Source organism: Bacillus sp. T-10(2022), from assembly GCF_056502895.1.
Map to the genome: position 1 here is coordinate 4,276,135 of NZ_CP113518.1, position 461,373 is coordinate 4,737,507.

Sequence of the window (461,373 nt, forward strand, 5' to 3'; positions counted from 1 at the left end):
CATGAAGTACTAATACAAAGCATGGCAGGTGAAGCTAGTGGTTTTTGTGACGAGAAATATGTTTTGGCTGGAGCAAAAATAGTAAACACGATTGACGAAATCTATGAGAAGGCAGAATTTGTTGTTAAAGTGAAGGAACTTCAACCCTATGAATACGGCCTTCTTAAAGAAGATCAAATGATAATGGCATGGTTTCATTTGGCGGAAGATGTAAATCATGAAATGACACAGGCATTACTGGATAAAAAAGCAATTTCATTATCAATGGAATTAATCGTTTTACCTGATGGGACAAGACCTACGATTAAACCAATGAGTGAAATTGCAGGAACATTAGCAATGCTTGAAGCAGTCAAATATGCTCAATATGGTTATGGTGGAAAAGGAATACTTCTCCGGAAACTGGCCGGTTTACCGTCGAGCAATGTACTCATACTTGGTGGTGGCAACGCTGGACTCAATACTGCGCAAGTTGCTGTGGGTCTTGGATTGAATGTAACTATCATGGAAGCATCAATGAAACGCATTGATTATTTGAACAATCAGTTGCCACAGGTGGACATTTTGGGTTGGGATAAAGATATGATGTTCGAAGAACTTATTCAAAGTGATGTTTTAATTAATACAATTTATCCGATGCCAGGGGTAACCGAGCCTCTCATTACACGAGAGATGGTCAGTAAGATGAAACCTAATTCTATTATTATTGATATTGCAGGAACGGGTATAATTGAAACCTCACGTTATACGACTTTAGAGGATCCAGTTTACTACGAACAAGAAGTCCTACATTACTGTGTCCCGAATATGCCGGCTCTATGTCCACAAACCTCGACAAACATGATGCTGATGACAACCGGCCCATATATTATGAACATTGCGAATAATGGTTTGAAAGAGGTTGTAGAAAATGATGTAATAGTAAGAAATTGTATCAGCACTTTGAACGGTGAAATTGTTCATCACGAAGTTGGGATCAATCATAACATGCCTTATACAGATATAAAAAATGAGTTACTATTGTCAAAATAATAAAGCTTCCTTAGAGATATATTCTACGTTTCATTTCGATTGATTAGAAATTGGTGTACACGTTATTGAACAGGTCGCTATTAAAGAAATTCCAGGAGTCAGTAAAGATGCCGGCGAGAAGATTTTTGCAGGAATTATCTTTGTTATTCTGCAGACGGAATTCCTTACGAGGAATGGGGAAACAAGACAACAAATTCATGGATAATTCAAAGCAGGCTCCACATCTTACTGACTTTTTTATGATTTCTAGAAAACCACGTATTAAAAATAAAAATAGCTATGGAAGTAAAAATTCAGATCCCATTTCTTGTGAAAGGTTAAATCAGGTAAAAGAGGAGAGTATTTTACATGTCAAAGCTAATGAAAACAGATAGAACACTGACACTCATTCCAGTTGTGTTGTTTGGTTTTTCATTTATGGGGTTAACCACAGCTTTTACTACATATGGTATTGCGGCTAATATTTCTCACGGTATGGTTCCGGGAGCAATGATAGTTGCTCTAGTGGTAATGATGTTTACTGCTTACAGTTATGGGAAAATGGCAATTGCGTTTCCATCTTCCGGTTCTGCTTATGTTTATACGCAAAAATCGATCAATCCCTCTGTTGGATTTCTTGTCGGATGGGTGATCTTAATGGATTATTTATTTATGCCAATGGTGAATTATTTAGTATTTGGTATTTTTTTCTCAGCAGCCTTTCCAACAATTCCAAGTTACATCTGGATTTCAGGTATGCTGGTGCTCGTCACTTTTATTAATATTAAAGGATTGAAGTTTGCCACAAATGTAAACGCATTCATAACGATTTTCGCTTTACTTTTTATCCTTATCTTTATAGGTTTTTCTATTAAGGAAATTTTTATGGGCGAAAGCACAGCAACTCTTTTATCTCTTGAGCCATTCTATAATTCGAAAGAACCCTTTTCTTATACAATAGCTGGAGCAGCATTATTATGCTTTTGTTTCCTTGGGTTTGAATCAGTTACAGCGTTTGCGGAAGAAACAGTCAACCCTAAGAAAACAATTCCCCGAGCAGTTATTTTAATTACTCTTGGTGGTGGTTTAATCTTTACAAGTGTTTCATATTTCTCGTATCTAGTATGGCCAGAGTATAACACATTTAATAATCCTGATTCGGCTGCCTACGAAATTATTAAACTTGTTGGTGGAAAGGTGATGTACTCAATATATCTTGCGCTTTACGCATTAGCTGTATTGGGTAGTGCCATGTCGTCCCAGGCAAGTGCGTCACGAGTCCTCTATACGATGGGGCGAGATGGACAGTTTCCTAAAAAGTTCTTTGGCACCCTGCATCCGAGATATAAAACACCCGTAAATAATATACTGATCATTAGTTTTGTCTCTTTGCTTGCTTTATTTTTAAGTTTAGATCTTGTAGCATCATTTATTAATTTCGGGGCTTTTCTAGCGTACACTTGTGTTAATATTGCCGTAATTGCTCATTATTATATTAGAAATAGAGAACGTTCGGTAAAAGGAACTGTCTTATATTTATTTGTTCCTATTATTGGAGCTGCTCTTGATATTTTACTTCTTGTGAATCTTGATGCGCACTCAAAAGTGCTTGGAGTAAGTTGGTTAATAATAGGCTTCATTTATTTACTTGTATTGACAAAAGGACTTAAAAAACAGCCGCCAGTATTGAAAATCGAAGAAAATTATAGTGTAGATATAAAATAAAGTCACGCTGTTTATTAAAAAGTTGAAAAACGGTTTAGACACAAACTATTGTCGGTATGAGACCTACAGGTCATTACTGGATTAATCTATCGAATGGTTATTTAATGAAAAGATTGATGTCGTAAGTCTATCCTCACATTGTAAAAAGAATAAAGAGAATAGAGGTAATAACCAGTCCAAAAGTGAAAAAGTGCAGTCATCCTTCATCCCTACTCAAGGATGAAAGATGCTGCACTTTTTTTGTGATGAATGTTAGTTTGAACGAGGTCTTTTCCCGTCCGCTATAAGAAGGTTGATGCGATCTATGAGTTCAGGCAGTTCCTCCATCGTTTTGATGGTGAAGTCTGCGCCGTTTTTCATAAAGGTATCTGCCGTTTTAGAGATGAGTTCTTGTTTATCTCTATCTGGCAAACTTGTATACTCATCCAAACTCAATCCCATCTCAGAGCTTCCGACAATGACTCCGACCGACCATACCCCAGCATTCACTCCCTCTTGCATATCGGAAATGGTATCGCCTACCTTCACTACCTTCCATGATGCCGCTAATTTCAATTTTTCCATATTCCGATAGATCATGTAAGGATAAGGCCTGCCAATCGAATGGGTTGCATCCGGGGTTACATGGAAATCCGGCCCATACCCTTTTTGCAAAGCATTTGCTACGACGACCTCCATCATTGTATCCGTATATCCCGTTGTCGATCCAATCTTCAGGCCGCGATTCCTTAGTGCTTCCACCGTCTCGATGACCCCTGGAATGGGATCTGTATAATCCGCCAATGACATCATCAATGCCGGTTCAAATTCAGCATATAGTTTTTCAACGTCTTCCTCATTGAATGGCTTTCCGTATTGTTCCTCCCATAACGAAGATATCCTTGGCATGTTCAGCATCGCACGAATATGGTCAATTTTCAGCATGCCCATCGGAGCTCTGGCTTCCTCCATCGTCACGTCCAGTCCAGCATTCTTAAAAATATCCACAAAAACATTCACTGGTGCAAAACATCCAAAATCCACTGCTGTTCCAGCCCAATCCAAAATGATTCCCTCTACCTTATTCATACTGTCACCACTTTCATATATTTTTCTACGATCCTGCCAAGTTCCTCGATATCTTCTTCATGGATTTCGCCAATATTGCCGATCCGGAATGTATCTATGTCAGTCAGCTTTCCGGGGTAAATTACGTAGCCCCTCTCTTTGATGAAATTGTAGAAGTCCTCAAAATCAAAGGTTTCAGATGGAAAAAGGAATGTTGTAATGATAGGCGATTGTTTATCAGGTGAGATATATGCATGAATGCCCAATTTCCCCATCAGCTCCCTCAGCCTATCATTATTATTTTTATAACGGGTGAATCTCGCTGGGATGCCCCCTTCTTCCGTTAATTCTTCCAGCGCTTTAGCAAACGCGGCCACTACATGTGTTGGAGATGTGAAGCGCCATTTCCCATCCTTGTCCATCTCTTTCCACTGATCATATAAATCCAGGGACAAACTGCGGGCATTGCCTTCACAAGCCAACAATTTCTCAAGCTTTGCAATGACGAAACCAAAACCGGGGATTCCTTGAATGCATTTATTCGCACTGCTGATCAAATAATCAATTCCGAGTTCAGGCACATTCATCTCCACTCCGCCAAAGCTGCTCATCGCATCAATAATCAAGGATTTCCCTTGTTCGTTTGATATCTTCGAAACCATCTCTATCGGATTTAAAATCCCTGTCGTCGTTTCACAATGAACCATCGCTATATGTGTGATGTCACGATCATCCAGTAAAATGTTCCGGATTTCAGCTTCCTTTGGATATTCATTGTACTCAACGCCATATTCAACATGATTCAGACCGATGCACTCCGCCATTTTCACAATCCGCTTTCCATATGCGCCATTCGTAATGATCAGCACTTTATCGGATTTTGAAAGTGCTGTCGTCAGCACAGATTCTACAACAAACGAGCCGCTTCCCTGCATAAGTACAGCCGTATATTCTCCGTTTGCAGCATATGCCAATTCAAGAAGCTGGGATCTGATTTTTTGTGTGATTTCTTTATAATCATTTTCCCACGTACAGCGGTCAACAAGCATTTCCTGTTTCACCGTACTTGTAGTGGTCAGCGGTCCAGGCGTTAATAGTTTATAGGTATTCATTTAACTTCACTCCTCACTATATTTATCATTGTGCTGATTTAAAGAACTCTTGATGCTGTTTTAATAATTCAACCGTTAGGGGCTGCTTGTATTTCATAGGGTGAGCCGGTTTGTTCTTTTCCGTTACCTTTTCACCTTCATAAAGTGCGACCGGGTAATGGTTCAGCAATTCTTCTCTAGCATCTTTACTGATTGTTTCTGCCATTTTCATTGCTAAACTTGTTTTAGCTTCATTATCTTTATTTACGACAGCAACGGATTCCGTGTAGGAGAAATTCCCCTCAATCGGATCGACGAACTTGATCGGTAAGCCCGACTCTTTAGCCATCACGGCTTGGTAGCGTAAACCAAAACCGGCAGCCACTTCCCCTGCTTGAACTTTATTGATTGGGCCTGAACCTGAGCTCTCAAGATGCGGACCGCTATTTGCTATTAAGTCATGGAGAACCTTTTTCCCCTCTGCGTCACCGTATTGACTGATTATTGCTTGAACTAACAGCCACCCTGTTGAAGAGTCCAGGATATTAGGAATTGAAACGAACCCTTTATATTCCGGCTTTGTTAAATCCTTAATCGAAGTAGGCATCGGCAGGTCTTTTTGTTTAAGCACTTCCGTATTGACAAAAATGGAACCGGTATTTGCCAAAATCGGCGTATAATATGCTGGATTTTTTTCCAATGCTTTTGTACTGAACGATAGGTCCTTGAACATGGCGTGCTGACCTTGGGCACTTTCGATGAAATAAGAACTCATCGTCACGACATCTGCCTCGATTTCAGCGCCTTCTGCGAGCAGTTTCCCTCCTAATTCTGATGTGCCTAATGATTGAAGGACATATTTCCCTTCGTATCCGGCATCTTTCAGGGAAGTCTCCATTGCTGCAGTGGCTTCTTCATCGCCATTCGTATAAATGACCACCTTTTCCTCATCCGCTTTGCCGCTGTTACGGCCCACCAATACAAATACCAAACTTAGAGCAACTAAAGAAAGTAAGGCTATCTTCAACGTTTTAGACATAATATCCCCCTCATTAATGTTTGAATTGTCTTTTTTGATAATGATCACAAAGCAGTTTCACGACTAGATTTGTAAAAAAGATAAGCAAAGACAGGATGAATATTTCATTGAATTTGGCAAAATGCTGAAGCTCTTTAATTTTACTGGCCACTAATGTGGTTTGGGCCGTGACCAAAAAGATGATTCCGCTGATCGTCACCATACTATTGATGAAATAGTAGCTGAACATCTCGATCACCGTAGATGCCGAATTTGGCAGAATGACACGATAGATTGTCCTGATCCAGCTATCCCCCAATAGATTCCCGGTGGTTTCCCAACCAGGGTTCATTTTGGATAAAGAGTTCTTCGCCATTAAATAGGGTGTTGTAAAGAAGTGGACAATGTTACATAGAATGATGATGGCAAAGGTCCCCTTCCAGCTGCTGCCGTTGAACAGCAGCAAATACGATAAGCCCAACACCATTCCCGGTACTGTATTCGTCAGCATCGAAATGACATCCATTGACGATTTCCCCTTAAGGGGCGTCCGGACATTCAAAACCGCAGAGCTAAAGGCGATGAACGTTCCCATTACAGCCGTCATCAAGGCAACGAATAAGGAGTTTTTATAAACTGACGTTAAATCGCCTGATTGGAATGTGTCGATAAAGTGCTTTAAGGTGAACGAGAGATCGTAAGGGAAACTAGTTAAAAATGGTGCAATGAACATGACCGCAAATACAGAAAACATCCCTATCAAGACCAGCAGCGAGATTCCCCCAAAACATATATCCCTTCCTATGTGCTTCGTCAATTCGATATCGCTGAACTTGTCATAATGAAAATTAAGTTTTTCCAGATAGTTTAATAGAAAAACACTGAATACTACCGGAATGAGCATGAGAATGGCAATCACTGCACCATTATTGAAATCAGGGATTGAACCTAGCATGACTTGATAAAGCTGCGTCGCAACGACGGAGTAGGTCCCGCCTACTGAAGCCGGTATCCCAAAGTCGGTGAAACTCAAGATGAAGGAAAGTACAAAAGCTCCACCCAAAGTTCCCGACAATGGCCGTATGATCGTATTCATGAAACTTCTTATCGTTCCGTCACCCATTAATTTTGAAACGATGATGAACTTTTTATCCATGTACTTGAAGGAATTATTAATGAGAAGAAAAGCTGATGGCAATGTATAGATCACATAACCTATCAATAATCCATTAAATCCGTATATATCGAATAAATTCCTTCCAAAAATCTTCGTTATGATTCCTTGATTGCCGAAAGAGTAGATAATCGCAAACCCGAACGTGATCGTCGGAAGCAGCATCGGAATAAGGATCCCGGTTTTAATTACACTTTTTAATGGCCTATATAATCGGGTGCAATGGATGGAATAGGCAAGGAAAAAGGCTAAAACGGTCGTAATGACGGCTGTGAGCCCTGAGATTTTCACGCTGTTTCCAAATGACATCATCAGCTCTGCATTTGAAAGGACCGTTAGATAATTCGAGAGATCGATTCCATCAGCCGTTTCAAAAGAACGGACGAACAATATCCCAAGCGGCAAGAAAAGAAAAGCGGCAAATAGCAGTAAGATAGGTATATAAATGACTCTCATTGCCGGTTTTACATCAGGCATACTTTTCACCGAATAAGTTGTAAATATTTTCTCTCTTGATCTCCAGTTGTTTAAGAATGAATTCCTTCACAAAATCATTGGCTGGCTGATTGATGATTTCTTGAGGCGATCCAAATTGAGAAATACTCCCTTGATTAATGATCAAAATCTTATCGGACATCGTCAAAGCCTCTTCCGGGTCATGTGTCACTATGATTGTCGTCAGCTTAAATTCTCGGGCGATGGATTTGATGCGTTCCTTTATCGATTCCTTGATCACACCATCCAAAGCACTCAGCGGCTCATCAAGTAATAGGATCTTCGGTTTCATTACAAGAGTCCTTGCGATCGAAACCCTTTGTTTCTGACCCCCGGATAATTCGCTGATCCTTTTTTTCAAATGCGGCGTTAATTCCAGGAAATCAATGTATTCCTGAAGCTCTTCCTTGGAAACGGATCCCTTCCTGTTCCTCAATCCATAAACGATATTTTCATAGGCATTCAAATGCGGGAAAAGAGCATAATCCTGGAAAACGATATTAAATCCCCGGTCTTTCATGGGCACGTTACTCAAATCGGTATCATTGAAAATGATTTTTCCATGATTGATACCCGTCAAGCCCAAAATTATATGCAATAAAGTAGTTTTGCCGCTTCCACTTGGTCCTAATAGTGAAACGATCTCCCCCGCTTTAATTTCAAGATTTATATTATCCAAAACTGATTTTCCATCGAATTGCTTGCTAATATTTTGTAATTTTAGCAAACCGTTCACCCCCTTTAATACACCCTTAGTATAAAAGCCCTTTGTAAAACGAATTTGAGATTTTTGTAAATACTCTGTAAATATTGAACACTTTCTTACCAACTTAATACTAATTTTTGACTAACTATTGATATTTTTATCATCTATATGTTGAATATGTTCGCGGTAAACAGTACACTTAAACTGAATATCAGGAAGATAGATATGAAGAATAGGCGGGTGTAACTTATGCTTCCTCTTGAAAGGCAAAAGAAGATCATCGAGTTATTAACGATTAGAAAAGTTATGAAGATTGCCGAGCTTACTGAAGAAATGCAAGTTTCCATCGAAACCATCAGAAGGGATATTAACCTTCTTACAAGGCAAGGAAAAATTGAAAAGATCTATGGCGGCGTTAAGCTGGTTCAATCGAAGTTTGGAGAATCGACGATAGATGAACGGATGTTCAGTCAATTAGAAGAAAAGGAATGCATCGCCCAAAAATGCAGTGAGTATATCGACGATGGTGATTGCATTTATATCGATAGTGGTTCGACAACCTATCAAATCGCTAAATATATAAAACAGAAAAAGAAACTGACCGTGATAACCAGTTCGATTCCCGTTGTAAATGAGCTCATTCATAGCGATATCGAGATATTGATCATTGGCGGGAAAGTCAGGCGAAATGAACAATCCATTGTTGCATTTGACTACTTATTCAACTTTAGTGAATTGAATATTTCAAAAGCATTCATTTGTGCGAGTGGCATAACCGTTGAAAAAGGCATATCCGACTATAATTTAGAAGAAGCGAACACACGAAAAAAAATCATCGATCTATCCCAAGAAGTCTATGTAGCCGCTGACAGCACAAAGTTCGGGAAAGACGTGACCATCGGGATATCATCACTGGATAAAATCGATTACATCATAACGGACGATCATCTGCATAAAGATTTCATCTCTTCGTTTAAAGAGACCGCAACAAATTTGATTCTTTCTTAAATACAAGAAAGAAACGGGAACTATACAATAGTATAATTCCCGTTTTTCAGATTCGGCGAATGCCAAGTGTATTCGGAATAAAGGACGTTTAACCAGTCTAATTTTAGCGATCACTTTCGGGAAATCAATAACTGCCGGACTAAATGATGTTCAGGGACCAATTAGCCCAAAGCGTCACCTTCATCACAACGTTGATTTCTACTCCAGGCACTCGCTTTCCGCGGGCGGTCCGGGAGCCTGGAGTGGAAATCAACGTTTATTGTACAAATCCCTAAAAAAAACTGTAGACAAATTCGATTATCATCGAGTTTGTCTACAGTCTGAAATGCCCTTTCATACCAGGGCATTTTCATGATCCAATTTATTAATTTACAAATAGATATAACTTCCTATGATATTCCACAAATGCCTGCTGGTCCTTTTCCGTGTAGTCCATCCACTTCACTTTCTTGCATCTTTCCTCTAATCTCTCATTCAGTTCATCTTCTATTTCATTCATGAAACGAATGATTTCCCCATAAGGCATATTGAAATGACGGGCTGCGAGCCTAGGCGGAGAATGCTTTACCAGCAATCTCATGAATTGATCGACCGTGTCCGCCTTCGATGCAAGATAATCTTCTTCGTTCACGATGAATTCATACACTTGTTTTTTGACGCCAGAAAGTCTGGTTACTTCGTCGCGCAATAAAAACTCCATTAATCTTTCGTTCATATGGCTCTACCTCGAATTGGTTTATATTTAAATCCTTTTAGATATGTATGAAAAGTCTGTACTGCCCGATACCTCATTATGACATCGTAACCGCAAGCCATCAAGCAATTCCTGTATCAATACACAAAGCGTAATTGTTACGATTTACGATCCGTTTTAAGTAAAATAACATGTATATGCTTTAAAAGTCAACGTTCGTGTTGTGTGCATAGTAAGCATCCTGTATTGGCAAAATATGAGCATGAACAAATGGAACAGCTCTTTATTAATTTTGTATAGGTAAAGAGAATAATTTTGTTAAAATTTGATATAATAAATGTAATATTTAGTCAATTAGTATCTTTTCCTAGAATTTGCTTTTGCAAAGGGGTAGAATGAATCTAATGACATCTTATTTTTTCTAAATGTTTCCGAGGAGTTATAGGGTGGGTATAGCAAGTACATAGTGACAGCTGAAATGCTGTCCGACATATCGGTTGTTTTCATTTGTTCAAAATAACAATGAAAAGAATAAGGAGTGATTTTTTGAAACCTTCAACAAATCGCATGTTAACCCGTATTAAATCCGTTTATATGTTCATTAGTAATAACGGTACGGTTTCTACTCAAGAGCTTGTAGAAGAATTTGGCATCACTCCTCGAACTGTGCAGCGCGATTTAAATGTCTTAGCATACAATGACCTTGTTCAAAGCCCAAGCCGAGGCCTTTGGACGACAACAAGTAAAAAGGTGAAGATGTCATCGTAAAAAGAACGACCACCCGAACAAGATCGATATGTAAAATACTTTGAGGCGGACAATATTGTCCGCCTCATTTTTTGTATCCAGATATCATTCAGTCGGTTGGCCTGCCTTTAACTGTTCAAGCTCCTCCGCCGTCAACTCACGGTATTCACCAAGCTCAAGTTCCTCATCAAGCTGTAAACTCCCCATGGAAAGACGCTTTAGGTAGACGACACGTTTGCCAACAGCCTCAAACATCCGCTTCACCTGATGGAACTTTCCTTCCATGATCGTTAGCTCGATATCCGATGTCAGACCTGATTTTAAAATGTTCAATTCACCTGGTTTTGTTTCGTATCCATCATCCAAGGTCACGCCGTTGCGGAATGCCTCGATATCCCGTTCCGTCACTTCGCCATCAATGACCGCAAAATATGTTTTAGGGACATGTTTCTTTGGAGAAAGGAGTTGGTGGGCAAGCTTTCCGTCATTCGTGATCAGCAATAAACCTTCCGTGTCCTTATCAAGACGGCCTACAGGAAATGGCTCGAATACCGAATCTTCGGGCTCCAAGATGTCGATGACCGTTTCTTGGTAGTTGTCTTCCGTTGCCGACAATACGCCTGGCGGTTTATTCATCATTAAATATATGAATTCCCTGTATTCAACCCGTTCACCATGAACCGTAACGATTTCCGTATCAGGGTCCACTTGTTCCTTCGGGTCCTTAAGCAGTCTGTCATTGACCTTGACGGCGCCGGATTTCAGGAGTTTTTTCACTTCTTTCCTGCTGCCATAACCAATATTGGATAAAATCTTATCTATTCTCATCGTTTCCTCCTAAAGCCTTTTTCAGTAAAAAGCCTTGCCCACTTTAATAACAGGCAAGGCCAATATATTTTAATCTGGGGATTCACCATTCAATACCCTTTATTTTACACATCAAACTTCCAGCTTATAATCCTAATTTAGCTTTTAACCGATCGATCCGGGTACCGAACAAACGATGGGCAAGTTTGCTTTTCAAGGAAAGCGCCGCATAAATGAGCGCTCCAAAAATTGCACAAACGGCCACGATCAAAATCGCCTGGAATCGCCCTTCCGTTGTAAGCCACAGCGATAATAAACTGTTCATGCCCCATGCAGCCAGTCCCATGATCATTGAAAAAACAGTGATCAAAACAGATCTTCTGATGGTAAGGCTGTAACGATATCCAGTAAAGTAGGTGATGACATACAAATTCAGCAGCACAGCAGCCAAGTAGCCGAATGCCGTGGCATAAACGGATCCTTCCGTTTCAAACAACTTGATCATCGGAATATTCAAGCTCAATTTGATTAAAAAGCCCACAAGCAGGCTGAGCACCGTATATTTTTGCTGATTGATGCCTTGTAAAATGGCCGCCGAAACGGAAAAAAGGGCAAATAAGATGGAAACGGGCGCATATGCCTTCAGGACACTGATTCCAAGTGGATCATGGCTGTAAAAGGCACTATAGATTGGATCGGCTAGCACCGACATGCCAACGACAGCTGGAATCGTAATGAACAACAAAATTTGGAAGGCTTGGTTCAGCTGGCGGTTTAACTCTTCCGAATCCTCACTTACATATGCCTTCGTCACCGAGGGCAGAAGCGCCATTGAAAATCCGGTTGCAAGCGTCATCGGAATCAAGACAAGCTTCTGGGCATATACATTCAACACCCCAAGTGCATCCTCAGCAACATGCTGCAAACCGATTGAAGACATCGCCTTATTGAAAGATAGCAAGTCCGCAAACTGAAACAATGGCATCGCGATTCCGACAAATATGAAAGGAATCGACGAAAGAAATATTTCTTTATAGATCTCCTTCAGGGAAATTTCCATCGTCCCCCGGTCTTTCTTCATCAAGCTGTCCAAATGGGGTTTTTGTTTTTTCCAATACCAAAATAACACCACTAAACCGCCGACAGCCCCGACCGTCGCCGCGAAAGTAGCTACTTGGATGGCTCTTACTAACTCTCCATCCAAGACATTTAAAACAACATACACACCAGCCAAAAGGAACACGATGCGGACAATTTGTTCGATAACCTGAGATATGGCCGTTGGTTCCATCGCTTCATGACCTTGAAAGAAGCCGCGGATGATGCTCATGAATGGTACAAAAATCAAGGCGAAGCTGACTGCCCGTATGATCTCCGTGACATCACTGACATCTTCCTTCTTGACCCCAAAGACTCCAGTAAACAGCGGGGCCATCGTATAGAGAATCAAAAAAGCGAGAAAACCGGTGACAACCATTAATTTCAGGCTCGATTTAAATAACTTCTCACCAACGGCGTATTCCTCGAGCGCATTATACTTCGAAATGAATTTAGAAACAGCAAGCGGCATGCCTGCCGTTGCAAAGCTAATGAAAATGGTATATGGAACGTACCCATATTGATAGAGGGTAGCCCCTTTATTCCCAACCATATGTTCAAATGGGATGACGTAAAATAAACCAAGTATCTTGGATATGATCGCTCCCAGCGTTAATATAAAAGCCCCTTTTAAAAACTTAGATGACATCTAATCCCTTCCTGCCTCTGTCAGTTACGTTTCACACGCTCTTTATCTTATCATATTAAAGTATTTTTTCTATAGAAAACTACACTCAAGTTTATCGTTTTCGATGATAATACACAAACAAATAATTCCTTTTCTTCTACATTCGCAATCTGACGGGCTCTTGCTATATAATGAAGGGACTGAAAATGATAAAGTGGTGATCAATTTGAAATATGATGTAGTGGTAATTGGCGGCGGCCCTTCCGGATTGATGGCAGCAATTGCAGCCGGTGAAAAAGGTGCCCATGTCTTGTTAGTGGATAAAGGCGAGAAGCTTGGCAGGAAACTTGCAATCTCGGGCGGCGGACGCTGCAACGTGACGAACAGGCTCTCAATCGATGAAATCATTCAGCATATCCCTGGAAACGGGCGATTTCTATACAGTGCTTTCTCAGAGTTCAATAATGAGGACATTATTCAATTCTTTGAAAAATTGGGCGTGGCTCTAAAAGAAGAGGACCATGGACGGATGTTCCCTGTCAACGATAAAGCGCAAAGTGTCGTGGATGCCCTGCTGACGCGCCTATCGAATTTAAAAGTAACGATCTATAAGAACTCTCCAGTTGCGGAAGTTCTCTATGAACATGGAAAAACCAGCGGTGTCCGGTTAAAAGATGGCCAGACCATTGACACGGATGCAGTTGTTATTGCAGTCGGCGGGAAATCAGTTCCCCACACCGGTTCAACGGGAGACGGCTACGCATGGGCTAAAAAGGCGGGACATACGATTACCGAGCTGTTCCCAACTGAAGTTCCCGTACTTAGCCATGAAACATTCATTAAAGATCGAACACTTCAAGGTCTTGCACTTCGCGATGTTTCATTGAGTGTCCTTAACCCAAAGGGCAAGGCCCTGATCACACACCGAATGGATATGCTCTTCACCCATTTTGGCGTCTCCGGTCCAGCTGTTCTAAGATGCAGCCAATTCGTCGTGAAAGCGATGAAAAAATGGAACCTATCGGAAGTGACCATGAAACTCGATGCCCTGCCGGACCGAAACAAGGAAGAGGTTTTTCAAGATATCATGAAGGAAATCAAAGCCGAACCGAAAAAAGCCATTAAAAACACCTTAAAAGGCTTAGTTCCTGAACGATACCTTCACTTCCTGCTTGAGCGAAGCGGCATCGACCTTCAAGAACAAGGAGCGACGATATCAAATGAAAAAATCCGCCGTTTTGCAGAATTATGCAAGGACTTCCAATTCGGAGTGCACGGCACCCAGCCGCTGGAAAAAGCCTTCGTCACGGGCGGCGGCGTATCCGTCAAAGAAATACATCCAAAGGAAATGGCATCCAAACTAATGGACGGACTGTATTTCTGCGGTGAAATTCTGGATATACACGGATACACAGGCGGCTATAATATCACATCGGCATTAGTAACCGGCAGACTCGCCGGAATGAATGCTGCCATGTATGCCCGTTCATAATTCGTAAAAGAGGCTGATCCGCTTGGATCAGCCTCTTTAATGCGATTTCGTAAGCCTTCACATCCATTCGGTGTTTGTTAGGCATTAATTCAGGTGTTGGCGCCGGCTTTTCAGCCGTTGGTACAGTTTATTCGACCGTCCACACTTTTTATTCGACCGTTCTCATACTTAATTCGACCGTTGGCGCATTTTTTCGACCTACATGGAACTTAATTCGGCCACTCTCTCAATTATTTCGGCCGCCGCCTATTTTATCCGGCTTTCCGTTTAAAACATTTCTGGATGATGGCGAAAAGCTTCGAGATCAATGGTATTCCGTTCCGTGAATGTGATGCCTTCACTCTCTAGCATCGCCTTCTGGTGTTCTGCGGCGCCCTCCGCTTTTATGCCGATTTCTCCTTTGGCATTGATTATCCGGTGCCAAGGAAGGTCATGATTTTTGCTGCTTGAATGAAGGATCCTTACGACCTGCCTTGCACCGCGCGGACTTCCGGCGAGCTGTCCAATTTGACCATATGTCATCACTTTACCGGAAGGGATTTGTCGTATGATATTAATTACCTGTTCAGTAAAACTTTCCAAATAACTTGCCCCCTTCCATTCTATCCGTTTGCTAAAATCGTGATTTTTTCATCGGTTATCAGGACCCCATGATGCTTGATCAAGTTTGTCCTAAGCTCGGCAGGCACTCTGCAGTCATCGTACGCACAAACCGAAATCAATCCTCGTTCCTTGATCAGTTTGTCGATTCCTTTTTCATATTCGCCTATCGCAAAGCAGGCTTGATCGTCATGGCCCCATTCAACATGACCCCAAGTCCGCACGTGCTGATTGCGTTCAGTGTATGAATCGATATTTTCCAAGAAATAATTAACCATCGTCGAAGGATGGAAGTCTCCATGAAAGCAATAAAAATCAAAATTATTCATAAGATGCACTTGCTCCAATTGCTCCTCATTTAAATGAAGCTGCAATTTCTTGTACACGAAAGGAAAAATACGGTCATTTTCGACGACCAGAATATGGTCTCCCTGTTCAACACCGGCAATGATGAATGTTGCCTCATTTTCAATGTATGACTCCAATTCATTAAAACAGTATAAGATATGTCCACCATCCGATTGCTGTAGATTTTCTATTAGTTGTTTCATATTGTAATCCAAAATGGATCTCTCCTTTAAATACACCAGTCCGCTCTATGTATTATGTATAACTTTACCCATTATCTCCGTATTTGTAAAATTCACAGAAAAATATAATCAGTTTTTCTTAATGACATCTGTTATGATCGGGAATTTAGTTGAATCGAATTGAGGCTGCTTTTAGTCCACTCATTGAAAGACCAAGGCAGCCCATTTCAGCAAACTCCGTTCTATGCATTTTCCCTTAGTATGTTCACCCTTAAATTACGGGATAATACGGCACATAGCGCGGGTTATAATAATATGGCGGTCTCGGTCCTATAAGCGGCAATTCAAAGGTATTTGGGTTGGAATCATATAACAACTCCACCTTTTCATCAGATTGATCGACCAATAACAATTTCACTTCTTCGCTATAATAATATGGCATATAGAGGCCTCCAAAAACTATTTTTCTACACTCCAGCATATTCTAGCTGTACGGCAACGAGCCCGTACCCATACATGTTCTTCATGCACGGCATATACCTGATCGTCATAGAGTAATCCGACTAAATTCTTTTTTAGGAGGACCCCTCATGGCAGAAGATAAGAAAAAGAAATCATCCGGTAAAAGCTATCCCATGCATCCGAATTTTGGAAAGATCACCCGTTATCAAGACGTACCCATCACGGTTCCGGAGCAACGGCAATTTCGCCAGCCTGGTGTAGAAAAATTAATGGTGCCCCGGCCCATCATCGAAAATCCCAATTATAAGGGCAGTGGGAAATTAACAGGTAAAGTCGCATTGATAACTGGCGGAGACAGTGGAATTGGCGCTGCAGCTGCCATCGCTTTTGCTAAAGAAGGCGCAGATGTTTCTATCGCTTATCTGGATGAACATGAGGATGCCAATCGGACTAAAACGAGAATTGAAGAGTTTGGACAACGTTGCTTACTGCTGCCTGGTGACTTAAGGGATAAACAGCAATGTATCAAAATCGTGGAAGACACCATCGAAACATTTGGAAAGCTCAATATTCTTTGTAACCACGTGGGTATTCAATTTCAGCAATTAAGCTTGCTCGATATTACGGATGAGCAATTCGATGATACATTTAAAGTGAATATCTATTCCCACTTCTATACGACCCGTGCTGCCCTTCCCCATTTAAAAGCCGGGGCCTCCATCATTAATACATCTTCTGTCGTGACGTTTAACGGGAATAAGCAATTAATTGATTACACGGCGACTAAAGGGGCCAACATTGGTTTTACCCGTGCCTTGGCAAACAGTCTTGTCGATCAAGGCATCCGGGTGAACGCCGTTGCGCCCGGAAGGTTTTGGACCCCCCTCATCCCGGCAAGTTTCTCGGCAGACGAAGTGACACAAGTCGATAACCCGATGGAGCGTCAAGGCCAGCCATTTGAACTGGCTCCCACCTTTGTCTATCTCGCTTCTGATGATTCCCGTTTTGTGACAGGACAAACACTTCATGTCAACGGCGGGGAAGCGACATCGTCCTAATTTCCACATCGTATATGCCCCCTTCCCAGGAAGTCAAGACGGAAAAAAGACTACCTTTGATTGCCCGCAAGCAAGCAATAGGTAGTCTAATATTGATTATAGGGCCAGCCGGCCTTTATTTTTTTTTATAGATGATCATCGCACTAAAACAGTAGATCTGTTCCTCTTCCTCTTCACCTGTAGTGGCGACATTGTATTTGATATCGACGATTTGATTATCACGAATATCTTCAAGGAAAAAGTTCATTTCATCCTCAAGATCCTTTTCATGCTCATAATCAAATAATTTGACTTGTATCATCGGCTCTCCCCGCCCTTTTACTATAATGATAGTTATTGTGCAGGATGCCCATTTTTCAAAAATCTTATACTTGATTTGTTTGTAAAGCGGATATTAATGCAACCACTTCATCCCCGACTTCTTCTGTAGAAGCTGTCCCGCCCATATCAGGGGTTAGCGCCTTTTTATCGACCATCACCTGTTCGATCACGTCCAACACTTTAGCACCCCAAACCTCATGCCCAAAGAAATCGAGAATCTGACTGGCGGACCATATGGCCGCAAGTGGATTGGCGATGCCTTGATGTGCTATATCCGGGGCTGAACCATGGATCGGTTCGAACATCGAAGGATAAATCCGTTCCGGGTTTAAATTGGCACCGGCCGCCAGTCCCATCCCCCCTGCAATCGCAGCTCCTAAATCGGTGATGATGTCACCAAACAAATTGGAGGTGACAACGATTTGAAACCGTTCGGGCTGCTTGACAAAATACATGCTCGCCGCATCGACCAGATAGGAATTCGTTTCTACATCCGGAAACTCCTGTCCAATTTCTTCAAAAACCTGATCCCAAAAAACCATTGAATAATTCAATGCGTTCGCCTTGCTTATACTCGTTAGCGTCCTGCCCGTCTTACGTGCAAGTTCATACGCATAACGGATGATCCTTTCCGTCCCTTTTCTTGAAAAGACCCCCGTCTGCAGGACGACTTCTTCCGGCTTGCCTTTAAAAAGCCAATCACCGGCACCGGAATATTCCCCTTCACTGTTTTCACGTATGACAACCATATCGATTTGGTCACGAGTCACGTCTTTTAATGGACAGGGTGCACCTTGAAGCAATTTAACGGGTCGAACATTCACATATTGGTCAAATCCCTTTCTGATTTTCAGCAGAAGTTCACGTAAAGAAATATGGTCCGGGACACCAGGATAACCGACTGCCCCAAGATACACAGCGTCAAACTTCATCAGTTGTTCAAGTCCGTCGTCGGGCAGCATTTTGCCGTGCTCAAGATAATATTCACAGCCCCATGGAAAATAGGTGAACTGGAAAGAAAAATCTCCGGCAATTGAAGCCACTTCTTTAAGGACCTTTACACCCTCATCAATCACCTCAGGGCCAATCCCGTCACCCGCAATGACCGCTATTTTATGAACATTCATTATCCAACTCTCCTTTTTCTATATTTTCTGACTTCAGCACCCTAATTTTAACATATAACTTTTGCGTCCCCGTAAGGAGAGGTTCATACAGAAAAAAGAGCCCTTTCAGATGAAAGGACTCTTTTTTTCACGCCTTCAAATATGCGCGTCTTCCGCATATTCACGGCATTGTGAACAAAACCATGATCTTTTTTCTTTCTTCATTCAAATAAACCGTCACATTCCTGGATTTACGCTTACAAAAGTAACAGGTCTTTTTGAGGAACCTCACTTAACGATGACTTCGCCGTCCCATTCAAGCATTCCGCCAACCATGTTTGCCACTTTATATCCTTGTTCCTGAAGATAATGGCATACATTTTCACTGCGGCGTCCTGAACGGCAGATAAAAATATATTCTTTTTCTTTATCAAAATAGTCAAGGTTTGCCGGGATATCATTCATGCGAATATGTTTCGCGCCTTCGATCATTCCCTCTTGCACTTCTTCGTCTTCACGAACATCGACAAGTTCCATCGCTTCTCCTGCCTCAAGCTTAGCTTCCACTTCTTCAGTTGTAATGATTTTGATTTCTTCCATAATTAGCACCTCGAATTATCGTTTGATTTATCTTTTTCATTATAGCAAAATTTCCAGTTAAACATCACGTAATGGATTTCCTGATGAAAATTCCCTCATGCCTGACTGTAAAAACGCCGGCGAATATAATATTCGCCAGCGTTTTAAAGCATGAATTCGTATTAATGCTTGAATCCCAGTTGATATTGTTCAGGTATCTCCGTTTTTTTATTCAAAGTCTTAGATGCTTCCAATGCCCAATAAGGGTTTCGCAGCATTCCTCTGCCGACGGCAACCAAATCTGCTTCTTCATTGCCAATGATTGAATTTGCAAGAATCGGATCATCTAATCGACCTACAGCAATAACCGGAATATCCAAGGCATTTTTGATTTCCCTGGCCAACGGAGTTTGATAGCTAGCATGGGTACCAGGTCTTCCGTCTGCTCCAATCGGGCCTTCTCCTCCAGAGCTTACATGGAACATATCGACGCCTGCTTCTTTAAAGACTTGTGAAAATGCAATACTTTCTTCAATACCATATCCGCCTTCAACGTATTCTTTTGCAGAAATGCGCATGATTAAAGGCATGTCGGCAGGCATTTCACTTTTCACTGCTTTAATGACTTCCACTCCGAATTTTGTCAGGTCTTTTCCATATTCGTCATCGCGTTTATTCGTAAGCGGTGATGTGAATTGGTGGATTAAATACCCGTGAGCACCATGTAATTCAATTACGTCAAATCCTGCTGTAACAGCCCTTCTGGCCGATGCCCGGAATTTATCGACCATTTCCTTCACTTCTTCCGTTTCTAAAGCTCTTGGTGTTTTGTACGTTTCGTCAAACGCAATGGCTGATGGTGCCACCGGAGTTTCGGCATCCTCCGCTTTACGGCCTGCATGGGCAATTTGTATCCCGATTTTTGCACCGTATTGATGTACTTCCTTAACGATGTTGGAGAAAGCTCCAATTTGGTCATCGGACCATAATCCAAGATCCCGATTCGAAATGCGCCCATCAGGCTCCACATCGGTCATTTCAACTATAATTAACCCCGTGCCGCCAACTGCCCTGCTTACATAATGCTGCTGATGCCAGTTTGTTGGTATACCATCTTCCGCTTCGACGGAGTATTGGCACATCGGCGGCATGACGATTCTATTTTTAAGTTCAAGTTCTTTTATTCGATAAGGTGAAAATAAATCATTCATAATTTTTTATCTCCTTTTTTATAAAATGTATGCACATGCATTTATATCACCTCAGTAATACCGTGTCAACTAATCAGATTCCCGAAGCTGTCATTGTAAATGCCGATGCGGTAATCCAATTAAAAAAGGAAGGACGGATATCCGTCCCTCTCCTTCATACTTAATTAAAAGTCGAAATTATCAGGATCTGGACCAACACGGTGATTCTGATTCAATCCATCAATTTGGTTCATTTCCTCTTCGGTCAATTCGAAATCGAATACAGTTGAGTTTTCGACAATACGATGTTCTTTAGTTGATTTCGGAATCGTTACAATCCCATTTTGTAAATCCCAGCGTAAAATGACTTGTGCAACAGATTTGCCATGCTTGGTTGCAATAGCTTGTAAAACCTCATTATCAAGAAGTTCACCTTGCATCAAAGGAGACCATGCTTCAAGTTGTATTCCTTGTTCCTTACAGAATGCCTGAACTTCTTTTTGAGTTAAACGCGGATGGCATTCCACTTGATTGACCATCGGCTTCACTTCTGCATCTTCCATTAAATCTTTTAGGTGGTGAATCTGGAAATTGCTCACACCGATCGCTTTCACTTTTCCTTCTTTATATAGAGTTTCCAACGCTCTCCAAGCTTCTTTATATTTTCCTTCCACTGGCCAATGGATAAGATATAAATCCAGGTACTCCAAGCCAAGTTTCTGTAAGCTTTTTTCGTAAGCTGCAATTGTCGATTCATAGCCTAAATCGGCATTCCAGACTTTGGATGTTACGAATAAGTCTTCCCTTGAGATTCCAGCTTCTTTTAAGCCCTCACGAATCCCTTGTCCAACCCCTTCTTCATTTTCATAGATGGCAGCCGTATCGATGCTGCGATAACCATGTTTAATGGCCACTTTAACTGCATTTACCAGCTCCGGTCCTTCTTCCACCTTAAATACGCCCAATCCGAACCAAGGCATTTTGACGCCGTTATGCAATGTAGTTGTATCTTGTAAGTTTTTCACCATAATACTCTACCTCCAAATGATTGTTTTTATAGATTGTAATGCGCTTTTAGTATCAGTATCATTACATCCCTTCAAGGAACCTTCCATCATTCGCTGAAGGGATGCAATGATACTTATGTTATCGATACTCTATACGCATGCATGCTTTTTCTAACATGCATCACTTTTTTAATCCTATGCTATCTTGTCCGTTCCCTTGGTCCGGTCTTTACTTTCCAAGGCCCGGCTCCAGCCTGTTAAAATCACTGCTGCAAACACCATGACTCCACCAATCCACGCTGTATGGATCAATCCGATCGAATCGGTAATCACCCCTCCTAAGTAGGCACCAATGGCGATTCCCGCATTGAAGGCGGCAATATTGATGGCTGACGCCACGTCCACTGCACTCGGCACGAAACGCTCCGCTAACATGACGACATACACTTGAAGCCCTGGAACATTCATGAATGCAAACAATCCCATTAAAATGATCGTAATTAAACCAGCTATCTTAAACGGTGCCGTGAAGGTCAAGACCACCAGTACAATGGCTTGTATAAGAAACATATAGAATAGGGCATTAATAGGATTGCGATTGGCCAATTTCCCGCCGAGAGTATTCCCTATCGCTATGGCTACTCCATATACTAGCAAAATCAAGGCCACAGTTCCTTCTTTAAACCCTGTTACTTCCTGAAGTAATGGCGACAGGTACGTGAAGACAACGAATGTACCTCCGTATCCTAACGCTGTAATGATGAATACTAACAGCAAACGTCCATTCGTCACCAATTTGATTTGGTCACGGAACGTGGTCCGTGCAGCTTTTCTTAAATCGGATGGGACAAGGATGCCATTTCCGATGAAAGCGATCAGGCCGATTGCCACAATGATGATGAAAGCGAATCTCCAGCCGAATTGCTGCCCGATGAAGGTTCCAAACGGAACTCCGGTCACCGTTGCCACCGTTAGACCTGTGAACATGATGGCGATGGCACTCGCCCTGCGGTTTTCAGGAACCAAATCAGCCGCAATCGTAGCGCCGATCGACATGAAAATACCATGTGCAAGCGCTGAAATGACACGTGCGATCAATAATACACCGACCGTGGTCGCAGAAGCCGCCAATGCATTTCCGATAATGAACACGACCATTATCCAAAGCAATAAAGTCTTTCGCGACATATTCGATGTGAGGGATGTCAGGATAGGTGCCCCGAACATGACCCCCAAGGCGTATAGAGATACCGTCAATCCCGCCGTCGTGACTGTAATGTGTAAATCTTTAGAAATGAGTGGTAATAATCCCACGCTGATGAACTCAGTTGTTCCAATTGCAAAGGCGCTGATCGCTAAAGCGAGCAATGCCCATGTACTTCTATTTTTATTTGAAATCATATCCTCTTCTCCTTCTTGTTGTTTTGTACTATCATTGAAATTGCCTAAGCAACTTTTTTTATAAATGGTACAGTGGAATTCGGTGTGCAAATGTTATTATGAGATATATTACAAATAAAAAACAGTACGTACTTTAAAGTAATATAGGTACCTTAAAGTTCCTATAAAATAAGGAGAGTATGCAAATCATGCAAAAAAAGAAGTACAATATATCCGTTGAAGCAACACTGGAAGTACTGGGCGGGAAGTGGAAATGCGTAATCCTCTGCCATCTGACCCACGGAAAAAAGCGGACTAGTGAATTGAAGCGCCTAATGCCAAACATCACCCAAAAAATGTTGACTCAACAATTGCGGGAGTTGGAACAGGACGGTGTCATCAATCGGATCGTTTATAACCAAGTCCCCCCAAAAGTGGAATATGAACTAAGTGAGTATGGACAAAGCCTCGAAAGTATCCTATCCGCACTATGTACATGGGGGGAAAACCACATAACAAGGGTGTATGGTGATAAGTTTTCCGTTCTCGAGGAAAGTGTCTTGAATGATCAATTAAAGTAATCCTAAATGAAAAAGATTAGCGCAATGGCTAATCTTTTTTTGTTTATAAAGAATTCTCCTGATTTAACTAATAATGAAAGCTAGCCCCAAAATCCCATAAATTTCACCTTCGTAAGGCACCTGTTTTATCCTTCTTTCTTTTTGGTATAATATGTAATATTACATCATTTAAAGTGTTTATTTTTTAATCGAAGAAGTATAATGGTGTAACCAAGGAGTGTCGGGATAGCCGGAACAATCATTTCGAGCATTGTAAACGGCATATATATAAACATAGGTGTGAATCAGTATGGCTGGCTAGGATCGATTGCGATACTGATTTTATTATTCGTCTGGTATAGAAATAAACTTCAGTTCAGTGGCTGGTACTCGGAAAAGGGAAGGAAAAGCTTCCAAAAACGGCCTCACAAATACTCATTCTGTGTTCACTATTTTTGTTATGTGCCCCACCTGTCTTAAGTTTGGTGCCGATGATCTTTCATTAAACGGGATTTTATATCCTGGATAGAGCAGGAGTGAACGATTTGCGGAAATTGTTTAATATTGTGGTCCTCATACTCCTACTCTCTGGATTATGGTATGGATATGGTAAAGATATTCAGGAGTCTGGATTCAAAGCGGGGGTTAGTGCCTTTGCATCAGATGTTCGTTCAGTTATAAACGGGCCCGAGGTTACGACAGCCTTGGAAAAACTGAGTACTGGAGTCAGCAGCCTGATTGGCTCGCTGACGGAAACATTGGATACCGCTTCTGAAAAAGAATCTAAAGAAACGGAAAAAGTGAAAAAACCAGCTCTGGAAGCACCTGCTGATGCATCCTTCTCAGTCCGTAATATCGAAATTGGCGACACGAAGGATGATGTAGAAAAATTGGCTGGTAAAGCTAAACGGAATACGCGAAATGAATATGGCGTAGACTGGTTTGCCTATCACGAAAATTATCAAAACTTCTTCATGGTTGCCTATGATAACAACAATAAAGTTGTTGGTTTATATACGAACCAAGATTTGATTTCCTCAAAGGAAGGCATTAAACGCGGAACTCCCAAAGAAACCGTGACTGGGAAAATGGGGGAGCCTGTAACAAAACTGCTTAAAGGAAACGTCTATTACCAGATTCGAAGTGACAGCGGCGAATACGATATGTTTGAAATGGATAATAGCTATGTGACCATTTTTTATGACAAACATGAGAAAAATACAGTCACGGCAATCCAAATCATCGACGCAAAACTCGAAAAGCAAAAGAGCGGCTATTTTGCAGAAGCCGGTCCCGGATTAAAGAAGGGCTTTGAATATCAATTATTCGATTTGACCAATGCCTCACGGGTCAATCATGATCTCTCCGTGCTATCATGGGATAAACAAGTGAAGGTCACTGCACAGGATCATAGTTCAGATATGGCCTTGAATCAATACTTCAACCATACAAACCTTGAAGGCGAATCCCCTTTCGACCGGATGGAAGATGACAAAATCAATTTTCGAATGGCTGGGGAAAACCTGGCTGCCGGTCAGAATAGCAGTATCTATGCCCATGAAGGCCTAATGAATTCCATTGGACACAGGGAAAACAAATTACAGAAGGATTTTGAATCGCTCGGTGTCGGAGTTGCCTTCGATGAGGAAGATAAACCATATTATACGGAGAACTATTTGACGAAATAAACGAAAAAGCTGTGCATGGGAAAATCCTGCACAGCTTTTTTCATACAAGTGAGGGCATCCATTTATAAAAATGGATGCCCATGTTTTAAATCACCAAACGAATAATCCAACGACCATGGCACTTAGCAAGGAAACAGCCATCCCGCTAACCAACAGCTTCCAAACATTCCTTCCGATAATGTTCGACTTCTCATCATTGAGGATGGAATTGAATGTTCCATAGATCATGCCCACTGTACTGAAGTTCGCAAATGACGTCAGATAAGTGACAGCCACAGCGACTGTATGCGGAGGCAGTGTACTGACTTTATCTTTTAAATCGAGCAATGCTACGAACTCATTTGTGGCAAGCTTGATTCCCATCAATTGAGCGACATACATGGCATCATGTCCAGATAATCCAAGCAAGAATGCAAATGGACTAAAAATGACAGAGAATATCTTTTGAATGGTCAATCCATCCACGAAGAAACCGAAAATGCCGTTTACGCTGGCCGTTAACGCCACATAGCCGATAACCATTGCCATGATGACGAAGACCATTTTTGCACCAACCAGCATACTGTTGGAAATGGTGGAAAAGAAATCTTTACGTTCCTCTTTAGAAGGTACATAAACGACGTCTTCTTCTTTACTGACATCGACGGGATTCAGCATGTTAGCTATCAGCAAGGCATTTAAGCAGTTCAAAGGTATCGCTACAAAAACATAGGTTGCCGGTACCATGGACAGGTAGGCTCCAATGATTGAACCGCTAATGCTGCTCATGCTCATGATTCCAAATGTCAAAAGACGCTGATCCTTAATCGCACTGAGTTGAAGGCGGAGTACGGCAAGTGCCTCAGTATTTCCTAGGAACATCATCTGAATCGAAAAGAAACTCTCAAGTTTTGGCAAGCCGGATACTTTTGAGATGAGCCATCCCACTTTATCAATGATCCAGGTAAGTATACCGAAATACGATAAAACATCAAAAAACGTGATAATGAAGATAATTGGCATCAATGCGCTGAAAAAGAAATCCACTTGTTCATTTGCCATAAGCGAAGGAAAGACAAAAGAAATCCCTTCATTCGCACATTCAATCAACCAGGTGAAGAATGAAGCGATCAGATTGATGACCCACGCCCCTATTTTTGTCGATAACATGAACCATGTGATAAGCAATTCAAGAACCAGCAAGGTAAGAATCGCTTTCCACTTAACGTTCCTTTTATTAGGTGAACAAAGGTAAACGATGCCCATTACAACTAAAACACCTAGTATATTCAATAAGAAATACATGCTTTCATCCCCTTTGGCTATATCATTTCCCATTCGTTTTTTTTATATAAAAAGCCCTCACCTTTTTACACCTTCAGCCGCAGGAAGAAAGTGTGAAAAAGTAAGAGCCTACATTCAAACATGTTATTTGGATCACAAGCGAACCAACATAAACCTGTCCATCTCTTCTATTTCATACTTCCTTGTAGTCCGGCATTACGGCTGCCAGGTAGAAACTATCAGACCATCGTCACTGATATTATACAAGGATATTTTTTAAATAAATTTCTTAGGAAAGATATCATTTTAAATCAGTTTAATTTTAATTACAATACGTTATAAAGTTGTTATATTAATATAAATTTTTTGAAAACAGTCAAGAAAGTCTTAGAAGGACCGATGTTGGGTAATACTTAAGAAGGAGCTGGCTTAAATTATAAACGGCCCATCTAAAGAGGTCTTTAAATAAGCTTCCCAGTTGTTTCAATTCATCCTACTGACCATTACATCTCCTTTGCAGGAAATAAGGACGTGAATTTTTTGTGGACTTTTTTAATAGCCAGGAAACTCTTACTGCAATCCAGTGGACTTTAAGAGCCATTATATCCTTCTTCTTCTTACTTTTTTCGGTTAAATTAATGGGGCAACGGTCCATTTCCCAGTTAAGATTACTTGATTTCATAATGGCATTAATTATTGGAAACATTCTTGCCCACCCTTTGTCAGATGAACAGTTAGGTTTGAAGGGCTCAATGATTACGACCTTTGTTTTAGTGATTTTATATATAATTAGTGTGTTTACGGGTCTTAAGTGGGGCAAAATCCGAAGGTTTTTTGACTCCGCCCCCTTTCCACTTATCGAAAATGGACAAATCATTTACAAAAGCTTAGCAAAAGCCCGAATCTCCATCGATTTTTTATTATCGGAATTAAGAAAAGAAAAAGTCGAAGATATTCAAAAAGTGTCCCTCGCACTATGGGAACCGGGTGGTACCATTTCATTGTTTTTATACTCTCAATATGAAGCAGTAACCCCAGCAGATATGCACCTAGAAACAAATGCCTTCGCTTTTCCTAAAACGATTATTAAAGAAGGGAAGATCGATTCTAAAGAATTGAAGCGGGGCGGCAAAGACGAAGCATGGCTTAAAAACAGAATCAAGATAACATATAATGCCGATGTGAACGATATTTTATTGGCAACTCTTGATAATAACGATAACTTAAAGGTCTTTTTCTACAAATAGATTTTCAGCCAAAATAAAATCCCCTCAAGCATTGTGTTAAAGCCTACATATGAATGCAGGCTTTACACACGTTCAACTTAAAGGGGATTTATAAACTCGCTTATTACTCCGACCAATTCAGTGTATTCAAGAACTTATACACATCTTCATACACCTGTTCACGTTCTTTGCCCAATGTGATAATATGACCTGATTTTTCATACCATATCAAGTGTTTATGCTGCGTATCGACTTCATTGAAAATCGCTGTAGCACTCTCAGTATAGTCGGGATCATCCAAGCGCCCTTGCAGAACAAGAGTTGGTGATGTGATTAAATCTAAATTTTCACCTGTCTCATTAATAATATTCAGCACATCTTTTAGTTGAGGCATAGGCTCTTCTTCCAGCAGCTTCACTTCTGCAGCAATTTGGTCTGCATCTTTGCCCTCAAATTTCTTATAAGCCTGTGCATAATTGAGCAAGCGGTTCTTTTGTCGATCGATACTTTTCCCTTGCGTCGGAGCGCACATTGAAACTACGCCTTTTACAGGCAATTCAATTCCCACTTTTAATGAGAACACTCCTCCTAAAGAAATTCCTACAACAGCAATTTCTTCATATCCTTCTTCTTTAAGGAATTTATAGCCATTAACTACATCTTCCCACCATTCCTTTGGACCAGTCTTAACGAGTTCCTCACCAGACACTCCATGCCCTCTATAAAGAGGTCCGTGGCAAGTATAGTCGAGATCATTCAAGTATTTCCCTAATTTCTTCATATCTCCTGTACTTCCGGTAAACCCGTGAAGTAAAAGAACAGCTCTCTTTCCACCAATATATGTGAATGGCTCTGGTGCTTTCACTTTCATCTATCTAGGACCTTCTTTCTTTGCTCTTGTTGATAAATAGAATCTAAATGATTTTCGAAAAAAAATCAATTAATACCCCTTGAGTAGGGATTCTTCTATCCTATTCCGTATTTTCATTAAAACAATTAAATCATGTATATAGTATCCTTACCACACTCTTCACAACTCATCCGTTCCGAAGCACATTTTACTATGATTAAATTTATTTAGCAATCGTCATTTAACCATTTTTTTTAAGAAAAGTAAAATGCACCTTGTGATACGATGTACAACGTATTACACTTTAAAAATGAAAAGGAGGAGAATTTATTTGGATAAAGAATTAATGAAGGGAAGCATTGACCTCCTTTTGCTTTCACTTCTTTCACAAAAAAAGCTATACGGCTATGAAATCACGAAGATCTTGAAGGAAATGAGCATGGGCAAATATCAAATAAGTGAAGGCACCCTCTACCCCGCCCTTAAACGGTTAGAAAAAAAAGAATTCATAAAAGGCCATTGGCAAGAGTCCGAGTCAGGCCGCAGGAAATATTATCATGTCACCGAAAATGGACAAACCGAACTTGAGCGGAAGCGAGAATGCTTTTTCTTCCTCGAAAAATTAGTTCGGAAAAGCACAGAGCAATTTTAAACAATATACAAAGCTTCCTAGCCCCATTAATGGAACGGTGCAGGAAGCTTTTTTTGATTTTTACTCGTGAGTTTGGGCTAATTACTCTTGAATTTGTCCTGCACTCATAATTTCGCACTGTTTATTCGTGAAATTCTCGCTGTTTACTCAGGATTTCGCGCTATTCTCATGATTTCGTGCCATTTACCGTGAATTTTGCACTTTTATTCGTGAAATTCATGCTGCACTCATGATTTCGCTCTGTTTACTCGTGAATTTTGCACTTTTACTCGTGAGTTTCGGCCATTTACTCGTGAGTTTTGCACTTTTACTCGTGAATTTCGGCCATATACTCGTGAATTCGTTCTGCACTCATGGCGTTGCGCTCTTTATTCGTGTATTTGCACTGCACTCATGATTTTGCGCTGTTTAATCATGCTTTAGCGCTATTCTCATGATTTAGTGCCGTTTAATCGTGAATTCCGCACGTTTTACTCGTGAGTTACTCCGTTCACGCAAAAAAAAGGACCTAATTTGGTCCTTTTTTGTCAATTCCTTTATGCTTGCGATAATTGGCGCAGGAGAGCTTCATACATTCCCCTTGAACATGCGCCCCATATTTTTCACGAAAGGCCTCGAGGCAATAGCATTTATCTTCTTCTTTTTTGGTTCCATCCATGTAGTGCATCCCTCCTGGCATTTAACTGGAGACTACACGTTTCTCCAGTTCTACGTTGATTCGTCCCAACAATACGGCACCAATGGACTGAATGATAGTTTTAACGATGATTTGGCCGATGACCGCAGCGGGTACTGCTTCCCATGGCAATATATTGGCACCCAATGGACTTAGGCCAATCACGACAAATATCACCGAATCGAAAAATCCTCCAACGATCCCGCTGTAAAACACCCTCCAACTCATCGGGAGCTTTAAACGGGTATAAATTTCCGTATCCGCTGTTTCTGCGACCACGAAGGATAATGCGGAAGCAAAAACAATCAGTAACGTATCTCCTAATAAAAATGATACACATGCAGATAAAATAAGTGCAGTGACGATGCATATATAGGTCTTCGCGCGGCCGAATTTATTCTGGACCAGATCTCGGAAGATGAAGGTTCCCCCGATGAGCAATGTTCCCATCGGGATGATGAACATGCCAAAATGTAATGGCTCAAAAGCTGCTGTAACCACATTCGCCGTGATGATGGATACTAAATACAATAAAATTCTTAACATTTCTTAATTCTCCTTATACAGAAAAAACAGCACCCTAAGAAAGAGCCCTGTTCTCCTTAGTTTTTTTGAGAGGGTAGCTAGAACCTCTTCCGCCCGGGCGGATTATCATTTTCCTTATTCATCGTAGCTTGAAAGCGATTGGAAATCAAGAAGTTTCCATACGGCCCTTTTATGTCACGGAGAATCCGGTTTTAGCAATGCACTTCAAATCTTCTTCAATGCAATGACTTTGCCGATTTCTGTCGCAAAAAACTGCTTGACCGGCTGTATATGAAAGCCGACAATCAATGATAGAGTTAGGTTACGGTCTTGATATCTTATTTGGCGAGGAGGAAAAAGAATTATGAAAAAAACTACGTTTGTCTATCCTATTTATATCGCAACCACACCAGAGAAGCTTTGGGAAGCCCTGACGAGTGGTGAAGTCACGAAGAAATACCACTTTGGATTGCAAGTACAGTCTGACTGGCAAGAAGGTTCAAGCGTCAAATATATGCTGGAAGATGGGCGGATTACTGATCATGGGAATGTACTTAAGTGTGAGCCGTTGCACCTGCTCTCGTATACATGGAACATGGCAGGAGACGAAACACCTCGCAAGCAGCCTACACGGGTCACTTTTGAATTACAGAAAATGGATGATTCGACTTTAAAGTTAACGCTTAGGCATGAGGAGCTATTGGAGACAGATTTCGTATATGATGACAATACCTTTGAAGGCTTGAATAATGGTTGGCCAGCCATTCTGAGTAACCTGAAGAGCTTGCTTGAAACTGGAAGGACCCTGCCGCCAATATCAGTAGATTGGGATAGTGGAATACAATAAAAACAAATCGAAAGAGAGTTGATTTAGTATGGATACCCAAATAATTACGAAATTTAAGATAATCAAGCCAGCTAATGAAGTGTTTGAAGCCATAGTGAATCCTGAAAAAATCGGGAATTTCTGGTTCTCATCGAGTTCGGAAAGATGGGAACAAGGCCGGACGCCTGCATTGAGATACAACGAATACGATGCTGAAGTGATTATTAATGTAATGGAAGTCGAGGAAAATAGGAAAATCGTGTTTGCGTGGGGCGGAAATGATCAAGAAACGGTTGTTACCATTACACTAAAAGAGTTGGATAATACGAGTACAATTATTGAAGTAAACGAATCAGGTTTGAGTGAAGAAGACCCTGAAATAATAAACAAAATGATCGGACAAAAGGAAGGTTGGGTTTATACATTAACCTGTTTAAAGGGTTATTTGGAAAATGGCGTTAATACTTTGAGAGCATCATTAGTTTTTTAATTATTAAAGGATGCTGGTTCAGATGTATAAGGCATCCGTTAATCAAGCTCCTTCCTGGATGTCGATTGTCTAAATCAACTAATTTTTAAACGGGAGGAGACTTACATGTTTCCGGAAAAAAACTCAAGGATGAATAACACCCTTGAGTTTTTGACTTTCCGTATGGTTTGACACGAAATTCAATCGGAAATCACTTTTAGATACATGCCCTTTGAAGCTTTTTTGTAGGCTTCAATTCCCATTTTCTTGACTTTGTCTGATAAACTGGATGCTCTTATTAATTGGGTTCCTTGAATAACGGAAGGATCAATGAGCCGCACTTTATTTTTCAGATAAAAATCGTAGTCCACTTGATTTTTTTTCACCTTTACGTTACCATGGATCCGTTTTAACAGATTTTGCACTTCATGGTCTTCAGTCAAGCTTAACAAGGACATGACTTCCTCATCTGTACCAAGTAAGTCATCAAGGCTGATCAGTTTTTTAGCCAAAGCCAATTTTAAGGTCTTTGCCAAAATTCCATAGCCATATATATTAAGCGGTTCCATGAAAAAATCAATAACTTCGCTATAATACGTTTTCACAAACCATTCAGCCGATTCAATATTATCCAGATACATCCTTCCATTTATTATGATTACATGGTTTAGAAAGTCATGAACGGATTCCAGTGTGATATGTCCATATTGATACATATCCCGGAGAGTATAATCTACCCGATCGGCACATAACTCAGGTGCTGGCTGTTCAAGCAATTCCCATTTTGATTGAAAAACATCTTCACATTCATATCCATACCTCTTCAGTATTAAGGGGATTTCGGATTCCATAATGACTTGTTCATATATTTTTTCATGATAATCTTCATCCTTACAATCCAGAACGAAATCAATTACATGTGAGAATGCAGTGTGGGATACGTCATGCAGCAAGCCCGCGATTTGTTCTTCCAATGACCCACCAAGCTCTTTTATTAAAAGCATCACACCAATTGAATGGTCAAATCGTGTGACATCCCACTTCTCATTAACTAAATAACTTGCCCCGCCTTGATGTATCCCCTTCAATCTTTGGACCGGTTTGCTTACTATCAGCTCTTCCAGAACTCCCTCTACAATGTGTTCCCCATAGATACTATCCAAAACTATCAATAACTGCCGCCTCCCCCATTAGTTACTCATTACAGGTAGGTGATTTCACTGATTTTTTTCTGTAAAAATTATTTCCCCCTTTTGATTTTGCTCATATTGCTTTTTTACCAATTTTTCCAATTCCTCTTCATCATTCAAATCGATATCACCCGGATTGTCCTCATCAACTCCCTCTATGATCATCATTTCATTTATTATTACCTGATCTCGTGGATACACTTTAAAAAAGTCTTCTACAGGTTTCTTTTTATCTTTATACGGTTTAGTGAATAAAAAATAGCCGGTCAGGACTATGGTAATTGAAGCAAAAATACCGAATTTCTTTTTCATTTATTCATCCCCTCAACGCTCTAATAATACCCTTATAATACCATATAAGGGTATTAACGGTACAAAATAAGTCAAACGCTGCAATGTCCTCAATCCTCCCCTTTGCAACACTGATGGAATTCCGCTTCACAAAATGGTAAAGTTTAGGAATTTATCATTCGATCTAATATTTGACATTTGGAAATCAGTGAGCTAACATCCTAATTAACCAGTGGTCAATAAAAGGAGGTGTCAAGATGTCGCCAAGGAAATCGGCAGGTAAAGAATTATCCAGGGAAATGGTGTTGAATGAAGCTAGAAACCTTTTCGCAACGTTAGGGTATTCCAATGTCTCAATGAGGCAATTGGCTAAATCATTGGATTGCAGCCATGGAGCCATTTATTATCATTTTAAAAATAAGGCGGAAATATTTTACAGTTTGGTAAAAACGGATTTTTCCGTTTTAAATAATTTAATCGATGATATCATCATGTCGGAAAATGACCCTTCTATAAAAATGGAAAAGATTTTATTGTGCTTCTTGGAGTTCGGTTTAACCCAACAGAATCATTATTCCATCATGTTTTTATCGAAGGAAAAAGAAATTCAGCAGTTACTCCAATTTGATTCTAATAAAACATACGAAAGGCTAATCCAGTCCCTGACGGACCTAACGGACAACAAGCTAAATCCTGCATCCATTTGGTCGATTTTTCTTTCTCTTCACGGATTCATAACTTTTTATATTAATTCTGAACTATCATATCAAGATGTAAAAGGTTTAGCTTATTTTCATGTAAAAAATATCATCAGGAACATCATATAATTTTTTTGAATATTATTGACCATTGGTCAAATAAACTTTGGAGGTTTTAATATGGTAAAGAAATACCTTCATATTGAAGGGCTCATGGTCTTTTTAGCGGTGATTTACATCTATTCGTTATATGAATTCAGCTGGTGGATTTTCCTTCTATTGATTTTATCGCCTGATGTTTCCATGCTGGCCTATCTGATCAATGATCGGATTGGAGCAAGGGTTTATAACTTATTTCATACTTATATCCTGTCCAACTTCACGATTTTGCTATCCATTTTCCTAAAGTCGGATGCATTGATGCTGATTGGTTTAATTTGGACAGCGCATATAGGAATGGATCGCTTATTTGGATATGGCCTTAAATACACATCATCCTTCAAAGCTACACATATGCAAAGGTTGTAATAAGCTTAAAAGGCAGTGTGATTAAACATCACACTGCCTTTACTTTACACGCCCCGCTTGTTTCCCCATATATAGGTATGCAGCTGGGGCAGGACTTTCACATCATTCAATTCATCATCTACTATCACTTTATCAATTAACTCTTCGTACTTCTTCAATAGGCCGCTGATCAATTGACGATCATCCGCCGTCCGGCTGTCGTCATTGCCGACCTGCAGATAAAAAGGAATATCCGGGTAACGCCCATGTACATGTTTGGCATATTGATAATCTTCCTCGTTAAAGACGACGATCTTCAATGAGACATGGTTTTCAGGATTTCGATTGGCAAGGTTCGAGATGATTTGGTCGAGCACCGTAAAGTCCGTGTTCATTCCAGAGCTCGGCGGCTTAGGTGAAATAGTCAGTTCATCAATATCGAGAAACCAATCCTGCCATCTGCTCCCTTGGGTTTCGACACCTATTTTCATTTTATTTTCATGTAAGATCGCTATCAAGCCGTTTAGGTTTTTCAGCAGAGCCGGGTTTCCTCCTGATATCGTCACGAAGGAAAAACCAGAACCCCCAATACGCTTCAGCTCATCCCATATTTCTCTAGCAGTCATCTGGACGGTATCTTCCTTACCGGTGCCATCCCAAGTAAATGCGGAATCACACCAGGCACACGAATAATCGCAGCCGGCCGTCCGAACGAACATGGTTTTTTGGCCAATGACCATTCCCTCTCCTTGGATGGTCGGCCCGAAGATTTCCATAACAGGGAGTTTACTCACTTTCCATCCACTCCCTTCTGGCTTCGGCATAGCTTGTCGGCGTTTCGTACAGTCGAACAAATTCGACTCTAGCACCCTCATATTCTTTTAATGAAAGGGATTCGGCCATTTTTTCATAAATCCAGACAACCATATTTTCAGCTGTTGTATTCATGAGCGGCAGGGTTTCATTCAAATAACGGTGATCCAGGTGGATTTCAATTTCATTTTTCCATATATCCTTGATGTCCCCAAAATCTATCATCAACCCTCGTGAATCTGTATACCCGCTTAATCCGAAAATGACCTTATACGTGTGGCCATGCAGGTTCTTGCATTTCCCTTCATAATCATGCAGATGGTGTGCCGCATCAAAGGTGAATTCCTTACTCACGAGAACCCTCTTGTTTGTATACTTCAATTGGCTGCGCTGAATATCTTCATCTATTTTTTGGAGTTTATCCACTATCGTAAAACCGTACATCATGAAAGCACCTTCCGTCTGCTTACATAGTCATCCAGTCCTTTTTTCCGCAGATTACATGCCGGACAATCTCCACAGCCGTCGGAGATGATTCCGTTATAGCAAGTCAGGGTCTTTTCGCGGACAAAGTCGAACGCGCCTAGCTGATCCGCTAGCTCCCATGTTTCCTCTTTATTAAGCCACATTAGCGGCGTATCAATCACGAATGACTGGTCCATCGACAAGTTCAAGGTCACATTCAATGATTTAATGAATACATCGCGGCAGTCCGGATATCCGCTGAAATCCGTTTCACAGACACCGGTGACAATATGTTTAGCGCCAATCTGACTCGCCAGCACTCCGGCAAACGAAAGGAACAGCAAATTCCTCCCTGGTACGAACGTCGACGGCAATTCCCCTTCTTCTCCGTCCGTCACCGCAATATCACTTCTCGTCAGCGCATTTGGTGCCAGTTGGTTCAGCAGCGACATGTCAAGGATATGATGGTTCACGCCCAATTCCTTGGCAATGTTTTGAGCACATTCGATTTCCAAGCTATGCCGCTGATTATAATCGAACGTCACCGCTTCCACTTCCTCAAATCTCTCCATCGCCCAGAACAGGCACGTCGTACTGTCCTGACCTCCACTAAACACAACCACTGCCTTTTCTTTCTTCTTCATTTCTATAAAACTCCTTTTTACGGAAAAAAACAGCACCCTAAGAATAGAGCACTGTTTCTCCTTAGTTTTTTTGAGAGGGTAGCTAGAACCTCTTCCGCCTTAACGCGGAATATTATATTTTTCCAAGTCAATAGTAACTTGAAAACGATAAGAAATCAAGATGTTTATATTAAGAGAACATTAGACCTGATGGAAAATTTGGTTAACTTTTCATTGCTTAAATATCCTTTTATTTATCCGATAAAACAGTGTGAATAAAATATCGATAAAGGGGTCCAATAATTTGAAAAGCATTAAAGCAAAGGTATTGGTGGCATTTTCACTCATCATATCTTTATGTGTCATCTTAGGAGCATTCAACATTTATAGCAGCAACAAGTCACTGGTTTATTCCCAGGATATCATCGAAAAGGAACTTCCGCTTCTTATCCAAGACGAAAAGCTCCTATACAATCTAGCACAAAGAACCGCATACGCCCGGGCCTATATTCTTTATGGTGACGAGAGTTATAAAGAAGGGTTCTTACAATATACTGAAGAAAGCCAGGTCATCCAGGAGGAACTCCTAGCCTTAAGCGATTCTGATAAAGCGAAGGAATTGATCGAGAAAAGCGTGGATTGGAGGACGATGATTGTAGATCGGGTATTTACACAATATGAAAAAGGAAATGAAGAACGCGCTAAAGAGATACTCAAAAATGAAGTGGCGCCAATCAGCAATGAAGTAATGGAGGGTTTCAAGCAGCTTGCTTCGGAACGCGAGGAATTGATTGTCGCTTCAGGTGAAACCGTCATCGCCAGCGGGAAATCGGTTAAGACGACAAGTATCTTCATATCCATTGCGGCAGTCCTTATTGGCCTTGTCCTTGCGGTTGTTACAGCCAACCTCATTACCACCCCCCTCCTTAAAATCAGGGATAGGATGAAAATGGTGGCTGCAGGAGAGCTGAATCATGAGCCCCTGGAGCAAAAGTCAAATGATGAAATGGGCGAACTAACGGTATCCGCCAATCAAATGCAGAAAGACCTTCGTGATACGATCGATAAAATGCTCAGTGTTTCGCAATCCGTTTCCAACCAAATTGAAGATCTGACTCAATCAGCAAATGAAGTGCAGCAGGGCAGCAAACAGATAGCGACTACGATGTATGAACTTTCGGAAGGTTCGGAGTCACAAGCCAACCGGGCATCTGAAATGGTTCGCATCATGGATGATTTCACCGGCAGGATTAAGCTTGCCCACCTAGAAGGGGTGGATGTAGCTAACAGTTCAACCGAAATCCTTTCCTTGACCAAGGAGGGCACCACTTTAATGCGCAGTTCGGTCCAACAGATGCAAAGTATTGATGGGATTGTCAAAAACGCCGTAGAGCAAGTGAAAGGGCTCGATTCTCAATCACAGCAAATTTCGCAGCTTGTGCAGGTCATCAAGGATATATCCAATCAAACCAATCTATTGGCGCTGAATGCAGCCATAGAAGCTGCTCGTGCTGGTGAACATGGCAGGGGCTTTGCCGTCGTCGCCGATGAAGTGCGGAAACTCGCTGAAGAGGTCACACACTCCGTTGGGGATATCACCAATATTGTCTCCGCCATTCAAACAGGTTCAAAAACGGTCGTCCACTCCCTGGAAGATGGTTACACACAAGTGGATGAAGGCACAAAACAAATTACGCTCACAGGCCGAACCTTTGAAACAATTAATCATTCTGTCGGGAATATGGAAATGAAAATACAGCATATAACAGACGAATTGAACTATATCTCCACAAATAGCCAAAAAATCAATCAGGCTATCGAAGATATCGCAGCCGTTTCTGAAGAGTCCGCGGCAGGAATCGAACAAGTCTCCGCCTCCGCTCAGCAATCCAGCTCTTCGATGGATGAAATCACGAATCATGCCAGTGAAATTGCATCCTCGGCAGAACTGCTCACTGAACAGGTTAAGAAGTTCCAATTATGACACTAGCAATTTCCCGAATGCGGGAAATTGCTTTTTCCCTTCCATTATAATGTTGTTTCATTTTCGTTTATTCGGGGAATAAATAACTATACACAATAATAAACCATTAAAAAACAAATCTATCAGAAGCGGCTGGAAGTGGATATTTTCCTTTGTTTTCAGAATATTTAGTGTATAATTAATTAAAGGAATATTTTAACTTAAATAATCATTGCTTCCAATACCTGCTACTGCAAATCCCGAAATTTCCTTTCAACACCATGCACGGGCACTTATACTCAGTAAGGATCCATTGCATGCTTTCTCTTGAATCAAACCATTCACAACTTTATTCTCAAAAAAACACGATTTCCATTCCAAATTTGTAAAAAAAGGTTAAAATCAACTAATGATATGTTACTATTAAACCAAGACCTTTTAACCCCATAAGGAGGAATTCATATGAAACGTTTTTTCAAATTCATCGCAGATTTTAACGAAAGAAAAGCACTGGAACGGGAAACCGAAGAGTTCTTTCGCAAAGAATACGAAAATTATATGAAGATGAATCCTGACAATCAAGGAAAAAGAAGGAGATTAGCTCCTAGACTTTATGTGATTGATGGCGGTAAAAAGGGCTCCAACCTTGAGATTTCTGACAGAAAGAAATCCAGTTAATCTGATTCCTTCCATAATAAGCTACGCATGCTGTAGCTCAAGACCCACAAACGTTAAATCTCCAGGATGAACGGAGATCCGTGACCATTCCATTCATTTACAATATATAAGCCGAAAGCTCAGAAATACTTCTGAGCTTTTTTTATTTTTCATTCTTCTATAAACACTATATCTATAGAAGAAACTAGGTATTTTTTTAAAAAAATGGGTTAACTTTAGTTTATTTCATGTTTTAGGTAAAAGTTCAATTATAGGCCCATGGGTATTTCCGAAGAGAAAAACCGAAAAACATTAAAAAAAAGAGATGTGTGCTTTTACTCATCTTTATCCATATTCAAAAGAGTTCAACTAATTGAGTCGTTAGATGCAATATTTCACATTGAATGACAAATGCATAAAAATTATTACGTTTATGTCAAACAATGGGTATAAACAATTAACAAACTGTAATAAACCTCACTTTTCAAAAATAATTATTATTTAAATATAGCCATTATGAATTAGGTTCAAATGCTCATGAATCTATTTTGATTCTGACCAAAATGGGTTTTTATTAAACTTCCCATAATTTAGTGTAAATAAACCGAGGATTCTCTTGATTTCCAGCCATATCTTTGTACTCATAAAACAATTTATCCCATTAGATACTATTACACTCCAATATACATTTATTTGAAAAAGCTGATAATAACTATATTACGATAGAATAATTGACTCTTGCCTATTAAGTTTAAAATCATGTAGTGTGTATTCAGTAATTCAAATATTTGAAAAAAAGAGAGGTTAAAAAATGGCACCAATATTTATTTGTGCGATCTTTTTGCTTGGTTATGGCATTTTTGAACAAAAACGCCATCAGAAGCGTCTCGACTCCATCCCGGTACGTGTGAATGTGAATGGGATTCGAGGGAAATCCACTGTAACGCGTCTAATTACAGGTGTGATCCAGGAAGCTAAATACAAAACAGTAGGTAAAACAACCGGAACGTCAGCAAGAATGATCTATTGGTTTACCGACAAGGAAAAACCGATTGTACGCCGCCCGGAAGGACCCAATATAGGAGAACAACGGCGTGTAGTTAAAGAAGTTGCCGACTTAGGCACAGAAGCACTGGTTTGTGAATGCATGGCCGTACAGCCTGACTATCAACTAATCTTCCAAAACAAAATGATCCAGGCAAACATTGGGGTCATCGTGAATGTATTGGAGGACCATATGGATGTCATGGGACCGACTTTGGATGAGGTTGCTGAAGCCTTCACTGCTACCATTCCCCATAATGGTCACTTAATAACCATCGAAAGTGAATATTTGGACTTTTTCAAGCAAATTGCCAAAGAACGCAACACAAAAGTGATCGTTGCAGACAATTCCAGAATTTCGGAAGAATTCCTGCGTGAATTCGACTATATGGTATTTCCTGATAATGCATCACTGGCCTTGGCCGTTGCTGAAGCTTTGGGCATTGATGAAAAAACGGCTTTTCGCGGCATGTTGAATGCGCATCCCGATCCAGGTGCCATGCGGATCACCAAATTCGGAGATCCCATCCAGCCAACTTTCTTTGTCAATGGCTTTGCTGCAAATGACGCGTCATCTACGCTGAACATATGGGAACGTGTCAATACGTTCGGATACAGCACAGAACCTCCTATCGTCATCATGAATTGCCGTGCCGATCGTGTGGACCGTACTGAGCAGTTTGCTAGAGATGTATTACCTTACATAAAATCTGAAATCGTCATTGCCATTGGTGAAACCACATCACCGATTACAAGGGTATTCGAGCAAGGGAAATTGGATACTAAAGAATATTGGGATTTAGAAAACTGGTCAACTGAAGAAATCGTGGCCCGTCTCCGCCCATTGATGAAAAATCGCATCGTCTACGGTGTCGGGAATATTCACGGTGCAGCGGAACCATTAATTGAAGCATTCATGAAATCTAAAACAAAGCAAAAAGCAAGTTAAGTAGGAGGAACCTTAATGTTTGGATCGGATTTATATGTAGCCCTAGTACTTGGAGTAACGCTTAGCCTTATATTTTCAGAAAAGACGGGTGTCGTACCCGCAGGACTTATCGTGCCAGGTTATTTGGCATTAGTATTTGATCAATGGGAAATCATGCTGACCATATTGATCATTAGTGTGGTAACTTATTTAATCGTCACTCACGGCCTTTCAAGATGGGTGATTTTATATGGAAGAAGAAAATTCGCCGCCATGATGGTGACCGGGATTTGCTTGAAACTACTATTGGACTTAGTCTACCCCGTCATGCCATTTGAAATATTCGAGTTTCGGGGAATCGGTATAATCGTACCTGGATTGATAGCGAATACCATACAAAGACAAGGAATGCCATTGACACTTGGCAGCACGCTTTTATTATCCGGCTTAACTTTCGGTTTAATGAACGTGTACTACCTATTCTGAGGTGCAAAAAATGAAACGGACTTTAAATGCAAAAGAAAAAACACTTATCTTTATTAAACGCACGAAGAAAAAGAATCTTAAATACACTGGAATCATACTACCTATATTACTAATCGCATTAGTCATTACCACTTGGATGGGACGGGCTGAGGAAGTAAAAACAACCGCTCCAAAATCCGATCAACCATTGACAATGACAATGGTCGGTGATGTGATGATGGGACGTTATGTTGAAGAAGTTACGGAAAGGCACGGGTATGAATACCTCTTCCGGTATATGAAGCCATATTTCGCCAATTCAGATTATGTCAGTGGGAATTATGAACATACCGCTTTAAAAGAAGAGGTATCTAACTACAAGGAAGCAGATACGCCCATCCGATTAAACTCGAATACTAGTGGTGTGGAAGCCGTTAAAGATGCTGGCTTCTCTGTGGTGTCTTTAGCCAATAACCATATGATGGACTATGAAGAACAAGGACTTCTTGACACGATTGATGAATTCAAAAGTGCGGATATGCACTATGTCGGTGTTGGATCAAACACTGCCGAAGCAAAAAACAGCATCGACTATGCGGATGTTAATGGCGTACGTGTCGCAACACTTGGCTTCACAGATATTTACGGTAAGGATGCCGTGTCAAAAAATGATAAAGCCGGACTATTGAACTCCAACCCTGATATATTATTTGAAATGATCGGCAAAGCAAGGAATGCCAAGCAAGGCAACGCAGACTTGGTTGTGGTGAATATGCACTGGGGACAAGAGTATTCAACATCAACAACCGCTCGTCAAAAAGACTTGGCTAAAGCTATCATCGATGCGGGGGCTGACATCATCATCGGCCATCACCCCCATGTGCTTCAATCGTTTGATGTTTATAAAGATGGAATCATTTTCTATAGCTTAGGAAATTTCATATTCGATCAAGGCTGGACACGCACAAAGGATTCAGCTATGGTTCAATACCATTTAGCGGTAGACGGAAAAGCTACAATCGATGTCGTACCACTGCAAATTGAAGAAGCAACACCAAGGCCAGCTACCTCTTCAATTGACAAATCACGTGTTTACCGACAGTTGACGAAGGAAACGAGAGAAAAAGTCCAGTGGTCGAAAAAAGAGGATCGCATCGAGATTACCTTGGATCACAAGAAGGTAATCGACCATAAGGCACAACGTGAACAAGAGGAAAAGGCAGCAATGGAAAAGAAAGCTGCACTGGAGAAAAAAGCAGCACAAGAGAAAAAGGCCGTACAAGCTAAACAACAGGAAATGCAACCCATTCAATAAGGAACGCTTTGTCACTACTATTTGAAGAATGAAGACACACAACTTAGAAGCTCAACGAAAAGGGGGAACAACCGATGATTAACCGTATGACGGGAAAAGTGCTCATATCCCTAAGCTTGCTCATATATATTGCTGGATGTTCGAAGACACCCCCTATTTCTGACACGAATGATCCGATAAAGAGTAAAACGGAACAATCATATGGGGTCAGTTCTTCAAACCCAATCGCAATAGATGTCGGTATGGATATATTGGAAAATGGCGGAACGGCGGCTGATGCCGCCATTGCGGTATCGTATGTATTAGGTGTAGTTGAACCTTATGGATCTGGCGTGGGTGGCGGCGGCGGTATGCTGATTGCCCCGGAATCCGGCGATCCCGAATTTATCGATTATCGTGAATCCTCTCCGGAAGACCCAAGTTCAAGACACGATACAGGGATTCCTGGCTTAGTGGCCGGCATGCAGGTTATAAGTGATAAGTATGGGAGCGTTCCAATGGCAGATCTTCTTCAGCCGGCGATAGATTTGGCTGAAGACGGATTTGAAGTCGACGAATCGTTATCATCACGATTAGAAGCGGCTCAGCCAAGGATATCTTCCGATGCGACTTCACTTTTTTATCCTGATGGTGATGCCATTAAACCAGGCAAAACCCTCGTCCAAGAAAGACTTGCCGATACATTGAAGGAGATTCAGCAGGAAGGTCCTGATGGTTTTTATAAAGGGGAAATTGCGCGGGATATTAAAAGAGAATCAGATATCGACTTGATGGATTTAAAGCGCTATGAGGTGAAAGAACGGAAGCCGGTCCAAGGAGCATTTGCCGGTTATGATGTTTTTACCGCCCCTCCGCCCTTTTCAGGAATTACAGTTCTTGAAATGTTAAAGCTAGCCGAGGAAATGAACCTAGGTGATTCTTCAAGTAAATCAGCTTATATGAAAGTCTTGGGGGGCATCACCGATACTGCTTATCAAGATCGGTCCGCCCATGTTGGAGATGGAATTAGTCACTCCAAGGCGGAAAAATTACTCTCCCCCATTCACTTGGATAATCTTAAAAATAAGATCAAAAGTGAAAAATGGGAAGATAAAGAATCGAATGGTTCCGAAGAACATGAAAGTACGACACACTTTGTGATAATGGACAAGAATGGCACTGTCGTTTCCACAACAAATACGCTCAGTAACTTTTTCGGATCTGGGGATTATACGAATGGATTTTTCCTTAATGATCAATTGAAAAATTTCAGGTCCGGCTTGAACTCTCAAGAGGCATATAAACGGTCAAGAACTTTCACCGCTCCGACCATTCTCAAGAAACCTGGGCGGGAATCGATTGGGATCGGCTCACCAGGCGGTGATAGGATTCCGCAAGTATTGATGCAGGTTCTTTATTCTTATACAGAAAATGAAGGCACATTTCAGGATATCGTCGACCGTAATCGGTTCGTCTTTGATGGAAAGAAGATTTATACAGAAGCCAAGCTTTCGGATGAAACAATATCCGACTTGGAAGATTCAGGATATGAAGTCATTCAGAAGATTTCCCCCATGTATTATGGCGGGGTTCAAGCACTCGTTAAAAACGAGAAAAATGGACAAATATCCGGAGCTGGGGATAAACGAAGAAATGGAAGCTGGAAAGCTCAGCAATAAACGAGCAATCTAGCTCCTCCTTTTCTAAATATCACATGAATTTTAGCGATGTATAAGGGGACTTAGAATATGAATATCGTAAAAAAAATAACAAGCTGGGTCATACCCGTTTTTATAATAGCTGCCCTGCTTGTGACAATGAATACGTTTAAACGGACAGAAACGTTAACACCCGACGAGCAAAAAAAGATAGAACAATATACGACTGTCGAAAAATGAAAAAAGCCGGGGCATCCCCGCTTTTTTTATTTTTGCCGTCAAAGGGCGAAAGATTAAAACCAGTACAGATACGGAGGCTAACCATGAAGGAAAATAACTATACTGATTTTATTGAACTAGAGCAAAATGAACAAGAAGACCTCGATTACCGCATCATCGTTCATCACAGGAATCCTGATATTGCAGTTCTAGCCATACATGGCGGGAACATCGAACCAGGAACTAGCGATATTGCAGCCGCACTTGGAGAGAGACTTTGTGCAAGCACCTATCTATTCGAAGGTCTTAAACCAAGAGGCAACCAGGTCCTCCATATAACATCCCACTTGTTCAATGAACCGGTCGGCGTTTCAATGGCAGCGAACGCACAAACCACCCTTTCCATTCATGGCCACTACGACGTACATAATGCGCTGGTTTACATTGGCGGAAGGAACAAACCATATAAGAACCTTATTCAGCAATGCCTCAACCAAGCTGGATTTCAAACTGAACATGCACCGCAGCACCTTTCAGGGATGAAAGTAAACAACATCACCAACAAATCCAAAACGGGTGCAGGCGTGCAATTGGAACTTTCCACTAAGCTTAGAAAAAGCTTTTTCAAAGGTGATGACTTTACCAGTAAAAACAGGGTAAATCACTGTGATCTTTTTAAACAGTTCGTTACTGCCATTGAAAAAGCGACTCTTGAATATAAACAGATTGAATGGCCTTCTTAGTCCATAAGGCTTTCAACTTGACCGAAGCTTTCGAATTTCTCGGCAAAATAATCTGACGAAAGATTGGAGATATGAACGCCCGTGTTTTCCGTTGTATGGAGAAAACGGCCATCACCTAGATAAATACCTACGTGGGTCACACCCAGCCTTGTTCCTGTGTCCCTAAAAAACACTAAATCCCCTGCCTTTGGATTTTCGATTTTGGGCAGCAATGAGAAGTAATCTGCTGCAGAACCCCGTTTTACTGAAAGGCCCTGTTCCTTCATGACCCAATAAATGAATCCGCTGCAATCCATTCCGATCATCGGATCTTCTCCACCGAAAACATAGTTGAATCCGCGTAGAGTGTATGCATACTTGATGACATCATATGCTTTATCATATGCAGCCTCCTGGTTTACATAAAACGGATATAACGGGTTGCTGTATAGTTGAAGATACTGCCCTTGCATCAACTCATCCGTAGTTAAAGCGTTACGACTCTTGATCGTACTCATGGAAATGCTGTAATTCTCCGATATACTTTTAAGCGTTTCTCCCGTTTGGACGATATGCTCTCCTTTAGGCGTATATGTTTTGTAAGCCACTTGGAATTTTGCAAAGTAATCTTCTGTAGTGGATCTCACCTGAACCGTTTCTGCACCGTATCCAGAATTGACAAATTGGTTTTTGCCGACATAAATACCCGCAGTCACGACTTTTAAGCTGTCTTTTTCCAGAAAGAATATAATATCCCCCATTTTCGGAGTGGCTGTATCCATCCCTTGCTTATAAAAACCATCTACTGTCAAACGGTCGACCGGCACATTTTGCCGGGAAAGCACCCAATGAATCAATCCGCTCGAATCAAATCCTTTTTCAGGCGTCTCCTCTCCAGCTGTCTTTTTAAACCCTATAAAGGATTTCGCATAGTTTGCAATTTTTTTTCCTCTCTCCGACCATTGATAGATGGAAGGAGTATACGCCGTTTGAATGATTGTCAACCTTTGTCCCGCAAATAACTTATCGTCCGGTAAACCATTCGTTTTCATTAATTGCTCAGCCGATATCTCATATGTCTTGGCAATCGATTCAACCGTTTCGCCAGAGGTTACAGTATGCACAGGATCTGCTGCCTCGGCCTTTAAGCCAGGTAAAAAAGTGAAATTGACCATGAATACCAATGTAAGTATCATACCGCTTAATTTTCCATTAAACATTTTAACCCTTCCTTTATACGCTGAAATATTTTTAAATATACGATGTTCAAGTAAACTTCAACATATGAATCTTTTATCCTATCATCCACCCAATCAGATGAGCCTTAACTCTCATCCCAACAATATTATCGGCGAACCTTATAAAACATTTAACCTATTTTTTACAAATGTTCATCAATCCGATTCAATAAAACACTTTCAAAATAAACCATTATTCCTATATTATGTTCTTTTACCGTCACAGTGTGACTTTCCCTGGAGCTACCCAGGTCATGAAAAATGTTCATGGTTGGAATCGAAGAATTACTAGAGGATTTTATTTTTTTGTACAGAATGGGTAAAGTTAGATTAGGCCAGTGATGATAAAGTCGTACTAACGATATAGGAGTGAAGATGTTCAACATAGTTTAGGAGGGACAACGTATTTGAGGTTTGGCATAAACAGACGTTGCTGTAACAGGATGAACTACACATTAGGCTTAGCAATCTCTAAAAAAAGAGCTCGTTTTTTACATGATTAAAAATATTGATGGCCCCATCGGACTCCCATATTACAGATCAAACGGAAATTTATTATGAAGGCGATGGATTTTTGAACAGGAACCCGAATCCATTGGTATCATCCATCATCTAGCAGAAGAAAATAAGGGGAAAGCTTAAAGCGCCTTCCCCTCGTTTCTATGAATCTATGGCATGTACACCGTTTTAATATGTGAAAGCTTCAAAAACACATGATCCCCATTGGCTGTCGTTAATTCAACCAAGTTGTTTTCCGCTTTTTTAAGCATACCGATTTTCATCGGGTCCTCTCCCCCATCAAATACTACTAGCTTTCCTGCATTTTTCTTTAATTGGTCTTCCAAAGAACGCAGCATTGGCACATCTGAAGGGTTAACGGGAAAACTCTCTTTACTGAGTGTATAGGGTGTGGCATTTTGATTGTACGGAGTAAGCCATTTAAGGTGATGCAGCGAGACATACATCATTTTATATACAGGCGAGAAGAATGCAAAGTAATCATTGAAAACATTGGTGATATAGCCGTGTAAAGGAATGTGTCCAGCTACATGGATTTCTGAAAAAACCCCTTTTGCGTTAATTAGTGTTTTACGATAGGAAATCGACGCCATGTCTTCCATCATGGGGGACTCCATGGGAGTTTTAATCTCGTTATCTACCTCTGTACTCAGATTGAATCTATGGACGTGCAGCATAGGAAAATACAAAAACTGCTGTCCATTGAACAACACTAGAATATCCGTGCTCAGATCAGTTAGAATTCCTTTGAAAGTTTTTTTTCCTGAGATTTGGACATCAATCTGTTTACCCAGTAATGCAAAAGCATCACTCATTACTATCTCCTCCTAGGGGGTTATTCAGCTAAAAATCATTTGCACCCAATAAAATAATAAGAGCAGTGTCACCACTGTCGCTATTGGTATGACTATCAGGGATACACTTAAATAATCTTTCCACTTAATTTTCACTTTGTTTTGTTTCAGGATATGCATCCAGATAAGTGAGGCAAGAGTACCGATGGGCAATAATAATGATCCCATGTCACTACCGATTATATTAGCTAGATAGATAGTTTTTAATGTGATCGGATCCAATCCCATTTCGGTTAAGGTAATGGTACCTATCATTAATGCTGGATGATTATTGAAGATGTTTGATAGCATCGAAACCAATCCTCCCATGACAAAGCTCGCACTCAGTAACCCTTGATTTACAATCGGTTCGCATATCTGTACGAGCATGGCTGTAAGGCCTACATTATGTAGACCATAAATGATCACATACATGGAGAATGCGAATATCAGGATGTGCCATGGGGTCTTTTTTAAAATATCGACAGGGTTTGTCCGTAAATGGTACCACCTCCAGATCAGTAAAGATAAAGAGCCAAGTACAGCAACCCACTCGATTGGAATGGAAAAATAAGAAGCTACAAAGAGTAAACAGCGCACCACGAACACATAGAGCAATACTTTCAACATGAATTTTGTGCGTTGCCTTTTTGTTTCAACTGTCATTTTCCCCTTTAAGGGGTGGAAATTCTTAGTGAAGAAACTTTCCTCTATGTCATAAGAAATATTCGGCAGTTTCTTGGGCAATTTTTTCTTGACCACTACGAACATCAACCATGACATGAAGACCAACCCCAAAGTTGCAGGTACAAACATCATGGCAGTATGCATATAAAGCGTCATGTGCACAATTTTCAAAGCGATTAAATTAACAATATTACTCACACCAATTGGCGCACTTGAAGCTGTTGCAATCAATGCTCCACTCAAAAGATACGGGATGGCTTCATGCGGTTTTAATCTGAGATTTTTCAAAAGCAAGATCAAGATGGGGGTCGTAATCATGATGCTGCCGTCGTTATTGAATAACAAGGTCATTAAAAAGCACAATAATTGAATATACCAATACAGACGATACCCCGATCCTCGGGCAAGGATCGCAAGTCTCGCAGCCGCCCAGTGAAAAAAGCCGAAACTTTCCAAGATGACTGCCATGACAATCGTTGCCATGATGGTGATCGATGCGCCCCCGATTTTATTGATGATATCCAAAATATCGCCTTGGGATACTGTGCCATTCAGTAAAATTATCACTGCACCGATTGAAGCTGGCCATGCTTCATTGATACCTCCTGGCCTCCACAATATAACTATCATTGTCATGACGAACACAAAAATAGTCATTCCTATTTCGAAATGCATGTTGTTCTCCCCTTTTTGGGCCTTGAGCCATTGGACCCTACTTGTCCGATTCCTATATATTATTCCCCTTTGTAAAAAAAGCATGGATACTTGACCAGCCCCTCTAAATTGTACTTTTGTACTTCTAGTGATTTTGTCCACTAAAGAGAGATGCCCAGTTCACAGAAATCAGGGTCAATGCAATACAACAAAAAAGGGGAAACCACTTAGTGGCCTCCCCTTTTCGCAACGCTTATGTTTTCCGTTCCTCTAATTCTTTATCTGGAATTCCCCAAGCGTATGCTCCAAATCATTTATTAACTGTGTTAGCTGCTGTGTATATTGAGCTAGTTCATTGGATGAAGCTGCTTGTTCCTCCATCGATGATGCAATTTCTTCTGATGAAGCAGTCGTTTGCTGAGATACGGCGGTGATTTCTTCTATTACTTTAATAACCGTTTCTTTCTGTTGATTGATGCTTTCAATTGATCGTGTTTCTTCCTGGATCGAATTGGATATTTTCCCGACGGAATCCTCCAGCTCTTTCATGGCTTCACTTACCGTGATCACGGCATTTTTCTGATCCTTGCTGATTTGATTCGTTTCATTGGTCGTCCTCAGCAATTCCTCTGTATCTGACAGAATGCTTTGGATGATGGCTTGAATGTTTTTTGTAGCTTCTTTTGAATCATCAGCCAAGCTCCTTACTTCATTCGCAACGACAGCAAATCCTTTGCCGGACTCACCTGCCCTTGCCGCTTCTATGGATGCATTCAAAGATAACAAATTGGTTTGTTCCGATATTTTCGAGATGGCATTCGTGACATCGGAAATGGTTTTTGATTTTTCCACAAGTCTTAAGCTCATGCTGTTGACTGCAGCAAAAGCCATTTCTAGCTTATTGTACGACGTTTCCAAACCACTTACCTGTTGTTTCCCTGACTCTATTTTTTCAGATGCAAGCTCCAATACGGTTTGGGTCTCCCTCGATTTTTTTGATAACCCATCGATTTCTCCACTAAGAACCTGGATCGTGCCCGCACCATGCTCCACTTGTTCAGATTGATTCGATGCTCCCGCTGCAATCTCTTCTATCGCGCGTGAAACATCAGTAATGGCCGCACTATTTTCAGCAGCTATTTGGCTTAAGCCGGAATTGGCCTTTGTCACCGATTCCGCATTTCCGTTTACCTTCTCAACCAATCCTCTTAATTTCCCCAGCATCGAGTTATAGCTTTTGCTTAAGTCCCCAATCTCATCATTGGATTTAATGGCAAATTCGGACACTAAATCCCCACTAGCTGTCTTTTCTATGATTTTTTGGAAGTCGGCCATGATCTTCGTTAACTTTCCTGCTAGATAAAGAGCACATGCCGTCCCGAATAGAAGACCTAAAACACCTGATATCACTACGATTCTATTAATGTCATCCAGCTTTGATTGTAGTATTTTTTCTGGAGTGAGCGCCAAAACCTTCCAGTTCACTTCAGGGACCGTACTCAATTCACCTGTATAATCTTCACCATCCAACGTCAAGGCCTGATTCGCCTTGACGTCCCCGTTATACATGTCGGCCACCCACTTGAACTCTGAATTGAATCGGTCAGAATCCGCCATGAAATCCTCCACACCTTCTTCCATGCCGCTTTTTTCAGGATTCATATTCTTCCCGTCCATACCCTGCATGAATGAACTCACGATAAAACCTTGTGAATCCAATATAACCAGATTGCTAGTAGACTCTTTTTCGATGGTTGTCCTCATTTTCCCGATTGTCGAAAGGTCGATGTCATAACCAAGGGCTCCTGCCATTTTCCCGTCCGATAAAACGGGCGTGACAACGGAAGTCATGATCATCCCTGAAACTCCATCTCTATACACATCCATCCATTTCGTTTCTGGTCTTTCAGTCAGCTGCGTATAAGTCTTAGTCTCCCTAGCATCCTGATTGAAATCCATTTGGGGCGAAGCATACAAGGAACCATCCGATCCATCCATATAATAAACGGAAATTAAATCCTTATTGTTCTTTTGAAAAGCCTCTAACGTTTTTTGGATATCCTTGATTGAATCACCATTCTTGATTTGATTGGAAACCAGCTGTGATAATTGCTCTAGCGAATTTTCATACGTGGACATGCTCAAATTGATTTGTGCTGCCGCATTTTGGGCCGAGCTTTTGTTGATGGATATACTATCTTCTTTAAAAATGGAGGTCACTTTTACCCCCATTATCGAAACGGATACGACTATAGCGAGAAAAACGGATGTACATATAAATAATAACCATTTTATCCGGAGTGATATCCTCCTCTTCACTTTTTCTTTCTTTTCAATCGATGAACTTCTCATTAATAATTTCCCCTTTTTATTTGACCTGCAAATGCTCTCGCTTACCTGTGTGAAAACAAAGATTCAATTTATGCTCAAAATGGATCCTTCCTTATTTACGATCACTTACTTTATTTTTCCACATAAACATACTATATACCTAATTAAACCTTGTCAATTGCCAATTAAGGATAAATACGTAGGCATAAAGAACTTATCGCATTTTCAAATTCAAAAAACCCTTGGATTACATAGAATCCAAGGGTTTCACATGGGAAAATTAGGTCAGCAGTAAAAAGAGATTTAGCGTAATGCTGCGGCTAAGCTTTCTCCGAATTCTTTTGCACCATCCGGACCATCACCTGTAATGATATCATCATGCGCAACGACATGCTGTTTTGCATATTCAACGGAATTGGCTTTCAATTCGTCAATTTGAACATCAACTGGGTAACAAGCAGCTTTGCGGCCAGAAAGTAAACCCGTTTTCGCTACAGTTACAGAACCTGCACAAATTCCCGATACAAGAACTTTTTGTTCATGTGCTTGTTTCAAAAAGCTTTGCAATTCTTGATTGCCCCATAGGTGATCATTCGTGCCCGATCCCCCAATTACAGCAACTGCATCATAATCACTTGCTGATACATCAGAAAAGATCACCTCTGCCAACGCCTTGCCTAGATAGTCTCCAGTTATTTCACCTGTTTTCGTACTTGCTACCGTCACTGCCACTCCTGTATTTTCCAAAACTTCTTTCGGCTGAAATAATTCATCTTCATTAAAACGTTCCGGTGGTATAATTAGTAATGCTTTTTTACTCATATATTTTGCCTCCTGAATTGAATTGTCTGATGACTACTCAAATTGTAACGCTGGAAATCAGCGCTGTGAAGAATGCACTTTTTTGTGCGGAGGTTACCTAAAGGTTACTGGTAAAATTAAAAAGGAGCTAATGTCCATGTCAGAAACATTAAGAGATGAAATCAAAGAAAAGATCTTAAACGGCTATTATAACTGCGAAAAAGAACTTACGTTATCCATATTCAGCGGCAAATGGAAAATCGTCATTCTATGGCATTTAGGTGTAGAAGGCCCACACCGATTCAGTGATCTCCAAAGGCTTTTCCCAAAAATATCCCATAAGATCTTAACGAATCAATTACGTGAACTTATGGAAGACGGCGTCGTCCATCGGGAGGTATATCCCGAGATCCCTCCAAAAGTCGAATATTCCATGACTGACCTTGGAATGACCTTGCTGCCAATCGTTGAAATGATGTATGAGTGGGGGAAAAACAGGATGAATGAAATTAAACAAGAAATGCACGTCAGTGAAAATGATGTGAATAAATAATGCATTCGTGACCCGAAAAACAAAGCCCATTGTAAAATGTGAACGTTGCCTCCAGGCACTCGCTTTCCGCGGGCGGTCCGAGAGCCTCCTCGGCGCTCGCCTGCGGGGTCTCCCTTGGCCACGCTTTTCCCGCAGGAGTCTCGTACCTTACGTTCCAATCAACTGGAACTTCTTTTTTAAGAAACATTGTAGGGAAACTGGCTCTTCTTCTCCAATTCGTCTACAGTCCGGCGGTTCCATCAATTTTTCGGCAAAAGGAAGTTTCGAATTGCTCTCGCCCGAACCAAGATTTTAAAAGTAAACTAGTTTATTCTTCATGTTTTTTTACTGAAACCCTTAATGGATGGAAGAAATTTGCGACACTCCTGCCGAATTACTGGCTAGACGAGACACCGCAGACGCTTGCGTCGAGGAGGCTTGGCAGACAGTCGGCGGAAAGGGAGCGGATTTCTGAAATCAACTGGAACATTTTTTAAATAAAAAACTAGACCGACATTAGAATCTCGGTCTAGTGAATTCGAAGCTGATTCTTTTCATGAAAAGGAAAGGTGAACTCATTTTACTTTTTACCCGGCTTGGTGAATTGCTGACCAATTGCACCTATTATTAAAATGATGATCGAAATGAGACTGTAGTCCTTAAAAAAGGTCGTAAATGGAATTTCCAGAAATAAAAACGCCATCGTAAGCAGTCGTCCTATAAGTAGAATCATTCCGATAACTACCATCCAATTAAATACTTTTCCCAAAAAATCCATCTTTTCCTCCTTAGCCAATCTAATGATGACTTTCATGGAGTTACAGGATAAATAACTGGAGTGCTGCCTAATATCCCATACCCTTCTGGCTCCAGATTTTCATCTCACATGGCATTCCGTGTACCATTACTCGGGGGCATCTTTCGAGATTGGTTTTCCGGCTTCGATCAACACTTTGCTGCCCAGCAGGAAAAAACCTTGAATGAACAGCAATAAACCAGTTCCTATAAGTAGCCATTCAATTTTAATGATGTCGGATATCGGTCCGAATACTAGCATTCCCAGGGGCATCATCGAAGTCGAAATCATCCCTAAAACACCAAATACCCTCCCAAGAAGATCACCCTCGATTTTCTCCTGTAACAAGACCATGGACGGCGTATTAAAGATGGGCATCGCCAATCCGACTACTCCCATGATGATCAAGTAAATCCAAAAAACGGGGATGATTCCAAGAGCGAAAGTACAGGCCCCAATTATTAGGCTCGCAAGTGTCATCGTATGGATCTTGTTTTTAAAGCCTCCCCACGAAGCCATGAAAAGCCCGCCTAGCATCATTCCGATGGCAAAAGTGATTTCTATCGCAGTCAACCGCCAAACATCATTCCCGAAAGAGCGTGTGACCTGAAGCGGTGTAAGAAATGCAACAGGTGCGGCAAGCACGAAGAAAAATGCGAAAAATATAAAGAACTTCTTAAGAAAGTCGTGATTCCTGATATAACTGAATCCTTCTTTCAAATCGGTGAAATAGCTGGTTGTTTGCTTTTGTAATGCCTTCGCATGTGCTGGAATTTTCAAAAATGCCAGCAAAGTGAAGATGGCAATTGCAGCTGTAATCACATCAATGAAGAAAATGGTTTCGATTGAAGCCATCGTAAGCAGCGCGCCGCTCACCATGGGGGAAACGAGCATCACCAGCGCTTGAATGCTTCCATTTGTCCCATTCACCTTCGTAAGCTTATCCTCTGGCACAAGCTGGGGAAGAATGGCCCCGACTGCAGGAGTCTGGATTCCAGTTCCTATCGCCCTGACAGCGGACATGACGAAAAGCAGCCAAAGCTCATCGTAGCCGATTAAAAACAAGATGGCCAATATCAGCGTTGAAATGGCAATCAATGAATCCGAAAGAATGATCAGCATCTTCCGATTATAGCGGTCTGCCCATACCCCCGCGATTGGGGACAGTATAAAGGTAGGCACGAAACCACAAACGATGGATATCGTCATCATGACACCCGACTGTGTATTCAACGTGATATACCACATAATGGCATACTGAACCAAGGACGAACCAAAGAGGGATATGGTCTGACTGCCTAGAAAAAGAGTGATATTCTTTTTCCAATTGTCCTTTACTTGTTCATTTAATGATTTCATCTCTTAAACACCTCATTCTATTTTCAATATTTTTTTCTTAATGCCCTAAAAAAAACACAGGCTATCTGCCTGTGTTTAGAGTAAATGGATCAGAACCTATCTAAAGAAACCTGATAGGATGATTATTTTCACGATAAAAAATAATCTTCCCGCTGGCCTTCGGTTTGGTCAATACAATGGGGAATCCACCACTTTACACTATGACCTCCTTGGATAGGTAAAGTATTTCTCCCGTTAATAATTCTTCTATTTTAAAGTCAACTGGAAAAGCGTAACCCTTTGATCACAAAGGTTAACGCGGCTTCAGCTGGACACAAAAAAAGAGGTTGAAATCGTCTCTTTTTTCACAAAAGCGTAAAATGAAGGTTTCCTTAAAAATAGACAGACCATTCCCATTTACCCTGCGGACATGCAGAGCCCTTGAACGTATTCAATTAACGGTTCAAAGATTGGAAACGCAGTCTGATAAATGTCACAAGGAAAACCTCCATTTCTTAAAAGTTAAAGTCATCTTAACATGGAGCCAACTGGAATATCAATAAAAAACATCCTTCATGGCAGAAGCGTCACTTCGGTTTTGGCCGAAATTCACTTTTCCGCTTCCTTATGTATCCACCTGCATGTCACACATTCCATTCATCCTTCAATTCGTTTGACGGCGGCCATATATTCCTTATGCCTTTTTTCCCATTCATCCATCGGGAAGTCCTGATGATTACCATCAAGTAAATCACTAAACATATCAAGGCATATATGCCAGCCTGCCAAATCCTTTGATGTATGATCATTAACTGGCGTGATGGATTCTTTCAATACTAATGAACATCCATCCTTTTCAGGGGATACCTGGAAACGAACCCAGCCGTCCCCCCATTCAAAATCTAAAACGGCAGATTCTTGGAAGTCCCTGATCTTCATATCAAAAGATTTCCCTGACCCATCATTGAAATTGAATGTTATGGTCCCGTCTTTTCGAAGGTCCTTCATCTCCAGGTTGGACATCCACTTTTCAACCTTATCATTCTCCGTTAAAGCACCCCATACCTTTTCAACCGAATGATTGAGCAGGCGATCGAATCTTGCGATAATCCCATTACCTTCTTTTTCGATGACAGCTTGCACTTGGATTCACCCCTTTTAATTCGTTACCCAATCTTATTTTTATAATAAAAAATGGTCGGATGTAATTCACCATTTGCAGATTTCGCATAATCAGGAATCCTGCCTGCCTGAATATATCCCAATGATGTATACAGGGAGTTAGAAGGATCTCCTTCCCTTGTATCCAGGAACAATAATGTCCGTCCCTCTTGCTTGACCCTTTTCTCAGCCTCTAACATGAGTGAACGTCCTATTCCATTTCGTCTATAACCAGTATGCGTCATTAATTTTGCGATTTCCGCTCGATGGCCGCCGTTCCGCTTTGAACATAAATGCAACTGTACACTCCCGACTATCTTACCCTGTAACTTAGCGACAAACAGAATCACATCAGGATTTATGGCACTACTCCAATAATCAATCGCCTCAGACCGTTCCATGGGAGGTAAAAAACCTATGGATGCGCCATCATCCACAACCTGCACCAAAAGGTCGGAAAGTTCATTAAGATGGTATTCGATTGATGTTATTTCTTCGATTTTCACATCGGCGTTCACAGTAATCACACCTTTCTCAGTCATATTCACCATCCCTGGCGCTTTGATAAAGAAGTAATATGAGCCAGATGATGGCGTCCGTGCCATGCATAAATGCCTATATTTTCACCGACAGTTACCTCTCCTGAATCGGGATGGATGAATGTTCGGCTCATGTCGTCTGCATGAAGACCCGATAAAAGTTTGCCCATGCGGATATGTACAGCTTCGATTAGTGATAGAGAAATTTCAATCGGCAAATCATAATCAGGCAGCTCTGCCCATTGCCCCTCTTCGTATGGTTTAATGACCGGACTTTCTTCCGTAAGGGCCAATTTGAAGCGAATATACGCATTCATATGACTATCAGCAACATGATGCACCACTTGGCGTACCGTCCATCCTCCAGGACGATAAGCCGTATCAAGCTGTTCATCATCCATGTTACCTACTGCATCCTGCAGCATCCGAGGCAAAGCATTAATCTCGTTGAGCCACCCCTCGGCTACACCACTAGTAATCTCCCCGTCAAACTGAAACTTTCCTATTGGGTATCTTAAATCCATCTTCATTCCCCCTAGATGTTCAATAAAAATAGCATCTATATATATTCTTCTTCGATTAAGACAAATCCTTTTTGCCGGCATACTTTGCTTTGTTCTCCTGCTCATCATTAACCAGAAGGAAATTTAATCCACATCATTAGCACGTATACTATTTCCAGATTTAGCAACCATAAACAAATGAATGGCATGTGCATCAATCCAATCTTTAAACAATGGAAATGGGGATAGGATCATTTTGAAGAAAATTAGTTCGATACAAACCCTTAGCATCTTCTTTTTATCAATCGGCCTTCTTAATCACGTTATTTTGATCCCTTTCCTCCTATCCACCGGCGGAAGGGATGCTTGGATTTTTTCTATCATTATGATTGGGTTGATCCCGATTTGGGTCTACATATTATCGAGGATAATCAAGAATATGAATAATCAATCCCTGACGGATTGGCTTGAAAATAGATTTGGAAAACATATTAAAAATATCGCCTTATTCTTTATAGTGATTTACCTGATCAGCCTTGTTTTGGCCACTACAAAGGAAACGATTGATTGGATCACGACAAGCTTTCTTTTTGAAACCCCAAGTTTAGCGATTATCATTCCGTTTACACTGCTATGTATCTTCCTTGCCCATTCTGGTATGCGCTCCATCGCAATTTGCTCTTCTGTATTATTGCCAATAGTCATCATTCTTGGCATATTCGTTGCGACCGGAAATATACCGACAAAAGACTACAGCCACCTCCTTCCCCTTTTCGAGAATGGCTATTTTCATGGCGTTAAGACCCTGCAATATTCTGGTTATGGTCTTGCAGAACTGATTTTAATCGCCTTTTTCCAGGAAAAGCTTTCTGATAAAATCAGTCGGAAAGTATTGGTTTTCATATGTCTCGGTTTAGTGTTTTTACTTCTCGGCCCATTAACAGCTGCACTCGCTGAATTCGGACCGACCTTAGCCGAAGCCATGAGGTACCCTGCCTATGAACAGTGGCGATTGCTGACTATTGGAAAATATATTGAACATACAGATTTCTTTTCGATTTATCAGTGGCTTGCTGGTGCCTATATCCGTGTTTCGCTGGCATTATTCTTAATAACGGAAGTCTTTAATAGGAAAACGGACAAAATGAAGGTCGGAATTCTTTTTGCTGTAGGCTTTCTTATGGTCGTCATCTCCATCGTACCATTCAGTAATTTCAAGTTTTTGCATGTAACCCAAACTTTTTATTACCCTGGTGCTTTTTATTTCCTATTACTTTTGTCCGCCTTTTTGTTTATCGGCACTTTCATTAGTTCTAAGGAGGGTAAAAAACATGAGAATGAAACGATCCAAAAATGAGCCAACCCTGCCTGAATTAAGGGAGGAGACATTTCGCGAGTTATTTAGTTCAAGTTCAGATATCAAGTTTGACACGATTTATATCGGAGAAACCGAAAGACCCATTCCTGTCCTTATTTTTTATTGCTCGGGTATGGCCGATATCAGCTTATTGAACGAGGGAATTTTGGAAAAGTTAAACAAGATGATGGAATTGGACGAGAGAATCGATGAAGAAGAAGCAATCAACAAGCTAAAACCCTTGATAGATCTGACGAAAGTAACCATTGATAGCGAATTCAATAACGTCCAACAGCTGATTTTCTCTGGGTATGCCTTATTATTCATACCATCAACCCAAGCTTTATTTTCAATAAATTTGTCCAATGTTCCGAACCGGCAACCTGAGGAGTCTTCCTTTGAGGTCTCGGTAAGGGGGCCAAGAGATGGATTTGTCGAAGATTTATCCATGAATACAGCTTTAATCAGAAAGCGGCTAAAAACCAAATCGCTTGCCTATGAAGACTTTATCGTTGGCAGGCGCAGTCAAACGAAAGTCGCACTAATGTACATGGATGACATCATCAATAAAGAACTTGTTAAAAATGTAAGATCGAAAATCAACTCCCTTGATATTGATATTTTGGTGAGCAGCCAACAATTGGAGGAATTGATCACTAACAGTAAATATAGTATATTTCCACTCACTCATTATACGAGTCGCCCTGATTTTGTAGTCGAAGCACTCAATCAAGGAAGATTCATTCTAATCGTGGACGGCATGCCAACGATAATCGTGGCCCCTTCTACCTTACTATTGCAAATAAAAACCGCAGAAGATTCGAATCTTCCTTTTCTATTTGTAAGCCTTGAGCGACTTCTTCGCTTTATGGGGCTTGGCATTACCGTTTTATTGCCGGGGTTTTGGATATCCATTTCCGCTTTCAATATTGAACAGGTGCCGTTCCCGTTACTAGCCACGATTACCCTTTCAAGGCTGGGACTTCCCTTATCTGCCACGATGGAATTCATACTCATGCTCATTTTATTTGAATTATTCCGTGAATCCGGAGTCAGGTTACCTAAAGCGGTTGGGCAGACAGTTGCCGTTGTAGGAGGACTAATTGTCGGTGATGCGGCGATAAGGGCAGGACTGACCTCACAAACCATGCTTGTGGTCACTGCCGTAACCTCTGTTGCATCTTATACACTTGTAAACCAGTCTTTAACAGGTGCCGTTACCGTTCTGCGAATGTTTGTGCTGTTACTAAGCTGTATTTATGGAATCTACGGCTTGATAATCGGTTTCCTTTCCATTATCACTTTACTATCCAGACTTGATTCATTCGGGGTTTCATATATTGGCGGAATGAACCCGCTTAGGTTCACAAAAATACTGGATTCATTCATAAAGAGGCCATGGAATTCCATTAGTAAGCGATCTTTGGCAGCTGATGATAAGACGAGAAAGGGGCAGTAAGGCATGTTCCGCATCTGTAAAATTTGGTTGACCCTACATTTAATCCTATTACTTTCAGGCTGTTGGGATGAAAAAACGATCCAGGACTTTCATTATATAACGGCCATCGGGATAGATTTCAAAGATGGGGAATACATTGTTTATACGCAACTTGTAGACTTCGCTGCGGTAGCTAAAACGGAGGCAAAGCCGACGCAAGCACCTCCCGTATACGTAGGGAAACAAAAAGGACGGTCCATTTCGATCGCCATTAATAAACTAATGCGCAATACTCAACAGTCTCTCTATATAGGACATGTATCCACATTTGTAATCAGTGAAAATGTTTTGAATCGGCAAAGCGCAGAAATAGTGGATTATATATACAGAAACCAATTACTCAGATACTCAGCCAATATCTTTGCCACAAAAAGTTCCATGGAACAGCTTTTCTCCATTAACGGTTTTTTTAATTTGTCACCTTTATACACGACTTTATATTTTCCGGATGATGTATACCGGATTAGATCATTCATCCAGCCCATTACGGTCCAAAGGTATTATTCTATCCAGCGGGAAAAAGCATCTACAACCATTTTACCCTCCATTTCCTGGAACGATAAAGTTTGGAAGGAAAAAGATAAAAATCGAAAAAGCCTCTATATGGATGGTGCATTTGTCATTTACTATAAAGTGACCCAGCCCTGGTTCTCTGAAAAGGAACTGAGCGGTGTACGCTGGCTCACTAAAAGGACCAACAAAACTCCAGTGAACATTACAATGAATAAGCAAGACATCTATGCCTCATTCTCCCATCCGGATCATAAAGTAAAACCTGTTCTCAAGGATGGAAAGTACAAATTCGATATTGAAATTGACGTATCCGGCAAAATACTGGGGCTTGATACCCAAATCGATATCGAGAAAATAAAACGCAAATTCGAAAGTCAAATAAAAAAAGAAATCCAAACAACGTTTAATACAGGGCTCCAAAAGAACGCAGACCCTTTAAACTTTGGCAAAATCCTTTATATCAAAGAAACAAAATACTGGCAAAAGAATCATATAAAAGAGCCTAAGGATTATTTAGATAAGGATTCAATACATGATATAAACGTAAAGGTACATATCCTTAACACAGGCGGATTAGAAGCTAAACCACTGCGGTAATGAAGGTTTGGCTTGTGATTTTAAGGGCCAATTCCTGTAATGCATCATTCACGAGTAAATCGGCTAAACTCACGAGTAATTTGCCCAAACTCACGAGTATTTGCTCTAAACTCACGAGTAATTTGCCCAAACTTACGAGTATTTGCTCTAAACTCACGAGTAACGCTTATATCTCGTGAGTTTGCTGATCAACTTGGGTTTAAAAGCCCTCTACATGATGAAAAAAATCAGGATGGTGGCTTTTTGAGCTCCATCCTGATTTTCGGCCGGGAAATGAGTTCCAGAATTTGTCGAAAAGCATAATTAAATGGTAAATTTAGAGTATTCTAAAATTGGAGGTCCATTTATGAGCATACAAAAGGCTACATTACATGAGCTGGAATCACTGACGGAACTTTTTGATTTATACAGAGTGTTTTATGAGCAAACCTCTGATCCTGGTCGTGCAAGCGAGTTTTTAAGAGAAAGGCTGACAAAAGGGGAGTCTGTGGTTTTTATGGCCTTTGATGAAGGAAATCCAATTGGTTTTGTACAATTATATCCTTCTTTTTCATCTGTCAGTATGATGCGGTCATGGGTATTGAATGATTTATTCGTGAGGGAGTCCGCCCGCAAAAAGGGATTTGGCGAGGAGTTATTGAACGCGGCCATCACTTTTGCACGGGAAACCGGTGCCAAAGGGGTTTCACTGGAGACAGGTAAGGATAATGTTAAAGCACAGAAGCTTTATGAAAAAATTGGTTTCGTCCGTGAATCGAATCATTTTTATTATTTCACCATTTAATATAAAAAAGTGTAGGGAAAACCTCCCTACACTTGGATGCTATTTATCTAGCATATTAATTATTTAGCAGTTTCCATGCTGGCTTGAATTTCTTTAATTAGAAGTTCGGCACCTTCAGGGCTAAGTATTAATTTACCGTCAACAAGTTTCATATTGTCATCGGAAACTTCACCTGTAACCTGACAAGTCATATTTGGTTTATATTTTTGAAGGATGATGCGCTCTTGTTCTACATAAATCTCCAGAGCGTCTTTCTCATTAATTCCTAATGTTCGGCGTAGTTCAATTGGAATGACTACCCGTCCTAATTCGTCAACTTTACGTACAATACCTGTAGATTTCATTTAATTTACCCCACTAACTTTCTTGCGAATGTTGCATCTATATATTTCGTCACCATTCGACATTATTTGCACTTCTATAAAGATACCACTACCTACCATATTCGTCAATTCTCGTATCTTCGTATATTATCTGCATCTATATGATTTTCATATAAATTATTAGTAATCCGTTCATAACAAGCGTCATAACAACGTTTTTCGCTTGCAAAGTTGGTACATTTTGTTAATTAAAACATTAAAATGGAAACGTCTTCATTTAATTCCAACAAGCATTCTTTCATTCCATGTCGAATCATAAGAGAATGAATTTCGCTAGCCTAAAAGAATCCTGTTGATTTTCTTTTGCTTTTGAAGGACAATTTAAATTGATCGCTTATAATATTGCGAAAATTGACACAGTGGATATTTCTGATAAATCTTCCAGAAAGCCGAAACGATTGCCATCCTTCCAGAGTCTTACTGACTCATAAAACAGATTGAGGTGAGTCAATTGCGTCCGATTATATTAGGTATTTGTTCTGCTTTCTTTTTTGCATTTACGTTTGTTTTGAATCAGGCCATGGAGTTGTCTGGCGGCAGTTGGATATGGAGTGCTTCGCTGCGTTATTTCTTTATGGTGCCTTTTCTGTTTTGTATCGTATTAAGCAGAAAAAATCTGCGTCCCCTTTTACGAGTGATGAGAGAAAAACCAGGTCCTTGGCTGCTTTGGAGTTTTGTCGGTTTTGGGTTATTTTATGCTCCTTTATGCTTTGCATCCGCCTACTCACCTGGATGGCTGATCGCCGGCACTTGGCAAATCACGATCATTTCGGGTGCGCTGCTTGCGCCGCTGTTTTTTGAAAATGTCCAAACGAAAGATGGGCTCGAAAGGCAAAGAGGAAAGATTTCTGTGAAAGGTCTCCTCATGTCCATGATCATCCTGCTAGGAATCATCCTGATGCAGCTGGAACATACCAAGCACATTTCAATGGCCGATCTTTGGTTGGGAGTGATACCAATCGTCATCGCCTCGTTTGCATATCCATTGGGAAATCGCAAAATGATGGAAGTATCCGAAGGACGTTTGGATGCTTACCAGCGTGTATTGGGAATGACTTTGGCGAGTCTGCCATTCTGGTTCCTGCTTTCATTGTACGGTTTCTTTACAGTAGGGGCGCCGACGAAGATGCAGAGTTTCCAATCCCTTTTGGTCGCACTATTTTCAGGTGTCATTGCCACGGTCCTTTTTTTCAAAGCGACCGATTTGGTAAGTGGAAATATGCAGAAATTAGCTTCAGTCGAAGCTACACAATCGATGGAGGTCCTTTTTGCCCTAGCCGGCGAATTGCTATTCCTATCTTTACCGATCCCTTCTCCGTTATCGTGGTTCGGTATCTTTATCGTCATCATGGGAATGATCCTGCATAGCTATGTATCACATAAAAAAGAAGGTTCATCCCGGAAACGGACAGTGAGTGCCTAAATAGCAAGTCAAAAAAGCCCCGGATAAATATTTCGGGGCTTTTTCGACCTGAAAACAGAAACTGACTACGTTCTTTTTTTCCATTGACAGGTCATGATAAATTGATGATTTTTTAAAGTGGCAAAAAGCTCACCATCCATTTTTATCATTAAACTTTGCGCAATGGATAACCCTAGTCCCGTTCCTTTTTTATTTCTTGCTGTATCTCCTGTATAAAACCTATCAAAGATTCTCTCAACATCTTGTTCTGTCATTACATCTGTTTTATTACGAATAGTAAAGACAATGGAGGATGATTCTTCCTTTAATGATAACTCTACCGCACCACTTGCATGCTTAAGAACATTACTCACTAAATTTTCAACAACTCTTTTTACTGCCGATGGATCTCCGTATAACATGATCTCTTCATCTGGCATGTCGATATCCACATGTAACCGTAACTCATGAAATGCATCATAATAGTTCATGAGCACTTCCCAAATACTCTGATTGAGCTGGAATGTTTGAAACTGCAGCTCATAGTCCATGGATTCCACAATAGATAATTCAAAAAATTCATTGAGCAAATCTTGTAATCTTTTCGTTCGCCTTTTGACAATTCCAATATACTCTGCTCGTTCTTCTAAAGTTAAGTGCTTATCTTCCAACAGCTGGATATAACCTAAAATGGAAGTTAGTGGCGTTCGCAGATCATGCGACATATTGGCAATTGCCTGCTTCAATGTCTCTTCCGTTCGCTTTTGTTCCACCTTCATCTCCATCATGGAATCAAAATAGCCATTGATTTCGACTGCCAGTTTTTCGATATCCCGATCAAAATATTTAATATCCAATTTCTTTTCTGTATATCGATAACGATAAGCTTGGAGCTGTTTCGTCATTCTTTTCATTTCTCGCTTCATGAAAAAAAATCGGAAGAGAAAAACGATCGCTATGAACATACATAGTACTGTTAAATGAATCATTTGCCTCCCCCTTTTTTCTTACTTGATTTCTTTGCGGGAAAATACAATGCAGCATCCTATTGCACATACGGCAAAAGTTAAAATTGGAACAATAATCATCGTAAATAACTCTGTTTGTTCAAGTATGGCCGCAGGAATATCTTTTATTAATTTAATGATGCTATGATCATATATCGTTTGAATTATGGGGGAGTTTTTCGAAAATATAGAAAATGCAACCTCCAATCCGAAAGTGAACACAAATAAAAACGAAATGGTCTTTCCACTATCTGTAAAGATGAGTCCTATGAGTGTCATAAAAGAAGCAAATGCCGCCCCATACAAAGCAAGTAACCCTAACATTGGAACAATACTTTCCACTACGGACATATTAGGGAATAAATGCGACCCTGATCCAAAAAATACAGTGGACACTATCCATAGGACAAGTGGGAATAAGATAGAAATGATGATTGCACCGATCGTGAAGACTGACAGTTTTGCAAGAACGATTTCGATTCGTTTATTTCCACCGGATATCAAATTTTTCATCACACCTGTTGAATAATCACTTGAAATAAAAAATCCAGCCAAAATACACGGGGCATATTTTATTACAAGTTCATTCTGATTAACAAACGCTATCACAACGTCTATTCCTTTCATCTCTCCACTAGTTCCCCTAATTAGCATCTCACTGGGAGCAAGAATTCCTATTAATATAATGGTTAATGCAATAGCCCAGAAGGAGCGATCATGTTGTAGCTTATACAATTCCGCTTTTATAAGATTATTCATGGTTGCCGCCCCCAATAAGCTTTGTAAAGTATTCTTCTAAATCTTCACCCATTGGCATAAACTGCTCAATCACTGCCCCATTCGCTGCTAATGTTGTAGAAACAAGGCCTGGTTCACCTACAAACTTATATAATTTGATGATTCCATCAGGCATGACTTCAAATTCTTTCGTACCTAATTCTTCTTCCAGCACTGCAACTCCCTGATGTGGCTTGTCTACTTTTATGTGTAAATAATGCTGACATTTTTCATGTAAATCTTTCGCTGTTAACTCCTCTAATAATTTCCCATCGTGAATGATCCCATAATGAGTTGCCAATAAATTTAATTCGCTTAAGATATGACTGGAAATAAGAATGGTAATTCCTTTCTCACGGTTTAACTTTAAAAGCAACTCACGGATTTCGATTACTCCCATTGGATCCAATCCGTTTATTGGTTCATCCAAAATAAGAAATTCAGGCTCTGACAACAACGCCATCGCCAGTCCTAATCTTTGTTTCATACCTAATGAAAAATTTCTCGTTTTTTTCTTTCCTGTATGTTGCAGTCCTACAAGTGCTAACGTCTTTTCAATGCATTCTTTTCCGGGAATGCCTCTTTGCACTCGATGGACTTCAAGGTTTTGCTTAGCAGTCATATGCGGAAATAAAGCTGGCCCTTCAATAATAGTTCCGACTCTTTTTCTTGCCTCAATCAATTTTTTTGGATCGATTTCCCCAAACAGTTCGATGCTTCCCTCACTTGCAAAGGCTAATCCTGCCACAAGTTTGATAAAGGTTGACTTCCCTGCTCCATTTTGACCAATGAAGCCATAAATGGCACCTTTTTTGATAGAAAGATTCACGTTATTTAATGCAGTTGTATGTTTATATTTTTTTGATAAACCGGATGTCCTTAATATATATTCACTCATTTTTTTCCTCCCTTATCTGTGATTCATCATAAAATGAAAATCATAAGGGATCATAAAGAAAACCTTAAGAAAACCTTAAGTTATTTTAAGCGATATCCCATACCCCAAATGGTTTCAATATACTCTTCATTCGGGTTCGCTTTAGCCAATTTACTTCTCAGATTACTCATATGGACGTTCACAGTGTTCTCATCCCTTAAATAATCATCTCCCCAAACCGCTTCAAACACATTGGCTTTTGAAAATATTTTTTGAGGATAGGAAATAAGTAATTCTAAAATGGCGTACTCTCTTGCCGTTAGTATTACCTTCATGCCATTTACGATAACTATTTTCGTATCAGTATCCACTGCAATGTCTTTATATGTAAGCTGGTTCTTTCCCTCCATTCTTTTCATGGTTGAAGATCTTCTTAAATGAGCATCAATTCTTGCCAATACTTCTTCAATATCAAATGGCTTCGTAATAAAATCATCTGCCCCCGCACGCAAACTATTTATCTTCGTTTGCTGTTCTCCTTTTGCAGAAATTATCAAAACAGGGACATGATGATTCTCTCTAATATTCCGAAGAACTTCCTCCCCGTCCATTCCTGGAAGCATTAAATCCAACAACACCATATCCCATTTCTTTTTTTCTATATATAATATTGCTTCCGTCCCTGAAAAAGCCGGCTGAGGGATATAGCCACTTTTTTTCATCATATTACAAAGCAACCCACTAATATCATTATCATCTTCAACAATTAAAATATGTACCTGTTTCTCCATAAGAGCCACCCTCTTTTCCACTGCAATCCATTTCTTATACTAGCATTCTTTGTTAAGGTCCCTTTCATTATATCGATGTTTGTTACCTGACAAAACATAAACTGGATTCGCTTGTTTTAAAAAAACAGTCCAGTTAAATGATCGGAACTTAGAGCACTCGCTTTCCGCCGACTCTGCTAGCCAGTTTTTTGGCAGGAGTGACGCATATTTCTTTAAGCTAGTTAGGTTTAAACCGAGGAACTCCATTTTATCGACAAATTGACGCAGTGCTTCACACTGCGCCTTGTTGACCTTCATTCAATGGTGTTCTCCCTTCACCATCTTCCTTTCCATATCGTATATATAGCCCAATTTCCTATGATTGATCATCTCCTTAGGGGTTATATCCCACGGAAACATCGGATCATTCAAGTTATGGCTGAAGGGTCCCCCTCTTCTTGGTAGATATTTCTCCTCCCGGTGCAGGATTTTCCACATTGCCCATATCCGATCGACATTGGCATGGTGTAAAAAGAAGACTGGATCGTTAGGTGAAACAGGTACAGAACCCATATGTCCCCCGACCCACCCATGCACTAGATTATGAAGGGCCGGTCCATCGACAAATCCTTCAAGCTGATTTCGGAAACTTTGATTGCTTGCGGAATTCCACGGTGGTGCATCGTAAGGAGTGACTTTCAATACGTTTTGAACGTCTTGTTTCGTCGGCAGGTTTGCAACTTGTTCACTTGATCTGAAGTTCCTTTTCAATCCCCCTGAAGGTTTCCCCTCCTCATCAAGAACTTCCCAGCGCCCAGCAGCAAAAGGTCCTGAATCGACAAGGTTGTTTTTCCTTTTATTCCCGTTTCCGCCCATGAAATCGCTACCCCAGATTGGGGATGAAGCTGGATCCTCCAATTCTGAATCTGCTGCCCAATCCCAGTAGGGAATGGTCACACTGGGGTCAACGGATTGAAGATCGCGTTCGAACAGCCAAAGGAAATAGCGATGCCAAGGTAAGAAAGCCGGCCCTCTATGGGCTGCATTTCGCTGATCACCATGGCTTCCATGGATATTGTCATTGTCAGCCCCGGTCCGCTCCCCTTGATCATTATGACTGCGGGTCGATGCTGATGGAGCGTTCCCTGCTTTCGGGCGCTTAACGGGAGGGGTTTGAAATCTCCCTGCAGCAGCATGCCACGCTACGTACCGATCATATATCCCTTTTTCCTTTAAGACCAAAACAGCATTGATATATTTCCTTTTTTCCTTTTCAGAAAGATGAAGTGCATTTTTTCTGATGTTATATTCAGCAGTCATGATTTGCCCTCTTTTCCCAATGTTCAATTAAACTAAAAACCTTGGGATATATTAAGTCATCTCTGCTGTAAACGTTACGGGACATATGCGGATATTAGGCTAAAATGGGCATGGTCTTGCCAAAACTTTTACCTTGAGTAAGTTCAAAAAGTATGTATAATGAAAGGTAATTGCATATGTCAAAGGTTTTCTAGGGTTCCGCAGTGCGTCTTATTGCTGGTCTGGTCCGAGAGAAAACTCACAGCAAGCATGCTGTGTCACGGAAGGATAAAAGCCTGGGAGAAACTGTTTAACAGTTATCTCTTGGGCTTTTTTTGTTTTTTTAGTAAAGAATAAAATTGGAGGTGCGATATTTCATGAGCACAAACTGGATTAAAGTATTCATTGCGGCTTTTTTTGAAGTATTTTGGGTGATTGGCTTAAAACATGCAGATGACTTTTGGACTTGGTCTGGAACGGTCATTTCGATCATCATCAGTTTTTACTTGATGATAATGGCTGGCAGGAAGCTTCCTGTCGGAACGGTATATGCCGTTTTTGTCGGTATGGGGACAGCTGGTACCGTTTTTTCCGAAATCATTTTCTTTGGGGAATCCTTCAAGCTGAGCAAAACGCTATTGATCCTCCTCTTATTATCAGGGGTGATCGGTTTGAAGCTAGTGACTGATGATAAGGCTGAGAAAGGGGATGAATCATAATGGCTTGGGTCTCTTTAATCTTAGCGGGGCTATTTGAAATGTTTGGGGTCGCGATGATAAATAAATTGCACAAAGACCGTAATTGGCAATCCTTGCTGCTGTTATTCATCGGATTTGGAGCAAGTTTCCTTTTTCTTGCTTATGCCATGAAAACCTTGCCGATGGGGACGGCTTATGCTATTTGGACAGGAATCGGCGCATCAGGCGGAGCGATAATCGGGATGCTATTATATGGGGAATCCAAGGATTGGCGAAGGGTCGTTTTTATAGCCATGGTCCTTGGCGCGGCAGTGGGATTAAAACTTGTTTCATAAGAATGAGTCAAGGTGATTTTACTTTTGTCTGTAGAAATTCCGAATATGACACCGCATTACCATTTTGTTATTAAGTATATAAAAGCATAGAAAAACAAAGACGACACAATTTAGATATAGCCATTAATGTGTCGTCTTTACTTATTTATTTTCTTGTGTGAAGTCATTTTATAAAAATTGAACCCGCATCCATCACAGCGGAATCTTTCCCCTTAACCAGCTTTAGCGTCGCTACTATAAGAAAGCTGACGATCACTAATAAGAGCCATGAGCTTACCTTTCCTAGATGAACGAGACTCCATGCATCGGTTTGATTTGGATATTCCCATGCTCCAAAGAACGTTGCGATATTTTCGGCTATCCAAATAAAAAATCCGATGAGCACAAAAGAAAGTGCGATTGGCATACGATACCGAGTTCCACCAACCTCATATGTGACCCATGACCGCCAAAAGACGATGATGACTAGTCCAGATAACCACCAACGAACATCAATCCAATAATGGTGGGTGAAAAAATTCAAATAAATCGCAGCTGCAAGAGATACAACGACCAAAAACGGCGGCCACTTGACCAGTTCAACCTTTAACCTCCTCCACGCCTGGCAAAGATAACTCGCTACACTTGCGTACATGAATCCGCTATACAGAGGCACTCCAAAAATCTTAAAATATCCTTCCTCTGGATAAGTCCAGGAGCCCATATGTACCTTGAAAAGTTCAAGAGCAAGACCAATAAGGTGGAACAAGGTGATGACCTTTAGTTCATCCCGTGTTTCAAGCCCGGAACGCACCATCCACCACTGCATCAGAAGGCAGATGATGAGGAGCCAGTCATACCGCGGCAGAAAGGGAAGCGGTATGAATTTTGTAATAGCCAAAGAGGCAAAAATAACGGCAGGAAACAAGCAGGATAGGGCCTGCTCCCAACCAAACCGAACGAGTTGTTTTAGTGCTCGCATGATTGGTGTCTCCATTTTTTTATCGTTAAATTCATGAGTAACTCCCCTTTGATGAAATCTTTCTTTTTCTTTCACTTTTTTAATCTTGGGTGTCATCATCATTCCGGTATTCTAAAATATCTCCGGGCTGACATTCTAACGCCTTGCAAATCGCCTCTAAAGTTGATAATCGAATCGCTTTTGCCTTGCCGTTTTTCAATATGGAAAGATTAGCCATCGTTATTCCAACCCTCTCAGAAAGTTCTGTAACACTCATTTTCCTTTTAGCCAGCATCACATCAATATTGATTATAATTGCCATGTTATTCACCTCAGACTATTAAGTCATTTTCTGATTTTATATCGATGGCCTCTTGCAAAAGCCTTTGAAGAACAGCAGCAAAGACTGCAATCACCATTGAAGCAAAAATGACGACCAATCCGATTACTATGATGCCTGGGGCGTCGTCCATCTCCGCCATGAGATAAAAGAGCGGCATTCCTACCACATAAAAGCTACTGATTGTGATTGCACAATTTTTTATAGTCTTTAAAGCTCTTACAGATAATTCCGAGAAAGCTTTGTTCTTGTCAATATAGCTTAAAAGTTTAAAGGCTTGATATAGAGCAAAGTAAAAAGGTATTGCCGATGCATACAAATCGATTAAAACGAGATATTTCAAATAAGTCATATCCGGATATAATTCTGCTGCAAAATTCGCAATCTCAGGCACCACAAAGATGCACATAGCAAGAACCGGCATTCCAATAAGAATAACGGCTATCTTCAAAAAGATCGTTGACACTTGTTTCATAAAAAGCACCTCATTTATTTTTTATCAATTTGAATTTAACACATATTTTATCGTTTTACAATAAAACATTGTTGTTTTTTATTATATTATTATTGTTACCTAAATATCCTTTTCTTTTTAAAAATAAAAGAAGCATTCCTCATTAAAAAGGAATGCTCCATAACTGAACTATTCATTTCATTACTAAGATTACCTTCAGATGAAACCCTTATATCATCAGGATTTCCCTGATATCCTCTTCTGTAAGCGCAGACGACGACTTGTCTCCAGGGTCGATGATTTCTTCAATAAGATGTCTCTTTTTCTCTTGAAGTTCATTCATTTTTTCTTCGATTGTGCCACGGGCAATAAGTTTGATGACTTGAACCGCATTCTTCTGTCCCATTCGATGGGCACGGTCCGCAGCTTGTTCTTCAACTGCCGGATTCCACCAAAGGTCATATAGAATGACTGTATCGGCACCCGTCAGGTTGAGACCCGTACCGCCCGCTTTCAATGAAATGAGGAATATATCCCGCTCTCCTGCATTAAATCGATTGCAGATTTCCACACGTTCCTTTGATGGGGTTTGTCCATCCAGGTAGAAAAAAGGTTGTCCCTTAATGGCCAAATCCCTGCCGATAATTTGAAGCATTTTTGTAAATTGCGAGAAAACCAGAACCCTTCTTCCAGAATGCTTCGATTCCTCGACAATTTGCATCAGCTGCTCATATTTAGCTGAACTGCCTTTATATCCGTCCACAAACAAGGCGGGGTGACAGCATATTTGCCGAAGCCGGGTCAAGCCAGCGAGGATCCTGATCCGATTTTTCCGGAGGGTGTCCTTATCCAGGTGCTTCAGCGTATCATGCCGCAGCTTCGCCAGATAGGCACCGTACAGTTTCTTCTGATCAGGAAGCAGTTCCACCGATTCCAGCGACTCGATTTTTTCCGGAAGTTCACCTAGCACGTCCTCTTTCATTCTCCGCAGCAAAAATGGGCGGATCCTGCGGGAAATCTGCTTCCTTGAGAGATTGCTATACTCCTTTAACCCCATGAATAATTCAGGGAATACGACGTGGAAAAGGGACCAGAGCTCTTCTAGTGAATTCTCGATAGGCGTACCAGTCAACGCGAAGCGATGTGCCGCTTTTATCTTCTTGGCCGCTCGTGCCGTTTGCGTCACTGGGTTTTTAAAGGCCTGTGCCTCATCGAAAAACACCGTATGGAAGTCCTGCTTTTCAAACGAAGCGATGTCTTTCCGGAGCAATGGATAAGAGGTGATCACTACATCCACATCCTTCGCTTCCTTAAGCAGCTTCGTCCTTTCCGTCTTGTCGCCATCAACGACGACGGCTTGTATATCAGGAGCGAATTTAGTGAATTCGCTCAGCCAATTGTAGGTCAATGATGATGGGCAGACAATAAGCACCGGCACCCTTTTCTCACGGATGTCAGGCAGCTCGGATAAAATGTACGCGATGCTTTGCAGTGTTTTTCCCAGTCCCATATCATCAGCAAGAATTCCGCCAAAACCGTATTGGGCAAGTATTTTCATCCATTTATAGCCGTTTTTTTGATACTCGCGCAAGATCGGGACTAGACTATTTGGCACCACGAACTCCAAGGAGCCCGGATTCCCGATGTTATCCAAAAACTGACGGAATGACTCCTCCATTGTGAATGTCTGGCTGTCATTCACGGAATCAAGGAGCTGAAGCCCTTTTACGATTGGCATGTTCAGCGTGCTCTCCAGGTCTTCATCCTGTACGGGCAATGCATTCAGAAAACGATTGATTTCCTCGTATTCCCTTGTTTCAAGGGAAAGCAGAGATCCATTCCTTAAACGATAGTACTTCCTCTTTTCTTCAAGCGCTGCTAAGACCTCGCGAATTTGTTTATCTGGGATATCATCCATTTCAAATTTGAATTCGAGCCAATTAGTACGTTCTTTTTTGATATTCACCCTAATACGCGGTGCAGCATTTCCACGGGAAATCCGGTTTCTTACTGCCGTAGTGGCATAGATTTGTACCAGCTTTTGGAGTTTCGGAACGATGTGGTACAAAAACTCATACTCCAACTCTTCATTATGCAAGAAATAGCCGCCGTCCGTTTTGGCAAACTGGCTATCCTCCATCAGCTTTAGTATCTCCGCCTCCTTCTCAACATCCCTTATAACCTTGGATTCCTGCTTTTCCAAAGGGTTGATCACGATATTTTCATAATGGAACTCCAGCCCCGCTAGCAGCCTGTTTTTTACTCGATCCAAGTATAGCTTTGCAACAAGCGGTGTCTTCAAAAATAATTCGGTGATGGATCTTGCTATATGGACTTCACCGAGTTTTTTCAAACCTGGTACCACTTTGTCCAGGAATAATTCCAGCTGGTCATGATGGATTGGAATTTGATTCATTCCCGAATTCTCCATCATTTGCTTTAACTCAGAAAGGCGCTGGCAATCCTCATTTTCGAGCTGAACCAATTTCCCTTTAAATAGAACCAGTTTGTATGCATTCATGACAATCATCTCATGCAATCCATTAATTTTCAGTTGAAACCCTTTGCCCTCGCTTTCGGTAAAGTCAAACTGTAAAGGAAGAGGTCCGTTTGATAAACGAAAACCATTGAATGTATGGTCCCCATGGGAAAGCTTCACCAATGGCGCTACTTCAAGGATGGGGACAAGCTTTTGAAAAGAAGATGGCGGCAAAAGTAATAAGTGATTGTTCAATGTATTTTCAGTTTTGTCCGCTATGGCATCCACATAGACTTTTTCATCCGATATCACTGTAATGAGCTCCTGAAGCACGGAATCATTTTCATTCTGAAAACAATGCAGCACCGGGTCATATATAAATGAAAGGGATACTTCGGCAGGCTTTCCGTCTTTAACGCGCTTCAGGAAATCCCGAATATTCGACACATTGAAAGAACCGATTTTCATTTCCAGTCCTAACATATATAGTTCCGTTCCCATCCATACTGGTTTACACGTAAACTCTGCTTCAAGCATCTTTCTTTTTTCAAAGTGGCGCTGATGACCGCTTTTGCGGACAGGCTGATTATTGAAAAGGGTCAGCAAGCCCTCTGACAACTTCTTATTGGCTGAAGCAACACCGGTTGCTTGCAGGCCATCAGGTATCGTTCCATCTTGCTGATGGTCGTAAACCGACAGCAGGACGGCTGCAATATGCTGGCAATCCCGATGGAAGGAAGCTAGCGTAGGACAGCTGCATTTTGTCTGAAAACCGCCGACAGCATCCGCATCAATCGTGACATGGAAGTCTTCCTTTCCTTTAACCGTTGCTTCACAACTATCATGACGATAGCTTTCAAATTTCACTTTATTGGCACGCTGAAAAGCTTCCCCTCTTTTGAAGGAGACGGTTCCGCACATGTCTTTTATGATTTTTCGATTTAATTTGATATCCAAATTGCCGTCCTCCTCCCGGGGGTTTTTTGTTGAGTGATTTTACATTCCGCTGAAAATATCTCATTTTATCATCATACTATGAAATGGGTTTACAGGGTGGAAAAAAGCAAAAAGACAAACTCCCCTATTCGGAGTTCATCTCAATTTTTCAGCAACGGGAATTTGCACCATCATTGTTGTCCTTTGGTGTTGCCTTTCTTTTTTTTTCGATAAAAGAAGCTGAATACAAGGAATGCAAGAAGAATGAAAAAAAGGATAAGTTCAGCGGGGTCCTTCACCAAAAATGGGTTAAAGGCATGCTTGATTGAATTATCCAAATCAAATCCCAATAGAATATCCATACCTAAAGAAAAGGTCACTAAAGGGATCAGAAGCAAAAGCGTAATACCGAAGAATTTCATTTTTGATCAACTCCGCCTTTCAGGAACTTTTTTTGGTGCTTGTCTTCCTTTTTTTTCGATTCTTAAAAAAGGCAATGACCAAGAGAAGCAACGGAATGATCACCTGAAATGGCAGATGGATGTAATTTGGTACGGCATCTAGCCCTTCATGGATATGTTCCGTATAGCTGCTTGACATAATAATTGAAATCAATAAAATGACGATGCCAACAGGGTATGCAAGTCTGGAGGGCTGTTTAACATTGAAAACATTCGCCGTACCCGTTACCGCTACATAAGTAAATACACATATCTTGATGAACCCGCCAATCATCAACAAAAACAAGAAGTACACATCGAGACGTTCAAGAAAGCCAGCGACCTCTATTGACTGAATAAGGGTAAGAAGAGGGTATTGCGAACGTGTCGTAAGGTCCACACCAAGTACAGCAATATTCACAGCCATTATTATCGCGAGAAAAATACCGCTTGTCGCCAAGCTCCCTATCCCAATTTTTTTCAGTCGCTGAGGTTCATTCAAATAAGGAAAAATCATTAAAAACACTATGATCTCGCCAAATGGAAAAAATACGGTTTTAGTGAAACCCATTTTCACCATCTCTGTCCCGCCCATTTCAAAAATGGGTTTTAAGTTGTTTAAATGGATCATGCCGGAAGCAATAATCAGAAGCATGAAGGTCATTAAAAGTAAATTCTCTAAGACAAAGAATAGTTCCCCCGTCCTCGTCAATACTTCTATCCCTTTACGGACCGTATACACCACGACTAAAATGAATGCAGCGTTCGCAACAAATAACGGAATATGAGGATAGGCAAAAGTAAGCAGCGTATCTCCGAAATCCCTCAGCACCCTTGCAGAAAGATAGATGAAATAAAGGATGTATAGAAAAGCTACGATCCTGCCTAGAAAATTCCCTAATATATGTTTTACAAACTCTGTTAACAGCTGCTCAGGGTAGTATTGAAAAAGGCCATAATAAATGAAAAATAATAAAAATCCGCCTATCATCGCAATAAGGATGACTAGCCAAGCAGCCTGCTTGGCTTCACCTGCAAGCGGAACCAAAAGTGCACTGCCCATTTCAAACAGGAAAATAAGGACGAACAGCTGGTAACCGCTGATTTTTGCCTTTTCCATGAGGATGCCACTTCCTTTCCATTATTGATCTTTCTTTTTTAAATTTGAAAGAAATGGCTTATTACGTAATCCGGTACGGCGAATGAAAGTTTCTACCTGCACATCAACTTCCAGTTTAGGAAAAGTATCGTCGTCCCAGTTTTTCTCTAGTTTCTTCCATTCTTTCGGATGGGATTCGTGCATGAGCTCCCCAAAGCCAAAAATATCGGATTTATTTTTTTGTGCCCGAACGATCGCATCTTCCATCTCCTTCTTCAATTCTTTCGCTAACTTATTTTCAATATCTATCAGAACATGCATATCGGTTAGATTCAAAGGAACATTCACCTCCCGGATATCTCCCTCTGCACGGACCTTTATCGATATTTTCGGTTTGCCGTTTACCAATTTTACCCCGACGTTGGTTTTTTGCCGAATAACTGAATAGGTGATTGCGTCTTTTTTACCCTCCCAATCAAGGTTTAAATGGGTATTTTCGATCCTATCCAATACCCACATTGATCCTATTGCCTTATCACCATCCAGCCAGTCAATCAATTTTCCATCTTTAAAAACACCAATTCCCGCTGCATTAGGGTTTGCCTCAATATCCGAAGACATGGTATTCTCCATTTTATCCTCTTTACCTGTGTTGCCTTTCACGGTAAAACCGCTTATTATTGGTTCTTTTCCGGTACTAAGCAGATTCTTGATCACCTCTTGGAGATTGATGCTAATACTTTTCCCCTGGATTTTTTCAGTGATTTCAATCGTCCTAATGACTTTTTCAGCAGATACCTTATCGATTGCAGTTAACGTTTCGACAATATCCCTTGCTTTCACACCCCGGGCAATCACAATCCTCGTAGTTGCCCTGAATTCCGGTGAGCGCTCAAATGCATCGAAAATATCGTTGAGGCCCTCTTCTTTTGCTAGTTCTTCACCGATGACAATCAGGTTGGCATGGGCAAAATACATATCTCGGGAGATTTTCGTTGAAGCGATACTATCAAGTTCAAGCACATTATTTGCGGTGGCCCTATAAATGGATATCGGTGGATTTGTTCCGCCGCCGCCCTGAAGAGCTCCCGCTACATTGCTTGGATTAATGATTTGGAACGTTCCCACTAACTTTCCTTCTTTATTTCTATCGAGTCCAACTGCCGAGACAATGGCCATTTCGTTTAACTCTGTTTTATCCCAACAGCCGGTGGTGAATATGGAACAGATCAATATCAAGAAAAGAATTAGCTTTTTACGATTCATTGCCTTCACCTTTTTTCTCGTCAGCAGTTTTCATTCCACGCGATTCAGGAGGCAGGGGTCTTTGATTTTCGCCTTCCCTTATCAGATTATTTTCGTTGGTTAAAAATTTTGGCCTTTCCTTAAAGGCCCACATAGGTCTTCTGAAGAATGTGTCGCCCAACCCTTCCGGATGCAGAGGGGCGAGCGGTGTCATATAAGGAACTCCAAGTGAACGCAAGCTGCATAAATGGACAATAAGGACGATAAAGGCTAAAATCATCCCATAAAAACCTAAAGTGCCGGCACAAATGATGAATCCGAACCGCACAATGCGGGCAGATATGGCTATGGAATAAGAAGGAGTTGCAAAACTGGCAATCGCCGTGATCGAGACGATGATGACCATTGCCGGCGATACGATACCAGCCTGGACAGCCGCCTGCCCGATGACCAATGCTCCGACAATGGACATCGTCGAACCAACGGCCTTTGGCATCCGAAGACTTGCTTCCCGTAATATTTCAAAGGTCATTTCCATAAGAAGCGCTTCAACGACGGCAGGCAAAGGAACCGTTTCCCTTTGAGCCGCTACAATGACCAGCAGCTTAGTTGGAATCATTTCCTGATGAAAAGTCGTGGCTGCAACATAGACAGCCGGCCCGACTATCGAGATGATGAAAACGATGATTCGTAAAAAACGTGTCGCTGAAGCAATGTCAAAGCGATTATAGTAGTCTTCGACAGATTGAAAAAACTGTACGAATATTGCCGGGGCCACCAAGACGAAAGGCGTTCCATTAACGAATATCGCCACTCTTCCTTCCAGAAGGTTTCCTGCGACCATATCCGGTCTTTCTGTATGGTTAAGGGTTGGGAATGGGGTCATGACCTGGTCTTCTATCAATTGTTCAATATATCCTGATTCAAGAATGCTATCGATGTTAATTCGATTTAAGCGCTTCTTGACCTCCTCGACGATCCCTTCTTTAACGATTCCATTTATATACATGATGGAAACGTCCGTTTTTGTCACCGTGCCTATTTTCATCGACTCTATCCATAAATCCGGGGTATTGATGATCCGGCGTAACATGGCAATGTTCGTTCCAATCGATTCCGTAAACCCTTCTCTTGATCCCCGGACAGTCAAATGCGTGCTTGGTTCCTGAATCGAGCGCCGCTCTCCCCCTTTTGTACTGGCAACCAGGGCTATGTTGATACCATCAACAAAAATGATGCTGTCCCCTGATAATAAGGATAAAAATAGTTTTTCCCAGTCCGTGACCGTTTCTACACCACCGAGGGAAACCACGTCCTCAGAGATTACATCCAACGCTTCTTGTGGAAGTATTTTTTCTGATAGATGAGGATTTTTCATGATTGATTCAATTAAAAAGTCCGTAACGCTTGGATTATCAATCAGACCCTGCACATACAAAATAGTCGTTTTAATCTCTGGATTTTGACCGATTTTCAGCGTTCGGATAATGATGTCGGGACTGTTTCCCGTTTTTTTCTTCACTTTTTCCAGATTAGCCGATATGGAACTTTCAATATAATCAGGCGTTTTACTTTTGGATTGACTTTCATCTTCCTTTTTCTTTTCACGTTGCTTCGCTTGTCTCTTTTGTTTGAAAAAAGAAGCCATAGCACCGAACCTCATTCCTTTTTCGTTTCACTCATTTTGTCCAAAGCACTCCCCCTTTATTCCGGGTTCATCCTTCTTCCTTCCATAAGAAAAAGGCTGTCGCAATGACAGCCTTTTGTGGTCATATTCGGTTTGGGAATGAAGTGCCGATGATAACGGCCCAATCAACTAAACTGAAATTATACTTTGCCTTTATTCCTTCTAAAAATCAAAACAACGAAAGCAATCAATAGCAAGGCCAATATTGCATATACGATGTTTGAATAAATGTCCATGTACCCTACAATATCTTCCCACGAAGATCCAACAGCTGCCCCGATATTCACCAAGATGATGTTCCAAATTAATGTTCCGGATGTTGTGTAAAGCAGGAAGAGCCAAAAGCTCATATGGGACATCCCTGCAGGAATCGAGATCAAGCTTCTGATCAGCGGAACCAGTCTGCAGAAAAACACGGTCCATGACCCGTACTTATCAAACCAAGAATTCGCCTTATGGACGTCCGACACCGTTAACCGAAAAATATGGCCCCATCTTTCCACGAACCTTTCAATGACCTTCACATCAAGAAGTAAACCAATTCCATAAAGGACGACTGCCCCTGCCACTGACCCAATAGTCGCAGCGATCACTACACCGATAATCGTCATATCCGCTGTTGTCGTCATGAAACCGCCAAAAGTAAGAATGACCTCAGACGGGATCGGCGGGAAAATATTTTCCAATGCTATTAATAGAAAGATTCCTATATACCCAAAATCATTCATGAATTCCGTAATCCAGTTTTCCATTTAATACGCTCCTAACTTTCTTGAATCAACAGCTGACTTGTTACCCGCCGGCTGCTTATCTTGCAATAATCTTACTTTCTTTATTAACGATCTTTGTTCTTCCGGCGGTCTTGATACCTTTGAAAAAACCAAATGGCAATCGCGATCCAACAACCACCCGCCAAATATCCGGCAATGATATCACTAGGATAATGGACCCCCAAGTATATACGGCTAATACCTATCGAGAGAATCATCATCATGCTGATCAGAATCAATAGAATCCTTGCCCATCTAGCCGTAATGTGACGCCAAAGCAAAAATGTAAGAATACCGTATAAAGAAAATGCATTCATGGCATGTCCACTAGGGAAACTGTACCCCCCTATTTCGATGAGTCGATGTAAATCGGGCCGGGCGCGTTGAAACAATAGCTTAACCATCAAATTGAGAAGAGGTGAACCAACCATGACTGCAGTGAATAAGACCAGTTCCAAACGATGCTTCAAAACCCTATATAAGAAAAACAAAATAATCAAGGATAGGATGATCAGGGAAACGGTTGAACCTATGTAGGTAAAGAACTTCATGATGTCAGTCAGAAGAGGCGACTCCCATCCCTGCACCAAGGAAATCACATCTTCATCAAATTTCAGGTATTCATTTGCACTTATGGTAAATGCCATGAAACTGAACCCGATTAAAGAAAGTACACTTACTATAAAGGCAATGGTTAATTGCTGCTTTAATTTCATAATAACATCCTTTCACTTATTTAAAACCGATTCATATGGAAATTTCTATTTTATCATATCTTCTTCATTGCATGGTGAGTGTAATCGCCCGCCAACCGAATTCAGGAATTTGCCTGGGCACAAAATTTCCTACTTTATCATACTACTCCATTCTTCATTGTCACCTCAACTTCAGGTTACTATAAGATTTCCTGACGACTTCAGGAACATCAATTCGATTTAACGGGTGCCATTCAACATGTATGCCATGCGTCCCTACTAAAAAGAAAAAAACCTTATGCAGGTTAGTGCACAAGGTTTTTCTTTTATTAAATGCGGCTTGCCTTAAGCGGTAGTGATGTCAAAGTTTGCCCGGTCGCTGAATCGGTAAGATTCTCTTCTAACTGGAACGATGGCACCGCTTCAATATGCTTGAATTTCTTCAGGAAGGCAGTAAGCGCAATCTTCGCTTCCAGCCTGGCTAGCGGCGCTCCCAGGCAGAAATGGGGGCCATTTCCGAAGGTTAGATGTTTCTTATTGTTAGGGCGGTGGATATTAAGGGTGAAGGCGTCTTCAAACATCTCTTCGTCCAAATTAGCTGCACTCATCCAAACAACCACGTTATCCCCTTCTTTCAATTCCACTCCCAATATATCGTTATCTTCCTTTACGGTGCGATCCAATTTAATAAGATTGAATCGGAAACGAAGCATTTCTTCGACCGCCTGCGGAACTAAATCCAGGTTTTCATGTAACTCTTGATAAACATCTTTGTCATCATATAGCAGGGAATAAAAGCTATTGGCCAGTAAATGACTTGTTGTCTCGACCCCCGCTCCTAAAATCAGCATGGTCGTCCGGACAACCTCATCATCCGTAAACATTTCCCCATCCACTTCTGACTTCAATAGATCTGAAATGATATCATCTGCCGGGTTTAATCGTTTTTGCACAACAATCGGATACAAATACTGATAGTATTCTTTTGCTGCCACTTGCTTTAATTCATTTACTTCTTCTTGTTTTTCTCTATCAAAAGGAAGAAATAAGATATCCACCCATTTCTTAAACAATAAACGATCTTTCGAGGGAACGCCCATTAAATCCGACATGACAATGATCGGAAGCGGACTCGCCAATGATTGCACAATATCGATTTCCGTTTCCTCATCCATTTGTCCAATCAACTCATCTGTAATTTCCTGAATGCGAGGTTCCCAGTTTTGAAGACTTCTAGGTGTGAATGCTGCGGCCAGCAGTGAACGGCGTTTTCTATGCTCAGGTGGATCCGCTTCAGTGATTTTGATTTTATCAGGCACAGAGCCTTCATCACTATCCGTTCCTACCGATATGGTAGTCCGTTTCCGTACACTTGAAAAATGTTTATAATCACTGAGAACCCGCTTCACATCTTCATATTTAAAAACATTCCACGTATCCGTTCCTTCGTGATAACTCACCGGGTCATTTTCTAACATCCGTTTACACCAAGCGTACGGACTAAATTCCTCCGTCCGTGTTTTAAACCTAGTAATTTCTTTTACTGCAATAACTTCTTTCATGATACCGACTCCTCCCACTTCTTAAAAGTTACCTAACAAAAGGATCGAATGTTCAGCATTACCATCTCAGTCGATTTGTTAAAGGGTCGAGCATTCCTGATAGACTTTTTCACCAAATCCTTAAATACACATCTATTCCATTATAGGGTAAAATCCCGCAACAAACCATGCATCTTCCATACCAGCAGCCCTACACGAAATTTGCCCCACAATCCCAACAACCCTATGTAAAACTGCTTATTTTTTACAATTCCCTTTCTTTTTCTATTTTTTTATGTCTCTCAATTGAAGCTTAAAATCCAATCCTCATTTTCAAATTTGGTGAAAGTCCTTTTCACTAAGTTATTTCAGTATAAATTATTTTACGTAATTTTCCACTCCAGGCACTCGCTTTCCGCGGGCGGTCCGGGAGCCTCCTCGGCGCTCTTTGCGCCTGCGGGGTCTCCCTTGGCCACGCTTTTCCCGCAGGAGTTTCGTACCTTCCGTTCCAATCAACTGGAACGTTTTCAAATTAAATAACTGCAGGCAACATACGGTTGGTTATACTCCATGATTTTTTTACTCTTTCATATGGAATGATATTCTTACTGGATTGAAGAAATTTGCGACACTCCTGCCGAGTAACTGGCTAGCCAAGACCCCACAGCAGCTTGCGGTGAGGAGGCTTGGCAGACAGTCGGCGGAAAGGGAGCGGAAATCAAGCTGGAACGTTTAAATAAAAAAACTGCAGGCAACTCGCTTTTCTTCGAGTTTGTCTACAGTCTGAACGGCTGCACTGTAGCCGTCAATTTTTGCCCCTTTTAATCAGTTCATGCAAATCATCCATTTTCTTTTCCATGATATCCAGTCTGGTTTTACGGTCCTTGATGGAACGGAAAAGGGATACGGTCCCAACGATGATTAGGATTAGAAATACAAGGCAAAACAATTGGTATACCAGATCCGCAATATTATACCCACTCACTATGTAATCCCCCTAAATGGCATTCTCAATATTCTATTATACACCAGGCAAAATGAACAATTTAACCTTTTTAAGGGGAATCGGGAATAAAAAAACCGATAGCCAGTTGCTATCGGTTGATCTTTTATACTTCTAATTGTTGATCGTCATCTTGAGGCACGATTAATTCATTATAAAATGCAGCCATTGTTGTTCCTGCATAAGGAATCAACCATAGTAAACCAATTCCCAGCGTGAACATGCAAAGGATGCCCCATCCGATGAAGCTTAGGTGCATGAGGAAATACTTCCATTTCAAACCCTTCATCCTTTTTCTGCTTTCTGTAATGCCTTCAAGCACCGTGTATTCAGGATGATCCTTCAATAAGAAAAACAGCTGCGAATAGGCGATGCCTTTAATGATACCCGGAATGATTAATAATAATGACCATAAAAAAATGAAAATACCTTGTAAGATGGATGCACCAATTAGCTTGAAAGAGGTTTTTCCTTCTTTATAGATAGCAAATACTTCTGGAATATCAGGGTTTCCTTCCCTAACCAAATTCAGGTAGAACCAAGTGGTTGAAATGGTAAGCGGGATTAAGGCGATGGTTAAGACGAGGCCGAAGATATCAGACCATATCGGTGTTTCTTCCTGCATGAGCCATTGTGAAAACCCACCGCTTCCGATCACTTCGACAATTAAAGGCAAAATGATGTTGATCAAGAACAGAAGCAACATCAGCGATACAGTTACTCCCCATTTACCTCCCAACGACTGAAGGGCTTTCCTTTTTAATTCTGAGATTCTCATACTCCTATTTAACTCCCCTTTTTTAAACAGCGGAATTCTGAATATTCACCATTTTATTGTAAAATCTGGTTGAATTAAGAAAAACCACTATTTTTTTGATGTTTAATTCTCATATTGTATTTTAACATAATATTTCTTGCCGTGGGCTTAATTTCCTAGAAAGCACAAACGATAAATCGTTTTCGAGCAACCATGTTCAACTCCTTTCTGGCCTTGGTTATTGGCTTGTAACAGTTTATGAAAGCGAATATGACAATATGCCATCAATCATTCTCAGTGCCACAAACCATTTAATTCCTTTCATTTGAAAAAACCTTCGCGTAACATACCCTTTAGCGTACGGTCAGCGAAGGTGCTTTCAAATATCTTGGGTAATGTACTCTCTAGTTCTTTTTTCCTTCCCGGCAAGGATTTCTAATGTCTCCAGTGATTTGCCCCTTGGATTCTATCCTAAAATCTTACGAACACCATGGATAAAAATATTAACACCGTATTCCATGGCATCTTCGTCAAAAGTAAAACGCGGATGATGGTGGGGATAGGTGATTCCCTTTTCCTTATTCCCAGCTCCTATCAAGAAATAATTGCTAGGTGCCTTCTGTTGGAACGCTGAAAAATCTCAGCTCCCATCGTTTTTTCTTTTCAAACTTTTTCCTGGCTTTGTCATCACCATATAAATGATCACAACAAAAAAAGAGCATCCCAAAGCAGAAATCGCTTCCGCCTTTGGAACACCCTTTTTCCTATAATCAATCAGAGCCAGTTATAACAAAATCGTCTTGGAGCAAAGCTAAAGGAAGCTTTCTATTTATAGGATCCCCTGCCGAAACATTAATTTCAGTAATGTGACCACTGGCACCTATTGAAACATCAATCAATTTCCCATCCTCCGTTTTCACTAAAAAGAGCCTCTCCCATTCATAAACATAGGAATTCTTTTGAACGTAAACTTGTTCGACGGTCCCATCCTGAGCACACTCGATGGTATGAATCGGTTTTAACACGGAATCACTCCTCCACTCTCCATTATTTGACTAAAGCTTACACCCAGCCACGGAATATCGAGGCTTCCGCCATTTTTCTGACACCCACCATATATGCTGCCAGCCTCATATCCACTTTTCTTGTCTCGGACATTTCATATACTTGATTAAATGAATTGACCAATAACTCTTTTAATTTGGTTTGGACTTCTGCATCTTCCCAATAATAACCTTGATTATTTTGAACCCATTCAAAGTAAGAAACTGTCACACCGCCTGAACTTGCCAATACATCAGGTACGAGAAGCACATTGCGTTCCGTCAAGATCTTGGTTGCCTCCAAAGTGGTAGGTCCATTCGCTGCCTCCACGACAATTTGGGCTTTGATAAGATGTGCATTTTCTTTGGTGATTTGATTGGAAATGGCAGCAGGCACTAAAATGTCACAATCTTGTTCCAGAAGTTCCTGATTGGTGATTGTATTATCGAATAGTGTCGTTACCGTTCCAAAGCTATCCCTTTTATCAAGTAAGTAATCGATATCCAGACCATCCGGTTTATAGATGGCACCATATGCGTCCGATATGCCAATCACTTTCGCACCAGCATCATGCATGAATTTGGCCAAAAAGCTTCCTGCGTTCCCAAACCCTTGGACGATGATGCGTGCACCTTTCAATTCTATGCCCTTACGCTTTGCCGCTTCCTCGATACAGATGGTGACACCTTGTGCCGTCGCCTTTTCCCTACCGTGTGAACCACCCAGTACCAGTGGCTTGCCTGTAATGAAACCAGGCGAATCGTGTTCTCTTATTCTACTGTATTCGTCCATCATCCATGCCATGATTTGTGAATTCGTATAAACATCCGGGGCCGGAATATCTTTAGTCGGCCCCACTATTTGGCTGATTGCCCGAACGTATCCACGGCTAAGCCTTTCCAATTCACCGATGGACATTTGGCGCGGATCACAGATGATGCCGCCTTTTCCTCCGCCATATGGCAGATTCACGATTCCGCATTTCAAACTCATCCACATTGAAAGTGCCTTGACTTCTTCCTCATCGACTTCAGGATGAAAACGGATTCCACCTTTCGTCGGACCGACAGCATCGTTGTGCTGTGCACGGTATCCAGTGAAAATCTTCGTCGAATTGTCATCCATCTTGATTGGAATGCGGACGGTCAGCATCCGAAGAGGTTCCTTCAAAAGCTCGAACACTTCTTCAGAATAGCCAAGCTTATCCAGCGCCTCCTTGATTACGACCTGTGTTGAATCAAGCAAGCTGGCAGTTTCTTTTTCTTCTTTGACTGTTGTACTCAATGGAATTCACCTCATAGGTATATTAGGATAAAACTTTTTTAATGCGTTCGATTGCCCAATCCAAGTCTTCTTTTGTAATCACTAATGGCGGAGCAAAACGGATAACTGTATCATGTGTTTCTTTACATAGCAATTTTTCTTCTTTAAGCTGCTCACAATAAGGTCTTGCTGCTTCCGTTAATTCGACTCCGATGAATAAGCCTCGGCCACGGATATCTTTAATCATTGGATTCTTGATTTCTTTTAAACTATCCATAAAGTATTGTCCAAGCTCCAATGAACGTTCAGCTAGCTTCTCTTCTTCAAGGACTTCCAATGAAGCGATGGAAACCGCACATGCCAATGGATTGCCGCCGAATGTAGAACCATGGGAACCAGGATTGAATACGCCAAGGATTTCACGGTTTGCAGCTACGCAAGAGATTGGGAAAACCCCGCCGCCCAGCGCTTTACCTAAAATGTACATATCCGGAACTACTCCATCCCAGTCAGAGGCGAACATTTTTCCTGAACGTCCAAGTCCTGACTGAATTTCATCAGAAACGAATAGGACATTATTTTCTTTACACAAGTCGTAAGCTTCTTTTAAGAATCCTTGTGGCGGTATGATGATTCCCGCTTCACCTTGAATCGGTTCGATTAAAAATCCAGCCGTTTGCGGTGTAATCGCTTCTTTCAATGCATCAAGGTCGCCGTAAGGGATAAGCTTGATCCCTGGCAGCATCGGTCCAAAGCCCCTTCTATATTCATCATCGGATGACAAGGACACGGCTGCCATCGTCCGGCCATGGAAGTTCCCGATACATGCAATGATTTCAGCTTGGTTTTCTGCGATTCCCTTAACATCATAACCCCAGCGTCTAACAGCTTTAATTGCAGTTTCAACAGCTTCAGCACCTGTATTCATAGGCAGTGCCATGTCTTTTTGCGTAATGCGTGAAACCATTTCATACCATGGTCCTAATTTATCACTATGGAATGCACGGGATGTCAATGTTACGCGATCTGCTTGTTTTTTTAATTCGTCGATGATTTTCGGATGCCTGTGGCCTTGGTTCACTGCTGAATAGGCACTAAGCATATCCATATATTTGTTGCCTTCAGGATCTTCCACCCAAACTCCTTCTGCCTTCGAAATGACGATTGGAAGTGGATTATAATTGTTTGCACCATATTGTTCTGTTTGCTCGATTAATTTTTCCGTTAATGTTGTCATGTTGATTCCCCCTAAAATTTATAGCGTTTCAGATGTTGTTTTACCTTGAAGATGAAGAACTAAATAATCAGGACCGCCCGCTTTTGAATCTGTACCTGACATATTGAATCCGCCAAATGGCTGGTATCCTACAATGGCACCGGTACAGCCGCGATTGAAGTACAAGTTACCTACGTGGAAATCCTCACGCGCTTGTTCGATATGTTCAATGTTGTTAGAGATGACCGCACCCGTTAATCCATAATCCGTGTTATTGGCAATCTCGATTGCATGATTGAAATCTTTTGCCTTACAGAATGCAACAACTGGTCCGAAAATTTCTTCTTTCATGACACGTGCATTCTCATCCACATCGGCAATGATAGTTGGCTGGATGAAGAAACCTTTTGAATTGTCTCCTTCTCCCCCTGTAACAATTTTCCCTTCTTCTTTACCGATTTCAACGTAGCTCATGACTTTGTCGTAAGCTGCTTGATCGATAACCGGACCCATGAAGTTGTTTAGGTCTGTTGGTTCCCCGACTGTTTTTTCTTTCGTTAATTCAATGGCACGATTCAAGACTTGGTCATATACATCTTCCACTATTACGGCACGTGAACAAGCAGAACATTTTTGACCGGAGAATCCGAATGCAGAAGCGACGATTGATTGTGCCGCCAATTCCAGATCAGCCTCTTTATCAACAACGATCGTATCTTTACCGCCCATTTCAGCGATGACACGTTTTAACCAGATTTGGCCTTCATGAACTTTTGCCGCACGCTCATAAATACGGATTCCAACATCACGAGATCCGGTAAAGCTGATGAAACGTGTACGAGGATGATCTACCAAATAATCGCCAACCTCGGCACCGCTTCCTGGAATGAAGTTCACAACTCCTGCAGGCATGCCCGCTTCTTCCAGCACTTCGATGAATTTAGCTGCAATGACCGGTGTTGTACTGGCCGGTTTCAATAAGACCGTATTTCCTGAAACAAGAGCTGCCGTCGTCATGCCTGCCATGATCGCAAACGGGAAGTTCCAAGGTGAGATGATGACACCGACACCAAGCGGAATATAATTGAAAGCATTGTGTTCAATCGGACGGCTTTCCACTGGCATGCCGTCTTTAAGCTTCAGCATTTGACGTGCATAGTATTCCATGAAGTCGATCGCTTCCGCTGTATCTGCATCCGCTTCATTCCAAGGCTTTCCTGCTTCTTTTACCAATAGAGCCGAGAAATAGTGTTTTCTTCTCCGTACGATGGCTGCAGCCCTGAATAAAATATTTGCACGCACTTCCGCTTTCGTTTTTCTCCAAGTTTGGAATGTCTTATCTGCCGCTTGCATCGCTTGCTCAGCAAGATCCTTATTCGCTTTGGATACCATTCCAATAACTTCTTCTTTATTTGCTGGGTTTACAGAGGTAATGACTTCATCAGTAAACACTTTTTCACCATTAATGATCAGCGGATATTTCTTCCCTAAATCATTAGCTACATCATTCAATGCCGCTTGAAAAGCTTTATTGTTTTCTTCGATTTTAAAATTAGTAAATGGTTCGTGTTTATATGTTTGGACCATTATAGCTCATCTCCCTAAAATTTTATGTTTTTTTCTTCACCCTTACTTAACAAGCAAGTTCCGTGCCAACTTTTCATTTTCTTGAAAAAATAATGATATTTCATTAAATATGCAATGAAATTCAGCACTTTAAGGGCAAAATTGACATAGTATGCCATTATTTTTTGCTCTAATCCCTATTTATGTCGCTTAAACCTTACACTTTTAATTAATGCAAGATTCATGCCAACTATAAAAAACATAAAAAACAGCGTTTTTCCACTTTTTCCGCAAAATATTTTTGCACTTCGATGCAAAATAATCTTGCTATGCAAATTTTATTTGCGCCTTTACTTCAATTCCTCTACAATAGCTCTAAGAAAAGAAGAAAAATGGGAGGCATTCATGAATTTAGATCAAATCATTAAAATAGATGGTTTCCAATCCATCCTCTATTCGCTTGTGGATGTAATCGATACAGGGATACATATAATCGATATAAAAGGACGGACCATTGTATATAACAAGAAAATGGCAGAAATTGAAGGAATGGATTCAGAAGAAGTGTTAGGGAAGAAGATTCACGAAATCTTTAAATTCAAGGAAGAAACGGAGAGTACATTAATAAGGGCACTTCATTCGGGTAAGACAACCGAGAACTCGAAGCAGACCTACTTCAATAATCTTGGTCAGGAAATTACAACAATCAATAATACGTTTCCGATTTTGGATCAAAAGCAAAATATCATCGGAGCAATTGAAGTTGCAAAGGATATAACGAATCTGGAAAGAATCATTAAAGATAATATCTTAAATAAGGGCAATACCAAATATACGTTTGACAGCATCATCGGAACGAGTGAAAATTTCCTGGAAGTCATAGAAAAGAGCAAGCGCTCGACCAGAACGGCATCCTCCATCCTCATCGTCGGGGAAACGGGCACAGGAAAAGAGCTCTTCGCCCAAAGCATCCATAATGGCAGCAGCCGTTCGACACATCCTTTCATAAGCCAAAACTGTGCTGCCCTGCCGGATAGTCTAATTGAGGGAATACTCTTCGGCACAAAGAAAGGCGCCTTCACCGGATCGATTGAAAGGCCTGGATTATTCGAACAGGCACAGGGCGGTACCATCCTGTTAGATGAAATCAACTCATTAAACCCGAACATGCAAGCGAAATTATTACGGGCCCTTCAAGAAAGGACGATTCGCCGTGTTGGGGATACAAAGGATAAAAAAATTGATGTTAGGGTCATTGCAACGATAAATGAAGATCCGATAGATGCCATTGCAAATGATCATTTACGCAAGGATTTATACTACCGATTAAGTGTCGTTTCGTTATTCATCCCGCCTCTTCGTGAACGGAAAGAGGATATTCCTTTGCTGGCGCAATCCTTCATCGAGAAATTCAATGCGCTGTTCGAATTGAATATAGAAGGGATCAGCGAAGAGGTCTACTCGCTTTTTTATGATTACGACTGGCCCGGGAACGTAAGGGAACTTGAACATATCATTGAGGGGGCCATGAATTTAATGGAACCTGGCGATACAAAGATTGCCATCACCCACCTTCCAGCTCTATTTAGGAAGAAAGCCCATTTGGAAGACATTCGTCCCGATAGAAAAGAAAATCATGAAAATGGAGATTTACAGGAGTCGACCTTATCTCTTGATGATTATATCGCCCATACTGAAAAGCAATACTTGGAGAAGATTTTAAAGGAACATGGGATGAATATCTCCAAAGCAGCCAAGGCCCTGAATATTAGCCGCCAAAGTCTTCAATACCGCTTGAAAAAGTATCAGGTCAAATAACACAAAAAAGGCCCCCATTATTATGGAGGGCCTTTAGTTTATCGGCGGAAAGGGAGCGGGTTTAATGCGTATACCCTAAAATAAATGCCCAAATTCCGAATAGTGAGGTGAAGGTCGAATAAATGGATCACGGTCGAATTAAGTGCCGTGTAGGTCGAATAAATGCATCAACGGTCGAATTAAGTGCCGTGTAGGTCGAATAAATGCATCAACGGTCGAATTAAGTGCCATGTAGGTCGAATAAATGCACCAACGGTCGAATTAAGTGCCGTGTAGGTCGAATAAATGCACCAACGGTCGAATTAAGTGCCGTGTAGGTCGAATAAATGCGTGAACGGCCGAATAATGCCGTGTAGATCAAGGCAAACTCACTTTCTACGAATTTGTCTACAGTCTGAAGGCCCTCATTGATAATGAGGGCCTTTTTTGCTTCTATTCATTTCACTTCGCAATCAGAATGCTTCAGCCGCTTTTACAACGTTTTCCAAACCATCCGCGACGATTTTTTGTGTCCGATCCGGATACTGATTATGGCCTTCAATGACCACGACATCCGGATTGTTAATTCCCCATAGGCCAATGATATTTTTCACTAAATTCACGGCCATTTCAGCAGAAGCCATTCCTTCTAATGCATAATCAGAACCGCGGGCATTCAAGAGCATGACTTTTTTATCACCAGCATACCCGACAGGACCTTCCGCCGTGTAATTGAACATTTTACCTGCTTGTGCCAAATAGGAAAGATATGTGATAAGCGGCGCAGGAACCGTTGAGTTCCAGAGAGGGAAAGCGAATACCACTTTATCCATCGCCAGGAATTGATTTAAATATGTGTCAACCAGTTCGGCCGCCTTTTCCTCTTCGGCTGTCAGTTCAAGACCTTGGTTACGTTTATACAAACCGGTAATTGCCGTATTTCCATAGTAAGGAAGCTCTTCTTTAAATAAATCCAGCTCTGTCACTTCATCTGTACGGTGTGTCTCTTTATATGCTTGTAAGAAGGTGTCATACATTTTCGAGCTGATTGCCTGTTCTGCAGGACGATCGTTCACTTTTACGAATAATACTTTTGTCATTTTTCCATTCTCCCCTGCAGCGGTTTCTTTATTTCTAAATAATCTACTTAAGAATCCCATTATCCTCTCACCATTGCTTTCTGCTTTATAATTTAGACGACTAAATGAATCTCATTGCCTGATGGATCTGTTACAGCGAAAAACCCTTCTTTTTCCGTGACGACTGCCCCGATTCCTTTCAGTTGTTCCGTTACTTTTTTTCTCGCTTCTTCGTCTGCAAAAACGAGAGTATACCAGTTTAGCCCCACACTATTTTCCTTAGGAGCAGGGGCGCCAACGCCATTCCAAGTGTTTAACCCGATGTGATGATGATATCCACCGGTTGAAGTAAAGAGCGCTCCTCCATATCGATTCACGACGCTAAACCCAAGACCTTGCATGTAAAACTCCTCCGTTTTACGTAAATCTGCTACATGCAGATGTATATGCCCCATTAAGGTACCTGCAGGCAGTTCGCTCCACTCACCATCGCTTTCTTTCAGAAGGTCATCCCCATCCAGCGGATCCGTGCCCATTGCGACTTCCCCTCCGGCCCATCTCCAATCAGTGGATGGCCGGTCATAGTATACTTCAATGCCATTGCCATCCGGATCGGTAATGTACAGCGCTTCACTCACTTCATGATCAGCCGCTCCAAATGGATATTTCGTTTGAAGTAAATGGCGTAAAAAAATCGATAAGTCGGCTCGGCTTGGCAGTAAAAGGGCAAAGTGATATAAGCCCGTCGTCCGCCCTTCTTTCGGAATCACATCAGCAGGCTGCTCAAGTGTCAGCAACGGGGTTTTACCGTCTGTCGTCAAAACGGCTTGCCGATCGGTTTTCTTCAATACTTTAAGACCGATGATTTCTTGATAAAACAGAATGGCCTTATTCAAATCCAAAACATTTATACTGACTTCGCCAACAAAGGTAATTGGTTTTTGATGAAAATTTTTATCCATATTGTCACTTCCCTTTTTTATTGAAAATCACATGATCCAAAGAAAGAACCGTGCGGTTTGCACACGCTAGATAGACAGACATGGCAAGCAGTGCCAAGTCCAGTTCGTAGCCCGCCGCTTGCCCGTTCCCAAGAAAACCAGCAGGTAATTTAGCCGTGAAAATCGCCCCCGCCATAATGACCGCAAATAGGACGGAAACGATTCGTGTTCCCAAACCCAGTATAACCGCAAGTCCTCCGATCAATTCGATTACTGCAACGATGTACGCCATGAAGCCAGGAATGCCAAGGCTATCGAAAAATCCCGCCGTATTTCCTATTCCCCCTTGAAACTTTGAAACGCCGTGAATGAAAAAAGTAAAACCTAAAATCACCCTTAAAAAAACTTGGGCTGCAGCATTTTTATTCATGTATGAACTCTCCTTTTGTTGGTTACTTTATGTTAGTAATTATATTTTCATAAGCTTATATTGTCAAGTAAGTTTATTGGAATTTCTTTTTTCCCTAAATAAAAACGAATTGCCGAAGCAACTCGTTATATGGTGTCACTATTTAAATGTGTAATAAATGGTTGAATTGATGATGAAAGAATCCGCGATCGTTCTCCCGACTTCCTCACATGCCACTTTACTGAATTTTGTTGCATCAACGGGCTCATATAATAATTGATGAATGCCGTCCACCGACCGTATTGCGACAGTTGCGTAAGGGTTTGTCTGAAATATCCGTTCCAGAATTTCTTCTTTATTAGGAACCAGGCTGGCAATCCATACAAGATCGAACTCCGTGTAGTCATGAAGAGCGCCATCATTCAAGATATAGTCTGAATTCCCTTCGTTATCCAGTTCTTGGACGATGCGCCGGCCAAGTGAATGGGCTTGTTCATCTATATCGAGACATGTCATTTTCGCACCCAACTCCCGTTGAAGCAGCAAAGGACTTAATGGGAGAGGACCCGTCCCTACAAATGCAAATGATTGAATATCATTTTTCACCTTTTTCAATTCATTGATTTCCGTTTGAATCAGTTCTTTGTAGTTATCCCAATAAATGAAAGAACGGAAGTCATCCAGGGAGTTCACACAGCCAACAAATAATTTGGCATAATGATCCTCCATCAATGTTTCAGCAATCTTCAGCTTATCAAGCATGGTATCCCGAATCGATCGGATATCATCATGGTTGAGAATTTCTTCTGCCATATGCTGGTCTAACGGTTTCGAAATCATCGAAACCAATTCGGTTAAAACGCGATTGATGATTTCGTTATTTGGTGATAAATCATCTTCTTCTAGTAAAATTTTATAAGTATCCATATATGTATGAATGATTTTTTCCTGGTTTCTAGACCATTTGATCGTTTTCAAGGCGCACACTCCTATTAGGAAATAATTTTTTGCTTAACCGTGGTATATACAATGCCAAAAATACCGAACGTCCTAGGCTGAATACAGTAAAGGCCAGCCATAATGCATGGTTTTGATAGGCCGGCAGAAAAATATAAAGTGTTATCACAAAGGCAATCAAGGAATAGATCATCGAGTTACGAATCGGGGCAGCTTCTGTTGCCCCAGTAAAAACACCGTAGAAAACGATGCCTACACTGGCCGATAGAGGAAACAAAATAAGCCAGATCCCATAAATGTTTGCCAGTTCAATGACACTTGGTATCCGTGTGAAAAGCGATAGGATGGCATCACCGCATAAATAGTAAGTGACAGCAATCATCAGGGAGGATAGAACACCCCACTGCAACGACAGGATCAGGGTCTTCTTATATAAGCGCTTATCTCTCGCACCAATCGCCTTTCCAACAAGAATGCTTGAAGCATTTGCGAGCCCGTCAAAGAAGTAAGCCATCATATAGTGAATTTGGATGAGTACGGCATTCGCCGCCAATATCTCCGTCCCATATGCGGCACCCTTTGCCGTGAAGATATTAAAAACTGCCAATAGGCAAAGCGTCCTGATGAATAAATCCCGATTCACCGACATCATTTTCTTGATGGATGACGGATCGAACATCTCTTTCAAAGGGGGCATTTCCATCCGATGGGGCGACACCTTCACAATAATGATCATTCCAATGAAAAAGGCCGTCACTTCCGAAAGGAGGGTTGCTATCGCTACCCCTGGCACACCCCATTGGAATCCATGGACAAATAACAAATCCAGGGCAATGTTCATCAGGTTCATGAACACCTGTAAAACTAGCGAAACCTTGATCTTGGACATCCCCATCAGCCATCCCAATATGACGTAATTCATCAAAGTGAATGGGATTCCCCATATTCGAATGCTGAAGTATTCAGCCGCATATCTTCGAACGTCAGCATCGGGATTCATCAATGTTAAGGAAACATGTTCAATAGGCCCCTGAAGTAGGATGAAACCTCCCCCTGCAACAATCGCCAGTATAAACGGCCTTAAAAAGGCTAAAATGCCTTGCTTCCCGTCGTTTGCCCCAAGTGCTTGTGCAGCAAATCCCGAAGTGCTCACCCGCAAAAAACCAAACAGCCAATACAAGGTATTGAAAATAACCGTTCCAATAGCTACGCCGCCCAAATAAGCAGGGTTTGGCAACTGCCCCACAACAGCGGTGTCCACCGCACCGATCAATGGCGTCGTTATCGTCGATATGGTCAGAGGAATGGCCAAGGCCAAATATGATCGATGGTTCACCTTACACTTCCTCCTTAAGTATCAAACTAAATCGAAATCATCACGATTTAAAACTCAAATAAACACAACTTCATTATTCAAACATCGAAATCAGTTCTTTTGTGTATGAATGGCGATCGCTGCAAAAAAGCTGTTCTTTTTCGAAAGAATCCACAATTTCACCCCCTTTCATCACCATGATCCGTTGGCTCATCTCCTGTACAGCCGATAGATCATGAGAAATAAAAAGGTAAGAAATGTCCAAAGTCTCCCGCAGCCCGCCTAACAATTTCAGAACCGCCGCTTGAGACAGAACGTCCAGGCTTGAAGCCGGTTCATCCAATATAATGAGGGCCGGTTCAATGCTGATTGCACGCGCAATGGTCACCCGCTGCTTTTGTCCGCCGCTAAGCTCATGCGGGTAACGTTCAGCAAAACTCCTTGGAAGCTCCACAGTTTCCAGCAGCTGTCCGATAAAGTTCGCTTCACTTGTATACGTAAAATATTTCAGATTTACCTGGCTGCCAAATTGAAGATATGGATCCATTAGTGAATCTTTTATCCTTAGTTTTGGATTCAAAGCCGATGCAGGATTCTGCAAAACAGCTTGGATGTTCTTGCGATACGGTTTTAAACTGCGTTCGCTTTTGTTTTGCAGCGCCGTTCCTTCAAATAGGATGCTGCCCTGGTCAAAAGATTCAACCTGAAGGATGAGTCTTGCCAATGTGCTTTTTCCGCAGCCGCTCTCTCCCACTAACCCGAGGCATTCCTTCCTTTCGATGCTGAAATTCACGTTCCTTAGTATTTCCACTCCGTTTTCATAGCTTTTATGGATATTTCGCACGTCTAATAAACTCATCCTGACACTCCTTCAAGCTTAAATGGAATTCTGCTCAATGATGGCGATGATTGAATCAGTTCATTCGTATAAGCGTGCTGCGGATGATTCAATACCTGATTTTTATCACCGGTCTCAATGATGGCCCCGTCTTTCATGACCGCAATGCGATCCGCATACTTCCTGACATGGCGTAAATCGTGGGTAATGAACAAGATCGCACATCCGGTTTCTTTTTGGAGCCTTGATAACAGCTGTAAGACCTTAAAGGAAGATACACTGTCCAAGGCTGTGGTCGGTTCATCCGCTATCAATATATCCGGCTCAAGCAGCAGGGCTATTGAAATGGATACGCGTTGAAGCTGCCCGCCGCTTAATTGAAAAGGGTATCTGCTGTAGATATCTTCATTCAGGCCCACCGAAATGAGCGCCTTGACCGCTTGCTTGCGCCTCTCGTTTTTGGAAAGGTTCAAATGTGTTCGCTGATATTCGTCGAAATGTTGACCGATGGTAAGGAACGGTGTAAATGAACCCTGGTAATCTTGAAAAATATAAGCCAGGCGCTTTCCGCAAATCTTCCTGATTTCTGTGGAAGATAGCGTCAATAAATTCTTATCCCCGTACCATATTTCCCCCTTCGCTTGGAGATTGGGTGCAAGCAGCTGACATATTGCCATGGCCGTCATGCTTTTGCCGCTCCCGCTTTGTCCGACAAGTGCGAACCACTCACCCTCCTGCACATCTAATGAAAGATCCTTGACGATATGATTTTGCTTCCCCATGATATGCAGATGCCTCACGGATAAAATGCTCATGATCCCACCTCCTTTTTCACATCAAATGCATCGCGCAAATAATCACCGAGTATGTTGGATAGAAGGACGACGAATACGATGGCGAGCCCTGGGTATATCATCAGCAACATATTGGATTGAAAGTATGGACGGGCATCATTCAGCATGGCTCCCCACTCCGGTGCCGGCGGCTGCGCCCCGAGCCCGATATATGATAAGGAAGATATGAGCAAAATGATTTTTCCTAAATCGAGGCTAGAAAGGACAAGCACATTCCCGATAAGGTGCGGAAATAGATGCTTCCGCATGATCCCAAATGAACTTAATCCATTGATTTTAGCAACTGTGACATAATCCTTCTGACGTTCGGTGATAACCGTACTTCGCACAAGCCGGGCATAATTCACCCATTTCACTAAAACGATCGCCAATAGGAGATTTTCGATTCCTGGTCCTAATAAACCACTAAGCACAATGGCAACGATCGTATCAGGGAATGCGAGAAACGCGTCTGCAATGCGCATGAAAATCCGATCGATCAGTCCTCCTTTAAAACCGGCAATCACCCCGAACGGGACGCCGATGATAACCGCGGCAAACAGAGATAAGAGACCATAGCCAACAGTCAGCTGTGCGCCAAGCAGAAGACGTGTCAATACATCACGCCCTAGATGATCCGTCCCTAACGGATGTTCCATGCTTGCCGGCCATAGCCTTTCTCCCAAATTGACCAGTGCCGGATCATGTTTCAGAATAAGAAAGGTGTAAGCCGCAACGGCAAGGACTGTAGCCATCACCGTAAAAAGGACGGTCATTCTCCAGCGCCTTTTGGATTTTTTTTTGATAACTAACTCCATTTTCCATGCTTCCTTTCCTTCAGTCTTAGCTCCGGATTTAAATAGCGATAAGATAAATCCACGGCACTATTAACCATGAATACAATGATGGCCATGACCAACAGGTACCCTTGGATGACTGGATAATCCCGTGACCGAATCGAGTCCACGACCATCTTACCTATGCCTGGATAGGCAAAAATCACTTCGATCACCACTACACCGCCGATCAGGCTGCCAAGGCTGACACCGAATACGGTAATGACCGGGGGCAAGCTATAACGAAATGCGTGGGCAAAGAATATTCGTATTTCTGATATCCCCCTAGATCGGGCAGCCCTGATGAAATCATGACTGAGGGAATCTATTAAACTCGAACGCAGCAAACGCACGTACACACTTGTGATGGCCAACCCCAGCGTGACCGACGGCAAAATCAAAGAACGAAATCCGTCCCTGCCCATCGTTGGAAGGGCTCCCCATCGTACGGCAAATAAATCTATCAAGAGCAGCCCCAGCCAAAAGCTAGGAATGGCTGCCCCCAATAAAGAAACGGCACGGCTTACCTGATCAATCCAGCTTCCCCTATACAAGGCAGCAAGCGAACCTAATGGAATGGCTATACCAAGCATGACAAGCAATGCGCCAACCGCCAGCTCAAGTGTTGCAGGCAGCCCGCTCATGACCATTTCCATCACAGGCTGATTCGTCAGATAGGAATGCCCGAAATCCAATTGGATAAAGTCCGCAAACCAATCGCAATACTGCACTAACAGCGGATCATTGAACCCCAATTCTTCACGAAGCTCATTGACTTGCTCGTTTGTGACCGACACATCATCCACTTGAAGTATCGAGAGAACCGGGTCCCCTGGAGCAAGCCGAACAAAAAGGAAAGAGATGAATGTAATCACAAGGACAAAAATCACGACCTCAATGAATCGCCGGACTAAGATGCGAAACATTCACTTCACATCCAGTTCATTCGTCAGCATGTAGTATTCGCTTCTTGAAGTGATCCAGTTTTCAACTTTATCGGCATCATAAGCAACAAGTGTATTCGGATGTAAAATGAATGAATTATACACCTGTTCATCCACATACATCGCAATCTCCTCAGCTAAATCCGAGCGCTTCTCCTGTCCGACCGTTACATTCAGCTCATCAATCAGGGACGTCAGGTAATCATCATCGGCCCCACTGAAGTTCAATGCTCCCTTTGGATGATAAGTAGCATTTAAATAATAACCGGCATCCCCGCGCGGAGCCGTTAAATTACTGTAGGTCGTTAAATCCCAATCGCGATTGGCAGACATATACTCTTCAGGGATTTCTATTTGCTTGATTTTCACATCAATCCCCAACTGGCCGGCATCCGATTGAAAAACTTGGGCAATTAACGGCAGGTCGGCACGTGAACTGTATGTAAGAAGTGTAAACGTTAACGGTTTGCCGTCTTTTTGCATGACACCATCCACTTTCTTATATCCCGCCTGATCAAGAAACCCCTTAGCAGCTTCCATTCCATTCTCTTTTTTCGGATAGTCCGGAGCAAAAGAGAATGTGGATGGAAATGGCCCTGTTGCCACTTCTGCATGACCATGTAAAATCGTATCCGCAATGGATGATCGGTCGATCAAGGCATCTATCGCCTTTCGGACGTGTATGTCCTGCAATGCTTTACGTTCCAAATTCATCGTCATTTGATGAACACGGAAAGTGGATGTCGATTCAACCTTCACACCATCTATCGCCTTAAAATTTTCCAGGCTTTCCACTTCCGGACGGAAAACAATATCGGCGTCACCCGATTCAAGGGCAAGAGACCGTGCATTGGCATCTTCATTAAACGAAAACCTGGCGCTCTCAAGCTTTGCGGCTCCATCCCAGTAAGACTCATAACGTATTAAATCAACAGCCGTACCTGGTATGAATTTCGAAACGGCAAATGGCCCTGTTCCTATCGGCTTGTTTATATAGTCACTTTCCTTCACGTCAATAATCGATGTATTTGGATGAACCAATTCAGAAGGAAACTCAGGAAAAGGAACCTCCGTCTTAATCGTTAGCGCATTTCCGTCCGCTTCAATCGATTCAATGCGCAAGGCATTCTTGATCGCCGGACTATCATTCATCGCCCTCTCCAACGAAGCCTTCACCGCTTTGCCATCCATCGGCTTTCCATTCTGAAACGTCACACCCTCCCTTAACTCAAAATTCCATAATTGACCATCCTTGCTATCCCAGCTTTTGGCCAGCCAAGGTTCGATCGTCAAATCCTCATCATTGAGATGCACTAATGTCTCAGTGATGCCAGCCCTTAGTGACACATAACTAGTATCAACATTCGGATCAAGCGAGCTAGTCGCAAAATTAAAAAGCAAGTTCACTTCCTTCTTCCCTCCCAATTGATCTTTCGCAGACTCGGTGGAACAAGCAGTCAAAAGTAAGAATGCTAGACATACAATAAAAATCGATCTACATTTTCTGAACACGATTTATTTCCCCCATTACCTCAACTATTTTTAATGGCTGCCGTAAAATCGTATTGATTACGATTTAGATTCCAGCTTTACCATCATGACAAACCACGTAACACATTGCCGAATGCTTATCCGGAATCAAACTATGTAATGCTCCTCGACGAGAGTAAACACCATTTTACGAGTATTTGCTCCAAACTCACGAGTATTTGCTCTAAACTCACGAGTATTTGTGCCAAATTCACGAGTATTCGCTTCAAACTCACGAGTATTTGCTCCAAACTCACGAGTATTTGCTCTAAATTCGTGAGTAACGGCTCTAAATCTCTTGAAATAGCACCAAAATTTTAAGTAAATGCACCAAGCTCTCGATTTGTTGCACTAATCCTCCTTTTTTAAGCAATTCCTCATATTTTCTGCGCTTTTCACCAAACAAATCAAAACGATTACGATTTACATTCAAAAAAAACCCCTCTTGTCTTGACTGTCTTTCATTATAAAACGTAATGATTACTGTTTACAAGGTTTTTTTTGAGTTTTAAAGATTAACGGATGCCAGTTCCTTCTTTTTGAGTAAGAAAAAACTCCTGAAAAAAGATTTCAGGAGTTCTCGGCTTTTACTTCAAGTTGTTGTAGTGGTTGATAACTTCTTTAGTTATTTCGCTATTTTCATCCAATCCGCTAACTTCCTTAAGTGCTGAAGCTACACCGTGTTCTTTGATCATCGTTTGCAGTTTAAGGGCTTCTTCATCTTCGTTAAAATCAAAGAGTAAAGCGGCCGCTATCGCTTTCGCCAGATTAGTATAGGAAAGTCCGGCTTTCTTTGCTTCTACGGCAGGGCGGACGAGACGGTCGTTTGGCCCTAGCTTACGCAGCGGTGAACGTCCGACTCGATTCACCGAGTCATTCAGGTAGGAGTTTTTAAAACGATTAATGATTTTTTCGATATACTGCTGATGCTCACCTGCGTCCAAACCGTATTGCTTTATTAAATAAGCGCCCGTTTCCCCTAGGGTTTTCTTGACTTGCTCTACAATTCCTGCGTCCTCCAATGACTGGTCAATCGTAGATTTTTTATTTTTGAGATAACCGAGGTAAGCAATGACGGCGTGTCCTGTATTAACGGTAAACAGTTTTCTCTCAATGAATGGAGCGAGTTCTTTTACAATGGTCATCCCTTCAACGGCGGGAATGCTTTCCTTCGTTTCAACGACCCATTCATAATAAGGTTCCACCAAAACATCGAGTGATCCTTCGTTATTTTGGATAGGAACGATGCGATCGACCGCTGAGTTAAAGAAGTAGACTTTATCGGCTAGTTTTTCTTTTGTATCTTGATCCAATTTTTCTAGAATGTAGCCTTCTAAAAGGTCTGTTGCCGATATTTGGTTTTCACAAGCGATCACATATAGTTTTTCATCGGTTTCCTTCACTCTTGACGCTAACCCTTTTGCAATTAAAGGAGCGATATGAGGCAAAATATTGGGACCGATAGCAGTGGTGAGGTAGGTTGCTTCGGAAATTGCTTTTATGATTTCCTCTTCCTGCTTTAAACTGTTTAAACCCGAAACATTTTCTACTGTGACGGATTCTTGTTGATCAGTGGCAAGTTTGACTTGATATTGCTTTTTATCATTTAACTGGTTGATTATTTGATCAGCTATATCTACAAATGTCACATGATATCCAGATTGTGAAAAGAGCGCTCCGATAAAGCCTCTTCCAATGTTTCCTGCACCGAAATGTACTGCTTGTTTCATTACAATCATCCCTTTATCAAGTTAGTATATAAATAATCCAAAAATATGGCTTCCAGCCTTCTGTTAATCATTTCTTCGTCCGAAGATGAAAAAATCATGATGGATTCATTGCTTTCAATTAAGCTTGAACTTATTAAACTGACGATTTCCTGCTGCTTCACACTTAATTCTTCAGGTGCCAGCATCAGCAGTAAATTTTTCATATGGACGTCATTTCCGTCCATACCTTTGACCAGACGATAGTCCTCCAGGTGGGCCACCTGGAATATCAGTTCTTTTACATTCTTATGTCTCGTATGGAAAAGGCCCATTCCAGTGCCAGGAATGCCTAAACCACCTTTTTTTTCCCGTTCCTTCAAAGATCCGACCACATCATCCGCACCCATTAGCAGTTCTTCCGCTTCTGCCATCCTGACCATTTCTTCAATGATTTCTGGATGTCCTTTCAGATGCGGCAGCCGATAAAACCGGAAATTATCCATGATCGACTCGATGCTCTGCTGGGCATCCTTCAATTCCTGCAGCACTTCTTTCAATTCGCCATCCTCTTTTTTGGTCACGGTATCCTTATGGGCCGAATGACTGCCATAACGCTTATTCTTCGTGAAGTTTTCGATATTCTTCCTTAAATAATTCCTGATGTTCAAAATATTCTCTTCACTCAAAAGAGGGGATACAAGGATATAATCACTATCGATATATGGAAGCCGGACGGTAGAAATGATCACATCGTAGTTTTTCAGGCTGCCCTTCTGTTGGATGTCTTTGATCGTCTTGATTTCTACAGTCTCGATTTCGATGATTTCTTTTTTGATCCGGCTTGCAAGCATCTTCGACGTACCGATACCTGTCGGGCAAACGATGAGTGCCCTTATTGATATTTCTTCCTCCCGCAGCACTAATGCAGATCCGAAATGAAGGACGATGAAGGCTATTTCATCTTCAGGAAATTCTTTTATTTCTATGAAGCCCTTTTCCAGACTGGTCTTCACTGCCAAAAAGAGAACCGGATACTTTCGCTTAATATCTTCAGTTAAGGGGTTGTACAATCCCATTTCCTGTTTGATCCGGAAAAGCGATGGTTCCATATGGGCAAGGAGCCCCTGATACAATGGGAAATCCTTGGTCAAATCGATTTGCAGTTGTGCCGAAACATCTTTTATCAGGTTTCTTATCAGCTGGCCAAGCAACACACTGTCATATGGAATGGCATCCGCCGCATGAAGCTTGGAACCTTTAAGGATGGCTGCAAGGTAGCTTATATCATCGATGGTAAAAGAGACTTCCAGCATTGTGCTGAGTTCCTTGCCTATTTTATTCATGAGATTATTCTCATCGGAAAGTTCGCTTATTTTCTTGAAGTCCTTCTCCAAAAAATATTGGCTTTCATTCCTTTGCAGGGTTACATAAATATGTACAATTAACCCTATATACCCGCTATCCGCCAAACGAGAATGGACACTGTTAAAAGTGGAAAACAGCACCCCATCGATAGCCAGAAGATATTCGGGATCAAAATAGTCGAGGATTTTCGCTTCTGGAAATTTTCCTTCTTGCAGCAAAAATAAACTTTCAATCAGCTCTTCATTAAAGAAGTGCAAGAAATAGGCTGCCTGGGCTTTCCGTTTATTTTCTTCGTTGCCGGCAAGCTCTATTCCGACTCCCCTTTTTCTCGTAATCATGATATTAAAATTCTTTAACCATTCAGTCAGTTCGTCCAAATAGGTTGTAAGAGTCGTAATGCTTATACCGAGATCCCCCGCAAGAACTTGAGTTTTATATGATTCTTCCTGCAGTAAAGCTAAAAGGAGATGCAGCTTTCTTTCTTGCGGCGTTTGATCGATCGGATGATTGCCCATCAGGTGCTGTACAAGCCGAAAGACTTGCTCATTCTTCCCGTCGATGGACAGTCCCTCATGTGTATTGCGTGTTAAATGCAACTCGAATGATTGCAGGATTTTTTCTATGGACTTCAGATCGCGTTGAACCGTCCGGACACTAACATTCAATTGTGTCGCAATGGATAAGGCTGTATGTTTTCCTGAAGTTTTTATGATCAATTCTATGATAGATTTTTCCCTTGAAGTAATATACATGCTACCAACTCATTTCAGGTGGAGTAACACGAGAAAATACTGAATAGAAAAGCGTAAAACGCTTTTCTATTCTTGGTTAAGAGTATTTAATTATTTTCTACATTTATAATATCCATCAATTCCCTGGCTGATGTGGCTTTAACCATCTTTTCAATATTCTCCATGTCAGAGCAGGTAACTGCAATGCCAGATAGAATTTCAAGATGTGTCCCGTCCTTGCCGGCAATACCGAATATCAATCGTGCCTTTTGGCCGTCAAAGTCGACACCATCAGGAATTTGTAAAACGGTAAATCCAGATTTAAGGACATCTTTCTTAGCTTCCTCGGTTCCGTGCGGAATGGCTACATCATTCCCCATATAGGTTGAAGTCAATTCATCACGAGCAATCATCGCTTCAATATAGCTTTCCTTAACGTAACCTGCATTGACCAAAGCTCTCCCCGCAAAGCGGATCGCTTCTTCCTTATTGGCGAATTGTTGATTAAGGAAGACGTTTTCTTCGCGAAGCAATTCATTATCATCTTGCTCATCCTCGTTGATGCCAGGCTCGATTGAATGTTCACGAACACCGGGAACCTTCTCTTCAGCATCTTCGACGATTTCATGCAACACATCGGTACCGTCATCCTGAAGCCGTGCAAGCAATGAATCGTATTCAGGGCTCGATAGGAAATTATCGACGGATACATGATAAGCATTCGGAACTTTATTCTGTGCTCTTGGTGTTAACTCTTCCTGTGTTATGACGATTTGTGCATCTGCAGGAATGTTTGAGATCGCCGTATTAGTAACAGTAATACTCAATCCGGCTTCCTTCACCTTCTTGCGAAGGAGCGAAGCCCCCATCGCACTTGATCCCATCCCGGCATCGCAGGCAAATATTATTTTGCTGACGTTTGCTGGCATCGTACCCGGGTCTGAAGCGAATACATCGGCAACAGAGCTTTTCTTGCCTTTCATTTCTTGCATTTTTTTCGCGGCATCTTCAATATTCTCTTCAGATTGCTTTCCTGTTTTCAGGATGAATGCACCGACGATGAATGAAACGATGGCCGCTACGATGACGCCTGCAAAGTTAGCAATATATGCACCCGCATTATGCGGAGTTACTGCTGTAATGGCAAGTATGCTGCCTGGAGAAGCAGGAGCGAACAATCCTCCGCCTAGTAGGACCAAAGTGAAGACTCCACTCATGCCTCCAAGAATGACGGCTAAGAATAACATCGGCTTCATTAGGATATAAGGGAAATAAATTTCATGGATCCCGCCGAAGAAATGAATGATGGCAGCTCCTGGCGCCGATTTCTTCGCCGTTCCCTTTCCAAAAAAGCAATAAGCAAGCAGTACGCCGATACCTGGTCCAGGATTCGATTCCAGAAGGAACAGGATTGAAGCCCCTGTTTGTTTAACTTGCTCCACACCGATTGGTGATAGTACACCATGATTGATGGCATTGTTCAAGAACAATACCTTGGCAGGCTCGATCAGGATACTTGTCAACGGCAGTAAACCTGTACCGACAAGCCAATCGACTCCTGCTACAAGCCAGCCTGTAAATATGTCTACTGCAGGCCCGATGGCCAAGAAGGATAGAATGGACAGTAGGCCGCCAATTATCCCCGCCGAGAAATTATTAACAAGCATTTCAAATCCGGCTTTTATTTTCCCTTCAATCAATTGATCGAATTTCTTGATGACATAACCGCCGAACGGCCCCATTATCATGGCTCCAAGGAACATCGGGATGTCAGATCCGACGATGACGCCCATTGTCGCAATGGCACCGACTACGCCGCCGCGGTGGTCATGGATTAGCTTACCACCCGTATACCCGATTAAAAGCGGCAATAAAAACGTAACCATCGGTGTAACCATTTTGGCAAGGCTTTCATTTGGCAGGAAACCAGATGGGATGAATAGGGCAGTGATTAGCCCCCATGCTATGAAAGCTGATATATTCGGCATGACCATTGAACTTAGAAAGTTACCGAACTTTTGAACTGCAACTTTTATATTAAAGTGAGCCATTTTGCTCTCTTCCCTTCATATTAATATAGTTTCCTTTAATCTTAAGGTACGTACATTCCTCATTCAATAAAAGAAAAAGCTAACTTTGTCGCGAAAGAGAAGACAAACATAATGTATCTCACTTTTCCAGATTTATTCAGCGCTTTATACAGACAGAAAAGAGTCCCGTTCGCATCGTGACGAACGGGACTCTTTTGCGCTTTATAGTGGGATGATTCCCAATAGGACACAAACCACTATCATGACAAGCGTCGATCCGCATGCCCATTTCAGGAAAGTGCGCTGCAATGCACCGAAATCTTCCCCTACCATTCCAACCAATAAATAGGTAGATGGAACAAGCGGGCTTAATAGATGGACGGGCAGCCCCAATAGTGAAGCTCTGCCGATCAGGGCAGGATCAATTCCATAAGCAGCTCCCGCTTTAGCAAGTAATGGGAGCACACCATAATAAAATGCGTCATTAGACATGAAGAACGTAAAAGGTGCTGAGATGATGGCTGTGATGACAGCAAAATGTGCGCCCATTTGATCTGGAATATGCTGAATCAAAGAGTTTGCCATGGCATCGACCATTTCCGTACCGGCTAGGATTCCAGTGAAAACACCTGCTGCAAAAATCATCGAAATTACAGATAAAGCATTGTCCGCATAGTTTGCCACACGTTCTTTCTGATCACTGACTTTCGGATAGTTAACGGTAATGGCAATCGCGAAACCTACCATGAACAGAACCGCTGAAGGCATAAGTTCCATAATCAGCGCAACCAGCAGTGTAAGAGTCAATGCGTAATTGAATATTATCAATTCAGGCCGTTTAATATAAGCATCTTCCGTTGCAGCTGCCTGCTGTGCCACAACATGATAATCGACCTCTATGATCCCGATTCTCTTTCTTTCTTTTTTACCCAGGCAATATGCCATGAAAAGGACGAATAGGACTCCGCCAATCATCGCTGGAATGACAGGGGTGAAAACATCGGACATTTCAAGTTTTAAAGCTGTCATCACCCTTGCTGTAGGGCCTCCCCAAGGAAGAAGGTTCATGACTCCAGATGACGAAACGGCAATGCCGGCCAATACAAGCGGTCTCATTCCAATCCGTTTATATAGCGGAAGCATGGCAGAAATCGTTATCATATATGTAGTCGTACCATCTCCATCCAAGGAAATCAGCAAAGCCAGGACTGCCGTACCGATGGCAATTTTCACTGGATCACCTTTTACAAGCTTAAGAATCGTATTGATGATCGGGTCAAAAACCCCAGCATCAATCAAAATGCCAAAGAAAAGGATCGCAAATAAAATCATGATTCCCGTTGGCGCGACGTCTTTGATCCCTTCCAGCGCCATCTCACCCATTTCACCGCCAAACCCGCCAATAAGTGCAAATGCACTTGGTACTGCAATCAAAGCTATCATGGCTGAAAGTCGCCCTGTCATAATTAAAATCATAAACACTAATATCATCAAGTATCCTAATAAAGCGAGCATATCTGTCACTCCTTATCTTCTAATAAGATAAAGTGTATATGAAACCGCTTCATTTGTAAGCGTTCTCAATTTATTGTGTTTTAAAACTATTTAGTTAATTGTGTTCATTGTGTTCACGGAAACGTTTTTTCGAGGCTGAACCGAACGCCACTCCCCGGGTTGAATGGCGGGTTCTTTAAGGAAATCAGCGATTATTTAAGCAAACAATCCGCGCATTTATTCTTCAAATGATAAATTTGCCGGTCCATCCAAAAGGTCACAGCCGTAGTCTATATTGGTAGTTGGTGTATCGATGCTGACTTCCTCGAATTCCAGTTCATCGATCCATACTTGGCCACGCCCTGAAAGAAGGACCCCGAATGAAATGATGGCACTGTTTTCGGGTACATCCAGGACGATATAATAATGGTTCCATTCCGTATCGTTGACGATGGGCCGATTGCCCATATTGTCGAATTGCAAAACATCCTGAAGCGCATTATCCACCCTCATCCATAAACCACAAAACCCATCAACATCTTTTGATTTTAAAAAACCCGACAGTTTCATTCTTTTACCAAGGTAATTTTCCGCCTTGAATTGCTGCATCATCGTTGCAAATTCCTCCTTGGATTCCTTAGTGACGGATTTCAGGAAACCTGATGCCTGGCCTTTATGGAAGGTCTCCCGGTCAATTCCAATTTTATAATTGAATGGATGACTCCCGCTTAAATTCCATCCTTTTAATAATTGTTCGTTTTTCATCGTCATTTCCTCCTTTTGCAAAGTTAGTTTACTTACGAGTTTCCGGTATTGCCCTGGCGGCAGGTCATAATATTTCTTGAATGAACGAGTAAAGGATTCCTGTGTTTCAAAGCGGTAATATAAAGCAATGTCGATTATTTTTTCATCGGTATAAAGCAGCATGTTAGCTGCATTGGCGATCCTTCGATATCGAATATATTCAGATACGGTCACTCCAACCTCCTTTTGAAAAATACGATGATAATGAAACTTCGAAAAACCTGCGAATCGTGCGATGTTCTCTAAAGACAATTCATCTTGTAAGCTATTCTCTATATATTCAATCGTTTTTTGGATGATGGGGCTGTATCTCATTTCCGAACCTCCTTAAAAAAAGGATAACAGAAAAAAATATCGTTTTTTTGACATATATTGCTTTTTTATAATCTTATAAACCAGCATGCATAAAAAAACACCTCCAATCTTGAAGGTGTTTCACACTTAATTCTATTGAATTTTATAATATCTTCGCTCAGGTCTCCCCACTACCCCGTATACGACTTCCGCTTTACATTTCTTAACGGATATCAAGTATTCCAGATAGCGTCTCGCGGTTGTCCTGGAAGCACCGATCTGTCCGCTCACTTGCTCAGCTGACAAACCGATATCGCTTGCTTCGAGTACCTCGATCACTTTCGCCAAAGTGATTTCGTCGACCCCTTTCGGCAAGTCCGGCCCATCGTTCGATTCCGAAGCAGTAGAACCCTTTTTCAAAATGAGATCAACAAAATCCTGGTCTATCTCTTGTTTGGATTTCATCAGATGGACTTTCTTCAGATACTCTTCGATAACTTGGTTGAAGCGCTTCATTTCCACTGGTTTAATTAGATAATTCTCTACACCATAGTGAAGCGCCTTTTCAAGTTGTTCTTTATCCGTTGCCGCGGTAATCATGATGATATCCACATTCGGGAATTTTTTCCGTATGTCCGGAAGGAGGTCTGTACCAAGCTGATCTGGCATATAAACATCAAGCAAAAGCAAATCCGGGCTTTTTTGTTCCAAGATCCGAAGCGTTTTTTTTGCATTGACAGCTTTTCCGACCACTTCTATTTCATCAAAGCTTTTCAAGAATTTTTCATGGATATGCGCTACACGAAAATCATCTTCTGCGATGACTGCTCTTATCTTCAGCATTCTTTCCCTCCTCTCTGTTCTTTAGGAAGATACACGGTGAATATAGTATTGCCATCCTCGCTGTGGACTTCGATGATGCCGCCTAGCTCTTTTACGACATGATCAGCATTCGAAAGTCCATAACCACTCGGACTTCCGCTGTTTTTTGAAGTGAAACCCCGATCGAAAATATGGGCGATCGCATCCTCTGGTATTCCTTTTCCGTTATCACTCACTTCAAATACCATATCATTTCCGATATCTGTGGCGAAAAATTTCACGAGCGGCTCTTCCATGCTTGAAACCGCTTCAAGTGCATTATCGATAATATTGCCTAGAATCAAAGTTAGTTGGGACAATTTTATATGATCAGGCAGTTTCTCTAGGTAACTTTGTGCGTCTATTTCAAAAAAGATCTTCTTCTCCGATGCTTTCCCTATCTTGCCTAGTAACAAGGCTTGTACCTTTGTATCCTTTATCTGTTCGAACACGACACGGTTCAGGGAATGCAATTCGGATGTTTCGCTTTGAATCATTTCTATCGCTTCATCGTATTCCCCTAATTGTATCAATCCTGAAAGGACGTATAGTTTATTGGTAAATTCATGGGTTTGTGCCCTTAAATCCTCTGAATGCATCTTCACTTCAGATAATGTGTTTACCATTTCCTCAATTTCCGTTCGATCACGGAACGAAGCAACAACACCGCTTACCCCTTCACTATCGAAGATTGGCGTACAATTAACAATGATGGATTTGTCTTTCCATGAAATCTCCTTATCCATTTGCGGTTCACCGGACTTTAGCACTTCGAATAAATATTTCGAAGGAAATAGTCCGTCCACGTTCAAATGGCGAACGGACTCTTTTATATCCAGCAATTTTTTCGCCGGCTGATTCATCGAGGTAATCAGCCCATTTTGGTCAATGGCCAGAATACCTTCTTTCACCGATTGAAGCACTGCATTTTTTTCTTTATATAAATTGGCGATTTCAAATGGTTCCAGTCCCAGTGTATCTTTACGGATGCTTCTTGCCAGCATATAACTGCCAATGATCGATATCATGATGGCCACTAACGATACAACCATCTCTTTGGACAAATCCTTGAAAATTTGGGCGCGGACATCGTCCACTAAAAAACCGACGGAGACGATTCCAATTATTTTTCCATCCTCATTGAATACCGGTGACTTCCCCCGAATGGAAAGACCAAGTGATCCTGCCGCTTCGGAGACATAATATTCACCTTCCCGAATGGCCCTGCTATTATCCCCGCCTTCCATCCGCTTCCCAATTTCGGAAACCAGCGGATGAGAATAGCGAATTCCCTCTGCATTTCCTACAACGATGAACTCAGCACCTGTTTCCCTGCGGATCTTTTCGACAATCGGCTGAATTATGCCAGCGGGATCATCCGTTTCAAAGGCCTCTGTAACGGTAGGCATGAAGCTAATCGTCTTTGAAAGTTCCAACGCCAATTGACCTTTATCCTTAGCTATTTGTCTTCCTTCCATATAGGAAAAAGTAGTCGTCAATAATAGAATCAAAAACAGGCTCAACGATAAGACTAACCCGAGAATCTTTGTTTCCAGCGATACTTTCCTCATATTCAACAGCATCCTCTATTTTCATTTTCATTCACTATATTTTATAGGAGCATAATGATTTTACCATTTCTATTAAATATTGAACATTGTTGGCCGTTTATTTCGCCACATTCAAAAATGAAAGGATTTAAGCAACAAAAAAGGGAGTGCCAAAAAATATTCTTGAATCCTTTTCAAATGCTATCATCACCCTTTTGCTGATTTACGATTTTTTTCCAGACTTTTTTCTTTCTGGATAACGTTTCACCTGAGGTACAATCGGTTTATTCTCAGTGTCCTATTTAAGAAAGATGGTCACGCCGAACATGGTGGGAGGTTCAAGGAGCAGTTGCTACCATATCTTTTCGTATTGGAAGAAAGCAAAACAAGCTGAAACATTAAATGCTCAGAGGAAACATCTCCTTTGAGCATTTTTTCAAAAACAACTATATGAATTGATTTGTCTTGTACCGATGCCAAAAATCGTCCAGAACCTGCCTTTCCACCTGAAGCCGGCAACAGAACGCGGACCGACGAAGATGGGGTAATACCAGAAACGCGCACCATTGTTTAGCCATATAAAAGTATTCCTGAACCTGTTTTATCTCCGAAATTAGTGATATATCAACGATACTTGCAGGTTTATCTCCGAAATTAGTGATATATCGACGATACTTGCTGTTTTATCTCCGAAAATGGAGATATATCGACGATACTTACAGGTTCATTTCCGAAAATAGAATTATATCAACGATACTTGCAGGTTTATCTCCGAAATTAGTGATATATCGACGATACTTGGTGTTTTATCTCCGAATATAGGATTCAATATAGCAATCTCCATAAATAGAACGTCGCGTAGGATTCCCAATCGGCCCACGCTTCCGAAAGTTTCAGGATTTCCGTTTTCGTTGGTTTTGCTTCCGTTTGCATGACCAGTTTCATGGAATTATGCAGCCCGACGTCATCGATGGGAAAGGCTGCTGGAAAACGCAAACAGCGCATCAAGACATAGTTCGCTGTCCACGGACCGATTCCCCGTATTTTGGTCAGCATTTTTTCAGCCTCTTTTACATTCTTTGCATTCAACAGCTTTTCTTTAGTAAGTTCCCCTTCTGCAATCAGTTGAGCAACACCTATTAAATATTCACACTTCTTCACCGTCATCCTCAAATCGGCAAAATCTTCGACCGTCAATTTCGCGATCACCTCAGGCGCCGGAAACAGCCAATATTGCTTTCCTTCGAATTCAACATATTCACCAAATCCCTCCACAAGCCTCCGTTTCAAGGTATAGGCATAGGTCAAGTTTATCTGCTGACCAAGTATTCCCCAGGCAATCGCTTCAAATAAATCAGGGATGCCCATATTTCTCAAACCGAAGAATTGGCTTACCGGCTTTTGCAATATAGGGTCATTTTGGGCGAGCTCATAAAAAGGAAGCAGATTTGTCTCAAAATCGAACCAGTGACGAACGTATTGGGAAACAGCATCCTTTACCTGATTATCCATCGGTGCAGTTCGTGCTGGAAACCGAACGGTCAGATCCGTTTCATTCACCGCACTGATTTCTATTAAAAGTGTCTCATTTTCGACAACAAGTGCTCGATAAATTTTTTGATCAACAATATCGAACAGACATTCATTGGAGGATCTTGATAAGTATTTAAGATTTTCCGAAAAACTAAACTCTTTTGGTGCTCGAATTCTCAATTCAATCATGCCTTCATCATTTGATAATGCCTCTTTCATTCTGCTCCTCCTTTAGTATTCTTGCTCTTCCCTTCAAATAGCACTTCATTCAACTTCCTTATTTTAACAGAAAAATAGTCATCTCCCCTAACTCGAACAATTACGTTATCTTGCTTTTACATTCCCAAAATGTTTGTATAGAAACCCTTTCTTGTATACTAAATGGAGAGGTGAATGCAGTGAATCCGAAAAAAGCAGATTTCCCGAATGAATATTGGAAAGCTATTATAGATTGTGATGCAGCATATGATGATCATTTTTTATACGGAGTAATTACGACGGGCATCTTTTGCAGGCCCTCCTGTAAATCCAGGGTGCCGAATAAGGAAAACGTGAAGATTTTCAAAAATGCCATGGTGGCTTTGGATGAAGATTTCCGGCCTTGTAAACGATGTAAACCGGAAGGACTGAATTTACCGACGGAAGAATGGGTTGAACAAATAGCCGAATGGATCGACACCCATTACAGCGAACCCCTCACTTTGAACAAATTGGCGGATATTTCCCACGGCAGCCCATATCACTTGCAACGATCATTCAAGCGTGTGAAGGGGATATCGCCCACTGAATATATTCAACGGCTTCGCCTTGACAAAGCGACGAGGCTGCTGGAAAACTCCGAACTGCCGATAACTGAAATAGGCTTCGCTGTCGGGTTCTCTAGTACACCCTACTTCATGACGTTATTCAAAAGGAAAATGGGGAATACCCCTTCAGGATATCGGAATGCATATCTCAAAACTCAAGCTTTGGAGCGTGAAGAAAATGAAGAATGATAAAGAACAAACCATTGACTGGGCCATATTGCATTATGATAAGTGGCAATTATATGTGGCCAAGACGGAAAAAGGGCTTTGCTATGTAGGCTCTCCCGGTCAAACGTATGAAGAACTGAAGTCCTGGATACAAAAACGCTTTCCAATGGCGAGCCTTGTTGAAAATGAAAAAGCATTAAATCCCTATCTAAAAGAACTACAAGAATATTTCGAAGGAACCAGGCAGACTTTCTCTCTTCCCGCAGATGTAAAAGGCACGCCCTTTCAACAAGAAATTTGGGCGGCGCTGAATCAAGTACCCTACGGAAAAACCTGTTCCTATTCCGATATTGCCCAAATCATCCAAAGACCTGCAGCTGTTCGGGCGGTTGGTACGGCCATTGGTGCCAATCCTATTCTGATCACGGTGCCATGTCACCGGGTCATCGGAAAAAACGGGGCCATTACCGGTTACCGGGGAGGTACGGAGATGAAACGATATCTACTTCAATTGGAAGCGGAAATGAAACCGTGAGTACAATCTGACCGCAAAAAAAAGCATCCCACTATAAGGATGCTTTTTTTGCCTTTGTTTTTCAGTACCAAATGGTCACCGCTTTATTATATGCATCACTATTAGGGATCGCATGTATCCCTTGGGCCTGTGCTTTGCGCGGGTCATAATCATATACCATTGGTGTATAGCACGCGGTCTGCCCGATATTCACAACACCATTGCCCCCGGAACTGGCGCATGTATAGGCCTTACCATCAGTACTTCGGACGATCCTGGCATCCGCTTCATGGTTGTATACCGCGGGGCGTGTTACGGTCACTTTTGCCCAGGCTGTTTTACAGACAGTGCTGAATTTCAATTCTACATACGAATTGGAATCGATCCATTTTTTATCCTTCGTTACCGCCGAACTTGCACAACTATTATAGTATGGACTTTTTCCATCATAGGTGTGTGTTTCGGCCAGTGCTTGATTTTTTCCAAAAGCAAAGTCGACAAGAAACATCGACAGTGTCATCACCATGGATAAACCTATCATTTTAAGCTTTTTATTCAATTCATTCATCCTTTCTTTGCAAAAATATAGATGAAGGTTTTTCCTTTTTTATTAATACCAATCGGTTTCACCTGCTGTATATGGCCAAAAAGCGACCGCTTTTGCTTTTCGCGGATCTAAATCATATACCATTGGTGTATAGCATGATGTTTGGCCTTTATTTATTTCACCATTTCCTCCAGGAGATGCACAGCTAAATTGTTTATTATCAGTATTGCGGACAACCAATGCCGTTGCCTCCCCATCTGTTTGAGCCGGCCTGCTTAGAGTGATCTTCGCCCAGGCGGTTTTACAAACAGTGCTGAATTTCAACTCCAAATTGGCAGAACCGCCATTGGCATAAATTTTCACGGACTTCTTCGTGACAGCGCTATTCGCACAACTATTATAGTAAGGACTTTTTCCATCATAGGTGTGTGTTTCTGCTGAAGCTTTGCTTGCAAAAGAATCAAGGGAGCCAAAAAGGACTAAAGAAGCTACAAAAAATGAAATGCATAAAACCATTTTTTTCATTATTTCACTCATCCCCTTAACAAAATTTATACACTGTTCATCTTACAATTTTGTAATATTCTTACAAGTGATAAAATCCCTAGTTCATGAAAAACTACAGCCCCGCCTTTAACTTGCAGCCTGCCATCACTATTACAGTCTGGTATGTCACGCTTTATCAACTGAATCAGCGCAGAGCCAAAGTCATTATCCCTATGAGCAATTCAGGACAAATAAGGTAACAACTAAGGACATATGCGTATCGAGCTGAGACAAAACGAGCCAATAGGCTGCCGTTGATCGGTAAGGATACAGGTCGATGTACTTAATGTTTTTTTCAAGAAAAAAGAAAAGCCCCAACAAAACTCGAATCGTTTTGTCGGGGCTTTATTTTCATTTAGCGAGGTTTTCTCTGATCAATCTAATGGTGCTTTCATAATAGGAAAGATCATGCGGAACGAACTCATCCCGTCCAACAAATCGATCGATCTTCATCCTAAGGCCTTCGTGATTCATTTCAAATTCCTTAATATTCACTTTGTCCTTCGCTTCGGTCCAAAGCTCTTCGAAGTCATTCAGCACAACCTTGAAACCTCTTCTGGCTGCAGGGTGAAATCATCGAAGCTATGTGCAGTTTCATATAGAAAGACGTTTGGCAGTTCTTTGTCGATGAAATCCTCTTTCGTTTGATAGTATTGAATGATCACTAATGGAACCAACTCGTCAAATGCAGCGTCAATGTCTATTTCTTCTTTAATCTCCCTGACTCCGTCATATACCGTTTCATGAGCCAGTAAATGGCCGGCAGCCGTAATATCCAATAGATTCGGATAATCTTTTTTTATCGCACAACGATGCTGAAGATATAGGAAATCCACACCCGCTTCCGAACTTGCGAACCAGCAGGCCAATGTCCCAATCTATGTACTTCCTCACGCGAAGCCATGCCGGTTTGAATGCGATCGGAATCGAAAACTTTCAACAATTCAGTTTCCAATGGAGCTTCACTCCTAGCCCTTTTTTATAAAAAACAGCTTCATCCTTTTTCTTTTCTCCAATTTTTCGGGTTTAAATAACCTTTATATTTAGCAGCCACTTCTTTCCCGACCAAAAGCGCTCCTGCCCAAAACATCACTTCCGCAAAGACGATCGCACCTGTTATGACCCCCGCTTTAACCGCAGTCGAAAATGGCGTAAAAGGAGCTACGACTGGAATGATCCAAGTGAGAAGGGAAATGATCAGGAATCCCATCCCTACTTTGTAAAACCTCGATTTCTTTATTTCCTTACTTTCTTTATCCAATTAAATAACCTCCGTCATGATGATTTTCATTTAATTACCCTGCCGAACATTCCACTTTCAAATATACCATTGAATATATTCTTTTTTTATACGTATGAATGTTCATTTCGTTTCATAAATAGTGAAATAAAGATATTCCATTTGAGGAAAACTAGAGCAAGTATTTGATTAGACGTCATTGTATCTATTAATGAATTGACTTTACGATTCTTAATGGATTTAATAATCTTATAACACTTGCATGCAGGAAAGGAAAATCCAATGTACATTGAATTCATTGCCACAACGATAGAAGATGCCATTATAATCGAAGAATCGGGCGCAGACCGAATCGAGCTTGTCAGTTCTTTAGCCGAGGGGGGATTAACTCCCAGCCACGCCCTGATAGAAGCTGTCGTCAATTCAGTAAAGATACCAGTCAACGTGATGGTAAGGCCTCATAGCCAGTCGTTTTGTTATACGCAAAATGATTTGGAAATCATGAAAAAAGATATCCAAATCATTCGATCACTGGGAGCGAACGGGGTCGTATTAGGTGCATTAAATGAAAAAAGTGAAATCAATCGACCATACCTCGAAGAACTATTGACAGTATGTGAAGGTTTGGAGATTACATTCCACCGAGCCATCGATGAAACAAACGACCCAGTCATTTCAACTGAAATGCTAGCACAATATCCAGAAATCACAACGATATTGACCTCAGGTGGGCATGGGGATTTCCCCAGCCGCATGAAAACGATTCAACAAATGAAAAGAGTCTGCGGCGACATAGCAATACTGGTTGGAAGCGGGTTGAATAAGGGTAATATCCTTTCTATCCATTCCGAACTGCATACCGGTCACTATCATTTCGGTACGGCTGTTCGAAAAAATAACAGTATCATTGAAGGAGTTACATTAGAAAAAGCTAAAGAAATCGTAAACTTGCTAAAGAAATAATGCCGGGAAGGGACCATTTAACTGGTCCCTTCTGTTTGTAGACAAAAGGGGTTCTATCTAAATTTTTGAAGGTCCCTTTTTATGATGCAGAGCTCTTTTTTTGTAAAAAGACCGAGTCCCAAAACCAAAAAAACAGTGCCGCTAAAAGGCTGATTGCATAGTAATTCTTTGTAGTTAAAATATCCATGCTGAAGTCAAAATTAAGCACCGAACTATAAATGAATACGGCCGGCAAAGAGAAAAAAATATAAAGGTAAAAATAGTTTAAACTGAATTTTTTAGGATGTTTATTGAAAAGGACCTGTACCGGAACAGCAAATAATAAATAAGGGATAACGACATAAAAAGAAATCACGATAATGCCAATCACCCCCCAGGTACCCAGGCTGAATACAACCAACACCGTGGAAAGCGACAGACAGGAAGAAACTAGACTAAAAAAATAATAAGGAATCACATCGCTTAGCTCCGAAACCTTTTGACTGATTTTCCAAAGTTCCATTTTAACCCATCCCTCGAGATGACTTGAATTTTTTTTATTCCCCATTTTGTTGAAAAAAAAATTTAATTTTTGAAGGTCACGGTTTTTTCCTAGACATAACTTCTTTGTTCCAATCGTTATAAGAAAAAGCGTCTCCGAAACATTTCTTTAGAGTGCGGGCCAGGTTCCAATTACGACAGTGGCGTCCAGTTCTTCACACTTTACCACCCGTGGCATCACCCCGTATCTAGCAAAGATTTCTACGGTCTGCATCGCTTGCCGCTCACTGGTCTCGACTAATAAATGGGAGCCCGGTGCCAGCCAAAGTGTTGCCGAAGCCGCCACCCTTCGCTGGACATCAAGCCCGTCCGCCCCGCCATCTAATGCCACCCTCGCCTCATGCATGCGCGCTTCATGGGGTAAAAGACCGAGTCCCTCAGTAGGGACGTATGGTGCGTTTGCGACCAGTACGTCAACACGTCCCTGTAAATTGGCTGGAAGCGGTTCATAGAGGTCCCCTTCGTATACCTGACCATTGACTGAAGTGACGTTACGACGCGCGCACCGCACCGCGGCTGGGTCAATGTCGACGGCGTACAACTCGATATCTTCGAGAACATCGCCCATAGCGGAGCCAACCGCGCCCGTGCCGCAGCACAAGTCCACCACGACTGCTCCTGGCATAGCGAGTGCTGCCGCTTGGCGGACTAAAAACTCAGTCCGTCTGCGCGGTACGAAGACTCCGAGATCAACCTCTATCCGGATACCGCAGAATTCCGCCCAGCCGATGACGTGTTCAAGTGGCAAACCCGCTATCCGTCTATCCACCATCTCTGCCAGTTCGGCCGTTGTCCCTGCCGCGATGATGAGCAACCGGGCCTCTTCCTCGGCGAAAACACAACCTGCGGCCCGAAGTTTAGTGACGATGCTTGTATAAATGGCATCTCCATTAAAAACAGCCACTTTAGTTCCATCAACATCATTGATTTTCCCGAGGTTAAAGAAGGCATTCCTAAATTCCATAAGTTTCCCCCTATTCTATATAAATTGGAATATTATAAATATTACTATAACTATAGTATACAGCTTCTTAAACTGACCGTCCCTTTTGCTCCAAAATAAGAAGGTTGCCGGAGCAACCTTCCAACTAATCTTGAGATTCAATTTTTGTTAGCATCAGCAAAGTGACTCATCGCATCACACATGAATTTTGCCAATCCTTCACCATATTGGTCGATATTTTTGGTGAAGCGTTGATCGTCCACGTACATTTGACCTAATCCTTTGAAAGCATCCAGCGAGTATGTGCCGAAGTTATTGTTCAAACAATCATACCATTCTTTAATGGCCTCCTGTGCCTCCTCCGACTTGGGCGAACCATTTCGGATTGACGCAAGTTTTAAATAGATCTCCGATACAACTTTCTGTGCATCTTTGGACATGCCCTCCACTTTAGCCTTCGACTCATCGACAGCTTTATCCCCCCAAAGCTTGCGAGCTTCCTCTTCATATGGATTCTGACTAAAGTCAAATCCTTCAAATTTTTCTTTATTCGTCATCTGAATTTCCCCTTTCATATGCTTAATCGATTTTTCGACCGTCTTAATTAATTTATCGAGCTGACTGCGTTTCTCCAGCAACATTTTTTGATGTTGCATTAACGCATCTTGTTTATCAAACGAAGAGCTTTTTATCATTTGTTTTATTTCCTTTAATGGCATGCCAAGTTCCCTGAAAAACAGGATTTGCTGCAACATCTCAAGATTATCATTCGAATAAAGGCGATAACCTGCATCGGTTATTTCCTCCGGCGATAATAACCCGATTTCATCATAATAATGCAGTGTCCGCACACTAATGCCAACCAAATCGGCTAGCTCCTTCACTTTCATTGCCACTGCTTCTTACCTCCTTTCGATATCATTTACATTAAGGTATTACGCAACGTCAGAGTCAAATGGAAAAATGAAAATTTTCCGCCCAATTTTAAAAGACGATCCTTCCTAATGAAGAATCGCATATTAGTAGAATTCACTTTTTTTAAAAGCTTCGGATTAAAGCAATTTTTACGCTTTTTCTCATGAAGTTTCGCACTTTTACTCGTGAGTTTGACGCTTTACTCGTGAATTAAACAATTATCTTATTCGTTTGCTCTTTCATGAAAGCTAGCTTCAATCTTGGCTATCCTTCTACCTCCAATGATCGGGAATACTTAATGAGAACGGTAATTTTGTCTTCGTGTCGCCTTTAGCCGAGTTAATCTGTGCTTGTGTGATAAAGAAGCTTCCGGTGAGATCGGCACCGCTTAAATCAGCGTCCCTAAAGTCTGCACCGATAAGGTCCGTCACTCTCATGTCGGCTTCTCTGAGGTCAGATGCAATAAGCAAAGCCCCTCTTAAGTTCGCTCCCCTAAGATCAGCACCTCTCAACTTTGCACCAATCAGGTCACTACCCCTACCTATTTTGTTCTGCTTTTTTTTATTTTTCTTGAATGAAACCTTTGCACGAACCAGTTCACTTGTGCGCAGAAGTAAATCATTAACGATCTCTCTATGAGCTGGTACATTCAGGTCCATGATAGACTTTGGAATTTGCTTAGTGAGATATTCCGTGTCTTCAAAAGCCGCCTGCAATTCTCGGTAAAGAGGTTGCGCATCTTCTAAATTCAGTGCTTCATTTAAGTAGCAAAGCATTTCATGAAGTTGTTGCATAATAGGAAAAACTTCGAACATTTCCTTTGCTGACTCTGGGTTGTTCCTCCAATCGTTTCCATTATAGGTGAGTTGAGATACCTTTTGACCGGCACCGAAACATTCATATACCGTGCAGCCTTTATACCCTTTTGCTCTGAGTTTTTCATGGATGCCGCAACGATAATCGGATTGCAGGTTTGAACATGGTGTACCTCCATCTTTATCAAATGCAAAATCAGCAGATTTTGCATAAGGCAAAGCTACACAGCACAAACCAAAACAATTCTCACAGTCTGCACGTAATTGATTAAGGATACTATCGTTATTCGTTAATTGATTAAACAATACTTACACTTCCTTCTATAAAACCTTCATACTGGTAGATTTTTTTGTTATCATTTAAGAGTTTAGTTCTTCCCATTCTTCAAGTGATAGTTTTTCGGTCATATGCTTATATGCATCAGGGACTTTTATCGAACACATAAGTTCCAGACTATTGCCATCGGGATCATTGAAATAGACGGAAGCGTTTCCTTGGTTCGGACGCACAAAAGGTTCAATCGTTGTCCTTTTTCCAAAAGGGACGACTTCAATTTTTAGGGATTTTAGCCAATTTAATGAATTTTTCATATTATCATAAGTTACCCGAAAGGCGATATGCCTTAGTGAAGGGTGGTATGGAGTTTGATATTCTTTCCCTTCCCATAAGCCGACCCAGCTTTTGTTTTCCTCTATCCAAAAGAAGGCAGTATCTTCATCCCTCCAAGCTAGTTTTAAGCCTATTTTCTTATAAAAATCCATTGAGATGGCCAGGTTCTTGACTGGTAAATGGGCTTCATATAAACCTTCTATCATATTACATTCTCCTTTCTCCTGAAATCTTCATTCTTACGAACTATGATCTGCCATACAAATAATTCAAGAAACCGATCCTATTATCCTTCTAATTGGATATAGTAAAACCCGAACAAGGACACGTTTCATTCGTGTCGATTATTCGGGTCATTTGTTCAGCATCCGCCTGGTCGGGTTCAAAACTTCTCGGGATAGAGTCCTTCGGCTACTGTCCGTAAGGCTAGTGGTGCACGAATCCCTTCCGCGCCCGCTGAAAGAGGAAGCACAATGATCGCTTTATTTCGAATGGCCGGTACATCCGCCAGTTCACTTTTATTTAATAAGAATGCTTCTTTTTGCTTTATGGGGATATCTCCGTAATCAATGATGGCAATGACATCCGGATTCCGATCGACGACTTCTTCCCAACTGACCTCAGGCCATCCCCCTTCCGTATGGCCAAAAATGTTCTGGCCGCCAGCCATGGAAATGATCCCTGTCATGTAATTATTTTTCGCTGCCGTTCTCGGGACTTCTTCACCGCTGTCATATACGAAAACATTTTTGGGCTTGCCTGCACTTTCGATTTTTGCTGTAGTTTCTTTTATATCCTGTTGCATCTCTCCGATGACTTCCGCTGCTTTTTTTTCTACATGAAAGATGCGGCCAATATTCTCAATATCTTTATACACATCTTCCATAGTCGGTGTTGACGTATTGGAAGACTCTTGGATATATGTATTGATTCCGGCTTCTTTCAGCTCTTGGACGGTTCCTAATGTTTGTTCCGTAAAGGCGCTTTTCCAGCCAGCATATGCAAAATCCGGCTCTGCTTCAAAGAAAACTTCTTTTGAAGGGTATTCCTTGGAAAGCACAGGCACCGTTTCATAGGCATCTTTATACTTTGGCAAAATTTCGTCATCCAAATAAGCCGTACCTGCCATTGAATCCTGCAACCCCAATGCAAGCATGATTTCCGTCGCATGCTGATTTAGCGAAACCGCACGTTTTGGGGCCTCTGCATAGGTGAATTCATGATCCAGATTCTTGATGACCACCGTTTCTTTTCCACTTTTTTCACTCTGTTTACCTCCGTCCTTTGAAGCTTCCTCGGAGTTATTGCAAGCGCCCAATATCATCATTGCCAAAAAAAAACTGATGCTTAACAAAATCTTTCGGTAACCAGTCATATATTTTCCCCTCATATCTATTGTTTTTTTTATATATGTGCTAAAAAGGTGATATGCGTCTTTTGCGTGATGGGGTGTATGCCGATTTCCGTTTCCACCCCGAACACCTTCCTTATCATTTTTGTCGTCAATACAGCTTCTGGTGTTCCGGATGTGATCACTTTGCCATTTTGGATGACATATATATGATCACAATACATGGCTGCCAAATTTATATCATGCAGGGCCGTCAAGACGGTAACGTCCAGCTTTTTAACAAGGTCCAGCAATTGGAGCTGATGCCGGATGTCTAAATGATTCGTTGGTTCATCCAGGATGATGATGTTCGCTTCCTGGGCTAGGGCGCGTGCTATGAGGACACGTTGTTTCTCACCACCCGACAAGCTCATGAAACTCCTGTCTTCAAATCCACTCATTTCGACGCGAGCTAATGCATGATTGACGATTCGTCTATCTTTCTCCGTATCTCCCTGAAATAACCGCTTATGAGGATGCCTTCCCATCCAAACCATCTCTTGTACACTAAAGTCAAAGGTCAGGGATGTTTCCTGACTGACAACCGCCATTTCCCGGGCTGTTTGTTTCTGTGAAAGCCGGTAAAGGTCACGGCCGTCGAGGTGAACAGATCCCGTATGCGGCTCCAAAATCCGGGAAGCATTTTTTAATAGTGTGGATTTCCCGCTCCCATTCGGGCCGATCAGCCCAACGAACTGCCCAGTTTTTATATGAAGGGTTATTTCCTCAATGATAGGAGTGTCCAGAATTGAATAGGATACTTCTTCAATAGCTAATCTCACTTGCCCCCACCTCCAAATGAATATGAACTTCGCCGCAAAAGCCAAATGAAGAATGGCCCTCCGCAAAGTGCGGTGACAACGCCAATCGGAAGTTCTTGAGGTGCCAGGACCAGCCGGGCACATACATCTGACCAAATGACGAGGATCATGCCAATCAATATGCTGCATGAAAGAACACGTTTATGGTCTGTCCCGGCCAATAGCCGGGCTAAATGTGGTACTACCAGACCGATGAACCCAATCGAACCGCTTACAGCCACAACTGTCCCCGTAACAAGGGACGTAATGATGATCAGAACTTTACGGAAGGCTTCCATATTGACTCCGAGCGTCGCGGCGACTTCTTCGCCCATCAATAAGATATTAAGGGAGCGGGATTGTACGATAAGGAACAATGAAACCACAAGCACCACAACCGCTGGAATCGGTATGTATTCCCATTTTGCACCCGCTAAGCTGCCCATCATCCAAAACATCGCTTCACGGATGCCGGAATCTTTTGGTGCAAGAGTGACAATGAAATTAGTGACGGCAGACATGATCATCGATATGGCTACACCCGCCAATAACAGCCTTGTCGTTTGAATTCTCCCTCCCACTTGAGCCAATAAATAAACGGAAAGCATCGCAGCCATGGCCCCCAGGAATGAACCGAATGATAACGCATATTGTCCGAATATAGGCAGCGCCCCAAAAAGAATGACAAGGGTTGCCGCAACAGAAGAACCAGATGAAATGCCCAGGATATACGGATCTGCAAGTGAATTGCGCACCAAGGCCTGGATGACGACACCCACTACGGATAATCCCGCACCTACCACCGCACCGAGCAATACACGGGGCAGACGGATATCCCAAATGATCCGCTCTTGTGCGATACTCCAATTCACCTCCAGAGAATCACCGATAAAAGGAAGATGCCCTAAGGCGATCTTCCAAACCGTTATTGCTGACATCTTAACTGGCCCAAGGGTAACAGCGAATGTAATCGATAATAAAAGAATGCACAGCAAGAAAAATATCAGGAAACGAAACCTGCGCTTGGCATTTCTCTCAAAATGGTCAAGCATATCCTCATTCTCTTTCAATGAGCTTCTAACCAATGACTCTTCCAATGATGATATCCTCCTTCAAAAAAACACACAAAAAAACCCCAATCCTTTTAACAAAGAATGGAGTTACGAGTATAGGCCAAAAAATACGGAAGGACCTAAGTCCGCCTTTTCTTACTCTCGAACACCTCTCCTCTCAGCGAAGGAAAAATTGGTGATGCTCACTGGGTAGGTCTCCTGGCTTCCAAATCAACATTTCCTTTCGTCTTCCCTGACTGAGTCAAGTGACATCCTGAAAGAAAACTCCTTGGTTACAGTGGCGCGACCACTCGGGATTTGCACCCGATTCCCTGTTACCCTTTGTTCACACAAAGGCACCCAGCGGCAAATATATGAACTTCGCAAAATTTTCCAAACATTAAATACAACGTTAGTATAGTATACTCCCCATCTTTTCACAATTAAAAAAATGGGAATGCGGTCTATTAATAGAGGAATATGGATTTATAGATACTTTCTATAATGGTAGAAAGTTAGCTTTTGAACAGTATCCGCACTAATTTCCTCATTAATCGAAATCCGTTCAAAACCGTTTTTCACTAAAACCTTTTGGGAACCGATATTGTCGCTTGTCGTTTTGGCATGTATTTGAGTCACATTTAATTCCGGCGCCAGATTGACCAAAAGCTTTAAAGCTTCGTTCGCAATCCCTTTTTGCGTAAACGCTTCACCGATTCTATAACCGACATGAGCCGTCCCCTTAATAGGGTCGATATCCACAAGATTAATCCTGCCGACGATTATGCCTGAACCATCCTTAATCAAATAAAAAGAGGAGATAGCATCTTCTTGCTCTTTTAATAATTCCTTATGCCTGATTCCAAACGTTCCAAAGCTATAATAATCATCTCCCCGGCTTGGGACTGTTTGCTCGAAAAACCTTCTATTATTGCATTCAAATGCAAATAACGCTTGTGCATCCCGTTCATTAAGCCTTTCAATGTATATATCCATCATTCTTTCATCCTTTCAAAAAAACGCTAAGCATATGCGGCCTGATATATCATTCAAGAAAACCAAGGGCTTATCCTCCCTGATAAATATATATTGAAAACCGTTTATATGGATAACACTGTCGCATACTGACAAAATTTGATACCCTCTATACCATATCATTCCAAATTTTAATGGAACCATCGTATCTACTAATTTCTATAAAAACCCCAAAAAAGTTGAGAATAAATATTTTTATATACGTTGTATAAAGTGTAAAAGCTTTTACAAAAAACAAGGGGAATCATGTCATGAAGTCTACGAATAAAAATTTTATCGAGCGGTTGCAACGCCAAGAAGAAGACGCATTGGAATTTATAGTGGATACCTATTTGCCACTAATCAAGGGGGTAACATATAAGGTTCTCTCTCCTCTTAGGAACGACGGTGTCATGGAAGAATGCATCAATGATATTTTTCTTTCAATCTGGAACAATTCAATAAAGTTCCATGGGGATACAACTGATTTCAGAAAATGGATTTGTGCGATCGCTAAGTTTAAAGCGATTGATTATTACCGAAAAGCCATGAAGAAAATGGAGCTTACATCAGGTTACACAGAAGTAGATCCAGAAAAATCTGCAGAAGACGAACTGATTATACTGGAAGACAGAAAAGAACTGCTTCAGTTAATTGACCTTTTAGAACCTGTAGATCGGGATATTTTTATCATGAAGTACTTTCTTGGTTTAAAAAATGAGGATATCTCGATAAAACTCGGGTTGACCAAAGCATCAATAGATAATCGAATTTATAGGGGAAAAAAGAAGCTAAGTCAAAAAGCTACGAATCTTAAGTTAGGAGGCAGTGTCGTATGAAGGATATTTATGAATTATTAAATGATATAGACATAGACGAAACTGAATTTAAGGAAATAGAAGTCAGCGAACTAGAAAAAGCTAAAGTCAAAAGAACCCTAAAAAAATCAATAAGCAAGAAGAAAAAAATGAAACGCTGGCAAAAGAATGTTCTGGCTGCTTCTATTATATTCGGGTTATCCACCGCAACGATTGGACTCTCGTTTACCGCTTCTGCTAAAAGCATTCCTTTGATAGGAGATATTTTCAGCTATTTTAGTAATGAAAACTCAGGTCTCTCCGATGATATCAAGAATAATGGAAAGGGTCTTTATAGTGATTATAAGGCCTACTCTAACGAAATTGGCCTTACTGAAGAAAGCAATGGCCTTACTTTCACGATAAATGACGCCATTTATGACGGAAAAACGGTAACCATCACTTATACTATAGAAAGCGAAGAAGATTTGGGTGACGGATCATTCTTTATTCCCAGCCCGAATATAAAAGAAATGAAAGCCCAAGGAGGATCGGATGGAATTTCAAAAGTAGCTGATAAAAAATATGTAGGCTTATTAACGGTTAGTAACTTAGAAGATCTTAAAGTAGATAAGGTAAATATAGACTGGGATATAAACAGCATTAGTATTACCGACACGGATAAAGAGATAAAAGGAAATTGGGACTTTGCCTTCTCTCTAAAGGCAACTGAAAGCAACGAGAAGGTCATCAATAAAAGTGTGAATCAACACGGTGTAAAAGTATCCGTCGAAAAACTATCGATCTCGCCAATGTCCTTTGTGGTTGATTATCATCAAGAAGTGTCCGACTCAGTCAAAAACAAATGGGATGAAGCCTATGTGGAGTTGTCCATTAGAGATGACTTAGGAAATGTGTATGCTGGTCAAGGTAACGGAGGAAGCGGTATCGATTCTTATAATTTGAACTTCAGCAAAACATTTCAAAAAATCAATCCAAACGCTACGAAACTGATTGCGACACCACATGTAACATTACGTAATTTCACTTCAGAGAACCACGGAGAAGCAACCATAACGGAAGATGGTGAAGAAAAGGTGTCATCCTTCCCAACCAAACCAAGTAGTGCTCCAAAAGAGTTGGTATTGGATGATATCGTGATTGATTTGAAGAAATAACAATTTTACCTACAAGAGGTATACTGAACCCTAGATCCCAGAGTGGAGAAAGGTTCATGTATATCTCTGTTTTGTGACTTCTTATTCAGTCCATGAATATGGATACATACATGAATTACTTGAAAAGTCAAAAATAAATTATTTTCTTCTGGTAAAAAATCAACGGATGATGTATCATAGTCTTCAGATATTCATTATTCTCATTTGGTTAATCGGAATTAGGAGGAATATATATGATTGGTTATGTGTTTTTAAATCTTGCCATAATGCTCGTTCTTTTAGGCGTTTTATTTTACATGAATAAGAAGCATATTTCCTTTACAAAAAGGGTCTTTACTGGACTTGGTTTAGGGATTGTATTCGGACTTCTTTTGCAGTATTTCTATGAACCTCAGTCAGAAGCGATCGTTAAATCGGTCGATTGGTTTAACATTGTAGGTTCCGGCTATGTCAAGTTCCTGCAAATGATCGTCATGCCGCTTGTCTTCATTTCAATCTTATCCGCATTCACAAGATTGAAACTGACTAGCAATATTGGAAAGATCAGTGTCCTGATCATCGGAATCCTGCTTGGAACGACTGCGATTGCAGCAGCTGTCGGGATCACCTCGGCAACTGTATTCAATTTGGAAGCCGTACAAATTGAGCAAGGGGAAGCGGAGTTAAGCCGCGGGGATCAAATATCGGAAACATACGGTACGATTCAGGATAAAACGATGCCGCAGCAAATCCTTGAGTTGATTCCGTCCAATCCGTTCCTTGATTTAACGGGTGCACGTCCGACATCAACCATTTCCGTTGTAATTTTTGCTGCATTTCTTGGGATTGCCTATTTAGGGGTCAAAAGGAAACAGCCTGAACATGCTGAATTTTTTGCTAAAATAGTAGATACATTGCACAGCATTATCATGCGCGTAGTAACATTGATCCTGCGTTTAACACCTTATGGGATCTTGGCGATCATGACGAAGACTGTAGCTACAAGTGATTTGGATGCCATCCTGAAATTGGGGAAATTCGTAGGTGCCTCTTATGTCGCCCTGATTGTCATGTTCCTCATCCATTTGCTATTGCTGATGCTTGCCGGATTGAATCCAATCGTATATTTGAGAAAAGCTTTCCCGGTATTATCGTTTGCCTTCACTTCAAGAACAAGTGCAGGAGCTCTGCCATTGAACATCCAAACACAGAAACAACTAGGCGTGTCCGAAGGAATTGCCAACTTTGCCGGATCCTTCGGCTTGTCGATCGGTCAAAACGGATGTGCCGGAATCTATCCGGCCATGTTAGCGGTCATGATCGCTCCAACGGTTGGGATCAACCCGCTTGATCCTTCCTTTATCGCCATGTTGATTGCCATCGTGGCCATTAGCTCTTTCGGGGTTGCAGGTGTAGGCGGAGGAGCAACATTCGCTGCCATCCTCGTATTATCTGCAATGAACTTGCCAATCGCCTTGGCCGGACTGTTGATTTCCGTCGAGCCATTGATCGATATGGGAAGAACGGCTGTGAATGTCAGCGGAAGCATGACTTCCGGTATTCTGACTAGTAAAATAACGGGCGACCTTGATAAAGAACAGTTCAGCGAAGAATCATCTTTGAAAATTGAAGCTGAAATGTAAAAGAAAAAAGCATCGGACTTCCTGTCATGGGAGGTTCGATGCTTTTTTACATGGGCTGTACATTCAATTCAGCCAAAATCCTTGGTGCAAAAAGTAATAAGGGAATGATGATTGAAACCCAGTTAAGATAAAATTCATTTTAAATAAGTACATGCCAGATATTTTCTTGTTTCTTATATCTTCCCTTTATTTCTCCAACGCCATCAATGGTTAGCGAATCATTGGTTTCAGAGGGTTCATTCTCTATTATCAGATGTAATTTATTTATGTTTTGAATTCCATGATCAACATGGGCAATAACCGGTTGCTGAATAATAAAATCTTCATTGTTCATTCTTACTATTATAAAGCTCTTATGTAACAGTCTATCTTCTAATGGGATCATATTCATTGGGTCAAAGGATTTAGCAGTTATTTCCCCTTCAATATATAAATGAATGCCTGCTTGTTTATTAAACTCTTCAAATGCTTTCATTCTCTTTTCCATAGCAAAATTAATGACTTCCTCTGTTTCAGGACTTATTTTCACATCAGCTATTGAATGCTCCATATAGTCACCGGACTGCTGTTTTAATAGGTCATATAATGTATCTTCTCTATCAAAAAAACTTTCCATCCAGCCTGGTGAAAGCTCCCCCAGTAACAAACACATAAATAAACCGGAACTATAACAACTTCTTCTAATACTGGAAGTAGATTCATATTTGTTTGTTAGCTGTTGTGCATACTTTTTTAAAACTGAATCGTAATCAAGCGGGCTTTTTTCCGAGTAAGCCTTCAATTCGACATACCACGCAGGTCCCTCAATGGTTTCAATCAATTTTTCATATGTTAGGTACTCTTCAATTTTGGCTGCTCTTTTTTCCCTTAGGGCAATGAAAGCATTAAGGTATTGTTTCTTCTTAATTATGTTATTTTCCAACAACGCATGATAAAGATTTATTCTTTCCTGATTTCGCAATTCCACATTTTCTTTTGACAACGGGTATGTGATTCCCATCATTTCATCAGAAAACCGTTTTTCATCCTTTATATACTGATAGCCGTGAAATAATTCATGAACCAGTATTGAATACAAATCTTCATATTCCTCATAGTAATCCATATTAACAATTGCAGTGGGATATTCTTCATACATAATGATTGTGTCACCAGTAAACTGTACATCCCAGCTTAAAGTATCATATGTACATTGTGGATTGTTACTGAATTTAGGATGATTGAATAGATAAACCTTGCTCTTATCATATAATGCATATGCAACAAGTTCAAAGCCCGGCCAATAATTTTCCAACTTCGCTTTAACCAAGTCTTCAGCAATCCGAATAAGATGATGAGGCATTCTTTTCCTCCTCTCCACTGTTACATTAGGTTAAAAACATAATATCATATATGTTTTAACATAAATATCCAATTTTTAATTGAAACAAAAAAAGCCACTGTAACATATCAGCTCATGGGAGCGAATATTCTTACGGTGGCTTTTTTCATATGGTCACTTTTTAATTTGCCTTGCTGTGTAATGATTGGCCTGAAAAGCCGATAGCGCTTGGAACGTATACTGGAAAGCTGCATATACCCCACATGCAAGGAGTATTCCAGCGAGTACATCCAATACAGCATGCTGTTTCGTAAAAAGCGTGGAGAGGATGATCAGTGTTCCGAATGCAGTGACACTGGCATACTCCCATTTGTGCTGTTCTTTCCGCTTATGGGCGACGATCATCATGATGAATGTGGTCAGTACATGTATGCTGGGAAGGCAGTTGACAGGTTGATCATGACTATAGATGAATCGCATTAACTGGGCAAAGATATCATTGCCCACCACTTCTGGACGCGGAACTGTCGTTTGCCAAAGGCAATATACAAGAAAACAGAGAAGCTTCCCCGATATCAAACTGCCTAACCCTACGAAATAGTGCTTTCGGTCAACAAAACAATAGTAAATCAGCAATCCATAAATATACGGATACCAAAGTAAATAAGGAACGGCAAATTCTTTAATAAAGGGAATCTCCCCATCTATTATAGTCGTAACATCGACAGCATGACCTGAAGATTGATTGATGATTGAATAGATGGAACTAGTAATCACCAAAAGTATTAAATAATATAACGGGTGAAAGGATAGTATGGAATTGTTTTTCATAGCTCGCTCCGGCTTTCAATATATTGGTTTTTTTCCAAAGATTATTATACAACATTTTTCACTAGATTAACTCTTTAATTGCTAAAGTTAATGATTCCCATGAACTAGTAAAATGGATATCTCTAACTTTTCATCCGACCAAGAATGCATAACGAAAGCCATGGCATATACCACGGCTTGATACGAAACTTATATGCGAGAAGGCAAAAGTGCTAACTCTGCCATCTCTAGATTTTGTTATGTCGTTTTTTCCATACAAACGTTAGGGAAATGAAGATGTAGATGCAAAGTGTAATGACCGTAACGATTACGGAAGTCGTGAAAATGATTCCTATCAGGATCGTTATTAAAGCGATGATCGCAGCCCAAGTCGTATAAGGGAACCATTTTACCGAATAGGCACTTGTTTTTCCGGACTGTTGTTTACGTGATTTCAAATGGGCGAAAGCAATGATCAACCAGATGAATAATACGGTATATCCCAGCGAACCCATTAGGAAATCGAAGGTCTTGCTTCCAGCAAATAAGGAAATCAATACACCGCCATATAAAGCGGAAGTACACATTAATATTGCGGGAACAGGTACTTTCTTCTTGGATAAACGGGAAAAGATTTTCGGAACGCGACCATCCACGGCTTGAGTATACAGAACGCGGGATGAACCATACAACCCGGAGTTCATCGATGAAATGATCGCTAATAGAACTACGGCGTTCATGATATGGTCGGCACCTGGAATACCGATCATTTGAAAGACCATTACAAACGGGCTTTCCTTCACCCCGTTTACTTCGTTCCAAGGAATTAAGCTAACGATGATGAAAAAAGGAATGATATAGAAAGAAATGATCCTGACCAATGTACTGCGAACGGCTTTTGGAACCACTTTTTCAGGATTTTTCGTTTCAGCTAATGTGACCCCGATGATTTCCGTACCGCCATATGAATAGATTACCACCAGCATCGCCGTGATCAAACCTGTCGATCCATTCGGAAAGAAACCGCCATGTTCGGTCAAGTTAGAAAAACCGACCGCTGTATGATCACCAAAAGTAACGAGCAGCAACAATAATCCAGCCATGATGAACACAATGATGACCGTAATTTTTATTAAAGCAAGCCAGTACTCCGTTTCAGCAAAAACCTTTACCGACAGCAAGTTAACCGCAGTAACTAAAACCGAAACAGCTAATGCCAGTATCCAGATTGGATATCCGGGCAGCCAATATTGAATGAAAATCGCCGCAACCACTGATTCGGCCGCGATATTCAATACCCACATTTTCCAATAAATCCAATCCAGGAAATAGGCAGGATACTTTCCTAAGATCGATTGGACCAAATCCCTGAATGTTCGTGCACCGCTATTGCGGACCGCCATTTCAGCTAAACCTTGCATGATAAATAATAGGATGATGCCTCCTATCAAGTACGCAATGATTACGGAAGGGCCTGCCATATCAATGGCTGAACTGCTTCCTTTAAATAAACCTGCCCCGATGGCACCGCCTAATGCCATCATCGTAATATGCCTTGAAGTCATTGTCCTCTGTAAATTCCGTTTGTCCGTTTCCATATCCTTACCTCCCAAAAAATCAAAAAAAGCATATCGTCTCTTCCTTCATAATCAAATGAAGAAAGAGACGATATGCCTTAAGCTTACCGCGGTACCACTCTTATTGGCTCTTTTTAGAACCCTGCTTTAAAAACCTTGTAACGAAGGTCAATCGTTAAAACAAAAGAATGGAATCATTCCTATCTTTCGCTTCACCACTCCCAGGCAAGTTCAAAGTATCATTGGACTGCGTTGCACCAACCCGCAGCTCTCTTCACCGAATAATGAGCTTTTACTACTCCTGTTCATTGCGTTTAAAAAATTATATCTGAATATTTTTAATAATATCCAATACTATACGGACTCAAAGTAAATTTGTCAATAACTTTCTTAGGATAATATTTTCAAAGAAACAAATTAGGGGAAATCAACGTGTGCCAGCTATTACGATCTTGTGAGGATGAGTGGTTCTATTTCCATTTATTGGCAAACGCAAGCGATAAGACTGGTTGCTACGGCAGCTTATCTGTTAGAAATGTATCATGAGGTCACCTCCTTCCCCGTCTATAATTAGATGGAAAAGCAAAAACGTGACCTTCTTCCTACACTCGGTTTCCTCTATATTTTTCCATATATTCAATGTTATAGTATTTATATAGGAAATAAATCTAACGAATAACTTACTATCTGTTTGGAGGACATAATGAAAAAAACGTTAATTATTATGATTTTTTTATTATCTGTTTTGGTTGGGTGTAGTAACGGTGATAAATACATGAAACTTTCTGGGGAGAGCGATCATTGGAAAGGAGAGTATGTTGCAACCGCTACCGAAGATTCGGAAAATGGAACCTATACTTTTAAATATAAAGATGTAGCCAGCGATGTATTTTTCAAGACTTTGGAGATTTCAATTAATGATGGTGAAACTAAGCAGAATGAAACAAACCATGAAGGACCAACCATTGATATATCGACTGCATGTAGCGGGTGTTCAGTTACTAATGAAAGTATTCCTATAAATGTAACAATCAAATGGGATGGTAATACAGAAATCTTTACTTTAGAGCAAAGCAAATAAAAAGAGGGCGTATTTTGCCCTCTAGCCCAAATTAATTCCCTTTGTTTACGAGTGCAGCTAACATCTGAACTAGATCACCGAAATAAGTAGCCAACGTATAAGCAATGACGAAAAAGCTTCCCGCAATAACAACTAATGACACCGTTCTAATTAGCTCAAATTTCTCTGGGTCAATTTTAACAAATTCATTTTTATATAATTATAGAATAAATACCCTCTAATATCCTAACTAACAAAATGGAACCGATAAATCGGAATGACGGCGGCTTTTAAAGGTCTTTTTCATCAATAATTCCGGCTGGAAAAAATCCACAATTAACACAGCTCCTGTTTTACCTAATCAAAGCAATATTTTCAAATAAGCTTCTCGATTTTCCGAGACTCTCCTAAACGATTAAAATTCCATCCCTAACCAGGATGCAGCCACCATCAGAACCCCAACGACAATCACTATAACCGGTCCTACAACAATTAATCCAAATAGCAATGAGACTACTGCATCCAGGAAGATTCGAAATGGTCCTGCTTTTTCCTTTTTATTCTGTTGCTCCGTTAATAAGTCTTCAAGATGAACGACTTTTTGCTTCAATTCCTGCAACTCTTGAATCACTTTTGTGTCTTGATTCATGAAATACCACCCTCTTCAATTAACAATAAGTGTTAACTCTATCATTTAAATCCATTTTTTAAAAGTGAAATTTAACCTCGAAACCAAATCTATTTTCATCCATAAAATTAAAACTATTTTTTCAAATTCTGTCATCAATGATACAATAACAGGGTTGAAAACAATCCATTCTATAGAACACGTGAGGTATCATACTTTTTATGAAAGCATTACGATTATTAAAGAGTTTTAACTTTTTATATTTTGGACTGCTTGCCATTTTCATTCCGTTTCTCCCAGTCTATCTGGCTGATCAAGGTTTGCGTCCAGCCCAAATTGGATTCATCGTCGGTACAGGAGGTTTTGTCACCCTCATCACCCAGCCTTTATGGGGAATGATCAGCGACAAAACAAGGACTATACGAAAAGTCCTGTTGTTACTCATCTTTTTCTCGAGCGTAATCGGTTATTTCCTCTATGATTCAAGCAGTTATCTTCAGCTCATCCTGTTTGCCATGCTGCTATATTTCTTTCTGATGCCGATCGATCCCCTGACGGAAAGCCTCAATTTTACGATTGCAGAGAAATCCGGGATCAGCTACGGCTCCATCCGGACATATGGTGCATTGGGTTATGCGGTCATATCGCTAATCACCGGCTATGTTATGTCATATTTCGGAGCGAACAGCCTTGCCTTCCTTTTTGCGGGCATAGGTTTGATCAGTTTCATTGTCAGCTGGATGATGCCTGATGCACCCGTTTCAGGAAAACCTGTCACCTTAAGCAGCCTTAAGCATTTTTTCAGCAATAAAGAGACGCTACTCTTTCTGTTATTGGTCTTTATCTGTGCTGTTCCAGCAAGGATGAACGATACTTTCCTCGGAGTGTATATCCGGGAACTTGGAGGAAGTGCCAAGCTTGTAGGCTTGACCTGGTTCTTAGCGGCGGGAAGTGAAATCGTTGTGTTCGCCCTAAGCTTCTGGTGGCTTCGCAAGGGTAAGGAAATCATCATCATTTCGTTTGCAGCAGCGTTTTTCTTTATCCGTTATTTCGTCTCTGCATGGATTACCGATCCACAGCTATTAGCTTATTTGCAAGTCATGCAGCTATTGACTTTCCCGATTTTCTACTCGGCGGCCATCCAATATCTGTATCGGATCGTTCCGGTGGAATGGCGTGCCACAGGCCAGACCGTACTGGCGCTGCTATTCTTCGGGGTTTCGGGAATCATTGCTTCTTATATAGGCGGAGCCATATATGGGGCTTACGGCGGGAAGACCCTTTACTTGTTCATTTCCTCCATCTCCTTTATGGGAATGGTATTCGCTTTGGTTCTTTATCGGATATACGGAAAGAGGCTCGATACGGCAGAGGAAGCTGTATAATTAAAAAACGGCATAAAAAAGAGCATGTTTTGATCAAAACATGCTCTTTTTGTATTCAGTTAGCGAAATAAAGGGGCAACCGTTAACATTAGCACAGAAAAGCAAAGCAGTATAGTAGTTGTCCTGTTTGAGAGTTTTACTTGTTTGCCATTTTTATAGAACCCTGAAAATTGAAGCCGGTTTTTATAGAGTACAAAAAGTAATGGAAAAATTGCCATACCAACAATCCACCCGCCCGTGGTATTCTCTACGGTTATACCAAAAATCGCATAGATTGAATTAATGATGAACCCAATTATCATTCCTATAACAAAAATAATGATGATTATACGAAATAATTCTAAGATAACTCTTAACATCATTTCACCTGCCTTTTTCCCGTTATCCAAAAAGGCTGCAATCAGCAACCTTGAAAGTACTTTACAGGATGGGATATTCCCCTAAATATAACAAAGTTTCCTCTATTGGTAAATAGACGCTCTTTACTACTCTTCTTGAACGAGCGAATGCTTAAATGCGTAAATCACTGCTTGCGTGCGGTCCTGCACGGCAAGCTTACTTAATATATTGCTGACATGTACTTTGGCTGTTTTCAGGGCTATGTATAGTTCATCCGCAATCTCCTGATTCGTTTTTCCTTGTGTCATCAGCAGCAAGATTTCCATTTCGCGGTTTGTCAATTGATCATGAAGCTGAGTAACCTTTGGGCGACGCAGCTTTTCCATCATTTTTCCCGTCACTTCAGGTTCAAGTACGCTTTGCCCCTGGAAAGTGGAACGGACCGCTCTCGCAATCTCGCTGGCCTTTGATGTTTTCAACATATAGCTCGTCGCTCCGGCTTCCAATGCCGGGTACACTTTTTCATCATCCAGGAAGCTTGTCACAATGATGATCTTTGCTTCTGGCCATTTTTCGATAATTCGTTTCGTTGCTTCTATGCCGTCCATTTCCGGCATCACCAAATCCATCAAAATGATATCCGGACGCAATTCCATTGCCAGTTCGACAGCTTTCAAGCCATTATCCGCTTCCCCTATCACTTCGATATCCGACTGTGCGGATAAATACGCCGATACCCCTATCCTTACCATTTCATGGTCATCGACAAATAATACTTTAATCATCATGATCACCTCCAGCATTTAATAATGGGATTTTCACTTCAAGTTTCGTTCCTTTATTCGGAACGCTTACAAGTTGCATCGTTCCGCCTAATTCAACAGCCCGTTCATGCATGTTTTGCAGACCATATGATCCCGTTTTCGACTCCTCGACGTTAAAACCGATGCCGTCATCCGTTATTCGTAAAATGATCATCCCATCACGAACGATCAATAGCACTTCAAGCGAGTTTGCTTTTGCATGTCTAAGTGTATTGGAAATCGATTCTTGTAAAATCCGAAACAGATGGTCCTCAATCCCCTTATCCAGAGTGACAGGCTCCATCTTCCAATTTATATCCATCGTCACTTTTTGGGCCAATTCCAAAAGGAGCTCTTTCATTCCTTCATGTAAAGATTTTCCCTTTAATGCAACAGGTCTCAAGTGAAGCAATAACGCCCTCATCTCAAGCTGGGATTGATGGATCATTTCTTCCACTACCTTGAATTGTTTCATTTCCGTTTTTTCCATATCGGTTTGCGATTCGGTGATGGCCGACATGAACATCGAAGCGGCAAACAATTGCTGGCTTACCGAATCATGCAGCTCCCGCGCCAAACGGTTTCGTTCCTGGGAAACGATTTCCTGGATCTGTTTCTCCTGATCAACGGCCTTTTCATTCGCCATTTTTTGCGATAATTTTGTCTGCTCATTGATTTGCTTATGGATCAGTTGCATCCGTTCCGCCATTTTAGCCATCTCTTGGACTGGATACGTTTCCTGTTGCGAAGGTAAGCGACCCTGTTCAAGTAAATGCAGCCCTTCATCCACCCTTTCGAGCTGCCTCTTCCAAAACATTCCCGAAACGACTCCATAAATCAGCCCTACCGTCATGACAAGGCTTGGCAGGAATATGACGAAGGGTAATCCCATGACCACTTTCTCCCACAATAAACTCCAGTCGGATAAAGGGAAGATGAAGAAAACCGTCGCCGGCAAGGCGAGGGAAAGAACGAAAGCAACACCAAGGGCAGTCAATATCTGACGTGTCAGTATGCTCATATCCGCTTCACCTCTAAATCCCCAACTAAGATTGAAGTGATGATATGAACCTTGTGATCCGTTTCATTGAACCCTTCCGTTTGATAGGAATAAATTTGATTAAAGACCCTGGATTCAGGCTTATTTTCAAAGATCCGCGCCCTGCCTGCAATGACAGAATGATGGACCCTGATTTCGATGCCATACGGTACAAGCACAGTGATATTGCCAATGATATTCCTGATGGAAATGACAGCGTCGCCTTTCGGTAAAATCGTTTTGCTTAAATCGATAACCGTATCACCGACCCCGCCCTGAACATTCACGGAATTCCATTCATATACATGTTCGGCCGTTTGTTGATGACCGAACAACTTATTTTTAAATAGATAATCGGTTTTCAGCAATCGTTCCTTATTGATCCGTTCTTCGTCAGAATCATCATTGGTTAAAATGGGACTGACCCAATCAGGATTCTTTTTGGACTGATAATATAAAAGCAAAAGATAAATGAGGATCGCCATTAGGAAAAATCTAAAGACGAACATATTCAAGACTGTGATGATAAGGGAAATCAGCCCTATAAAAAATAGGATTTTCCCGATTGTCCGTTTTGTGAATTTCCTGCCTAAATAGATACATCCTATTGAAAAAGCGATGGAAAAAAGGAGACCTCCACCCGTAAATGAAATCTCTAAAAAAAGCAGGACGACTCCGATGAGAAGTATCCATCCCATATAGTCCGTCTTCATCTTGTTCAACATCGGTTCGCCTCCCCTGTATATGATCATGATATTCTTAAAAGGCACAGGAACCCGTGCCTTTTAAGAATACCATGAAATTATCTCGTTCTGACAGCCTGTTTTCCCCCGCCTTCCATTCCAAAAGGCCAGGGGATAACAGCGATGCCTTAAAAAGTCTTTACGCTTCTTTCTGTTCCAATTCTTTTTCAAGCTGGACAATCCTGGCATCGATCGTATGCCGATTATAATCTGTATGAACCTGGTGCTCGATGCGATCGATATAATGCTCCATTTCTTCAAACATCGCTACCGGTTTGGCTTCGGAACTGCCCCCGTCCAAAACCCGATTGATCCGGTTGTTTGCCCGGGCAATATTTTCCCTGCCCATCAGTTCCAACCGCTTTAGATGCATATCCTTCAGCTTATGTTTCATTTCTTCATATTTCCGCTCCAGTTCAGCTAACTGAACCTCTGCACTTTTATGCGCCTCTTTCAAACTTAGCGCCCGATCTTCATAGTGCAGGCTTTCCTTGACGGCAAATTCCATTAAATCGGTTTCTCCCGACTGCTTGGCGATCTCAGCCTGATGCTTACGTTTTTCAGCCAGATTTTGCGCTTGATTATATTCACGCGTAAATTCTTCTTTCAAAAGATATTGACGTTCAAGCAACTTACCGACCTTTTCTGTCTCCTGCTCACATTGACGCAAATATTGATTTAACATCCCAATTGGATTTTTTTGCTCCTTTTTATCCAACAAGTCGTGAAAATCAGCCGAAATCGTTTGTTTCATTCTTGAAAATAAATTACCCATTCCAATTCCATCCCTTCTATTAGTTCTTATTCAACTCTTTCCACTCTCTTTCAAAATTTGAGAATGGGTCATTTTCTTTCGATGATGCACTTTCATCATTTTCATTCCATTTTTTATAAACCAGGTAAAGAACATAAGCTGCCACCAGTCCCAATATTGCCGGGATATGGGAAATAGAAACGATCAGCACGATAATGGAGACTGATCCCCACGCAATCTTCGCCCCTGTCGATTCGGACTTCATGAACTGCTTGAATCCAAAGTATAGGATCGCCAAGCAAATCGCCAGGCTGATCAGTGGACCAACGTTCGCCAGTAACAGGAAAAGTGCGATCAGTCCTACAATAAATAAACCAAATTTCTTCATTGTTTTCGTCCTCCTTTCTATGTTTATATCTTATCTACTTTTACAAGTTCGTATAATGAGCCTTAGCTATATTTTCTAGTAAGACTTAAGGCGTAGACGCTGTAAGTCCGATGCTAATGAGGGTGTTTATTAGTGTGTTTGGGCGGTTTACTCGGGAATTTTGCTGTTTAATCGTAAGTTTGGGCGGTTTACTCGTGTATTCTGCGGCTTTACTCGTGAATTTTGCTGTTTTACTCGTGAGTTTCGGCACTTTACTCGTGAGTTTGGGCACTTTACTCGTGAGTTTTGCTGTTTTACTCGTGAGTTTCGGTACTTTACTCGTGAGTTTCGGTACTTTACTCGTGAATTCTGCGGTTTTACTCGTGAGTTTGAAATAAAAAAATCTTCCGATGTATATAAGCGGAAGATTGGTGAATTGTCATTATCATTACACATACAAGCCTTCAACGTAAACTGAGGTTATGGTTTGAGAAATTTCTTCTACAGAACTTTGGTGTTCGTTTCTGACGATTTCCCACAGATACATTTCATTTGTGAAAAACCACCCTCTTGCCACAAGCTCATGGTTTAGTTCAGCTCTTGCCAGCCCATTTTGCTGTGCGTAGGCGACGTCCTTTGATATTCGCTGAATGAACTTCATGCGGATCGCTTTCCATTTATCTGAAATAATGGTTGATATCCCGATGGCCTGTTCGAAAACCTGCATCATATTGCGTTCAGCTTCTGCCATTTTCAAAAATGCATTAGCTTGTCTGTTTATGATATGTTTTGCTTCGTCTTTTGATTTTGGAAAGAAAGAGGTCTCGGCAATTTCATAGAATTGCTCCATTACATTCTCCATTAATACAATTAACAGATCCTCTTTCCCTTTAAAATGAACATAGGCCGTTCCATAACCGATGTTTGCCCTTTTGATCATTTGGGAAATAAGCGCAGCTTGATAACCTTCTTCAAGAAATGTTTCCTTTGCAGCTTCCAATAACTTTTGTCGTGTCATGATCGAGCGTAAGTGCCGTTTATCCCTTACTTTGCCATTCTCCATGCTTATTCCTCCCCTTATCTTCTAGCATAAAGGATTTCCATAAAATAAAAAACATTTGTTGGAAAGATTGATTCAATGTTTATAATTTTCTGAATTAACTTATTGACATCATGTCATATTCTTTGGTACGATTCTCCTAGAATTTTAAAAAACTAAAATAGGAGGATGATTATGATTTCTGAATATACATTGGATCACGCTAAACAAATGGATGAGAATGATGCGCTTAAAGGTTTTCGAGAAGAGTTTTATTTAAAGCCGAATTCCATCTATATGGATGGGAACTCATTGGGGCTTCTTTCGAAAAGGGCTGAACGCACTCTTCTGGAGTCTTTGGAAGATTGGAAAGAGCATGGGATTGATGGATGGACGCAAGGGAATCACCCATGGTTTTTCATGGCTGAGAAATTGGGCGCAAAGATGTCCCAATTGGTCGGAGCTTCTCCAGAGGAAGTTATTGTAACCGGCTCCACTACTGTAAATCTGCATCAGCTAGTAGCTACTTTTTATAAGCCTGAAGGAATGCGCACAAAAATTTTGGCTGATGAATTAACCTTCCCGACTGATATTTATGCTCTTCAAAGTCAGCTGCGTACACATGGATATGATCCGGAAACCGATCTCATCCGCGTGAAAAGCCGGGATGGCAGATTTCTTGAGGAGGATGACATCATCGAAGCAATGACCGATGACATCGCTTTGATCATCTTGCCAACCGTCCTGTATCGCAGCGGTCAAATATTGGATATGAAACGATTGACTGATGAAGCTCATAAAAGAGGCATTGTAATCGGATTTGACGGATGTCATTCCATCGGTGCCATCCCGCATTCATTCAGCGAATGGGATGTGGATTTTGCGTATTGGTGCAATTATAAACATTTAAATGGCGGCCCTGGCGGTGTTGGCGGTTTATATGTAAATCGAAAACATTTTGGAACGATGCCTGGATTGGCTGGATGGTTCGGCTCCAAAAAAGATAAACAATTCGATATGGAACATATCTTAACACCAGCTGAATCAGCAGGAGCGTATCAAATTGGCACGCCGCATGTGTTAAGTTGTGCACCTTTGATTGGGTCTTTGGACATTTTTATAGAAGCTGGAATTGAAAATATTCGTGAAAAATCCCTGAAAATCAATCAATATTTAATGGATTTAGTCGAATTCGAATTGGAGGACATGGGATTTTTCATTGGAACTCCCAAAGAAGACATCCGACGCGGTGGTCATGTAAGCCTCGAGCATAAAGAAGCTGCACGGATATGCAAGGCATTGAAAGAGAACGGTGTCATTCCAGATTTCCGTGCACCTAACATCATTCGCCTCGCCCCGGTTGCACTCTATACTTCTTATGCGGAAGTTTGGGAAGTTGTACAAATACTCAAGAAAATCATGTCAGAAAAACAATATGAAAAATACAAGAATGAGCGTGAAGTGGTCGCATAACATGGAATTCCGCCAGATGGGGCTCATCCCTCAAATGGTTAGTTAATTAGGTCAGGATAAAATCTTTTTTGATAAAAAGGGGATGAACTATGGAGAACAAAAATACTCAATTGAACTTTAAAGATGAGCCAGAAAAAGGATTAAAACGTGAGCTGGAAACAAATCAGCTTTCCATGATCGCAATGGGCTGTGCCATCGGGACAGGTTTATTCCTTGGCAGCGGGCTTGCCATTCAAGCGGCAGGGCCAAGTGTATTGCTGAGCTATGCACTCGGGGCGTTCGTCGTTTTACTGTTGATGGGCTGTTTAGCCGAAATGACGGTTGCCCATCCTACTTCCGGATCTTTTGGGGCCATTGCTGAAAAGTACATGTCTCCAATGGCAGGCTATCTTGTTCGCTATTCTTATTGGATTGCCAATGTTTTGGCTGTCGGGGTTGAAGTAAGTGCAGTCAGCGTGTATATGAAATATTGGTTTCCGACCGTGCCGGGAATCGTATGGATTTTGCTGTTTGCAGGTGCCCTGATTTATGTAAATGCTACTAGTGTGAATACATTCGCTACATTTGAGTATTGGTTCTCCTTTATTAAAATAAGTGCCATTGTTGGTTTTATCCTTCTTGGAGCCTATGTACTTTTCGGTTCATCCGATCAGCCGCATATAGGACCTGAGAACTTTGTAAATGAAGGCGGTTTTTTCCCATTTGGCTGGTGGGGAATGTGGGTGGCCGTATTTATTTCTTTATTCAGCTTTCTCGGAACCGAAATGATAGCGGTTACATCAGGGGAAGCAAAAGATCCGGATGCAGCAGTTCCAAAAGCATTAAAAGCGACCGTGTTCCGTTTGTCCACCTTCTATGTGTTGACAATCGGCATCATGTTGATGATCGTTCCGTGGAAAACGGCTGGGATCGAGGAAAGTCCATTCGTAAAAGTAATGGAAATCTTGAACATTCCTGGTGCATCCGGGATCATGAACTTCATTATTTTAACGGCCGCTTTATCTGCCATGAATGCCCAGCTCTATGCTTCAACACGTATGATGTTTTCATTAGCCCGCGGAAAGCATGCACCTAGCTTTTTAGGAAAGTTAAACAAAAGGGGCGTTCCGGGAAAAGCACTTGCTGTCTCTACAACGGGGATTTTCATTGCTGCAGGCGTTCATGCGTTACTTCCTGGTTCATCCTATGCATTCATGATGGGGATTTCCATGTTCGGTGCTATGTTCACATGGCTCATGATCTTCATTTCCCACTTGTTTTTCAGGGTTAAATGGGAGAAAACCGGCGGTCGCAAATTACCTGTAAAGATGATCGGTTTTCCCTATTTAACGATACTAGGAGCCCTTCTTCTATTCAGCTTAATGATTACAACATGGTTTACAGATTTCAAGATCATGCTTCAATTCGGGATACCTTGGTTACTATTTTTAGCTGTTGCTTATTCAGTTTCAAAAAGAAAAAATATTAACCATAATGTAATGGAAGAACCTCTGGAAAAGAAGATAGAATAGAATGACGGAATAAATAGTTTTTTGCATATGGAAAAGTGAGGAGATAGCAGAATGAAGAATATGGATAACAATGAACAAACAATAACGGGTCTAGAGAAAGAAATTCAAACCGACTTTCAAAAATCGATGTCCTACGGAGATTATCTCCACCTTGATAAGATTTTAACCAGTCAACATAGATGTTCCGATCATCATGATGAAATGCTATTCATCATTATCCATCAAGCGAGTGAGCTATGGATGAAGCTCATTTTACATGAGTTGACTGCAGCAACTGAGTCCATCCGCCAAAACAAGTTGGAACCTTCGTTTAAAATGCTGTCGCGCGTTTCGAGGATCCAGCAGCAATTGATCCAGTCATGGAATGTCCTTTCAACTTTAACACCGGCTGAATACATGGAGTTCAGGGATAAACTGGGACAATCTTCCGGATTCCAATCTTATCAGAATCGTTTGATTGAATTTGCATTAGGAAACAAAAATGTCCATACGCTATCAGTCTATCAGCATCAAACGGATTTATACGAGCAAATGCAGCAGGCCCTTCATGAGCCAAGTATTTATGACGCGGCGATTAATGCACTTGTGGCGCGCGGATTACCTATTGATCAAGAAGCCCTCAGCAGGGATTGGTCACAAAGATATGAACCAAATGCCAGTGTAGAAGAGGCATGGCTGACAGTTTACCGCGATGTTGAGCAATATTGGGACTTATATGAGCTGGGCGAGAAGTTAGTGGACATTGGCCATCAACAGCAATTATGGCGTTTTAATCATATGACCACAGTAGAAAGGATTATTGGTAATAAACAAGGAACTGGCGGATCATCAGGTGTAACGTATTTAAAAAGAGCACTGGATCAACACTTTTTCCCAGAACTATGGAGTCTAAGAACGAAGCTATAAGATATTCAAGAAACAGCCGGAAGAAATGGAGGTAAATGCATGGGGACATGGATTGATATTTCACAACGTCTGGATGATAACGTTGCAGTCTGGCCTGGAGATACACCTTTCTCTTATAAAGTAAATTGGAGTAAAGAAGAAAGTGGATCTGTCAATGTAGGTCAAATCAATATGAGTATCCATACCGGTACCCATATTGATGCACCTTTTCATTTTGATGATGATGGAAAAAGAGTGATTGATTTGGATCTCGATTTATATATGGGAAATGCCCGAGTTATCCATTTACTAAACAAGACAAGCATCGGAGTCAATGAATTATCCAATATTGATCTAACAGGCGTTACCCGTCTGTTAATTCGGACGGATGCATGGAGGGATCGAAGTGTGTTTCCACAAACCATTCCTCATATCCAGCCAGAATTAGCGGCATATCTTTCAGAAGTCGGCGTCCGCCTTATTGGACTTGATTTACCATCAGTAGATCCACTGGATAGTAAAGAGCTATCTGCCCACCATGAACTTGCCGAACATGGCATTCACATTTTGGAAGGACTTGTATTAGACGGTATCGGACCGGGTAATTATGAGCTGGCAGCCCTCCCTCTTCCATTAGTTGAAGCAGATGGAAGTCCGGTACGTGCTGTGTTGAAAAAGTTACCCTAACAAAATTTTTCAAAAAAACGAGCCAGATCAAAAAATGATTTGGCTTGTTTTTTTATTGCCTCCTTTCTATTGAGGTAATCATTAACTATCAAATTTATCTCCCTAAACCAAGTGTATCTATGTTATAATTTTCAGAATTCATCACTAAGAGTGGAGGTCCGAATATGGAAAACTTTTATTTGTTCATCATCATGTGCATCCTTCTCATCATCTTACCCGGTCCAGATACAGCAATAGCTACAAGGAACACTGTTACCGTGGGGACTTCGGGAGGTTTTAAAACGATGTTCGGCACATGCTGTGCCCTGCTTATTCATACATCAGCTGCCGTGTTCGGACTTTCAGCAATCATTGTGAAATCCGCTTTATTATTTTCCATCTTCATATATGTCGGTGCCGTTTACTTGGTATATCTAGGCTTCAAGACCCTATGGGGATTAAGGAATAAGCAAGTGGCCGCAGCGGCGGAAACTACGGTCAAAAGCAAGTACGAAAACCAGTCATGCTTTAAGCAAGGGTTCCTTACCAATCTGCTGAACCCTAAAGTGGCCGTCTTCTTTTTAACGTTTCTGCCTCAGTTCGTGAATCCGGGGAATGATACGTTTTTACCGTTCCTGATCATGGGCATGACGTATACCGTTTTAACTGCGTTCTGGTTTGTATTTTATATCTATCTGCTGAACCAAATCAGTGCTTTTATGAAAAAGCCTAGAACCCAAGCGATATTCGAGGGGATAACCGGGACGGTCTTGATTGGTTTCGGGATAAAGCTAGCTCTGGAAAAAGCTCATAATTAATCTGAACTGCAGATGTAGGGATATAGGTCCTTGCTGAGTTATGTCACAATACATGTTTTGATACCTCAAAATGGTCATTAGCAAATTTCCGAGACTTAGACGAAAGTTGGGAGAAGCAGCCTAAATCGAGGAATGCGAATTAAGCTGAAAGGGATAAGCCCCTTTTGGCTATTTATCGTGGAAACAAAAAAAGAACCTCAAAAGAGATTTATAAGTTTACTTCACTATTTTCCCCTCGTCATCGAACAACAGTATGTACGGTTTACCAGAATTCCAACATTTGCATTGAATATAAGATACAAAATATAAACTCCCCTAAGGGAGCCTTAGCAAAATCCAATTTTTCCTAATCCACGTTTTCCTTCCATCTTCAAATCTTACTATGTAATACCGATCATTACCGATACCAACAATTCGACCAGGTTGATGACTATTCCATTTGTTCTTTGCCTTTCCAACAAATACGTGTTTATTAATAAGACCAAAATCATAATAAATTCCCCCTTTATATATATAGGTGGATTTTATTCTATTAAACTAAAACGGTTTAAGGGTCTAGCCTATAAAAATTTATTTTTTTCATTTTTATTGCTAACCGCTTATGAAATAGACAAATAAAAAAACTCCCTTAAGGTAGCTTTTTAAATCCTTTGGTCATTCAATTGTTTGTTTAGGGTTGTCCAAACATATTGGGGAATTTATGCATTTATTAATCATGTGGGAATTTTATAAACAAAAAGGATGAATGCTGTGTCAAAGAATAAAGATAAGAAAACCAGTAAGAATAAGAGGCAAAAATCCAGTAAGAATAACAGTCAGAGTACTCGGTATACGACCGATGTTTGTGTTTTCATTTTAGGTAACGCTGCTGAAGTAAGAGAAGAAGATATAAGAACACAATTTAAATACGCCAGTGACATATGGGGAATTTATTTTCGGCCTAACATTTGTGATTTAAGAACTAGAGAAGGCGCACGGAAGTGTGGTTTGAAAGCTGATGCCACCATAGCAAGGATCTTCGTACCTTTGCAGATGAGGCAACGGGAGAAAGTTTTTAGAGCCTTAAGAAAAGGTAATTGTGGCCGTCAAACTGGACTTGCTGTGTTTTACATTAATGCACAAGACCTTAAAGATGGAAAGGCTATTGGTAACGTCAGCTGGGATAATAAAGGAACTCTGGGCAATATCGTCATGACATATGATACATTCCAACAAAAAAATATTGATATCTTAGCTCATGAATTCGGACATGCCTTGTTAGTCAATGCACGTCATTTAAATGACAAAAGCAACATTATGTATCCCTCTGGAACAATAATCGTACCACCAATCTCACAAAGACAACTAAAGGCTATGACTACCTCCAAACAAAGAGCAAAAGCCTATAAAAGACCTTATATTTATAGAATTTAAAAAGAAGCCCTTTAGAAATGATGAATCCTCACTCGCGATACATGTACAAGCTATATGAAACTCCCCTAAGGGAGCTTTTTCATTTTAGTAATAATGAACGGGTCCAGAAATAAGGCTATAAATGTTACAATATAAAAAAGCATAATTTGTTATTTTTATACAGGGAGGTAAAGAAATGAAAACTATTGAAGTTAGGAAAACAAAGGATATCGGATTAGGTTCCCTTTCTTTCGCGCTGTGTTTAATCGGAATATTGTTTACCATTCAATTTGGCGATAAACCTTGCATTGGAGATAATATTTTAAATAATATCGGACTAAGCGCCTGGTCAAATGGAGATTCAGGTATTCATTATACAATGTTCTATTCGGCTATATTTTTCATCCCTTCCTTTATCATTGGTCATATGCATCCCGATAATAGAGGAGCAAAAGCAGGGAAAATTATATCAGGTTTCCTATCAATTCTTATTGTTTCAGTACTATTAACGATTATTATCGATTTGGTGTGGGGACCATGAATGAGCTTGTGAGCACTGTTGCGGAAATAGGCCAAATTAAAGGGTATGAGCCCAGTATTACCGACCTCATACCCCAAGCCAACCCTATGGTGTTCAATCACTCAAAGTAACCATTCACGAAAAATCCAATTGTTTCAAGTTCGTCCTCAGTTAGATCCCGCTTTAGTTCATTAGCCAGTTCCTGCTCCATTAAAGCTCGGTTTCCCCGGTGTTCGACCACCGCTCTGGCACATTCTTTCATTAGCTTAAGCTCAGCCTCCATTTCCAGTCTTGTGCAGGGCTTATCATGATGGGAAAGTATGTATGTTTCGGCATCATAGGCTTCAATTTTCTTAATGAGCAGCGAAGCCTGTTCAGCCGTATAATTCCATTTTTCAGCATAAAGATTGGCATAAAGGCAGTCTCCCAGAAATAGTGTTTTTTCCTCTTGTACATAGATGATGCAGGAATCTTTGGCATGATCGCCGCCTACATGTTCAATGACACAGGTTATATTGCCGAGATCGATCGTCATCGTTTTTTCAAAGATGATATCGGGCAGGGGAAAGGTAATCTCTCTATTCGTCCCATGTTCCAATTTGATTGCATCAGCGCAAAAGGGAATCTCCGTCCCTTCTTCGACCCGTTGATCAAGGTCCTGATCTTCCCATGAAAGCTGCTGCATATCTTTAATGTCGGTGTATGTTTTTTCCTGACAAATGACCGGAATCCCGATATTCTCCAGCCCGAATACATGGTCCCAGTGTGAATGGGTAAGAACGAGGAAATTCCCGCTTATATCATTCCGAAGCAATTCGTCCTTAAAGAGCTGGGCATGCCGGACAGAGTTACCGGCATCGATGATGAGCGTTTTCCTCTGTCCCGTCACGGCGGCAAGTACCGGGCGATCCGTTTCCTGAACTGGCGGCAGGTAGACAATATGTTTCGATAGATGTTGTAATGTTTGCATGTTTTTATTCTCCTTATGATAGTTGTGATTAGCTTGCTCAAGTATAGCAAATTACACATGTATTCATAAGATAATCTCCGCGAAAGGCTAAAAAGACAACAACCACGGTGATTGCTGTCTTTTCGTCATCATTCAAATGAACCTATTCCAATATACCGTGATTTTCGAGAGGGCATTTAAAAAGGTGGCTTTAAAAAAAGACTCTTCCCTTTTCTGATCTTCTGGCGGTTCTATATATTTTTTATTGTCGGCAACGAGTGTACTTTTTGAGATTTTCGATTCGATGGCCCCTATCAACTGTGCCGCAAATGCTTCACTATCAATGAGCACCATCGATTCCGTATTCAAAAAGGCAGATCGTGAATCCAAATTATAGGAACCCACTGCACTTAATCGTCGATCATAGACAACCGATTTACCATGAAGAGAATAGGGCTTTGAATACTCATAAAGCCTTGCCCCCGTCTCAACGATACTATCCCTAAGCGCCAAGTAACCAGAAAAAGCGATCATATTCGGGGTTGATGCCGCCGAGTTGGTAAGTATCGTCCAATCAGCCTTTATATCCATTTGCTTCGGTACATATTCCTTCAAGGCATCCGCAGGAACAATATAGGGACTTTGGATAAATACCGATTGATTGGCGTTCGCAGCTATATCCAATAGAGATCTCCACACAATAGGGTGTTTGTTGAAACGTTCGATTGGATTATGAATGAAGGACACTTTTTTAGTAGGTGTTGTAGCCTTGCTCCAATCGACGACTGGGTTCACGAAATCGGTTTCAGTGCGTAAAGCTTTTCTGTATTGTTTCGCTAATGCATCTCTTTCACGTTTACCTTTTTCCGTTTGCCTTTTCGAGAGGTCCGAAAAAACATCACTCGTATACGGATGATTCCATAATTCATTCAAATAGTCCTTCATTTGAACGATTACACTATCTTTCTCCTCTTTAGCATTGAAAATGAGAACATCCCTATCATAGACAAAATTCTTCGGCGGCTTGCTTGCTAAGTACTTATCGGCAATATTCCTCCCGCCGATTATGCCTAACTTTCCATCTACAGTGATGATTTTATCATGAAGGCGATTATGCCAGGTCCCCGGCTTAAATGGCTTAAAGGTTTCGTAATATCTTAATTCAATGTTTTCATGCCCAGCCAATGCATAACGGGCACTGCTTAATTGACCTCTGAGTCCATGAGATATCCCATCCAGAAGGACTCGAACTTTGACACCTCGGTCAGCCGCATCAATCAAGGCTCCAAGAAAAAGCTCGGTTGTTTTGCCTTTTCCAAAAGCATAGTAGGCGATATCGACTGAATGCTGGGCTTCCTGGATCATTCGCATTCGGGCGAGTCCCGACTCATAACCGTCCTCGAAAAGCAGAACACGATCCACGGTGGCTTCCCTTTCTCCCATATATTCACTTACCTGTTTAATCGGCCTGTTTTCTTCTTTTTCTGCTTTAGGGAAAAGAACAACAGCCGTCACCACTACATAAAGGACATATAATAGAAGAACGAGCAGAAATCCTTTAATTGCCGTTTTTACAGTCATTGAGCACTCCCCCCCCCTTTGAGCGATATTTTATTACTATTCGTAATATGCAAAGACTCTATTCAACATCTGCAGCTTGATAAAGCTGACTAGTTATCGAGCGGTGCCATTTACCCATCTGCTTTTCCGGGTGGTACTTGGAGCATTTATTTTCCTTTTAAATGTGACAAAGTGGTGAACATGAAAGCAGTTGCATAATATGATATAGAAGGAGGGATTTCATGCTTAAACAACCTGATAGAATAAGTATCTTCAATTATTGTTTTGCATTAGGCGTATCAGAAGTATTCTTTTTATCCAGCTTTTATCTTTCCATTCTTGACGTTTCATTATTTGCGATCGCTTTACCATTTTCCGCTTTATTTCTAATGTACTCTTTGTACCTATTCCTTCGAACGCACAAAGCAGTAAAGACCTTATCCAACCAAGATGAAAAAAGAAGGGAAATTCATGCATTCTATCATCAATCTTTCGGGATTTTCACGATCATTTTTTTCACTTTACTCTTTGTTGCTTTAGCCTATATTCCCTTACTGGACAACGGAGGACATTACTATCTTTTTTATTGTTTACCGATGGCCTTGCTTTGTATGATTCCTTCGATTGTATCTTATAAAGGAATGAAATCATTTAAGCTGGAAGCCGGCAGGAATTTAACGAAAATCTAAGAATCAGTGCTCCCCCCATGTTTTTTAGTTGAATGTATCGGCAAAATGAGGATATAATAATGATAACTAAAAAATAAAAAAAGACACTGGTTAAACCAGCGTCTCAATGAACAGCAAACTGCATAAAGAGCAGCGGCTTTCTGTGGTAAGTCAGTTGCTACTCGATCATGAAAGTAACCCTTTTCCTACATACATCTGGCCGGATGGTATGGAGGGGGTTACTTTTTTAATGTAACCGCGATTATTGCGACGATTAAAGAGGCGAATGAAATCATTAGCATCAGTCCGTCCATAATAGAAATCACCAGCGACACCCCCTTTCTGAAAAGGAGTGACCGCTGCCCACTATACCAAATTGCTGTCCATTTACTATTATATCTGTATTTACTTGTTATTTATAGCCAAAAATAGATGTATTTAGTCTTCTTATTATATCCAAGATTTACATAAAAAAAATCCCACTAAAAGTGAGAACATTCTTTGCATGTATACCCCTTTATTGTTCCACTACACGGCCATCTTTATAAATGTGGAACCAGCCAATCGTTCCTGTGCCCCCTTGATCCATCCAATCTTTATTAGCCGCTTTATAGTTGTAATATGATTTTCCTTTGCCATCTTTCAGCAATCTGCCATCACCGCTGAATACGATGTTGTTACCCAGCTTCTTCTTCCCTAACGCGATTGCGTCTTTCTCCGTGAACTGTCTTCTTTCCACCTTATTTTCATCTAAAGCAGCCCATGTCTTCGGTCCGACGATACCATCTGAAGCTAAGTTATGATCCACTTGAAACTCCCTTACCACATTTTGTGTTTGGGTACCGAAAATCCCATCAACGCCTACATTATATTTAACATCTTTAAGGCTTTGCTGTAAGTCTCTTACATAACTCGAACGTGAGCCTTTCCTGAGGGTCGGGCGTGTTTCCGCCTTCGTTTCGATTTTCTGGATTTGACTGCCCTTTGATGCTGCGTGGGTAATTGAAGTTCCCGTTCCTAGAGGGGCCAACATCAGGGCAACTGTTGGAATCATGACCAATAATTTTTTCTTCAACACATAAAACCTCCATTCATATGATTACTCCTGCAGGTTTCTGACACTTCCCTTGGAGCCCATTCATTATAACGTATGGAGTTATATTATTGGTGTTTTATTACTTTAATTATAAAAAATGGTAAATATTATCCACAGGAAGTATATTACCGAAAAGGAATCCCAATATTGACAATACACTGTCCTCATACAGGCTTTATTTATATATATTGACAGTAATCATGATTTGATCGAACACTTATCCTGATGTTGGTCCTATCTTTAGGTTATACCCATTCATTCAACTTTGATTTCATTTTTACGTTCCATATACCATTTGTAAAACGAATCAGCCATCTCAAAAGACACATGGTCAATACCAGCATGATGCACCGGTTTAGCCCGGTTGATTGTCCCAATGGAGGCAAGGCCGAGCATTTTTTGAATGATATTTCGGGTTACGTTCACTTCAATGATCTTATCTCGTTTTGACACGAATAAAGATGTGGTGAGACTCCCGGTTTTGAATTGAATGAAGTCATTGTTCAAAATGTAGAAGGTATTGAAGAAATCTAATAACCTTGAAACAACAATAATAATTAACAGGATAGCAGATAGAATCCACCAAGCTTCCTCCACTTCCAGAACAGTTGGCTTGAAATAAAATAAGAGAATTGTTGCTATGATCCAGAACCAGCTTGGCCACAGTATGCGCACCCAAAAGGATTTTATCGGAAGGGGAGTCATCTTCTGTGATATTTCATAAAATGGCAATATTTCCAAGACTATTTCATATGCCCGTTTAACAGGTAGATAGGGATAGAGTGAGTTGATTTCAAGCATATCTTCGTCAGAACTCAAACCACCTGCACTTGTCAGTTTCACTTCGGCAAGTCCGAGCAACCGTTTCATGAAGGACTGTTTAATTTCAATTGCCTGCACTTTTTCTTTGGCTATAGAAAAGGCAGTTTCATCGATTAGACCTTTCGTAATGTAAATTCGATCATGGTCTGAGGAAATTTGATAATTCCCATATTTTAAAAAAGTCCTCACTATTCCGAATGTGATAGAAGCAATGACGAAAACGATGATGATGATCGTCATCATCCCCCAAGAGCCTATTAGCTTTTCAAAAATCCCCACTGCTTTACTTTCCACATGAAAGATATCATTGATTTTGAAATAAAAAGAACTAATAAAAGAAATAAGGACCAGAAAACTAAGAGATGTAAAGGAAGCTTTTATAATTTCCTTTTTTGTCGGCTTATAATGATTGGTCCGATTTGAAATCTCTTTATTAACTTCCCCTTCAACAGAAAGAATATCTTTATATTCGCTAGCATGAATGGTGGCCAATTCTTCCTGAACAGTACTTTTCATATGCATTTCCATTCGATTTGCTTCCTTTTGAGAAATGACGTCGAATCTAACAGCAGCATCCTCACCTGCTATACCTGTTTCAAAATTAACGGAAGTCACTTTAAAAATCCGATGGAATAAAGACGTATGACGGTTGACGTTTTGAATTTTAGAAAAAGGAAGGGTTCGTTCAGATTTACTGAAAATACCTTTGTATAGATGAAAGGAACGATAATCAAGTTCGTATTTATGGGTGAACCATTTTAAAATGATTGAAATAAGTGTTAAACCGAAAACTATAAAAAAAACAACCCTGCCATATGTGATGAAGGTGGATTCAGAACCAGCTTTGATCACAAAGAAATAAATGACAAAGAAAATGGAATTCCTGACTAATTTACAGAAATTAAAAAGCATAAGAAGTGGATTGTACCGTTTTGCTGTCGTCATTGCTCCACTTCCTTAATTTTTGCATATTGAGCAATCTGATTCCTTAACTTGATAGCAACCTCTTTTGGTAGAGCTGGTATCGAGTGAGAGGAACCCATCGTTTCAATTGAAACTGAACAGAGTCCGTATTTTCTAAGTAACGGTCCTTGTTTAGTTGCAACCGATTGAATTTTTGTCATTGGGACAAGTTCATGCACTTCATTTAGTACACCAGATTTCAATTGTAAAAACTCTTCATCTACATCAAAGCGCCAGTTTTTATAAAGAAGAAAAGGACTGATCAATGACCAGGCCGCACCTAGCACAGAGATAATTGTAATCCCAATCAGAATCCAACCGATCCACTCTTTCCAAGAAAAACGATAATCTAGGTAAAGTAAGACTCCAAGAATGATGAATGCGATTATATTCGTAATCGTTTCACTTAACATCCACACTTTTATAGCATCCTTGGATAATCTTTTTTGAGGTAAGCTCATTATAGAATTAATAAAATCACCGCCTGTATTTTTAATTCAAAGTGCTTTATAAAAAACTTATATTCATTTAACCTATTCGGCCAAGAAGATTTCTTCTAGTGATGGTTCTTTTACTTTTACACGCAAGACATCAACCTTACACTGATTGAAAGCTCGGATCATGTCAGCAATCTTTTTCTCATCATCAATATTGATAGTCATGTAAGGTTCTTTCATTTCCAGTTCTGTACCTACTGACTCCAGCCACTGATGTAATTTTACTTGTTCTGATTTCGGCACCGAAGAATGCTTAAGCTTGACCGTTATCGTCGACCTATATATTTTCCTAAGTTCTTCCATTGTGCCAATATTAACAATCTGACCTTCTTTCATAATCGCTATTCGGGTGCATATTTTCTCTACTTCATAAAGATTGTGGGATGTCATGAAAATGGTCACGCCTTTTTTTTGCAGATCCTTGATCAGCTTTTGAATATGGATTGCGGATTCAGCATCCAAACCTGAAGTTGGTTCATCAAGAAAGATCAGCTCAGGTTCATGGATGATGGCTTGTGCAATTCCAAGCTTCTTTTTCATACCGAATGAAAATTTAGCGGCTTTTTTATGAGCATGAGATTCAAGACCAACTAACTGCAGGACTTCCATACACCTATCTTTTCCTGCTGGATTTCCTGAAAGAGCTGATAAAAATTTCAAATGCTCCACTGCCGTTAACGAGCCATATAATGTCGAGTAATCAGGCATTACCCCAATCCTCTTCTTTACTTGATCATTTGAACCTTTTACACCTAGAAGCGAGTATGTTCCAGAGTTGGGTTGAATAATGCCGGTTAACATATTGATGAAGGTTGATTTACCAGCTCCGTTACGGCCTAGAAAACCAAAGATTTCTCCTTTTTCCACGTTAAGATCAATTCCTTTTACGATCGGTACCGCTCCATACGATTTCTTTAACTGAGTTGTTTCTATCGCGTTCATCAGCATTCCCTCCTTTTGAAAATCAGATTGGCGATAACGAGCATGATACCTGCTAATATAAAAATCACCAAAAAGGTATAGTCTTCCCTAATTAAATAATAATAGGGGGTTATGAATTTCATCCAACTCACCCATACATTCGACGTAAAGGAAACCCATAATCCAATGATAGGAAAAGCTACCCCAACCATGATTCCAAGGAACATTGTAAATCCAGGCTTAGGAATGAGAACGGAAAGTAAAATTGTTAAGCCTATTTGGTAGGTTAATAAACTCATTGTCTGAGTAAAGATAAAAACATCAATCTTCTGGGAAAAGATGCTGGTAAGCAAGAAGGAGGTCGTTAGGCAAATAAGCCAAAATAGCCAAATACCTAAAAACTTCCCCAGTATAATGGAGGTTCTTGACGTTCTTGTCACTAAAAATCGGATAGTGCGTTCGCGTGTTTCTCTGTTTAGGCTATCGTGTGAAAGGCCCATAACAAATAATTGGCCAAAAAATAATATAAGGATCAAAAGACCAACTGTGTGTATATTTTCAGCTTCCCTCGCTGTAAGTTCAATCCCAGTCGTTAATAAATCGGAAAACTTGGCTGAATAATAGGAGGTGGCTAATAACATCATTACAATAATAACTGATTTAATTCCTTTAAATAGACTGATAAATTCTCTTTTTCCAATAATATACATACTAAGTCTCTTCCTTCCTGTTCATCACTTAAGGACTATTATAGGTGTTCTTTCTTAACCTACCAGAAACTTCACCTTAATTTTTCCTTAATTATTAAATAATTGGCAGACGAATGATATGATAATTTATATATCATAATAGAATGGGAGTATCCAAATGCAAGAGACACAAATATTAATTGTAGATGATGAAAAAGCAATATTACATATGTTAACAACGATTCTAAAAAGAGAAGAATTCAAATATATAGATACAGCATATACTGCTGCGGATGCTTTGACCTTATGTCAAACAAAACGATATGACTTAATCCTTTTGGATGTTATGCTCCCAGATCGTAGCGGTTTTGAAATTTGTCCGCTCATTAGAGAAACCACTGATGCCCCCATTTTCTTTCTTACGGCACGTTCAACAGATTTGGATAAACTTTCTGGATTTGCATTAGGCGCAGACGATTATATTACAAAACCCTTTAATCCACTTGAGGTTGTCGCAAGGGTAAAAGCACATTTACGGCGTCATTCAGGAAAGATTTCACACACTTCGCAAACGTTTTACCAATACGGACAAATCCAAGTAAACACTCTATCTGGAGAAGTGACCGTGAATGGCAGGAAAGTAGAATTGCCTGCACAGGTTTACCTGCTACTGCTATTCTTCTGTAAATATCCAAATCAGCTTTTTAGTAAAAGCCAGCTTTATGAAAAAGTGTGGGGCGAAGAATTTTTAGGTGAGGATAATACTGTTATGGTCCATATTAGTAAACTTCGGGAAAAGATTGAGGACAATCCAAGTAAACCACGTCATCTTATTACTGTAAGAGGACTTGGCTATAAATTTAATTCTGATGGTAGTAAACATGAACATTCATAAACGCTTTATTGTACAGTTTTTTATCCAATTAATTCTTGTTTTCATCATATTTTTCTTTATTCTATTGTCCATTTGGGCGATCATTGGCTTTTCCATCATGAATGATGAGGTTACACAAGACTTATCAAAGGCAGATAGCACTTTCTTTTCTGATAGGATTACGATACAAGGTAAAAAAGTGACATTCGATGACGAATTAAAACAGCTGGCAAAAAATCAGAATGGCTGGCTCCTAGTCCTGACAACAAAAGGCGATGTCATTGGAGCTTACAATACTTCAGAAAATGCACCTTCACATTTTAATGAGAGCGAACTTGCCGGTTTAATGCTGCAAAATAGCTCTGACCCTGTGGAATACTTCCATTGGAAATTAGATGAAGCGTATCCGCAGCCACAGTTGCTTATATTCGGTAGAAGAAGTTCTGAGACTAGTCTGTTAAACGAGGTTAAGACAAGTGTCGATTGGAAAAATCATCATCTTAATCTTTCCGCTGCTACTCTTAAGCAAATAGATGAGGAAGAAGGATGGGTTCAATTAATCAATTCGACCGGTAAGGTATTGGATGGATATGGCAGCGAAAAGGAAGGGATCTCATACACGAATCAGGACCTTCAAACCTTATCAGAGAGTGAACATGATTCAGTTGATGCTTTCTTTGATGCAGAGACAGAACAGACAATAATTGTGGGTATAAACCATTCAGGTTCGACCTCTATAGAAGAAAACTTGTTCAAAAGGATCAGTAAAAGTGTATTAGTCATTTTTATAGTGTTATTTCTTCTGTTGTTAACGGGTACTTTCTGGTATGCACGTAAATTCGGGGTTCCTTTGATTACGATGATGAAATGGATTCAAAATCTTGGAAGTGGTTTATATGAACAGCCACTCGATCTTCATCAGCGCCCTATCTTGTTAAATAAAAAAGGAAAGTTAAAAAGGAAATATCGGTTATATAAGGATCTGATTACAACACTTTTACAGTTAACCGAGACCCTGCATCAAAACGAAACCCAACGAAGGAAAATGACTCAAACCAGGGATGAATGGATAAGCGGTCTTTCGCATGATTTAAAAACGCCTCTTGCTTCCATATCAGGTTATGCTCAAATGCTTGAATCTGAAAATTACTCGTGGACAGAAAGAGAGACAAGGGAATTCGCCTTAATCATTGCCGAAAAGTCAGGATATATGATGGAATTACTTGAAGACCTAACATTAACATACCGTTTAAGGAATCAAGCTCTGCCCATTGTAAAAGAAGAAGTGGATATCATTGAATTCATACGCAGAACCATGATCCATTTCATAAATGATCCGGCTAACAACTATATGAAATTCGTCTTCCAGCCGAAAAACGAAACAGCTATAGCATCTATCGATACCAAATGGTTTCAACGGATTATTGATAACCTAATTGCGAATGCTATCCATTATAATCCTTCAGGTACTACGATCACAGTATCCATTTCGCCTATTGAGCAGCACCTTCTCATTATTACGATTGAAGATGACGGCATAGGTATGGACAATGAATCTCTAGATAGACTCTTCCAGCGCTATTACCGTGGTACCAATACAAGTGATTCCGGGCGTGGAACTGGTCTTGGGATGGCCATAACGAAACAATTGGTTCACCTTCATGGAGGATCCATTAATGTAAAAAGTTCACCGCAAAAAGGCACAACCGTTCGAATCATTCTCCCAGCCTAAACTAGATGAAAAATAGGATAGCCAGAAATTCATAAGGGTGTACATTTGAATCATAGTTAAAATCAGATTGGGTAACGTCAGGATTTCGAAATGTTGGCGTACCTTAAATACTTTTTTGTTCGTAGGCAGGAAGAAACACTTGAATAAAAACAAAATCATCCCCTAAAGGGATGATTTTGTTTTATTGATTTTCTGGCTGTTGTTGATTCTGCCCTTGCATTCCAGATCCCATTCCCATCAAGTTAGTGGCAAGCGGCACCATATTATTCATTTTCCCGCCATTTCCACTCAACATTTGATAAGTCGCAATCCCTACTCCGACCGAAGCGACAACTGGTAAAATTTTATCCATGTTTGCTCTCATTTACATCACCTTATTTTATATATTTTTGTTCATTTCCTGAACTCTAATATCTTGTTCAAAAAAACCCAAAAAATTCAAGATGTTTGTTACCAAAACAATTAGTAATAAAAACATGTTAAATAGGGAAAATTCTTTCAGGAGGGATATTATTCAAGTACTCTTCGAATGAGGTGAATATTCATGCCAATGTTAGATGTGGACGGTATCAGCTTGTATTATTCTGTTAAGGGAAAAGGGGTTCCTATTGTTTTTATCCATCCTCCTGTACTGACTAGTGTGAATTTCGAATACCAAATGGAGAAATTATCAGAAGAATTCAAAGTTATCACTTTTGATATTAGGGGTCATGGAAGAAGTCAGTATTCAAGACAGCCAGTAACTTATCCCCTGATTATAGAAGATATCAAACATCTGTTGGATCATTTGAAAATTAATAAAGCAATCATATGCGGATACTCGACCGGCGGCTCTATCGTATTGGAATATTTGCTGAGTTGTGCCGATAGGGCTCTAGGTGGCATTGTAATAGGTGGAATGTCTGAAGTGAGGGATAAATCTTTAAAGCAAAAGATTTCTTTAGGAATATCACTTGCCAAGAAAGACGCAGTTCCAATTCTTGCGCTTTCCATCTCATGGAGCAATTCAAATACCATAAAGTTGTTCAACAAAATGTTTAATGAAGCCCTAAAAGGGGATGCCCGAAATATCGAGCAGTATTATCATTATAGTTTGCATTATAACTGTACCCATCAGCTTGAGAAAATCAACCTTCCAACTTTACTGATCTATGGTAAAAAAGATAAACCATTGTATCGCTATGCCAATTTATTGCATGAAAAATTGCCATGTACGGAATTAAAATTCATTGATCATGTAAAGCATCAGATTCCTACAAAAGCGGCTAATGATTTAAATGAAAGCATTAAGCATTTTATCCATTCACAATCTGATTGATTTTTCCGATTGCAAATTTCAATCTTTTACTATGTACATATCATAAATTTATGGAGTGAAAAAATTGGGTAGAGATAAAAGTAAACTGATTCATTTAATATTACTATTGCTAGTCACTGCAGTTTTTATTTGGTCAGTTATTAAGCCTGAAGGATACTTGATATGGACAATGGAAGTACTTCCTGCCGTTGTGTTTCTGATTTATGTAATGGCTACATATAATAAATTCCGCCTTACTACATTATCCTATTTCATTATTGCCGTTCTTTCAATCACCATGTTCATCGGTGCCCATTATACATACACAAAAGTCCCCCTGTTTAATTGGATAAAAGATCATTACGACCTAAACCGGAACCACTATGATCGGTTTGGACATTTTCTAAAAGGTTTATTTGCGATTGTGATTAGAGAAATAGTAATACGCAAAACCCCTCTATCAAAAGGACCGTGGTTATTTGCTGTTACATTAAGTTTTGCGCTTGCCATTGGAGCACTATATGAAATCATCGAATGGATAGCTGCCATCATTTCAAAAGGCAGAAAAGCTTCAAAGGACTTTTTAGGAACACAAGGTGATATTTGGGACGCACAATGGGATATGGCGTTAACATTAATTGGCTCTATCCTTGTATTGTTCACCTTGTCCAAACTTCATGACAAGCTGTTACGAAAAGTGAAAAATTGAATTAAAAAATAGTGATCGATATCGATCACTATTTTTTAATTAGGATTTGATTGTTAATATGATGTTCCATATGTTCTAGATAATCTTTTATTAGCCACTCCAATGATTTTAGTTGATTATTTCCTATATCACAAAGATTAGATAATCTATCATTTGGTGTATTCGTTATTATATGAATGATTTGCTTATTTAAAGTACAAAAAAGGTTAACGATCTCATCCAATGGTCGCTCTTGGTAATTCTGGACCAATACCCATTGGTCTTGATTATATGGTTGTATAATATATGGCTGTTCTTCGTACTGAATCTTGATAAACCTATTCATATTATTCAATGCAGAATCGCATAGATGTCCTAAAATCTCTTTTTTGGACCATTTGTGTGGCATTGGTCGATGATTTAATTCTTTTTCTGTCATCCGGTTGAACTCTTCAGGTATAAAACCTATCCAATGATTGATTCCATCTATTACATTTTTCAATTTGCACTCCCCCTAAGTTTTACCTAAAGGATTTTTATTCGGCAACCAACCGGAAAATACCTTCTTCTTCAACTAACTGCACGGTTTGTTGAATATGGAAACCAACAGCAATCAATAACAGACCCAAAAGAAAAAACCGAAATCAAAAATGGATTTCGGTTCAGGCTTCAGGCAAACTTGAAGAAAAGTCAGTTTGCCTAAAGTTTTAAAAAACTTCCAGTTGATTTCAGAAATCCGCTCCCTTTCCGCCGACTGTCTGCCAAGCCGCATCAAAGCAAGCGTCTCCGGGGTCTCGGCTAGCCAGTTTTTCGGCAGGAGTGTCGCATATTTCTTCAATCTAGTAGGGGTTTCATAAAAGACCCACAGGTGCAAAAAGCTCCGAGGGCGGGACCACCCGCGGAAAGGGAGGTGGCCCTACGTTTCAATCACCGTTTAAATTTTAACCAGTCATGATTGTACTTGCTTACTGCCCTTTTTTTCATTAATGGCTTTTTGATCGATTTTTGTATAGATGCGTTCCACTTCAATTTTGTCATGCAACAGAAGTTCGCGGTTTTCTTTTAGAAGTTCAGTATAAGATTTCCTTCTCCTAGACATTTTTTAATTCACCTCTCAAGTGATTGAATTCCTTCTGTAAAACTACTATCGGAAGCTCGTAAAGTTGTTTATTATATTTTTTAAAAATCCCGAATTTCAGTAGTTCTTGTATAAGTTCCTCTTTTTTTGCTTCTCCCTTTGTACTTAATTGGGTAATCATCAAGGACCCTCCTTAACAAAAATACAGACTTTTGGTATTTGGGGCTGCTTAGCATCCGATCCCACATGTAGAATCTCCACTTCTTCCTATTGCTTCCCCATATAAGGGCATGCTCTGCAAAGTCTTCGCATTTCCTTAATTGTTCGTATGTACTGCTTTCTTGGTGTATTTTCAATACTCGATCATATACATCAAATCCAAATTGCTTCATTTTATCGGAAAGGATATCTATCGCGGCGCAGGGTTTTGAATGGGTCAGGTCGCCGGCACCAAAGAATGCAACTTTCACTCCAGCAAAGTCCACTTGATCAATTTCTTCATAAAACTCGTTTGCTTCATACGGTAACTCTTCTAGATTCCATGTATATAAACCAATAAAGGCCAAATCAAAATCCTTTAAAGCATCAACTTCAACAGTATCCAATCTTTCCATATATACTTCACAGCCGACAGCCTTCATTCTTTTCTTTATGTTTAAAGCCATTTTCTCGGTATTACCGGATAAACTGACATAACCAATGAATACCTTCATCTATATCACCTTCCTAATTGAGAATTAATTTCATTACACATCTCACTATAAATGAAAATGATTCTCATTGTCAATTATTTACCTCCGGTAATTATATTAAACAGTCCGTTCCTCATCTTAAAAATAATATAAATGTCCTAAAATTAAGTGAAAAAACCAAAATATTTAGGTAAAAAAGCCTATATTTTCACAAACAACCATGATACACTATGTAATAATTTAACTATATAGGTATATATAACAAAACAAAAAACACCTTCCGATGATCATATCTACCTTTTTAGTTTTTGTAATAAATCCATAAATATATGATTTTATTATGGAAAATAATTATTTAGGAGGTTATTATGATGAGAAAAGTGCTTTTTCTATTTTTATTTTCAGTACTTTTGTTCGCTAGTTTTCCTAATCAAACAAAAGCAGAAGAAACAGGTCCATCTAAAGAATTAACAGAAGTAATAATACAAGAGGCAGAGCCAACAATAGACTTGGATTCACTACCAAATCTTGCAAACACTGATTATTCACCAAATAGCCTTTCTTATGGAAATGAATCAGTTATCACTCCATACGGACTTTCTTTCGCACGCGGAACGGTTGGCTGTTATGTCACAAGTAAATCTGCCTATTGCCCTTGGACAATACAAGTTGGTGGAGATGTAATAGCTTATAGCAATGTAAAAGTTACAATACAAAAACATCACGGATTTCTTAATGGCGGTTGGAAAAATTATAAAACTCACAATTTCAGCTATCCTATAAACCGACCAACTTCCACAATTAGAAATGAATCATCTGACCGATTGTCTGCTGGAAAATACCGTGCAAAACTAGGTGGACCATTCAGGACAGTAAAGAATGGCACTTATTCAGCCATTGCAAATGGTTATAGTTATTTTGAGGTTAAATAAAAAAACACTAGGTGGGCTACTAATGGAATGGTTGAAACCTTTTGAAGCTAATAATCAGTTCTTAGACAATACAGAAAGTTTTTCAGATTTCAAGATCAGGGAATTTATCCCCAATTCCAATGTCCAAAAAAAATATTCACTATTAACTCAATTCTTTTTACTGTTGGGTTGCCAAGATGAAAATAGTGTTACTTCGTTATTTGTCGATACTAGAATTGATCATCAAGTAATCGAAGAAATTATTATGCATTTTGACAACACGAAGATTGTATTAGAAAACGAATTACCATCGGAAATAATGTTAAATAAGCCGAATCAAGAATCTCTCTCCTTGATCAGGTCGAGTCACATAAATCCAATAATAAAAAATTTATATGGGACAATTAGCAAATCACAATATGAATGGAAACAACAAAAATCATACAAGATAATACCTGAATTTATAGAGAAATACGAAGATATGGAGTTCGATAAGGTGTTAGATTGTTTAAAAAACACATCAAAGGGGCCAATAATCTCGCTCTCATTATACAATTGGACTTTAAAAGATTATTTAAAAGATACTATTGCCATTAGATATTTCACGCATAAATGTAAAAATGCTTATTTATGGGTTGATGATTCTAATATTGTTACAACAATTCAACTAGAATTACATTAAAATACCCCTTTTATATTAAACAGTAAAAGAAAAGGTTTTATTGTTTGATAAAAGGGGTTTTTCTGTAAGTATTCTAATCAAGCCCTATTTTAAGTAGCTTGAAATGACCTTACTGTTGTAAATTCGCATTTCCCTGACAGTAACAAGTTATTAACAATTCCCCTTGCCATCACATTGTAAGCCATCAAATTCATTCCGTTTATTTTTTGCTTCTTCCTTCTCAATGACTTGCGCAATCCTTTCTTTGCTGGCTAGTCCTTGAATTACTTCATCACCAATAATAAACGTTGGGACAGCCCTGATATCTGCTTCTTCATAAGCATGTTTGAGTGCTTGTTGGTGCACTTCCCGATACTTTCGTGACACTAACGCTTCTCTAAAGGCTTCTACAGGAAGCTCAACTTCACCCGCTAATTTTGTCAATACTTCAATATCTTCAATATTTTGTTCCTCTTGAAAAAACGCAGTAAATACTCTGTTGTGGAATTCATTCCCTTTTCCGTGCTCCTTTGCAAAATGGCAACCTTCGAACGCCAAATGTGTATATGGATGCGGGGAGACACGGGGTAAACGCATATCAACCCCTAGCTTTTTCGCAGCAGGAAGAATGTATGAATCCCATGAATTCAACTTATCGGGTTCCTTCCATGGATCGATTTTGGTATATGGACTCGGACGCAATTCAAATGGCATCCATTCAACTTCTACATCCTTTTCCTTTACGATTTCGTCCAAAGGCCCTTTACCTAAAAAACAAAATGGACAAATAAAATCAGAATACGCTTTAATTTTCACTGTCATAATATATTCCCTCACTTTTCATTATCAGCTAAACTTGTAACCAAATTAGTTACAACACAGAGCAAAAAAAATTAATATAAGAACATTACATTGAGTAACTACACAGTCGATTGCTTTCTACGATTGTATCGAGTCTGTTGTAATCATTTTAGTTACAGGTTGAAGGAAAGTCAACTATTATTTTAAAGAAAAAAAAGTTTGTAAAGAAAATGTTGCATTCTCTACAAACTTTTTTATTTAAACTTCCTTACATCTCTATTTGTTCGTTAACGGGTTCTCTCTTTTTCTTTCTCTGTTTTTTCGATTTTTTGTAGTACAACAATTCGTATATACATGGAATGACGATAAGTGTGAGCAGTGTAGACACAGCTAGCCCGCCAATGACAACGATCGCTAAACTTTGTGAAACCAAGCTTCCTGTTTCCGCCTTTTTATATAAAAGCGGCAGCATGGCACAAATCGTTGCTACAGCCGTCATTATGATCGGACGGAATCTTGTGGCTGTCGCTTCGACGATTGCATCACGGATGATCATTTTTTCTTCGTTTTGTTTCACTCGATCCAGAAGCACAATCGCGTTTGTCACAACAATTCCTATTAACATGAGAGCACCCAGCAGTGCTGTAATATCAACTGGAATTCGACTGATAACCAATCCTAATACCGCTCCAATAGCAGCGAATGGCAAGGAAAATAGAATGGCGATCGGTGCTTTGATCGATTTAAATGTTATAACCATGATTAAAAAGACAATGCCGATCGATATTAACATCGTAAGGAACAAATCGGAAAAATCATCTGTCTGCTGAGCACTCGCTCCCCCGACTAAAATTTCTACATCATTCGGAATATCAAGGCCTTTATCCTCTTTATCTCCAAATATCTCAAGATTTATTTTGCTTGCAATATCGGAAAGCTTAGTCGGATCGACCGTTGCCGTTAATTGAAGATACGTTTCTCCATCTTTATGGAACTGCGTTGTTGCACTCTCTTCGCTCTTTAAAGAAGCAACCTTAGACACCGGAGCTAGACCGCCGTCTGTCATAATCGGAATACTTTTTAAATCCTCTGGTTTTTTAGGATCCAAGATGGGTTCAAGGACGACAGGTGTTTGCTTATCCTGCAAGGTTATATGGCCGATAGGTGTTTTATTAAGCATGATACCTAATTGTTGACCGATTTGTTCTGTATTGCCTTTAGCCGGATCTACCTTGAATGAATAAATCGTTTTCTTTTCGTCTTGGTTTGTTGTAACATCTTCAATTCCCTTAATATCCTGAATGCTTTCCTTGACCTTATTGGCCGTCCGTTCCAAATCTTCAACATTACTGCCGATCACATCTATCGTAATGTTCGTCTTTGATGCCCCCATCATAAAGGAAGAGGCTTGGGCCGTAAGCTTCGCATCAGGATAGTTTTCTTGTTCCTTTTCCATTTTTTCCAGGATTGAATCTACATTTGCTTTATCCTTTACGAGGATGCCGAAAGTTGCTTCTGTAGGTGATGTGACTGCACCATATTGGGCCGTCTCGGCTGAGTTTCCTAATTGCATGAAAATATTATCCACTTCACTCATATCCTGCATCGTTTCTTCGAGTTCAACCGCTTTTTCCTTTACTTTCTCATAAGGCTGATCATTTGGATAAGTTAATGTCACGGAGACATAGTCTGCTGAAGAATTATCAATCGCCCCTTTTGGCATGGCAAAATATGTACCAACGGAACCGACAAACAACAGCAAAGCAACAATCAAGACTACCCATTTATGGTTTAATGACCAAGTAACCAGTTTGGTAAAACGCTTGGCCGGTCGATGTTTTGGCAGCTCCGTCCTTTTCAGCAACCCTGCGCTCATTAACGGAACAACCGTCAATGCCACAATCAGAGAAGCCAGCAAAGAATAAGTGACAGTCAAAGCGAAAGGAAGAAGAAACTCCTGAAGCCCTCCATTCAATAAAGCAACCGGCAAGAAAACAGCTACAGTAGTAAGGGTTGAAGCGGTTATCGCCACTCCCACCTCTTTAGTTGCATCCATCACCAATTCGACTGAAATCTTCTCCTGCTGCATTTTCCGGAAAATATTTTCAATAACAACAATACTATCGTCCACCAAGCGCCCGATCGCTACAGCGACACCGCCCAGCGTCAAAATATTCAGCGTCACTCCCGACAATGACAGCAAAAATAACGTAAAGCCAAGAGATAGCGGTATGGATACGATTGTAATGAATGTAGATCGTACATTCCGTAAAAAGACCATGATTACAATCGTAGCGAATAGCGCACCTAGCAGAACTTCTTTTACCATCGTCTGAACGGAAGTCTCCACCATATCAGCTGTAGATAAATAAATGGTCGATTTCTGGTCACTATACTTTTCATTAATTTCTTTTGCTACTTTTTCAACCTCTTTACTGATTGTGACAGCATTTGATTGACTGTCCTTGATAATGCTTAAATCAATGCTTTCCTTTCCGTTAAAGCGACTGATGAGGTTGCCATCCTTCGCTTCTTCAACTTTTGCTATCTCTCCAAGTGCGACATTCGGAGTGACCTTTAGCGCTTCTAATTTTTCAATACTTGTTAAATCCCCGATAACCTTGATGTTACTTGCCTTCCCATCAATCACTTTTTCGCCTACGGCCAGAGCTGCATTCTGACCGTTAAGGACGCTCATGACATCTTGAATGGAGACTTTCTTTTTAGCCAATTCTTCATTATCCACTTTGACTGAAAGAATGGATTGCGAAACTCCAAATGTCTGTACATCCGAAACCCCTTTAATATCTTTATACAAAGGCTCTAATTCTTTCTTGGCAAAGTCTATATTTTCAGCTGTTAATCCATCCTTAAAAGTAACAGCTACAAATGAAATGGGAATCATTGATGTATTTAACTGTGTAACAGTAGGCTTTGCCATGCTTTGCGGCAATGCTACACTGCTTAAAGCCTCTTGAACATCAAGTTTCGCTTGTTTCATATCCGATCCGGCTTCAAAGAATAGATCTACTTTAGAAAAACCATCTCCAGTGGTGGAGTATTTTGACCTCTTTCCTTTAACTCCCGTAACTGCCCTTTCAATCGGATCTGTAACTTGTGCTTCCATCGTTTTCGAATCGGTGCCCTGCCCCATTGTGATAATCGTAACTTGTGGATTATCAGCAGATGGTAAAAATTCCATCGGCAGCTTAAAATAACTGACAACTCCTATCAACAAAATAAATATGGTTACCAATGAAACGGCAGCCTTGTTCTTAAACGCCCACTTAGTAAAAAACTCCACGCAATAATCACCCCTGAATATAATTTATAAGAAAATAATCCCATTTCAAATATTACCATATATTACTAACACCTGAGTGTTAATTTTTTATTGATTTTTATATTTTTTTATGTCTATTGGTTCGGATAGCTTTTACCACATAAAAAAGGCTGCGTAGCAGCCTCCAGTTTTTAGACAAAAGGAGTTCTTTCTAAATTTTAAAACAAAGTTGATTGGAACGTAAGGTACGAGACTCCAGCGGGAAAAGCGTGTCCAGGGGAGACCCCGCAGGCGCAAAGGCGCCGAGGAGGCTCCCGGACCGCCCGCGGAAAGCGAGTGCCTGGAGAGGAAAGCAACGTTCAAATTGTACAAACCTATTTATATCCTTTGAAAAAAAGCATAACGATAGCCAAAATCATTACCCCGATAATCAATAACGGGCCGATGCCCGAGCTATATACGAAGTATACCGTGATATGGCGAAAAATGAGCACCACAAGAAATAGGAATAACAGGAAACACAAAATCATGATCAGAGCGGTATTTTTATTCCGATACAAGTAACCAGCCCCATTTTAATAGCTTTATTTCCACTAAGGAAAAATTCATGCGAATGCATGCCCTAACAACAACCTTCCATTAAGAAACAATATGCAGCCCATGTTTTGTACTATTCTGTAAATCACATAAAAAAGGGCTGCCGCAGCAACCCGATTCTTCGAAAATCGTCTGGACGAAAAATGAAACTACATTTCCTGAAGTTCATTGACCGTTACAAACGTATACCCTTCATTCGTTAACTCTTGTAAGATCCCTTCAATCGCTTGAAGCTCTTTACCTGTATCATCGTACATCGGATGCATCAGGATGATCGAACCTGGTCTTATATTTTCCTTCACATACTTCACTTTGTCAGAAGCTGAAGTGTAATAGCTATCTGGTTCCAAATTCCAAGTAATGGTGTCTCTATCGTTTTTATTTAAATAATAAGGCAAACCTAAGATTTTTTTCCCGTTTGGCGGCCGGATATCAATTTCACCCTTATATCCGGAGTTTTGAATTAATTTATCCGTTTTCTCGATTTCCGCCTTGATATAAGAAGGCGATTTAAACACCATTCGCCTGTGGGAATACGTGTGATTGCCAATCTGATGTCCTGCTTCCGCTATTTTTCCCGCTTCCTCTGGATACTTTTCGATTTCGGTACCAATCAGGAAGAATGTAGCCTTTACATCGTATTTATTCAATAACGGAAGGATTTCATTTACATTCTTCGATGGGCCATCATCAAAAGTCAAAGCGACCACTTTTTCATTCGTCTCGACATTATCCGTTAATCCACCGAATACCTGATATGTTCTTGAATTCATTAATTTATACGTACCAAACAATAGCAGGAAAACAACCAGGATTCCCAATCCAATGAATATCAGTTTCTTTTTCATGCAAATACCTATCTTTCTATAAGTTTTTCAATCCAATGACCTATTATATCAAATCACTGAAAGAAAACACTTATTGCTAACTTCCGATCAATCCGGCTTCATTCACTTTACATGTATCAATTCAAAACGCTCACACACTAGCAGCATATCTACTTGAAAGGTGTGTCCGATTTTGTCCAGTTCTTCTTTAAAAAATTTTTCATGTGCGTCCCACCAGTATGTATATGTTCGATCGCCTTCCCCTTCTGCAATCGCAAACTCTTCACTCACTTCATTCATGGGCAATACTTCGACTTTCACTGTTTGGATGATGGCTAAGGGCTCATCCTCACCGCTTAAAATAATGCTATAATCACCCACGGATGGTAATGGTTCAGTTTCTTCCTCATAAAAAACATACCCCGAGCATGTAGCGGTTTTTATCCCAGCCATCACTAATTGAGCCAATTGATCGGGATCGGCCCCGAATTGCCACGCACTGACTGAATGGGGTTTTTCTTCTTCTTTCCCTTGCCAAAATGCATTCCAATATAATTCCGCTTTGACATTCATTCTATGACTCTCCCATTCTTATTCTTAAAATTCCCGCCCATTTATCATTCGTTTTTTTCACTTCTGTATTCATGTTCCCATTCACTTAAATACATACGATTCTTGATTTTTTTTGGATTATCCAGTTTACTAATTAACTCCAAACTGTTTCCGTCAGGATCATTAAAGTGAATTTTAGCGTGGGCATATTCCCCGTGAGGCATCACGAAAGGTTCAATTGGTTCAAATCCAAAAGCCTCTCTTGGCGCATAGCCTCTATCTTCAAGCCATGCGACTGAGCACTTTAAATCTTCCAATGATACTTGAAAAGCGATATGCCGTAGGGAGGGATGATACTCAACTTTCACTTTTTCCGATTCCCAAAGCCCCAGCCAACTTTTATCCTTTTCAATCCATAGAAAAGCCAGGTTGTCTTCAACTTTATGATCCAACTGCAAACCAAGCCCCTCATAGAATTCGATGGAACGTTTCAAATCACGAACCGGTAAATGTGCTTCATATAAACCTCTTATCATTGAACCGCCCCTTTATAGTCAGACCCCATTAGCTTAGACCTACATATAACCCCTTTATCTAATTTGTTCTACGGGGCATTTCTATTTCACCAGTTAACAGCAAAGTGATGACGATAACCCAAAATATAAAGAAAGATGAGGAAAAAACCAAAGAAATGATAGAAATCACTTTTTTCTCCGTTTTCTTCAAAATTCCCATGACAGATAGGACGATGCCGGTAATCGTAAGGAAAAGCGTTATATAATCACCCGTCAGACTTCCGATATTTTCCATATTGATAGGTGTAATAAAAACAGTAAAAAAGCAAATGATTCCAATGATGAATGAAGTAAAACTAATTACACCGTATCTCTTCTGAATACACGCTTCGTTTTCCATCGATCTCACCCTTTCATCAGTTTTTAAATCCTATATACATCTATTAATATCTCACAAATAATTTTAACATATAATACCAGACAAGTTGTTGTGCACAAAAAAAGGGGACAAAAGACCGTGAATTAAAGTTTCATTTTCATGCCTTCATGAGTGGATTTGAATCCTAAACGTTCATAAAAACGCAGCGTTTCTTCCCGCTTTTTATCGGTCGTCAGTTGAATGATAAGGCAGCCCCGCGCTTTTGCACGGTCAATAGCATATTGAATCAACTTGCTTCCAATACCTTTCCCTCGTTCTGTAGATGCCGTCCGAACCCCTTCGATCGTAGCTCTCCAACCGCCTTGATGGGTAATATAAGGAGTGAAAGTGATTTGCTGCACCCCAACGATTTCCTCACCAAGACATGCAACGATCAATTCATTATTCTCATCTGCATCAATAGATTCAAATGCTTTTATATAGCTGTCTGGAAGCGGATTTTCATAGCGCTCCCTTTCCCTCCCCAAAACATCATCCGCAAGCATCTGTACGATTTCACTTAAGTCTTCTGCTGTCGCATTCCTGAATGTGACCATGCTATCCCTCCTGATATGTACTTAGTATCACCCTTTTTTCGTCATGGTGAAAACCAATCGTTCATTAATAACTTCTGCTAATAGTCCGGCGCTCCTCTTTTCTTGAGGAAAAAAAGGACGGACTTCCTCTATTAAAAGGAAGTCCGTCCAAGTAAATCATTATTAGGTAATTGGCGCAGGATTGAACAGTGCCAAATCATTATGCAGACCCCAATGCTCTGCCCAGGTTTTCTTTTTACCACTGGCCACTTCCAGAATAAGGTGAAATATTTCCCACCCAACTTCCTCTATGGTTGCTTCACCAGTAGCGATGGTTCCAGCATTTATATCGATCAGATCTTTCCATTGCTCTGTCAGTGTATTTCGTGTAGATACTTTGATGACGGAAGCCATTGCGAGATTATAAGGTGTGCCTCTTCCAGTTGAAAAAACTTGAAGGTGGATGCCGGAAGCGAGCTGAAGCGTTCCGCAAACAAAGTCACTAGCTGGTGTAGCGGCAAAAATCAGCCCTTTTTCCGCTGCTTTTTCACCTGGAGCCAGTACGCCTGAAATGGGGCTGCTTCCGGATTTGGCAATAGAGCCTAATGATTTTTCCACTACATTGGCCAATCCGCCCTTTTTGTTTCCAGGCGACGGATTGGCACTTCGATCGGCATCACCCAATGCAAGATAGTTATCATACCAATCCATTTCCTTTATTAAAGCTCTCCCCACTTCTTCATTCACTGCACGAGGCGTTAATAGATGAATCGCATCCCGTACTTCTGTTACTTCAGAGAATAGAACGGTTGCCCCTGCCCTGACTAACAGATCTGTAGCATATCCTACGGCAGGGTTAGCTGTGACACCAGAGAATGCATCACTTCCACCGCACTGCGTGCCGATGACTAATTCGGAAACCGGAAATGTCTCCCGCTGCCGGCGGTTCAACTTGATTAAACGTTCCTCTGCCATTTCCATAATGGATTGGACCATTCCCGCAAATCCCTGCTGATCCTGAAGTGAAATGATATCTGAATCGTCCCCGCTTGGATTTATTCTCATTGGAGATAGTTTTTCACACCCCAGTCCAACTACCAAGGCTTCCCCGCCGAAATTCGGGTGTTTCGCGAGGTTCTGTATCGTGCGAATGGGAATGACCGCTTCTGGTGCATTGATAGCGACTCCGCATCCATAATTGTGATTTATGGCGAAAACATCATCAACATTGGGATACTTCGGGAGAAGCTCTTTTTTTATCCGGTTCACGACGAAATCCAGCACGCCCACTACACATTGAACGCTAGTTGTAATGCCCAATATATTCTTGGTTCCAACACTGCCATCTTCATTGCGGAATCCTTGAAATGTATATCCTTCAAGCGGGGGTAAAGTTTTCGGAATATCATTTGCTACCGGCAATTCCTTTAAATCCGGAGAAGACGGAAGTATCACCAGTGATTCGTCAATCCAACAGCCCTTACTGATTGATTCTGCCGCATAACCGATAACTTCCCCATAGCGTATGATGGCTTCATTCTGGACTATATCCATTAAAGCCACTTTGTGGCCTTGTGGCACTCTTTCTTTCAATTCAAGCCCACACGGGAAAACGGTTCCTTGATCCAAGCCCCCCGTATTAACCACGATGGCGACATTGTCGATCCCATTCACCTTAATATAAAGCGGTACCTCCGTCAGTTGCGTTTTCGTATCCACTTTACCAACCCTTTCAATATAATTAAGCTAGCATGCTTGTCTGATATAAAGATTGCTTTTCCAATGGCTTCAATTATATTCCTCATGCTTTTAGGGAACTTCGTTACAACTTTAAACATACGTATTTTATTTTCTTTTCTTCTGTTAATTTTTGTCTATTAATACGATTCTTTCAGGTTTATTTACTATGAAAATGTAGGATAGAGCACCTATGAACAATACACTGGCAACAAAGATCAGGGCACCGCTAAAGGAATTTGTTTTGGCTAAAATAAAGCCAATGACAAGCGGCGTTACAATACCCGCGATATTCCCAATGGTATTAAAAATACCCCCAGTTAATCCAATAAGTTCTTTTGGAGCCATATCACCGACAAGAGACCATGTAAGACCTGCCAAACCTTTTGCGAAAAAGGCAATGGACATGATTAGGATAAGAAGAAAAATATTTGAAGTGAAGTTAGCTAAAACGATACTGCTGGATAAAAGAAACCCAGTGATAATCGGTGTTTTACGTGCAACAGCGAGCGATTTCCCCTTTTTCAATAATATGTCGGAAATGATCCCGCCAACGATACCTCCAAAAAATGCTCCTATATAAGGTACCGATGCAGCAAATCCTGTTTGAATTAGAGATAAACCCTTCTCCGTTACGAGATATGTAGGGAACCAAGTTAAGAAAAACCAAACAATTGTATTCAACGCATACTGACCAATATAAATTCCGACCATTTGTCTGTTTGTCAACAAAAGCCGGATATCAGACCAGTTCACTTTTCTTTTTTCTTCTTTATTTGCTAACCCTCCACCTGAATTAATATAATCGATTTCTGCTTGATTTACACGTGGATGGTTGTATGGTTCACGTACAAATGCAAACCATAATATTGCTACAAAGATACCTGCTCCTCCTGCAACAAAGAAAACATCGTGCCAGCCAAACTCTTGTAAAATCCATGCCATGACCGGTGTGAAAAGTGCTAATCCAAAATATTGTGCTGAGTTATAAATCGATACTGCTCGTCCACGTTCATGTTGTGGAAACCACATCGTTGTCAATCTGCTATTTCCTGGAAAAGATGGAGCTTCAGTAATACCAACCAAGAATCTTAAAATGAATAAACCAAGTAAGGTACTAATAAATCCTTGAAAAAAGGTAAATGTGGACCATAATAATAAAGCAACACCATAAACTTTACGTGCTCCAAATCTATCTAATAACCAACCTCCAGGAATGTTAAATGCAGTATATGCCCAGTTAAAGGCTGAAAAAGCAACACCTAATTTCACTGCATCGAAAGCAAGGTCTTCTTTCATTACTGGAGCAGCTATACCCAACGCAGAACGATCAATATAATTAATAACGGTCACGATAAATAACATTGCAAGTATGGTAAAACGCACATTGGTTTTTTTAGGATGTTCATTCTCATTGCGGATGCGTTGAGCAACGCTACTGTTCATTAAGCTTCCTCCTTTATCTCTTAATTTTTCAGAGAAATACGGTTTCTATTTAATACCTTTTTTTGTTATTGAATTGTGAATTTAATAAAGTAAGGGCTTACAATTAATTTTTTTTTGGCAACTACCATGAGTAGAATATTAATAATTTCATCTTTACTAGATTGAGATATTAATTTTACTCATGGTAATTACCCATTCATTTAATCCGAAGTTTATCTCACCATACATGGTTTTTTAGAGTTATATTTCCACTCTTTAATTAGACATTGCATAGAAGTTGAATCATCACGATCATGATAAGGCAGACTTCTATACAATTCATTTGCTTTCATAACTTTATCCATATTTATTTCCACACCTAAACCTGGTTTATCAGGTAGTTTAATTACTCCATCTATAATTTGTAATGGATCATCACATAATTCTTGGCCATCTTGCCAAATATAGTGCGTATCGATTGGTGAAATATTCCCTGGCGCAGCAGCTGCTACTTGTGTAAATGCTGCTAATGTAATATCAAAGTGATTATTGGAATGCGACCCCCATGTTAAGCCCCAATCGTTTAATACATGTGCCATACGGATACTACCATTCAATGTCCAGAAATGAGGGTCAGCTAACACAATATCGACCGCTCTAAGTGTTGCTGCATGATGAAATTGACGCCAATTTGTAGCAATCATATTTGTAGCAACAGGTAATCCGGTTGCAATCTTAAATTCAGCCATTATTTCACGGCTAGAGAATCCCGCTTCAGGACCACACGGATCTTCAATATATGCAAGTATATCTCCTTTACCTTTGCAAAGCATAATGGCTTCTTCCAATGACCATGCTCCATTTGGATCAAGATTAATTCTTGAATCAGGGAATGCTTCATGTAAAGCTTGAATCGCTTCCATTTCTTCTTCCCCTCGAAGTACTCCACCTTTTAATTTGAAACTCTTAAATCCATAACGAGCTTCAGCTGCTTTTGCTTGAGCTACAATTCCTTCAGCTGTTAACGTTTCAATTCGTCTAACACGATCCCAATCATCCTTAAATTGTGTTTCACGTAAATAATTAAGATCGAGTTTTTCCATATCTGCGATATAGAATAAATAGCCTAAGAAAGGAACTTCTGTACGTTGAATACCTCCATCGCCAAGCAATGCTGCAATTGGTTTATTAACAAATTTACCAAGCAAGTCCATCATCGCGCATTCAACAGCAGCCTCTGCTTGCACAACAAATTTTAAATTGGCTAAATTTAATCCTTGCAACCCTTCACCAGAGTCACCTTTTATACTCAAACCACCTTTACGTATGGCAGTAATACAACCTCTATAATCGGCAATCTCTTGTCCTACAACAAATGGACGATAACTTTCTATCATTCTAGTAATATCATCGCCGCCATGAATCTCACCGATACCTGTATTCCCCGTTTCATCTTCTAAAATAACAATATTACGAGTAAAATAAGGAGCATGACAGCCACTTAATGTGAGCAGGGCACTATCATACCCTGCTACTGGAATAACCTTCATATCTGTAATAATTGGCGATCCCTGCAATTTCATTATTTAACTTCCTTCCAGATTTATTAACTTCATAAGTTCTTTAATCATTAATTCGAAAGCGTTATCTATTGATCGCATTTACTTTATATTATTTTACAAACACCGTTTTAATGGATGTGAAAAACTCTTTTGCTGCTTCTCCTTGTTCCCTTGAGTGGGAGCTGGAGTTTTTCATGCCGCCAAACGGCGCCTGCAATTCAACGCCTGCGCTCTCGGCGTTAACCCTGATCAATCCCGCTTCCATATCGTTAACAAATGAAAGCAAATGTTTGATATTGGCTGTGAAAATCGAAGCACTAAGGCCGTATTCCACGCTGTTCGCAAGTTGCAGAGCCTCTTCAACTGAATCAGCTTTCAATAAAGCAATCACCGGACCAAAAATTTCTTCCTGTACAATTGTCATATCTGACGTGCAATTATCAAAAATCGTAGGCTCTACATAAAAGCCATTTGCCTGAGGGCCTTCTTCAGCACGCTTTCCGCCAATCAGAAGTGCAGCGCCTTCTTCCACTCCTTTTTCTATATAGGAAAGAACCGTATTCAATTGATTTTCGCTAGCACATGGTCCCATCCATGTCCCACTGTCCAATCCATCTCCGATGGAAATGCCTTTCGTTTCTTTCACCAACAGCTGTTTGAACTCTTCATAAACTTCAGCTGCAACGATGACACGGCTTGTCGCGGTACATTTTTGCCCCGTTGAACGGAAGGCACCTGTAATGACGGCTTCTACAGCCAGATTAAGATCCGCATCCGCTGCAACGATTACCGGGTTTTTCCCGCCCATTTCAAGCTGATATTTCGCTCCTCGTGCTAACGCCGCTTGTCCAATCCTTTTTCCAACGCCGTTCGAGCCGGTGAAGGTAATGCCGTTTACATCTTCATGATCGGCGATGCCCTGCCCGATGACACTGCCCGGCCCTGTGACCATATTGATTACACCCGCCGGTAAACCGGCTTCTTCAAAACACTCCATGATCTTTGCACAGGTGATGGCCGTCTCGGTGGCTGGCTTGACCACAATCGTATTCCCATATACTAGAGCAGGAGCCATCTTCCAGATTGGGATGGCGATCGGGAAATTCCAAGGTGTGATGACGCCGACTACACCAAGCGGGACGCGCGTCGTGAACATAAGCGCTGAACTGTCGGTGGATGGAATGACATCCCCCACCTTACGCATTCCTTCTCCTGCATAGTATTTCAGGATCGCAATACCGCGTGCCGTTTCCCCTTTTGTTTCAGCAAATGTCTTTCCCATTTCCCTTGTTGCACATTCTGCAATTTCATCAATCCGCTTTTCAAGAATTTGCGCTGCCTTATACAGATACTCCCCGCGCTCTGAACCAGCTAGTTTACGCCATTTATCTTTCGCCTTTTTCGCAGCTTCCACAGCCAGGTTCAAGTCATCCTTGGTAGATTTTTGTACATATCCGACGATTGCCTGTTTATCTGCCGGGTTTAAACTTTTTTCAACTTCATTTGAAATGGAAGCAACCCATTCACCGTTAATATAGTTAAGATACGTTTTTGTTTGAACTGTAGTTATCATATATAATCCCCACCCTTATTAAATTGATTGAATTGGTGTTTCTTTTGGAAAACGATTTAAAGCATTCTCTAATATCGTTTGCATCTCTGCATAATGTTCTTTTTCCACCGGTAGAATTGGTAATCTGACTGTTTGCCCAACCGGCATTCCCATAATCTCCATACCTGCTTTAATGAGAGAAACGGCATATCCTTTTCGCTGACGGCGAATGTTGTTGATTGGTATGATGACCTGCTGGTAAATTTCATTGACCGTTTCTTGATCTCCGCTCAAAATGCCATTATAGAATTTTCGTGAGATATGCGGGATGTAATTGGAAATCGCCGATGAATAGGAATCAAAGCCAAGTGGAACGTAGGCCGACATGGTAACTTCCGCAAGCGGCATTCCGTTCAGCCAGCCGAAACGTTTTCCGAAGGTTTGTGTAAGGAGTCCATTCAGCTCCATATTGCCCAGACCGTCTTTGACGCCGACCACCTGCGGGACCTCAGCAAGCGCTTCCAAAGTTGAAAGTGAAAATGCTACATTATCACGCTGATATACGATGGAATTTAAGTTTGTACTCTCTGCGATGGCTTTGAAATAAGCCGCCAGACCTGCCTGTTCTCCAGTAACGAGATATGGAGGTAATATTAAATAACCATCTGCCCCTTTATCCGCAGATATTCTGGCAAGTTCGAGGGAAGTTTGAATATTCCCGCCTACCCCTGTATATACAGGTACTTTTCCAGCGGTGACGGATACGGCTACCTCAACCATCGCTTCATATTCCTCTTTACTTAACGATGGATATTCCGCTGCTGCACATGCCACGAAAATTGCCTCTAGTCCCTCATCTAATAAAAATTGGATATTTTGGGCGAGTGCTTGTTCATCAAGCTTATTACTCGTTGTGAATGGTGCCACGGGAAATCCGAGAATTCCTTTAGGTGCCTTGCGAATCTTATTCATTTTTTATTCCCCCTTGTGTATTATTGTTTTATTGTAAGACAAATACACCGTCTGGTCAATCGTATTTTTTTTATTTTCTGAAAAATGAAGCAGGACTTCATCCCTCCATAATTTCGCTTCTAATATATACAAAAAAACACGATAATGAAGGAGCTAAAATGAAAAAACTTTTAAGAAAAAAAGCCATTGACAAACAATTTTATTTGTCTTACCATTGGACAAAACTAAATATTAAGAATTTTCACGAAGGAGGAAACAGTTAACATTGTAAGCGGTATCAAATAAAAAATATAATTAAATACGAAGAAGGAAGTGAGTATATGAACGCTGAAGAAAAAGTTTTTCAACCATCTCCTAAACTGCCAAGTGCCCAGAAAAAAACACGCACACGATGGTTCATTGTCTTTATGCTCTTTTTGGTTACAGCCCTGAATTATGCGGATCGTGCGACGCTATCCATTGCGGGGACGGACATGTCTGGTCAGCTTGGTCTCGATTCAGTCATGATGGGATATGTTTTCTCCGCTTTCGCTTGGTCTTATGTAGCTGGACAAATTCCAGGCGGATGGCTTTTAGACCGTTTTGGCTCGAAAAAAGTTTACTTTTGGAGTATCACGTTATGGTCTACCTTTACGCTTTTACAAGGGTTTCTCGGTTTTTTCGGTTCTGCGGGAACGGCTGTCATGGTATTGTTCGGACTGCGTTTTTTAGTTGGATTGGCAGAGGCCCCTTCCTTTCCGGCCAACAGCCGCATCGTTGCTACCTGGTTCCCAAGCCATGAACGCGGAACCGCGGCTGCCACTTTCAATTCCGCCCAGTATTTTGCAACCGTTCTCTTTGCACCGATCATGGGTTACATTACGTATAAATTCGGTTGGGAATACGTCTTCTTCTTTATGGGTGCTTTAGGAATCGTCGTTGCTTTCATCTGGCTGAAAACGATTTATGGCCCAAAGGAACATCCTCGCATCAACAAAGCTGAGCTTGAATATATCGAAGCGGGCGGCGCTTTGATCAATATGGATCAAACCAGTACAAATAAGGAGGAAAAGAAAGGCGTCAACTGGAATCATATTAAGCAGCTTTTATCAAACCGCATGCTGTTAGGTGTTTATCTCGGACAATATTGCATTACGACGTTAACGTACTTTTTCCTGACATGGTTTCCTGTGTACCTTGTACAAGAAAGGGGCATGACCATTCTTGAAGTTGGATTCGTCGCTTCCCTTCCGGCCATTTGTGGATTTTTTGGCGGCATTCTCGGAGGGACATTCTCGGATTTCTTGTTACGGAAGGGCTTCTCATTGACTGTCGCCCGAAAAGTTCCAATTGTTGTTGGGATGATTCTATCGATGAGCTTGGTGGCAGCAAACTATGTAGATACAGAATGGGTTGTCATTTTCGTTATGGCCCTTGCGTTTTTCGGTAAAGGATTTGGGGCACTCGGCTGGGCGGTAGTGGCCGATACCTCACCAAAAGAAATGTCCGGTGTCAGCGGGGGGCTTTTCAACACATTCGGTAACATTGCCGGCATTACAACACCGATCATCATCGGTTATATCATTGCCACGACAGGGTCGTTCAATGGGGCGCTAGTCTTCGTATGTGCTAATGCTCTTGTCGCTATTTTAAGTTATTTATTCCTGGTTGGTGAAATTAAACGTGTAGAGTTAAAGTCATAGTCAACTAAATATTCTGGTAGGGGGAAAAATCATGAACAATCAATTACTTAAGGATAATGTAAAAATCGGCACACCGGTAATTTCTGAAATGAGCGTCATTCCAGTTGCGGGCCATGACGGCATGCTGCTGAACTTGAGTGGTGCCCATGCTCCTTATTTCACCCGGAACATCGTCATTCTAAAAGACAATGCTGGTAATACAGGTGTAGGTGAAGTTCCTGGGGGCGAAAAAATCCGCCAAACACTCGAAGATGCCAAACAATTGGTTGTCGGCCAGTCCATTGGGACATACAACAACATTCTAAATACCATCCGCAAGCAGTTTGCGGACCGCGATGCTGGAGGGCGCGGCCTTCAGACTTTCGATCTTCGTATTGCCATTCATGCCGTAACAGCATTGGAAGCTGCACTTCTTGATTTAGTTGGCCAACATTTAGGTGTTCCAGTCGCAGCCCTTCTCGGCGAAGGACAGCAGCGTGATAAAGTGGAAATGCTGGGCTACTTATTTTATGTAGGTGACCGAAATAAAACAGATCTTGGTTATTTAAGCGAACCGGAAGCGGAAGATGACTGGCTTCGCCTCCGTCATGAGGAAGCGCTGACACCCGAATCGATTGTCCGCTTGGCAGAAGCCGCCCACTCTCGCTATGGATTCAATGATTTTAAATTGAAAGGCGGGGTTTTGCGCGGGGAAGAAGAAATCGAAGCGGTGACGGCACTTGCGGAACGCTTCCCTGAAGCCAGGATCACCCTTGACCCAAATGGCGGCTGGCTGCTTGAGGATGCGATTAAACTTTGCCGGGATCAGCATCATGTTTTGGCTTATGCGGAAGATCCATGCGGAGCGGAAAATGGCTTTTCCGCCCGGGAAATCATGACGGAATTCAGGCGCGCAACGGGCCTTCCAACCGCTACGAATATGATTGCAACGGACTGGAGGCAAATGGGGCACTCCATTCAACTTCAATCCGTGGACATTCCTCTTGCCGATCCGCATTTTTGGACGATGCAGGGCTCCGTCCGTGTCGCTCAAATGTGTAACGACTGGGGATTGACTTGGGGATCACACTCGAATAATCACTTTGACATTTCACTTGCCATGTTTACACACGTTGCTGCAGCCGCACCAGGAAAAATCACTGCGATCGATACCCACTGGATATGGCAGGATGGGCAGCGTTTGACGAAAGAACCTTTTAAAATTGTCGGCGGAATGGTCGATGTCCCTTCCAAACCCGGACTTGGAATTGAAGTGGATATGGAACAAATCGAGAAGGCACATCAGCTTTATAAACAAAAAGGACTTGGTGCCCGTGATGATTCAATGGCTATGCAATACCTGGTCTCCGGATGGAAGTTCAATCCAAAATCACCTTGCCTTGTTAGATGATTTTTTAAAGGAATGCATGCGTCACTCTCTTAAGAGCGGCGCATTTTACTTTTTTTGGACATAGGTCTACATGCAAATAAGTGTATTATATTATATAATTAGTCTTACAGTATGAATACATATAGGATTTAACAGAAAAGGGGTTACACAATGGAAGAATCGTCAAAGAAATTAGGCGTACAATCGGTACATCGCAACACTCTTTCACAACAAGTCGTGGATCAAATTGTGCATCTGCTCGTCAGCGGACAAATGAAAGCGGGCGACAAACTGCCTCCTGAAATGGAACTTATGAAAGAACTTGAAGTAAGCCGGCCTGTTTTACGTGAGGCGCTCAGTGCACTTGATACACTAGGGGTCATTACACGGAAAACGCGTGAAGGAACATTTTTTAACGATAAAATCGGTACACATCCATTCTCTGTCATGCTGGCGCTGGCTACGGATAATTTACCAGCGATCATTGAAGCGCGAATGGCATTGGAGTTGGGATTAGTAACAATGGCTGCCGAGAAGATCACAGACGAACAACTGGAAAAACTGCAAGTTACGATTGACACGATTGCCAATAGTGAAGACAACGATTATGGAGAGGCCGATAAAGAATTCCACAAGATCATTGCTTTAAGTGCGAACAATCCCATAATTGAAGGCATGATCGATTCCTTATTGATCACTCATAATAAAATAAATAGCCTGATTCAATTCAGAGAACGGGAACTGACTGTGAAGTATCATAAAGCCATCTATGCAGCACTTGCAGCACATGATCCACATGAAGCATTCAGCCAAATGTACAAGCACCTTGATTACGTTCGTCAGAAAGTCCTTCAATATTCTCACGCCAATTAATATATCGTTTGCGAGGTATCGCAGTAAACTAATGGATCACTCAATGATCCAATTTCATAGGGAAAGTGGATTTTTTCAGGGAACCTATTTTGCTTCCGAGATTTCAGAGTTCAACTTATCTTTTTAATCCAATTGATAGCATAATTATTTTTGAGAAAAACTGGATAGTAGTGGAACTATCCAGCCCCCACTAATCCACTTTCGATTGAAATGACAATGTCAGGACTACCGAATGAAGTTGAAACTTCCTCTAGCAAATTGTCTGGCTAACCAAATTCCCCATCCAATGAACCTGCCAATGCTTCACTCAAAAAAAATGCATCCCTGCTTACTGGCAGGAATGCATATATCAGTCACCAAGTACTTGACCATTCTCTATTTAATTTACGGCTTAATATGCACTCCAACCAGCATCTGCCGTGATGACAGTACCATTAACAAAACTGGAATCGTCTGAAGCAAGGAACAAAGCCACTTTAGCGATTTCCTCAGGTTTCCCATTGCGTGGATTGATCGCCATACCCAATTGTTGGCGAGAGAAGCCAAACTCATTGATATTCGTCATGCTGGAACCAATATTGGTTTCAACTCCGCCTGGTGCTATTGCATTGCAGCGAATCCCTTTATTGGCATACATGAAGCCCGTGTTTTTTGTGAACCCAACGACTGCGTGTTTAGAGGCAGTGTAAGCCGCACCAGCCCGAGCACCGTATAAACCGCCAGCTGAAGCAATATTGATGATAATCCCTTTTTGTTTTTCTAAAAAGATTGGCAACACCTTTCTAGTCGAACGCATGACGCTTGTCGTGTTAATGGCAAAAATCCGATCCCATCTAGAATCTTCAACGTCTCCAGCTGGTTCCATGCCGTCCATGATACCCGCGTTATTGACCAAAATATCCACCGTACCATACGTACTGACCGTGGTATCGATCATATGTTGAATATCTTCCTCCACCGCTACGTTCGTTTTAATGGCAAAGGCCATTCCGCCATTCGCTTTTATTTCTTCTACCGTTTCGTTCGCACCATCAAGATTTAAATCCGATACGACGACTTTAGCTCCTTCTCGAGCGTAATCTATAGCAATTTGTTTTCCCATGCCTGATGCTGCGCCTGTCACTACTGCAACTTTGTCTTGTAATTTCATTTGAACTCCCCCATTCATTCTAGTGAAGTGATACTTATTGCACAGATGTTCATTAACTAACTTCCTTTATAGTATAATTAGTTTCGGTAGGCTTATACAATCAGCAAATGATGACCTCGATGTTGAACAATGAACAGAAAGTGATCATTATGTTTATTAAAAGCACAATAACGAACAAAGGGTGAAGAAAATGACTGAAAATAACACTGGGATTGATAGAAGGATCAGGAAGTCTAAAATGGCTTTGAAAGAATCCCTCACATCATTAATGCAAAAAAAGGATTTCAGGGATATATCGATTACTGACATTGTAGAACTCGCCGACCTTAATCGGGGTACATTTTATAAACACTATCAGTATAAAGAGGAACTGCTTGAAGAGGTCATGGAGGATGTAATTGCCGATTTGATCATATCTTACCGGGAACCTTATAAGAACGTCGAAACTTTCACCATCAATGAACTAACGGCTTCAGTCATCAAAATATTTGAACATGTAGCTAACTATGCAAACATTTATACCCTCATCCTAAAGTCGAATGCATGGCCTACGTTACTGGAACGGATTTGTAATGAGTTAAAGAAACTTCCATTGGAGGACCTGGAAGATTACCGGCCGAACCCTAAGATCAATATAGAACTTGCCTCCAGCTACCAAGCATATGCGATATTAGGCATGATCATCGAATGGGTCAACACTGGCTTTAAATATAGCTCTGACTATATGGCTGAACAGTTGCTTGAAATCCTGAATAATAAATCGGTAAATTCCGTCTTTAAAATAAACCATTTAAAGCAGAAATAAGAGGGCTGCATCGGCAACCCTCCTATCGCATTAAAGCGCCTGTCCTTTGGAAAGGAACCTTGTTACGGCAGCCAAGAAAGCTGGTAAATTATCTTCATGGACAAAGTGTCCGGCATCCTCTATCGTCACCAATTCGCAATTCGGGATAAGCTCGGAAACCTCCTGCAATTTGTTTTGGGGAATATGGCTAGCCCCGCCCCCTATAACAAGCGTCGGCATCATAATTTCGGTAAGGCGCGCCCACCATTTGGGATCGGGTTCATTAAGCTGCTGTAGAATCGAAGGCACTACCTGCCAATCAAACGGCAGAGGAACAGAAGGTTTGGAAGGAACCTCCATTGGCTTATCCGAAAAAGGAGGAGGCGTGTCTTCGACAATCAATCTATCTATCCTCGAAGGAAAAGTTTGCGAGAATAAATAGGAAACTGTTCCCCCCATGGAATGCCCCATTAGCGAAAACCTTCCCAAATCAAGCGCATCCGCAAAATGAAGCAAATCATCGCACATCAATTCAAAAGTATATGTATTAGTTCTCGCACTCCCACCGTGGCCCCGTAGATCTAAAGCTAAAACACGATAATTTTCTCCTAATGCGGCAGCCGCTCGATCCCATGAATCCGAACTTTTTCCCAGCGCGTGAAGAACAACAAGCGGCGGTGCAGAAACATCCCCGCTCTCCCGGTATTGAAACGTGAGTCCATTCAATTCAATTTGATTAACCCGTATTTCCATCTCCGCTCAACTCCCAGCATCGGATACATCATTTTGAACCCGGTCTATTTTAAAAAAACCTCCTAAAATACTATGTTCACTATAATTAAATTATACTTTTTATGCCTTCACCCATTTATTCGTCCTGCATCTAATAATTTAAGCCTTCACACCTTTTATTCCTGCCTTCATCCGTATTTATTCGGCATTCACAACATTCATTCATCCTTTGGCCTAGCGGAGTTGGCGGCAGAGAAGTAATCAATGACAAATAACCGAAATTGCTTGGCTACTGGGGTGAAGTAGCGTTTTTCTGACCAGCCGAGCCCTATTGTTCTTTGACAAGCAGGTTCTGTTATTCGGATTTTATGGGATAATGATCCGGTTTGATGAAGCCATGTCAATTCGGATACGAAGGCGACCCCCAACCCTTTCCTGACAAGGTCCGAGATGACAGCTGGTTCATCTCCTTCGAAGGCGATGTGCTGGACGAATCCCGCTTCGAGGCAAAATTGGTCGGTTAGGCTGCGGAACCCGAAGCCTGTATTCATACTGATGAATGGTTCATCTTTCACTTCTTGGAGTGTAATGCTTTCCCTGCCTGCCAGCCGATGATTGGGAGGCACGATCAAGTATATTTCTTCGGTGATCAGCGGTTCCCACTTTAAGTCCGGGCCTTCGATCGGAACGGATGATATGCAATAATCGATTTCTCCTTCAATTAAAAGCTGCTTCATGGATGATATGGATTTTAGGAATTGTTGAAAACGGACATCCGGGTATTGAGATAAAAATGTACCCAATAAATCAGGCAGGACCCTGGGAATGGTAACGGCCAAAGTGATGTTCTTTTGGTCTTGATCTGCTAATTCCACTATTTCGCGCCTTCCTTCATTCAGTTCCGCAAAAGCGCGTTCGACCCGGTTCAAGAATATTCGGCCGGCTGCATTGAGCTTGATTTTCCGGTGTTCCCTATCGAACAGTGCGACACCCAAATCCTCTTCAAGCCGGGATATGGTTTTACTGAGGGATGGCTGAGCTATTTGAAGTTGTTCCGCAGCCTTCGTCATATGTTCCAGTCGTGCTACGGTTTGAAAGTACTGCAGCTGTAATATTTCCATATTCCCACTCTTTTCACATAGATTTAAATCTATTATTACATAATCAATTATGTATTATACAGTATCTAAAAAAGCCATTATCATGAAATAATCTCTTAGTTAGAAAGGGCAGGCTCAATAATGAATGGTTTACAACTTGTATTTCAAGATATAAAAGCAATGTGGAAACATAAACACGGGAGAATCGCCTTGATTTTCCTTTTGGTCGTTCCATTGATTTACTCTGGTTTCTTCTTGGCTGGATATTGGAATCCTTATGGAAAGTTGGATCAGCTCCCTGTAGCAGTGGTCAATCTCGATAAGGGTTCGGAAATGGATGATAAACCAGTCCAAGCTGGAGATGATTTCGTTAAACAATTGAAGAAGCAAAAAGAATTGGACTTTCACTTTGTCACGGCAAAGGAGGCTAATACAGGCCTTGAAGAAGGTACCTATTATATGGTTGTCACGATCCCGGAGGATTTTTCGGAAAATGTCACGACTTTAATGGATGAAAAACCGGAAAGAGCTAAACTTTTGTATACTGTTAATCCAGGTAAAAACTTCGTTGCCTCACAGATCAGCTCAACTGCTGTTGAAAAGATGACTGCAAAAATCAACGCAAGCATTACAAAAGTCTATTCTGAAGGCATCCTTTCAAAATTCCAGGAGGTTTCTAAAGGCTTGGCGGATGCCGGGGATGGAGCGGAAGAGCTTCATCAAGGAACGGCGGAAGCAAAAGGCGGCAGTGAGAAATTGGATGATGGCATTCAGGATTTGAATGATGGCGCCCAGAAACTGCAAACAGGAAGCGCCAAGCTCTTGGATGGACAAGAAACCTTAGCAGATGGTGCGAAAGGATTAACATCAGGTTCCCAGAACTTGTATTCCGGCATGAAGCAGCTATCGGATGGACATCACTCATTGGAAAATGGGATGAATGAAGTAAGTCAGGGTATTGAGGACTGGTCAGCCGGAAATGCAAAATTGACGCAAGGGCAAGAACAGGCTGCCGATACAGTGAATACCCTTAAGAAACAATTGGATGCCTATATGAAAAGTCATCCTGATGCAGTAAAGGATCAAGACTTCAAGCAAATCATTGCCCTATCAGAAGGTTTATCCAAAACAGCTGCCACTTTAAATGCCGGTCAAAGGCAATTGGGCGAAGGTGCTGAAAAAGTGGCTGATGGACAAGAGACCCTTCAATCCGGGATGAATGCCTTTGGTGATAGAATGGCACAAGCTACCTCAGGTGCTAAGCAATTAAACGAGGGATATGAAGAATTCGCGAATGGTTTCTCTAAATGGACAAATGGTTTTTCCACTTTAAATGCTGGAATCGTTTCGCTAGCTGGCGGAAGCAGCCAGCTAGCTAGTGGATCGACGGAACTACAAGACGGACTGGCTTCGCTGGAAGCGGGCTCAAGCAAGTTATCCTCCAAGCTTAATGAAGCTGCCGATAAAACGGCTAGTCTTCAGTACGACGATTCGACCACTTCAATGTTCTCTGAACCCGTGCAATTGGTCCAATCCAATTTATCTGAAGTTCCTAACTATGGAACCGGAATTGCCCCTTATTTTCTGTCATTGGCTTTTTATGTAGGCGGCATCATGGCTTCCAATATCTTGCCGCTTGGCCGCAGGCAGAATCTTAAGGTAACCGGAACCGTTCATTTCACGAATAAATTAATGCTGGTATATGTAATCGGCTTGATTCAGGCACTTCTAGTGGATGCAGTGGTCCTGCTTGGATTCCATTTACATGTAGCAAGTGTCCCTGTATTCATTCTATCTAGCATCATCGTTTCATTTACCTTCATGACGTTCATTCTTATGCTGGTGACCGTATTCGGAGTGGTCGGAAAATTCGCAGCCGTGACCCTTCTCGTGTTCCAATTGGCTACGTGCGGCGGAACATTCCCAGGCGAACTGGGCATGTCATTATTGACGAAAATCGGTCAATTTTTACCTATGGCCCACTCACTAAAGGAACTTCAAGAGGTCATCTCCTTAGGCGGCTGGGAAAACTTGCAGGCGCAGATTTGGATTTTACTTGCCTATCTCGTTTCTGCGGCGATCATTTGCTGGATAGCCAGTCATATCCAGCAAGCAAAAGTAACTTCAGAGGAAGTGACATCTTGATGTAAAAAAAGCGCAGTGCAAATGGCACTGCGCTTTTTTGTATACAAGTGAAATCAACAGGTAAAACATACTGATTGATTCGTGGGTGGAATTAAATCGGTGGTAGGTCGAATTAATTCTTGCGTAGGTCGAATGATTCCATCGTGGGTCGAATTAAATCGGTGGTAGGTCGAATGATTCCGCTATAGCCTAAATTAATTCCGCTGTAAATCAAACTAGATGGCTGAAGTTATAAAAAAAAGCCCTATGCTTCCTGACGATTCAGGTGGCATAGGGCTTTTTATTGTTTCATTTAAGCGGTTTGATCTTTTTTCATAGCTGGTTTTTCTTCAGCTGGCCATGCGCGCTTAATGAATAATGCCAGAATCAGCGCCACACCGGCAATGAAGGTAGATACAAAGAAGGAGAAGTTAATTCCATCCAGCATTGCCTGCATCCCGATTTGGGCTTTCATTTGGCCCATCATCTCAGCTGTGGGCTGGCTTGTTAATTTGCTCATCGCTTTCGTCATTAAATCTTCGGCAGTAGAAGCTGCACGGTTAGACATGACCGTAACGAGCAATGCCGTACCGATCGCACCGGAAATTTGGTTCAGTGTGTTATTCATCGCTGTACCGTGCGGGTTCATGCGGGCTGGCAGCGAGTTCAAACCATTTGTCATGATCGGCATCATGGACATTGACATCCCGAAGGAACGAACGGAAAACAGGATTACAATTTCTGTATACGTAGTTTCCATTGATAATTTACTTAGCAAATACGTAGTTACCACGGTGATAAGCAAACCGATTGAAGCAAGGATGCGGGCACCGAACTTATCGAAAAGCTTACCGGTAACCGGTGACATGAGGGCCATTAATAACGCACCTGGAAGCATCAGTAATCCAGAATCGAATGGTGAAATGCCACGTACTGTTTGTGTGTACATCGGAATTAAGATCATCCCCGAGAACATCGCCATGTTCAGTACGATTGAGATCGTTGCGGATAAAGCGAACATCGGGTGCTTGAAGATCTTGAACTCAAGCATTGGTGTTTCCATTTCAAGCTGGCGTGTTATGAAAAGGATCAGGGAGATGGCACCGACAATCAGTGTTCCGTATACCTCAAGGCTATCCCAACCCTTGCTGCCTGCCGAACTGAATCCGTAAAGCAAACCGCCGAAGCCTAAGCTTGAAAGGATGACCGATATTTTATCAATTGAGATATCGACTTTTTCCTTGTGGTCTTTAAGTTTAAAGAAGCCGAAAATAAGCACTAGTAAAGCTAGCGGAGTAATGAAATGGAATAGCATTCTCCAATCATAATGTTCAATGATCCAGCCTGAAAGCGTCGGCCCTATTGCAGGGGCAAACATCATGACCAAACCGAATAGTCCCATTGCCGAGCCACGTTTTTCAACAGGGAAAGAAGTTAAAAGTACGTTCATTAATAATGGCATCATGATTGCCGAACCGGCAGCCTGAACCATACGTGCGCTCAATAATAGCGGGAATACATGCGCTACACCTGCCACGATTGTCCCGATTGAGAATAGGAGCATGGCTGTCAGGAACAGATTACGTACCGAATATTTTCTTATTAAGAAGGCAGTTGTCGGAATCATGATTCCGTTCACGAGCATGTAGCCAGTTGTCAGCCATTGAACTGTGGAAGTCTCTATTCCCAGGTCTATTTGAATTGATGGCAGTGCAATATTTAAAAGGGTTGAATTCAGTATCGATATGAACGCCCCGACCATCAGTATGGCCAAAATGCCATACGAACCCTTTTTCTCATTTATTTGTGCAGTACTCACTTTTTATCTATTCCTCCATTCAAACTATTGGTTCATTTAATTAGACGAGCGGTATATTCCAATCTCACAAAATCAATAATATACCCCTAGTTCATTTTTTGCAATAAAAATTTACTGGTTTAAATAAGGGTTTGTGCTGCCATGAAAAATAGAGTACGATTAAATTTATACAAGCAGTATAATGAAAATTAGGTGATATGATGAATAATCGAAGGCAGAATGTCATCGATACGGCTCATAAGCTGTTTATTGACAAAGGCTACCAAGCCACGTCCATCCAGGACATTCTAGACGGCAGCGGTATATCAAAAGGTACATTTTATAATTATTTCCCTTCGAAGGGTGAATTATTTATAGCCATTTTCCGTTCCGTTTATACAAAGATTCGCCATGAACGGGAAAAACTGTTGATTGGTCAAGATTCCGCCGATATTGAAATTTTCATCCGGCAGCTCGAACTGCAATTGATGGTGAACAAGCAAAGCAAATTGCTTATACTGATCGAAGAAGTCCGTGTTTCCAACGATGAAGAATTAAAACAATTCATCAATAAGACGCTATTGTTGAGCTTACGTTGGATGTTTAACCGTTTTATCGATATCTTCGGGGAAAGTAAAAAACCCTATCTTTTAGATAGCGTCATTATCTTTCATTCGATGATGACCCACATGAGCCATTTTAGTTACCGTGCTAATCCCGCTGGTATACCGGACATACAAATTATCCGCTTTTGCATGAACCGTATTGTCCATTTAGTCAATGAAGTGGCTGAAAGCGGCGAACAGATCATTGATCCGGAATTAATGGATACGTGGTTTCCAAAATTCACAAACCAGCTTGATGCTTGCCATAATGATTTGCTTCATTCCACCACGGAATTGAAAAAAGCGATAAACAAAGCTATTCCTTGCGATGAAGATCGAAGAAGAGCCATTGAATTGGTCGATTTCATCCAAGATGAGCTGATGCAGTCAGACAAACCGCGAGAATTCTTGATAGAAAGTCTACTGGCCACTTTGAAAACTGGATATGCTTCACAGATCCAAGCATACATGGAGTCTTTTGAAGAAAGCATCACCTCTTGTTTGAGCCGATGAAGATGGAGACACACGCACCTACCGAAAATGGCAGGTGTTTTTTTTATGGCTTCTTGAATTGCCCCTGATTTTATAAAAGAGTTGGTTTTATAAATGGGACCTAAGGAAACACTATCCTTATCATAATAAAGGGAGGTCTATCTACTTGAGTGTGAAAGAGAAAGCTTTATCCATACTGGCTCTCGGCGGAGTGAATGAAATCGGTAAAAACATGTATGTGGTTCAATATTCTAACGATATCGTCATTATTGACTGTGGTGCCAAGTTTCCTGATGAGAGTTTATTAGGAGTCGATTTGATCATTCCTGATATCTCCTTTCTTCAGGAGAATAAGGAGAAGATCCACGCTTTGATTGTGACTCATGGTCATGAAGATCATATTGGCGGTATCCCCTATTTCTTAAAAAAATTGAATGTACCCATTTATGCCACACGATTAACACTTGGTTTGATTGAATTGAAATTAAAAGAACATAACCTTTTGGGTGATACGAAGTTAATCCAGATCGACTCTGATTCAAGATTGGAATTCGGGGAGATGGTTCTCGACTTTTTCAAAACGAATCATAGTATACCCGATTGCCTAGGGGTTACCATGCGTACGCCAGAAGGCACGGTCGTTCATACAGGGGACTTTAAGTTTGACTTGACTCCCATGAATGATCAGTATCCCGATATTCATAAAATGGCCAAGATCGGGAGTGAAGGTGTTTTGGTTTTATTATCGGAAAGCACGAACGCTGAACGTCCCGGGTCCAGCCCCTCGGAGCATCTCGTTGGCAGCCATATCGAAGAGGCCTTCATGCAGGCAAAACAGAAAGTCATTCTTTCGACCTTCGCTTCAAATGTCAATCGCGTTCAACAAGTCGTGAACGCTGCACAGAAGACAAACCGGAAACTTGCCCTAATAGGACGTAGCATGGTGAACGTCGTATCCGTTGCCATTGAACGAGGCTACCTCGAGGTACCTGATGGGATGCTTATCCAACCACATGAAGTCGATAATTATGCTCCTGAAAGGGTCGCGGTTTTATGTACAGGAAGTCAAGGAGAGCCGTTTGCTGCCCTTTCCCGCCTTTCCAGTTCAAATTATCGGGATATGAGTATATTGCCTGATGATACAGTGATTCTTGCCTCCACTCCAATACCCGGAAATGAACGGGATGTTTCACGAATCATCGACAACCTGTTTCAACTTGGTGCCAAAGTCATTTACGGTTCTGGGACTGTAACAGGCATGCATGTATCCGGACATGCCTATCAGGAAGAGTTGAAGCTCATGCTTACCCTGATGAAACCTAAGTATTTCATTCCCATTCATGGTGAATATCGGATGTTGCACCAGCATCGATTACTAGCTGAGTCTGTCGGGGTAGAGAAGGGCAATACTTTCATTATCAGTAATGGCGATGTGGTGGATATTGAAAACTCCGTTGCCCGTCAAACGAGAAAGGTGGCTGCCGGCAATACCTTTGTTGACGGTGTCGGCGTTGGTGATGTGGGAGAAATCGTTCTGCGTGACCGTAAGCAGCTTTCCGAAGATGGCATGCTCGTAATTGTCATAACACTAAGCAAGACGGAACGAAAAATAGTATCAGGACCCGATACCATTTCCCGTGGATTTGTATATGTTCAAAATTCCGAGGACCTCCTTAAACATGTGAATCGTCTTGTCACGAAAACGGTCAACGACTTACAAAGTGAAAAAATATACCGTTGGAACATCATCAAACAAACCATAAAGAAGGAATTGGGGCACTATCTCTTTACTCAAACTAAGAAAAAACCAATGATCCTTCCGATCATCATTGAAATTTAGCACCAAATCAAATGCACACAAAAAGGGACTCGACTTCGTATAGTCGAGTTCCTTTTTTTCAATCAAGTTCTGATTTACTGGCTTTTGCGGCCATCGCCTTGTTCTTATTCCAAACCTTGAATTTCATGAAAACGGCGGCAAGACCGATGATCACGATGAATAAAAGGCTGATGAAAAAACCTGGACGTATTTCTTTTTCAAGCAGAGTGCCACTGACCGCCGCTAAAATTAAAAGAAGTCCGAAAACGGCCGTAATCTTACTCCAAATCTTATTTTCCAAGATTTTGAATGAAGAAAGAATGATGAATGCCCAGTTATACAAAAGCAATATACCAGCAGATGTTGTAATGTATTCATAAATCTTGCCTGGCAGGAGCAAGGCAGTTATTATTGACCCTAAAAGTCCTAAGGCTCCAAGACCCAGTGAAGGAAGTGGAAGGTCCTTGAATTTCTTGATCTTTTGCATGAATAATGAGGGTGCGTTCCCGTCATTGGAGAGCGTTACCAATAGATTGGTTACACCAAATAGTGAAGCGGTCATCGTCGAGAAACCGGCAATGATGATCGCACCATTAAAAACGTGCGGGAAAAATGTCAGATGATAACTGTCCAATGCCGAAACGAATGGACTTTCTTTTTCACTGAATGCCCCTAACGAAATCATGGTTACGGCTAACCCTAATGAAACCACATATATGATGGTAAGAACCAAGAGCATGATTGTTCCTGCCTTTGGCGCATCTTCTTTCTTTTTAAGCTGCATCGCCATCAGTCCGATGACCTCAATGCCGCCAAACGCATAAAAAGCATAGATAAGTGATGTCCAAAACCCTTTTAGCCCTTTTGGGAATAATTCATCGAACGTATTCGGAAAGGATGGCGGTTTCGCTCCATCAAGACCAAACCAGCCGAAAACGGCACATATTGCAATAATGATAAACATTACGATTGCTGCTGTCTTAATTACAGCAAGGATATTTTCCACCCTGTCGAACCCTTTTGTTCCCAGCAATACCACCACGATTGAAACAATGGCAAAACCGGATGCAAATAGCCAAAGCGGCACTTTCGGGAACCAAAATTGAGATAATAGCGAAAGCGCAGTAAGCTGGCTTCCCATGATCAATATATTGGAGGACCAATAATTCCAGCCACAGCTAAAGCCAGCCCATCGTCCAAATGCTTTATTAGCATAATAACAAAAAGAACCTTCTTGAGGATCGGCAGCCGTCATCTTGGCAAGCAGATTATAAACGATATAGGTACCTAGTGCGGCCAATACAAATGAAAATACAATGGATGGCCCAGTCGTTTTAATCCCTATGGTCGATCCGAGGAAATACCCTGTCCCGATCGTACAGCCTACACCGACCAATGAGAGCTGCCACCATTTCATATCGCCCTGTTGTTCACCCGATGCATTGGAATCTTGACCAGTCTTTCCTTTCGCTGAACTGCAATTGGCTTTTGTCGTCATAACATTACCTCCTTCCATCATTCATAGTGTTGATAATGCCACAATGAATTATGCAAGGAAGAAGTTTTCAAATACCTATGTATTAATCTGAAGCATTCTCCTTTATGATAGGATGGCAGAAATGCCTTGATAAGCAAAATAAACCCCAAAGCCGACCAATGATAATCCAGAGATGATCGAAATGGCCATTAAGCTTTTTTCATTTAAGAACCTGCGAAATCCATTCGTTAATGCCGCTACAAAAAAATCCCAGCAGGTAAGACCAAGAAAGATCATCCCGCTATAAATGAAAAGTTGTGATGTCCCATAACTTGAAGCTGTTTTAGCTAAAACAGATCCATATATCCCCAACCAAAATAAAATGGACAATGGACTGGTCACAGACATGATGAACCCAGTCAAAAAACAGGAAATTAAAGAATCTCTATTCCTGTATTCATTTAATAATATCGTATTAACCCGTAATACACTTTCGACTCCCGAATAAATAAGCACGAATCCCCCAAAAAGCCACAGAAAAATCTGGACGACCGGAATTTCTAAAAACCGTACCATACCTACATACACTAAAATCATGAACAAGGCATCTGCGATCATCGACCCTGCCCCAACGATCCAGGCATGCCAAAACCCGTTCTTGATTCCTTTATCGATACGAGCGGAGTTCACCGGACCGATCGGTGCTGCAAGGGTAAGTCCTAAGAAAAAGTAACTCAGCAGTAAATGTACACTCAAAAAGCATCACTCCTTCGAGCTAGTTCATGACTTGTACATTTTATGTGACAACCCTCTGCCTATAACCACATGCCAAAAAAATTTCCCGAGTTACAAAAAAAAGCCGTGGGAATGCCCGGCTTTTTGATATGTTATTGAAGCCGAATTAAGCAGCCGCTTCTTTTTTGTCTGAACTAATGAATTTCATAACAATCAATACGATGCCTATACCGATGATCCCAGAAATGATATAGGTCATATTGATATGATTTTTCATGACAAGGGACATGACCGGAGGGCCTGCCGCAACGCCGATGAACCTTGATGACATGTAGAAGGAGGTTATCGTCCCCCGCTGTTCCTTTTCTATATTTTGAGTGATGATTGCGTCTAGTGTCGGCAATAACGCACCAATCGCTATGCCCACTAAGCTTGTTATTACCAATAGAAGGAAGACCCTGTTTTTTGTAAAACCGACAAATACAAGGCTGATTGAAAGGACAGCTAAACTGATCATGATGATCTTTTTCATGATTGGTAATTCCCCCTTGATTTTTTTCCCTGCAACATAAGAAGATACGCAAAGAAAAAATAGCGGGATCGCTATCACTAAACCTTTTTTGATTCCATGCAAATCATGGATTTTTTCCAGATTATCAGACAAAAAGAAAAGAACACCGAACAAAACCAACATGACAAAGACACCAATCAGGAAAACCGTATATAACCATTTTCCTTCCTTCTTGAATATTTTTTTCGTATCATGCCAGAAATCTTTGAATTTCTTCGGCTCATCCTTCTCCTTTGGTACCTTTATAAAGAAAAAGACTAAAACAATAGATATTAAACTGAAGAATGAAATCGAGAAGAATGGTAAAAACCAGATAAATGCAGCAAACAGGGAACCTAATATTGGACTAAGTACTTTCCCAAATGTATTCGAGGTTTCTATGATTCCCAAACAAGAACTCGTTTTTTCATCATCATCTTTGTATAAATCCCCCACCAGAGGCAAAATGATGGGCGAGGCCCCAGACGCCCCAATCCCTTGCAATACCCTCCCAATGATGATCCATGTATAGGGATTTTCCATTTTCCATGATGCATAACCAGCTATCAATCCGCCGATTAGGGCTAGAATCAGACTGGGCAGGATTACCATTTTTCGTCCAAATCGATCTGATAAATAACCAGCAATGGGAATTAAAAAAATGGATGCTACGGAATAGCTTGTTATCACCATGCTTGATTGAAATGAAGATATCCCCACCTTTTCCTCGAAAATGGGCAAAACCGGGATAAGCATTGAATTTCCAAGTGTCATTACCAATGGAATCGATGCCATACTGATCAGGCACCACACGCTTACATCTTTATTTTGCTTCTCATGACCTTCCATACTTACACTCCTCATCCATTATAAAAGCAACTTATTGCATAAAAAGTAAACATTGTGAAACCAATTTGTTTTGCATCATATATTAGATGTCATCAATTATTATGTTATAGCTCAGATAGATTTATTCAGTTGCGCTTCACCCAAAATTACCCCTTTTGACCGTTAAAATAAAAAACCCATTCTTTTTAAGAATGGGTCAGACTGTAGACAAATTAAAAGAAGAGCAGTTTGCCAAACCTCATCAAAGCTAGCGGCTTTGGTATCTCAGCTAGCCAGTTATTCGGTAGGAGTGTTGCAAATTTCTTCAATCTAGTGAGGGGTTTAATCCATATAAAAAAACCTCCTCTTTCGATAAACTCTCCATTTCTGTTTAAAAATGGCTATCCCGCTTTCGTCTTTATAAAAGAGTAATATTCCTCTTTTTACAGTCGTTTAAAATTTGGTCATTCCATACCGAAACCTGAACCTCGCCAATATGTGCTTTCTTTAGCAAAAACATGCATAATCTGGATTGCCCTATTCCTCCGCCTATTGAATACGGAAGCTTTCCTTCCAATACGGCCTTATGATAATTGAGCACCTTACGATTTTCGTTTTTGGATAATTTTAATTGTTTTAACAGTGACTTTTCATCTACTCGAATTCCCATTGAAGAAACTTCAAAAGCACATTCCAAGAGTGGATTCCATAAAACGATATCTCCATTTAGGTCCCAATCATCATAATCCGGTGAACGTCCATCATGCTTTTCCCCCGATTGTAACTCTCCGCCAATTTTCATGATGAAAATTGCACCATATTTCTTCGCTGCCACATTCTCTCTTTCCTTCGAAGTCAGATTCGGGTATAAATCCTCCAACTCCTGGGTCGTAATGAAGTGAATGTCATCAGGTAACACAGGCTTAAGCAGATGATGGAATTCAAACATATAACGTTCGGTCGATTTAATGGCTCTATATATTTTTTCCACTTCAGATTTTAATGTATCTACGTTACGTTGTTCTTTCGTTATGACTTTCTCCCAGTCCCATTGATCCACAAATAACGAGTGTAAATGATCCAGTTTTTCATCACGTCTTATCGCATTCATATTTGTGTAAATGCCTTCATCACACGCCAAACCATACCTAGAAAGAGTGATTCTTTTCCACTTTGCCAAAGATTGAACCACTTCTATTTGTTTATTCTTAATATCCAGAGCTTCAAAGGTAAGAACCCGCTCCACACCATTTAAATTGTCATTTATACCATTACCTTCATTTAAAATGATAGGTGCTGATACTTTAATCAGGTTTAACGCATTTGAAATTCCTTCTTCAAAATGACCCTTAATTTCATTTATCGCAATATCCGTATGCATGATATCAAGAATTGTTTTGTATTTATTCGGCATCGATAATTCAGGCATAATTATCCTCCAATTCCGCTTTGAATAGCGCATGCATTAAAAATTGGCGTCTTTCCATTTGACTAAATTACATTATGAAGGAGTTTTCTGTGTTGTTACAAAACCCCCATGTCACGACTAGGTACATCCATAAGCACCAATCCGGACAATTATCACCTCAAAAAAAGGGTCAAAAATGTGGTACAAGTCCAATTGTCTGAATACATTCAAATAAGTGAAGATGTAACAAACGATGAGGTGATGAATTGGGTGTTTTTTTCAGCTATGTATTATTAGGCTTATCACTGGCGGCTCCTATCGGTCCCATAAATGCTGCTCAATTGGACAAAGGAATCAAGAAGGGTTTTTGGCATGCCTGGGTTTTTGGCTGGGGTGCCATTTTAGCGGATTTTGTATTTATAGCCCTCGTCTTTTTCGGTGTCGTCCACTTTTTGGACAACTCTTTCATGAAGACATTTTTATGGCTTTTTGGATTTTTCGTCCTGACCTATACCGGAATTGAAAGTCTGTTAAGTGCAGGTAAGATTGAAGTGAATGCACGAAAAGCGAAAGATTCCCTTCTTTCTTCATTCCTGACAGGATTCATCATGTCCCTTTCGAATCCTTTATCCATTTTGTTTTGGCTTGGGATTTATGGATCCATTCTCGCAAACTCCGCTTCAAAATATGATATGGAACAATTACTTTTATACAGTTCAGGTATCCTTGTCGGCCTCTTAACCTGGGATTTCGCTATGGCCATCATCGCCAGCACCTTTAGACGCTTTTTATCCAAACCCATTTTAATGGGCATCTCGATCATTTCAGGAATATCCCTTATAGGGATTGGCATTTACTTTGCCATCCAAGCAGCCAAGGTTTTATTTACATAAAGAGTTTAGGAAATGTAAGAGTTTACTCGTAAATTCGTTTAAATTATAAAAATAGGCTGCCCATTTTAGTATCCATCTTTGTCCATGTCGGACACTTATCCCCCTTTGTTCATAGCCTGAAAGGGTAAACAAAAAGGGAGGATTTCTTGAATGTATAATAATTACGGTTATTACTCTTATAATGATCCATATTATAATGATCCATATTATTACGATAATTCTTATGCCGATTTGCCTTATTATGATAACAGACTGCCAGTACAAACACTGGTTCCAGAAGCCACTATTCAGAGCCATTTGAACGCAGGCCGACAAGGTCATTGTTTCAGAGCATTTTGGGGTAACAGCCAGCATACCTTTATTTTGATGGGCCTCAATACTGCCACTGGTATGGTACAGATACTAGAAGGTGGCATCCCAAATGAGGTTCATCGTACAGATATAGTCGGATTGCAATACCTAGGATTAACCTGCCCTGTCGGTGGCGGCGGCCAAGGTGGCGGTCAAGGCGGCGGTCAAGGTGGCGGTCAAGGCGGCGGTCAAGGCGGCGGCCAGGGTGGCGGTCAAGGCGGCGGTCAAGGTGGCGGTCAAGGTGGCGGTCAAGGCGGACCGGGCGGTAACTGTTTCCAACAGTTCATTCCGGGCGTTGGCTGGGTATGGATTTGTAGATAGAAAAAAGGCAGCCGAGCTATTTCGGCTGTCTCTTTTTATAAAAACATAATCCAAGGGGCATTTACTCGTGAATTTCATGCTTTTACTCGTGAATTTTGTAATTTACTCGTGAGTTTTGCACTTTTACTCGTGAATTCCGGATTAAGCTGCTTTTTTATTAGATGCTGCGTTCTTTTATTTGCTGAACCATTTTCTCGATGAACGTTTCTATTGCGACATTTTCAAATTCTTGTTCCCCGTATTTCCGGACATTCACTTGATTTTCTTCCTCTTCTTTATCTCCAAGAACCAGCATATATGGGATTTTCCCCATCTGTGCTTCCCTGACTTTATACCCCAGCTTTTCATTCCGATCATCAATTTTCACTCTTATGCCTTGATTCTTCAGTTCTTTTTGAACCTTTAAACAATAATTCAAATGAACCTGTGAGACAGGGATGATCAGTACTTGCACCGGGGCGAGCCATACCGGAAAAGCACCGGCAAAATGTTCTATCAGAATTCCAAAAAAACGATCGATCGATCCATAAATGGCACGATGAATGACGACCGGACGTACTTTTTCATTATTTTCATCGATGTAAGTCAGATCAAATTTGTCGGGCATTTGAAAATCAAGCTGGATTGTTGCACATTGATGGCTTCGTTTTAATGCATCTTTAATATGAAAATCAATTTTCGGTCCATAAAATGCCCCGTCCCCTTCATTAACTTGATAATGTATCCCGATGCTTTCCAGTACATTTTTCAAGGCTGTTTCAGAAGCTTCCCAAAGGGAATCATCTCCCATTGAATCCTCTGGACGAGTCGAGAGCTCCACGGAATACTCGAATCCAAAAGTGCGATACACCTTATCAATCAGATGAAACACTTGTTTAATTTCACTTTCGATTTGATCCTGCCGAACATAGATGTGGGCATCATCCTGGCAAAATGTACGGACACGCAGCATCCCGTTCAATGCACCGCTATATTCATGACGGTGGACTTGACCGAATTCGGCCATCCGGATCGGTAAATCCCTGTAAGAATAAAGACTGTTTTTGAAAATAAGCATATGACCCGGACAGTTCATTGGCTTCATCGCAAATTTTGTTTGATCCACCTCTGTAAAGTACATATTCTCATGGTAATGATCCCAGTGACCCGATTGTTCCCATAAGCGCTGGTTCATCATGAAAGGAGTCCGAACTTCGTCGTAATCAGCCTCAGTCTGAAGCTCCCGCGAGAACTTCTCCAATTCATTTCTAACGATTTGTCCTTTCGGTAAATAAAACGGCATTCCAGGGGCTTCCTCCGAAAACATGAATAACTCCAACTGCTTCCCTAATTTACGGTGATCGCGTTTAGCCGCTTCTTCCAGAAATTCAAAATGCTCTTGTAAATCTTTTTTCTTTCGGAAAGCCACGCCATATACCCTTTGAAGAACTTCATTTTGATTGTCTCCCCGCCAATAGGCACCAGATACACGAGTCAATTTGAACGATTTTACAAATGATGTGGATGGAAGGTGCGGCCCTCTGCAAAGATCGATGAACTCCCCTTGTTGATAGAGCGTTAATTTTTCACCATTAGGGATGTTCTTTGCTATATCCAACTTGAATGACTCCCCTCTGTCCTCGAATAACTTCACAGCTTCTTCATAAGTCACTTCGATCCTTTTAATTTCCAGATTTCCACTTATGATATGCTCCATCTCTTTTTCAATGGCTTGTAGATTTTCTGAACTCAAAGGATGGTCTAACTTAAAATCATAGTAAAAACCATCTTCCACGACTGGCCCCATCCCTAATTCCACGTTTTGGTATAACCTTTTCACAGCCTGCGCCAAAACATGTGCCGATGTATGTCGTAATACTTGTAATCCTTCATCCGAATCCAGAGTCAAGATCGACAGTTCGGCATCCTTATTAAGCTTGTGACTTAGATCAACCAGTTGCTTATCCAGTTTTCCTGCTACTGCCTTTTTCCTTAAACTTGAGCTGATAGACCCTGCCACACTTTCCACTGTCACCCCTTGCGGATATTCCCTTTTCTGCCCATCCGGAAATTGAACTTTAATCATTTTTTCACCCATCACATAAACACTCCTTTTTTTAATAATAAAAAAACGCACTCATCCCTATGCAAGGGACGAGTGCGTTTACCCGTGGTTCCACCCATTTTCCCATAAGCAAAAAACACTCATGGCTCTGGAGCTTGTAACGCAGCTTAGACGATATCAGTTACTTTTGTTCACCGATATAGCTCAAAGGCGGTAAATCAGTTTCCTAAGCCAGGAAGTTCGCAGCTACCCTTCCCTCTCTGCAGGCCGTAAAAATGATTCATGTCCTCTTCATCGCAATATTTTTATATATAAAAAAACGCACCCATCCCTATATAAGGGACGAGTGCGTTTACCCGTGGTTCCACCCAATTTCCCATAAGCAAGAAACACTCATGGCTCTGGAGCTTGTAACGCAGCTTAGACGATATCAGTTACTCTCTTTCACCGATATAGCTCAAAGGCGGTAAATCAGTTTCCTAAGCCAGGAAGTTCGCAGCTGCCCTTCCCTCTCTGAAGGCCGTAAAAATGATTCATGTCCTTATCATGGCAATATTATAATAATAAAAAACGCACCCATCCCTAAATAAGGGACGAGTGCGTTACCCGTGATTCCACCCAATTTCCCATAAGCAAGAAAACACTCATGGCTCTGGAGCTTGTAACGCAGCTTAGACGATATCAGTTACTCTTGTTCACCGATATAGCTCAAAGGCGGTAAATCAGTTTCCTAAGCCAGGAAGTTCGCAGCTGCCCTTCCCTCTCTGCAGACCGTAAAAATGATTCATATCCTTATCAATGCTTCTAAAATGTAAATGGATTTTTATATTGTTATATATATTACAATATATTCCCATAAGTGACAACCTCAAATTTATTTATTTTATTATATACACTAAATTGGTATAATTAGGAGTCTCTATGAAAAGTTTAAGCAATTGGTCTATCGTATTTGCCGTGATTGGTACACTAGCATTTTGCTGTTCCCTTGCTTTACCAAAAGCCTCCGAGCTGCTTATGATTTCAGGATTCGGTGCGTTACTTATTGGTATGTTTTGCAGTTTCGGGGCCATGTTTATCAATGAACAAGGAAAGACTAAGTTTTTGGCTGTGGCTGCATTCTTTCTTTTAAGTTTCATTCTCGTTTGGAATGAGCCATTTCAAATTGTCAGGCTCTTGACCTGGATGAAAAATTAATCGAAATGAAAAACCCGTTCATCATGACGGGTTTTTTGATGAGTTCAATCTTCATCGGCTATCGTTCGCCTTGAATTCTTTATTCCAAGCCATAGCGTAAGTCCAGTGGTCCAGAGAATTAGCGCACATCCGAAGCCGAGCAATGATATCGGTGCAAGGATTTGATGCTCCCTCAACATGACGGTGTCTGGCACAATAAGCAATGTGATCAGCGCCAATAAACAGAGAAGCACTCCTGTTGCATAGTAGATCTTGATTTGGAAAAGTGACGCCAAAGGTAAAAAATGAATCCCAACAATAATGGCGATGATTCCCGGTATAAGATCAATCTGATTTATCAAGTTACAGATGGCAATGGCAATCCCAATCAGCAAACCTTCGGCAATGAAGACCATATTAAACAAAAATCCGATACGCCTCAGCCGCCTAGCCCCATTTTCTGAAACTTGATTGGACATTTTTTGTGATGCATGAATTAATGATATGCCTCCGATAACCATTATGATTCCGATCAATATGGCTGCGAGTTCCACGTAGGGAAACCCCCACCCCTGCAATCCCATTACACCGGTACCTGCCCACATTGTACCGAAGAACGCCATGAAAATGACTCCAATTCCAGAACCGCGAAACGCCTCTTTCATCATCAGTTTCCTTTCATCCAAAGTATTATCATACATAGAATAATAGTATTGCGCACCCTTCCCAATTATTCAGCTGCAAAAAAATGATTTAAGATGGATAATTGCCGTTTCGGAGAAATAATTCGATTTTCGCAGATATAACTGGATTTTCGGAGATATAATTGGATTTTCGCAGATATAATCCGATTTTCGCAGATATATTCCGATTTTCGCAGATATAACTGGATTTCGATACAAATCCCCATAAAAAAACCTGAGTCCCCAAAGGGGTCTCAGGTTTTTTCCATTGATATCAAGCCACATCTGATTTATCGAATTGACAATCTTTTAATGATATTAATTTGGTCTTGTGATAAATCTTGTATCCTAACCAGACTACCAGGAATATCGGTAATCCGATATAGGAGACGGCGACGCCATACCAGTCGATGCTGCCGCTTAGGAATGCTCCATAGTTCTGTCCTGCTATGACGAGCATGCAAAGGGTGAATGAAAGAATCGGACCGAATGGAAACCATTTTGCTTTATATTTCAGTTCGTTTAGGTCACCACCCTGTGCAACATAGGCACGTCTAAAGCGATAATGGCTTATGGCGATTCCAATCCAGGCGATGAAGCCGGTCAGCCCGGATGCATTCAATAGCCATGTAAATACATGGTCCCCGAAAATGGAGGTCAAGAAGGCGAGTCCTCCAATTAAGGATGTCATGATCAAAGCATTCATCGGGATTCCCCTGCGGTTGACTTTAGCCAGGAATTTGGGAGCTTGTTTATCTTTTGCCATCGACCATAACATCCGCGTTGATGCATATAGCCCCGAGTTCCCTGCGGATAGTAAGGAGGTTAACACGACCGCATTCATGACGGATGCCGCGAATGCCAGTCCTGCCCGTTCAAAGACAAGTGTGAAAGGGCTTACAGAAATGTTTTCGACATCTCCGTTCAACAAACTTGGACTCGTATAAGGTATTAAGAGGCCGAGTATCAGGATGGCCCCGATGTAAAATAAGAGGATGCGCCAAAATACTTGGCGGATCGCATTCGGAACATTTTTTTCGGGTTCTTCACTTTCTCCGGCAGCAATACCAACAAGTTCAGTTCCTTGAAAAGAAAATCCCGCGATTAGAAAGATTGAGATGATCGATAAAAATCCTCCCTTGAATGGTGCCTCATCCATGGTGAAGTTTTCAAATCCGATCACCTTTCCGCCAAAAACCCCCAATATGGTCAATAGACCAATAATGATAAAGAAAATGATGGCGATGACTTTTATTAGTGCAAACCAATATTCAGATTCACCATAGCTTTTAATGGATAGGGCGTTGAGGGTGAAGACGATTCCAAGAAACAATGCGCTCCATATAAGGCTGGGTACATCAGGGAGCCAAAATTTCATGATGATGGCTGCTGCAGCTATTTCCACGGCAAGGGTGACTGCCCAGTTAAACCAATAATTCCAGCCAAGTGCAAAGCCGAATGCGGGATCAACAAAGCGTGTGGCGTAGGTGGAAAATGATCCCGACACAGGCATATAAGTCGCCATTTCCCCTAAGCTCGTCATCAAGAAATAAACCATGATTCCAATGCAGGCATATGCAGCCAGGGCACCACCAGGTCCTGCACTCTGGATGGTTGCCCCGCTTGCCAGGAATAATCCGGTTCCTATTGAACCGCCAATGGCAATCATGGTCATATGCCTTGCTTTCAGTTGCCTTTTAACTGTCGGTTCTTGATTATCGGGATGCCTTTTAACTGTCGGTTCTTGATTATCAATGAGATTCATATCCATATGGTTCCTACCTCATTTTCTTTTATAGTTAAAAGTTCAAGAAATATAAGAGTTTTTAACAACCGCTTTGTGCTTTACTTGCTGGGTTACTATCCAGTTTAATTGCCATTGCCTGGTATCGTCTCCCTATTCCCGGATTGGGTGACCCCATCCTGCTCAGTCTCCATTCCACACCATTGAATTAAAGTAAGGGCAATGATCTCGGCTGTGGAGAACACGTTGTCGAGCAGGATGTATTCATTTGGATAGTGGGCAACCTCGGTTACTCCTGGCCCGAACACGATTGCAGGCGTTTCACCGACATGTGTCAGCAATCCACCATCCGTTCCCCAAGGAGATGCCTCAATGATAGGGTCCTGTCCGGCCACTTGCCGATATTGATGAACAAGCGCATTCATCAATTCATGCTCTACGTCGATTGCTCCCGGAACCCAGCGTGCCCCGAACCATTCCAATACTGGTGGGTTTTCCTTGAACCATTGGTCCACTTCCCCCAGCTGCAATAACCAGGCAGCCATTTCGTCTTTCGCCTGCTCCATCGTTTCCTCCGGCGCAACGCCCATCCTTCCTTCGATTTTCACAAGGTCGGGGACGGATGACGGCCAATTGCCGCCTTCAATGACACCTAGATTGATCGGAATCGGAATAGGCGTGTTCTGATAAAGCGGATCACTGATACGTGCATTTCGCTTGTCTTCCAAGGCACGGATATGATTGATGACAGCCATGCTTTTTTCAATCGCACTAATGCCTTCATACCTTGTTCCGCCATGTGCTGACCGTCCTTTTACATGGATCCGGAACCACATCGAACCCTGCTGTTTCGGAAAGATCCTCATATTCGTCGGTTCAGGTATCAGGGCGGCATCGGCTTTATATCCCCTCAGGACGGCCGCTAATGTTCCGGCTCCGCCGCTTTCTTCTTCAATCACACTTTGAAATATGACATCTCCCTTTAATTGGATGCCATTTTCCTTCAATGCCTGCATCGCAAGGATCAGCGATACATTTCCACCCTTCATATCGGTTACTCCGCGTCCAAACATTCTTCCATTCTTAATCGCTCCGCTATATGGGTCGTCGTCCCACTGATCCCGGTCTCCATCCGGGACCACATCGATGTGTCCGTTCAAAATGATGGAACGTCCGCCTCCAGTCCCTTTCATGATACCTACCACATTGGGGCTGTTGGAAAATTCACTGCGTGGAGAATAAAAATATGAATGCTTTTTCAGCTCTCCGCCGTCAGGTTCCCAACTATCGATTTGCAAACCCATTTCCTGCAGCTTTTGTGCGACGATGGCTTGTGCCCCTGCTTCATTTCCTTGCGTACTCGGGGCTTGTACCATTTTTTGCAATAGGTTTGTTCCTTCTTCCCGATGATCCTCTATCCATTGGTTTATCCGTTTTTTTATATCCGGCACATTTATCCTCCTTAAATACACATATTCTCATAGATTACTGAAAGTCCCATTCCACCTGCCATACACAACGTTACCATTCCGTACTTAACTTGTGAACGCAACATTTCATGCATCAGTGTGACTGTCAATTTTGCACCTGTTGCTCCTACAGGGTGACCAAGTGCAATTGCCCCTCCATTGACATTGACAATATCCTGATTCAAATCTAACTCCTTGATCACTGCAAGTGCTTGGGCAGCAAAGGCTTCATTAAGTTCAATAAGTCCGATATCCTCTAACGATAGACCTGCTTTTGCCAATGCCTTTCGAGTCGCTGGTACGGGTCCAATCCCCATAACTCCAGGTTCAACTCCTGCACTGGCGAAAGCCTTTATTTTCAAGAGCGGTTTTAATCCCTTTTCTTCTGCTTGCTGTTTGGACATTAATAGTACAGCTGCAGCTCCATCATTCATAGGACAGGCATTTCCTGCCGTAATGGTTCCTTCATTTTTGAATACTGCTGGGAGACTGGCTAGTTGATCTAGATGAATGTCCTCGCGTACCCCTTCGTCATGGTTGAAGATTTGAAGTCCTTTTCGATCCTTGATTTTAAGCGAAATAATTTCTCTATCAAAGCGACCTTCTACTATAGCTTTCCAAGCCTTCTTGTGGCTTTGATAAGCAAATTGATCCTGTTCTTCACGGCGGATACCGTATTTTTCAGCCAAGCGCTCGGCAGTTATCCCCATATGCTCATTTCCCAAGGAACATATTAATCCATCTGCCAGCAGAGCATCCTCCATCGTTACGTTTCCAAATTTACCGCCCCATCTATTTTTCACGATATAAGGCACATTGCTCATGCTCTCCACTCCGCCGGCAATAATGACGTCTTCTTGACCAGCAGCGATAGTTAAAGCGGCGTTGGTAATGGCCTTTAAACCTGATCCACATGCTTTGATTACAACGTGTCCTGGGACACTGTGTGGGAAACATGCCAGCTGCGACGAAATTCGTGCCGAGTTAAGCCCGCCTCCGTGGACATAGCCGTGTCCGAAAATCACTTCATTGACTTTTTCTTTTCCCAAACCGGAATTCTCCATTAAACCTTCCAATACTTGACGGCCCAATTCGGTAGCTTTAACATTCCTGAGTGATTTTCCAAAGGATCCAACTGCAGTTCGCGCCCCAGCAACGATGACAACCTCATTCAAGCTTTTTTCCTCCTCTTACCTATTCAATGGTGTTGACGGCAGCATGGATTTTCAACGTTGCCTCCGTATTCCTTAGCACATCATCCACGGTAAATGGCGCCATGACTTCCTTGAGCACCAATCCCTCTGATGTAACTTCCATGACAGCCATATCCGTAATGATTAAATTCACACTCTGCCTGGCCGTCAATGGTAGCGTACATGTCTTCAATATCTTCGATTCACCCTGCTTATTCACGTGATTCATCAGGACGATCACCTTTTTGGCTTTCTGGGCAAGTTCCATTGCCCCGCCCATCCCCGGCACCCGCTTCCCTGGGACAATCCAATTCGCCAAATCCCCTTTTTCACTCACTTCCAGGGCTCCAAGGATGGTGATGTCGATGTATCCTTTCCTGATCATTCCAAATGCTGTTGCACTATCAAAATATGAGGCTCCCATTACAGTTGTGATCGGGAAACCACCCGCGTTACAGAGGGCAGGATCTTCCTTTCCCGGATCCGGACTTGGACCGGTACCGAGAACTCCGTTTTCCGCATGGAACAGCACAGAGATATCTTGAGGTATATGGTCCGCCACCAAGGTAGGGATGCCGATGCCTAAATTGACGATCAATCCGTCATGGATTTCCTTGGCGGCGCGTTTCGCGATGCGATTTCGTACATCTACTGCCATGCCCATTTCCAATTCACCCCTTTTGTCGGAATCACCATATCTACATAAATGCCTGGTGTGGCAATACATTCCGGATCCAATTCGCCTGCAGGAACGATTTCCTCCACTTCCGCAATCGTGAAGGCCCCTGCCATCGCTACCAGCGGATTAAAATTACATGCAGTCTTGTCGTACACTAAATTCCCAAGTGAGTCGGCCTTTTTGGCATGGACGATGCTGACCTCAGCCGTCAAAGCGGTTTCCACCAAATATTCTTTTCCTTCTATCACAATCTTGTCCTTGCCTTCTTCGGCTATCGTACCAATCCCGACATCGACAAAAATCCCGCCTAAGCCTACACCGCCGGCACGAATCCGTTCGGCTAATGTACCCTGCGGTGAAAATTCGACTTGCAGCTTTCCTTCAGTCATGAGCTTGCCGGCATTAGGATTGGATCCGATATGCGAGGCAATCACTTTCTTTGCCCTTTCAGCAGTCACAAGCCGGCCAATGCCGATATCAGGGAATCCAGTATCATTGCCAATCAAGGTCAATTCCTTAACGCCCTTGTCAAGGATACCCTGTACAAGCGTCGGAGGAGTCCCCACTCCTCCAAATCCGCCATACATGAGTGTGCATCCATCGGAAATATGCTCCAGCGCTTCTTCCATGGTCACAATTTTGTTTTTCTTCGTAATGACCTGCTTCATACCGTTCCTCCTAAATAGCCTGCATGTCTTCAATCAAACCTTCCGCGTGCAATTCTTGCTGCAACTCTTCGAGGGAAGCTTCCAGGATCTTGACGAGGCGATCGATTTCTTCATTCGTAATGATTAATGGCGGAGATATGATAACCGCATCACCAGCGATTCCTTCAATCGCACCTGCAGCAGGATAGATTATCAACCCCTTCGCAAAAGCCTTATTGACAAGCCTTGGAGTCAGGCCGATTTGCAAGTCGAATGGCGTTTTTGATACCCGATCTGAGACAAACTCAAGTCCAAGGAGAAGCCCTTTCCCTCTTACATCACCGATGATGTCGAATTTCTCGGCCAAGCCTTGAAGCTTCTTAAACAGATATTGGCCTTTCTCTTCCGCTGCGCGAACCAGGTCATTGCGCTCAATGTAGGAAAGCACTTCCAATGAAACGGCTGCAGATAGAGGGTTTGCACTATATGTGTGTCCAGCCATGATAGATTTTGAGCCTTTTAAAATGGGCTCCATGACACGGTCAGTAATCATCGTGGCTGCGATTGGAGTATACCCGGCGCTCATTCCTTTACCCAATGCGATGATATCCGGGGTGACTCCCCAGTGTTCCATTGCGAACATTTTTCCTGTCCGGCCGATTCCCGTCATTACCTCATCGGCGATAAAGAGAATGTCATAGGTTTCGCAGATTTCCTTAATCCTTTGATAGTAGCCATCCGGCGGTGTTACAGCACCAGCGGATGCCCCGATTATCGGTTCTGCGATGAAGGCTGCGACATTTTCGGAGCCGACCCTTTGAATCGCTGTCTCCAGTTCGTCTGCACACTTAAGCTTGCATCCTGAAGTTTCATTATTATGAGGACAGCGATAGCAGTAGGGAGCAGATATGCTAGGAAAATCCTCCAATAGCGGCACAAAACGTTTTCTTCTTGGTACATGGCCTGACATCGATAAAGCGCCCATCGTGATTCCGTGATAACTCGTCCACCTGGAGATTATGCGATTTTTTCGCTCAAACCCTTTTTCTTGCCAATGTTGAATTGCGATCTTCATTGCCGTTTCGGTCGCTTCCGATCCACTATTCACAAAAAATGACCAATTCAAATCCCCTGGAGCCAGCTCACTTAGCTTTTTGGCCAATGCCTCTGCGGCTCCGCTCGTAAAATGAGACCTATATGCAAAAGAAACCTTGCGGGCCTGCTCCGTCATGGCCTCGACAATATCCAAAACACCATGTCCAATACTTGCCGTGACCGCACCTGATGAGCCGTCTATATACTGTTTTCCATTTGTATCATAAAGATAAATTCCATTCCCATGAGAGATAGTGGGATAGTCATGATCTAAAGTAGGCTTAATTAAATAATTGCGTGTCATGTCATCTCTCCTTTTAACGTTCGTACCCACTGTGCAATATCTATTAATCAATTAAGTTCTTAAAAGGAACCGATCCTACCAACTAAAAGGCTCATCCTGAATCAAGATGGATTCTGTAGGGCAGCCTTCCATAGCATCTTGCATGTCATCATGCAGGATTTCAGGAACCTCGGCAATCCCTTGATTATCATCCAAGATGACGAAAGCGATCCCTTGATCGTCATAGTCATAAATCTCAGGACCTGTTGAACCGCATGCCCCGCACGCAATACAAGTTTCTTTATCAACCCATGTGTATTTAGCCATAAAAACAATCCTCCTACTTGAGGGATAAATCTTTACCCCAAATATTCATGTCCTCATACTTATCCCAAATATTGCAATTCTTCGTTAATCTGCCACCATATTCATATCCCAGCTGATGAAAGACGGCGTTCATGCCCATTGACAATGAACGCGCTAATGAATAAGAGCAATAAATGTTTTTCCTGAACAATTCTTGTTCCAAGGCGGAGATGAGCACCTTCATGAAACCATGCTTCCGATGTTGGGGAATTGTTGCACAGTCCGTTAATTCAGCATTGTGATATATCTCATTCACTTCAGCGGATGCAGCACTCACAATGGTTCCTTCATATTCGATAACACTAAAGATCGTACCTTCCTCCATCACTTTCTTGATATATCGCTCATCATTCATCGGCGTAGGATAGGTTTCAAAGATGGCACCATATAAATTCGCCAGCTCTTTTGCATCTTCAACCGTAGCAAACCGGAGGATATAATCCTTAGGTATTTGCTGAGATTCAATCAGTCTAGGAATCTGACTGACATCTTGGATTACTTTATCTTCCTTGACCCAAAAGTCGCTTGTTCGCCTTTCATCCGTTAAATAGAAGGCCATGCAATAGGCATCATTCCCTTTGAAATACTTGCTCAATATTCCTTCCAGCATGAATCCTTTACCCAACGCCGCTGATAAATCTTCATTCCTCGCTTTAAGTATCACTTTAGTAAAGCCCTGCTCCTTTGCGATGGCAAGGGCCCGATCGATCGCTTTTATGATATTTCCCCGATAATCATCCATGCGCAAGCGCTGATTGGCATGATCATGATAGAGCTCCATCGTATAACAATCCCCGGTCTCCATTTGGGTGAAAAAAGGCAGCTTTTGAACAGGCATCATGTACCCCCCTTATTTAAAGAATTCGGGAGAAGAGATGCATATCATCCGCTTCTCCCGGCATTCTATTTCCAATTGAATAATTTTTTGACAGGTGCCTGAAGAAGCTGATCATACGTAAACTCATCAGGATATTCACTCACATCATATATGGATAAGGCTTCATCCACCTTTTGATTCATCGAATCAGATACATAGATTCCACATTCAGGACAGTTCAAGGCTGGAACTTGAAGGACTTTTATTGAGCGTTTCCCGTCAGGCATGATCCAGTAACAATCCTTCTTTTCACTTTCTTCTACGTTTGGGGCATTGCACCATAAGCAGTCCATCTTCATTCCTCCTTGCCATCAGATTTCACCGAGCCACTGGCGGCCATGGCGTTCTTTTTTTCTTGGGCTAACCTTAATTTTTCCTTCATTTCATCCCGTTTATCACGGCGATCCTTCAAGGAAGCATGTTCATCAGTGTTTTCATACGCTTTTCTCTTGTCAAGACGACGAAGGCCCTCTGGCACCAAGTTGAATTTCTCGTCCGTCATGAGAGCGGAAATCCCGACGGCTTCTTTCCTATCCGCAGTACCATACACTTCATCAAAGTAAGCATCCGCACTGCCGGCAACATAATTCTTCGGCTCCGGATAGCTTGTGATTACTCCTTCAAAGTTCCGTAAAACGACTTTATCCGGACTTTGCGAAAGAAGGTAATTCGGAGTCAAGGCAATCTTTCCACCACCGCCAGGAGCATCCACCACAAAGGTTGGCACTGCATATCCTGATGTATGGCCGCGCAGCGCTTCAATGATTTCCAATCCTTTTGAAACCGGCGCCCGGAAATGGCCAATCCCTTCAGATAGATCACATTGATAAATGTAATAAGGTCTTACCCTTGCTTTAACACAGTCATGCATAAGCTTTTTCATAATATGGACACTATCGTTGATACCAGCCAGGATGACTGCCTGATTACCAAGCGGCACCCCTGCCATCGACAGCATATCACATGCTTTTTTCGCTTCATCCGTCAGTTCAAGTGAATGATTGAAATGCGTATTCAACCAAACCGGATGGTATTTTTTCAGAATATTACATAAATTTTCTGTAATCCTCTGCGGGAAAACGACCGGTGCACGTGTGCCGATCCGAATGATTTCCACATGCGGGATGGCACGTAAGTTACTCAATACGTATTCAAGGATCTTATCATTGATCAACAGGCCGTCTCCTCCAGAGATCAGCACGTCCCTCACTTCCGGAGTGTTCCGGATATATTCAATCGCCCCGTCAAGCTGCTTCTTGGGAACACCCATGCCAACCTGACCTGAAAAACGGCGTCGCGTACAATATCTGCAGTACATGGAGCATTGGTTCGTTACAAGGAACAGAACGCGATCCGGATAACGATGCGTCAATCCTGGAACTGGGGAATCCTCATCCTCATGCAGCGGATCCTCCAAATCATATCTGGTCTTGTTCATTTCTGCCGAAAGCGGTACCGACTGTAAACGAATCGGACAGCGAGGATCATCGGGATTCATCAAAGAAGCATAATAAGGTGTAATGTTCAATGGAATCGTTTGAGTCGAAATCCGGACTCCTTCTTCTTCATCCGGTGTCAGGTTGACGACCTTTTTCAGATCATCCAGTGTTTTAATCGTATTGGTCAACTGCCAAATCCAATCATTCCACTGCTCTTCCGTTACGTCCTTCCACAATTCGATATCATTATAATGCCTGCGTCCACCTAGGTATTCTTTATGTTTTACATCAATTCCCATCAAATTCATTAATAATGCCCCCTTATTATAAGAACTTATCTATATACTCTCGCAAGAATGATGCCAACATTGATTACAAGGAAAACATAAGAAAAAGGGGGCAAACCGAGCTTAAAATCGCAAGATATTTTTCATAACGCATAATTTTTTGCAGCCAGATTCTTTGCGCCAGGCAATAAAAAAGAAGGCTCTCTTTACACAAGAGCCCTCCAGTTTGTAGACAAAAGGAGTTCTATCCAAATTTTTAAACATAGTTGATTGGAACGAAAGGTGCGAGACTCCTGCGGGAATAGCGAGTCCAAGGGAGACCCCTCAGGCGCAAGTGCGCCGAGGAGGCTCCCGGACCGCCCGCGGAAAGCGAGTGCTCTACGTTCCAATCAACGTCCAAATTTGTACAAGCAAAAAAAATGTAGACAAACTCAATTTTCATCGGGTTTGTCTACATTCTGAAGGTTTCTTTACATTACATCATGATATGACAGTGACAGCGTTTCCAAAAAAACCTGAATTCACTTGGATGCCTTCGACCCTGCCGTATAAACTTTTTCAATGCCGTACTTGTTTAACTTATATTGCAGTCCCTGCCTTTTAATATTGAGGGCTTCTGCCGTTTTGCTGATATTCCCGTTATATTTCTCAAACATATTGATGATCATTTCCCTTTCCATTTCTTCAAGAACAACAGGTAAATCAATCCTGTTTTTCAATGGGGTAGGATGGCTCTGCGCATTTGCTGTTGCGTAATTTCCTGAAGGGAAAAGATAGGCAGGAAGATGATGTTCATCAATCATATCTTCCCCTGCGTCCATGACGTTAAAAGTTAACTCGATGGCATGTCCCAGTTCACGAATGTTCCCTGGCCATGGATATTGAAGAAGACGCTGCATCGCCTTATGACTGATCCCGCGCACTTCCGTAAAAAATGATTTGTTGAATTTTTGAATAAAGTGATTGACGATTTCCGGAATATCCGTTTTACGCTCCGAAAGAGAAGGCATCTGGATCGTCACGACATTGAGGCGAAAGAATAAATCCGAACGAATGATTCCCCGCTCCAACGCCTCTTCTGGAGAAATGTTCATCGCAGCAATGATCTTCACATTAATCTTTTGCTCCTTCGAACCTCCAACACGGCGCACCTCACCTTCCTGAAGCACTCGCAGCAATTTTGCCTGCAGGCCGAGGTCGAGGCTATTCAGCTCATCAAGGAAAAGGGTACCGCCATTTGCCTGTTCAAAAATGCCCATGCGATCCATCGCTCCGGTAAAAGCCCCTTTCGTCGTACCGAACAGCAACCCCTCCATCAATTCCTTGGGAACAGCCGCACAGTTTTGCGCTATGAATGGCTGATTTCGCTGAGCACTTACATTATGTATACTTTGCGCAACAAGTTCCTTCCCTGTTCCTGTTGGTCCATAAATCATGACTGGGGAATGTGTACGGGCCGCTTTTTTCGCCAAGGAAATCGCTTGCTGAAAAGCAGGGCTATTACCGATCAAATCACTAAAATGATAGGTCGCCGTCCCTTCAGAGAACTTATTTTTCCTATGGGTCTCGGCCAGCTGGGAACGCAAATCGACAATTTGGTCATACATATTCATGACCTTCGTAATATCCTTTGCGATTTCCACTGCCCCAATAATTTCACCATCCTCATACAAAGGATAAGTACTATTGATGGACGTTATCTTTTTCTCCTTTAAGTTGACATATGTTTGAATGGACTCAATCGTTTCATTGCCTTTTTCCAATGCTACATGCAGCGTACTGGATTCATCAGTCAAGGAAGGATAAAGCTGAAAAATATTCTCCCCCAGCACTTGTTCACGCTCAAGCCCGTCAATATGTGCCATCATTTCATTGTAAAAAACCGTATCCCCATCTTTATTCACAATATGGACACCCACATTGATCACATTCAATATCCATTCAAATTGAGTGGAAAACTGATTTACTGAAGATTTCATTTCTTCATCTCCGTTCTCTGTCATTTGATAGAATCACCTGTAAATTATAGCATTTAATGGGAAACATTCATCTCTTTATTCTTATTAAAATCAAACTTCAACACAAAGGCAATAGAATAATAAGGTCAAATAAAGGAATCTCGCATTAAGCCAAGAAGATTATAAGAGAAAATATAAAATTTAGGGGTGAGTGGGATTTCGGAAACTAGATTAGAAATTAAACCGTGGGAAGAAAAAGACCTTGAATTACTATTTCAACTAAATGCCCCAGAAATGATGGAACACCTTGGCGGACCAGAAAGTAATGAACAAATCCTGAAGCGTCATCAACGGTATCTACAGATAGGAGATAAGGGATGCATGTTTAGCATCAACCCGTTTCCAGAGGCAAAGGCAGCCGGTTCCGTTGGCTACTGGCAAAAAGTGTGGAACGATGAATCTGTGTACGAAATCGGATGGAGCGTCCTCCCTTCCTTTCAAGGAAAAGGAATTGCATCTCATGCCGTGAAGGCACTGATAGAGAAAATCAAATCCGAACGAAATTACAAATACATTCACGCATTCCCTTCGATCAATAATCATGCATCAAACGCAATCTGCCGCAAGCTCGGATTCACTCTCAACTCCGAATGTGAATTCGAATACCCGCCAGGGAGCTTTATGCAATGCAATGATTGGTGCCTGGAACTTTGAATGAATTCTTTAAGTGAAAAGCGGATTTGTGTATAGGGAGGATTTTTCCGGTGGAAGTCGAATTATGCCGGGTTTAGGTGAATTATTTCCCGGGAAAGTCGAATTATTCCCGGGGTAGGTCGGATTATCTTGAAGTATGTCGAATTATTTCCGCTTGGGTCGAATTATTCCCTGAGTAGGTCGGATTTTCCCCTGGGTAGGTCGGATTTTTCCCTGGGTAGGTCGGATTTTTCCCGGGAAAGTCGAATTATTCCCGGGGTAGGACGGATTACCTCCTATCCGCTAACATTCATATACTTCTGAACCCCCTTCTTTTAGAATTTCTTCAGTGTCTGCCTAAAAGGATAATGAACCTGAATTTTAAGTTTTTATATCTTTATGAATGTTAGGTTGATTCTCTGATTTTAAGTTTGGTAGGCAATTTAATAACGTCGCGCTTTAATTTCAAATCACTACTTAAATATTTAATCAATTCCATTACAGTGCGTTGTCCTAATTCCATAATTGGTATATCGATTGTGGTTATGGTGGGGGTTGTGACTTGGCAAATAGATTGATTATCATACCCAACTATAGCTAGGTATTCCGGTATTTTATAGCCCAGCATAGTTGCCTTTTTAATTATTCCTGCTGCGACTTGATCATTTCCAGTAAATAAGGCAGTAGGTTTTTCTTTTAATTTTACTATTTCATCACAAATACGAAATCCATCTTCAATATTAAATCCATGTCCAAATATCCAGTCTTCATTATGTAGTAAATTATTATCTGCTAGAGCTTTGAAAAACCCCTCTTTTCTTTGATTCTGAGCCTGACTATAAGAAGTATCGTAGCAAAAACCTATCTTCCTATGGCCTTTTTTTATTAAATGATTAACAGCTTTGTATGTCGCTTCGAATTCGTCATAACCAATAATTGGTACAGAGGCGGAATCATGGTATTCATTACACAGTAAAATTGGGCCGTATTTCAAATAAGGCTTTATTACATTCCATTCATTTTCTAACGCTCCTAAAATAACCCCATCTACTTCTCTATTCTTTAATTTTTCCAAAACATCTAATTCATTTTTCGAATCATAAAAGGTTTGAAAAATAAGAACTTTATAATCATTTTCCAATGCTGCTAGAGATACTCCTTTAACCAATTGGGCAAAGAATGGATGATCGAACCTTGGGACTGATATTGCAATGGTTTTGGTTTTATTTGTCCTAAAATTCCGGGCAAGTGAACTTGGTGCATAATCAAGCTCTTCAATGACCTTTAAGATTTGTTCCCTTTTTTCTTTTGATACATATGGATGATTGTTTAAGACTCTAGATACCGTTGTTTTAGAGACATTACATATCTTGGCTATCTCGCTAATTCTCGTCATTTAATCCCATCCTTGTAATAAGTGGTTGACATGTTATCGATTTCAGAAGTTATTATTAAACCGTTCCTAATATATTAACAAAATTTTTCTGAGTTGTATTTTTAAAATTTTTAGCTTATGGAGGGATTGTTATGTTATTGAATAAAAAGGGCGGGTTTCAGTTATTGCCAAATGTTGAAGACCCAAAATACATTGTATTCTGTGATTTTGATGAAACCTATTATCCTCACTCCATGAGTCACGAGAGACAGAAAGATTTATATGAACTTGAAAATTACTTAGAAGCAAAAAGTAATGATGAAGAACTTGTCTTTGGCTGGGTCACTGGGAGTAGTATCGAATCAATATTACATAAAATGGAACATGGTGGATTCAGATTTTTCCCGCATTTTATTGCAAGTGACTTAGGTACCGAAATCACCTATTTCTCAGAAAATAACTTTTTGGAAAAGGATCCAGATTGGCATTCACAGATTAATATCGAAGAATTTAATAAACGGAAAGTCGATGAAATTTATAATGTTCTACTCATGGGCAATATACCATTGATTCCTCAGACTCAAATGGGAAGTTCACGCTATAAAAGAAATTATTATTATCAAATACAACATGAATCTGTCGACAAGAAGAACTTATCCACTATCCAGAAGGTGGCCAAAGAGTACGGGATAGGGGTAAATATCAATCGTTGTAATCCCCTTGCCGGCGATCCTGAAGATAGTTATGATATAGACTTTATTCCATTAGGTACTGGTAAAAATGAGATTGTACGATTTATGCTAGACAAATTCGGGCTGAGTCGGGAGCATGCCTTTGCTTTCGGGGATAGCGGAAATGATTTGCTCATGTTAAAAAGTGTTAAACATGGTTACCTTGTAGGGAATGCAACTCAAGAAGCCAAGGAAGCTCATACTAAAATAGCGACAGGTACGTACGCTAAAGGAATATTAAGAACTTTACAATCCATAATTAACATTTGAAAGTATTAGTAATGAAAAAAGGTAGTTGGTGCACTCTTGCCACAGCTTTAACTTTCTGCTAACAGTATGGATTCTCTATCAAGCAAACAAATCATTCCATGTTTCTTTACCTGCAAGCTTATCAGCGGATATCCTGCTTGCTCTTTGGTATTTGAATAGTGCCGTCTCGGTATTTTTTCCGAATTCTCCATCAAGGGGCCCAGGGTTATATCCTTTCATATAGAGCGCTGCTTGCAGGATCCATGTGATATTGCAGCTAGCGCCTTTTTTTATGGTGACGATCGCATTTTTGGTTTTAGGTCCCCACTTCCCATCGACAACAAGCTTTTTATTGAATTGCTTATTCAATTCCGTTTGTAAACCTTTTATAAGGGCCGATCGAGTTTTGGGACCATAAAACCCATCACCCTCAATAGCCGTTTCATATCGGCCATTTAACGTTTTTTGGATCGAAATTATAAGACTATCTCCTTTGCTGGTCTTCGGTATATCCGTTCTTTCTAATTTAAAGGCAAGGTGCGGTTTCTTTCCTGCTTGTAACTGAGTATAAGATAACCCGCTTGTCATCTCCAAATGGGGATAATCTTTGAATGAGCTCCAATCCCCGCCCCATTTGAATCCTAAATCCTTACCTATGGCAGCCACGCGCTGCCACTTTGAATTAACTGTCCATATTGCTCTCCTGCCATCATCACTCACAATGAAGAAATCAATAGCCAGTCCATAATTATGATAGGATTGCCCTGGCTTAGCATTCGTCACAATGGGTTTAGCTAGATTACTATAGTTTTTTCCATTGTAGCTGTAAACTCGTCCTTGACCATAAAGCGCGGCTTGTTCTTCCAAAGAGCGATAACCTTCACTTATCTGCACAGTGATCCCTTCATTATAAGCACGTTCCACCATTTCCAATGCTGATGCCTTCACAACAGGATTCATCCCTTTGCCCATCTTTTTCACTGATCGATCCAATAATGTCCGTAATGCTATTTTCACTGTAATCCCTCCTCTTATGTTCCCATCAAACTGTATATAAGCCTTTTTAACGGAAAAGTAGCAGAGTTGGAAAAGTTTGTTCTCATTTATTAGAGAATAGAAGTAATATGTTATTTATTTAACAAACGTTCCAGTTGAATTCTGAAATCCATTAAAGGTTACAGTAAAAAACATGGAGGATAACTTTGTCTTAAACATGGTTCGGGATGAGACTAGCCTACAGTTTTTTCTTATAAAAGTTCCAGCTGATTTCAGAAATCCGCTCCCTTTCCGCCGACTGCCTGCCAAGTATTGATGACTGAGGTGAAAAAGCCTGTCGTTCTTCAATATAGATAGGGAATTTCCCAAAAAAATTAGACTGCTTCCTTTCGCCCGTTTGCGAATGAAAGCAGTCTAATAATGTATTATTTTATTAATCTCTTTAACTTACGCTTTAATTTCAATAGAGGGGCTTATCGTAAAGTCAGCCTCTGTTTTACTTTTCACTTCATCAAGTGTTACGCCATTTTGCAATTCAATCAATTCCATGCCAGCGTCTGTAAATTGAAAAACAGCCAGTTCGGTAATCAGGCAATGTACGACTTTTTCTCCCGTCAATGGCAATGTACAGCTTTTTTTCACTTTGGACTCCCCATGCTTGTTCACATGGTCCATGATGACAACAATACGTTTTGCGCCTTGGACGAGGTCCATCGCTCCTCCCATTCCTTTTACCATCTTCCCTGGAATCATCCAGTTTGCCAAGTCCCCATTTTCGGAAACTTCCATCCCGCCTAAAATGGCTAGATCGATGTGGCCGCCGCGAATCATAGCGAACGATTCAGCGCTATCAAAAAATGATGCCCCCGCTTTTGCCGTTACTGTTTCTTTTCCTGCATTGATCAAATCCGGATCGACTTCATCCTTTTGAGGATAAGGCCCGATTCCCAGTAAGCCATTTTCCGATTGAAGCATGACATTAAAGTCATTCGGAATCATGTTGGCAATCAAGGTTGGCATTCCAATCCCTAAATTTACACACATACCATCGTGGATTTCTTTAACGGCCCGTTCTAAGATTAGTTGTCTAGTCATTCGATACTCCTCCTTTTTATGCGTTAGCAGTTGTAAGTCTTTCAATTCGTTTATCATAGTCATTTCCTACAAGCACTTTTTGTACATAAACCCCTGAAGTATGAATTTCATCCGGATCGAGCTCCCCTGTGCCCACGAGCTCCTCCACTTCGACAAGCGTGACTTTCCCTGCTGTGGCAACGACAGGGTTAAAATTCCTTGCCGTTTTCCGATATACAAGATTACCGAAATGATCTGCTTTCCAGGCTTTTACAAAGGCAAAATCTCCGACTATTCCTTTTTCCATAATGTATGTGAGGCCATCAAACTCTTTATGTTCTTTACCTTTTGCGACTTCCGTCCCTACTCCTGTAGCTGTATAAAAGGCAGGAATTCCCGCTCCGCCCGCTCTTAAACGCTCGGCCAGCGTTCCTTGGGGAACAAGCTCGACCTCAAGCTCGCCGCTTAAAAATTGCTGTTCAAATAACTTATTTTCCCCTACATAAGAAGCGATCATTTTTTTGATTTGTTTGTTTTCAAGCAAAAGACCTAGACCCCAATCGTCGACTCCACAATTATTGCTGACAATCGTCAAATCCTTTACACCTTTGTTACGCAAAGCAATGATTAGTTTTTCTGGAATTCCGCTTAATCCGAACCCGCCAACGATAATGGTTGCTCCATCCTCAATTTGTTGAATAGCGCTATCAAAAGATGTTAATATTTTACTCATTTTCCATCATCTCCATTCTATATACTATTCTATTAAATAAACAGTGAAGTTGCAAAAGCTATGATGAACACGGTCACTGTTTTCAAAATGGTAATCGCAAAGATATCTTTGTAAGATTGACGATGTGTCAGTCCAGTAATGGCAAGTAAGGTAATGACGGCACCATTATGCGGCAGCGTATCCATTCCGCCAGATGCCATGGATGCAATTCGATGAAGCATTTCCGGGGTGATTCCGACACTTTGGGCTACCTGCAAATAGTGACCTCCCATTACTTCTAACGCAATCGAAAGTCCACCAGATGCAGATCCGGTAATCCCTGCCAGCACATTGACGGCAATAGCTTCTGATACGAGCGGATTACCGCTTGCATTGAACACCCAGTTTTGAATGACCGAGAATCCAGGTAGCGTTTTCACAACATTCCCAAAACCAACTTCAGAAGCAGTATTGAATATCGCAAGCAATGAACCCATTGCCGCAGCTGTTAATCCACTTGCCAATTTGACCTTGATACGTCCAACATTCAGAAGCATCGCTGCAATAATACCGATTGTCAGTGCCACAATCAAAGACCAGGATGATGTGACTGTGCTTACATCGGCAATGTTGAAAGTTTCCTTCAACATTGACGCATCATACCAGTGCTTAACCGAAATGGCACTGCGGCTGAAAGCAAAATTAAATGCTACAACAAGGATGAGCGGTACGATGGACAGCCAAAAGTTAGGCAGGTTTTGCTGTTCTGCACTTTCTGGTTCATTAATATGTCCTTCCCCGTATCCTTCACCATTTGCCAACGCTTGTTTACGACGACGCTCTAACCAGATCATTCCTCCAGTAAATACCATGATCGCGCCAATAATCCCCATTATTGGAGCTGCATACGTATCTGTTCCGAAATAATTCGTTGGAATGATATTTTGAATCTGAGGTGTTCCAGGAAGGGCATCCATCGTATAAGTGAAAGCGCCTAATGCTATCGTTCCCGGCAATAATCTTTTTGGAATGTCTGCTTCTTTAAAAATTGCCGCTGCGAATGGATAAACGGCGAATGCCACTACAAACAACGAAACCCCGCCATATGTCAGTGCCGAACACGCCAGCACTACAGCAAGAATGGCCTGCTTTGAGCCTAGTGATTTTACGATGGTCTTGGCGATGGATGCAGCTGCACCGCTCATCTCCATGACTTTTCCAAATACGGCCCCTAATAAAAATATCGGAAAAAACGCTTTTATATAGTTAGCCGCAAACGTCATATATGTCTCTGTATAACTCGGCAGCAAATGTCCACCGGATAAGATGACCGCCAGTAAAGTAACAACCGGCGCTATGATAATGACCGGATAGCCCCGGTAGGCTAAAAAGATTAAAAGTCCCAGCGCCACAACAATGGCTAAAATTTGAATCACCAACTCAATTCCCCCTTTTCTCCCCTTGCCCCAAAATTATTTCGGCAGCATTTAAATAGAACTATTAAGCTCCTAAATTCCACATTTTTAATCTTTCCGCTTTTACCATCCAAGCCTGCCTTCCCCAAGTCAGGCTGAATGATCTTCCAATTTTTGAGAACGCTTTCAACAATTTGCTGAATTACGAAATCCCTTTTCAATTTACGTGAAAAAACAATATAAAATGACAGATAGGCCATTCACTAAAGTAATTATGCAATTATTGTGCCAACTTTAATACAATGAAAAATCTCATCTTTTAAAGCCTTTTCCAACAGTTTATTTCCCTTTTAAAAGCTAAAGTCCCTTAAAACTGTTAAGTTTTCAGTACACCTAAGTATAAGCTTTGAAAAAGTGTAAGAATTTTCTTACAACATTTAATTTTCCTTTCGTTTTATGTACGGATTTCCTAACACACTCTCTTAAGAGGAGGTTAAAAAGTATAAAAAAGTGCCCTTGGGCTAAAGGGCACTTTCTGCAGTCATAAACCATATTTATTCATTTTTTCATACAGTGTTGTTCGACTCACTCCGAGTCTCTTTGCCGTTTCTGATTTATTACCTGAGGTCATTTCCAAACATGAAACGATTGCAGCCCGTTCCGTTTCATCCATTACTTCAGCTAAGGTGCGGATCGAGACTGATTCTTTATGACCCGTTATTTCTTTAGGGAGATGCTTGGAACGTATCATTTCCCCTTCTTCAACAATATTCATTGCGCGTTCAATGATATTCTCCAACTCACGAATATTCCCCGGCCATTTATAAAGACGAAGCAGCCGTAATGCTTGATCACTCATTCCCATTACGCGTTTTTTCATGAGGTTTTGATACTTTTCAACAAAATGATTTCCCAGTATTTCAATGTCCTCCGGTCGCTCCCTTAAGGAAGGAACCTGGATTTGCAAGACCTTCAACCGGTAATACATATCAAGCCGGAATTCCCCTTTCGAGACCATTTCCTCCAAATTACGGTTCGTTGCAGCGATTACCCGTACATCAATCGGAATACTTCCCGTCGAACCTACTCTCTCAATCTCCTTTTCTTGTAAAACACGGAGCAGCTTCACCTGCATATGCAGTGGCAGCTCACCGATTTCATCGAGAAAAATCGTTCCGCCTTCAGCCGCTTCGAACTTACCTGCTTTCCCGCCTTTTTTTGCCCCAGTGAAAGAACCCTCTTCATAACCAAAAAGCTCTGACTCCAGCAGCTCTGCCGGGATGGCGGCACAGTTCACTTTTACAAACACGCCCATGGCCCGTCTGCTATCATTATGAATGGCATGGGCAAACAGCTCCTTACCTGTTCCGCTTTCGCCCAAAATCAACACATTCGAGTCGCTTTTAGCTGCAATTTTGGCTTGACCTTTCACTTCCATGAAAGCAGGACTTCTTCCCATCAAATGATCAAACGTATATGAGGCCTTATTTCTCTCGCGAAAATCTCCTTTGTACTTTTTTAGCTCTACTTCAAGGGAATTTATACGCTTGGAAAGAGCGGTAAATTGCCCGACATTCTTAAAAAGGATCTTTCCGACCGCTCCTATTAATTTATCTTGTTTCCGTATCGGGGAGCGGGTCGCAATTATATAATTATCTTTAATTTTTTGTAATTCAGCGACCTCTTGCTTGCCAGTTTTGGCGACCACATGCATACGGGTGTTTTCAATGACCTCCGTTACATGTTTCCCTATCGAGCTTTCCTGATCGACCCCAAGAAAATCCGCATAAGCGTGGCTCAGCATTTGGACATACCCTTCCGTATCAACCATCACCAAGCCGTCATAGGCAAACTCGATAATATCCTTAAACAGAAGTTCTTCATGATTATCGACATTAAGAAAATCACTTTTATTATTTGTAAACAATAGGAGATAAATCTGATACTCCTCACCACCCATTTGAATGATGGCTTTTCTGACAATCCCATTATTATCATTCAAACGGATCGGAGTATTTACAGCTGGTACAAGGTTTTTTTCTAAAATCAAATTTATTTGCGTCTCAAATTGATTCTCAGCAAAAGCCTCTGATAATACGCGATTGCTTAGAACGATTTCTTTTTCGTTTTTCGTCACCAAAACACCAAAAGGCAATTCTTCCAATATCGCTTTCACTAATTCCAATTGAATAGTTTCATTATCGCTGGCCATTCCTATTCTCCTTAACCCGTCTGAAGTTTCCTCCATTATATCATAGGAAAATGAGGCCAAGTCATTACCGTTGCACAATCAGCGCAGTTCCCTGTCCGCCACCAATACATAAGGTGGCAAGGCCCGTTTTTGCATCCCTAAGCTTCATTTCATACAATAAAGTCACTAAGATGCGGGCACCGGAAGCGCCTACTGGATGACCCAGGGCAATCGCCCCGCCATTCACATTCACCTTCTCCGGCTTCAGTTCAAGGTCCTTAAGCACGGCGAGTGACTGTGCCGCAAAGGCTTCATTCACTTCCATCAAATCAATATCATCTATTGTCAATCCCGCTTTTGCCAAAGCTTTCCTTGTCGCAGGAACTGGACCGTATCCCATGATTTTCGGATCAAGCGCGGCGTTTGCATATGACTTGATTGTCGCTAACGCTTCCAGTCCCAGCTCGTCCGCTTTTTCTTTAGACATCAGGACTAACATCGCACCCCCATCATTGATTCCGGATGCATTTCCTGCCGTAACCGTTCCATTTTCCTTAAATGCAGGACGCAGCTTCGTTAGCTGGTCTATCGTCAGCCCATGACGCGGATGTTCATCTTGGTCCACCAAGATCGTCTTTCCTCTGCGTTTATATTCTACAGGTGCAATTTCCTCTGCAAATCGTCCTTCAAGCTGCGCTTTTTCAGCCTTTCTTTGGCTATCTAAAGCAAATTCATCCTGCTTTTCACGGCTGATTCCCCACTGTTCGGCGATATTCTCCGCAGTCACGCCCATATGATATTGATTAAAAACATCCGTTAAGGCGTCATAAGTCATTGAATCGACTGCTTCGGCATTGCCCATTTTCTGTCCAAAACGATAATTTGGAAGTAAATACGGGGCATTGCTCATGCTTTCAATCCCCCCGGCAAGAATCACATCAGCATCACCTAGGGCAATGAATTGCGCTCCCATTATGACCGTACGGAGGCCAGATCCGCAAAGTTTATTAATCGCCATGGCCGGCGTTGTTTCCGGAATTCCTGCATGAATCGCAACCTGACGTGCCACATTTTGCCCTAATCCAGCAGAGAGAATATTCCCAACCAATACCTCATCGATCATGTCAGCCGAAATATTTGCCCGCTTAATCGCTTCCTTAGCTGCCACAACTCCCAAGTCAACCGCCGAAACATTGGCAAGACTGCCTCCAAACGCACCAACCGGTGTTCTTGCTGCCCCTACAATCACTACTTCTCTCATAATACTTCCTCCTTCTCCATTTTTAATTTTCCCAGTTTAATAAAATTACGGTCCCTCTCATTGATTTTCTGAGAAACGGTAGATTCTTCATACGTAAAAATGCCTTCTCCCGACTTGGTCCCAAGCTTTCCCTCAGCCACCAAATCACGAATCAAATCAGGGGCTTCCTTACTCTGATCCAATACCGGTGAAACATTATCGAAAACACGCTGCCATGTATCAAGTCCGCCAAAATCAGCAATCTCGATCGGTCCGGTAAATGCCCAGCGAAAACCTGGTCCAGCCGTTATCGCCGTATCGATATCCTCAGCATCGGCGATGTCCTCTTTTAATAGATAAAAGGCTTCCCGCATCAAGGCAGTCTGGAGACGGTTGGCAATGAATCCTGCTATTTCTTTTTTCAAGAGAATCGGAGACTTGCCGATATTACGCATCAAATCCATTGTTGTCTTGACGATTTCCGGCTTCGTTTCGTCATGCTGAACAACTTCAACCAATGGAACCAAATGGCCAGGATTAAAGAAATGCGTGATGACCATTCGGTCCGCAAACGATGCCTTCTCCATCAATTGAGAAATCGGAAAGGTCGATGTATTTGAAGCAACAATGGCATCCGGCTTGATTATTTCCTCCATTTGCTTATATAGATTCAACTTCAGCTCGATGACTTCCGGAATGGCCTCTATGATAAAATCAGCATCCCTTACTGCCCCTTCCAAATCCACGCTATATGTAATACGGGCTAAAGCGACTTGCTTTTCCTGATCAGTCAAAACCCCTTCCTCAATGAGCAATGATAGATTCTCAGAAATCCGATTTTGGGCACGGTGTAGCAACTCTTCCTTTATATCGTTAATGGTGACGAAATACCCGCTAACTGCAAAAGACTGAGCGATTCCACTTCCCATTACACCTGAACCGATAATGGCTATTTTTTTAATCATCCAGCTTCCCCTTTCCGTTTTAATTACCTTTATTTACTCACCTTTTTATATATGCAATATCCATGCCAACGATAGGGGGAAATAAAATTCTTTTGTTATCAAGAAAATCATGATAGACTCTTACTCATTAACCTAAATCTTATTTTTAATAACCTTCCCTTTATATTTCCAATGGAGTTTACTCTGTGGAATATTCCCTGTTTACGAATAAAATGACAGAACTGGACCATTACATTTTTTATTGGAGGAATGTAATATGGTTAAAGATAAAGTGGCGATAATTACCGGATCTGCTAGAGGAATCGGCTTTGAGATCGGAAAGATATTTGCTGAAAATGGCGCAAAGGTCGTTTTGTCCGACCTTGATCAAAACACAGTTGAAAAAGCTGCTCTAGACCTAAGGAACAACGGCTTGGAGGTTATCGGCTTAAAAGCTGACGTAACAAGTGAAGAGGATATCATCCAACTAATCAAACAAGCTAAAGACAAATATGGACGAATAGATATTTTCATCAATAACGCCGGCCTTCAGCATGTGGCACCAATTGAAGAGTTTCCAACTGAAAAATTCGAACTGATGATCAAAATCATGCTGACCGCGCCATTCATTTCAATTAAGAACGTTTTGCCAATCATGAAAGAACAAGGCTTCGGCAGAATCATCAACATCTCTTCCATTAACGGTCTGATTGGATTCGCCAACAAAGCAGCGTACAATAGTGCCAAACACGGTGTAATCGGATTGACGAAAGTCGCCGCCTTGGAAAGCGCCTCTTTTGGCATAACCGTCAATGCCCTTTGCCCAGGATACGTAGACACGCCTCTTGTCCGCGGTCAATTGGAGGACCTGGCGAAAACAAGACAAGTACCACTGGAAAGCGTTTTGGAAGAGGTCATCTATCCACTTGTCCCACAAAACCGCTTACTCGATGTAAGTGAAATTGCCGACTACGCTATTTTCCTCGCAAGCGACAAAGCACGGGGCATCACAGGCCAGGCAGTCGTGTTAGATGGCGGATATACAGCTCAATAAAATGCATCTTAAAAACCCCGAATAAAGGACACCAAAAAAGGTGCTCTGTATTCGGGGCTTTCTGTCTTTCATGGAAATGTGGGAAAATTTGGTGGCACAAAAAAATCCCCCATGTTACAGTAATATTGGGATACCTCCCATTTTACAAATATTAAAAGGAGGCCTCGTCATGATTATTAAGTGGGTTAGACTGCGATAATTAAAAGCGCAGGCCAATCATCATGCTCCGGAAAGTATATATTGATCTGCGCCATCGTAACGGCTATTGGATAATATTTAATACGGAGGTAAAAAACATGAGTGAACAGATACTGAAAATAAATAAAGTGGATATATGTACAGAAAGTTTTGGAAACCATAAGGACCCTGCCGTGCTTTTGATCATGGGAGCGATGTCTTCATTAGACTGGTGGGATGATGACTTCTGTATCCGCCTCGCTGATTCGGGGAGGTTTGTCATTCGGTACGATCATCGGGATCTGGGACGGTCTACCGTTTATGAACCCGGTACCTCCAACTATACAATAACGGATTTGGCTGACGATGCCGCGGGTGTCCTGGACGCTTATTCTATAGAGCGTGCTTCTATCGTTGGAATGTCCCTAGGCGGTATGATCGGACAGATTCTTGCCTTAAGATATCCGGAACGCGTAAATACGCTTACGCTAATTGCATCAAGCGTGTTCGGGACTGTAATGGAAAAACTTCCTCCAATGGATCAGAGCATATTGGATCATCATGCAAAGAGCGCTTCCATAGATTGGTCAAATCGGGAAACGGTCATCGCTTTTCTTGCGGATGGATGGAAAACTTTAGCCGGCTCCAAACCTTATGAGCAGGAAAGAATGTATAAACTGGCAAAAAGAGAAGCGGACCGTGCCAAACAGCTACCGAGCAGATTCAATCATGCCATGCTTGCTGGGGGAAACGAATATTACGATCGAATGGGTGAGATTTCCGTACCTGTCCTCATCATTCACGGTACAGAAGATCCAGCCTTGCCATACGAGCACGGGCTTGCTCTTGCGAAAGCCATCCCTCAAGCTGAATTAGTGACTCTTGATGGATCAGGGCATGAGATTCATAGTAAAGACTGGGATATGATTATCGAATCAGTCATAAAGCTTACTTCGCGATAATTAATAAGTTTGCATAAAGGAAGCCGACCAATAAAGGTCGGCTTTTCTTTATACATTTGTTAGCAGAAACCGCCATATCCTTGAACGGGATAACAGCCATCGTTACCTCTATCGCCGCCGAAGCAAGCAGCTCCAACGATGATTAAAAGGATAAACAAAACGACTATAAAAGCGAAACCGCCACCAAATCCACCAACATCGTTACCACAACCGCAATTTGATTCATGACCACAATTTGACAATAGAAACATCTCCTTATTTGTTTTAGGAGGAAAAAATTAAATGGGTTAATTCAACTTATGTTCTAATTAGGATAATGACACAAAAATCATCGAAAACTTTTTCAACCATCCTTAAGTGATCCGAAATAAAACAGTTTAACAGCGTATTTTACTGTTTGGAGATTTCATGCAGCTTCGCCTGACACAGCGCAGAACTGCCGGACACCTTATTTACTCATTGAAATTTTTATTGTTTGTGACATCTAATTCCTACTAACTTCAGCTTCTTGTACAATGAAGTTAAAAAGGTCCGTGGTATTTATGATAAAAGGAAATTCTTATATTCTTGTTTTCTCCATGGCTGTTCTGTTGACAATAGTACTTGTTTCAACTACACCAATCATAATTAAAACTTTATTTGCTTTAATAACGATTGCGTTTTTATTTCCTGTGATTAGAAAGCTTCTGTTTAAAGACCATTTCAGAAAAATTAAAGTGGCATTCTACTCATCATTGACCTTTACAATCGGTTTATTTCTAGTCTCGGTTTTTGAAGAACCACCCTTTAAATTAGATGGAGATTTCTTTCAGATTATTCTTATTGTGCTTTTTTATAGTTTAATGGGAAATTTCTTTTATGGCTTACCAGTCTCACTAATTGCTGAATTTATTTCAATGAAATTTTTCAATATTCGTTTCTGGTTATCTGGAGCAATACATATTGGTTTTGGATTGGCTACATACTTTATTGACCCAGGAGGTTTCTTTATCTTTGCGGTTATTTGCTCCATAATCTTTTTTGCACTAGATGAAATCACTAAAGTATATTCGACTTCTTATTGGACTAACCTGCGCCGCTAGAGTGGCCATAAACTGTGTAGGAACAAAAAAAAAAGAAAAGGATAAAAAGAAATTAATCTATTTTATCCTTTTCAAGCAGTTCAATTACTCTATCAATTTTTTGTTCTATTTTATTGGTTTGTTTTGACCTTGTAAGAAGAGAACGAACAAAAAAGTAAACAGCAAAAATCATCCCAATCAACAAAGCAAACATAATAAGTTGATATACCATATCACCGATATTGTAACTCAAACACTTCACCCCTTTCTTTTGTATACTTGCAGAACTTATAGACTAAACATCTTGAACTATCCTCCGCCGCTAGTTGCAGTAGAAAAAGGCCGCCAACCAAACTCTATTATTAAAGTAAAGCACAGTTCATTAAGGATTAAATTCTAAAAGGTAATTTCCCAAAACTCACGATCTTCAATAACCAGGTCATAAGGATCTTTGATGTCCATCCAGCGAATGTTTCGTCTCTTAGAAAGTGCAGAGTCCTCTTTACCACTCAAACAAGTAAAATACTCTACTACCCCACTAGCATTCAGGGCTTCATCTAAATATGAATATAATATTGTTAAACATTTTACTTCTTCCGCTGTTCCTTTAAATTCAGGCCCTAAAGGGATGTGACTGGAATAAGTTGCTACTTGGTGATTGAACGAAAAGTGTGGACTATATGAAAATTTTTGTTTCAATTTGCTATCGTAATTATTTTCAAAATATAAATCTGTGAACTCCAATTCATTTTTAAAGACATTAGGTTGATCTGGAGACAAGGGGTTTGAGCCGAACGAACCTTTTGGCAATCTCATTGGTGAAGCTAGATAAATGTACTGAGTCATAAGTTTCTCCTTTCTGTACCTTCATATGATCTGACACAAATTATTCGTATAGTTTTTTAGATATCACTTTTAGTTCTTTATATATTTGCGTAAGTGATATTAGAATATGTATAGGCAATCCAACTGCAAGTCCCACCAATGGAGAATAAGGTCCAGGAGCGATACAAGTGTAATAGTTACATATATATAGATAATTAGTGCGGTAAAATAAAATTCTCCTTTTTTGGCTAATTATAGCATGGGTCTCTTGCAAAGTTCGAAAACACTACGGCTAGCTAGCTAACCTGCCCCTTTAGTCTTCAAGAAAATCAACAATACTTTTTATCAAAACTGATTTTTCAAAAAAAAGTAATAAATTTACACTTTTATACTGGAACGTTTGTTCTACATGTGTTATTCTTATAAAAACAAATAAAAAGATCAAATCGCAGCCAAACGATTTGATCCGTAATTATAAATAAAGGCCGGTTGTATCCGCGGGCCTAACACGGTTGTACCGCTGAGCCGAGCCATTTGCTAACGTTCAGGGTGCCGGTGATAAAAACAGCTACGAACTTCAGCTAAAGCACCCATTAGTTCTATAACTACTTTTTTATAACCAATAGTGTTTTCTCATGTAGTTCAATGTCATAGATGTCATAATTATTAAGTGTGATAATTTGGTCAAATTCAACATTTCTTGCTTCTACCAGCTTTCTTGATGAACTGACCTGCCACTATTGAACCTAGTGCATATTTCTCGGCAATCTTTTTCAGTGCCTTTGCACGAGAAACGATAAATTCTCTCATATACTTCTCTAAAAACACCTTATCAGCTAAAACTCCAATCGGACCGAACGGTGACTTATTTTGAAATTTATCTATAATTATAGTCCCGCCCTGCTCTTCTATAAACTGATGTGTATGTACGAAGGAATGGAAGGCACCCTTCACCATAATATCCACAAACTTATTTGGTTTTTCCATTAATTTCACTTTGGCTTTCAGCCTTTGTTTAATACCAAAGTGAATGGCTTTCCAAGTAACAGTATCTCCCTCCTCTAATAGCCCTTCTGTCACACCATCAACAGCAATTTCCTTTGTTTTCGCTGTCGTTAGCCCGTTATAGCAAGTATTACCTAGCTCTTTTCCAGTAACCTTCCTGTTTTTCCCATAAGAAAAAAGCTGCCTTAAGACAGCTCTTCGGTTTTTGCCTATATTTACTTTTTCATAACGGGGATCCATATTTCACTTCTAAATGTTGTTGAGGTTATGTCTTTATTTTCGTTCCAAAGGATTTCCGGCCCTTCTCTTTGTTCATAGTTAGAGGATGGAAACCATTCGGAATAAATACGTCCCCAAACATTTTGCAGTGTTTCAGGGAAGGGTCCGACTGCTTCGAATACAGCCCATGTAGATGCATCCACATTCAGCTGTGTTAAGTTATCTGGACATTCCCTCGTTGTAGCTGCACCGATATAATGATCAAGCTCCCCTTTTTCCTCCAACCGGCCTTCGGAAAAGTTCGCGGATGCACTAAGCAGCCCTAATGGCTCGACATTCGATAGGTTTTTAAGTTCATTTATCGTTTTCTCGTCTAAACTTTTCCACATAGATGCAATCTCTGGATTGACCCCGTTAAAAATGATTGGTACCCTTTTTTTAATTCCAATTATGTGAAATGCCTCTTTTTCTTCAATTCGATAGTTCATTTCACTGCCTCCTTTAATGGATAATTGGAAGGACATCGGTGGATAGGCTTTAAGTGAATGGCCATTACTTCTCGCTTCTGATGGCGTGATGCCATGCAAATGCTGAAATGCCCTTGCAAACGAGTCTGGTGAACTGTACCCGTACTTTATCGCAATATCAATGACCTTTATGTTGCTATTTTTAAGCTCAAACGCTGCAAGTGTAAGTCGTCTTCGGCGGATATACTCGGATAGTGAAATACCGGCAAGGAAGGAAAACATCCTTTTAAAATGATATTCCGAGCAATAAGCGAGCCTTGCAACCTCTTTAAAGTCAATTTCGTTCGTAAGATTGTCTTCAATGAATTTAATGGCACCATTCATATTTTTAAGCAAATCCATTCAATGACCTCCCTTATATCAACAGAATAGCAGGAGTTGAAACTAATCATCCGACATTCTGTGCACGATTATGTAGGGTATAAACTGTTTCATTAGTTTAAGTACAAACCTTCACGATCTCTTATAGACTTTCAATAAAAAAGCAATTACTTCCTTTTACAAAAGTAATGAAAACTATCACACTGTAAGTCATTTTATTATTTCTATTTTTTATAAAGGACTACCTTTAAAACCAATCCGCAAAATATTTTTTAACGAACCTCTGTCATATATCGGTTATATAAATCATCACATTTTTCAAGGCATTCTAAATATAATTGTCTGATTTCTGATATAGGACATAGTTTTATGTAACTTTCATCTTTTATTATCCTAATTAGTGGGTTCATTTCGTAATAATAACTATATTCTTGGTTACCTTTATTTAAAATGCTTTTATATCTTTTTAAAATAGTTATATAAGCATCATCAATTAACCTATATTCACATTTGGCTCTTTCTTGTTTATAAAATGTTTCGATTTCTCTTGCGAAAAATTTACTTTCCGTAAAGAACGAAGAATTTACTGGAGAATAATAAAGATACTGATCTTGATAAGGTCTCTTACTAATCTGCATTCTATGCCAATTTTTCACTTCTTTATACCGATCTCCTAAAGCTTTATAATCATTTGATATCGTTTTGGTTTGGAGATTCGATACATATTGAAAAATAGCAGAATTATTTTCGTAGTCAGAAATAGTAGTTATAGAACACCAGCATATATAGTTATTATCTAATTTCCCAATAATGCAGACCTCTTGTTTGGGACTAATGTATATTTCAAAAGAAACTTCCTTATCATCTACTTTATAATTTGGAACTACACTATGTTTTTGCTTGATCAAATTAAATTTTTCCATTTTAATTCCTCTCATATCTTTTCGTAAATTTACTGTATTCCTGCATATTAGTCAGAATTTCCACTTCAGCTATTGCCCCTTTTGCTCTATAAGAAAAGAGCAATTCGTCACTGCCCCTTAGAGAACTTTCGCACCTGTTAAAAAAAATACTCTTATTGTTGTGATGGGGATTTACGGACTTTTTGCATAAATAGCTCTGGATTATCAATCTGATTAAAACCGTATTTTTTATATAATGAATGGGCATCATTAGTAGCTAACATAAACCTGCGAACCTCTTTTAGTTCGGAATGGTTGGTGATAACATCCATTAACCATTTTGATAATCCTAATTTACGATAGTCAGGTAATATAAACACATCGCAAAGGTACGCATGGGTTGCTAAATCGGTTATTACCCTTGCAAATCCAACTTGCTCAATATCTTCATTTCCTATTTCACCTTTATAAACCCCAAAACATAAGGTCGTATTTTCAATTGACTTTATTACTGTTTCCTTCGGTATACCCTTTGACCAGTAAGCTTCTTGATTCAAAAAATCATGTATTAAATCCACATCTAAATACTTTTTATTAGCGGAAATCGAAAAACCCTTAATACTCATTTTACATCCCCCTAACCTTTTTTAATTTTCTGTAATTATACCAAATCACTGATGCCGAAATGGTTAAAAGCTGCCTTAAATATAACTCTATCTTCAGCTAACGTACCAGTTAGTTAAGTAAGGTTTAAGGGTTTCTTGGAAGAATTTTAATACAACAAGTATAACTAAGTAATCCGAAACAAATATTATACATGTTGCAAAATCAAAGGAGGTGGCTAAAATGAAAGCACAACGAGCAGAAGAAATTGCTTCTTCACCAAATATGGTTAATGTAACCTATAATGAGGAAAGTATCTACATCGAGCACGTCGATGAACAAAATGGAACCGCTACAATCCATCCCCTTGATGATCCAAATAAAAAACAAAGTGTTTCTGTAACCAGCTTAAAGGAACAGTAATTTCCTCGATTCAATTAATAAACCTCCACTTTCGGGTGGTGGTTTATTGTTCGATTAAGTTCATTGAACAAGCACCACATCTTGTACAGCTTATATTCTTCCATAAAAGTAAAAAAAGCCAACATCAATTGTTGACTTGAATTCTAATAAAGTTAACAACCTGTTCAAAAAACGAATTGGCTAAGCAATCTTTACATTAATTAGCATTACTTATATATTTCATTTTCTAATATAATCACTTTATCCCCATTCGCTGCTTTCCCTATTTGTTTCGTATTTTCAACCAACCGAAAAATATTATCACAGCATTGTTTTGCACCTATAACTAATAATGGTACACCTATAAAATCAATTTTTAATGCTCTTGATAAATATCCCCCTATAGACATGGCAATAGGTACAGTTGGTGATGTATTGGAGAATACTATTTTTTCGTTAAAGTGAAATTTCTCTTCTAGTAGTAAAGTCAATTCTTTTAATGCCGGAACAACAAGTTTCTCTCTTTTATGTCCAATTGTATAAACTGAGTTGCCCTCTTCATCGGTCCCGCGAAAAATTAGCTTTCCAAATTCTTTTTTCGTCAATTTATTAAAATATTTTACATTTAATATTTCTTCCTTAGTTAGTTTTCTTTCCGATTGGGGTAATTGTTTTAAATGATATGCGGCAGCCATAGACGTGGTATGTGTACCCCCATAATCATTATAAATATACATCATGAAATCATCCCTAATAGTTTTTTAATACTATTATGGTCATATACTCCATTTCCAATTCAGTTGATTATTTTAGGGAAATATACCGAATTCAGGAATATGACCTTGTTTCAAATAATCAAGTTGCCCTATCTAAAAACACGACCTTTTTGCAGTACTCGATTAGAATATTCCCGTCCTCGGATCATCAAGACCTAAAGGGTAAATAAATTAAAAGAGTACACCTATCAGTCTGAATGATAAGGGCACTCTTTTATTGTTTATTTTATTTATAAGCTGGGTATGTATAGACAGCAACGCCTCTGTTAGCCAGTCAGTGGGTTTCTTTAGTAACGAGTTCTAAAATCCTTCCAATCCTAGAGACGGGACAGAAAATTTTATTAGATTATCATTGATTTTTTCTTTTTTAATCGGGGCAGGCAATACTGTGCTCCTCACATCAGCGACCGTTTTAAGGTCAAAGGATTCTATTGCTTCCCCCTCTTGGTTCATGATTGAGAGAATTCCATCATTACTCGTTTTTAGGTTAGGTTGATCACTGATTAAATGAGTATAGTATAAGTCTTCGTTCAGCGTGTAGGAATGAGAGTAGTCCGCTGAATAAAGTTTGCTTTTTTTATCAATTTTGCCTGATTTAAAGTTTTCAAAGCCATAGTTGAATAAAAGCTTGGTATCAGAGTAGGCAACCTTGTCTGAAGGAGCTTTTAGAGTGACAGCAATCAATTCCTGTTCTCCTCTGGTGGCAGTAGAAATCAGGGTGTAGCCGGATTGACTGACGAAACCGGTTTTCCCGCCGGTTATTCCCTTATAGGGGAGTTCGCCTTTTAACATTTTATGATGGGTAATTAGAGTTGTGTCCCATGTTTCCACTTCCCATGGTAAATCCTTCTTCCCAAAATACTCACGGAAAGTTTCATTTTTCATTGCATATTGGGTAATTTTCGCAAGGTCACTGGCTGTAGTTACATGGTCTTTGTCAAACAATCCATGGGGGTTCGTAAAATGAGTATCGGTGACGTTTACTTCTGTTCTTAAAAACTCATTCAAATCTTCCATGAAAAGTTTTTCACTGCCGGACATATGCTCGGCAATTGCGATGGCTGCATCATTTCCGGAGTTGATTAGCATTCCTGCAATTAATTTGGAAAGCTCTATTTCCTCCCCAGGTTCAATAAATACCGAAGACCCGTCTGCCTTAGCTGCTTTCTTGCTAACAGTCACTAGTTCGTTCTTATCGCCGTGTTCTATAGCATATATAGCCGTGGCAACTTTCGTTAGACTGGCTGGATACATACTTTTATTCATGTTTTTTTCGTATAATACTTTTCCACTTTTCGCATCAATAATGATCCCGGCGTCACTATTGAGAGGTAAGTCAGATTCTGCACTTACAGTCGTAGAGGCGAAAGGGATTAAAGCCAAAATGAAGATGATGAAAAACTTTTTCATATGCCGCTCCTTTGATGATAGTTAAATCCTATATAGTCATAATAAAATAAATCTGAATGTTTAGAGTTGATTTATTGAAAGTGAAATACAAAAGTAATTACCCCTTAATAATTTTGGAAACATTTCGGGTAATGATTTTCATTTTCTTTCCTGAAATAACTTTATAAGGGTTGTGACCCTTTTAGTGGAGACTTCATTTACCCCCCTTTCAAATGTTTTTTTTTGTAAATCACTAAATCTTTTCATGAAAAAACCCTCCAAACTGAAGGGCTCAGACTGAAGACAAACTCGATGAAGAACAAGTTTGTCTCAATTTTTATTTAGGTTATAAAACCTGGAACGTCGATTTCCACTCCAGGCACTCGCTTTCCGCGGGCGGTCCGGGAGCCTCCTCGGCGCTTTTGCGCCTGTGGGGTCTCCCCTTGACGCTCTTTTCCCGCAGGAGTCTCGCACCTTCCGTTCCAATCAACTTTGTTTTGAAATTTAGATAAAACCTAACTCACACCTTCAATCTGAAAGGCTAGTTACTTTATAGGAATGAAAATTCTGTTATGTTTTCATTTTCATTCCTATTAACACACATTCCACTTTTACAATAGGTTTTCTTGATAATATAAATATAATGGTTACAGGTATGACTAATAAAACATAATATTGGTCACTTTCTTTGATCCAATCATAAATAAATGAGTTATAAACATATTCCAGAAAAAACATATGAAAAAGATAAATAGCTAATGTAATGGACCCTATTTCAGTAAAAAATGTATGCTTTTTAGGAACAATACAGAAAAAACAATAAGTTGCTGCTCCCATAACTAAATAAACGATCAACTTATATATAAAACCGAGGGCAATGGAGCCTCCCATTAATTCCTCATAACCTAAACGGCCATAAAACCACTCTCTCCAAGTAGTTTCCCCATAGAAATAAATACCGGTAAAGATTAACCCTAGTACAGCCCAGCCTATTAGGGCATTACTTTTCTTTTTAACCCATTCAAAATGATTTTTTTCTAAAAAATGTCCAACTAAAAAGAAAGGAAAGAAAAAGAACGTTCTCGACAAACTTAACCATTCATTCACTTCACCAAAGTAACCGATTTTTAGAGATACAATTATTGAAAAAACGATTCCATATTTCCTGGACGAAAATATAAACAATAATATATTCCAGCAGAATAAACTTATTAGGAACCATAAGGCCCATCTTGGAGTCAAAATTGTGAATTCAATTGGTTCATCAAATAACTTTTGATAATAGAAGGTATAAATCACCTGGAATATTACATAGGGAATTAATATTTTCTTAATTAGCCCCCAGAGGTCCTTTTTACTTTTTATCTTTCTTGAAAAATAACCGGATACTAAAATAAAAGCTGGCATATGGAATGAAAAAATAAACAAATAAATAGTTAAAATCCATTCGTTTTCTTCCACCATTCTAGCTAATGTGTGTCCCAAAACAACTAGTACGATTAAAACAGCTTTCGCATTGTCAAAATACGGATCACGCTTCATGAATTCTTACCCCCTATAAAGAAACTACTAGTTATATCTTCTAATCCTGAATTATGGTTTGATTGAAAAAGCCGGCTTTCCTCTAATATAGGATTGCCGGCTTTTTACTTAAGGAACTTCTTTGGAGTATCTACCATATCATAGCTTGTTTACAGTATAGTTAATGGAAAATAACAGTTTGATAACAGAGACTTAAACAAAAAACTCCACCCACCAATTGGCTTATGGCGCTAACGCACCCGTTAATGACTTGCCGCAGCGAACAATCACTTCCAAATTCAAATCCCAAGCAGTTCCATACGTTTTCGCCTTACCAAAACGGGTAGTGTATTATATAAGCATGAGTATGATAACGTCTCTCTATAGGAGGAATGTTCATGAATCCGGTCATTTTATTTGATGGTGAATGCAATTTTTGCGATTCGAGTGTCCAGTTCATTATAAAGCGGGATCCACAGGGGCTTTTTCAGTACGCTTCGCTTCAAAGTGAGGCGGGACAAGAGTTGCTGAAGAAGTATAATGTTCCTGCAGATATAGATAGCATGGTCCTGATCGAAAGGGATAAGGCCTACTATAAATCGTCTGCAGCCTTGAGGATTTGCCGCCGCTTAAAAGGGGCATGGAAGTTGCTTTACGGCTTCATCATCGTTCCAAGCTTCATCCGGAACATCGTTTATGATTTCATTGCCAGGAACCGTTACAGATGGTTCGGAAAGAAAGAAGAAAGCTGTATGCTGCCGTCGCCAAGTGTTCGAAAGCGCTTTTTATAAATAGACTTGTAAACATTAATGTTAATTTAATTAATGACCGTGGAGAAATAGTTCGCACTTAGGGGAAGAAAATCAGGAAAAGGCTAATCAAACATCTTCAGAAGTTTGGGTAAAGGAGCAGATAATATTAATAGCAGTTGCCAATGAAAACCCGGAAATTAATTTTAGATACACTTTATACCTCTTTATCGGGAAGTAAACAATTTAAATCGAAGCCCCAAACTGCCATATTAAGCTCGGAATGAAAACACAGATGGAAAAGGTATTTAATTTTCTGCTTTCGTTATGGCTTAGATTATCTCTTTATTGGCATTCTATAACGTAAAAAAGGTAATTCAGCTGAATTACCTTTTTTTACGTTATAGAGTTTCCGGTAAGGCTCTTTAACGAATGTGGTTGGTACACATTAAAGAACAATATTTATGAAGTGTGTTTATATAATTGTTAAGGGTGAGTTATTATTTGCTCAACTTTATTAAGAGTACTAGCATTACTTGGAATAAATTGAGCAGTTAATTGATAGTCTCCTTTTGAAAGCAACTTCGAATTAATTCTTATAGTATACTCCCATGTGTCTCCTTTATTAAAATCTTTTTTATGTTTTTTAGTCGGTTGAGATTCAACAGTAATGATATTCCCCTCTTTAATTGTACTATTCGTTATTGTTTTGAATTCTACGTCTATTTCATTACCTGTAGCAAATTGCAAATTAAAGTTCTTATTTGTATTATTGGTAATTTTATAAGTAAAACTCTCATAGTCTTTTGTTGTCAATTGATGTTCCAGGGATTGTTCGACGTTAAGATCGAGTTTATTGTTCTTTTTATCAATTTGAGCAATGTAGTAGTAATAGGCAAATATTATTAATGAAACAATCACAATACCAATAATGAACTTTCGCACAAGATACCCCCTTCCAAATGTTGAACATTACTTGTTTTATTCTCTCTTTTTTGTTACTCTAACTATTTATTTAGTAACTTTTCACACTGCTTATAGGAGGATTGTCCGCGTAGTCTTTACCCGTTCCTGTAGAAATTCCGTATGAAAAACCTCCTGAGCCACCACCAATAGATGGAGTTATCGTTGTGAAAGCATGAGAATATTCTACTGTTGCTTGTAAAGGTCCATTGTTTTTACTTGAAGCAGATTTAGGTAGATAAATATATTGAGTGAATTTCCCTATATCATCATGTGATCCAGCACGTAGATCTACTTTCCAAGACATACCCGCTTTTAAAGAAGGTTTAAAAACAGTAACAGATTCAGTAATAGGAATTGCACCATAATAAGTATGAGATAATTTACTTGTAGATTTATACCAAGCGTTATCAGTCCAGGCTAGAGCAAAAAGATCCACGTACCGATTTTTTGGCATGCTATTCCAATTATAACTACCATTTATTTTAAACTGTTTTTCATTACTATTCTTAATTCCAAGATAAGACGCACTTACTTTTAGAGTAATACTTCCACCATTCTTTAAATTTTGAGCTTGTACATCCCCACTAATTTCATCTTCCGGCACAAATGTATAAGTAGTTTCAGAATAGTCAGGATTCATTGCTCCTTCAGATATAAACTCTTTCAATTCTTCATTAGTTGTTCCATCAATAGCTTCTTCTGACCAACCAGCTTCAGTTAGAAATGCCAATTCTTCTTCGGTTAATTCATCTTGTTTCGAATCTGTTTGGATGTTATCTGGATTGTACGGTTCTACATATTGAGAGATAGAAGGATCAACATTTACCAAATTATATTTTTTTTGATTTTCTAGTGTTGTAGCGTAGTCTTTTAATTTTGTGCGCATTTCTTTATTATCAAGGTTTGCATTTTGTGACCAAAGAAGGGCTGCAGCTCCTGAAACATATGAGGCAGCTATAGAAGTACCACTTGCTGTTATATGATCGCCATTTAAATCTAAAGTTTGGATATTTACTCCCGGGGCAACCAATTCTAATTGATCGCTATAATTAGACAGTGAACTCATTTGATTATAGAAGTCTGAGGCTCCAACACCAATTACATTATCATAGGCAGCCGGATAAGTAACTTTTTCAGTCCCCTCATTTCCAACTGAAGAAATCATTAAGACTCCTTGATCATAAGCTTTATCAATTACATTTTTCAATATTTCAGATTCTTTAATACCACCGAAGCTCATGTTTATAATATTGATATCTTCTTCAATTGCCCACTCAATTCCTTCAATTATATCACTATATTGTCCTGTACCATTTTGATCAAGTACTTTCCCAACATACAATTTAACATCTGGAGCTACTCCGTGGAATCCAGAATTTTCATATGAAGTTGCAATTATACTAGATACTGCTGTTCCATGACCGTTTAAATCTATAACATCTTCTTCACTATCTATAAATGAAGCTTGCTTTTCTATTACTATCCCAGATTGATTAGAAATCCCGGTGTCTAAAATTGCAAGTTTAATGCCTTTTCCAGTTATACCATTTTCATGAGCTTTATCAGCATTAATTCGTTTTGTTCCCCAACTATATCCATTTTCAAGATATGTTTCTCCATTTAAAGGAGTAGATTGTACCGTTACATCTTCTTCAATCAGTTTTACATTTGGATTTTTCTTTATTTTATATAATTCATCAGCTGTTAATGATGCTTTTGCAATCTTAAAATGCTTGTATTTCCCTTTGATTTTCCCTCCCTCTTTTTCAATTAATTTAGTATCCAATTTTTTATTAAACTCTACTAAATAGTTCTTTTCGCTTTGATTCTTTGCTTTACTTACACGCGGCTGTGAAAAAAATGAAAATATTAAGATAAAAACCGCAATAAATGAAATGATTTTTTTCAACTAACACATCTCCAGTTCAAATTTTTTATTTAAATATTGTATATCAAAAGCAACACCGGATATATTTTACTACAATTTAAATAATTTGGTATATTTTACTCATTTTATTTTAATTATCGTTTGAAATGATGGTCAATAATTAGTTAAATTAAATTTTCCTAAATAACTAATTAGCCAAAAAACAGTAGGAAAAATTGTATGATATAACAAAAGCGATCAATACTGAAATTTCATTGATAATAGCAAATAACTTAATTGCTGCTACACATTGGTCTAGCAGGTTTCAAGCAAAAAAGTGTGCGGATAGTCATACCCAATCTAAAGGATTGCCTCATTTATAATGACTTAATCTTGTTTCACATCTTCTCACAGATTTGGAACAGGTATTTTAACGGGTCTATAATGAAAATCAATACTTTCCTATAACAGAGGCGCTAATAAACAAAAAAGGACGATCGGCAATCATTGCTTTTCGTCCTTTTCATTGTGTAAATGTGGAGTATCTCCATAAATGATTAGCCGTAGGATGCGCCATCATTTCGAGCCCTTTGTTTTCCGCCAGGTGCAGGGGTTCCCAGTCTAGGTCATCTGCCTCCTTGAGGTAGACTTCGTGATGCGGTGCCTGATCATGATAGCCGGCTATATTGATTTCTCCATTTCGGTAAAAGGTCCCGATCACTTTATAATCCACGGCAGGAGAAATGATGATTGGGTTGCCTACAGAGTGTGTCAGCTGGATGGTCGTTTTTTCATGATTGGATAATACGCGCTTCACTACAATGTCTTCATCCGAGGCCACTCCTTCCTCGAGGAAATCGCCATCATGATTGTAGGCTTCACTTTTCCCGACCGCTTTGGAAAATTCAATCTCGGCTTTGCTTTCCTTTTCGTGAATATACACATCGACTCTAGTCCGGAAACGGGGTGATTCAGGATCAAATCCGCGATTGTCACCTTTAAAAATGGGAACCTTCGATGCAAGATTGGGGTTTTTCAGCCACTCTTCCGGTAAAAAGGTGGTATAGCGCAGCTGCCAATTTCTTTTCTTTTTACCGTCCACATCGTTTTCAACTGGCTGTAAAAGCTTTTTTACAGGCCCAATCTTTTTCGTATTCGTTATTTCCTCGATCGCAGCCTGTGCTTGGGATGAACCTTTTTTTACGGCTCCGACAATACTCGCTACAAGGGATTTCACGGCATAGGACTCCTGCTCTGAACGCGGAAGGGGCCGCTTTGCTTTAATGGTATATGTGTATTCCTGATCTTCACTAATACTCCGATCACTGAAGGAACATCCACCCACTTTCCCGATATCCACGCCGTTTCGGTAAATCGTATACTCTTTTATTCCTTTGATGGGCTCCCATTCCAGGCTGGCTTGGCCTCTTGCGACAATCGTGGTGAATACCAAATCCAAAAGGATATTATCTTCTTTTTTATTCTCGGCGGTCGTTGATGTTTGTATTTTCATCCTGTTCACTGCCTGTTCTTTTTCATTCAAGCTATCTATCGTGTACGTATAGATGGTTCCTGGAGTCAGGCCCCTATCTGCAATCTTCGGCTCCGAGCCGCTGTAAATCAGCTCTCGCCCCCTGAATACCCGATAGTAACCGTCTTCATCAGGCCAAATAAGCTTTATGGAATCTTCTTTCCGTTCGATCTTACACATCAATGAAGCCGTTTTGAATACCGCTTGATGCTTCCTCTTATTGGTAATGAGATAAGCAATTCCCGCAAGACCAAGAGCAAGCAATGAATGCCTTGCAGTGAATGTAACTCCGCCTACTTTTAAACGGGGAAATGGATAATGGGCAATCAACTTCTTCATCACCTCTTTCTTTTCTAGGTGTTATTTCTTTACCCACTTTAATCTCCAAGCACACTTTGCAATGTGCTATGGAGGACAACTTACTTGCTGGCATAAAAAAACCGAGGGAATGGTACTCCCTCGGTCATTTATAAGTTTCACTGGATTATATTTTAACGGCGGCTTTTTTCCCCGCCCTTGCGTCCTGCTTCTTCACGGCTCATTTTTCCATCATTGGAACCGTCAGAGCTGCCGTTGCCATCTCGTTGATTGGCTCGTGCCTCTCCGCCTTTTTCGCCAATTTCCTGATAGAATTCCTTGCCATGACTGTCGGATGTCGCTTCTCCGCCTTTTTTACCAATCTCCTGATAGAATTCCTTATCCTGATTTTCGGATGTCGCTTCTCCGCCTTTTTGGCCAATCTCTTGATAGAATTCCTTATCCTGATTTTCGGATGTTGCTTCTCCGCCCTTTTGGCCAATCTCTTGATAGAATTCCTTATCATGATTTTCGGATGTTGCTTCTCCGCCTTTTTGGCCAATCTCTTGATAGAATTCCTTATCATGATTTTTTGCTGTTGTTTCTCCACCTTTACGTCCTGCTTCTTCACGACTCATTTTCTCATTGTTGTTAGCCATTAAAAATTCCTCCTTATTATTTGGATTTTTCATGTACTAGCTACATATGAAATGTACCCGCTTGAACAGCTATAAAACTAGATTCAGCTAAAAACTTCAGGTCGTTTTTTAGCGGCGACTTTTTTCCTCGCCATTACGTCCTGCTTTTCCCTGCTCATTGTTCAATCATCGGACCCATCACGTTGATTGGCTCTAGCCTCTCCGCCTTTTTTGCCAATTTCCTGATAGAAATCCTTATCATGATTTTCGGAAGTGGCCTCTCCGCCTTTTTGACCAATCTCTTGGAAAAATTCCTTATCATGATTTTTTGCCGTCGCTTCCCCGCCTTTGCGGCCAGCTTCTTCCCTGCTCATTTTTTCATTGTTGTTAGTCATTAAAACTCCTCCTTATTATTTGGATTTTTTATGAACTAGCTACAGTTTTATGTATACCCGATAGTTTTGATATAAAACTAGAATCTATTAAAACTTTTCCATTTCAAAAGGAAAAGCATCATGAATGATATCACTCATGATGCTTCCTAACCTACTTGGGAATCCCTTCTCGCAGGCGATTTGGCAGCTCTACAAGGGTTTCATTCAAAGTATCCAATTTCGTTTCAATTCTATGAAGCAAATAAAGGGTAACAATGATCGGGAACCCAATATCACTGACAAATGGCAGAATTTGATCCACTTTTTATTCACCTCACTTCAAGTGTGTCCAACAAAGATGACCTTCCCGTTCGTTAAATAAGTTCCACTTCCTCCACATTCCGCTCGACAAGGCGCGCTACCTTCAAATCGACCAAATTCCCGGAGGATGTAACGAACACATTCCCCGTAATGATTTTTTCCATTGCCTGTTTAACCGTGTTTACTCCGACCGGCTCCTTCGGATTATCAACGGAAATCGTCGCTGACTTTCCTTCCGCTGTAACGAAAATCAATTCCAATACTTTAGCCATTTCTAATCACCTCCCCCTCTTCCGACATCTTTCAAAAAACCGATTAGCCAATCAAAGAATACGTATCCACCCTGGTCACTTCACCCATTGGATAATTCTGTACACTTGCGATTGCAACTGCTGTCGAAAACAACTGGTCCGCCGTCGCCTCGACCCTGATGTTTGAAAATGTCCTCCGCTTGAAAACGAGAGCCCCTTTTTCATTTAACCCCGTCTGAAAATCGATCCGCAATGTACTTGATACTGGAATTTGATTTGCCATATCACTCACCCCCTTTCACACTCTATATAAACTTTTACAGGGATGAAAGTAGCATGGGCTTGAAACTTTTTCAGGGAAACGCATAAAAAGCTCCCCATCATTTGGGCAGCTCTATATCAGTATTTTTAACTTTAGGCTCTTTTCGTAAAGATTGTTGTTTTTAAAACGAAACTATTTAAGGTTGATTGGAGCGGAAGTGCGAGACTCCTGCGGGAGCAGCGGGACAGGTGAGACCTCACAGGCGTTTACGCCGAGGAGGCTCACCGCCCGCCCCGCGGAAAGCGAGCATCTGGAGGGGAAATCAACCACACCGCACTACTTAGTAAATAGCAACAAAGTATGCGAAAACAGCTTAACTTTAAAACCATATCCACATTTTATTACCGGAATTTTAATTATCTACTCAGCAATTGTCTTCTTCTCTCACCAAAAAATCTTTCTCAATTATTAACGGTTTTTCTACAAAATTAATTCTTCTCATTATTTGTTGTATTACTCTCGGGAAAAAGTAAGCTCCAAAGAAAGCACAGACAAAAGCCTGTGACCAAGTTTTTAACCATGTAGATAGGAATATATGATCATAACCCCTATTTATTGAGACTAATATAAATGAAATAAAAAAGGACATACTAAATGCCATTAAAAATGCAAAAATAATTTTTCTGTATTTAACGTTAATATTCATTATTTTTCTACTTCAACTCCTATTTTAATAATTTTAGGTTCCTTGATATTTTTAATTTTCTGTTGTTCTGTTCCCAACTATATTTTATTTCTTCCATTTACATTAGTAAAACCAATTTTTATAATAGATATATTAGAATTGCTAATGCAAAGGGGTTTGTGAGATTGAATTCGTATTATGCTTTTATCAAAACCATAGAAACAGGCAGTTTTACAAAAGCGGCTGAAGAACTAGGCTATACGCAGTCTGCCATTAGCCAAATGGTGCATTCATTAGAGGAAGAGCTTTCCACCACTCTTATTTTACGTTCTCGAAAGGGTATTACACTGACACCGGATGGCGAGGAATTTTTGCCATATATCAGGAAGATTTGTAATTCACATAAGGAACTGACTGAAAAGCATAAAGAGATGGAGGGACTGCAAAGCGGCCTTATTCGAATTGGCACCTTTTCCAGTGTTACATGTCATTGGATACCGGGATTGATCAAAGACTTTAAGGAACTTTACCCAACTGTTCATTTCGAATTACATCAAGGAAATTATACGGAAATCTCAAACTGGATTAAAGAAGGCAGCGTAGACTTTGGCTTTGTGAATTCAAATGTTACAGATCTAACGACGATTCCCTTGCAAAAAGATAAAATGGTGGCTGTAATGCCAGTAAATCACCCTTTAGCATCATCCACTGTAGTCTCCTTGGAGGAATTGCTAAAAGATCCTTATATTCTGTTGGATGAGGGAGTGATAAATGAACCATTAATAATTTTTAAACAGTACAATTTTGAACCTGATACACAATACCGAGTATATGATCCTTATGCGATTATGTCGATGATTGAACAAGAGCTTGGCATTTCAATTTTACCGAAACTGCTCTTACATAAATGTCCCTATAATATTGTAACGAAAAGCATCTCTCCTTCTATTATCCGAACCATTACTTTGGCGTATAAGGATAAAAGGGTATTGCCAATAGCAAGCAGGTATTTTATTGACTTTATTATTGAAAGGTATAGGGAAGTTTAATAAAAATTAATGAAGAGAGTTCCTAACCTCTCCGAATGTTTACCCTTGAACTTTTTGCTTTACTAAATAAAACCTCTTAACTCTGTTGCTGAAGAAATCCTGAGCCTTATCCCGCCCTGGTTGCTTGTTTCATGAATCCTGGAATTTCACTATCGCTTTTGCTTTTCATCTTATTTTCTCTTTAAAGTATTTTTTTATAACTAACATTTTTGGTGCGAAGATCAATTGCAGTTGGCTTTAAATGGCACGTCAAATTCGCCTTTTCTGGGAAATAATAATCACGAAAGGAAGTGGATGTTGATGTCATTAGAATGGTTTGACAGAGTAAGCGGGGAATTGCAGGATCATCTTAAATCAATTTGTGAGAAATACGACCGCAATGGCAGTATGATCGTGGAGCGCGGGTCTAAGCATCCACGCATCGAGTTTTATACAGAGCTGGAAGACGATGAGAGGGAGTATTTTTCCTCGCTGTTTTTTGATCCGTATAATGAAGAATTTTATATGGAATCATTCGATCCGGATTTAGGGCAGATCAGCAAGGTCATCCTTTCGGATATTGAAGATATCGTCGATGCTGTCCATGAGAGCTTCCATAACTATTTGGAAGCGGATGATGATGATGATGATTACGATTATGCATACGAAATGGATATGGATGATGATAATGATGATTTGCATGATCCAGAAAGCGACGATTCCGAAATATACGAAATCGATGTAGATTGGGAAACGCCTGAAGTGACCGCCTATATCCAGGATAATGAAGTCGAGGTCACCTATCAATTCGGTATCGTCCAGGAAACAGGTGATGGTGTGCTGAAACGGATCAATCGGATTCGGACAGCGGATGATGACCTGATAAAGGATGAAACGAATTTCATTTTCAGCAAGGAAGAAGCAAGCACGATCATCGCCATGATAGCCAGTCATATGGATTCACTTAGTGAAATGGAATAAAACCAACAAAACCTTGTCCATGATCATCATGGACAAGGTTTTATCATATAATAATCAGTTCATATACCTCTGATAATTGCGTGACCCGTTCCGTATCACTCGCTTCCTTCGCATGTTTAATTTCCTGAGGAAGAATATGGTTAAGGAGACTGGCTTCTTTACCGGATAGTTTATTGACGAGTTCTTCTTCAGAATGAAAATGTCCGCTTTTGATTTTATTATAAATTTCCTGCGCTTCAGGATATTGGTCCGTATAGTTAGACAATATCTCACGTAAGTAACCAATCGTACGATCCATCAAACCATCCCTCTCGAATGTTAAATTTTTGCTTACATGCTATACCTTCCCCCATTTTTTGATGATAAATTCCTAAAAAAAAGATATCCAAGTCATGGTATCCCTAATCAGTCTTCCTCCCAAAATAAATCATCCAATGTGCGTGATAATGCTTTACAAATTCCGACACATAAACTTAATGAGGGATTATACTTTCCGGATTCAATCAATCCTATCGTTTGCCTGGATACGCCGACAATCTTGGCCAATTCTTCTTGTGACAAGTCCTTTTCTACTCTGGCAAGCTTCAGTTTTATATTTTTCAAGGGAAAGCACCTACTATTTCTTATAATCTTAGCTATTCTTCATTCCGATTTTCTTCGCCAGCAAGTATATACCGCCAAAAAACAGAAGTAAAATCGGCAAATAGATCATAACGGATACAAACGATACCAATACAAAATACCATACACCCTGGGAACTGCTATCGGCATAGGATACAGCACTATTCACGCCCATGAATATAGCGATGATAAGTGCTAAAGCAACCGTCCAAAGAACCGTCTTCCTGCTCATCGGTGTTTTGCTGTTGCGGTCATGCATCTCCACCTCATCCCAGAATACACCTAAGAAAATGGAACGAGCTAAGTAATACAGCCCTCCCGCAACAAGGATCGCGAATTCCAGATATAACTCCCCGCTGCCTGCACCATATTTATATAGTTTGAAAAGTGCACTCACCAGGCAAATGGCCAAAATGACGTAATACATTTCTTTATAAATCTTATTTCTTACATTCTCAACCCGCTCATCCGTTATCTTTTTCGTTCGTTTGAATAGATTCATCTTTGATCGACCTCCAATAATTCCATCGCTTACCCTTATTATATGATTTATCTAACTTTTTGCAACATATATATTACATTTTATAATTTATAAATTGCAAAGTGTATAAAAAAACGTACCCATACATCAGTATGGATACCTCACTAGCCTTATTTAGGGTTTTACTCGTAGTTTTTGGGGATTTACTCGTGAATTCTAGGCTTTTACTCGTGAGTTTTGGAGATTTACTCGTGAATTTCAAGCTTTTACTCGTGAGTTTTGGAGATTTACTCGTGAATTTCAAGCTTTTACTCGTGAATTTTGGAGATTTACTCGTGAATTTCAAGGTTTTACTCGTGAATTCACCATTTTATATAATGCCAAACCAGGTATAGAGGGCAATGATGACAAAGACAGCCAATGATTTTATGATGGTGATTATGAATATGCTGCCATATGATTGCCTATGCGTTAATCCGGTGACGGCAAGCAGGGTGATGACGGCTCCGTTATGCGGAAGTGTATCCATGCCGCCTGATGCCATAGCGACTACACGGTGCATCACTTCAGGTGAGATATTGGCCGCGGCGATTGCTTGATTGTATTTATCGGCCATTGCGCTTAATGCAATACCCATTCCCCCGGAGGCCGACCCTGTTATGCCTGCCAGTGCACTAGTGGTGACAGCGCCGTTGACAAGCGGATTCGAGAACACACCTGATATTCCATCACTGATTTTCGCAAATCCTGGAAGGGCAGCTATGACTCCGCCGAAGCCATATTCCGAACCGGTGTTCATGACGGCAAGCAATGAGCCGCCAATACTGTTGTTCAGTCCTTCTTTCATGTTTTTCGTCACTCGTTTCCAATCATAGGCAAGGGCTGTGATGATCCCGACGATCAGTGCAATCTCCACCGACCAGATTGCAGCATTGGCCGCTACATCAACAGAATAATCTTCTAACCCCATTGCGGAAAAATCAAATCCATCAGGATACCATTTCGGTATGGCTTTAGACAGATAATTATTCATGATCGCAACCAACCCAAGCGGAACGAATGCTAAAATCTGCCGTAATACAGTTTGGTTTGAATGTAAATCAGGAGCGGTCTCCCCTTTTTCCTGTTCAGGACCAGCGGCATTTTCCGCAGCAAACCCATAATACCCTTCCCCTACTTTTTTGGCTCTTCTCTTTCTGCTTTCCAAGTAGGCCAATCCAACCGATAAGACAAAGATGGCGCCTATGATTCCAAGGATTGGAGCCGAATAAATGTTTGTACCAAAGAAGGACGTAGGAATGACATTTTGAATTTGGGGAGTTCCCGGCAAAGCATCCATCGTGAACGTGAAAGCCCCAAGTGCGATGGTAGCCGGCATAAGTCTTTTAGGAATGTCGGCTTGCTTGAACAATTGAACGGCAAATGGATAAATGGCGAAAACCGCAACAAATAAACTCACGCCGCTATAGGTTAAAATCGCACCCAAAAGGACGATCGTCAGCATCGCTTGTTTGGCACCGATCAAGCGGACGATCGTCTTCGCAATCGATTCGGCGATTCCCGACATTTCGATGATCTTCCCGAATATGGCTCCTAATAAAAAGACGGGAAAATAGTTTTTTATGAAAATGACCATCTTTTCCATGAATACGCCGGAATAGAACGGCAAAACATTACCCGGGTCAATGAAAAAAACAGGTAAAAGTGCAAAGATAGGTGCAAATAAAATGACAGAATAGCCGCGGTAGGCTGCAAACATCAATAGCCCCAGCGCCAGCAATATAATCATTAAGTCCATGAAGATCCCCCTAAACATTTATTCCAAGTTTGAATAATTTCCCCAAACTAGTCAAAAATACGCCAAAAGTGAACCTCTCTGCCAAATTAAAATTCAGCAGAAAGGTTCACCTTTATTTTTCTTATAATTATTGATTATTGAGCTGTATAGCCACCGTCAATGACAACTGCTTGACCTGTTACGCTTTTCGCTTTATCGCTTGCCAGGAACAATGCATAATCAGCAATTTCACTAACATCCAATAAACGTTTTTGAGGCACTAATGGAAGAAGGACTTCTGCCAATACATCTTCAATCGGAACATTACGTGTTTTCGCCAGATCTGCCATTTGTCCTCGTACAAGCGGAGTATCCACATATCCAGGGCATAAAGCATTAACCGTAATACCGTGTTCTGCACCTTCCAAAGCAGCAACTTTCGTTAAACCGATCACTCCGTGTTTCGCGCTGTTGTAAGCCGCTTTACCTGCGAATCCGATAACACCGTTAATGGAAGAGACGTTAATGATGCGGCCGAAACCTTGTTCTTTCATGATCGGGAACACGGCTTTAGTTAGAATGAACGGCGCTGTCAGCATGATTTTTATCATCAATTCGTATTTAGCCGTCGGGAAATCTTCGATTGGCGATACATGCTGCAGACCGGCATTGTTAATCACGATGTCAACCGAACCGTATGTTTCTTTAGCTTCCTTCACCATATTTACGATATCTTCTTCTTTTGTAACATCGGCTTTGATTCCAATTGAATCGAAACCAAGTTTTTTCAATGATTCAGCAGCCTCTTTCACCGATTCTTCATTAATGTCGGAAAGAACCACTTTGGCTCCACTTTCAGCGAAATGCTTACCAATTTCAAATCCAATACCGCGAGCAGAACCTGTAATAATAACGACTTTATTTTCAACCATTATGAATTCCTCCTAGAGTAGATTAATTTATTGTATCGATATTTATTAAACGATACCGATGGCTCCCATTATGATGCCGACGATCATGGCAATGGTCGGGATGATGAACGCAACCACGAAAACATCTTTATAAGTTTCTTTATGAGTCAATCCTGTAACCGCCAATAGTGTCAATAGAGCACCATTATTAGGGAAAATGGATGCACCTGAAGCGACTGCCGCCATTCTGTGGAATACATCCGGGCTGATTCCCGTCGATTGTGACAAGCTGTAAAAAGTATCGCCAAGTGCATTAAGCGCAATACCCATACCGCCTGAAGCGGAACCAGTGATGATTGCCATGATTTGTACGGCAAGAGATTCGGCAACGAGCGGATTGCTCGAGATATTAAGCAGCCAAGAAGTGATGTTATCAAATGCGGGTATAACCGCAATGACAGCTCCGAATCCAACAGCGGCACTTGTATTCAGGATGGCCATCACTGACCCTTTCGCTCCCTCATTAACAGAGAAAATGAACTTTTTGTAATCCTTGATATTGATGACCATAATGCTCAGAACCCCTAATAATAAAGCATAAATGGGTTCCAATTTCACAACGTTAAGCAATAGGACAACAATAAGAAGCGGAACCAAGGACAATAACCAATTCGGTACTTTTTCATCTTGCTCAGAACCGGTAACCGCATCATCTTTTTCGATGAATCCTTCTCCTTTAGCAGAAAGAGTTCTTTCTCTGTAGGATAACCAGAAATACCCGCCAACTGCCATGATCAATGAAGTGACGATCCCGATGATCATGCCTGAAGTAGGTGTCGTATGAAAATACTCCATCGGTATCAGGTTTTGGATTTGCGGTGTACCCGGTATGGCCGTCATCGTGAAAGTGAATGCCCCAAGCGCAAATGTGGGAACAAGCAGCCTTCTCGTAACGTTTGCTTCTTTAAATAAAGCAAGCGCGATCGGATAAACGGCAAACACGACCACAAATAAACTGACTCCGCCATATGTCAATAAAGCGGAAGCGATCAGTACCCCAAGAATCGCCCTCTTTTTACCAATGATCTGCGTTACCTTCTTAGCAACGGATTTCGCTGCACCCGTTTCTTCCATCAGCTTTCCGAAAATCGCTCCCAGCAGGAAGATTGGGAACCACTTCTGAACAAACCCGACCAATCCGGTCATATACGTTCCGGTATACGTATCAAATACATCCAATCCGCTCATCAATGCTACAACTCCAGCCACAAGCGGCGCCACCCAAATGATGGACCATCCCAAATAGGCCAAAGCCATCAGCAATACTAAGCCTACAATTATACTTAACACTCGAAATCACCTCTTTCCAAGGTGATGTAAATAGTTTTGCTTTCCATCATGCTTCCCCCTTGATGTGTAAATCCCTTATGCTCAAGACATCATAATCCGTGTCTTACAGCATCAACCCTAAAAAAGTGGATACGAGAACACCTTCTTTTTTTGTAAGCTTAAAATAACTTCATAAACCTACCTTGTCCGCATTTCCGAGAAAGGTGAATAAGCTGATAGGATGGAAATATATTCATTAATATTAGACATCATAAATACAGCTCATACTAAAGCCCTTTCTCCTTATACTTTTACAGTAAAGAATATTTTATTAAAATAGGTTTATATATACTTGCTTTTTAATCCTCATATAGTTTACATCCACTTTATTTATAAGTAAAATGAATAAAGAGAATACAATCTATTCTTACTACGAATAAATAGGGGACAGATATGGAATTACGAGATTTAAAATCATTCATGGAAGTGGCCCTACATAAAAGTTTTACGAATGCCGCCGCGAATTCTTATTTAACACAGCCTTCCTTAAGTAAAGCCGTCAAAAAACTCGAAGAAGAGCTGAATGTAGAACTCTTTGACCGCTCAACGAGACACCTTCGACTGACCGATGCCGGACAAATCGTGTATCAGCAAGGCCAAAAAGCCTTCGCCGCATTATCCGAATTGAATGTACTCTTGGATGACCTCAGGGACATAACAACAGGCGTTGTGAAAATCGGCATCCCTCCGTTGATCGGCACGCTGTTTTTCCCGGAAATTGCCCGCAGCTTTCAAGAACGTTATCCGAAAGTTTCCCTCGAGTTGGTCGAACTGGGCGCAAAGCTGATTGAAAAGCTTGTCGAAGAAGGCGAAATCGATCTCGGCATCGTCGTATTGCCTGCCAGCGAAGCTGATTACAATATTTACCGCTTCATTGAAGACGAATTCGTTTTATTTCTTCATGAAGAGCACAGACTTGCACGCCATTCAGCCGTCACCTTAACTGAATTGAAAGACGAGAAATTCATCCTTTTCTCAGAAGACTTCACTTTACATGATTACATTATCCAGGCATGCGAAAAAGACGGATTCACCCCTGACGTCTCATACCAAAGCTCACAATGGGACCTGATCATTGAACTCGTCTCATCCAAACTGGGCATCACCCTCCTGCCCAGATCGATTTATCATAAGCAAACCAACGAAAATGTTAAAATCATTCCGTTAAAAAACTCGAATCTCCACTGGAAACTCGGGATCATCACCAAAAAAGACGCCTACCATTCCTTCGCTCTGAAAGAACTATTGAAGATGCTGAATGAAGGTGTTGGTCTAGTGCAGAATGACATTACAAACACCAATTAATATAAAAAAATGTAAAAGCAGTGGATTTCGGAGGTGAAATCTCACTGCTTTTCAGTGTTTCTTCAGAAGTTTCTTCAGTTTCGTTTACATGTAGTTTTATAGTTCAGCTTAAATCATAGTATTAAAAGACTGAATCAAAAACTAAGGAGACTTGCGATGAAAGCAATGGTATGCACGAAATACGGTTCACCCGATGTACTGGAACTCCAAGAGGTAGCAAAACCAACTCCCAAGGACAACGAAGTTCTGGTAAAGGTTCATGCGGCAACAGTCGCTTCAGGGGACATAAGAGTCCGGAGCTTCAAGAGCCCCTTCTTATTATGGCTGCCGATGCGGATCTTCCTGGGGCTTAGAAAACCGCGAAAATCGATACTCGGAGTGGAGCTAGCCGGGGAGATAGAGGAAACAGGGAGCAATGTGAAAAAATTCAAAAAAGGCGACCAGGTTTTTGCCATGACTGGAATGAATTTTGGGGCTCATGCCGAATACACATGCTTACCTGAAGACGGGCCAATCGTAATGAAGCCTGCCAATGTGACCTATGAGGAAGCCGCCGCCGTTTCTTTTGGGGGAACGACAGCTCTGCATTTCTTCAGAAAAGCCAATATCCAGGACGGACAAAAAGTCCTAATCTACGGTGCATCCGGTTCGGTAGGTACTTCAGCCGTACAGCTAGCCAAATACTTTGGAACAGAAGTTACCGGAGTATGCAGTGCCGCTAATTTTGAATTGGTGAAATCATTGGGAGCAGATAAAGTAATTGATTATACGGAAGAGGATTTCACGGAAAGACAAGAGCGTTATGACATCATCTTTGATGCAGTCGGGAAAAGCTCGAAAGCCAATTGCAAAAAAGCACTAACCCCGAACGGGCGATATGTGTCCGTTGAAGGGCAAGGAATAGCAAAGGTACTTACGGAAGATTTACTACTCCTTAAGGAGCTAATCGAAACTGGAAAAATAAAATCGGTCATTGATAAACGCTACCCGCTGGAACAGATTCCCGAGGCTCATAGATATGTAGAGCTAGGACATAAAAAGGGAAATGTCGTCATAACTGTACATGATAAACCCTGACAAAACCTTGCACATGTTTTAACTACCTCTTGGACATGTAAATACCCCTTAGACAATCGGATCTGAAGGGGTAGGATGTCATTATGCAGGAAGATGTTGAAACTTTTTCCAGGAATAAACGTATATGGAAGGTATACAGCAATTTCTGGAGGACTCAATGAATATAGATGCAATTGTACGATTAGTTTTAATGTTAGGGATTCCGGCCTTCATGATGTGGCGGGGTTATAAAAAGATGTCAGAAGAAGAACGAAATGATGTGAAGACTGATTTTACGAGTAAGCGTTTTATCTTTACGGGTGGTCTGGTGGCACTCAGTTGGGTACTCTTGTTGGTCGAACCAATTTTTGAAGCGACATGGATGAAAGTGATTAGCGGCGTGCTTTTTTCTATTGGAATGATAGTGAGCAGCGTCTTTATCTGGTTGAACGCTTCATCAAAGTGGAAAGCAGTGCTTGGTATCATCTCTTCAATCATCGCTTTAGCCATCTTTTTTTGGGCGATCACCTAAATATTTTCAGCCCTTTGCAAGGAAACTAGTTAGAGTAAGCCCGATTACTGATTCGTAATCCGGATCGGTTTAAAGAGAAAAGAGCGATTTCAATTTAGCATTATCAAATCTCATTGACTCTCTTTATAAAGGACTCTAACTCACCTATTGATTTAAATTTAAAAGAATACCCATAATGTATTGGAGTTTGGCCTTTATTCACTCTCTTAGGAAATTTTTTTAATGCAGTACTATGATACTTCTTTTCACTTTTAAAATCTTTATGGTTTTCTACTGTCTTTGGATCCAAAACAACACCTATCTCTTGAGTAGGCAATAAGTATATTACCTCTCCAGTTTAGATGTTTTTAAATTCTGTAGCCTTACTGGTCTCCTTTTCTTTATCATAACCATTTCTTTCGAAAGTCCTGTATAAGCTCGCCATTCCTTCACTTACTATCATTGCTTCATCTCCCTTATTCGAGGCATTACTTGTGGATTATCTCAAAAAGATGCCAGGGCATTCTTTTATGACATTACTATTTTCATTTTCCGGGCTAAATCCTATTAGATTTTAACATATATAAACTATTATCCCGCACTCATTGGGAAGATTATTGAGGTTCCTCCTTGCAAAAGCTTAAGCTGAGGCTATTCAATGTGTAAAGTCTAGCGGTAAATATGAATAAATCGCTGTAGTTATTTTCTACGTACTCTTCAATGATTTCCATCCCTTTTCTGAATCTATCAACTAATAAATGCGTGTAGTTTTCATCCCAGGTAAACCGATTGATTCGTTTAAGTTCATCTGCCCATACCTGAAACTTGAACTCCTCAACAAGAAGCTTCAATTGATACAATTTATCTCTATTTAAACAAAAGCAATTGTTTTCATTTTCATGATTTTCCCGGACAAATGTAATGAAACCATGTATATTATCAGCCAACATATTCGCTATTTGCATCTCGAAGTTCATTTCTCCATCTCCTCAATGTCAAAAAATCTAATATATGAAGAGTGTATGATTTGAAATGGTATTTTAACACCAGCGATTCTTTTTTAGACATATATTTCCTTATTTCGCCTGCGTATTTCCTTCTATGATAGATTTTATACAAAAAAATTGCCCCCTTCCTTCCAAGGGGACAATCTCACATCGAATCCAAAACCAAAGATATAAGCAGGCCGGCAGCGGTGAATATGCCCGTGATCGGCCCTCCGTCTTCATATGCTTCAGGCATCATCGTTGAGGCAATCATGGCGATGATTCCGCCGCCTGCAAAGGCTGCCATCGCTGCCAGGACATAGTCCGGGGCATGATCGAGGAATAGATATCCCGACATCGAGGATAGTGCCGAAATGATCAGGACGGAAAACCACAGTAGCATGATTTTCTTCTTGGAGTAATCACTTTTGAGCAAACCTGTTGTACTTGAGAGCCCCTCCGGAATATTACTGATGAAGATGGCAATGACCAATAGCCAGCTTACCGAGCCGCCGCTTATTAAGCTTGCGCCAATCATGATCGACTCCGGTATGGCATCCATCACCGTCCCGATGAAAATGGCTAGGCCCGCTTCCTTCGAAGAGCTATTATTGGACCGTTTCCTTTTATCCGCACCTTTTTTGGAAATAAGAAAATCCAAGGCAGTAAACACGGCGGCCCCTGCTATAAATCCGATCCCCGTCGCCCAGATTCCTCCATCACTCACCGAATCAGCAAGCAGCTCATATGCCGCGGCACCAATCAATACACCCGTACCAAAAGCCATGATATAGCCAATGATGTTTTTCTTTATCGGAATGAAGATGGCGGCAAGTGCGCCAAGCAGGACAGCAGAACCCGAAACCCCTCCCCAAAAGACCGCATTCCACATAGAATTCCCCCATTTCCTTTTTATAGGATAGTGTACCCGGGTTGATCTTGGGGTAAACAAGGGGTCGCTTTTTACAATTCCAGCAAAAAAAAGCAGTTATATTCGCTGCCTAGTTTTTGGGTATAGAATAGTAGAGTACTTATGAGTATCCTGTTCTTGACTGCCTTATATGACTGATATTTGCGGTTTTCCTTCTTCTCTTTCACTAACCTTTTCAATTTTATCGACAAACATTTGAAAAACCTTTCTCTTTTCTTCCAGCTCTTTTATTGATTCTTTCAATTCGTTCAATTTTTGTTCAAAAGGTTTATGATAGAGCTCGCGGATGTTTCGAATAATTTCATCATTTATAGTGGATTGTACAACTTGCTTGGTGATATTGAATTTATAGGAATAAACCTGAAGATCACGCTTAACTTCTTCATACTCTTTTTCTATCCCATTTAATACATCACTAATTTCTTCATTCCATTCGATTAAAGCCTTTTTCACATGTTCCTCCACCCTTATTCCCCCTCTTTAACTAACAAAAAATCCATCTCCATAAAAACTTATTTTATCAAATGTTCATTTCGGTTTCTTTTCGGCTTAGTTACTTAACATATAAGTTTCATTAAAAACAGATAACAGTTAATAACGAGTTACGAAACACTTTTGAAAAATCACATAGAATGAAACATGCAACTATAACCTATGGAGGTGTTCAGACTGATTCATACAGTTAAACCAGGTGAAACACTGACACAGATATCCAGGGACTATCGGAAACCGCTATCGGCCATCATCGCTGCTAACCCGACCATAAATCCAAATGTCATTAATCCTGGTCAGCCCATAATGATCCCTGGTTTTCCCCCTGCTGATACCATTCCATTTCAAATCGATGTGTCCGTTAACAATCGCAGGCTAAGACTGCTTAAAGATGGAGTACTGCAAAAACAATATCCGATTGCTGTTGGAAGAATGCTGTTCGGTACACCGGTAGGACAATTCATCATCATTAATAAAGCCCCCAACCCCGGAGGCCCCTTCGGTACAATGTGGATGAGTTTATCCAAAGAACACTATGGCATTCATGGAACGAATGACCCCAGCTCGATCGGTAAGGCCGTATCCAAAGGCTGTATTCGCATGCATAATCGGGACGTGGAGGAATTATCAAGGACTGTTCCTATCGGGACACCGGTTTCGATTCATCCTTAATGGACAATTTTTTTAACTTTTCGATATAAATCAAAAGCAGCCTAATCCCACAATAGGATTAGGCTGCCAACACTCAACTATTTAATTTACGACCTTTAATCCGACGATTGAAAAAATAACACCCAGTATGCAGACAACCCTTATCCAGCTCTTTGATTCTTTAAAGAAAACCATCCCGACAATCGCAGCTCCAACGGTTCCGATACCTGTCCATACGGCATAGGCTGTTGATAAAGGGATCGTTTCCATTGCCCTGACCAGTAACTGAAAGCTTAAAACGAAACCGGCTATTAAAATGATATTATTTATCAAGTTATTTTTTTCAGCCGTCTTCTTTATCCCGATAACACCTACGACTTCTAATAATCCTGCCAATATAAGAAACAACCAATCCATCAATTTTCACTTCCCTTAGCCGTCAATTTCAATCCAACAATACAAGCTAACAGTAATAAAATGAAGGCAATTCTTAATGGGCTGACAATGCCGCCAGAAAAAATGACTTCAACAATTGTCGTTCCAATTGTCCCCATTCCCGCAAATACTGCGTATACAGTGCCTATCGGTAATACTTTAGCTGCTTTTATAATTAAATCAAAGCTTGTCAGTAATGAAATGATGACAATAATAGGCGGTATAGCTTCATATTTAAAGCCGCTTGCCCATATTACTTCAAGCAGGCCGCCTATAATTACGTGTAACCATGCTTTGGATTCACTCATATTTCACACTCCGATTCTTTATATTTATCATTATCTCAATCTTAGGCTCAGATCTAACTTCTCTTTAAGTATATTACTTTTTTATGTCAACCATGTTAAATGAAACAGAGGTTTAATGGAACCCAAATCTTATAGAGAAGCAAATAAATAAGCCGACGGAATTGCCCCATCGGCTTATTTTGGCATTACCTTAAAAGTAACACTTGAACCAATTTTTTTGCCTGAATTTTATATTGAAGATCTGCTGCATGATTTATGAACGCTTGATCATGGGATACAAATAGTATCGTCCCATCATATGCCGCTATAAATCGTTCTAACGCTTGAATGGCATTAATATCTAAAAAATTGGTCGGTTCATCTAATAACAGAATGTTGTATTCGCCTAGAAACAACTGACAAAGCTGGAGGCGAATCGCTTCTCCGCCACTTAAGGACTGAACGCTTTTCAGTATATCCGTCCCGACGAACTGCATCGAATGCAGGACACTTCTTAAAAATCCTTCATCATATTCTGAGCGGTTCCCCAGGAATTGAAGTACCGTTTCATCTTCAGCAAATCTATAGCTCATTTGGCGGAAGTAACCCATTTTTACTTTTGGAGAAAGAGTTAAACCTGCACCATTATTCGCAATATGGTGTAGCAAAGTACTTTTTCCGCTGCCGTTGCTGCCTGTGATGGCTATTTTTTTACCGAGTGGCAGCTGGAAACTCACTTCATCCAATAATACTTTCTCCTTCACTTGAAGAGTCAGTCGGTCCGCCATTATCGGGAACTTATTATGCAATTCCAATTGCTTTGACTGGCGAAATACGATTTCCCTTTCCTCTTGTACTGCTTCCACTTCCTGAAGCTTTTCCACTCGATGCTCAATTGCCTTCGCTGCACGTTGTGCGGATTTTTGGCTTGTGCCTTTCGATTTCGTCATAAACGACTTATTCGGTTTTGCATTCGCCTCTTTTTTTGACAATCTTCCAGCTTGAGCGATTTTTTCAGCCTTTTTCATTTTTTCCTGCGCCGCTTTTTCAAGCCGGCTCTTTTCTTTAATGAATTGTTCATGAGCTTGCCTCTGTTGTTCACGTTTTAACTTCTTCTGTGCAGTGTACTCGCTGTAATTTCCTGAATATACATGTACCTCGCCTTCATGCACTTCCCATATCGTTGTGACGAGTTCATCCAATACAGCCCTGTCATGACTAATTAAGACAAGCGCACCATAGTAATAGCGTAATTCATCAAGTAAAAACGAAATGCCTTCTTGGTCCAAGTGGGTTGTCGGCTCATCGATAAGTAACGCTTCATTATAGTGGGTAAACAATTGGGCAAGCTTTAGCCTTGTTTGCTCACCGCCGCTTAGCGACCCTGAATTTCGCGGAACTGCCAATCTTCCCAGTAACGCTGGATCAGCTTCTGCAACAGCAGGCGCTTCTACTTGTTCAAAATATCCACGATCAACGTAACACTTTACTTTTCCGCTTGTCGGTTGAATCTCTCCAGCAAGTAACTTCAATAACGTACTTTTCCCTGTACCATTTTTCCCGACGATGCCGATTCGGTCAAATTGATGTACAGCCAATCGTTCAATCTTAAATATTTCTTTATCTAAATAAGTCACTTCGACATTTTCTAATTCAAAACATATTTGTTCCATATTCGCTACCTCCGAAATATGTGATTTCGTATCGATAGCTTGGATCGATACGAGCTTCTATTTCAAGCCCGCATCAAAAGAATAATAAGAATTGCAATTTACATTCCCCCTATTTTGTAGTCACCGCTGAATAATCATCTAATCGATATGAGCTCAACTAAAAACTCACATCAATAGAAAAGTAACATCATCAAGTTAAATCCCCCAAAACAAAAAAGTACACAGAAGGGCTCTGTGTACGAAAAAAATCAGCATAGATATCCGGCAGAACGATAAACCCACTACAACATATCCATCCTATACACACAGCAAATAACCCCTTATAAAAAGTGGTTTTTTCCATAATATGTGTGTATATCAGTATAGTTGTAAAAATGCCACGTTTATCGCTCCTTTCAAATCTTGCCCCTATTTTAACCAGGAAATTTCCAATAGTCAATGATTTTTTGTTTTATATAAAAATATTTGTATTTAACGGTCTGACCCAATAATAGGCGCACTTATTTAAGACAACGCCTGTTTGTTGAAAAACAAAATAGTACCTAATTCTAAGTTAGTGGTTACTTCAAACTCGTTTTAAATAATTCCTTAAAAGCTTCAATTATTCTAATAAACTTCTCATTTATATCATCGGAATAATTATGTATGGATTGACCTTTATCAAACTTCCGATACGCCATGATTTTTCCCCAATCTGGATTCCTTTTCCCATCCTCTGTATTGAATTCCAGTCCTGTTTTTGAAGCAATAAACTCTTTATTTTCTACATATGCGGAGAACATATTTTGTTTTATTTCAGGGTCATGAGTAACAACTTCAAAAGCAAAATGAGAAAAGCTCTTTTGATATATGAGCGTGAAAGAAATATTTTTAAATCCTGATTTTACAGTACAATATGATTTCCTCGGATGATAATAAGGATGGTGGCCTTTTTGCTTCACAGCTTCAACGATATTATCAAAAAACAGAATTACATCATTTGATTGAAACACATTACCTTGGGATTTAGCGCTTTGAATTTTCTTTTTAATATAATAGTTTTCAATATCTTGAGGTGGGATAAGTTGATTGATATCAATTAACATATCCGACTTACTACTATCAATATATGGCTTAATAGAGATACACTTAATTTCAATACCATTCTGATGTAGCCACGCAGACACAGAAAGGATTCTTTTATCAAATTCATTTCCAACAATAATAATTCTTTGTGTTTGGTTTAAGACATTGTTTAATATATCTTGAGAGTCAATATCTAAAAATTCAAGAATGTTATCAATTGCATCCCCTTGGAGGCTAAACTTCTTAATATACTCTTCATAGATTTCGATAATGTCTATTGGTTTTAATGTTGAACAATACGAGCAATATTTCAAAACTTGAAAGTCCACACCAGATCCGGTATAGTCCTGTTTCGTTTCAATAATGACCAAGTTCCCATCTGTATCCAACGCCAACAAATCCAGCCGTTCATTATTTTCAAATTTATCATACTCATGGCCGATAATAAGTAAATCTTCCCCTAAAGTTTGAGGGCTCTTCCGAATCCATTCCTCAATGTGATCCCGTTCTTTTATTTTCTGATCTGAAAAATTAGTTACCTCAATTTCTATCAATTCATTTTTTATTTTATCATAGCGATACAAAGGACCAGCTCCTCCTATTAATTTTCTTATATGCATAAACACTAAATTGTTCATCTATGCTCGTGAATTCTACCCCTTCTTACAAAACAGGCACTATTATAGGTAAACGAATGTTTTTGTAAACAGATTATCAAATATCATAACAAACATTGTAACGAAATATTTTAAAATATAAGAAAAATACTCAAAAAAAATAATCTCACCTTTTCAATTGAAAAAATGTTGAAAGTTAAGAGGATATTTTTATGTAGCTTCAATCACTTCAGGAATCCGATCACGAACTAATTTATTGTGGACTGGCATAAATTGGCCTCCTTCAAAGTTTTTATAACAATTATATCACTTACCTAAATTTTGTATTTATCACAAACCTCACTTAATCATGATATTATTTAATCATAGCAAACCTATAGGAGGATAACATGAAAAAGCAAGTTAAAGTAGTTGCAGCCATTATTGAAAATGAAAATGATGAAATACTATGTGCGTTACGCTCTCCAGAAATGAGCATCCCGAACATGTGGGAATTTCCAGGTGGAAAAGTAGAAAAAGGCGAAGATCTTTTTACTGCTTTAAAAAGAGAGATTGATGAAGAATTACAATGCAAGGTTGAAACAGAGACTTCAATCTTTAATGATAATACGCATGAGTATGAAACCTTTATTATTAACTTATTGTCTATAAAATGTAGAATCATTGAAGGTACCCCAACAGCCAATGAGCATTCTAAACTGATATGGTTAAAGCGAGAGAATCTTAGTTCTCTAAAATGGGCTCCCGCTGACATTCCAGCTGTGGAACAATTGATAAATGAAAAAAATAGTCTTCTCAAATGAGAAGACTATACTCTTTTAGTGAACTCCGTATATAAACTAGCTGGGACTTCATTCTCTAATTCCATTGTAACAGTAATTGGCTTTTCCCCTTCATATTCCACGGTGTTACCCCTCCCGATATAAATATACGGTTCTGTCTTTCCGTCTATTTCTTTATACTTTCTAATAAATAAATGTAAATGTATCCCTCTATCCTGGTTGAATACAATATTTTTCCCTCTCTCAGAACTTGGGGCAGTACTATTTGGAGTCTGCCATTGAAAAATGCGTTCGTTTATAAATTCATCGTGGTAATTAATACTCTCTTTAATATCTTCTTCCTTGTGCAAATCAATAAATAAGAAGTAGTCATTTCCATTTGAAAGTAGACCAGAACCCCTAAAAGCACTGTGGCTTTTGCGATAATTTGAGAGTAATGCAGCATCAGCCATTTGATATTGTTCATAAAGCTTCAAATGTGGCACACCATAATAGTCTTCTTTAAATTCCTTTTCATATCTAAAGATTCCATAAATAATCAGATCTTCGATATACGTTCTAAATTCTTCATTCTGTAAAACCTTTTGATAAGAAGTTGTCTTAGTTAAATGACCATTTTCAAGAGTAAATAACTTCAAGTTCCTCTTTTTCTGACCAGGATCATAAAAATCCTGATTTAGACACTGCAAGGCATGTAATACGCTATCTTCATCTACCTCTTTAACCAACTTCAATATCTCATGTTTTGCAGTTTCTAAAGAAATATCATCATGGTCCAATAGATATTTAGCAATAGCAAATTCATACACTCGCTTTAAAGGTAACTTGCTCGATAATTCCCTTAATACTCCTTCAAAATCTTCGTCTAGTAATAGCCTTTTCAAGGAATCTTCTTTTTCTACTTTTGCTACAAATTGCAAATATGTTTTTTCGCGATTAATAAACTTAATCGGATCTGGAGCTCCATCAAATTTCATATAATCCATTAATAATAAAGGAATTTTACCTTGATTCATTTTCTTAAATTCAAAGTACTCTTCCTTCAAATACTTCAAAGAATTAAAGTTTTCCTTATCAATCTGCGCTAATATCCGTTCTTCAGAAATTTTATCCATTTGAATATGCGTACAACCTGGAATATTTGCAAATCCAGTTGCAATAGCAACCTTCAAGCTCTCTTTATCATAATATCGACTACCATTCAAAGCGATGGCAATTAAGAACGTTTTACTATGATTCCCGATAAAATCAAGTACTGTTAGGAAAGTCTTGTCTTTATGTTTGCGAAGTCCTCGTCCTAGCTGTTGAATAAAAACTATCGGAGAATTAGTAGGTCTAAGCATTAAAACAGTATTAACAGAAGGAATATCAACACCCTCATTAAAAATATCAACGGTGAAAATAAATTCTAAATCATCATGATCATCTTCTAGCTTATTTATATAATACGATCTCTGCTCGACTGAGTCATTTCCAGATAAACAGATACTTTTAATACCCCTACTATTAAATTCTTGTGCCATATATTGTGCATGTTCAACGGTTACACAAAACCCTAGACCTTTTCTTTTTTCACCGTCATGGCCGTAGAAATTCATATTTTTAATAATAAAGTCGACTCTCTCGTTAACCTTTAATCTCTTCGTTATCTCCGCTACATCGTCAATATCTACATCACTTAAATCAATTCCCTCAATATCGGTAATACCAAAATAATGAAAGGGAATAACCAGTTCATCCTCTAAAGCCTCATGTAAACGAACTTCTAATGCCACATTATTATCAAATAGGTCAAAAACATTTTGTTGATCGCTTCTCTCTGGAGTAGCTGTCATTCCTAATGTGAACTGTGGATCGAAATATTCTAGCACTGCTTGATAACTAGGGCTTGTTGCATGGTGGGCCTCGTCAAAAATAATATAATCAAATTCGTCTCGTTTAAATTCCTCGTAGCATTTAGACAAAGTTTGTATGGTAGAAAATATATATTCGGCATTTTTTTGCTTTTGATTCCCAGTCAGTAATCCAAATGTCAGTTTTTCATTAGGAAGGAGCTTTTCAAAGGTCTCTTTTGCTTTTTTTAATATTTCTTCTCTATGTACAATGAACAACAATCTTTTAGGCTTGAATCCCTTTACGTCAAAAGCAGACATATATGTTTTACCCGTACCTGTTGCTGCTATAACTAGGGCCTTCTTTTCCCCAAACGATCTAATTCTTTCAAGGTTTTCAACCGCACGTTTTTGCATGTTATTAGGAATGATATATTCAGAGCTTTCATAAATAAATTGCTGAGTATTCGTATAGCCCTTTAATTTACTCAAAAACTCTTCATACTTACTAATAAAATTGTCATCCGCTACAACACTACTATTCCATAATCCATCATATTCGTTTAAAACATCTTTCAGAAATTGAGCATCCTCTTTAGCAATAATCTCAACGTTCCACTCAATATTACTCTTAAGTGCACTTTGAGTAATATTAGAAGAACCAATAATCACCTTATAACTTTCCTTAAATTCAAAAATATACGCTTTCGTATGAAAACCAATCGCCTTATCTGTCTCAAAAATCTTCAAATGAATATTACTAAACTCATTTATTTTCTTTAAAGCCTTCGCTTCAGTAAAATTCAGATAAGTAGAAGTAATAATCTTCCCCTTTACTCCCCTTTTTTCCGCGTTCTTGAAAGTATCCAACAACAGCTGAAGACCACTATAATTAATAAAGGCCACGCTAAAATAAAACTTTTCACACTCATTTATTGAAGAAATTAATTCATTTAATAAATTACCCTTGTCTGAATTGACAATTAGCTTTTTCTCGATGCTCATGATTGGCTCCTGACTGTGGTTATATAAGAGAATGTTTCAGATATCTAAATATACATTGAATAATTTGTCGATCATTAGTGCTTCTTATATTTTTTTAAACAAACATCAGCAAGGCTGTAGTTTTGTTTTACCATATCTTCAAGGAATTTATCCTTCTAAAACACCTTCAAGATGAGTTAGGTATGCTTTACTATCTGTAAATGACCCTATTCCGCCCCAAGACATATAATGATCAGTGCTTGTGTAAATCGAGGCCACAGAACTTTCTAAATAAAAAAATAACAAGATATAATTAACGGTATAAGCCCATTCAATAAGCTATAATCCCAAATGGACAAACAATCAAAACCATTCGCTTTAGCTTTTTTGCCAAAGAATCCAATCATAACTAATGTTGGCCCTAAAGCAACTCCAGCTTTTCCATCTGAAAACTTAATATAATCACCAATATATACTAAATTATGTTTATGGTAATCACATAATCATTCTTTTTGTTTATTTGAATCTATCGAACTCTTTAATACTCCACTCCAAACCAAAATTCATATTTAAGATCAGTTTCCTTAAACCCTCTTGCATTAAAAATTTTAACAACCCTTATCCATCATATTACTTTTTTAACCTAAAGCTATACTCTGGTATTAATAATTTAAAGCCAAGAAGAGAAAATCTACTATATCTCTTTCTTTTTTCAAGAGGAAGCTTTTTATCACTACTATTTAAAACAGTTCTAACTAAATCCATACCATTTCTTTGTCTCATTAATTCAATATAATGATCAATAAGAAGAATTGGAGTAGGTACAGTATTATTTATTCCTGTTCCAATTGAGTAGTTTGTCAAAACAAAATAGTCAACTTTTTTAGGCTCTGTCAGATTATATGTTTCTCCAAAGTATTCTAATAGCAAAGTACCTAATCGATCTTTTGTCAACCTCTTAGCCTCTTCAACTTGTTTGTATGCCTTGTTTAACATTTTATCCAAGTTGTTAATATCAAGTGTAGAGTCAACAGGGATTTTATATTTTAATTCTATAATATGTAGATGATTTTCTATAGGATCATAAACCAATAAGTCTATTCCAGGAATATTCTTTTGCGATTTATCAATACCATAACTGGTTAAATATTTATTTCCAATACTCTTTTTAATACTTGCTATTTCCTCTCCCTCAAAATTATTTTGAGCAGAGTCATAGTTAGAGGATCTTTTCTTAGCTAACAAACGCATCGCATTTACTTCTGGTCTTGAAAGATTAAATACTGCCTCAGATATAAGCAAATATTCATTTGAAAGCGAAACGAAATATGATAAAGAGATATCACTCTTTTGATTAGAAAAATCATATGTGAAAAAGTCGATGATCTTTCTTATTTTTTCGTTACTGAGGTTTATTAGAGTAGATAATTCATAAACCCATTTCTCTTTTTTATAAAGTAAAATCCCTTCATTCCCCGGATTAATAATGTAGTTTCCATTGATACTATTTTCTAACCTTTTTCTTGATAAAATTTCCGTAAGTGCTGTAGAGAATATTTTGTATTCTTCTAAATTGAATTGGTCAAACTCTATATTAAAAGAGCAATTAAAATCCATTTGATGTGCTAAATTCATAACTTGTATTAAGTTTTCACTATTAATATTTTCGTAAATAGCTAGTTTTTCCATATTTTTAGCATGATTAATTTCTCTAAAATAAGAGTCATATAACAAATGAGTTATATATGTCTCTTCTTGATTATAATCAAAAGTAATTTTGTTCCCCATTTTGTTGTATTTGACCTTCTTCTGACTATGCATCTCCCACATATCAACAAATTTCTCATAGGAATAGGCAACCCCCATAAGGTTATATATATCTTCCGCTAGTATATCTTCTTTATTAACTTTAGACTCACTCCTGCAATAGCTTGAACACCATCGAAAAATCCACTTTAATGATTCTTGTATAAAGGAAATATCACTTATCTCAGAAGCATTTGTTTTAACTAGCTTTTTAATAAATTCCTGCACCCTACCATGTTCAGCTGTATTTAAAAGTGTGTAAAAAACACCTAATTTCTCAAAAATCACATTGACTGCTTCATGAGTCGTTAATTCAAAAATTTTATTTTTCTTAATACTTTCTTCCAAATTTTTCTTTATACTATATAGTTCCTCATATTCATTCAAAGTTATATCCTCCTTCTAGAAATTTTCTTACAAACTTCTCGTTGTTGTTTGGATTTAAAATACCATATATTTAAGAAATCATTAAATACTTAAAGTAAATTACTTTTAATTAATATAGCACTCCCCTAGAAAGGAACGAGATGGAATAATTCATACGCTTTGATCCCCTTTTAGATTATTTTTATATAAAGGAATTGCCGTTCCATCCTTTCTGACTTTAGAGGATATAGGAGTACATAGATCCTAAATGAATAAAAAATGGATAGCCCCTTTTTCGAAAGGCTCTATCCACTTCTTCATATAAAAATATTTCTTACTTTTCACCTTCTAATACTGAATCTCAAAAGTCCTTATAATTAAGGGTGGCCCCACGAAAAAAGAAACCTTAAATGGTAAATAGCCATTCAAGGTTATACTAATACATGTTCTAAATACAATTATTTTTCTTCTTTATATGCTAAGGCAATCTCTACTACTTCCTCTGGTGATAATTCCTCATCATTCCAAAAAATTAAGTCAATAGGGGCAGGATGAGGAACATTGTCTACTAAAATTTCTATGTATTCACTTACTTCTTCATCAGACAGCTTAGGATTACATATTTTATTTACTAGTTCAACTAATTCCTCTTTAGATAACTTTTTACTCATTTTTTCCTCCTCCCCTTAATTACTGCCCTTTCCAAAATGATAAGCAGGGTCTAAAATATTTAGAATACCACATGCTCATGAGATAACCAGGTACATGGAGGACTCAAGGGAGATATATACTAATGTTTTTGAGCTTTTTCGTTTAGAGGATATAGGATTACATAAAGTTGTATTATTTTTTTTCCAAAATTAAAGATAGAATCAACTTTTAATTTGGATACGCCATTACTTTATCTAGATCTATAAAACTTAATTCTTAGGTTTTTTGTATCTTTCTGGAATTTTGTTTCTCCATATTAGCATGAGTTCTTTAAATTGTTCAGTTTCCATTTCATTCTCATTTGGCTTATCGAAAATATAAAAGTGGTGAAGAACCGTTGTATCTTTTTTTATCAAGACACTGGTAGCATTCCCTTCTATTTCAAATTCTTCGTATTCACCTTCCATTACTTTCTGAACAATATCAATATACTCATCCACTTCTGTTTCTAATACAATGTCTTCAATAAAGTCAGAGAAAAGGTTAATTCCTTGTGGTAGGATTAACCTTAGATATCCTAATGGGTTTCTTTTAAATTCATGCGAATATTCCATTTTTATTCTATATCGATATAATATTTATCGTCATCCATAATTTTTCTTAAAAATTCTTCAAAAGAATCAGCTATTTTTATCTCGTCGTAATAAATAGAATTATGTTTTTCGTCACCTAATTCAATAAGTAACAAGGCACTTTCATTTGCTTCAAAAAAAATTAATTTATCCTCCTCAAGTTCTTCATATAATTCTATATCTGGAAAAAATTCAAAATCATTAACTTTTAATCTAGCATCTCTTATAGAAGCGGGTCCCATAATCCGATTGATATTATATTCAGATTTTCTAAGAAAACCATAACCAACTTCTATAAGAAATTCTCTTAAATCACAAGGGAATTTTAGTCCTATGGTTGTTTCAACTTCTTCAATTTCTTTTTCACTTACTGGGAAAAACTGATTACCATCTTGACTCTTAATAAAATCAAATCTCATTAATTACTTACCTCCTTTAAATAATTCATTGGCTGGAGAGCCAATACCATGGATACCGGATTGGTGTTCGTTTGGAAATTTTGCAGGATGTATATTCCACCATTCATGTTCTCCGTGGAAACTATTCTCAATTATATGATGAGCATCATATTTATCTCCTTTTCTTCGAATTGGTTCACCGGTCTTCTCTGAAATAACATCTTCAGTATAAGTCGGCCATTTTTGTCCAGTATTTATTTCCCACTCCTCAATCAGCTTATCTTTAACTTTATTAAATACTCGTCGATGTTTTCTTGTTTCAGCAGGTGATAACTTTACATATTCTCTATTTCTTAACGCTTCCTTCAATTTTTCTTTCTGATTTTTAGGTAACTCTTTGCCTGTTCGTAGTTCTATATCTCTAATATATTTTTTTATTAAATCAAAATCTACTTTAACAGTTATACCCGTACCCTTACCACTAACTTCCGACTCCACTCTCGCCATTGAAATTAACTGTTCTTTTAACCCCGTACCATTAACCACATTATAAGGTACTCCACCTGCCAACGACAGTTGATTTTTAGGGTTGTATGGCAATAGGTTAGGGATAGTGGCCAGTTCTTTTGCCTTTGTTGCACCTTTTACTGCAGCGGCCTTGGTAGTGGCTACCCCAGTCTTTGTTACGGCTCCTGCGCCTTTTGTTCCTACTACTGAAGTGACGACTGTTCCGAGGGCATAAGTTACCCAATGAGACCGCGAATAGGCATCACCATTAACCATATCCCGTTCATATGAGTCCGAGATGGACTTGGAAATATATTTATAGGTTATTATCGGGTGCATGATCGAATTTGCTACACCTTCAACCGTTTCCCCGGGATCTGTGACAAAGTCCCAAACTCCTGTCACGAAGTCTTTACCTACATCATAAAGGCCTACGCCGATTCCTTTTGCAATGTCTGCGTTTTGCTTAGCCGCTTCTAGCTGCATAACATATTGCTGCTGGGTGGGCGCTAAGTTTTCATACCCGATCTGCTTGGCGATTTTGAGGAACTCATCTGGATCTGTTACACGATCGAGTTGTGCCTTCAATTCTTTGATCCGGCGATTCTCCGCTTCCTCTTTCTTAACCTTGAGATATTGCGCGGTTTCTTTTTTCCTTACTTCTAGGTTTTTATAGGCTTCACTATTTTTATAAGCTGTTGCATTAAAATAGAGAGGGGATAATTCTCCTCCCCTTGTACTGGATACTTTCAATTGCTCCATGAGTGCCGCCACTGCCGCTTGGTCCTCTTCGGATTTAGCATATTCAGCCGTCCACTTATAGTCGATTTCGTTTACTTTGTCTATCGTTTCGGTCCGTTTCTTTTCAGCCTTCTCCATATTTTCAAAGAACGCATCATCGGAAAAAGGCTCTAACTGAATGATATCATCAATTCCAGCAAATATTTTTTTCAGATCATTTTTCTGGGCTGTAACCATTTCCTTGGAATTTCGAGTGGCATTTGTCAGCTCTTCCTCTAAAAAAGGGACCGTAACCACGGTTTCACTAAGGTTCGCTTCGAATGTATCTCCTTGAATTCCACTTAAAAAGGCAACATGCCGATTGATCAGTCGCAGCCAAGAATCCACGACATCGATCTGTGCTTTGTAAAACCCTTTAATGGCCACTGCGCCTTGCCCCTGCAGCTCATCATCCAAATGAACGATACTCTCAAACCCTTTTTTTAATTCCGTGAGCTGTTCTTTCAGATCCTTATATTGTCCGACACGCGTTTGCATGGCAGAAACTAGTGTTTGAGATTCGTAAATCATATACATAATGGAAAGTCCTTTCAACTTCTTTTCTTATAACTAGATTTCATTTGTATGTACTAATTTCATTTACTGTTAAATTGTGGATTATATATAGTTTAGAAGAGTTTTTTTATTTATTCAAGAAATGAAGGGGGATTTTACTAAACAATTGTTTTTCAAAATCAACTTTACCTAAGATCTTAAACTGTAAAAGCGTATATGTTAGCTTTAGGTGATAATGTACAAGTAAAGATATTAAAACATTACATAGCGTTTAAACGAATTAAAAACTTTGCGTGCGTAGAAATACACCCCCAAACAGGCAAATTACTACTTTACTTAAAAGTTAATCCGCAAAGTATTACGTTAGAAAGTGGCTTTACTCGTGATGTAAGATATCGGGCATTACGGTACAGGGGATTTAGAGGTTGTTATAACTAGCGATGAAGATATAGAGAAGGCAAAGCATTTTATTAATATAAGTTACGACGCAAATTAAACGGGCAAGCATTACGCTAGCCCGTTTTTTATTGGTACCAATTTAACAGACTTTTTTATTACGATTCCTCCTGTAACATCGTTTTTTTTACCATTGATGGCTGCTTCACCTCTGAAGCTAAGAATAAAAATGTTGCATCAAATTCTAATGGTCCTAAACGTTTATACATTGCTACCTAACATGTGGTTGGTTAGTTTTTCTTCTAGCAATTAAAATATGCTTTCAAAAATTCATAGAATGTAGGCCACGTTTCTTTTAATTCACCTTTTATAAGTAGCTCATCTCCGCCCTCAAAATTCACCGTATAGACTTTATCCGTTATAGTATCAAGCACTAATACAGCATTTGCTGACATTTCACTTAAAATCAAATACTTTTTCGGAAAGCCATGCTCTTTTCGGCAAATAAATGTATATGATTCAATATTATTCTCTTCATCTACGATATCAAGTAATTCAAAAGGTACAAATTCTTCCCAAAAAGGTCCAGCATAATAATGGTAAAATCCACGGAATGTATCTGATACATCTACTTCTAAACTATTTAAAGCCTCATTTACCTTACTTTTATCTTCACGTTTATAAATATCCTCTCCCAGAACTTGATCTAATTTCTCAGGCAAAATACTCATTTTTATTCCCTCCTAAAGCTTCTCGTCCCCTTGTTACCCACTGATGTATGATACCTAGTTGATGCCCCAATAATGGCCCAATGCATTTTGTTGTGAATGGTCTTTTGGTTTATTAGCAAAAAACACTTGTTGCCTATATTAGACAATCAAGTGCTTTTCCTTGTTCTTGTCACCCAATTCTAGCATTATGTGACCCTTATAATACTTTCGGCGTATAGAATTACAGAAGGCTTGCTTTAAGTGCATCACTCAACATAGAATCGAAACTATCAAATAAATGAATTAAAGTTCCAGAGGGTTTATCAAGTTCTACATATACTCTCTCATTTAGGTCATAACAAAACCATGCAGTATCAGAATCCCCCAAAAATAAGTATTGCTTTTGCCAATCATTTTCATACCAAAGCTCGTTTGTTTCAATAAACCCCTGAACTCCTTCATCCACTTCGTTATCAAGTAGCTTTTCATCAACACCATAGATTACTAATCCATTAAAGTCTAATCCATTTACATTCTTTAGAAATTCAATATACGACTCAGTAATAATAATGTTTCCAAGTTTCTGCTGAATAGTTTGTTTCATTTTAATAATTTCTGAATTCGATACTGGATTCCTAAGTGAACCATCATATTTTCCTTCAATTTTTTCAACTTCTATCAATAATTCTTCCCACTGGGGCATATGTACTCCTCCTTTCTTTTAAACTGTTTTGAAGGGTAAACATCATCCTCAAATATCAAAAAAGTAATCATTGTCTTCATCAATTTTTTTATAAAAATCATCTAATGATTCAGCTATTATATCTCAAAGAAGTGTACAGAGATCCTTTTAATATCATTTAAATCAAGTGTTAAATATACACGCTCATTTACTTCATAAAAAAACAAGTTTATTTGCTTCTTCATATATCCCCTCTAAGTCAGAGTCATACTCAAAGATCCCTTTCCTTAGTGTAATATCTCTATTCCTTTTCATCCATCTTCTGCTTTAAATATTCAGCAATTTCTGTTTGCCCAAATTCTCTAGCATATTCATATGCATCCATATTCTTAATAAGCTCTCCCGTATATCTAATTGAAATATCTATTCCTTTTTCAACTAGAAACTCAACTACTTCTTTATGTCCACCATAAATCGCTCCAAATAATGGATTTCTTTTTGCTAAGGTCACATCTAATTCTGCGCCTCTCTCTATTAAATACTTAACTATCTTCAAATGCCCCGCTCCTGCTGCCACTCTTAAAGGAGAAGCATCAAATATATCACCTTTTGTATTGACATCAATTCCTTTATGAATCAGATATTTTACTATTTCAAAATGTCCTTTCTTTGCTGCAACATGTAACCAAGTACCAAATGGTGTCATTGAATGTAAAGATTCTAGATTATCGCCTATTAAATGCTTTACTTCATTAATATCATCAAGCTTAATAGCATTCCTTATTGCTTTGTTTACACTTTTTTTATCCAAAACATTTCCTCCTGTATTTCTTGTACTAGCTATGTCTCCTAAATCGTCAAGAGCTTCAACAGACATTAATCAATTCACAACATTCCCCAAAGCATCAATACTATGTCGGGTGCCCAAATAAATCTAAATGAAAAAAGAAATGGATATTCCCTTTGATTTTCTAAAGGCTCTATCCACTTCTTCTTATATAAAAACATTTCTTACTTTATTACCAATCTTCTTCATCTTCATCCCAATCTTCTTTTGCCCATTCAAGGCGTTCGATTAAATAGTCTAAAAAATTATCGGCAAGCGTTCGACCATAGCCTTCATGATTATCCCACATTATAACTGGACATTCACCATTCTTCATTTTATTAGTATCGAGGCAATAGGCAAATTCATCAATATCTTCTATAACCACAAGTCCATCTATTAAATCATAATACTTTTGATGACCCTTAGTAGCATCTACTACTGCTGGACCTGTAAAACCATATCCAATTATTCTCACTCCAAAAAGTCCACCGTAACCATAATTTCTTAAAAACCACTTGTAACTTTCCGGTAATGAGACCTGTAATTTTTGTTCAGTTTCTTTTACTTTGTCTTCACTTACTCCACCTGTAAAATCATCATCTTCGCCATACTGCTTAATAAATTCCTGTAAAGCTGAATAGTTCACCAAACCACCTACTAATCTTGAATTTCGTATTGCACGGACAAGTATGAAGAATACAACAAGGGAATAATCAAATTAGAATCATAAACTCAATTCTCATTTTTCTTGAATCTTTCTGGGATTTTATTTTTCCATATTATCATGAGTTCTTTAAATTCTTCAGTCTCCATTTCATTTTCATAAGGCTCTTCATATGTATAAAAGTGTTCAAGCACTGTCATTTCTTTTTTTATTAGCACACTTGTTGCATTAAGTTGAATTTCAAATTTTTCATGGAAACCATTTAAGACATTTTCAACTATCGTAATATACTCATCTGCTTCTTCCTCTGTAGGGATGTCTTCAATAAAATCAGCGAATAATTTTATTTCATCCGATAATTTTATTCTCAATGTCCCAACATGGTCTCTAAAAAAAACGTATGAATATTTCATACTCAACCTCCATAAAAGTCCCTTTGAATTTCAAAAGAGCTATCAGCCGTTCCAAAAAATCCTTATAGCATTATCAATTCATATAAATCCAGCTTTCACCAATCCTCTTCGTCTTCATCCCAGTTTTCTTTTGCCTCTTCAAGACTTTCGATCAAATAGTCTAGAAAATTGTCAGCTGCGGTAAAACCATATCCTTCTTGGTTATCCCAAAGAATCACTGGACATTCTCCATTTTTCATTTTATTAGTATCGAGACAGTAAGCAAATTCATCAACATTTTCTATAACCACTATCCCGTCAATTAATTTATAATGCTTTTGATAATCTTTAGTGGCATCTACTACTGCTGGACCATCTAATCCATATCCGATTATTTCTACACCAAAAATACCGCCATAACCATAGTTCCTTAAAAACCATTTATAGCTATCCGGAAGCGGGACTTGTAATTTAATTTCTGTTTCTTGAACTTTTTCATCACTTACTCCACCTGTAAAATAAGCATCTTGACGATTTGTTTTAATAAATTCTTGTAACTTGGAATACTTCAACTAATTCACCTTCTAGTCTTGAGTTCCGTATTGCTCTCCTCTCCCCTTCCAATACTTTGAAACCCTTGATTAATAACATGGATTATTCTTCAACGTCTTCAGATAATTTTTCTAAAAATTCATTAATATCATTGGCTAGAAAATACATATTGCTCATATCATCAGGATTTTCAGGTTCTTGCTCATGATCCCAAAAATAAATATTATCCATATAAGGAGCTTTAGTGCCTAAGCATATCGTATTACCCGCAGGATCATCAGCTATTGGAATAAATCCATCTGGAAGTCTATACTCATATATGTCTATGACCTTTTCCAAGTTATCATACATGTCACCTATCCCATTAAATACATTCAAAACACTTTTTCCCTGCTCTTCAGATATATCAAAAATACTTGGCTCAGGAGTTCCCCCATTCCATTTAAGTAAGAATCCCTTATACTTTTCCGTTAATTTCACATTATTTTCTGTTTCAAATTGCTCTATCACTTCTAGAGAAAGCTTATTATGCGAGTTTTCAATTCTTGCCATTTTTTAAATCCTCCTCTTATCTATTTTCCATTAATGGTTTATTCCCCGAATTCACGCTTGGAATATTTCTGGAATTTTATCTCGCCATACAACTAGTAATTCTATAAATTGCTTTGTTTCTATCGTATTTTCATAAGGTTCTTCAATTCTATAAAGGTTTTCAACAATTGTTACATCTTTTTTTATGAGTACACTTGTAGCATTTAATTCAATTTCAAAGTCCTCATATGTCCCGTTTAAAACCTTTTCGATATATTCTATATATTCATCGACTTGTTCTACTGTTGCAATATTTTCAATGAAATCTGAGAAAAGACAAATTTCTTCCGGCAAAATTATTCCTAAATCGCCAAATGGATCTTTCTTAAACTCATATGAATATTTCATACGCTTTGATCCCCTTTTAAATGGATTTGCCGTTCTGAAAGGTAGGTAGCCTATCAAGGTTTTTTTGACTCTTTCAGTACAAATAACATTATTATAGAACGATATCTTGATAACCTACCTCTTCTACAACTTCATCTTCAATTTTAACTCCTAATCTATCTTCAATATCCCAAGTGACATCACATAGTAAACCTAGTCTTCTTTTTCTATTCTTCCTTGCTCTTCTTACAATTAACTCTGTAGGCTTCACTAATCTTTTTAAAGCTAGTATAGAATCGATTTTTGGAGCAATTTTATCTGCTTCTGATTTATTTCTTAACATCACTCTATATTCTTCAAAATTCTCACTATAATACTCATATATTTGCATTTCCACTTCATCCATTATATTTTTCATTTCATTTTTAAAATTACGAAAGGTCTCTCTCTGTATATTTGAAAAATCAGCTTCATCATGTCCATCTACACTTAATACTATTTCTATGTCCATATCAAACATTTGAATAGTTATTTTACCTCTCCAATAGTTTTTTTGATATTCTAATTCTCCAAATAACTCATCATTAATCTTTATCATTCTTAATTAATCTCCTAACTTAACTTTTATGTTATATTCGCCAAATCCCCCCAGATGTTTAAAGATACTATTAATTTTACTTGGTACCATTTGAATAGATTCCAATCATTAAGTTCATGCCAAGTATATTTATTATCTTCTCTCCGACCACCTATATCGTCTGCTGGATATATTTATATAATGGATATGCCGGTGTATTGATCCATTTTTATTCAAGTACATTTCTACTTTTATACAAAGCATAAAATCATTATTCATTGATGGTACAACCTTGAATGAATAATGATTTATTTTTGAAGTGGAAAGAAAGAATTGATTGTTTTAAAGTAAAGATGCATTTGTCTTATGTGCGTTCACTCGCTTATGTTGCATTACTAACACAAGCTCTTAACATATGAATAATAGTTAATAAGACCAATCCATAGCTAATCTTTTTAAACTTCGTCAGACAAAGCATCATTTTAAATCCTGTAATTCTTCCACAATTTCTTTTAATCGGTCAATATTATTAATAAATTCGTCATAAGAAATTTCTTGATAATCGAAAATCCCTTCTCCATATTCATCACTATCAAATATTTTTACTTTTGTACCTAACTTCAACAAATTATCAACCAATCCTTTTAAATTCTCCATATCATCAATATCATTCGTGTCCGTTTCGGCAAAAAAATCTTTGTTTGCAATTTTATTTTTTATGTCTGTAATTCCTAAACCAGTGTACTTTCTTAACGGTACTAAACATTTATTAAATGGACCATTAGTGCTTATTTTAATTGCCATTTTACTCATCTATTATTCTCCTTTCCATTAAAATTCTAATTTGCCATACCTTCAATCGTTTCTCCAGAATCTGTGACAAAATCCCAAACTCCCGTCACAAAGTCTTTACCTATATGATGTTCTTTTTTTGGTAGGATATAGAAACATATAAATCTAAATAAACAAAAAATGGATAGTTCCTTTGATTTTAGAAAGGCTCTATCCACTTCTTCTTTTATAACTCACCAATCTTCTTCATCTTCGTCCCAATCTTCTTTTGCCAATTCAAGGCGTTCAATAAAATAGTCTGAAAAATTATCAGCAAGCTTTCGACCATAGCCTTCTTGATTATCCCACGTAATAACTGGGCATTCTCCATTTTTCATTTTATTAGTATCGAGACAATAAGCAAATTCATCAATATCTTCTATAACCACAAGTCCATCGATTAAACCATAATACTTTTGATGATCTTTGGTAGCAGCTGCTACTGATGCACCTACTAAGTCATAACCAATTATATCAATACCAAAACTTCCTCCTGAACCATAGTTTTTTAAGAACCATTTGTAGCTCTCCGGAAGTGGGACTTGTAATTTATTTTCTGTTTCTTTAACTTTGTCTTCACTTACTCCACCTGTAAAATCATCATCTTTGCCATACTGCTTAATGAATTCCTGTAAAGCTGAATATTTCATCAAAAATCACCTACTAAACTTGGATTTCGTATTGCACGGATTTATTAATTTTTTTTATTCTTGTTCCCATCGGTGAACTTGTGTACGGAAGATATCTTCGATTTTCACCCGTTTTCACTTAAACACATAATGCTTATTTAAGGTCTGGTGGTTAACTTTTTCTCAACAAATAATCAAATTAGAAGCATAAATTCAATTCTCATTTTTCTTGAATCTTTCTGGGATTTTATTTTTCCATATTAACATGAGTTCTTTAAATTGTTCTGTCTCCATTTCATTTTCATAAGGCTCTTCATATGTAAAAAGGTGTTCAAGAATTGTCATATCTTTTTTTATCAACACACTTGTGGCATTGAGTTGAATCTCAAAATCCTGATATAAACCATTTAAAACACTTTCAACTATCGTAATATACTCATTTGCTTTTTGCTCAGTAGAAATGTCTTCAATAAAATCAGCGAATAATTCTATCTCACCTGGTAATTTTATTCTCAGCATTTCTAAATGATCTCTAAAAAACTCGTATGGATATTTCATACTCAACCTCTTTTATAAATTGGATAGCTAGTAGACTCACTGCCAAACATGTTTTTGTGAACCTGTTAATTCTCCTTTTGAATGGCTTTTTCCAGTTCTCGAGCTATATTTTCTAGCCACTGTATCGGGGTTACTCCTAATGAAGGGAAATAAAGTTCACAGCACTCTTCTATGAAATTTTCTTTCTCCTCATTTGAAATATTTTCAGCCAAAAAAAACTTAACTTCATTGGCAATTAATAAAATTCTTTTTTCTGATATTGAGTTAACAAATTCTTTTAATTCTTCATCTGGTGATACCATATCTTGATGAAAGTGAGCAGTCAAAAAATTTTCTAATTCATCGAAACTTTTATTTTTCATATGTATTCTCCTTTATTTTGTGGGAAAACCTGTTAAAACACAAAAGCCTCAACTCTACATGCTTTTTTCCTTATATTCTTAGTCATGTAACTCATCAAGAAAAAATCCCTGTCCATTTCACTGTCTTACAACTGTTACTATATACCGACATTTACCCGATGTATGTCCAATACATCTGAGATCCGTTTCTCACTCATTCTTTTAAGTAGATACTCATGACCTTTTTCCAATGCAAGATTTCTTTCTTCTTCATAAATAGGAACGAGTGTATAAATGTGTATGTTCCCCTTTTTAGTAGGAACGTTATCCATCTCGGATTCTTGGGGACGACATACCATTATGCAAGATAACTTTGTATTTGATGCAAATGGCTGTGGGGATTCTCCATTCGGAAGAATAACCCCTTCTTTCAGCCATCCATCATAAATATGTGGAATATGAGCCACTTTCCTTAGCCACCCAAGGGGCCAATAATGGTTTTGATCTTTCATATCTTCATTTTCAACTATCCAACTTGAAGGCAATTTTAGTAATAACTCTGCATATTTAAAAACACTTTCTTTGTCTGAATAGTCCATAGGTTCATCACTCATCCCTGTAGTTACGAGAGTTGTGAAATCTTTATTTATTGATGGAGGAATTATGTGAATATTGACCGACACTCTACTACCAGGAACAGTTTCACTTATAGTCTTTTTGATAGGGCCAAAGTATTTAGCCACATGCTCTAAAATCACATGATGATGGTCTTGATCATTATCGTTTGTTTCAGTTACAGTAGACCACCCTTTTTGTTTTTCTAACAACTTAACGATTTCCTCTTGCCCTTGTTCCCTTGCAAAAGTTAATGCGTCCATATCTTTCTTAGATGCACCACTATATTTAACACCCGTATCTATACCACTTTCAATTAATAGTTTTGCAATATCAACATGCCCATTACTAATGGTTCCTAACAATGGATTTCTTTCTGGTTCGCTTACGTCCATATCAGCTTCACAAGATAATAAATATCTTACTATATCAATATGCCCTGCAGAAGCAGCTTCGTTCAAAGCTCCACCACCGTATACTCCACCTAGCACATTAATATTTGAACCAAGTTCTATTAGTTTTTTTACTATATTTAATTCCCCTCTAGAAGCTGCGACATGAAGCCACGTACCAAAAGGAGTCATCATATTTAAAAGTTCAGCATTAGAGCCGATTAATGCAACTACTTTTTCAATATTGCCCTTTTTTATAGCCGAACGAATTTCTTTTGCAACTTGTTTATTATCCATCCCCTAACTTTTTCCTCCTTTTTTTGCAATATCACCAAGTTTATTAAGCATTTCCACCATATTATCTCTGGCTCCATCAGCATCTCTTACTTTTTTAATATTATCAACAACATTCCTAAGTGCTTCAATCCCATGTAAACTGTGTCGTTACTTCGGGCAACTTTACAACTCTATATAAGTTATAAAAAAACCTCGGCTGTCTTTATCAATCGAGGTCCGTAGAATTTATTATCGGGCTTATTTTCACTAAAAAAATATTGTTATACAAATCCTTGATGGTACGGCAATCACGAGTATTTGTTTTTCGTAATTCCTTTTTAAATTGTTTCTGGTTATCTATTAGTTATTCATATAAATTCTCAATCTTAGTAAACCAAAAACAATCCTTTTCCATACACTTAGCATCAATTCTTTCAAATTCTTCTTTTAGCCAATTAATCACAGATTCTGGTATATCATTATCAATAAAGGCATCCTCACCTTTCACCTCAATTGCCTTATCAATCATTCTTGAATATACTAATAAACATTCTGCAAATTGATTTAAAGAAGAATTAATAAATACCTCTTTATAATCATCACTATTATGAAGAAACACTACATTTTCTTGTTTCTCAATTATACATATCGGATCCCCGGAACCAGTAGATCCCAAAAACCAATATTTTTGAAACTCTTCTGGCATATTAAATACATACGTAATAGGCCTTAATAACGATTGTGACGAAGTAAATTCTAAATATGGTGCAGGAGTTTCAGGTAAGCCTCCTATTGACAAAAATCTCTTCACTTCATCTAAAAAATCTGTACTCATTAAATCTTGGTAATTAAATTTAATTAGCGGGCCATCTTTGTTAACACCCCATTTATCATTAAATTCCTCTGGTAGTATCATCTTCTCACCTTGAATTTTTTATAAAAGTTTCTAATCTAGTTGCAATTTCATTATCTATTCCAGTAATTCCGTAATCCTTTTCTACATTATGAATATCACCATATCCTGGATGCAAACGATTTGGTAAAGCTACAGCTTGACCCCTTCTCCTATATGGTGATACCTCATTGGATCTTTCAAATACTCCTTATATTGAGGAAAATGTTTTATAAATTGTTCATCAATACTTGGAACTCGACCACTCTTTATCAAAGCCGTATTTTCTGCACTCCAAAACTCCGGATTACTTTTAAGTAATATATTGAAAACTTTTTTGCATTTCTCTCCCATCCGTCAGCATTAGTTCCTGAGTTAGCTTTCCCTTTAAAGTTCATTTCAACTACAAGTCTAGGATCAACTAAATACTCTTCATCATACTTTGTGAGGTCCCTACCTCTATATCCTCTAACCTTATTATATTTGCCATCATTACTCCATTTAGGAACAGTAGAGATTTCTTCCTTATTACCCGTACCCCTACCACTAACTTCCGACTCCACTTTCGCCATAGAAATTAACTGTTCTTTTTACCCAGTACCATTAACCACATAATAAGGTACTCCACCTGCCCACGACAGTTGGTTTTTAGGATTGTATGGCAATAGGTTTGGGATAGAGACCAGTTTTTTTGCCCTTCGTAACGCCTTTTAATCCACTATTCCAATTATAATTTGCAGTAAAATAATGAAGTAATTAAGGGTTGTCTGTATTTCTAGTTAAAATACACCCCTAAAGTTATAAGGCAACAGAATAACAACTCTCTTTTACGTTACCCATTGTTTATCACCACGGAACTTTGTCATTCTAATTAGTTTGTTAGCCAATCCATATCATAACTACCCCTGCCATTTAAAATGTCATCTCGCTTAATTATCCTACTTTTCACAATATACATGTATTACAATACTACTTCATGTTGGCACAACCTTCGTGAGCTATGAATTTCAGTAAAGCATCATCTATATCGTCAAAAGTTAAAATTTCTCACAAACAAAAACACCAGTTGCCTAAAAGGCAACCAAGTGCTTAATGGTTAGCTATATGAAGTTATTCACTTACAAATTTCACCTTAAAACAACAATCTTGTTTAATTTCCTAAGTTTGTGGTTTTGTTCTACTTCTTAGGTTTATAATGTCATCACGCCTGGTTATCGTTCTTAATTCAATATCTAAGTATTTATAGCTTATTTAAACTAAGTTACTAATTAGTTTTACTTGTATGGTACAGTACCAATAAATTTAATTTCTATATTTTCCGTTTCATCTCCACTTTTTGCTTCATGGTATTTAAAATCATACAGTACAATAACAGAATTAATCCAGTATGCTAAATTATCATCATTTACTAACTCTTTTATATTCGGAATAATTACTTCGCTATAAGAAAAATCATTTAAAATGTCGTCTATATTATTTTTTGGTTCTTAATAGAAACAAATTTCAATGTTATCTTCATCATAATAACCAAATTCAAAGTTTGTACCAAATTTTGAGTCTATGGAATCCCCATCTTCCGTATACTCTATATCAACATACTCTTCAAGATTTTCAAACGATTTAGAAACGCCAAACCACACTGAAACCACGCCACTATATTCCATAATTTCACTCCTATTTTTTTAGATTACCTGGTAAACCCTCTACTCCACCCTTGTATCTATAATGAGACCACATCTGTAACCTTCTTACAAATGTATCATAGTCAAGGGCTGTGTCTATTATCTCTAATATTTCATTATGCGCACTTTTAGTGAGCTCGCGAATAGGCGTCGCCATTTACCATATCTCTTTCATATGAGTCGGAGATTGGACTTAGATATATTTTTATAGGTTTTTATCAGGTTCATGATCGAATTTGCTACACCTTCAACCGTTTCCTCAGGATCTGTGACAAAATCCCAAATACCTGTCACTTTTCATTCTTTCCGGTAGGATATGGAACCACATAATCTTTTGGACAGACGAAAGGTGAGCCAACATCTCCTGTAAGCCCACCCTGTCAATTTCTAATGATTCTTCATTTAGTTTTGCGCCACTGGTTCCTTGATCTCTAAAAATGTGTATCAAGTTTTAAAGCCTTGTTCTTCACAATGGCGAGGTGACATTTTATATGGGTACTAATGACATGGAATAGCTAACAAACTAACGAGATCGTTCAATCTTGTGGCGATAAACAATGGTAAAAGTGAATAAAAATAAAACTCCTTGATGTTACTACCTATCATGAGCTCTCAATATTCAAAGAAATCATTTTCTTTTTGTATCACTCAATTCAGCTGATTTAATATAATTAAAAGTAAAAAACCTTGAAAGGCGTAAAACCAATCAAGGTATGAGTTTTATTATAGTTCTTTAATCAGCTAGTAACTCCAAGTAATATTTATCATTTTCTTCTATCTTTCTTAAAAATTCTTCAAGAGAAGTCGCAATTTGAATATCATAATAGTAAATTGGATTTCTATTATTTTCATTCAATTCGATTGACATTAAAGCTGATTCACTTCCTTCAAAAAATATTAGTTTGTTATTCTCAAATTCATCATAGATTTCTATGTCGGGATAAAACTCAAAATCATTAACTCTTAATCGAAAATCTCTTACTGAATAAGGATCCATAATACGATTAATATTAAACTCTGAACCTTTAATAAACCCGTAGCCAACCTCTATATAAAAATTAACTAACTCCTTAGGAAATTTTAAATCGAGTTCCTTCTCAACTACTTTTATTTCGTTTTCAGTCACTGGATTAAAACTATTTTCTTGGTTTGCCTTAGTAAATTCATAGTCCATTATTTTTTACCTCCTTTAAATGGTGTATTTGCTGGTGAACCAGTTCCATGAATACCAGCTTGATGCTCATTTGGGAATTTTGCAGGATGCATACTCCACCATTCATGTTCTCCTCCAAAAGTATTTTCAATTATATGATGAGCATCATACTTATCCCCTTTTTTCCTAATTATTTTACCTGTTTTTTCTGAAATAACAATTTCATTATACATAGGCCACTTTGGCCCAGTATTTTCTTTCCACTCTTTGATTACTTTATTTTTTACTTTATCAAATTCTGCCCTATGCTTAGCTGTTTCTTTTGGTGACATTTTTATATATTCTTTATTTCTTAAGGCTTTCTTCAACTTCTCTATTTGGTTTTTAGGTAACTCTCTGCCTTTCAGTTACTAATAAAAACTAGTTTCTTGCTTGCTGAAAAATTATTGTTCCTCGTATAAACTGTCAAGATATAATGTGCCTACTCACTTCTATCATAAAACGTAAGAAAGCACTTGTTGTCTTTAGTTGACAATCAAGTGCTTTAAGTTCATCTGTTTTTAAGCAGCATAAATTTGTAAGTTTTGTAGTAACAGTATGACAACTACTAGCGTTAAAGCTTACGAGTTTGTACGAGTTCGTTAGTTTTATGTCCATTCCATGTGTTTATTTTCATCACCCAGTAAAATGTCATCTCGCCTAAGCTCGTACTTCTTTTTACTATTCTATCATTGCACGTAATACATCGGTGTACTTCTATAATGAAATTAAACTATTTAATCAGTAAAACAAATTTCCATATAGAGTTTACATAATAGTAATACCTCTTAAACTTCCAATTCTACTTTTAAATTATTTATCAATTCAGCAAGTGAATTAGCAAGAAATTCGTTTTCTTCAGTTTCAAAATTCTCTATCAATATCTGTCCTGTTTTATTGTCAAAGATAATAGCCATATCTTCTGGAGAGACAAATCCTATTTGTATATATCTAAGTTCTCTCCCATTGTTCTCTTCAGATTGTTTCATTACTTCAAAAAATTCTAATATAGATTTACCTGGTTCGATAGGTTCAAGATTAACTAATCTTGAGCCGTAAAAGCCTTGTAAGCTTAAGAACCAATACGTATTAAAGTATTCTTTCATTGCATAGTGAATATTCATACCCAGTTTTTTTTCAATTTCTGTAAAATTGTCGAAATCAATTTTTTCAATAGGTTTCCAATATACATATTCTTCTTCATCTGGATTACTTAAATACAATCGAGGGTCAATCTCTTCATCCCACGGTACTTTAGGATATGTACCATATTTTGTATCCCATACATTTATGAGTTCTTTAAAATAATGTTCTAATGCTTTTTTTATGTCCATGTTATACCTCCAACAAAATTACTTAATACTTGAAGACGTTCAGCGTTTTCTTGATCTTTCCCCCATATATCTATTTGTTTCTCTATATTATGGATTCCTCCACTCCCTGGATGCAACGGTTGTGGAATAGCCATTGCTTGTCCGCCACCACCAATATGATGATGTACTAAAGGTTTTCCTTTTAATCCCACAATATCATACTGAGGGAAATGTCTCCTAAAGACTGCATCATTTACAACAGCCCATCCATTATTAAGATTTTTGATGTTAGCATCACTAAAATACTCAGGATTTAATTTATATAATTCATTAAAATAATACTCTCACTGGATGGTTTGTATTACCCGTAACCTATGTTGTAATTCATCCCCGAGTGTATTTTAGAAAAAGTAAGTTCCTCCACCTGTTTCTGATATTTGAGCATAAAAACAAAACTTTCTCCATTCTTCTGGAATCATTTCGTTAACTATTTCAGCTATTTCTTTATACAACTTATTCATTTCTTATTCATTTCTTTTTCCACTTTAATCAACCCCTTGCGCGATCTCTAATAGTTTTCTCAACTATCCCTTTTCCTTCTATTTCATTAAGTATTTACTTTCTTGCTCTATTAACCTCTACAACTACTTCAAATTGACCGAATTTACCATTTCTACCACTCTTTTCCCGCTCCTCAACTACTAACACAATATTTTCTATAAACACTTTAAAAATTTATTAATAAACTAAAATAAAAAGCATTAGATGCAAGAATCAAATCCCGCATCTAATGCTTCTCATTTTTATTCAGCTAGAATTTTTAGAAACTCTTCAAAATTATTACTCGCAAAATAAGTCACGGGTTCTAAATCTGCAGACTCTTCATGATTCCAAACACAAACAGAAGGATCTTCGTTATTCCCTCGGTAGTCTAAACATACACAATCACCTGCAAATAAAACTGCTATTGGCAATAATTCTACCCCTACTAAATCTTCATCAGAAACAATTCTCTCTTCTAACTGGGTTCTAACAACACCAATATCATAAAATTCATCATCACTTTGGCCAGTCACTTTTAGTATACACAAAAACCTATCAATAACATAACTATGATTATTACAGACGAAACTATCTTTTATCGGAACAGCTCCATTATTCTTTTTAATAAATTCTTTATATGCACTAGGTAATTTAATTCTCCATTTCCTTTCTTTCTCAGATAACAAAGTATCGTCTGGTACTGGATAAATTACAGAACCATCTTTAATTTCCATAATACTTATACCTCCTCAATTTTATGTTATCTTGGAGCATCTGCCCACATACCTTTTGTTCTTCCACCATTATGAGGTGTGATATTATGAATGCCAAATTGAACTAATTCCAACTAACCAGGCACTTCGGTATGATCCCAAGTCATTCCCTTTTGAGTTCCACCAATTTGTTCATCTAACCATTTAAATTGGTGTTTATCTGACAACTTCCAAAACTCTTCAGGCAGATGAACTGTTTCCTTAACTAGATCCGCACTATCTGCTTCTGTTTTATTTCCTAACATCTCTCTATATTCTTCAAAATTCTCACTATAATACTCATATATTTGGATTTTCACTTCATCCATAATATTTTTCATTTCATTTTTAAAATTTCGAAAAGCCTCTCTCTGTATATTTGAAAAATCAGCACCTTCATTTCCATCTACACTTAATTCTATTTCTATGTCCATATCAAACATTTGAATAGTTGTTTTACCTCTCCAAAAGTTTTTTTGATATTCTAATTCTCCAAATAACTCATCATTAATCTTTATCATTCTTAATTACTCTCCTAACTTAACTTTTATATTATATTCGCCAACTCCGCCCAAATGTTTAAAGACACTATTAATTTTACTTGGTACCAATTGAATAGTTTCCAAATCATTAAGTTCATGCCAAGTATATTTATTATCTTCTCTCCGTTTATTCAATATAAAATTAATATAAATAGAGCGATTAATCCTAAGATTAATCGCTCTATTTATATTATGTATCGTTCTGATTCAATACTAATCTATCATTTCATCCAAACGATAATAGAGATACTTATAAAAGTCATCAAACTTTTCCTCTCCAACTTCTTCATTGATTGGATCCCAGCTTACAATTGGACACTCATTATTTCGGAATATTGACGTGTCGATACAGTACGCCAACTCACCTAATTCTTCTATCATTACATAATCTTTCGGTAGATTGTCATCTTCACGTGATTTCTCCGTAAATTTGACACAAGAAGGATTTGTTTCTTTTGCTCCTGCACCATAAATTTCAATTCCAAGTAGTATACCTTCTCCATATTGCTCTAAAAACCATTTATAACTGTCTGGTAGGATTACATTGAGCTTGTTTTCAATATCTCCTATTTGCTCAACACTGACCCCACCAGTCAAAAATATGGAATCATTATATTCATTGATAATCTCTATAATTTTTTCCTTTTCCAATTTATATCCCTCCTTGTATGCAATTACAATCCTTGTCTTTCAACATCCGAAATTATCCACTTCCAATACTCTGAATGAAATTTTTTATCTTGGGCATTCAAAACGATTATTTCTAACACTATCCTGTTCTTCAGAATATAATTCACAAAATTTTTATGTTTAAGCCAACTTGCTTGATTAACTTCGTTAGTTTTTTTTCCGTCTAACTATACTTCGTATTCAATTCTTATTTTCATAACTAAGTTTCGTTATACAACTCCATGATGATACAACCATCAATCCCAGTTATCAATTGCCTCTTGAAAGCTATCTTGTAAATACACATTAAATGTTGTATATCTATTTAATGCTTTTTTGCTTATATCATCCCATCGCACAACATTATAATCATCTATTGTGCTTAAGCAGTAAACAAACTCATCAACATTCTCTATAACAATATATTTTTTGGATAAACCTAACTTTCTATAACGCTTTGTACTTTCAACTACAGATGCGTAGTCTGCGCCTTCAACACCCAATACGTCAACTCCACAAATCCCTCCGGAACCAAACTTTTTAACAAATTCTTTATATTCTGGTGGGAACTTCACTTCCAATATTTTCTCGGCCCATGCTATGTTAGCATCAGGAACTTCTCCAATAAAGTCTCCTTTTTTCATATATTCATTTATCAATTCTAATAGTTCATTATTCATGATTAATCACCTCACTCTAGATTATTAGAACGCCATTTCCAGTACTTCTTTCTGAAGTTGTTGAATTGTTTATCTAGAACTCCATCATTATCAATTGCATTCGGCGGGCGAACTTTTGCGGCAAGTTCTCTATTCGAATGCCTCTTGGCTTTTAGATGATAAGTTCTTTTAAAGCAGAATTCGGTATTTCATCATAGACTCTTCTAAGTTCCCTAAAACCTCTTGCCAATAACTGTCTAGGAGTATCTATTCCTTTTGTACTTCTTGAAACTATTCCATTAGGCCCTTTAATGGTGTGCCCCACCTTTGTAACTTAATTGCAGGTGCAGTATTTAAATCATAATTATCTACTAATTTCTTCATTGCTGCCTTCTGTCCTGCATGATGGGCATCAAGTCCTTCTACTCCTTTAATATCTTTATATGCTCCAACTTGATATTTACCCGTACCCTTACTATTAATTTCAGACTCCACTTTCACCATAGAAATTAACTGTTCTTTTAACCCAGTACCATTAACCACATTATAAGGTACTCCACCTGCCACCGACAGTTGGTTTTTAGGGTTGTATGGCAATAGGTTAAGGATAGTGGCCAGTTCTTTTGCCTTTGTTGCACCTTTTACTGCAGCGGCTTTTGTTGTCGCTACACCAGTTTTCGTTACGGCCCCTGCGCCTTTTGTTCCTACTACTGATGTGACGACTGTTTTCGATGGCAAAGGATACCCAGTGAGGCCGCGAAAACATGAGGAGTAAATTCTTAGCTTGCTTTTTAATGTTTCACTTTTGATTTTAGGACGTTCTTATGTTTATATAGGTCAAAAAGAAAACCTTGACTGAGTGACGAACACTCAATCAAGGTTTTTCAGCTAATTGTTTTGGTCTTTTTTATATTAATTATGTTCATTCTTGATTTGTTCAAACCATATCCTAGCAATAGAACTAGCAGTTTTATTAGAATCATTTGTATGTACAAGATCATATTTATAATCTGCCGCTAGTTTATTTGCTTGTACATCATAAACAATCTTAATTTCTGTTGGCATTTCACGATCATATTTTCTGCATAATTTAATCAATTCTTTAATATTTTCATTTATTATTTTCACAACTGCCTTTTGTCGATCTACTGATATATCATAAGAAAAGTTTGCATTATCCTCTTCATTGACTAATGCATCATTGAGTTTATGTCTCTCTACAATCTTACCATTGATATTATAAAAAAAGTCATTAGAGACAAGGCCTTCTTCATGTGAACAATATATATATATTTTATTAGCTCTTTCAAAAGCATACTCTAAACATATAGAAACCATATCTGCTTGCAATTCACTAAAAAAATCCTCAAATACTTTACCCACTTAAATCCACTCCTAATTCAATATATTATTTTCATCATATTTTCCGCTATCTCATATTGTACGATAAATTGGATATCCCATTACTTTATCTAGATCTATAAAACTTAATTCTCAGTTTCTTTGTATCTTTCTGGAATTTTGTTTCTCCATATTAGCATAAGTTCTTTAAATTGTTCAGTTTCCATTTCATTCTCATTTGGCTTATCGAAGATATAAAAGTGATGAAGAACCAAGACACTGGTAGCATTCCCTCCTATTTCAAATTCATCGTATTCACCTTCCATTACTTTCTCAACAATATCAATATACTCATCCACTTCTGTTTCAAATACAATATCTTCAATGAAGTCTGAGAAAAGGTTAATTTCTTGTGGTAGGATTATTCTTAGATATCCTAATGGGTTTCTTTTAAATTCATATGAATATTTCATACGCTTTTATCCCCTTTTAGATCATTTATATATAATGGATATGCCGTTTCTATTGATTCATCTTTATTCAAGTACATTTCTACTTAATATCTAATGAAGTGATACCCCTATATTTATTTGACCAATTTGTTCTTTAGATTGGTAAGTTTCATTAATAGCTTTTAATACTTCGGTACGGTTTCACTTTTTTGGGAAGAAACTCATCTTCTTGATACTTCAAGCTATATCCAACTCTTGCTTGTTCATGAGTGGAGACCCGTATATACCCAACAACGTTCAATTCTTCAACCTCCGGTTACATAAATTGTGATTACCGTAACGCTTTGCAACCGAATAGCGAGTATTATACGACCGTCTCTTAGTTACGTTACCCATTGTTTATCGCCACGAGCTTTGTCATTATAGTTAGTTTGTTAGCTATTCCATAACTATCCCCACCATGTACAATGTCATCTCGCTTACTTATCGTACTTCTCACAAAGTCCAATTATAAAATCAATACTCCATGATGGTACAACCTTCATGGGCACTTGATTCAAATATGAAACATTTTTAACCGAAAAACTATTTTTAATAACTAAAAAACCTTGAAAGGCATTTAGCCAATCAAGGTTCTCATATGTTTCATTTTATGATAGTACCCAAACACTAAACTCATAAAAATATTCCGTTCGTTCAATACACAAACCGAAATTTAAATCTTCTGCAACTAGTATAAAATCTCCATATCCTACTGAAAACTTCGTTAACTTAAGAATATTATCTAGGTGACTAAATACTTCATTAACATTAATCAACATTGCTTCTATTTCATTTTCTCTAAAAAACAATAGTCTTCCTTTCTTGGGGATTACTTTGATATTATCAATAGTCGCATTTAACAATTGTATTGATTTTTGAATATTTTCTTTGCTTCTAGTTATCTATTTTAAAAATCTTCTTCCCATGCTTCTTTTGCATTCAATAACCTTTGTGATAAAAACTCATAAAAGTTCTTTGCTGTATTGCAGTCATCAAGTCCCCCTAGTCTATTCCACGCTATTACTGGGCACTCATTATTCTCCATTTTGCTTGTATATAAACAATAAACATATTCTCCAGCATTTTCAATAACCACTAAATCTTTTTCCAATCCTAAATCTCTATAACTCTTCGTGTTAACTACAGCTGGAGCTCTATACGACTTAGCCACGCCTAAAATATCAACACCAAATGCACCACCAGAACCATAGGTCGTTAAAAACCACTTATAACTCTCTGGTAATTCCACCCCTAGCTCATTTTGGACAACATTGATTCGGCTTTCTGCTATTCCACCTGTAAAGTCATCTGATTCCTTATGTTCATTAATAAAATTTGTTAATTCCTCTTTATTCATTTAGTACTCCCCCTGCCAACAATAGTTGGTTTTTAGGATTGTAAGGCAATAGAGTAGGCATTGACACTAATACTTTTGCCTTCGTAACGCCTTTTACTGCAGCCGCTTTTTGTAGTAGTTACCTCAGGATTTGAGATAAAACTCCAAACTTCTGTCAAAAAGTCTCTATGAGTTATTTTGTTCCTTTTTTCCGGTTGGCTATGGGAATACGATAAATCTAATTAATTTTCTCTTCTTCTTTATAACAAAGCAAGATAAATAGCTTTCACCAATCTTCTTCATCTTCATCCCAGTTCTCTTTTGCCTCTTCAAGACTTTCGATTAAATAATCCAGGAAATTATCCGCAGCGGTAAAACCATATCCTTCTTGGTTATCCCAAAGAATCACTGGGCATTCTCCATTTTTCATTTTATTTGTATCGAGACAGTAGGCAAATTGATCAACATTTTCTATAACCACTATCCCGGCAATTAACTTATAATATTTCTGATAATCTCGAGTGGCATCCACTACTGATGGACCTACTAAATCATAACCTATTATATCTACACCAAAAATCCCGCCTGCGCCATAGTTCCTTAAAAACCACTTGTAGCTAGCCGGAAGTGGGATCTGTAATTTATTTTCAGTTTCTTTTACTTTGTCTTCACTTACTCCACCTGTAAAATCATCATCTTTGCCATACTGCTTAATGAATTCCTGTACAGCTGAATATTTCACCAATATCACCTACTAATATTGTATTTAGTCCTTTCATTTATAAGGTGGTGCTATCCATCAAAAAGGTAAACATAATAATAAAAACAATTTAATCATCTAATAATTCATCATCTAGCCACAACTCTACGCCATCAACGTCCATCTTCTCAGTTTCATTAATTAATTCTAAGTCACTTAAAAAACCTAAGAATGTTTCCGATACAAGATGTATATTTTCCCAATATGAGTTAATGTCATCTGAAGCAACATCTATTCCTGCCATTATTTTAGCTTCACGTTCATTTTCATGGTTCCAGAAGTAAACTTTACCTATATAACTTCCCCTTACTCCTATGCATATTACATTTCCTCCTGGACTTTCCCCAATTGGAATCATACAATCTGGCATCCGATTTAAATAATCTTTGATTTTGTCGAATAAATTATTTTCACTAGATAATCCATAAAAACCTTCAAATACTTGAGTTCCCTCCTTAGATGTCCAAGGTGATGTCTCAATCGGTTTATACGTTACCTCATTGTCAAAAAAAGTTTCATCATAGTTAAGAAGAAACTCCTTATAATCTTTTGGAATGTAAATATCAGACATCTTTTCTAACTTCTTAACCTGATTTTCTCTTGAACTTAAAGAAGTGAATTCTTGTTTCTTAATATTTAAAGCGTTTAATTTATTTTCTATTTGATCTATATAATTGTTACCCAAAAATCAAAATCCTCCTCTTAAACCTGATGCAGCACCAATGTGTGGTTATTTTTTGTAACTTTGTAGGTATTAACTGTATAGTAATGTCTTCAGCATGGTGGGGTGTTAGACCTTTTTCTCTCAGCCTGCTTTTGACTGCTAAACCCTGTGGCTTTCATTAATTTTTCATAGACTAACTTGAAGTCCCCTTCAGATCCATTTTCTCCTTTAAATATTCAGCAATTTCTGTTTGTCCTCTTTCATTGGCAAATGCATGAGCACCCATATCTTTCATGTTGTCACCAGAGTATTTTATGGATATATCTATATTATTCTCAACTAACAATTTAACTATCTCAAAATGACCGCCATATATTGCAGCAAACAGAGGATTTCTATCTGGTTCACTTGTATCAATCTCAATATTCTGGTTAATGAGAAATTCGGCAATATCTAAATGCCCTTTTGTAGCTGCTCTTTCAAGGGCATTTGCAGAAAAAGTTCCACCCTGTGCATTAATATCTATCCCGGCATTAATAAGATATTCTATTATTTCTAAACGCCCATAAGCTGCTGCTATATGTAACCATGTACCAAAGGGTGTCATCACTGTTAACATTTCTGGTTCTTTTTCAAGTAAATCTCTTAACGTATCCAATTGGTCACTTTTTATGGCACCTCTAACGTCTTTCGCAATTTGAGTTTTATCCATTTTAGTTTCTCCTTTATTTACAAGGTATTCTAGTATTTCAAAATATCATCAAAGACCTGCACCCACCATTGTTCTTTTCTGATAGAACCACCTCGGTTTTATCAAATGTCAATTCCGACTATCTTTTTATTCTTAGTTTAGAAATTAATGATTCAATACTTTCTGATATAACCTCAAATGAATTCCTTTCGAAATCCTCTAACTTTACTTTACCGTTCTCATTATCAATTACCACTAACAAACCATTCCCTTCGATACCTAAAGGGATATTTTCTAGTTTATTGTTATGATTGCTCTTATACCCCTCTAAGGTCCCTCGGAATGAATCAAACTCGAAGTTTGGCAAAACCGCATCTAATTTAATATAGAAATCATTTAAAAATCCGTCTAAATTAGCGAACCAATACGAATTAAAATATTCAATAATTGATTTATGGAATCCCACCCCTAAGTTCTCTTCTAACTCCTTTAAGTCATGTGAAGTAGTTTTTTCTACAGGTTTCCATGTAATATAATCTTCTTCGTCAAGTTCACCTTCATAAATTATTGAATTAAGCTCTTCAGTCACTGGAGCCTTAAATAAGAAGTCCATTCCTTCATCCGCAAGCTCATGTCTCATTCTGAAGTATTGGCCCATTGATTTCTTAATAGACAAAGATATCACCCTTTTCGTTTAACTTTATTAAACCAATTATAAGACATAAAAAACCTTGAAAAGCTTAAGCCAATCAAGGTTTAAAACATTTACATTATATTTTAGGAACGTCAACCACTTCGCCTGGTGATTTATTAATAAGAATATCAGGAATGTTTGGGTTATTCTTTTTCAACTTATACTTTTGAATTTTAGTTAATTCAGGGTCAAAGGAAATATTCTGAGATTTAAATTCAAAGTTTATAAGTTTATTGTGAATCTTATTCAAAAAACCTTTCCATTCCTCTAACGAAGAACTTGAAACTTCCTCTGAATTTTCTAACATCCGATAGCCGTCTGCATAATGAAACATTAGTAAACCGGTACCTAAATCACAAGCCTCGTTTTCTAAAATATCGCTTGGTACATCAAATCCACTATTCCAATTATAATTTGCAGCAAAAAAATGAAGAAATAAAGGGTTATCTATATTCGTTAACTCATTGATTATTATTTCTTTATCTGTATCATAAAGTAGTTGTTCAAGGAAACTAATATCTTTCTTATCCACAGTAACTCACCTTAATTTCAATAATTTTAAAATTACTATTATACATAACTAATAGAAGTGATAAAATCAAACTCACCTATTGAATTAATTTTATTATCATACTCAAAATTATAAATTAGAATTACAGCATTATATGACTTTGTTAAATTAAAGTGTTTATTAATTTTAGGGATTATAATTTCTTCATATGAACAGCCTTCTAACAATATAGAAATATCATTACTATTTTCTAATACTTCTTTTTCAATAAAATCCTCGTCAGTATCATCCATATCAATATTAAAATCCATAAAAAATTTAGAAGGAACAGACTCCCCATCTTCATCATATTTTAAATCCACATATTCTTCTATAGAGTTTTCATTTTTGATATTACCTAACCATATAGAAACTAGTCCTTGTTTTTCCATTATTAAACCTCCTAATTTAAGACCTTATGGTAAAGATGAAGTACCGCCTTCGATATACATAGTTAGCCTTTTAATAAAAGTATTATAGAGTCTGTGCTTTATATGTGATGTTTAATAGCTGTTTAGTTACCTTTAAAATATTATCAGAAAAGCCTTGAAGACCTACGCTTTTCAAGGCAAATCTATACCGCCAATTTATCTCCCCATCTTCATGTATTGCCGGTAAATATATTCCCTTTTTATTTTGATGCTCATCAACAATAAACCAATTATCATCGTTAAGCCATTCTTCACTAAAACTACCTTCCTTGAATTCTTTCTCCTCATTAACAAGTGCCGTTAAAAAATCTTTATACTTTATTATATTTTCATTGGCTATGATAGATCCATAAAACCACACGCCTTCTTTATTATCATTCTGTATTTCACCCAAACATTCATTACGGAAATATAAGAACATAACCTCACTCCTTTGGAGAAATTAATATAAACTTGCTAGGAACTTCTCCTCTTACTTAAAAAAGTAAACGCTCTTTTCTTCCAGAATTCAGAAGAAGAATCATTTATTGTTGTTGTAGGTACTATATTATTTGGTAAAACATCATATAGGGATTAAAGCGATTTATTCTTATTCTCTGTATAAAAAGCTGTTTACTCGGCACAGGTAGCCCCATACAAAAGAAAAACCTTGAAAGGCTTTTAGCCAATCAAGTTTTTCCTCATAATAAGTCTATTTTGTTTTAACAGCTTCTTTTATTTGTTCAATTACTTGATAGAGCCACTGAAGTGGTTCTAAACCAAGAGCGGGAAAGTACACACCATCTGCACAAGATTGAACGTATTCATTCTTTTCGATATCAGAATACTCACTTCCAATAAAATCTGTTAAAAAGACAATAGCGGATTCCAGATACTCTTTACTTTCCTCAGTTAATAACTCTTCTAATGCCTCTTCTGGAGATTCAATATCCTGATGAAAAGTTCCAGCCAAGAACTGAAAAGCAGGTTCTTCTAGTTTGTTAGAAGACAACATAACATCTCATCCTTTAGTATTAATTTGGATAACCAGTTAGAATATAATTCCCTTCTCCATCCTTTTTCAAGATAATTCTAGTATTTGTCATATTTTCAACAGTTGTATAGCCTCTTTTCACACCACGTCCAATGACTTCGGTTCCTTCATCAGTCAAGACTAAGTTTGACTTGCTTTTAGGATTACTCTGCCAAGATAAAAAATCTAGGATTGCTTAATCCAGTTAAATGTAGCTCTCTATGAGTATCATTATTCAGATACATATAAGTTATTTAAGAACTCATCAAAACTATCTGCGAGGATAAACATATTCCCCATTTCGTCCTCTAGTTCTATATCATGAAACCAAAAATATACCTTTCCCTGATACTCTCCACTAACCCCTAATAGAATCTCATTTCCTCCTGGATCATTAGCAATTGAAATAAAATCTTCTGGTATTTCTCCTTCTAAAACCTCAAAAACTTTACCTAAATTACTTTTCATATCCCTAATCCCATAAAACTTATTGACTAAACTTTCTCCTTCATCATCAGAGATTTTAAAGCTAGATTCTTGAGGATATCCTCCATTGTATTCTAGTAGAAAATCAACATATTGTTTAGGTAGCGTAACATCATACTCTTGTTCAAATTGTTTTATATCTTGTAAAGAAATCTTTGGATTTTCACTAATCATTTTTGCCATGCTCTCACTCCTATATCCTTACTTATTTTCCCCATTAATTTTTGATGACCACCAATGTGTCTAAACTCTCTGTGAATGTCTTCATCTACTAGCATCATAGTTTTTCCATCTCCATGATGATGCCAAGTATAACCTTCTGGTGGCTTCCTAATATCTCTTATTGGTGGATCAATATTCTAATAAACTTGGATTATGGATTGTTTATTTTGGTCATTTCACCTAGCTTCTCAAACCAACAATCCAATATCACCGCTGTATGTTGGAACTTGTGTAAATCTAGTCTTATATAAATATACGTATCTCTTCTCTTCAGAAAACCTCACCCTTATTTTAGTTTAAACTGACAAAGCAAGACAGAGAATTTCGGCAACCTTAGGTCGAGAGTTAGTCTCTAGGGACTCGCAAGGGTACGAAAGCCTATCCATTCTCTATCTTTAACCGTTATAAAATGGCTTGATGTTTGCCATCTGCAATTACATCTTGCAATAGTAATCGTTGTATGTACGTAAAAGTTGCGAAAAATAATAAATGGCAGGGAGAAAGCGAAAGTAGGATTTTGGAGAATAGACATGGTGGTAATTGGTCATATTTTGGTATTAACTGCATATGACAAGCGGTTAATAGGACATACGTTTTAAAGTAGATTGTATACACTTTGTAATTTCATATAACATAGTATAGCGATTACAAGGGTTACCTCTGTTCTCTAAACAAAAAGCAGTTCGTTCGGCACTAGACCCCCATAAAGAAGCCTTGAATAGCGTTAGCCGATCAAGGTTTTCATACATCTGAAAATATTCTTCTGTATCTATAATATTAAATGTAATATTACCCTATATATTTTATTCACTAAAGCTGACAAGTTCTTCTTCCCAGAACCCACCTTGAGTTAAAGAAACAGCGTCAATTTGATGAAAGCTCTTGGAAATCCAGTCTAACAACTCTTTAGTTGTATTTTTTTCAAGATAGGCTCTTCTTCCATTAACAGCTTTAACCTTTTTTATAAATTCTACATAGAGAAGCAAAGACTCTGCAAAATTTGCTATTGTAGCATTTATTAATACACTATTATTTTCATTATCATAATCAATATATACGACCTCAGAGTTAGATTCATTAATACACACTGGATATCCGCTACCAGTATACCCTAAATATATAAACCTATCATACATTTTTCCTAAACTATTATTTTTTTCGGTTAGTCTAATCCCCCCACCGTTGGTTGAAGATTCGAATGTTAGAAAAGGTGGAGCAGACTCAGGTAACCCTGCTTTAATTAAAAAACTTTTGGTTTCATTAGTTAAGGAAAATGAATTAATATTAGATTCATCATAATTAACCAAACCATAGGTGTCACTATTCCATTTGTCCAAAAACTCCTGTGGCGAAATCATATTTTATACCTCCACTATTTATTAATAATTTACTTCAGTTGATTGCTTGTAATAACTTTATGGTTTCTTTTCAGACGTAAATACTTCTCCCATTTCAGTCAACGGGTCGTTCCCCCTAATATTGTGTTCTTTCTCAAAATTGTGTATTCCTCTATAGCCTTTATGCAATGATTGTGGAACCGTAGCTATCGATTAGCTTGTTTCCAATAATCATCAGTTTCAGGAGTAATTTTCGTTGTATCATACGAGTTTTTGTACGTTGGATCGTTAATTTGCCTTAATCGAACGCATCACAATAACCTCCAAGAATGATGATTTCCCTCCAGTCTTGGAGGCTGCTTTTTCAAAGGTCTTTATTTATTGGCGATCGAAAGGCCCTACTCATAAGGGTCGGCACTACAGAAGCGTGATTTTCATCCATCGCTACACGCAGCTCAAAATTCCTTTTTTAAACATTTGGTATTAAAGGCGAAAAAGCACCTGTTTCCTAAAAGGCAACCAAGTGCTTTCATCCGGTTCTTGATAGAATAACTTATAAAGTCATTGTAACCATTTTATTGTACTATCCAATAGCAATTACATTAACTAAAAAGTCTCTTTTCTATTCTTTTTCATCTATCTTCCGCTTTAAATATTCAGCAATTTCTGTTTGCCCTCTTTCAATAGCAAATTCATAAGCTCCCATATCTTTCATAGTATCCCCTGTATATTTAACAGTAATATCAATACCATTTTGAACAAGATACTTTACAATATCAAGGTGCCCACCATAAATCGCTGAGAATAGAGGATTTCTATTTGGGTCACTAACATCTAATATTGCACCATTATCAAATAAGTACTCTACAATACTAATTTCACCTTCACTAGCTGCATGTGCAATAGTCGCTGACTTTGGAACACCTTTGTTTATGTTAATATCCATACCAGATTCAACTAGAAATTTAATCATATCCAGTTTACCAGCTCTAGCTGCAACATGTAGCCACGTTCCAAAAGGCGTTACAAAATCAAGCAAACTTTTATCAGTAATAATGATCTCTTTCGCTTGTTCTATATCACCATTCTTAATTAAATCATAAATTTTTATTGCTTTTTCCTTATTATCCATAGTATCCTCCAAAAATATCTTTATTTCATTGATGCTACTTCTTCACCTAGTAGCTTAAGCATATCAACCAAAAGAAACCTTAAATGATAAATAGCCATTCAAGGTTCTACTACGTGATCTAAATACAATCATTTTTCTTCAGTATATGCTAAGGCAATCTCTACTACTTCCACTGGTGATAAATCCTCATCATTCCAAAAAATTAAGTCACTAGGGGCTGGATGAGGAACATTGTTTTCAAAAATTTCTATGTATGCACTCACTTCTTCATCAGAAAGCTTAGGATTACATATTTTATTTACTAATTCAACTAATTCCTCTTTAGATAACTTTTTACTCATTTTTTTCTCCTCCCCTTAATTAACTGCCCTTTCCAAGATGATAAGCAGGGTCTAAAATATTTAGAATACCACATGCTCATGATATAACCAGGTACATGGAGGACTCAAGGGAGATATATTCGGCTAGAAGAGAATTAAACTAGTTGGACAATCGCAATCTTCGCTTTATGAGTAATGTTTTTGAGCTTTTTCGTTTAGAGGATATGGGATTACATAAAGTTGTATTATTTTTTTTCTAATATAAAAGATAGAACCAACTTTTATTTTGGATACCCCATTACTTTATCTAGATCTATAAAACCTATTTCTCTGGTTCTTTGTATCTTTCGGGAATTTTGTTTCTCCATATTAGCATAAGTTCTTTAAATTGTTCAGTTTCCATTTCATTCTCATTTGGCTTATCGAAGATATAAAAGTGATGAAGAACCGTTGTATCTTTTTTTATCAAGACACTGGTAGCATTCCCTCCTATTTCAAATTCATCGTATTCACCTTCCATTACTTTCTCAACAATATCAATATACTCATCCACTTCTGTTTCAAATACAATATCTTCAATGAAGTCTGAGAAAAGGTTAATTTCTTGTGGTAGGATTATTCTTAGATATCCTAATGGGTTTCTTTTAAATTCATGCGAATATTCCATTTTTAATCTATATCGATATAATATTTATCGTCATCCATAATTTTTCTTAAAAATTCTTCAAAAGAATCAGCTATTTTTATCTCGTCGTAATAAATAGAATTATGTTTTTCGTCACCTAATTCAATAAGTAACAAGGCACTTTCATTTGCTTCAAAAAAAATTAATTTATCCTCCTCAAGTTCTTCATATAATTCTATATCTGGAAAAAATTCAAAATCATTAACTTTTAATCTAGCATCTCTTATAGAAGCGGGTCCCATAATCCGATTGATATTATATTCAGATTTTCTAAGAAAACCATAACCAACTTCTATAAGAAATTCTCTTAAATCACAAGGGAATTTTAGTCCTAAGGTTGTTTCAACTTCTTCAATTTCTTTTTCACTTACTGGGAAAAACTGATTACCATCTTGATTCTTAATAAAATCAAATCTCATTAATTACTTACCTCCTTTAAATAATTCATTGGCTGGAGAGCCAATACCATGGATACCGGATTGGTGTTCGTTTGGAAATTTTGCAGGATGTATATTCCACCATTCATGTTCTCCTTAGAAAATATTCTCAATTATATGATGAGCATCATATTTATCTCCTTTTCTTCGAATTGGTTCACCGGTCTTCTCTGAAATAACATCTTCAGTATAAGTCGGCCATTTTTGTCCAGTATTTATTTCCCACTCCTCAATCAGCTTATCTTTAACTTTATTAAATACTCGTCGATGTTTTCTTGTTTCAGCAGGTGATAACTTTACATATTCTCTATTTCTTAACGCTTCCTTCAATTTTTCTTTCTGATTTTTAGGTAACTCTTTGCCTGTTCGTAGTTCTATATCTCTAATATATTTTTTATATTAAATCAAAATCTACTTTAACAGTTATACCCGTACCCCTACCACTAACTTCCGACTCCACTTTCGCCATAGAAATTAACTGATCCTTCAACCCCGTACCAATAACCACATTATAAGGTACTCCCCCTGCCAACGACAGTTGGTTTTTAGGATTGTAAGGTAATAGATTGGGAATTGAGGCTATTCTTTTGCCTTTGTAACGCCTTTTATTGCTGCAGCTTTTGTAGTGGCTACCCCAGTCTTCGTTACGGCTCCTGTTCCTACTCCTGATGTGACGACTGTTCCGAGGGCATAGGATACCCAATGAGACCGCGTGTAGGCATCTCCATTAACCATATCTCTTTCATATGAATCCGAGATGGACTTGGAAATATATTTATAGGTATTTATCGGGTGCATGATTGAATTTGCTACACCTTCAACCGTTTCCCCAGGATCTGTGACAAAGTCCCAAACTCCTGTCACAAAGTCTTTACCTACTTCATAAAGTCCTACGCCGATTCCCTTTGCAATGTCTGCGGTTTGCTTTGACGCTTCTAGCTGCATGACATATTGCTGCTGGGTGGGCCCTAAGTTTTCATACCCGATCTGCTTGGCGATTTTGAGGAACTCATCTGGATCTGTTACATGATCGAGTTGCGCCTTCAAGTCTTTGATCCGGCGATTCTCCGTTACTTCTTTCTTAACCTTGAGATATTGCGCGGTTTCTTTTTTCCTCACTTCCTCCTGCGAGGGAAACTTGTTCCATAATTATCCGTTTTGGCACCTATTTCTTCACCTATATTTTTTAACGTGGGTTTTCCTGATCTCGCTATGTCTGTTATTGTAGCTTGAACCTTCTGAACCTGCTTTTGCGCAAATTCCTTACTGTAAGGAATGAACTTTGTACCACTTGGACCTTTTATTCTAAGCCAGCTCGCCTGAGGTAAATCCATATTTTTTTCTAAAGAATTATTTTTAGACCTCACGGACTATTATCCTAGGAACCCGATTTGACTTAAGATGATACATATTCAAATTTCAACAATGAAAAGACCTTAACTTTTTTCGTTAAGGTCATACACAAGCTTTGCTTGTTCTCCATTATTCTTTTTTAAGGTATTCTTCTAAAATACTCTTATCATATTCAAATTCAGGTAAGTAAGTCATATAGTTAATCACATTAAAAGTTATTGGAGCTGGTTTATCTCTAGTCATTTTTATTATTTACATAGTTTTGTACAAACTGTCTATTTTTCTCACTTTGAGGCAACAAGCCTAAATGTTGATATTCAAAAATCATTTGTCGTTGAGTCGGCGATATTTTTGAGTTTATTACGTCTTCATAATTATAATGAATATTTATCTTTCCAGGATACTGCAATGTTAAGGTTAAATTTGTCCATGCCTCTTGATCATTCTTAATAAATATTTGTCTTAAATCACTAAACTTTGTTTGTAATTCCAATAACAAGTCATCGTAAGTTTTTTCATTCACCCTATATTTTTCAGGAATATCATGAGAATAAATAAAATCCTCATTCTCAGAAGTATTGAAATAAAAGTACACCTCTCTAGAACTATCCAATATTTCGGCATACAAGTAAATCTCATACCATTTACCATCTGGTATCATACTTAAAACATGCTCTGCTATCATGGGATACATCTGATCCAGCTGTTGCTCCATAACTTCACTAACCCCCAATTTGATTTTGTATTGTGACCTTCTTGGCTCTACCAGCGTCGATTGAGTACTCAACCATAATACTATCAGGCCTAGCAGAATTACCAATGTATTGAGGTTTTAATTTTACTTTTACGCTTTCTTTTCTGTCTAATGCTGATGCCCATTCTTGTTCCAACTGATGCCATTTACCCCCAGCTTCATTTATTTGGGAATTCATCGGGACTAAGTTATCAATATCTCCAGAACCTTTAAATTGACTGGCGATTAAATGCCCGCCATCATCTCTCTCTGGATAATCGCCTCTGATTCTGTCTGATTCACCCACATTACTTTGAGCATATTGATTTCTCTTTCCTGTGCCAAGTTTTAATTCAGCTTCGACACTATCAATACGACTAAATTCATTGGTTTCATAGTTGTATCCTTCTTTTGTTTTGTACTTTACATTCGGTTGTAATACTTTTTTGTTACCAATCTTACGAATTTGTGTTCCATAAGGAATCTCAACTCTATTAGCATTACCCGTACCCTTATTATTAAGTTCAGACTCCACTCTCGCCATCGAAATTAACTGTTCTTTTAATCCAGTACCATTAACCACATTATAAGGTACTCCCCCTGCCAACGACAGTTGGTTTTTAGGATTGTATGGCAATAGGTTAGGGATAGTGGCCAGTTCTTTTGCCTTAGTTGCACCTTTCACTGCAGCCGCTTTTGTTGTCGCTACCCCAAGGTTTGTGACAAAATCCCAAAAACAAAAGCTCTTTACTCGGCACTAGGTAGCCCAAAACAAAAGAGAAACCTTGAAAGGCTTTTAGCCATCAAGGTTTTCCTCTTAATAAGTCTATTTTGTTTTAACAGCTTCTTTTATTTGTTCAATTACTTGGTTTAGCCACTGAAGTGGTTCTAAACCAAGATCGGGGAAGTATACACCATCTGCACAAGATTGAATGTATTCATTCTTTTCGATATCTGAATACTCCCTTCCAATAAAATCTGTTAAAAAGACAATAGCAGATTCGAGATACTCTTTACTTTCCTCAGTTAATAACTCTTCTAATGCCTCTTCTGAAGATTCAATATCCTGATGAAAAGTTCCAGCCAAGAACTGAAAAACAGGCTCTTCTAATTTGTTAGAAGACAACATAACATCACAACCTTTAGTATTAATTTGGATAACCAGTTAGAGAGGATATGGGATTACATAAAGGCATATTATTTTGGATAGCCCTGTACTTTATCTAAATCTATAAAACTTAATTCATAGTTTCTTTGTATCTTTCTGGAATTTTGTTTCTCCATATTAGCATAAGTTCTTTAAATTGTTCAGTTTCCATTTCATTCTCATTTGGCTTATCGAAGATATAAAAGTGATGAAGAACCGTTGTATCTTTTTTTATCAAGACACTGGTAGCATTCCCTCCTATTTCAAATTCATCGTATTCACCTTCCATTACTTTCTCAACAATATCAATATACTCATCCACTTCTGTTTCAAATACAATATCTTCAATGAAGTCTGAGAAAAGGTTAATTTCTTGTGGTAGGATTATTCTTAGATATCCTAATGGGTTTCTTTTAAATTCATATGAATATTTCATAAGCCTTTATACGCTTTTATCCCCTTTTAGTTCATTTATATATAACGGATATGCCTTTTCTATTGATTCATCTTTATTCAAGTACATTTCTACTTTAATACAAACATAAAACCATTATTGCATGATGGTACATGGTACAACCTTCATTAGCTTTTAATTTCAGTCAAGCATTATTCATATCGTCCAAAGTATAGAGATCTCATAAAAGAAAACAAAAACACCTGTTGCCTAAAAGGCAATCAAGTGCTTTATGGTTAGCAGGCTTATTCCCTGTAACACTTTTTTATTCTTTTTCATCCATCCTCTGCTTTAAATATTCAGCAATTTCTGTTTGCCCTCTTTCAATAGCAAATTCATAAGCTCCCATATCTTTCATAGTATCCCCTGTATACTTAACAGTAATATCAATACCATTCTGAACAAGATAATTAACAATATTAAGGTGCCCACCATAAATCGCTGAGAATAGAGGATTTCTATTTGGGTCACTAACATCTAATATTGCACCATTATCAAATAAGTACTCTACAATACTAATTTCACCTTCACTAGCTGCATGTGCAATAGTCGCTGACTTTGGAACACCTTCGTTTATGTTAATATCCATACCAGATTCAACTAGAAATTTAATCATATCCAGTTTACCAGCTCTAGCTGCAACATGTAGCCACGTTCCAAAAGGCGTTACAAAATCAAGCAAACTTTTATCAATAATAATGATCTCTTTCGCTTGTTCTATATCACCCTTCTTAATTAAATCATAGATTTTTATTGCTTTTTCCTTATTAACCATAGAATCCTCCTGGCCAAGACCTTTTTTAAATAGAATATGATGTGCATGTGGATATATCATAGCTGTAGGTGGGTCCCCTATTAGTCCTCTAAGATACTTACCAAAATCAATTTAAATTAATGCCTCATTATATTCTTTAGTAAACCTAAACCAGACATTTTTTTACTTATCTCAGACTGCTCATCCACACTAAAAGTAGTATTTTGAATTGCATTTCTAAGCTTATTCATCTTAGTCGCATTAACATTACCGGCCTCGACTATATCATCTAGATAATCACTGACAACCTTATCACTAATTTCAGACTCCACTCTCGCCATCGAAATTAGCTGTTCTTTTAACCCCTTACCATTAACCGTATTATAAGGTACTGCCCCTGCCAACGACAGTTGGTTTTTAGGATTGTATGGCAATAGATTAGGAATTAAGGCTAATCCTTTTGCCTTCGACACGCCTTTTGTTCATACTACTGATGTGACGACTATTCCAAGGCATAGGATACCTAGTGAGTTCGCGAATACATGAGGAGTAAGTTCTTAGTTTGCGTTTTAATGTCTCACTTTTGATTTTAGGACGTTCTTATGTGTAAGGAATCGGTTTTAGAGTTCAAAAAAAAAACCTTGACTGAGTGACGAACACTCAATCATGGTTCATTAGCTAATTAGTTTAATCTTTTTTATATTAATTATTTGCATTCTTGATTTGTTCAAACCATATCCTAGCAATAGAACTTGCAGTTTTATTAGAATCATTTGTATGTACATGATCATATTTATAATCCGCCGCTAGTTTATTTGCTTGTACATCATAAACAATTAATTTCTGTCGATCATATCTTCTGCATAATTTAATCAATTCTTTAATATTTTCACAACTACTTTTTGTCGATCCACTGATATAAATTTGCATTACCCTCTTCATTGACTAATGCATCATTTCTCGCCTAAACTCGTATGTCTTATTTTATTGTGTCATGAGATGGTAGTACAAACAAGAGGTTATGATGGTAAACCATCATGAAGTCAATTCTTCAAAATGACCTTTTCTTTTTCTGTCCCCTTCTCATATGCTTTGCTTTTCAATTATCTGCACATGCCTTACTTTACTATTGAACTGGTCCCATAAATTCAGTAATAATGAGGATATGTTCTTTTAATTTAACCTTTTTTAAGTTCTCTACTTTTTCTGCTCCACCCAGACCTAATAGCGGTGTATAACCAAAACATTCATCATACTCCAACTCATTGTATTGTTTTATTGCTTCTGGATAAGGTTGCCAAGATAAATCTTCATCTCTGAATTCTAAGTCAGCAATATTTTGGAAGAAAAACTCAAATGTAAACATAATAGTCTTTACCTTACCGTACCTGTAATTAAGTAATCTAACATATCCATCTGACCAAATAACCAAATCCCCCATGCCAGTAGCAAACAATACTATTGAATTTTTATACCTTTCACTACTATCTTCTAAAACTTCTTGAAATTCTTCTGGATTTACACTTTTAAAATACCCTTGCATAAACGTTCCAAACCCATAGTCTTTCCATAAATTCACCATTTCTTCTGGAACTACATGTTTATATTTTTCGATAATTTCATTCGGAACTTTATTATGTAACTTAAAATCAGTTAAATACTTATCCATTCAAACTCCTCCTCTAATTTGTTAACTTTACATTTAAATACGTATTTTTCCGTTGTTCTTGTGTCATGTTCTTTGCTAATCCATTAATTTGTTCATCTACAATATCAATTCTATATCGCCATTGACTACCTATAGAAGAATTAATTTTCTTATCTCCCATTCCCCCAATTACCTCTGCTTTTCCACCCGCTATCTGGTCAGGATTATGCAGTGCAGCCTGAGTATCTAACCATCCCTTGGCTTCTTTCTTAGCCTGAGAAAGAGTTAGTCCTTCTCTTTGTAGTTCATTTATCTTTTGTACATAAGCTTCTTCCCTAGCAGCTTGTTGAGCTGCATTACTCTCTATTGCTCTACCTTCATCAATAAATCGCTTTCGATTTTGTTGGTATTCATATACAGTTAGTTCGTTCATACCCTTTTCTTGATCTTTTAACTGCCTTGCAAATTCCTCTGAATCAAATTTAGTTTTATAGTTAAAGTTTACCTCAATTTCTCTAATTCTTGGTACAGTATCTAAATCTTTAACTTCCTTACTATCCTTAACCGTTCCCTTACCACTAACTTCAGACTCTACTTTCGCCATTGAAATTAACTGTTCTTTTAATCCAGTACCATTAACCACATTATAAGGTACTCCACCTGCCAACGACAGTTGGTTTTTTGGATTGTATGGTAATAGGTTAGGGATAGAGATAAGTTCTTTTGCTTTCGTAACGCCATTTACTGCAGCGGCTTTTGTAGTGGTCGCCCCAGTCTTCGCTACAGCACCTGCGCCTTTTGTTCCTACTACTGATGTGACGACTGTTCCGAGGGCATAGGATACCCAGTGAGCCCGCGAGTAGGCATCGCCATTTACCATATCTCTTTCATAAGAGTCGGAGATGGATTTGGAAATATATTTATAGGTTTTTATCGGGTGCATGATCGAATTTGCGACGCCTTCAACCGTTTCCCCAGGATCTGTGACAAAGTCCCAAACTCCTGTCACAAAGTCTTTCCCTACATCATAAAGGCCTACGCCGATTCCCTTTGCAATGTCTGCGGTTTGCTTAGCCGCTTCTAGCTGCATGACATATTGCTGCTGGGTGTGCCCTAAGTTTTCATACCCGATCTGCTTGGCGATTTTGAGGAACTCATCTGGATCTGTTACATGATTGAGTTGTGCCTCCAAGTCTTCGATCCGACGATTTTCCGCTTCCTCTTTCTTAACCTTCAGATATTGCGCGGTTTCTTTTTTCCTGACTTCTAGGTTTTTATAGGCTTCACTATTTTTATAAGCTGTTGCATTAAAATAAAGCGGGGATACTTCTCCTCCCCTTGTACTGGATACTCATCAACATTAGAAAACAGTATGCAAAGTGTTGGACATCGACATTCGGATGTTAATAGAGGTTAAATAGCCTCTCGCCATAGTAATCGTTCTATTTACGTAAAAGATGTGAAAAATTTTAATAGGCAAGGGAAAGCAAAGGTAAACTATTCAAAGATGGAAATGGTGATAAGAAGTAAATTAGTACATACATTTTAAAGTGATTTGTACGCACTATATAAATTGCCTAACATCATATAGGACTTACAAGGGATATCTCTACTATCTGGATAAAGAGCGGTTTATTCGGCACTGGGTAGCCAAACATAAAAAGAAACCTTGATAGGCTAGCAGCCAGTCAAGGTTCTTGTGCGTATTTATATTTCTTGCTTAACTAAATCTAATAAAAAATCCCCAAAGTCATTAGCAATTATTTCATATATTTGACTTTCTAACTCAACTCCAGGTACAAATGAAACTACTTTAGGTTCTCCTTTATCATCAAGTTGATTAAAGTCTAAACAAAAAAGTTCATCACTTCCAGTATCATAAATAACCAAGAGGTTACTAGGAAGATTAATTTCTTTTCGTTCTGTTAAAGTATACCATATGGCGTCTGGAACAGAAGAGTTCTCAAAATCAACACTAATAATTCCGTAAATCTCTTGGGCTCCGAAGTTACCTGCACCAAATGTCTGTAAATAATCTAAATATAAACCAGTAAACCTTAATCCTAACTTTTCTTCAGCCAAATTTATTAATTCAGTTGAACGACCTCCAATAAAGTCAGCAATATCATCATCATTCAATATTATTTGTTTTGCTTCTTGATAAGCTTCAACACTCATTTTCATCCCCCATTTTCTAATTTAAAATCCTTGGTTCTGTTTTTCCAGTATTCACTTCTCCATTTATTAAATTCAGCTCTATTTATTCCCGAAGGTATAGTGTTAGGATTGATATGAATTATAGAACTATTTTCTTTATGAAACGTCTGTGTAACCTCTGCTATTGAACTCTCATTTCTCTGTGTCGTGTGATGAAGATTTATAGACTTTCCATCTGGTCCAAGTGGAGCCAATCCCTTTTTCATTCTCTCAAGATTAGTTCTTCCTCGTGCGTCTTTCATATTTGGATCTATAATATCATCTCTTTGGTAAACTTTCATTTTTTTAAATTCAGTTGTTTTATTCCAATAATTATAACCATTACCTATACCCTTACCACTAATTTCATACTCCACTCTCGCCATTGAAATCAACTGATCCTTCAACCCTGCACCATTAACCACATTATAAGGTACTCCACCTGCCAACGACAGTTGGTTTTTTGGATTGTATGGTAATAGGTTAGGGATAGAGATAAGTTCTTTTGCTTTCGTAACGCCATTTACTGCAGCGGCTTTTGTAGTAGTCGCCCCAGTCTTCGCTACAGCACCTGCGCCTTTTGTTCCTACTAAAGATGTGACGACTGTTCCGAGGGCATAAGTTACCCAATGAGACCGCGAATAGGCATCTCCATTTACCATATCCCGCTCATATGAATCAGATATTGCTTTTGAAAAATATTTATAGGTTTTTATCGGGTGCATGATTGAATTTGCTACGCCTTCAACCGTTTCGCCAGGATCTGTGACAAAGTCCCAAACTCCTGTCACAAAGTCTTTACCTACATCATACAGGCCTACGCCAATTCCTTTTGCAATGTCTGCGGTTTGCTTGGATGCTTCTAGCTGTATGACATATTGCTGCTGGGTGGGCGCTAAGTTTTCGTACCCGATTTGCTTGGCGATTTTGAGGAACTCATCCGGATCTGTTACATGATCGAGTTGCGCCTTCAAGTCTTTGATCCGGCGATTCTCCGCTTCTTCTTTCTTAACCTTGAGATATTGCGCGGTTTCTTTTTTCCTTACTTCTAGGTTTTTATAGGCTTCACTATTTTTATAAGCTGCTGCATTAAAATAGAGCGGGGATACTTCTCCTCCCCTTGTACTGGATATTTTCAGTTGCTCCATGAGTGCCGTCACTGCCGCTTGGTCCTCTTCGGATTTGGCATATTCAGTCGTCCACTTATGATCGATCTCGTTTACTTTGTCTATCGTTTGGGTCCGTTTCGTTTCAGCCTTCTCGATATTTTCAAAGAACGCATCGTCAGAAAAGGGCTCTAACTGAATGATATCATCAATTCCCGCAAATATTTTTTTCAGATCATTTTTCTGGGCTGTGACCATTTCCTTGGAATTTCGACTGGCGCTTTCCAGCTCTTCCTCTAAAAAAGGAACCGTGACCACGGTTTCACTAAGGTTCGCTTCGATTGTATCTCCTTGAATTCCACTTAAAAAGGCAACATGCCGATTGATCAGGCGCAGCCAAGAATCCACGACATCGATCTGTGCTTTGTAAAACCCTTTAATGGCCTCGGCGCCTTGCCCCTGCAGCTCATCATCCAAATTAACGATACTCTCAAATCCTTTTTTCAATTCCGTGAGCTGTTCTTTTAGGTCTTTATATTGTCCGACACGCGTTTGCATGGCAGAAACTAGTGTTTGAGATTCGTAAATCATAGACATAATGGAAAGTCCTTTCAACTTCTTTTCTTATAACTAAATATCATTTGGATGAAATATTTTTAGCAACTGTAAAATTATGGACTAAATATATTTTAGAAGAGTTTCTATATTTATTCAAGAAATGAGGGGACTTTTTACTAAACGGATTAATAATGAAGGAAATAGTTTTTAGTATAAAGAGGATAGGCTAATAGAATATTTCTTTAAGCTTTGTAATATTGAACAAAAATGGGCTGTCCAGGAGCCACAAAATTGGCAAAGTTAAACTGATGCGTAAATAAGGGCTATTCCTGTTGAAGGAATAGCCCTTTCCTTGTATCAAAATTAAAAGGCCGGTATGGCCGTTTCACTATATTTCTCTTCTAAAAATTTGCGTACCTCCGGGCTTGTCATGGCCTTGGCCAACTTTTGGACTGGCTCAGAATCCACGTTATCCTTGCGTGCCACTAATGTAATCGCAAAGTCATTTTCAACACCTTCTGTGAGAAGAGCGTCATTTTTTGGTGTCAAACCAAGCGGTGCAGCGTAAGCCGGTGTTATCACGATCGCATCTGCTTCATCATACGTTCTCGCTAGCATTAATAAATCGACTTCTTTAAACTTATAGTTTTTAGGGTTCTCAGTAATATCAGACATTGTATAGTATGGACCCTTTTTTTCCTTTAAAGTGATAACTTTATGCTGTGCCAGCAATGCCAATGAACGATCGATATTCGACACATCATTTGCAATGGCAATAACGGCACCCTCTGGCAATTTATCCATTGAATCGTATTCTTTGGAATACACACCATAATTGGCAAAATAAATGGGTTTCACAGGTACAAGCTCGGCATTTTTGTTTCGATTGAATTCCTCCATATAAGGAACGTGCTGGAAGAAGTTCACATCCACTTCTTTTGCCGCTAGTGCGGTGTTAGGCTGCACATTATCACCTAATACAACCATTTCCAGGTTAATGCCCTCCTCTGCTAGCTTTGGTTTAACAAGCTCAAGAATTTCCGTCATTGGGGGAATGAGTGAGGCCACTTTTAATGTTACCTCTTCCTTCTCCTGATTCTGCGCATTTTCTTTCTCTTTTCCTTCATCCGCCTTGCCACATCCTACTAAAAGCAACATAATTGCTGTCATGAGAAAGAGTATTTTTTTCATGATGTTTCCCTCCATTATTTATCTTTTATCAATCATTCTGGCTACAGCTGTTCCAATGAATTGGATAAGCTGTACTAGAATAATCATAATGATAATCATATAAATCATTAGCTCTGTTTTAAACTGCTGATAGCCATACCTGATGGCAAAGTCGCCGATACCGCCGCCTCCGACCACTCCCATGATCGTTGAGTAGGAAATAAAGCTGATAATCGATGTTGTTAGTCCGAGGACAAGCCCTGAACGAGCCTCCACGTAAAGAAATTTAAATATGACATCCTTTACAGAAGCCCCCATGGAAATGGCTGCCTCGATCACACCCTTGGGCACGTCCAATAAAGATTGCTCGACCAATCGCGAATAATGGGCAATGGCAATGATCGCTAATGGAACGCAAGCAGCTGCTGTACCAATGGCTGTGCCGATTATGAGCCTTGTAAACGGGATTAAAAAAACAACCAATAATAAAAATGGGAATGAACGGATAATATTGACAAGTAAATTTAAAATCGAGAAAGCCCACGGATTTTCAAGCAAATGACCCTTCCTAGAAAGAAATAGCAAGGTCCCGACAGGCAATCCAATCAAAATCGCAGCTAAAATGGACACACCAACCATCGTAATGGTTTCTCCAATTGACTGCCAAATTTCTGCCTCATATTGAATTAAAATCTCAGGCATGACCCAGCCCACCATTCTCTGCTAATTGTTCGATAAAGTATTCTGGACGATTATCCTTTTTTTGAATCCCGCTTGGTTCGATTAAGACCGTGTCATAAATCTCTCCCTCTGCCATGATCGATACACGATTGCATATACTTTTAATGACATCCAGCTCATGACTAACAATGACAATCGTCACACCGAAGCGTTTGTTGATGTTCTCTAGCACATCTAATATTTCAGCCGTTGTATTTGGATCAAGGGAAGAGGTCGGTTCATCACATAATAACACTTGCGGGTTATTTGCCAATGCCCTTGCAATGGCAACACGCTGCTTTTGTCCCCCGCTTAATTGTGCAGGGTATCTCTCCATCTCACCCTCCAATCCGACAAATTGGAGACACTCTACAACACGGTTCCGACGTTCCTTCTTTGGATAATTTGCCAGCTCTAATGAGGCTGCAACATTGTCATAAACCGTTTTATTTGCCACAAGATTAAAATGCTGAAAGATCATGCCAATCGACTTCCGTGCTCCCCGAAGTGCTTTATTGTTTAATGTTGTCAACCTTTGGCCGTTTACCTCCACGTCGCCCGCATCTGGGGTCTCCAACAAATTCATTAGCCGCAGCAACGTTGATTTCCCTGCTCCGCTTGCTCCGATTATTCCATGGATTTCACCTTTAGGTATTGTTAAAGTAACAGACTTAATTGCCTGAAACTGTGAAAATTTTTTACTCACTTGATGCAGGTTAATCATAAAATCCCACTTTCTATTTGTTGAAAGGTAAGTATAACGCTCTTATAGTTCCATCAAAGAAACACAGCTAATATATTATTTTATCAACTAATGAGGACCTAATGCAAAGACACAAATTAACAGTTAAAGACTTCTAACCCTATTATCATCCTTATGACTAGATTTTTCTATTAATCGGATTATTCCTTTCAAAATAATGGAGAGTACATTATAATTGATAATGGTTATCATTATCAAATGTTGGTTTCTAACCTTCAAAATACGAATATTCATAAAGGACGTGGAGGAAAATACATGATTCAGTACCTTGATGAGAAAATTGCCAACTATGAGGTATGTGTCATCTTACCCTCAAATTACGATCAAACCAAGAAATACCGAACAATCTATATGCATGATGGCGGAGAAACTGCCAAACAAGCTGCAAACTATATCGATCATTTAATTCTTTCAGGTCAAATTGAGCCACTTATCGTTATTGGAATTGAACCAATTGATCGCAAAAATGACTATACGCCGTGGGAAGCACCATCACTTGCACCTCTTGGTCCTACTTTTGAAGGACAAGCACAGATTTATTTACATACTGTTGTAACCGAAATAAAGCCATATATAGATGCCCATTATGCTACGAATCCTGAACCTTCACATACAGCTATTTCCGGCTGCTCATTAGGAGGGCTTGTTTCGATTTTTGCCTCCTATTATTATCCAGAGGTATTCCATCAATATATCTCATTATCTGCTTCCTTTTGGTACGAGGATGTTCTTCGCTATCTTCAAGGAGAAAAGATTGAACGGCAAGGAAATATCCATATAAAACCAACTGTGAATCGTCAAAATCATCAGCTCTATTTATATGTCGGGGAATTAGAGGGAATTTATAAAGAAACGATACAAAAGCATATGGTTGACTACACGAAGAAGGCCCACCTTGAATTTATCAAGGAAGGCTATTTGGAATCCAATCTATTATTTGCGTCAGATCCAGAAGGAACTCATGATGACCTATTCTTTTCTAACTACTTCATTAAGTCACTACGTTGGTTATATGGCATAGAAACTAAAAACGAAACGTCGGATCGTTAATTATCCTTATCGATGGAATCACAATAGCCCCCAAGAAGGGTGATTGTCTTGGGGGCTGCTTTTTAAAAGAGTCTTTATCTATTGGCGAATAGGAAGTTCCTACTCTTAATGGGTGACACTACAGAAGCATGATTTTTATCCATCGCATCATATAGAAACTTTGCATCCTCTACCATAAACCCTTCCTCACTTCCAACAGTGATCAAAAGCCTTTGATCAATCCAATGATCGCAATCAGCATGCAGCATAACCTCATGATCGTTCTGCCAAACGGAAGGACTTGTTGCCACTTACGATTGAAAAAGCTTTGAGTAAAAAGAGTCCCGAGCAAGTTGATAGGCCCACTGCCAAACATGTTTTTGTTAATCTGTTATTTCTCCTTTTATATTGCTTTTTCAAAAATTAGTGAATGATTCAGCTACAAGCTTTTTAGCAAGAAATAATCAACGATAACTAAGCAAGGGTTTTCCTCGGAAAAATGTTTTATGGTATGATAGTTAAATTGTTTATCTACCCTGTGACACATTTACATTCATCTAAGAAAAGAGGTATTTATGCACGCCACAGAATTAACCAAGCGACATTGGTTACTCATCTTAACACTTACTTTATTAACATTTGTTCTCGGGACAAGCGAATTTGTTATCGTCGGGATCTTAACCGATATTTCCTCGAGTCTCCATATCACAAATGCCAAAGCAGGCACACTCGTTTCTGCGTTTGCGCTTACGTTTGCCGTTGCCACACCGCTCGTGATGTCGGCAACGAGTCATTTTCCAAAGCGTAAATGGATGTTGTTTCTGATAGGTTCGTTCATCGTCCTGAATGCTTTGTGCGTGATTTCGACGAGCTACATCATGCTCCTTGCACTTCGGATGCTGACTGCAATTGTAACAGGCGTTTTAATTTCCCTTGCCATGGTTGTTGCAAGTGAAACCATGCCGATCGCTAAACGCGGACTTGCTATATCATTCGTTTTCGGTGGCTTTACGCTTGCAAACGTGATTGGAGTACCGATAGGCACTGTCATCGCTGAATGGTACGACTGGAATGCATCCTTCCTGTTAACGACTTTTCTCGGAGCTATTGCGTTTTTGACATCTTTCTTCGTATTGCCTACTATGCAAAGTACAATTCGCAGTTCGATGCGTGATCAATTTTCTTTGTTAACACACCCGCGAATTTTAATGGCTTTTTTCATTCCATCTCTTGGATTTGGAGCGACGTATGCCGTTTATACGTATCTTGTTCCGATCCTGAAAGGAATGGAAGCACCAGGCAGTTCAATCAGTTTGATCTTGTTTGGCTACGGATTCATTTCCATTTTCAGCAACATACTTGCTGGTAAAATTGCCAGCTACAATGCGATCGGACGCCTCCGGTTTGTTTTCCTCGTGCAGGCAATCGTTCTGATCAGTTTATATTGGACGACAAATCATTTTATCTTTGGATTGATTAACATTGGCTTGATGTCATTAATGGCCATCCTTTTAACAACATCTACCCAGCTTTATTTGATAGACCTTGCCGGTATTTATCAACCAAAAGCTACAGGGCTAGCTGCTTCACTGATGCCAGTAGCAAGCAATGTCGGTATCGCCTTGGGTTCCGCACTGGGCGGAGTTGTTTACCATCAGGGAAATTTGCTGAATGTGACATGGGTCGGTGGGCTGGTTGCAATCTTTGCAAGTCTTCTAACATTCCTAAGTTATCGCTTAGACCAAAAGCAAAAGAAAGCAGCATAAGAGAAAGCTAAAAACGCATTGGTATGCTTCCTTTGGTACCTCCAATAGAACAAAAATCTTTTCATGGCAAAATAAACAAACCTTCAAATAAATGGAAGAAAGAAGTATCAAGAACGATAGTTGTTCTTTGATACTTCTTTTTTTAAAAGACTAGGTGCTAAAAACCAAGCGGACAATTGTGATTTACGCCGCCTGAATTATATGCCCTTTTTTCCTAGAGTTACCGCCAATGTAAGGAATATATAAGGATAAGTTAATAAGGTAAGCTCTAAAAACCCAAAACCTCCAAAACTAACATTTCCGGAGCGTGCCCGTCTAAATAATATCCTGTTCCGGTCATATACAAGCCAACAAGAAGATATGTTGTTATAGATATTCCTATTAAAAAATATCCTATGATATTAAACTTAACTTTTGTAAAACTATCTACTAAAATACCTACATATAATAATCCAAGCAGCAGCACTAAAATAGGTATGTATACTGGCTCATAAAAAAATCACTCATACTTTCAATTAGCATCTTATACCTCCTTCTAAAAATAACCTATACTGGATTACAATTCTTAATATGAGTACTGGCCGCCACGGTTCTAAATTCCAAGAATTCTTATAAAGTGGAAGGTATGTATTCCCATGTTTGCCGTCCAAGTATTGACCTTGTAACTCTGTTAAAATTACTTTTATTCACAATACTAGCTACCCTCTAACCTTATCGGTTCAATAAACCAGGTAATGTCTGAGAAATATTTATCAGTTGGTCGACAACATCAAATAGTGCTGTCGCAATAAATATTTGAACTACTATTAAAATACTCAGTAATATTAAAAGAATTATTTTAAAAGTTGTATTCATGAAAACTTATACCTCTCTTTAGTATGTGTCCTTTATATAATCATGACTTACATCCGATTTAGTAGTTAGTGTTATATAATTAACATTTACCTACAACGGTTAAACCAGCTCTAGCATATGTTCCTGTTGAAGCCCAACCAGCAGCAGAGTTAAAGGTTTTTCCACTTATTTTTCTATTTAAATCCGTTGATCTATCATTTAACTGCCATCCAGCATAATCATATGCCAAATCGGTTTCATGCCCTCATAAGGAAATAAAGTGTCTAACTTTTGGGTTCACTTCATAAACGGCTTTTTTTCTCTTAATTTTTATTGCTTAGCATCAAATTCAGATTCTGAACGGTCTCTATCTGTAGGTATTTCATTTTCATATGCATTTTCATACTCAGAAACTACCTCTGTGGCTTCCTCGTTCAAAGAAGCTTTACCTTTTTCCATTTTTTCACTAGTCACATCTCGCTTAATACCTTCAACGTATTCATTCGAATTTGGACCTGATACTAATAATGAACCATCATCTTGTGCATACGCTAAAAACACATATGATTTTCCTTCTTCCGGTAATGTATCATCTTCATACAAAACAACAGAAGAGCCATCTTCATTTATCCCTCCAGCCTTTTGAATAGGTATGGAAGTATCTGTAACTAGATCACCCTTTATATTTTGCAGGACAGTAACTTGGTAATTTGTATACGGTGTTGAAACCTCTTTAGCACCGTCACTAGTTTCAATTGTTACAGGATCTTTGTATAGAGTGTCAACGTCTTCATCGACTCGGCCTATAAAAACGTAATCTGCATCACCTACAGTTTCATTTGGATCATCCACATCTACAGCAAAAGTACCATCCATTTGCATTACCTTTAGATTTTTTTTATCCTCCGAACTTACATTACTTACATCTTTCTTGGAATTAGAACAAGCTGAAACTATCAAAGAAAGACTAACTATAAATAATAGTGAAGCAAGTAACTGAACTTTTTTCTTACCCATTTTTTCACCCCTCCTCTTCCTGTTAGTATTTCTTATAAGCAGCGGTATAAGCTTTAAATACCTGCTGTAACATTTATTGTGCAAGAAGGAAAAGAATAATAACTTATAGAATGGTATGATCCTATTTATCATTCAGTAAGGAAAGGTGTATTATCATCAAATGTTTTTTCATTTTTTCTCCCCCCATTTTAATTTTCATTCCTATAATGGCATAATAACCCTAAATCCAGATTGATAGATTCCAAAATTGAGTTCAGGATTTTCACATATGGAAAACTCCCCTTTCTTTCCGATAGGTTATGTTAAATCTTAATGTTGTTTTACCCCAAAAGAAAACCGCCCTTTGTAAAGGCGGTTAATTAAACTATCGTTTCCCGTTAGTGGCAATGAATCCCGAAGCATTGTTTCCTAATCTTTCTCTAATGTAACAAGTGAATAAACTGCTCCACCACCACCTGCACCTGACATAGCACTCTGAGAGACAACCTTCCATCCCTCTTGCAAAAGTTGATTTAAATCACTTAAGTTATTCTTCTTTTCGGTAAGATAATAAACTACGATTGCCTTTTGCATAATACAGCTCCCTCCAGAACTCAATATATCCTATATAAAATTTCATGATTTTACCGAAGCCGTTCGTCGAAGCTTACTGTTTGTTTCATTTACAGTAAACAGACAAGAGGCGACAACATATTTTTCTTAGTCGACATTGTGTTCTCATATTCCTTGCTGTTTAACATCTATCCTTTTGTACGACATATGACCTCATTTGCAACAACAACCAACTATTTCGTTAACTGGCTATACACCGTGACGTTATTTCGACGACACCACCAAAAACCGGACATTTTGATCCGAGAAGTTAAACCAGTAATGGGCTTTTCTAGCATCGAACATGAACGACTGCTGTTCATGGAGTTCCATTCTTTCTCCCTCTATTTCCACTGTTAACTTCCCTTCGATAATGAATAAGAATTCATGTCCGCTATGAGAAAAGGCGCTTCCTTTATTTTCACCTGGCTTTAAGGTGACAAGAATAGGCGAAAAAACAGCATCACGAATGCCGCTGGATAAATTTTGATAGTGAAATTGTTCTTGATTATAATCTGAATTTTCTTGGGAGCGGTCCTCAGAAAAAAAGAAACTTGGGCTGACATCCAATGTATCAGCGATTTTTTTTAATGACTCTAATGTGACGCTTGATTTACCCCGTTCTACTTGCGATAAAAAGCTGATCGAAACGCCTGTTTGTTCAGCAAGGCTCTTTAATGTTAGTTTTCGCTCTTTCCTCAATGATTTCATTTTTTCCCCGATTGAATCAAAAGGCATAGAGATGCCCCCTTTTTTTACATAGTATCTAGCTTCATTATACAGTACAAATTTTGATGAATGTTCCGTCATTAATAAAATAATTGACAGAAAATTTAAAATTATTTACAATAAAGGAAATAATAAATTGAAGTGACACTTCAATTTATAATGGGGTGACTCAAGATGGAGAAGAAACAAATGCGGCGAATTTTAATTGCGAGTTTAGTCGGAAGTTCGATTGAGTGGTTTGACTATTTTTTATATGGGACCGTTTCAGCTCTTGTGTTTAACCAGCTATTCTTCGTGAATGAGGATCCGACAATAGGGCTGTTGCTTTCCTATGCATCCTTTGCGTTAGCATTCTTCATCCGCCCCTTTGGCGGAGTGATTTTCAGCCATATTGGCGATCGTATCGGGAGAAAGAAAACACTTGTTTTAACACTTAGTTTAATGGGTGTCGCAACATTTGGGATGGGGCTTCTTCCTACATATCAAGCCGTTGGGATTTGGGCGCCGATTTTATTAATCACGTTGCGCTTAGTTCAAGGTCTAGGAATAGGCGGTGAATGGGGAGGCGCACTTTTATTGGCCGTTGAATATGCTCCCGCTGAGAAACGGGGCTTGTTCGGGTCCATTCCTCAGATGGGTGTTACTATAGGAATGCTGCTTGGAACCGTTGCTTTATCCATTATGACACTGCTGCCTGAGAACGCATTCATGACTTGGGGATGGCGTATACCATTCATTTTTAGTGCTCTGCTTGTATTCTTTGGCCTTTGGATTCGTAAAGGAATTGATGAAACACCTTCATTCAAAAAAGTGAAGGAATCCGGAGAAGTTCCAAAGCTGCCGATTGTAGAAACTCTTAAGAATTATTGGCGTGAAGTGCTTATCGCCGTGGGAGCCAAAGTGGTAGAAACAGCTCCATTTTATATTTTTAGCACGTTTGTCGTATCATATGCTACTGCAAATCTCGGTTTCTCACGGACAGCTACATTAACTGCAGTCATGATTGCTACAATTATAACGACGATTTTAATACCAATCATGGGGAATTTATCTGATAAGATTGGCCGCAAAAAGCTGTTTATAGGGGGAACGATCGGGATGGCACTGTTTGCATTCCCATACTTCTGGTTGCTGCAGCAAAAATCGGTACTGCTATTAATCGTTGCAACAATGATAGGTTTAGGGGTTATTTGGGCCCCCATCACAGCTGTTCTTGGAACGATGTTCTCGGAAATTTTCGATGCAAAGATCCGTTATACCGGCATCACGCTTGGATATCAAATCGGAGCAGCTCTGGCAGGAGGAACAGCGCCGCTAGTTGCAACGGCTTTACTTGATAGGTTTAATAACTCCTATGTTCCTGTCGCCCTTTATATTATTTTTGCATCTGTCCTGTCACTAGCAGCGATTTGGGCAGTTAAGGATCGCAGCAATCAGAAATTAGACGAAACGCATAATACTAGTGCCATGTAATCTATGGATCTTTTACTTCAAGGAGGACAATTGAATGTTGGTAATAAGTGAGAAGGAAATTCAACAATCATATGGAATGAAAGACGCAATAGCGGATATAAAGGCCGTATTGCGTGCACATGGTGCTCAAAGAATAGACAACCCTCATCGCACAGTGCTTGCTTTCCCTCAACACGAGGCATCGGCCCTTTACATGCCAAGCGCTGATTTATCTGAAGAAGTTTCGGCGGTCAAAGTCGTTACCATTTTTCCAAAGAATCCTTCAAGGGGGATGGCAACAACACAAGGAGTCATCTTACTGTCAGATGCAGAAAATGGCGAACATTTAGCACTGTTGAATGCCTCCTATTTAACACGTCTCAGAACGGGGGCATTGAGCGGCATTGCCACAGACTTTCTTGCTCGTAAAGACGCCAGGGTTCTCACGATTATCGGAACAGGAGCTATGGGATTTGAACAAGCAATTGGTGTGTTAGCCGTAAGGGACATTGAGCGCATTATATTAGTAAATCGCACACCAGAGAAGGCGGAGAAATTCGGTGAAAAGCTGCGGGCATTCGGAGTAACCGTTCCTTTTGAAGTTTGCGAAGATGTTTCAGCAGCTGTTCGTCAAGCAGATATAATTTGCTGTGCAACCCGCTCGAATGAGCCTGTATTTAATGGACTGGATTTAAAGCCGGGCACACACATTAACGGGGTCGGGTCTTACTTGCCGCATATGAAAGAAGTGGATAATACCACGGTATCACGCGCTGCTAAAATTATCGTCGACGATTTGGCTGGCGTGAAGGATGAGGCAGGAGAACTCATTTCTGCAGCCAATCAGGGAAATTGGTCGTTTAATGATATTCATGGGGAGCTTTTTGAACTTGTCATGCGGACCAAAACAGGCAGGGAAAATGAAGAGGAAATTACCTTCTTTAAGTCAGTCGGTGCTGCTTACTTTGACCTCGCTGTGGCAAAAGGTGTTTACTGCCAATCGAAAGAACGGAACATCGGGATGGAGATCGAGGTATAGTAGAAGCTGCAGTCTATTATTTGAGTTAAATCCAGAAGAAACTCATGATGACCTATTCCTTTCCAACTACTTCATTAAGTCGCTTCGTCGGTTATTGGGCATTGAAAAAATAGAAACGATGGATCGTTAATCATTAAAATAGCCGCTAAGAATGGTGATGTTCACCAAGTCTCGGCGGCTGTTTTTTACAAAGGTCTTCATTTATCGGCGAATGGAACGGCGCTGCTCATGGTGGTCGGCACTACAGACGCATGATTTTCATCCATTGCTACAAACAGCTCCACTGCTAACTTTTTCAATCACTTTTACTTAATCATCAATTGCTGTAGAGTGTTTTAGCTTTAACCGTACCCCTGCCAACAACAGTAGATGGGATTGTAAGGCAATAGATGTGTTCAACTATTTAATATACAGAAATCTTTAATTACTCAACTTACGCCAGAATCATTTCCAAGTATTTTCTCTAATAATCCCATCTGACTAACTGTTTCAATATCATTTTTAAAATTTTGTAAGCTAGCTTTATATTCATCGAATTCTAAATCTTTGGAGTAGCCAATACATAAGTTTAATATACTGTTTAGTTTTTCAGCAAAACCACTAATAAAATAGGTCGTGAGCATTTTATTATTTGTGCTTGCAAGTACTACAATTGTTGCCATGTCCAGTGCATATTCTATGTCTGTATCTGAAATCTTTCTATTCTTTTTCTTAGGGTATTTAAATTCATAGCTATTAATAGAATGAATTTTTCCTGTGAGTAATTCTAGTATCGTTTTATTATAGATTAAATATACCCCTTTAATTAGCTTCATTTCTGGAGCATAAGGATCAGCCAGTATATATTTTATACGTTCATCTTCTTTAGGAATCTCTATTCCCTCTAAATCATGCTCTAATATATAAGCTACTTCCTCAATTCTTTTAGGAGGGAATAACTTTGCGAAGTCGTATTTTTTTTCCATAGAATACTTCCTTTATAATCAAATTTGATAAATTCCCAGAGCTTACTTCCTCCGTAGAATGAGTGGGTACCATATTCATGAGGATGATAATGTGCAAATGTACGGTTTCCTTTACCTGCAGTATGTGCTGAATCAAATCTATATCGTCCAGTTGGTGAGCACCTTTTGCTATACTGAGTGCATTTGATGAGCCAATACTCCAAGTATCTAATCCACTTTTTAATCTTGAAATTGCTTTCGATTTAGACCTACCTGGACCAACCCATAACGCCTTAGAGTTTGAAGTTCTCATTGCTTTCTAATGCACATACCTCTTATTTTTTTGTGTTATCATTAGCTACCTTACCTGCTACCCATAATGCACATGCTTTTAAATTTTTATTGCTCATCATCAAATTCAGATTCTGAACGGTCTCTATCTGTAGGTATTTCATTTTCATATGCATTTTCATACTCAGAAACTACCTCTGTGGCTTCCTCGTTCAAAGAAGCTTTACCTTTTTCCATTTTTTCACTAGTCACATCTCGCTTAATACCTTCAACGTATTCATTCGAATTTGGACCTGATACTAATAATGAACCATCATCTTGTGCATACGCTAAAAACACATATGATTTTCCTTCTTCCGGTAATGTATCATCTTCATACAAAACAACAGAAGAGCCATCTTCATTTATCCCTCCAGCCTTTTGAATAGGTATGGAAGTATCTGTAACTAGATCACCCTTTATATTTTGCAGGACAGTAACTTGGTAATTTGTATACGGTGTTGAAACCTCTTTAGCACCGTCACTAGTTTCAATTGTTACAGGATCTTTGTATAGAGTGTCAACGTCTTCATCGACTCGGCCTATAAAAACGTAATCTGCATCACCTACAGTTTCATTTGGATCATCCACATCTACAGCAAAAGTACCATCCATTTGCATTACCTTTAGATTTTTTTTATCCTCCGAATTTACATCTTTCTTGGAATTAGAACAAGCTGAAACTATCAAAGAAAGACTAACTATAAATAATAGTGAAGCAAGTAACCGAACTTTTTTCTTACCCATTTTTTCCCCCCTCCTCTTCCTGTTAGTATTTCTTATAAGCAGCGGTATAAGACGCTTTATCATTTGCACTTAATGATGTCTTTGTAGAAACATATTTATACATGACATCACTTGATGTATTATGTGCCAACCCTAATGCATGTCCTAATTCATGTGTTGCCACATTTTGTTTTTTTGTAGCACTTAAAGTATCCATTACATATTTATTAAACCTTATAGAACCTTGAGATGAAGTTACTCCTGCAACACTTGATTTTTCACTATAATCAGAAATCGCAACATCTTGTATTACCTTTGCCGAATCTTTTCTAATTACTCCACTTTTAAAGCCATTCCATGTTTTAACTCCTGCATTAAACTGAGTTTGATATTTTGTACTACCATCCCAATCCATGTGTTTCCCAGAGTCTACAAGATTCCAAGATAATGTTTTAGCTGTGGCTGCTGAAGCACTCATTGGTATCGTAAACATAAAAACTAAAGATACTGTTACTATTATTCCCATTTTCTTCTTCAATGAATAGTCCCCCAAAGGCTATATATTTTAATAGTATTGAATATTAGGTAAATTAAATAAACATTAAAGTTTTTACAAGAAAGTTATGCTTCCATACTTCTTTTTACATCTTCACTTATAATTTGTCTCAGCAAATACAGCATTCAATTGTTCAAAAAACATAAACTACCTATAATCATCAACTGTTTTTTCTTTTTTCCTCCTCCCATTTTTGATTTTCATTCCTATAATGGCATAATAACCATAAATTCAGATTGATAGGTCTCAAAATTGAATTCAGGAATTTCACATATGGAATCGTTTCTGTGATTCACCGAAAAAGGGTTTAAAAATTAATTACTCAATTAAATTAGTAAGAGGGATAAAAAGCTGGTGAACCTTACTCCTCTCATGTGATCCCTTTTTCCCACAAATAAAAAAACCTTGCACCAGAGGTGCAAGGTTTGAAAATAATACACGACAAAAAAAGAATCCACCTTGAATAAAGATGGATCATTTTCTGTCTGTGTTGCTGTGTAGATTTAGTTTTCATGCAGAGTTGATTGGAGCGGGTGTGCGAGACTCCTGCGGGAAAAGCGAGTGCCTGCAGTGGAATGAAACGATCAAAGCATACCCTCCAAATATGAGCAAGTTGTATGCCCCCTATAATGCGGAAGATTGACTTAATTCATTCTGATCTACCCGTTTCTGCTTCAGCTACCTTTTTGACACGATCTAAAAATTCAACGACCACTTTATCGGTGGCAAATAATAATAATAATTTCAAAAACCACTTTAACGGGCGACTGGTGACTGTATATGTAAAGGAAGTTCTATTGTCATTGATTTTATTTAGTTCGTAAAAAGCTGTAATTTCAAACATTTTTGCAAGTATAAATCCTACTTTAAGCTTTTTCTCATTAGTCTCATTCAAATATTCCAATGTTTCTATATCATACTCTTCTGTTCGTTTTCCTTCTCTATATTTTTGGCGATATACGCTTCCAACCACTTCTTCCGTTATTTTAACCGGCTTTTGTTCAACTACTTGAGGCATGATTTTTTGCATATTTTCTACAGAACCATCAAGAAACTTCCATACCTGTTCAATTGGAGCGTTTATTTCTATTTCTCTTGTCCATTTTTCCAATGAAAATCACCTCTACCTATATTATATTTCCTTTATTATGTAAAACCAAATTTCTAACTGATAAATCGGTAAATAATTCAAGTTACATTAGATACACTTTAACCGACTCTTTTTGAATTTAAATGCCTTTCTGTAAATAAATTACTTATTAAGATTCTCTTTTTTGGTGTTATTCTTGTATAATAAACCAAACGGTTACTTTTTCAGGAGAATCCTATGAATTTTATTTATATCAATCAAAACATATTAGATAATCTCTTTTATATCTTAGTAAGTATTTTGATTTATTACATTTTATTAGATCATGGCAAAAGGTTAAGTCAGTATGGCAAGACCCTTATTACTGCATGCATGAGCATTCCTATTATTTTATGTATGAAGTTTCCTATTTATATCGATGAATATTGTGTCCACGATCTCAGGCAAATTCCTTTTATAATAGGGAACCTTTATGGTGGCTGGCCTGTAGGGGCTGCCCTGTTAGTCATCATATTAACTTTTAGGTTTGCTTTTTATGGTTTCAATTTACTTACGTTAATTGTATATATCGTAATATTTATTATAACGGCTCTATTTTCTTCCAAATTCAAAAATTTCAATCGAAAAAATAAGATTAATAGCTCGATACTATTAATTTTGTTTCTTGGAATCCTAACGAGCTTCATTTCACTCGTTATGTCTGATTATTTTCGAATAACGGAGGCGTATGTATTTTACTTTATCATCCTCCCTCCTTTCATTATTGCTTTAGCTGTATATATAATGGAAATTTTAAAAGATGCCATTTTAATCCGGACACAAATGATAAGGCTTGAAAAAATGGAGGTAGTCAGTCAGCTTGCAGCAAGCATTTCACATGAAGTTAGAAATCCTTTAACGGTTGTGAAAGGATTTGTTCAACTCCTAAAGACTCCTGATCTGACTCAGGAAGTAAAAGAACAATATATAGAGCATATTGTCAGGGAGCTTAATAGTGCAGAATCCATTATTAGTGAATACTTAGCATTTGCAAAACCTGCACTTGAGAAAGTGGATCCTATTTCAATTAACCGTGAAATAGGATATGTAATTGAAATGATCAAACCATTGGCTAGCATGAATTTAGTTACTATATCTAATCAGTTGACTCCAGGCATTACCCGGGGGAATATTCAGCATTTCAAGCAATGCTTCCTAAATCTCATTAAAAATGGTATAGAGGCAATGCCAAACGGCGGGGAACTTAATATTGTTTCCTATGTAAATAATTTCGACATCATTATCGAAATAAGTGACAATGGAGTAGGAATGAACAAAGAGCAAATAAATCGTTTTGGCGAGCCTTATTACAGTTCCAAAGAAAAAGGGACTGGGTTGGGATCAATGGTGGCTGTTAAGACCATCCAAACGATGAATGGTACACTTCATATAACAAGTCTTTTGAATAAGGGAACAACGATTTCAGTAACACTTCCCGTTTATCATGAAGATTATTCTGTAAAATAATAAAAAAGTCCGCCGTAAATGGCGGACTTCAGACTGTAGACAAACTCGAAGAAAAGCGAATTTGCCTGCAGTTTTATTTAATAGAAGTTCCAGTTGATTTCAGAAATCCGCTCCCTTTCCGCGGACTGTCTGCCAAGCCTCCTCGACGCAAGCGTCTGTGGGGTCTCGGCTAGCCAGTTATTCGGCAGAAGTGTCGCAAATTTCTTCAATCCAATAAGGATTACAGTAAAAAGCCTTAAAGACCGGAGCAGTTTATTCGACCCGCTGCACTGTCTTGGGCTGTTGACGCAGTTTATCGACCTAAACCACACAATATTCGGCCGTTCACGCACAGTATTCGACCTAAACCACATAGTATTCGACCGTTCACACACATTATTCGACCTACCCCGCATAGTATTCGACCGTTGAGGCACTATATTCGACGGCTCGCGAATTTTTTTCGAACTTCACCTCACTATTCGGACTCTTAACCCCTTATGTCCGCAAAATAAAAGTCCGCCATTATCGGCGGACTTTTTACTTTATTTTTTCTGGTCAAGGCATTGATAAACCGCCATCATGTCTCGTTTGTTCAATTCCCGAATCCGGGTGAAAATGGGGATATCGGCCACGGCCTCGGTACGTTCACTTTCAGCCACGACATCACTTACTTTCCCTGTCAGCCAGGTCTGGACGTCGATGCTTTCGACGATTTCTTTACGCCCTTCATCATCGATGCCACTGGCATGACAGCTCACACAAGGGATCGTTAATTTATACACACCGTCATGGATGTTATCTTCTGAAATGACTTTCTTGCCATTACAGAATGGGCATTTATGACTTGCTTTAATTTTATTGATTTGGGTAACGATTTTTTTGTAGCCGAATGCTTCATAGACATAGGTTAGTTTTTTGTATTTGCCATTGGTGAAATATTTATCAATAATAGTTTCTCTTGTTTCGTTAATATTGGCAAAGTCACAGATGGTGATCTGATTTTTGCTGCTGATTGCTTCGATATTGCCTTTAATGCTGTCCCAGAATGGCTGGGTATTTTGTAAAACCACTTCATAGCCGACGAAGCTTGCTAGTTCGAGCTCAAGCATTTTCAACGCCGCTTTTGTTTCACGTGGAAGGAATGACACATCATCAGTGAGTGCGATATCGCCGCCCACAATCGCTTTTAGTTTCTCCAGTTCCGGCAGCTTCCCTACGATTTTGATGACTTGATCAATTGGCTGTTGGATGATCTCGCGAATGTCCGTATCACCAAACATCAGCTTTTTATGATGTTTGAGAACCGTTCCTTGACAGACTGGACAGTCGATCATTTCTTTTGTTTCTTTCATCTGCTCTTTAATGATAGATTTCGATACAAAGATATAACGCCCAATGATGAAATTGAACCCTTCCCAAATTCGCGATGCCTTGCCTGCTTTATCGTAAAAGGACTTTTCCCAATACCCATATAAGAAGGTATGTTTTTCGGCATCTGTCATCTCATTATAGCTTTTACTAATGTCGTGACCGAGTTCATTCTTGATCTCATCAAACAGGAATTCCAGTTTTGAATGCTGATAATATTTTAATACTTCCATCACGTCCGGATGCAATAAACCATCCCAGAATGGCACGTTTTTGTCTTGTATGACTACATCGAAATCGAATTTTTCAATGACCCGGCGTCCCGAACAGCTTGGACAATGATTTTCTGCAGAATAGAAATCGAAGCTTCTTGTATCCTTATTGGTCGGATGTGCAGCCACTATATGGTTGATCATTCCGCACAATTCATAAAGAAACGTATATTGGCTGTACAAGTGCCGTTCAAGATCAATGGCGATCACAGGTGCAATCGTGTCTGACTCGTACTCCCCATAAATCACGCGAGCGATTGGTGATAAGCTTTTTAAAATGCCGCCCTTATAGACGTTCTCTGCGTTTTTGAAATAGTCCAGATGATTTTCCTGTAAATAATTGATTCCAGTTTTTGACCGGAGCGTCGAAGAGATATGCAATGGCTCCACTCGATCGTCACTGTCTTTGTGACTGTAATAATCATCATGACTGACAACGTCAAGATGCTGGACAGGTGTTAGCTGTCTTTTGCCAAAATCCACGATATAATCCGAGCTTTCCAGCATATAGGCATTATGTTCAATCATGATGATGGAGACGGATTCATCCTCCAGAATGACCCTGACACTGTCAATGAATTGGTTTAAAATATTTTGCGATAACCCTTTTGAAGGCTCGTCAAAAATGAACAGCGTGTGCGGGTTCCTTGTCTTCGCAAACAGCTCGGAAACTAAGTGGACACATTGAAATTCACCCGTCGATAGTGTTTGTGTTTTTCTTTCTAACGTCAAATAACCAAGCCCAAGTTTGATCAATAAGCTCAAACGTTTATGTGCGATGTCTTCAGATGGTAATTCTTCGATGATATCTTCGATTGAACGCTGAAAAATATCATCAATTTCATCACTGTATTTGGTTAGCTTCTTTTTAATATCAAGAAACGTCGCAACGGTTGACCGGCTGGTGATCGATTTATTTCGGTCCTGCCCGACCATGACCAGCTTATCCTTTGGATACCGCTTCTGAAAATCTTTGGAGATGCATTCATTGACTAGTGTAGATTTACCGCAGCCTGATTCCCCCGTAAAGGTAACGAGTCTATTCTTGGGAATGCGGATTTCTTCCATTTGAATATTACGGCAGTAAAGATCCTGAAATTGATAGTATTCAGTAGGCGCTGCTTCATTTCGCTTCCAGGCGATTGGTTTAGGGCGCGGTGATTCCTCAACGATTTTCCCGCCATATTTCCCGCTGCCGGGTCCAAAGAACAATTGGTCATTTGTGCTATCTAACACCGTGTCTGAGTGATCAATGAGCCAAATTTGATTTTTATAACCTAATTGCTTAATCTGTTCCAAAATTTTCAAAAGGGTTTGATGATCAAGACCGACGGAGATTTCATCGATGATGATCACGGTATTTTCACTTGTTGCCATGAATTCGGCCAAGTAAAGCCGGGTTAATTCCCCTCCTGACACTGTCCCCATAATACGGTTCAAGCCTAAATAACCAATATTCATATTGATTATATTTTGGAGAATATGCTGTTTAGCTTCACTAATATGTAATGTCTCTGCGAGTGAAAGGATCGTTTCGATGCTTAAGTTGTTGATATCGGATATAGTATGCGGGCGATCTAATAATTCAATGGTATATTGCTCGACTTCTTGATTGTAGCGCTTCCCCTCACACTTTGGACATTCGACATTTTTCGTCGTACCGCGTCCTTTACAAGTGGGGCACCAGCCTAAGGCATTATTAAATGAAAAAACTTCCGGAGAAAGATTGAATTTTTCTGCAAGACAAACACGAATCTCTTTAAACACACCAGTATGTGTGCCAATGGTCGAACGGGGATTAGCTGAAATGGATGATTTGCCGAGAAAAAGGACCAGAGGCATTTCCTCCATCTTGATGGCACTGAAGTTGGTTTCCATAATATTAGGGAATAAATACTGATATTCAGACTTCGGCAATAAGGAAACGAGACGCTTCTTGGATTCTTCGCCAATGGTTTGACAAAAAGTCGTCTTCCCGGAACCTGATAAACCAGCAATTCCTAATGATTGGTCGTCTGGCAGTGATGAATCTAAATGGCTTATATTATTCGCTATTAATCGATTTATTTTCATTTGTAACTCCTCTCATTTTTTTAAGCTCAGTCTTTCATATTAGCACAGCAGTATATGTATTTGGTATTTTTTTTAACGGTACCCCATCCTTCTATTCTTTCACATTACGCTGTTTCAAAAACGTATGATTCATCGACAAAAAACGAGGAGTAAGGATTGAATTTTTTTAAAGCCTTCTTATAGATTATAAAAGCCCCTCTCGACTAAGAGAAGGGCATTTCTTATAAAGTATGACCACATTTTTATCCAATACACTTATTTTGTATTAGACTTTTTTGCCTTGTTTTCAAGATCGCTTTTAGGCTCGGTGGAGAATTCCACATCTTTTCCATGTCCCTGCGGGTTAACACTTGGTGCGATGCGACCTCTTCCTGTCTTTTTACTCATTTCCTTCACCTCCAAGTATATGATGTTGGACGGATCTACTTTAAATTACGGGTGTAATTAAATGTGTCTTTGTTCTGAGGAACATCAGGATCTTTTTTCCCGGCAGGCTGTACTGCTCTTCCTGTATTTCCACTATAGCCTTCTTCCATTGGCCCTGGATAATGATAATGACCATCATTAACTGATTGAGTTGTTGATTCACCAGTCGCCTGGCTTCCTCCCGTTTCCACCTGTTCTTTCTCGTTATTCAATTCATCTCCTCCTTTTCTAAAGATTCCTTTATAGTATTTGATAAAAGAATAATAAAATTAAAGGAGAAAAAAGGAAGCACTAATAATTACTCCATTCAGATAAACCTGAAAAGTTCCCCTTTGTTATTCAAAGGTCAGAAGTAAGCTCTTCGTAGCATCGTTTTTCAAGAAAGGACTTGGTTCGCCAACCGTATAAATCTGCAAGTCATGCATCGCCCTGGTACATGCGGTGTAGAACAATCTACGCAGGCTCTCATCGCCATATGTTTGCACAGATGCATCATAAATGATGACTGCATCGAATTCGATGCCTTTAGCTAAATATGCCGGTATAACAACTACACCCTGTTCATATTCATTTGTGCCCTTCTGTACGAGTTTAATTTCACCGTGGACACTAAGGGCATCGTATGTGGCGGCACTTTCGGCAGCAGATTTACAGATTATTGCGATTGTATTATACTCACGACTTTGAAAGTATTTGACTTTAGACAGAATTTCACGGTGCAATTCATCTCGGCTGGACACATGAGTGAGTACAGGCTTCTCGCCTTCTCGATTGAATGCCTTAATTCGATGGCCTTCTGGAATTAGTTCACGTGTGAATTCTATAATCTGCTTTGTGGATCTGTAGCTTTGATCCAAGGTTATGCTCTCGGTTTCACTTACTCCGTATAAACTGGTAAGGGTCTGGAAATCCACCCGTTCGCTGGCATGTGCAAATATTGCTTGGTTAAAGTCACCGAGCACGGTCATCCTAGCAGAAGGAAACAATCGTTTCAAAAACTCGAATTGAAATGGAGAATAATCCTGTGCTTCGTCAACAAGAACATATTTTATAGAAGTATTCGACTGGAATCCTTGAATTAACTCCTTCAGCAGCAAAAATGGAGTCGCGTCTTCGTAATACAGTTTACCTTCATCCAGCATTTTTTGGGTTGATAAGCAAATTTCCCTTTCGGCAGGTGTTTCACCCTCATTCCACAGTTCGATCCGCATTTGTTCGTCAAAAAGTTGCTTGTATATTCCCTTAATATTGATAAAATGAAGTGCTTTTATCCGTTTGCGTAACGTCTTCAATTTCTTTCGAACAATCATACGCGCAAGCATTTTATTCTCTATCTCATAATCGTCAAAGGAATCTTCAGTATGACCGCGTTTTTTCTCTAAATAGGTGTATACCTTTTGGTAATCTTCTTTGCTAAGATACTCGATTTCCTCCTCGACCCACGGTTGTTTCAACTCAAACTTTTCCCTTTCATCAAGTAACTCACATAACCACTCTTTCAGCTTTTCAATCCTATTGTGAAATCTTAATGTGGTGTCTGTGTTATAAAATCTTTCTGAGATTTGTTTGGCGGAGACGAGCGTTTCCCCTCGGAACTTTACCCCTCTAAAGATCATTCCGGATTGCTCCAGTGATTGTCTGTAGGTCTTAATGATTTCAAAGAAGCGAATGGATGCCTTAAATTGGATACTCGCTGTCCTGGTGCTATAGGAAGGATCATCCGCTGCAGTCAGCAAATATTCCAATTGCTCATAAGGATCCTCAACTTGAAACGAGTCAGTCAGACGATGATCCAGGTATTCCTGGAATGTTACCTGCTGCATATTCTCTTCGCCAAGTTCGGGCAACACATTGGATACGTAGTTATTAAACATGGAGTTAGGAGAGAATAGAATGATTTGATCCGCTTTCAGCCTTTCTCGATTCTTGTAGAGCAAGTAAGCGATCCGTTGAAGGGCAGCTGATGTCTTCCCGCTGCCAGCGGCACCTTGAACAATGAGCAGACGTCCGCGATCGTTCCGGATGATCCTATTTTGCTCACGTTGAATGGTGGACACGATACTGTGCATATGCTTATCCGTTCCCTTGCCCAGTACCTGCTGCAGGATCTCATCCCCAATGGTGAGACTCGTATCGAACATTGATTCGATAACGCCTCCCTTGATGGTGTATTGCCACTTGTTCTCCAGCATCCCCCGAATTACGCCTCCGGGAGTGGAGTATTCTACAGGACCGGGAGGATGGTCATAATAAACACTCGAAATCGGGGCCCTCCAATCGTAGATAATGAAGTTTTCTCCTGTTGCATCAGTAAGAGTGGAAGTCCCAATATAAATTTGTTCCGTAAGGGGAGACCCCTCTTCAGTGATTTCAATCCGGCCGAAATAAGGCACTTCCTGCATGCGGCGCAGTGTCGACAGCCTCTTGAAGGCATATCTATGTGCGCCTTCGCTTTGTGACAAGTCTTGAGCCTGCTGCCTTAAGCCAATGATCGTCTCGAGGTAATCATCGAAAGTATCGATATTAACCTTGAGGTCATCCCAAAAGTGTTTACGGATATTAACAACTTCTTTTTTTCGCTTTGAAGTTTCACCTTCTATTTTGCTGATTTGTTTCGTGATTGTTTCTATCACCTCATCCAAACGTTCTTGCTCCTGCCGAATTTCATCGTTCATATCAGACACTCCTTTAAAAAATGAGAAATTAGGGGTTGACTAGAGGTGAGTTTTACCTTATACTTATAGTAAGGGGTAAACTGTTTTTATATATTATAAATTGTGTTTCTATACTAATTTATCACAATTGCAGAATTATATCAATGTATATTTCATAACAGTTGCCATAATGAATCGTCATTTTAAACTCTAATTTAACATTTAAAGTCAGTAACCAGTTGAGCAAGTAGCTTGACTGGTTATTTTTTTATGACTATTTTCATCTCGAAAGCCTAGTCCTGTTTTTGCTGCAACACTCACATTAACGGTTGATTCGTTGTAACGATGACACGTGATATTGTCTTGACTTAATATTGTTTGTTAGATAATGTTTAGAAAAAAACTTTTTGCAGGAGAATTTATAATGAAAAAATATAAAGCATGTCAAAGTTGTGGAATGCCGCTTTCTAAAGATGAATTAGGTGGAGGAACTGAAAAAGATGGTAGTAAAAGCACTAAATATTGTAGTCATTGTTATATAAATGGTGAATTCACTCAAAATATTACTACGATAGAAATGCAAAAATTTGTCCAAAATCATTTGATGGAAAATATGAAAATGCCTAAATTTATTGCTAAGTTTTTTACTAGAGGTATCCCAAAGTTAAAGCGATGGAATAAGTAAACTACAGAAAACGAAAAAACTGTCATTCAAATGTGATTGAAACGGAAGGCGCGAGACTCCTGCGGGAATAGTGCGTCAAAGGGAGACCCCGCAGGCAGCGCCGAGGAGGCTCCCGGACCACCCGCGGAAAGCGAGTGCCTGGAGTGGAAATCAATATTAACGAGATTATCTACAGCCGAAGCCCTCCATTATAGAGAGGGCTTGTTTGTTCTGCGGGATGAGTAAAATACTGAATAATCCGAAACTAAAAAGCTGGATAGCCCCAAATAAGGCTATCCAGCTTAATTTATAAAAGATCACTTTACCTTTACCCCGGCTTTGATCAAGGTAGGTGGAGTTTCTCCCTGTAATCCGGCGACAAGGTTGGTTGCGGCCAGCATCGCCATTTTCTTGCGGGTTTCATATGTTGCGGAACCGATATGAGGCAAAGTGACGACATTCTTCATGGAAAGCAGCGGGTTGTCTTCCTGGACGGGCTCCTGTACAAAGACATCCAGCCCTGCCGCGTGAATTTCACCGGTTTTTAGCGCATCGATCAGGGCTTCTTCATCCACTGTTTTCCCTCTTGAACAATTGATGAAGATGGCGGACTCTTTCATGAGCTTGAATTCTTTTTCCCCCATCATCTTTTCAGTTTGAGGAGTTAGCGGTGTCATCAAGCAGACAAAATCAGATTGCTTTAACAGATCTTCCAGAGAACAGTATGTAGCTCCATACTTTTGTTCTGCTTCTTCATTTCTGGATCTGTTGTGATATAAGATGTTCATATCGAACCCAAAACGGGCCCTTTTTGAAACGGCAGAGCCGATTCCGCCCATTCCGATAATGCCTAATACTTTATGATGGACGTCCAACCCAAACGATTTTTCTCCGATATTCGATGTCCATTGCCCTGACTTTACCATTTGATCCATCTCTGGCATTCTTCTTGCTATGGACAGCATCAAGCCCATAATCGTATCTGCGACTGTCTCATTCAATACCTCGGGAGTGTTCGTAGCCATGATTCCGCGATTGGTCAGCTCGGTTACATCCAAATTGTCGTATCCAACCGATGAATTACAGACGATTTTTAATTGCGGTGCTTGATCCAGTAAAGCTTTATCCACCTTTAATCCTGAACCTAATATACCTTGTGCGTTCTTCAGCTCCTGAAGAAATTCAGGATAGTTTTGTGAATCAAGACCCTCAAAATAAACGACATCACAAGTCTCTTGAATATAATCCAACACTTTTTGATCCACTTTCTTATAGACGATTACTTTTGGTTTCATCATTGATACCTCACTTCCAATAAAGTAGGACCCTATCGGGATCAAATGTCGACATAGCCTTTATGTTTTGCGCTCTACCTATAATCTACCATTATTTAAAAAAAGGTTGTAGCTAATTGAATTGCGGACCAAACCGCTAAAATGGAAGCTAAAGATAGAATAATATTTTCAAACCAATTGTTTTTATATTTTCCCATCAAGCTTTTTTTATTTGATAGCACCAGCATGCCAATTGCGATAATCGGAAAACCGATTATGTTTATTGCATTTACGCCAATTGTCAATGCGATGAAACCAGGCATGCCGGGAATGGACCAAATGATTGGCGTGACCAATACAAAAATCATAACCCATTTATACATTGGATCTTTTTCATATTTACCATTGTACTTTTCGCGACGATCCTTATTTATTACGTAAAAGGCATCTACTATCAATCTAGGAAAACCAGTTGACTTGCCTACTACACTCGCAAACAATACGCCAAATACACCAAGATAGAAAATGTACCAGCCAAATTGTCCTAACGACATTTGTAATGCCATTGCCAAGTCATCAATCGTTTCGACATGAATTCCATTCGGTTTTAAAATTTCTGCGCCAACCACCCAAATGGCTAAGTTGATTACAATGCAAACTCCGATGGCAAACAGTAAATCATTTCTTTGAACCTTTAGATGACTCGGTTTCGTCCAGCCCTTTTCCTTCATGAAATATGGATGAACAAAGTTCGAAATCGATCCTGCAACTGCACCGATAATTGAAATCGCCACCAATAATGCTCCATGAACGCCAGTATCACTTGGAATGCTAAAACCAACTGTTCCTTTAATGATTTGCCCCACATCCGGTGTAGCTTGAATGGCCAGGAACAAGAAGGCAATCGTCAATAATGCCAAAAGCACCTTCATTACACTTTCAATTCTATTATAAATATTCCTGCCAATAAGCATAAAAACTAATCCTACAACTACCATTGAAGCTAAGAATGGCTGATTGACTTGGAATAGGGTCGATAATACCTCTCCCGCTCCCTTAATCATATAGGCATTAAACAGATGGCCCATGATTAATGCATAACCAAACATGAAGTAACCGAAAAATGGGTGGATACGTCCATAGCCTTCAAGTATGGTTAACCCCTCTGTGTTACAAAGCTGGAACCGGGCGATAACATTAACGATAAGAAAACGAAGGATTAATGACAGCGCTAAAATCCACATTAAACTATATCCATAATCCGCCCCGGCAACAGAAGACGTCACCAGATCACCGGCTCCAAGCCACGTTAACACGGCAAGGATTCCCGGACCATAGGATGTTTTAAATTTCGTGAAGAAATTTGTTTTCTTACTTACGACCTCCGGAGCAATCACAGTGGATTCAGCAAGATTTGATTGATTTTTCAAGTTATTCACTCCATTCCAAAGAGTATGTATTCGCTTTCATTTTTTCTAAAGCAATAATACTTTGATAACTCTAGACATTCAGATATTGAAATTATGACAGAACTTTACGTCATTTCCGGAATTGACATAAAGTTAACGCGCATTATGTTGTCATGCTTCATGTTGAAGTGAATTAGCTCTTAAGAAAGTTCTCCTTCCATTTGATTGAATCTTTCGACTATTTACATTGAAATTGTAAGACAAATTAAAATGTAAGTCAATCATAATATTTAGAAGTTTTTTCAAAAGCATAAAAAAACCTTTTGACCCTTCGTACTTGTTGACCATTCAAGAGAATAGGCGTTATTGCGGATTAGAAAAGATAGGATTGTTTAATAAGGGATAAGTACAGCGTGCGAATAGATTAATGCCATTAGCGGATAATATAAGCGAAGGAGTGAAATATATGCCACAAGATAATAACAATGATCCAAATAATAATGCCGGGAACCTTAATACACGTAGAGACCTTACTAATATTGATGACAACAATACAATTGACAGACCTGTGATGATTAATGATAGTTTGAACCCCGGATTTCAAAGAGAAGAACGTCCTATGCCTAATGGTAATATCCCAACAACAGAGGGTGTTGCAAATGTTAAAGAACGTTTTCCTTCGGACCATGAAAGACTTATGAGCAGAATCAATCTTGGGGACGCACTTATAAATCGGGAAAATACACATTTTGGGCGGTTTGAAAGATAACCCACGAGAAAAAAGCTAAAGACCTGTATCGGCTTTAGCTTCCGTTTTTAGTTTGTACAAAAATGAACTTTCCTCTCCAGGCACTCGCTTTCCGCGGGCGGTCCGGGAGCCTCCTCGGCTCTCTTAGCACCTGTGGGGTCTTCCCTTGGACACGCTTTTCCCGCAGGAGTCTCGTACCTTCCGTTCCATTCAACTTTGTTTAAAAATTCAGATGGTACCCCTTTTGTCTACAAACTAAAGAGACCTTCTTTTAAAAGGGTCTCTCAGAATAATCCTTATTTTTCGCAAGCGATCAAGTCTTTGTCACGATCGCTTTTTTTATTGGCATCATATAGCGCCTTTGAAACGTGAGGCTTGTATTTCGTTTTTCCTCCTTTATTTTTAACGGAAGATGTACGAGCTACGCCTCCTTTGTAGTCTTTATTCAATGCTGTACAGTTTTTATACGTCTTCACCTTTGTTTTGGCACCGGCAACATCATTCGCGCCAAACGAGAGACCCAATACTAGTCCAAAAGATAGTAAAATAGCAAATAATCTTTTCAAAATATGTACTCCCTTTCCTAAATATTAACTATTTACTAATCATAATGTATCAGTTCATTTTTTACAATAACTATATTTATATAGTTAGAGTTTACTATAATAAAACCCGCTCTCACTTTATCTAATCCTAAGAAAAAGACCGCCATTTCGGCGGTCTTCCTCTCAACTTATTCCTTACCTTTCACCCTGTAATGGATCTCCCCGGGTTCTTTGCAAAAGGTGATTCCGCTTCCCGGTTCGTAATAAAAGGTCTTTTTGCCCATTGAGCGTTCATGGAAGGTCGTATGCAGATAGGATGCTTGGTCCCTTTTGAAGGCGAGCTGATTTTTGCATAATGATACAGGAAGGCAATGTCCATAGCTTGTGTGGACCAGCGTTTCTTTTTCGTTCATTTCCTCTAAGTCACGAATGTGGATGTAGGAAAACCAGACTCCTCTTCTTTTCCGGAATGAGCGGGAGGAGAACCAGACCATTCCCTGCTGGGCGTTTATGCAGACTGGCAGCCTGTATTTTCCGCCAAGCACGGATTTGGCTGCTGCAAGTCCGCCATCCAGATCCAACCCAAAGTAGTTTAACGTGTTATTCAGGATTTCCTGGCGCGGTTGGGCAACATGGAATGTGCTTTCTCCCTCCACTACCGTGGACATCTCCACACCATTGGAATCATAACACTCCAACAATCCCACCGTTTCCTTATTCAATAAATAGTTTTTTCGTATCATCCTTCCATTCACTCCCCATTTCCCTATTCATTTTTTTTGGAGTATACTGGATATAGAGGCAGGTATACTCCTGCTCCCAAGCCCTTAGGTGATGTCTTCCAGGACGTACTCACCTAGGGGTTTTTATTTCCGTCTATCGTCACTTTCATTTCTTGATATGTCATTCACCTCCATGCGACTATTATCCTATTTTATGATTTTTTTGTAAAATCCATCTAATTTTCCCTCTTTCAAAATTCATTCCCTTTTTTGACTGCATCTCCTGTTTGATTGGCTGACTCTTTACAAAATCCCATCAAAGGTCTATACTTTCGAATTTCCTTTTAAAATCTGCTGTTCTAAATTGCTATATTCTTGTTAATATATGTCCAATTAGAGAACAAACAGTCAAAATTCATATAAAAGTGAAATAAAATGACATTTTTGTGAAATTTCAAGACAACAAAAAAAGTCTATTGTGATGATAGACTTCAGACTGTAGACAAACTCAATGTAGAACAAGTTAGTCTCAATTTTTATTTAGGTTTATAAAACCTGGAACGTCGATTTCCACTCCAGGCACTCGCTTTCCGCGGGCGGTCCGGGAGCCTCCTCGGCGCTTTTGCGCCTGTGGGGTCTCCCCTTGACGCGCTTTTCCCGCAGGAGTCTCGCACCTTCCGTTCCAATCAACTCTGTTTTAAAATTTAGATAAAAACCCTTTTGTCTACAAACTCAAGTCTATCGTGATGATAGACTTTTTTCTTGGTTATTCTGCCATTTTTATTTCAATTGCTAAATTCCGTAAATAATCCAATAAGGGTCTTACTTCCTCTGGAGCTGTTATGTCAGTAAATGAGTAAGACTGCTTCTTCTTTTCATCGGCTATATCCAGCTGGTATGAAAACGCGTCGAACCCTTGCGCTTTAGCTCCAGCCATTTTACTTTGGCTAGCATTAGGTAAGTCAGCTGTCTTCATTAAGTTCTGCAATTCCTCATTTTTCTCTTTCGGCAATTTCTCTGTATCTATCTGAAAATTCAAGTCGAGGTTGGCAAATCCCCCTATGCAGCTAAATTTGATATGCATGGTAGATGGAGCCTCCTATTCATGGAATATGACTACTCAGGCAGTCCAACCGCTTTAAAAGCATTTTCAATTGTCTTGATCGCCGTTTTCGTAACATCGCCGCTATCAACAAGTTTTTGCGCTGCCTTGATGACAATTTGCACAAATTGATTGAAATTCGCCGTCGCAAATAAATTCTGCATCGCATGAAACCAGATCAATGCCGCTTTGTCCGTTCCAATCTCCATCGATACTAGATAAAAGGCTTTGTTTGGTATGCCGCTATTGATATGGACACCATGATTATCGCGTTCTCCCTTATAGAAGTTCTTCATATGATCAGGCTGAATATCTTTACCCATTAACTTATTGTCAAATGCCGTACCTGGTGCTTTCATCGAACGGAGTGCCTGCCCTTTCAGTGTCGGTCCCATTATATCAGCACCGATTAGCCAATCGGCATCTCCTGCTGTTTGCTTTAAGTGAAATTGTTTTATGGCAACTCCAAACACATCTGAAAGATGTTCGTTCAATGCCCCGGACTGACCTTCATACTCCAATCCACTTGTGAACTGCGTAACCCCATGTGTCAATTCATGTCCAATTACATCGAGTGAATTGGCAAAATTGCTAAAGATGACCCCATCGCCGTCACCAAATACCATTTCATCTCCGTCCCAATAAGCATTCGTGAATTTATTGCCATAATGAACGTTCAGAATGAGATCAAGACCTTGGTTATCAATTGAATTACGGTGCAAAACATCCTTGAAATAATCACGCACAACTCCGCTATAATCATATGCAGCATTAACAATAGGATCTGCACTTGATCGGTCTCCTTCTTTCCTAGCCTTATTCTCCCGGAGTTTCGTTCCTCCCTTGCAATCGTAAACATGGCGGGCAGACTCACCTTGACGTCCAGATCCTGCATCCGTTAGTGCGACAACACCGTCAATATCGTATTCTTTCAATATTCTGCGCCTGCGCATTTGACGGCTTTTCGCTAAACTGATCCGTGCTTCTTCCACTTCATTTTGTGCCAAATTCTCAAGAATATAGTTAGGTACGATGAAACACTGACACTTCAATTTGGAACAACCTTTTTTATGCATATGCGTCACTCCTCCATGTTTTTTTACGATCTATTATCATTTGGTTTTTCAAACCGCTTCTCTTAACACGTTCTTCATGCTCATTAGCTGTTTATCTGATCCGTTCACATTTGCTGCTCTTCCTATCTTCAACACATTTCTATAGACTACTTTCGCCGCAACTACCTCATTTCCCTCCATTCCTTCCTGCTCCACTTCTTGCTAACCCTTTCTCAGGAAGTTCACTCCTTAGTTACAGTTGTTCTTCTTAGTCAATATGACTTAATTACTCTTTAACAAATACAAACTTCCTTTTTTTAAATAAATTTCATATTTTTCTCACAATTTTCTTTTATCATCTATATAGTGAATTTAATAGTACGACTCGGAGGTTCTGTATAAATGGAAACTAAACAACCAAACACCTCTCTGTATAGAACAGTATGGAGATGGCATTTTTACGCTGGAATTATTTTTGCACCCTTACTTATTATTCTGGCAGTTACTGGCTCAATCTATTTATTTACGCCGCAGATTGAACACTTGCTTTACCAAGACTACCAAGAGGTTACACCGCAAGGAGATAAATTACCGGCATCCCAGCAGATTGAGAGTGTGAAGGAACTATACCCTGATGCAGTGGTGACAAAGTATCATCCCGGAGAAAGTGCCTCTCGTTCGAGCGAAGTAAGCATCACTTCTAATAATGAGTCTCTTACGATTTTCATGGACCCGTATACAGGTAAATCTATTGGAGAGTTAAATGATGAAGACAGAATCATGGATAAAATAGAGGAAATTCATGGTGAACTGATGGCTGGCACCTTAGGAGATAGAATTGTAGAGTTAGCTGCGTGTTGGGCAGTTGTGTTAATTGTCTCTGGTTTTTATTTATGGTATCCAAAAAAGAAGCAAAGCCTTTCAGGTGTTCTTTTTCCAAGACTAAATAAAGGAAAGAATACTTTTAGAAGAGATTTACATGCAGTACCTGCCTTTTGGATAACTGCGGGCATGTTATTTTTAATCATGACAGGATTGCCTTGGTCAGGTTTTTGGGGAAGTAATTTTCAATCGTTAACTACCAATTCTGGATCTGGGTACCCTCCTTCCATATGGACAGGAAATGCTCCAACATCCTCAATCAAGACAAAAGACATTGCAGATGTTCCTTGGGCAGCAGAAAATTTAGATGTACCTCTCTCAGATATTCAAGGTTTTATCCCACTGTCCATAGATGATGTAGTTACGATAGCGAATCGTGAGGGGATGCACCCAAGTTATAGCATAAATATTCCACAAGAAAAAGATGGCGTATATACATTGTCAGCTTTTCCACCAAGAGCACAAGAAGAAGCGACCATACATATTGACCAATATTCCGGTGCAGTTCTAGCTGATTATCGTTATGATCATTACGGTTTAATAGGAAAAATAGTTGCTTGGGGAATTACCTTGCATAAAGGGACTCAATTTGGTTTGATTAACCAAATATTCAGCCTTTTTATTTGTTTAGGAATCATGCTCGTTGCATTTAGTGGTTTTTATTTATGGTGGAAGCGAAAGCCGAAAAAAGGATTAGGTGCACCAAAAGCTCCTCCTATAAAGAACATGAAATCCTTTTTATTTCTGTTAATAGGTCTAGGAATTTTGTTTCCTTTGGTTGGTTTGTCCCTTATTGTTGTTTGGCTAATTGACTGGTTAATCATTAACAGAATATCTGCAGTCAAAAAGTTTTTGAATGCATAATTCGAAATGTAAAGGGTGGCTTTTGCAGTGAAAAAAACTATATGTATTTCATTAATCTTTATTTTCAGCACATTCCTAAGTGCTTGTTCACTTGAAAAGGATGTCACTGATCTATACAAAAAAGAAACACCGCTTGAAGCTGAAATAATTATACCAGCATCCTTTTCAGCTAAAACACAGGAGACCATAAAGGCTGTTCTTACTCAAGGTGGTAAAATGGTTGAAAACGCAGATTTTGTTCATTTTGAGATATGGAAACAAGATGGCTCGCTCAAATATAGTATGGAACAGGCTGAGGAAGAGGGAAACGGTACTTATTCTCTAAGTAAAAACTTTGATAGTGATGGCCTATACTATATAAGAATACATGCTAGTAACGGTGGTTCAATCATTATGCCTCAAAAACAGTTTATCGTAGGAAAACTGTCTGAAAGTGAATTGAAGTTCTTGCAAAAAGGAATCCAAAAACAAGAAGAAAGTCATGAACATCATCATTAAAATATTTATTTAAAGTCCGGTTTTCAATTGAAGACCGGATAATTTTATGGATATTTTTATGAATCTGAGAGAATGCATTTACAGTACTTCACCTTTGTTTATTAAATTATTCCGCTCGTGCTGCATATACTGGATTGTTCCTTTAAACAAGGAAGCATCCTCAGTACATGATCTTTAAGGGAGGGCATAGCATTGGTAACTTCACAGGGAACTGCTTCAGTTAGCTTTCCATACCCATCTGTATGGGGTATCCACTCATCAATAGCTGGCAGGACGATTATTTGGGGCACACTTACCATTAATTCCATTATAGATAATAGGGTGGTTGGTACGGTTAATTTTCGTGGCAGACCCATTCCGATTAATGGATTTTGGAATGAAAGCACCAAACAAATCGCATTTGATTCACCTTATGCCACTTTCTCTGGCAACTTGACCATAATTGATGATCAACAGAGTAGAATTCGACATTTCATTCTTCAAGGACGTTTTCTTATGAAGCCTCCCTCTCTGCAAGCAGGTGAGTCTGGATCATGGATTGCCACTACTGATATAGCTCAAAATCAATTTCCAGTTAGCGGTAATGCGTATACCGGGCAATTGCCTCCTGTTGGAGCTTTTTTAACATCGAATATCCTTCATCAGCATCAGAATTTTTGAGGAAGAACAATATAGGGTAATCCTTTTTTGTAGAAAGGGTGTTTAAGAAAGATAGGGAATCGTCTCTGGATTAGGGGCGATTCTTTTACTTAGATGCGCTGAAGTGAACGGAAGCAAGGAGGCACACCAGCGACTCCATTGATTCAGGTTCGCAGCAAGTTGCTCCCTGGCGTTCAGCTAATCGCAATGCTTCCCCTGTTGGGTACCGTTTTGCCTATCTCACTAAGTAGATATGTATATGAGATAGTTATTTTGGTAGATAAATTATGAATCCGTTAACTTAAAATGAGTACAGATGGAATATAGATTGACAGCATTTTCTCTGTACTTCATACTATTGTATTAATAGAAGTGACAGAATATTTAGATAGTTAGGAGGATGAAACTATGAAACCAGCAATAATGACAATGGATTTACAATTATTAGCAGATGTTCTTAGGGAAAATAATTGTACAAGTTTAATAAATGCAATAGCAGAAAAGGATTTTCAAGTGGCTCAAATGCTTGATGTATTAATATTTGAGGATAAATGGGAGGATGGCATATGACTAAGCTCAGAATCCTTTTAACCATTCCTATTTTGCTATATGGAATTTACGTATTTGTTGCCATTCAAAACGATAAGGATATTCCACTTTATTTGCACCTTCTATTCGCACTCTACTTGATGTTGTTTGTACATTATGAAGAAAAAACGGAGGTGAAACCCTGACAGATTTTTAGTTTAATAAACAAAGCCTAAAAAAGCCTCAATTCCCTTAAGGAATTGAGGCTTTCACTATTAATCATCTTTCTTCCGGTTCCAATTAGATAATACGAGTTGTAACGATGCCTTCGATTTGTTTGATTTTTTCTTCCAATCCAGGAATGATATCGCCGTTTACTTCACCGTCAATGTCGATGATCGTATAGGCATATCCCCCACGGCTTCTGTTAACCATGTCAGCGATATTCAGATTAAAGCTTGATACAGCCAGCGTGATTTGCCCAACCATGTTCGGAACGTTTTCGTGGAAAGTTGCCACACGACGGTTTCCTGTATAAGGAAGGGAAGTGTTCGGGAAATTCACAGAGTTCTTGATGTTCCCTGTTTCTAAAAAGCTCTTCAACTGACGAGCTGCCATGATCGCACAGTTTTCCTCTGACTCTAGCGTAGAGGCACCTAGATGCGGAATTGGAACGACATTTTTCATTTTCAACACGTTTTCATTCGGGAAGTCAGTAATGAACTTGCCTACTTTTCCGCTTTCAAGTGCAGCTTGCATATCATTTTCATTCACTAGCTCGCCGCGTGAGAAATTCAAGATATGTACGCCCGGCTTCATGATGCTGAATGTTTCTTGGTTGAACATTCCTCTTGTGTCGTCAGTTAATGGAACGTGTACTGTAATATAATCAGATTCTGCAAACAATTCTTCAATCGTCATGGCGCGCTGTACATTGCGTGACAAATTCCAAGCTGTATCAACAGAGATGAACGGGTCAAAACCAATGACATCCATATCCAAATCAAGCGCATCATTCGCTACAAGTGCACCGATCGCTCCTAAACCGATTACGCCAAGAGTTTTTCCCTTGATTTCTTTACCAACGAATTGTTTCTTTCCTGCTTCAACAAGCTTTGGAATTTGTTCTCCTTCGCCTTCCAGTGTCTTTGTCCAAGCCACACCTGCAAAAAGGTTACGAGATGAAGCCATTAATGTCGTCAGCACCATTTCTTTTACAGCGTTTGCGTTAGCACCAGGTGTATTGAAAACGACAATTCCTTGCTCGGTACATTTGTCGACCGGAATATTATTGACTCCAGCCCCTGCCCTTGCAATTGCCTTTAGCTGATCGCCGAATTCCATAGTATGCATGTTAAAGCTGCGAAGAACGATTGCATCAGGGTTTTCACTGTCATTATCAACCGTAAAATCCCCTTTGTTGAATACATTCAGTCCGCTTTCGGCAATATTATTTAACGCCTTGATCGTTTTCACTTTTTCTAAAAGAATTGTGCTCATTTTGTTTGCTCCTCTTTTGAATATGATAGTTTTGAAATTTCAAAATACTGACTTTAAACCTTCACTATCTGTTAATATACAGAAAGAGGCAAGGGATAAAATCCCTTACCTCTGCCCAGGCGAACGGCTACGACACTATGTGTTCCCTCACGGTTATCCGTGTTTCGCCAGTTGCACATAGTCTTTTTCATTTATTTCATTCTATCAAACTATTCTGCAATCTTCAATATCAAATTATATGTTTATCCCTTTTTTTGCAGAAGTCACAACTCACCACGACTGCGCATGCCGGACTCAAGCAGGTTTAATCGCCTTTGCCAAATCTTGTTCACGCCAGTATTCTTCAATTTCCTCCAATGATTTCCCTTTTGTTTCAGGAGTTTTATAGTGTATGAATACGCAAGCTACCACTGATAAGACCGCATAGATGAGAAAGACGTTATTGCCAATGACACTTAACAGTGGAGGGAACGTGTATGAAAAAAGGAAGTTCAATGTGTATTGTAAAAAGGTGATGACTCCCATTCCAATCGCTCTTGCCTGCAATGGCAGCACTTCCGGTATGAATAGCCAGAAGACAGGGCCAAGGCCGATTCCGAATGCGAAGACATATAAGAACACACAAACCATACTGAAGATTGTATAATCCGAAAATAGTGCCAATCCAATCAGTGGCAGGACCTGACCGCCAATACTGTAGATTAGCAGCGTTTTTCTGCCTAGTTTATCAACGATGAATAACGAGATGGCAGTGGAAACGACCAAGGCCGTCCCGATTCCGAAGTTTGCTATATTGGAACCGCTCCATCCGTTGATTTCAACCCCGTCGAAAATGATCGGGGCAAAGTATACAACGGCATTGATTCCCGTGAAGACTTGGAAGAATGTTAAGATGAAATTCATATTCAATATTTTTTTATATTGGTGTACTAAATGTTTGAATCCTACGCTTTGCTGTTTAAGGGAATGATTGATATCACTTATTTCAGCTTCCACTTCTTGCTTCGTTCCCCTTAGTTTCATCAAGACCTTCCTTGCACGGTCTTCCTTTCCTGCAGCCATGAGCCACCGTGGGCTTTCCGGTGAGATAAGCATTCCAAATGTGAAGATTGCTGCTGGAATGATCCCGATTCCGAGCATGATTCTCCAAGATCCGCTAGCGGAGAAGGAAGCCCCCACTATGTAAGCACTCAAAATCCCGACGTTTACACTTAGTTGATATAAAGCGCCGATCAATCCCCTGATTTTAGGAGGAGCCAATTCCACCAAATAAATAAGTGAACACATATTGGCTATTCCGCAGCCGATTCCCAGGATGAACCGTGATGCAATTAAAACGCTTACATTTGTAGCGAAGGCACAACCAATCGACCCGACGATGAATGTGATGCCCGCTCCAATCAGGAGTGATTTCCTTCCAAGCACCTTAGATAGTGAAGTGGAAAGGACTATAGCAGGCAATGCCCCTAATAGCAGGAAACTTACTATCAATCCTTGACCTGACGGGCTTAGTCCAAACTCTTCGGTGATGAATGGAATCGCTGGAGAAATGGCACCGGAATCGAAACCATATAATAGTCCGGCCAACCCGCCAAAAATCGCATAAACATACATAATATTCGGAATCTTTTGCAAATCAATCACTCCTTTTAGTAAATTAAAGTACACCTTTTTTCAATATGAGATTCGCATACTGTGCTCGTTCACTAGTTGCGATAATGGCATAGGCCGCTTTACTTCGTTCGTAAAAGTCCATTCGTTCCAGTTTTCCGATCTTGATAGGAATATCGTTCGTTTTTTTCATTATATCTTCATAACTCTTCCAGATTACAGGGCTTTTTTCATCGCCTTCCACAGGATTCATCAATATGACGGGATGTGTCACATACGTATCGAGTGGAAAGAATGCCAATATCGCTTGCAGGAAGTCGGCCACGCCATGTCCATGACCGTCGATGATCCGGTTTGAATGACTTGCAGCCGGATAATTCCCGTCTGCAAGTACGATTTCATCACCGTGCCCCATCTCCATCATGATCTTCATCAATTCAGGAGAAAGTATTGGCGGAATTCCTTTAAGCATTCGTCAAAGCCTCTTCGCTTTCAGCCACGAATGTGTTCGTGAGTGATCCCAGTTTTTCGATTTCAACGGTGACCACATCCCCTGGCTGAATAAAAACACGCTGTTCGGCCGGTAAGCCCAATACGACTCCTTCAGGTGTACCTGTCAATATAAGATCCCCCGGTTCCAATGTCATATGCTTGGAAATATAACTGATGATTTCCGCACATGAAAAGATCATATCTGATGTATTGGAATTCTGTCTTAGTTCTTCATTAACATACGTTTTCAATTGCAGGTCGTTTGGATTCCCCACTTCGTCCGCTGTTACCAGGTAAGGACCAACAGGACTGAAATCATCACAGGTTTTCCCAAGCAGCCATTGCGGCGTCCTCATTTGCAGATCTCTTGCCGACAAATCGTTGACCGTACAATACCCGAACACATGGGAGAGTGCTGCTTCTTCGGAAACGTTTTTTGTCTTTTTGCCGATCACGATTCCGAGTTCCACTTCATAGTCCAGTTCATTCGTTACACTTGGTATGGCAATCTCACATCCGTGACCCGTTAATGTATTATCAAACTTGTTAAATAAGATTGGCACTTCAGGATACGGTGCATTGGTTTCATCTGCATGTCTTTTGTAATTCAACCCAACACAAATGATTTTATGCGGCTTTGTTACACTGGGACCGAATGTGAGCCCTTTCTCTTCAATTACGGCTGCCATTCCTTCTCTGACAGCTTCATGGACCTTAGTTTCAAATTCGTCCCGTTCGGATTGGCTGAAGTTTATCACTTGCATCACATCCGACACGATTTGGTTCCATTCATTCCTCTTCGCCGTTTCTTCGATATCTATTAACTGATCCTCAATTTGAACGGCAAGTTTCTGCTGTTCATCTTTAATAAAAGTAGCCAATTTCAACGTTTCTTCCCCCTTTTATGCATTTTTCCCGAAAACAACCCCGCCATCAATATATAGAGGCGATCCCATCATGAACGCAGACTCATCCGAAGCTAAGAACAGTGCCGCTTTTGCTACATCACCAGGTCTGCCCAAATCGCCGCTCAATTGTCTTTTCTTGATCGTGCCGATGGCAACCTCAGGATCGTCATATGAAGTTTTCAAGTAATTTTCGACGAACGGTGTCAAGATAGTACCCGGCAATAAAGCGTTCACCCGAATATTATAAGGTGCATAATCCACTTGCATCGCTTTCGTTAAAGCCAGTACAGCGCCTTTCGTTGCAGAGTATGCGGCACGTTTCACGAGACCCATTTCCGCTGCACATGATGACATATTGATAACGACCCCGCTCTTTTGTTCCATCATATAAGGAATCGTATATTTAGAAGGCAGATAAACCCCCTTCACATTCACGCTCATGATGCGGTCCCACACATCCGGTTCCACTTCGTCCACCCTGCCTACGTTTGAGATTCCGGCATTGTTGAATAATATGTCTATTCTCTTATAGGTTTCGATGATCTGGGAGATTGCGGATTGAACCGCTTCCGGATTCGTTACATCCACCTCATAAAACGCCGCTTTCCCGCCAGCTTCCTCTATTTCAGAAACGGTGCCCTGCCCATTTACTGCATGAATATCGGTAATGACGACAAATGCACCTTCTTTAGCGAATAAACGGGCTGATTCCTTTCCTATCCCGCTTCCCCCGCCAGTGATGACAGCGATTTTATTTTGCAGTCTCATGACGTTACCTCCTGTTCATGATTCATATGGTCTTCAGGCTGCGCCGCTTTCACCGTTAAACCGCCATCCACCATTAACAGATGCCCGTTGATTTGCATGGCTTCATCGGATGCCAAAAATACGACGGAATCACCAATTTGCTTTTCGGTCCCAAGTCTCTTCATCGGATTGGCTTCAATCTCTTTTGCGAGAATTTGCGGATCCTCCAAATATTCCTCACACATATCCGTCGCAACGGTGCTTGGGCCGACAGCATTCACATTGATATTGTATTTGCCTAGCTCAATCGCCAATGCCTTCGTTAAATGCGAGGCAGCTGCCTTCGATGAAATATAGTGGGGAATGACCGGACTCGTGACAAGGACGCTAGCCGTTGATGTAATATTGATGATCTTGCCATATTTATTTTCAATCATTCGCTTCGCCGCTCTTTGCGTCGTCAAAAAGATTGATTTCACATTGGTCCGATACGTATCATCCCATGTCTCTTCCGAAAGGCTCAAAAAAGGCTCAAACGGTGCAATACCAGCATTATTCACTAGAATATCCACCGTTCCCAACTCTTTTTCCACTTCATCGATCATGGCATCGACATCTTCCTTCACCCCAACGTTCGCTTTCACGACGATCGCTTGGATATGAAACTCGGATTCTACTTTTTCTTTTAAAGCCTTCGCTTTTTCAAATGAACCTGGCGATGTATAATTGATAGCCACATTGGCACCTTCTTCAGCCAATCTCATGACAATCGCTGCACCGATTCCCCGGCTGCCTCCTGTGACAAGTGCTGTTCGATTATTCAATTTACCCATATGAATTCTCCTCCCTTTTCCTATCTGTTTCTAAAGGCTGATGCTGATCCGGCTGATGCTGAATTCCTGATGTCCCAGAATTTCCGCCTTTGTCAGTTCACCTTGGGCTGTTTTAGCAATCGTTTTAAAAATGCGATTTCCCGCTTCCTCCGTCGTTTCTTTTCCTTTCATGACTGGGCTTGTATCAATATCGATGTTATCGATCATCTTGATTGCCGTATGTTCATTTCCCGTTATTTTGATGACCGGGATAATCGGGTTCCCTGTTGGTGTCCCTCTTCCTGTAGTAAAGCAGACCATATGCACACCGGCGGCCGCCATGCCTGAAACACACTCGATATCATTCCCCGGGGAATCCATGAAGTAATAGCCATTACCCGGGATTTCTTCTGCAAATGATAAGACATCATTCAATGGGGCCGTACCTGCTTTACTGATGCAGCCAAGCGATTTTTCCTCGATGGTCGAGAGCCCGCCCTCAATATTGCCCGGGCTTGGGTTTCCGCCACGCATATCTGCCCCGATGCGTTCCACTTCTTTTTCGAATCTATCAACATATGCATATAGTTTCTTGGCCACTTCTTCGCTCACTGCTTTTTGGGCGACAATATGTTCAGCTCCGATGATTTCCGTGGTTTCGCCCATTACGATCGTTCCGCCCTGTTTCAAGAGCTGATCAGCCGTTTTCCCTAAAGCGGGATTGCTGCACAGACCGGATGTAGCATCTGAACCGCCGCATTTCACACCTACTATCAATTCTGAAATGGGGGCATCCACTTGCGGCACTTTTTCGAGTTCCAGAAATAGACCCTTCGCCACTTCAGTCCCCTTCTTAATCGCGTTTATCGTCCCACCTGCATCTTGGATATCAAGCCACTCCACAGGCTTTCCCGTTTCTTCTTCAATTTCCTGTTTCAATACCTTGGCATCAATCACCTCACAGCCCAAGCTAATTAACAGAACCGCACCAACGTTCGGGTTTTTCCCCATTCCGCCAAGAAGTTTATGTGTACGTTCTTTGTCATCACCAATCTGGCTGCATCCATGCTGATGCGGAATGGCCACTGATTCCGGTACAGCTTGCTGGATTCTGTTGGCCACATGATTGGCACAAATGACGGTAGGGATGATCAATAGATGATTACGGATTCCAAATTTGCCATTTGAACGGCGATACCCTTTTATCATGCTCATTGTGTTTGCTCCCCTTCCGCCTTATCTCCTCTTCCTCTGATTCCCTCAATATTATGTATGTGGACATGTTCACCAGGCTCGATATCCATCGTGGCTGCACCGATTACTTCTCCATATTTGATGACCGTCGCCGATCGCTGAATCGGTTTGATTGCGATTTTATGCCCAAAAGGAATCGAACGCTTTGCTTCCACTTCCATTTTTTGACCATTGATGACATAGAGTAATGTTTCCCCTTCTTTTACATCTTTCAATGAAGTAGCTACATTATCCTGATCAGACATGACGATGCTTGTAACGTCCTGTTCATAAGCTAACTGGCCCATTTCGCTCTCCCCTTTCTTTTAGTTTGTAAAAGGCTTCAGCATTTCCAGAAAATATCCCATCCACTTCAGCTTGTGTTAAAGTTTCCGGTAAATTCCCTTTAATGACCCTCACTGCGTCTTCATAGCCCCCAGCTGATAAACATACAGGCCAATCGCTGCCGAAAAGTAATCGGTCCGGCCCGAATGCCCGAACAATATGTTGTATGTATGGCTTAAAGTCTTCCACCTTCCACATTGCAGGATCAGCTTGGGTCAATAAACCCGACAGTTTGCACCAAATGTTCGGAAACTGTGACAAAGTATTCATTTCTTCTTGCCATTTGTTTAATCCCCCTGCTGATATATTCGGTTTAGCCATATGGTCGATGACGGCCTTTAGGTTAGGAAGCGTTTTCATCAATGTTAAAACAGATGAAAAATGTTTATGATTAATCAACAAATCCAGTGGAAGATCATATCGAATAAGCTGTTTCAAATTCTCCACCACTTGTTCCTGTAAAATCCAAGCACTGTCTTCCAGATCCTGCAACATAGGGCGTAAACCAACAATTCCCGGTCGTGTCATTAAAGAATCCAATTGCTCCGGGAATGATGGAGCAGATAAGTCAAGCCAGCCCACCACACCATATATCCAGTCATGGCGGTCATACAAGGATAATAGAAATAAAGTCTCTTCATAGGTTGGAGCCGCTTGCACAAGGACGGTACCCGAAATATCATTCTTATGTATTAAGGGCGATAAATCGTCGGGAAGATAATCCCGATAAAGGACTCCCATATCATTTGTAAGCCAAGAGTAATCACCTCGGTCAATTCTCCAAAAATGCTGATGTGCATCAATCATCAGGCCGACCCCCTCTTGTTATCTATATGTTACCGGTAACATTAAAATAACAGCAATATTTTAAATTGTCAATAAATTAAACGAAATCTCTTAAACTATCTAAAATGGAATTACCATTTTCAACTCTTGTTAATAAGAAAACTCGCCATTCCCAATTGGAACGGCGAGTTTTTAATCATTTAGAATGTTTCATTCTTTTCATGACAAATAGAAATAGAAAACTAACAAAAATCAGGATGAAAATGATCATGAACGGAATGGTCGTTGTAATAAGAGTGACCCATCCACTTGTCTCTACGTCTTCTGGCGTAACCTCAATTTTTTCTATATCATGTTCCTCGGCAGCATTATTGATTCTATCTAGCGAAATTTCACTATTTGGGACAGACGCGATAAAGTATTGATCCTTTTCATACCCTATCAGCCGACCGCTTATTTCAAAAACACTTTTTTGGGGCTTCAACTCTAAAAATGTCACTTTTCCATCCTCTAAAGTTGTAAAAAAATCTTCTTCAGTTAATTCAGTCGGTTCATTGTCATTATTAAAAACTAGCACAATCCCCAAGGTAACAAAGAAGATTATTAAATAAAATGTTTTACTACGGAAAATCTGCTTCATCTCATACCTTCTCCTACATTAAACAAACTATAGGCAAGAGTATCATATAAAGTTAAATATTAACAACAAAACTTTCATTGTTAAAAGCCAGTAACTTGCAAAATGGATAATATCAGTAAAAAATAGGAAGTATAGCAACCTTAAAAAAGGAGGAACCACTATGTTAATAAGAGAGGCAACGGTTTCAGATGCGGAAGGGATAGCAATAGTCCATGTGGATTGCTGGCGAACTACTTATAAGAATATAATTCCGAGTGATTTTTTAGATAAACTTTCTTATGAGAAAAGGAAAGACCTATGGATTAAGAATATAACTAGCGATGGAAAATATGTTTATGTCGCAGAAAATAGCGAGGGAAAAATAGTTGGATTTATAGATGGCGGGAAAAGGGAAAAAAACCAAGTCGAGAATTCGGGTGATTTAACTGCTATCTATATCCTCGAAAATTTTCAAAAAATGGGGATAGGAAAGAAACTCATCAAAGAGTTATTTTTAAAATTCGAGGCACTGGGATTTAAGACTATTTTTGTGGAGGTGCTTGAAGACAATAAATCTCGATACTTCTATGAGGCATTTGGTGCTGACTTGCTTAAAACCGAAAAAATCAAAATGGCTGGTGCTGAAATGAATCTATTGGTTTATGTGTGGAAGGATATTAGCCCAGTATTGTTATGAGCGACATGCCACTTAATTAGCCACTTTTTCTTTGGCAAAACAAAAAAGCTCCTATTATTTTATAGGAGCTCCAGATGATTTCCTGATTACCAATTCAGGCTTTAAATTGATCGTCCGATAGTCGGCAGGACCGACTTCATCCACTCGCTCGATCACTAATTGTGTTCCTAAATATCCGAAGTCGTAAGCGGGCTGTGAAGATACGGTTAAAAAGGGATCGAAGTCCGAGAATAATTCTAAGTCGTCAAAGCAAACGACAGCAATGTCTTCTGGTACTTTAATCTGTTTTTCTCGTAAACTTTTTATAATTTTGATGGCAATGAAATTATTGGCGGCAAAAATTGCTGTTGGACGCTCAGAGGGCGGAACATTCATTAATCCGTCAATACCGTTCCATTGCTTTTCCTGTTTGTAATGAGTCTCTATTACGAAAGACTGATCGATGTTCAAATCATTTATTTTCAGCGTTTCAATATACGCCTGATAACGCTCTTTCGAAGTGGAAATCGTTAGCGGACCATGAACCATCGCGATTCGTTCGTGTCCAAAATCGATGAGATGCTGAAGAAGCTTTTTCGTTCCTTCATAGTTATCACCAAGCACCCGATCACATGAAACATCTTGAATTTGCCTATCTATCAATGTAAATGGAATCCTGTTTTTAATTAATTTCTTCAAATTTTTAGTCGATTGATCGCCTGTTGGTGCAATAATGACGCCATCCACCCGTTTTGAAATCAATGCATCGATATATTCACTCTCTTTTTCGTAATCCTCATCGGTATTACATAAAATGAGCTGATATCCCATTTGATTGGCCTTATCTGCGGCCCCTCTCGCTACTTGGGTGAAAAAAGGGTTGGTGATATCAGTTATGATTAATGAAAGCAGCTTCGTTCTTTTAATATTCAAACTTTGGGCAGCGGAATTCGGTATATAGTTCAGCTCTTTAATGACCGCTTCAACTTTTTCCCTTGTCTTTTCACTTATATTTCCTTTATTATTAATAACTCTCGATACAGTCATCGTTGATACATTCGCTTTTTTCGCAATATCGTAAATTGTCGTCACTTTTTGTACCCGCCTTTACATTATCCCTTATATTGTATCATAAGTATAAATGGTTATTTTATACTTTAGCACTTGGAAGATCATGTTGACCCGGATACGGCACTGAACTTCAAAAAAAGACACAGTCCTTCGTGAAGGATTGTGCCTTGCTTTTGGTTTAATTTTGGTTAAATCCGCTTTCGTCCATGTAAAATACTTCCCAAGAATGTCCGTCGATATCCAGAAAACTCCAACCATACATGAAACCATGATCAATGGCTTCGTTAAAAGGCTTTCCGCCAGCATCCAGTGCCCTATTCACGACTGCATCGACTTCTTCCTTGCTTTTAACGGACAGGGCAACGATGGCTTCGGTACTCGCTGCAGAATCCGGGATCTCCTTCTTGGTAAACGTTTTAAAGTAATCTTCCACCAATAACATGACATATATGGACTCGCTGATAACCATGCATGTCGCATTTTCATTGGTCATTTGCTCGTTAAACTCAAAGCCGACCTTTGTGAAAAATTCTACTGAGGCATCCAAATCTTTAACAGGCAAGTTTACAAAGATCTTTTCTGCTTGAACTCCCATCCAATTCACCCTCGCTTGATTTATTTGTTCACTCACCTACTATTCGCTGCATTTTTCGATTATCCTGCTTGCAGTAGTGATTGCATTCACATTGAACTGATACAACCTTAGTCACGGGGAACATTCATAATTCACCTACTTAAAGTATTTCAAATATTAAACAGGCTGATTCAATTTTAAAACAACCTGGGAGTTTACCTTAAGAAATTTCAAGAAGTATATGCCTCTCCCCTTGCTGCTTCAACATTGGATGGCGCATAAAAATTGAAATTCGTATACCGGATGGTTTCAAAACTAAAACACATTTTGTCTTTTTTGAAATAAAAAATATATAATTCCATGTTTTACTAAAATTAATTACTTTTAAGGAGGTATGCATATGAAAATTAGTATTAAAACATGAAGTATCCGGAAAATTTTCTTTACTGGTTTTGGTTTTGATTTCAGTTGTTTTACCAGGATTCATCCCAATCAGTTCGTCCTCCGATAGCTAAGCAAACGCTCGAAGCACCACCTATTATGCAAGTAAGAGCAATCCTCGTTTTGCAAATGCAGCACAAGTCCAAAAAATAGATGGGAAACAACATTACTCTATGGGATAGGTGGTTCATAGATGGTTACCATTCAAACATATATATCAAAAAATGGTTATGATGCAATAGTTGATAAACATGTATTAGCTAACGGGGATTTTATCCCAATCCATCACTCAAGCGCTAAGCAACTGGGAAATCAACAGCTATTTACTTCAAAAGGAACTTCCTTATACGGCACAGTCATTATATCTTATCAAAATCAATTTCTCTCGGGCTTTTATGATTGGGATGATATTGATGGTATTTGGCTTTCAATTTTACAGGCAATGTATGATTGTTTAAATACCGGTATTGGCAACTGCGGCTTTTCTGAACGCTCTATTGGTTGGCAAATGAACAGGTTAATAGAAAAGAATCCTGCTATATTATTTACATGGCACCATGGTTTTGCAAGCAAAGAATGGAATGATATTCCTAAGAAATCCACACTAAGATTCCCTGAAAATGTGCTATTGAATAGTTTAATAGAAAAGGGAACCAAGTTTTTAAGATTTAGAAATGCTCTATACGATAGCGGTCCAAGCCAAAATATTAACCAGTTAATTAATGATCTTAAATCATTTAATAGTGATTTAGGGCATGTGCAAGTGGAATAGTTCACTGTCCTGAGTGAAGTTGAAGTCTTGTTAGATATAGAAAAACAGTCCTTGCCGGCATTCGCCAGCAAGGACTGTTTTTCATGTACTAGAAGGCACGAAGTCTAAATGGTACCTTTTCTTTTATTTCAAATAAAAACTGATAATCTGTGTTTCGTTAATTTTTGCTTGGGTACTATTTGTTTTTTCCAGTTTTTCAACCAGCTCGCCATTCGTGATAACAATCGGAGTTACGATGCTTGGAGCTTTGGCTTTCAGAAAATCGATATCAAATGTAACAAGCTTATCTCCTGCTTTTACATTTTGCCCTTCTGCAACATGGACTTCAAATCCCTCACCATTAAGGTTAACTGTTTCCAATCCAATATGAATCAACAATTCTATGCCATGCTTCGTGCGGAGGCCTAGCGCATGTTTAGTATGAAAAACCTGGATCACTTCTGCATCGATTGGAGATACGACCAACCCCTCCTCAGGAAGAATCGCTATTCCGTCCCCCATCATTTTACCGGAAAACACCGGATCTGGAACATTTTCAATACTTATTACTTGTCCATTTATAGGAGCAAGCAGTTGCTCCACAATCTCTTTTTTACTGAATAATTTTTTGAACATAATATTTCCACCTTTCTCTTTCAGTCTTGAATCTCACAATTAATCGTTAAATATTCGGTGAATTCCGATAATATTTTTTGTTATTTTTTCTTTTTCAATTTCCCTTCTGCTTTCTTTTTATTCTGTTCCACTCTAAATATAACCATCTCGGTTATTAATTCATAAGGAATTGGCTTGTTTAGTGGAAACTGAACGGCCCCTTTTGAACATTTATATTCAGATAAAGCAGATTCGAACGCAGAGATCGCGCTTGGAGCTGGATAGAATCCTATATGTTTTTTATAGGCAGCGAAATGTACCAGATTTCCATATAAAACAAAGGTAGGCATTTGATAGCTTATCTTTTCTTCTGCATCCGGTGCTGCATCCTTTATGACTTTTCTTAACGTTTTTAATATCTCCTGAACTTCTTCGGGAAATTGTATAATGTATTCATCAATTGAATGGAATGTATTGGTTCCCTCCATCTTTTCTCCCTTCTTAAATCCAAACTACAATACTCTTATTATAACATTCTCCCCCACCAACCTATGGATTGAATCCCTTTTGTATTTCGCTAACCTATCCCTTTAAAAACTCTTCCATTCTATTCATTACACCTTCAAGCATGATAATCGACCTTGAAGTATTCAAAGGTTCACTATCCAAGGAATGGTTGGCATTTGGGATTTTATCCATGCTTATATTCGTTTTACTTTCAATCATTTCAATTTTACCTGGAATATAATGATGATCTTTTTCTCCTATAACTATATGTGCTGAATGATTGCTGCTTAATAATCCTTCAAAAATCGCATCGAACTTCAATAGCGGCGTAAGCAATATCATTTTGGCATTCAAAAACCGCTCACTTTTCATGATTCCGTTGATGATGGGTATGGTGCCAAGTGATTTGCCTAGAAATACTGTTCCTTTATATTCATGATTTTGAAGTACTTCCGTAATGACGGGATTGATATCATTAACGATCACTTTTGTGATATCTACCAATGGATGCTTGAAAATATCCTGGTCATAAGCGTAATGAATATGTACGACATCATACTGATTTTGAAGCATGATCATCGTCGAATAATAGAATAACGGCTTCTCATACGTGTATCCCGCACCTGAAAACATAAAACAAACGGCTGGACTTCCGTTTTCAATATGTGTGTATGTAATTTCTTTTTCATTACTATTTATTTTTCTTTGGTTAACCTCCATGATAGATTCCTCCCATTCTTTCTTTTGCTCTTAGTATTCATTAGCTACCTGCTGAATCCCTCCTTGATCGATACTATCTAAACAGAATCCAAGAATTAGGTTTCGTTTTTTATCAGGAATAGGTATACTTTAGCTATCAACCTATTTTATGGAAATTAATCTGATGATCGATCAATCCAGCCTTGAAGGAGAGTGTGTAATGAAAATCAAAGTGTTATGTTTCATTCTTGTCCTGCTAGTCACTGGTTCCATGAGTACGATTCATGCAAGTGCAAACGATCAAAAGATGAAAGAACTGGATATCGGGGATTCTTTCGATGGTGTGGAAGGCACGATGGTACTCCAAAACTTAAAAAATGATAAAGTATTTATCTATAATAAACAGAGAAGTAAAGTACGCTACACTCCAGAATCGACATTCAAAGTGGCGAATGCATTAATCGGTTTACAGACAAAAGCGGTAAGCGATGAATATGAGGTGAAGCGCTGGGATGGGGTAATCAGGGAATTTGAGGATTGGAACAGAGATCATACGCTGGCTTCAGCCATGAGGCATTCAGTGATCTGGTATTATCAAGCAATGGCCCGTGATATCGGGGCGGAAAATATGCAGCAATATGTGAACCTTCTAGATTATGGCAATCATGATATCTCCGGGGGGATCGACCAGTTTTGGCTCGACAGCAGCATAAAGATTTCTGCCCGGGAACAAGTCCAATTCATCGAAAACCTTGTAGAAGAAAAACTGCCTATCGATAAGCAGCATATGAGAACCGTTAAGAGAATCATGATCAATGAAGAAGCAAACTCATATGTCCTCCATGGAAAAACCGGGACACGCCTTTCTGATATGGGATTGGGCTGGTATGTGGGTTACATCGAAACGGACAAAGGAAAATGGGCCTTCGCCACTAACTTGGATGGCAGCGGAAGCAAAGCCAAAGCGATTACGCTTGAAGCCTTGAAAGAGTTGGATATCCTAAAAGAATAAAAGTTCACGCATGCTCTTAATTCGGGCATGCGTTTTGCTTTGTCATAAAGGTATCTGAAACTTCACCTGATTTGTCAGCACACAGATTCAAAACTCTTCTAGACAAGCTCCTTAAACATAATCATTTATACTCTTCCTTTCTTCTGATTTTGAAAAATGAGAAAATTATGAATTTCTCGTTTTTTAAAATCGCATAGTTTTTTGTTCCATGTTCTCATTGTGCATCACGTGTTTATGCCTTGTTGACGATACGTGTTTATTTGATATAGTTTTAAAATAGTAATTCAAGACTGACTAAATAAAGTAAAAAAACTGCATCATAATAAATGGAGCTAAGGATTATTTGTTTGTAACGTTTATATAAACTATGGGCCTTTAGTGAAAGGGGCACCTTCTGTGAAAACCATTCAAAGTCGCTTATTGTTAATGTTATTTCTTTTTATCATCTTACCGTATTTTCTATCAGTGTTTCTGATATACAGCTATACAAAAAATAGTGTGGAGAGACATGAGCTTGAAAATAGCCAGGAACAACTTCAGAAAAACGCTGAAGAACTGGAGCAATACTTTGATGACATGATTAATCTTCCCTATCTATTATATCGAAATCCCGATTTATTCCGGATTTTTAAAAATGGTTTTGAAGACTCGATATACTTTAACCCGATTGCGATGGAAAAAAGTATAGAAACCTTTTATCTGATGCGAAACGAAATCCGTCAAGTACGGTTTTATATTGATAAGGATAAAGAATCGTTTACAGTTTATAATGCGACGGTCAGTGCCCGGAAACCTCAACCAGATTTATTAAATGAGGATCCGATAAAACAATTTTATAGCTCTAACTCTAATTACATGATTGAGCCGCCACATCAAATTCAAAATTACAATGACACAGCGATCATTCCCCAGTCGGACGACACAATGGTGATGACTTTTCACCATAAAATAGTCGATGTGCCTTCAAACGAATATCTCGGAATAATTACAATTGATATAGATTTAGATGCCTATGCCCGTATATGTAACAGCCTTGTTCAAAAGGATGAAGAATCTGTACTACTTTTGGATTCGCATAACAATGTCATGTATGCAAATGATCGGTCCCTTATAGGAAAATCCGTTACTCCTGATTTTAAAAAGCAGATTACGGGTGAAGATATTATTTTAACCAAAACATTATCAGGAACACTAAATCATTGGAAATTAGTTAAGATAACCCCTAATCATGTATTATTCGATGATGTCCGGAAGACTGCCTATACAAATATAATCGTTGGACTAATAGTTGGCTTGTTAGGGCTATTAATGATTGGTATTATTTCATACAGAATTACTCGTCCCATTAAACTTCTTAGCAAGAAAGTGAGAACAATAAAAGGTGGAAATATGGATGTCCCCTTTGACGATGGAAGAAAAGACGAAATTGGTGAGTTGGAAAAACATATGAAGGATATGATGAACCGAATCAATCTACACATTGAAAGAGAATATAAACTCGAAATAGAAAATAGAAAAAACCAATTCAGAGCATTAAAATCTCAGGTTAATCCGCATTTCTTATTTAATTCGTTACAATCTATTGGTGCAGTTGCCCTAAGATCTAATTCTCCAAAAGTCTACCAATTATTGACATCACTATCTAAAATGATGCGCTACTCCATTAAGGCAAACCAATGGGTGTTGGTTCGAGATGAAGTGAATTATATAGAAGCATACCTAAACCTTCAAATGGAGCGTTTTGGAAACAATGTGAACTATTCTATTAAAATAAGCGAGGCGATCCTTGATATGACGATTCCAAGTATGATTCTTCAGCCCCTCGTTGAAAACTTCTTTAAACACAGTTATGAAGAAGGTTTCTATCATGCTCATTTAACTATTTATGGAGAAATACAAGGAGAATTTTTACACCTCATCGTTGAAAATTCGGGTCCTAGTTTGACTCAGGCGGAGCTTCGAATATTAAGAGAAAATATATACGCGTCCCTACATGAAAGCACATATTCACATAATCATATCGGTCTGAAAAATATTTATGATCGTTTAGTTCTAAATTATGGATCAAAAGCAGGCCTGGAAGTGGATACGTATCAAGGACAAGGATTTTCCGTTAAAATAGTGATTCCACTAGAATTTCCGCTTGCTAATGAATAGATTGCTTCGTAGCCATTCAAAAACGGACACTTTTACTCATTCATATAAGGAGATGAAATCTGTGAAAGCTTTAATTGTCGATGATGAGTTCAATGTACGTGACGTAATACGCCATTTAGGGCAGTGGGAAAAATATGGTATCAACCAACTATTAGAAGCAAGTAATGGTGATGATGCAAAAAGAATGATAGAGAAGGAAAGTCCTGAAATCATCTTTACGGACGTGAAAATGCCTGGAATGAGCGGTATGGAACTAATCGAGTGGCTAGATTCCATTTCTTATCCTGGTAAAGTGATTTTAATTTCGGGTTTTGACGACTATTCATTTATGCGTAAAGCAATTCAGTTTAGCAGCTTCGATTATTTGTTGAAACCGATTGAAGCTGATGCATTTAACAAAACACTGGAAGAAGCCGTTAAATCATGGGCGAATGAAGAGGAAGTTCGTGCTAATGAAGATACCGGCGTATATGAAGATGTTAAAAGGTTTCGGAGTAATCAATTAGTTACTGCCGCTTGTATGGGGGAACACTTCGACAAAAACGATATTGAGTCATATGTTCCAAAAGCAGACGGATACACCCTTACATTAATTTCCTTTTATCAAATGCACCATCCTGTCCCCTACATTCAGTTACTTGCTGACGAACTTGTTGAGCGGAAAATCGGAAATGCATTTGCGCTTCAGAATGATCATAATCTTTGTCTAGTGATCACCATACCTGACCATTGGTTATCCGTTGAAGAATGGATCAGTCATCAATTTGATATTCCTGTTCGCCTTGTTTGTGGCGAGTCCTTGGAATCATTAGGGGAGATCCACAATTCTTTTAAGTCATTACAAAAAGCAATGAAAAATCAAAACTTCAGATCCATCCACCGTTTGGATGACTTGGATGTTGCACGCCGCATAGAAGACATAGTTTCATATGTTGAAAAATATTACATGGAAGAATTGAGTTTAGAAAAGCTATCGAATGTATTCTTCTTAAGTCGCGAACATATCTCAAGAAAGTTCAAACAAAAAACCGGAATGCTCCTGTCCAAATACATCACTAAACTAAGAACTGACCAAGCAAAACGCTGGTTAAGAGAAACCGAAAAAAGTATTTACTCCATCTCTTTAATGCTCGGCTATCAGGATGAGAAATACTTTTCAAAACTATTCAAAAAAGTGGTTGGCATGACACCATTCGAGTACCGAAACGGTGAAAAGAATGCAGATCAGAAGTAAATAATTCACCTTAATTAGAAAATTTCAGGGGTGACATGATGAAAAAAGAGATACTAAACATATTTTTAATCGGAATATTGAGCCTATCACTTTGTGCATGTCAAACAAAGACCGAGAGCGGAACAAAAAAACCGGAAATTTCAGAGCGAAAAATCACTTTGAATGTAAGGAATCCGAAAGTTGAAATTTCTACACAGTTCGAACAAATGGTGATTGCTTATGAAAAAGAAAATCCAAATGTAGATATAAAGGTTCACACGGTTGGTGGGGCTATGGATAACCTTGCTGATTTGAAAGCAAAAATGGCCACTGGCAATGGTCCTGATATTTTCACAAACAGCGGATACGAAAATGCCAAACAGTGGAGTGAATATTTAGAGGATCTTTCTGACCAACCCTGGGTTGAACATGCATATGAAGATGCGTTAACCCCCATGAAATTCGATGGGAAAATTCATGGGATGCCGGTTAATCTGGAAGGGTACGGATTCATCTATAATAAGGATATATTTAATAAGGAAGGAATCGATGAATTACCCAAAACGCTGACTGAATTAATAGCAGTTGCTGAAAAATTGCAAAAAGCAGGGGTTACTCCTTTTGCAACTGGATATTATGAAGAGTGGAAATTGGGTGACCACTTAATGAATGTCGGTTTTACAGAGCAAGAAGATCCACCGGCTTTTATAAAAGGCCTAAATGATGGAACTGAAACAATATATAATAATCAAAAATTCAATGATCTAATCAATTTGTTGGATGTAACATTAAAGTATGGAAACAATAACCCGCTAACAACAGATTACAACATGGAAGTGAATCTATTCACTTCAAAAAATGCAGCGATTATTCAACAAGGAAACTGGATACAGCCGATGATCGATCAACAATCACCGAATATGAACATCGGATTTATGCCAATACCAATAAATGATCAACCTAAAAAGGAAGCCTTGATGGTCGGCGTACCGAATTATTGGGTTGTAAACAAACAAGCCACACCAGAAAAGAAGAAAGAAGCGAAGAGATTTTTAAATTGGATGGTTTCTTCTGAACAAGGCAAAATGTTTTTGACAGAACGCTTTAAATTCATACCTGCTTTCACTAACATTGAAGCTGACAATTTAGGACCTCTTGCTGATGAAACAATTCAGTATTATAAAGAAGGAAAAACATTATACTCAAACTGGTATGATTTCCCTGTAGGAATAAGAGAAGAATTTGGGGCTGCCATGCAACTATATGTAGGAAACAAGCTTAATCGTGGTCAATTACTGCACGAGTTTCAGAGGTCATGGGAAAGGGCGTCAAGCGAATAAAATAGTACACTTCTTGCCTCCTTTGTTGGGGCATTTTTTTGTACGTCGAAAACTACGATATCAATATAAGACTAAATTCTAATCAATATATGACATATCCATAGAATTAAGACTAACCTATAATTTTATTAGTACTTCAAACAGGCGGGACTGTTACTCCCAAAAAGTAATCGTTCCACTAGACTTTATTTTTATATACTAATAAACATTCTAGGAGGAAGGCATATGAACCTTAACAGGCTTGCCAAACAAGCAACAGTAATAACACTTAGTACAGTTATCTTATTAGGAGGCAGTCGCTCAGAAGCTTTCGCGGCAAAAGACCCATTAGATCACAATAAAAAGTATGGCACTTCACAAATCACTCGTTACGACATGCAAAAAATGATTAATCAACAAGGCGATGAAAAGTTTACAGTTCCCAAGTTTGACGAATCAACAATAAAAAACATTCCCTCAGCAAAAAAGTATGACAAATCAGGAAATTTAATTGATATGGATGTATGGGATACCTGGCCATTACAAAACGCTGATGGTACAGTGGCAGAATATAAGGGCTATCATATCGTATTTGGATTAGCTGGAGACCCTGAAAATGGTAGTGACACGTTCATTTACTTGTTCTACAAAAAAGTTGGAGAAACATCCATTGATGCTTGGAAAAATGCTGGCAGAGTATTTGATGATAATGATAAAAATGTTCCAAATGATCCTTATTTAAAAAATCAAGCAGAAGAGTGGTCCGGTTCTGCAACCTTCACGTCTGATGGAGAAGTTCGCTTATTCTATACAAATCGCGGACAGTTTTCACCAGATTCTAAGCAATACGGTAAACAAACATTAACAACAGCTCAAGTAAACTTATCTGAGTCAGGTGCCAATACATTGCAAGTGGATGGCGTAGAAGATTACAAATCCATCTATGAAGGCGGAGACAGCAAGTTTTATCAATCACATGATAAAGCTTTCGGCGATGAAAATTTTAGTGATAATCATACATTGAGAGATCCACACTATATTGAAGACAATGGTCGTAAATACCTTGTTTTTGAAGCGAATACTGGGACTGAATATGGTTACCAAGGAGAAGAATCCCTTTACAACAGGGCTTACTATGGCAACAGCAATAAATTCTTCCAAGCTGAAAAGGATAAACTTCTGCAAAGCTCTAAAAAAGGTTTAGCTGAATTAGCAAACGGTGCCATTGGCATTATTGAAATAAACGATGATTATACATTAAAAAACGAAATGAAACCCTTGATTGTTTCGAATACAGTAACAGATGAAATTGAACGTCCTAACATATTTGAAAAAGACGGAAAATGGTATTTATTCACAAGTACAAGAGGATCAAAAATGACCATTGATGGAATTGATGATAAAGATATTTACATGTTAGGCTACGTGGCAAATTCTTTAACTGGCCCATACAAACCGTTAAATAAAACAGGAATTGTCTTACACCAAGATCTTGATCCTTATGATATTACTTGGACATATGCTCATTATGCTATCCCACAACCGGAAAGCGATAATGTAGTTATCACAAGTTACATGACAAATAGAGGTTATTTTAAAGACCATAAATCTACCTTTGCCCCAAGTTTTTCACTTAACATCAAAGGGCCAAATACAGCTGTGATAGAAGATAGTATTCAGGAACAGGGTCAACTAACGAATAACCAATAATTTAATGTTCATCAGAAGTTTTACAAATTTAAACAAAAAAGAAAATGTCTGTAAAATCGGCATTTTCTTTTTTTAATTAAATATGCTTTACATTATCTTAGGAACAAAATAGGGAAAATAAAAGCGTGGTGATTTACTTGGACAAAATAGTTTTTAATAAGAAAGGTTTTAAGTCGTTGGCTCTATTAATACTTGGATTGTTTACTGCCGGATTATTAGTCTATTTAATCAAATCAACTTTACCAGTAAAGCATGAAGAGGAATCGTATCGAGCTAACTACCATTTCACTGTACCTGACAAATGGAAAAACGATCCTCAGAGGCCGATTTTCATTGATGGAGAGTACCATTACTTTTACCTCTATAATGGGGATTATCCGGATGGAAATGGAACAGAATGGCGTCATTCAACCTCAGAGGACTTGGTGCATTGGAGTGATCAAGGGATAGCCATTCCGAAATATACCAATGATAATGGAGATCCATGGTCGGGATCAGTCGTTGTGGACAAAGAAAATACGGCAGGCTTTGGAAAAGATGCTCTTGTGGCAATTGTTACGCAGCCCTCCAAGGATGGCGGTAAACAGGAACAATTTCTATGGTATAGTACGGACAACGGTAAAACATTTACCTCCTACAGTGATGATCCCATCATCTCAAATCCTGGAACGAAAGATTTTAGAGATCCAAAAATCATCTGGGATGACAATGATCAAAAATGGATAATGGTCATGGCTGAGGGAACAAAAATAGGTTTTTATAAATCTCACAACCTAAAAGATTGGCAGTATATGAGCAGTTTTGTCACGAAAAACATTGGTATTGTAGAGTGCCCTGACCTTTATATGTTACGGGCGGATGACGGGACTTTAAAATGGGTACTTGGTGTCAGTGCTAATGGGCAATCGAATGGTAAACCAAACACATACGCCTATTGGACTGGAAGCTTTGATGGAATGGAATTCTTCCCAGATTCCAATGAACCGCAATGGTTAGATCATGGCTTCGATTGGTATGGTGGAGTTACATTTGAAGATGGGACAGAAAGCGATAAATATAACAAACGGTATGCCCTCGCTTGGATGAATAATTGGGCCTATGTCGATAATACTCCGACCCTAAAAGAGGGCTTTAATGGAATGGATTCCATCGTTCGCCAAATCGGGCTAAAACATGCAGGCAACAACCTATATTATTTATCTTCACAACCTATCGAAGCATTGAAAGAATTGACGAGTTCAACGGATTCTTATGAACAAATTGAAGTGAATGGCTCCAAAACTCTAGATATAAAAGGTGATGTATATCAATTGGAGACGGATATCAATTGGTCAGACATAAACAATGTAGGCTTAAGGCTTCGGGAATCAGCAGATCAAACACGCCACATCGACGTAGGAATTTTTGCAGAAGAAAACTACTCTTATGTCAATCGAACTTTTACCGAACACCCTGACGAAAGTAATCAATATATTAAAAGCATCGCTCCATATGATGCTAGCAAGAAACATGTTCACTTAAAGATCCTCATTGATAAAACAAGTATTGAAGTGTTTGTGGATGATGGAAAGATTGCATATTCAAATTTAATATTCCCTGAATTTGATGATAAAGGAATATCCCTCTTCTCAGAGGGAGGCAAAGCGGTCTTTCATAATATTAAGATCAAACACCTCGATTCGATTAATTGAACATCATTTATGAATGGCGATACTATGGTTTATACTTTGACCGCAATTCACCATGTCTACCCAAAACTCTTCAAATGGGAGTAATAACGAAAAGCCGGATTCAACAAGTATTGAAATCCGGCTTTTCGTAATGGCTGAGAGGCTCCCTACAAGGGGGAAACTGTTGAATCAACTACTATCCCACCGGTTTGTTGGTTAATGGTATGGGTTTATGATGTTTAACGAAAGTTAACTTCAGTAAATTAACCCGTGCCATACAAAGGTACTTGTAGAAGCTACTGACCACAATATGTAAATGGAGGCTGTCCCTCCCTCTTCATTGTGTCTTTATGAATCTATTTGTATTTAAGTTACTTCCACTTGTAATCTTCCTGACTACTACTTAGCCATGGCGAATTAGGAATATAGCTGATTAGGAATAAGAGCATCTGCCAAAAGCAGATGCCTTATCTTCTTGACAGGAGTCAAGTTAATCCTATCTCCCGTTTTCTTTTCTGTTTTAATAACGCAGGCTTTGGAACTTCCTGTGAGAGTGCGGTACATTCAGCAAATGAAAACTGTTTACACCCTTTACAACGGTTCTCATCCAGTTTGGATAAAGCTTTATTAATGGCATCTCCCGTACTGGAAAAGAACTGTTCCTCACCAACCAGTTTAATAAATCCGGTTTTTCTCAGCATTTCTTTAGGTTCCTGTTGAATTCCGGAAATCAACACTTGTAGGTTATGAAACTTGAATTGCTTCACGATGTCGGTTAAAAGTGCTTCTCCTGATGTATCGATAAATGGCACATTGCTCATTCTTAATAGCAGGACTTTTGGTTTTGATCGCATTATTTCCTCGATTTCTTCTTGCAGCCTTTCGATTGTGCCAAAGAATAAAGGTCCTTCTATCGTATACATGTTAATCTGCGGGCAGCTTGAACCTTGTTGCACCATTTCTGGTTTAACTAGTTTATCAGCTGGATCTGGTAATACCTTTGATAATTTCAATGTACCGCTCATCAGTTTAACGAACGATAGAATGGCTAATAGTAATCCGATCCCGACACCTGTTGTCAGGTCAATCAATACGGTTAACACGAAGGTAACGATCAATACGACCGAGTCCATGGTTTTTGCTTTTAAGATATGCGAAAATTCTTTGCGTTCGCTCATGTTCCATGCGACAAACATAAGAATGGGGGCCATGCTGGCCAAAGGAATGGCCGAAGCATAAGGGGCCAAACTGACTAACACCAGCAATACCACCAGCCCATGAATCAGGCCTGATATGGGGGAGACTGCACCGTTTTTAATATTCGTTGCGGTACGGGCGATGGCACCTGTAGCCGGAATGCCTCCAAATAAAGGCGTAATCATATTGGTCAATCCTTGCCCCATCAGCTCTTTGTTGCTGTTATGTTTACTGTTGGTCATGCCGTCTGCCACTACAGCGGATAAGAGTGATTCAATTCCTCCAAGCATGGCAATGACCAAAGCAGCCGGAAGGAGTTCAATCACCAGACCGCCAGTGATATGGGGAAACTGAAAATGGGGCAATGCATTAGGAATGGCTCCATAAGCCGATCCAATGGTCGCTACCTGACCTGGAAAGAATAAGCTGGCGACTAGAGTTGATACAATCAATCCCAGCAATGCTCCAGGGATTTTCGGTAAATATTTTGGAGTTAATATGACGAGAGTTAAACTTATGATAGCTACCAATACACTATAGATATTCACTGTATTGAAGTTCAATATGATTTCTTTCATATTTAAAAGAAAGGCTTCTTCTTTTTTTAAATTACTGAGTCCAAAGAAATTGGCAATCTGGCCAGAGAAGATAATCACAGCAATTCCAGCAGTAAAGCCGATCGTAACTGGACGGGGAATAAACTTGATGAATTTTCCTAGTTTGAAGACACCCATAAGAAATATCATGATACCTGCCAGGAAGCCGGCGATTAACAGTTTTTCATATCCGTACTGCATGACCACACCGAACAGTACCGGGACAAAGGCGCCAGTCGGGCCTGCAATTTGATATTTCGAACCTCCAAAAAGGGAGACCATGATTCCTGCAATAATTGATGTGTACAGTCCATATTCCGGTCTTACTCCGGAAGCAATGGCAAAGGCCATCGCTAAAGGAATCGCTACAATCCCAACTACCACCCCGGCAACCAGGTCTTTCTGAAAATGGCCTAAGTTGTATCCTTCAAGCCTGCTAGAACCTATCATTTTATCGCTCCTTCTATTATTGAATTTGTATTTCGTCCTTGCTGACAACGTTGCTATATCCATCTATGATTCGATCCAATTTACCCGTTTCGGGATGGATGACCATACCGTGAACGGCGATGGAATCCGGTAATAATGGATGGTTTTCAATCAAACGGACACTATTCGTTACACTCTCCTCAACGCATTGAAAGCCTGAAAGCCACTTTGATAAATCAATACCAGAGTTTGTAAGGATATCAATTTCCTCCTGACTGACTTTCTTCTGCTTTGCGGCATCAAGAAGTGAAGAGGATTGAAGCCCCACCATACCGCATCCGTGATGTCCGATCACACACACTTCCTCCACTTTTAGCTCATAAACAGCGACAAGGATACTGCGCATGATGCTGCCAAAGGGATGAGAAACAATAGCTCCAGCGTTTTTAATGATTTTCGCATCTCCATTTCTTAAACCCATCGCCTTTGGAAGCAATTCCAACAGACGGGTATCCATGCACGTTATGATGACGATCTTTTTATCTGGATACTTTGTCGTTTGAAACCTTTCATATTTGTTTTGATCGACAAACGTCTTGTTGTAATCCAGAATGCTAGAAATAACTGACATTACTTATTCTCCTTTCTCGTGTTGAAATATGATGGAAATGTTCTATGTACAATATTCCAGATGCCTTTCATAAACGGTCTTATTTGGCTCTGTTTTATCATTTGGTGCTTTATTCCATGTTAGAGATATTAAATTAGAGCTAAATGATAGAAGGATTAGAAAATGGTGAGAATTATTACAGTTCCTTCTCTTTTTTTTTGCATTTTTCTTACTCAAAAAAGGGTGATGCATATTTAACTATGCATCACCCTTTTTTATGTTTTGTTCCAATTATTATTCGGTGCCGTCTCTATCATCCACTTCATCATCTTCCCATGTGATTGTTTTTACTTCTTTTGTGTAGCCGTCCACTTGAACGACTGCGTCTCGATCGTCCTCTAATTCAACTTCGACCAAATAATAAGGTGTCTGATCTGAAGGTTGATAAAATTCTGTATCATCACCTGTTCCTTTTACATGTTTTTCGGCAATCGCAATTGCTTCGTTTTCTGTAATGATACTATCCGCTACCATTGTCGAGTCAATTATAGCTCCTGTATATGGGTCGAGGATTAAGGTGATTTTTTCATTATTCTTATTTACCACTGCTTTATAATGGGAGTTGTCTTTCTCCTGCACAAAATCAATTTGTTCCAGATCGCCTTGTGAGGAAATACGCGCCTTTATTTCATTTTGGGTTAGTTGCTTTTGGGGTGTTTTTTCCGCCGTTTCTTCAGAATGTACTATGGTTTCTTTTTTTATAGAACGAACTTCACCGCTTTTCTCATCCATACTAATAAGATATACCCCAGTTTCGAGCTGCATTTTAATCTGATATTCTTCACCTTCAGTTTTCGTTGTCTTTATAATGGTTCCAGGATATTTATCCTTTGCTGTCTGGTTCACTTCTTCTTCCGTCAAGCTTTCCGCGGATAATGATGGAGCCCACCATTGAAATCCGACGAATAATAGCAGACCGAAAACGAGAGTCGATCCAGCTGTTATCAGCACTTTTCCATTCTTCATCGTATCACCCATCCAACGTCATTCTGGCTTTATTAAATAAAAGAGTAACGTTCGTTCCTCTGCCTTCGAGGCTATCCATTTCAATCCGTACATCAATTGCATCAGCAATTTCCTTTGCCACGGAAAGCCCTAAACCTGATCCGCCTTGCTTTCGGCTTCTTGCTTCATCTACACGATAAAAGCGATCGAACACTTTTGGCAATTCCGCCTGTGGAATTCCATCCCCTCTGTCTTCGATGCGGATATATGCGTCTCTACTTGTTTGTCCTATGTAGACTGAGATTTGCTCGTCACTATACTTTCTTGCATTATCTAAAAAAATAAACAATAGCTGTTTTAACTTTTGCACGTCCGTAAGTGCTTCAATTGCATCGCTACTATCAATCTCCACTGTTCGATTGTACGCATTTTTATAGACTTTCGCTAAGTCTGCCATGATATCGGTCAGATTGACGTTTTCCTTCTCTATATTCCATTTTTCCTGATGCTTTGCAAGCAGGAGCATTTGCTCTGTCATCTCTCTCATTCTAATGGCTTCAGAATGAATGGCCTCTATTGATTCATCAAACAACTCAGGACGCTCCAACCCTTTTCTTTTCAAAAGACTTGCATAGCTTTCTATGACAGTTAGCGGTGTTTTTAATTCATGTGAGGCATTTGATACGAATTGCTCCTGTTTTTTGAAGTTAGCTTGCAGCAAATCAATCATGTGATTAAAGGTTTTCCCCATTTCCACAAGTTCATCTTTTGCTTTTTCTTCCAGGCTAAGTCGCTTAAATTGGCCGCTTGTTTGAATCTCCTTCATCGTATCAATCATCGATCGAATCGGACGGGCGATAAAGTTACTAAGAATAGTGCTTGATATTAGAACAGGTATCATGGCAATGATTGTAACAGCGATTAATACGATGCGCAGAACAGCGAGCATTTCTTCGGTTGCTGAAATGCTTTTGGTGATTTGAAGATTAACTACACTTCCATCCCCCCAAATGATCGGGTTTGAAACGAATACATACTTGTTCTGATGATAAGTGATGATCGCGCTCTTCTCACCGGGATAAAAGCTGCTATTGCGATTGCTTAATTGTTTCTCAGAATTGGATGTAACAGCTGTACCTTTTCGTTGACCCTCTTTTACAATACCAATCATGCCATCTATAGGCAGATAGGATCGAAGTAAATCATTTGGAGATATATTATTAACGTTTTTACTAACATCAAAGGCAATTTTCTCTGTCTCCGCTTTCGCACGATTAAGTTCATTCACCACCATCAGATTACTAAAGACAAAATAAATGGAAACATTCATCAATAGGAGCAGGAAAATGAATAGCACCGCTGTATATAAATTTATTTTCTTGCGAAGTCTCATTTTGCATCCTTCAGGACGTAGCCAACGCCTCTTACAGTATGGATAAGCGGCGTATCAAAACCATATTCGAGCTTTTTGCGAACATATCGGATATACACATCCACCACGTTTGTTTCTCCATAGAAATCATACCCCCAAACCGCTTCCAGTATTTGATCCCGGTTTAGCACTTGACGCTTATTCTTCAGTAAATAAAGAAGTAAATCATACTCCTTTGGCGTTAGGTCAATTTCGCTTTCACCTCTAATGACTTCACGTGTTTTGACATTCACCTTTAAATCAGCAGTATTCAGCCATCCCTCGTATTCATCTTCCATTGAAGGTGCAGCAGTCCGCATTCTTAAAACCGCACGAATTCGGGCAAGCAATTCCTCAATTTGGAAAGGTTTAGTGATGTAGTCATTCGCACCGCGATCAAGACCGGAAACTTTATCTTCAACCGAGCCCTTTGCAGTTAACAGGATGACAGGGGTGAAATTGTTTTTCGTACGAATTTTCCGAAGCAGCTCGATCCCGCTTATGCCTGGAAGCATCACATCCAATAAGATCAAATCCCACTTTTGTGATCGATACGCTTCAAGTGCTTCCTTTCCGTCCATTGCCTTTCCGACTTGGTAGCCTTCGATTTCAAGCTCCAATTCAAGCAGTCTTAAGATTTTTTCTTCGTCCTCTACGATTAGTATTGATTCTTTACTCATTTGGAAGACCTCCTTTTGTGTGGGACTGTCCCCATTTATGTATTATGTCAAACAAAGATACTACAGATAGAACACTATGAAAATAGTGTATTATGACGAGTTTAATGGGTGTATGATTTGCTTCCGGCGAAGAGTCTCGCTAAAGGTAATCCTGCAAAGCAATCTTTCTAAACTACCCAATAAATTTAAATAGCCATATTCTTTTACGAAAGAATATGGCTTTATTTATTCACTTTGTTGGCTGGTTCACGCAACGCTCTTATTAAAGATCACGCCCGTTTGTTGAACAGGCTTCAATTAATATCCCCTAAATAAACTGGAGACTTTTGATTATTAACATGCTGTATGATATATTTCCTTAGTTCTTTAGGATATATCCTATTCTGAAGTAAATCATTAATATGTATCCATTCTACCCCTACTTGGTGACTATCTGGATTGGTAGGCGATTTATAAATTTTCTCTTTTACCAGGTCGCAAACAAAATAGTATTCAACTTGGTGAACATTAAAATCGAATGAAGAATGCTCGTGGTTTTTTCCTATATACTCACGAATATGAAGCAGCTCTCCAACCTCCACTTCTTCTCCAACTTCTTCAATACACTCTCTTAATAATGCGTTATGAATAGTTTCGCCGTGTTCTTGTCCACCGCCGGGGAAAAGATTAAAATACCCCTCATTATCTTGATTTTTTGTTAATAAAATCTTATCTCCACTAATTATAATAGCTTTTGCTGAGTTCCTTATACTCATGAGCGTCCCCCTCCAAAACATCTCCTGCATTTTACCTAAATCCTATTCAATTATCTAGCCCAATCGTTGACCAATGATCAAACAGCACGATCCTGCCAATTTAGCTCTATAAAAACAAGAGCTGCCGAAGCAACTCCCTTAGTGCAGCAGTATTATTCACATGATACAGACCAGTTTATAGCTAAGAAGTTCTTTTCAACGTTAGGTGTTTTATTGTTTTCAATACATGCACTTTTTGTGCTTTCGAGTGTATTAAAGTTTGAGATGATAGCAATTGCAGAAAATGAAAGAACTATAAAACATAGTATAAAAGACTTTTTCCTCTTAATATTCACACTATCATCCCCCCTAATCCTATTTTAATGATCAAAACTGTACAATAGCCAGCCATATAACCCCCTACCTCCGTTCAAGTAACGCACCGTTTTGAAGAAGGATTAGATAGCAGAACTTAACCCAATAATTGAATTTTAATTCTTTTTTTCGTGGGACCTTTTTGTTGAATTTTCATAATGGAAAAGTCTTTAATTTCATTCGTGTTGTTGACGTGGGTTCCTCCACATGCTTGCTCATCAATATCATTTATTTGAACGATTCGAATTTCGTTAAGCGAAGCTGGAAGTAAATTAATGACCGTTTTAATTACCCCTTCTTTTTGCTCTGCTTCAGCTCTGCTAATTGTTAGCGTGTGAACATTATGGGGTTGTGCCAGTACCTTCTTTATCGATTGTTCTAATTGATTGAATGGGATTTCTTGTATTATTTCAGGAGAAAAAGACAGCTCTAATCTCGCATGTTCTTTTTCAATTTGACTGCTTGTAGCTAAAGCATTGTAATGTTGATAAAAATAACCTGAAATGACATGCAATAATGTGTGATACTGCATATTCTGATACCGCCAAGTCCAGTCAATCTGCATTTCAACTGATTGATTAATGTCCTGTAATGGTCGTTCTAGTTCATGAACCACTTCACCATCTACTTTTTTTACTGTTAATATAGTATAGGTTTCATCACCTTGTTTAATGATTCCCCGGTCACAAGGCTGCCCACCGCCGCCTGGATAAAAAATGGTTTGATCGAACACTACAAATCGGTCTTGTCTGGAAACGATATTTGCCGAACATTCTTTTAGATAACTATTCTCTAAATATAACTCTATCGTGGCCATTTTTTTGTTTCCTTGATATCCTCTACAAGCATGTCAACATGTTCTTTTTTCGTAGCCCAACTGGTACAAAATCTCACAGCACTGTGTGTAGCATCGACTTTTTCCCAGAAGGAGAATGAATACTTTTTGCCTAATTCCAAAATCACATCTTCCGGCAAGATGGGAAATTGCTGATTTGATGTGGAATCATATCGTAATGAAAATCCATTTTCAACAAATGCTTCTCGAATCATCATTGACATTTCCACGGCATGTTTAGAAATTTCATAGTATAGGCCGTCTTCAAATAAGGTTTCAAACTGGATCCCCAATAGTCTCCCTTTAGCCAGCATTCCTCCCCTTTGCTTGATGAAATAGCGGAAGTCCTTTTTCAGGGCATCATTCATGATGACTACCGCTTCACCAAACATTGCACCAACCTTCGTTCCCCCTATATAGAACACATCACATAGCCTTGCAACATCCGCCAAGGTTAAATCGCTGTCCTTCGAAGCCAAACCATACCCTAATCTAGCGCCATCCAATACCAACGGCAAACCACATTCCCGGCAAACTTCACTTAATGCTTCCAATTCGGCTTTACTATAAGTCGTTCCATTTTCTGTAGGGTTAGAAATGTAAACCAAGCCTGGCTGTACCATATGCTCATGAGTAACATCATTCCAGTGAGCATCATATAATTCTTTCACCTGTTCAGCTTGAATTTTTCCATCATCACTCGGCAAAGTAAGCACTTTATGACCAGTGGCTTCAATTGCTCCTGTTTCATGTACCGCGATATGCCCGGTAATTGCAGCAACTGCACCTTGATGCGGCCGCAAAATTGAAGCGATAATAGTTGTATTCGTTTGTGTTCCACCCACTAAAAAGTGTATATCTGCATTTGCAGCATCACACTCTTTTCGAATGTAAGCTCTCGCTTTTTCACAGTGTTCATCCACTCCATATCCGGGTGTTTGTTCTTCATTGGTTTCTATTAATCGTTTCAGAATTCGCTTATGAGCACCTTCTGTATAATCATTTTCAAAACGTATCATCCTATAATCTCCCCAAACTATCCAATTTCTTCTGAATGAACATCATAGAAGCATGGATTTCTTTTATTTCGTTTTGTGATAATCCTTGGAATAACCTCACTAATTGTTCATCAGATCTTTCATTAAGTTGGTCAAAAAGAGTCAACCCTTCAGGAGTCAGCCGAATTAGACTAGTTCTGTTGTCCAAGGCCGAGTTTTCCTTCATAACCAGTCCATCTTTTCTTAACTTATTAATTATTCTGCTCATATAGCTGCGATCAATTTCCAGTTTATCAACTAAATTGTTTGCTATACACTGCTCCATCAAACCGATTTCTAAAATTACCCGTGCCTCAGTGAAAGAATATCCGGTATCCAAAATATGCTTATCCAACACACCAAGTATATTCGTATAAAATCTATTGAATTGCCGTATATCAGCTATGGTTTTTTTATTTATATTCATTAAAGACTTCCTTTTTAGTGGACTTTATCCACTAATACTTTATTGTGATTAGTGGACTTTGTCAACGTTTTTTTATAAATGTTTGAAGGATCAATCGATACCCTTAGTTTGACCAATTTCAAAAAATTCACTTTTAGCTTGAACCTGATTTAATTTACATTCTTTTAGGTTGAGTGTTTCTTCTCGAGGAAGTTACATACTTTAATTAGAAACACTTGTGCAATTTCCCACTTAAACTCCCCTCCCTCCATTGTTGAAGAAGTACATCCTTTGACCCATAACTTTTATCTGAGATTATCGAACACAGGATGAGTTAAGGTGCATAAAATAGGATTGTGATATTTAACTATATTTTTGAAAGGATGTAATATTGTGTATCCTCCTTACACTAACCCACACCAGCTCAAACAAGAGACATTGTCACAGGTTGGCCCTTGGGTACAGTATGGTTTAAACGAAGCTCAAAAAACATCTGTCCCTCATGCAATGATGGAAATTGCAGCTATTGCCTATCTGATGGGCAAAGGATATGATCCAAGGATGGCGCATCAAATAGTCGAATCATGGGAAGTTAATGAAATGTTTTAACTGCTGCAGCTTTGAAATAATGATTAATCAAAATGTCGTTTTTAACCCCGATATTAGCGTAAATAAAAAAAATCCATTTTGAAAAAGGATTTTTCAAAATGGATTTTCTTGTGAATTATTATTCAGTTTGATTATTTTTAGTGAGCCTTAATGATCTTCGCACCCGTTCGTTGTTTATGAAAATGAGCTGAAGTGCTTTACCCATACATAATTACTCAAGTACTGTATCTTTATAATTACACTTCAATTTTGCGAGGCTAATTTTAACATCTTACATGCTTGCGTTTAAAACCAAGCTTTCCTTTACCGACTTCTTTTTGAATACTTTCGTAAGCATTTAGAAAACTGCTTTTTTTCTTGTCCCGTTTGACTTCTACTATTCCTATTGCCTTTGCGGTCTCGACTGCCTTTTCATGGAGCGGCAAATATGAAATCCCCACGGTGTATAGAAAATTATTCATAGCGGATTTCGTTCGTTCTGGCGAATCGTGAATCGTATTTTTCACAAGGTCAAGCATATTGGAAATCTTGCTTTCTGAAAATTCAACGTCTAGCCGATTTCCTAAAAGCCAACAGTAGCAACTCCAGCCCGCTGACATTCTCAGCTCTTCACCGCTTGCAATCCATTTATCAGAAACTTCTTGTGCAATATCTGACTCTGATAAAGTTACAGCCACTACATAATCGGACAGCATATAAAAATACGCAGCATCCATCCAACGATCATAATCAGACTCAGTCATGGCTTTTGGGTCTGCAATAATGCCTGCAAAGTACATTGCATCATAGTTGCCTGTGGAATAAAGCTCTTCAGCTAAATGCTGATTTATTTTTATTTTCCTTACAATTGGTTTCATGGCGCCTGTAGCCACGCCAAAAAGAGGCTCATGCGCACCATTGGATATGTACATTTTTTTAGTTCGTTCCTTGCCAAGGGCTTCAAGCTCCTGCATGACCATTTCTAAATTCATCGTTTAGCACTTCCTTCTTTATGGAGTTTCCCCCTAATATTTGCCCATCAAATATATATCACCATTATCCTATAATAGACTGCCATTTGTCAGCACCGTCTAAGCACATGAGTGTTACGCAGGAATGCACTTAATGAATGTTGGCACTTTATTCCGACTGATGGCAAGAAACACTGCCTTCTGATACAGTTGCTTAGGATCAGGGGATTTCCCCTTTGTTTTTGTTCGATTCCACTGCCCCGTTAGCTCCATTAGAAAAAGAGCTGCCGAAGCAACTCCGTTATTTGAAGGTTCAAAAAGCTCTTTTTTCCGTACTGTTTCGATCAATTGTCTTAATTTTTTTAATGAAATAATAATGTTTGTAGAGGGCGAGCACGACCAATAAGATTTTCACTAATAGGATGTCCACATAAAATACAGAAATTACGATGAAGAAATCGGCAATTAAATTGATTCTGATTTTCTCTCTTCGAGTCATACCTTTTTTTTGCAGAAATGCTTCAACGTATTTTTCATATAATGAGGTGCTCTTGAACCAATTTTCAATCGACTTGGAACTTTTAGCAAAGCAAAAGGCAGCAAATAAGTAAAACGGACCGCCCGGCAGAACTGGTAACACAGTCCCTGCAATACCAATCAAAAGAGATATGGACCCAAGAAGAAAGAATAGGACACTTTTTACTTTTTTTATTGTCATCACCTTTTTATTTATATTCTATCCCCTTATAACGTAAAGAGGAAGTCTAATTGATTAGTATCTTCCCTTTTTGTTCTTGAACTAACCTGCCCTTTAGTTATTAAGGATATCTTATCAATTCATTCTTCTGTCGCAACATTTTTTAGACATCGCAATCATCGTGACTTTATATTAAATCCACATCTCATCCTTACATTCATTCATAGAGCATAGTAACGACACCAGCATATTCCGACAAATTTTCTTTGGAAATATCCAATGTCTTAACTTCGGTTGTTCGCTGTCCGGAAATCTGAAGAAACTTATCTAGCTTTGAAAACATCAAGCCAACAACCGACAATGCCTTTGTTCTATAGTGCATAGGGATAGTAATAGTAGATTTCAATTGACGCATTACTTGAGTAGCTTCTATGGCATTAATCGTGACTGTACCTCCTACAGGAATGATGAGAATATCTACTTTTCCAATTTCATTTACTTGTTCTTCTGATAATAGATGCCCTAAATCTCCGCAATGACAGATAGTTAGATCGTCCATTTGGAAACGATATAAAATATTGGGGCCTCTCTTCTCGCCATTTACCTTGTCGTGAAATGTCTTAAACCCACTAATTCTTACATCTTCGCGGATGTATTCCTTCGGCTCGTTCACAAGCAAGTAATCACCTGTTGCAGCTTGAATTTTATTGTGATCGAAATGATCATGTGTAACGGCAACTATATCTGGTTCAACGCTTGGCATACGGTAACGGATGAAGCGATAATATGGATCAATAAGAATCCTGGTTCCTCTTTCGGATGTTAGTAAAAAGGCAGAATGTCCAAACCATTTTATTTTCATACTAAAATTCTCCTTACTATGCAATTGATTTAAAATTATTAAAATCAAGCAACTTTTAAGGAACCTTGGATTTACAGTTAAAAATATATTCCATTTATTATAATTCCACTATTCATGTAATAGTCCTTCTACACCCTTCCCATAAGAAAAGAGATGCCTTAAAGACACCCCTTTTCTTCAGCTAACGCCCCCGTTAGTAAGTCCAATGAAGAATACTGGATCATGTCTTCTGCCCCCGAATCTCCTGATTTCGCTAATGGACTATTTTTAACAGCGGTTAACTTGGGAACGACAATTGGTGCTGCAGCAGGTGGATTATTCATATCAGAGCTGGGGACACAATACGTGGTATTCGTGGGTTTACTATCATTGATAGTAAGTTCGGTAATGATTTTCCTAAGAAACTACAAGTTTACTGCTACACAACAACTTTCTTGAGTATGAAAAGGCTAGGCATGCTCACTGCCTAGCCTGCTTGTAGATAAAAGGGGTTCCATCTGAATTTTTAAACAAAGTTGATTGGAGCGGGTGTTCGAGACTCCTGCGGGAAAAGCGCGTCCAAAGGAGACCCCGCAGGCGCAAGCCGAGGAGGCTCCCGGACCGCCCGCGGAAAGCGAGTGCCCTACGTTCCAATCAACGTTCATATTTTACACTCCCTCAAAAAAATGTAGGCCATCTTAATTAATATCGAGTTTGTCTACAGTCCGAGGCTAGGTAAGCCACTGCCTAGCCTTTTCAGCGATTCAGATTCCAATTTTCTACAATCCCCATCATAATGTTTATAATGAAGAAAAGCCGATATTCCTAAAAAGGAAATCGACTATTTCTACGCTTCATTTTGGAAGAGAGCGTTAAATATCAAGTTTACGGGTACTGAGCCATTTCACAATTTCAGGATCGTTATGAGAAAAGAACAAGCTCTCTTTCGTATCTAACGCAGCAATCTTCTCTATATCTTCTTGGTTCAATTCGAAGTCAAAGATTTTGAAGTTTTCGATGATTCTATCCTTACGAACAGACTTTGGAATCGCAACGACTCCTCTTTGTGTCAACCATCGTAAAATCACCTGTGCCACAGATTTATTATACTTTTCGGCGATGGACACTAATATTCCGTTCTGGAACATGTCATTTTTTCCTTCAGCAAATGGACCCCATGACTCTATCTGAACATTGTTCTCTTGCATAAGTTTCGCACTTTCTATTTGTTGGTTAAAAACATGAGTTTCAACCTGGTTTACTGCAGGAATTACTTCATTGTGGATAATCAAATCCACTAGACGATCCATCTGAAAGTTACTAACTCCAATTGCCCTGATTTTTCCCTCACGGTACAATTCCTCCATCGCGCGCCAAGAACCATATACGTCCCCATATGGCTGATGGATTAGATACAAATCCAGATAATCCAATTGTAGTCTTTTCAGCGAATTTGCGAATGCGTTCTTTGTGCTCTCATAACCAGCATCCTGGACCCAGAGTTTTGTAGTAATAAACAATTCCTCTCGTGGCACACCACTCCGCTTGATTGCTCTGCCGACTGCTTCTTCATTTAGATAAGAGGCAGCGGTATCGATAAGACGATAGCCTGCCATAATAGCGTCATAAACGCTTTGTTCACATTCATTTTCATCTTGTATTTGAAAAACCCCAAAACCTAGTATCGGCATCTCAACACCATTGTTCAACATTACTTTTTGCATATGAAATCCTCCTGTTCTCATTAAATATCTGTTATTTCCCTGCTCTATTTGCGTATTCTGCCGGATAGCGATCTCCCAAAATCTCGATTTTCGAGAGCGCATCGTTCAAATCATTCAATTCCTCAAGGGTCATTTCAACATCTGCTGCACCAAGATTTTCTTCGAGGCGCTCCAATTTCCGTGTACCGGGAATCGGAACAATCCATTGCTTCTGAGCAAGTACCCATGCTAGTGCTATTTGAGCGGGCGTTGCATCTTTTCCTACGGCAATCTTCTTTATCAGTTCGACCAATACCTGATTTGCTTCGATATTCTCAGGCTTGAAACGAGGAACAACATTGCGGAAATCGGAACTGGCGAACGTTGCATCCTTATTAATTTTCCCAGTAAGGAATCCCTTCCCCAACGGACTGAAAGGAACAAATCCAATTCCAAGCTCTTCAAGGGTAGGCAGCAGTTCTTCTTCAGGGCTTCTCCACATCATTGAGTATTCACTTTGAATGGCAGTGAGTGGATAAACCGAGTGTGCACGACGAATCGTTTCCACCCCTGCTTCAGAAAGTCCCCAATGCTTAATCTTACCTTCCTTGATCAGGTCTTTTATTACTCCGGCAACCTCTTCAATTGGAACACTTGGGTCCACCCGATGTTGATAGTAAAGATCAATAGTGTCAACCTTAAGCCGTTTAAGTGAGCCTTCGATTGATTGCCTAATACGCTCCGGCTTACTGTCGAGCACCTGCTTGCCATTTTCCATTTGGATACCAAATTTAGTCGCGATAACCACTTTTCCCTTAAATGGAGCAAGCGCTTCTCCTAACAACTCCTCATTTACATATGGACCATATACTTCTGCAGTATCGAAAAAAGTAACACCTCGGTCAATTGCCTCATGAATCAGCGAAATCATCAACTTCTTATCCGAAGCAGGACCGTAACCATGGCTCATGCCCATGCATCCAAGTCCGATAGAAGAAACTTCTAAGTCACTTCTTCCTAATTTGCGTTTTTGCATTACTTATATTTCCTCCCTTTTTTTGATTGTCACTTTGCTTTTATATTTTATCCGCAACCGATGTGGTGTTAAGTTCACATTGGTGTCATTAAGAAAATCTGATTGTGTTATCATAATGTAAGAAAAGATCAATCATGCGCTGGTTTGGAGAACCTACGTGCAAGCCCGATAGTAATAGGAGTCAATTGCATTGGCAAGCGCAAAATACGGTAATAAGTTGTCCTGCTGCAGAACCCGTTACGCCCACTGAAGCAGCTGCTTTGTCTGAAATGACAAGTTGAGATGTTCAACCTAAAAAACTGATAAGAGTTAGTCATTGTGCTTTTCAACTCCTTCATCTACTCCCTTATTATGCAATAAATAAATAAGAAACCCTTATACCATTCCTGCCAAATCATTGCCTAATCCTCTCACAACACTTAAACTCCAGAGCGATATGTATTAGAATGAAACTAGAAAGAATAAGGAAACAGGAGGTTTTTATGTCTGAACAAATCTATAAACAGCGGGCTGATCTCACCAAACTCATTGAGAGTCACACAGGCAAGGACGGGTCTCATCCGACTGCTATTCCTTCTTTATTTTACTCTCGATTCTCTACTGTTACCGGTCCGAATTACGGAGTTTCCAAGCCTTCCTTATGCATTATCGTTCAAGGCATGAAGGAGGTATTACTTGCACAGGATCGCTATGTATACGGTCCAGCCGATTACCTTATTGCCTCTGTTAACTTGCCAATTACCGGAATAGTCACTGAAGCTTCTTCCGAAAATCCATATTTGGCACTCAAACTCGAATTTACACCAAACCAGATCTTGGAGGTATTACAGGATACTCAGCTTGCTGTTAACCAGAAAGAACATGCTAAAAGAGGCATGTATGTATGCCAAATAGAGTTATCTCTGTTGGACGCGGTAACCAGATTGGCCCGTTTGCTGGACAATCCTAATGATATACCGGTACTCGCACCTCTTATCACGAAGGAAATCATCTATAGGGTTTTACAAGGGGAGCATGGAGTTACTCTGGGCCAAATTGCGATAGAAGGAAGTTCCACCTATCAAATCGGCGACGTTGTTGACCATATAATGAATAACTATGACCAGTCTTTTCGGATTGAAGACCTTGCGGAAATTGCAAATATGAGCGTTTCATCGCTTCATAGGCACTTTAAAGAGGTAACGGCAATGAGTCCTATTCAGTTCCAAAAACAACTGAGGCTACAGGAAGCCCGTCGCCTATTATTATCCGAGTCAACAGATGCCACTGAAGCAGCATTCCGCGTAGGCTACGAAAGCCCATCCCAATTCAGCCGTGAATATTCCCGCTTGTTTGGTTTACCGCCAAAAGAAGATATTAACCGCCTGAAGGCAACATATGAATAAAAAAGTGCATTAATCTATTATGGATTAATGCACTTTTTTATTCTGGAAATTTTTATTTTTTTCAATATTCCTCTCTTTAAAACCTGTTGTCTCAAGCCTAGTTTTATCCTGCTTCTGAACAAATTTCAGAACATAATGAGTCCCACTGATATATATTCCCATGATAGCTAGATGATCTAGTAAAAACCCCATGGAGGAATCATAAAATTCCCAACCAAACGGATTATATATGGTTAACTTATTAAGCATCTCCCTCTCAAAAGAAGCCTGAACCCCATAAACAACAATCAACACCGCTATAACACGAAATGCAATGGTGCGGATACGGCTTGTGCCAGTAATTCCAGTCATCTTTCGTACTGAATTGATAATGGTTGCCCAGGACATTCCTATATGCACAGCCATGAAGATAAATCCCCAATATGAAGTCATAACATGTATCTGCAATAGAACCGTGTCATTGTTTATCGGACTAAAAGGTATTATGTCACGAGATATGGGTACAGAACTTATCAACACTACAGCCATGGATACAAAAAAAAGCAGATTGACTACTACGCTCACAATACGCCGTACATTGTGCTTTCCCTTAAAAATCGTCTTATACCATCGTCGATTTAAAATATTGTGGGTAATAAACAATAAACACAATACTACGCCTACCAGTTCATGTATTATATTTCCAGTAATCTGGTAAGCCATTGCAACTAACATCAGAACTGTCATAGAAAGGTCAATGACCAGCCGGATTAACATATTTCGATTCAAGAAGTTCTCCTCTTTCTAATTATATTTATCCCTAATTCGGTTTTCCGTCGAAGCTAACTCCCTATGTCTCTTCATTATAATGAACCATCAAAAGAACCTTCTGGATAATTCCGGATTTTTCTTCTTCCATTAATCTGTTTCCATGCAATATATCCCGAGAGCCCTCCAGATCATCTGCCGCTTTTACCTCCCAGTGTTCGGTGGGGATACCTGCTATCTGGGATCCTGTATTGCCATCCTTTGATCCTGTAAACTCTCCAAGGTCAAAACTTTTCATTTCATCCATCGTGTTCACGAAGTCATCCCGTTCCTGGTTCGCGTGACAAGTAAAGCATCGACCGATTTCTTCCTTGTAATCCACCGACTTGTCTCCATTGAATTCCTGGTATAGCCAATCTCCATTACGCATCTCAGATGGGTTCCCATCAGCCCAGCCAGCGCGCTTTTCCATTACGAAGATTTCATCAAGATCTTCATCCCTATAGATTTCGAGTGTGATTATTGTGCCGTCAGGGATTGGCTGCCCGTTCTGCACCGCTTCGATCGCTTCCCTGCTCGTGTAGAGTTCCTCCCTGACATTTCCACGATTAACAGTCGTATAGTTTACACCCTTATCGTAGTTCTCAGGGAATTCAACCAATTCACGATTGGATTCTGATTGTTGTTCCTGTTGAGAAACCCCATTTCTGTCATTATTGCTGCTGCATGCTGAAAGAGTGTAGGACATGACCAAAGCCAGGGACATAAATAATCGTTTTTTCATCATTTTCCTCCTATTTTCTTTCCGAATTATTTCTATACAAAACTCGCAATCGTTCCAACCTGAATATCCCTATCTAGTACAATCACTTCAGCATATATGCAGTGAATTTGTAATTTGAATTCAATATGGCATTAGCCACATAAACACTATAAAAGTAATGTATTAATATAGAGGTATCCTCATTATGCTACAGATTAAAAAGCGGCCGCTGTCCTATTTCTCTTAAATCAATGCCTAATCCTCTTACGTTTCTATCTAAATCGAAATCGATTTTATATCAGTGCTGGAAAGCGGATTGATTAATATTTCCTTTAAATAACCAAAATGAGGGAAAAAGAAGGTATCAACATTTGTATTTTACTAAGAGGTATTCAGTTAAAGTTGAGTTTGCGAAGAAATGGATTTAAACTATCCTGCCCTATATATCCATAAGAAAAAGCTGTCTTAAAGACAGCTCTGCTCGTAAACTATTAAACTGATTAATCTTGTTCATCAAGTTCAATAAAATAATAATTGGATGTGCTGATTATCATCATTTAAAAAACCAATTGCACCAGCATCATGTAGACAATCGTTCCCCCCGCTATGGAGAGGAGCATCATTTTCTTCCAAAAGTGAAGCAGGGCAACCACCGCCACCCCAATAAATTCAGGGATGCCATGACTTCCCGATTGTAAGCTCACATCCTTTAAACAATATATGACCAAAAGCCCAATTACCGCGGATGGCAGCATTTTACCGAGATACTGTACATACTTCGGTGTAGGTTTACCTGATGGGAAAACGATGAAGGGAAGAAACCTTGTAAGCATTGTACCTAAAACAACCATCGCAATTGTAATGATTTGCTGCGTTAAAGTCATTGTCATATGGTTCTCACCTCAACTTTCTCTAACGGCTTTCTAAGTAAGGTAAGTACCCCCAAAATGGCAAACATGGCAGGGATAATGAAATTGCTTCCGCCAAAAATAATCAGGCAGACAGCTGACAGCCCAAGCCCAGCGAGAGCACTATGATGTTTTTTCTCTTTCATCCATTGTTCAATGAAAATCACGACAAAGAGAGCCGTCATAACAAAATCGAGTCCTTCTGTATTGAATTTGACAAAAGAGCCAAAGATGCCGCCAATCGCTGCTCCTATCACCCAATAGCAATGGTTGAGCAGTGTCACGAAAAACATGAACCAGCCCTTATCCACATCCTTCGGTACATCAACTGTACAATTGATGGAAAAAGACTCATCGCAAAGCCCAAAAATCAGATACAGCTTTTTCTTACCAGTCCCCCTATATTTATCAAGCATGGATATGCCATAAAACAAATGCCGTGCATTCACCATTAAGGTTAGAAAAAGGGCGTTAATCGGATTGAACGCGACAAGCAATAAATTGGCTGCAATAAACTCCATCGATCCTGCAAATATCGTTAGACTCATCAATATCGGGTAAATCGCGCTGAACCCTAATGAATTCATAAAGATCCCATAAGCGATGCCTAAAAATAAAAAGCCTGCCAAAATGGGCACTGTGTACGGAAAAGCAGCACGAAATGCTGATATCATTTGAGTTCGTTTTTTCATATAAATCACATCCTGATGGCTAAATTTATTTAAACTTAACATACAAAATCCGTACAAAAAACAAGTTAATTGTATGGATTACAATTAAAATAAAATTCCCCCATTTCATCAAAATGGGGGAGTCTGATAGGCTAATCACCTTATATTCTTTTAAAGCCGACCGTTTCAATATTAGAATTCCATACAAAAAATGATATGATTGTATGGAATAAGTCTAGGAGAGGTGAAGTATGCCAGTAAATTCATTTGACAATTATCCTATGTCTTGGAAACCTGATAAGAATGCATTAAAGCGTCCTTTTTATAAATCTCTCGCATCATTACTTGAACAAGATATAACAAATGGTTTTTTAGCACCTGGAACAAAGTTGCCCCCGCAACGAGAATTGGCAGATTTTCTTGACTTAAATTTCACTACGATTACCCGTTCCTACAAAATGTGCGAGGTAAAGGGATTGATATATGCCGTTACGGGAAGCGGAACCTTTGTGGCTCCCAATGCCACTCGTTCCATAACCATTTCCGCGGATAAAACGGCAAACAGCATTGATCTTGGTTTTGTGGCATCTTTTGAGCAAACCAATGATATCGTTTCAGAAACTTTACAAAAAACCGTGAACAAAAGCTATTTGGAGCAGCTGCTGAATTACAACGATCCGACTGGTATTCCACATCAAAAAACAGCAGCTCTAAACTGGATGGAATCTTTCGGCATTCACGCGGATCAAGAGCATATAGCAATCGTTTCCGGTGCCCAAAATGCATTGGCTGTTGCCCTCGCTGCTTTGTTTGAGCCTGGTAATAGAATTGCAACCGACTTATACACCTATTCAAACTTTATCGAGCTGGCAAAGATGTTTCATATTAAGTTAGTGCCCATTCCCGGAGACCAGTTTGGAATGCTGACAGACGAACTTGAAAAGCAATGTTGTCAAACAAATATTGACGGCATATTTCTGATGCCCTCTTGCAACAATCCAACCACAATCATGATGTCGGATATTCGAAAGCAAGAATTGGCTGCGGTCATCCGAAAGCATCGTTTAATTTTGATTGAGGATGATATTCATGCATTTCTGACGGCAGGCATTATCTCCGACTACCGGCAGCCGATGTTCCATTTGCTTCCGGAACAGAGCGTTTATATTTGCGGCACCTCTAAGTCAATATGTTCTGGATTAAGAGTTGCCTATATGGTTTATGGGGATGCCTTTCGCGAGAAAATTTCCCAGGCCATTTTCAACATTAATGTAAAGACCTCTTCTTTTGATGCAGAGGTTATCACAGAGCTAATCCTATCAGGCAAGGCTCATGAAATTGTTTCTCATAAGAAACGGCTTGCACAAACTGCAAATGATATTTATTCGGAATATTTCCCCTTAAGAAAGGATGTCGGACATCCTCTCAGTTTATATCGTTGGCTTCCAATTAAAGGGCATAATGATGCGTTACTGCTGGAAACGGATTTGAAAAGGCGCGGTATTCGAGTTTTTCATTCCAACCGTTTTCAAAGCGGGCAGACCACCCCTGATATGTATTTGCGTATTGCACTTTCTTCCACAAACTCATTCGATGAGTTAAAAATAGGATTAGAAATATTAAAACAGTATCTAGGCTGATTTAAGTCTAGTAAAAAAAACATTCTAGTTGATTGGATCGGAAGGTTCGAGACACCTGCGAGAAAATTGAGTATTAGGGAGATCCCCCAGGCGTAAAAGCGCCGAGGGCGAGCCACCCGCCCAAAGCGAATGCCTAGAGTGGAAATAAATGTTCAAGTTTTGACAACTTAATTATTATCGAGTTAGTCTACAAATCTCCGGAATGGTCTCACCCCGGACCATTTAAATGAAGACCCGTTTATCCTTCATGAATTTTCACTTTTCGATATGGTATGAACCCTTATTAGATTGAAGAAATTTGCGACACTCCTGCCGAATAACTGGCTAGCCGAGACCCCACAGCCGCTTGCGGTGAGGAGGCTTGGCAGACAGTCGGCGGAAAGGGAGCGGATTTCTTCAATCAATTCCGAACGTTCTTTAATAATTGCAGACAGACTCAATTATCTACAGTTGGAGCCCGACCAATAAAGGTCGGGCTATTTTATGCTTTTTTTAGCAGAAGCCGCTCATTCCCGCCTTAAAAACAAATACATCCAATAATGATTAAGAGTATAAACAAAACGACTATTAAGGCGAAACCTCCACCAAAACCAAACCCGCGGTCAAAACCCTGTTCACAACCTGACATATATAAACATCTCCTTATTTTTAATGAGGAATAAATGGGCTATATCATCTTATGCTCCAATCAGGAAAATGACAGCAACAGTCTCCATCTCCAATGTGATAAAGTTACATTTTTAATTTGACATTCACGAATCAGTTATCCATGTTTAACCTCTGCAATATTATTTGAACTGGACAACATTAATAAACATAAGATGGAAAATACAATTTCATTCATTCCGATCCTAAATGATAACTATAAAATGTACTGAAAGAGGAGATGTTTTTTTGTATCCGAATGATTATTATTATCGAGTAAACAACTGGGAACCTATTTTATATATGTTGCACCAAAGTTTATATGCTGAAGAAATGGTATGTGCTATGAGTAGTGAGCTTTTCCATATACCTGAAACCAAAGATTTAAAAGGAAGTCGCGAGATGCATAACCACTTAATCCCTGCTTCATATCACCGTGTAACCGCAGTGGGATCAGCCCAAAGGCTAAAAAATGGTGAGCAACAGCAAACCATTATAGAAACAATGACAGCTTGTATAATAAACGCTGAAACCCAAGATAAAAAAGTAAGTGAAGGATTAAAAATAATGGAGGAAAATGCAAGACCTGAATATATAGCCTTTATTAAAGTGATTATCAAATGGCAAGAACAAGCAGAATCCTATTTAAATCAAGCAAAAGAAGCTTTACGATCTATGGGGGTTTCATTTCCTGTTGGAAGTGAACAGCAGAATTATTAATATATTATGATTCTACAAAAATCTTCAAACAAGTTATTTGAATTTTAAAACTTCAAACACATATACCCCCTTCCTAGTTTAGATGGGGTTTTCATTTCTAGCCCTTAACTATCCTGCCCCTTTTCATAAGAAAAAGCTGCCTAAAGACAGCTCCAATCTTAAGCAAAACCCAATTATAAAGTGAATTTTCCACCATGATAACAAAAGTAATTTTCAGCTTTAAGATTTTTAATCCTTATTAAAGACTGTTCTGCTTCCTCAACATTTAAACAAAAGTTTGGATTAGCAATGACCAATTCATGATTCTCTATAACAGCTGCATCACCTGTTATTACACTTCTTAAATTTGGAAAGTATAATGAAATATGCCCTGAAGTATGCCCTGGTGTTGCTACTACTCTACATTCGTTATCCAATATCAAATCACCATCATGTACCTTTTCATCAATGGAAACATGCTTCAATTTCATTAATTGTTGTATAAACCATTTACCGAATTCGATTTCTTGATTTGGCATATTTTCCAGCATTTCTTCGGCTTGAACCAATCTCTCTGACTTCATTTCACCACTAATATATTTTGATTCCACTTCACTGGCTATAATGTTAATCAAAGGATACTTTTCCTTGAAATCATATAAGGAACCTATATGATCAATATCATAATGAGTAATGATTATATTCTTTAAATTCTTCATTTCATAACCACTTTTTATAATTTCATTTTCAATTAAAGGTAAAAATTCAGGATACCCTGTATCGACCAAGGTTAGTTCATTCTTCAATATAATCAAGCTAGGAATAATGTGATTTTTTTGCCCATTAAATTCAAATTCAATTGGCAGTTCTATTATCTTCATTTTTTCTCCTCCTCACCTACTAAAGAGGTAATAGTAGCTCTCGTTTTAGTTCATTAAGAAACCCAGCATGGATACAAAGAAAAGAAATAATGAGACAACAACGTACCTCAAAAAACCTCCTTTTCTATCTTTTTGAGGTTCCTCTAATCCTGTTATTAACAAAATTGCCGCCAGAAACAACATAGAATATGGCATCAACTCAACACTTCCAGTAATTAGCTGATATGCATATAAAGCGACTACAATTATTGCTAAGATGATTTTAACTATTTTCAACAATATATTTCCCCTTAAGTACAATTTTTTTAATCATACCATTTAACACCTTTTCATTGTGTAGAAAATGGAAATTCCTTCATTCACTAACCCACTTTTCTGCACGAAAAAGCCGACTGGTTTTTTAATAAAACCAATCGGCTATATGGGCTTTTAATTTATTTGAATGTTACGCATTTACTGCTTTACGGGCCTGGCTTGCGTGTAATTTTTTCATTGCAAATCTTGCTATCGGCTGTGCGATCAAAACTTCAACCCAAAATGCGATGAAAAAGTTACGTGGCCAGTCATAAAAGAACGTCTGAATCGGCTCCAAACTAATTTCCCTCATGCCAATCCAAGATCCGATAACCGTCAGTAAAATGGACAGGATGGTTACGCTGAATAATATCGTGAATAACACTTTTGCATTAAAACCGTCCGTAGGTTCAATAAACTTTTGTACGAGTTTATTAACTAGAGGATTTACAACAAGTGTTACCAATAAAATGACACAAATCCATACAAATGGAATTACTCGTAAGGTTTCCAAATACACTTCTTTACTGAATCCAAATTTAAATCCCATAATAAGTGGTGCGATAATGTTGACTGAAAGTATTGATATAATCGCTAAGAATAATACAAAGTCTTTTCCATTTCGCGGTAATCTTGTTTCATCGTGCATATGATCATCCCCATTAAAAATATTTCAGATGGCAGACGTATCGTGAGACATATATTTTTGGTCAATAAAAACGACCAATATCTCTACACACTGATATAACAATTTTAGCACCTTTTTTTAATGAAATTCAAGGCTTAATATTAGCTATCCTGCACCATAAAAAGTCTGCCGCAGTAACCTTACTTACTGCAAACAAATCACAAGACAGCAGGACACATATACCCCGATTCAGTTAATTACAAAAATTCACTTGATATTCTTTTAGTTAAAAAGCACAAAATAATATCTGAAATTTCACACTTCTTCTAATGATTCTTAAATGCGAAACCTGTATACTTTTCTCATGTTAGTTTTTGTCACATCAACAGGCATATCATATAACACTATGAATAGGAGTTGAGTGTAAATTGTCTACATATCTAGAAAGTCATGCTTTAGAAGAGGCGGAGTTCCACCATGTTGCGGATTTGGATGAATCTTTGAAGCCGAGATCAAAAGAAGATAGGACGGTTGGCCCGATATCCTATACATTCATGTGGATTGGAGACGGCGTCAATTTAGGGAATATGACACTTGGGGCCAGCTTGGTCGTAGCGGGAACCGCAACGTTGAATATCATTCAGACTTTTGCTGCAGCTGCCATAGCCATCGCCATCATTTCCGTGATTTTCGCTTTAAATGATAGGATTGGATACAGGACGGGTATTCCCTATGTTGTTCAGCTCAGAATGTCCTTCGGGATGAAAGGTTCCATTATATCATCACTTTTGCGCGGTATTCCGGCCATCATCTGGTACGGTTTTCAAAGTTGGATCGGCGGTACCGCTTTAAATGAATTCGTGAAGGTCATTACGGGTGGTGCATTTGATAATGCCGTCATTTGCTTTGTCGTGATTCAATTGGTGCAAATTGTACTTTCGCTGTATGGCTTCCATGCCATCAAATGGGTGGAAATGCTTGCATCCATCGTTATCATGCTAGCGCTAGTCTATGTATTTGGCATTCTGCTTACATCACATAGCGAGGTCATCGCGGAAAAATGGGTGCACGCTGAAGGCTCATGGGGCCTGCCGTTCTTTGCTTTCATCATGATGTTTTTAGGAAATTATGCGGCTATCTTTTTAAGCGCAGGAGACTATTCAAGAGAGCTTAAGTCTGGCATCAGTGATGCAAAACGAGGGTTTTTATACTTTTCGCCCATTTTACTAGCATACGGTTTCGTACTGACTATCGGTGTAATGCTTGCTTCCGCTACCGGCATTTCCAATCCAGTTAAGGCGTTTGCAATTGTCGTGGATAATCCTTATATCACTGTAGGCGTTTCAGCATTTATCGTCATAGGTGCAATTGCGGTAAATATGGTTGCCAATATCATTCCGCCAACATATGTCATTACTTTGCTTACAAAGTTGAAATATAAGGTTGCCGTGATCATAACCGGAATTCTTGCCTTTTGCTCATTCCCTTGGGTGCTTGTACAGGATTCTTCGGCGAAGGGCCTCGGTTTGTTCATTCTGATTTATTCCGCATTTTTGGGTCCGATCGTTTCGATTTTATTAGTCGAATATTATATATTAAGAAAGCAAAAAATGAATGTTGCCGATTTATACAAAGAGGATGGGCCATTTGCAGGATATAATCCATGCGCGCTGCTCGCCATGCTTATCGGCGCCGGCGCTGCCTTTATAAAAGTCGAGCTGGCCTGGATCATCGGCGTTGTTGTGGCGGGCATTGCCTATATTATTCTGATGAAGTTCGCCTTTAAGGATTCTAGTTTCAAAAAGGGGACGATATTCGAGAATGAGTTTTAACTTATTGAAAGGGATACTACTCAAGATGGCAGTATCCCTTTTTTAAGTAAGGTTGATTTCAGGAATTATACATTTGACCATTTTTGTAAGTGAATGTATGGTTTCCTTCTTTTTTCAATAAAACCGGCATGTACTGTGCGACCATTTCAGCAATTCCGAGATTAAGTGGATGAAATATCCAATCAATGGATTTCCAATCAAGAATGCCTTCCCGCGTTTTTTTCGGTGTTTCATATATTAAATCCTCATCAGCCATATACAAATATACATATATTCCATCCAATTCACCTTCTGGAGTCTCCCAGGTTACCGTTCCTTTAGAAAAAAAGGTCTCTACCTCTATCCCCGTTTCCTCAAATACCTCACGCCGTGCACCAATATCAGGTGTTTCACCTTTCTCGATTTTGCCCCCCACCCCGTTCCAAACACCCATAATCGGAGCTTTCTCCCGGTTAAGCATGAGAAGTTCATTATTCTTCTTTACAAAACAGACTGTATACTTAAACATTTATTAAGTGACCCCTTTATCGTTAATTAACCCCACACATGGCTGTGACGAATGTGGACCATAGAGAGGTCGCTGTACCAATCATACAAATTACAGCTAGATAAATCCCGAATTTATCTTTTTGGATTTTTTGTTTTTTATAAAATAGGAATGTCAATGAGAGTGCAGCTAAATATAGAAAAATACTTAACCCTGTTAATCCGGTCAAGTAATATATAGGCGATATCTCCACTATAGTTCGGTCCATATAATAGGAAAGATCCTGACCATATATCCCTAATACTGTTGCTAAAACAAAACTGCCCACTATTAAAACATTGGCTAATCTCAAATCATCTGCCTCAAGCAATAAATTATTAACACACTCTCAAATTTTAACAATGAATAAAGAATCCGTAAACGCTCTCCGTCAATGTATGAGCGCACTACCCATTAGTTCCAATTCTTCTATTAGCGCAAAATAATTACTTCACTCGTGAGTTTGGGCGATATATTTGTGAGTTTGATTGATATATACGAGAGTTTGGGCGATAAACTCGTGAATTTGAGCGATATATTCGAAAGTTTGAGCGATATACACGTTAATTTGCACTATTTACTCGTATTTTGCTCTGTTTTACTCGTGAATTCGCACTTTGCTCGTGAATTTACGCTATTTGCTCGTGAATTTACGCTATTTACTCGTGAGTTTTGCTGTTTTACTCGTGAATTCGCACTATTTACTCGTGAATTCGCACTTTACTCGTGAGTTTAAGCTATTTACTCGCGAATTAGCATTATTTACTCGTGAGTTCGCACTTTGCTCGTGAATTTACGCTATTTACTCGTGAATTCGCACTATTTACTCGTGAGTTTTGCTGTTTACTCGTGAATTCGCACTATTTACTCGCGAATTTGCACTTTACTCGCGAATTTGCACTATTTACTCGTGAATTCATATTTTCATAAAAAAAGCAGCGATTCCCTTAAGGATCGCTGCTCCTCCTATTTATGCTCCTGCCCAAACATCTTTCGCATATCTGCCATTCTCCTCTAATGATTGCAGCCATTCTGTGGCTTCTTCTCTCTGTGTTTGATAGATATGCATATAGCTGTCAATTAAGGTTCGTTCAACATCTGGCGCCATTTTGCTTCCGTCTCCGCAGATGTATAGGTGTCCTCCTTCTTTTAATAAAGGAAGGATGTCACGAGCGTTTTCCGCTAATCGGTCCTGGACATATGTTTTTTCTTGACCGGGACACCTGGAGTAAGCGGTGTGCAGTGTTACAAGTCCCTCTTGTTCGGCTTGGACGAGTTCTTCTTGATAGAGGTAATCGTGTTCCGGATTACGGCATCCAAAGTAGAGGTGGGCCGCCCCTAGCGTTTCACCTTTTTCTTTTAAAGCGCGACGTGACTGTATGAATCCCCTGAATGGTGCAATGCCTGTTCCAGGGCCGATCATGATGATTGGTTTTTCTGTTTGCTTTGGAAGCTGGAAGTTGGATTGCGGCGTATTGATAAAGCAGGCTATTTTGTCTCCTAGGGAGCGTTCTGCCAAATAATTCGATGCAATTCCTTTGTATTCCCCGTTGCCGCTCAAAGCTTCTCCACGGACGACGCTCACGGTGATGCTTGCTTCTCCTTCGTTGTGGAGTGGTGAGCTTGAGATGGAGTAGTATCTTGCTTTTAAAGGTGGCAGTAGAGCCAGGAAACGTTCAAACGGGATTTCACATGCAAGATACTTTTCGATTAGGTCAAGCATGGTTATGCGCTTGTTCAGGATTTCTTGTTTATAGGTATTGTCCAAAAGAAGATCTTCAAGTTCTTTTACATGTGGAGGACATACCGTATGAGTGGCAAGCGCCCGTATTTGAGACCGGGTGGCGGGTTCTTGGAACTCCACATGGTTTGATAGTAACTCTTCCAGTTTTACCGGTTTTCCTGTAGGAAGATGGGCAGCTTTTCCGGAATCCCCAGTCAGATTCACGTAATCTTGGCCGTTTAGGTTAAATCGACTGAGCACTCGCTCGACAAGTTCCGCTGGATTTTGCGGAAGCACCCCGAGATGATGGCCTTCCTGATAATGTATTCCCTCTGGCAGCGTTAATTCTATATGCCGTGTACTTCTTCCGCTAACTTCATGTTGTAATTCTGTATTCCTTTTTACAATGGATGTAAACGCATGATGGGTGCGGGCAAGCGGTGTGCCGCTCACATCACTTACGAAGTTCATCGTAATCGAGCTGACTACCCGATCACTCTTATTCACTTTAATGTTCAGGGTTTCGGCAAGTTTCGGCCAAAGGGCTTCTGACCATTTCTCGTAATCCCCTTCAAAGTCATCGCTTGCATCCCCATAGCCTGTTTCTGACAGCCGCACTGCTCCTTTTTGTTCCAGTCGCTCATCAATGAAAATTGGAATGCGTTGGTACGTATTGGCCCAATTGCGGTCCCCACAGCCGAAAATCGCATAGTGAACACCATCCAATGAGCCATCATGGCTTTCCTTCAGCCATGAAACGAAGTCACCTGCATTATCAGGGGGATTTCCATTATAAGATGCCGAGACTATGAGAACAGCTCCTTCTTGGGGAAGCCGATCGGTGTAATCATTCAAAGGGGCAACCTCGGCATGGAAGCCTTGCCGCTTCCCTGTTTCAGCAAGGTCCCGAGCAATCCCTTCCGCTGTTCCCATGTTTGATCCAAACAGGACGAGTAATGGTGTTCCATGTACTGATTCGATTGGAGATACCGCGGCTCCTTTTTCCGGAGACTTTGGTTCTGAAGAAGCAACGGTAAACGACATCGCCGGCTGCCTCGGTGAAACGCGCATGGTCAATCCGTCCGGTTTAAGAGTCAATGTTTCTTTAACATCCAATTGATATTCTTCATGATCGATCAAGTCAAAGTGCTGTAAAACCATGCCAAGCACCAGTGTCGCTTCATGAAGCGCAAACTGCTGTCCGATACAGGCGCGCTGCCCGTTTCCAAATGGTTTATACGCATGATAAGGGATGGACTCCAAATCCTCGAACCGCTCTGGAGTGAACGATTCAACGTCATCACCCCAAACGGATGGATCACGGTGAAGCTCGGGAATAAGCAGCGAGAACACATCATCTTTCTTCACATTGTATTTTCCATCCAGCATGGTATCTTCTTTCGCATAAACGGAAAACGCCGGAGCTGTCGGCCACAGACGAAGCGTTTCATTCAGCACCATCCGGACATATTTCAGCTTTTTCACTTGTTTGTAATCAGGAACATCATCACCCAGCACTTCATCGACTTCCTGCTGCGCTTTTTTTAACTTGTCTCTGTTATTCATGAGGAAATAGATGGCGAAAGATAGGAGACCGCTCGTCGTTTCATGTCCAGCTATTAAAAAGGTAATGATTTGGAAACGAATATTTTCATCATCCAGTGATGCGCCCGTTTCAGGATCGACCCCTTTCAACATATGGGAAAGAAGGTCATCTTCTCCGTGATCACCATTTTGTTTTCGGTCAGCAATCAATTCATCCACTAGAGAGAACATATATTGAATGTCTTCCCTGAATTGTTTTTTGGATTTGATCATCAGTTTATCTTGGATGCCAAGTCGCTGCGTTTGGCTCATCGCTTCATCCAACGCACGCACCATACTGTTGACAAAAGGGTGGGTGGTCTCCCGATAAAAACTGTTAAAGCGGTAATTGAACCCGCATAGTCCAATCGTATCCAATGTCAATCGTGTCATATCTTCAGGAACATCTATCTCATCAGCCGGATTCAGGCGAGCCCATTTTTGAATGAGTTGGGTAGCAAGATCCACCATTTTAGCATGATAGCCCTTCATTGCCTGCTGGCTAAAGCTGGGCAGCAAGATGTTATGGGCCTTTTTCCAATTCGGTTCCTTCGTTTCACTTGTGAAAAGACCGTCGCCGCCAAACGCCCTCACTTTCTGCAAGGCTGGACCGACCTTCTTATCAAATCTTTTTTCATCACATATTTCTTTAGCGAGGGTAGCACTGGATACGAATGTAGTGATTCGACCCGGAAATTGAAACTGAAAAATCGGCCCAAGTTCTCGTGCCAGCTTCATGAAAGACTGAAGCGGCTTATCCTTATCAATGATAGGCAGGCTGCCTAGGGGGCCATATGTCTTTGGCTGTGGAAACTGAGTTGTGTTTTCCATTTTATTAGCACCTCTTTACAATAGTTCAGAATGCGGAATGAACGTTCATTCCGTTTCAATGTTAAAAGTATCTCAAGCGTGCAATCGCACTGCATCCCAAAAGCTTTCTTCCACATCTGCCAAAAGTTTTGGGTCAGGTTCTAACTCCCCGATGCGAACAAGTCGCTCAAGCTCAAGAAAAGCTCCGTAAATGATGGCAATCAAAGCTGAAGAAGGAAGCTCCTTAATTTCTTTTTTCTCTTTTCCTGAATCAAAGAAATTTTTAAATATATTCAATAGCCCTTGAAAGCTAGCATGACTATCTTCATTTAAAAAATGGGCTCCACTATGTATTTTAATAAAATAAAGAGCTTGGTCCTGCTCGGTTGTAAAGTGAATCATCGTTTTAAAAATATGGTGAAACTGCGTGCGAATTGAATCATCATGAGGAAATCCATTCTTGACCGTTTCAGTGAAAATATCCAAGTACTCTTGAAAGATCTTGTTGCCCAGCACTTCCTTATTCTCGAAATAACGATAAATGGTACCCGCTCCAACTCCTGCCGATGCAGCAATCATCGGAATCGTCGTCGCATCATACCCCCGTTCTGCAAAAAGCTCTAAAGCGCTGGTTACTATACTGTCTCGTTTATTTGCTGCTGTGATCATAATGATCCCCCCTTTTAATCAAGGTGCGGAATGAACGTTCATTCCTTTATTGCAAGTGTATACCCAATAAAATCCAATCTCAATCGCGCATATTACCCATATTTTGTGAATTATTTTTTAACGATGGGGGATAAAAGGCTGAAAGTTTTTCTTTTTAAGGAATTAAATGGGATGACAAACTATCATTTGCCCCATAAGAAAAAGAGCTGATAGTCACAGCTCTTCCACTGGTTTACTGAAATTAAGTATGCAAACTTCTTGTTCATCTATTAAATGAGAAGAAACTTATGCATGATTATAACGTTCAGATAGTTTCTTTTTATGGGCATTGAACACTTCTTCCAAGGGGATATTGTACTTGTTCGCAATCACAATCAAGTTTCCTAACACATCTCCCAACTCTTCGGTTAGCTCCTGAATGTTCTCTTCAAACGAACCAATAACTTCATCAGGTCTATCCCTGCCAATCTCAAGGGAACGAATGGCTCGTGCAACCTCGCCAGTTTCTTCTGCCAAAAAGCCAATGCGAATGAAGATGTCCAATTCTGACCATCCCCGTGCTTCATAATAATCTTTTACCCATTGTTGAAATTCAGTGACGTTCATATCCATCCACCCTTCTTTTTTATCATTCAAGTTTAACAAATCCCCTTTAATTTTGTATGATAAGAAAGGAAGATTACTAAATGGGAGATGTGATATTTTGAAAAGTCTAGCTGTATTTTGTGGATCAAGCAAAGGTGCATCTGCTGTCTATGTAGAAGGTGCTAAAAAACTGGGTGCGGAACTGGCAAAACGTAAGATTACCCTTGTTTATGGAGGCTCAAGTGTAGGAATCATGGGTGCAGTTGCAGATTCCGTCTTGGAAGCAGGCGGAAATGTAATTGGCGTAATGCCAGATTTCCTAGAAAAAAAGGAAATAGCACATAAGAACTTAACCGAGCTGATCGTCGTGGAATCCATGCATGAAAGAAAAGCAAAAATGGCTGAGCTTGCAGATGGATTCATGGCCTTGCCAGGCGGGCCAGGAACATTGGAAGAATTCTTTGAGATTTTCACTTGGGCTCAGCTTGGTCTTCATCAAAAACCTTGCGGACTCTTAAATATCAATCACTATTATGATCCTTTGGTCGCTTTATTCAATCATATGTCCGACGAACAGTTCCTACATGAAAAGTTCCGTTCCATGGCGCTGGTAGATGTTGAACCAAATGGACTTCTTGATCAATTCAATACATATGAACCGCCAACCGTAAAAACTTTCCTTACCGAGAAACAAACCTGATCATTAAAAAACAGCCGGCCAAGATCAATAATGATCTTGGCCGTTTTGATAAACCGCTGGTTAGGTAAAGATCCGGTTTAAATAATCTCCATGCCCTTTGATAAGCTGCACTTCATGTTCGGATGAAATCCAGAAGAAATGAAATGTCAGCCCCGCTTCATCTCCTCCACCCGTCGGCTGATGGTCCCATTCATCAGGAACATTCGATACACTTATTTGATAAAAATATCTATTATGTATGGCACCATCAACAGTCTCCCAAAAATCTTCTGCCATTAATTTCTCCACATGAAAATTTTCCAGACCTGTTTCTTCTTTCATTTCCCTAATCACTGCTTGGTAAGCATCTTCTTGAGGCTTCACCGTTCCCTTGGGTATCTGTATACCGGCTGCCTTAATGGGATGTTGAAAAACCAATACCTGTGTTTCTCCATTATTGATTCTTGTCACATACCCGTAAGCTTTTTTTATCGGTATCACCATCAATCACCAAAAGCAAAAATGAGCTCTGTCTCGCATACAGTTTCCCCCTCGACAGTAGCCCTTCCTGTTCCTTTACCGATAGGACCTTTCAAGCGAGTAATCTCCACTTCTAAACGTAATTGGTCCCCTGGTTTTACTTGCCTTTTAAAACGACATCCATCGATCCCAGCCAAAAGCCCGATCCGTCCTTTATTTTCTTCTTTTGTAAGCATGACAACAGCACTTACCTGTGCTAATGCCTCCACGATCAACACACCTGGCATCACTGGGTAATCGGGAAAGTGACCAGTAAAAAACTCTTCATTTGCCGTGACGTTTTTAATGGCCACCGCCCTCTTTCCTTCTTCCAGTTCCAAAACTCTATCAACTAAAAGAAATGGATAGCGATGCCTGATAATGTCTTTGATTTCTTGGATATCGATCAATATTAAGTCCCCCATTGCGATGGATTGCTTTCACTTAATTTTACCATCAGTATCATCATATGGATATTTTTGTGTTATAAAAAAAGGCTGCCTGAGCAACCCTGTTTTCTCTTACAAATCCTTTGATTTTTTTTCCTTCGATTTAGTTAACGGGGATAGAACCATTTCTTCATACCTCTCATATTCCCCTAATAATTTATGAATCAAGCTTATTTTAGGAACAACAAGGTAAACCATCAAGGCTGAAATGGTGCTTATTATTGCTCCTGCCAGCACATCCGCCGGAAAGTGGACGCCTACCCAAATACGGGAAGTGCCAACAAGGAAAGCCAGCATGATCCACAACAGCCACCATCCTCTTTTGAAAAGCCAAAAAGATACACAAAACGAGAAAAACAAGATGGTATGGTCGCTTGGAAATGAATTATCCACTCCTTTTTCAATTAACTTATTAACATTGGCCAATTCGGCAAATGGCTGATTATTCGAATGCAATCTCCCTGCCATTTTCCCCATCATTTCAGCTATTACAAACGTAATCATCCCACAAACAACCATCATCCTACTCTGTTCATTTCGAGTGAACCATATTACGATGACTGCCAAAGCTAATAAAAATACCATGTACTCGGCAATGAAAATGGCAGAAGGGTTTAAATAATCGTACTGTTTCCCTAAGTCATTGATCATTCTGAATACATTGGTATTCAACTCAAAAAAGTCCATTTCATACCCAACCTTCCTCTTTTTCTTACATATTAAAGAGAAAGGAAATAAATCGCCATCGTTCTTCCTAACAGTTTAAGCTGCCATCTTACAATATTGTCACTCGGTTAAATACGCTTAGTGGGGTCTTGTAAATTTCCTAAACTTTCTATATAATCCAAGAAAAAATAAGGAGATAAGTAAAATGAATAATGATAGGAACTCAGTTCTAATTCATGAAAACCAGGAAACGGTTTGGAATGCGATTACGAATGATGAAATCATCTCAAAATGGTATGCCCCGGGTTCAAAATGGAATTCCTAAACTCAAGGTGGAGAGAAGGCAATCTTCGTATTAATGCCTAGTGCACATAACAATCTTAAAGATAATGAAAGCATCCCAATGAGTTTTACAATCCAAGAGATAATCCCTTGCGAAAGGTTTTCTTATTCCTCGGATTCTGATAAACTCGTTTTCACTTTTGAAATATACCCAGAATCCGAAGGCACTAGAGTAACGATTAACATGGATGGATATGAACTTAGTTTGGCTAACTTAAAAGCATGTTTAGAAGGAAAAGAACTTCCCTATACCTAATAATTTATTTAAAGTCGGTGATATGTCTTAAAAGTTAAATAGTATTTTTCTAAGGAGGTAAAAAATGCTGGACATACAGAAAAAGTCCGATACTGTCATCATTGTCATTCACGAAATTTATGGACTGAACCAACATATGCACGGTTTTTGTGAGTCATTATCAATACAGGGTTTTGATGTGATTTGTCCGAATTTGTTAGAACGTGAGACGCCTTTTGATTATTCCCAAGAGGATGCTGCTTATCGACATTTTATGGAGAACGTAGGTTTCAAGGGTGCTTTACATAAGATAAAGGATATATTATCGAATATAAAAGATGAATACCAAAAGATTTTCGTCCTTGGATTCAGTGCAGGGGCAACTGTAGCTTGGCTGTGCAGTGAGGAAGAGTGTGTCGATGGAATTGTTGGTTACTACGGTTCGCGTATTAGGAATTATGCAGAATTGGCGCCACAATGCCCCGCACTGCTATTTTTCCCGCTAGAAGAGCCCTCATTTAATGTCGACGAGTTAATTTCAGCTTTAGAAAGAACGAATGTCGAGGTTCATAAATTCAAGGGAGAACATGGATTCAGTGATCCTTACAATTCAAAATATCATGTAGAATCAGCACAAGCAGCCGTTAGCAAAATGATGAAATTTTTCATGATGAATTAAGGTTCCACATTCACCCTAATGCCGTTTTGCATTGATCCATTGTATCGAACCCGAATTACTATGTGGGTGACAGTCATTTTGAACCTTTTTATATTCTATTTCCAATTCTTTTAAGGTTAACTTCATTAGCTGTTCCACACTCTTATTTACAGTATGGATCATAAGTTTATAGATCAATGCCTTCCGCCTTTCTTCCACACCCTTCTTCATTTCACCCTCTCCTTTTATTCTGACATTATATGAAATGATGTATCCTCAGACAGGGGGAATGATCATCGGATTCCTTCTCATCGATTTTAGTTATTTTAATATATTCATTCTCTAAATCGGTTAAGGTTAATTCAAAAAGATGGATGTCATTCTTTTTATAAACTCCCTTGTTAATCAACTTGTTGATTAGAAAGTTTCTTTTTTTCTCAATCGCTTTACGTAATAATATCCCCATGATAAATCCCCCTTTTTAGGATGTATTGAAAGAGAATCTTTCGACTTGCCCATTCACAAAAAAACCGGAGACACCTCTTTACATGAAAGAAAAGTCTCCGGTTTTCCGGTCAATTAACCTATAATTCCTATTCAATTACTCGGTATTGTTATTTTTATAATACTCACTATGAGATCCGCAGTCAACAATTTTTTTCCTGCATCTTATTTATTTTTGCTTCGCTTCATAAAATGCTGCTTTCACTTTATCCAACAGGTCTTTATCCGTAAACAATTTATAACCTGTAAGTGCAAGAGCTTTTGCCCCGGTCAGGATGGCTTTGTCTCCAGCAGGAGATTTGGCACAGTCGCGGAATTCATTCGTATGGGCAATCAGCCCATCATGTCCAATTTTTATATAAGGATGTGCTGTCGGCACTACATGGCTTACATTACCTGCATCCGTCGAGCCAAAGCCACTCTCTTTTCGAGGAGCCACAGCTTCCCCTAATTGAGCGAGCTCTTCTTTTAACAGTTCATCCAGAACTGGATTAATCATAAAATCGAGCACTTCATTTTGGAAACGTTCAACTTTAACCGTGCTTCCTGTGGCAAGTGCTGCCCCTTCGGCAACAGCACGTATTTTATTGGACACTTCTTGGCAAAGTTTCCATGTTGTTGCTCTAATGTAAAACCTGGCGGAAGCATATTCAGGAATGATGTTAGGCGCTTCCCCGCCATTGGTAATGATTCCGTGAATCTTGACCTCGGCTGGGAGCTGCTGGCGCAAAGCATTAATGCCATTGAACAGCTGAATCACCGCGTCAAGTGCATTCACGCCTTCTTCAGGTGCAGCTGCTGCATGTGCTGACTTTCCGTAAAAATGAAAATCAAGGGGATCGACTGCCAAAAATGGACTTGTGACACGCGTTTGCCCGCCTGGATGGATAAGGATGGCCGCATCCACCCCATCAAATAGACCGTGCTTCACAAAGCTGCCTTTTGCACTTCCATTCGGCCCGCCCTCTTCAGCCGGTGTTCCGAAAACAATCACCTCTCCGCCCGTTTCCTCCAGTACTTGTGCCAAAGAAATGCCTGCTGCAACACTCGTTGTGCCGATGATATTATGGCCGCAAGCATGACCCAAACCCGGCAATGCATCATACTCGGCTAAAAAGGCAATTGTGGGACCTTTCTTTGAAGAGGTTTTTTTGGCGATGAATCCTGTTTCATGTCCGGCTATATTGCGGGTCACTTCAAATCCTTCATTTCGAAGTATTCCTGTTAATGTATCCGAAGCGAAGAATTCTTGATTCCCAATTTCGGGTTTAGCATGAATGGCTTGACTCGTTTCGATATATAATTTGGAATGAAGGTCGATGTGATCTTCAATAATCTGCCGATGCTGCTTTTGCACTAATTCTCTCGCCATACTCTTAATCTCCCCTTTTTCTTGAATCGATCCATTACTTTTCATTAGCTGGTTTTGTCCAAGCATCCTGGTAATTCACTAATTCATCTACAGAAACATATGCAGGAATGGTGTTTCCTTTAAACGTTTTTTTGATGAACGCTTCCACTTCTTTCGATTGATAAAGCTCCACTAATTTCTGCAACTCAGGACGATCGGAATTACCCTTTTTAACTGCAATGATATTAATATACGGTTTCGCCGTTTTACTTTCATGGAATAAAGAATCTTTTAAAGTAAGGCCTGCTTCGACGGCAAAGTTATTATTGATGGCTGAAGCATCGGCATCATCCAATAGACGAGGTGTATTGCCTGCAGCAACAGGTTGGATTTTCAAGTTTTTCGGATTTTCCCTAATGATTTCCAATGAACCCGATCCATTGAATTCCTCTTTCAATGTAATCAATCCAGCTTCCTGAAGAAGGAGTAGTGCACGGCCAAAGTTTGTTGCTTCATTCGGAACGGCAATCGTAGCGCCATCCGGAAGACTTTTAAGATCTTTATGTTTTTTAGAATAAAGGCCCATAGGTGCAATGACAGTCGACCCGATGGCCTCTAATTTCAGATTTTGGTCTTGAACGAATTCATCGAAGTAAGCGACCGTTTGGAATGAATTGGCATCAATTTCACCTTCACTTAACGCAAGGTTCGGTTGGATATAATCATTGAAAGTGACCAGTTCGATATTAAGCCCTTCCTCTTTCGCTATGTCGACAATGTATTCCCATGTTCTCGTATCCCCGCTGCTGACACCGACTTTCACTGTTTTCACATCATCCGAAACGCCTGATACACCTTCTTCTTTCCCGCATGCTGCAGACACTATGGCCAATGCCAATACTATGATCGTTAATAAGATTTTCTTCATTTCTCCTACCTCCTGTTATTTTTATCTTCTTCTGATTTTTCTTGAAATAAAATTCCCGGTGGATTGCAATAATTGAACGATGATCACGAGCGCCGCTACTGTGACGACCATCGTCATCGTATCGAACCTTTGATAACCGTAAGCCAAAGCTAGATCCCCGACCCCGCCTGCCCCGACGGCACCTGCCATGGCCGTAGCTCCAACAAGCCCGATAGTCGCTGTTGTAAATGTTAGGATCAACGAACTAAGTCCCTCGGGAATCAAAAAGCGATAAATGATTTGCCATGTCGTCGCACCCATCGCCTGAGCGGCCTCGATGATCCCTTTGTCCACTTCCAACAGGGAGTTCTCAACAAGCCGGGCAATATAAGGAGCCGCGTAAAAGATTAGCGGAACAATGGCCGCATTCATTCCGATCGCACTGCCTACAATCATTCTGGTAAGCGGAATAACTGCTACAAGCAAGATGATGAAAGGAACCGACCGCAATATATTGATGATCGGGTTCAATACATTAAAAATCCATTTATTCTCCAGGATGTGACCCTTTCTTGTAATGACAAGCAGGATACCGAGCGGAAGCCCGATCAATCCGGAAAACACCAATGAAATGGCTACCATATAAAGTGTGTCACCGAAAGCTGTCAACAACTGCTCTGCTGTAATTTCCATTCCCCAAAGCGTATTACCCATTTATCTGCACCTCCTGGACGAGAATCCCCTCATCTTTAATATATTGATAAGCCTTATCCACCTCATTTTTGTTCCCTGTCACTTCGATGATCAAATTCCCGAAAGGCGTTTCCTGAATTTCAGAAATATTGGCTGATAAAACACTTAAATGAACGTCATATTTCTTCGAGATCGTTGAAAGTAAAGGAGTACCCGAAGTAGTCCCAATAAAATTAATTTTCCAAATAATCGGGATATGGGATCCTATGCTTTTTAGGAAACTTTGTGGAATTTCGTCATGTATGACCGTTCTCACGAAGTTTTTTGCAATATCCGTTTGCGGCTTCGCAAACACTTCGAAAACCGAACCTTGTTCAACGACGCATCCGCCCTCCATGACCGCTACCTTATTGCAAATTTCCCTGATGACAGACATCTCATGAGTGATTAGCAGAATGGTAATATTGTATTCTTTATTAATTTTCTTTAAGAGCTGCAGAACGGCACTCGTTGTTTGTGGATCCAATGCCGACGTAGCTTCATCACACAATAAGATCGATGGATTCGTAGCCAAAGCTCTCGCAATGCCGATCCGCTGCTTTTGACCTCCCGATAATTGATCCGGATAACTCTTCGCCTTGCTCGATAAGCCAACGAACTCCAACAGCTCGCCTACACGGTTTTTGATTTCCTTAGCCGGAGTTCCCGATAAAACCAGCGGCATAGCAATGTTATCAAAAACAGTCTTGGAGTTTAGCAAGTTGAAATGCTGAAAAATCATCCCGATTTTTTTCTTTTCTACCCGTAATTCCTTCTGGCTTAATTTGATTAAATCCTTGCCCCCAACAATCACCGAACCATCTGAAGGATCTTCAAGCAAGTTGACCAGCCTGATCAACGTACTCTTTCCGGCCCCGCTATAACCGACTACACCGAATATATCCCCCTTTTCCACTGTCAAATTAATGCCCTTCAAAGCCTCGACAGTCTGTTTCTTTGTTTGATAAACCTTTTTAACATTTTGAAACTCAATCATCCAATCTCCCCCATGTTGTTTATTTGTACGAATTCATTATCCAGTGAGAAGAGCTTTGCAAAGTTTCATAATGATAGGGTTAAATTCGAAACTCACGAGTAATTGCACCAATTCTCCAAATAACCATATACATTTTGAATAAACAAAAGAGGCCTCTTCCGTCGTCAGACAGAAGAGGCCTCTTTTAGACATAAAAAAGAGTAAACTCTTAATTTAATTATCTAAGAAAAGCTCCTTCTTATCTTTCAAACTTTCGTCCGTTGGAATTAGCACAGTATTTTTACAAAAGTAAAAACCCGCTGCCGAGGTATCATAGGGCCAAGTCCCTCCACATCTCTTGATAAGAATTAACGTTATATTTAATTATGTCCTTCACTATATATTCTAATTTCTCTAAAGTCAACCATATTTTTCACCGTTTAAAATATTTTCACAGTATAGTGAATTGATAATTTTTAATTATATTAATATAATTAAAAATTATATTTTATATTGATTTGCTCATTCTCCATACAAGGTGTTTTTGACTTTCCTCCCTTATCTTCATCATGCCTGAATTCGTATATAAACGAATCGCCCTTTGATTATCCGGAGAAACCCTTAAATGGTATTCGGATACATTAAATTGCCTGAAAAAGTTTTCTGCATAGCGAACCAATTCCTTGCCAAGGCCTTTACTGCGATATTCGGGAATAAGATAAAATAGATCTACATAGCCGATCTCAGTTCCTTCATACCCCCGAATTCGAAGTTCCATTTGTCCAATCGGTACTTGGTCATTTTCAAGGATCACCTGTCCCCCAGGAAATTTGCGGACCCTTTCTTCCATTCGTTGCAGATATGTATTTTCATCTCCAAAACCAGCTTCAGTTCCAAAACTTACAACAAAGGAATCTTTCCTGAATTTAACGATAATATCTTTGTCTTTGTCCGTATCAATGGTCCGAAAGATCAACTTTACCCACCCCTATTATTTTAGTGAAATAGTTATCAAGCAAATAAACTCATTTTACTTACACTTTTTATGATATTTCATTATTTACTTTTACAAGCGTCTTATTTCATTTTTTCTGAAAGGATTTTGCCTTAATCCCTATAGGAATGGCCATAATATTAAATTAAAAACAAATGCAATATTGTTGGGAGAGGTCTAGTAATGGGGATTGGGTAGGCACATATAATTTTTGAGTCTAACTTTGCAGGGTATGAATGTTCGAGAGGAATTTTGTTTATTCAGCTCCAACTCAACTTTTTCCCAAGCATCCTTTTTCCCTTTCATTTATATTCCAATTATAATAGGTAAGTGGAACATATTTACATGATTATCCATTATAAAAATCATTGGAGGTATTGAAGATGAAAGTTGTTGCAATAGTGGGAAGTATCCGTAAAGAGTCTTACAACCTTAAGCTTGCCAAATATATTCAATCTAGATATCAAGATCGGTTCGATCTCGAAATCTTGAACATTCGGGATTTACCTTTTTATGATCAAGATATTGAAAATGACCCTCCATTAGTTGTAAAAGAATTTAAAAGTAAAGTGGCCGAAGCAGATGCAGTCTTGTGGGTAACACCTGAATACAACGGTACGATTCCAGGAGTATTGGGCAATGCAATCGATTGGTTATCACGTGTCGATAAAGTCTTGATCGGAAAACCATCATGGATCATGGGTGCGTCAATGGGGCAATTAGGAACGGTTAAAGCTCAATTGCATTTGCGTGAAATCTTATTCGCAATAGGCATCTCCTCCCCACTCCTTCCCGGGAATGAAGTATATGTTGGTGCAGTGCATGACAAAATCGATAACGAAGGCAAACTTACACATGAGTCGACTGTCCATTTTATCGATACGGTCGTCGATAATTTCATTAGCTGGTATAATCATCATACTCGTTAATGCTTTTAAAACAAGAATCCCAGCAGGATTAAACCTGCTGGGATTCTTGTTGCATCATAAAACAAAATTCATCCTCTTCCAGCTTGGAACGCTGGGTATTTTGTCATTCCGCCGTCAGCGAAAAGAGTGATACCCGTTACATAACTGGACTCTGAAGATGCCAGCCATGCAGCAACCGCAGCAATTTCTTCAGGCTTTCCGATATACCCCATCGGAATCATGCTTTCAAGATCCTTTTTCTTTTCGGGATCTTCAAGCTTGTCTGCATTTATTGGTGTGGCGATGGCTCCAGGACCAATGCTGTTCACACGGATCCCTTTTGGTGCATATTCAAGAGCCAGGGTTTCCGTAAGCAGCTTCACCCCGCCCTTGCTTGCCGCATAGTGAACGAATAAAGGCCAGGGTATCATCTCATGTACACTGGACATATTTATAACATTCCCTTTAATGTCGTTCTCGACAAAATACTTGATAGCTTCACGGCAGCCTAAGAAATTTCCCGTTAAGTTGGTATTGATTACCCTATTCCAGTCGCTTAACGGCATCTCGTGAGACGGAACCGGATTTTCAATTCCTGCATTATTGATGAATATATCGAGTTTCCCGAAATTCTTTATCGCTGATTGAACAAGGTTAATCACATCTTCTTCAACGGTGACATCGCCTTTTACTGCAATAGCTTCCCCGCCATTTGTTTTGATTTCCTCCATTACACTATCCGCTTCCTCTGATTTAGTGCGATAATTAACCACGACCTTTGCCTTTTCCTTAGCAAAGCGAATGGCCATCGCTTTTCCTAAACCAGTGGATGAACCGGTTATAACAACGACCTTACCTTCTAAATCTGTATACATATAATCACCCTCCACTTAACTTTTTGCCATTCCGAGCATAATCCCAGCTATGATGATCAAGATAATTCCGATTATGATTCCAATTAGTTGGCGCTTCGTTTTCTTTTCACGTAAAATGATGATCCCGCCAAGAGTTGAGATGACAATGCCCATTTGCGAAAGGGAAAAACTAGTGGCCACTCCCACACGTGGCTGGGATATGAATAAAAACATGTTCCCTGCAGCCCATATCAATCCCGGAATGATATTGCGAATCGTATATTTGTTAAACGGTTTATGTTTAAAAGTCAATAACAGACCGCCTATCACCATCCCTATCGCTTGAGGGAACAACGCTGACCACCCATCAACATCAAAAAGACGGGCCACGACCACATAAACCAAATAACCGAATGTCGAGATGAGGAGAATAACAATTCCTTTCTTCAAGTTTCCCGATTTGCCCTCTTTTGATTCTTTATCCTCCAGTGAGGTCAAGACAATTCCTATAATAATGAAGACTAATGCCAAGACGCCTAAAATGATTGCTTTCATTGTTGACCATTCGTTAAAAACGATGACCCCGAATAAAGTCGTTGAAATGAGCTGCATTCCAGTAGATATCGGCATTGTTTTGGATACTCCCATTAAATCAATGCTCTTAAGCTGATTAGCTTGTCCAACGGCCCAAAACAATCCAGAAACAACTCCGACTCCAAACACTAGCAATGACAACTTAATATCGGCAAAAATATAAACACCTATTGAAAAAATCAATGCGCCAATCGTTGTACCCAGTGTTTGACTATAGGGCCCACCCCCGAGTTTCACATTAAATAAAACGATGCTTCCCCAGAATATTGCCGGCAAGAGAGCTAATAATATATCCATATTCAACCCCCATATATGTAAGTTCAAAACTAAGCAAGTAAATTTCATTTTGTCTTTTTAATATGTTCGCTTTATTTGAATTGACCCTTGGTAATTTTATGAAGTGTTTTTGCAAAAATAGTTTTCAACACAAAAAGGGCTTCCGATGCTGATAAATATCGGGAGCGTTAGTTGGAGTAAACACAGCAGTACTGCTGTCTGGATTATAAAAAAAAGCAAACCTTATGCAGGTTTGCTTCCAGTTTTGTTGACAAAAGGGGGTCTATCTAAAATTTTAAACATAGTTGATTGGAGCGGGTGTACGAGACTCCTGCGGGAATAGCGAGTCCAAGGGAGACCCCACAGGCGCAAGTGCGCCGAGGAGGCTCCCGGACCGCCCGCGGAAAGCGAGTGCCTGGAGAGGAAATCAACGTCCAAATTTGTACAAGCAAAAAAAACTGTAGACAAACCTTATGTAGGTTTGCTTCCAATTATAGATATGGAACTTATTTCTTCAAATGATATGGCACTGTCGTAACAACCACATTTCTTTTATAAAGTAAGTAGGCGCGGATCAGTAAACTTGATTGGTTATGAAGTATATTGTGCCAGCCCTTCTTCGGAATGAATTGGGGGATGATCACCGTAACTTTATAATTGGATTCACTAGCCTTATGTTCAACTGTGTCCACAAATTTAGTTAGTGGCTGAATGATACTTCTGTAATAAGAATTCAGTGTAACGAGTCTGACATCCGGCTGCCATTTTTCCCACTTTTCTTCGAATTTCTTTTCGTCTTCTCTTTCAAAAGCGACATAAACGGCAATGACCTGATGTGCAGATAGAGATTTTGCATAATTTAAAGAGTTCTCAACCACATGAGTTATACCTGCCACAGGTACAATAATGATATTTCCTTCAATTGGTAAGATCGGCTCGCATGTTGTAATCCTTAGTTGGTCACCAACTGCTTCATAATGCTTTTTAATTCGATGAAAAATTAAAATGATGATAGGTAAAAAAATCAAAACAGGCCAAACCTGAGTAAATTTGGTTAAAAAGAATATCATCGTGACGATAAAGCTAATTATGGCACCAATTGAATTAATGGTTAATTTCATCATCCAGCCTTTTGGCTTTTCGCGAACCCATTTAACAATCATGCCAGTCTGGGACAACGTAAATGGAATGAATACCCCTACCGCATAAAGCGGAATGAGATTTTCTGTATGTCCTTCAAATGCGACTATCAAGATGATGGATGCAAGTCCCAGTATGATGATTCCATTGGAATACCCTAATCGGTCCCCTCTGATCGTAAACGCCCTTGGTATGAATTTATCCTTTGCCAGGTTCACCGCAAGCAGAGGGAAAGCCGAATAGCCAGTATTGGCCGCAAGTATCAAGATCAAGGCAGTCGTACCTTGAATGAAGAAATACATGAAATTCCGTCCAAAGATCTCTTCAGCAATCTGGGAGACGACCGTTACCTCTGCGCTCGGAACAATGCTTAGATAATAGGCTAAGAATACAATTCCCGAAAATAATACAGCTAGCAATGAACCCATCGCTATTAAAGTTTTCGCAGCATTATTCGGGGCTGGATCTTTAAAGTTCGGGATTGCATTGGAAATCGCTTCGACTCCTGTCAATGCTGAGCTTCCTGATGCAAATGCCCTTAGCAGTATAAATAAACTGATGCCCGCGACCGGAGTCCCGATTGATGCATGCAATTCCGGTGAAACTCCTCCCGTCAAAATCTTGTAAATTCCAACACCAATCAAGATGAACAATGCTAAAACGAATAGGTACACCGGATAGGCCAAAACAGAGGCCGACTCCGTAACCCCCCGAAGGTTCAGGATTGTAAGTAGAATCACGAAAATGATGGCTATGACCACATTATATGAATGCAGGCCGGGAAAAGCGGACGTGATTGCATCCGTACCTGCAGAAACACTAACAGCCACAGTTAATATATAATCGACCAGCAAAGATCCTCCGGCTATCAGCCCTGGATTGACACCTAAATTGTTTTTTGAAACTACATATGCCCCCCCGCCATGCGGATAAGCGAAAATGATTTGTCTATAGGACAAAATCAAAGCAGTTAACAGGATCAATACTCCGATCGCGATAGGGATTGAATACCAGAATGCTGCAGCACCGACCGTGATCAGAACGATCAATATTTGCTCCGGTCCATATGCAACCGAAGACAAAGCATCAGAAGATAATATCGCCAAAGCCTTTGTTTTGTTAAGCTTTTGTTCACCAAGTGCATTTGACTTTAAAGGTCTCCCTATCAAGAACCTTTTTATAGAAGATAACATCAAGAATTCACCACCATAGTTAATTTATAAGTTTATGTTGCCCAGCTGTAGCAAAAAACAAGACGAAACACAAAAATGCCTACAAGTCATAGCTAAATAGACCTGTAGACATTAATTTTTTTGTCTAACAAGCTCCACCTTCCTTCTCATATAACGCTTACGAGGTTAGCTGTCGGATTCGGACCTAAGAGTAGCCCTACCTTTTAAAAAGGATTCACCCCTTGGATTGTAAACAATCCCAATAACGGGTCCCCCGCACCATAAGGTTTAAGCGATTTAGAAATATGAAACTGTTGATTATCATACTCCCGTGAAATGGAAAAGTAAATGAAAATTTTGCTCAAAAATAAAATATTATTTGTAAGTGAGGTTTTGTTCTTGACGTATAGAACATAAGTCTTCCAAACTCATGGATTTGAAGGAAGGATAAGAGGTAAATAAACGGTTAAAAAGAAAATAATCAAGGAGTCAATGAACAAAAGGTGGTCCGAAAGGGTAAAATGATCAGCCACATGGAGATGCCGAGGCGAAATTAAACAGATCTGCCCCAGCTTGGATAGTCATTAATTCCCGTCCAATCGGGGGCATTATTCAACTGATCCACCCTATTAGTTCCTTCCTTCTTGAATTGGTCTCAAATTGCTTTTTTTAAAGACAAAGTATTTCTGGCCAAGATAGTTAAGTACTGTATAACAGATTGTTCCTATCAGCACAGCCACATTTTGTTGTATGGATAAAGAAACGGATCCTTCCAGTGATTCTGCAATGGCTTGGCCTATAGAATAAGCGGCGGAATAACAAATCAGGATGACGCAAAAGAAACGGGCAACTCCTCGCCGCCATTCTATGTCGCTTTTAAAAGTAAAAGTCCTGTTCAAAAGAAAACTCGTTACAGCTCCCGTGCCATTGCCGAAAAAGGTTGAGACCCAGTAAGATAATTCAAGAACATTCATAAGAAAAAGCATGATGGAAAGTCCAACCGCTGTATTGACTATTCCAACCAATAAAAAGCGGATAAAGGAGTTAGTGTGTTTTAGATAGTTTTTCAATACTGTTCCGTTCATTGTCTAGTTGCTCCCGTTTTGTTAAATCGAGCGGATTAAATAAATCCAGATCAACAATATATTTAGGCCGGCGTTTGGATTCATTATAGATTTTACCGATATATTCCCCAATCAAGCCGACAGCAATCAACTGCAGTCCGCCGATCAACCATATGGAGGTGATTAATGAGGTCCAACCAGTTTCGGTCTGTCCATAAAACTTTAACCATAAAAAGTAAGACCCAAAGAGTAAGCTAATGAAAAAGGAAAGACATCCTAGCCATAATACAAGCCGAATCGGTGTAACCGAAAAGGAAGTAATGCCATCAAGCGCAAAAGCAACCATCTTCTTAAATGGATATTTCGTTTCACCGGCCAATCTTTCTTTTCGGTCATAATAAACATTGTCCGTCTTAAACCCAATGAGCGGAACAATCCCCCGTAAAAATAGATTCGTTTCATCAAATCGTTCCAACTCCGCGATCGCCCTTTTGCTCATTAGCCGGAAATCGGCATGATTATAGACAAGGTTAACCCCCATCTTATTCATCAATTTATAAAAACCAGTTGCAGATGTTCGTTTAAAAAATGAATCAAGGTCCCTTTTCTGGCGGACACCATATACGATTTCACATCCTTCATTGAATTTACGAATGAATTCAGGGATGACTTGAATATCATCCTGTAAATCTGCATCAATGGAAATCACACAATCCGAGGCTTCCTTGGCTGTAAACAATCCTGCCAGTAGTGCATTTTGATGTCCTGCATTCCGGGAAAGCTTTAGCCCGCGAACAAATTCATTATTGATCGTTTCCTTATAAATGATCTTCCAAGTTTGATCTTTGCTTCCATCATCAACCAGTAGAATTTTACTTTGACCAGAAACAACGTTTTCTTCGACTAATCCCCTCATCAATCCACAAAGCTGGGAAATGGTATCCTGCAAAACGCTTTCTTCGTTATAACAAGGTACAACAATCGTTACTATCGGTGAATTCATTCAATTCCCCCCTTTTCACATGACTCTGTATAAATAAATTTTCCATACGCTTCCTTTTTCCGTGAAAACCTTATCTAGCACCAATCCGTTTTCCTTCGCGTTGTTGATTGGGATGGCAGAAAATATATACTTGCCGCCTAATCCTTTAAACGCATCCATTTTAAGGTCCAAATTTTCCAGCTCTTTCTTCGAGCCTTTCTTGAACATATAATGCTTCCCAAGCTCATCGGTAAATAGGTAACAACGTCCTCCCCATTCATCAAAGTAGATTTTGATGTTTTTATTCTTAGCCAATTCGTTTTCAATTATTTGACGAAATTGATGTTTGTAAGAAAGCGGATAGAAATTGTTATAGCTATCGAGCGTGTAAAATCCATTAAATTGTGCGATTGCAGGATGCAGCCCAATGCTAGCAACACGATACTCTTCCTGTGGACGGTCAATATGATCTTTTATTTCTTGAAAAAGGCTTTCTGAATAGAACTCTTTGAAAGATGGTTTTTTATTATGAGTGATTTCTTCATTGAAACCCATTAAAATCATAATTTGAACGGCGATAAAAATAGAAAGGGTTTTCTTAGCATAGTCGCTGTGTTCCCAAATGATTTTTATCGCGAGGGCAAACCCCAAGTAAATCACCATCGGCCTTAAAAAGTGAAATCTGGCAAAATTAAAAGTATCCAAGGTGTGAAACCTTTCCGTCAAAGGAAGCCATCCTTTATAAAACCAAAATGCGTACCACGCTGAGAGCATAAAATTCAAGCCGAATAAAAAAACATATACCTTTTCCTGTCTCCACAGTTTTTTGGTCAGAATGATATAAAGGGCAAAGACTGTAATCGGCAGGATGATAAGCGCATGTACAGTCATGACATGCGTATGTCCAAGAACGAAATTTTTGAAAGTAAGCTGTATGACCCAATCGAGCGGCAGCCTAGCGTGAAAATATTCATCTCTACTATTTGGCTCCGAATCAAAAATGAATGAAGACACCAAACGATACTCCACCAAGCCAAAAATGAAGGTCATGTACACGATCGAAAGAAGGAACGTTATATTCCACCCTTTTCTCCTGATCACATCCGTTAGCCAAAGAAAGCCCATTGCAACAAGGAAAAAGAAAAAACCAAGCACGATGCTTGAATAAAGCGGTAAAAGTGTAAGGACCAAATAATTCTTCCACGAATGATCCTTGCTGCGAATATTCAAAAAAGCCCAAAGTGCAAGCGGCATCCCAAGTGTACTGAGCATTCCCGATGGCCAAAATGGGGTAAGGGCAAAGGCCAAGGATGTTCCAACCCTTATCCAACCTGATTGGCTTCCTGTAACCAAATGTTTCTTTAATAAGATATACATACCCAAGAATGCAATAAATCTTGTTAATGCCTGGCTTATTGCATATGCAACCATTGGCGGAAAAAGTGAATGAAGCCACACGATAATACTGAACTCACTGCCAAAGGCATTTCGGGGCAGACCATTCATGATCTGGGGAATTTTGGCGTCTATCGCACCGAATAGCTCACCGCTTTCTGAAAGGACTTTATACCAGGCAAGGTTGGAATCCAAATTATCATGTACGCGAATATGCGCATTTTCTCCAAGGATGAATAAAGGAGAAAGATATAAAACAATGACGAGTAAGGCAAAAAGGATTTGTTTTCTCTCTTGTTTTTCAATTGGCAAAATATACACCTCTTGACCAAATTCATATATCCATAATATTTGCTTCAAAGGTAAATCTATTCTTTTTCAGGGATTTATTTTAACCTTTTTTGATATAGGTCAACCAATGGCCACATAAAATGAAGGGTAGAACAAAAACCATATAAAAGTACCTTAAAAAGGGGCTGGGCTATGATAAAGAAAGCGGTGATTCCAGCAGCCGGTTTAGGAACACGATTTTTACCTGCTACGAAAGCTCAACCAAAGGAAATGCTGCCGATTGTCGATAAGCCGACCATTCAATATATTATCGAGGAAGCGGTTCAATCAGGGATTACAGATATTATTATCGTTACGGGTAAAAACAAACGTGCCATTGAAGATCATTTCGATAAATCCATTGAACTAGAAATGCTTCTGCAAATGAAAGGTCAAAATGAGCTGCTTAAGATCGTGGAGAACATTTCCAACATGGTGGATATCCACTATGTAAGACAAAAGGAGCCTTTAGGTCTGGGCCACGCAGTATTATGTGCCAAAACTTTTATCGGAGACGAACCTTTTGCCGTCCTGTTAGGGGATGATATCGTGGATAGCCAGGTTCCAGCTTTGAAGCAGTTAATGGAACGGTATAACAAGGTTCAAGCGAGCATTATCGGATGTAAGGAAGTGTCACCTGCCGATGTCTCCAAGTATGGGATCGTAAATTTCCAAGAACGATATGAGGATTTATTTCTGGTAAGAAACTTAGTGGAAAAGCCTAAAGTGGAGGATGCACCTTCAACACAGGCGATTATTGGCCGATATATTTTATCACCTGAGATTTTTGAAATCCTTGAAACCGTACAGCCCGATCGGAAGGGGGAGATCCAGCTTACCGAAGCTTTAGACCTTTTGTTAGAAAAGGAACCATTATACTCGTATATCATCGAAGGAAATCGATATGACGTCGGCGATAAATTCGGCTTTCTTCAAGCTTCAATAGATTTCGCCATGAAACGACCTGAACTTCGTGATCAGCTAATATCATATTTAAGGCAGCTGTTCCCTTAATCAAGTATATAACCAACGCCCAATTGCCTAGAGGTGATTGGGCTATTTCCACATTGGATTCACCCCTTTGGTGGTAACATTTCCACGTACCATAATCTCTAAGCTAAATATAACTGTCTTTTATCAATGCTTCCATGAAATGTAAATGCAAGTGAAAATGTTGGACAAAGAAAGAATAATTTATTAAAAGTGAGGTTATGTTGATAACGTATCCTTCATTATTTATCCAAAAACTATATTCAGAAAGGGTTGTACATGCATAAAAAAACTAATAATCCAATAATATCAGATGAATTCTTAGATCAAGTGGTTAAGGAAATCAATGCAGAATTTGGCGGCCCCATTAATGAAAAAAATGATCGTTTCCAACATAGGGACGATGAAGAAAGAAGAAGTTAAATCCCCCATCATTAAATCTAAAGCTTTCCTGAAAAATTCTGGCTCTATTCAGCCAGAGTTTTTTTATGGCTATCTTAAGTAGCTTTTTTTCTTCATAGAATTATCCGCCCTTTCTTTAACGACTTGTCCAAACCAATTTAGCTGATCCTCATAGAATGATTACATGTAATTATTTTAAAGAAAGGGGAAAAACCACATTGAGCCACGCTGATGATGGACATCACTCTCGGGATAATCAGCAAGACGATGTTCAGCATGGAATTCAAGGATGGGTATGAAATTGTTGGAAACCTCAAGCCAAGCTTTTCAGTGAAGTGAATAGCATAATCGGTCACGGGACCCCCAAGCCTGAAGACTTCATGAAATTACCATACACTCAAAATATCATTCATGAAACACTTCGCCTTGACCATCATGAAGTAACCCCCCTTCCATCCCTTACACTCAGACCCAAGAGTGGACTGCGCATGGTGATAGAAGAAAGAGATGCAGAAGCCTTCGAACCTGGCGCATCCAATTTTTGAAGTAGGCTCTTTTCGTAAAGATTGTTGTTTTTAAAACGAAACTATTTAAGGTTGATTGGAGCGGAAGTGCGAGACTCCTGCGGGAGCAGCGGGACAGGTGAGACCCCACAGGCGTTTACGCCGAGGAGGCTCACCGCCCGCCCCGCGGAAAGCGAGCATCTGGAGGGGAAATCAACCACACCGCACTACTTAGTAAATAGCAACAAAGTATGCGAAAACAGCTTTGAAGTAAAAAGAATGATCTCATATAAACATAACATTCGTATTGGTTCGATTAACGCCTAAGACTGAGTGGCCTATTCTTTTAGAAAGGAGGGATGAAAAAATGTATATGCTCCATTCACCACGGAAGGGAATCATCCACACTGAATTGCACTATTTAGGGATGGCCTCGCAGGTATATACCGGTTATTTGGAATTTCTAAGCGAAATTGAACCAATACAAGAAACCGAATACCTACAGCCGCCCCCTCTCCCCTTTTTATATGAAAACGGATAGTCTCGTTAGCTTCTCCCGCTTCGTACCTTATATTAAAAGAAAAACCGACCTTAAATGGTCGGTTTTTTGTTATTCTGCAGTATGTTCCTTACCCCTTGCCCCCGCAGCCGCAAATGCTGGCTCCAACAATCACTAATAGGATAAACAAAATGCTATAAAGAAGAAGCGTCCGCCAATTCCAAAACCGCCATCTATATGAAACATTTCCTTATCCATTTTTATTGAAGGACTTGAACTGATTACATCATCATATTCACTACCAAACAAATGCCATTAATAATGGAATTAAACAGAATTATTTTTCTCTCCTTTCAATATGTATTTTAAAGAATGGAGAATTGCCTAGCGCTATTCGTTAAATTAAATTCGATTCCAGCCCTAAAAAATCACCTATCAGTTTTTTCCTTTGATTCATTTCATAAAATCCAAATATATTAAGATAATAAAAACTATTCCATCTTTGCTGATTAGAAATCTATTCCAGTTTACCTGCCTAAATTGACATTTTTCCGATTCATGATATATTAATATAGCACTTTAGTACGTGAAAGCGTTCAATAATAGAAGAACTTCCTAGTTTTACTGATAGACTATTTTATTAAAAGGAAAGGCATGAATAAAATGGAGAAGACTCATCAAGATTTAAAAAAGGGCCTATTGCCGAGGCATGTCCAGTTCATTGCTTTAGCCGGAATGATAGGAACCGGGATTTTTAAGGGGAGTTCCGATACATTAAATATGGCAGGTCCAAGTGTTGTAATAGCTTATTTAATAGGGGGGCTATTGTTATTTATTGTAATGGCCGCATTAGGGGAGATGGCAACCGCTTTTCCTAATTTGAATGTACAGCATCTCATTAATAAAGCTTTTGGGTTTCAACTATCCTTCATTGTCGGATGGCTCTATTGGTTCAATTGGATTATCGTGATCATTGTAGAAATAGTCGCAGCCGGCAGTTTTCTACAATATTGGTTTCCTACAGTACCATTATGGCTGTTAAGCATACTTTGCGCTTCAGTAATTATAGGAATTAATTTGTTTCAAGTAAAATACTATGGAGAACTTGAATTTTGGTTCGCAGGAATTAAAATAATAACCTTGATTGCCTTTATTATTTTAGGAGCTTTGATCATGCTAGGACTTTTTCCTAGTTCCGCTTCATTTTCTAATTACACGGAACATGGTGGTTTTTTCCCCCAAGGAATTGACGGAATGTTAAGTGCACTTTTAGTGGTAATGTTTTCATATGGGGGTGCAGAATTAATTGGTGTAGCCGTCACGGAAACAAAAGATAGTCAGCGAGTCATACCAAAAATCATTAAAGGAACAGTATGGCGGGTGATTCTTTTCTATGTCTTGCCGATACTTATTATTTGCGGGGTAATACCCTGGAATCAAGTAAGCACTGAAGTAAGTCCTTTCGTTCAGGTTTTCAGCTTATCGGGTCTTCCCGGAGCCGCCGATATCATGAATTTCGTTCTGTTAACAGCTGTCTTATCCGCTGCAAATTCAGGTATATACGCTACCTCAAGGACACTGTTCACTCTTTCCCAGAACGGGGAAGCGCCCAAGGCATTTTTAAAAACAACGAAAAAGGGTATTCCGCTTAATGGTATATTTTTAACTACATTATGCATATTGGCTGGTGTGTTTTTATCCTATTTGTATCCCGACCTGATTTTAAGCTACCTTATGGCCATTCCTGGATTCACGGTTTTATTATTATGGATCAGTATTTGTTCCGCGCAAATGAAGCTGCGTAAGCAATACATTGGCAAACCAGGATTCCGGGTAAAATGGTACCCATATTCAACTATATTAGCCATCACGGCATTAAGCATTATTTTTTTGGCATTTCTCTTTAATAAGCAAAACATCATTGGGACCACAGTATGTCTTGTCACGTTAGTGATATTTATCCTTCTTTCTTTTATTGTCAAACAAAAAAAATAAAAATATTATCCCCCCTGACTTTAATAGGGACTTCAGACTGTAGGCAAACTCGATGAAAATCAAGTTTGCCTACAGTCTTTTTAGTGCTAGAACAATTTGAACGTCGACCATGATTTTAAAACAAACTTGGGTTACGCCTTTGGGGATGAAACCCTCTTTGGATTGAAGAAATTTGCGACACCCCTACCGAATACCTGGCTAACCGAGACCCTGCTGGATGCTTGCTTTGATGAGGCTTGATAGACAGTCGGCGGAAAGGGAGCGGATTTCTGAAATTTTTTTCAGAAGAATAAAAGTGAAACAAATTTGGATTTAAAATACTCGTTTGCTCCATTTTCAACATACATATGTTAAAATAACCAATGACCCAATCATCCTACAAATTAGAGGTGTGTATATTGACCATATCTAAAACAAATCGCTTATCACTTGTAGAGCAAGTGGTTTCCCAAATCGAATCGTTAATCGAATCAGGTGAATGGAAAATTGGAAATCAAATTCCCCCTGAAATGGATTTGATCCAACAGTTCGATGTAAGCAGAAATACATTAAGGGAAGCTGTACGATCACTTGTTTATGCAGGACTTTTAGTAACGAAACAAGGAAAGGGGACATTCGTAAGGTCATCTAGTGCCTTGGGGGCAGCAATTGAAAGAAGGATCCAGCAGTCAAGTTTATTAGAAACGTTAGAGGTCCGTCATGCACTTGAAAGAGAGGGTGCTCAGTTAGCGGCATTAAGACGTAATCAAGAAGATATAGAACGATTGCGGTTTCATATATCAGCATGCAGTAAAGCTGCCGAAGCAAAGGATATCAAGGCTTACGAAGAAGCCGATATACAGTTGCATAAATCGATTATGGGTTCATCACATAATGATTTATTGATTGATTTGTACGAACATATGGAACACTCCCTGTATGAATCGATCCATCAGATAGTGGAGATGAGTTCTGATGTGAACTTTCATTTGAACATTCATTGCAAACTTGTAGATGCCATCATCGAACAAGATGTGAACCGGGCAATCCAAACAGTGAATGAATACATTGCACAATTCAAAAAATCTTTAGAGTAAGTAAGGAGGAGATTATGGGCATTCATCAAGCGGCAAATCAACTAGAACAAACAAAAATGGATATTAAACCCAGAGTTGGACTACTCATCATCGGAATCATCCTTCTTGGGGCAAATCTGAGGGCTCCCTTAACATCGGTTGGCCCCCTTGTCACTTCGATCCGTGATAACTTGGGAATATCAAATACATTATCAGGTTCATTAACGACACTGCCTTTGCTTTCCTTTGCTTTATTATCACCGTTTGCACCTAGGATAGCACGGCGTTTTGGAATGGAGCTTACGCTTTTCCTTTCCTTGATATTACTAACAATCGGAATTGGGATACGCTCAGTTGGCGGAGTGCCGACATTGTTCATAGGGACCATTTTAATCGGGTTAGCCATTGCAATAGGCAATGTATTGTTACCAAGTCTGATTAAACATAACTTTGCCAGGAACATCGGTTTGATGACAGGAACCTATGCTGTTTCCATGAATTTATGTGGCGCAATAGGTTCCGGGATCAGCATTCCCCTTGCTTCTTCATCGGGGTTGGGATGGGCTGGTGCCCTTGGATGTTGGGGAATTTTATCACTTATTACAGTTTTCTTATGGATGCCTCAAATAAGACGGCCATTCAACTCAGGTAAGGATGTACAAACGGCACAAAAGGATAAAAAGATTAACTTATGGCGTTCTGGTTTAGCCTGGCAGATTACATTCTTCATGGGTTTGCAATCGTTTATTTTCTATACAGTAATTACCTGGATGCCGGAAATCCTGGAGCAAAAAGGCCTGAACGCTGATGAAGCTGGTTGGATGCTATCCATCATGCAGCTTGCAGTCATTCCAATAACATTCCTTGTGCCAATTTTAGCTGGTCGCTTACAAAGTCAGCGTTTGTTAGTGGTCCCACCTGTCGTCTTCCTTATTGCAGGGATATTCGGCATATTATATGGAAGCACTCTCTTCATACCAGTATGCATGATATTGATCGGGATTGGAGTTGGAACCATATTCAGTTTATCGATGATGTTCTTTAGTCTTCGAACACAAAGCACCCATGAGGCGACGGAATTATCAGGAATGGCTCAATCATTCGGGTACCTCTTAGCTGCCATTGGACCAGTATTATTCGGCTTGCTTCATGACATTACACACAGCTGGACAGTTCCCTTATTGATGTTGGCCGTAATTTCGGCACTTATTTTCATTGTTGGAATGCGTGCAGGAAATAATGAATATGTAACTACTCGATAAAGCCAGTAAAGGTAAAAAAGGTCCTAAACGGCCATGGCCCCGGTATTGTACCGGGGCCATTTACATACCAGCAACTGATAGCAGTACGAGAGTTTCTATTTCGTGATTATAATTTCGAATAAAGAGAATGGTCTGTGGTTTAAAATTGAGAAGGAATGTATGGCGTTCTCGCTTCGGTCATTTCGTGGCTCCCTTATCTTTAGTAAATTATCAACCTTAAACTCTGTCAGATAAGTAAGTTTCACCTTCTCCTTTTGGAGAAAAAAGAAATGACCTAGGCTTAGACGAGGTAAATTTATTTGCTGCATATTACTGTTCATTATCAGTGGGGTAAAGTACAAAGTGAATAAATGCCTTAAGAATGATCTCAATCAATGTCTTCTTCAAATGGATATAAAATATTAGGATTTAAGCCATACCGATCAATGAAATTCTTTCGAGTGAACATCTTAATTTCTTTTAATTCAGAGGGAGTTGGAAATGAAGAAACTTTATATACAGGAATGTGTTCAATATTAATTAACTGCCCTAAATCTGTGGTTATTAAGATATCAAATCCATTTTTTCTGAAAAGTGAGTCTATATCGGAAAAATCCATTACATAAATATTTAGCTTGTTTCCGAAATGATGTTTTAATACCTCACGAATATAATCTTTCTCTACATATGATCGGCAAATTAATGCAGTCTCTATAACCATTTGGTTTTGTTTTCTTAAAATTGAAGCTTGGACCAACATGAATATCTCTAATATTTCTATATTTTCAAAGGAAATAGCAAATTCATCCGATATGTGTTGTGCTATTTCTTCAATGATCACAAATAATTCATTATTCTCAAAATAAGGAACGAATTGTAAAATATTATTTATTCTCGTATCCGTTTTCAACTGTAAGTCAAACGATATCCCACGAAGAGTTTGCGCAAATTCGTACATGAAAATATCATCCTGAGAAACATCCAGCCCAATTTTCTTTGATAGATTACTTAAAAATTGACCTAAAGGCTTACCGCTATCCGAATTAAGTTTGGAACGAATATACCGAAGTTCTTGGGTACGATTTAAAGACATTTCTTCGCTCATAAAATATAAAGAAAAAAATAAAATTTCAGAAATCTGTTTCTCCCTATTTGGACATTTCACCATGAATTTAAATAGTTTCTTTGATATTTCGAATGCTGTGGATGTTTCATTTTCATCTATAACCACTTTTGGGAATGTCACAAAACAATTATGGGTTATTCGAATGTTGGAGATATGAAGGATTATCGCTAGTCTTTGTATGGCACCCATGTGTAAAGAAGTTGAATGTTCCTTCAATAGCTCCAATAAAGTGTCTTGAAACTCCTTAAGATTAAAGGAAGTAATGAAATCATTTAAATTGCCGGACATATACTCTACATACTGCATGATGAATCTTCTAATCTTTATTTCATCCCCAACAATTTTAAACGGACTATTTGATAATAGAACTTCGGCATTTTTTAATACTTCTTCTATTTTTTCTAACTGTCTGTACACTGTGGAGCGACTAATATGTACTTTTTGAGTAATATATTTTATCGTTACTCCATTGTTAAAAAGAATTAATTCCAAGGTTTGAAAATAGGTGTTTTCACTTTTAAGATGAAACCAAAGTTCTTCTAAAGTGCCATTTTTAGGTTTCATTAACCTTACGCCCTGCACTTCATTCTTATCAATTTTCCATTCAGGCGGAAGACTTGAACTCATATGTAATATATCCCGCCATAATGTGCTTTTTGAATAACCTGTTTTTTTTGATAGCTCCGTTAAACTACACCAGTTATCCTCATAAAATAAATGATACAGCAGTTTTGAATAGCGGTCAGTAAATCGATTCATACAATCACCTTTAACTTTATTGATTTTCATATCTTTTCTTACTAAAACTATTAATATATCGATTGAGCATTAATACCTAATATTTATAATTCCCCCACGCTTTTTTTTAAAGTAACAGAAAATACACACTACTTACTACCCAAATTTACCATAATTTTATTCCTGCGTCGTTTCATATGTGGTATGTGGAAATCAATTATTGAAACTTATCTTTGATGTAACAAGCATGACCCGTCGAATACTATCAACAAGCTATGTATAGTTGTAAGGTTTAAAATGTAAATGCAGTTATTAAATAACCCAAATTAACAATGACGCATTTCATTTTAGAAACAATTTCTTTTGCATTATCAATCGTTAAGCAATAATGGTTTTCTTTACAGCATTCATGTGTTCTGAACAAAAAAAACACCTCATTCTTTTATAGAGGATTTAAGAGAATACACCTTAAAAGAATGCAGTGCTAACTATTTAAATGAGCAACGCCTCAAAAGCAGTGCTCCATGTAAAAAATCGGTAAAGAGGTTTATGAAAATGAAATTCATAGAAGGCATCCATCTTGAGGAGGAAGAACAAATTATTCATAGGTTTAATACAATCCCCAACAAGGTTCAATAGAATATTGAAGATATCGTCTTTATGTTGATGTGATAAATCAAGAAAAAGACTGTGTAGAATTGCAACCTCTACTCAACAATTTTCATAAGGGGAATGTAGATTCTCTACATAAGCCGGGTTAGTCTTTATCAAATGGGATATATGCGCTAATTCGAATTTCTTATGCTTAGCGTCAAAGGAAAGAAGCTCGGCTTTTAAATCATTCCTGTAGATGTAAATAATTTTATATTCCCTTGATTTATAAATAACTTTATCACCAATCTTCATAAGCACGCTCATTTCTAATGTAGATTTAAAAAGGCTCCCAAAAATGAAATCATTTTCAAAAGGTAAGGATTTATATGGGGATATTCATCCAGGATCTTTCTTTTTTAAAATGATGGTATGCAGTTCTATCGCTTTTATATTTTCAACCAGTCTTTTTCTTGTAATCTCAATCTCTCTGAAATTCAAACCATTTCGGTTATTGGATAAACATACTAAATTGTCGATATCTTGATAAATCTGATTAAATGTAATTCTCATATTTGGTTTGCCTCCTTTTCATTGTAAGGAAGGTGAATTATTTTTTAACCGGGCTTTGGTATATCTGCTAAATGTGACTGCATGCAACAGTTCCTTTAATGAATTAACTCGTATCACACGACGAAAGAATCATTGAGCTAATTTGGACGGTTCAAGTACTTCCTTTACAATTTCCACGACACGCTCTTGATCTTCAAATGTCATACCCGAACCGGACGGCAAACATAAACCTTGTTCAAATAACATACTTGAAATGCTTTTATCGCCGCTTTCTGAAAAAAATGCTGCATTTTTAAAGACAGGCTGTAAATGTAATGGTTTCCATACTGGTCTGGACTCAATATTTCCTGCTTCTAACGCATTAATCACGTCACTGGATCGTACCCCATTGATTTTGTCGTCTATTGTTAATACGGTAAGCCAGCGATTCCCCATCGTATCTTTTAATTCAGGCATGAAGGTAATGCCAGGTATGTTCCCTAACGATTTTTTATACCGATCAAAAATTTCTCTCCGAACTTTTACACGGTCATCCAATACTTCTAATTGGGCACGGCCGATTCCAGCTAGAATATTGCTTAAACGATAGTTATATCCAATCGAGCTATGCTGATAATGAAGCGCTGGATCACGTGCTTGTGTAGATAGGAAGAGAGCCTTCTGTAAGTATTCCTCATTATTTGAAACCAGCATGCCCCCTCCAGAAGTTGTTATGATTTTATTTCCATTAAACGAATAAATCCCTATATCACCAAACGCTCCTGTTTGCTTCCCCTTGTAAGATCCACCAAGGGATTCGGCTGCATCCTCTATTAAAGCAACCTTATATTTCCCGCAAATGCTCTTGATCTCATCTACCTTTGCGCTTTGTCCAAATAGATGGACCAAAATTACAGCTTTTGGAATTTTTCGATTTTTCCTTGCATATTCCAAAGCCAGTTCCAATGCCTTAGGTGACATATTCCATGTATCAGATTCGGAATCAATAAAAACAGGCTTCGCACCTTGATAGATGATAGGATTTGCACTGGCTATAAAAGTTAATGAGGAACAGAATACAGTATCACCAGTGGTGACTCCCAATACTTGCAATGCCAAATGAATGGCCGCAGTTCCTGAACTTACTGCCAACGCCCCCTTAGTGCCTGCATATTTGGCAAATTCTTCTTCCAAAGCTTTTACGTTCGGTCCTAGTGGCGCTATCCAATTTGTCTCGAACGCTTGGCTAATGTACATTTGTTCCTTCCCACTCATATGAGGAGGCGAAAGATACAATCTTTTATTCTCCATCCCACACACTCCTTATTATATTATCCTAGCTGGGGACCCCACAGCGGTAGATGCATCAGAAATGTCTTTAATAACGGTTGACCCGGCACCAACCGTACACCATTCCCCTATCGTTATGCTAGGTATGACCGTAGATCCAGCTCCTATCAAGGTACCAGTTCCTACCTTGACAGCTCCTGTCAGGGTAGCACTTGGTGCTATATGGATAAAGTCATCAAGATGGGTATCATGCTCAATGACTGAAGACGTATTTACAATGACGTGATTCCCGACTTTAGCGCCAGCGTTCAAGACGACATTAGGCATAATGACCGTTCCTTTACCTATCGAGACATTTTTACCCACTATAGCAGTTGGATGAATGACTGTCTCATAATCCATTACATCTAAATTCAGATCGTTTACGATTTTTAATCTTAAATCGTTCCTGCCTATCGCAATAATTACCTTATATTCAAAATGAATAAACAAGCTTCTATAGCTTAAGATGGGGCCAAAATATACATTTCCCTTTCTTTTCAGCACTTCGTATTGATCATCTAAAATAGCCATGAGCCGATATTCACCCATTGCTTCAACAATATCTTGAACAACTTTTGAGTGCCCGCCCGCACCGATTATTACGATTTTCTTCAATTCAAATCACTTCTCACATCATCAAATTTGGAGTTTCTTGTTTCCTCGAGGTACAGTTGAATTTTGGTAAACGTCAATCAATATCATTTATCCTATTATCCAACAAATTTTTGGGTTGTGACATGTCCTTCCTGGGTAATGGCTTCTTGTTTACATACCTTAATCAAGGTAAGGTATATGATTTTCATATCCAGTAAAAAGGATTGATTTTCAACGTACCAGACATCAAGCTCAAACTTTTTCTCCCACGAGATTGCATTTCGTCCATTCACTTGGGCCCAACCCGTCATTCCAGGCCGGACATCATGCCTCCTTGCTTGTTCGGGAGTATATAATGGGAGATATTCCATTAATAATGGCCGTGGGCCTACAAAACTCACATCGCCTTTCATGACATTAAATAATTGAGGTAATTCATCTAAACTTAATTTTCTAAGTAATTTCCCAAAATCGGTTAATCTCCTCTCATCAGGAACCAAATCCCCTTTTTCATCTTTTTCATCTGTCATCGTTCTGAACTTATACAAATAAAATGGTTTTCCATTAAGTCCTGGACGCTCCTGCTTAAAAATGACAGGTGAACCTAATTTCAAACGGATGAGGATGACGATAAACAGCATAAGAAGTGAACAGGATATAAGCGCCAGACAAGATATCAAAAATTCAAAAGCCCGTTTCATTTTTTCCTCCCAAATTATCATTGTGTATCGTTATCAAGTAAACGAAGGAATTCTTCAGATAGCTATACAGAATTCTAGTGATTAATTGAAAATTACTTCGCATCTATTATTCTTACTTCTCTTTAACACTTTTAAATAAGTGGATATATTACCCAATTTTCATTCATTAAAAAACGCAAATTATTAAATTTGAATGTGTAACACTTGCTTTACTTTTTTTGAATAATCGCTAACATCACCTGGATTTGAGGCATTATCACTGTATGTGAATTTTGTTATTCTTCCTGTAATTCGACAAATCAAGCATTCTATCTTTTAACGTTTCTTCGCTCATGTCATCATATGTTGTGATGATCTCTTTTATCGCTTTCCAATTTACTTCTCTTGGTTTTCCAATATGGATTTGCGGGTAAATCTGATTCAAATAAACTTCGTCTTCCCCAAGCAATTCTTCGTATAATTTTTCACCTGGCCGGATTCCAGTATAAGTTATCCCAATTTCTTCAACGGTGTAGCCTGACAGTTGGATAAGCTTTTTAGCGAAATCGATAATTTTGACAGGTTCGCCCATATCAAGTACGAATACCTCTCCGCCTTTGGCCAGAACCCCTGCCTGAATGACTAATCTTGAAGCTTCCGGAATCGTCATGAAATAGCGAATCATATCCGGATGAGTGACCGTCAAAGGTCCCCCTTTTTTTATTTGTTTTTTAAAGAGTGGAATGACGCTGCCATTGCTGCCAAGGACATTTCCAAATCGGACCGTTACAAATTTAGTATGACTAGACAAACTCTTATACTGGATCATCATCTCGGCCAAACATTTAGAGGCACCCATTATACTTGTCGGATTTACGGCTTTATCTGAAGAAACCATGACAAAAATATCCACCATGCCAGCCTCCGATGCCTCCGCAACATTCATAGTGCCTATCATATTATTTTTCACCGCTTCTTTAGGGTTGGACTCCATAAGCGGTACATGCTTATGGGCGGCTGCATGATAGACGATATTAGGCCTATGATGGTCGATTACCTGAAACATCCTCCGGCGGTCCTGAATGTCCGCGATTTCGGTCACGATCTCAATTGTATCTGCATAAGCCCCCCGCAATTCCAACTCGATCGCATAAATGCTGTTTTCACCATGTCCAAGCAATACAATTTTAGCTGGATTATACTTCATGATCTGACGACAGATTTCCGATCCAATTGAACCGCCGGCACCGGTTACTAAAATTGTGCTATCAACAATCCTTTCTGAGATCCCTTCATCATCAAGTTGAACGGGTAAGCGACCCAATAAGTCTTCCATCTGGATATCCTGCAATTCATTAATTGGAACCTTCCCTTGAACAATCGCCTCCAGGCTAGGGACAATTTGAGTCTTTTTGCAAGCTTTGGTGCATTCCGAAAGAATCGCATTTATTTCCTCTCTTTTCAAAGAAGGGATTGCAATCACGATATGTTCGATCTTGTATTGCTCGACCACATGAGAAATATGTTTTGTTGCTGCTACTACAGGTATATTGAAGATTTCTAAACTTAGCTTCGCTTTATCATCATCAACGAATGCAACCGGGACTAAGTCTATATTGCTGGATTTTAACAACCGACTCGTTATCATCGTCCCTGCAGACCCTGCTCCAACGACCAACGTTCTTTTTTTATTGGGTGATTGCTTAATGTATCGTTCAAAATAGATCCTCCATGCCAAACGTGAGCACCCAATCATGGCCATATATAGAATACAAGTAATGAAAAGTTCTCTACTATATAGAAAATGGGTAAAATATAGCTGAAAGGCGGCCGTAATGGTAATAGAAAAGGCCGTTACTATGAATATATTAAACATTTCCTTGATACTGGCGTATTCCCAAGCCTTTTTATACTGTTTCAAATAAACAGTAAAGAAATAATGACACACAAGCAAAATAAGCGTAATTATCATTGTAAATGCTGGTATTTCATCATACGGATGTATTAACCAGTAACTTAAAAATACAGCCGTCACAACAACCGAAGCGTCCAGAAAGACTAATGTGAAAAGCCGGTTATAGTATGTCAAATCTACTTCTCCCCATATTAATATTTTTAGTCAAACAAGAATTCTTTAACTTTCATCCCGTATAATACATTCTCGGCATTTTCATTATAGGCGTCGACTATTTCTGGTCCGAAATTCTTTTCAATCAACTTATGTGCTTCCCTGAGTTGAAAACCTCTGTTACTTACATTATGAGCATCTGATGCAATAAAATGAGAAAGACCTGATTGAACTAAATATTTGGAAAACCTTTTTGTTCTCCATCCGAATTTACCCGTGATGCTCCCTGCAGTTATTTGTGAATACGCACCCTTCCAAATCATTTCTTTTAGAAGTTGCGGATTTTTTATTATTTCCAAGTTCCGCTCTGGATGAGCAATGATCGGTGTCAGCCTTTTCAATTGCAGTTCATAAATTAATCGTTCCGTATACCTTGGCACATGGTTTGAAGGCAGCTCGAGAAGGATGTACTGCGAACCATTCAAGCCCATGATTTCGTTATTATCATAATCATCTGAAAGTTCATCAGATATCCTGATTTCCTGCCCTGGCCATACTTTTAGCCCGATTTCCAGTTCATCTAGCACCAGGTTCAATTTTGCAGCTTCATTCACGACTTTTTGCTTATCATTTTCATATATCCCCTTATTATAATGAGGGGTTGCAATAATGTTGGAAATCCCTTGATCTACAGCTTTTCTCGCCATTTCTATACTTTCTTGGATATCTCCAGCACCATCATCCATCTTCGGTAAAATATGACTATGAATATCAATCATCGTTATCCCCTCTTTAACCTAACCCGAATGCTATATTTAACAACTTCCAAACTACTTATTTTATTTCCCATAGTAGTAGTATTCGTCAGGATATTTTTGTTTTTTCTTATTTAGGATTGCGCCCAAAAGCTTTGCATTTGCATTCTCAAGTAATTCCTTTGCTTTTTGTGCTTGATGTATTTCAGTGCTCCCGCTGCTCAACACCAAAACCACGCCGTCTGTCATACTCGCTAGTACTTGAGCATCTGTGACTGCATTAACAGGCGGTGTGTCCAGGATTACTAAATCATAATGCTGCTTTGCTTCATCCAACACTGTCACCATTCCGTTAGAACCAAGCAACTCCGATGGGTTTGGAGGGATTGGTCCACTTGTCAACACATCTAAATTGGGATAAATGGAAGGTTGTACAGCATCAAGCAATTGATTTTGCTTTGAAATGATATTCGTTAACCCCAAGTAGTTCTCCATATTAAAGTTAGTATGAACACTCGGCTTTCTCAAATCTGCATCTATGATGAGAATGCGTTTCCCTTGCTGAGAAAAAACTGCTGCGACATTGATTGAAGTCGTCGATTTTCCTTCACCTGCATTTGCAGAGGTAAAAATCATCGACCTTATGTCTTTTTCCACAGCGGAAAATTGAAGGTTCGTTCTAATCGTCCTATATTGCTCCACAACCGGTGACTTCGATTTCAACATGGAAATACTGCTTCTTTTTTTTATCTCAGTCGTTTTATGTCGTTTATTGCGTGTCAAGCTTTTCACCTCTTGAGGTTCTGATTACAGATTTATAATTTCCGGTTTTTTTTATTTTCGATTAAATTTACGATGCCTAGCATCGGGATTTTTAAATGTTCTTCAATATCAGACTCAACCTTGATTGTCTTGTCTAAAAATTCGATCATGAATGTAAGAATTAAACTTATGATTAACCCTGCAAAACATGCAACGATCGTATTCATGATCGGATTCGGTTTTATAGGTGAGGAATTATCTCCTATATTTGCTTTGGATAAGACATTGACATTGTCAACATTCATAAGCGTTTTTATTTCATCTTGGAATATATCCGTAATTGCACTTGCAACACTAACAGCAATTTTAGGGTCAGCCCCCTCAACTTTAATGGTGAAAATTTGTGAATTCCCATTACTGACAATTTTGATTTGTTCCGATAATGCTGAATTTGACATGTCAAGATTCAGTCGTTCTTTGACTTTTTCTAACATCATTGGACTTTTTATGATTTCGCTGTACGTTTCAATCAATTGAATATTGGTTTGAATCTCTCCTACATTGTAAAGTTCTGACTTTTCTTTAGATTGATTGACTAAGATTTGTGTAGAAGCTTGGTAAACAGGTGAAAGAATGAAAAAGCTAACGATTCCCGTCATTGCCGTTAATAAGGTTGTGAAGATGATAATGAGCACGATGCGTTTTTTCATCATTTGAAAAAGATCTTTTATATTGAGTGCCTCCGCCATTCAATCAACTCCAATCCATGTAAAATACTTTCCGTTTATCCATTTTCTAATTTCCAATTCCTATAATTTTGCGACCTTATCAGAAAACAGTCCATTTTCCTCCATCACATTTTTGGAATCGAATATTAATGAAGCATGATCATGGACACTTTTCCAGTCAAAACAATTGTGTGGTGTTCCAATGACAACTAAATCGGCTTTTTGAAGAATGGCAGCTTCGTATTTTACCACCTGTAGAACCTGTTCATTGATTCGGATTTCTTTTGCATAGGGTTCGATGACGGTTAGATTCTGGACCTTGTTTTGTAATCGTTCAAGTAAGCGGACGACCGGGCTTTCTCTTAAATCATCAATATCACTTTTGTAAGTTGCACCTAAAACCACAACATGTGAGTGTTTCATGAGCTTGTCATTGGCTGCAAGCAGTTCAAGTATGCGCGTATAAGAATAGTGAATCATTCCGTCATTAATATCCCCAGCCAATTCAATCATTTTTGTCCGATGACCATGTTCTTTTGCTTTATAGAGCAAGTAGTATGGATCGACCGGTATGCAATGCCCGCCGACACCAATGCCTGGGGTGAATTTCATGAACCCGTATGGTTTTGAAGAAGCCGCATTGATCGTTTCCCATATATCAATTTCCAAATCATTACATAAAACCGTCATTTCATTCACCAAAGCCATGTTAATCCATCGGAAAGTGTTCTCAAAGATTTTGCTTAATTCTGCAACACGAATCCCATTAACACGATGAGCTGTTGGACCGATGAACTTGCAAGCTAGATCTGTACAGGTTTCCGTCATTCCCCCGACAACCTTTGGAGTGTTGCTTAAATTAAACCTTTTATTTCCCGGATCTATTCTTTCCGGGGAATATGCTACAAAAAGGTTCTTCCCAATCCCATAGCCTCTTTCTGTTAATGGTGTACAGATATATTCTTCTGTCGTTCCTGGATATGTTGTACTTTCCAAAATAACCAATGTACCTTCTTTCACATGTTCAGCGACAATTCTCCCTACATCCCTAACATACGAGATATCAGGTTCCTTCAAATTATTAACTGGGGTCGGAACACAAATCAAAAGGACATTCATGTCTCCGAGCAGCTTCATATCCGTCGTCGCTGTAAATTGCTTTTGGTTTATCAATTCTCTAAGCCCGTCATTATCTACATCATTGATATAGTTAATTCCGCTATTTAAACTTTCCACTTTTGTCTCAGAGACATCGAATCCTGTCACCGTATAACCTTTAGATGCATAATGGCAAGCAGTTGGGAGACCAACATAACCCAATCCAATCACTCCGACTTTAGCGGTCTTGTTCTTTAAATCTCTTTGCAAAGCAGATTTGTGCGAGTATTGGCCATTATTTTTTTGTTGCTCTCTTTCTCGTTTTATTGCTGTTATCATGATTCAACTCCTCCATTTCCCTTACCAGAACATAACGAACATTTAAAATTAGTAGGCCACAATGAATATTCAATACAAATAAACTAACAAATTCCTAACGCTATCTTTCTTAATCAGCTAAATCGACCAGATATATCATTTATATTTTATAGTTGATCTACATTCCTAGAAATCAGCCTTAAAAATTGCCTTGTAAGTTTCCCGTTAATTTTTATCGCCAGCATTAATAAATTATCATAATTATTTTTGTTGCTGGTTCCAGATTTCGAATGAAGCGTTCTGTTTTTGATTCATCTACCCTATTTAACCAGAATCACCTGTTCTTTTGACGTGAGGTACTAGCCATAAAATCCCGTACAAGTGCATGTTTAGGGTAAAACTAAATCTGTTTTTAGCCAACACACCTATATCCATAATTAAATATTTCATTTTGAATAAGAACTTAATCCCACACATTTCACGTTTATAATGGACGTCCCTCAATTAGCAAACAGTTGATAAAAAACGAACATAGTCTTTCTCTATCCGATACTCCATTCTTCCTATCGTTCAAGAAATACAAATCCCCCGATTGAATGGCCTTTAACCGGGGTGCCATTCATCGGGGGAACTCCAATGTTCAGTCAAAACGCGAATTACATACTACTTTTCAGGTTCTTCCTCTGTCATGTCCTTCACTTTGTTAATAGTCCATTCCTGCTTATCTTTCGTTTCAGTATTTTCATACCGCACCTTGTAAGGTCCCTTTCCTTCAATCACATAGTATCCATTTCCTTTTACACTTTTTCCAGGAGCCAGTTTCGTCCCCAGATTATCTCCTGGATAGATACGTAGTTTTTTACCCTCTTGATTCCATACCGACATTTCAAAAACGTCTACAAATTTTTCTTCTGCCGTTTTATTAGTTGCCTTCAGCTGTAACTGTAAAACTTTTTTCCCTTTTTGATCTGGGTGCTCGAGCTGCAATGCTTCTTCAACCCCAATACTTACGCCAGATATGTCTTTCTCCTCTCCTGCATCACCTTTAGCGGTGGAGTCCGTTTGCTTCGGCACTGCTACTGGATCATCCTTAGTATCCTTTTCTCCTGACATGCAGCCTGTCAAAAATATACTTAATGTGAATATACAGATTCCAATACTTCTGAACCTTCTCTTCAATATCATGATTCCACTCCTTTTAAAAAATATAAATCCTTCTTAAAGAGAGATTCTTCACTACCTTTTATCTCATTTAAAAATTGGACTTCCTTTCCTTGAAACGAAAAAATACTCAAACACTTTAAGAAGCGTTTTCAAACATGTAAGAAGGACCCACTTCCAATAGGAGAGGCCTTCTCACATCATTATCAAATTGATTATTTTACTACTGTTTTTGCTATTTCTCCTCCAACTACTAGAGGTCCATTGTCAACTTCAATGACATCTCCTGCTTGCAATCTTCGATTAACCCCATTTTCATCCACAATAAACCGGCTGTAAATTTGGTAACTTCCATCTGGATTAATGAATCCTGCCCCAGTCTGAGTATGGGACACTGTTCTCTGCGCTATTCCATTCACTAGCAAACGGAGACTCTTAGTTCCCTCCGGTGCCTTGCCCGTAACATAATCGGCATTAGGAGCTACAGGATTCACCTGCAGTTTCTCCGCTTCCTTGATTACCGTAGTATGAGCTTGTAGGTTCGATGGAGTCCGAACACCGTAGTCAACCGTTACGATATCGCCTACTTGTAGGGTTTTATTATTTCCATTCTCATCTACTCCTACATACTTACTGTATATACTGAATGTTCCATCTTCATTGACAGGTGCCGTACGCAGTGCTTCGCCATTTACCAATAAGCGAACGATAGTTGCCCCTTCAGGAGCAGTTCCAGTTATAACTTCTGCATTTGGATACACAGGATTGATCTTTACAGGTTCACTCGGCATAAACTGTACTACCCTAACAGATGAACTCTCGCTGACATTCCCAGCCGTGTCGGTAAGGGTAACAGTAATAACCGTATGGACTGGTTGATTTGGAATCGCAACCGCGAATTTCCCGTCTGGACCTACAACTCCTGTATATTTCTTGGAATTAATGGTGACGGTCACATTTGCTTCAGGTTCACCGCTTCCTGTTACTTCTTTACTGTTTGTTGTAACTTCATTTAGTTTCGGTGCATTTGGAGCCGTTATATCTTTATCCAATAAATCTTGCGCTTTGTTCAGTAAATCTTGCAGACGGTCTTTTTCTGCACCTTCAGGAAGTTTATTGACCGCTTTTTGTGCTTCGTCAATCTCCCCTTGATCCGTCGTGTCTTCCAATGTATCGAACTTATCATCCGTGAACAGATCTTCCACTTTGTTCTTCGCATCGGTTAGGTCTTTTTCTGCTTGTTCTTTTTTGTTCAATAGATCTTTCGCTTTGTTCAATAAGTCTTGCAGACGGTCTTTTTCTGCACCTTCAGGAAGCTTATTGACCGCTTCTTGGGCTTCGTCAATCGCCCCTTGATCCGTCGTTCCTTCCAATGTATCGAACTTATCGTCCGTGAACAGATCTTCCACTTTGTTCTTCGCATCGGTTAGGTCTTTTTCTGCTTGTTCTTTTTTGTTCAATAAATCTTGCGCTTTGTTCAATAAGTCTTGCAGACGGTCTTTTTCTGCACCTTCAGGTAGCTTATTGACCGCTTCTTGGGCTTCGTCAATCGCCCCTTGATCCGTCGTGTCTTCCAATGTATCGAACTTATCATCCGTGAACAGATCTTCCACTTTGTTCTTCGCATCGGTTAGGTCTTTTTCTGCTTGTTCTTTTTTGTTCAATAAATCTTGCGCTTTGTTCAGTAAATCTTGCAGACGGTCTTTTTCTGCACCTTCAGGTAGCTTATTGACCGCTTCTTGGGCTTCGTCAATCGCCCCTTGATCCGTCGTGCCTTCCAATGTATCGAACTTATCGTCCGTGAACAGATCTTCCACTTTGTTCTTCGCATCGGTTAGGTCTTTTTCTGCTTGTTCTTTTTTGTTCAATAAATCTTGCGCTTTGTTCAATAAGTCTTGCAGACGGTCTTTTTCTGCACCTTCTGGAAGCTTATTGACCGCCTCTTGGGCTTCATCAATCGCCCCTTGATCCGTCGTGCCTTCCAATGTATCGAACTTATCGTCCGTGAACAGATCTTCCACTTTGTTCTTCGCATCGGCTAGGTCTCTTTCTGCTTGTCCATCCACATCTTTTCCTAATTCAATCTTTTTTGTTTTACCAAATTCAATATTGAAATTCTCTGGATTGCCACTAATTGATTGAGCTATGTTATAACGATACATAGCTTTCCAAGTAAGATTGCCACCGGATTTGCCCACATAACTATTTGCAGGATCACCTGTCGCACTCGTCCAGAGTTTTACCATGCCCGTATCCATACTCATCGTAAGCGAGCTACTTAAATTATTTAATGCTTGTTTTTTCATTGAAGACAATACAACACTCTCTGGATTATTAAAATCAATGGTGGATACTTTATTTTCCACTTCCAAAGCATGACCCTCTTCTGTTGTTATATGAAGTTTTGCTTGATCATTAATGTTCGCTGGCCCATAAAGTGAGACCATTGGATATGAATCAGTTCCCGTTCTATTCATTTGTACATCTGCACCGGCATCCACGTTAAATGATTTTAACTTTCCAGATTGGGTAACTCCTTTTTGTCCATCAATCTCTACCTTTGCATTAGCTCCAACGGAAAAATCTGCATCACCGCCTGTTGCAGAAAATATTCCATACCCACTTTTATTTGTATGAATTTTCACTTTAGCATTTGGTGCGATCTTAAATTGAGGTTCTTTTGCAACAGACCATATAAGAGCATGGCTACTATTATGGCTAATGTAAGTCACACCTTCAAATTCCACACTACCGGTTTCTGCCAGTTCATGAGTTGCTGATGAACCTGGTACTGTATTGTCATTAATATAGATGTCGTTAACTCCTTTGAAAATTGCCTTCCCGTTACGGTTAAATATTAGTTGAGGTCCGCTGTAATTTACATTTTCGAATATTTGTTCTACATTTTTTGTTCCATCATGTATGGTAACGAAACCGTAATAGTTCTTTCCATTAATATGCGCGTCTTTTACATGGACACTGCTTAATAAATTACTATTACCGTTGGCATAGATACCACCTGTTGATCCTGTTGATCCTGTTTCCGTTATTGTATGGTTATTACCATCAATCACGATTTCCGTTTTTGCTGGGTGAATTTTAATCGCTCCGCTGATATCAATGTTTTGTCCAAGATGAATCGTTGTAATGCCATTATCCGCCTCTAAAGCAACCTTCAACTCTTGAAAATTATTGACGACTGCTTCATTTATCATCATTTTTGAAGCTGCTTTCCCTGAAGATTGAGTTTCGGTTGTTTGTGTACGAGCTTCTTGATTTTTCACCCCAGACTCTTGTGAATTCGAACTTTCCTCATTCTTAGGTGTGGATAGTTCTTCTGCAAATCCTGCACTTGGCATTAATAGAGAACTTGCTAATAGAAATGATGTTGTCATAACGTTAATAGGTTTTAACATTTTACTTTTCTTCATAAAAGAAACGCTCCTCTAAAAAATGATTTTACTTACAAGATTAATAATACTTTTTTTCGAGAAGTACCTCGTTCCAATAATGATTCATAAAAAATCATTTTAGGAACCACATTAGGGCATTAAACATCAATTTTCATGTGATTATTTTCATTTTTGGCGATGTGTTTAATCGGAAGAAATGATCGAGCATTTTATAAAAGCATATCTTCTTACCCAATCCACCGTCCAAAATTCAAAGTTTCTTTTAGGGGGTAACATCATTATGGTTATATAACTAAAAATGTGATAAGTGAAACCATTGGTTCCGTCTTATCACATTTACGCTTGAAAGGATTTATCCTTTAACATTCCCTGAAGAGTTTCTTCTATTTTTCTTATAGCTCATTGTCATAACGTTCCGTCGGATTACATGAACATATATATCATCCAGCGCACTTGGTACACGCCCATAGAACTTTTCACCGTAATCTCCTTACATATCCCTTATACTTTCATTCACCCTTTTTTTCCATGGGCACTTTTAAGAAAGGATAGTGAAGTTATTAAAATGAGGGTGATTTTCAGCGTATTTATTTCTTGTTCATTTAATAAAAGATACATCAAAAAGAAGACTAAAAAGGCTTGAATAAAATAGATCCTGTATTTCAATAGGGTGAACCAAGTTTGTGACACCCATAGTAAAAAAAAGTTAAATTGCTTCGACATCATCTTTCTCCTTTATCATGATGTTGATATTATCTAGATTTAGATTCTGGCATCATTATATACAAATAGGCGAGTGTCGGTATTTCATAAAGTAAAATCATTCGTTCAGAAAAGAAATGCAGTTCATTTTTCATTGGATTTCGAAAAAGCGGGTGAAGATTAGAGAGCGGCTGATTTTACTACCGAAGAACTAGCGTTGGATTAAATGGCATAAGGATAATAAGGAATAGTGGGCATCACAAATAAAATCGAATTTGCTATTGAGGAAAACAGACCTACTAATATTCAATCCACCTGTACTTTTTATTTCTTAAAGGAGCGAAAAAATTATTCATAAAAACAGCCTGCCCCCTGGGAACATAGGGAACAGGCAGCCAGAGGGGTTATCCAAGGCACAATGTTTTGGAACCGCTCAGAGAATGGGTTTTCTGCAATGGGGTTTTTGGGAAGGGTCCTCACTGCTACTTTATTTTATAATATATTCAAAGTCATAACGTCTCAAAAATGAAATGAGATAAACCATTTTTTATATTGCGCCTCCAGTAAGAAGTCATCAGGTGAAGAAGGGTTAAAACGAAGTGTCATGAACGAAAACCATCACTTTATATCTTGAATTTCCGTACAAATGCTAGGCAGATTTGTTCATCACGTCATTGAATCGAGCAGTAAACAAATGATCAAAGAGAGAAAGAAAATCCTTACCTATTGGGAGGAAGGTGAAAAAGGAATGAACAAGTGTTACTTACAGCAGCCATCACCCGATGTGGAACTGAATATTTTTAATCAGATTAATAAATAAAAAAGATTGTAGAGAGAATGACGCCTTCCCTACAATCCAGTACAAGCTAGCGCGTTTTTTCATGCATACTTCTTACTTTCCTCGTCTTTAAAAAAGCTCTTCATTGCGTGGAAAACGTCAGCCTTTTGCTTAAGGATATAGTACCTGAATTTTTCATTATCGATATTCTTATACGCTGTCATCAATGTCGAATGACGATTGTATTGATTGACTTCCCCGTATCCGAACATATTGGAAACCTTCATGAGTTCTTCAACAAGCTTAACGCAGCGGACATTATCGGATGTTAGGTTATCACCATCGGAAAAGTGAAACGGATAGATATTAAACTTCGCGGGGTCATATTTATGATCAATAAGTTCTAATGCTTTTCGGTATACGGACGAACAAATCGTACCGCCGCTTTCCCCTTTTGAAAAGAAATCCTCCTCCGGAACAACTTTCGCTTCTGTATGATGGGCAATGAACTCGATTTCCACAGTTTCATATTTTGTCCGCAAGAAGCGGTTCATCCAAAAGAAAAAGCTTCGAGCCATATATTTTTCCCATAACCCCATGCTTCCGGAAGTATCCATCATTGCCAGTACAACTGCTTTGGAATCAGGTTTCTGAATCTCATTCCAGGTTTTGAATTTAAAATCTTCCTTATAAATAGGATGAAAACCTGGGTCCCCCCTTAAAGCGTTCCGTTTGAAAGCCGATATCATCGTTTTCTTTTTGTCGATATTTCCCATTAGGCCTGTCTTGCGGATATCGTTGAATTCGATATGTTCAAGCGTGTGCTCCGCGTGTTCTTTCTTCTGAAGATTAGGGAGTTCCAATTGGCTGAACAGGGCTTCCTCCAATTCCATCATCGACACTTCGGCTTCATAATAATCCTCGCCGGCCTTGTCACCTGCACCTTGGCCCTTACCGGCCCCGGCATCGGACGGTGAGCCATCCCTCGCGACCACATCCCCCACTTTACTGTCTCCATCGCCTTGCCCTACATGTTTGTTTTTATCATAGTTATAACGAATTTTGTATTCATCCAAGGAGCGAATGGGAATCTTGATAACATCCCGGCCATTGGACATCACGATGCTTTCTTCTGAAATTAGATCAGGCAAATTATTCTTGATTGCTTCCTGCACCTTTTCCTGATGACGTTGTTGATCATCATAGCCTTTCCGATGGAGGGACCAATTTTCCTGTGAGATAACATACTGTTGATTACTCTCTTCCGACATTCTCTTCCCCCCTTAAAAATGTTTGCACGCTTTTCATCATTCCTTCATATAATAAATTAGTGTGGGAAAGCCCACATCATTCCAGTTTTCCAATCAAAAATACAGTGCGAAAAAACGGATTAAAAGAAAAGTATTACTCTATCTTATGCAGCGATGCTGGATAATTTACAACAAAATTCAATAATGGACGTTTACCTACGAACTAGACAAGTCCTGACATGGGCATTAAAGGCCCTTTAAAGTTTTTTTAAAAAATGCTACTGCAAAATAAATATTCCAAAAAAACGAACAGACCTGATAATCATCAGGTCTGTTCGTTTTTTAGTAGGTTTCTTTAGTCGGATTATAGGATTATTTAAATGCCAGTGTAATTATGAATACAACAAAAAGGGTGCACCAGCAGTTTTTCTGGACACCCTTTCACACAGATAGAATGATTCTGGTTGTGATATTCGTCAATCTTTATCTTCCTCTATTTCATGTTGAACTGTACCTGGGCGTTTATCCCACTCTTTCAATTCTTCATTCGTCCTTTGATTTTCCATCTGCTTTCCAAGTTCTTTCATCTCTTCATAATCTTTAGCCATGGAGCTATTTTCCGGAACATGTTCTTTTTTCAATTCTTCCTTACTCATTTGCCATCACCTCTACTTATTGATACCCAATATTTCCAAATCCAAAACGTAACATATCTAATGGAAATATGGGGTATAGATAAGACATTATGAGCAAATGTAAGGAGGTGCAAGAAGTATGCAAACAACTACCCTTTATGTAAAGGAAGCAACGTCAGAAGGTCCGATTTTAAATCTTGAGTCCATACTTATGAAAACGGAAGGTGTGGAACGCGCGATCATCGATGTTGATGATGGGGAAATTAAAATCGATCATAGCGAAGAAAAACTATCACCGAATCAACTTATTACACTTATTGAACAGTATGGCTTGAATGTAACCAAATAGAAATCAAAGCACCGGACTCCCTCCATTCAGAAGGGCCCGGTGCTTTAATAATCTCTTGCCTTCTATTTATAATCACCCTTTAGCGAAAGGTGCATGATTTCAACGGAATTCAGAAGTCCACCTTTCATTCATTTTACCTTCCGCAAAAGGCCATAAAACCCTGCCCGATTGGGGGCAGGGGCAAAAAAGTATGGATTACCGATTTAACAAGCTGCCCACATAGCGCAGCAAATCATTGGCTGATGTGGAATTATAACCGTGCTCGTCGATAAGTCTCGTGATGACCTCGTTCACTTTCTTCAGTTGCCTTTCGTCTGGTGTCTTCGTTGAAGTAGTGATCTTAACGACATCCTTCAAATCGGCGAATAGTTTTTTCTGGATCGCTTCCCGTAAACGATCATGGGAATTATAATCGAATCGCTTACCTTTACGCGCATATGCAGAAATGCGAATCAATATTTCTTCGCGGAATGCTTTTTTTGCATTCTCGGAAATTCCAATTTGTTCTTCTATCGAGCGCATCAATTTTTCATCAGGATTGATTTCCTCCCCAGTCAATGGATCGCGCAGCCTTGATTTATTGCAGTATGCTTCGACATTATCCAGATAATTATCCATGAGGATTTTCGCCGACTCTTCATATGAATAGACAAATGCCTTTTGGACTTCATTTTTTGCAATGGCATCGTATTCTTTACGTGCCAGTGATATGAAATTCAAATACCTCTCCCGAAGTTCGTTCGTAATGGACGGATGCTGATCAAGACCTGCTTTTAAAGACATAAGTACATCCAATGCATTAATGGACGGATTTTCCTTACGAATGATCGTAGAGGAAATTCGGTTGATCACGTAACGTGGGTCGATTCCGCTCATGCCTTCGTCCTGATATTCTTTTTTCAATTCATTGATGTCAGCGGAATTAAATCCTTCGACATTTTCCCCATCATAAAGCCTCATCTTTTTCAATAAATCGATATCGCCCTTTTTGGGATCCTTCAGGCGGGTCATGATGCTGAAGATTGCCGCCACCCTTAATGTATGCGGAGCTATATGAACATCCGAGACATCACTTTCACGGATCATTTTTTCATAAATCTTTTCTTCCTCAGAGACCTTCAGATTATATGGAATCGGCATGACAATGATACGGGAATGCAATGCTTCATTTTTCTTATTGGAAATGAACGCTTTATACTCCGTTTCATTCGTATGAGCCACAATGAGTTCATCTGCACTGATCAATGCAAAACGGCCAGCTTTAAAATTCCCCTCTTGTGTCAATGAAAGCAAATGCCATAAGAACTTCTCATCACATTTCAGCATCTCCTGGAACTCCATCATCCCGCGGTTCGCCTTGTTCAGCTCGCCATCAAAACGATAGGCCCGCGGATCTGATTCAGATCCGTATTCGGCAATGGTCGAAAAATCGATGCTGCCCGTCAAATCAGCGATATCCTGTGACTTAGGGTCAGAAGGACTGAATGTTCCAATTCCAACACGCTTATCCTCAGAAAGGAAAATACGCTCGACCATCACATCTTCTATCCTGCTTCCATACTCCTGTTCTAACCTCATTACATTCAGCGGCGATAGGTTTCCTTCAATCCTGATGCCATATTCTTCAAAAAAATCATTCCGTAAATACTGCGGAATGAGATGCAGTGGATCTTCATGCATCGGGCATCCTTTTATTGCATAAATGGCACCTGTGTCTTTTAATGAATAATTTTCAAGTCCACGCTTCAGTAAAGAAACGAGTGTGGACTTCCCGCCTGATACCGGACCCATAAGAAGCAATATCCGCTTACGGACATCGAGCCGCTTTGCCGCCGGATGGAAATATTCCTCGATGAGCCTTTCCAATGAATCTTCAAGGCCGAACAACTGACCGCTGAAAAAATTGTATTTCTTTGTCCCATTTACTTCCTCTATCCCTGCATCTCTGATCATGTTGTATACACGTGAATGAGCAGATTGAGCAACTAAAGGCGTTTCTTTCAATATTTCTAAGTACTCTGCGAAGGTGCCTTCCCACTTCAGCTTCTGTTCATCTTCTCTAAATTTTTCGATTTTCTTTAAAATATCCATTAAGGAACCTCCCCCTGTCACTTTCAGAGAATACTTAAATCTATGCTCCAAGTCTGACAAACATGTCAGACTTTAAAAAGTCGCCGGCCATTGTTTCGAATAGCCCTTGGCTCTCCATGTATCGAAAAAGGCTTAATCATTGAAGAATCGAAGACAATTATGCTGACAAGAAAAATTGTGTGCACTACTGCTAAAAATTAGGGTATACTAAGCCTATACTTAAGTGGGACAATATGGGTAAAGGGAGGTCACAGCATGGGCACAGTTATTATCGTTGGGGTTGCTATTACATTTTTAGCCGCTATCTTCACTGCCGGGTATAATGATAAACCAGGTGTGAAATAAAAAAATAACAGCCTTTCTTAAATTCCAAAAAGGGGACAGCAAATTAAATTTGCCGTCCCCTTTTTTTCACCCTTCATCGATTTAGTTAGAGCATGTCAATCAATGAAGTGGCTACACCATTTATACAGCGTCCTTTTTATCAGTGTGAGCTGCAATGTTATTCTCCATCGATCTCAAGTCTTCATTTACTTTTTGTCCTTGTTCCAAATATTCTGTTTGGAATCCACTCTTTATTGCCCAACTATAAAACCCTAGAGATAAACATGTTATGATGACCATATCCAAACCAAATGGGATTATGTTTATTCCACCAAACTTTTCACTGCCTAAGTATGAAATGGTCATCATACAGAGTAAGTAAACAACCATCCAAACCCCTGCCAAGAAGTTTTGACGGAATCCCTTCCAATTGATTTTTGCTTGATAATAGAAATAAACGGGGAGACCAATCATTATGATAAATAATACTTGTCCTGTCAGTGGCCATCTTGCCCAATATAAAACCAAAGAAGCAAAAACAAAGCCAAGCGGTGCAATGATACTTAATCCTTTTAGACGTAATGGTCTGTATAAATTCTGACCGGTGCGCCTTAATGTCATAACAGTAACTGGACCTGTAATATAAGAGACTAATGTCGCAACCGAAATAACCTCTGCCAATACGCCCCAGCCTCTAAACATGAATAAAAATAAGAAAGATACACCTAGATTAAAAAACATGGCTTGACGAGGGATACCATAAAGTGGATGAAGTTTTCCAAACACGCTTGGCAAATATTTATTCTTTTCCATTCCATAAAGCATTCGTGACGTTGTCGCCGTGTATGTTATTCCCGTCCCGGAAGGAGAAATAAAAGCATCAACGTATAGTAAAATAACTAACCAGTTTATACCTAGGACAATTGCTAAATCAGCAAACGGTGAATTGAAATTCAAATGTTGCCATCCATTCACAATCATGGACGGATCAACGGCCCCAATAAATGCAATCTGTAATAAAACGTAGATAACCGTTGCAATTAAGATGGATCCTATTACTGCAAATGGAATCGAACGTCCAGGATTCTTTGCCTCACCTGCCATGTTAATCGGACTTTGAAAACCGTTAAATGCAAAGATGATACCGGAAGTTGCTACAGCTGTAAGTACACTTGCCCAACCATTGGGAGCGATACTTCCTGCAGAGGTAAAATTTGATCCATGAAAACCGGCAAATAAAAGTGAGCCGATCGTCAGTCCAGGTATAATAACCTTAAAGACTGTAATAAATGAATTTGCTTTTGAAAACAAACTAACTGTCCAGTAATTTAATAAAAAGTAGACGACCAATAATGCAGAGGCAATTGCCAAGCCACCCCCGGTAAGACTCCCATTTTCTACTAAACCATGTGTCCACTGTGCCCATTTCCATGGCCATGAGCTCATATATTGAACAGAAGCAATCGCTTCGACTGGAATTACAGAAACAATTGCAATCCAGTTTGCCCAACCTGCAAGAAACCCTATAAACGAGCCATGAGAGTATTGTGTATATTTTACCATTCCCCCAGCTTCAGGAAACATAGCCCCTAATTCACTGTAAGATAGTGCGATAAATAAAATAACAACCATCCCTATAATCCAAGAGATAATGGCAGCCGGTCCTGCGATTTGTGCCGCTTTCCAAGCTCCGAATAACCAGCCTGAGCCAATAATTGACCCGAGTCCTACCATCGTTAACGAAAACGTACCCATCTTTCGCTGCAAATTATTCATATGTTCATCACCATGCTTTCCAAATTTCATTCTTTTATAATGACGTTCTTAACTGATTTATGAATTGTTTCAAGTTCGTCTAATCTTAAAGAGAGTGCTGCATAGCATCACCTCTTGCTAAAGTTTAGTAATTGATAAGGAAAATATATGGAAGTCCCCTATATTGCTTTTTTATATGAAAAACTCTTCCCTGCTTTTTAGAAAATACTAAGATCCCATTCCTGTGCCATTTGTTTCAATAACATACCACCTGTTACGCTATTCCCATATTCATCAATGGCAGGTCCGTATATACCGATGCCACATCCATCTTGAAAAGGAAGCCCGCTTCTGGAACTGGGAGGAACAAGTGCCATGATCCCGCCAGATACTCCACTTTTGGCAGGCACCCCCACAAAAGCCGCAAATTTACCCGAAGCATTGTACATACCACAAGTAAGCATTAATGCTTTGGCCAGCCTAGCCACTTTTTTTGGGAGTACTTGTTCTTTACGGATGGGATGGTATCCATCTTGTGCAAGAATCAGCCCAAGCAGGGCTATATCTTCTGTGGTTACTTCTATGGAACATTGTTTGAGGTAAACCTCTAAAGCATCCTCTACATCCGATTCTAAATAATTCGTCTCTTTTAAATAGTGAGCCAAAGCTCTATTTCTATGAGAGGTTTGCCACTCAGATTGATACACTGCCTCATTGATGGCCGGGCGCTTTCCTAACAAATTTTCAAATAATGTATAGAGAAATTCTAATTTCTTTTGTGAAGAATCCCCTGGGAGAAGCGAAGCTATGGTGATCGCCCCGGCATTTATCATAGGATTGAACGGCTTTCCCGGCTTATGCATTTCTAAACGAATAATTGAATTGAAAGCATCCCCAGTCGGTTCCACATCGACTCTCTCTAACACATAAGAAATGCCGCAACCCAAGCATGCGGCTATAAAGCTGAGCACTTTTGAAATACTTTGCAGTGTGAATGGGACTTCCCAATCCCCTGACTTGATCATTGATCCACCAGGCTCCAGTATGCAAATGCCCAATTGCGATAAGTGTGCATTTCTCAATGCCGGTATATAATTGGCGGTTTGCCCTTCAGTAGCAAAGGATCTGTAATGTGCTACCCATTCATCTAAGTCGGCTTGCTTTTGACTATTAACGTGAATGTCATACTCTTTTGACAATTCTTCAATCACATTTTTCCACCTCTTCAGTTGTTGTATCATTATTTTTTCAATATGAGCGTATTACCGAATGCCATCAAGCTTACTTGTATAGCTTCGATGAAAATATAATGAATATTCAAAATATTGTTAAGCGCTTTCAAAAATTTCTATCTGCCATTAATTTTAAATTGGGAACTACATAATCATACGAAAACCTACAAATTCTAAAAAATAAAAATCCACTAAAAAAACGGAATCATCTTACATGTTCCGTTACCATTTTTTGTGGATAGAAAAACAGATTGGTTTTGCCATAATTGGTTTTAAGCCGTTCCATTCTGGAACAAAGTAAGCGTTGTATTGAAGCCGATGAAACTGTATACTGATTTTTTAAACAAATTGGGAGGTGACGACTTGAATCTCAGTACGTTAATGAAAAAAGAGGTCAATATCCTTGCTTTGATGCTGTTAACAGTGCCATTAGCAGGCGAATTGAGTTTTTATCCTTTAAATGAAACGTTTCGGGTAAGTTTTGGTCCGCCTGTACTTTTCTTCTTTTTACTATTATTACAGAAAACGCCTGCCATTCTTTCGGGCTTTCTGACAGGAACAATGGTTGTGGCATTTCGTATTCTTATAGATTTTTTCATGCATGATAGTTTTTCCTGGGCTTCCGCATTTCAAGTTCATTATCCAAGTTTTTTCTTTTATTTCACCTACTGCTTTCTTTTTTATTTAGTGAAAATAAATCGCTTTCAAAACCGATCTTTAATTATTGGATTTATTGGTCTCATTATCGAAATATTTTCCGACTCTGTAGAATTGATCTTTCAATATATTGTATTGGAAACAACAATTACTCTAGGTTCACTGAACGAGATGATCATGATCGCATTCGCCCACAGTTTTATCGTTTTAAGTTTTTTTAATATGATGAAACTTTATGAAGCACAATCAAGGGAACGACAAATCAGAAAACAAAATGAACATATGCTGATGCTCATTTCCAACTTATACGAGGAAACGATTCATTTAAAAAAAACATTAAAAAATGCTGAGAATATTACAAAGAAATCGTATGATTTGTATCGAGATTTAAAAGCTCTGGAAAAACAGGAAAAGCAACCTCATGTTTTTACAGAGCCATATAGTCAAAAAGCATTGCGCATTGCGGGTGAAATGCATGAAGTCAAGAAAGATAATCAACGGATTTTTGCCGGTCTCTCCAAATTGATTTCCAATGAGAGTTTTAAAGATTATATGAATGCTGCTGAACTTTTTCATTTAATTATCCGAATTAATGAAAAATATGCATTATCACTAGGAAAGGATATACAATTTGAATATTCATTGGATGAAAAAAATGATTCACATTATCATGTGTATACCGTGTTATCTCTTTTCAATAATTTAGTCGCAAATGCAGTTGAAGCAATTAAAGAAAAGGGAATCGTCCGTTTAAGTTTGGGTGAAATTCATGACAATGTAGAATTTAAAGTTGCTGATACTGGACCTGGAATTCCTCAAAAATATCAGACTGTGATATTCAAACCTGGGTTCACTTCAAAATATGATCATTTCGGGACACCCTCAACAGGGATTGGTCTCTCATATGTTAAAGAGGTCGTAAAAGAACTGGGAGGCGATATCCTGTTTGAGAATAGTTTTAACGGCGCCGTTTTTTCAATAAGATTACCCATTCATAAGTTGATCCAGAAAGGATGATTCCATGCGTTTTTTTATAACAGATGATGATTGTGCCATACGTTCGAACTTAAGCCAAATTATAGAGAACGAAGATTTAGGAGAAGTGGTGGAGGAAGCCGAGGATGGAAGTCTATTGGAAGGGCATATTTTGAATTTAAAACAAATTGATATATTATTCATTGATTTATTAATGCCCATCCGGGATGGCATTGAGACACTTCGTCATATAAAAAGTACATTTAACGGAAAAATAATAATGATTTCGCAGGTTGAATCAAAGGAGCTGATTGGTGAGGCATACTCACTTGGAATAGATTATTATATTACCAAACCAATCAATCGTATTGAGATATTAACAGTTATCCGAAAAGTTATGGAACGGATTCATTTAGAAAGATCGATCACAAATATCCAAGCCTCTTTGAATGGTGTATTGAATTTTGAACAGCCAAAAGTTGATAAATCCAATAGTTTTAATGAAAAAAGTATAAGTGAGGTAGGTGAATTCCTACTATCGGAATTAGGGATCGTTGGAGAAAATGGCGCAAAAGATTTAATGGAGATGCTTCAATATTTATTTATGTATGAAAGGACTTTTACTTTTGGAAAGCATTTCCCTACCCTTAAGGATATCTTTGTAGAAATCACCAAAAAAAAGCTCGGCACATCAGCTTTGCAGGCTGATATCAATCGAGAAATAAAAGCTGCCGAACAGCGAATACGCAGAACGATCAACCATTCGTTAAATCATTTTGCCTCGCTCGGTTTAACGGATTTTTCAAATCCGAAGTTTGAAAATTATGCTTCCAAATTTTTTGATTTCACAGTCGTTCGCCAAAAGATGAAAGAACTGCAAAATGATTCAACAATAGTTCTTACACCTACCCGGGTAAATACAAAAAAGTTTATTCAAGTATTTTATTTCGAAGCGAAACGATTGAATCCTGATGAAATGATTAGATATAGATAACCCCCTATTAAAACAAAAAACGGCGGAAGCACTCAAAAAACATAAAATCCCCTGAAGATTTCAGGGGATTTTAGCAAGTTCTTATTTTTTCAACAATAAATACATGAAATAAGGAGCACCGATCAATGCGACCATGATACCTGCAGGAATCCCCTCGGGTTCAATTATATTACGGCCTATCGTATCGGCAAGCAGCAATAGCCATCCACCGATTAAAATGGCAACCGGAATGAATAGTTGATTTCGTGGTCCTACCAAGGATTTTGCTATATGCGGGGACATAAGTCCAATGAATGCAATTCCGCCTGTAACAGAAACGGCAGCCGCTGCCAATGCTACAGCCGTGATCAGCAGTACGATCCGCTCCTTTTCAATCGATACACCGACCCCAATTGCGACCGGTTCACTTAAACCAAGCAGATTCAAACGATTTGCTTTATATAAAGTGAATGGAATGAGGATGATTAACCATGGAATGATTGCCCATATGAAAGGCCAGTCCGTGCCCCATATATTTCCCGCCAACCATTTGGCGATGAAATCGACCTTCGCTCGTTCCGCTGACGAAATGAGGACAATCATCAGGCCTGAAAGCGCCATTGAAAAACCTACGCCGATCAACACTAACCGAACGGGTTCAAGGCCACTCTTTCTCTTGTATGAGAGGATATATATTAAACAGGCCGTCAGTAACGCGCCGATAAAACCGACAAGCGGAACCATATAAACAAACGAACCAGCGTCAAGCGGGAAAAACAGAAAGAAAGCCGCAATGGCAACACCTGCTCCTGAGTTGATCCCGATGATTCCGGGATCGGCTAAATCATTACGTGTGATACCTTGTAGAATGGCTCCCGACAGTGCAAGGGCCATGCCTGCTAAAAGGGTGATGATGATTCGCGGTAAGCGGACGGAAAATAATATGAATTCCTCTTTAAACGTTCCTTGCCCGAAGAGCGTTGGAAACAGTCGACCTAAAGAAAGATTGGAATATCCCGAACACGTCCCTATAATGATCGTAATGATAATGAGTGCAGTTAATGCCCCTATTATCCAACGCTGTTTTTTGACTAAAGCTGACTGGATCATGAAAATGCTTTACCTCCTTTACGCACGATTAGGAGGAAGAAAGGTAAACCTATCATCGCAACAACCGCTACCACAGGTGTTTCATATGGAGAATTGACGGTACGGCCGATCGTATCGGCAAGCAGCATGAAAGTGGCTCCCAAAATAGCAGACATAGGGAGGATGAATCGATAATCCGTACCCACGATAGCCCGAACGATATGGGGGACCATTAACCCGATGAACACCATATTTCCAACAAGCGCAACGGCTGCGCCTGCCAGGAGAATGATGACTACGAAGAGAACCGCCTTTATTTGTGTTGTCTTTTGCCCTAAGCCAACCGCCACTTCTTCACTTAAGCTAAGTATGGTGAGCTGTCTGGAAAAGATAAGGGAGATCAGGATGCCTATTAAAATGAACGGGACGATTACGCGAAGCTGCTCCCATGAAGTTCCGATATTCCCGCCAGCTGTCCACATCGATACATCTTTTGATACCTTGAAGTAAATGCCGACCCCTTGCGAAACGGCAAATAGGAATGCAGAGACTGCAGCACCAGCCAATACGATCCGTATAGGAGAAAATCCTCCCTTTTTGACCGCACCGATTCCGAAAACCATGGTTGCCCCGACAGCGGAACCTATAAAACACGCAATCATGATTCCTAAGTTATTAGCATTTGGAATAAATGCCAAAGTGATTGCGAGACCTGCATTGGCTCCTGCCGTCAATCCAAGCAACCCAGGATCGGCAAGTGGATTCCTGGTCATTCCCTGCATGATGGCACCAGAAACGGCAAGCGCTGCACCCACGAAGATTGCCCCCACTTCACGCGGGAAACGGATTTCCCGGATGATTGAAAGCTTTTCACCGGCAGCATTTGATGTCAGTGCTTGCCAGACATCTTTTACAGTAACATCCGCCGCACCAAATGCCATTGAAATAATGAACATGCCTATGAATACAGCAATCCCTATGATCAGTTTATATATAAATGGGATGAAACGTTGATTTTCATTAGTCATCTGTCTCTCTCATCTCTTTTTTATAGAATAAAAGGAGAGGAATTGGAATCCCTCTCCCTCGCTGTATTATTTTCCAAGAAAACTTTTGGAAAAGAAGTCTAACTGGTAATCTAATGTTATTGGATCATTGAAGTAGAATTCTTTCGCATTCACTTCAAATAGTTTATTGTTTTTAACAGCAGGAATGTTTTTATACGTATCAGTTTGTTGGAACGAATTGTCCTCGTCTTTATTATTACTCAAAATCACATAATCACCAGCATAGTCTGCCAGAACTTCTAAAGATAAAGCAAAGTAACCATCTTTCAACGCTGCTTCTTTTACTTTTTCAGGCATGGCCAACTTCATTTCTTGATAAAGGATTTCCGTTCCACGACCCCAATTATCGCCAAATACATAGAACTGTTTGTCAAACTTTTCGAATACGGAAACGGTTGTATCTTCACCGATTTTGGCTTTAATGTCTTCACCGGTTGTTTTTGCCCGTTTTTTGAAATCATCCACCCAAGCTTGGGCTTCTTTTTCTTTATTCAAAAGCTTGCCAATTTCTACGTGCTGTGTTAAATAGTCCACTTTTCCGTATGTATACGTTACGGTTGGAGCAATTTCACTTAATTTATCAACATTTTTAATCGTTGATAAACCAATGATTAAATCCGGATCCAACTCGATAATCTTTTCCAGGTCTTCGTCCGTCACTTCTTCGACATCTTTTAATTCCTTAAAGTTCGGGTTCATTTTAGACCATGAATCGACACCTACAAGGTTAACATCCAAAGCCATTACGTTACCTGCGAAAGTGGATAGTACTAGAACACGCTGAGGATCTGCCGGAACTTCAACAGGACCATTTTCAGATTGATATGTGATGGTACCTGATTTTTCCTTTTTGGAAGCCGAGCTTTTTTCTTTTTCGGCTGACTCGTTACCACAAGCACTAATAATTAACACTAACAGCAGTATAAACGGGATCATTATCTTTTTCATTTGTTGTCAAATCTCCTTTTAGTAAATTGTATGTGCTGCACATTGGTTTGTTCGTTCGTTGATCTCGTCCGATTACCGCATCAATATGGAATACTTTCTTAAGCACTTCATGAGTGATGACTTCTTCACAATCTCCCGCTTTAACTATTTCCCCGTCCTTTAAGGCAATGATATAGTCGGCAAAGCGAGCAGCTTGGTTTAAATCATGAAGAACCATGACAATTGTACGTCCCTGTTCTTCATTCAGCCTTTGTAATAATTCTAGAACCTCCAGCTGATGCGCCATATCCAAATAGGTGGTCGGCTCATCAAGGAAGATGATTTCCGTTTCCTGGGCAAGGGCCATCGCAATCCAAACACGCTGGCGCTGACCTCCTGATAGAGCATCCACCGGACGGAACTTGAAGTCTTTCGTGCCGGTCACTTCAAGTGCCCAATCAATCACATCATAGTCTTTTTGGGTCAGGCGCCCAAAACCTTTTTGATAGGGAAAGCGCCCATATGATACGAGCTCCCCAACCGTCAAACCGCTTGCACTCTCGGGTGTCTGCGGAAGTATGGCCATTTTTCTTGCAAGGATCTTAGTGCTTTCTTTTGAAATATTCACCCCATCTAAAACAACCGTACCTGATTGGTTTGAAATGATTCTGGTGATCGCTTTCAAAAGTGTCGATTTCCCACATCCATTTGAACCGATGATCGTCGTGATTTTTTTATCTGGAATTTCCACACTGAGATCTTTTACAATTAAACGTTCACCATAGCCAATATTCAAATCCTCTGTATATAGGCGAACCATTTTTTAACCTCCATTTACTGAAAAATAGGTAAGTAAAAACTCAAATGAAAATGATTATCATTATCCACTACTTAATTACTATAATTCTATCTAAATATATTGTCAATGGTAATTTCATGGGCATATAAGAAGAAATTCTGACAGGATTTTTTGGGCCGATCCGTATTATCGACTGACAAATGAACACAGTAAAGATCCCGGAAATGCTTCCGGGATCTTTACTGCTAGGTCCATACTCAGGACTTTGGAAGATGTCCCTTATGGGAAGGGCAATAAGCCATTTTCATCAATCAATGTTTCTTAAATCCTTGCTTCTCAACATAATCTTTCATGTACAACCTGCTTTTCCTTCCAAGCATTCCAGCCATTTGCTCGGTCCAGGTGTCTTTTCGTTTACCTTCAGTCCGACGCTCGTAATAACTGGAAATCGTTTCATTATACTCTTCAAGTTGTCCGATGAACTCTTGCTTATCCTCCTGATATCCATTTTCATGATAGATATTGGACAGCGGTAAACGCGGCTTTTTATCCGAACGGTTTTTCGGATATCCGACCACTAGAGCGAATAATGGTATAACGCGATGCGGTATATTCAATATCGCTGACACTTCTGGGAGATTATTGCGGATCCCGCCTATATAGCAAATGCCAAGATCCATCGATTCTGCTGCCAATGCCGCATTTTGAGCCGCAAGAGCAGCGTCAATACAGGCAACCATGAATTTCTCCGTACTTTCAATTGATTCGGACAGGTCAGTGTTTTCCATTTCGGAAACCATATCCTGACGATATAAGTCGGCGCAAAAGACGAATAGATGTCCATTCTTCTCTACATATGATTGTGGTCCGGCAAGTTCAGCAAGCTTGGCTTTCTTTTCCGGATCGGTTACCCCTATGATTGAATACGCTTGAATATAACTAGAAGTCGATGCCGCTTGGGCACATTCCACAATCGTATTGATTTGCTCCTCAGACAACAACTTGTCCTCAAAAGAACGTATGGAACGGTGATCTAAAATCTTCTCAATAATGTTATTCAATGCTCCCACCCCTAAAGAATATGTATCCATCATCGGGGCTGAAATACCCCCGATGACAGTATTGATGAAACTCAATCTTTTGTTTTCAAATCCAATTCACGGTAATTTTGCTGTCTAAGTGCTTCATAAACCAAGATGGCAGCCGTGTTCGACAGATTAAGTGAACGTACTTTATCCGTCATTGGAATCCGCAGGCACCGATCCATATTTTCTTGGATCACCTCTTTCGGGAGACCCGTCGTTTCACGGCCAAAAATGAAGTATATCTCACTGTCTTGATCACTGTAATCGAAGCTGGAATGTGGCTGCTCTCCGAATTTCGTCAAGTAATAAAATTCACCGCCGGCATTTCTTTCATAAAACTCTTCTAACGAATCATAATAATGGATCTTTACATTCTCCCAGTAATCGAGCCCGGCCCGTTTGAGCTGTTTGTCATCCGTCGAGAAGCCGAGCGGGCGAATAAGATGTAAAGACGTATCCGTCCCTGCACACGTTCTTGCGATATTTCCTGTATTTGCTGGAATCTGTGGTTGATATAAAACTACATGTATTGACACTTCATTTTCACCTCTAGTTTGAACTTCACCTTAATTATAGCATTAA

The 461,373-nt window shown here is 39.5% G+C and carries 471 protein-coding genes, 17 pseudogenes, 8 riboswitches and 4 other annotated features (1 of these 500 only partly in view); of the genes and pseudogenes, 119 read left to right on the top strand and 369 right to left on the bottom strand.

The genetic code is table 11. The features are described 5' to 3' along the window. From OSJ91_RS20880 to OSJ91_RS20895, 4 genes and pseudogenes are all read left to right on the top strand, one after another. On the top strand, positions 1-1,032 hold the 3' portion of the coding sequence (locus OSJ91_RS20880) for an alanine dehydrogenase (protein WP_485890346.1). It extends 90 nt beyond the left edge of the window; the window shows 1,032 of its 1,122 coding nt (coding positions 91-1,122); the start codon falls outside the window, past its left edge; its stop codon occupies positions 1,030-1,032. 107 nt (positions 1,033-1,139) lie between these two features. Beyond that, positions 1,140-1,406, top strand: a complete 267-nt coding sequence (locus OSJ91_RS20885) for a hypothetical protein (protein WP_413019364.1) — start codon at positions 1,140-1,142, stop codon at positions 1,404-1,406. Beyond that, complete coding sequence (locus OSJ91_RS20890; protein WP_485890347.1) at positions 1,381-2,736, top strand: APC family permease; 1,356 nt, start codon at positions 1,381-1,383, stop codon at positions 2,734-2,736. The genes OSJ91_RS20885 and OSJ91_RS20890 overlap by 26 nt, the downstream gene beginning before the upstream one ends. 47 nt (positions 2,737-2,783) lie before the next feature. After that, positions 2,784-2,926, top strand: a pseudogene (locus tag OSJ91_RS20895) (IS110 family RNA-guided transposase); the annotation flags it as partial. Between the two features lie 62 nt (positions 2,927-2,988). On the opposite strand, the gene phnX reads toward OSJ91_RS20895, so the two are convergent. Genes phnX through OSJ91_RS20920 form a run of 5 tightly spaced genes read right to left on the bottom strand, consistent with a single transcriptional unit; the run spans position 2,989 to position 8,288 of the window. Then, positions 2,989-3,804 (bottom strand): phosphonoacetaldehyde hydrolase, encoded by an 816-nt coding sequence (phnX, locus tag OSJ91_RS20900; protein WP_485890348.1) that lies wholly within the window; start codon positions 3,802-3,804, stop codon positions 2,989-2,991. Continuing rightward, a complete protein-coding gene (gene phnW / locus OSJ91_RS20905) occupies positions 3,801-4,895 on the bottom strand; it encodes a 2-aminoethylphosphonate--pyruvate transaminase (RefSeq protein ID WP_413019367.1) in 1,095 nt (364 codons plus the stop codon). The genes phnX and phnW overlap by 4 nt, the downstream gene beginning before the upstream one ends. Positions 4,896-4,920: 25 nt before the next feature. Continuing rightward, complete coding sequence (locus OSJ91_RS20910) at positions 4,921-5,913, bottom strand: extracellular solute-binding protein (RefSeq protein ID WP_413019368.1); 993 nt, start codon at positions 5,911-5,913, stop codon at positions 4,921-4,923. A gap of 13 nt (positions 5,914-5,926) precedes the next feature. After that, complete coding sequence (locus OSJ91_RS20915; protein WP_350299787.1) at positions 5,927-7,543, bottom strand: ABC transporter permease subunit; 1,617 nt, start codon at positions 7,541-7,543, stop codon at positions 5,927-5,929. Continuing rightward, positions 7,536-8,288 carry an ABC transporter ATP-binding protein gene (locus OSJ91_RS20920; RefSeq protein WP_413019370.1) on the bottom strand — a complete coding sequence of 251 codons (753 nt, stop codon included), beginning with the start codon at positions 8,286-8,288 and terminating at the stop codon, positions 7,536-7,538. The genes OSJ91_RS20915 and OSJ91_RS20920 overlap by 8 nt, the downstream gene beginning before the upstream one ends. 228 nt (positions 8,289-8,516) lie before the next feature. Here OSJ91_RS20920 and OSJ91_RS20925 point away from each other — a divergent pair, with 228 nt between their 5' ends. Then, positions 8,517-9,275, top strand: coding sequence for a DeoR/GlpR family DNA-binding transcription regulator (locus OSJ91_RS20925; RefSeq protein ID WP_485890349.1), 759 nt, complete (start codon positions 8,517-8,519; stop codon positions 9,273-9,275). Between the two features lie 364 nt (positions 9,276-9,639). Here OSJ91_RS20925 and OSJ91_RS20930 read toward each other — a convergent pair whose 3' ends face one another. After that, a complete protein-coding gene (locus OSJ91_RS20930; protein ID WP_098372038.1) occupies positions 9,640-9,990 on the bottom strand; it encodes a hypothetical protein in 351 nt (116 codons plus the stop codon). Between the two features lie 525 nt (positions 9,991-10,515). Here OSJ91_RS20930 and OSJ91_RS20935 point away from each other — a divergent pair. Beyond that, entirely contained in the window at positions 10,516-10,737 is a 222-nt protein-coding gene (locus OSJ91_RS20935; RefSeq protein ID WP_034309346.1) for a DeoR family transcriptional regulator, read from the top strand. A gap of 84 nt (positions 10,738-10,821) precedes the next feature. Here the strand turns inward: OSJ91_RS20935 and OSJ91_RS20940 are convergent, their stop codons facing one another. Together OSJ91_RS20940 and OSJ91_RS20945 are read right to left on the bottom strand one after the other, a co-directional pair. Then, entirely contained in the window at positions 10,822-11,544 is a 723-nt protein-coding gene (locus OSJ91_RS20940; RefSeq protein WP_350299793.1) for a pseudouridine synthase, read from the bottom strand. A 124-nt stretch (positions 11,545-11,668) separates the two neighbouring features. Then, entirely contained in the window at positions 11,669-13,270 is a 1,602-nt protein-coding gene (locus OSJ91_RS20945; RefSeq protein WP_485890350.1) for a putative polysaccharide biosynthesis protein, read from the bottom strand. 205 nt (positions 13,271-13,475) lie between these two features. Here OSJ91_RS20945 and OSJ91_RS20950 point away from each other — a divergent pair, with 205 nt between their 5' ends. Further along, entirely contained in the window at positions 13,476-14,741 is a 1,266-nt protein-coding gene (locus OSJ91_RS20950) for a BaiN/RdsA family NAD(P)/FAD-dependent oxidoreductase (RefSeq protein ID WP_144477186.1), read from the top strand. A 267-nt stretch (positions 14,742-15,008) separates the two neighbouring features. Here the strand turns inward: OSJ91_RS20950 and OSJ91_RS20955 are convergent, their stop codons facing one another. The 3 genes from OSJ91_RS20955 to OSJ91_RS20965 form a co-directional block, all read right to left on the bottom strand. Then, complete coding sequence (locus OSJ91_RS20955) at positions 15,009-15,323, bottom strand: MGMT family protein (RefSeq protein ID WP_485890351.1); 315 nt, start codon at positions 15,321-15,323, stop codon at positions 15,009-15,011. 20 nt (positions 15,324-15,343) lie between these two features. Next, entirely contained in the window at positions 15,344-15,904 is a 561-nt protein-coding gene (locus OSJ91_RS20960) for an MEDS domain-containing protein (RefSeq protein WP_350299797.1), read from the bottom strand. Positions 15,905-16,142: 238 nt separating this feature from the next. Further along, on the bottom strand, positions 16,143-16,313 hold the full coding sequence (locus tag OSJ91_RS20965) for a hypothetical protein (RefSeq protein WP_170971649.1): 171 nt from the start codon (positions 16,311-16,313) through the stop codon (positions 16,143-16,145). A 148-nt stretch (positions 16,314-16,461) separates the two neighbouring features. Between OSJ91_RS20965 and OSJ91_RS20970 the strand changes: the two genes are divergently transcribed. Then, entirely contained in the window at positions 16,462-17,391 is a 930-nt protein-coding gene (locus OSJ91_RS20970) for an SDR family oxidoreductase (RefSeq protein ID WP_485890352.1), read from the top strand. Between the two features lie 115 nt (positions 17,392-17,506). On the opposite strand, the gene OSJ91_RS20975 is transcribed toward OSJ91_RS20970, so the two are convergent. The 6 genes from OSJ91_RS20975 to OSJ91_RS21000 form a co-directional block, all read right to left on the bottom strand. Then, positions 17,507-17,692 carry a sporulation protein Cse60 gene (locus OSJ91_RS20975; RefSeq protein ID WP_048682016.1) on the bottom strand — a complete coding sequence of 62 codons (186 nt, stop codon included), beginning with the start codon at positions 17,690-17,692 and terminating at the stop codon, positions 17,507-17,509. Between the two features lie 64 nt (positions 17,693-17,756). Further along, positions 17,757-18,839 carry a tartrate dehydrogenase gene (locus tag OSJ91_RS20980; protein ID WP_350299799.1) on the bottom strand — a complete coding sequence of 361 codons (1,083 nt, stop codon included), beginning with the start codon at positions 18,837-18,839 and terminating at the stop codon, positions 17,757-17,759. A 267-nt stretch (positions 18,840-19,106) separates the two neighbouring features. Next, positions 19,107-19,418 (bottom strand): rhodanese-like domain-containing protein, encoded by a 312-nt coding sequence (locus tag OSJ91_RS20985; RefSeq protein ID WP_034309364.1) that lies wholly within the window; start codon positions 19,416-19,418, stop codon positions 19,107-19,109. A gap of 161 nt (positions 19,419-19,579) precedes the next feature. Continuing rightward, a complete protein-coding gene (locus OSJ91_RS20990; RefSeq protein ID WP_485890353.1) occupies positions 19,580-20,608 on the bottom strand; it encodes an NADH:flavin oxidoreductase/NADH oxidase in 1,029 nt (342 codons plus the stop codon). Between the two features lie 164 nt (positions 20,609-20,772). Then, on the bottom strand, positions 20,773-21,615 hold the full coding sequence (locus tag OSJ91_RS20995) for an aldo/keto reductase (RefSeq protein WP_048681988.1): 843 nt from the start codon (positions 21,613-21,615) through the stop codon (positions 20,773-20,775). Between the two features lie 174 nt (positions 21,616-21,789). Further along, positions 21,790-22,995, bottom strand: a complete 1,206-nt coding sequence (locus OSJ91_RS21000) for an MFS transporter (RefSeq protein WP_289350663.1) — start codon at positions 22,993-22,995, stop codon at positions 21,790-21,792. A 188-nt stretch (positions 22,996-23,183) separates the two neighbouring features. Between OSJ91_RS21000 and OSJ91_RS21005 the strand changes: the two genes are divergently transcribed. Together OSJ91_RS21005 and OSJ91_RS21010 are read left to right on the top strand one after the other, a co-directional pair. After that, positions 23,184-23,555 (top strand): winged helix-turn-helix transcriptional regulator, encoded by a 372-nt coding sequence (locus OSJ91_RS21005; RefSeq protein ID WP_063232600.1) that lies wholly within the window; start codon positions 23,184-23,186, stop codon positions 23,553-23,555. A gap of 515 nt (positions 23,556-24,070) precedes the next feature. Then, entirely contained in the window at positions 24,071-25,222 is a 1,152-nt protein-coding gene (locus OSJ91_RS21010; RefSeq protein ID WP_485890354.1) for a CAP domain-containing protein, read from the top strand. A 90-nt stretch (positions 25,223-25,312) separates the two neighbouring features. On the opposite strand, the gene OSJ91_RS21015 is transcribed toward OSJ91_RS21010, so the two are convergent. Then, on the bottom strand, positions 25,313-26,506 hold the full coding sequence (locus OSJ91_RS21015; protein ID WP_101223498.1) for a nucleoside transporter C-terminal domain-containing protein: 1,194 nt from the start codon (positions 26,504-26,506) through the stop codon (positions 25,313-25,315). Positions 26,507-26,671: 165 nt separating this feature from the next. Continuing rightward, a riboswitch (purine riboswitch) is annotated at positions 26,672-26,772 on the bottom strand. Between the two features lie 255 nt (positions 26,773-27,027). Between OSJ91_RS21015 and OSJ91_RS21020 the strand changes: the two genes are divergently transcribed. After that, positions 27,028-27,732: a DUF421 domain-containing protein gene (locus OSJ91_RS21020; RefSeq protein WP_485890355.1), complete on the top strand. Its 705-nt coding sequence runs from the start codon at positions 27,028-27,030 to the stop codon at positions 27,730-27,732. A gap of 103 nt (positions 27,733-27,835) precedes the next feature. Here OSJ91_RS21020 and OSJ91_RS21025 read toward each other — a convergent pair whose 3' ends face one another. Continuing rightward, positions 27,836-28,582 carry an alpha/beta hydrolase gene (locus OSJ91_RS21025; RefSeq protein ID WP_350299804.1) on the bottom strand — a complete coding sequence of 249 codons (747 nt, stop codon included), beginning with the start codon at positions 28,580-28,582 and terminating at the stop codon, positions 27,836-27,838. 310 nt (positions 28,583-28,892) lie between these two features. Here OSJ91_RS21025 and OSJ91_RS21030 point away from each other — a divergent pair, with 310 nt between their 5' ends. Then, entirely contained in the window at positions 28,893-29,213 is a 321-nt protein-coding gene (locus OSJ91_RS21030; RefSeq protein WP_350299805.1) for a PadR family transcriptional regulator, read from the top strand. Positions 29,214-29,721: 508 nt separating this feature from the next. Here the strand turns inward: OSJ91_RS21030 and OSJ91_RS21035 are convergent. Together OSJ91_RS21035 and OSJ91_RS21040 are read right to left on the bottom strand one after the other, a co-directional pair. After that, the gene (locus OSJ91_RS21035) at positions 29,722-29,871 is read right to left on the bottom strand and encodes a hypothetical protein (RefSeq protein ID WP_485890356.1); all 150 of its coding nucleotides are present in this window, start codon (positions 29,869-29,871) and stop codon (positions 29,722-29,724) included. 21 nt (positions 29,872-29,892) lie between these two features. Beyond that, entirely contained in the window at positions 29,893-30,435 is a 543-nt protein-coding gene (locus OSJ91_RS21040) for a VUT family protein (RefSeq protein ID WP_202311604.1), read from the bottom strand. A gap of 50 nt (positions 30,436-30,485) precedes the next feature. Continuing rightward, a riboswitch (PreQ1 riboswitch) is annotated at positions 30,486-30,528 on the bottom strand. Between the two features lie 250 nt (positions 30,529-30,778). Between OSJ91_RS21040 and OSJ91_RS21045 the strand changes: the two genes are divergently transcribed. Further along, positions 30,779-31,261 (top strand): SRPBCC family protein, encoded by a 483-nt coding sequence (locus OSJ91_RS21045; protein ID WP_350299807.1) that lies wholly within the window; start codon positions 30,779-30,781, stop codon positions 31,259-31,261. Between the two features lie 28 nt (positions 31,262-31,289). Next, on the top strand, positions 31,290-31,730 hold the full coding sequence (locus OSJ91_RS21050; protein WP_485890357.1) for an SRPBCC family protein: 441 nt from the start codon (positions 31,290-31,292) through the stop codon (positions 31,728-31,730). A 179-nt stretch (positions 31,731-31,909) separates the two neighbouring features. On the opposite strand, the gene OSJ91_RS21055 is transcribed toward OSJ91_RS21050, so the two are convergent. Together OSJ91_RS21055 and OSJ91_RS21060 are read right to left on the bottom strand one after the other, a co-directional pair. Next, the gene (locus tag OSJ91_RS21055; protein WP_350299808.1) at positions 31,910-32,881 is read right to left on the bottom strand and encodes an HD domain-containing protein; all 972 of its coding nucleotides are present in this window, start codon (positions 32,879-32,881) and stop codon (positions 31,910-31,912) included. 45 nt (positions 32,882-32,926) lie between these two features. Next, positions 32,927-33,211: a hypothetical protein gene (locus OSJ91_RS21060; RefSeq protein ID WP_350299809.1), complete on the bottom strand. Its 285-nt coding sequence runs from the start codon at positions 33,209-33,211 to the stop codon at positions 32,927-32,929. Positions 33,212-33,447: 236 nt separating this feature from the next. Here OSJ91_RS21060 and OSJ91_RS21065 point away from each other — a divergent pair, with 236 nt between their 5' ends. Together OSJ91_RS21065 and OSJ91_RS21070 are read left to right on the top strand one after the other, a co-directional pair. Beyond that, the gene (locus tag OSJ91_RS21065) at positions 33,448-34,017 is read left to right on the top strand and encodes a TetR/AcrR family transcriptional regulator (protein ID WP_485890358.1); all 570 of its coding nucleotides are present in this window, start codon (positions 33,448-33,450) and stop codon (positions 34,015-34,017) included. Between the two features lie 51 nt (positions 34,018-34,068). Next, positions 34,069-34,416 (top strand): DUF4260 domain-containing protein, encoded by a 348-nt coding sequence (locus OSJ91_RS21070; protein WP_485890359.1) that lies wholly within the window; start codon positions 34,069-34,071, stop codon positions 34,414-34,416. A 44-nt stretch (positions 34,417-34,460) separates the two neighbouring features. On the opposite strand, the gene queE is transcribed toward OSJ91_RS21070, so the two are convergent. Genes queE through queC form a run of 3 tightly spaced genes read right to left on the bottom strand, consistent with a single transcriptional unit; the run spans position 34,461 to position 36,317 of the window. Further along, complete coding sequence (gene queE, locus OSJ91_RS21075; RefSeq protein WP_350299812.1) at positions 34,461-35,189, bottom strand: 7-carboxy-7-deazaguanine synthase QueE; 729 nt, start codon at positions 35,187-35,189, stop codon at positions 34,461-34,463. Next, entirely contained in the window at positions 35,182-35,652 is a 471-nt protein-coding gene (gene queD / locus OSJ91_RS21080; RefSeq protein WP_101223055.1) for a 6-carboxytetrahydropterin synthase QueD, read from the bottom strand. Before queD ends, queE begins: the two co-directional genes overlap by 8 nt. Then, a complete protein-coding gene (gene queC, locus OSJ91_RS21085; RefSeq protein WP_350302923.1) occupies positions 35,652-36,317 on the bottom strand; it encodes a 7-cyano-7-deazaguanine synthase QueC in 666 nt (221 codons plus the stop codon). The genes queD and queC overlap by 1 nt, the downstream gene beginning before the upstream one ends. A 55-nt stretch (positions 36,318-36,372) precedes the next feature. Next, positions 36,373-36,415, bottom strand: a riboswitch (PreQ1 riboswitch). 629 nt (positions 36,416-37,044) lie between these two features. On the opposite strand from queC, the pseudogene OSJ91_RS21090 reads away from it, so the two are divergent. The 9 genes and pseudogenes from OSJ91_RS21090 to OSJ91_RS21130 form a co-directional block, all read left to right on the top strand. Then, positions 37,045-37,341: pseudogene (locus tag OSJ91_RS21090) on the top strand (HAMP domain-containing protein); the annotation flags it as partial. 120 nt (positions 37,342-37,461) lie between these two features. Beyond that, on the top strand, positions 37,462-38,280 hold the full coding sequence (locus OSJ91_RS21095) for a methyl-accepting chemotaxis protein (RefSeq protein WP_485891927.1): 819 nt from the start codon (positions 37,462-37,464) through the stop codon (positions 38,278-38,280). Positions 38,281-38,721: 441 nt separating this feature from the next. Continuing rightward, complete coding sequence (locus OSJ91_RS21100; protein WP_214770800.1) at positions 38,722-38,937, top strand: hypothetical protein; 216 nt, start codon at positions 38,722-38,724, stop codon at positions 38,935-38,937. Between the two features lie 790 nt (positions 38,938-39,727). Next, positions 39,728-40,909, top strand: coding sequence for a poly-gamma-glutamate synthase PgsB (pgsB, locus tag OSJ91_RS21105; RefSeq protein WP_048687556.1), 1,182 nt, complete (start codon positions 39,728-39,730; stop codon positions 40,907-40,909). Positions 40,910-40,924: 15 nt separating this feature from the next. After that, positions 40,925-41,374: a poly-gamma-glutamate biosynthesis protein PgsC gene (gene pgsC, locus OSJ91_RS21110; RefSeq protein ID WP_048687555.1), complete on the top strand. Its 450-nt coding sequence runs from the start codon at positions 40,925-40,927 to the stop codon at positions 41,372-41,374. 10 nt (positions 41,375-41,384) lie between these two features. Continuing rightward, positions 41,385-42,668, top strand: coding sequence for a CapA family protein (locus OSJ91_RS21115; RefSeq protein WP_485890360.1), 1,284 nt, complete (start codon positions 41,385-41,387; stop codon positions 42,666-42,668). Positions 42,669-42,742: 74 nt separating this feature from the next. Further along, complete coding sequence (locus tag OSJ91_RS21120) at positions 42,743-44,326, top strand: gamma-glutamyltransferase family protein (protein WP_485890361.1); 1,584 nt, start codon at positions 42,743-42,745, stop codon at positions 44,324-44,326. Positions 44,327-44,395: 69 nt separating this feature from the next. Next, positions 44,396-44,545 carry a CapE family protein gene (locus OSJ91_RS21125; RefSeq protein ID WP_157831026.1) on the top strand — a complete coding sequence of 50 codons (150 nt, stop codon included), beginning with the start codon at positions 44,396-44,398 and terminating at the stop codon, positions 44,543-44,545. Between the two features lie 83 nt (positions 44,546-44,628). Beyond that, on the top strand, positions 44,629-45,267 hold the full coding sequence (locus OSJ91_RS21130) for a poly-gamma-glutamate hydrolase family protein (RefSeq protein WP_485890362.1): 639 nt from the start codon (positions 44,629-44,631) through the stop codon (positions 45,265-45,267). Here the strand turns inward: OSJ91_RS21130 and OSJ91_RS21135 are convergent. The 6 genes and pseudogenes from OSJ91_RS21135 to OSJ91_RS21160 form a co-directional block, all read right to left on the bottom strand. After that, complete coding sequence (locus OSJ91_RS21135) at positions 45,264-46,466, bottom strand: C40 family peptidase (protein ID WP_350299817.1); 1,203 nt, start codon at positions 46,464-46,466, stop codon at positions 45,264-45,266. The two genes, OSJ91_RS21130 and OSJ91_RS21135, sit on opposite strands and share 4 nt — an antisense overlap. A 686-nt stretch (positions 46,467-47,152) precedes the next feature. Continuing rightward, on the bottom strand, positions 47,153-47,818 hold the full coding sequence (locus OSJ91_RS21140; protein WP_485890363.1) for a DUF2642 domain-containing protein: 666 nt from the start codon (positions 47,816-47,818) through the stop codon (positions 47,153-47,155). A gap of 24 nt (positions 47,819-47,842) precedes the next feature. Next, positions 47,843-49,198 carry an arsenic transporter gene (locus OSJ91_RS21145; RefSeq protein ID WP_350299819.1) on the bottom strand — a complete coding sequence of 452 codons (1,356 nt, stop codon included), beginning with the start codon at positions 49,196-49,198 and terminating at the stop codon, positions 47,843-47,845. Between the two features lie 249 nt (positions 49,199-49,447). Beyond that, a complete protein-coding gene (locus OSJ91_RS21150; RefSeq protein ID WP_485891928.1) occupies positions 49,448-50,401 on the bottom strand; it encodes a methyl-accepting chemotaxis protein in 954 nt (317 codons plus the stop codon). Further along, positions 50,396-51,529 (bottom strand): annotated as a pseudogene (locus OSJ91_RS21155) (PDC sensor domain-containing protein); the annotation flags it as partial. The pseudogene OSJ91_RS21155 and the gene OSJ91_RS21150, both read right to left, overlap by 6 nt. A gap of 282 nt (positions 51,530-51,811) precedes the next feature. Further along, positions 51,812-52,330, bottom strand: coding sequence for a DJ-1/PfpI family protein (locus OSJ91_RS21160; protein WP_350299821.1), 519 nt, complete (start codon positions 52,328-52,330; stop codon positions 51,812-51,814). Between the two features lie 136 nt (positions 52,331-52,466). Here OSJ91_RS21160 and OSJ91_RS21165 point away from each other — a divergent pair, with 136 nt between their 5' ends. After that, positions 52,467-52,862: a winged helix-turn-helix transcriptional regulator gene (locus OSJ91_RS21165; RefSeq protein WP_350299822.1), complete on the top strand. Its 396-nt coding sequence runs from the start codon at positions 52,467-52,469 to the stop codon at positions 52,860-52,862. A gap of 559 nt (positions 52,863-53,421) precedes the next feature. Here the strand turns inward: OSJ91_RS21165 and OSJ91_RS21170 are convergent. From OSJ91_RS21170 to OSJ91_RS21190, 5 genes are all read right to left on the bottom strand, one after another. After that, positions 53,422-53,619, bottom strand: a complete 198-nt coding sequence (locus OSJ91_RS21170) for a hypothetical protein (RefSeq protein ID WP_350299823.1) — start codon at positions 53,617-53,619, stop codon at positions 53,422-53,424. Between the two features lie 126 nt (positions 53,620-53,745). Further along, positions 53,746-54,996 carry an MFS transporter gene (locus OSJ91_RS21175; RefSeq protein WP_350299824.1) on the bottom strand — a complete coding sequence of 417 codons (1,251 nt, stop codon included), beginning with the start codon at positions 54,994-54,996 and terminating at the stop codon, positions 53,746-53,748. A 636-nt stretch (positions 54,997-55,632) separates the two neighbouring features. Continuing rightward, entirely contained in the window at positions 55,633-56,118 is a 486-nt protein-coding gene (locus OSJ91_RS21180) for an SRPBCC family protein (RefSeq protein ID WP_485890364.1), read from the bottom strand. Positions 56,119-56,141: 23 nt separating this feature from the next. Further along, on the bottom strand, positions 56,142-56,678 hold the full coding sequence (locus OSJ91_RS21185) for a GNAT family N-acetyltransferase (RefSeq protein ID WP_485890365.1): 537 nt from the start codon (positions 56,676-56,678) through the stop codon (positions 56,142-56,144). Positions 56,679-56,680: 2 nt separating this feature from the next. Continuing rightward, the gene (locus OSJ91_RS21190) at positions 56,681-57,199 is read right to left on the bottom strand and encodes a YfiT family bacillithiol transferase (RefSeq protein ID WP_485890366.1); all 519 of its coding nucleotides are present in this window, start codon (positions 57,197-57,199) and stop codon (positions 56,681-56,683) included. A gap of 181 nt (positions 57,200-57,380) precedes the next feature. On the opposite strand from OSJ91_RS21190, the gene OSJ91_RS21195 reads away from it, so the two are divergent. From OSJ91_RS21195 to OSJ91_RS21210, 4 genes are all read left to right on the top strand, one after another. Further along, positions 57,381-58,535: a GerAB/ArcD/ProY family transporter gene (locus OSJ91_RS21195; protein WP_350299828.1), complete on the top strand. Its 1,155-nt coding sequence runs from the start codon at positions 57,381-57,383 to the stop codon at positions 58,533-58,535. Then, positions 58,510-59,994, top strand: a complete 1,485-nt coding sequence (locus OSJ91_RS21200) for a spore germination protein (protein ID WP_485890367.1) — start codon at positions 58,510-58,512, stop codon at positions 59,992-59,994. Before OSJ91_RS21195 ends, OSJ91_RS21200 begins: the two co-directional genes overlap by 26 nt. A gap of 3 nt (positions 59,995-59,997) precedes the next feature. Next, positions 59,998-61,143, top strand: coding sequence for a Ger(x)C family spore germination protein (locus OSJ91_RS21205; protein WP_485890368.1), 1,146 nt, complete (start codon positions 59,998-60,000; stop codon positions 61,141-61,143). A 346-nt stretch (positions 61,144-61,489) separates the two neighbouring features. Continuing rightward, positions 61,490-61,927: a GNAT family N-acetyltransferase gene (locus OSJ91_RS21210; protein ID WP_350299832.1), complete on the top strand. Its 438-nt coding sequence runs from the start codon at positions 61,490-61,492 to the stop codon at positions 61,925-61,927. A gap of 59 nt (positions 61,928-61,986) precedes the next feature. Here OSJ91_RS21210 and abrB read toward each other — a convergent pair whose 3' ends face one another. Then, positions 61,987-62,271, bottom strand: a complete 285-nt coding sequence (gene abrB / locus OSJ91_RS21215; protein WP_350299833.1) for a transition state genes transcriptional regulator AbrB — start codon at positions 62,269-62,271, stop codon at positions 61,987-61,989. Positions 62,272-62,761: 490 nt separating this feature from the next. Here abrB and OSJ91_RS21220 point away from each other — a divergent pair, with 490 nt between their 5' ends. Continuing rightward, on the top strand, positions 62,762-63,733 hold the full coding sequence (locus OSJ91_RS21220; protein ID WP_350299834.1) for a DMT family transporter: 972 nt from the start codon (positions 62,762-62,764) through the stop codon (positions 63,731-63,733). A 65-nt stretch (positions 63,734-63,798) separates the two neighbouring features. On the opposite strand, the gene OSJ91_RS21225 is transcribed toward OSJ91_RS21220, so the two are convergent. The 5 genes from OSJ91_RS21225 to OSJ91_RS21245 form a co-directional block, all read right to left on the bottom strand. Beyond that, on the bottom strand, positions 63,799-64,701 hold the full coding sequence (locus OSJ91_RS21225; RefSeq protein WP_350299835.1) for a sensor histidine kinase: 903 nt from the start codon (positions 64,699-64,701) through the stop codon (positions 63,799-63,801). An 18-nt stretch (positions 64,702-64,719) separates the two neighbouring features. Further along, entirely contained in the window at positions 64,720-65,478 is a 759-nt protein-coding gene (locus tag OSJ91_RS21230; protein ID WP_485890369.1) for an ABC transporter permease, read from the bottom strand. Continuing rightward, entirely contained in the window at positions 65,471-66,394 is a 924-nt protein-coding gene (locus OSJ91_RS21235; protein ID WP_350299837.1) for an ABC transporter ATP-binding protein, read from the bottom strand. Before OSJ91_RS21235 ends, OSJ91_RS21230 begins: the two co-directional genes overlap by 8 nt. Before the next feature lie 80 nt (positions 66,395-66,474). Then, positions 66,475-67,164 (bottom strand): response regulator transcription factor, encoded by a 690-nt coding sequence (locus OSJ91_RS21240; RefSeq protein WP_350299838.1) that lies wholly within the window; start codon positions 67,162-67,164, stop codon positions 66,475-66,477. Between the two features lie 297 nt (positions 67,165-67,461). Then, positions 67,462-68,463 carry a tyrosinase family protein gene (locus OSJ91_RS21245; RefSeq protein ID WP_350299840.1) on the bottom strand — a complete coding sequence of 334 codons (1,002 nt, stop codon included), beginning with the start codon at positions 68,461-68,463 and terminating at the stop codon, positions 67,462-67,464. A 179-nt stretch (positions 68,464-68,642) separates the two neighbouring features. Further along, positions 68,643-68,747, top strand: a riboswitch (guanidine-I (ykkC/yxkD leader). A 72-nt stretch (positions 68,748-68,819) separates the two neighbouring features. Between OSJ91_RS21245 and OSJ91_RS21250 the strand changes: the two genes are divergently transcribed. Continuing rightward, a complete protein-coding gene (locus OSJ91_RS21250; protein WP_063232562.1) occupies positions 68,820-69,161 on the top strand; it encodes a DMT family transporter in 342 nt (113 codons plus the stop codon). Further along, the gene (locus tag OSJ91_RS21255; protein ID WP_034309447.1) at positions 69,161-69,475 is read left to right on the top strand and encodes a DMT family transporter; all 315 of its coding nucleotides are present in this window, start codon (positions 69,161-69,163) and stop codon (positions 69,473-69,475) included. The genes OSJ91_RS21250 and OSJ91_RS21255 overlap by 1 nt, the downstream gene beginning before the upstream one ends. Before the next feature lie 163 nt (positions 69,476-69,638). On the opposite strand, the gene OSJ91_RS21260 is transcribed toward OSJ91_RS21255, so the two are convergent. The 18 genes and pseudogenes from OSJ91_RS21260 to pruA form a co-directional block, all read right to left on the bottom strand. Then, on the bottom strand, positions 69,639-70,436 hold the full coding sequence (locus tag OSJ91_RS21260; protein ID WP_350299842.1) for a DUF817 domain-containing protein: 798 nt from the start codon (positions 70,434-70,436) through the stop codon (positions 69,639-69,641). Positions 70,437-70,515: 79 nt separating this feature from the next. Continuing rightward, positions 70,516-70,737, bottom strand: a complete 222-nt coding sequence (locus OSJ91_RS21265; protein WP_201185490.1) for a helix-turn-helix domain-containing protein — start codon at positions 70,735-70,737, stop codon at positions 70,516-70,518. A 10-nt stretch (positions 70,738-70,747) separates the two neighbouring features. After that, positions 70,748-71,230, bottom strand: coding sequence for a DUF2975 domain-containing protein (locus OSJ91_RS21270; RefSeq protein ID WP_350299843.1), 483 nt, complete (start codon positions 71,228-71,230; stop codon positions 70,748-70,750). A 208-nt stretch (positions 71,231-71,438) separates the two neighbouring features. Beyond that, positions 71,439-74,645 carry an SNF2 helicase associated domain-containing protein gene (locus OSJ91_RS21275; protein ID WP_350299844.1) on the bottom strand — a complete coding sequence of 1,069 codons (3,207 nt, stop codon included), beginning with the start codon at positions 74,643-74,645 and terminating at the stop codon, positions 71,439-71,441. Between the two features lie 170 nt (positions 74,646-74,815). Then, the gene (locus OSJ91_RS21280; protein ID WP_350299845.1) at positions 74,816-75,046 is read right to left on the bottom strand and encodes a YczF family membrane protein; all 231 of its coding nucleotides are present in this window, start codon (positions 75,044-75,046) and stop codon (positions 74,816-74,818) included. A 19-nt stretch (positions 75,047-75,065) separates the two neighbouring features. Further along, positions 75,066-76,184: a GerAB/ArcD/ProY family transporter gene (locus OSJ91_RS21285; RefSeq protein ID WP_350299846.1), complete on the bottom strand. Its 1,119-nt coding sequence runs from the start codon at positions 76,182-76,184 to the stop codon at positions 75,066-75,068. Positions 76,185-76,205: 21 nt separating this feature from the next. After that, positions 76,206-77,429: a Ger(x)C family spore germination protein gene (locus OSJ91_RS21290; protein ID WP_350299847.1), complete on the bottom strand. Its 1,224-nt coding sequence runs from the start codon at positions 77,427-77,429 to the stop codon at positions 76,206-76,208. Further along, positions 77,419-79,056, bottom strand: coding sequence for a spore germination protein (locus OSJ91_RS21295; RefSeq protein ID WP_350299848.1), 1,638 nt, complete (start codon positions 79,054-79,056; stop codon positions 77,419-77,421). The genes OSJ91_RS21290 and OSJ91_RS21295 overlap by 11 nt, the downstream gene beginning before the upstream one ends. A 179-nt stretch (positions 79,057-79,235) precedes the next feature. Beyond that, positions 79,236-79,847: a DedA family protein gene (locus OSJ91_RS21300; protein WP_350299849.1), complete on the bottom strand. Its 612-nt coding sequence runs from the start codon at positions 79,845-79,847 to the stop codon at positions 79,236-79,238. Positions 79,848-79,930: 83 nt separating this feature from the next. Next, on the bottom strand, positions 79,931-80,581 hold the full coding sequence (locus tag OSJ91_RS21305) for a phosphatase PAP2 family protein (RefSeq protein WP_350299850.1): 651 nt from the start codon (positions 80,579-80,581) through the stop codon (positions 79,931-79,933). Between the two features lie 308 nt (positions 80,582-80,889). Further along, the gene (locus OSJ91_RS21310) at positions 80,890-82,125 is read right to left on the bottom strand and encodes a cytochrome P450 (protein ID WP_350302924.1); all 1,236 of its coding nucleotides are present in this window, start codon (positions 82,123-82,125) and stop codon (positions 80,890-80,892) included. A 781-nt stretch (positions 82,126-82,906) separates the two neighbouring features. Further along, complete coding sequence (locus OSJ91_RS21315; RefSeq protein ID WP_350299851.1) at positions 82,907-83,086, bottom strand: DUF4083 domain-containing protein; 180 nt, start codon at positions 83,084-83,086, stop codon at positions 82,907-82,909. Between the two features lie 124 nt (positions 83,087-83,210). After that, positions 83,211-83,882: a DUF975 family protein gene (locus OSJ91_RS21320; protein ID WP_350299852.1), complete on the bottom strand. Its 672-nt coding sequence runs from the start codon at positions 83,880-83,882 to the stop codon at positions 83,211-83,213. 445 nt (positions 83,883-84,327) lie between these two features. Beyond that, a pseudogene (locus OSJ91_RS21325) lies at positions 84,328-84,501 on the bottom strand (amidohydrolase); the annotation flags it as partial. A gap of 130 nt (positions 84,502-84,631) precedes the next feature. Beyond that, positions 84,632-84,886: a biotin/lipoyl attachment domain-containing protein gene (locus OSJ91_RS21330; RefSeq protein ID WP_076364404.1), complete on the bottom strand. Its 255-nt coding sequence runs from the start codon at positions 84,884-84,886 to the stop codon at positions 84,632-84,634. A gap of 37 nt (positions 84,887-84,923) precedes the next feature. Then, positions 84,924-86,189, bottom strand: a complete 1,266-nt coding sequence (locus OSJ91_RS21335) for a Glu/Leu/Phe/Val family dehydrogenase (RefSeq protein WP_260358427.1) — start codon at positions 86,187-86,189, stop codon at positions 84,924-84,926. 22 nt (positions 86,190-86,211) lie between these two features. Continuing rightward, positions 86,212-87,405 carry an ornithine--oxo-acid transaminase gene (locus OSJ91_RS21340; RefSeq protein ID WP_034309472.1) on the bottom strand — a complete coding sequence of 398 codons (1,194 nt, stop codon included), beginning with the start codon at positions 87,403-87,405 and terminating at the stop codon, positions 86,212-86,214. Positions 87,406-87,423: 18 nt separating this feature from the next. Continuing rightward, entirely contained in the window at positions 87,424-88,971 is a 1,548-nt protein-coding gene (gene pruA / locus OSJ91_RS21345) for an L-glutamate gamma-semialdehyde dehydrogenase (RefSeq protein ID WP_413019409.1), read from the bottom strand. A gap of 384 nt (positions 88,972-89,355) precedes the next feature. Between pruA and OSJ91_RS21350 the strand changes: the two genes are divergently transcribed. Next, the gene (locus OSJ91_RS21350) at positions 89,356-90,768 is read left to right on the top strand and encodes a sigma-54 interaction domain-containing protein (RefSeq protein ID WP_485890370.1); all 1,413 of its coding nucleotides are present in this window, start codon (positions 89,356-89,358) and stop codon (positions 90,766-90,768) included. Positions 90,769-91,220: 452 nt separating this feature from the next. On the opposite strand, the gene OSJ91_RS21355 is transcribed toward OSJ91_RS21350, so the two are convergent. From OSJ91_RS21355 to OSJ91_RS21445, 19 genes are all read right to left on the bottom strand, one after another. Next, positions 91,221-91,907 carry an FMN-dependent NADH-azoreductase gene (locus tag OSJ91_RS21355; protein ID WP_413019410.1) on the bottom strand — a complete coding sequence of 229 codons (687 nt, stop codon included), beginning with the start codon at positions 91,905-91,907 and terminating at the stop codon, positions 91,221-91,223. 32 nt (positions 91,908-91,939) lie between these two features. Continuing rightward, a complete protein-coding gene (locus tag OSJ91_RS21360) occupies positions 91,940-92,788 on the bottom strand; it encodes a VOC family protein (protein ID WP_413019411.1) in 849 nt (282 codons plus the stop codon). A gap of 4 nt (positions 92,789-92,792) precedes the next feature. After that, complete coding sequence (locus OSJ91_RS21365; protein WP_413019412.1) at positions 92,793-93,197, bottom strand: DoxX family protein; 405 nt, start codon at positions 93,195-93,197, stop codon at positions 92,793-92,795. A 138-nt stretch (positions 93,198-93,335) separates the two neighbouring features. Continuing rightward, positions 93,336-94,154, bottom strand: coding sequence for a nicotianamine synthase family protein (locus tag OSJ91_RS21370; protein ID WP_413019413.1), 819 nt, complete (start codon positions 94,152-94,154; stop codon positions 93,336-93,338). Continuing rightward, complete coding sequence (locus OSJ91_RS21375) at positions 94,132-95,469, bottom strand: MATE family efflux transporter (RefSeq protein WP_413019414.1); 1,338 nt, start codon at positions 95,467-95,469, stop codon at positions 94,132-94,134. The genes OSJ91_RS21370 and OSJ91_RS21375 overlap by 23 nt, the downstream gene beginning before the upstream one ends. 73 nt (positions 95,470-95,542) lie before the next feature. Continuing rightward, positions 95,543-96,307, bottom strand: a complete 765-nt coding sequence (locus tag OSJ91_RS21380) for an ABC transporter ATP-binding protein (protein WP_485890371.1) — start codon at positions 96,305-96,307, stop codon at positions 95,543-95,545. After that, the gene (locus OSJ91_RS21385; RefSeq protein ID WP_485890372.1) at positions 96,304-97,101 is read right to left on the bottom strand and encodes an ABC transporter ATP-binding protein; all 798 of its coding nucleotides are present in this window, start codon (positions 97,099-97,101) and stop codon (positions 96,304-96,306) included. The genes OSJ91_RS21380 and OSJ91_RS21385 overlap by 4 nt, the downstream gene beginning before the upstream one ends. Further along, complete coding sequence (gene nikC / locus OSJ91_RS21390; RefSeq protein WP_413019417.1) at positions 97,098-97,937, bottom strand: nickel transporter permease; 840 nt, start codon at positions 97,935-97,937, stop codon at positions 97,098-97,100. Before nikC ends, OSJ91_RS21385 begins: the two co-directional genes overlap by 4 nt. Continuing rightward, a complete protein-coding gene (nikB, locus tag OSJ91_RS21395; RefSeq protein ID WP_485890374.1) occupies positions 97,928-98,881 on the bottom strand; it encodes a nickel ABC transporter permease in 954 nt (317 codons plus the stop codon). Before nikB ends, nikC begins: the two co-directional genes overlap by 10 nt. Beyond that, positions 98,882-100,411, bottom strand: coding sequence for a nickel ABC transporter substrate-binding protein (nikA, locus tag OSJ91_RS21400; protein ID WP_485890375.1), 1,530 nt, complete (start codon positions 100,409-100,411; stop codon positions 98,882-98,884). It lies immediately after the preceding gene. A 307-nt stretch (positions 100,412-100,718) separates the two neighbouring features. Next, positions 100,719-100,862 (bottom strand): hypothetical protein, encoded by a 144-nt coding sequence (locus OSJ91_RS21405; protein ID WP_485890376.1) that lies wholly within the window; start codon positions 100,860-100,862, stop codon positions 100,719-100,721. Between the two features lie 154 nt (positions 100,863-101,016). Then, a complete protein-coding gene (locus OSJ91_RS21410) occupies positions 101,017-102,159 on the bottom strand; it encodes a mannitol-1-phosphate 5-dehydrogenase (RefSeq protein WP_413019420.1) in 1,143 nt (380 codons plus the stop codon). A gap of 5 nt (positions 102,160-102,164) precedes the next feature. Further along, on the bottom strand, positions 102,165-104,255 hold the full coding sequence (locus OSJ91_RS21415; protein ID WP_350299866.1) for a BglG family transcription antiterminator: 2,091 nt from the start codon (positions 104,253-104,255) through the stop codon (positions 102,165-102,167). Positions 104,256-104,341: 86 nt separating this feature from the next. Continuing rightward, positions 104,342-106,285, bottom strand: a complete 1,944-nt coding sequence (locus OSJ91_RS21420; RefSeq protein ID WP_350299867.1) for a PTS mannitol transporter subunit IICBA — start codon at positions 106,283-106,285, stop codon at positions 104,342-104,344. Positions 106,286-106,486: 201 nt separating this feature from the next. Continuing rightward, complete coding sequence (locus OSJ91_RS21425) at positions 106,487-107,779, bottom strand: CitMHS family transporter (RefSeq protein WP_485890377.1); 1,293 nt, start codon at positions 107,777-107,779, stop codon at positions 106,487-106,489. Positions 107,780-107,995: 216 nt separating this feature from the next. After that, entirely contained in the window at positions 107,996-108,877 is an 882-nt protein-coding gene (locus OSJ91_RS21430) for a helix-turn-helix transcriptional regulator (RefSeq protein ID WP_413019421.1), read from the bottom strand. Between the two features lie 132 nt (positions 108,878-109,009). Then, positions 109,010-109,699 carry a response regulator gene (locus OSJ91_RS21435; protein ID WP_485890378.1) on the bottom strand — a complete coding sequence of 230 codons (690 nt, stop codon included), beginning with the start codon at positions 109,697-109,699 and terminating at the stop codon, positions 109,010-109,012. Beyond that, complete coding sequence (locus tag OSJ91_RS21440) at positions 109,693-111,288, bottom strand: ATP-binding protein (RefSeq protein ID WP_350299871.1); 1,596 nt, start codon at positions 111,286-111,288, stop codon at positions 109,693-109,695. The genes OSJ91_RS21435 and OSJ91_RS21440 overlap by 7 nt, the downstream gene beginning before the upstream one ends. Positions 111,289-112,092: 804 nt before the next feature. After that, complete coding sequence (locus OSJ91_RS21445) at positions 112,093-113,019, bottom strand: DNA-3-methyladenine glycosylase family protein (protein WP_434547747.1); 927 nt, start codon at positions 113,017-113,019, stop codon at positions 112,093-112,095. Between the two features lie 179 nt (positions 113,020-113,198). Between OSJ91_RS21445 and OSJ91_RS21450 the strand changes: the two genes are divergently transcribed. Next, a complete protein-coding gene (locus OSJ91_RS21450) occupies positions 113,199-113,795 on the top strand; it encodes a bifunctional transcriptional activator/DNA repair enzyme AdaA (protein ID WP_350299872.1) in 597 nt (198 codons plus the stop codon). Next, the gene (locus tag OSJ91_RS21455; protein WP_350299873.1) at positions 113,785-114,309 is read left to right on the top strand and encodes a methylated-DNA--[protein]-cysteine S-methyltransferase; all 525 of its coding nucleotides are present in this window, start codon (positions 113,785-113,787) and stop codon (positions 114,307-114,309) included. Before OSJ91_RS21450 ends, OSJ91_RS21455 begins: the two co-directional genes overlap by 11 nt. 61 nt (positions 114,310-114,370) lie before the next feature. Here the strand turns inward: OSJ91_RS21455 and OSJ91_RS21460 are convergent, their stop codons facing one another. The 5 genes from OSJ91_RS21460 to OSJ91_RS21480 form a co-directional block, all read right to left on the bottom strand. Next, entirely contained in the window at positions 114,371-114,814 is a 444-nt protein-coding gene (locus tag OSJ91_RS21460; protein ID WP_350302927.1) for a DUF2690 domain-containing protein, read from the bottom strand. Positions 114,815-114,898: 84 nt separating this feature from the next. Continuing rightward, complete coding sequence (locus tag OSJ91_RS21465) at positions 114,899-115,360, bottom strand: DUF2690 domain-containing protein (RefSeq protein WP_350299874.1); 462 nt, start codon at positions 115,358-115,360, stop codon at positions 114,899-114,901. Positions 115,361-115,732: 372 nt separating this feature from the next. Continuing rightward, entirely contained in the window at positions 115,733-115,921 is a 189-nt protein-coding gene (locus OSJ91_RS21470; RefSeq protein WP_350299875.1) for a hypothetical protein, read from the bottom strand. Beyond that, positions 115,915-116,217 (bottom strand): NUDIX hydrolase, encoded by a 303-nt coding sequence (locus tag OSJ91_RS21475; protein ID WP_350299876.1) that lies wholly within the window; start codon positions 116,215-116,217, stop codon positions 115,915-115,917. Before OSJ91_RS21475 ends, OSJ91_RS21470 begins: the two co-directional genes overlap by 7 nt. A gap of 158 nt (positions 116,218-116,375) precedes the next feature. Then, entirely contained in the window at positions 116,376-116,642 is a 267-nt protein-coding gene (locus OSJ91_RS21480; RefSeq protein ID WP_230176643.1) for a transporter suffix domain-containing protein, read from the bottom strand. 261 nt (positions 116,643-116,903) lie between these two features. Here OSJ91_RS21480 and OSJ91_RS21485 point away from each other — a divergent pair, with 261 nt between their 5' ends. After that, positions 116,904-117,584, top strand: a complete 681-nt coding sequence (locus OSJ91_RS21485; RefSeq protein ID WP_485890379.1) for a copper homeostasis protein CutC — start codon at positions 116,904-116,906, stop codon at positions 117,582-117,584. A gap of 79 nt (positions 117,585-117,663) precedes the next feature. On the opposite strand, the gene OSJ91_RS21490 is transcribed toward OSJ91_RS21485, so the two are convergent. The 9 genes from OSJ91_RS21490 to OSJ91_RS21530 form a co-directional block, all read right to left on the bottom strand. Continuing rightward, entirely contained in the window at positions 117,664-118,086 is a 423-nt protein-coding gene (locus tag OSJ91_RS21490) for a UPF0715 family protein (RefSeq protein ID WP_485890380.1), read from the bottom strand. A gap of 147 nt (positions 118,087-118,233) precedes the next feature. Continuing rightward, positions 118,234-119,088 (bottom strand): putative protein N(5)-glutamine methyltransferase, encoded by an 855-nt coding sequence (locus OSJ91_RS21495; RefSeq protein WP_350299879.1) that lies wholly within the window; start codon positions 119,086-119,088, stop codon positions 118,234-118,236. Between the two features lie 137 nt (positions 119,089-119,225). Continuing rightward, positions 119,226-119,963, bottom strand: a complete 738-nt coding sequence (locus OSJ91_RS21500; RefSeq protein WP_350299880.1) for a MerR family transcriptional regulator — start codon at positions 119,961-119,963, stop codon at positions 119,226-119,228. A gap of 291 nt (positions 119,964-120,254) precedes the next feature. Continuing rightward, positions 120,255-121,103: a pentapeptide repeat-containing protein gene (locus OSJ91_RS21505; RefSeq protein ID WP_350299881.1), complete on the bottom strand. Its 849-nt coding sequence runs from the start codon at positions 121,101-121,103 to the stop codon at positions 120,255-120,257. Between the two features lie 54 nt (positions 121,104-121,157). Then, positions 121,158-121,613, bottom strand: coding sequence for a VOC family protein (locus tag OSJ91_RS21510; protein ID WP_350299882.1), 456 nt, complete (start codon positions 121,611-121,613; stop codon positions 121,158-121,160). 176 nt (positions 121,614-121,789) lie between these two features. Beyond that, positions 121,790-122,782, bottom strand: coding sequence for an ABC transporter substrate-binding protein (locus OSJ91_RS21515; RefSeq protein ID WP_485890381.1), 993 nt, complete (start codon positions 122,780-122,782; stop codon positions 121,790-121,792). A 29-nt stretch (positions 122,783-122,811) separates the two neighbouring features. Next, complete coding sequence (locus OSJ91_RS21520) at positions 122,812-123,579, bottom strand: heme ABC transporter ATP-binding protein (protein WP_350299884.1); 768 nt, start codon at positions 123,577-123,579, stop codon at positions 122,812-122,814. After that, complete coding sequence (locus tag OSJ91_RS21525) at positions 123,576-124,649, bottom strand: FecCD family ABC transporter permease (RefSeq protein ID WP_485891929.1); 1,074 nt, start codon at positions 124,647-124,649, stop codon at positions 123,576-123,578. The genes OSJ91_RS21520 and OSJ91_RS21525 overlap by 4 nt, the downstream gene beginning before the upstream one ends. A 192-nt stretch (positions 124,650-124,841) precedes the next feature. Then, positions 124,842-125,028: riboswitch (cobalamin riboswitch) on the bottom strand. 107 nt (positions 125,029-125,135) lie between these two features. Continuing rightward, the gene (locus OSJ91_RS21530) at positions 125,136-125,645 is read right to left on the bottom strand and encodes a GNAT family N-acetyltransferase (RefSeq protein ID WP_485891930.1); all 510 of its coding nucleotides are present in this window, start codon (positions 125,643-125,645) and stop codon (positions 125,136-125,138) included. Positions 125,646-125,935: 290 nt separating this feature from the next. Here OSJ91_RS21530 and OSJ91_RS21535 point away from each other — a divergent pair, with 290 nt between their 5' ends. The 3 genes from OSJ91_RS21535 to OSJ91_RS21545 all read left to right on the top strand — a co-directional run bounded on the left by OSJ91_RS21535 (position 125,936) and on the right by OSJ91_RS21545 (position 129,260). Further along, positions 125,936-126,502: a sigma-70 family RNA polymerase sigma factor gene (locus tag OSJ91_RS21535; RefSeq protein ID WP_350299886.1), complete on the top strand. Its 567-nt coding sequence runs from the start codon at positions 125,936-125,938 to the stop codon at positions 126,500-126,502. Beyond that, complete coding sequence (locus tag OSJ91_RS21540; protein ID WP_485890382.1) at positions 126,499-127,638, top strand: DUF4179 domain-containing protein; 1,140 nt, start codon at positions 126,499-126,501, stop codon at positions 127,636-127,638. Before OSJ91_RS21535 ends, OSJ91_RS21540 begins: the two co-directional genes overlap by 4 nt. 233 nt (positions 127,639-127,871) lie before the next feature. Then, positions 127,872-129,260, top strand: coding sequence for an L-cystine transporter (locus OSJ91_RS21545; protein WP_072273439.1), 1,389 nt, complete (start codon positions 127,872-127,874; stop codon positions 129,258-129,260). A gap of 139 nt (positions 129,261-129,399) precedes the next feature. Here the strand turns inward: OSJ91_RS21545 and OSJ91_RS21550 are convergent, their stop codons facing one another. The 3 genes from OSJ91_RS21550 to OSJ91_RS21560 all read right to left on the bottom strand — a co-directional run bounded on the left by OSJ91_RS21550 (position 129,400) and on the right by OSJ91_RS21560 (position 132,989). Continuing rightward, a complete protein-coding gene (locus OSJ91_RS21550) occupies positions 129,400-130,602 on the bottom strand; it encodes a hypothetical protein (RefSeq protein WP_350299889.1) in 1,203 nt (400 codons plus the stop codon). A 153-nt stretch (positions 130,603-130,755) separates the two neighbouring features. After that, positions 130,756-131,412: a phosphatase PAP2 family protein gene (locus OSJ91_RS21555; protein ID WP_485890383.1), complete on the bottom strand. Its 657-nt coding sequence runs from the start codon at positions 131,410-131,412 to the stop codon at positions 130,756-130,758. A gap of 227 nt (positions 131,413-131,639) precedes the next feature. Further along, positions 131,640-132,989, bottom strand: a complete 1,350-nt coding sequence (locus tag OSJ91_RS21560; protein WP_350299891.1) for an amino acid permease — start codon at positions 132,987-132,989, stop codon at positions 131,640-131,642. Between the two features lie 60 nt (positions 132,990-133,049). Further along, positions 133,050-133,286: a binding site (T-box leader), on the bottom strand. Positions 133,287-133,671: 385 nt separating this feature from the next. Here OSJ91_RS21560 and OSJ91_RS21565 point away from each other — a divergent pair. Further along, positions 133,672-134,049 (top strand): hypothetical protein, encoded by a 378-nt coding sequence (locus OSJ91_RS21565; RefSeq protein ID WP_350299892.1) that lies wholly within the window; start codon positions 133,672-133,674, stop codon positions 134,047-134,049. A 394-nt stretch (positions 134,050-134,443) separates the two neighbouring features. Here the strand turns inward: OSJ91_RS21565 and OSJ91_RS21570 are convergent, their stop codons facing one another. Beyond that, complete coding sequence (locus OSJ91_RS21570) at positions 134,444-134,677, bottom strand: hypothetical protein (RefSeq protein WP_350299893.1); 234 nt, start codon at positions 134,675-134,677, stop codon at positions 134,444-134,446. Between the two features lie 200 nt (positions 134,678-134,877). Between OSJ91_RS21570 and OSJ91_RS21575 the strand changes: the two genes are divergently transcribed. Further along, complete coding sequence (locus OSJ91_RS21575) at positions 134,878-136,041, top strand: MFS transporter (RefSeq protein WP_350299894.1); 1,164 nt, start codon at positions 134,878-134,880, stop codon at positions 136,039-136,041. 485 nt (positions 136,042-136,526) lie between these two features. Here the strand turns inward: OSJ91_RS21575 and OSJ91_RS21580 are convergent, their stop codons facing one another. The 6 genes from OSJ91_RS21580 to OSJ91_RS21605 all read right to left on the bottom strand — a co-directional run bounded on the left by OSJ91_RS21580 (position 136,527) and on the right by OSJ91_RS21605 (position 141,149). After that, positions 136,527-137,165 carry a response regulator transcription factor gene (locus OSJ91_RS21580; protein ID WP_413020397.1) on the bottom strand — a complete coding sequence of 213 codons (639 nt, stop codon included), beginning with the start codon at positions 137,163-137,165 and terminating at the stop codon, positions 136,527-136,529. After that, positions 137,158-138,204 (bottom strand): sensor histidine kinase, encoded by a 1,047-nt coding sequence (locus tag OSJ91_RS21585; protein ID WP_485890384.1) that lies wholly within the window; start codon positions 138,202-138,204, stop codon positions 137,158-137,160. Before OSJ91_RS21585 ends, OSJ91_RS21580 begins: the two co-directional genes overlap by 8 nt. Next, positions 138,201-138,947 carry a cell wall-active antibiotics response protein LiaF gene (liaF, locus tag OSJ91_RS21590; protein ID WP_350299896.1) on the bottom strand — a complete coding sequence of 249 codons (747 nt, stop codon included), beginning with the start codon at positions 138,945-138,947 and terminating at the stop codon, positions 138,201-138,203. The genes OSJ91_RS21585 and liaF overlap by 4 nt, the downstream gene beginning before the upstream one ends. A gap of 157 nt (positions 138,948-139,104) precedes the next feature. Beyond that, a complete protein-coding gene (locus OSJ91_RS21595) occupies positions 139,105-139,740 on the bottom strand; it encodes a PspA/IM30 family protein (RefSeq protein WP_137018631.1) in 636 nt (211 codons plus the stop codon). A gap of 19 nt (positions 139,741-139,759) precedes the next feature. Continuing rightward, positions 139,760-140,107, bottom strand: a complete 348-nt coding sequence (locus tag OSJ91_RS21600) for a lmo0954 family membrane protein (protein ID WP_063232490.1) — start codon at positions 140,105-140,107, stop codon at positions 139,760-139,762. Between the two features lie 427 nt (positions 140,108-140,534). Next, on the bottom strand, positions 140,535-141,149 hold the full coding sequence (locus tag OSJ91_RS21605; RefSeq protein WP_485890385.1) for a TetR/AcrR family transcriptional regulator: 615 nt from the start codon (positions 141,147-141,149) through the stop codon (positions 140,535-140,537). Between the two features lie 171 nt (positions 141,150-141,320). Here OSJ91_RS21605 and kynU point away from each other — a divergent pair, with 171 nt between their 5' ends. The 7 genes from kynU to OSJ91_RS21640 all read left to right on the top strand — a co-directional run bounded on the left by kynU (position 141,321) and on the right by OSJ91_RS21640 (position 148,411). Next, complete coding sequence (gene kynU, locus OSJ91_RS21610) at positions 141,321-142,598, top strand: kynureninase (RefSeq protein ID WP_485890386.1); 1,278 nt, start codon at positions 141,321-141,323, stop codon at positions 142,596-142,598. 89 nt (positions 142,599-142,687) lie between these two features. Next, positions 142,688-144,109 carry an amino acid permease gene (locus tag OSJ91_RS21615; protein ID WP_413019438.1) on the top strand — a complete coding sequence of 474 codons (1,422 nt, stop codon included), beginning with the start codon at positions 142,688-142,690 and terminating at the stop codon, positions 144,107-144,109. 60 nt (positions 144,110-144,169) lie between these two features. Beyond that, positions 144,170-145,015 (top strand): tryptophan 2,3-dioxygenase, encoded by an 846-nt coding sequence (gene kynA / locus OSJ91_RS21620; protein ID WP_098373747.1) that lies wholly within the window; start codon positions 144,170-144,172, stop codon positions 145,013-145,015. Positions 145,016-145,054: 39 nt separating this feature from the next. Beyond that, complete coding sequence (kynB, locus tag OSJ91_RS21625) at positions 145,055-145,681, top strand: arylformamidase (RefSeq protein ID WP_413019439.1); 627 nt, start codon at positions 145,055-145,057, stop codon at positions 145,679-145,681. A 164-nt stretch (positions 145,682-145,845) separates the two neighbouring features. Next, positions 145,846-146,478, top strand: a complete 633-nt coding sequence (locus OSJ91_RS21630) for a LysE family translocator (RefSeq protein ID WP_485890387.1) — start codon at positions 145,846-145,848, stop codon at positions 146,476-146,478. Positions 146,479-147,228: 750 nt separating this feature from the next. Further along, complete coding sequence (locus OSJ91_RS21635; protein WP_485890388.1) at positions 147,229-147,891, top strand: hypothetical protein; 663 nt, start codon at positions 147,229-147,231, stop codon at positions 147,889-147,891. A gap of 175 nt (positions 147,892-148,066) precedes the next feature. After that, the gene (locus tag OSJ91_RS21640) at positions 148,067-148,411 is read left to right on the top strand and encodes a hypothetical protein (RefSeq protein ID WP_350299902.1); all 345 of its coding nucleotides are present in this window, start codon (positions 148,067-148,069) and stop codon (positions 148,409-148,411) included. 97 nt (positions 148,412-148,508) lie between these two features. Here the strand turns inward: OSJ91_RS21640 and OSJ91_RS21645 are convergent, their stop codons facing one another. Further along, a complete protein-coding gene (locus tag OSJ91_RS21645; RefSeq protein ID WP_485890390.1) occupies positions 148,509-149,360 on the bottom strand; it encodes an MBL fold metallo-hydrolase in 852 nt (283 codons plus the stop codon). Between the two features lie 132 nt (positions 149,361-149,492). Beyond that, entirely contained in the window at positions 149,493-150,920 is a 1,428-nt protein-coding gene (locus OSJ91_RS21650) for a phospholipase D-like domain-containing protein (RefSeq protein ID WP_485890391.1), read from the bottom strand. A gap of 221 nt (positions 150,921-151,141) precedes the next feature. Here OSJ91_RS21650 and OSJ91_RS21655 point away from each other — a divergent pair, with 221 nt between their 5' ends. Next, positions 151,142-151,588 carry a hypothetical protein gene (locus OSJ91_RS21655; protein WP_413019443.1) on the top strand — a complete coding sequence of 149 codons (447 nt, stop codon included), beginning with the start codon at positions 151,142-151,144 and terminating at the stop codon, positions 151,586-151,588. A 496-nt stretch (positions 151,589-152,084) separates the two neighbouring features. On the opposite strand, the gene OSJ91_RS21660 is transcribed toward OSJ91_RS21655, so the two are convergent. The 5 genes from OSJ91_RS21660 to OSJ91_RS21680 all read right to left on the bottom strand — a co-directional run bounded on the left by OSJ91_RS21660 (position 152,085) and on the right by OSJ91_RS21680 (position 156,576). Beyond that, on the bottom strand, positions 152,085-152,645 hold the full coding sequence (locus OSJ91_RS21660) for a peptidoglycan-binding domain-containing protein (RefSeq protein WP_485890392.1): 561 nt from the start codon (positions 152,643-152,645) through the stop codon (positions 152,085-152,087). Positions 152,646-152,918: 273 nt separating this feature from the next. Beyond that, positions 152,919-154,430, bottom strand: coding sequence for a PH domain-containing protein (locus OSJ91_RS21665; protein WP_485890393.1), 1,512 nt, complete (start codon positions 154,428-154,430; stop codon positions 152,919-152,921). After that, positions 154,427-154,861 carry a PH domain-containing protein gene (locus OSJ91_RS21670; protein WP_413020399.1) on the bottom strand — a complete coding sequence of 145 codons (435 nt, stop codon included), beginning with the start codon at positions 154,859-154,861 and terminating at the stop codon, positions 154,427-154,429. Before OSJ91_RS21670 ends, OSJ91_RS21665 begins: the two co-directional genes overlap by 4 nt. A gap of 120 nt (positions 154,862-154,981) precedes the next feature. Then, positions 154,982-155,887, bottom strand: a complete 906-nt coding sequence (locus tag OSJ91_RS21675) for an ABC transporter ATP-binding protein (RefSeq protein WP_350299908.1) — start codon at positions 155,885-155,887, stop codon at positions 154,982-154,984. After that, entirely contained in the window at positions 155,887-156,576 is a 690-nt protein-coding gene (locus OSJ91_RS21680; RefSeq protein WP_485890394.1) for a hypothetical protein, read from the bottom strand. The genes OSJ91_RS21675 and OSJ91_RS21680 overlap by 1 nt, the downstream gene beginning before the upstream one ends. 157 nt (positions 156,577-156,733) lie before the next feature. On the opposite strand from OSJ91_RS21680, the gene OSJ91_RS21685 reads away from it, so the two are divergent. Both OSJ91_RS21685 and OSJ91_RS21690 read left to right on the top strand, forming a co-directional pair. Beyond that, a complete protein-coding gene (locus tag OSJ91_RS21685) occupies positions 156,734-157,450 on the top strand; it encodes a response regulator transcription factor (protein ID WP_350299910.1) in 717 nt (238 codons plus the stop codon). Beyond that, on the top strand, positions 157,437-159,161 hold the full coding sequence (locus OSJ91_RS21690; protein ID WP_485890395.1) for a sensor histidine kinase: 1,725 nt from the start codon (positions 157,437-157,439) through the stop codon (positions 159,159-159,161). The genes OSJ91_RS21685 and OSJ91_RS21690 overlap by 14 nt, the downstream gene beginning before the upstream one ends. A gap of 181 nt (positions 159,162-159,342) precedes the next feature. On the opposite strand, the gene OSJ91_RS21695 is transcribed toward OSJ91_RS21690, so the two are convergent. Continuing rightward, on the bottom strand, positions 159,343-159,513 hold the full coding sequence (locus OSJ91_RS21695; RefSeq protein ID WP_413019450.1) for a hypothetical protein: 171 nt from the start codon (positions 159,511-159,513) through the stop codon (positions 159,343-159,345). A 192-nt stretch (positions 159,514-159,705) separates the two neighbouring features. Between OSJ91_RS21695 and OSJ91_RS21700 the strand changes: the two genes are divergently transcribed. Together OSJ91_RS21700 and OSJ91_RS21705 are read left to right on the top strand one after the other, a co-directional pair. Continuing rightward, the gene (locus OSJ91_RS21700; RefSeq protein WP_350299913.1) at positions 159,706-160,479 is read left to right on the top strand and encodes an alpha/beta fold hydrolase; all 774 of its coding nucleotides are present in this window, start codon (positions 159,706-159,708) and stop codon (positions 160,477-160,479) included. A gap of 55 nt (positions 160,480-160,534) precedes the next feature. Next, the gene (locus OSJ91_RS21705; protein WP_413019452.1) at positions 160,535-161,167 is read left to right on the top strand and encodes a DUF2238 domain-containing protein; all 633 of its coding nucleotides are present in this window, start codon (positions 160,535-160,537) and stop codon (positions 161,165-161,167) included. Between the two features lie 28 nt (positions 161,168-161,195). Here OSJ91_RS21705 and OSJ91_RS21710 read toward each other — a convergent pair whose 3' ends face one another. The 4 genes from OSJ91_RS21710 to OSJ91_RS21725 all read right to left on the bottom strand — a co-directional run bounded on the left by OSJ91_RS21710 (position 161,196) and on the right by OSJ91_RS21725 (position 162,937). Then, a complete protein-coding gene (locus OSJ91_RS21710; protein ID WP_485890396.1) occupies positions 161,196-161,648 on the bottom strand; it encodes a DinB family protein in 453 nt (150 codons plus the stop codon). 447 nt (positions 161,649-162,095) lie between these two features. Next, a complete protein-coding gene (locus OSJ91_RS21715) occupies positions 162,096-162,245 on the bottom strand; it encodes an FbpB family small basic protein (protein ID WP_095393069.1) in 150 nt (49 codons plus the stop codon). Beyond that, on the bottom strand, positions 162,238-162,405 hold the full coding sequence (locus OSJ91_RS21720) for a Fur-regulated basic protein FbpA (protein ID WP_084786080.1): 168 nt from the start codon (positions 162,403-162,405) through the stop codon (positions 162,238-162,240). The genes OSJ91_RS21715 and OSJ91_RS21720 overlap by 8 nt, the downstream gene beginning before the upstream one ends. Beyond that, positions 162,326-162,937 (bottom strand): flavodoxin domain-containing protein, encoded by a 612-nt coding sequence (locus OSJ91_RS21725; RefSeq protein WP_350299917.1) that lies wholly within the window; start codon positions 162,935-162,937, stop codon positions 162,326-162,328. Before OSJ91_RS21725 ends, OSJ91_RS21720 begins: the two co-directional genes overlap by 80 nt. Positions 162,938-163,284: 347 nt before the next feature. On the opposite strand from OSJ91_RS21725, the gene OSJ91_RS21730 reads away from it, so the two are divergent. Next, positions 163,285-163,848, top strand: a complete 564-nt coding sequence (locus tag OSJ91_RS21730) for a hypothetical protein (RefSeq protein ID WP_485890397.1) — start codon at positions 163,285-163,287, stop codon at positions 163,846-163,848. A gap of 22 nt (positions 163,849-163,870) precedes the next feature. After that, on the top strand, positions 163,871-164,509 hold the full coding sequence (locus OSJ91_RS21735) for a hypothetical protein (RefSeq protein WP_350299919.1): 639 nt from the start codon (positions 163,871-163,873) through the stop codon (positions 164,507-164,509). Positions 164,510-164,659: 150 nt separating this feature from the next. Here OSJ91_RS21735 and OSJ91_RS21740 read toward each other — a convergent pair whose 3' ends face one another. From OSJ91_RS21740 to kdgD, 12 genes are all read right to left on the bottom strand, one after another. Beyond that, positions 164,660-165,310, bottom strand: coding sequence for a DsbA family oxidoreductase (locus OSJ91_RS21740; protein WP_413019457.1), 651 nt, complete (start codon positions 165,308-165,310; stop codon positions 164,660-164,662). A 247-nt stretch (positions 165,311-165,557) separates the two neighbouring features. Continuing rightward, positions 165,558-168,593, bottom strand: coding sequence for an efflux RND transporter permease subunit (locus OSJ91_RS21745; RefSeq protein ID WP_485890398.1), 3,036 nt, complete (start codon positions 168,591-168,593; stop codon positions 165,558-165,560). Positions 168,594-169,318: 725 nt separating this feature from the next. Further along, entirely contained in the window at positions 169,319-170,017 is a 699-nt protein-coding gene (locus tag OSJ91_RS21750; RefSeq protein WP_485890399.1) for a polysaccharide deacetylase family protein, read from the bottom strand. A 102-nt stretch (positions 170,018-170,119) separates the two neighbouring features. Beyond that, positions 170,120-170,569, bottom strand: a complete 450-nt coding sequence (locus OSJ91_RS21755) for an ASCH domain-containing protein (RefSeq protein WP_350299923.1) — start codon at positions 170,567-170,569, stop codon at positions 170,120-170,122. 44 nt (positions 170,570-170,613) lie between these two features. After that, on the bottom strand, positions 170,614-171,084 hold the full coding sequence (locus OSJ91_RS21760; protein ID WP_350299924.1) for a VOC family protein: 471 nt from the start codon (positions 171,082-171,084) through the stop codon (positions 170,614-170,616). Positions 171,085-171,142: 58 nt separating this feature from the next. Beyond that, on the bottom strand, positions 171,143-171,463 hold the full coding sequence (locus tag OSJ91_RS21765) for a hypothetical protein (RefSeq protein ID WP_350299925.1): 321 nt from the start codon (positions 171,461-171,463) through the stop codon (positions 171,143-171,145). A gap of 122 nt (positions 171,464-171,585) precedes the next feature. Beyond that, complete coding sequence (locus OSJ91_RS21770; RefSeq protein WP_350299926.1) at positions 171,586-172,038, bottom strand: GNAT family N-acetyltransferase; 453 nt, start codon at positions 172,036-172,038, stop codon at positions 171,586-171,588. A gap of 162 nt (positions 172,039-172,200) precedes the next feature. Further along, on the bottom strand, positions 172,201-173,736 hold the full coding sequence (gene garD / locus OSJ91_RS21775) for a galactarate dehydratase (protein WP_485890400.1): 1,536 nt from the start codon (positions 173,734-173,736) through the stop codon (positions 172,201-172,203). A gap of 144 nt (positions 173,737-173,880) precedes the next feature. Then, entirely contained in the window at positions 173,881-175,200 is a 1,320-nt protein-coding gene (locus OSJ91_RS21780; RefSeq protein ID WP_350299928.1) for an MFS transporter, read from the bottom strand. A gap of 212 nt (positions 175,201-175,412) precedes the next feature. Next, entirely contained in the window at positions 175,413-176,762 is a 1,350-nt protein-coding gene (locus OSJ91_RS21785; RefSeq protein WP_413019462.1) for a glucarate dehydratase family protein, read from the bottom strand. Positions 176,763-176,850: 88 nt separating this feature from the next. Next, the gene (gene gucD, locus OSJ91_RS21790; RefSeq protein ID WP_485890401.1) at positions 176,851-178,314 is read right to left on the bottom strand and encodes an alpha-ketoglutaric semialdehyde dehydrogenase GucD; all 1,464 of its coding nucleotides are present in this window, start codon (positions 178,312-178,314) and stop codon (positions 176,851-176,853) included. 18 nt (positions 178,315-178,332) lie between these two features. Continuing rightward, entirely contained in the window at positions 178,333-179,265 is a 933-nt protein-coding gene (gene kdgD, locus OSJ91_RS21795; RefSeq protein WP_485890402.1) for a 5-dehydro-4-deoxyglucarate dehydratase, read from the bottom strand. A gap of 320 nt (positions 179,266-179,585) precedes the next feature. Between kdgD and OSJ91_RS21800 the strand changes: the two genes are divergently transcribed. From OSJ91_RS21800 to OSJ91_RS21810, 3 genes are all read left to right on the top strand, one after another. Beyond that, positions 179,586-180,947 (top strand): MFS transporter, encoded by a 1,362-nt coding sequence (locus tag OSJ91_RS21800; protein WP_350299932.1) that lies wholly within the window; start codon positions 179,586-179,588, stop codon positions 180,945-180,947. 31 nt (positions 180,948-180,978) lie between these two features. Beyond that, the gene (gene gudD, locus OSJ91_RS21805) at positions 180,979-182,337 is read left to right on the top strand and encodes a glucarate dehydratase (protein ID WP_350299933.1); all 1,359 of its coding nucleotides are present in this window, start codon (positions 180,979-180,981) and stop codon (positions 182,335-182,337) included. Between the two features lie 150 nt (positions 182,338-182,487). Further along, complete coding sequence (locus OSJ91_RS21810; RefSeq protein ID WP_063232459.1) at positions 182,488-183,189, top strand: FadR/GntR family transcriptional regulator; 702 nt, start codon at positions 182,488-182,490, stop codon at positions 183,187-183,189. A gap of 391 nt (positions 183,190-183,580) precedes the next feature. On the opposite strand, the gene OSJ91_RS21815 is transcribed toward OSJ91_RS21810, so the two are convergent. Then, positions 183,581-184,339, bottom strand: a complete 759-nt coding sequence (locus OSJ91_RS21815) for an SDR family oxidoreductase (RefSeq protein WP_350299934.1) — start codon at positions 184,337-184,339, stop codon at positions 183,581-183,583. 190 nt (positions 184,340-184,529) lie between these two features. Here OSJ91_RS21815 and OSJ91_RS21820 point away from each other — a divergent pair, with 190 nt between their 5' ends. Continuing rightward, positions 184,530-185,144 carry a TetR/AcrR family transcriptional regulator gene (locus OSJ91_RS21820; protein WP_485890403.1) on the top strand — a complete coding sequence of 205 codons (615 nt, stop codon included), beginning with the start codon at positions 184,530-184,532 and terminating at the stop codon, positions 185,142-185,144. Between the two features lie 30 nt (positions 185,145-185,174). On the opposite strand, the gene OSJ91_RS21825 is transcribed toward OSJ91_RS21820, so the two are convergent. Together OSJ91_RS21825 and OSJ91_RS21830 are read right to left on the bottom strand one after the other, a co-directional pair. Beyond that, positions 185,175-185,876: an alpha/beta fold hydrolase gene (locus OSJ91_RS21825; RefSeq protein ID WP_485890404.1), complete on the bottom strand. Its 702-nt coding sequence runs from the start codon at positions 185,874-185,876 to the stop codon at positions 185,175-185,177. A 197-nt stretch (positions 185,877-186,073) separates the two neighbouring features. After that, the gene (locus tag OSJ91_RS21830) at positions 186,074-186,976 is read right to left on the bottom strand and encodes a LysR family transcriptional regulator (protein ID WP_485890405.1); all 903 of its coding nucleotides are present in this window, start codon (positions 186,974-186,976) and stop codon (positions 186,074-186,076) included. Positions 186,977-187,096: 120 nt separating this feature from the next. Here OSJ91_RS21830 and OSJ91_RS21835 point away from each other — a divergent pair, with 120 nt between their 5' ends. Beyond that, a complete protein-coding gene (locus OSJ91_RS21835) occupies positions 187,097-189,100 on the top strand; it encodes a YhgE/Pip family protein (RefSeq protein WP_485890406.1) in 2,004 nt (667 codons plus the stop codon). Positions 189,101-189,392: 292 nt separating this feature from the next. Here OSJ91_RS21835 and OSJ91_RS21840 read toward each other — a convergent pair whose 3' ends face one another. After that, positions 189,393-190,841: a DHA2 family efflux MFS transporter permease subunit gene (locus tag OSJ91_RS21840; protein WP_485891931.1), complete on the bottom strand. Its 1,449-nt coding sequence runs from the start codon at positions 190,839-190,841 to the stop codon at positions 189,393-189,395. Positions 190,842-191,095: 254 nt separating this feature from the next. On the opposite strand from OSJ91_RS21840, the gene OSJ91_RS21845 reads away from it, so the two are divergent. Next, on the top strand, positions 191,096-191,995 hold the full coding sequence (locus OSJ91_RS21845) for a TetR/AcrR family transcriptional regulator (protein WP_485890407.1): 900 nt from the start codon (positions 191,096-191,098) through the stop codon (positions 191,993-191,995). 145 nt (positions 191,996-192,140) lie between these two features. After that, the gene (locus tag OSJ91_RS21850; RefSeq protein WP_485890408.1) at positions 192,141-193,814 is read left to right on the top strand and encodes a ribonuclease J; all 1,674 of its coding nucleotides are present in this window, start codon (positions 192,141-192,143) and stop codon (positions 193,812-193,814) included. A gap of 58 nt (positions 193,815-193,872) precedes the next feature. Here OSJ91_RS21850 and OSJ91_RS21855 read toward each other — a convergent pair whose 3' ends face one another. The 4 genes from OSJ91_RS21855 to asnA form a co-directional block, all read right to left on the bottom strand. Then, positions 193,873-195,210: an amino acid permease gene (locus OSJ91_RS21855; RefSeq protein WP_350302932.1), complete on the bottom strand. Its 1,338-nt coding sequence runs from the start codon at positions 195,208-195,210 to the stop codon at positions 193,873-193,875. 183 nt (positions 195,211-195,393) lie between these two features. After that, positions 195,394-196,026, bottom strand: a complete 633-nt coding sequence (locus OSJ91_RS21860) for a LysE family transporter (protein ID WP_485890409.1) — start codon at positions 196,024-196,026, stop codon at positions 195,394-195,396. Between the two features lie 145 nt (positions 196,027-196,171). Continuing rightward, a complete protein-coding gene (locus OSJ91_RS21865; RefSeq protein WP_350299942.1) occupies positions 196,172-197,404 on the bottom strand; it encodes an MFS transporter in 1,233 nt (410 codons plus the stop codon). Positions 197,405-197,801: 397 nt separating this feature from the next. Further along, entirely contained in the window at positions 197,802-198,797 is a 996-nt protein-coding gene (asnA, locus tag OSJ91_RS21870) for an aspartate--ammonia ligase (protein ID WP_485891932.1), read from the bottom strand. Between the two features lie 260 nt (positions 198,798-199,057). Here asnA and OSJ91_RS21875 point away from each other — a divergent pair, with 260 nt between their 5' ends. Then, positions 199,058-199,684: a LysE family transporter gene (locus tag OSJ91_RS21875; RefSeq protein WP_350299944.1), complete on the top strand. Its 627-nt coding sequence runs from the start codon at positions 199,058-199,060 to the stop codon at positions 199,682-199,684. A 150-nt stretch (positions 199,685-199,834) separates the two neighbouring features. Then, a complete protein-coding gene (locus OSJ91_RS21880; protein ID WP_485890410.1) occupies positions 199,835-200,356 on the top strand; it encodes a hypothetical protein in 522 nt (173 codons plus the stop codon). A 157-nt stretch (positions 200,357-200,513) separates the two neighbouring features. Here the strand turns inward: OSJ91_RS21880 and thrS are convergent, their stop codons facing one another. Then, the gene (thrS, locus tag OSJ91_RS21885) at positions 200,514-202,421 is read right to left on the bottom strand and encodes a threonine--tRNA ligase (RefSeq protein ID WP_485891933.1); all 1,908 of its coding nucleotides are present in this window, start codon (positions 202,419-202,421) and stop codon (positions 200,514-200,516) included. A gap of 61 nt (positions 202,422-202,482) precedes the next feature. Next, positions 202,483-202,704: a binding site (T-box leader), on the bottom strand. Positions 202,705-202,735: 31 nt separating this feature from the next. Beyond that, positions 202,736-202,957: a binding site (T-box leader), on the bottom strand. A gap of 29 nt (positions 202,958-202,986) precedes the next feature. Continuing rightward, positions 202,987-203,208 (bottom strand) — a binding site (T-box leader). Positions 203,209-203,321: 113 nt separating this feature from the next. Between thrS and OSJ91_RS21890 the strand changes: the two genes are divergently transcribed. Next, positions 203,322-203,597 carry a hypothetical protein gene (locus OSJ91_RS21890; protein WP_350299947.1) on the top strand — a complete coding sequence of 92 codons (276 nt, stop codon included), beginning with the start codon at positions 203,322-203,324 and terminating at the stop codon, positions 203,595-203,597. 44 nt (positions 203,598-203,641) lie between these two features. Here the strand turns inward: OSJ91_RS21890 and OSJ91_RS21895 are convergent, their stop codons facing one another. From OSJ91_RS21895 to OSJ91_RS21950, 12 genes are all read right to left on the bottom strand, one after another. Continuing rightward, positions 203,642-204,244, bottom strand: coding sequence for a DUF7010 family protein (locus tag OSJ91_RS21895; protein WP_485890411.1), 603 nt, complete (start codon positions 204,242-204,244; stop codon positions 203,642-203,644). 289 nt (positions 204,245-204,533) lie between these two features. Then, a complete protein-coding gene (locus tag OSJ91_RS21900) occupies positions 204,534-206,030 on the bottom strand; it encodes an amino acid permease (protein ID WP_413019476.1) in 1,497 nt (498 codons plus the stop codon). A 98-nt stretch (positions 206,031-206,128) separates the two neighbouring features. Further along, entirely contained in the window at positions 206,129-207,454 is a 1,326-nt protein-coding gene (locus OSJ91_RS21905) for a peptidase (RefSeq protein WP_485890412.1), read from the bottom strand. Positions 207,455-207,465: 11 nt separating this feature from the next. Then, a complete protein-coding gene (locus tag OSJ91_RS21910) occupies positions 207,466-208,647 on the bottom strand; it encodes a thiolase family protein (RefSeq protein ID WP_413019478.1) in 1,182 nt (393 codons plus the stop codon). Positions 208,648-208,666: 19 nt separating this feature from the next. Next, positions 208,667-209,329: a 3-oxoacid CoA-transferase subunit B gene (locus tag OSJ91_RS21915; protein WP_350299951.1), complete on the bottom strand. Its 663-nt coding sequence runs from the start codon at positions 209,327-209,329 to the stop codon at positions 208,667-208,669. Then, positions 209,314-210,012: a CoA transferase subunit A gene (locus OSJ91_RS21920; RefSeq protein ID WP_034309697.1), complete on the bottom strand. Its 699-nt coding sequence runs from the start codon at positions 210,010-210,012 to the stop codon at positions 209,314-209,316. The genes OSJ91_RS21915 and OSJ91_RS21920 overlap by 16 nt, the downstream gene beginning before the upstream one ends. 10 nt (positions 210,013-210,022) lie before the next feature. After that, positions 210,023-211,390: an aspartate aminotransferase family protein gene (locus tag OSJ91_RS21925; protein ID WP_485890413.1), complete on the bottom strand. Its 1,368-nt coding sequence runs from the start codon at positions 211,388-211,390 to the stop codon at positions 210,023-210,025. A 75-nt stretch (positions 211,391-211,465) separates the two neighbouring features. After that, complete coding sequence (locus OSJ91_RS21930) at positions 211,466-211,696, bottom strand: ferredoxin (RefSeq protein WP_061464616.1); 231 nt, start codon at positions 211,694-211,696, stop codon at positions 211,466-211,468. Between the two features lie 13 nt (positions 211,697-211,709). Continuing rightward, entirely contained in the window at positions 211,710-212,576 is an 867-nt protein-coding gene (gene ablB, locus OSJ91_RS21935) for a putative beta-lysine N-acetyltransferase (protein ID WP_485890414.1), read from the bottom strand. Between the two features lie 62 nt (positions 212,577-212,638). Further along, a complete protein-coding gene (locus OSJ91_RS21940) occupies positions 212,639-212,905 on the bottom strand; it encodes a YokU family protein (protein ID WP_063232442.1) in 267 nt (88 codons plus the stop codon). Positions 212,906-212,907: 2 nt separating this feature from the next. Next, complete coding sequence (kamA, locus tag OSJ91_RS21945) at positions 212,908-214,350, bottom strand: lysine 2,3-aminomutase (protein ID WP_413020401.1); 1,443 nt, start codon at positions 214,348-214,350, stop codon at positions 212,908-212,910. Positions 214,351-214,859: 509 nt separating this feature from the next. Next, positions 214,860-216,341 carry a sigma-54 interaction domain-containing protein gene (locus tag OSJ91_RS21950; RefSeq protein WP_485890415.1) on the bottom strand — a complete coding sequence of 494 codons (1,482 nt, stop codon included), beginning with the start codon at positions 216,339-216,341 and terminating at the stop codon, positions 214,860-214,862. A gap of 162 nt (positions 216,342-216,503) precedes the next feature. Here OSJ91_RS21950 and OSJ91_RS21955 point away from each other — a divergent pair, with 162 nt between their 5' ends. Next, positions 216,504-217,010: a GNAT family N-acetyltransferase gene (locus OSJ91_RS21955; protein ID WP_485890416.1), complete on the top strand. Its 507-nt coding sequence runs from the start codon at positions 216,504-216,506 to the stop codon at positions 217,008-217,010. Positions 217,011-217,395: 385 nt separating this feature from the next. Here OSJ91_RS21955 and OSJ91_RS21960 read toward each other — a convergent pair whose 3' ends face one another. Continuing rightward, positions 217,396-218,385 (bottom strand): LacI family DNA-binding transcriptional regulator, encoded by a 990-nt coding sequence (locus OSJ91_RS21960; protein WP_350299957.1) that lies wholly within the window; start codon positions 218,383-218,385, stop codon positions 217,396-217,398. Positions 218,386-218,516: 131 nt separating this feature from the next. Here OSJ91_RS21960 and OSJ91_RS21965 point away from each other — a divergent pair, with 131 nt between their 5' ends. Then, the gene (locus OSJ91_RS21965) at positions 218,517-219,365 is read left to right on the top strand and encodes an HAD-IIB family hydrolase (protein WP_350299958.1); all 849 of its coding nucleotides are present in this window, start codon (positions 218,517-218,519) and stop codon (positions 219,363-219,365) included. 78 nt (positions 219,366-219,443) lie between these two features. On the opposite strand, the gene OSJ91_RS21970 is transcribed toward OSJ91_RS21965, so the two are convergent. The 7 genes from OSJ91_RS21970 to OSJ91_RS22000 form a co-directional block, all read right to left on the bottom strand. Further along, complete coding sequence (locus OSJ91_RS21970) at positions 219,444-220,361, bottom strand: peptidoglycan-binding protein (protein ID WP_350299959.1); 918 nt, start codon at positions 220,359-220,361, stop codon at positions 219,444-219,446. A 426-nt stretch (positions 220,362-220,787) separates the two neighbouring features. After that, positions 220,788-221,435: a 3-oxoacid CoA-transferase subunit B gene (locus OSJ91_RS21975; protein WP_350299960.1), complete on the bottom strand. Its 648-nt coding sequence runs from the start codon at positions 221,433-221,435 to the stop codon at positions 220,788-220,790. A 16-nt stretch (positions 221,436-221,451) separates the two neighbouring features. Beyond that, positions 221,452-222,147 (bottom strand): CoA transferase subunit A, encoded by a 696-nt coding sequence (locus tag OSJ91_RS21980; RefSeq protein WP_350299961.1) that lies wholly within the window; start codon positions 222,145-222,147, stop codon positions 221,452-221,454. 32 nt (positions 222,148-222,179) lie between these two features. Then, positions 222,180-223,565 carry a GntP family permease gene (locus tag OSJ91_RS21985; protein ID WP_241589224.1) on the bottom strand — a complete coding sequence of 462 codons (1,386 nt, stop codon included), beginning with the start codon at positions 223,563-223,565 and terminating at the stop codon, positions 222,180-222,182. Positions 223,566-224,082: 517 nt separating this feature from the next. Further along, the gene (locus tag OSJ91_RS21990) at positions 224,083-225,753 is read right to left on the bottom strand and encodes a sigma-54 interaction domain-containing protein (protein WP_350299962.1); all 1,671 of its coding nucleotides are present in this window, start codon (positions 225,751-225,753) and stop codon (positions 224,083-224,085) included. A gap of 64 nt (positions 225,754-225,817) precedes the next feature. Continuing rightward, a complete protein-coding gene (locus OSJ91_RS21995) occupies positions 225,818-226,993 on the bottom strand; it encodes an acetyl-CoA C-acetyltransferase (protein ID WP_350299963.1) in 1,176 nt (391 codons plus the stop codon). Beyond that, on the bottom strand, positions 226,990-227,937 hold the full coding sequence (locus OSJ91_RS22000) for a 3-hydroxyacyl-CoA dehydrogenase family protein (RefSeq protein ID WP_485890417.1): 948 nt from the start codon (positions 227,935-227,937) through the stop codon (positions 226,990-226,992). The genes OSJ91_RS21995 and OSJ91_RS22000 overlap by 4 nt, the downstream gene beginning before the upstream one ends. 256 nt (positions 227,938-228,193) lie before the next feature. On the opposite strand from OSJ91_RS22000, the gene OSJ91_RS22005 reads away from it, so the two are divergent. Together OSJ91_RS22005 and mleCBF are read left to right on the top strand one after the other, a co-directional pair. Further along, positions 228,194-228,970, top strand: a complete 777-nt coding sequence (locus OSJ91_RS22005; protein WP_034309729.1) for a 3-hydroxybutyrate dehydrogenase — start codon at positions 228,194-228,196, stop codon at positions 228,968-228,970. A 296-nt stretch (positions 228,971-229,266) separates the two neighbouring features. Continuing rightward, complete coding sequence (gene mleCBF, locus OSJ91_RS22010) at positions 229,267-230,109, top strand: CBF family alpha/beta fold macrolide esterase (RefSeq protein ID WP_350299965.1); 843 nt, start codon at positions 229,267-229,269, stop codon at positions 230,107-230,109. Positions 230,110-230,168: 59 nt separating this feature from the next. Here the strand turns inward: mleCBF and OSJ91_RS22015 are convergent, their stop codons facing one another. Continuing rightward, positions 230,169-230,360, bottom strand: a complete 192-nt coding sequence (locus OSJ91_RS22015; RefSeq protein WP_485890418.1) for a YjcZ family sporulation protein — start codon at positions 230,358-230,360, stop codon at positions 230,169-230,171. Between the two features lie 291 nt (positions 230,361-230,651). Here OSJ91_RS22015 and OSJ91_RS22020 point away from each other — a divergent pair, with 291 nt between their 5' ends. Beyond that, entirely contained in the window at positions 230,652-231,191 is a 540-nt protein-coding gene (locus OSJ91_RS22020) for a hypothetical protein (RefSeq protein ID WP_485890419.1), read from the top strand. Between the two features lie 52 nt (positions 231,192-231,243). Here the strand turns inward: OSJ91_RS22020 and OSJ91_RS22025 are convergent, their stop codons facing one another. From OSJ91_RS22025 to OSJ91_RS22050, 6 genes are all read right to left on the bottom strand, one after another. Further along, positions 231,244-231,423, bottom strand: a complete 180-nt coding sequence (locus tag OSJ91_RS22025) for a DUF4083 domain-containing protein (RefSeq protein ID WP_350299968.1) — start codon at positions 231,421-231,423, stop codon at positions 231,244-231,246. A 143-nt stretch (positions 231,424-231,566) separates the two neighbouring features. After that, on the bottom strand, positions 231,567-232,016 hold the full coding sequence (locus OSJ91_RS22030; RefSeq protein WP_485890420.1) for a hypothetical protein: 450 nt from the start codon (positions 232,014-232,016) through the stop codon (positions 231,567-231,569). Between the two features lie 669 nt (positions 232,017-232,685). After that, positions 232,686-233,240, bottom strand: coding sequence for an SRPBCC family protein (locus OSJ91_RS22035; RefSeq protein ID WP_485890421.1), 555 nt, complete (start codon positions 233,238-233,240; stop codon positions 232,686-232,688). Next, entirely contained in the window at positions 233,216-234,088 is an 873-nt protein-coding gene (locus tag OSJ91_RS22040; RefSeq protein ID WP_485890422.1) for an AraC family transcriptional regulator, read from the bottom strand. Before OSJ91_RS22040 ends, OSJ91_RS22035 begins: the two co-directional genes overlap by 25 nt. A 251-nt stretch (positions 234,089-234,339) precedes the next feature. Then, entirely contained in the window at positions 234,340-234,990 is a 651-nt protein-coding gene (locus OSJ91_RS22045) for a hypothetical protein (RefSeq protein WP_350299971.1), read from the bottom strand. A 152-nt stretch (positions 234,991-235,142) separates the two neighbouring features. After that, complete coding sequence (locus tag OSJ91_RS22050; RefSeq protein WP_350299972.1) at positions 235,143-235,595, bottom strand: GNAT family N-acetyltransferase; 453 nt, start codon at positions 235,593-235,595, stop codon at positions 235,143-235,145. A 220-nt stretch (positions 235,596-235,815) separates the two neighbouring features. On the opposite strand from OSJ91_RS22050, the gene OSJ91_RS22055 reads away from it, so the two are divergent. After that, a complete protein-coding gene (locus tag OSJ91_RS22055; RefSeq protein WP_101223203.1) occupies positions 235,816-235,995 on the top strand; it encodes a small acid-soluble spore protein H in 180 nt (59 codons plus the stop codon). A 206-nt stretch (positions 235,996-236,201) separates the two neighbouring features. Here OSJ91_RS22055 and OSJ91_RS22060 read toward each other — a convergent pair whose 3' ends face one another. From OSJ91_RS22060 to OSJ91_RS22070, 3 genes are all read right to left on the bottom strand, one after another. Next, positions 236,202-236,714 carry a DUF3189 family protein gene (locus OSJ91_RS22060; protein WP_350299973.1) on the bottom strand — a complete coding sequence of 171 codons (513 nt, stop codon included), beginning with the start codon at positions 236,712-236,714 and terminating at the stop codon, positions 236,202-236,204. Positions 236,715-237,050: 336 nt separating this feature from the next. Further along, positions 237,051-238,160, bottom strand: a complete 1,110-nt coding sequence (locus OSJ91_RS22065; RefSeq protein ID WP_350299974.1) for a D-alanyl-D-alanine carboxypeptidase family protein — start codon at positions 238,158-238,160, stop codon at positions 237,051-237,053. 549 nt (positions 238,161-238,709) lie between these two features. Then, positions 238,710-239,681 carry an acyltransferase family protein gene (locus tag OSJ91_RS22070; RefSeq protein WP_485890423.1) on the bottom strand — a complete coding sequence of 324 codons (972 nt, stop codon included), beginning with the start codon at positions 239,679-239,681 and terminating at the stop codon, positions 238,710-238,712. A gap of 377 nt (positions 239,682-240,058) precedes the next feature. Here OSJ91_RS22070 and OSJ91_RS22075 point away from each other — a divergent pair, with 377 nt between their 5' ends. Then, on the top strand, positions 240,059-240,451 hold the full coding sequence (locus OSJ91_RS22075; protein WP_485890424.1) for a thiol-disulfide oxidoreductase DCC family protein: 393 nt from the start codon (positions 240,059-240,061) through the stop codon (positions 240,449-240,451). Positions 240,452-240,895: 444 nt separating this feature from the next. On the opposite strand, the gene OSJ91_RS22080 is transcribed toward OSJ91_RS22075, so the two are convergent. The 9 genes and pseudogenes from OSJ91_RS22080 to OSJ91_RS22120 form a co-directional block, all read right to left on the bottom strand. Then, positions 240,896-241,354: a hypothetical protein gene (locus OSJ91_RS22080; protein WP_350299977.1), complete on the bottom strand. Its 459-nt coding sequence runs from the start codon at positions 241,352-241,354 to the stop codon at positions 240,896-240,898. Positions 241,355-241,424: 70 nt separating this feature from the next. Then, positions 241,425-243,284 carry a S8 family peptidase gene (locus OSJ91_RS22085; RefSeq protein WP_485890425.1) on the bottom strand — a complete coding sequence of 620 codons (1,860 nt, stop codon included), beginning with the start codon at positions 243,282-243,284 and terminating at the stop codon, positions 241,425-241,427. Between the two features lie 481 nt (positions 243,285-243,765). Beyond that, positions 243,766-245,112: a DUF3238 domain-containing protein gene (locus OSJ91_RS22090; protein WP_485890426.1), complete on the bottom strand. Its 1,347-nt coding sequence runs from the start codon at positions 245,110-245,112 to the stop codon at positions 243,766-243,768. A 152-nt stretch (positions 245,113-245,264) separates the two neighbouring features. Continuing rightward, entirely contained in the window at positions 245,265-245,729 is a 465-nt protein-coding gene (locus OSJ91_RS22095; protein WP_485890427.1) for a KGG domain-containing protein, read from the bottom strand. Positions 245,730-245,905: 176 nt separating this feature from the next. Continuing rightward, positions 245,906-246,103, bottom strand: a pseudogene (locus OSJ91_RS22100) (KGG domain-containing protein); the annotation flags it as partial. Between the two features lie 151 nt (positions 246,104-246,254). After that, positions 246,255-246,404, bottom strand: coding sequence for a YvrJ family protein (locus OSJ91_RS22105; protein WP_101223211.1), 150 nt, complete (start codon positions 246,402-246,404; stop codon positions 246,255-246,257). 52 nt (positions 246,405-246,456) lie between these two features. Next, positions 246,457-246,675 (bottom strand): DUF2922 domain-containing protein, encoded by a 219-nt coding sequence (locus OSJ91_RS22110; protein ID WP_350299981.1) that lies wholly within the window; start codon positions 246,673-246,675, stop codon positions 246,457-246,459. A 43-nt stretch (positions 246,676-246,718) separates the two neighbouring features. Next, positions 246,719-246,937, bottom strand: a complete 219-nt coding sequence (locus tag OSJ91_RS22115; protein ID WP_350299982.1) for a DUF1659 domain-containing protein — start codon at positions 246,935-246,937, stop codon at positions 246,719-246,721. A gap of 403 nt (positions 246,938-247,340) precedes the next feature. After that, positions 247,341-247,622, bottom strand: coding sequence for a DUF2798 domain-containing protein (locus OSJ91_RS22120; RefSeq protein ID WP_350299983.1), 282 nt, complete (start codon positions 247,620-247,622; stop codon positions 247,341-247,343). Positions 247,623-247,786: 164 nt separating this feature from the next. Between OSJ91_RS22120 and OSJ91_RS22125 the strand changes: the two genes are divergently transcribed. Further along, complete coding sequence (locus OSJ91_RS22125) at positions 247,787-248,650, top strand: LysR family transcriptional regulator (protein ID WP_485890428.1); 864 nt, start codon at positions 247,787-247,789, stop codon at positions 248,648-248,650. Positions 248,651-248,950: 300 nt separating this feature from the next. Further along, on the top strand, positions 248,951-249,610 hold the full coding sequence (locus OSJ91_RS22130; RefSeq protein WP_485890429.1) for a hypothetical protein: 660 nt from the start codon (positions 248,951-248,953) through the stop codon (positions 249,608-249,610). A 43-nt stretch (positions 249,611-249,653) separates the two neighbouring features. Here the strand turns inward: OSJ91_RS22130 and OSJ91_RS22135 are convergent, their stop codons facing one another. From OSJ91_RS22135 to OSJ91_RS22160, 6 genes are all read right to left on the bottom strand, one after another. Further along, positions 249,654-249,908, bottom strand: coding sequence for a sigma-G-dependent sporulation-specific acid-soluble spore protein CsgA (locus OSJ91_RS22135; protein WP_101223217.1), 255 nt, complete (start codon positions 249,906-249,908; stop codon positions 249,654-249,656). A 107-nt stretch (positions 249,909-250,015) separates the two neighbouring features. Then, the gene (locus OSJ91_RS22140; RefSeq protein ID WP_034309784.1) at positions 250,016-250,213 is read right to left on the bottom strand and encodes a helix-turn-helix transcriptional regulator; all 198 of its coding nucleotides are present in this window, start codon (positions 250,211-250,213) and stop codon (positions 250,016-250,018) included. Positions 250,214-250,241: 28 nt separating this feature from the next. After that, positions 250,242-250,733, bottom strand: a complete 492-nt coding sequence (locus tag OSJ91_RS22145; protein ID WP_485890430.1) for a DUF6773 family protein — start codon at positions 250,731-250,733, stop codon at positions 250,242-250,244. A 349-nt stretch (positions 250,734-251,082) separates the two neighbouring features. Beyond that, on the bottom strand, positions 251,083-252,510 hold the full coding sequence (locus OSJ91_RS22150) for a GntP family permease (protein WP_485890431.1): 1,428 nt from the start codon (positions 252,508-252,510) through the stop codon (positions 251,083-251,085). A gap of 134 nt (positions 252,511-252,644) precedes the next feature. Continuing rightward, positions 252,645-253,421 carry a 3-hydroxybutyrate dehydrogenase gene (locus tag OSJ91_RS22155; RefSeq protein WP_485890432.1) on the bottom strand — a complete coding sequence of 259 codons (777 nt, stop codon included), beginning with the start codon at positions 253,419-253,421 and terminating at the stop codon, positions 252,645-252,647. A gap of 45 nt (positions 253,422-253,466) precedes the next feature. Continuing rightward, positions 253,467-254,750: a GntP family permease gene (locus OSJ91_RS22160; RefSeq protein WP_485890433.1), complete on the bottom strand. Its 1,284-nt coding sequence runs from the start codon at positions 254,748-254,750 to the stop codon at positions 253,467-253,469. A gap of 432 nt (positions 254,751-255,182) precedes the next feature. On the opposite strand from OSJ91_RS22160, the gene OSJ91_RS22165 reads away from it, so the two are divergent. The 3 genes from OSJ91_RS22165 to OSJ91_RS22175 all read left to right on the top strand — a co-directional run bounded on the left by OSJ91_RS22165 (position 255,183) and on the right by OSJ91_RS22175 (position 257,682). Then, the gene (locus tag OSJ91_RS22165) at positions 255,183-256,094 is read left to right on the top strand and encodes a LysR family transcriptional regulator (RefSeq protein ID WP_485890434.1); all 912 of its coding nucleotides are present in this window, start codon (positions 255,183-255,185) and stop codon (positions 256,092-256,094) included. Between the two features lie 156 nt (positions 256,095-256,250). Continuing rightward, positions 256,251-257,171, top strand: a complete 921-nt coding sequence (locus OSJ91_RS22170; protein WP_485890435.1) for an NAD(P)-dependent alcohol dehydrogenase — start codon at positions 256,251-256,253, stop codon at positions 257,169-257,171. A 157-nt stretch (positions 257,172-257,328) separates the two neighbouring features. Further along, complete coding sequence (locus OSJ91_RS22175) at positions 257,329-257,682, top strand: hypothetical protein (protein WP_485890436.1); 354 nt, start codon at positions 257,329-257,331, stop codon at positions 257,680-257,682. Positions 257,683-257,785: 103 nt separating this feature from the next. Here the strand turns inward: OSJ91_RS22175 and OSJ91_RS22180 are convergent, their stop codons facing one another. The 4 genes from OSJ91_RS22180 to OSJ91_RS22195 form a co-directional block, all read right to left on the bottom strand. Beyond that, a complete protein-coding gene (locus tag OSJ91_RS22180; RefSeq protein ID WP_485890437.1) occupies positions 257,786-257,998 on the bottom strand; it encodes a hypothetical protein in 213 nt (70 codons plus the stop codon). 277 nt (positions 257,999-258,275) lie between these two features. Then, positions 258,276-258,638, bottom strand: coding sequence for a hypothetical protein (locus OSJ91_RS22185; protein ID WP_485890438.1), 363 nt, complete (start codon positions 258,636-258,638; stop codon positions 258,276-258,278). A gap of 175 nt (positions 258,639-258,813) precedes the next feature. Further along, complete coding sequence (locus OSJ91_RS22190; protein WP_063575286.1) at positions 258,814-259,539, bottom strand: ZIP family metal transporter; 726 nt, start codon at positions 259,537-259,539, stop codon at positions 258,814-258,816. A 165-nt stretch (positions 259,540-259,704) separates the two neighbouring features. After that, the gene (locus OSJ91_RS22195; RefSeq protein WP_034309801.1) at positions 259,705-260,043 is read right to left on the bottom strand and encodes a hypothetical protein; all 339 of its coding nucleotides are present in this window, start codon (positions 260,041-260,043) and stop codon (positions 259,705-259,707) included. Between the two features lie 204 nt (positions 260,044-260,247). Here OSJ91_RS22195 and OSJ91_RS22200 point away from each other — a divergent pair, with 204 nt between their 5' ends. Then, complete coding sequence (locus OSJ91_RS22200; protein ID WP_350302935.1) at positions 260,248-260,742, top strand: L,D-transpeptidase family protein; 495 nt, start codon at positions 260,248-260,250, stop codon at positions 260,740-260,742. Between the two features lie 81 nt (positions 260,743-260,823). Here the strand turns inward: OSJ91_RS22200 and OSJ91_RS22205 are convergent, their stop codons facing one another. The 4 genes from OSJ91_RS22205 to OSJ91_RS22220 form a co-directional block, all read right to left on the bottom strand. Beyond that, positions 260,824-261,138 carry a DMT family transporter gene (locus OSJ91_RS22205; RefSeq protein WP_350299995.1) on the bottom strand — a complete coding sequence of 105 codons (315 nt, stop codon included), beginning with the start codon at positions 261,136-261,138 and terminating at the stop codon, positions 260,824-260,826. Continuing rightward, a complete protein-coding gene (locus OSJ91_RS22210; RefSeq protein ID WP_485890439.1) occupies positions 261,138-261,464 on the bottom strand; it encodes a DMT family transporter in 327 nt (108 codons plus the stop codon). The genes OSJ91_RS22205 and OSJ91_RS22210 overlap by 1 nt, the downstream gene beginning before the upstream one ends. 185 nt (positions 261,465-261,649) lie before the next feature. Next, a complete protein-coding gene (locus OSJ91_RS22215; protein WP_485890440.1) occupies positions 261,650-263,116 on the bottom strand; it encodes an Msr family ABC-F type ribosomal protection protein in 1,467 nt (488 codons plus the stop codon). A gap of 560 nt (positions 263,117-263,676) precedes the next feature. Next, a complete protein-coding gene (locus tag OSJ91_RS22220; RefSeq protein ID WP_485890441.1) occupies positions 263,677-264,765 on the bottom strand; it encodes a DUF4268 domain-containing protein in 1,089 nt (362 codons plus the stop codon). Positions 264,766-265,187: 422 nt separating this feature from the next. Between OSJ91_RS22220 and OSJ91_RS22225 the strand changes: the two genes are divergently transcribed. Then, positions 265,188-265,601, top strand: a complete 414-nt coding sequence (locus OSJ91_RS22225) for a (deoxy)nucleoside triphosphate pyrophosphohydrolase (RefSeq protein WP_485890442.1) — start codon at positions 265,188-265,190, stop codon at positions 265,599-265,601. A 5-nt stretch (positions 265,602-265,606) separates the two neighbouring features. Here the strand turns inward: OSJ91_RS22225 and OSJ91_RS22230 are convergent, their stop codons facing one another. The 7 genes and pseudogenes from OSJ91_RS22230 to OSJ91_RS22260 form a co-directional block, all read right to left on the bottom strand. Further along, complete coding sequence (locus tag OSJ91_RS22230; protein ID WP_485890443.1) at positions 265,607-268,417, bottom strand: DEAD/DEAH box helicase; 2,811 nt, start codon at positions 268,415-268,417, stop codon at positions 265,607-265,609. Positions 268,418-269,026: 609 nt separating this feature from the next. Continuing rightward, positions 269,027-270,589 (bottom strand): hypothetical protein, encoded by a 1,563-nt coding sequence (locus OSJ91_RS22235; protein WP_485890444.1) that lies wholly within the window; start codon positions 270,587-270,589, stop codon positions 269,027-269,029. Between the two features lie 437 nt (positions 270,590-271,026). Next, positions 271,027-271,239, bottom strand: coding sequence for a bacteriocin immunity protein (locus OSJ91_RS22240; RefSeq protein ID WP_485890445.1), 213 nt, complete (start codon positions 271,237-271,239; stop codon positions 271,027-271,029). Between the two features lie 249 nt (positions 271,240-271,488). Next, complete coding sequence (locus OSJ91_RS22245; protein ID WP_485890446.1) at positions 271,489-271,833, bottom strand: tRNA-Val4; 345 nt, start codon at positions 271,831-271,833, stop codon at positions 271,489-271,491. Positions 271,834-271,835: 2 nt separating this feature from the next. Beyond that, the gene (locus OSJ91_RS22250; protein WP_485890447.1) at positions 271,836-272,270 is read right to left on the bottom strand and encodes an SMI1/KNR4 family protein; all 435 of its coding nucleotides are present in this window, start codon (positions 272,268-272,270) and stop codon (positions 271,836-271,838) included. A 3-nt stretch (positions 272,271-272,273) separates the two neighbouring features. Next, positions 272,274-272,699: pseudogene (locus tag OSJ91_RS22255) on the bottom strand (T7SS effector LXG polymorphic toxin); the annotation flags it as partial. A gap of 792 nt (positions 272,700-273,491) precedes the next feature. Beyond that, a pseudogene (locus OSJ91_RS22260) lies at positions 273,492-274,073 on the bottom strand (T7SS effector LXG polymorphic toxin); the annotation flags it as partial. A gap of 195 nt (positions 274,074-274,268) precedes the next feature. Between OSJ91_RS22260 and OSJ91_RS22265 the strand changes: the two are divergent. Then, positions 274,269-274,490 carry a DUF5655 domain-containing protein gene (locus OSJ91_RS22265; protein WP_485890448.1) on the top strand — a complete coding sequence of 74 codons (222 nt, stop codon included), beginning with the start codon at positions 274,269-274,271 and terminating at the stop codon, positions 274,488-274,490. 260 nt (positions 274,491-274,750) lie between these two features. Here OSJ91_RS22265 and OSJ91_RS22270 read toward each other — a convergent pair whose 3' ends face one another. From OSJ91_RS22270 to OSJ91_RS22615, 70 genes and pseudogenes are all read right to left on the bottom strand, one after another. Continuing rightward, positions 274,751-275,179, bottom strand: coding sequence for an SMI1/KNR4 family protein (locus OSJ91_RS22270; RefSeq protein WP_485890449.1), 429 nt, complete (start codon positions 275,177-275,179; stop codon positions 274,751-274,753). Between the two features lie 220 nt (positions 275,180-275,399). Next, entirely contained in the window at positions 275,400-275,861 is a 462-nt protein-coding gene (locus OSJ91_RS22275; protein ID WP_485890450.1) for a YrhA family protein, read from the bottom strand. Positions 275,862-276,141: 280 nt separating this feature from the next. After that, positions 276,142-276,651 (bottom strand): ankyrin repeat domain-containing protein, encoded by a 510-nt coding sequence (locus OSJ91_RS22280; RefSeq protein ID WP_485890451.1) that lies wholly within the window; start codon positions 276,649-276,651, stop codon positions 276,142-276,144. Positions 276,652-276,859: 208 nt separating this feature from the next. Beyond that, complete coding sequence (locus tag OSJ91_RS22285) at positions 276,860-277,315, bottom strand: SMI1/KNR4 family protein (RefSeq protein ID WP_485890452.1); 456 nt, start codon at positions 277,313-277,315, stop codon at positions 276,860-276,862. A gap of 86 nt (positions 277,316-277,401) precedes the next feature. Next, positions 277,402-277,746 carry a tRNA-Val4 gene (locus OSJ91_RS22290; RefSeq protein ID WP_485890453.1) on the bottom strand — a complete coding sequence of 115 codons (345 nt, stop codon included), beginning with the start codon at positions 277,744-277,746 and terminating at the stop codon, positions 277,402-277,404. Between the two features lie 95 nt (positions 277,747-277,841). After that, positions 277,842-278,297 (bottom strand): SMI1/KNR4 family protein, encoded by a 456-nt coding sequence (locus OSJ91_RS22295; protein ID WP_485890454.1) that lies wholly within the window; start codon positions 278,295-278,297, stop codon positions 277,842-277,844. A gap of 82 nt (positions 278,298-278,379) precedes the next feature. After that, positions 278,380-278,829, bottom strand: a complete 450-nt coding sequence (locus OSJ91_RS22300) for an SMI1/KNR4 family protein (RefSeq protein ID WP_485890455.1) — start codon at positions 278,827-278,829, stop codon at positions 278,380-278,382. Between the two features lie 51 nt (positions 278,830-278,880). Beyond that, a complete protein-coding gene (locus OSJ91_RS22305; RefSeq protein WP_485890456.1) occupies positions 278,881-279,216 on the bottom strand; it encodes a tRNA-Val4 in 336 nt (111 codons plus the stop codon). Positions 279,217-279,307: 91 nt separating this feature from the next. After that, the gene (locus tag OSJ91_RS22310) at positions 279,308-279,793 is read right to left on the bottom strand and encodes a DUF6985 domain-containing protein (protein WP_485890457.1); all 486 of its coding nucleotides are present in this window, start codon (positions 279,791-279,793) and stop codon (positions 279,308-279,310) included. 434 nt (positions 279,794-280,227) lie between these two features. Then, positions 280,228-280,585: pseudogene (locus OSJ91_RS22315) on the bottom strand (hypothetical protein). Between the two features lie 212 nt (positions 280,586-280,797). Continuing rightward, positions 280,798-281,253 (bottom strand): SMI1/KNR4 family protein, encoded by a 456-nt coding sequence (locus OSJ91_RS22320; protein WP_350300017.1) that lies wholly within the window; start codon positions 281,251-281,253, stop codon positions 280,798-280,800. Between the two features lie 192 nt (positions 281,254-281,445). Then, on the bottom strand, positions 281,446-281,790 hold the full coding sequence (locus tag OSJ91_RS22325; protein WP_350300018.1) for a tRNA-Val4: 345 nt from the start codon (positions 281,788-281,790) through the stop codon (positions 281,446-281,448). A 65-nt stretch (positions 281,791-281,855) separates the two neighbouring features. Further along, a complete protein-coding gene (locus OSJ91_RS22330; RefSeq protein WP_264895488.1) occupies positions 281,856-282,152 on the bottom strand; it encodes a contact-dependent growth inhibition system immunity protein in 297 nt (98 codons plus the stop codon). Positions 282,153-282,289: 137 nt separating this feature from the next. After that, entirely contained in the window at positions 282,290-283,435 is a 1,146-nt protein-coding gene (locus OSJ91_RS22335) for a suppressor of fused domain protein (protein ID WP_485890458.1), read from the bottom strand. Positions 283,436-283,778: 343 nt separating this feature from the next. Further along, positions 283,779-284,330, bottom strand: a complete 552-nt coding sequence (locus tag OSJ91_RS22340; protein ID WP_485890459.1) for an SUKH-4 family immunity protein — start codon at positions 284,328-284,330, stop codon at positions 283,779-283,781. 129 nt (positions 284,331-284,459) lie between these two features. Next, positions 284,460-284,660, bottom strand: coding sequence for a hypothetical protein (locus OSJ91_RS22345; protein ID WP_485890460.1), 201 nt, complete (start codon positions 284,658-284,660; stop codon positions 284,460-284,462). Continuing rightward, complete coding sequence (locus OSJ91_RS22350) at positions 284,579-284,878, bottom strand: hypothetical protein (RefSeq protein ID WP_485891951.1); 300 nt, start codon at positions 284,876-284,878, stop codon at positions 284,579-284,581. Before OSJ91_RS22350 ends, OSJ91_RS22345 begins: the two co-directional genes overlap by 82 nt. Before the next feature lie 702 nt (positions 284,879-285,580). Continuing rightward, a pseudogene (locus tag OSJ91_RS22355) lies at positions 285,581-285,970 on the bottom strand (immunity 22 family protein). 751 nt (positions 285,971-286,721) lie between these two features. After that, positions 286,722-287,162 (bottom strand): SMI1/KNR4 family protein, encoded by a 441-nt coding sequence (locus tag OSJ91_RS22360; protein ID WP_350300022.1) that lies wholly within the window; start codon positions 287,160-287,162, stop codon positions 286,722-286,724. Then, positions 287,162-287,542: pseudogene (locus OSJ91_RS22365) on the bottom strand (LXG family T7SS effector ribonuclease toxin YxiD); the annotation flags it as partial. The pseudogene OSJ91_RS22365 and the gene OSJ91_RS22360, both read right to left, overlap by 1 nt. A gap of 64 nt (positions 287,543-287,606) precedes the next feature. Then, complete coding sequence (locus OSJ91_RS22370; RefSeq protein ID WP_485891934.1) at positions 287,607-287,792, bottom strand: hypothetical protein; 186 nt, start codon at positions 287,790-287,792, stop codon at positions 287,607-287,609. Between the two features lie 176 nt (positions 287,793-287,968). After that, the gene (locus OSJ91_RS22375; RefSeq protein ID WP_485890461.1) at positions 287,969-288,514 is read right to left on the bottom strand and encodes a SecY-interacting protein Syd; all 546 of its coding nucleotides are present in this window, start codon (positions 288,512-288,514) and stop codon (positions 287,969-287,971) included. Beyond that, positions 288,505-288,825, bottom strand: a pseudogene (locus OSJ91_RS22380) (hypothetical protein); the annotation flags it as partial. The gene OSJ91_RS22375 and the pseudogene OSJ91_RS22380, both read right to left, overlap by 10 nt. A gap of 72 nt (positions 288,826-288,897) precedes the next feature. After that, positions 288,898-289,014, bottom strand: a pseudogene (locus OSJ91_RS22385) (immunity protein YezG family protein); the annotation flags it as partial. A gap of 282 nt (positions 289,015-289,296) precedes the next feature. After that, positions 289,297-289,770, bottom strand: a complete 474-nt coding sequence (locus OSJ91_RS22390; RefSeq protein WP_350300024.1) for an SMI1/KNR4 family protein — start codon at positions 289,768-289,770, stop codon at positions 289,297-289,299. Between the two features lie 26 nt (positions 289,771-289,796). Further along, the gene (locus OSJ91_RS22395; RefSeq protein WP_230160465.1) at positions 289,797-289,883 is read right to left on the bottom strand and encodes an HNH endonuclease; all 87 of its coding nucleotides are present in this window, start codon (positions 289,881-289,883) and stop codon (positions 289,797-289,799) included. Then, positions 289,884-290,309: a DUF6985 domain-containing protein gene (locus tag OSJ91_RS22400; protein WP_485890462.1), complete on the bottom strand. Its 426-nt coding sequence runs from the start codon at positions 290,307-290,309 to the stop codon at positions 289,884-289,886. 6 nt (positions 290,310-290,315) lie between these two features. Next, positions 290,316-290,465, bottom strand: a complete 150-nt coding sequence (locus OSJ91_RS22405; protein ID WP_350300026.1) for an HNH endonuclease signature motif containing protein — start codon at positions 290,463-290,465, stop codon at positions 290,316-290,318. A 78-nt stretch (positions 290,466-290,543) separates the two neighbouring features. After that, on the bottom strand, positions 290,544-290,981 hold the full coding sequence (locus OSJ91_RS22410; protein WP_350300027.1) for an SMI1/KNR4 family protein: 438 nt from the start codon (positions 290,979-290,981) through the stop codon (positions 290,544-290,546). 275 nt (positions 290,982-291,256) lie between these two features. Then, positions 291,257-291,679, bottom strand: a complete 423-nt coding sequence (locus OSJ91_RS22415; RefSeq protein ID WP_350300028.1) for an SMI1/KNR4 family protein — start codon at positions 291,677-291,679, stop codon at positions 291,257-291,259. A gap of 11 nt (positions 291,680-291,690) precedes the next feature. Beyond that, positions 291,691-291,813: pseudogene (locus OSJ91_RS22420) on the bottom strand (HNH/ENDO VII family nuclease); the annotation flags it as partial. A gap of 136 nt (positions 291,814-291,949) precedes the next feature. Next, positions 291,950-292,396 (bottom strand): hypothetical protein, encoded by a 447-nt coding sequence (locus OSJ91_RS22425; protein ID WP_485890463.1) that lies wholly within the window; start codon positions 292,394-292,396, stop codon positions 291,950-291,952. 174 nt (positions 292,397-292,570) lie between these two features. After that, positions 292,571-292,996: a DUF600 domain-containing protein gene (locus tag OSJ91_RS22430; RefSeq protein WP_230160467.1), complete on the bottom strand. Its 426-nt coding sequence runs from the start codon at positions 292,994-292,996 to the stop codon at positions 292,571-292,573. Between the two features lie 149 nt (positions 292,997-293,145). Beyond that, positions 293,146-293,472, bottom strand: a complete 327-nt coding sequence (locus OSJ91_RS22435; RefSeq protein ID WP_485890464.1) for a tRNA-Val4 — start codon at positions 293,470-293,472, stop codon at positions 293,146-293,148. Between the two features lie 199 nt (positions 293,473-293,671). After that, positions 293,672-293,752: pseudogene (locus OSJ91_RS22440) on the bottom strand (recombinase family protein); the annotation flags it as partial. A 349-nt stretch (positions 293,753-294,101) separates the two neighbouring features. Continuing rightward, entirely contained in the window at positions 294,102-294,395 is a 294-nt protein-coding gene (locus tag OSJ91_RS22445) for a YxiF family protein (protein ID WP_434547800.1), read from the bottom strand. A 5-nt stretch (positions 294,396-294,400) separates the two neighbouring features. Next, positions 294,401-294,850 carry an SMI1/KNR4 family protein gene (locus tag OSJ91_RS22450; protein ID WP_350300031.1) on the bottom strand — a complete coding sequence of 150 codons (450 nt, stop codon included), beginning with the start codon at positions 294,848-294,850 and terminating at the stop codon, positions 294,401-294,403. A 265-nt stretch (positions 294,851-295,115) separates the two neighbouring features. Beyond that, positions 295,116-295,571, bottom strand: a complete 456-nt coding sequence (locus tag OSJ91_RS22455; RefSeq protein ID WP_096340124.1) for an SMI1/KNR4 family protein — start codon at positions 295,569-295,571, stop codon at positions 295,116-295,118. An 88-nt stretch (positions 295,572-295,659) separates the two neighbouring features. After that, positions 295,660-296,274 (bottom strand): SMI1/KNR4 family protein, encoded by a 615-nt coding sequence (locus OSJ91_RS22460; RefSeq protein WP_485890465.1) that lies wholly within the window; start codon positions 296,272-296,274, stop codon positions 295,660-295,662. A 172-nt stretch (positions 296,275-296,446) separates the two neighbouring features. Further along, entirely contained in the window at positions 296,447-296,965 is a 519-nt protein-coding gene (locus OSJ91_RS22465) for an ankyrin repeat domain-containing protein (RefSeq protein ID WP_485890466.1), read from the bottom strand. Between the two features lie 118 nt (positions 296,966-297,083). Beyond that, on the bottom strand, positions 297,084-297,602 hold the full coding sequence (locus tag OSJ91_RS22470) for a SecY-interacting protein Syd (protein WP_413020405.1): 519 nt from the start codon (positions 297,600-297,602) through the stop codon (positions 297,084-297,086). Between the two features lie 112 nt (positions 297,603-297,714). Then, positions 297,715-298,170 carry a DUF4274 domain-containing protein gene (locus tag OSJ91_RS22475; protein ID WP_413019533.1) on the bottom strand — a complete coding sequence of 152 codons (456 nt, stop codon included), beginning with the start codon at positions 298,168-298,170 and terminating at the stop codon, positions 297,715-297,717. Between the two features lie 38 nt (positions 298,171-298,208). After that, positions 298,209-298,580 carry an immunity 22 family protein gene (locus OSJ91_RS22480; RefSeq protein WP_413019534.1) on the bottom strand — a complete coding sequence of 124 codons (372 nt, stop codon included), beginning with the start codon at positions 298,578-298,580 and terminating at the stop codon, positions 298,209-298,211. An 82-nt stretch (positions 298,581-298,662) separates the two neighbouring features. After that, positions 298,663-299,040, bottom strand: a complete 378-nt coding sequence (locus tag OSJ91_RS22485) for a hypothetical protein (protein ID WP_485890467.1) — start codon at positions 299,038-299,040, stop codon at positions 298,663-298,665. 270 nt (positions 299,041-299,310) lie between these two features. Continuing rightward, positions 299,311-299,613 (bottom strand): contact-dependent growth inhibition system immunity protein, encoded by a 303-nt coding sequence (locus tag OSJ91_RS22490; RefSeq protein WP_413019535.1) that lies wholly within the window; start codon positions 299,611-299,613, stop codon positions 299,311-299,313. A 19-nt stretch (positions 299,614-299,632) separates the two neighbouring features. Further along, positions 299,633-299,824 (bottom strand): RNase A-like domain-containing protein, encoded by a 192-nt coding sequence (locus tag OSJ91_RS22495; RefSeq protein ID WP_350302942.1) that lies wholly within the window; start codon positions 299,822-299,824, stop codon positions 299,633-299,635. 38 nt (positions 299,825-299,862) lie between these two features. Continuing rightward, complete coding sequence (locus tag OSJ91_RS22500) at positions 299,863-300,300, bottom strand: SMI1/KNR4 family protein (RefSeq protein ID WP_350300042.1); 438 nt, start codon at positions 300,298-300,300, stop codon at positions 299,863-299,865. Then, entirely contained in the window at positions 300,288-300,473 is a 186-nt protein-coding gene (locus tag OSJ91_RS22505) for an HNH endonuclease (RefSeq protein WP_350302943.1), read from the bottom strand. The genes OSJ91_RS22500 and OSJ91_RS22505 overlap by 13 nt, the downstream gene beginning before the upstream one ends. A gap of 669 nt (positions 300,474-301,142) precedes the next feature. Beyond that, positions 301,143-301,697, bottom strand: a complete 555-nt coding sequence (locus tag OSJ91_RS22510) for an SUKH-4 family immunity protein (protein WP_350300043.1) — start codon at positions 301,695-301,697, stop codon at positions 301,143-301,145. Positions 301,698-302,298: 601 nt separating this feature from the next. Then, on the bottom strand, positions 302,299-302,808 hold the full coding sequence (locus OSJ91_RS22515) for an ankyrin repeat domain-containing protein (RefSeq protein WP_413019536.1): 510 nt from the start codon (positions 302,806-302,808) through the stop codon (positions 302,299-302,301). 128 nt (positions 302,809-302,936) lie between these two features. Further along, positions 302,937-303,149 carry a bacteriocin immunity protein gene (locus tag OSJ91_RS22520; RefSeq protein WP_485890468.1) on the bottom strand — a complete coding sequence of 71 codons (213 nt, stop codon included), beginning with the start codon at positions 303,147-303,149 and terminating at the stop codon, positions 302,937-302,939. A gap of 301 nt (positions 303,150-303,450) precedes the next feature. Further along, positions 303,451-303,795, bottom strand: a complete 345-nt coding sequence (locus tag OSJ91_RS22525; RefSeq protein ID WP_413019538.1) for a tRNA-Val4 — start codon at positions 303,793-303,795, stop codon at positions 303,451-303,453. A 2-nt stretch (positions 303,796-303,797) separates the two neighbouring features. Then, the gene (locus OSJ91_RS22530) at positions 303,798-304,232 is read right to left on the bottom strand and encodes an SMI1/KNR4 family protein (protein WP_485890469.1); all 435 of its coding nucleotides are present in this window, start codon (positions 304,230-304,232) and stop codon (positions 303,798-303,800) included. A 3-nt stretch (positions 304,233-304,235) separates the two neighbouring features. Further along, positions 304,236-304,662, bottom strand: a pseudogene (locus OSJ91_RS22535) (T7SS effector LXG polymorphic toxin); the annotation flags it as partial. A gap of 167 nt (positions 304,663-304,829) precedes the next feature. Continuing rightward, entirely contained in the window at positions 304,830-305,369 is a 540-nt protein-coding gene (locus tag OSJ91_RS22540; protein ID WP_485890470.1) for a Nif11-like leader peptide family natural product precursor, read from the bottom strand. After that, the gene (locus tag OSJ91_RS22545) at positions 305,366-305,617 is read right to left on the bottom strand and encodes a hypothetical protein (protein ID WP_485890471.1); all 252 of its coding nucleotides are present in this window, start codon (positions 305,615-305,617) and stop codon (positions 305,366-305,368) included. Before OSJ91_RS22545 ends, OSJ91_RS22540 begins: the two co-directional genes overlap by 4 nt. Before the next feature lie 221 nt (positions 305,618-305,838). Next, on the bottom strand, positions 305,839-306,318 hold the full coding sequence (locus OSJ91_RS22550; RefSeq protein ID WP_485890472.1) for an antitoxin YezG family protein: 480 nt from the start codon (positions 306,316-306,318) through the stop codon (positions 305,839-305,841). 7 nt (positions 306,319-306,325) lie between these two features. Then, positions 306,326-307,021 carry a DNA/RNA non-specific endonuclease gene (locus tag OSJ91_RS22555; protein ID WP_350300040.1) on the bottom strand — a complete coding sequence of 232 codons (696 nt, stop codon included), beginning with the start codon at positions 307,019-307,021 and terminating at the stop codon, positions 306,326-306,328. A 141-nt stretch (positions 307,022-307,162) separates the two neighbouring features. Next, the gene (locus tag OSJ91_RS22560; protein WP_485890473.1) at positions 307,163-307,465 is read right to left on the bottom strand and encodes a contact-dependent growth inhibition system immunity protein; all 303 of its coding nucleotides are present in this window, start codon (positions 307,463-307,465) and stop codon (positions 307,163-307,165) included. A 109-nt stretch (positions 307,466-307,574) separates the two neighbouring features. Further along, on the bottom strand, positions 307,575-307,919 hold the full coding sequence (locus tag OSJ91_RS22565) for a tRNA-Val4 (RefSeq protein ID WP_485890474.1): 345 nt from the start codon (positions 307,917-307,919) through the stop codon (positions 307,575-307,577). 283 nt (positions 307,920-308,202) lie between these two features. Further along, a complete protein-coding gene (locus OSJ91_RS22570; RefSeq protein WP_485890475.1) occupies positions 308,203-308,712 on the bottom strand; it encodes an ankyrin repeat domain-containing protein in 510 nt (169 codons plus the stop codon). Positions 308,713-308,828: 116 nt separating this feature from the next. Further along, the gene (locus OSJ91_RS22575) at positions 308,829-309,164 is read right to left on the bottom strand and encodes a hypothetical protein (RefSeq protein ID WP_485890476.1); all 336 of its coding nucleotides are present in this window, start codon (positions 309,162-309,164) and stop codon (positions 308,829-308,831) included. 229 nt (positions 309,165-309,393) lie between these two features. Next, entirely contained in the window at positions 309,394-309,621 is a 228-nt protein-coding gene (locus OSJ91_RS22580) for a hypothetical protein (protein WP_485890477.1), read from the bottom strand. A gap of 196 nt (positions 309,622-309,817) precedes the next feature. After that, a complete protein-coding gene (locus OSJ91_RS22585) occupies positions 309,818-310,360 on the bottom strand; it encodes a T6SS immunity protein Tdi1 domain-containing protein (protein ID WP_350300049.1) in 543 nt (180 codons plus the stop codon). Positions 310,361-310,373: 13 nt separating this feature from the next. Next, on the bottom strand, positions 310,374-311,531 hold the full coding sequence (locus tag OSJ91_RS22590; RefSeq protein WP_485890478.1) for a polymorphic toxin type 15 domain-containing protein: 1,158 nt from the start codon (positions 311,529-311,531) through the stop codon (positions 310,374-310,376). Between the two features lie 515 nt (positions 311,532-312,046). After that, positions 312,047-312,517, bottom strand: coding sequence for an SMI1/KNR4 family protein (locus tag OSJ91_RS22595; protein ID WP_230160401.1), 471 nt, complete (start codon positions 312,515-312,517; stop codon positions 312,047-312,049). Positions 312,518-312,519: 2 nt separating this feature from the next. Continuing rightward, positions 312,520-314,238, bottom strand: a complete 1,719-nt coding sequence (locus OSJ91_RS22600) for a T7SS effector LXG polymorphic toxin (protein ID WP_485890479.1) — start codon at positions 314,236-314,238, stop codon at positions 312,520-312,522. Between the two features lie 324 nt (positions 314,239-314,562). Continuing rightward, positions 314,563-315,390 carry a MetQ/NlpA family ABC transporter substrate-binding protein gene (locus OSJ91_RS22605; RefSeq protein WP_452444449.1) on the bottom strand — a complete coding sequence of 276 codons (828 nt, stop codon included), beginning with the start codon at positions 315,388-315,390 and terminating at the stop codon, positions 314,563-314,565. A gap of 18 nt (positions 315,391-315,408) precedes the next feature. Continuing rightward, entirely contained in the window at positions 315,409-316,071 is a 663-nt protein-coding gene (locus OSJ91_RS22610; RefSeq protein ID WP_485890480.1) for a methionine ABC transporter permease, read from the bottom strand. Continuing rightward, positions 316,064-316,813 carry a methionine ABC transporter ATP-binding protein gene (locus tag OSJ91_RS22615; protein ID WP_413019540.1) on the bottom strand — a complete coding sequence of 250 codons (750 nt, stop codon included), beginning with the start codon at positions 316,811-316,813 and terminating at the stop codon, positions 316,064-316,066. The genes OSJ91_RS22610 and OSJ91_RS22615 overlap by 8 nt, the downstream gene beginning before the upstream one ends. Positions 316,814-317,107: 294 nt before the next feature. Between OSJ91_RS22615 and OSJ91_RS22620 the strand changes: the two genes are divergently transcribed. Next, the gene (locus tag OSJ91_RS22620; RefSeq protein ID WP_350300054.1) at positions 317,108-317,902 is read left to right on the top strand and encodes an alpha/beta hydrolase; all 795 of its coding nucleotides are present in this window, start codon (positions 317,108-317,110) and stop codon (positions 317,900-317,902) included. A 554-nt stretch (positions 317,903-318,456) separates the two neighbouring features. Beyond that, entirely contained in the window at positions 318,457-319,647 is a 1,191-nt protein-coding gene (locus OSJ91_RS22625) for an MFS transporter (protein WP_485890481.1), read from the top strand. Positions 319,648-320,581: 934 nt separating this feature from the next. Here the strand turns inward: OSJ91_RS22625 and OSJ91_RS22630 are convergent. The 5 genes and pseudogenes from OSJ91_RS22630 to OSJ91_RS22650 form a co-directional block, all read right to left on the bottom strand. Then, positions 320,582-320,731 carry a hypothetical protein gene (locus OSJ91_RS22630; RefSeq protein WP_485890482.1) on the bottom strand — a complete coding sequence of 50 codons (150 nt, stop codon included), beginning with the start codon at positions 320,729-320,731 and terminating at the stop codon, positions 320,582-320,584. Positions 320,732-320,811: 80 nt separating this feature from the next. Continuing rightward, positions 320,812-321,498 (bottom strand): cell surface protein, encoded by a 687-nt coding sequence (locus tag OSJ91_RS22635; RefSeq protein ID WP_485890483.1) that lies wholly within the window; start codon positions 321,496-321,498, stop codon positions 320,812-320,814. 408 nt (positions 321,499-321,906) lie between these two features. Further along, complete coding sequence (locus OSJ91_RS22640) at positions 321,907-322,071, bottom strand: hypothetical protein (protein WP_350300057.1); 165 nt, start codon at positions 322,069-322,071, stop codon at positions 321,907-321,909. A gap of 42 nt (positions 322,072-322,113) precedes the next feature. Further along, positions 322,114-322,235 (bottom strand): annotated as a pseudogene (locus tag OSJ91_RS22645) (IS1595 family transposase); the annotation flags it as partial. A gap of 79 nt (positions 322,236-322,314) precedes the next feature. Continuing rightward, on the bottom strand, positions 322,315-322,827 hold the full coding sequence (locus OSJ91_RS22650; RefSeq protein ID WP_350300058.1) for a helix-turn-helix domain-containing protein: 513 nt from the start codon (positions 322,825-322,827) through the stop codon (positions 322,315-322,317). A gap of 165 nt (positions 322,828-322,992) precedes the next feature. On the opposite strand from OSJ91_RS22650, the gene OSJ91_RS22655 reads away from it, so the two are divergent. Further along, positions 322,993-324,291, top strand: coding sequence for an MFS transporter (locus OSJ91_RS22655; RefSeq protein WP_485890484.1), 1,299 nt, complete (start codon positions 322,993-322,995; stop codon positions 324,289-324,291). A gap of 34 nt (positions 324,292-324,325) precedes the next feature. Further along, positions 324,326-325,309, top strand: coding sequence for an ornithine cyclodeaminase family protein (locus OSJ91_RS22660; protein ID WP_485890485.1), 984 nt, complete (start codon positions 324,326-324,328; stop codon positions 325,307-325,309). A gap of 428 nt (positions 325,310-325,737) precedes the next feature. Here the strand turns inward: OSJ91_RS22660 and OSJ91_RS22665 are convergent, their stop codons facing one another. The 4 genes from OSJ91_RS22665 to OSJ91_RS22680 form a co-directional block, all read right to left on the bottom strand. Beyond that, positions 325,738-326,274: a hypothetical protein gene (locus OSJ91_RS22665; protein ID WP_485890486.1), complete on the bottom strand. Its 537-nt coding sequence runs from the start codon at positions 326,272-326,274 to the stop codon at positions 325,738-325,740. A 378-nt stretch (positions 326,275-326,652) separates the two neighbouring features. Beyond that, the gene (locus OSJ91_RS22670) at positions 326,653-327,330 is read right to left on the bottom strand and encodes a cell surface protein (RefSeq protein WP_485890487.1); all 678 of its coding nucleotides are present in this window, start codon (positions 327,328-327,330) and stop codon (positions 326,653-326,655) included. Positions 327,331-327,352: 22 nt separating this feature from the next. Beyond that, positions 327,353-327,847: a matrixin family metalloprotease gene (locus tag OSJ91_RS22675; RefSeq protein ID WP_485890488.1), complete on the bottom strand. Its 495-nt coding sequence runs from the start codon at positions 327,845-327,847 to the stop codon at positions 327,353-327,355. A gap of 667 nt (positions 327,848-328,514) precedes the next feature. Then, a complete protein-coding gene (locus OSJ91_RS22680) occupies positions 328,515-328,976 on the bottom strand; it encodes an SRPBCC family protein (RefSeq protein ID WP_485890489.1) in 462 nt (153 codons plus the stop codon). 216 nt (positions 328,977-329,192) lie between these two features. Here OSJ91_RS22680 and OSJ91_RS22685 point away from each other — a divergent pair, with 216 nt between their 5' ends. Further along, complete coding sequence (locus tag OSJ91_RS22685) at positions 329,193-330,461, top strand: ATP-binding protein (protein ID WP_485890490.1); 1,269 nt, start codon at positions 329,193-329,195, stop codon at positions 330,459-330,461. Between the two features lie 524 nt (positions 330,462-330,985). Here OSJ91_RS22685 and OSJ91_RS22690 read toward each other — a convergent pair. From OSJ91_RS22690 to helD, 4 genes are all read right to left on the bottom strand, one after another. Further along, on the bottom strand, positions 330,986-334,156 hold the full coding sequence (locus tag OSJ91_RS22690; RefSeq protein WP_485890491.1) for an ATP-binding cassette domain-containing protein: 3,171 nt from the start codon (positions 334,154-334,156) through the stop codon (positions 330,986-330,988). Positions 334,157-334,411: 255 nt separating this feature from the next. Further along, positions 334,412-334,543, bottom strand: coding sequence for a small, acid-soluble spore protein L (sspL, locus tag OSJ91_RS22695; protein ID WP_034304091.1), 132 nt, complete (start codon positions 334,541-334,543; stop codon positions 334,412-334,414). Between the two features lie 35 nt (positions 334,544-334,578). Continuing rightward, entirely contained in the window at positions 334,579-334,794 is a 216-nt protein-coding gene (locus tag OSJ91_RS22700) for a hypothetical protein (RefSeq protein WP_402939620.1), read from the bottom strand. Between the two features lie 123 nt (positions 334,795-334,917). Then, positions 334,918-337,257, bottom strand: a complete 2,340-nt coding sequence (gene helD, locus OSJ91_RS22705; protein ID WP_485890492.1) for an RNA polymerase recycling motor HelD — start codon at positions 337,255-337,257, stop codon at positions 334,918-334,920. A 403-nt stretch (positions 337,258-337,660) separates the two neighbouring features. Between helD and OSJ91_RS22710 the strand changes: the two genes are divergently transcribed. Next, on the top strand, positions 337,661-337,921 hold the full coding sequence (locus OSJ91_RS22710; RefSeq protein ID WP_485890493.1) for a zinc ribbon domain-containing protein: 261 nt from the start codon (positions 337,661-337,663) through the stop codon (positions 337,919-337,921). Positions 337,922-338,217: 296 nt separating this feature from the next. Here OSJ91_RS22710 and OSJ91_RS22715 read toward each other — a convergent pair whose 3' ends face one another. Together OSJ91_RS22715 and OSJ91_RS22720 are read right to left on the bottom strand one after the other, a co-directional pair. Continuing rightward, positions 338,218-339,195, bottom strand: a complete 978-nt coding sequence (locus tag OSJ91_RS22715; RefSeq protein ID WP_485891935.1) for a 2-hydroxyacid dehydrogenase — start codon at positions 339,193-339,195, stop codon at positions 338,218-338,220. A gap of 95 nt (positions 339,196-339,290) precedes the next feature. Next, entirely contained in the window at positions 339,291-340,604 is a 1,314-nt protein-coding gene (locus OSJ91_RS22720; protein WP_350300068.1) for an Nramp family divalent metal transporter, read from the bottom strand. A gap of 445 nt (positions 340,605-341,049) precedes the next feature. Here OSJ91_RS22720 and OSJ91_RS22725 point away from each other — a divergent pair, with 445 nt between their 5' ends. Further along, positions 341,050-341,352, top strand: coding sequence for a hypothetical protein (locus OSJ91_RS22725; protein ID WP_485890494.1), 303 nt, complete (start codon positions 341,050-341,052; stop codon positions 341,350-341,352). Positions 341,353-341,627: 275 nt separating this feature from the next. Here the strand turns inward: OSJ91_RS22725 and OSJ91_RS22730 are convergent, their stop codons facing one another. From OSJ91_RS22730 to OSJ91_RS22750, 5 genes are all read right to left on the bottom strand, one after another. Next, positions 341,628-341,897, bottom strand: coding sequence for an excalibur calcium-binding domain-containing protein (locus OSJ91_RS22730; RefSeq protein WP_098370146.1), 270 nt, complete (start codon positions 341,895-341,897; stop codon positions 341,628-341,630). Between the two features lie 167 nt (positions 341,898-342,064). Then, entirely contained in the window at positions 342,065-342,619 is a 555-nt protein-coding gene (locus OSJ91_RS22735; protein WP_485890495.1) for a competence protein ComK, read from the bottom strand. A gap of 745 nt (positions 342,620-343,364) precedes the next feature. Beyond that, a complete protein-coding gene (locus OSJ91_RS22740; protein WP_350300071.1) occupies positions 343,365-343,682 on the bottom strand; it encodes a protealysin inhibitor emfourin in 318 nt (105 codons plus the stop codon). A 32-nt stretch (positions 343,683-343,714) separates the two neighbouring features. Further along, entirely contained in the window at positions 343,715-344,776 is a 1,062-nt protein-coding gene (locus OSJ91_RS22745; RefSeq protein WP_485890496.1) for a M4 family metallopeptidase, read from the bottom strand. Positions 344,777-344,824: 48 nt separating this feature from the next. Further along, positions 344,825-344,956, bottom strand: a complete 132-nt coding sequence (locus OSJ91_RS22750; protein WP_350300073.1) for a hypothetical protein — start codon at positions 344,954-344,956, stop codon at positions 344,825-344,827. A gap of 201 nt (positions 344,957-345,157) precedes the next feature. On the opposite strand from OSJ91_RS22750, the gene OSJ91_RS22755 reads away from it, so the two are divergent. The 5 genes from OSJ91_RS22755 (at position 345,158) to OSJ91_RS22775 (ending at position 348,372) form a co-directional block, all read left to right on the top strand. Beyond that, positions 345,158-346,501: a PepSY-associated TM helix domain-containing protein gene (locus tag OSJ91_RS22755; protein WP_485890497.1), complete on the top strand. Its 1,344-nt coding sequence runs from the start codon at positions 345,158-345,160 to the stop codon at positions 346,499-346,501. Positions 346,502-346,528: 27 nt separating this feature from the next. Beyond that, positions 346,529-346,999 carry a FixH family protein gene (locus OSJ91_RS22760; RefSeq protein ID WP_485890498.1) on the top strand — a complete coding sequence of 157 codons (471 nt, stop codon included), beginning with the start codon at positions 346,529-346,531 and terminating at the stop codon, positions 346,997-346,999. Between the two features lie 192 nt (positions 347,000-347,191). After that, on the top strand, positions 347,192-347,659 hold the full coding sequence (locus OSJ91_RS22765) for a hypothetical protein (RefSeq protein ID WP_350300076.1): 468 nt from the start codon (positions 347,192-347,194) through the stop codon (positions 347,657-347,659). 387 nt (positions 347,660-348,046) lie between these two features. Further along, positions 348,047-348,208, top strand: coding sequence for a hypothetical protein (locus OSJ91_RS22770; RefSeq protein ID WP_350300077.1), 162 nt, complete (start codon positions 348,047-348,049; stop codon positions 348,206-348,208). Next, positions 348,205-348,372, top strand: coding sequence for a hypothetical protein (locus OSJ91_RS22775; protein WP_170971670.1), 168 nt, complete (start codon positions 348,205-348,207; stop codon positions 348,370-348,372). Before OSJ91_RS22770 ends, OSJ91_RS22775 begins: the two co-directional genes overlap by 4 nt. A 94-nt stretch (positions 348,373-348,466) precedes the next feature. Here OSJ91_RS22775 and OSJ91_RS22780 read toward each other — a convergent pair whose 3' ends face one another. The 10 genes from OSJ91_RS22780 to OSJ91_RS22825 form a co-directional block, all read right to left on the bottom strand. After that, positions 348,467-349,666 carry a phosphoglycerate dehydrogenase gene (locus OSJ91_RS22780; RefSeq protein ID WP_413019557.1) on the bottom strand — a complete coding sequence of 400 codons (1,200 nt, stop codon included), beginning with the start codon at positions 349,664-349,666 and terminating at the stop codon, positions 348,467-348,469. 106 nt (positions 349,667-349,772) lie between these two features. Next, positions 349,773-349,851, bottom strand: a riboswitch (ZMP/ZTP riboswitch). Between the two features lie 109 nt (positions 349,852-349,960). Then, entirely contained in the window at positions 349,961-351,301 is a 1,341-nt protein-coding gene (locus tag OSJ91_RS22785; protein WP_350300079.1) for a sugar porter family MFS transporter, read from the bottom strand. Positions 351,302-351,323: 22 nt separating this feature from the next. Further along, complete coding sequence (locus OSJ91_RS22790; protein ID WP_413019559.1) at positions 351,324-351,749, bottom strand: RbsD/FucU family protein; 426 nt, start codon at positions 351,747-351,749, stop codon at positions 351,324-351,326. Further along, complete coding sequence (locus OSJ91_RS22795; protein ID WP_485890499.1) at positions 351,742-352,656, bottom strand: fumarylacetoacetate hydrolase family protein; 915 nt, start codon at positions 352,654-352,656, stop codon at positions 351,742-351,744. Before OSJ91_RS22795 ends, OSJ91_RS22790 begins: the two co-directional genes overlap by 8 nt. 15 nt (positions 352,657-352,671) lie before the next feature. Then, entirely contained in the window at positions 352,672-353,445 is a 774-nt protein-coding gene (locus tag OSJ91_RS22800; protein ID WP_350300082.1) for an SDR family NAD(P)-dependent oxidoreductase, read from the bottom strand. After that, positions 353,442-354,257, bottom strand: coding sequence for an SDR family NAD(P)-dependent oxidoreductase (locus tag OSJ91_RS22805; protein ID WP_350300083.1), 816 nt, complete (start codon positions 354,255-354,257; stop codon positions 353,442-353,444). Before OSJ91_RS22805 ends, OSJ91_RS22800 begins: the two co-directional genes overlap by 4 nt. 30 nt (positions 354,258-354,287) lie before the next feature. Continuing rightward, positions 354,288-355,451, bottom strand: coding sequence for a UxaA family hydrolase (locus OSJ91_RS22810; protein WP_485890500.1), 1,164 nt, complete (start codon positions 355,449-355,451; stop codon positions 354,288-354,290). Then, on the bottom strand, positions 355,448-355,777 hold the full coding sequence (locus tag OSJ91_RS22815; RefSeq protein ID WP_350300085.1) for a UxaA family hydrolase: 330 nt from the start codon (positions 355,775-355,777) through the stop codon (positions 355,448-355,450). Before OSJ91_RS22815 ends, OSJ91_RS22810 begins: the two co-directional genes overlap by 4 nt. Beyond that, positions 355,758-356,621, bottom strand: a complete 864-nt coding sequence (locus OSJ91_RS22820; protein ID WP_350300086.1) for an amidohydrolase family protein — start codon at positions 356,619-356,621, stop codon at positions 355,758-355,760. Before OSJ91_RS22820 ends, OSJ91_RS22815 begins: the two co-directional genes overlap by 20 nt. 175 nt (positions 356,622-356,796) lie before the next feature. Beyond that, positions 356,797-357,240: an ATP-dependent metallopeptidase FtsH/Yme1/Tma family protein gene (locus OSJ91_RS22825; protein WP_350300087.1), complete on the bottom strand. Its 444-nt coding sequence runs from the start codon at positions 357,238-357,240 to the stop codon at positions 356,797-356,799. A gap of 160 nt (positions 357,241-357,400) precedes the next feature. Here OSJ91_RS22825 and OSJ91_RS22830 point away from each other — a divergent pair, with 160 nt between their 5' ends. Beyond that, entirely contained in the window at positions 357,401-357,916 is a 516-nt protein-coding gene (locus OSJ91_RS22830) for a GNAT family N-acetyltransferase (RefSeq protein WP_350300088.1), read from the top strand. Between the two features lie 54 nt (positions 357,917-357,970). On the opposite strand, the gene OSJ91_RS22835 is transcribed toward OSJ91_RS22830, so the two are convergent. Together OSJ91_RS22835 and OSJ91_RS22840 are read right to left on the bottom strand one after the other, a co-directional pair. After that, the gene (locus tag OSJ91_RS22835; RefSeq protein WP_350300089.1) at positions 357,971-358,987 is read right to left on the bottom strand and encodes a LacI family DNA-binding transcriptional regulator; all 1,017 of its coding nucleotides are present in this window, start codon (positions 358,985-358,987) and stop codon (positions 357,971-357,973) included. Positions 358,988-359,144: 157 nt separating this feature from the next. After that, positions 359,145-359,561 (bottom strand): VOC family protein, encoded by a 417-nt coding sequence (locus OSJ91_RS22840; RefSeq protein ID WP_350300090.1) that lies wholly within the window; start codon positions 359,559-359,561, stop codon positions 359,145-359,147. 613 nt (positions 359,562-360,174) lie between these two features. On the opposite strand from OSJ91_RS22840, the gene OSJ91_RS22845 reads away from it, so the two are divergent. Further along, on the top strand, positions 360,175-360,753 hold the full coding sequence (locus OSJ91_RS22845; protein ID WP_485890501.1) for a hypothetical protein: 579 nt from the start codon (positions 360,175-360,177) through the stop codon (positions 360,751-360,753). Positions 360,754-360,876: 123 nt separating this feature from the next. Here the strand turns inward: OSJ91_RS22845 and OSJ91_RS22850 are convergent, their stop codons facing one another. The 3 genes from OSJ91_RS22850 to OSJ91_RS22860 all read right to left on the bottom strand — a co-directional run bounded on the left by OSJ91_RS22850 (position 360,877) and on the right by OSJ91_RS22860 (position 362,574). Beyond that, positions 360,877-361,368 carry a PTS sugar transporter subunit IIA gene (locus OSJ91_RS22850; RefSeq protein ID WP_485890502.1) on the bottom strand — a complete coding sequence of 164 codons (492 nt, stop codon included), beginning with the start codon at positions 361,366-361,368 and terminating at the stop codon, positions 360,877-360,879. Positions 361,369-361,448: 80 nt separating this feature from the next. Then, positions 361,449-361,835 (bottom strand): iron chaperone, encoded by a 387-nt coding sequence (locus tag OSJ91_RS22855; protein ID WP_350300094.1) that lies wholly within the window; start codon positions 361,833-361,835, stop codon positions 361,449-361,451. 94 nt (positions 361,836-361,929) lie between these two features. Further along, on the bottom strand, positions 361,930-362,574 hold the full coding sequence (locus OSJ91_RS22860; RefSeq protein WP_413019566.1) for an alpha/beta hydrolase: 645 nt from the start codon (positions 362,572-362,574) through the stop codon (positions 361,930-361,932). A gap of 199 nt (positions 362,575-362,773) precedes the next feature. Here OSJ91_RS22860 and blaOXA point away from each other — a divergent pair, with 199 nt between their 5' ends. The 6 genes from blaOXA (at position 362,774) to OSJ91_RS22890 (ending at position 371,655) form a co-directional block, all read left to right on the top strand. Continuing rightward, positions 362,774-363,565: a class D beta-lactamase gene (blaOXA, locus tag OSJ91_RS22865; RefSeq protein ID WP_413019567.1), complete on the top strand. Its 792-nt coding sequence runs from the start codon at positions 362,774-362,776 to the stop codon at positions 363,563-363,565. Between the two features lie 396 nt (positions 363,566-363,961). Beyond that, entirely contained in the window at positions 363,962-365,722 is a 1,761-nt protein-coding gene (locus OSJ91_RS22870; RefSeq protein WP_350300097.1) for a cache domain-containing sensor histidine kinase, read from the top strand. Positions 365,723-365,783: 61 nt separating this feature from the next. Continuing rightward, complete coding sequence (locus OSJ91_RS22875) at positions 365,784-366,956, top strand: response regulator (protein ID WP_350300098.1); 1,173 nt, start codon at positions 365,784-365,786, stop codon at positions 366,954-366,956. A 38-nt stretch (positions 366,957-366,994) separates the two neighbouring features. Then, positions 366,995-368,275: an ABC transporter substrate-binding protein gene (locus OSJ91_RS22880; RefSeq protein WP_350300099.1), complete on the top strand. Its 1,281-nt coding sequence runs from the start codon at positions 366,995-366,997 to the stop codon at positions 368,273-368,275. Between the two features lie 225 nt (positions 368,276-368,500). Next, positions 368,501-369,964 carry a glycoside hydrolase family 68 protein gene (locus tag OSJ91_RS22885; protein ID WP_485890503.1) on the top strand — a complete coding sequence of 488 codons (1,464 nt, stop codon included), beginning with the start codon at positions 368,501-368,503 and terminating at the stop codon, positions 369,962-369,964. A 176-nt stretch (positions 369,965-370,140) separates the two neighbouring features. Then, positions 370,141-371,655 (top strand): glycoside hydrolase family 32 protein, encoded by a 1,515-nt coding sequence (locus tag OSJ91_RS22890; protein ID WP_350300101.1) that lies wholly within the window; start codon positions 370,141-370,143, stop codon positions 371,653-371,655. Between the two features lie 464 nt (positions 371,656-372,119). Here the strand turns inward: OSJ91_RS22890 and OSJ91_RS22895 are convergent, their stop codons facing one another. The 9 genes from OSJ91_RS22895 to OSJ91_RS22935 all read right to left on the bottom strand — a co-directional run bounded on the left by OSJ91_RS22895 (position 372,120) and on the right by OSJ91_RS22935 (position 380,970). Further along, complete coding sequence (locus OSJ91_RS22895) at positions 372,120-373,877, bottom strand: SulP family inorganic anion transporter (RefSeq protein ID WP_485890504.1); 1,758 nt, start codon at positions 373,875-373,877, stop codon at positions 372,120-372,122. Between the two features lie 16 nt (positions 373,878-373,893). Next, a complete protein-coding gene (locus tag OSJ91_RS22900) occupies positions 373,894-374,487 on the bottom strand; it encodes a beta-class carbonic anhydrase (protein WP_350300103.1) in 594 nt (197 codons plus the stop codon). 273 nt (positions 374,488-374,760) lie between these two features. Continuing rightward, positions 374,761-375,492, bottom strand: a complete 732-nt coding sequence (locus tag OSJ91_RS22905; protein ID WP_413019572.1) for a PepSY domain-containing protein — start codon at positions 375,490-375,492, stop codon at positions 374,761-374,763. A gap of 4 nt (positions 375,493-375,496) precedes the next feature. Beyond that, entirely contained in the window at positions 375,497-376,864 is a 1,368-nt protein-coding gene (locus OSJ91_RS22910; protein WP_485890505.1) for a sensor histidine kinase, read from the bottom strand. Next, entirely contained in the window at positions 376,861-377,562 is a 702-nt protein-coding gene (locus OSJ91_RS22915; RefSeq protein ID WP_485890506.1) for a response regulator transcription factor, read from the bottom strand. Before OSJ91_RS22915 ends, OSJ91_RS22910 begins: the two co-directional genes overlap by 4 nt. A 293-nt stretch (positions 377,563-377,855) precedes the next feature. Beyond that, the gene (locus tag OSJ91_RS22920) at positions 377,856-378,317 is read right to left on the bottom strand and encodes an NUDIX domain-containing protein (RefSeq protein ID WP_485890507.1); all 462 of its coding nucleotides are present in this window, start codon (positions 378,315-378,317) and stop codon (positions 377,856-377,858) included. Positions 378,318-378,768: 451 nt separating this feature from the next. Further along, entirely contained in the window at positions 378,769-379,488 is a 720-nt protein-coding gene (locus OSJ91_RS22925; RefSeq protein ID WP_413019574.1) for an alanyl-tRNA editing protein, read from the bottom strand. Beyond that, positions 379,476-380,525: a threonine aldolase family protein gene (locus OSJ91_RS22930; protein ID WP_485890508.1), complete on the bottom strand. Its 1,050-nt coding sequence runs from the start codon at positions 380,523-380,525 to the stop codon at positions 379,476-379,478. The genes OSJ91_RS22925 and OSJ91_RS22930 overlap by 13 nt, the downstream gene beginning before the upstream one ends. Before the next feature lies 1 nt (position 380,526). Continuing rightward, positions 380,527-380,970 carry a MarR family winged helix-turn-helix transcriptional regulator gene (locus OSJ91_RS22935; protein WP_350300109.1) on the bottom strand — a complete coding sequence of 148 codons (444 nt, stop codon included), beginning with the start codon at positions 380,968-380,970 and terminating at the stop codon, positions 380,527-380,529. 372 nt (positions 380,971-381,342) lie between these two features. Here OSJ91_RS22935 and OSJ91_RS22940 point away from each other — a divergent pair, with 372 nt between their 5' ends. Continuing rightward, on the top strand, positions 381,343-381,558 hold the full coding sequence (locus OSJ91_RS22940) for a hypothetical protein (RefSeq protein WP_350300110.1): 216 nt from the start codon (positions 381,343-381,345) through the stop codon (positions 381,556-381,558). 263 nt (positions 381,559-381,821) lie between these two features. Here the strand turns inward: OSJ91_RS22940 and OSJ91_RS22945 are convergent, their stop codons facing one another. The 3 genes from OSJ91_RS22945 to OSJ91_RS22955 form a co-directional block, all read right to left on the bottom strand. Then, positions 381,822-382,529 (bottom strand): DNA alkylation repair protein, encoded by a 708-nt coding sequence (locus tag OSJ91_RS22945; RefSeq protein WP_350300111.1) that lies wholly within the window; start codon positions 382,527-382,529, stop codon positions 381,822-381,824. Positions 382,530-382,821: 292 nt separating this feature from the next. Beyond that, positions 382,822-383,226 carry a YbaN family protein gene (locus OSJ91_RS22950; protein ID WP_350300112.1) on the bottom strand — a complete coding sequence of 135 codons (405 nt, stop codon included), beginning with the start codon at positions 383,224-383,226 and terminating at the stop codon, positions 382,822-382,824. A 196-nt stretch (positions 383,227-383,422) separates the two neighbouring features. After that, positions 383,423-384,067: an MBL fold metallo-hydrolase gene (locus OSJ91_RS22955; protein ID WP_485890509.1), complete on the bottom strand. Its 645-nt coding sequence runs from the start codon at positions 384,065-384,067 to the stop codon at positions 383,423-383,425. Positions 384,068-384,289: 222 nt separating this feature from the next. On the opposite strand from OSJ91_RS22955, the gene OSJ91_RS22960 reads away from it, so the two are divergent. Further along, complete coding sequence (locus OSJ91_RS22960; RefSeq protein WP_350300114.1) at positions 384,290-384,505, top strand: hypothetical protein; 216 nt, start codon at positions 384,290-384,292, stop codon at positions 384,503-384,505. Positions 384,506-384,918: 413 nt separating this feature from the next. On the opposite strand, the gene OSJ91_RS22965 is transcribed toward OSJ91_RS22960, so the two are convergent. Beyond that, a complete protein-coding gene (locus OSJ91_RS22965) occupies positions 384,919-385,770 on the bottom strand; it encodes an aldo/keto reductase (protein ID WP_485890510.1) in 852 nt (283 codons plus the stop codon). A 31-nt stretch (positions 385,771-385,801) separates the two neighbouring features. Beyond that, the gene (locus tag OSJ91_RS22970; RefSeq protein WP_485890511.1) at positions 385,802-386,785 is read right to left on the bottom strand and encodes an aldo/keto reductase; all 984 of its coding nucleotides are present in this window, start codon (positions 386,783-386,785) and stop codon (positions 385,802-385,804) included. Positions 386,786-387,267: 482 nt separating this feature from the next. Here OSJ91_RS22970 and OSJ91_RS22975 point away from each other — a divergent pair, with 482 nt between their 5' ends. Continuing rightward, positions 387,268-388,170, top strand: a complete 903-nt coding sequence (locus tag OSJ91_RS22975; protein WP_485890512.1) for an AraC family transcriptional regulator — start codon at positions 387,268-387,270, stop codon at positions 388,168-388,170. 24 nt (positions 388,171-388,194) lie between these two features. Here OSJ91_RS22975 and OSJ91_RS22980 read toward each other — a convergent pair whose 3' ends face one another. The 4 genes from OSJ91_RS22980 to azlC all read right to left on the bottom strand — a co-directional run bounded on the left by OSJ91_RS22980 (position 388,195) and on the right by azlC (position 391,322). Next, on the bottom strand, positions 388,195-388,938 hold the full coding sequence (locus OSJ91_RS22980) for a DUF4405 domain-containing protein (RefSeq protein ID WP_485890513.1): 744 nt from the start codon (positions 388,936-388,938) through the stop codon (positions 388,195-388,197). Between the two features lie 61 nt (positions 388,939-388,999). Continuing rightward, positions 389,000-389,704 carry a cytochrome P460 family protein gene (locus OSJ91_RS22985; protein ID WP_485890514.1) on the bottom strand — a complete coding sequence of 235 codons (705 nt, stop codon included), beginning with the start codon at positions 389,702-389,704 and terminating at the stop codon, positions 389,000-389,002. A 533-nt stretch (positions 389,705-390,237) separates the two neighbouring features. Continuing rightward, positions 390,238-390,570 (bottom strand): branched-chain amino acid transporter permease, encoded by a 333-nt coding sequence (locus OSJ91_RS22990; RefSeq protein ID WP_350300120.1) that lies wholly within the window; start codon positions 390,568-390,570, stop codon positions 390,238-390,240. Beyond that, positions 390,567-391,322, bottom strand: coding sequence for an azaleucine resistance protein AzlC (gene azlC / locus OSJ91_RS22995; RefSeq protein WP_350300121.1), 756 nt, complete (start codon positions 391,320-391,322; stop codon positions 390,567-390,569). Before azlC ends, OSJ91_RS22990 begins: the two co-directional genes overlap by 4 nt. Positions 391,323-391,510: 188 nt before the next feature. On the opposite strand from azlC, the gene OSJ91_RS23000 reads away from it, so the two are divergent. Then, on the top strand, positions 391,511-392,899 hold the full coding sequence (locus tag OSJ91_RS23000; protein WP_350300122.1) for an aminotransferase-like domain-containing protein: 1,389 nt from the start codon (positions 391,511-391,513) through the stop codon (positions 392,897-392,899). Positions 392,900-393,416: 517 nt separating this feature from the next. On the opposite strand, the gene OSJ91_RS23005 is transcribed toward OSJ91_RS23000, so the two are convergent. After that, a complete protein-coding gene (locus tag OSJ91_RS23005; protein WP_350300123.1) occupies positions 393,417-393,527 on the bottom strand; it encodes a YjcZ family sporulation protein in 111 nt (36 codons plus the stop codon). A 266-nt stretch (positions 393,528-393,793) separates the two neighbouring features. On the opposite strand from OSJ91_RS23005, the gene OSJ91_RS23010 reads away from it, so the two are divergent. Beyond that, complete coding sequence (locus tag OSJ91_RS23010) at positions 393,794-394,264, top strand: hypothetical protein (protein WP_350300124.1); 471 nt, start codon at positions 393,794-393,796, stop codon at positions 394,262-394,264. A gap of 173 nt (positions 394,265-394,437) precedes the next feature. Here OSJ91_RS23010 and OSJ91_RS23015 read toward each other — a convergent pair whose 3' ends face one another. From OSJ91_RS23015 to OSJ91_RS23025, 3 genes are all read right to left on the bottom strand, one after another. Further along, positions 394,438-395,124, bottom strand: coding sequence for an MBL fold metallo-hydrolase (locus OSJ91_RS23015; protein WP_485890515.1), 687 nt, complete (start codon positions 395,122-395,124; stop codon positions 394,438-394,440). Between the two features lie 45 nt (positions 395,125-395,169). Then, the gene (locus OSJ91_RS23020; RefSeq protein ID WP_350300126.1) at positions 395,170-395,400 is read right to left on the bottom strand and encodes a DUF3953 domain-containing protein; all 231 of its coding nucleotides are present in this window, start codon (positions 395,398-395,400) and stop codon (positions 395,170-395,172) included. A gap of 169 nt (positions 395,401-395,569) precedes the next feature. Then, entirely contained in the window at positions 395,570-396,067 is a 498-nt protein-coding gene (locus OSJ91_RS23025) for a DUF2798 domain-containing protein (RefSeq protein ID WP_485890516.1), read from the bottom strand. Positions 396,068-396,474: 407 nt separating this feature from the next. Between OSJ91_RS23025 and OSJ91_RS23030 the strand changes: the two genes are divergently transcribed. Then, positions 396,475-397,878: an NCS1 family transporter gene (locus tag OSJ91_RS23030; protein ID WP_485890517.1), complete on the top strand. Its 1,404-nt coding sequence runs from the start codon at positions 396,475-396,477 to the stop codon at positions 397,876-397,878. A 58-nt stretch (positions 397,879-397,936) separates the two neighbouring features. Here the strand turns inward: OSJ91_RS23030 and OSJ91_RS23035 are convergent, their stop codons facing one another. From OSJ91_RS23035 to OSJ91_RS23055, 5 genes are all read right to left on the bottom strand, one after another. Next, positions 397,937-398,386 carry an NUDIX hydrolase gene (locus tag OSJ91_RS23035; RefSeq protein WP_350300129.1) on the bottom strand — a complete coding sequence of 150 codons (450 nt, stop codon included), beginning with the start codon at positions 398,384-398,386 and terminating at the stop codon, positions 397,937-397,939. Positions 398,387-398,408: 22 nt separating this feature from the next. Then, entirely contained in the window at positions 398,409-398,717 is a 309-nt protein-coding gene (locus tag OSJ91_RS23040; protein WP_350300130.1) for a hypothetical protein, read from the bottom strand. Between the two features lie 657 nt (positions 398,718-399,374). Next, positions 399,375-402,542: a bifunctional cytochrome P450/NADPH--P450 reductase gene (locus OSJ91_RS23045; RefSeq protein ID WP_485890518.1), complete on the bottom strand. Its 3,168-nt coding sequence runs from the start codon at positions 402,540-402,542 to the stop codon at positions 399,375-399,377. Between the two features lie 72 nt (positions 402,543-402,614). Further along, on the bottom strand, positions 402,615-403,190 hold the full coding sequence (locus tag OSJ91_RS23050) for a TetR/AcrR family transcriptional regulator (protein ID WP_485890519.1): 576 nt from the start codon (positions 403,188-403,190) through the stop codon (positions 402,615-402,617). A 285-nt stretch (positions 403,191-403,475) separates the two neighbouring features. Further along, on the bottom strand, positions 403,476-403,796 hold the full coding sequence (locus OSJ91_RS23055; RefSeq protein WP_350302946.1) for a MazG nucleotide pyrophosphohydrolase domain-containing protein: 321 nt from the start codon (positions 403,794-403,796) through the stop codon (positions 403,476-403,478). A gap of 97 nt (positions 403,797-403,893) precedes the next feature. Between OSJ91_RS23055 and OSJ91_RS23060 the strand changes: the two genes are divergently transcribed. After that, on the top strand, positions 403,894-404,475 hold the full coding sequence (locus OSJ91_RS23060; RefSeq protein ID WP_485890520.1) for an LOG family protein: 582 nt from the start codon (positions 403,894-403,896) through the stop codon (positions 404,473-404,475). Between the two features lie 60 nt (positions 404,476-404,535). On the opposite strand, the gene OSJ91_RS23065 is transcribed toward OSJ91_RS23060, so the two are convergent. The 3 genes from OSJ91_RS23065 to OSJ91_RS23075 all read right to left on the bottom strand — a co-directional run bounded on the left by OSJ91_RS23065 (position 404,536) and on the right by OSJ91_RS23075 (position 406,109). Beyond that, complete coding sequence (locus OSJ91_RS23065) at positions 404,536-404,958, bottom strand: NUDIX hydrolase (protein ID WP_485890521.1); 423 nt, start codon at positions 404,956-404,958, stop codon at positions 404,536-404,538. Further along, the gene (gene fabZ, locus OSJ91_RS23070; protein ID WP_096340058.1) at positions 404,958-405,383 is read right to left on the bottom strand and encodes a 3-hydroxyacyl-ACP dehydratase FabZ; all 426 of its coding nucleotides are present in this window, start codon (positions 405,381-405,383) and stop codon (positions 404,958-404,960) included. The genes OSJ91_RS23065 and fabZ overlap by 1 nt, the downstream gene beginning before the upstream one ends. A 111-nt stretch (positions 405,384-405,494) precedes the next feature. Then, positions 405,495-406,109: an undecaprenyl-diphosphatase gene (locus tag OSJ91_RS23075; protein WP_485890522.1), complete on the bottom strand. Its 615-nt coding sequence runs from the start codon at positions 406,107-406,109 to the stop codon at positions 405,495-405,497. A 641-nt stretch (positions 406,110-406,750) separates the two neighbouring features. On the opposite strand from OSJ91_RS23075, the gene OSJ91_RS23080 reads away from it, so the two are divergent. Next, entirely contained in the window at positions 406,751-407,344 is a 594-nt protein-coding gene (locus OSJ91_RS23080; protein WP_485890523.1) for a dienelactone hydrolase family protein, read from the top strand. Positions 407,345-407,359: 15 nt separating this feature from the next. Here OSJ91_RS23080 and OSJ91_RS23085 read toward each other — a convergent pair whose 3' ends face one another. From OSJ91_RS23085 to OSJ91_RS23115, 7 genes are all read right to left on the bottom strand, one after another. Beyond that, on the bottom strand, positions 407,360-407,554 hold the full coding sequence (locus OSJ91_RS23085) for a Fur-regulated basic protein FbpA (protein WP_413019594.1): 195 nt from the start codon (positions 407,552-407,554) through the stop codon (positions 407,360-407,362). Positions 407,555-407,579: 25 nt separating this feature from the next. Beyond that, positions 407,580-407,789 (bottom strand): Fur-regulated basic protein FbpA, encoded by a 210-nt coding sequence (locus tag OSJ91_RS23090; protein WP_485890524.1) that lies wholly within the window; start codon positions 407,787-407,789, stop codon positions 407,580-407,582. Positions 407,790-407,996: 207 nt separating this feature from the next. Next, positions 407,997-409,199: a M20 family metallopeptidase gene (locus OSJ91_RS23095; protein ID WP_485890525.1), complete on the bottom strand. Its 1,203-nt coding sequence runs from the start codon at positions 409,197-409,199 to the stop codon at positions 407,997-407,999. A gap of 34 nt (positions 409,200-409,233) precedes the next feature. Next, on the bottom strand, positions 409,234-410,106 hold the full coding sequence (locus OSJ91_RS23100) for a MetQ/NlpA family ABC transporter substrate-binding protein (protein WP_485890526.1): 873 nt from the start codon (positions 410,104-410,106) through the stop codon (positions 409,234-409,236). A gap of 21 nt (positions 410,107-410,127) precedes the next feature. Further along, positions 410,128-410,778 (bottom strand): methionine ABC transporter permease, encoded by a 651-nt coding sequence (locus OSJ91_RS23105; RefSeq protein ID WP_350302947.1) that lies wholly within the window; start codon positions 410,776-410,778, stop codon positions 410,128-410,130. A gap of 13 nt (positions 410,779-410,791) precedes the next feature. Then, entirely contained in the window at positions 410,792-411,814 is a 1,023-nt protein-coding gene (locus tag OSJ91_RS23110) for a methionine ABC transporter ATP-binding protein (RefSeq protein ID WP_350300141.1), read from the bottom strand. 235 nt (positions 411,815-412,049) lie between these two features. Next, positions 412,050-412,161, bottom strand: a riboswitch (SAM riboswitch). A 140-nt stretch (positions 412,162-412,301) separates the two neighbouring features. Continuing rightward, the gene (locus tag OSJ91_RS23115; RefSeq protein WP_485890527.1) at positions 412,302-412,769 is read right to left on the bottom strand and encodes a GNAT family N-acetyltransferase; all 468 of its coding nucleotides are present in this window, start codon (positions 412,767-412,769) and stop codon (positions 412,302-412,304) included. Between the two features lie 401 nt (positions 412,770-413,170). Here OSJ91_RS23115 and OSJ91_RS23120 point away from each other — a divergent pair, with 401 nt between their 5' ends. Next, entirely contained in the window at positions 413,171-413,716 is a 546-nt protein-coding gene (locus OSJ91_RS23120; RefSeq protein WP_485890528.1) for an NADPH-dependent FMN reductase, read from the top strand. 68 nt (positions 413,717-413,784) lie between these two features. On the opposite strand, the gene OSJ91_RS23125 is transcribed toward OSJ91_RS23120, so the two are convergent. The 6 genes from OSJ91_RS23125 to OSJ91_RS23150 all read right to left on the bottom strand — a co-directional run bounded on the left by OSJ91_RS23125 (position 413,785) and on the right by OSJ91_RS23150 (position 421,484). Continuing rightward, positions 413,785-414,570, bottom strand: coding sequence for a glucose 1-dehydrogenase (locus OSJ91_RS23125; protein ID WP_101223333.1), 786 nt, complete (start codon positions 414,568-414,570; stop codon positions 413,785-413,787). A gap of 15 nt (positions 414,571-414,585) precedes the next feature. Then, positions 414,586-415,440 (bottom strand): RhaT/GlcU family sugar-proton symporter, encoded by an 855-nt coding sequence (locus OSJ91_RS23130; RefSeq protein WP_350300144.1) that lies wholly within the window; start codon positions 415,438-415,440, stop codon positions 414,586-414,588. A 485-nt stretch (positions 415,441-415,925) separates the two neighbouring features. Continuing rightward, a complete protein-coding gene (locus OSJ91_RS23135) occupies positions 415,926-417,752 on the bottom strand; it encodes an APC family permease (RefSeq protein ID WP_350302948.1) in 1,827 nt (608 codons plus the stop codon). A gap of 138 nt (positions 417,753-417,890) precedes the next feature. Next, positions 417,891-418,036, bottom strand: a riboswitch (cyclic di-AMP (ydaO/yuaA leader). A gap of 324 nt (positions 418,037-418,360) precedes the next feature. After that, positions 418,361-418,816, bottom strand: coding sequence for a GtrA family protein (locus OSJ91_RS23140; RefSeq protein WP_305162039.1), 456 nt, complete (start codon positions 418,814-418,816; stop codon positions 418,361-418,363). Further along, positions 418,776-419,798 carry a glycosyltransferase family 2 protein gene (locus OSJ91_RS23145; protein WP_350300145.1) on the bottom strand — a complete coding sequence of 341 codons (1,023 nt, stop codon included), beginning with the start codon at positions 419,796-419,798 and terminating at the stop codon, positions 418,776-418,778. Before OSJ91_RS23145 ends, OSJ91_RS23140 begins: the two co-directional genes overlap by 41 nt. Before the next feature lie 15 nt (positions 419,799-419,813). Then, a complete protein-coding gene (locus OSJ91_RS23150; protein ID WP_485890529.1) occupies positions 419,814-421,484 on the bottom strand; it encodes a DUF6044 family protein in 1,671 nt (556 codons plus the stop codon). 171 nt (positions 421,485-421,655) lie between these two features. Between OSJ91_RS23150 and galU the strand changes: the two genes are divergently transcribed. The 3 genes and pseudogenes from galU to OSJ91_RS23165 all read left to right on the top strand — a co-directional run. Then, positions 421,656-422,516: a UTP--glucose-1-phosphate uridylyltransferase GalU gene (galU, locus tag OSJ91_RS23155; protein WP_350300146.1), complete on the top strand. Its 861-nt coding sequence runs from the start codon at positions 421,656-421,658 to the stop codon at positions 422,514-422,516. Between the two features lie 255 nt (positions 422,517-422,771). Continuing rightward, entirely contained in the window at positions 422,772-422,915 is a 144-nt protein-coding gene (locus tag OSJ91_RS23160; RefSeq protein ID WP_350300147.1) for a bacitracin ABC transporter ATP-binding protein, read from the top strand. Positions 422,916-423,220: 305 nt separating this feature from the next. Then, positions 423,221-423,439: pseudogene (locus OSJ91_RS23165) on the top strand (cytochrome P450); the annotation flags it as partial. A gap of 587 nt (positions 423,440-424,026) precedes the next feature. On the opposite strand, the gene OSJ91_RS23170 reads toward OSJ91_RS23165, so the two are convergent. Next, the gene (locus tag OSJ91_RS23170) at positions 424,027-424,089 is read right to left on the bottom strand and encodes a YjcZ family sporulation protein (RefSeq protein WP_413020413.1); all 63 of its coding nucleotides are present in this window, start codon (positions 424,087-424,089) and stop codon (positions 424,027-424,029) included. A gap of 470 nt (positions 424,090-424,559) precedes the next feature. On the opposite strand from OSJ91_RS23170, the gene OSJ91_RS23175 reads away from it, so the two are divergent. The 3 genes from OSJ91_RS23175 (at position 424,560) to OSJ91_RS23185 (ending at position 428,208) form a co-directional block, all read left to right on the top strand. Beyond that, positions 424,560-425,891 carry an amino acid permease gene (locus tag OSJ91_RS23175; protein WP_485891936.1) on the top strand — a complete coding sequence of 444 codons (1,332 nt, stop codon included), beginning with the start codon at positions 424,560-424,562 and terminating at the stop codon, positions 425,889-425,891. A gap of 398 nt (positions 425,892-426,289) precedes the next feature. Next, complete coding sequence (locus OSJ91_RS23180) at positions 426,290-426,967, top strand: FadR/GntR family transcriptional regulator (protein WP_485890530.1); 678 nt, start codon at positions 426,290-426,292, stop codon at positions 426,965-426,967. A gap of 56 nt (positions 426,968-427,023) precedes the next feature. Further along, the gene (locus tag OSJ91_RS23185; protein ID WP_350302952.1) at positions 427,024-428,208 is read left to right on the top strand and encodes a CynX/NimT family MFS transporter; all 1,185 of its coding nucleotides are present in this window, start codon (positions 427,024-427,026) and stop codon (positions 428,206-428,208) included. Positions 428,209-428,575: 367 nt separating this feature from the next. On the opposite strand, the gene OSJ91_RS23190 is transcribed toward OSJ91_RS23185, so the two are convergent. The 14 genes from OSJ91_RS23190 to OSJ91_RS23255 form a co-directional block, all read right to left on the bottom strand. Further along, complete coding sequence (locus tag OSJ91_RS23190; protein ID WP_485890531.1) at positions 428,576-430,102, bottom strand: BglG family transcription antiterminator; 1,527 nt, start codon at positions 430,100-430,102, stop codon at positions 428,576-428,578. 939 nt (positions 430,103-431,041) lie between these two features. Further along, a complete protein-coding gene (locus tag OSJ91_RS23195; protein WP_350300151.1) occupies positions 431,042-431,215 on the bottom strand; it encodes a hypothetical protein in 174 nt (57 codons plus the stop codon). A gap of 129 nt (positions 431,216-431,344) precedes the next feature. Next, the gene (locus OSJ91_RS23200; protein ID WP_485890532.1) at positions 431,345-432,505 is read right to left on the bottom strand and encodes a DegT/DnrJ/EryC1/StrS family aminotransferase; all 1,161 of its coding nucleotides are present in this window, start codon (positions 432,503-432,505) and stop codon (positions 431,345-431,347) included. A 15-nt stretch (positions 432,506-432,520) separates the two neighbouring features. After that, on the bottom strand, positions 432,521-433,141 hold the full coding sequence (locus OSJ91_RS23205; protein ID WP_350300153.1) for an acetyltransferase: 621 nt from the start codon (positions 433,139-433,141) through the stop codon (positions 432,521-432,523). Between the two features lie 95 nt (positions 433,142-433,236). Continuing rightward, entirely contained in the window at positions 433,237-433,821 is a 585-nt protein-coding gene (locus OSJ91_RS23210; RefSeq protein WP_350300154.1) for a sugar transferase, read from the bottom strand. A 256-nt stretch (positions 433,822-434,077) separates the two neighbouring features. Beyond that, positions 434,078-435,889: a polysaccharide biosynthesis protein gene (locus OSJ91_RS23215; RefSeq protein ID WP_350300155.1), complete on the bottom strand. Its 1,812-nt coding sequence runs from the start codon at positions 435,887-435,889 to the stop codon at positions 434,078-434,080. 26 nt (positions 435,890-435,915) lie between these two features. Further along, positions 435,916-436,647, bottom strand: a complete 732-nt coding sequence (locus OSJ91_RS23220; protein ID WP_350300156.1) for a tyrosine-protein phosphatase — start codon at positions 436,645-436,647, stop codon at positions 435,916-435,918. A 60-nt stretch (positions 436,648-436,707) separates the two neighbouring features. Then, entirely contained in the window at positions 436,708-437,415 is a 708-nt protein-coding gene (locus tag OSJ91_RS23225; protein ID WP_350300157.1) for a CpsD/CapB family tyrosine-protein kinase, read from the bottom strand. Between the two features lie 23 nt (positions 437,416-437,438). Further along, complete coding sequence (locus OSJ91_RS23230; RefSeq protein ID WP_350300158.1) at positions 437,439-438,134, bottom strand: YveK family protein; 696 nt, start codon at positions 438,132-438,134, stop codon at positions 437,439-437,441. A gap of 60 nt (positions 438,135-438,194) precedes the next feature. Continuing rightward, the gene (locus tag OSJ91_RS23235; protein ID WP_350300159.1) at positions 438,195-439,550 is read right to left on the bottom strand and encodes a nucleotide sugar dehydrogenase; all 1,356 of its coding nucleotides are present in this window, start codon (positions 439,548-439,550) and stop codon (positions 438,195-438,197) included. 642 nt (positions 439,551-440,192) lie between these two features. Next, complete coding sequence (locus OSJ91_RS23240) at positions 440,193-440,714, bottom strand: hypothetical protein (protein WP_350300160.1); 522 nt, start codon at positions 440,712-440,714, stop codon at positions 440,193-440,195. A 191-nt stretch (positions 440,715-440,905) separates the two neighbouring features. Next, entirely contained in the window at positions 440,906-444,121 is a 3,216-nt protein-coding gene (locus tag OSJ91_RS23245; RefSeq protein ID WP_485890533.1) for a toxin Cry1Ac domain D-VI-related protein, read from the bottom strand. A 1,563-nt stretch (positions 444,122-445,684) separates the two neighbouring features. Continuing rightward, a complete protein-coding gene (gene yhbH, locus OSJ91_RS23250; protein WP_101223356.1) occupies positions 445,685-446,854 on the bottom strand; it encodes a sporulation protein YhbH in 1,170 nt (389 codons plus the stop codon). Between the two features lie 455 nt (positions 446,855-447,309). Beyond that, a complete protein-coding gene (locus OSJ91_RS23255) occupies positions 447,310-447,489 on the bottom strand; it encodes a hypothetical protein (protein ID WP_063235975.1) in 180 nt (59 codons plus the stop codon). Positions 447,490-447,607: 118 nt separating this feature from the next. Between OSJ91_RS23255 and OSJ91_RS23260 the strand changes: the two genes are divergently transcribed. After that, positions 447,608-447,817 carry a hypothetical protein gene (locus OSJ91_RS23260; protein WP_137019792.1) on the top strand — a complete coding sequence of 70 codons (210 nt, stop codon included), beginning with the start codon at positions 447,608-447,610 and terminating at the stop codon, positions 447,815-447,817. Positions 447,818-448,012: 195 nt separating this feature from the next. Here OSJ91_RS23260 and OSJ91_RS23265 read toward each other — a convergent pair whose 3' ends face one another. From OSJ91_RS23265 to OSJ91_RS23275, 3 genes are all read right to left on the bottom strand, one after another. Further along, positions 448,013-449,908 carry a PrkA family serine protein kinase gene (locus tag OSJ91_RS23265; RefSeq protein WP_350300162.1) on the bottom strand — a complete coding sequence of 632 codons (1,896 nt, stop codon included), beginning with the start codon at positions 449,906-449,908 and terminating at the stop codon, positions 448,013-448,015. A 465-nt stretch (positions 449,909-450,373) separates the two neighbouring features. After that, positions 450,374-452,008 (bottom strand): glutamate/serine transporter AimA, encoded by a 1,635-nt coding sequence (gene aimA, locus OSJ91_RS23270; protein WP_350300163.1) that lies wholly within the window; start codon positions 452,006-452,008, stop codon positions 450,374-450,376. Between the two features lie 197 nt (positions 452,009-452,205). Continuing rightward, a complete protein-coding gene (locus tag OSJ91_RS23275) occupies positions 452,206-453,195 on the bottom strand; it encodes a glutaminase (RefSeq protein ID WP_350302953.1) in 990 nt (329 codons plus the stop codon). 435 nt (positions 453,196-453,630) lie between these two features. On the opposite strand from OSJ91_RS23275, the gene OSJ91_RS23280 reads away from it, so the two are divergent. Continuing rightward, a complete protein-coding gene (locus OSJ91_RS23280) occupies positions 453,631-454,893 on the top strand; it encodes a sensor histidine kinase (protein WP_485891937.1) in 1,263 nt (420 codons plus the stop codon). A 4-nt stretch (positions 454,894-454,897) separates the two neighbouring features. Further along, a complete protein-coding gene (locus OSJ91_RS23285) occupies positions 454,898-455,845 on the top strand; it encodes a response regulator (RefSeq protein WP_350300164.1) in 948 nt (315 codons plus the stop codon). Positions 455,846-455,926: 81 nt separating this feature from the next. Here the strand turns inward: OSJ91_RS23285 and OSJ91_RS23290 are convergent, their stop codons facing one another. The 6 genes from OSJ91_RS23290 to trmL form a co-directional block, all read right to left on the bottom strand. Beyond that, a complete protein-coding gene (locus tag OSJ91_RS23290; protein WP_350300165.1) occupies positions 455,927-456,934 on the bottom strand; it encodes a FecCD family ABC transporter permease in 1,008 nt (335 codons plus the stop codon). Further along, complete coding sequence (locus OSJ91_RS23295) at positions 456,931-457,941, bottom strand: FecCD family ABC transporter permease (protein ID WP_350300166.1); 1,011 nt, start codon at positions 457,939-457,941, stop codon at positions 456,931-456,933. The genes OSJ91_RS23290 and OSJ91_RS23295 overlap by 4 nt, the downstream gene beginning before the upstream one ends. Before the next feature lie 66 nt (positions 457,942-458,007). Further along, entirely contained in the window at positions 458,008-458,928 is a 921-nt protein-coding gene (locus OSJ91_RS23300; RefSeq protein ID WP_350300167.1) for an iron-hydroxamate ABC transporter substrate-binding protein, read from the bottom strand. Beyond that, positions 458,879-459,727 (bottom strand): ABC transporter ATP-binding protein, encoded by an 849-nt coding sequence (locus OSJ91_RS23305; protein WP_485890534.1) that lies wholly within the window; start codon positions 459,725-459,727, stop codon positions 458,879-458,881. Before OSJ91_RS23305 ends, OSJ91_RS23300 begins: the two co-directional genes overlap by 50 nt. Before the next feature lie 290 nt (positions 459,728-460,017). Next, positions 460,018-460,767, bottom strand: a complete 750-nt coding sequence (nfsA, locus tag OSJ91_RS23310; protein WP_350300169.1) for an oxygen-insensitive NADPH nitroreductase — start codon at positions 460,765-460,767, stop codon at positions 460,018-460,020. A gap of 71 nt (positions 460,768-460,838) precedes the next feature. Continuing rightward, positions 460,839-461,327, bottom strand: a complete 489-nt coding sequence (gene trmL, locus OSJ91_RS23315) for a tRNA (uridine(34)/cytosine(34)/5-carboxymethylaminomethyluridine(34)-2'-O)-methyltransferase TrmL (RefSeq protein ID WP_350300170.1) — start codon at positions 461,325-461,327, stop codon at positions 460,839-460,841. Positions 461,328-461,373 lie beyond the last annotated feature (46 nt).

Excerpts from the sequence above, each read along its gene's own strand:
- OSJ91_RS22110 (WP_350299981.1), bottom strand. The coding sequence starts at position 246,675 with ATGGCTAAAGTATTGGAATTGATTTTCGTTACAGCGGAAGGAAAGTCA.
- OSJ91_RS22325 (WP_350300018.1), bottom strand. The coding sequence starts at position 281,790 with ATGAAATATCCATACGAGTTTTTTAGAGATCATTTAGAAATGCTGAGA.
- OSJ91_RS22150 (WP_485890431.1), bottom strand. The coding sequence starts at position 252,510 with ATGGACTTAATGATTATATTGCTGGCGCTGGGGCTATTGATGTTTGCA.
- OSJ91_RS21410 (WP_413019420.1), bottom strand. The coding sequence starts at position 102,159 with ATGAAACAAGCAGTACATTTCGGTGCAGGAAACATTGGAAGAGGCTTT.
- OSJ91_RS22040 (WP_485890422.1), bottom strand. The coding sequence starts at position 234,088 with ATGGATTTGCTTAAAAATATGAATGGTGCCATTAAATTCATTGAAGAC.
- OSJ91_RS22955 (WP_485890509.1), bottom strand. The coding sequence starts at position 384,067 with ATGAAAATAAAATGGTTTGGACATTCTGCCTTTTTACTAACATCCGAA.
- OSJ91_RS21830 (WP_485890405.1), bottom strand. The coding sequence starts at position 186,976 with ATGGAAATATTACAGCTGCAGTACTTTCAAACCGTAGCACGACTGGAA.
- OSJ91_RS21930 (WP_061464616.1), bottom strand. The coding sequence starts at position 211,696 with ATGGCTAAATACACATGGGTTGATAAAGAAACTTGTATTGCGTGCGGG.
- OSJ91_RS23290 (WP_350300165.1), bottom strand. The coding sequence starts at position 456,934 with ATGATCCAGTCAGCTTTAGTCAAAAAACAGCGTTGGATAATAGGGGCA.
- OSJ91_RS22055 (WP_101223203.1), top strand. The coding sequence starts at position 235,816 with ATGAAAGCACAACGAGCAGAAGAAATTGCTTCTTCACCAAATATGGTT.
- OSJ91_RS21600 (WP_063232490.1), bottom strand. The coding sequence starts at position 140,107 with ATGAAGAAATTTGGTTTATTTATTGTAGGACTGATCGCACTTTTCCTG.
- abrB (WP_350299833.1), bottom strand. The coding sequence starts at position 62,271 with ATGAAATCTACAGGTATTGTACGTAAAGTTGACGAATTAGGACGGGTA.
- OSJ91_RS21895 (WP_485890411.1), bottom strand. The coding sequence starts at position 204,244 with ATGATGAAAGAGGCGTTTCGCGGTTCTGGAATTGGAGTCATTTTCATG.
- OSJ91_RS20965 (WP_170971649.1), bottom strand. The coding sequence starts at position 16,313 with ATGCCATATTATTATAGCGAAGAAGTGAAATTGTTATTGGTCGATCAA.
- OSJ91_RS21565 (WP_350299892.1), top strand. The coding sequence starts at position 133,672 with ATGAAAAAAACGTTAATTATTATGATTTTTTTATTATCTGTTTTGGTT.
- OSJ91_RS23015 (WP_485890515.1), bottom strand. The coding sequence starts at position 395,124 with ATGAAGATAATAGAACTGCCAATTGAATTTGAATTTAATGGGCAAAAA.
- OSJ91_RS21515 (WP_485890381.1), bottom strand. The coding sequence starts at position 122,782 with ATGACTGGTTACCGAAAGATTTTGTTAAGCATCAGTTTTTTTTTGGCA.
- OSJ91_RS22770 (WP_350300077.1), top strand. The coding sequence starts at position 348,047 with ATGAAACCAGCAATAATGACAATGGATTTACAATTATTAGCAGATGTT.
- OSJ91_RS21800 (WP_350299932.1), top strand. The coding sequence starts at position 179,586 with ATGAACGCTGAAGAAAAAGTTTTTCAACCATCTCCTAAACTGCCAAGT.
- OSJ91_RS22710 (WP_485890493.1), top strand. The coding sequence starts at position 337,661 with ATGAAAAAATATAAAGCATGTCAAAGTTGTGGAATGCCGCTTTCTAAA.
- OSJ91_RS21070 (WP_485890359.1), top strand. The coding sequence starts at position 34,069 with ATGGTAAAGAAATACCTTCATATTGAAGGGCTCATGGTCTTTTTAGCG.
- azlC (WP_350300121.1), bottom strand. The coding sequence starts at position 391,322 with ATGTTAAGTTTAAATAAATTTAGCCATCAGGATGTGATTTATATGAAA.
- OSJ91_RS22805 (WP_350300083.1), bottom strand. The coding sequence starts at position 354,257 with ATGGGTAAATTGAATAATCGAACAGCACTTGTCACAGGAGGCAGCCGG.
- OSJ91_RS23100 (WP_485890526.1), bottom strand. The coding sequence starts at position 410,106 with ATGAAGAAAATCTTATTAACGATCATAGTATTGGCATTGGCCATAGTG.
- OSJ91_RS21925 (WP_485890413.1), bottom strand. The coding sequence starts at position 211,390 with ATGACACGCAATTATTTAATTAAGCCTACTTTAGATCATGACTATCCC.
- OSJ91_RS22655 (WP_485890484.1), top strand. The coding sequence starts at position 322,993 with ATGGAGAAGAAACAAATGCGGCGAATTTTAATTGCGAGTTTAGTCGGA.
- OSJ91_RS22500 (WP_350300042.1), bottom strand. The coding sequence starts at position 300,300 with ATGGCAAAAATGATTAGTGAAAATCCAAAGATTTCTTTACAAGATATA.
- OSJ91_RS22265 (WP_485890448.1), top strand. The coding sequence starts at position 274,269 with ATGTTAGCTTTAGGTGATAATGTACAAGTAAAGATATTAAAACATTAC.
- OSJ91_RS23055 (WP_350302946.1), bottom strand. The coding sequence starts at position 403,796 with ATGAACGTCACTGAATTTCAACAATGGGTAAAAGATTATTATGAAGCA.
- OSJ91_RS21835 (WP_485890406.1), top strand. The coding sequence starts at position 187,097 with ATGAATGGTTTACAACTTGTATTTCAAGATATAAAAGCAATGTGGAAA.
- OSJ91_RS20910 (WP_413019368.1), bottom strand. The coding sequence starts at position 5,913 with ATGTCTAAAACGTTGAAGATAGCCTTACTTTCTTTAGTTGCTCTAAGT.
- OSJ91_RS22510 (WP_350300043.1), bottom strand. The coding sequence starts at position 301,697 with ATGATTTCGCCACAGGAGTTTTTGGACAAATGGAATAGTGACACCTAT.
- OSJ91_RS23235 (WP_350300159.1), bottom strand. The coding sequence starts at position 439,550 with ATGATAACAGCAATAAAACGAGAAAGAGAGCAACAAAAAAATAATGGC.
- OSJ91_RS23230 (WP_350300158.1), bottom strand. The coding sequence starts at position 438,134 with ATGGCGGAGGCACTCAATATAAAAGATCTTTTTCAAATGATGAAAAAA.
- OSJ91_RS23200 (WP_485890532.1), bottom strand. The coding sequence starts at position 432,505 with ATGGAGAATAAAAGATTGTATCTTTCGCCTCCTCATATGAGTGGGAAG.
- OSJ91_RS22920 (WP_485890507.1), bottom strand. The coding sequence starts at position 378,317 with ATGAGTATAAGGAACTCAGCAAAAGCTATTATAATTAGTGGAGATAAG.
- OSJ91_RS22005 (WP_034309729.1), top strand. The coding sequence starts at position 228,194 with ATGGTTAAAGATAAAGTGGCGATAATTACCGGATCTGCTAGAGGAATC.
- OSJ91_RS21915 (WP_350299951.1), bottom strand. The coding sequence starts at position 209,329 with ATGGGCATGGCAGTAGATGTACGAAATCGCATCGCGAAACGCGCCGCC.
- OSJ91_RS22925 (WP_413019574.1), bottom strand. The coding sequence starts at position 379,488 with ATGGCCACGATAGAGTTATATTTAGAGAATAGTTATCTAAAAGAATGT.
- OSJ91_RS22130 (WP_485890429.1), top strand. The coding sequence starts at position 248,951 with ATGTCATTAGAATGGTTTGACAGAGTAAGCGGGGAATTGCAGGATCAT.
- OSJ91_RS22350 (WP_485891951.1), bottom strand. The coding sequence starts at position 284,878 with ATGGCGAAAGTGGAGTCGGAAGTTAGTGGTAGGGGTACGGGTAATAAG.
- OSJ91_RS22170 (WP_485890435.1), top strand. The coding sequence starts at position 256,251 with ATGAAAGCAATGGTATGCACGAAATACGGTTCACCCGATGTACTGGAA.
- helD (WP_485890492.1), bottom strand. The coding sequence starts at position 337,257 with ATGAACGATGAAATTCGGCAGGAGCAAGAACGTTTGGATGAGGTGATA.
- OSJ91_RS21015 (WP_101223498.1), bottom strand. The coding sequence starts at position 26,506 with ATGTATTTCTTATTGAATATACTAGGTGTTTTAGTTGTAATGGGCATC.
- OSJ91_RS21960 (WP_350299957.1), bottom strand. The coding sequence starts at position 218,385 with ATGACGAGAATTAGCGAGATAGCCAAGATATGTAATGTCTCTAAAACA.
- OSJ91_RS21765 (WP_350299925.1), bottom strand. The coding sequence starts at position 171,463 with ATGGAAAACGAAGCGTGTATTCAGAAGAGATACGGTGTAATTAGTTTT.
- OSJ91_RS21185 (WP_485890365.1), bottom strand. The coding sequence starts at position 56,678 with ATGACTGAGAAAGGTGTGATTACTGTGAACGCCGATGTGAAAATCGAA.
- OSJ91_RS22050 (WP_350299972.1), bottom strand. The coding sequence starts at position 235,595 with ATGAGTATTAAGGGTTTTTCGATTTCCGCTAATAAAAAGTATTTAGAT.
- OSJ91_RS21000 (WP_289350663.1), bottom strand. The coding sequence starts at position 22,995 with ATGATTTCAAATAAAAATAGAAGTACATGGGCATTGCTCGCTTTAGCG.
- OSJ91_RS23110 (WP_350300141.1), bottom strand. The coding sequence starts at position 411,814 with ATGATTGAGTTTCAAAATGTTAAAAAGGTTTATCAAACAAAGAAACAG.
- OSJ91_RS21585 (WP_485890384.1), bottom strand. The coding sequence starts at position 138,204 with ATGAGCATACTGACACGTCAGATATTGACTGCCCTTGGTGTTGCTTTC.
- OSJ91_RS22905 (WP_413019572.1), bottom strand. The coding sequence starts at position 375,492 with ATGAAGAATGGAAAAGTGCTGATAACAGCTGGATCGACTCTCGTTTTC.
- OSJ91_RS22945 (WP_350300111.1), bottom strand. The coding sequence starts at position 382,529 with ATGAATTTAGAAATGGTCATGCAGGAGCTTGAAGCCCTTGGCAAGGAA.
- OSJ91_RS22715 (WP_485891935.1), bottom strand. The coding sequence starts at position 339,195 with ATGAAACCAAAAGTAATCGTCTATAAGAAAGTGGATCAAAAAGTGTTG.
- OSJ91_RS21360 (WP_413019411.1), bottom strand. The coding sequence starts at position 92,788 with ATGGATAAAAATTTTCATCAAAAACCAATTACCTTTGTTGGCGAAGTC.
- OSJ91_RS22735 (WP_485890495.1), bottom strand. The coding sequence starts at position 342,619 with ATGATACGAAAAAACTATTTATTGAATAAGGAAACGGTGGGATTGTTG.
- OSJ91_RS23140 (WP_305162039.1), bottom strand. The coding sequence starts at position 418,816 with ATGAACGGAACAGTATTGAAAAACTATCTAAAACACACTAACTCCTTT.
- OSJ91_RS22415 (WP_350300028.1), bottom strand. The coding sequence starts at position 291,679 with ATGAATAATGAACTATTAGAATTGATAAATGAATATATGAAAAAAGGA.
- OSJ91_RS21845 (WP_485890407.1), top strand. The coding sequence starts at position 191,096 with ATGATGAATAATCGAAGGCAGAATGTCATCGATACGGCTCATAAGCTG.
- OSJ91_RS21760 (WP_350299924.1), bottom strand. The coding sequence starts at position 171,084 with ATGATAAGAGGTTTATATGAAGCACATTTACCGGTTCGTGATTTGAAA.
- OSJ91_RS21770 (WP_350299926.1), bottom strand. The coding sequence starts at position 172,038 with ATGGTCACATTCAGGAATGCGACAGCAGAAGACTTAAGTGAAATCGTA.
- OSJ91_RS21605 (WP_485890385.1), bottom strand. The coding sequence starts at position 141,149 with ATGGAGAATGGCAAAGTAAGGGATAAACGGCACTTACGCTCGATCATG.
- OSJ91_RS22300 (WP_485890455.1), bottom strand. The coding sequence starts at position 278,829 with ATGGCAAGAATTGAAAACTCGCATAATAAGCTTTCTCTAGAAGTGATA.
- yhbH (WP_101223356.1), bottom strand. The coding sequence starts at position 446,854 with ATGTCGGAAGAGAGTAATCAACAGTATGTTATCTCACAGGAAAATTGG.
- OSJ91_RS20995 (WP_048681988.1), bottom strand. The coding sequence starts at position 21,615 with ATGGTGAAAAACTTACAAGATACAACTACATTGCATAACGGCGTCAAA.
- OSJ91_RS22670 (WP_485890487.1), bottom strand. The coding sequence starts at position 327,330 with ATGGGTAAGAAAAAAGTTCGGTTACTTGCTTCACTATTATTTATAGTT.
- OSJ91_RS21420 (WP_350299867.1), bottom strand. The coding sequence starts at position 106,285 with ATGGCTCACTTTAATATAAAAGTTGCAGTTCAAAAGTTCGGTAACTTT.
- OSJ91_RS22900 (WP_350300103.1), bottom strand. The coding sequence starts at position 374,487 with ATGTCAGTTATTTCTAGCATTCTGGATTACAACAAGACGTTTGTCGAT.
- OSJ91_RS21810 (WP_063232459.1), top strand. The coding sequence starts at position 182,488 with ATGGAAGAATCGTCAAAGAAATTAGGCGTACAATCGGTACATCGCAAC.
- OSJ91_RS21270 (WP_350299843.1), bottom strand. The coding sequence starts at position 71,230 with ATGAAACAAGTGTCAACGATCTTTTTGAAGATAGCCGTTATTCTTATT.
- OSJ91_RS22565 (WP_485890474.1), bottom strand. The coding sequence starts at position 307,919 with ATGAAATATTCATATGAATTTAAAAGAAACCCATTAGGATATCTAAGA.
- OSJ91_RS21005 (WP_063232600.1), top strand. The coding sequence starts at position 23,184 with ATGCAAAAAAAGAAGTACAATATATCCGTTGAAGCAACACTGGAAGTA.
- mleCBF (WP_350299965.1), top strand. The coding sequence starts at position 229,267 with ATGAGTGAACAGATACTGAAAATAAATAAAGTGGATATATGTACAGAA.
- OSJ91_RS21285 (WP_350299846.1), bottom strand. The coding sequence starts at position 76,184 with ATGGAAAAGGCAAAAATCAGCGGTTACCAGCTGTTCGTCCTTATTTTC.
- OSJ91_RS21700 (WP_350299913.1), top strand. The coding sequence starts at position 159,706 with ATGCCAATGTTAGATGTGGACGGTATCAGCTTGTATTATTCTGTTAAG.
- OSJ91_RS21735 (WP_350299919.1), top strand. The coding sequence starts at position 163,871 with ATGGAATGGTTGAAACCTTTTGAAGCTAATAATCAGTTCTTAGACAAT.
- OSJ91_RS22400 (WP_485890462.1), bottom strand. The coding sequence starts at position 290,309 with ATGATAAAGATTAATGATGAGTTATTTGGAGAATTAGAATATCAAAAA.
- OSJ91_RS22885 (WP_485890503.1), top strand. The coding sequence starts at position 368,501 with ATGAACCTTAACAGGCTTGCCAAACAAGCAACAGTAATAACACTTAGT.
- OSJ91_RS22960 (WP_350300114.1), top strand. The coding sequence starts at position 384,290 with ATGTCTTCTGCCCCCGAATCTCCTGATTTCGCTAATGGACTATTTTTA.
- OSJ91_RS21680 (WP_485890394.1), bottom strand. The coding sequence starts at position 156,576 with ATGTATATTATTGGAAAAAGAGAATTTATCAGTCTATTTAAAGGAATT.
- OSJ91_RS22790 (WP_413019559.1), bottom strand. The coding sequence starts at position 351,749 with ATGCTTAAAGGAATTCCGCCAATACTTTCTCCTGAATTGATGAAGATC.
- OSJ91_RS22465 (WP_485890466.1), bottom strand. The coding sequence starts at position 296,965 with ATGGATAAAACTCAAATTGCGAAAGACGTTAGAGGTGCCATAAAAAGT.
- OSJ91_RS21125 (WP_157831026.1), top strand. The coding sequence starts at position 44,396 with ATGAATATCGTAAAAAAAATAACAAGCTGGGTCATACCCGTTTTTATA.
- OSJ91_RS21380 (WP_485890371.1), bottom strand. The coding sequence starts at position 96,307 with ATGAGTTTATTAGACGTGCGAAATATCCATAAAAGCTATGAAAACGGA.
- OSJ91_RS21855 (WP_350302932.1), bottom strand. The coding sequence starts at position 195,210 with ATGAAATGGTGGCAGCTCTCATTGGTCGGTGTAGGCTGTACGATCGGG.
- OSJ91_RS20890 (WP_485890347.1), top strand. The coding sequence starts at position 1,381 with ATGTCAAAGCTAATGAAAACAGATAGAACACTGACACTCATTCCAGTT.
- OSJ91_RS21730 (WP_485890397.1), top strand. The coding sequence starts at position 163,285 with ATGATGAGAAAAGTGCTTTTTCTATTTTTATTTTCAGTACTTTTGTTC.
- asnA (WP_485891932.1), bottom strand. The coding sequence starts at position 198,797 with ATGCCGAATAAATACAAAACAATTCTTGATATCATGCATACGGATATT.
- OSJ91_RS21460 (WP_350302927.1), bottom strand. The coding sequence starts at position 114,814 with ATGGTGATGACACTGTCGATGTTTCTTGTCGACTTTGCTTTTGGAAAA.
- OSJ91_RS21280 (WP_350299845.1), bottom strand. The coding sequence starts at position 75,046 with ATGAAATTCTTCGGTATTACGCTTTTGCTTCTGATCCCTTTAGTGACC.
- OSJ91_RS21570 (WP_350299893.1), bottom strand. The coding sequence starts at position 134,677 with ATGAATCAAGACACAAAAGTGATTCAAGAGTTGCAGGAATTGAAGCAA.
- OSJ91_RS21940 (WP_063232442.1), bottom strand. The coding sequence starts at position 212,905 with ATGGACTGCTTATGGTGCAATGCCCCAAACGTAGAAGAAAGTGAAAAG.
- OSJ91_RS22850 (WP_485890502.1), bottom strand. The coding sequence starts at position 361,368 with ATGTTCAAAAAATTATTCAGTAAAAAAGAGATTGTGGAGCAACTGCTT.
- OSJ91_RS22390 (WP_350300024.1), bottom strand. The coding sequence starts at position 289,770 with ATGGAAATTAAAGATGGTTCTGTAATTTATCCAGTACCAGACGATACT.
- OSJ91_RS21725 (WP_350299917.1), bottom strand. The coding sequence starts at position 162,937 with ATGAAGGTATTCATTGGTTATGTCAGTTTATCCGGTAATACCGAGAAA.
- OSJ91_RS22090 (WP_485890426.1), bottom strand. The coding sequence starts at position 245,112 with ATGAAGAAGTTGATTGCCCATTATCCATTTCCCCGTTTAAAAGTAGGC.
- OSJ91_RS22810 (WP_485890500.1), bottom strand. The coding sequence starts at position 355,451 with ATGAGCATGATAAAAGGGTATCGCCGTTCAAATGGCAAATTTGGAATC.
- OSJ91_RS23035 (WP_350300129.1), bottom strand. The coding sequence starts at position 398,386 with ATGTTTAAGTATACAGTCTGTTTTGTAAAGAAGAATAATGAACTTCTC.
- OSJ91_RS21235 (WP_350299837.1), bottom strand. The coding sequence starts at position 66,394 with ATGAGTGAATATATATTAAGGACATCCGGTTTATCAAAAAAATATAAA.
- OSJ91_RS22985 (WP_485890514.1), bottom strand. The coding sequence starts at position 389,704 with ATGATGAAAAAACGATTATTTATGTCCCTGGCTTTGGTCATGTCCTAC.
- OSJ91_RS23000 (WP_350300122.1), top strand. The coding sequence starts at position 391,511 with ATGCCAGTAAATTCATTTGACAATTATCCTATGTCTTGGAAACCTGAT.
- OSJ91_RS22320 (WP_350300017.1), bottom strand. The coding sequence starts at position 281,253 with ATGAAATATTCAGCTTTACAGGAATTCATTAAGCAGTATGGCAAAGAT.
- OSJ91_RS21655 (WP_413019443.1), top strand. The coding sequence starts at position 151,142 with ATGCTTAAACAACCTGATAGAATAAGTATCTTCAATTATTGTTTTGCA.
- OSJ91_RS20925 (WP_485890349.1), top strand. The coding sequence starts at position 8,517 with ATGCTTCCTCTTGAAAGGCAAAAGAAGATCATCGAGTTATTAACGATT.
- OSJ91_RS21820 (WP_485890403.1), top strand. The coding sequence starts at position 184,530 with ATGACTGAAAATAACACTGGGATTGATAGAAGGATCAGGAAGTCTAAA.
- OSJ91_RS21840 (WP_485891931.1), bottom strand. The coding sequence starts at position 190,841 with ATGGTCGGGGCGTTCATATCGATACTGAATTCAACCCTTTTAAATATT.
- OSJ91_RS23265 (WP_350300162.1), bottom strand. The coding sequence starts at position 449,908 with ATGGATATTTTAAAGAAAATCGAAAAATTTAGAGAAGATGAACAGAAG.
- OSJ91_RS21530 (WP_485891930.1), bottom strand. The coding sequence starts at position 125,645 with ATGGATATATACATTGAAAGGCTTAATGAACGGGATGCACAAGCGTTA.
- OSJ91_RS22175 (WP_485890436.1), top strand. The coding sequence starts at position 257,329 with ATGAATATAGATGCAATTGTACGATTAGTTTTAATGTTAGGGATTCCG.
- OSJ91_RS21320 (WP_350299852.1), bottom strand. The coding sequence starts at position 83,882 with ATGAGAATCTCAGAATTAAAAAGGAAAGCCCTTCAGTCGTTGGGAGGT.
- OSJ91_RS22275 (WP_485890450.1), bottom strand. The coding sequence starts at position 275,861 with ATGCCCCAGTGGGAAGAATTATTGATAGAAGTTGAAAAAATTGAAGGA.
- OSJ91_RS22625 (WP_485890481.1), top strand. The coding sequence starts at position 318,457 with ATGCACGCCACAGAATTAACCAAGCGACATTGGTTACTCATCTTAACA.
- OSJ91_RS20970 (WP_485890352.1), top strand. The coding sequence starts at position 16,462 with ATGGCAGAAGATAAGAAAAAGAAATCATCCGGTAAAAGCTATCCCATG.
- kynB (WP_413019439.1), top strand. The coding sequence starts at position 145,055 with ATGGGGACATGGATTGATATTTCACAACGTCTGGATGATAACGTTGCA.
- OSJ91_RS23050 (WP_485890519.1), bottom strand. The coding sequence starts at position 403,190 with ATGATCACAGCAGCAAATAAACGAGACAGTATAGTAACCAGCGCTTTA.
- OSJ91_RS22520 (WP_485890468.1), bottom strand. The coding sequence starts at position 303,149 with ATGAGTAAAAAGTTATCTAAAGAGGAATTAGTTGAATTAGTAAATAAA.
- OSJ91_RS21245 (WP_350299840.1), bottom strand. The coding sequence starts at position 68,463 with ATGACTGCTGAATATAACATCAGAAAAAATGCACTTCATCTTTCTGAA.
- OSJ91_RS21920 (WP_034309697.1), bottom strand. The coding sequence starts at position 210,012 with ATGAAGCAGGTCATTACGAAGAAAAACAAAATTGTGACCATGGAAGAA.
- OSJ91_RS21230 (WP_485890369.1), bottom strand. The coding sequence starts at position 65,478 with ATGAATAATCTTATAAAAGCGGAATTGTATAAGCTACAACATGATCGC.
- OSJ91_RS21435 (WP_485890378.1), bottom strand. The coding sequence starts at position 109,699 with ATGCTGAAGATAAGAGCAGTCATCGCAGAAGATGATTTTCGTGTAGCG.
- kdgD (WP_485890402.1), bottom strand. The coding sequence starts at position 179,265 with ATGAATAAGATTCGCAAGGCACCTAAAGGAATTCTCGGATTTCCCGTG.
- OSJ91_RS23195 (WP_350300151.1), bottom strand. The coding sequence starts at position 431,215 with ATGAGAATTACATTTAATCAGATTTATCAAGATATCGACAATTTAGTA.
- OSJ91_RS21205 (WP_485890368.1), top strand. The coding sequence starts at position 59,998 with ATGTTCCGCATCTGTAAAATTTGGTTGACCCTACATTTAATCCTATTA.
- OSJ91_RS22015 (WP_485890418.1), bottom strand. The coding sequence starts at position 230,360 with ATGTTTCTATTGTCAAATTGTGGTCATGAATCAAATTGCGGTTGTGGT.
- OSJ91_RS21150 (WP_485891928.1), bottom strand. The coding sequence starts at position 50,401 with ATGCTGGGGAAATTAAGAGGATTGGTTGAGAAGGTAAACGGAAATGCG.
- OSJ91_RS22245 (WP_485890446.1), bottom strand. The coding sequence starts at position 271,833 with ATGGAATATTCGCATGAATTTAAAAGAAACCCATTAGGATATCTAAGG.
- OSJ91_RS21040 (WP_202311604.1), bottom strand. The coding sequence starts at position 30,435 with ATGTTAAGAATTTTATTGTATTTAGTATCCATCATCACGGCGAATGTG.
- OSJ91_RS21720 (WP_084786080.1), bottom strand. The coding sequence starts at position 162,405 with ATGATTACCCAATTAAGTACAAAGGGAGAAGCAAAAAAAGAGGAACTT.
- OSJ91_RS21975 (WP_350299960.1), bottom strand. The coding sequence starts at position 221,435 with ATGACTAGACAACTAATCTTAGAACGGGCCGTTAAAGAAATCCACGAT.
- OSJ91_RS22800 (WP_350300082.1), bottom strand. The coding sequence starts at position 353,445 with ATGAGACTGCAAAATAAAATCGCTGTCATCACTGGCGGGGGAAGCGGG.
- OSJ91_RS21665 (WP_485890393.1), bottom strand. The coding sequence starts at position 154,430 with ATGACGACAGCAAAACGGTACAATCCACTTCTTATGCTTTTTAATTTC.
- OSJ91_RS21065 (WP_485890358.1), top strand. The coding sequence starts at position 33,448 with ATGTCGCCAAGGAAATCGGCAGGTAAAGAATTATCCAGGGAAATGGTG.
- OSJ91_RS23190 (WP_485890531.1), bottom strand. The coding sequence starts at position 430,102 with ATGAAAATCAATAAAGTTAAAGGTGATTGTATGAATCGATTTACTGAC.
- OSJ91_RS23080 (WP_485890523.1), top strand. The coding sequence starts at position 406,751 with ATGCTGGACATACAGAAAAAGTCCGATACTGTCATCATTGTCATTCAC.
- sspL (WP_034304091.1), bottom strand. The coding sequence starts at position 334,543 with ATGAGTAAAAAGACAGGAAGAGGTCGCATCGCACCAAGTGTTAACCCG.
- OSJ91_RS23240 (WP_350300160.1), bottom strand. The coding sequence starts at position 440,714 with ATGATATTGAAGAGAAGGTTCAGAAGTATTGGAATCTGTATATTCACA.
- OSJ91_RS21540 (WP_485890382.1), top strand. The coding sequence starts at position 126,499 with ATGAAGGATATTTATGAATTATTAAATGATATAGACATAGACGAAACT.
- OSJ91_RS22750 (WP_350300073.1), bottom strand. The coding sequence starts at position 344,956 with ATGGAGGGAAATGAGGTAGTTGCGGCGAAAGTAGTCTATAGAAATGTG.
- OSJ91_RS22780 (WP_413019557.1), bottom strand. The coding sequence starts at position 349,666 with ATGAGCACAATTCTTTTAGAAAAAGTGAAAACGATCAAGGCGTTAAAT.
- OSJ91_RS21670 (WP_413020399.1), bottom strand. The coding sequence starts at position 154,861 with ATGTTAAGTGAAACGATTACGAATATAATCGCATTCATCATTCTTGGA.
- OSJ91_RS21580 (WP_413020397.1), bottom strand. The coding sequence starts at position 137,165 with ATGATTAAAGTATTATTTGTCGATGACCATGAAATGGTAAGGATAGGG.
- OSJ91_RS22685 (WP_485890490.1), top strand. The coding sequence starts at position 329,193 with ATGAATTTTATTTATATCAATCAAAACATATTAGATAATCTCTTTTAT.
- OSJ91_RS21550 (WP_350299889.1), bottom strand. The coding sequence starts at position 130,602 with ATGCCTCATCATCTTATTCGGATTGCTGAAGACTTGGTTAAAGCGAAG.
- OSJ91_RS22690 (WP_485890491.1), bottom strand. The coding sequence starts at position 334,156 with ATGAAAATAAATCGATTAATAGCGAATAATATAAGCCATTTAGATTCA.
- OSJ91_RS21355 (WP_413019410.1), bottom strand. The coding sequence starts at position 91,907 with ATGGGATTCTTAAGTAGATTATTTAGAAATAAAGAAACCGCTGCAGGG.
- OSJ91_RS23280 (WP_485891937.1), top strand. The coding sequence starts at position 453,631 with ATGCTGTTAACAGTGCCATTAGCAGGCGAATTGAGTTTTTATCCTTTA.
- OSJ91_RS23160 (WP_350300147.1), top strand. The coding sequence starts at position 422,772 with ATGCATAAAAAAACTAATAATCCAATAATATCAGATGAATTCTTAGAT.
- OSJ91_RS22840 (WP_350300090.1), bottom strand. The coding sequence starts at position 359,561 with ATGGGAGTTCAAGCAGAAAAGATCTTTGTAAACTTGCCTGTTAAAGAT.
- OSJ91_RS22345 (WP_485890460.1), bottom strand. The coding sequence starts at position 284,660 with ATGGGAGAGAAATGCAAAAAAGTTTTCAATATATTACTTAAAAGTAAT.
- OSJ91_RS21495 (WP_350299879.1), bottom strand. The coding sequence starts at position 119,088 with ATGGAATTTAGGAATGCCTTCTTTAACCTCGGGAAAATCAATGATGTT.
- OSJ91_RS22830 (WP_350300088.1), top strand. The coding sequence starts at position 357,401 with ATGTTAATAAGAGAGGCAACGGTTTCAGATGCGGAAGGGATAGCAATA.
- OSJ91_RS23065 (WP_485890521.1), bottom strand. The coding sequence starts at position 404,958 with ATGGTGATACCGATAAAAAAAGCTTACGGGTATGTGACAAGAATCAAT.
- OSJ91_RS22975 (WP_485890512.1), top strand. The coding sequence starts at position 387,268 with ATGTCTGAACAAATCTATAAACAGCGGGCTGATCTCACCAAACTCATT.
- OSJ91_RS22740 (WP_350300071.1), bottom strand. The coding sequence starts at position 343,682 with ATGCATATCAAATTTAGCTGCATAGGGGGATTTGCCAACCTCGACTTG.
- OSJ91_RS21100 (WP_214770800.1), top strand. The coding sequence starts at position 38,722 with ATGAAACGTTTTTTCAAATTCATCGCAGATTTTAACGAAAGAAAAGCA.
- OSJ91_RS22610 (WP_485890480.1), bottom strand. The coding sequence starts at position 316,071 with ATGCCTGAGATTTTAATTCAATATGAGGCAGAAATTTGGCAGTCAATT.
- OSJ91_RS23220 (WP_350300156.1), bottom strand. The coding sequence starts at position 436,647 with ATGATTGATATTCATAGTCATATTTTACCGAAGATGGATGATGGTGCT.
- OSJ91_RS22560 (WP_485890473.1), bottom strand. The coding sequence starts at position 307,465 with ATGTTGTCTTCTAACAAATTAGAAGAGCCTGTTTTTCAGTTCTTGGCT.
- OSJ91_RS22775 (WP_170971670.1), top strand. The coding sequence starts at position 348,205 with ATGACTAAGCTCAGAATCCTTTTAACCATTCCTATTTTGCTATATGGA.
- OSJ91_RS22515 (WP_413019536.1), bottom strand. The coding sequence starts at position 302,808 with ATGGATAATAAGGAAAAAGCAATAAAAATTTATGATTTAATTAAGAAT.
- OSJ91_RS21415 (WP_350299866.1), bottom strand. The coding sequence starts at position 104,255 with ATGTATATTACTTCAAGGGAAAAATCTATCATAGAATTGATCATAAAA.
- OSJ91_RS21445 (WP_434547747.1), bottom strand. The coding sequence starts at position 113,019 with ATGAAAGAGGCATTATCAAATGATGAAGGCATGATTGAATTGAGAATT.
- OSJ91_RS21385 (WP_485890372.1), bottom strand. The coding sequence starts at position 97,101 with ATGAGCATTTTATCCGTGAGGCATCTGCATATCATGGGGAAGCAAAAT.
- pgsC (WP_048687555.1), top strand. The coding sequence starts at position 40,925 with ATGTTTGGATCGGATTTATATGTAGCCCTAGTACTTGGAGTAACGCTT.
- OSJ91_RS23255 (WP_063235975.1), bottom strand. The coding sequence starts at position 447,489 with ATGAGTAAGGAAGAATTGAAAAAAGAACATGTTCCGGAAAATAGCTCC.
- OSJ91_RS22640 (WP_350300057.1), bottom strand. The coding sequence starts at position 322,071 with ATGCAAAAGGCAATCGTAGTTTATTATCTTACCGAAAAGAAGAATAAC.
- OSJ91_RS21675 (WP_350299908.1), bottom strand. The coding sequence starts at position 155,887 with ATGAACGCGATAGAAACAACTCAGTTAAAGAAATCGTATGGAGCGGTA.
- OSJ91_RS21615 (WP_413019438.1), top strand. The coding sequence starts at position 142,688 with ATGGAGAACAAAAATACTCAATTGAACTTTAAAGATGAGCCAGAAAAA.
- kynA (WP_098373747.1), top strand. The coding sequence starts at position 144,170 with ATGGATAACAATGAACAAACAATAACGGGTCTAGAGAAAGAAATTCAA.
- OSJ91_RS22820 (WP_350300086.1), bottom strand. The coding sequence starts at position 356,621 with ATGATTGATGCACATCAGCATTTTTGGAGAATTGACCGAGGTGATTAC.
- OSJ91_RS21455 (WP_350299873.1), top strand. The coding sequence starts at position 113,785 with ATGAAGAATGATAAAGAACAAACCATTGACTGGGCCATATTGCATTAT.
- OSJ91_RS22335 (WP_485890458.1), bottom strand. The coding sequence starts at position 283,435 with ATGGATAATAAACAAGTTGCAAAAGAAATTCGTTCGGCTATAAAAAAG.
- blaOXA (WP_413019567.1), top strand. The coding sequence starts at position 362,774 with ATGAAAATCAAAGTGTTATGTTTCATTCTTGTCCTGCTAGTCACTGGT.
- OSJ91_RS22185 (WP_485890438.1), bottom strand. The coding sequence starts at position 258,638 with ATGAACTTCGAGATGCAAATAGCGAATATGTTGGCTGATAATATACAT.
- OSJ91_RS22145 (WP_485890430.1), bottom strand. The coding sequence starts at position 250,733 with ATGAATCTATTCAAACGAACGAAAAAGATAACGGATGAGCGGGTTGAG.
- OSJ91_RS22650 (WP_350300058.1), bottom strand. The coding sequence starts at position 322,827 with ATGCCTTTTGATTCAATCGGGGAAAAAATGAAATCATTGAGGAAAGAG.
- OSJ91_RS22550 (WP_485890472.1), bottom strand. The coding sequence starts at position 306,318 with ATGGAGCAACAGCTGGATCAGATGTATCCCATGATAGCAGAGCATGTT.
- OSJ91_RS21115 (WP_485890360.1), top strand. The coding sequence starts at position 41,385 with ATGAAACGGACTTTAAATGCAAAAGAAAAAACACTTATCTTTATTAAA.
- queC (WP_350302923.1), bottom strand. The coding sequence starts at position 36,317 with ATGAAGAAGAAAGAAAAGGCAGTGGTTGTGTTTAGTGGAGGTCAGGAC.
- OSJ91_RS23075 (WP_485890522.1), bottom strand. The coding sequence starts at position 406,109 with ATGGACTTTTTTGAGTTGAATACCAATGTATTCAGAATGATCAATGAC.
- OSJ91_RS22725 (WP_485890494.1), top strand. The coding sequence starts at position 341,050 with ATGCCACAAGATAATAACAATGATCCAAATAATAATGCCGGGAACCTT.
- OSJ91_RS21865 (WP_350299942.1), bottom strand. The coding sequence starts at position 197,404 with ATGGAAGGTCATGAGAAGCAAAATAAAGATGTAAGCGTGTGGTGCCTG.
- liaF (WP_350299896.1), bottom strand. The coding sequence starts at position 138,947 with ATGTTGAACAAGATGAAGACGGACTATATGGGATGGATACTTCTCATC.
- OSJ91_RS23090 (WP_485890524.1), bottom strand. The coding sequence starts at position 407,789 with ATGGGGATATTATTACGTAAAGCGATTGAGAAAAAAAGAAACTTTCTA.
- OSJ91_RS21060 (WP_350299809.1), bottom strand. The coding sequence starts at position 33,211 with ATGAAAAAGAAATTCGGTATTTTTGCTTCAATTACCATAGTCCTGACC.
- OSJ91_RS21240 (WP_350299838.1), bottom strand. The coding sequence starts at position 67,164 with ATGGAGAAACAGGTACATATTTTAATTGTTGAAGATGATAATGATATT.
- OSJ91_RS22135 (WP_101223217.1), bottom strand. The coding sequence starts at position 249,908 with ATGGATCGTACGATTGGTTACTTACGTGAGATATTGTCTAACTATACG.
- OSJ91_RS22035 (WP_485890421.1), bottom strand. The coding sequence starts at position 233,240 with ATGGATCCCCGTTATGAAAAAGTAAATATAGGCAAAAACCGAAGAGCT.
- OSJ91_RS21225 (WP_350299835.1), bottom strand. The coding sequence starts at position 64,701 with ATGATTCATTTAACAGTACTATGTATGTTCATAGCGATCGTTTTTCTC.
- OSJ91_RS21430 (WP_413019421.1), bottom strand. The coding sequence starts at position 108,877 with ATGAGATACAGCCCCATCATCCAAAAAACGATTGAATATATAGAGAAT.
- OSJ91_RS22190 (WP_063575286.1), bottom strand. The coding sequence starts at position 259,539 with ATGTGGAATGCGGTCTTTTGGGGAGGGGTTTCGGGTTCTGCTGTCCTG.
- OSJ91_RS21260 (WP_350299842.1), bottom strand. The coding sequence starts at position 70,436 with ATGCGAGCACTAAAACAACTCGTTCGGTTTGGTTGGGAGCAGGCCCTA.
- OSJ91_RS22120 (WP_350299983.1), bottom strand. The coding sequence starts at position 247,622 with ATGAATATTAACGTTAAATACAGAAAAATTATTTTTGCATTTTTAATG.
- OSJ91_RS22225 (WP_485890442.1), top strand. The coding sequence starts at position 265,188 with ATGAAAAAGCAAGTTAAAGTAGTTGCAGCCATTATTGAAAATGAAAAT.
- OSJ91_RS20930 (WP_098372038.1), bottom strand. The coding sequence starts at position 9,990 with ATGAACGAAAGATTAATGGAGTTTTTATTGCGCGACGAAGTAACCAGA.
- OSJ91_RS22570 (WP_485890475.1), bottom strand. The coding sequence starts at position 308,712 with ATGGTTAATAAGGAAAAAGCAATAAAAATCTATGATTTAATTAAGAAG.
- OSJ91_RS23300 (WP_350300167.1), bottom strand. The coding sequence starts at position 458,928 with ATGAAAAAGATAATGATCCCGTTTATACTGCTGTTAGTGTTAATTATT.
- OSJ91_RS21440 (WP_350299871.1), bottom strand. The coding sequence starts at position 111,288 with ATGAGGAAAGTATCGCTGGAAACAAAGATTCTCGGGTTAGTCTTATCG.
- OSJ91_RS20940 (WP_350299793.1), bottom strand. The coding sequence starts at position 11,544 with ATGAGAATAGATAAGATTTTATCCAATATTGGTTATGGCAGCAGGAAA.
- OSJ91_RS23175 (WP_485891936.1), top strand. The coding sequence starts at position 424,560 with ATGGAGAAGACTCATCAAGATTTAAAAAAGGGCCTATTGCCGAGGCAT.
- OSJ91_RS22045 (WP_350299971.1), bottom strand. The coding sequence starts at position 234,990 with ATGGAAAAATTTAATTTGATCAAGCAAAAACATAGTGTAGTTCCAAAT.
- OSJ91_RS22530 (WP_485890469.1), bottom strand. The coding sequence starts at position 304,232 with ATGAGATTTGATTTTATTAAGAATCAAGATGGTAATCAGTTTTTCCCA.
- OSJ91_RS22755 (WP_485890497.1), top strand. The coding sequence starts at position 345,158 with ATGGAAACTAAACAACCAAACACCTCTCTGTATAGAACAGTATGGAGA.
- OSJ91_RS21510 (WP_350299882.1), bottom strand. The coding sequence starts at position 121,613 with ATGATAGAAGGTTTATATGAAGCCCATTTACCAGTCAAGAACCTGGCC.
- OSJ91_RS21045 (WP_350299807.1), top strand. The coding sequence starts at position 30,779 with ATGAAAAAAACTACGTTTGTCTATCCTATTTATATCGCAACCACACCA.
- OSJ91_RS22895 (WP_485890504.1), bottom strand. The coding sequence starts at position 373,877 with ATGATAGGTTCTAGCAGGCTTGAAGGATACAACTTAGGCCATTTTCAG.
- OSJ91_RS22305 (WP_485890456.1), bottom strand. The coding sequence starts at position 279,216 with ATGAAATATTCATATGAGTTTAAGAAAGATCCATTTGGCGATTTAGGA.
- OSJ91_RS22030 (WP_485890420.1), bottom strand. The coding sequence starts at position 232,016 with ATGACTCAGTACATTTATCTAGCTTCACCAATGAGATTGCCAAAAGGT.
- OSJ91_RS21900 (WP_413019476.1), bottom strand. The coding sequence starts at position 206,030 with ATGGATATGAATCTCATTGATAATCAAGAACCGACAGTTAAAAGGCAT.
- OSJ91_RS22430 (WP_230160467.1), bottom strand. The coding sequence starts at position 292,996 with ATGGTTTCTATATGTTTAGAGTATGCTTTTGAAAGAGCTAATAAAATA.
- OSJ91_RS23125 (WP_101223333.1), bottom strand. The coding sequence starts at position 414,570 with ATGTATACAGATTTAGAAGGTAAGGTCGTTGTTATAACCGGTTCATCC.
- OSJ91_RS21780 (WP_350299928.1), bottom strand. The coding sequence starts at position 175,200 with ATGAACAGTAGCGTTGCTCAACGCATCCGCAATGAGAATGAACATCCT.
- OSJ91_RS21025 (WP_350299804.1), bottom strand. The coding sequence starts at position 28,582 with ATGAAAGTGAAAGCACCAGAGCCATTCACATATATTGGTGGAAAGAGA.
- pruA (WP_413019409.1), bottom strand. The coding sequence starts at position 88,971 with ATGGTCCAAACATATAAACACGAACCATTTACTAATTTTAAAATCGAA.
- OSJ91_RS23285 (WP_350300164.1), top strand. The coding sequence starts at position 454,898 with ATGCGTTTTTTTATAACAGATGATGATTGTGCCATACGTTCGAACTTA.
- OSJ91_RS21305 (WP_350299850.1), bottom strand. The coding sequence starts at position 80,581 with ATGAAATTAAAGCAGCAATTAACCATTGCCTTTATAGTAAGTGTACTT.
- OSJ91_RS22340 (WP_485890459.1), bottom strand. The coding sequence starts at position 284,330 with ATGATACTACCAGAGGAATTTAATGATAAATGGGGTGTTAACAAAGAT.
- OSJ91_RS21560 (WP_350299891.1), bottom strand. The coding sequence starts at position 132,989 with ATGGAAACGGACAAACGGAATTTACAGAGGACAATGACTTCAAGGCAT.
- OSJ91_RS23145 (WP_350300145.1), bottom strand. The coding sequence starts at position 419,798 with ATGAATTCACCGATAGTAACGATTGTTGTACCTTGTTATAACGAAGAA.
- OSJ91_RS22290 (WP_485890453.1), bottom strand. The coding sequence starts at position 277,746 with ATGAAATATTCATACGTTTTTTTTAGAGACCATGTTGGGACATTGAGA.
- OSJ91_RS22935 (WP_350300109.1), bottom strand. The coding sequence starts at position 380,970 with ATGAATATAAATAAAAAAACCATAGCTGATATACGGCAATTCAATAGA.
- OSJ91_RS22165 (WP_485890434.1), top strand. The coding sequence starts at position 255,183 with ATGGAATTACGAGATTTAAAATCATTCATGGAAGTGGCCCTACATAAA.
- OSJ91_RS21575 (WP_350299894.1), top strand. The coding sequence starts at position 134,878 with ATGAAAGCATTACGATTATTAAAGAGTTTTAACTTTTTATATTTTGGA.
- OSJ91_RS21950 (WP_485890415.1), bottom strand. The coding sequence starts at position 216,341 with ATGACAGAGAACGGAGATGAAGAAATGAAATCTTCAGTAAATCAGTTT.
- OSJ91_RS22635 (WP_485890483.1), bottom strand. The coding sequence starts at position 321,498 with ATGGGTAAGAAAAAAGTTCAGTTACTTGCTTCACTATTATTTATAGTT.
- OSJ91_RS20985 (WP_034309364.1), bottom strand. The coding sequence starts at position 19,418 with ATGGAAGAAATCAAAATCATTACAACTGAAGAAGTGGAAGCTAAGCTT.
- OSJ91_RS21350 (WP_485890370.1), top strand. The coding sequence starts at position 89,356 with ATGAATTTAGATCAAATCATTAAAATAGATGGTTTCCAATCCATCCTC.
- OSJ91_RS22990 (WP_350300120.1), bottom strand. The coding sequence starts at position 390,570 with ATGACAATGACTTTAACGCAGCAAATCATTACAATTGCGATGGTTGTT.
- OSJ91_RS20975 (WP_048682016.1), bottom strand. The coding sequence starts at position 17,692 with ATGATACAAGTCAAATTATTTGATTATGAGCATGAAAAGGATCTTGAG.
- OSJ91_RS21295 (WP_350299848.1), bottom strand. The coding sequence starts at position 79,056 with ATGGCTTCTTTTTTCAAACAAAAGAGACAAGCGAAGCAACGTGAAAAG.
- OSJ91_RS22480 (WP_413019534.1), bottom strand. The coding sequence starts at position 298,580 with ATGGAAAAACAAGGACTAGTTTCTATATGGTTAGGTAATATCAAAAAT.
- OSJ91_RS21695 (WP_413019450.1), bottom strand. The coding sequence starts at position 159,513 with ATGGATAAAATTTTACCAGTTGTCGCTTCGGTCGGAGTAGGGATTGCG.
- OSJ91_RS21120 (WP_485890361.1), top strand. The coding sequence starts at position 42,743 with ATGATTAACCGTATGACGGGAAAAGTGCTCATATCCCTAAGCTTGCTC.
- OSJ91_RS22855 (WP_350300094.1), bottom strand. The coding sequence starts at position 361,835 with ATGGAGGGAACCAATACATTCCATTCAATTGATGAATACATTATACAA.
- OSJ91_RS23245 (WP_485890533.1), bottom strand. The coding sequence starts at position 444,121 with ATGAAGAAAAGTAAAATGTTAAAACCTATTAACGTTATGACAACATCA.
- OSJ91_RS22485 (WP_485890467.1), bottom strand. The coding sequence starts at position 299,040 with ATGTTCTTATATTTCCGTAATGAATGTTTGGGTGAAATACAGAATGAT.
- OSJ91_RS21290 (WP_350299847.1), bottom strand. The coding sequence starts at position 77,429 with ATGAATCGTAAAAAGCTAATTCTTTTCTTGATATTGATCTGTTCCATA.
- OSJ91_RS23105 (WP_350302947.1), bottom strand. The coding sequence starts at position 410,778 with ATGGAAATTACAGCAGAGCAGTTGTTGACAGCTTTCGGTGACACACTT.
- OSJ91_RS21815 (WP_350299934.1), bottom strand. The coding sequence starts at position 184,339 with ATGAAATTACAAGACAAAGTTGCAGTAGTGACAGGCGCAGCATCAGGC.
- OSJ91_RS21200 (WP_485890367.1), top strand. The coding sequence starts at position 58,510 with ATGAGAATGAAACGATCCAAAAATGAGCCAACCCTGCCTGAATTAAGG.
- OSJ91_RS22660 (WP_485890485.1), top strand. The coding sequence starts at position 324,326 with ATGTTGGTAATAAGTGAGAAGGAAATTCAACAATCATATGGAATGAAA.
- OSJ91_RS21485 (WP_485890379.1), top strand. The coding sequence starts at position 116,904 with ATGTACATTGAATTCATTGCCACAACGATAGAAGATGCCATTATAATC.
- OSJ91_RS21525 (WP_485891929.1), bottom strand. The coding sequence starts at position 124,649 with ATGCTTGACCATTTTGAGAGAAATGCCAAGCGCAGGTTTCGTTTCCTG.
- OSJ91_RS21650 (WP_485890391.1), bottom strand. The coding sequence starts at position 150,920 with ATGACTGTAAAAACGGCAATTAAAGGATTTCTGCTCGTTCTTCTATTA.
- OSJ91_RS21145 (WP_350299819.1), bottom strand. The coding sequence starts at position 49,198 with ATGCATTTCGAAATAGGAATGACTATTTTTGTGTTCGTCATGACAATG.
- OSJ91_RS21880 (WP_485890410.1), top strand. The coding sequence starts at position 199,835 with ATGTATAATAATTACGGTTATTACTCTTATAATGATCCATATTATAAT.
- OSJ91_RS22965 (WP_485890510.1), bottom strand. The coding sequence starts at position 385,770 with ATGCAAAAAGTAATGTTGAACAATGGTGTTGAGATGCCGATACTAGGT.
- OSJ91_RS21740 (WP_413019457.1), bottom strand. The coding sequence starts at position 165,310 with ATGACAGTGAAAATTAAAGCGTATTCTGATTTTATTTGTCCATTTTGT.
- OSJ91_RS21825 (WP_485890404.1), bottom strand. The coding sequence starts at position 185,876 with ATGGAAATACGGGTTAATCAAATTGAATTGAATGGACTCACGTTTCAA.
- OSJ91_RS20885 (WP_413019364.1), top strand. The coding sequence starts at position 1,140 with ATGCCGGCGAGAAGATTTTTGCAGGAATTATCTTTGTTATTCTGCAGA.
- OSJ91_RS22825 (WP_350300087.1), bottom strand. The coding sequence starts at position 357,240 with ATGAAGCAGATTTTCCGTAGTAAAACATTTTATTTAATAATCTTCTTT.
- OSJ91_RS22605 (WP_452444449.1), bottom strand. The coding sequence starts at position 315,390 with ATGAAAAAAATACTCTTTCTCATGACAGCAATTATGTTGCTTTTAGTA.
- OSJ91_RS21265 (WP_201185490.1), bottom strand. The coding sequence starts at position 70,737 with ATGGCAATTATAATCAATATTGATGTGATGCTGGCTAAAAGGAAAATG.
- OSJ91_RS21785 (WP_413019462.1), bottom strand. The coding sequence starts at position 176,762 with ATGAAATTGCAGGGATCGCCAATTATTACAGATATGAAGGTTATTCCA.
- OSJ91_RS23210 (WP_350300154.1), bottom strand. The coding sequence starts at position 433,821 with ATGAAACGGGCTTTTGAATTTTTGATATCTTGTCTGGCGCTTATATCC.
- OSJ91_RS22915 (WP_485890506.1), bottom strand. The coding sequence starts at position 377,562 with ATGAGTAAAGAATCAATACTAATCGTAGAGGACGAAGAAAAAATCTTA.
- OSJ91_RS22375 (WP_485890461.1), bottom strand. The coding sequence starts at position 288,514 with ATGGACATAAAAAAAGCATTAGAACATTATTTTAAAGAACTCATAAAT.
- galU (WP_350300146.1), top strand. The coding sequence starts at position 421,656 with ATGATAAAGAAAGCGGTGATTCCAGCAGCCGGTTTAGGAACACGATTT.
- OSJ91_RS21175 (WP_350299824.1), bottom strand. The coding sequence starts at position 54,996 with ATGAAATCATTAAATGAACAAGTAAAGGACAATTGGAAAAAGAATATC.
- OSJ91_RS22970 (WP_485890511.1), bottom strand. The coding sequence starts at position 386,785 with ATGCAAAAACGCAAATTAGGAAGAAGTGACTTAGAAGTTTCTTCTATC.
- OSJ91_RS21095 (WP_485891927.1), top strand. The coding sequence starts at position 37,462 with ATGTATGAACTTTCGGAAGGTTCGGAGTCACAAGCCAACCGGGCATCT.
- OSJ91_RS22585 (WP_350300049.1), bottom strand. The coding sequence starts at position 310,360 with ATGGATAAGTATTTAACTGATTTTAAGTTACATAATAAAGTTCCGAAT.
- OSJ91_RS22620 (WP_350300054.1), top strand. The coding sequence starts at position 317,108 with ATGATTCAGTACCTTGATGAGAAAATTGCCAACTATGAGGTATGTGTC.
- OSJ91_RS22000 (WP_485890417.1), bottom strand. The coding sequence starts at position 227,937 with ATGATTAAAAAAATAGCCATTATCGGTTCAGGTGTAATGGGAAGTGGA.
- OSJ91_RS23095 (WP_485890525.1), bottom strand. The coding sequence starts at position 409,199 with ATGGCGAGAGAATTAGTGCAAAAGCAGCATCGGCAGATTATTGAAGAT.
- OSJ91_RS22745 (WP_485890496.1), bottom strand. The coding sequence starts at position 344,776 with ATGCATAAAAAAGGTTGTTCCAAATTGAAGTGTCAGTGTTTCATCGTA.
- OSJ91_RS22615 (WP_413019540.1), bottom strand. The coding sequence starts at position 316,813 with ATGATTAACCTGCATCAAGTGAGTAAAAAATTTTCACAGTTTCAGGCA.
- OSJ91_RS22490 (WP_413019535.1), bottom strand. The coding sequence starts at position 299,613 with ATGTTGTCTTCTAACAAACTAGAAGAACCTGCTTTTCAGTTCTTGGCT.
- OSJ91_RS21555 (WP_485890383.1), bottom strand. The coding sequence starts at position 131,412 with ATGAAAAACAATTCCATACTATCCTTTCACCCGTTATATTATTTAATA.
- OSJ91_RS21050 (WP_485890357.1), top strand. The coding sequence starts at position 31,290 with ATGGATACCCAAATAATTACGAAATTTAAGATAATCAAGCCAGCTAAT.
- OSJ91_RS22470 (WP_413020405.1), bottom strand. The coding sequence starts at position 297,602 with ATGGGCCAATACTTCAGAATGAGACATGAGCTTGCGGATGAAGGAATG.
- OSJ91_RS21255 (WP_034309447.1), top strand. The coding sequence starts at position 69,161 with ATGGCTTGGGTCTCTTTAATCTTAGCGGGGCTATTTGAAATGTTTGGG.
- OSJ91_RS21995 (WP_350299963.1), bottom strand. The coding sequence starts at position 226,993 with ATGAGAGAAGTAGTGATTGTAGGGGCAGCAAGAACACCGGTTGGTGCG.
- OSJ91_RS21140 (WP_485890363.1), bottom strand. The coding sequence starts at position 47,818 with ATGAGTGATGCTTTTGCATTACTGGGTAAACAGATTGATGTCCAAATC.
- OSJ91_RS21300 (WP_350299849.1), bottom strand. The coding sequence starts at position 79,847 with ATGGAAAACTGGATTACGGAATTCATGAATGATTTTGGGTATATAGGA.
- OSJ91_RS22665 (WP_485890486.1), bottom strand. The coding sequence starts at position 326,274 with ATGGAAAAAAAATACGACTTCGCAAAGTTATTCCCTCCTAAAAGAATT.
- OSJ91_RS21035 (WP_485890356.1), bottom strand. The coding sequence starts at position 29,871 with ATGGATGGAACCAAAAAAGAAGAAGATAAATGCTATTGCCTCGAGGCC.
- OSJ91_RS22330 (WP_264895488.1), bottom strand. The coding sequence starts at position 282,152 with ATGAAAAATAAAAGTTTCGATGAATTAGAAAATTTTTTGACTGCTCAC.
- OSJ91_RS22950 (WP_350300112.1), bottom strand. The coding sequence starts at position 383,226 with ATGACAATAAAAAAAGTAAAAAGTGTCCTATTCTTTCTTCTTGGGTCC.
- OSJ91_RS21685 (WP_350299910.1), top strand. The coding sequence starts at position 156,734 with ATGCAAGAGACACAAATATTAATTGTAGATGATGAAAAAGCAATATTA.
- OSJ91_RS21210 (WP_350299832.1), top strand. The coding sequence starts at position 61,490 with ATGAGCATACAAAAGGCTACATTACATGAGCTGGAATCACTGACGGAA.
- OSJ91_RS21645 (WP_485890390.1), bottom strand. The coding sequence starts at position 149,360 with ATGCAAACATTACAACATCTATCGAAACATATTGTCTACCTGCCGCCA.
- OSJ91_RS20980 (WP_350299799.1), bottom strand. The coding sequence starts at position 18,839 with ATGAATGTTCATAAAATAGCGGTCATTGCGGGTGACGGGATTGGCCCT.
- OSJ91_RS21165 (WP_350299822.1), top strand. The coding sequence starts at position 52,467 with ATGTCAGAAACATTAAGAGATGAAATCAAAGAAAAGATCTTAAACGGC.
- nikB (WP_485890374.1), bottom strand. The coding sequence starts at position 98,881 with ATGTTTCGCATCTTAGTCCGGCGATTCATTGAGGTCGTGATTTTTGTC.
- aimA (WP_350300163.1), bottom strand. The coding sequence starts at position 452,008 with ATGAATAATTTGCAGCGAAAGATGGGTACGTTTTCGTTAACGATGGTA.
- OSJ91_RS20915 (WP_350299787.1), bottom strand. The coding sequence starts at position 7,543 with ATGCCTGATGTAAAACCGGCAATGAGAGTCATTTATATACCTATCTTA.
- OSJ91_RS22070 (WP_485890423.1), bottom strand. The coding sequence starts at position 239,681 with ATGAAGCGTGATCCGTATTTTGACAATGCGAAAGCTGTTTTAATCGTA.
- OSJ91_RS22815 (WP_350300085.1), bottom strand. The coding sequence starts at position 355,777 with ATGGGCCAGTTAGCTTATGAACAGGACGTTACAAGCATCGTCATGTCT.
- OSJ91_RS22880 (WP_350300099.1), top strand. The coding sequence starts at position 366,995 with ATGAAAAAAGAGATACTAAACATATTTTTAATCGGAATATTGAGCCTA.
- OSJ91_RS22075 (WP_485890424.1), top strand. The coding sequence starts at position 240,059 with ATGAATCCGGTCATTTTATTTGATGGTGAATGCAATTTTTGCGATTCG.
- OSJ91_RS21490 (WP_485890380.1), bottom strand. The coding sequence starts at position 118,086 with ATGGAACTTTGGAAAATCAGTCAAAAGGTTTCGGAGCTAAGCGATGTG.
- OSJ91_RS21535 (WP_350299886.1), top strand. The coding sequence starts at position 125,936 with ATGAAGTCTACGAATAAAAATTTTATCGAGCGGTTGCAACGCCAAGAA.
- OSJ91_RS21250 (WP_063232562.1), top strand. The coding sequence starts at position 68,820 with ATGAGCACAAACTGGATTAAAGTATTCATTGCGGCTTTTTTTGAAGTA.
- OSJ91_RS22930 (WP_485890508.1), bottom strand. The coding sequence starts at position 380,525 with ATGATACGTTTTGAAAATGATTATACAGAAGGTGCTCATAAGCGAATT.
- OSJ91_RS21195 (WP_350299828.1), top strand. The coding sequence starts at position 57,381 with ATGGCATGTGCATCAATCCAATCTTTAAACAATGGAAATGGGGATAGG.
- OSJ91_RS22115 (WP_350299982.1), bottom strand. The coding sequence starts at position 246,937 with ATGGCAAATCAAATTCCAGTATCAAGTACATTGCGGATCGATTTTCAG.
- OSJ91_RS21170 (WP_350299823.1), bottom strand. The coding sequence starts at position 53,619 with ATGGATTTTTTGGGAAAAGTATTTAATTGGATGGTAGTTATCGGAATG.
- OSJ91_RS21890 (WP_350299947.1), top strand. The coding sequence starts at position 203,322 with ATGAAAAGTTTAAGCAATTGGTCTATCGTATTTGCCGTGATTGGTACA.
- pgsB (WP_048687556.1), top strand. The coding sequence starts at position 39,728 with ATGGCACCAATATTTATTTGTGCGATCTTTTTGCTTGGTTATGGCATT.
- OSJ91_RS21135 (WP_350299817.1), bottom strand. The coding sequence starts at position 46,466 with ATGTTTAATGGAAAATTAAGCGGTATGATACTTACATTGGTATTCATG.
- OSJ91_RS22210 (WP_485890439.1), bottom strand. The coding sequence starts at position 261,464 with ATGAGTGAATCCAAAGCATGGTTACACGTAATTATAGGCGGCCTGCTT.
- ablB (WP_485890414.1), bottom strand. The coding sequence starts at position 212,576 with ATGATGCCTGTTCAAAAGCTGCCTTTTTTCACCCAAATGGAGACCGGG.
- OSJ91_RS21465 (WP_350299874.1), bottom strand. The coding sequence starts at position 115,360 with ATGAAAAAAATGGTTTTATGCATTTCATTTTTTGTAGCTTCTTTAGTC.
- gudD (WP_350299933.1), top strand. The coding sequence starts at position 180,979 with ATGAACAATCAATTACTTAAGGATAATGTAAAAATCGGCACACCGGTA.
- OSJ91_RS21965 (WP_350299958.1), top strand. The coding sequence starts at position 218,517 with ATGTTATTGAATAAAAAGGGCGGGTTTCAGTTATTGCCAAATGTTGAA.
- OSJ91_RS22230 (WP_485890443.1), bottom strand. The coding sequence starts at position 268,417 with ATGAGCATCGAGAAAAAGCTAATTGTCAATTCAGACAAGGGTAATTTA.
- OSJ91_RS21425 (WP_485890377.1), bottom strand. The coding sequence starts at position 107,779 with ATGCTCGCTTTATTAGGATACTTGATGATATTAGTGTTTATGATTTTA.
- OSJ91_RS21340 (WP_034309472.1), bottom strand. The coding sequence starts at position 87,405 with ATGACAACATTAACGGAAAAATTAATCGAGCAAACAGAACAATATGGT.
- OSJ91_RS22595 (WP_230160401.1), bottom strand. The coding sequence starts at position 312,517 with ATGAGTGTTGAAGCTTATCAAGAAGCAAAACAAATAATATTGAATGAT.
- OSJ91_RS21630 (WP_485890387.1), top strand. The coding sequence starts at position 145,846 with ATGGAAAACTTTTATTTGTTCATCATCATGTGCATCCTTCTCATCATC.
- OSJ91_RS23045 (WP_485890518.1), bottom strand. The coding sequence starts at position 402,542 with ATGGAAAACACAACTCAGTTTCCACAGCCAAAGACATATGGCCCCCTA.
- OSJ91_RS22215 (WP_485890440.1), bottom strand. The coding sequence starts at position 263,116 with ATGGAACAAATATGTTTTGAATTAGAAAATGTCGAAGTGACTTATTTA.
- OSJ91_RS21365 (WP_413019412.1), bottom strand. The coding sequence starts at position 93,197 with ATGAATAAAAATGCTGCAGCCCAAGTTTTTTTAAGGGTGATTTTAGGT.
- OSJ91_RS22450 (WP_350300031.1), bottom strand. The coding sequence starts at position 294,850 with ATGAATAAAGAGGAATTAACAAATTTTATTAATGAACATAAGGAATCA.
- OSJ91_RS21750 (WP_485890399.1), bottom strand. The coding sequence starts at position 170,017 with ATGAAAAAGAAACTGATATTCATTGGATTGGGAATCCTGGTTGTTTTC.
- OSJ91_RS21160 (WP_350299821.1), bottom strand. The coding sequence starts at position 52,330 with ATGAGTAAAAAAGCATTACTAATTATACCACCGGAACGTTTTAATGAA.
- OSJ91_RS22240 (WP_485890445.1), bottom strand. The coding sequence starts at position 271,239 with ATGAGTAAAAAGTTATCTAAAGAGGAATTAGTTGAACTAGTAAATAAA.
- OSJ91_RS23005 (WP_350300123.1), bottom strand. The coding sequence starts at position 393,527 with ATGTCAGGTTGTGAACAGGGTTTTGACCGCGGGTTTGGTTTTGGTGGA.
- OSJ91_RS23305 (WP_485890534.1), bottom strand. The coding sequence starts at position 459,727 with ATGGTTCGCCTATATACAGAGGATTTGAATATTGGCTATGGTGAACGT.
- OSJ91_RS22860 (WP_413019566.1), bottom strand. The coding sequence starts at position 362,574 with ATGGAGGTTAACCAAAGAAAAATAAATAGTAATGAAAAAGAAATTACA.
- OSJ91_RS22270 (WP_485890449.1), bottom strand. The coding sequence starts at position 275,179 with ATGAGTATTTTGCCTGAGAAATTAGATCAAGTTCTGGGAGAGGATATT.
- kynU (WP_485890386.1), top strand. The coding sequence starts at position 141,321 with ATGATTTCTGAATATACATTGGATCACGCTAAACAAATGGATGAGAAT.
- OSJ91_RS21545 (WP_072273439.1), top strand. The coding sequence starts at position 127,872 with ATGATTGGTTATGTGTTTTTAAATCTTGCCATAATGCTCGTTCTTTTA.
- kamA (WP_413020401.1), bottom strand. The coding sequence starts at position 214,350 with ATGGGAATTGATGTAAAACATAAAGAATACCTAGGTGGACGCAGGCAT.
- OSJ91_RS22910 (WP_485890505.1), bottom strand. The coding sequence starts at position 376,864 with ATGAGACTTCGCAAGAAAATAAATTTATATACAGCGGTGCTATTCATT.
- OSJ91_RS22060 (WP_350299973.1), bottom strand. The coding sequence starts at position 236,714 with ATGATGTATATTTATAATGATTATGGGGGTACACATACCACGTCTATG.
- OSJ91_RS23085 (WP_413019594.1), bottom strand. The coding sequence starts at position 407,554 with ATGAAGAAGGGTGTGGAAGAAAGGCGGAAGGCATTGATCTATAAACTT.
- gucD (WP_485890401.1), bottom strand. The coding sequence starts at position 178,314 with ATGATAACTACAGTTCAAACAAAAACGTATCTTAACTATATTAACGGT.
- OSJ91_RS22310 (WP_485890457.1), bottom strand. The coding sequence starts at position 279,793 with ATGATAAAGATTAATGATGAGTTATTTGGAGAATTAGAATATCAAAAA.
- OSJ91_RS22250 (WP_485890447.1), bottom strand. The coding sequence starts at position 272,270 with ATGAGATTTGATTTTATTAAGAGTCAAGATGGTAATCAGTTTTTCCCA.
- OSJ91_RS23135 (WP_350302948.1), bottom strand. The coding sequence starts at position 417,752 with ATGTTATCTTCTATAAAAAGGTTCTTGATAGGGAGACCTTTAAAGTCA.
- OSJ91_RS21990 (WP_350299962.1), bottom strand. The coding sequence starts at position 225,753 with ATGGCCAGCGATAATGAAACTATTCAATTGGAATTAGTGAAAGCGATA.
- OSJ91_RS21595 (WP_137018631.1), bottom strand. The coding sequence starts at position 139,740 with ATGGGTAATTTATTTTCAAGAATGAAACAAACGATTTCGGCTGATTTT.
- OSJ91_RS22600 (WP_485890479.1), bottom strand. The coding sequence starts at position 314,238 with ATGTCTATGATTTACGAATCTCAAACACTAGTTTCTGCCATGCAAACG.
- OSJ91_RS23120 (WP_485890528.1), top strand. The coding sequence starts at position 413,171 with ATGAAAGTTGTTGCAATAGTGGGAAGTATCCGTAAAGAGTCTTACAAC.
- OSJ91_RS22580 (WP_485890477.1), bottom strand. The coding sequence starts at position 309,621 with ATGCAAATTTATATCAGTGGATCGACAAAAAGTAGTTGTGAAAATATT.
- OSJ91_RS22155 (WP_485890432.1), bottom strand. The coding sequence starts at position 253,421 with ATGGTTGAAAATAAAGTCGTTATTATTACAGGTTCTGCTCGCGGTATT.
- OSJ91_RS21190 (WP_485890366.1), bottom strand. The coding sequence starts at position 57,199 with ATGGATTTAAGATACCCAATAGGAAAGTTTCAGTTTGACGGGGAGATT.
- OSJ91_RS21690 (WP_485890395.1), top strand. The coding sequence starts at position 157,437 with ATGAACATTCATAAACGCTTTATTGTACAGTTTTTTATCCAATTAATT.
- OSJ91_RS23260 (WP_137019792.1), top strand. The coding sequence starts at position 447,608 with ATGCAAACAACTACCCTTTATGTAAAGGAAGCAACGTCAGAAGGTCCG.
- OSJ91_RS20945 (WP_485890350.1), bottom strand. The coding sequence starts at position 13,270 with ATGTCATCTAAGTTTTTAAAAGGGGCTTTTATATTAACGCTGGGAGCG.
- phnX (WP_485890348.1), bottom strand. The coding sequence starts at position 3,804 with ATGAATAAGGTAGAGGGAATCATTTTGGATTGGGCTGGAACAGCAGTG.
- queD (WP_101223055.1), bottom strand. The coding sequence starts at position 35,652 with ATGTACGGTTTTACGATAGTGGATAAACTCCAAAAAATAGATGAAGAT.
- phnW (WP_413019367.1), bottom strand. The coding sequence starts at position 4,895 with ATGAATACCTATAAACTATTAACGCCTGGACCGCTGACCACTACAAGT.
- OSJ91_RS22065 (WP_350299974.1), bottom strand. The coding sequence starts at position 238,160 with ATGAAAAAGTTTTTCATCATCTTCATTTTGGCTTTAATCCCTTTCGCC.
- OSJ91_RS21640 (WP_350299902.1), top strand. The coding sequence starts at position 148,067 with ATGAAAACTATTGAAGTTAGGAAAACAAAGGATATCGGATTAGGTTCC.
- OSJ91_RS23295 (WP_350300166.1), bottom strand. The coding sequence starts at position 457,941 with ATGACTAATGAAAATCAACGTTTCATCCCATTTATATATAAACTGATC.
- OSJ91_RS22020 (WP_485890419.1), top strand. The coding sequence starts at position 230,652 with ATGATAAAAGGAAATTCTTATATTCTTGTTTTCTCCATGGCTGTTCTG.
- OSJ91_RS20990 (WP_485890353.1), bottom strand. The coding sequence starts at position 20,608 with ATGAATGATTTATTTTCACCTTATCGAATAAAAGAACTTGAACTTAAA.
- OSJ91_RS22435 (WP_485890464.1), bottom strand. The coding sequence starts at position 293,472 with ATGAAATATTCATATGAATTTAAAAGAAACCCATTAGGATATCTAAGA.
- OSJ91_RS22525 (WP_413019538.1), bottom strand. The coding sequence starts at position 303,795 with ATGGAATATTCGCATGAATTTAAAAGAAACCCATTAGGATATCTAAGA.
- OSJ91_RS21130 (WP_485890362.1), top strand. The coding sequence starts at position 44,629 with ATGAAGGAAAATAACTATACTGATTTTATTGAACTAGAGCAAAATGAA.
- OSJ91_RS22360 (WP_350300022.1), bottom strand. The coding sequence starts at position 287,162 with ATGGACTATGAATTTACTAAGGCAAACCAAGAAAATAGTTTTAATCCA.
- OSJ91_RS22845 (WP_485890501.1), top strand. The coding sequence starts at position 360,175 with ATGGTTACCATTCAAACATATATATCAAAAAATGGTTATGATGCAATA.
- thrS (WP_485891933.1), bottom strand. The coding sequence starts at position 202,421 with ATGATTAAAGTTCAATTTCCGGATGGGCAGAAAAGGGAATATCCGCAA.
- OSJ91_RS23185 (WP_350302952.1), top strand. The coding sequence starts at position 427,024 with ATGGATATTAAACCCAGAGTTGGACTACTCATCATCGGAATCATCCTT.
- OSJ91_RS22205 (WP_350299995.1), bottom strand. The coding sequence starts at position 261,138 with ATGGATTGGTTGTTTCTTATATTGGCAGGATTATTAGAAGTCGTAGGT.
- OSJ91_RS23025 (WP_485890516.1), bottom strand. The coding sequence starts at position 396,067 with ATGCACGATGAAACAAGATTACCGCGAAATGGAAAAGACTTTGTATTA.
- OSJ91_RS22095 (WP_485890427.1), bottom strand. The coding sequence starts at position 245,729 with ATGGCTAACAACAATGAGAAAATGAGTCGTGAAGAAGCAGGACGTAAA.
- OSJ91_RS21715 (WP_095393069.1), bottom strand. The coding sequence starts at position 162,245 with ATGTCTAGGAGAAGGAAATCTTATACTGAACTTCTAAAAGAAAACCGC.
- OSJ91_RS21980 (WP_350299961.1), bottom strand. The coding sequence starts at position 222,147 with ATGAGTAAAATATTAACATCTTTTGATAGCGCTATTCAACAAATTGAG.
- nikC (WP_413019417.1), bottom strand. The coding sequence starts at position 97,937 with ATGGAGTTAGTTATCAAAAAAAAATCCAAAAGGCGCTGGAGAATGACC.
- OSJ91_RS23130 (WP_350300144.1), bottom strand. The coding sequence starts at position 415,440 with ATGGATATATTATTAGCTCTCTTGCCGGCAATATTCTGGGGAAGCATC.
- OSJ91_RS21755 (WP_350299923.1), bottom strand. The coding sequence starts at position 170,569 with ATGAATGTCAAAGCGGAATTATATTGGAATGCATTTTGGCAAGGGAAA.